Annotated in this window: 395 protein-coding genes, 1 tRNA gene, 3 other RNA genes, 6 pseudogenes and 1 riboswitch (2 of these 406 cut by a window edge); of the genes and pseudogenes, 203 read left to right on the top strand and 202 right to left on the bottom strand. The window is 68.8% G+C overall.

Annotated features, from left to right (window positions below):
• The 4 genes in view from GBB76_RS10065 to GBB76_RS10050 are tightly spaced (at most 46 nt apart) and all read right to left on the bottom strand, a layout consistent with a single transcriptional unit that may run on beyond the window.
• On the bottom strand, positions 1-652 hold the 5' portion of the coding sequence (locus GBB76_RS10065) for a hypothetical protein (protein ID WP_152303184.1). The gene continues 158 nt to the left of window position 1, outside the view; the window shows 652 of its 810 coding nt (coding positions 1-652); the start codon lies at positions 650-652; its stop codon lies off the left edge, out of view.
• Between the two features lie 3 nt (positions 653-655).
• The gene (locus tag GBB76_RS10060; protein WP_152303183.1) at positions 656-3007 is read right to left on the bottom strand and encodes a polysaccharide biosynthesis tyrosine autokinase; all 2352 of its coding nucleotides are present in this window, start codon (positions 3005-3007) and stop codon (positions 656-658) included.
• A 46-nt stretch (positions 3008-3053) separates the two neighbouring features.
• Positions 3054-3854, bottom strand: coding sequence for a polysaccharide biosynthesis/export family protein (locus GBB76_RS10055; RefSeq protein ID WP_246668879.1), 801 nt, complete (start codon positions 3852-3854; stop codon positions 3054-3056).
• Positions 3757-4602 (bottom strand): tyrosine-protein phosphatase, encoded by an 846-nt coding sequence (locus GBB76_RS10050; protein WP_152303182.1) that lies wholly within the window; start codon positions 4600-4602, stop codon positions 3757-3759. Before GBB76_RS10050 ends, GBB76_RS10055 begins: the two co-directional genes overlap by 98 nt.
• 220 nt (positions 4603-4822) lie before the next feature.
• Here GBB76_RS10050 and GBB76_RS18640 point away from each other — a divergent pair, with 220 nt between their 5' ends.
• From GBB76_RS18640 to tviB, 10 genes are all read left to right on the top strand, one after another.
• Complete coding sequence (locus GBB76_RS18640) at positions 4823-4969, top strand: hypothetical protein (RefSeq protein ID WP_162375556.1); 147 nt, start codon at positions 4823-4825, stop codon at positions 4967-4969.
• A gap of 50 nt (positions 4970-5019) precedes the next feature.
• Positions 5020-5433, top strand: coding sequence for a hypothetical protein (locus GBB76_RS10045; protein WP_152303181.1), 414 nt, complete (start codon positions 5020-5022; stop codon positions 5431-5433).
• A 391-nt stretch (positions 5434-5824) separates the two neighbouring features.
• On the top strand, positions 5825-6952 hold the full coding sequence (locus tag GBB76_RS10040; RefSeq protein ID WP_202911068.1) for an O-antigen ligase: 1128 nt from the start codon (positions 5825-5827) through the stop codon (positions 6950-6952).
• The gene (locus tag GBB76_RS10035) at positions 6949-7554 is read left to right on the top strand and encodes a sugar transferase (RefSeq protein ID WP_152303180.1); all 606 of its coding nucleotides are present in this window, start codon (positions 6949-6951) and stop codon (positions 7552-7554) included. The genes GBB76_RS10040 and GBB76_RS10035 overlap by 4 nt, the downstream gene beginning before the upstream one ends.
• Positions 7551-8198 (top strand): acetyltransferase, encoded by a 648-nt coding sequence (locus GBB76_RS10030; protein WP_152303179.1) that lies wholly within the window; start codon positions 7551-7553, stop codon positions 8196-8198. Before GBB76_RS10035 ends, GBB76_RS10030 begins: the two co-directional genes overlap by 4 nt.
• Positions 8191-9381 (top strand): DegT/DnrJ/EryC1/StrS aminotransferase family protein, encoded by a 1191-nt coding sequence (locus GBB76_RS10025; protein WP_246668878.1) that lies wholly within the window; start codon positions 8191-8193, stop codon positions 9379-9381. Before GBB76_RS10030 ends, GBB76_RS10025 begins: the two co-directional genes overlap by 8 nt.
• A gap of 130 nt (positions 9382-9511) precedes the next feature.
• Positions 9512-11425, top strand: coding sequence for a nucleoside-diphosphate sugar epimerase/dehydratase (locus GBB76_RS10020; protein WP_246669116.1), 1914 nt, complete (start codon positions 9512-9514; stop codon positions 11423-11425).
• Positions 11426-11435: 10 nt separating this feature from the next.
• Positions 11436-12551, top strand: coding sequence for a glycosyltransferase family 4 protein (locus GBB76_RS10015; RefSeq protein ID WP_152303177.1), 1116 nt, complete (start codon positions 11436-11438; stop codon positions 12549-12551).
• An 842-nt stretch (positions 12552-13393) separates the two neighbouring features.
• Positions 13394-14407: an SDR family NAD(P)-dependent oxidoreductase gene (locus tag GBB76_RS10010; protein WP_152303176.1), complete on the top strand. Its 1014-nt coding sequence runs from the start codon at positions 13394-13396 to the stop codon at positions 14405-14407.
• Complete coding sequence (gene tviB / locus GBB76_RS10005) at positions 14404-15699, top strand: Vi polysaccharide biosynthesis UDP-N-acetylglucosamine C-6 dehydrogenase TviB (RefSeq protein ID WP_305765046.1); 1296 nt, start codon at positions 14404-14406, stop codon at positions 15697-15699. Before GBB76_RS10010 ends, tviB begins: the two co-directional genes overlap by 4 nt.
• Before the next feature lie 60 nt (positions 15700-15759).
• On the opposite strand, the pseudogene GBB76_RS10000 reads toward tviB, so the two are convergent.
• The 20 genes and pseudogenes from GBB76_RS10000 to GBB76_RS09905 form a co-directional block, all read right to left on the bottom strand.
• Positions 15760-16569, bottom strand: a pseudogene (locus GBB76_RS10000) (IS3 family transposase); the annotation flags it as partial.
• Positions 16570-16589: 20 nt separating this feature from the next.
• Positions 16590-17779 (bottom strand): IS3 family transposase gene (locus tag GBB76_RS09995; protein ID WP_152303174.1). Its coding sequence is split into 2 segments (ribosomal slippage): positions 16590-17530 and positions 17530-17779, totalling 1191 coding nucleotides; the frame shifts between segments, so codons are not numbered across the junction.
• 66 nt (positions 17780-17845) lie between these two features.
• A pseudogene (locus GBB76_RS09990) lies at positions 17846-18137 on the bottom strand (transposase); the annotation flags it as partial.
• 25 nt (positions 18138-18162) lie between these two features.
• Positions 18163-19353, bottom strand: a complete 1191-nt coding sequence (locus GBB76_RS09985; protein ID WP_152303173.1) for a hypothetical protein — start codon at positions 19351-19353, stop codon at positions 18163-18165.
• Positions 19354-19923: 570 nt separating this feature from the next.
• A complete protein-coding gene (locus tag GBB76_RS09980; RefSeq protein WP_152303172.1) occupies positions 19924-21069 on the bottom strand; it encodes an N-acetyl sugar amidotransferase in 1146 nt (381 codons plus the stop codon).
• Positions 21066-21830: an AglZ/HisF2 family acetamidino modification protein gene (locus GBB76_RS09975; protein WP_152303171.1), complete on the bottom strand. Its 765-nt coding sequence runs from the start codon at positions 21828-21830 to the stop codon at positions 21066-21068. The genes GBB76_RS09980 and GBB76_RS09975 overlap by 4 nt, the downstream gene beginning before the upstream one ends.
• A complete protein-coding gene (hisH, locus tag GBB76_RS09970) occupies positions 21827-22441 on the bottom strand; it encodes an imidazole glycerol phosphate synthase subunit HisH (protein ID WP_152303170.1) in 615 nt (204 codons plus the stop codon). The genes GBB76_RS09975 and hisH overlap by 4 nt, the downstream gene beginning before the upstream one ends.
• 10 nt (positions 22442-22451) lie before the next feature.
• Positions 22452-23057 (bottom strand): serine O-acetyltransferase, encoded by a 606-nt coding sequence (locus GBB76_RS09965; protein WP_152303169.1) that lies wholly within the window; start codon positions 23055-23057, stop codon positions 22452-22454.
• Between the two features lie 60 nt (positions 23058-23117).
• On the bottom strand, positions 23118-24230 hold the full coding sequence (locus tag GBB76_RS09960) for a glycosyltransferase family 1 protein (RefSeq protein ID WP_152303168.1): 1113 nt from the start codon (positions 24228-24230) through the stop codon (positions 23118-23120).
• The gene (locus GBB76_RS09955) at positions 24227-25453 is read right to left on the bottom strand and encodes a glycosyltransferase (RefSeq protein WP_162375550.1); all 1227 of its coding nucleotides are present in this window, start codon (positions 25451-25453) and stop codon (positions 24227-24229) included. The genes GBB76_RS09960 and GBB76_RS09955 overlap by 4 nt, the downstream gene beginning before the upstream one ends.
• Before the next feature lie 22 nt (positions 25454-25475).
• Positions 25476-26465: an SDR family NAD(P)-dependent oxidoreductase gene (locus GBB76_RS09950; protein WP_152303166.1), complete on the bottom strand. Its 990-nt coding sequence runs from the start codon at positions 26463-26465 to the stop codon at positions 25476-25478.
• A 51-nt stretch (positions 26466-26516) separates the two neighbouring features.
• Positions 26517-27026, bottom strand: a complete 510-nt coding sequence (locus GBB76_RS18745; protein ID WP_202911066.1) for an acyltransferase — start codon at positions 27024-27026, stop codon at positions 26517-26519.
• A complete protein-coding gene (locus GBB76_RS09940; RefSeq protein ID WP_162375548.1) occupies positions 27027-28391 on the bottom strand; it encodes a lipopolysaccharide biosynthesis protein in 1365 nt (454 codons plus the stop codon).
• A 113-nt stretch (positions 28392-28504) separates the two neighbouring features.
• Entirely contained in the window at positions 28505-29590 is a 1086-nt protein-coding gene (locus GBB76_RS09935) for a DegT/DnrJ/EryC1/StrS aminotransferase family protein (RefSeq protein ID WP_152303164.1), read from the bottom strand.
• The gene (locus GBB76_RS09930; protein ID WP_152303163.1) at positions 29587-30171 is read right to left on the bottom strand and encodes an acyltransferase; all 585 of its coding nucleotides are present in this window, start codon (positions 30169-30171) and stop codon (positions 29587-29589) included. Before GBB76_RS09930 ends, GBB76_RS09935 begins: the two co-directional genes overlap by 4 nt.
• Positions 30168-31118: a Gfo/Idh/MocA family oxidoreductase gene (locus GBB76_RS09925; protein WP_152303162.1), complete on the bottom strand. Its 951-nt coding sequence runs from the start codon at positions 31116-31118 to the stop codon at positions 30168-30170. Before GBB76_RS09925 ends, GBB76_RS09930 begins: the two co-directional genes overlap by 4 nt.
• 13 nt (positions 31119-31131) lie before the next feature.
• Positions 31132-31422, bottom strand: coding sequence for a UDP binding domain-containing protein (locus tag GBB76_RS09920; RefSeq protein ID WP_152303161.1), 291 nt, complete (start codon positions 31420-31422; stop codon positions 31132-31134).
• Between the two features lie 66 nt (positions 31423-31488).
• A pseudogene (gene istB / locus GBB76_RS09915) lies at positions 31489-32097 on the bottom strand (IS21-like element helper ATPase IstB); the annotation flags it as partial.
• 8 nt (positions 32098-32105) lie between these two features.
• A pseudogene (locus GBB76_RS09910) lies at positions 32106-32386 on the bottom strand (transposase); the annotation flags it as partial.
• 62 nt (positions 32387-32448) lie between these two features.
• Positions 32449-34845 (bottom strand): transketolase, encoded by a 2397-nt coding sequence (locus GBB76_RS09905; RefSeq protein WP_152303158.1) that lies wholly within the window; start codon positions 34843-34845, stop codon positions 32449-32451.
• A 129-nt stretch (positions 34846-34974) separates the two neighbouring features.
• Here GBB76_RS09905 and GBB76_RS09900 point away from each other — a divergent pair, with 129 nt between their 5' ends.
• From GBB76_RS09900 to GBB76_RS09875, 6 genes are all read left to right on the top strand, one after another.
• Positions 34975-35445 (top strand): Lrp/AsnC family transcriptional regulator, encoded by a 471-nt coding sequence (locus GBB76_RS09900; protein WP_152303157.1) that lies wholly within the window; start codon positions 34975-34977, stop codon positions 35443-35445.
• A gap of 478 nt (positions 35446-35923) precedes the next feature.
• Entirely contained in the window at positions 35924-37513 is a 1590-nt protein-coding gene (locus GBB76_RS09895; RefSeq protein ID WP_152303156.1) for a C1 family peptidase, read from the top strand.
• Position 37514: 1 nt separating this feature from the next.
• The gene (locus GBB76_RS09890) at positions 37515-38063 is read left to right on the top strand and encodes an OmpA family protein (protein WP_162375546.1); all 549 of its coding nucleotides are present in this window, start codon (positions 37515-37517) and stop codon (positions 38061-38063) included.
• Positions 38047-41799 carry a caspase family protein gene (locus GBB76_RS09885; protein ID WP_152303154.1) on the top strand — a complete coding sequence of 1251 codons (3753 nt, stop codon included), beginning with the start codon at positions 38047-38049 and terminating at the stop codon, positions 41797-41799. Before GBB76_RS09890 ends, GBB76_RS09885 begins: the two co-directional genes overlap by 17 nt.
• Positions 41800-41816: 17 nt before the next feature.
• The gene (locus GBB76_RS09880) at positions 41817-45356 is read left to right on the top strand and encodes a hypothetical protein (protein WP_152303153.1); all 3540 of its coding nucleotides are present in this window, start codon (positions 41817-41819) and stop codon (positions 45354-45356) included.
• Between the two features lie 180 nt (positions 45357-45536).
• Complete coding sequence (locus tag GBB76_RS09875) at positions 45537-46337, top strand: DUF72 domain-containing protein (RefSeq protein ID WP_152303152.1); 801 nt, start codon at positions 45537-45539, stop codon at positions 46335-46337.
• Here GBB76_RS09875 and GBB76_RS09870 read toward each other — a convergent pair.
• The 6 genes from GBB76_RS09870 to GBB76_RS09845 form a co-directional block, all read right to left on the bottom strand.
• Positions 46321-47694, bottom strand: coding sequence for a HAMP domain-containing sensor histidine kinase (locus GBB76_RS09870; protein ID WP_152303151.1), 1374 nt, complete (start codon positions 47692-47694; stop codon positions 46321-46323). The genes GBB76_RS09875 and GBB76_RS09870 overlap by 17 nt on opposite strands.
• Positions 47691-48380 carry a response regulator transcription factor gene (locus GBB76_RS09865; protein ID WP_152304822.1) on the bottom strand — a complete coding sequence of 230 codons (690 nt, stop codon included), beginning with the start codon at positions 48378-48380 and terminating at the stop codon, positions 47691-47693. Before GBB76_RS09865 ends, GBB76_RS09870 begins: the two co-directional genes overlap by 4 nt.
• Before the next feature lie 35 nt (positions 48381-48415).
• The gene (locus tag GBB76_RS09860; protein WP_152303150.1) at positions 48416-48979 is read right to left on the bottom strand and encodes a cytochrome b/b6 domain-containing protein; all 564 of its coding nucleotides are present in this window, start codon (positions 48977-48979) and stop codon (positions 48416-48418) included.
• Positions 48979-49251, bottom strand: coding sequence for a PepSY domain-containing protein (locus GBB76_RS09855; RefSeq protein ID WP_152303149.1), 273 nt, complete (start codon positions 49249-49251; stop codon positions 48979-48981). The genes GBB76_RS09860 and GBB76_RS09855 overlap by 1 nt, the downstream gene beginning before the upstream one ends.
• A 124-nt stretch (positions 49252-49375) precedes the next feature.
• Positions 49376-51751: a phosphoketolase gene (locus GBB76_RS09850; protein WP_152303148.1), complete on the bottom strand. Its 2376-nt coding sequence runs from the start codon at positions 51749-51751 to the stop codon at positions 49376-49378.
• 56 nt (positions 51752-51807) lie between these two features.
• Positions 51808-52791 carry a zinc-dependent alcohol dehydrogenase family protein gene (locus GBB76_RS09845; protein WP_152303147.1) on the bottom strand — a complete coding sequence of 328 codons (984 nt, stop codon included), beginning with the start codon at positions 52789-52791 and terminating at the stop codon, positions 51808-51810.
• A gap of 188 nt (positions 52792-52979) precedes the next feature.
• On the opposite strand from GBB76_RS09845, the gene GBB76_RS09840 reads away from it, so the two are divergent.
• From GBB76_RS09840 to GBB76_RS09830, 3 genes are read left to right on the top strand one after another with little or no spacing between them, the layout of a single operon-like run.
• On the top strand, positions 52980-54026 hold the full coding sequence (locus GBB76_RS09840; RefSeq protein WP_371716934.1) for an HlyD family secretion protein: 1047 nt from the start codon (positions 52980-52982) through the stop codon (positions 54024-54026).
• Positions 54023-56731 (top strand): ribosome-associated ATPase/putative transporter RbbA, encoded by a 2709-nt coding sequence (gene rbbA / locus GBB76_RS09835; protein ID WP_152303146.1) that lies wholly within the window; start codon positions 54023-54025, stop codon positions 56729-56731. The genes GBB76_RS09840 and rbbA overlap by 4 nt, the downstream gene beginning before the upstream one ends.
• A gap of 2 nt (positions 56732-56733) precedes the next feature.
• On the top strand, positions 56734-57855 hold the full coding sequence (locus GBB76_RS09830) for an ABC transporter permease (RefSeq protein ID WP_152303145.1): 1122 nt from the start codon (positions 56734-56736) through the stop codon (positions 57853-57855).
• 1 nt (position 57856) lies between these two features.
• Here the strand turns inward: GBB76_RS09830 and GBB76_RS09825 are convergent, their stop codons facing one another.
• Entirely contained in the window at positions 57857-58387 is a 531-nt protein-coding gene (locus tag GBB76_RS09825; protein ID WP_152303144.1) for a flavin reductase family protein, read from the bottom strand.
• A 220-nt stretch (positions 58388-58607) separates the two neighbouring features.
• On the opposite strand from GBB76_RS09825, the gene GBB76_RS09820 reads away from it, so the two are divergent.
• Together GBB76_RS09820 and GBB76_RS09815 are read left to right on the top strand one after the other, a co-directional pair.
• Entirely contained in the window at positions 58608-59420 is an 813-nt protein-coding gene (locus tag GBB76_RS09820) for a CbbQ/NirQ/NorQ/GpvN family protein (protein WP_152303143.1), read from the top strand.
• Positions 59417-61714, top strand: coding sequence for a nitric oxide reductase activation protein NorD (locus tag GBB76_RS09815; RefSeq protein WP_152303142.1), 2298 nt, complete (start codon positions 59417-59419; stop codon positions 61712-61714). The genes GBB76_RS09820 and GBB76_RS09815 overlap by 4 nt, the downstream gene beginning before the upstream one ends.
• Before the next feature lie 199 nt (positions 61715-61913).
• Here GBB76_RS09815 and GBB76_RS09810 read toward each other — a convergent pair whose 3' ends face one another.
• The 6 genes from GBB76_RS09810 to GBB76_RS09785 form a co-directional block, all read right to left on the bottom strand.
• Positions 61914-62951 (bottom strand): aliphatic amidase, encoded by a 1038-nt coding sequence (locus GBB76_RS09810; protein WP_152303141.1) that lies wholly within the window; start codon positions 62949-62951, stop codon positions 61914-61916.
• 388 nt (positions 62952-63339) lie between these two features.
• Entirely contained in the window at positions 63340-63942 is a 603-nt protein-coding gene (locus tag GBB76_RS09805; RefSeq protein WP_152303140.1) for an ANTAR domain-containing response regulator, read from the bottom strand.
• 12 nt (positions 63943-63954) lie between these two features.
• A complete protein-coding gene (locus tag GBB76_RS09800; RefSeq protein WP_152303139.1) occupies positions 63955-65121 on the bottom strand; it encodes a transporter substrate-binding domain-containing protein in 1167 nt (388 codons plus the stop codon).
• A gap of 81 nt (positions 65122-65202) precedes the next feature.
• The gene (locus GBB76_RS09795; protein ID WP_152303138.1) at positions 65203-65769 is read right to left on the bottom strand and encodes a TetR/AcrR family transcriptional regulator; all 567 of its coding nucleotides are present in this window, start codon (positions 65767-65769) and stop codon (positions 65203-65205) included.
• Positions 65770-65894: 125 nt separating this feature from the next.
• Positions 65895-66728, bottom strand: coding sequence for an aldo/keto reductase (locus tag GBB76_RS09790; protein WP_152303137.1), 834 nt, complete (start codon positions 66726-66728; stop codon positions 65895-65897).
• A 32-nt stretch (positions 66729-66760) separates the two neighbouring features.
• Positions 66761-67942, bottom strand: a complete 1182-nt coding sequence (locus GBB76_RS09785) for an MFS transporter (RefSeq protein ID WP_152304820.1) — start codon at positions 67940-67942, stop codon at positions 66761-66763.
• A gap of 270 nt (positions 67943-68212) precedes the next feature.
• Here GBB76_RS09785 and GBB76_RS09780 point away from each other — a divergent pair, with 270 nt between their 5' ends.
• Positions 68213-69112, top strand: coding sequence for a LysR family transcriptional regulator (locus GBB76_RS09780; protein WP_152303136.1), 900 nt, complete (start codon positions 68213-68215; stop codon positions 69110-69112).
• 25 nt (positions 69113-69137) lie between these two features.
• On the opposite strand, the gene GBB76_RS09775 is transcribed toward GBB76_RS09780, so the two are convergent.
• From GBB76_RS09775 to bcsA, 4 genes are read right to left on the bottom strand one after another with little or no spacing between them, the layout of a single operon-like run.
• Positions 69138-71438 carry a hypothetical protein gene (locus tag GBB76_RS09775; protein ID WP_152303135.1) on the bottom strand — a complete coding sequence of 767 codons (2301 nt, stop codon included), beginning with the start codon at positions 71436-71438 and terminating at the stop codon, positions 69138-69140.
• The gene (locus GBB76_RS09770) at positions 71429-72481 is read right to left on the bottom strand and encodes a glycosyl hydrolase family 8 (protein WP_152303134.1); all 1053 of its coding nucleotides are present in this window, start codon (positions 72479-72481) and stop codon (positions 71429-71431) included. The genes GBB76_RS09775 and GBB76_RS09770 overlap by 10 nt, the downstream gene beginning before the upstream one ends.
• Entirely contained in the window at positions 72478-75390 is a 2913-nt protein-coding gene (locus GBB76_RS09765; protein ID WP_162375544.1) for a cellulose biosynthesis cyclic di-GMP-binding regulatory protein BcsB, read from the bottom strand. Before GBB76_RS09765 ends, GBB76_RS09770 begins: the two co-directional genes overlap by 4 nt.
• Positions 75391-75395: 5 nt before the next feature.
• Positions 75396-77603 carry a UDP-forming cellulose synthase catalytic subunit gene (bcsA, locus tag GBB76_RS09760; protein WP_152303132.1) on the bottom strand — a complete coding sequence of 736 codons (2208 nt, stop codon included), beginning with the start codon at positions 77601-77603 and terminating at the stop codon, positions 75396-75398.
• Positions 77604-77913: 310 nt separating this feature from the next.
• Between bcsA and bcsN the strand changes: the two genes are divergently transcribed.
• The gene (gene bcsN, locus GBB76_RS09755) at positions 77914-79038 is read left to right on the top strand and encodes a cellulose biosynthesis protein BcsN (protein ID WP_162375542.1); all 1125 of its coding nucleotides are present in this window, start codon (positions 77914-77916) and stop codon (positions 79036-79038) included.
• A gap of 95 nt (positions 79039-79133) precedes the next feature.
• Here the strand turns inward: bcsN and GBB76_RS09750 are convergent, their stop codons facing one another.
• The 3 genes from GBB76_RS09750 to GBB76_RS18740 all read right to left on the bottom strand — a co-directional run bounded on the left by GBB76_RS09750 (position 79134) and on the right by GBB76_RS18740 (position 81361).
• Positions 79134-80285 (bottom strand): acyltransferase, encoded by a 1152-nt coding sequence (locus GBB76_RS09750; RefSeq protein ID WP_152303130.1) that lies wholly within the window; start codon positions 80283-80285, stop codon positions 79134-79136.
• 63 nt (positions 80286-80348) lie between these two features.
• Positions 80349-81089 carry a hypothetical protein gene (locus GBB76_RS09745; protein WP_152303129.1) on the bottom strand — a complete coding sequence of 247 codons (741 nt, stop codon included), beginning with the start codon at positions 81087-81089 and terminating at the stop codon, positions 80349-80351.
• Between the two features lie 104 nt (positions 81090-81193).
• A complete protein-coding gene (locus GBB76_RS18740) occupies positions 81194-81361 on the bottom strand; it encodes a hypothetical protein (RefSeq protein ID WP_202911061.1) in 168 nt (55 codons plus the stop codon).
• 256 nt (positions 81362-81617) lie between these two features.
• Between GBB76_RS18740 and GBB76_RS09740 the strand changes: the two genes are divergently transcribed.
• Entirely contained in the window at positions 81618-82142 is a 525-nt protein-coding gene (locus tag GBB76_RS09740) for a L,D-transpeptidase (RefSeq protein ID WP_152303128.1), read from the top strand.
• Positions 82143-82258: 116 nt separating this feature from the next.
• On the opposite strand, the gene pyk is transcribed toward GBB76_RS09740, so the two are convergent.
• Positions 82259-83806: a pyruvate kinase gene (gene pyk / locus GBB76_RS09735; protein ID WP_152303127.1), complete on the bottom strand. Its 1548-nt coding sequence runs from the start codon at positions 83804-83806 to the stop codon at positions 82259-82261.
• 425 nt (positions 83807-84231) lie between these two features.
• Between pyk and pyc the strand changes: the two genes are divergently transcribed.
• The 5 genes from pyc to GBB76_RS09710 all read left to right on the top strand — a co-directional run bounded on the left by pyc (position 84232) and on the right by GBB76_RS09710 (position 92452).
• Positions 84232-87699, top strand: a complete 3468-nt coding sequence (pyc, locus tag GBB76_RS09730) for a pyruvate carboxylase (protein WP_152303126.1) — start codon at positions 84232-84234, stop codon at positions 87697-87699.
• 87 nt (positions 87700-87786) lie between these two features.
• The gene (locus tag GBB76_RS09725; protein ID WP_152303125.1) at positions 87787-88932 is read left to right on the top strand and encodes a Re/Si-specific NAD(P)(+) transhydrogenase subunit alpha; all 1146 of its coding nucleotides are present in this window, start codon (positions 87787-87789) and stop codon (positions 88930-88932) included.
• A gap of 113 nt (positions 88933-89045) precedes the next feature.
• Positions 89046-89525, top strand: a complete 480-nt coding sequence (locus GBB76_RS09720) for a proton-translocating transhydrogenase family protein (protein ID WP_152302826.1) — start codon at positions 89046-89048, stop codon at positions 89523-89525.
• A gap of 10 nt (positions 89526-89535) precedes the next feature.
• Positions 89536-90939 (top strand): NAD(P)(+) transhydrogenase (Re/Si-specific) subunit beta, encoded by a 1404-nt coding sequence (locus GBB76_RS09715; protein WP_152302825.1) that lies wholly within the window; start codon positions 89536-89538, stop codon positions 90937-90939.
• Between the two features lie 121 nt (positions 90940-91060).
• Positions 91061-92452 carry an extensin family protein gene (locus GBB76_RS09710; RefSeq protein WP_152303124.1) on the top strand — a complete coding sequence of 464 codons (1392 nt, stop codon included), beginning with the start codon at positions 91061-91063 and terminating at the stop codon, positions 92450-92452.
• Between the two features lie 22 nt (positions 92453-92474).
• On the opposite strand, the gene dapB is transcribed toward GBB76_RS09710, so the two are convergent.
• The 4 genes from dapB to GBB76_RS09690 form a co-directional block, all read right to left on the bottom strand.
• Complete coding sequence (gene dapB, locus GBB76_RS09705; protein ID WP_152303123.1) at positions 92475-93284, bottom strand: 4-hydroxy-tetrahydrodipicolinate reductase; 810 nt, start codon at positions 93282-93284, stop codon at positions 92475-92477.
• An 80-nt stretch (positions 93285-93364) separates the two neighbouring features.
• Positions 93365-93760, bottom strand: an RNA gene (gene rnpB / locus GBB76_RS09700) — RNase P RNA component class A.
• 125 nt (positions 93761-93885) lie between these two features.
• A complete protein-coding gene (locus GBB76_RS09695) occupies positions 93886-94401 on the bottom strand; it encodes a lytic transglycosylase domain-containing protein (RefSeq protein ID WP_152303122.1) in 516 nt (171 codons plus the stop codon).
• A gap of 240 nt (positions 94402-94641) precedes the next feature.
• Positions 94642-95433, bottom strand: coding sequence for an N-acetylmuramoyl-L-alanine amidase (locus GBB76_RS09690; RefSeq protein WP_152303121.1), 792 nt, complete (start codon positions 95431-95433; stop codon positions 94642-94644).
• Between the two features lie 293 nt (positions 95434-95726).
• Here GBB76_RS09690 and GBB76_RS09685 point away from each other — a divergent pair, with 293 nt between their 5' ends.
• From GBB76_RS09685 to mraY, 7 genes are all read left to right on the top strand, one after another.
• The gene (locus tag GBB76_RS09685; RefSeq protein ID WP_152304819.1) at positions 95727-96206 is read left to right on the top strand and encodes a division/cell wall cluster transcriptional repressor MraZ; all 480 of its coding nucleotides are present in this window, start codon (positions 95727-95729) and stop codon (positions 96204-96206) included.
• Entirely contained in the window at positions 96203-97240 is a 1038-nt protein-coding gene (gene rsmH, locus GBB76_RS09680) for a 16S rRNA (cytosine(1402)-N(4))-methyltransferase RsmH (protein ID WP_202911059.1), read from the top strand. The genes GBB76_RS09685 and rsmH overlap by 4 nt, the downstream gene beginning before the upstream one ends.
• A 9-nt stretch (positions 97241-97249) precedes the next feature.
• Complete coding sequence (locus GBB76_RS09675; protein WP_152303120.1) at positions 97250-97867, top strand: hypothetical protein; 618 nt, start codon at positions 97250-97252, stop codon at positions 97865-97867.
• 17 nt (positions 97868-97884) lie between these two features.
• Positions 97885-99678 (top strand): penicillin-binding protein 2, encoded by a 1794-nt coding sequence (locus GBB76_RS09670; protein WP_152303119.1) that lies wholly within the window; start codon positions 97885-97887, stop codon positions 99676-99678.
• Between the two features lie 119 nt (positions 99679-99797).
• A complete protein-coding gene (locus GBB76_RS09665) occupies positions 99798-101285 on the top strand; it encodes a UDP-N-acetylmuramoyl-L-alanyl-D-glutamate--2,6-diaminopimelate ligase (RefSeq protein ID WP_202911058.1) in 1488 nt (495 codons plus the stop codon).
• A gap of 5 nt (positions 101286-101290) precedes the next feature.
• Positions 101291-102736 carry a UDP-N-acetylmuramoylalanyl-D-glutamyl-2,6-diaminopimelate--D-alanyl-D-alanine ligase gene (locus GBB76_RS09660; protein WP_202911057.1) on the top strand — a complete coding sequence of 482 codons (1446 nt, stop codon included), beginning with the start codon at positions 101291-101293 and terminating at the stop codon, positions 102734-102736.
• A gap of 95 nt (positions 102737-102831) precedes the next feature.
• On the top strand, positions 102832-103917 hold the full coding sequence (gene mraY / locus GBB76_RS09655; protein WP_152303117.1) for a phospho-N-acetylmuramoyl-pentapeptide-transferase: 1086 nt from the start codon (positions 102832-102834) through the stop codon (positions 103915-103917).
• 108 nt (positions 103918-104025) lie between these two features.
• Here mraY and GBB76_RS09650 read toward each other — a convergent pair whose 3' ends face one another.
• Positions 104026-104925 carry an MBL fold metallo-hydrolase gene (locus GBB76_RS09650; RefSeq protein WP_152303116.1) on the bottom strand — a complete coding sequence of 300 codons (900 nt, stop codon included), beginning with the start codon at positions 104923-104925 and terminating at the stop codon, positions 104026-104028.
• A 105-nt stretch (positions 104926-105030) separates the two neighbouring features.
• On the opposite strand from GBB76_RS09650, the gene murD reads away from it, so the two are divergent.
• The 18 genes from murD (at position 105031) to GBB76_RS09560 (ending at position 126891) form a co-directional block, all read left to right on the top strand.
• The gene (gene murD / locus GBB76_RS09645; protein WP_152303115.1) at positions 105031-106419 is read left to right on the top strand and encodes a UDP-N-acetylmuramoyl-L-alanine--D-glutamate ligase; all 1389 of its coding nucleotides are present in this window, start codon (positions 105031-105033) and stop codon (positions 106417-106419) included.
• A 72-nt stretch (positions 106420-106491) separates the two neighbouring features.
• Positions 106492-107688 carry a putative lipid II flippase FtsW gene (gene ftsW, locus GBB76_RS09640; RefSeq protein WP_152303114.1) on the top strand — a complete coding sequence of 399 codons (1197 nt, stop codon included), beginning with the start codon at positions 106492-106494 and terminating at the stop codon, positions 107686-107688.
• 8 nt (positions 107689-107696) lie between these two features.
• The gene (locus tag GBB76_RS09635) at positions 107697-108803 is read left to right on the top strand and encodes a UDP-N-acetylglucosamine--N-acetylmuramyl-(pentapeptide) pyrophosphoryl-undecaprenol N-acetylglucosamine transferase (RefSeq protein ID WP_202911056.1); all 1107 of its coding nucleotides are present in this window, start codon (positions 107697-107699) and stop codon (positions 108801-108803) included.
• 129 nt (positions 108804-108932) lie between these two features.
• Complete coding sequence (gene murC / locus GBB76_RS09630; protein ID WP_152303113.1) at positions 108933-110354, top strand: UDP-N-acetylmuramate--L-alanine ligase; 1422 nt, start codon at positions 108933-108935, stop codon at positions 110352-110354.
• A gap of 11 nt (positions 110355-110365) precedes the next feature.
• The gene (locus GBB76_RS09625; RefSeq protein ID WP_162375539.1) at positions 110366-110668 is read left to right on the top strand and encodes a nucleotidyltransferase family protein; all 303 of its coding nucleotides are present in this window, start codon (positions 110366-110368) and stop codon (positions 110666-110668) included.
• Positions 110668-111021 (top strand): DUF86 domain-containing protein, encoded by a 354-nt coding sequence (locus tag GBB76_RS09620; RefSeq protein ID WP_152303111.1) that lies wholly within the window; start codon positions 110668-110670, stop codon positions 111019-111021. Before GBB76_RS09625 ends, GBB76_RS09620 begins: the two co-directional genes overlap by 1 nt.
• Positions 111022-111051: 30 nt before the next feature.
• Positions 111052-111972: a UDP-N-acetylmuramate dehydrogenase gene (murB, locus tag GBB76_RS09615; RefSeq protein ID WP_152304815.1), complete on the top strand. Its 921-nt coding sequence runs from the start codon at positions 111052-111054 to the stop codon at positions 111970-111972.
• Between the two features lie 46 nt (positions 111973-112018).
• The gene (locus GBB76_RS09610) at positions 112019-112939 is read left to right on the top strand and encodes a D-alanine--D-alanine ligase (protein ID WP_152303110.1); all 921 of its coding nucleotides are present in this window, start codon (positions 112019-112021) and stop codon (positions 112937-112939) included.
• A 134-nt stretch (positions 112940-113073) separates the two neighbouring features.
• On the top strand, positions 113074-113925 hold the full coding sequence (locus tag GBB76_RS09605) for a cell division protein FtsQ/DivIB (protein WP_246668877.1): 852 nt from the start codon (positions 113074-113076) through the stop codon (positions 113923-113925).
• Positions 113922-115247: a cell division protein FtsA gene (gene ftsA / locus GBB76_RS09600; protein WP_246668876.1), complete on the top strand. Its 1326-nt coding sequence runs from the start codon at positions 113922-113924 to the stop codon at positions 115245-115247. The genes GBB76_RS09605 and ftsA overlap by 4 nt, the downstream gene beginning before the upstream one ends.
• Positions 115248-115334: 87 nt before the next feature.
• Positions 115335-117041, top strand: a complete 1707-nt coding sequence (gene ftsZ, locus GBB76_RS09595; RefSeq protein ID WP_152303108.1) for a cell division protein FtsZ — start codon at positions 115335-115337, stop codon at positions 117039-117041.
• A 313-nt stretch (positions 117042-117354) separates the two neighbouring features.
• Positions 117355-118293 carry a UDP-3-O-acyl-N-acetylglucosamine deacetylase gene (gene lpxC / locus GBB76_RS09590; protein ID WP_152303107.1) on the top strand — a complete coding sequence of 313 codons (939 nt, stop codon included), beginning with the start codon at positions 117355-117357 and terminating at the stop codon, positions 118291-118293.
• 311 nt (positions 118294-118604) lie between these two features.
• Positions 118605-119414: an outer membrane protein assembly factor BamD gene (locus GBB76_RS09585; protein WP_152304813.1), complete on the top strand. Its 810-nt coding sequence runs from the start codon at positions 118605-118607 to the stop codon at positions 119412-119414.
• Positions 119415-119558: 144 nt separating this feature from the next.
• Complete coding sequence (recN, locus tag GBB76_RS09580) at positions 119559-121235, top strand: DNA repair protein RecN (RefSeq protein WP_152303106.1); 1677 nt, start codon at positions 119559-119561, stop codon at positions 121233-121235.
• 138 nt (positions 121236-121373) lie between these two features.
• Complete coding sequence (locus GBB76_RS09575) at positions 121374-122459, top strand: glycosyltransferase family 2 protein (RefSeq protein WP_152303105.1); 1086 nt, start codon at positions 121374-121376, stop codon at positions 122457-122459.
• Positions 122456-123982 carry a glycosyltransferase family 39 protein gene (locus GBB76_RS09570; RefSeq protein WP_152303104.1) on the top strand — a complete coding sequence of 509 codons (1527 nt, stop codon included), beginning with the start codon at positions 122456-122458 and terminating at the stop codon, positions 123980-123982. Before GBB76_RS09575 ends, GBB76_RS09570 begins: the two co-directional genes overlap by 4 nt.
• 89 nt (positions 123983-124071) lie before the next feature.
• A complete protein-coding gene (gene ligA, locus GBB76_RS09565) occupies positions 124072-126273 on the top strand; it encodes an NAD-dependent DNA ligase LigA (protein WP_152303103.1) in 2202 nt (733 codons plus the stop codon).
• 60 nt (positions 126274-126333) lie between these two features.
• On the top strand, positions 126334-126891 hold the full coding sequence (locus GBB76_RS09560) for a cysteine hydrolase family protein (protein WP_152303102.1): 558 nt from the start codon (positions 126334-126336) through the stop codon (positions 126889-126891).
• A 69-nt stretch (positions 126892-126960) separates the two neighbouring features.
• Here GBB76_RS09560 and GBB76_RS09555 read toward each other — a convergent pair whose 3' ends face one another.
• From GBB76_RS09555 to GBB76_RS09545, 3 genes are all read right to left on the bottom strand, one after another.
• Positions 126961-127113, bottom strand: a complete 153-nt coding sequence (locus GBB76_RS09555; RefSeq protein ID WP_152303101.1) for a DUF3309 domain-containing protein — start codon at positions 127111-127113, stop codon at positions 126961-126963.
• 184 nt (positions 127114-127297) lie between these two features.
• Positions 127298-129130, bottom strand: coding sequence for an aminopeptidase P family protein (locus tag GBB76_RS09550; RefSeq protein WP_152303100.1), 1833 nt, complete (start codon positions 129128-129130; stop codon positions 127298-127300).
• A 44-nt stretch (positions 129131-129174) separates the two neighbouring features.
• Positions 129175-129804, bottom strand: coding sequence for a LysE family translocator (locus tag GBB76_RS09545; protein WP_152303099.1), 630 nt, complete (start codon positions 129802-129804; stop codon positions 129175-129177).
• A gap of 92 nt (positions 129805-129896) precedes the next feature.
• On the opposite strand from GBB76_RS09545, the gene GBB76_RS09540 reads away from it, so the two are divergent.
• From GBB76_RS09540 to GBB76_RS09530, 3 genes are all read left to right on the top strand, one after another.
• Complete coding sequence (locus GBB76_RS09540; protein WP_162375537.1) at positions 129897-130721, top strand: transporter substrate-binding domain-containing protein; 825 nt, start codon at positions 129897-129899, stop codon at positions 130719-130721.
• A 96-nt stretch (positions 130722-130817) separates the two neighbouring features.
• Entirely contained in the window at positions 130818-133355 is a 2538-nt protein-coding gene (locus tag GBB76_RS09535; RefSeq protein WP_202911052.1) for a UvrD-helicase domain-containing protein, read from the top strand.
• 85 nt (positions 133356-133440) lie between these two features.
• Positions 133441-134379 carry a 50S ribosomal protein L11 methyltransferase gene (locus GBB76_RS09530; protein ID WP_152303096.1) on the top strand — a complete coding sequence of 313 codons (939 nt, stop codon included), beginning with the start codon at positions 133441-133443 and terminating at the stop codon, positions 134377-134379.
• A 24-nt stretch (positions 134380-134403) separates the two neighbouring features.
• Here the strand turns inward: GBB76_RS09530 and GBB76_RS09525 are convergent, their stop codons facing one another.
• A complete protein-coding gene (locus GBB76_RS09525) occupies positions 134404-134916 on the bottom strand; it encodes a thioesterase family protein (protein ID WP_152303095.1) in 513 nt (170 codons plus the stop codon).
• A 249-nt stretch (positions 134917-135165) separates the two neighbouring features.
• On the opposite strand from GBB76_RS09525, the gene GBB76_RS09520 reads away from it, so the two are divergent.
• Together GBB76_RS09520 and GBB76_RS09515 are read left to right on the top strand one after the other, a co-directional pair.
• Complete coding sequence (locus GBB76_RS09520) at positions 135166-136581, top strand: FAD-binding oxidoreductase (RefSeq protein WP_202911221.1); 1416 nt, start codon at positions 135166-135168, stop codon at positions 136579-136581.
• A gap of 174 nt (positions 136582-136755) precedes the next feature.
• Positions 136756-140451 carry an AsmA family protein gene (locus GBB76_RS09515; RefSeq protein WP_152303093.1) on the top strand — a complete coding sequence of 1232 codons (3696 nt, stop codon included), beginning with the start codon at positions 136756-136758 and terminating at the stop codon, positions 140449-140451.
• Between the two features lie 8 nt (positions 140452-140459).
• On the opposite strand, the gene serB is transcribed toward GBB76_RS09515, so the two are convergent.
• Positions 140460-141350 (bottom strand): phosphoserine phosphatase SerB, encoded by an 891-nt coding sequence (gene serB / locus GBB76_RS09510; protein WP_152303092.1) that lies wholly within the window; start codon positions 141348-141350, stop codon positions 140460-140462.
• A 102-nt stretch (positions 141351-141452) separates the two neighbouring features.
• On the opposite strand from serB, the gene miaA reads away from it, so the two are divergent.
• Positions 141453-142376, top strand: a complete 924-nt coding sequence (miaA, locus tag GBB76_RS09505) for a tRNA (adenosine(37)-N6)-dimethylallyltransferase MiaA (protein WP_152303091.1) — start codon at positions 141453-141455, stop codon at positions 142374-142376.
• A 3-nt stretch (positions 142377-142379) separates the two neighbouring features.
• Here the strand turns inward: miaA and GBB76_RS09500 are convergent, their stop codons facing one another.
• From GBB76_RS09500 to purE, 4 genes are all read right to left on the bottom strand, one after another.
• A complete protein-coding gene (locus tag GBB76_RS09500; protein WP_152303090.1) occupies positions 142380-142856 on the bottom strand; it encodes a nuclear transport factor 2 family protein in 477 nt (158 codons plus the stop codon).
• 96 nt (positions 142857-142952) lie between these two features.
• Positions 142953-143927, bottom strand: coding sequence for a sulfite oxidase heme-binding subunit YedZ (locus tag GBB76_RS09495; protein WP_152303089.1), 975 nt, complete (start codon positions 143925-143927; stop codon positions 142953-142955).
• A gap of 120 nt (positions 143928-144047) precedes the next feature.
• A complete protein-coding gene (locus tag GBB76_RS09490; protein ID WP_152303088.1) occupies positions 144048-145139 on the bottom strand; it encodes a 5-(carboxyamino)imidazole ribonucleotide synthase in 1092 nt (363 codons plus the stop codon).
• A complete protein-coding gene (gene purE / locus GBB76_RS09485; RefSeq protein ID WP_152303087.1) occupies positions 145136-145636 on the bottom strand; it encodes a 5-(carboxyamino)imidazole ribonucleotide mutase in 501 nt (166 codons plus the stop codon). Before purE ends, GBB76_RS09490 begins: the two co-directional genes overlap by 4 nt.
• 348 nt (positions 145637-145984) lie before the next feature.
• Here purE and GBB76_RS09480 point away from each other — a divergent pair, with 348 nt between their 5' ends.
• Entirely contained in the window at positions 145985-148066 is a 2082-nt protein-coding gene (locus GBB76_RS09480; protein ID WP_152303086.1) for a murein L,D-transpeptidase, read from the top strand.
• Positions 148067-148328: 262 nt separating this feature from the next.
• Complete coding sequence (locus GBB76_RS09475; RefSeq protein ID WP_202911189.1) at positions 148329-149915, top strand: DUF882 domain-containing protein; 1587 nt, start codon at positions 148329-148331, stop codon at positions 149913-149915.
• Between the two features lie 212 nt (positions 149916-150127).
• Here the strand turns inward: GBB76_RS09475 and GBB76_RS09470 are convergent, their stop codons facing one another.
• The 3 genes from GBB76_RS09470 to GBB76_RS09460 all read right to left on the bottom strand — a co-directional run bounded on the left by GBB76_RS09470 (position 150128) and on the right by GBB76_RS09460 (position 151841).
• A complete protein-coding gene (locus GBB76_RS09470) occupies positions 150128-150406 on the bottom strand; it encodes a DUF2312 domain-containing protein (RefSeq protein ID WP_152303085.1) in 279 nt (92 codons plus the stop codon).
• Positions 150407-150601: 195 nt separating this feature from the next.
• On the bottom strand, positions 150602-150904 hold the full coding sequence (locus GBB76_RS09465) for a DUF1244 domain-containing protein (RefSeq protein ID WP_152303084.1): 303 nt from the start codon (positions 150902-150904) through the stop codon (positions 150602-150604).
• A 34-nt stretch (positions 150905-150938) separates the two neighbouring features.
• Entirely contained in the window at positions 150939-151841 is a 903-nt protein-coding gene (locus GBB76_RS09460) for an N-formylglutamate amidohydrolase (RefSeq protein ID WP_152303083.1), read from the bottom strand.
• A gap of 176 nt (positions 151842-152017) precedes the next feature.
• On the opposite strand from GBB76_RS09460, the gene GBB76_RS09455 reads away from it, so the two are divergent.
• Both GBB76_RS09455 and GBB76_RS09450 read left to right on the top strand, forming a co-directional pair.
• A complete protein-coding gene (locus GBB76_RS09455) occupies positions 152018-153310 on the top strand; it encodes a glycerate kinase (protein ID WP_152303082.1) in 1293 nt (430 codons plus the stop codon).
• Positions 153279-153827, top strand: a complete 549-nt coding sequence (locus tag GBB76_RS09450; protein WP_152303081.1) for a DUF1036 domain-containing protein — start codon at positions 153279-153281, stop codon at positions 153825-153827. Before GBB76_RS09455 ends, GBB76_RS09450 begins: the two co-directional genes overlap by 32 nt.
• 154 nt (positions 153828-153981) lie before the next feature.
• Here GBB76_RS09450 and GBB76_RS09445 read toward each other — a convergent pair whose 3' ends face one another.
• From GBB76_RS09445 to GBB76_RS09420, 6 genes are all read right to left on the bottom strand, one after another.
• On the bottom strand, positions 153982-155499 hold the full coding sequence (locus tag GBB76_RS09445) for a Do family serine endopeptidase (protein ID WP_152303080.1): 1518 nt from the start codon (positions 155497-155499) through the stop codon (positions 153982-153984).
• Positions 155500-155742: 243 nt separating this feature from the next.
• Positions 155743-155928, bottom strand: coding sequence for a DUF2065 domain-containing protein (locus tag GBB76_RS09440; RefSeq protein ID WP_152303079.1), 186 nt, complete (start codon positions 155926-155928; stop codon positions 155743-155745).
• Between the two features lie 12 nt (positions 155929-155940).
• A complete protein-coding gene (hflC, locus tag GBB76_RS09435; RefSeq protein WP_152303078.1) occupies positions 155941-156870 on the bottom strand; it encodes a protease modulator HflC in 930 nt (309 codons plus the stop codon).
• On the bottom strand, positions 156867-158021 hold the full coding sequence (hflK, locus tag GBB76_RS09430) for an FtsH protease activity modulator HflK (protein WP_152303077.1): 1155 nt from the start codon (positions 158019-158021) through the stop codon (positions 156867-156869). Before hflK ends, hflC begins: the two co-directional genes overlap by 4 nt.
• 181 nt (positions 158022-158202) lie before the next feature.
• Entirely contained in the window at positions 158203-158481 is a 279-nt protein-coding gene (locus GBB76_RS09425; RefSeq protein WP_152303076.1) for a ribbon-helix-helix domain-containing protein, read from the bottom strand.
• Positions 158478-158666 carry a DUF4169 family protein gene (locus GBB76_RS09420; RefSeq protein ID WP_152303075.1) on the bottom strand — a complete coding sequence of 63 codons (189 nt, stop codon included), beginning with the start codon at positions 158664-158666 and terminating at the stop codon, positions 158478-158480. Before GBB76_RS09420 ends, GBB76_RS09425 begins: the two co-directional genes overlap by 4 nt.
• 429 nt (positions 158667-159095) lie before the next feature.
• On the opposite strand from GBB76_RS09420, the gene fumC reads away from it, so the two are divergent.
• Entirely contained in the window at positions 159096-160487 is a 1392-nt protein-coding gene (gene fumC / locus GBB76_RS09415) for a class II fumarate hydratase (protein WP_152303074.1), read from the top strand.
• Between the two features lie 133 nt (positions 160488-160620).
• Positions 160621-161235, top strand: a complete 615-nt coding sequence (locus tag GBB76_RS09410) for a Spy/CpxP family protein refolding chaperone (protein WP_152303073.1) — start codon at positions 160621-160623, stop codon at positions 161233-161235.
• Positions 161236-161382: 147 nt separating this feature from the next.
• Here the strand turns inward: GBB76_RS09410 and GBB76_RS09405 are convergent, their stop codons facing one another.
• The 3 genes from GBB76_RS09405 to GBB76_RS09395 all read right to left on the bottom strand — a co-directional run bounded on the left by GBB76_RS09405 (position 161383) and on the right by GBB76_RS09395 (position 163303).
• Entirely contained in the window at positions 161383-161862 is a 480-nt protein-coding gene (locus GBB76_RS09405; RefSeq protein ID WP_152303072.1) for a GNAT family N-acetyltransferase, read from the bottom strand.
• Positions 161863-161964: 102 nt separating this feature from the next.
• Positions 161965-162759 (bottom strand): thymidylate synthase, encoded by a 795-nt coding sequence (locus tag GBB76_RS09400; protein ID WP_152303071.1) that lies wholly within the window; start codon positions 162757-162759, stop codon positions 161965-161967.
• 109 nt (positions 162760-162868) lie between these two features.
• Positions 162869-163303 carry a hypothetical protein gene (locus GBB76_RS09395; protein WP_152303070.1) on the bottom strand — a complete coding sequence of 145 codons (435 nt, stop codon included), beginning with the start codon at positions 163301-163303 and terminating at the stop codon, positions 162869-162871.
• A 279-nt stretch (positions 163304-163582) separates the two neighbouring features.
• Here GBB76_RS09395 and GBB76_RS09390 point away from each other — a divergent pair, with 279 nt between their 5' ends.
• From GBB76_RS09390 to GBB76_RS09370, 5 genes are all read left to right on the top strand, one after another.
• Positions 163583-163900, top strand: coding sequence for a hypothetical protein (locus GBB76_RS09390; RefSeq protein WP_152303069.1), 318 nt, complete (start codon positions 163583-163585; stop codon positions 163898-163900).
• 69 nt (positions 163901-163969) lie between these two features.
• Positions 163970-164323, top strand: a transfer-messenger RNA (tmRNA) gene (gene ssrA, locus GBB76_RS09385).
• Between the two features lie 52 nt (positions 164324-164375).
• Positions 164376-165110, top strand: coding sequence for an SspB family protein (locus GBB76_RS09380; protein ID WP_152303068.1), 735 nt, complete (start codon positions 164376-164378; stop codon positions 165108-165110).
• 22 nt (positions 165111-165132) lie between these two features.
• The gene (locus GBB76_RS09375) at positions 165133-166416 is read left to right on the top strand and encodes an NAD(P)/FAD-dependent oxidoreductase (RefSeq protein WP_246669089.1); all 1284 of its coding nucleotides are present in this window, start codon (positions 165133-165135) and stop codon (positions 166414-166416) included.
• Between the two features lie 212 nt (positions 166417-166628).
• Positions 166629-167246, top strand: a complete 618-nt coding sequence (locus GBB76_RS09370; RefSeq protein WP_162375535.1) for a dihydrofolate reductase — start codon at positions 166629-166631, stop codon at positions 167244-167246.
• On the opposite strand, the gene GBB76_RS09365 is transcribed toward GBB76_RS09370, so the two are convergent.
• The 5 genes from GBB76_RS09365 to ispH all read right to left on the bottom strand — a co-directional run bounded on the left by GBB76_RS09365 (position 167239) and on the right by ispH (position 171058).
• Entirely contained in the window at positions 167239-167913 is a 675-nt protein-coding gene (locus GBB76_RS09365) for a tetratricopeptide repeat protein (RefSeq protein ID WP_152303065.1), read from the bottom strand. The genes GBB76_RS09370 and GBB76_RS09365 overlap by 8 nt on opposite strands.
• 101 nt (positions 167914-168014) lie before the next feature.
• The gene (gene ykgO / locus GBB76_RS09360; RefSeq protein ID WP_013167868.1) at positions 168015-168140 is read right to left on the bottom strand and encodes a type B 50S ribosomal protein L36; all 126 of its coding nucleotides are present in this window, start codon (positions 168138-168140) and stop codon (positions 168015-168017) included.
• A 322-nt stretch (positions 168141-168462) separates the two neighbouring features.
• Positions 168463-168963, bottom strand: coding sequence for a ribonuclease HI (gene rnhA, locus GBB76_RS09355; RefSeq protein ID WP_152303064.1), 501 nt, complete (start codon positions 168961-168963; stop codon positions 168463-168465).
• Positions 168960-169940 (bottom strand): homoserine kinase, encoded by a 981-nt coding sequence (locus GBB76_RS09350; protein ID WP_152303063.1) that lies wholly within the window; start codon positions 169938-169940, stop codon positions 168960-168962. The genes rnhA and GBB76_RS09350 overlap by 4 nt, the downstream gene beginning before the upstream one ends.
• 146 nt (positions 169941-170086) lie before the next feature.
• Positions 170087-171058, bottom strand: a complete 972-nt coding sequence (gene ispH, locus GBB76_RS09345; protein WP_152303062.1) for a 4-hydroxy-3-methylbut-2-enyl diphosphate reductase — start codon at positions 171056-171058, stop codon at positions 170087-170089.
• A 270-nt stretch (positions 171059-171328) separates the two neighbouring features.
• On the opposite strand from ispH, the gene GBB76_RS09340 reads away from it, so the two are divergent.
• A complete protein-coding gene (locus GBB76_RS09340) occupies positions 171329-172036 on the top strand; it encodes a DUF1013 domain-containing protein (protein WP_152303061.1) in 708 nt (235 codons plus the stop codon).
• A 95-nt stretch (positions 172037-172131) separates the two neighbouring features.
• Here the strand turns inward: GBB76_RS09340 and GBB76_RS09335 are convergent, their stop codons facing one another.
• Complete coding sequence (locus GBB76_RS09335) at positions 172132-174060, bottom strand: propionyl-CoA synthetase (RefSeq protein ID WP_152303060.1); 1929 nt, start codon at positions 174058-174060, stop codon at positions 172132-172134.
• A gap of 540 nt (positions 174061-174600) precedes the next feature.
• On the opposite strand from GBB76_RS09335, the gene GBB76_RS09330 reads away from it, so the two are divergent.
• Positions 174601-175329: a DUF6065 family protein gene (locus GBB76_RS09330; protein WP_152303059.1), complete on the top strand. Its 729-nt coding sequence runs from the start codon at positions 174601-174603 to the stop codon at positions 175327-175329.
• A 174-nt stretch (positions 175330-175503) separates the two neighbouring features.
• Here GBB76_RS09330 and GBB76_RS09325 read toward each other — a convergent pair whose 3' ends face one another.
• Positions 175504-175680 (bottom strand): YdcH family protein, encoded by a 177-nt coding sequence (locus GBB76_RS09325; protein WP_152303058.1) that lies wholly within the window; start codon positions 175678-175680, stop codon positions 175504-175506.
• A 211-nt stretch (positions 175681-175891) separates the two neighbouring features.
• On the opposite strand from GBB76_RS09325, the gene GBB76_RS09320 reads away from it, so the two are divergent.
• Positions 175892-176098: a YdcH family protein gene (locus GBB76_RS09320; RefSeq protein ID WP_152303057.1), complete on the top strand. Its 207-nt coding sequence runs from the start codon at positions 175892-175894 to the stop codon at positions 176096-176098.
• A gap of 102 nt (positions 176099-176200) precedes the next feature.
• On the opposite strand, the gene GBB76_RS09315 is transcribed toward GBB76_RS09320, so the two are convergent.
• On the bottom strand, positions 176201-176686 hold the full coding sequence (locus tag GBB76_RS09315) for a peroxiredoxin (protein ID WP_152303056.1): 486 nt from the start codon (positions 176684-176686) through the stop codon (positions 176201-176203).
• A 136-nt stretch (positions 176687-176822) separates the two neighbouring features.
• Complete coding sequence (locus GBB76_RS09310; RefSeq protein WP_152303055.1) at positions 176823-177665, bottom strand: protein-disulfide reductase DsbD domain-containing protein; 843 nt, start codon at positions 177663-177665, stop codon at positions 176823-176825.
• Between the two features lie 135 nt (positions 177666-177800).
• Here GBB76_RS09310 and GBB76_RS09305 point away from each other — a divergent pair, with 135 nt between their 5' ends.
• Positions 177801-178427, top strand: coding sequence for a YqgE/AlgH family protein (locus GBB76_RS09305; protein ID WP_152303054.1), 627 nt, complete (start codon positions 177801-177803; stop codon positions 178425-178427).
• A 484-nt stretch (positions 178428-178911) separates the two neighbouring features.
• Here GBB76_RS09305 and GBB76_RS09300 read toward each other — a convergent pair.
• The 3 genes and pseudogenes from GBB76_RS09300 to GBB76_RS09290 form a co-directional block, all read right to left on the bottom strand.
• A pseudogene (locus GBB76_RS09300) lies at positions 178912-181779 on the bottom strand (EAL domain-containing protein); the annotation flags it as partial.
• 397 nt (positions 181780-182176) lie between these two features.
• A complete protein-coding gene (locus GBB76_RS09295) occupies positions 182177-183178 on the bottom strand; it encodes a tetratricopeptide repeat protein (protein WP_152303053.1) in 1002 nt (333 codons plus the stop codon).
• Positions 183178-183825, bottom strand: coding sequence for a thiamine phosphate synthase (locus GBB76_RS09290; protein ID WP_152303052.1), 648 nt, complete (start codon positions 183823-183825; stop codon positions 183178-183180). Before GBB76_RS09290 ends, GBB76_RS09295 begins: the two co-directional genes overlap by 1 nt.
• Positions 183826-184172: 347 nt before the next feature.
• Between GBB76_RS09290 and GBB76_RS09285 the strand changes: the two genes are divergently transcribed.
• On the top strand, positions 184173-186662 hold the full coding sequence (locus GBB76_RS09285) for a carbohydrate-binding family V/XII (RefSeq protein ID WP_152303051.1): 2490 nt from the start codon (positions 184173-184175) through the stop codon (positions 186660-186662).
• A gap of 123 nt (positions 186663-186785) precedes the next feature.
• Here GBB76_RS09285 and pstB read toward each other — a convergent pair whose 3' ends face one another.
• From pstB to tkt, 5 genes are all read right to left on the bottom strand, one after another.
• A complete protein-coding gene (gene pstB / locus GBB76_RS09280) occupies positions 186786-187634 on the bottom strand; it encodes a phosphate ABC transporter ATP-binding protein PstB (RefSeq protein ID WP_152303050.1) in 849 nt (282 codons plus the stop codon).
• 184 nt (positions 187635-187818) lie between these two features.
• Positions 187819-188844: a class I fructose-bisphosphate aldolase gene (locus GBB76_RS09275; RefSeq protein WP_152303049.1), complete on the bottom strand. Its 1026-nt coding sequence runs from the start codon at positions 188842-188844 to the stop codon at positions 187819-187821.
• Between the two features lie 129 nt (positions 188845-188973).
• Positions 188974-190173 (bottom strand): phosphoglycerate kinase, encoded by a 1200-nt coding sequence (gene pgk, locus GBB76_RS09270; RefSeq protein WP_152303048.1) that lies wholly within the window; start codon positions 190171-190173, stop codon positions 188974-188976.
• A gap of 79 nt (positions 190174-190252) precedes the next feature.
• A complete protein-coding gene (gap, locus tag GBB76_RS09265; RefSeq protein WP_152303047.1) occupies positions 190253-191263 on the bottom strand; it encodes a type I glyceraldehyde-3-phosphate dehydrogenase in 1011 nt (336 codons plus the stop codon).
• Positions 191264-191423: 160 nt separating this feature from the next.
• Positions 191424-193418, bottom strand: a complete 1995-nt coding sequence (gene tkt / locus GBB76_RS09260) for a transketolase (RefSeq protein WP_152303046.1) — start codon at positions 193416-193418, stop codon at positions 191424-191426.
• Positions 193419-193772: 354 nt separating this feature from the next.
• On the opposite strand from tkt, the gene GBB76_RS09255 reads away from it, so the two are divergent.
• The 6 genes from GBB76_RS09255 to GBB76_RS09230 all read left to right on the top strand — a co-directional run bounded on the left by GBB76_RS09255 (position 193773) and on the right by GBB76_RS09230 (position 198107).
• On the top strand, positions 193773-194069 hold the full coding sequence (locus tag GBB76_RS09255; RefSeq protein ID WP_152303045.1) for a DUF4164 domain-containing protein: 297 nt from the start codon (positions 193773-193775) through the stop codon (positions 194067-194069).
• An 18-nt stretch (positions 194070-194087) separates the two neighbouring features.
• Entirely contained in the window at positions 194088-194471 is a 384-nt protein-coding gene (locus tag GBB76_RS09250) for a cell division protein ZapA (RefSeq protein WP_152303044.1), read from the top strand.
• A 152-nt stretch (positions 194472-194623) separates the two neighbouring features.
• Positions 194624-195412 (top strand): inositol monophosphatase family protein, encoded by a 789-nt coding sequence (locus GBB76_RS09245; RefSeq protein WP_202911188.1) that lies wholly within the window; start codon positions 194624-194626, stop codon positions 195410-195412.
• A 124-nt stretch (positions 195413-195536) separates the two neighbouring features.
• Positions 195537-196580 (top strand): flagellar motor protein MotA, encoded by a 1044-nt coding sequence (locus GBB76_RS09240; RefSeq protein WP_202911187.1) that lies wholly within the window; start codon positions 195537-195539, stop codon positions 196578-196580.
• Positions 196580-197614, top strand: a complete 1035-nt coding sequence (locus GBB76_RS09235; RefSeq protein ID WP_152303043.1) for a peptidoglycan -binding protein — start codon at positions 196580-196582, stop codon at positions 197612-197614. The genes GBB76_RS09240 and GBB76_RS09235 overlap by 1 nt, the downstream gene beginning before the upstream one ends.
• Before the next feature lie 10 nt (positions 197615-197624).
• Positions 197625-198107, top strand: a complete 483-nt coding sequence (locus GBB76_RS09230) for an N-acetyltransferase (protein ID WP_152303042.1) — start codon at positions 197625-197627, stop codon at positions 198105-198107.
• Between the two features lie 21 nt (positions 198108-198128).
• Here GBB76_RS09230 and GBB76_RS09225 read toward each other — a convergent pair whose 3' ends face one another.
• A complete protein-coding gene (locus GBB76_RS09225; protein WP_152303041.1) occupies positions 198129-199937 on the bottom strand; it encodes an ABC transporter transmembrane domain-containing protein in 1809 nt (602 codons plus the stop codon).
• 102 nt (positions 199938-200039) lie between these two features.
• Between GBB76_RS09225 and rpmE the strand changes: the two genes are divergently transcribed.
• The gene (gene rpmE / locus GBB76_RS09220; RefSeq protein WP_152303040.1) at positions 200040-200264 is read left to right on the top strand and encodes a 50S ribosomal protein L31; all 225 of its coding nucleotides are present in this window, start codon (positions 200040-200042) and stop codon (positions 200262-200264) included.
• A gap of 176 nt (positions 200265-200440) precedes the next feature.
• Here rpmE and GBB76_RS09215 read toward each other — a convergent pair whose 3' ends face one another.
• Complete coding sequence (locus tag GBB76_RS09215; RefSeq protein WP_152303039.1) at positions 200441-200971, bottom strand: DUF1465 family protein; 531 nt, start codon at positions 200969-200971, stop codon at positions 200441-200443.
• Between the two features lie 259 nt (positions 200972-201230).
• The gene (locus GBB76_RS09210; RefSeq protein ID WP_152303038.1) at positions 201231-201434 is read right to left on the bottom strand and encodes a DUF1192 domain-containing protein; all 204 of its coding nucleotides are present in this window, start codon (positions 201432-201434) and stop codon (positions 201231-201233) included.
• Positions 201435-201556: 122 nt separating this feature from the next.
• Between GBB76_RS09210 and GBB76_RS09205 the strand changes: the two genes are divergently transcribed.
• From GBB76_RS09205 to GBB76_RS09185, 5 genes are all read left to right on the top strand, one after another.
• Positions 201557-202558, top strand: a complete 1002-nt coding sequence (locus GBB76_RS09205) for an NAD(P)H-quinone oxidoreductase (RefSeq protein ID WP_152303037.1) — start codon at positions 201557-201559, stop codon at positions 202556-202558.
• A gap of 198 nt (positions 202559-202756) precedes the next feature.
• Positions 202757-202913: non-coding RNA, 6S RNA (gene ssrS / locus GBB76_RS09200), on the top strand.
• Positions 202914-202922: 9 nt separating this feature from the next.
• On the top strand, positions 202923-203528 hold the full coding sequence (locus GBB76_RS09195) for a 5-formyltetrahydrofolate cyclo-ligase (protein ID WP_152303036.1): 606 nt from the start codon (positions 202923-202925) through the stop codon (positions 203526-203528).
• A 3-nt stretch (positions 203529-203531) separates the two neighbouring features.
• Positions 203532-204347, top strand: coding sequence for a TIGR00282 family metallophosphoesterase (locus GBB76_RS09190; RefSeq protein WP_152303035.1), 816 nt, complete (start codon positions 203532-203534; stop codon positions 204345-204347).
• 125 nt (positions 204348-204472) lie between these two features.
• Positions 204473-205219, top strand: coding sequence for a YebC/PmpR family DNA-binding transcriptional regulator (locus GBB76_RS09185; RefSeq protein WP_152303034.1), 747 nt, complete (start codon positions 204473-204475; stop codon positions 205217-205219).
• A 49-nt stretch (positions 205220-205268) separates the two neighbouring features.
• Here GBB76_RS09185 and GBB76_RS09180 read toward each other — a convergent pair whose 3' ends face one another.
• The gene (locus GBB76_RS09180; protein WP_152303033.1) at positions 205269-206015 is read right to left on the bottom strand and encodes a sulfite exporter TauE/SafE family protein; all 747 of its coding nucleotides are present in this window, start codon (positions 206013-206015) and stop codon (positions 205269-205271) included.
• Between the two features lie 227 nt (positions 206016-206242).
• On the opposite strand from GBB76_RS09180, the gene GBB76_RS09175 reads away from it, so the two are divergent.
• From GBB76_RS09175 to glmM, 17 genes are all read left to right on the top strand, one after another.
• Entirely contained in the window at positions 206243-207175 is a 933-nt protein-coding gene (locus GBB76_RS09175; RefSeq protein WP_152303032.1) for a DMT family transporter, read from the top strand.
• A 98-nt stretch (positions 207176-207273) separates the two neighbouring features.
• Positions 207274-207792: a crossover junction endodeoxyribonuclease RuvC gene (gene ruvC / locus GBB76_RS09170; protein ID WP_152303031.1), complete on the top strand. Its 519-nt coding sequence runs from the start codon at positions 207274-207276 to the stop codon at positions 207790-207792.
• A 25-nt stretch (positions 207793-207817) separates the two neighbouring features.
• Positions 207818-208435 carry a Holliday junction branch migration protein RuvA gene (gene ruvA / locus GBB76_RS09165; RefSeq protein WP_152303030.1) on the top strand — a complete coding sequence of 206 codons (618 nt, stop codon included), beginning with the start codon at positions 207818-207820 and terminating at the stop codon, positions 208433-208435.
• Entirely contained in the window at positions 208432-209469 is a 1038-nt protein-coding gene (ruvB, locus tag GBB76_RS09160) for a Holliday junction branch migration DNA helicase RuvB (protein ID WP_152303029.1), read from the top strand. Before ruvA ends, ruvB begins: the two co-directional genes overlap by 4 nt.
• 198 nt (positions 209470-209667) lie before the next feature.
• On the top strand, positions 209668-210303 hold the full coding sequence (locus GBB76_RS09155) for a TetR/AcrR family transcriptional regulator (protein WP_152303028.1): 636 nt from the start codon (positions 209668-209670) through the stop codon (positions 210301-210303).
• A gap of 146 nt (positions 210304-210449) precedes the next feature.
• The gene (locus tag GBB76_RS09150) at positions 210450-210878 is read left to right on the top strand and encodes a DUF2852 domain-containing protein (RefSeq protein WP_152303027.1); all 429 of its coding nucleotides are present in this window, start codon (positions 210450-210452) and stop codon (positions 210876-210878) included.
• Between the two features lie 96 nt (positions 210879-210974).
• Positions 210975-211484 (top strand): tol-pal system-associated acyl-CoA thioesterase, encoded by a 510-nt coding sequence (gene ybgC, locus GBB76_RS09145; protein ID WP_152303026.1) that lies wholly within the window; start codon positions 210975-210977, stop codon positions 211482-211484.
• Positions 211485-211923: 439 nt separating this feature from the next.
• A complete protein-coding gene (gene tolQ / locus GBB76_RS09140; protein WP_152304809.1) occupies positions 211924-212601 on the top strand; it encodes a protein TolQ in 678 nt (225 codons plus the stop codon).
• Positions 212602-212605: 4 nt separating this feature from the next.
• The gene (gene tolR / locus GBB76_RS09135; protein WP_152303025.1) at positions 212606-213061 is read left to right on the top strand and encodes a protein TolR; all 456 of its coding nucleotides are present in this window, start codon (positions 212606-212608) and stop codon (positions 213059-213061) included.
• Between the two features lie 5 nt (positions 213062-213066).
• Positions 213067-214047: a cell envelope biogenesis protein TolA gene (locus GBB76_RS09130; protein ID WP_152303024.1), complete on the top strand. Its 981-nt coding sequence runs from the start codon at positions 213067-213069 to the stop codon at positions 214045-214047.
• Positions 214048-214094: 47 nt separating this feature from the next.
• A complete protein-coding gene (gene tolB / locus GBB76_RS09125; RefSeq protein ID WP_152303023.1) occupies positions 214095-215453 on the top strand; it encodes a Tol-Pal system beta propeller repeat protein TolB in 1359 nt (452 codons plus the stop codon).
• 167 nt (positions 215454-215620) lie between these two features.
• A complete protein-coding gene (gene pal / locus GBB76_RS09120) occupies positions 215621-216100 on the top strand; it encodes a peptidoglycan-associated lipoprotein Pal (RefSeq protein WP_371717113.1) in 480 nt (159 codons plus the stop codon).
• A gap of 184 nt (positions 216101-216284) precedes the next feature.
• A complete protein-coding gene (ybgF, locus tag GBB76_RS09115) occupies positions 216285-217211 on the top strand; it encodes a tol-pal system protein YbgF (RefSeq protein ID WP_152303021.1) in 927 nt (308 codons plus the stop codon).
• Positions 217198-218232 (top strand): tRNA lysidine(34) synthetase TilS, encoded by a 1035-nt coding sequence (gene tilS / locus GBB76_RS09110; protein WP_152303020.1) that lies wholly within the window; start codon positions 217198-217200, stop codon positions 218230-218232. The genes ybgF and tilS overlap by 14 nt, the downstream gene beginning before the upstream one ends.
• 148 nt (positions 218233-218380) lie before the next feature.
• The gene (gene ftsH / locus GBB76_RS09105) at positions 218381-220300 is read left to right on the top strand and encodes an ATP-dependent zinc metalloprotease FtsH (RefSeq protein WP_152303019.1); all 1920 of its coding nucleotides are present in this window, start codon (positions 218381-218383) and stop codon (positions 220298-220300) included.
• Between the two features lie 118 nt (positions 220301-220418).
• Entirely contained in the window at positions 220419-221213 is a 795-nt protein-coding gene (locus GBB76_RS09100) for a class I SAM-dependent methyltransferase (RefSeq protein ID WP_246669087.1), read from the top strand.
• Between the two features lie 146 nt (positions 221214-221359).
• A complete protein-coding gene (gene glmM, locus GBB76_RS09095; protein WP_152303018.1) occupies positions 221360-222703 on the top strand; it encodes a phosphoglucosamine mutase in 1344 nt (447 codons plus the stop codon).
• A gap of 147 nt (positions 222704-222850) precedes the next feature.
• Here the strand turns inward: glmM and choV are convergent, their stop codons facing one another.
• The 3 genes from choV to GBB76_RS09080 all read right to left on the bottom strand — a co-directional run bounded on the left by choV (position 222851) and on the right by GBB76_RS09080 (position 226086).
• Positions 222851-224047, bottom strand: a complete 1197-nt coding sequence (gene choV, locus GBB76_RS09090; protein WP_152303017.1) for a choline ABC transporter ATP-binding protein — start codon at positions 224045-224047, stop codon at positions 222851-222853.
• Between the two features lie 3 nt (positions 224048-224050).
• Complete coding sequence (gene choW / locus GBB76_RS09085) at positions 224051-224902, bottom strand: choline ABC transporter permease subunit (protein WP_152303016.1); 852 nt, start codon at positions 224900-224902, stop codon at positions 224051-224053.
• A 212-nt stretch (positions 224903-225114) separates the two neighbouring features.
• On the bottom strand, positions 225115-226086 hold the full coding sequence (locus GBB76_RS09080; protein WP_371717109.1) for a choline ABC transporter substrate-binding protein: 972 nt from the start codon (positions 226084-226086) through the stop codon (positions 225115-225117).
• A gap of 460 nt (positions 226087-226546) precedes the next feature.
• Between GBB76_RS09080 and betB the strand changes: the two genes are divergently transcribed.
• A complete protein-coding gene (betB, locus tag GBB76_RS09075; RefSeq protein ID WP_152304806.1) occupies positions 226547-228697 on the top strand; it encodes a betaine-aldehyde dehydrogenase in 2151 nt (716 codons plus the stop codon).
• Entirely contained in the window at positions 228697-230367 is a 1671-nt protein-coding gene (gene betA, locus GBB76_RS09070; protein ID WP_152303015.1) for a choline dehydrogenase, read from the top strand. The genes betB and betA overlap by 1 nt, the downstream gene beginning before the upstream one ends.
• Positions 230368-230389: 22 nt before the next feature.
• On the opposite strand, the gene GBB76_RS09065 is transcribed toward betA, so the two are convergent.
• The 7 genes from GBB76_RS09065 to GBB76_RS09035 form a co-directional block, all read right to left on the bottom strand.
• Complete coding sequence (locus GBB76_RS09065) at positions 230390-231208, bottom strand: phosphatase PAP2 family protein (RefSeq protein WP_152303014.1); 819 nt, start codon at positions 231206-231208, stop codon at positions 230390-230392.
• A 129-nt stretch (positions 231209-231337) separates the two neighbouring features.
• A complete protein-coding gene (locus GBB76_RS09060; RefSeq protein ID WP_152303013.1) occupies positions 231338-232105 on the bottom strand; it encodes an electron transfer flavoprotein subunit beta in 768 nt (255 codons plus the stop codon).
• Positions 232102-233319, bottom strand: a complete 1218-nt coding sequence (locus GBB76_RS09055) for an electron transfer flavoprotein subunit alpha/FixB family protein (protein ID WP_152303012.1) — start codon at positions 233317-233319, stop codon at positions 232102-232104. The genes GBB76_RS09060 and GBB76_RS09055 overlap by 4 nt, the downstream gene beginning before the upstream one ends.
• Positions 233316-235241, bottom strand: a complete 1926-nt coding sequence (locus GBB76_RS09050; protein WP_152303011.1) for a DUF3483 domain-containing protein — start codon at positions 235239-235241, stop codon at positions 233316-233318. The genes GBB76_RS09055 and GBB76_RS09050 overlap by 4 nt, the downstream gene beginning before the upstream one ends.
• A gap of 344 nt (positions 235242-235585) precedes the next feature.
• Positions 235586-237625 (bottom strand): NADH:flavin oxidoreductase, encoded by a 2040-nt coding sequence (locus tag GBB76_RS09045; RefSeq protein WP_152303010.1) that lies wholly within the window; start codon positions 237623-237625, stop codon positions 235586-235588.
• 130 nt (positions 237626-237755) lie between these two features.
• Positions 237756-238538 carry a YoaK family protein gene (locus tag GBB76_RS09040; RefSeq protein WP_246669086.1) on the bottom strand — a complete coding sequence of 261 codons (783 nt, stop codon included), beginning with the start codon at positions 238536-238538 and terminating at the stop codon, positions 237756-237758.
• Positions 238539-238655: 117 nt separating this feature from the next.
• The gene (locus GBB76_RS09035; protein WP_152303008.1) at positions 238656-239606 is read right to left on the bottom strand and encodes a GlxA family transcriptional regulator; all 951 of its coding nucleotides are present in this window, start codon (positions 239604-239606) and stop codon (positions 238656-238658) included.
• 164 nt (positions 239607-239770) lie between these two features.
• On the opposite strand from GBB76_RS09035, the gene GBB76_RS09030 reads away from it, so the two are divergent.
• The gene (locus GBB76_RS09030; RefSeq protein WP_152303007.1) at positions 239771-240448 is read left to right on the top strand and encodes a hypothetical protein; all 678 of its coding nucleotides are present in this window, start codon (positions 239771-239773) and stop codon (positions 240446-240448) included.
• A gap of 64 nt (positions 240449-240512) precedes the next feature.
• On the opposite strand, the gene GBB76_RS09025 is transcribed toward GBB76_RS09030, so the two are convergent.
• The 9 genes from GBB76_RS09025 to GBB76_RS08985 form a co-directional block, all read right to left on the bottom strand.
• A complete protein-coding gene (locus GBB76_RS09025; protein ID WP_152303006.1) occupies positions 240513-241736 on the bottom strand; it encodes a hybrid-cluster NAD(P)-dependent oxidoreductase in 1224 nt (407 codons plus the stop codon).
• Positions 241737-241949: 213 nt separating this feature from the next.
• The gene (locus GBB76_RS09020) at positions 241950-243209 is read right to left on the bottom strand and encodes an SRPBCC family protein (RefSeq protein WP_152303005.1); all 1260 of its coding nucleotides are present in this window, start codon (positions 243207-243209) and stop codon (positions 241950-241952) included.
• Positions 243210-243363: 154 nt separating this feature from the next.
• Positions 243364-244962: an FAD-dependent monooxygenase gene (locus GBB76_RS09015; protein WP_152303004.1), complete on the bottom strand. Its 1599-nt coding sequence runs from the start codon at positions 244960-244962 to the stop codon at positions 243364-243366.
• A gap of 211 nt (positions 244963-245173) precedes the next feature.
• Positions 245174-246250: a GlxA family transcriptional regulator gene (locus GBB76_RS09010; RefSeq protein ID WP_246669085.1), complete on the bottom strand. Its 1077-nt coding sequence runs from the start codon at positions 246248-246250 to the stop codon at positions 245174-245176.
• 178 nt (positions 246251-246428) lie between these two features.
• Positions 246429-247793 carry an L-serine ammonia-lyase gene (locus GBB76_RS09005; protein WP_152303003.1) on the bottom strand — a complete coding sequence of 455 codons (1365 nt, stop codon included), beginning with the start codon at positions 247791-247793 and terminating at the stop codon, positions 246429-246431.
• A gap of 149 nt (positions 247794-247942) precedes the next feature.
• On the bottom strand, positions 247943-248506 hold the full coding sequence (locus GBB76_RS09000; protein ID WP_152303002.1) for a sarcosine oxidase subunit gamma: 564 nt from the start codon (positions 248504-248506) through the stop codon (positions 247943-247945).
• On the bottom strand, positions 248499-251534 hold the full coding sequence (locus GBB76_RS08995) for a sarcosine oxidase subunit alpha family protein (RefSeq protein WP_152303001.1): 3036 nt from the start codon (positions 251532-251534) through the stop codon (positions 248499-248501). Before GBB76_RS08995 ends, GBB76_RS09000 begins: the two co-directional genes overlap by 8 nt.
• 151 nt (positions 251535-251685) lie before the next feature.
• Positions 251686-251976 (bottom strand): sarcosine oxidase subunit delta, encoded by a 291-nt coding sequence (locus GBB76_RS08990; protein WP_152303000.1) that lies wholly within the window; start codon positions 251974-251976, stop codon positions 251686-251688.
• A gap of 12 nt (positions 251977-251988) precedes the next feature.
• The gene (locus GBB76_RS08985; RefSeq protein ID WP_152302999.1) at positions 251989-253239 is read right to left on the bottom strand and encodes a sarcosine oxidase subunit beta family protein; all 1251 of its coding nucleotides are present in this window, start codon (positions 253237-253239) and stop codon (positions 251989-251991) included.
• 295 nt (positions 253240-253534) lie between these two features.
• Here GBB76_RS08985 and GBB76_RS08980 point away from each other — a divergent pair, with 295 nt between their 5' ends.
• Together GBB76_RS08980 and GBB76_RS08975 are read left to right on the top strand one after the other, a co-directional pair.
• On the top strand, positions 253535-254377 hold the full coding sequence (locus GBB76_RS08980; protein ID WP_152302998.1) for a tellurite resistance TerB family protein: 843 nt from the start codon (positions 253535-253537) through the stop codon (positions 254375-254377).
• Positions 254378-254527: 150 nt separating this feature from the next.
• Positions 254528-255235, top strand: a complete 708-nt coding sequence (locus GBB76_RS08975) for an outer membrane protein (RefSeq protein ID WP_152302997.1) — start codon at positions 254528-254530, stop codon at positions 255233-255235.
• Between the two features lie 183 nt (positions 255236-255418).
• Here the strand turns inward: GBB76_RS08975 and GBB76_RS08970 are convergent, their stop codons facing one another.
• Entirely contained in the window at positions 255419-256096 is a 678-nt protein-coding gene (locus GBB76_RS08970; RefSeq protein WP_152302996.1) for a sulfotransferase, read from the bottom strand.
• 234 nt (positions 256097-256330) lie between these two features.
• Between GBB76_RS08970 and GBB76_RS08965 the strand changes: the two genes are divergently transcribed.
• A complete protein-coding gene (locus GBB76_RS08965; RefSeq protein WP_152302995.1) occupies positions 256331-257506 on the top strand; it encodes a phosphoserine transaminase in 1176 nt (391 codons plus the stop codon).
• Positions 257507-257733: 227 nt separating this feature from the next.
• Positions 257734-259320, top strand: coding sequence for a phosphoglycerate dehydrogenase (gene serA / locus GBB76_RS08960; RefSeq protein ID WP_152302994.1), 1587 nt, complete (start codon positions 257734-257736; stop codon positions 259318-259320).
• Positions 259321-259392: 72 nt separating this feature from the next.
• Here serA and eda read toward each other — a convergent pair whose 3' ends face one another.
• Positions 259393-260040: a bifunctional 4-hydroxy-2-oxoglutarate aldolase/2-dehydro-3-deoxy-phosphogluconate aldolase gene (gene eda, locus GBB76_RS08955; protein WP_152302993.1), complete on the bottom strand. Its 648-nt coding sequence runs from the start codon at positions 260038-260040 to the stop codon at positions 259393-259395.
• A gap of 221 nt (positions 260041-260261) precedes the next feature.
• Here eda and puuE point away from each other — a divergent pair, with 221 nt between their 5' ends.
• Positions 260262-261188, top strand: coding sequence for an allantoinase PuuE (gene puuE / locus GBB76_RS08950; RefSeq protein ID WP_152302992.1), 927 nt, complete (start codon positions 260262-260264; stop codon positions 261186-261188).
• The gene (locus GBB76_RS08945; RefSeq protein ID WP_152302991.1) at positions 261185-261550 is read left to right on the top strand and encodes an MliC family protein; all 366 of its coding nucleotides are present in this window, start codon (positions 261185-261187) and stop codon (positions 261548-261550) included. Before puuE ends, GBB76_RS08945 begins: the two co-directional genes overlap by 4 nt.
• Here the strand turns inward: GBB76_RS08945 and GBB76_RS08940 are convergent.
• Positions 261490-262005: an ion channel gene (locus tag GBB76_RS08940; protein WP_152302990.1), complete on the bottom strand. Its 516-nt coding sequence runs from the start codon at positions 262003-262005 to the stop codon at positions 261490-261492. The two genes, GBB76_RS08945 and GBB76_RS08940, sit on opposite strands and share 61 nt — an antisense overlap.
• 32 nt (positions 262006-262037) lie before the next feature.
• On the opposite strand from GBB76_RS08940, the gene GBB76_RS08935 reads away from it, so the two are divergent.
• Positions 262038-262877: a GNAT family N-acetyltransferase gene (locus GBB76_RS08935; protein ID WP_152302989.1), complete on the top strand. Its 840-nt coding sequence runs from the start codon at positions 262038-262040 to the stop codon at positions 262875-262877.
• Here GBB76_RS08935 and GBB76_RS08930 read toward each other — a convergent pair.
• Positions 262855-263787 (bottom strand): DMT family transporter, encoded by a 933-nt coding sequence (locus tag GBB76_RS08930; protein ID WP_152302988.1) that lies wholly within the window; start codon positions 263785-263787, stop codon positions 262855-262857. The two genes, GBB76_RS08935 and GBB76_RS08930, sit on opposite strands and share 23 nt — an antisense overlap.
• A 116-nt stretch (positions 263788-263903) precedes the next feature.
• Positions 263904-264812, bottom strand: a complete 909-nt coding sequence (locus GBB76_RS08925; RefSeq protein ID WP_152302987.1) for a VOC family protein — start codon at positions 264810-264812, stop codon at positions 263904-263906.
• A 284-nt stretch (positions 264813-265096) separates the two neighbouring features.
• Here GBB76_RS08925 and GBB76_RS08920 point away from each other — a divergent pair, with 284 nt between their 5' ends.
• From GBB76_RS08920 to GBB76_RS18930, 3 genes are all read left to right on the top strand, one after another.
• A complete protein-coding gene (locus GBB76_RS08920; protein WP_152302986.1) occupies positions 265097-266389 on the top strand; it encodes an adenylosuccinate synthase in 1293 nt (430 codons plus the stop codon).
• A 34-nt stretch (positions 266390-266423) separates the two neighbouring features.
• Positions 266424-267797 (top strand): hypothetical protein, encoded by a 1374-nt coding sequence (locus tag GBB76_RS08915; protein ID WP_152302985.1) that lies wholly within the window; start codon positions 266424-266426, stop codon positions 267795-267797.
• Positions 267798-268318: 521 nt separating this feature from the next.
• Positions 268319-268447 (top strand): hypothetical protein, encoded by a 129-nt coding sequence (locus GBB76_RS18930; RefSeq protein WP_256366654.1) that lies wholly within the window; start codon positions 268319-268321, stop codon positions 268445-268447.
• Between the two features lie 119 nt (positions 268448-268566).
• Here the strand turns inward: GBB76_RS18930 and sucD are convergent, their stop codons facing one another.
• The 7 genes from sucD to gcl form a co-directional block, all read right to left on the bottom strand.
• Positions 268567-269463, bottom strand: coding sequence for a succinate--CoA ligase subunit alpha (gene sucD, locus GBB76_RS08910; RefSeq protein ID WP_152302984.1), 897 nt, complete (start codon positions 269461-269463; stop codon positions 268567-268569).
• On the bottom strand, positions 269463-270662 hold the full coding sequence (gene sucC / locus GBB76_RS08905; RefSeq protein WP_152302983.1) for an ADP-forming succinate--CoA ligase subunit beta: 1200 nt from the start codon (positions 270660-270662) through the stop codon (positions 269463-269465). The genes sucD and sucC overlap by 1 nt, the downstream gene beginning before the upstream one ends.
• A 100-nt stretch (positions 270663-270762) precedes the next feature.
• A complete protein-coding gene (locus GBB76_RS08900; protein ID WP_152302982.1) occupies positions 270763-271536 on the bottom strand; it encodes a fumarylacetoacetate hydrolase family protein in 774 nt (257 codons plus the stop codon).
• Positions 271537-271547: 11 nt separating this feature from the next.
• Complete coding sequence (locus tag GBB76_RS08895; RefSeq protein WP_152302981.1) at positions 271548-272525, bottom strand: 2-dehydropantoate 2-reductase; 978 nt, start codon at positions 272523-272525, stop codon at positions 271548-271550.
• 370 nt (positions 272526-272895) lie between these two features.
• Complete coding sequence (locus tag GBB76_RS08890; RefSeq protein ID WP_152302980.1) at positions 272896-273786, bottom strand: 2-hydroxy-3-oxopropionate reductase; 891 nt, start codon at positions 273784-273786, stop codon at positions 272896-272898.
• Positions 273787-273833: 47 nt separating this feature from the next.
• Positions 273834-274619, bottom strand: a complete 786-nt coding sequence (hyi, locus tag GBB76_RS08885) for a hydroxypyruvate isomerase (protein WP_152302979.1) — start codon at positions 274617-274619, stop codon at positions 273834-273836.
• A 189-nt stretch (positions 274620-274808) separates the two neighbouring features.
• Positions 274809-276572 carry a glyoxylate carboligase gene (gene gcl / locus GBB76_RS08880; protein ID WP_152302978.1) on the bottom strand — a complete coding sequence of 588 codons (1764 nt, stop codon included), beginning with the start codon at positions 276570-276572 and terminating at the stop codon, positions 274809-274811.
• Between the two features lie 399 nt (positions 276573-276971).
• Here gcl and GBB76_RS08875 point away from each other — a divergent pair, with 399 nt between their 5' ends.
• Complete coding sequence (locus GBB76_RS08875) at positions 276972-277793, top strand: IclR family transcriptional regulator (protein ID WP_152302977.1); 822 nt, start codon at positions 276972-276974, stop codon at positions 277791-277793.
• A 398-nt stretch (positions 277794-278191) separates the two neighbouring features.
• On the opposite strand, the gene frc (GBB76_RS08870) is transcribed toward GBB76_RS08875, so the two are convergent.
• The 6 genes from frc (GBB76_RS08870) to GBB76_RS08845 form a co-directional block, all read right to left on the bottom strand.
• On the bottom strand, positions 278192-279442 hold the full coding sequence (gene frc, locus GBB76_RS08870; protein ID WP_152302976.1) for a formyl-CoA transferase: 1251 nt from the start codon (positions 279440-279442) through the stop codon (positions 278192-278194).
• Positions 279443-279607: 165 nt separating this feature from the next.
• A complete protein-coding gene (locus tag GBB76_RS08865) occupies positions 279608-280048 on the bottom strand; it encodes a PAS domain S-box protein (protein WP_152302975.1) in 441 nt (146 codons plus the stop codon).
• Positions 280049-280168: 120 nt separating this feature from the next.
• Positions 280169-281446 (bottom strand): formyl-CoA transferase, encoded by a 1278-nt coding sequence (gene frc / locus GBB76_RS08860; protein WP_152302974.1) that lies wholly within the window; start codon positions 281444-281446, stop codon positions 280169-280171.
• Positions 281447-281547: 101 nt separating this feature from the next.
• The gene (gene oxc / locus GBB76_RS08855; protein WP_152302973.1) at positions 281548-283287 is read right to left on the bottom strand and encodes an oxalyl-CoA decarboxylase; all 1740 of its coding nucleotides are present in this window, start codon (positions 283285-283287) and stop codon (positions 281548-281550) included.
• Between the two features lie 43 nt (positions 283288-283330).
• Positions 283331-284056, bottom strand: coding sequence for a GntR family transcriptional regulator (locus GBB76_RS08850; RefSeq protein WP_152302972.1), 726 nt, complete (start codon positions 284054-284056; stop codon positions 283331-283333).
• A 392-nt stretch (positions 284057-284448) separates the two neighbouring features.
• The gene (locus tag GBB76_RS08845; RefSeq protein ID WP_152302971.1) at positions 284449-285150 is read right to left on the bottom strand and encodes a GntR family transcriptional regulator; all 702 of its coding nucleotides are present in this window, start codon (positions 285148-285150) and stop codon (positions 284449-284451) included.
• A gap of 563 nt (positions 285151-285713) precedes the next feature.
• Here GBB76_RS08845 and oxlT (GBB76_RS08840) point away from each other — a divergent pair.
• Both oxlT (GBB76_RS08840) and oxlT (GBB76_RS08835) read left to right on the top strand, forming a co-directional pair.
• The gene (gene oxlT / locus GBB76_RS08840; RefSeq protein WP_152302970.1) at positions 285714-287012 is read left to right on the top strand and encodes an oxalate/formate MFS antiporter; all 1299 of its coding nucleotides are present in this window, start codon (positions 285714-285716) and stop codon (positions 287010-287012) included.
• Positions 287013-287765: 753 nt separating this feature from the next.
• Complete coding sequence (gene oxlT / locus GBB76_RS08835; RefSeq protein ID WP_246669109.1) at positions 287766-288998, top strand: oxalate/formate MFS antiporter; 1233 nt, start codon at positions 287766-287768, stop codon at positions 288996-288998.
• 102 nt (positions 288999-289100) lie between these two features.
• On the opposite strand, the gene GBB76_RS08830 is transcribed toward oxlT (GBB76_RS08835), so the two are convergent.
• Both GBB76_RS08830 and thiC read right to left on the bottom strand, forming a co-directional pair.
• Entirely contained in the window at positions 289101-289541 is a 441-nt protein-coding gene (locus GBB76_RS08830) for an NUDIX hydrolase (protein WP_152302968.1), read from the bottom strand.
• A gap of 68 nt (positions 289542-289609) precedes the next feature.
• Entirely contained in the window at positions 289610-291439 is a 1830-nt protein-coding gene (thiC, locus tag GBB76_RS08825) for a phosphomethylpyrimidine synthase ThiC (RefSeq protein ID WP_152302967.1), read from the bottom strand.
• 96 nt (positions 291440-291535) lie between these two features.
• Positions 291536-291661, bottom strand: a riboswitch (TPP riboswitch).
• 124 nt (positions 291662-291785) lie between these two features.
• Here thiC and GBB76_RS08820 point away from each other — a divergent pair.
• Positions 291786-293048, top strand: coding sequence for a lytic murein transglycosylase (locus GBB76_RS08820; RefSeq protein WP_152302966.1), 1263 nt, complete (start codon positions 291786-291788; stop codon positions 293046-293048).
• A gap of 117 nt (positions 293049-293165) precedes the next feature.
• On the opposite strand, the gene GBB76_RS08815 is transcribed toward GBB76_RS08820, so the two are convergent.
• From GBB76_RS08815 to GBB76_RS08795, 5 genes are all read right to left on the bottom strand, one after another.
• Positions 293166-294053 (bottom strand): cation diffusion facilitator family transporter, encoded by an 888-nt coding sequence (locus GBB76_RS08815; RefSeq protein ID WP_152302965.1) that lies wholly within the window; start codon positions 294051-294053, stop codon positions 293166-293168.
• A gap of 138 nt (positions 294054-294191) precedes the next feature.
• On the bottom strand, positions 294192-295100 hold the full coding sequence (locus GBB76_RS08810) for a sugar kinase (protein WP_152302964.1): 909 nt from the start codon (positions 295098-295100) through the stop codon (positions 294192-294194).
• Between the two features lie 120 nt (positions 295101-295220).
• Entirely contained in the window at positions 295221-295982 is a 762-nt protein-coding gene (locus tag GBB76_RS08805; protein WP_152302963.1) for an SDR family NAD(P)-dependent oxidoreductase, read from the bottom strand.
• Positions 295983-296094: 112 nt separating this feature from the next.
• Entirely contained in the window at positions 296095-296673 is a 579-nt protein-coding gene (locus tag GBB76_RS08800) for a lysozyme inhibitor LprI family protein (RefSeq protein ID WP_152302962.1), read from the bottom strand.
• Positions 296674-296689: 16 nt separating this feature from the next.
• Positions 296690-297892, bottom strand: coding sequence for a pyridoxal phosphate-dependent aminotransferase (locus GBB76_RS08795; RefSeq protein WP_152302961.1), 1203 nt, complete (start codon positions 297890-297892; stop codon positions 296690-296692).
• 152 nt (positions 297893-298044) lie between these two features.
• On the opposite strand from GBB76_RS08795, the gene GBB76_RS08790 reads away from it, so the two are divergent.
• From GBB76_RS08790 to radC, 3 genes are all read left to right on the top strand, one after another.
• The gene (locus GBB76_RS08790) at positions 298045-299205 is read left to right on the top strand and encodes a GNAT family N-acetyltransferase (protein ID WP_152302960.1); all 1161 of its coding nucleotides are present in this window, start codon (positions 298045-298047) and stop codon (positions 299203-299205) included.
• Between the two features lie 90 nt (positions 299206-299295).
• A complete protein-coding gene (gene map, locus GBB76_RS08785) occupies positions 299296-300123 on the top strand; it encodes a type I methionyl aminopeptidase (protein ID WP_152302959.1) in 828 nt (275 codons plus the stop codon).
• 17 nt (positions 300124-300140) lie between these two features.
• On the top strand, positions 300141-300944 hold the full coding sequence (gene radC, locus GBB76_RS08780) for a DNA repair protein RadC (RefSeq protein ID WP_246669084.1): 804 nt from the start codon (positions 300141-300143) through the stop codon (positions 300942-300944).
• Positions 300945-300955: 11 nt separating this feature from the next.
• Here the strand turns inward: radC and GBB76_RS08775 are convergent, their stop codons facing one another.
• The 9 genes from GBB76_RS08775 to GBB76_RS08735 form a co-directional block, all read right to left on the bottom strand.
• Positions 300956-301678: a protease inhibitor Inh/omp19 family protein gene (locus tag GBB76_RS08775; RefSeq protein WP_152302958.1), complete on the bottom strand. Its 723-nt coding sequence runs from the start codon at positions 301676-301678 to the stop codon at positions 300956-300958.
• A gap of 9 nt (positions 301679-301687) precedes the next feature.
• Positions 301688-302668 carry a 2-hydroxyacid dehydrogenase gene (locus GBB76_RS08770; protein WP_152302957.1) on the bottom strand — a complete coding sequence of 327 codons (981 nt, stop codon included), beginning with the start codon at positions 302666-302668 and terminating at the stop codon, positions 301688-301690.
• 146 nt (positions 302669-302814) lie between these two features.
• Positions 302815-303303, bottom strand: a complete 489-nt coding sequence (locus GBB76_RS08765) for a MarR family winged helix-turn-helix transcriptional regulator (RefSeq protein WP_152302956.1) — start codon at positions 303301-303303, stop codon at positions 302815-302817.
• A 125-nt stretch (positions 303304-303428) separates the two neighbouring features.
• A complete protein-coding gene (locus tag GBB76_RS08760; protein WP_152302955.1) occupies positions 303429-304016 on the bottom strand; it encodes an NAD(P)H-dependent oxidoreductase in 588 nt (195 codons plus the stop codon).
• Positions 304016-305467, bottom strand: a complete 1452-nt coding sequence (locus tag GBB76_RS08755) for an FAD-binding oxidoreductase (protein WP_152302954.1) — start codon at positions 305465-305467, stop codon at positions 304016-304018. Before GBB76_RS08755 ends, GBB76_RS08760 begins: the two co-directional genes overlap by 1 nt.
• Positions 305457-306785: a cytosine deaminase gene (locus GBB76_RS08750; protein ID WP_152302953.1), complete on the bottom strand. Its 1329-nt coding sequence runs from the start codon at positions 306783-306785 to the stop codon at positions 305457-305459. The genes GBB76_RS08755 and GBB76_RS08750 overlap by 11 nt, the downstream gene beginning before the upstream one ends.
• Complete coding sequence (locus GBB76_RS08745) at positions 306782-307564, bottom strand: ABC transporter permease (protein ID WP_152302952.1); 783 nt, start codon at positions 307562-307564, stop codon at positions 306782-306784. Before GBB76_RS08745 ends, GBB76_RS08750 begins: the two co-directional genes overlap by 4 nt.
• A gap of 16 nt (positions 307565-307580) precedes the next feature.
• Positions 307581-308387: an ABC transporter ATP-binding protein gene (locus tag GBB76_RS08740; protein WP_152304803.1), complete on the bottom strand. Its 807-nt coding sequence runs from the start codon at positions 308385-308387 to the stop codon at positions 307581-307583.
• A gap of 51 nt (positions 308388-308438) precedes the next feature.
• Positions 308439-309464 carry an ABC transporter substrate-binding protein gene (locus GBB76_RS08735; RefSeq protein ID WP_152302951.1) on the bottom strand — a complete coding sequence of 342 codons (1026 nt, stop codon included), beginning with the start codon at positions 309462-309464 and terminating at the stop codon, positions 308439-308441.
• Positions 309465-309620: 156 nt separating this feature from the next.
• On the opposite strand from GBB76_RS08735, the gene GBB76_RS08730 reads away from it, so the two are divergent.
• Genes GBB76_RS08730 through GBB76_RS08720 form a run of 3 tightly spaced genes read left to right on the top strand, consistent with a single transcriptional unit; the run spans position 309621 to position 311931 of the window.
• A complete protein-coding gene (locus GBB76_RS08730) occupies positions 309621-310010 on the top strand; it encodes a RidA family protein (protein WP_152302950.1) in 390 nt (129 codons plus the stop codon).
• 38 nt (positions 310011-310048) lie between these two features.
• Positions 310049-310891 carry a creatininase family protein gene (locus tag GBB76_RS08725; protein WP_152302949.1) on the top strand — a complete coding sequence of 281 codons (843 nt, stop codon included), beginning with the start codon at positions 310049-310051 and terminating at the stop codon, positions 310889-310891.
• Complete coding sequence (locus tag GBB76_RS08720) at positions 310891-311931, top strand: Ldh family oxidoreductase (RefSeq protein WP_152304802.1); 1041 nt, start codon at positions 310891-310893, stop codon at positions 311929-311931. The genes GBB76_RS08725 and GBB76_RS08720 overlap by 1 nt, the downstream gene beginning before the upstream one ends.
• An 85-nt stretch (positions 311932-312016) precedes the next feature.
• On the opposite strand, the gene ppa is transcribed toward GBB76_RS08720, so the two are convergent.
• Positions 312017-312544, bottom strand: coding sequence for an inorganic diphosphatase (gene ppa / locus GBB76_RS08715; RefSeq protein WP_152302948.1), 528 nt, complete (start codon positions 312542-312544; stop codon positions 312017-312019).
• A 245-nt stretch (positions 312545-312789) separates the two neighbouring features.
• On the opposite strand from ppa, the gene GBB76_RS08710 reads away from it, so the two are divergent.
• From GBB76_RS08710 to GBB76_RS08680, 7 genes are all read left to right on the top strand, one after another.
• On the top strand, positions 312790-313143 hold the full coding sequence (locus GBB76_RS08710) for a hypothetical protein (RefSeq protein WP_152302947.1): 354 nt from the start codon (positions 312790-312792) through the stop codon (positions 313141-313143).
• Positions 313143-313892, top strand: a complete 750-nt coding sequence (aztA, locus tag GBB76_RS08705; protein WP_152302946.1) for a zinc ABC transporter ATP-binding protein AztA — start codon at positions 313143-313145, stop codon at positions 313890-313892. The genes GBB76_RS08710 and aztA overlap by 1 nt, the downstream gene beginning before the upstream one ends.
• The gene (locus tag GBB76_RS08700) at positions 313889-314758 is read left to right on the top strand and encodes a metal ABC transporter permease (protein ID WP_202911186.1); all 870 of its coding nucleotides are present in this window, start codon (positions 313889-313891) and stop codon (positions 314756-314758) included. The genes aztA and GBB76_RS08700 overlap by 4 nt, the downstream gene beginning before the upstream one ends.
• Positions 314759-314773: 15 nt before the next feature.
• Complete coding sequence (locus GBB76_RS08695; RefSeq protein ID WP_152302945.1) at positions 314774-315781, top strand: metal ABC transporter substrate-binding protein; 1008 nt, start codon at positions 314774-314776, stop codon at positions 315779-315781.
• 147 nt (positions 315782-315928) lie between these two features.
• Positions 315929-316903 (top strand): GTP-binding protein, encoded by a 975-nt coding sequence (locus GBB76_RS08690; RefSeq protein ID WP_152302944.1) that lies wholly within the window; start codon positions 315929-315931, stop codon positions 316901-316903.
• 331 nt (positions 316904-317234) lie between these two features.
• On the top strand, positions 317235-318230 hold the full coding sequence (locus GBB76_RS08685) for a WD40 repeat domain-containing protein (protein WP_152302943.1): 996 nt from the start codon (positions 317235-317237) through the stop codon (positions 318228-318230).
• A gap of 83 nt (positions 318231-318313) precedes the next feature.
• Positions 318314-319054 carry an acetoacetate decarboxylase gene (locus GBB76_RS08680; RefSeq protein ID WP_152302942.1) on the top strand — a complete coding sequence of 247 codons (741 nt, stop codon included), beginning with the start codon at positions 318314-318316 and terminating at the stop codon, positions 319052-319054.
• Between the two features lie 120 nt (positions 319055-319174).
• On the opposite strand, the gene GBB76_RS08675 is transcribed toward GBB76_RS08680, so the two are convergent.
• Both GBB76_RS08675 and GBB76_RS08670 read right to left on the bottom strand, forming a co-directional pair.
• Positions 319175-320137, bottom strand: coding sequence for a nickel/cobalt transporter (locus tag GBB76_RS08675; RefSeq protein ID WP_152302941.1), 963 nt, complete (start codon positions 320135-320137; stop codon positions 319175-319177).
• Positions 320134-320769: a DUF1007 family protein gene (locus GBB76_RS08670; RefSeq protein ID WP_371717108.1), complete on the bottom strand. Its 636-nt coding sequence runs from the start codon at positions 320767-320769 to the stop codon at positions 320134-320136. Before GBB76_RS08670 ends, GBB76_RS08675 begins: the two co-directional genes overlap by 4 nt.
• Positions 320770-320992: 223 nt before the next feature.
• On the opposite strand from GBB76_RS08670, the gene GBB76_RS08665 reads away from it, so the two are divergent.
• A complete protein-coding gene (locus tag GBB76_RS08665; RefSeq protein WP_162375532.1) occupies positions 320993-321673 on the top strand; it encodes a bifunctional 2-polyprenyl-6-hydroxyphenol methylase/3-demethylubiquinol 3-O-methyltransferase UbiG in 681 nt (226 codons plus the stop codon).
• Positions 321674-321775: 102 nt separating this feature from the next.
• On the opposite strand, the gene GBB76_RS08660 is transcribed toward GBB76_RS08665, so the two are convergent.
• Positions 321776-322813, bottom strand: a complete 1038-nt coding sequence (locus GBB76_RS08660) for an aspartate-semialdehyde dehydrogenase (RefSeq protein ID WP_152302938.1) — start codon at positions 322811-322813, stop codon at positions 321776-321778.
• Positions 322814-322980: 167 nt separating this feature from the next.
• On the opposite strand from GBB76_RS08660, the gene GBB76_RS08655 reads away from it, so the two are divergent.
• Positions 322981-323202 (top strand): antitoxin MazE family protein, encoded by a 222-nt coding sequence (locus GBB76_RS08655; RefSeq protein ID WP_152302937.1) that lies wholly within the window; start codon positions 322981-322983, stop codon positions 323200-323202.
• Positions 323199-323522, top strand: coding sequence for a type II toxin-antitoxin system PemK/MazF family toxin (locus GBB76_RS08650; RefSeq protein WP_152302936.1), 324 nt, complete (start codon positions 323199-323201; stop codon positions 323520-323522). Before GBB76_RS08655 ends, GBB76_RS08650 begins: the two co-directional genes overlap by 4 nt.
• Positions 323523-323529: 7 nt before the next feature.
• Here GBB76_RS08650 and ispG read toward each other — a convergent pair whose 3' ends face one another.
• Together ispG and GBB76_RS08640 are read right to left on the bottom strand one after the other, a co-directional pair.
• Positions 323530-324837 (bottom strand): flavodoxin-dependent (E)-4-hydroxy-3-methylbut-2-enyl-diphosphate synthase, encoded by a 1308-nt coding sequence (gene ispG / locus GBB76_RS08645; RefSeq protein ID WP_152302935.1) that lies wholly within the window; start codon positions 324835-324837, stop codon positions 323530-323532.
• A gap of 100 nt (positions 324838-324937) precedes the next feature.
• Entirely contained in the window at positions 324938-325489 is a 552-nt protein-coding gene (locus GBB76_RS08640) for a Fur family transcriptional regulator (RefSeq protein ID WP_152302934.1), read from the bottom strand.
• A 184-nt stretch (positions 325490-325673) separates the two neighbouring features.
• Between GBB76_RS08640 and GBB76_RS08635 the strand changes: the two genes are divergently transcribed.
• The 3 genes from GBB76_RS08635 (at position 325674) to GBB76_RS08625 (ending at position 328846) form a co-directional block, all read left to right on the top strand.
• The gene (locus GBB76_RS08635) at positions 325674-326453 is read left to right on the top strand and encodes a 3-hydroxybutyrate dehydrogenase (RefSeq protein ID WP_152302933.1); all 780 of its coding nucleotides are present in this window, start codon (positions 325674-325676) and stop codon (positions 326451-326453) included.
• A gap of 34 nt (positions 326454-326487) precedes the next feature.
• Positions 326488-327897, top strand: coding sequence for a patatin-like phospholipase family protein (locus tag GBB76_RS08630; RefSeq protein ID WP_246669083.1), 1410 nt, complete (start codon positions 326488-326490; stop codon positions 327895-327897).
• Positions 327898-328084: 187 nt separating this feature from the next.
• The gene (locus GBB76_RS08625) at positions 328085-328846 is read left to right on the top strand and encodes an RluA family pseudouridine synthase (RefSeq protein WP_152302932.1); all 762 of its coding nucleotides are present in this window, start codon (positions 328085-328087) and stop codon (positions 328844-328846) included.
• Here GBB76_RS08625 and GBB76_RS08620 read toward each other — a convergent pair.
• Entirely contained in the window at positions 328821-329807 is a 987-nt protein-coding gene (locus tag GBB76_RS08620; protein ID WP_152302931.1) for a glucokinase, read from the bottom strand. The two genes, GBB76_RS08625 and GBB76_RS08620, sit on opposite strands and share 26 nt — an antisense overlap.
• A gap of 151 nt (positions 329808-329958) precedes the next feature.
• On the opposite strand from GBB76_RS08620, the gene GBB76_RS08615 reads away from it, so the two are divergent.
• From GBB76_RS08615 to purH, 3 genes are all read left to right on the top strand, one after another.
• Entirely contained in the window at positions 329959-331308 is a 1350-nt protein-coding gene (locus GBB76_RS08615) for an RsmB/NOP family class I SAM-dependent RNA methyltransferase (RefSeq protein ID WP_246669082.1), read from the top strand.
• A 121-nt stretch (positions 331309-331429) separates the two neighbouring features.
• Positions 331430-333148: a heparinase II/III family protein gene (locus GBB76_RS08610; RefSeq protein ID WP_152302930.1), complete on the top strand. Its 1719-nt coding sequence runs from the start codon at positions 331430-331432 to the stop codon at positions 333146-333148.
• 100 nt (positions 333149-333248) lie between these two features.
• Positions 333249-334850, top strand: coding sequence for a bifunctional phosphoribosylaminoimidazolecarboxamide formyltransferase/IMP cyclohydrolase (gene purH, locus GBB76_RS08605; protein WP_152302929.1), 1602 nt, complete (start codon positions 333249-333251; stop codon positions 334848-334850).
• A gap of 95 nt (positions 334851-334945) precedes the next feature.
• Here purH and GBB76_RS08600 read toward each other — a convergent pair whose 3' ends face one another.
• Entirely contained in the window at positions 334946-335608 is a 663-nt protein-coding gene (locus GBB76_RS08600) for an OmpW family protein (protein ID WP_246669081.1), read from the bottom strand.
• A 275-nt stretch (positions 335609-335883) separates the two neighbouring features.
• Between GBB76_RS08600 and GBB76_RS08595 the strand changes: the two genes are divergently transcribed.
• Positions 335884-340737: an NAD-glutamate dehydrogenase gene (locus GBB76_RS08595; protein WP_152302928.1), complete on the top strand. Its 4854-nt coding sequence runs from the start codon at positions 335884-335886 to the stop codon at positions 340735-340737.
• Positions 340738-340775: 38 nt separating this feature from the next.
• On the opposite strand, the gene GBB76_RS08590 is transcribed toward GBB76_RS08595, so the two are convergent.
• The 7 genes from GBB76_RS08590 to tsaD form a co-directional block, all read right to left on the bottom strand.
• The gene (locus GBB76_RS08590) at positions 340776-341219 is read right to left on the bottom strand and encodes a hypothetical protein (protein ID WP_152302927.1); all 444 of its coding nucleotides are present in this window, start codon (positions 341217-341219) and stop codon (positions 340776-340778) included.
• Positions 341220-341366: 147 nt separating this feature from the next.
• On the bottom strand, positions 341367-341879 hold the full coding sequence (locus GBB76_RS08585; RefSeq protein WP_152302926.1) for a c-type cytochrome, methanol metabolism-related: 513 nt from the start codon (positions 341877-341879) through the stop codon (positions 341367-341369).
• Positions 341880-342000: 121 nt separating this feature from the next.
• Positions 342001-343959: an acetate--CoA ligase gene (gene acs, locus GBB76_RS08580; protein WP_152302925.1), complete on the bottom strand. Its 1959-nt coding sequence runs from the start codon at positions 343957-343959 to the stop codon at positions 342001-342003.
• 153 nt (positions 343960-344112) lie between these two features.
• Positions 344113-344772, bottom strand: a complete 660-nt coding sequence (locus GBB76_RS08575; protein WP_152302924.1) for a methyltransferase — start codon at positions 344770-344772, stop codon at positions 344113-344115.
• Positions 344769-345188, bottom strand: coding sequence for an EVE domain-containing protein (locus GBB76_RS08570; protein WP_152302923.1), 420 nt, complete (start codon positions 345186-345188; stop codon positions 344769-344771). The genes GBB76_RS08575 and GBB76_RS08570 overlap by 4 nt, the downstream gene beginning before the upstream one ends.
• A 1-nt stretch (position 345189) precedes the next feature.
• Entirely contained in the window at positions 345190-346179 is a 990-nt protein-coding gene (locus tag GBB76_RS08565; protein WP_152302922.1) for an NAD(P)H-dependent glycerol-3-phosphate dehydrogenase, read from the bottom strand.
• On the bottom strand, positions 346179-347255 hold the full coding sequence (gene tsaD / locus GBB76_RS08560) for a tRNA (adenosine(37)-N6)-threonylcarbamoyltransferase complex transferase subunit TsaD (protein ID WP_152302921.1): 1077 nt from the start codon (positions 347253-347255) through the stop codon (positions 346179-346181). Before tsaD ends, GBB76_RS08565 begins: the two co-directional genes overlap by 1 nt.
• Positions 347256-347317: 62 nt before the next feature.
• Between tsaD and hemC the strand changes: the two genes are divergently transcribed.
• From hemC to GBB76_RS08540, 4 genes are all read left to right on the top strand, one after another.
• Entirely contained in the window at positions 347318-348247 is a 930-nt protein-coding gene (gene hemC, locus GBB76_RS08555) for a hydroxymethylbilane synthase (protein WP_152302920.1), read from the top strand.
• 1 nt (position 348248) lies between these two features.
• A complete protein-coding gene (locus GBB76_RS08550) occupies positions 348249-348953 on the top strand; it encodes a uroporphyrinogen-III synthase (RefSeq protein WP_152302919.1) in 705 nt (234 codons plus the stop codon).
• A 94-nt stretch (positions 348954-349047) separates the two neighbouring features.
• Entirely contained in the window at positions 349048-350454 is a 1407-nt protein-coding gene (locus tag GBB76_RS08545; RefSeq protein ID WP_152302918.1) for a hypothetical protein, read from the top strand.
• Positions 350451-352091: a heme biosynthesis protein HemY gene (locus tag GBB76_RS08540; protein ID WP_152302917.1), complete on the top strand. Its 1641-nt coding sequence runs from the start codon at positions 350451-350453 to the stop codon at positions 352089-352091. Before GBB76_RS08545 ends, GBB76_RS08540 begins: the two co-directional genes overlap by 4 nt.
• 432 nt (positions 352092-352523) lie before the next feature.
• On the opposite strand, the gene cobT is transcribed toward GBB76_RS08540, so the two are convergent.
• From cobT to GBB76_RS08525, 3 genes are all read right to left on the bottom strand, one after another.
• Complete coding sequence (cobT, locus tag GBB76_RS08535) at positions 352524-354470, bottom strand: cobaltochelatase subunit CobT (protein ID WP_246669080.1); 1947 nt, start codon at positions 354468-354470, stop codon at positions 352524-352526.
• A 234-nt stretch (positions 354471-354704) separates the two neighbouring features.
• Positions 354705-355688, bottom strand: a complete 984-nt coding sequence (gene cobS / locus GBB76_RS08530; protein ID WP_152302916.1) for a cobaltochelatase subunit CobS — start codon at positions 355686-355688, stop codon at positions 354705-354707.
• 52 nt (positions 355689-355740) lie between these two features.
• Positions 355741-356358 (bottom strand): J domain-containing protein, encoded by a 618-nt coding sequence (locus GBB76_RS08525; protein WP_152302915.1) that lies wholly within the window; start codon positions 356356-356358, stop codon positions 355741-355743.
• Positions 356359-356468: 110 nt separating this feature from the next.
• Between GBB76_RS08525 and GBB76_RS08520 the strand changes: the two genes are divergently transcribed.
• Complete coding sequence (locus GBB76_RS08520) at positions 356469-356765, top strand: BolA family transcriptional regulator (protein WP_152302914.1); 297 nt, start codon at positions 356469-356471, stop codon at positions 356763-356765.
• A 64-nt stretch (positions 356766-356829) separates the two neighbouring features.
• Here the strand turns inward: GBB76_RS08520 and GBB76_RS08515 are convergent, their stop codons facing one another.
• From GBB76_RS08515 to GBB76_RS08500, 4 genes and pseudogenes are all read right to left on the bottom strand, one after another.
• Positions 356830-357618 (bottom strand): META domain-containing protein, encoded by a 789-nt coding sequence (locus GBB76_RS08515; protein ID WP_162375530.1) that lies wholly within the window; start codon positions 357616-357618, stop codon positions 356830-356832.
• Between the two features lie 149 nt (positions 357619-357767).
• Positions 357768-358562, bottom strand: a pseudogene (locus GBB76_RS08510) (transporter associated domain-containing protein); the annotation flags it as partial.
• Between the two features lie 109 nt (positions 358563-358671).
• Positions 358672-359820 (bottom strand): 3-dehydroquinate synthase, encoded by a 1149-nt coding sequence (aroB, locus tag GBB76_RS08505; RefSeq protein WP_152302911.1) that lies wholly within the window; start codon positions 359818-359820, stop codon positions 358672-358674.
• On the bottom strand, positions 359817-360410 hold the full coding sequence (locus GBB76_RS08500) for a shikimate kinase (protein ID WP_152304797.1): 594 nt from the start codon (positions 360408-360410) through the stop codon (positions 359817-359819). Before GBB76_RS08500 ends, aroB begins: the two co-directional genes overlap by 4 nt.
• Before the next feature lie 172 nt (positions 360411-360582).
• Here GBB76_RS08500 and GBB76_RS18735 point away from each other — a divergent pair, with 172 nt between their 5' ends.
• From GBB76_RS18735 to GBB76_RS08485, 4 genes are all read left to right on the top strand, one after another.
• Entirely contained in the window at positions 360583-360726 is a 144-nt protein-coding gene (locus GBB76_RS18735) for a hypothetical protein (RefSeq protein WP_202911183.1), read from the top strand.
• A gap of 10 nt (positions 360727-360736) precedes the next feature.
• Complete coding sequence (locus tag GBB76_RS08495) at positions 360737-361741, top strand: site-specific tyrosine recombinase XerD (protein ID WP_152302910.1); 1005 nt, start codon at positions 360737-360739, stop codon at positions 361739-361741.
• A gap of 116 nt (positions 361742-361857) precedes the next feature.
• Complete coding sequence (locus GBB76_RS08490; protein WP_152302909.1) at positions 361858-362811, top strand: acetyl-CoA carboxylase carboxyltransferase subunit alpha; 954 nt, start codon at positions 361858-361860, stop codon at positions 362809-362811.
• A 136-nt stretch (positions 362812-362947) separates the two neighbouring features.
• Positions 362948-364720 (top strand): murein L,D-transpeptidase family protein, encoded by a 1773-nt coding sequence (locus GBB76_RS08485; protein WP_152302908.1) that lies wholly within the window; start codon positions 362948-362950, stop codon positions 364718-364720.
• Positions 364721-364952: 232 nt separating this feature from the next.
• Here GBB76_RS08485 and secA read toward each other — a convergent pair whose 3' ends face one another.
• Entirely contained in the window at positions 364953-367748 is a 2796-nt protein-coding gene (gene secA, locus GBB76_RS08480; RefSeq protein ID WP_152302907.1) for a preprotein translocase subunit SecA, read from the bottom strand.
• Positions 367749-368187: 439 nt separating this feature from the next.
• Here secA and GBB76_RS08475 point away from each other — a divergent pair, with 439 nt between their 5' ends.
• The 5 genes from GBB76_RS08475 to GBB76_RS08455 all read left to right on the top strand — a co-directional run bounded on the left by GBB76_RS08475 (position 368188) and on the right by GBB76_RS08455 (position 372377).
• Complete coding sequence (locus GBB76_RS08475; RefSeq protein WP_152302906.1) at positions 368188-369186, top strand: peptidylprolyl isomerase; 999 nt, start codon at positions 368188-368190, stop codon at positions 369184-369186.
• 192 nt (positions 369187-369378) lie between these two features.
• Entirely contained in the window at positions 369379-370617 is a 1239-nt protein-coding gene (argJ, locus tag GBB76_RS08470; protein WP_152302905.1) for a bifunctional glutamate N-acetyltransferase/amino-acid acetyltransferase ArgJ, read from the top strand.
• A gap of 105 nt (positions 370618-370722) precedes the next feature.
• Positions 370723-371133 carry an 8-oxo-dGTP diphosphatase MutT gene (gene mutT / locus GBB76_RS08465; RefSeq protein ID WP_152302904.1) on the top strand — a complete coding sequence of 137 codons (411 nt, stop codon included), beginning with the start codon at positions 370723-370725 and terminating at the stop codon, positions 371131-371133.
• Between the two features lie 91 nt (positions 371134-371224).
• On the top strand, positions 371225-371803 hold the full coding sequence (locus GBB76_RS08460) for a TetR/AcrR family transcriptional regulator (protein WP_152302903.1): 579 nt from the start codon (positions 371225-371227) through the stop codon (positions 371801-371803).
• Between the two features lie 85 nt (positions 371804-371888).
• On the top strand, positions 371889-372377 hold the full coding sequence (locus GBB76_RS08455; protein ID WP_152302902.1) for a hypothetical protein: 489 nt from the start codon (positions 371889-371891) through the stop codon (positions 372375-372377).
• Here GBB76_RS08455 and GBB76_RS08450 read toward each other — a convergent pair.
• On the bottom strand, positions 372374-373261 hold the full coding sequence (locus GBB76_RS08450; protein WP_152302901.1) for a methyltransferase domain-containing protein: 888 nt from the start codon (positions 373259-373261) through the stop codon (positions 372374-372376). The two genes, GBB76_RS08455 and GBB76_RS08450, sit on opposite strands and share 4 nt — an antisense overlap.
• Before the next feature lie 114 nt (positions 373262-373375).
• Between GBB76_RS08450 and GBB76_RS08445 the strand changes: the two genes are divergently transcribed.
• From GBB76_RS08445 to GBB76_RS08430, 4 genes are read left to right on the top strand one after another with little or no spacing between them, the layout of a single operon-like run.
• Positions 373376-374212: a ComF family protein gene (locus GBB76_RS08445; RefSeq protein WP_152302900.1), complete on the top strand. Its 837-nt coding sequence runs from the start codon at positions 373376-373378 to the stop codon at positions 374210-374212.
• Positions 374213-374250: 38 nt separating this feature from the next.
• Entirely contained in the window at positions 374251-374508 is a 258-nt protein-coding gene (gene grxC / locus GBB76_RS08440; RefSeq protein ID WP_152302899.1) for a glutaredoxin 3, read from the top strand.
• 14 nt (positions 374509-374522) lie between these two features.
• Positions 374523-375425 carry a carbon-nitrogen hydrolase family protein gene (locus GBB76_RS08435; protein ID WP_152302898.1) on the top strand — a complete coding sequence of 301 codons (903 nt, stop codon included), beginning with the start codon at positions 374523-374525 and terminating at the stop codon, positions 375423-375425.
• The gene (locus GBB76_RS08430) at positions 375422-375901 is read left to right on the top strand and encodes a DUF1178 family protein (RefSeq protein ID WP_152302897.1); all 480 of its coding nucleotides are present in this window, start codon (positions 375422-375424) and stop codon (positions 375899-375901) included. The genes GBB76_RS08435 and GBB76_RS08430 overlap by 4 nt, the downstream gene beginning before the upstream one ends.
• Before the next feature lie 163 nt (positions 375902-376064).
• Here the strand turns inward: GBB76_RS08430 and GBB76_RS08425 are convergent, their stop codons facing one another.
• The 3 genes from GBB76_RS08425 to GBB76_RS08415 are packed head-to-tail and all read right to left on the bottom strand — an operon-like array spanning position 376065 to position 377602.
• Entirely contained in the window at positions 376065-376676 is a 612-nt protein-coding gene (locus GBB76_RS08425; RefSeq protein WP_152302896.1) for a DsbE family thiol:disulfide interchange protein, read from the bottom strand.
• Positions 376677-376686: 10 nt separating this feature from the next.
• Positions 376687-376857: a heme exporter protein CcmD gene (gene ccmD / locus GBB76_RS08420; RefSeq protein WP_152302895.1), complete on the bottom strand. Its 171-nt coding sequence runs from the start codon at positions 376855-376857 to the stop codon at positions 376687-376689.
• Between the two features lie 10 nt (positions 376858-376867).
• A complete protein-coding gene (locus tag GBB76_RS08415) occupies positions 376868-377602 on the bottom strand; it encodes a heme ABC transporter permease (RefSeq protein WP_152302894.1) in 735 nt (244 codons plus the stop codon).
• Between the two features lie 120 nt (positions 377603-377722).
• On the opposite strand from GBB76_RS08415, the gene GBB76_RS08410 reads away from it, so the two are divergent.
• Complete coding sequence (locus GBB76_RS08410) at positions 377723-378142, top strand: DUF930 domain-containing protein (protein WP_246669079.1); 420 nt, start codon at positions 377723-377725, stop codon at positions 378140-378142.
• A gap of 159 nt (positions 378143-378301) precedes the next feature.
• Here GBB76_RS08410 and GBB76_RS08405 read toward each other — a convergent pair whose 3' ends face one another.
• Positions 378302-379813 carry a pyruvate kinase gene (locus GBB76_RS08405; protein WP_152302893.1) on the bottom strand — a complete coding sequence of 504 codons (1512 nt, stop codon included), beginning with the start codon at positions 379811-379813 and terminating at the stop codon, positions 378302-378304.
• Positions 379814-380081: 268 nt separating this feature from the next.
• On the opposite strand from GBB76_RS08405, the gene ffh reads away from it, so the two are divergent.
• The 4 genes from ffh (at position 380082) to trmD (ending at position 383733) form a co-directional block, all read left to right on the top strand.
• On the top strand, positions 380082-381632 hold the full coding sequence (gene ffh / locus GBB76_RS08400) for a signal recognition particle protein (RefSeq protein WP_152302892.1): 1551 nt from the start codon (positions 380082-380084) through the stop codon (positions 381630-381632).
• Positions 381633-381813: 181 nt separating this feature from the next.
• Positions 381814-382188, top strand: a complete 375-nt coding sequence (gene rpsP, locus GBB76_RS08395; RefSeq protein ID WP_091441920.1) for a 30S ribosomal protein S16 — start codon at positions 381814-381816, stop codon at positions 382186-382188.
• A gap of 156 nt (positions 382189-382344) precedes the next feature.
• Positions 382345-382887, top strand: coding sequence for a ribosome maturation factor RimM (gene rimM, locus GBB76_RS08390; RefSeq protein ID WP_152302891.1), 543 nt, complete (start codon positions 382345-382347; stop codon positions 382885-382887).
• Positions 382888-383031: 144 nt separating this feature from the next.
• The gene (gene trmD, locus GBB76_RS08385; protein ID WP_152302890.1) at positions 383032-383733 is read left to right on the top strand and encodes a tRNA (guanosine(37)-N1)-methyltransferase TrmD; all 702 of its coding nucleotides are present in this window, start codon (positions 383032-383034) and stop codon (positions 383731-383733) included.
• 6 nt (positions 383734-383739) lie between these two features.
• Here the strand turns inward: trmD and GBB76_RS08380 are convergent, their stop codons facing one another.
• Positions 383740-384183 (bottom strand): DUF1036 domain-containing protein, encoded by a 444-nt coding sequence (locus GBB76_RS08380; RefSeq protein WP_152302889.1) that lies wholly within the window; start codon positions 384181-384183, stop codon positions 383740-383742.
• Between the two features lie 179 nt (positions 384184-384362).
• On the opposite strand from GBB76_RS08380, the gene rplS reads away from it, so the two are divergent.
• Positions 384363-384776, top strand: coding sequence for a 50S ribosomal protein L19 (rplS, locus tag GBB76_RS08375; protein WP_152302888.1), 414 nt, complete (start codon positions 384363-384365; stop codon positions 384774-384776).
• Between the two features lie 123 nt (positions 384777-384899).
• Here rplS and GBB76_RS08370 read toward each other — a convergent pair whose 3' ends face one another.
• Positions 384900-385655, bottom strand: coding sequence for an SDR family NAD(P)-dependent oxidoreductase (locus GBB76_RS08370; protein WP_152302887.1), 756 nt, complete (start codon positions 385653-385655; stop codon positions 384900-384902).
• A gap of 132 nt (positions 385656-385787) precedes the next feature.
• On the opposite strand from GBB76_RS08370, the gene GBB76_RS08365 reads away from it, so the two are divergent.
• The gene (locus tag GBB76_RS08365) at positions 385788-386675 is read left to right on the top strand and encodes an AraC family transcriptional regulator (RefSeq protein WP_152302886.1); all 888 of its coding nucleotides are present in this window, start codon (positions 385788-385790) and stop codon (positions 386673-386675) included.
• 21 nt (positions 386676-386696) lie between these two features.
• Here the strand turns inward: GBB76_RS08365 and GBB76_RS08360 are convergent, their stop codons facing one another.
• On the bottom strand, positions 386697-386942 hold the full coding sequence (locus GBB76_RS08360) for a hypothetical protein (RefSeq protein ID WP_152302885.1): 246 nt from the start codon (positions 386940-386942) through the stop codon (positions 386697-386699).
• 233 nt (positions 386943-387175) lie between these two features.
• Between GBB76_RS08360 and GBB76_RS08355 the strand changes: the two genes are divergently transcribed.
• Together GBB76_RS08355 and leuC are read left to right on the top strand one after the other, a co-directional pair.
• Complete coding sequence (locus tag GBB76_RS08355; RefSeq protein WP_152302884.1) at positions 387176-387376, top strand: hypothetical protein; 201 nt, start codon at positions 387176-387178, stop codon at positions 387374-387376.
• Positions 387377-387471: 95 nt separating this feature from the next.
• On the top strand, positions 387472-388893 hold the full coding sequence (gene leuC / locus GBB76_RS08350) for a 3-isopropylmalate dehydratase large subunit (protein WP_152302883.1): 1422 nt from the start codon (positions 387472-387474) through the stop codon (positions 388891-388893).
• Positions 388894-388946: 53 nt separating this feature from the next.
• Here the strand turns inward: leuC and GBB76_RS18635 are convergent, their stop codons facing one another.
• Entirely contained in the window at positions 388947-389393 is a 447-nt protein-coding gene (locus tag GBB76_RS18635) for a hypothetical protein (protein ID WP_162375436.1), read from the bottom strand.
• Positions 389394-389551: 158 nt separating this feature from the next.
• On the opposite strand from GBB76_RS18635, the gene GBB76_RS18925 reads away from it, so the two are divergent.
• The 3 genes from GBB76_RS18925 (at position 389552) to GBB76_RS08340 (ending at position 390730) form a co-directional block, all read left to right on the top strand.
• Complete coding sequence (locus GBB76_RS18925) at positions 389552-389686, top strand: hypothetical protein (protein WP_256366653.1); 135 nt, start codon at positions 389552-389554, stop codon at positions 389684-389686.
• Positions 389687-389690: 4 nt separating this feature from the next.
• Entirely contained in the window at positions 389691-390104 is a 414-nt protein-coding gene (locus GBB76_RS08345) for a metallopeptidase family protein (RefSeq protein ID WP_152302882.1), read from the top strand.
• Positions 390105-390169: 65 nt separating this feature from the next.
• Complete coding sequence (locus GBB76_RS08340; RefSeq protein WP_152302881.1) at positions 390170-390730, top strand: cytochrome b; 561 nt, start codon at positions 390170-390172, stop codon at positions 390728-390730.
• A gap of 110 nt (positions 390731-390840) precedes the next feature.
• On the opposite strand, the gene GBB76_RS08335 is transcribed toward GBB76_RS08340, so the two are convergent.
• Positions 390841-391368: a hypothetical protein gene (locus GBB76_RS08335; protein WP_152302880.1), complete on the bottom strand. Its 528-nt coding sequence runs from the start codon at positions 391366-391368 to the stop codon at positions 390841-390843.
• 132 nt (positions 391369-391500) lie between these two features.
• Here GBB76_RS08335 and leuD point away from each other — a divergent pair, with 132 nt between their 5' ends.
• The 7 genes from leuD (at position 391501) to leuB (ending at position 397135) form a co-directional block, all read left to right on the top strand.
• The gene (leuD, locus tag GBB76_RS08330) at positions 391501-392106 is read left to right on the top strand and encodes a 3-isopropylmalate dehydratase small subunit (protein WP_152302879.1); all 606 of its coding nucleotides are present in this window, start codon (positions 391501-391503) and stop codon (positions 392104-392106) included.
• A 165-nt stretch (positions 392107-392271) separates the two neighbouring features.
• On the top strand, positions 392272-392673 hold the full coding sequence (locus GBB76_RS08325; protein ID WP_152302878.1) for a RidA family protein: 402 nt from the start codon (positions 392272-392274) through the stop codon (positions 392671-392673).
• Positions 392674-392753: 80 nt separating this feature from the next.
• Positions 392754-393095 carry a ribbon-helix-helix domain-containing protein gene (locus tag GBB76_RS08320; protein ID WP_152302877.1) on the top strand — a complete coding sequence of 114 codons (342 nt, stop codon included), beginning with the start codon at positions 392754-392756 and terminating at the stop codon, positions 393093-393095.
• Between the two features lie 152 nt (positions 393096-393247).
• On the top strand, positions 393248-393643 hold the full coding sequence (locus tag GBB76_RS08315) for a VOC family protein (protein ID WP_152302876.1): 396 nt from the start codon (positions 393248-393250) through the stop codon (positions 393641-393643).
• Between the two features lie 68 nt (positions 393644-393711).
• Positions 393712-394248, top strand: a complete 537-nt coding sequence (locus tag GBB76_RS08310; RefSeq protein WP_152302875.1) for a twin-arginine translocation signal domain-containing protein — start codon at positions 393712-393714, stop codon at positions 394246-394248.
• 15 nt (positions 394249-394263) lie between these two features.
• On the top strand, positions 394264-395835 hold the full coding sequence (locus GBB76_RS08305) for a GMC family oxidoreductase (protein ID WP_152302874.1): 1572 nt from the start codon (positions 394264-394266) through the stop codon (positions 395833-395835).
• A 190-nt stretch (positions 395836-396025) separates the two neighbouring features.
• On the top strand, positions 396026-397135 hold the full coding sequence (leuB, locus tag GBB76_RS08300; protein ID WP_152302873.1) for a 3-isopropylmalate dehydrogenase: 1110 nt from the start codon (positions 396026-396028) through the stop codon (positions 397133-397135).
• A 103-nt stretch (positions 397136-397238) separates the two neighbouring features.
• Here leuB and GBB76_RS08295 read toward each other — a convergent pair whose 3' ends face one another.
• Both GBB76_RS08295 and GBB76_RS08290 read right to left on the bottom strand, forming a co-directional pair.
• Positions 397239-397514, bottom strand: coding sequence for a hypothetical protein (locus tag GBB76_RS08295; RefSeq protein ID WP_152302872.1), 276 nt, complete (start codon positions 397512-397514; stop codon positions 397239-397241).
• 94 nt (positions 397515-397608) lie between these two features.
• Positions 397609-398538, bottom strand: coding sequence for a polyprenyl synthetase family protein (locus GBB76_RS08290; protein ID WP_152302871.1), 930 nt, complete (start codon positions 398536-398538; stop codon positions 397609-397611).
• Positions 398539-398681: 143 nt separating this feature from the next.
• Between GBB76_RS08290 and GBB76_RS08285 the strand changes: the two genes are divergently transcribed.
• From GBB76_RS08285 to GBB76_RS08270, 4 genes are all read left to right on the top strand, one after another.
• Positions 398682-399350, top strand: coding sequence for a biosynthetic peptidoglycan transglycosylase (locus GBB76_RS08285; protein WP_152302870.1), 669 nt, complete (start codon positions 398682-398684; stop codon positions 399348-399350).
• Between the two features lie 155 nt (positions 399351-399505).
• Positions 399506-399691, top strand: a complete 186-nt coding sequence (gene rpmF, locus GBB76_RS08280) for a 50S ribosomal protein L32 (protein ID WP_018387408.1) — start codon at positions 399506-399508, stop codon at positions 399689-399691.
• A 251-nt stretch (positions 399692-399942) separates the two neighbouring features.
• Positions 399943-401136: an alpha/beta hydrolase gene (locus GBB76_RS08275; RefSeq protein WP_152302869.1), complete on the top strand. Its 1194-nt coding sequence runs from the start codon at positions 399943-399945 to the stop codon at positions 401134-401136.
• A gap of 123 nt (positions 401137-401259) precedes the next feature.
• Positions 401260-402987, top strand: a complete 1728-nt coding sequence (locus GBB76_RS08270) for a GGDEF and EAL domain-containing protein (RefSeq protein WP_152302868.1) — start codon at positions 401260-401262, stop codon at positions 402985-402987.
• 52 nt (positions 402988-403039) lie between these two features.
• Here GBB76_RS08270 and phaR read toward each other — a convergent pair whose 3' ends face one another.
• On the bottom strand, positions 403040-403624 hold the full coding sequence (gene phaR, locus GBB76_RS08265; RefSeq protein WP_152302867.1) for a polyhydroxyalkanoate synthesis repressor PhaR: 585 nt from the start codon (positions 403622-403624) through the stop codon (positions 403040-403042).
• Between the two features lie 253 nt (positions 403625-403877).
• Between phaR and GBB76_RS08260 the strand changes: the two genes are divergently transcribed.
• Entirely contained in the window at positions 403878-405056 is a 1179-nt protein-coding gene (locus tag GBB76_RS08260; protein ID WP_152302866.1) for an acetyl-CoA C-acetyltransferase, read from the top strand.
• Positions 405057-405189: 133 nt separating this feature from the next.
• Positions 405190-405915 carry an acetoacetyl-CoA reductase gene (gene phbB, locus GBB76_RS08255; protein ID WP_152302865.1) on the top strand — a complete coding sequence of 242 codons (726 nt, stop codon included), beginning with the start codon at positions 405190-405192 and terminating at the stop codon, positions 405913-405915.
• A 65-nt stretch (positions 405916-405980) separates the two neighbouring features.
• Here the strand turns inward: phbB and GBB76_RS08250 are convergent, their stop codons facing one another.
• The gene (locus GBB76_RS08250) at positions 405981-406226 is read right to left on the bottom strand and encodes a PepSY domain-containing protein (RefSeq protein WP_152302864.1); all 246 of its coding nucleotides are present in this window, start codon (positions 406224-406226) and stop codon (positions 405981-405983) included.
• Positions 406227-406362: 136 nt separating this feature from the next.
• Here GBB76_RS08250 and GBB76_RS08245 point away from each other — a divergent pair, with 136 nt between their 5' ends.
• Positions 406363-407229 carry a DMT family transporter gene (locus GBB76_RS08245; RefSeq protein WP_152302863.1) on the top strand — a complete coding sequence of 289 codons (867 nt, stop codon included), beginning with the start codon at positions 406363-406365 and terminating at the stop codon, positions 407227-407229.
• A gap of 19 nt (positions 407230-407248) precedes the next feature.
• Here the strand turns inward: GBB76_RS08245 and GBB76_RS08240 are convergent, their stop codons facing one another.
• From GBB76_RS08240 to thpR, 5 genes are all read right to left on the bottom strand, one after another.
• Positions 407249-407701: a cupin domain-containing protein gene (locus tag GBB76_RS08240; RefSeq protein ID WP_152302862.1), complete on the bottom strand. Its 453-nt coding sequence runs from the start codon at positions 407699-407701 to the stop codon at positions 407249-407251.
• A 10-nt stretch (positions 407702-407711) separates the two neighbouring features.
• Positions 407712-408485: a hydroxyacylglutathione hydrolase gene (gene gloB, locus GBB76_RS08235; RefSeq protein ID WP_152302861.1), complete on the bottom strand. Its 774-nt coding sequence runs from the start codon at positions 408483-408485 to the stop codon at positions 407712-407714.
• 113 nt (positions 408486-408598) lie between these two features.
• The gene (locus tag GBB76_RS08230) at positions 408599-409117 is read right to left on the bottom strand and encodes an invasion associated locus B family protein (protein WP_202911182.1); all 519 of its coding nucleotides are present in this window, start codon (positions 409115-409117) and stop codon (positions 408599-408601) included.
• A 197-nt stretch (positions 409118-409314) separates the two neighbouring features.
• A complete protein-coding gene (locus GBB76_RS08225) occupies positions 409315-409698 on the bottom strand; it encodes a YkvA family protein (RefSeq protein ID WP_202911217.1) in 384 nt (127 codons plus the stop codon).
• A gap of 167 nt (positions 409699-409865) precedes the next feature.
• Positions 409866-410399, bottom strand: a complete 534-nt coding sequence (gene thpR / locus GBB76_RS08220) for an RNA 2',3'-cyclic phosphodiesterase (protein WP_152302858.1) — start codon at positions 410397-410399, stop codon at positions 409866-409868.
• Positions 410400-410615: 216 nt separating this feature from the next.
• Between thpR and GBB76_RS08215 the strand changes: the two genes are divergently transcribed.
• Positions 410616-411461 (top strand): MOSC domain-containing protein, encoded by an 846-nt coding sequence (locus tag GBB76_RS08215; protein WP_152302857.1) that lies wholly within the window; start codon positions 410616-410618, stop codon positions 411459-411461.
• 129 nt (positions 411462-411590) lie between these two features.
• On the opposite strand, the gene GBB76_RS08210 is transcribed toward GBB76_RS08215, so the two are convergent.
• The 5 genes from GBB76_RS08210 to GBB76_RS08190 form a co-directional block, all read right to left on the bottom strand.
• The gene (locus tag GBB76_RS08210) at positions 411591-412697 is read right to left on the bottom strand and encodes a DUF4167 domain-containing protein (protein ID WP_152302856.1); all 1107 of its coding nucleotides are present in this window, start codon (positions 412695-412697) and stop codon (positions 411591-411593) included.
• A gap of 584 nt (positions 412698-413281) precedes the next feature.
• On the bottom strand, positions 413282-414133 hold the full coding sequence (gene prmC, locus GBB76_RS08205) for a peptide chain release factor N(5)-glutamine methyltransferase (RefSeq protein WP_152302855.1): 852 nt from the start codon (positions 414131-414133) through the stop codon (positions 413282-413284).
• Positions 414130-415227: a peptide chain release factor 1 gene (gene prfA / locus GBB76_RS08200; RefSeq protein ID WP_152302854.1), complete on the bottom strand. Its 1098-nt coding sequence runs from the start codon at positions 415225-415227 to the stop codon at positions 414130-414132. The genes prmC and prfA overlap by 4 nt, the downstream gene beginning before the upstream one ends.
• Positions 415228-415237: 10 nt before the next feature.
• Positions 415238-417505: a phosphoenolpyruvate--protein phosphotransferase gene (gene ptsP / locus GBB76_RS08195; protein ID WP_152302853.1), complete on the bottom strand. Its 2268-nt coding sequence runs from the start codon at positions 417503-417505 to the stop codon at positions 415238-415240.
• Between the two features lie 82 nt (positions 417506-417587).
• Positions 417588-418838 carry an aspartate kinase gene (locus GBB76_RS08190; protein WP_152302852.1) on the bottom strand — a complete coding sequence of 417 codons (1251 nt, stop codon included), beginning with the start codon at positions 418836-418838 and terminating at the stop codon, positions 417588-417590.
• A gap of 161 nt (positions 418839-418999) precedes the next feature.
• Here GBB76_RS08190 and ubiG point away from each other — a divergent pair, with 161 nt between their 5' ends.
• The gene (ubiG, locus tag GBB76_RS08185) at positions 419000-419746 is read left to right on the top strand and encodes a bifunctional 2-polyprenyl-6-hydroxyphenol methylase/3-demethylubiquinol 3-O-methyltransferase UbiG (protein ID WP_152302851.1); all 747 of its coding nucleotides are present in this window, start codon (positions 419000-419002) and stop codon (positions 419744-419746) included.
• A 186-nt stretch (positions 419747-419932) separates the two neighbouring features.
• The gene (gene clpB, locus GBB76_RS08180) at positions 419933-422551 is read left to right on the top strand and encodes an ATP-dependent chaperone ClpB (protein ID WP_152302850.1); all 2619 of its coding nucleotides are present in this window, start codon (positions 419933-419935) and stop codon (positions 422549-422551) included.
• A gap of 120 nt (positions 422552-422671) precedes the next feature.
• Here the strand turns inward: clpB and GBB76_RS08175 are convergent, their stop codons facing one another.
• On the bottom strand, positions 422672-423562 hold the full coding sequence (locus tag GBB76_RS08175; RefSeq protein WP_152302849.1) for a UTP--glucose-1-phosphate uridylyltransferase: 891 nt from the start codon (positions 423560-423562) through the stop codon (positions 422672-422674).
• Between the two features lie 257 nt (positions 423563-423819).
• Between GBB76_RS08175 and GBB76_RS08170 the strand changes: the two genes are divergently transcribed.
• The gene (locus GBB76_RS08170; RefSeq protein WP_152302848.1) at positions 423820-425235 is read left to right on the top strand and encodes a lytic murein transglycosylase; all 1416 of its coding nucleotides are present in this window, start codon (positions 423820-423822) and stop codon (positions 425233-425235) included.
• A gap of 91 nt (positions 425236-425326) precedes the next feature.
• Positions 425327-426748, top strand: a complete 1422-nt coding sequence (locus tag GBB76_RS08165) for a GDSL-type esterase/lipase family protein (protein ID WP_152302847.1) — start codon at positions 425327-425329, stop codon at positions 426746-426748.
• Between the two features lie 67 nt (positions 426749-426815).
• Here the strand turns inward: GBB76_RS08165 and GBB76_RS08160 are convergent, their stop codons facing one another.
• Positions 426816-428240, bottom strand: a complete 1425-nt coding sequence (locus tag GBB76_RS08160) for a glutamate synthase subunit beta (RefSeq protein WP_152302846.1) — start codon at positions 428238-428240, stop codon at positions 426816-426818.
• A 171-nt stretch (positions 428241-428411) separates the two neighbouring features.
• Positions 428412-433142: a glutamate synthase large subunit gene (gene gltB, locus GBB76_RS08155; RefSeq protein WP_371717107.1), complete on the bottom strand. Its 4731-nt coding sequence runs from the start codon at positions 433140-433142 to the stop codon at positions 428412-428414.
• Between the two features lie 437 nt (positions 433143-433579).
• On the opposite strand from gltB, the gene GBB76_RS08150 reads away from it, so the two are divergent.
• The gene (locus tag GBB76_RS08150; RefSeq protein ID WP_152302845.1) at positions 433580-434527 is read left to right on the top strand and encodes a hypothetical protein; all 948 of its coding nucleotides are present in this window, start codon (positions 433580-433582) and stop codon (positions 434525-434527) included.
• A gap of 114 nt (positions 434528-434641) precedes the next feature.
• Here the strand turns inward: GBB76_RS08150 and GBB76_RS08145 are convergent, their stop codons facing one another.
• The gene (locus tag GBB76_RS08145; protein WP_152302844.1) at positions 434642-435124 is read right to left on the bottom strand and encodes an Hsp20 family protein; all 483 of its coding nucleotides are present in this window, start codon (positions 435122-435124) and stop codon (positions 434642-434644) included.
• Between the two features lie 267 nt (positions 435125-435391).
• Here GBB76_RS08145 and GBB76_RS08140 point away from each other — a divergent pair, with 267 nt between their 5' ends.
• Both GBB76_RS08140 and GBB76_RS08135 read left to right on the top strand, forming a co-directional pair.
• On the top strand, positions 435392-435775 hold the full coding sequence (locus GBB76_RS08140; RefSeq protein WP_152302843.1) for a hypothetical protein: 384 nt from the start codon (positions 435392-435394) through the stop codon (positions 435773-435775).
• Between the two features lie 93 nt (positions 435776-435868).
• Positions 435869-436816, top strand: coding sequence for an alpha/beta fold hydrolase (locus GBB76_RS08135; protein ID WP_371717106.1), 948 nt, complete (start codon positions 435869-435871; stop codon positions 436814-436816).
• Here the strand turns inward: GBB76_RS08135 and hisN are convergent, their stop codons facing one another.
• On the bottom strand, positions 436817-437602 hold the full coding sequence (gene hisN, locus GBB76_RS08130) for a histidinol-phosphatase (RefSeq protein WP_152302841.1): 786 nt from the start codon (positions 437600-437602) through the stop codon (positions 436817-436819).
• A 1793-nt stretch (positions 437603-439395) separates the two neighbouring features.
• A complete protein-coding gene (locus GBB76_RS08125; protein ID WP_152302840.1) occupies positions 439396-440277 on the bottom strand; it encodes an N-formylglutamate amidohydrolase in 882 nt (293 codons plus the stop codon).
• A 322-nt stretch (positions 440278-440599) separates the two neighbouring features.
• On the opposite strand from GBB76_RS08125, the gene cpdR reads away from it, so the two are divergent.
• Positions 440600-440959 carry a cell cycle two-component system response regulator CpdR gene (gene cpdR / locus GBB76_RS08120; RefSeq protein ID WP_152302839.1) on the top strand — a complete coding sequence of 120 codons (360 nt, stop codon included), beginning with the start codon at positions 440600-440602 and terminating at the stop codon, positions 440957-440959.
• A gap of 122 nt (positions 440960-441081) precedes the next feature.
• Positions 441082-441156 (top strand) — tRNA-Val (locus GBB76_RS08115).
• 112 nt (positions 441157-441268) lie between these two features.
• Here GBB76_RS08115 and GBB76_RS08110 read toward each other — a convergent pair.
• Together GBB76_RS08110 and GBB76_RS08105 are read right to left on the bottom strand one after the other, a co-directional pair.
• Entirely contained in the window at positions 441269-442822 is a 1554-nt protein-coding gene (locus GBB76_RS08110; protein WP_152302838.1) for a bifunctional diguanylate cyclase/phosphodiesterase, read from the bottom strand.
• A 229-nt stretch (positions 442823-443051) separates the two neighbouring features.
• Positions 443052-443309 (bottom strand): hypothetical protein, encoded by a 258-nt coding sequence (locus tag GBB76_RS08105; protein ID WP_152302837.1) that lies wholly within the window; start codon positions 443307-443309, stop codon positions 443052-443054.
• Between the two features lie 162 nt (positions 443310-443471).
• Between GBB76_RS08105 and GBB76_RS08100 the strand changes: the two genes are divergently transcribed.
• A complete protein-coding gene (locus tag GBB76_RS08100) occupies positions 443472-443738 on the top strand; it encodes a hypothetical protein (RefSeq protein ID WP_152302836.1) in 267 nt (88 codons plus the stop codon).
• A gap of 116 nt (positions 443739-443854) precedes the next feature.
• Here the strand turns inward: GBB76_RS08100 and GBB76_RS08095 are convergent, their stop codons facing one another.
• A complete protein-coding gene (locus tag GBB76_RS08095; RefSeq protein WP_152302835.1) occupies positions 443855-444592 on the bottom strand; it encodes a histidine phosphatase family protein in 738 nt (245 codons plus the stop codon).
• A 177-nt stretch (positions 444593-444769) separates the two neighbouring features.
• Between GBB76_RS08095 and GBB76_RS08090 the strand changes: the two genes are divergently transcribed.
• On the top strand, positions 444770-446614 hold the full coding sequence (locus GBB76_RS08090; RefSeq protein WP_152302834.1) for a M3 family oligoendopeptidase: 1845 nt from the start codon (positions 444770-444772) through the stop codon (positions 446612-446614).
• Between the two features lie 41 nt (positions 446615-446655).
• On the opposite strand, the gene GBB76_RS08085 is transcribed toward GBB76_RS08090, so the two are convergent.
• Complete coding sequence (locus tag GBB76_RS08085; protein ID WP_152302833.1) at positions 446656-447501, bottom strand: AraC family transcriptional regulator; 846 nt, start codon at positions 447499-447501, stop codon at positions 446656-446658.
• Positions 447502-447585: 84 nt separating this feature from the next.
• On the opposite strand from GBB76_RS08085, the gene GBB76_RS08080 reads away from it, so the two are divergent.
• Together GBB76_RS08080 and GBB76_RS08075 are read left to right on the top strand one after the other, a co-directional pair.
• Positions 447586-448608 (top strand): MBL fold metallo-hydrolase, encoded by a 1023-nt coding sequence (locus GBB76_RS08080; protein ID WP_152302832.1) that lies wholly within the window; start codon positions 447586-447588, stop codon positions 448606-448608.
• Positions 448609-448764: 156 nt separating this feature from the next.
• Positions 448765-449635, top strand: the 5' portion of a protein-coding gene (locus GBB76_RS08075) for a DUF3445 domain-containing protein (RefSeq protein WP_152302831.1). It continues 68 nt past the right edge of the window; only the first 871 of its 939 coding nucleotides appear in the window; it begins with the start codon at positions 448765-448767; the stop codon falls past the right edge of the window.

Here is a 449635-nt window from a genome sequence, read left to right as displayed (position 1 = left end):
TCTCTTCTGAGGCCGGCTTGGCGGCGCGCTTGCGAGCGGCGGCACGCTTGGCCGGCTTGGCCGTCTCCTTGGCAGTCGCGCTCGCCGCGCGCTTGGGCTTGCGGGAAGGCGACGCGGCCGTCTTGGCGGCAGAGGCGGCAGGCGCCACGGAAGGTGCGGCCGGGGCTGCAGGCGTGGCCGCAGCGGGCGCGAAGCCAGGCGCCGCTGGGTGCTGGCGGTCGTAGCTCTCGCGCCGTTCGTCGGTCTTCAGGTCGCCCCAGGCGTTGGTGACCCGGGTGCTGAACACCTCGCGATTGGCGGCGGCTGCCGTGCCGCGCAGGGCCTGCAGGTCGGGATGCAGCCAGCGCATGAGCAGCGCCATGTTCCGCCGCAGCTCGTCATGGGTCGAGGCGCGCGTGCCGCCGAGCACCCGGTAGCTGTCCGAGGAGGGCGAGAGCAGCGACTGCTCGACATAGAAGCTGGCCGCCTCCTGCAGCACGTCGTGCGTCTTGCCGGCGCGACGCGCGGCGACGGCCAGAACTTCCTCGTCGCCGATGGCGGCGGCCAGCAGGACGGGAATTCCCTCGGGCAAGGCCTTTCGGTGTAGGCCCCGTACCGACACGGGGTCCTTCAACAAGGCGAGGGCGGCGTCGAGCGCATCGAAGCCCGCCATGGGTTACACCAGCTCGGACTCGTTCGAGCGGGAGTCGCGGCGCTTGAACTTGGGCAGGAGCGACCTCATGCCCTCGGACGGCGCGGCGTTCCCCTCGTCCTGCCCGTGACCCTCGCCATATCCATAACCATAGCCATAGCCGTAGCCGTAATGGGCGCTGCGGAAATCGAACTTCGTCAGCACCACGCCGATGGTCTGGGCCCGCGCGAGCTGGAGCCGGCGCAGCGCGTTGCGGGCCACGGCCCGGCGGCCGTCGCCGGAGCCGGTGACGAAGATCGTGGCCGCCGCGGCCGCGCCGAGGAGCTGTGCGTCGGCAATGCTGAGCATGGGCGGGCTGTCGAAGATGACGAGATCATAGGTTTCCAGCACCACCGAGATCAGCGTGAACACGCGCGTGCCGCCGAGGATGTCGGCGGCATTGGGCGGCAGCGGTCCCGAGGCGATGAAGGAAAGGTTGGCAAGGTCCGTCCGCTGTACCACGTCGCGCAGCGTGGCCATGCCGGTCAGGCAGTTGGAAAGGCCGACCGTGTTGTCATAGCCGAGCTTGCTGTGCAGCGAGGGCTTGCGCAGGTCGGCGTCGATGAGCAGCACCTTCTTGCCGGTGATGGCGAAGTGCCGCGCCAGCGCGATGGCGGTGGTGGACTTGCCTTCCGAGGCGCCGGCGCTGGTGAGCACGAGGGTGCGCGGCAGTCCCGTCTCAGTGGAGAACTGGAGCGAGGTGGCGAGCGAGCGATAGGCTTCCGCCACCGGCGATCGCGGGTGGCTGAGCTCGGCGACGACCCCGTTCGGGAATTCCGTGTGCGGCACAATGCCGAGAACCGGCAGGCCGGTCGCCCTCTCCGCGTCCTCAGGGCTGCGGATGCGGTCATCGAACATCTCGATGAGATTGGCGGCGCCGAAGCCTCCGAGCAGGCCGAGGGCCAGCGCGCCCGCCAGAACCATAAGGGTGCGCGGGTGCGAGGGGCCGCCCGGCGGCAAGGCGCGGTCGACGATGAAGACGTTGTTGGTACCGACGCCGCTGGCGACGTCGACTTCCTTATAGCGCTGCAGCAGGTCGTTATAGAGGTTGCGGTTGGACGTCACCTCGCGCTGCAGAATGCTGTAGCGCACGTTCTTCTTCTGCAGGTCGATCACCTCGGCGCGCAGTTCCTCGATCCGGCCGCGCATCTGCGCTTCCTGGTTGGCCGAGGATTCATAGGCGGCCTTCAGCGAATTGCGGATGGTGTTCACTTCGGTGGCGAGCTGGCGGTCGATCTCGGCGATCTTCTTGGAGATCTCCACCATGGCCGGATAGCCAGGCTTGAAGGTCTCCAGCTTCTCCTCGTAGTCGCGCTTGAGTTCGTTGCGCTGGGTGCGTAGCCCGTCGATCACGTTGTTGGTGAGGAGCTGGGGCAGGTTGATGGCGTTGGTGTTCGCCACCTGCTTCCAGGTCTCCTCGTCGCGGATACGGTTCGAGATGAGCTGGCCCAGCGCGGCATTGGCGGCGGCGAGGTTGCTTTCGGCGATGGAGACCTTGTCGCTGGTCTCGACCATGTTCTCGCTCTCGGCGAAGGCGATCAACGCCTTCTCGGATTCTTCCAGCCGGAGCTTGAGCTGCTTGATCTGGTCTTCCAGGAAGACTTTGGCGTAGGAGCTGGCCTCGAACCGCTTGTCGAGATTGGACGCGACATAGGCGTCGGCATAGGCATTTGCGATGGATGCTGCCCGCAGCGGCGAGGTGTCGACGAACTGGATGTCGACAAGCCGGGACGCAGCGACCGGGCTGATCGAGACGTTCATTTGAATTCGGCCGACAGCGATGGCCCGCGCACGCTCCTGGACGATCACGGAATCTTCTTCCTGTGTCTTGTCAGAGAACAGGTCGAAGAGGCCGCCGATGAGGCCGGGCGAGAGATGAGTGAAACCGGAATCCTGCTCTAGCGCCAGGGCCGACACAACGCGCTCGGACATGGCACGGCTCTTCAGCAACTCATACTGCGTCTTCTGGAACTCGGTGCCACCCTGTTCGGCGGGTGCAGTCGAGCCGCCGTCGAAGATCTTTCCCGGCTCGCGGTCGATCTGAATGCGGACGTTGGCTGAATAGAGAGGGGTCGCTAGGAAGCAATAGACAAGGGCGATGACGAAAGAGATGCCGGTGGTACCGGTAATGAGCATTCGCCATTTCCAGGCGACGCCGATCAGATAGTGAATTAGGGCAGTGATTTCGACTTCGTGGGCGGGATCGACGCCGGGATAGCCGCTCGGTCCGTAGCTGCCGCCGTCCATGCGGGCGGGCAAGGCGCGATTTTCCGCAATGGCCGGCAACTGCCGCGGATTGCCCCCGGCCGCACCTCTATCGAAGCCGTCATCGCGCATTAAGTGCTACCATCCGAAACGTCGCAGGAAGAATAACAGTAAACAATTACAGCAGCAGGAACGAGCGCGCCAAGGGGGCCGTCTGCAGAAGATACCGCATGCCCACCTTGAGGTCGGAAGAGGGCACCATCACGATGTCGCCGGGCTGGAGGTCGGGGTCCTCCGTCTTCTGCTGGCGCAGGTCGTTCATGCTGTAGCGCACCACGCCGGTGCGCCCGTCGACCTTGCGGAACAGCAGCAGCGTCCCATCCGAATCCTCGTTCACCCCGCCGCTCGACGCGATGGCCTGGAGCATGCTCATCGGCCCCTGCATCGGGAAGACGCCTGGCTTCTTCACCGCGCCTTCGACGGTGATGCGGTGGCTGTTATATTCCTTCACCAGAACCGTGACCTGCGGGTTGCGCAGGTAATTGGTCTCCAGCTGGCTGCCGATGGTCTTCTCGATCTCGCTGACGGTCTTGCCGCTGGCCTGGACCTCGCCGATGAGCGGGAAGCTGAACTTGCCGCTTTCCGACACCTGGACCGTCTTGTTGAGGTCGTCGACCTTGAACACGTTGATCGTCAGGACATCGAGGGCGCCGACCCGGTAGCCGTCGCTACCAGGCGTTCCGGCGGCGGTGGCGAGCCGGGCCTCGTTGGCCGCCTCGGCGGTGGCGGTCCTGGCCGGCTTGATCGCGTCCGTCGATGAAGCGGCGGGCGAGTCGGCGTAGCTGCTGCCCGATGTCGAGCCGGTGACGACGGCGGCGCCCTTATCTGCCGAAGAGGCGACGCAGCCGGCCGTGAAGGCCGCCATCACCAGTACGGCCATGCGCGCCACCACGACTTCCGTCTTCCAACTCAGCGTCATCGAACCTTTCCACTACTATCGGCGCGCTCTCGGCGGCCGGTTTGTCCAAAATTATATCGCGCGGGCGCCCGAAGACCAATTGATCGGCCTCGGCTGATCCGACCAGACGTTCAGCTGCCTGGCGTCCCTCCGCGAGATCAGGCGGACGCTCCACAGTATCATGCGCATCGCTTGCGAGGATATGAACAATTCCCTCGCTCATCATTCTCTCGGCCCAATATTTGGGCCGCCGCCCGAACCGGCCCGACAGCGATCCGGCGGTGACCTGCATCCACGCGCCGCGGGCCGCCATGTGTTTGATCAGGTCATATCTGTCTTCCACCCACCGAAGACGCTCGGGATGGGTGACGATAGGCACGTAATTGGCCAAAAGAATGGAGAAGACCAGATCGTCGAGCCGGGCCGGCGCGACGTTGTGCGGCGGCTCCACCAGGGCGTAGCGCGTATCAGCGAGCGTCAGCAGGTGGCCGCTGTTGAGCCCCTCGGAAAAGCCCGGCACCACGTGATTGTCGGCGCCGGCTATCAGGCGGAGCGCGATGCCCGCCTCGTCGAGCGCCCGTTGCAGCCGGGCGACGGCGGTGCGGATGTTGCTGCCCGAATTGTGGTAGACGCCCGGAAGGATGTGCGGCGTGCAGGCGGCGATGACGACGCCCTGCCGGACCTGCATCCGCGCCATTTCCAACGAGACCGCGAGATCAGGGGCGCCATCGTCGATTCCGGGCAGAATATGCGTATGAAGATCTATCATCGCTCAATTCTGACGGTTGCCCCGCGCCGGCCCCCTGTGCCTTCCAAGTTCGCCGATGCCCCGATATGCGTGTTGAACAGGAAGCCCAAAGCACCGCAGCATGCTTATAGGCGGCCTGCCTCCTGTTCGCAACGAGAGGGTCAAGGCGGACTAAAATACCTCAAGCCAATACCAAGATACTCTATAGGGATTGATTCGCTTTAACCGAAGATTAATTGCGATGATTGAGAGTTACGTGGTCGGCTTGGCGTTGCTTGCTGTTGCATTTTCGCCGCGTGCGCTACAAAATGCTCTTGGTAAGCGTGCTGGTGTGCTGTGCGGCTTGACCTTCGACGGCAAAAGTGGTCTCAAGGGGTCGGTAGAATGAATATGCATACGTCTCGATCCGTGAGCGGGTGCGAAATTCTTGAGGGGCCAATGAAGCGCACGGCATCAGCGGTTGTTGTCCTTTGCGCGGGCATTCTCGGATTCGCGGGTTCGGCTGCGGCGCAGGGTACGTGCGGGACGTCGGGCACGCTGACCCAGGTCGTCGGCAATGTGGTTGTCGATCAGGGGGCGGGCTTCAAGAGCGCGTCCGTCGGTTCGTCGCTCAAGGCGGGTGACAAGGTTGCCGTCCGTGGCCCGGGCAATGCCGTGGTCGATTTCGGCTCCCAGCGTCTCGTGACGGTTACCGGCTCCACCACGCGGGTTATTCAGGCGCCGGGCTGCGCTTTCGTCCCCAACGACGTCGCCAAGATAGTCGTGCCGACCATGATCCTCGTCGGCGGCGTGTGGACGGCGGTCGAAATCTCGGACAACAAGAAGAATCGCTTCATTCCGATCAGCCCCTGAGGCGGTCAAGCTGTTCCAGAAGCCGCATGTGAGTTCAGGGCCGACGTTCCTCGCGTCGGTCCTTCTGCTTTTTGCGAACATCGTTCTCGGCGGCGCGACCAGCCTAGGTTACCTGTCCGACGTGGTGCTTCAATTTCTCTCCATTCCCTTCCTTCTGCTAGCAGTTTGGCTGTGGATTGACAGGCTGGAGTTGCGCCGCGGAAGGGCGATTCTTACGTTCGGTATTGTTTGCTGGGCGGGTATCGTGGGTATGGGGTTGCTGATCGCGCTGGCTCAGTATTTTGCTGTGTTCGGTGCGCCGGGAGTGCATGGGGTTTCGGTGCGTCTCTTGGCGGTCGGAGGTACGGCGGTCGACGTTGCCTCGACTGGTAGTTCGTCGGTCGATCCTTCAATGAGTGGCGCGGCGCTGCAGGCGGTTCTACCCGCGCTTGGGCTTTTTCTGCTGGTCGCACTAATGGATGAGGAGCGGCGTCTTCAGTTCGCCGGCTGGGCGGTGGTATTCGGCTTCATCGCACTTTTCCTTGGCATTCTTCAGGTGATGCAGGGCCCGGCCAGCGCGCTGCGCTTCTTCGAGATTAGCAACCGCTCGGAATCGGTGGGCTTCTTCGCCAACCGCAACCATTTCGCCGCGCAGCTCTATGTGACCTTCCTCATCGGCGTCGCCTGGTTGGTCGGCCGTGGCGACGGTGTCCTGGGGCATCGGGGCCCGAGCGCGCCCAAGGTGATCTGGCTCGCGGGGGCGTTCTGTCTTGGACTGTTGATCATGGCCGGCATCGCGCTCGCCCGCTCGCGCGCCGGCATTCTGCTGCTGCTTCTGGGACTGGCGGGCGTCGTGGTCATGGCGCCGCTGATCCTCGCCGTGCTTCGCGGGCGTGCCGCCGCTCCCCGACGGGTGCGCAGCCTCGTGCTCGCCGTGCTGGTGGGGCTGGTGCTGCTGGTCGGCCAGCTTGGTGCCGACCGCTTTCTCGGCCGTTTCGGCGGCGGCCTTGTCGACCAGATGCGCGCGACCCTCAACGAGACGACGCTGCAGGCCGCGCTGGAAGCTCTGCCCTTCGGCACCGGGCTTGGCACCTTCACCGCCGTGTTCCCCGTTTATGAAGGCCCAGCGACGCTGGGCCCGCACTATGTCAACCGTGCCCATGACGACTGGGTGGAGTTCTTCCTCGAAACCGGCCTCGCGGGCGGGTTGCTGGTGGCGCTGTTCCTCGTCTGGTTCGGCTCGCGCGTGTACCGGCTGTGGATCGCCCCGGATGAGAAGGGGGCGACGCGGCTCCTGGTGCTGCAGCAATGCGCCTCGCTGGCGGTGCTGCTGCTGATGCTGCATTCCTTCGTCGATTATCCGCTGCGCACTGCCACCATGCTCGCCTATTTCGCCGCCTGCTGCGCGCTGATGACGCCGGCCGAGGCGCTGGCGCGGGCCACGCGGCAGGCGCGCACCCCCACCGCTCCCGCCGTCCCCACGCGCGCCGCGCCGGCGCGCCGGCCGACGCGGCCCCCCGGCGCGGGAGCGCGGACATGATCAAGCGGGCCTTCGATATTGCCGTGGCGGCAGTCTTGCTCGTCGTGCTGGCACCGGTTTTTGTCGTTCTTGCGTGTCTCGTCCGGGCGAAGCTGGGCACGCCGGTGTTCTTTCGCCAGACGCGGCCGGGGTTGCACGGCCGGCCGTTCGAGATCATCAAGTTCCGCACCATGACCGATGCGCGGGACAGCGAAGGGCGATTGCTGCTCGATTGCGAGCGCCTGACCCGCTTCGGGCGCTTCCTGCGCGCCTTGAGCCTCGATGAGCTCCCCGAGCTGTGGAACGTCCTGAAGGGCGAGATGAGCCTTGTCGGCCCGCGGCCCTTGCTGATGGAATATCTGCCGCTCTATTCGCCGGAACAGGCCCGCCGCCATGAGGTGCGTCCGGGCATCACCGGCTGGGCGCAGGTGAACGGGCGCAACGCTATCTCATGGGAAGAGAAATTCGCGATGGACGTTTGGTATGTCGACAACCGCAGCGTCGTGCTCGATGTCCGCATCGTCGCCCTCACTGTGATCAAGGTCCTCAAGCGTGACGGAATTAGCGGCGACGGCGTTGCTACCGCGACCAAGTTCAAACGGACAGACGGTCAGCCGACATGAACCCGGCACTCCTCATACTCGGTTGCGGCGGGCATGGGCGTGTCGTCGCCGATACCGCGGTGGAGGCGGGCTACGAGAAGATTGCCTTCCTCGATGACAATCCGCCGCGTGAGGAAGGCCGGCTTCCCTTCCCTGTGCTCGGACCTCTGTCGATGCTGCCAGGCCTTGCCGGAGAGTGGCCTTGCGCCATCGCCGCCCTGGGCGACGGCGCGCGGCGGTTGGCGTTGTTCGAGCACCTCCGTCAGTCGCGGTTTTCAACGCCGACCCTCATCCATCCCTCCGCCATCATCAGCCGGGGCGCGACGATCGGCGAAGGCGTGTTTGTGGCAGTGGGCGCCATTATCAACACGGGAGCCCGTATCGCGGGGGCGGTCATCATCAATACCGGCGCGCGGATCGACCATGATTGCGACATCGGGACGGCTACGCACATCGCGCCGGGTGCGTCTCTCTCGGGCGCGGTGACCGTCGGTGCCGGTTCCTGGGTCGGGACCGGCGTGTCTATTCGGCAAAATGTTCGTATCGGCGCTGGCGTCACCATCGGTGTCGGCGCCGCTGTCGTGTCGGATCTTCTGGAAGCGGGCACCTATGCCGGCGTACCGGCACGCCGCCTTCTGCTACGTAATGAGGTGGAGCTTGCTTAACACCGGCTTCTCCCCCTGGCCGAGCGTCACGCCCGAGGAAATGGCGGCGGTGCAGCGGGTCCTTGCCTCGAACCGGGTGAACTACTGGACCGGCGAGGAGGGGCGGCTGTTCGAGCGCGAATTCGCCGCCTGGGCGGGGACGCGCCACGCCATCGCTCTCGCCAATGGCACGCTGGCGCTGGATCTCGCCCTGCGCGGCCTCGGGATCGGGCCCGGCGACGAGGTCGTCGTCACGCCGCGCACCTTCATCGCTTCGGTGTCCTGCGTGGTGAATGCGGGGGCGACCCCGGTCTTCGCCGAGGTCGACCGCGACAGCGGCAACCTGACCGCCGAGACCATCGCCGCCGTGCTCACTCCGCGCACCCGTGCCGTCGTGCTGGTGCATCTGGCCGGGTGGCCCTGCGACATGGACCCCATCATGCAACTGTCGGCGCGCCATGGCTTCAAGGTGATCGAGGATTGCGCCCAGGCCCACGGCGCCCGTTATCGCGGGCGCAGCGTCGGCTCCATCGGCCATGTCGGCGCCTGGTCCTTCTGCCAGGACAAGATCATGACCACCGGCGGCGAAGGCGGCATGGTCACCACGGACGACGAGGCGCTCTGGGCGCGCATGTGGGCTTACAAGGACCACGGCAAGAGCTGGGACGCGGTGTATAACTGCCAGCATCCGCCGGGTTTCCGCTGGCTGCATGAGAGCTTCGGCACCAATTGGCGCATGCTCGAAATGCAGGCGGCGATCGGGCGGGTGCAGCTGAGGCATATGGAGGCGTGGACTGCCGCACGCCGCGCCCATGCGCGCAGCATCGCGCAGGCGCTGGCGCCTTTTGTCGGACAAGGCCTACGTCTGCCGTCCCCCCTCGCGGCGGATGATATTCACGCGCAGTACAAACTTTACGTTTATGTGCAAGAAAGTAGATTGCGTGATGATTGGTCGCGCGACCGAATCATCGCAGAGATAATTGCCTTGGGAGTGCCTTGCTACCACGGAAGCTGTTCTGAGGTTTATCTTGAGCGTGCGTTTGAGGGGACAGGCTGGATGCCTTCTGTGAGGCTTCCCGTGGCGCGGGAGTTGGGTGATACGAGCATTGTGTTTCTCGTCCATCCCACGCTTACCGAAGACGAAATATCCCGCACCGGGGCTGTGGCCGCTCAGGTGATGGAGCAGGCATTTGTGCTGCCATGAGGACAATCACATATAGCGGTACCTCGTGACCGGCCGATGAGGGGCGCGACCGCAGGGCGGTGAGGACATGACGGGACCCTTTCTCAACTATCTCGCTGACCTCAGCCGGTCGCGGAAGCGGGCTGTGTTGATGCTGGTGGATGCGGTGCTGCTGGCGCTCAGCTTCGGGCTGGCCATGGCGCTGCGTCTCGACGGGTTCTCCCCGGCCCTGACGCCGTCCAGCTGGCTTGCCTTTGCGCTCGTCCTGCCCTGCACCTTGCTGTTGTTTCGCGTGATGGGGCTTTACCGGGCCGTGGTGCGCCATGTCGCCGGGCGCACGGTGCAGTTGCTCGCCGTCGGCCTTGCCGTCTCGGCTATGCTGCTGCTGGGGGCGAAGAGCTTCGGCCTGTTCCTGCCGCGTTCGGTGCCCGCCATTTACTGGCTGCTGGCGATGGGGCTCTTGGGCGGGGCGCGCTTTGGCCTGCGCGCGTTGTATCGCCAGCGTCAGGCGCGGCTGAGGGTGCGGGTTATCATCTTCGGCGCCGGCAATGCCGGGCGCCAGCTTTTAGCCACGCTGGAACATGGCGGCGATTACGCTGCTGTAGCCTTCGTCGACGACGCAACGGAGCTGCAGGGGCGCGACATTGGCGGATTGCGCGTACACGCGCCTGCGCGCCTGTCCAGCCTGGTGGCCGAACATGGCGTCGAACGCGTGCTGCTGGCCATTCCCAGCGCCTCGCGTCAGCAGCGCCGCAACATATTGGAGCGGATGGAGGGGCTGGGAATTCGCGTCCAGACCGTTCCCGGGCTCTCCGACATCGTCTCGGGCCGAGCCAAACTCAGCGAGATCCGCGAGGTCGCGATCGAGGATCTGCTCGGTCGCGACCCAGTGCCGCCACGGCAGGGCCTGCTCGACGCTAATATTCGCGGCAAGACGGTGATGGTGACGGGGGCGGGCGGCTCAATCGGCAGCGAGCTGTGCCGGCAGATTCTGCGGCAGGGGCCGGTGACGATAGTGCTGCTGGACGTGTCAGAATATGCACTCTATCAAATAGATATGGAACTTCGCGATGCCGTTGCAGCGGAGCACCTGCCGGTAGAAATTGTGCCACTGCTCGGCTCCATCCGAGATGAGGCGCGCGTAGCGGAGGTGCTTCGCCGACAGGAAGTGGATACGATCTTCCATGCGGCTGCCTACAAGCACGTCCCGTTGGTCGAGTCCAACGCCATCGAGGGTGTGCGCAACAACGTCTTCGGGACGTTGACCCTTGCGCGCAAAGCAGTCGAAACCGGTGTGAAGACCTTCGTGCTCGTCTCGACTGACAAGGCAGTGCGGCCTACCAATGTGATGGGCGCCTCGAAACGGATGGCGGAGATGATCTGCCAAGCCATGGCTGATGGGCCGACAGTTTTTTCGATCGTGCGCTTCGGCAATGTGCTCGGCTCGTCCGGCTCTGTCATTCCGCTGTTCAGGCGGCAGATCGAGGTGGGTGGTCCCCTCACGGTGACACATCCCGATGTCACTCGCTATTTCATGACTATCCCAGAGGCGGCGCAACTGGTCATCCAGGCCGGTGCCATGGCGAGGGGCGGCGACGTGTTCATCCTTGATATGGGGGAGTCGGTGCGCATCATCGATCTAGCCCGCAGGATGGCGCGCCTCAGCGGCCTGAATCCCGTCGTGATCGGTGTAGACCCCCCCAACGCGACGGCGAGTTCGGGCGACATCGAAATCCGCTTCACTCACTTGCGGCCCGGCGAGAAGCTCCATGAAGAATTGCTGATCGACAGTTGCGCTGCGACAACGAACCACCCGCGCATTCTTTCCGCCAGAGAGACGCACCTGCCGTGGCCCGACCTAGCCGCGATTCTGACTGAGCTTGAAACGGCCTGCGCTAACTATCGGACTTCGGACTTGCGTGACATTCTCCGGCGCGTGCCGATGGGCTACGTGTCATCTCCGCAAGCGAAGGTTGAGCCGGATGGGAATGTCAGTCGGTCGTCGCATCCAGGGTGGCATGCCGAAAGTGGCGTTCAAGTGAATTTCCCCAGTCTCAGAGGCTGATGCGAAAGGGATGCACATCTTCGTTCTCGCTTCCTACGCGCCGTCTTTGCTCAATTTTCGGGGCCCGCTCCTGCGGGAACTCTTGGCCGAGGGGCACCGCGTCAGCGTGGCTGCACCGCAGATCGACCCGCAATTGCGCCAACGAATGGAGAGCTTCGGAATATCAGTCTTTGAGGTTCCGCTTGAACGGACGGGGCTCGGCATCGTCGCCGACCTCATGTTCTACAGGGCGGTACGGCATCTGATGAACAAGTTGCGTCCAGACCGGCTGCTGACATATACGATAAAACCGAACATATGGGGCGCCTTTGCCGCTTATTCTGCTGGTGTGCCATCGGTAGCAATGGTCACAGGACTCGGCTATGTTTTTACAGAAACAGATGTTCGGCCATCGCTGCGAGAGCGTGCTGCCCGGCTGATTGCGCGCAAGCTCTACCGCGTCACTACCGCGCGGAATCGCAGCGTGATTTTTCAGAATCCCGACGACCGCCGCGATTTCATCAACGCGGGGTGCCTCGCCGACCCGTCCAAAGCCCGGCTGGTCCATGGTTCAGGGGTGGACCTCGATCACTATGCGCGTGCCCCACTGCCGGGCCAGCCTGTCTTTCTCATGATCGCACGGCTCGTAAGTGCCAAGGGCGTTCGCGACTATGCCCGCGCGGCACTCGAACTGCGCCGCCAGCGGTCTGCGGCTCGCTTCCAGCTTGCCGGTCCCCTTGATGGCGGTCCCGATAGCATCGCGGTTTCAGAGTTGGACGGATGGATCGCCAGCGGGCTTGAGTATCTTGGGCCACTTGATGACGTCCGCCCGGCCATAGCTGGGGCGCAGGTCTTCGTCCTGCCGTCATACCGCGAGGGTACGCCGCGTGCGGTTCTGGAGGCCATGGCCATGGGCCGAGCCATCATCACGACGGACACGCCTGGCTGCCGCGAAACTATCACGCATGGCTCCGAGGGTCTGCTCGTGCCCCCCCGCGATCCGTGGGCCTTGGCCGCCGCCATGATCCACCTTGCTGGGAGTATCGAGTTGAGTGCGGCCATGGGCGAAAGGGCATTTGAGCGTGCCCGCATGAAATACGAGGTCCACGCTGTGAACCGGGCGGTGATCGACATTCTTATGGGGTGAAGCGGAGGATTGAACCGCCTCACCACGATCCGTGTCCCATACATGGAAACCCAGCTTGGACAAGTTAATCGCAAGGCAAGGGACATCGATATCGAGCATGCGCTCTAACGTTGCACCCTCTGGTAATCCCGATTGAAATTCGTTCTAGCCCATTGAGAGGACCAGAAAATGCGGTGCAGCCGCATCATGGATGAGCGGATCATTGGCATCTTGAAGGGCACGAGGCTGGGGTGTCAAATGGCGTAGGAGCGGGACACCGGATGAGCGCGCAATAGGGACCCCTCTGGGTTTCGCTTAGTCGGGGGCAGATCCTATTTGAAGCGCCAGCTTCCGGTGCCGGGCTCGACGATGTTGCCGCGGTGGATGAGGTGACCGAGCGGAGCAGCGTTCGTCTCGGCGACGCCGAAGGCCGACGGCTAATTGCCGAAGGCGAGGTTTGTGGTGACGATGGGCGAGTTAGGCTCGCAAAGCCGGCTGATGGGGTGAAAGAGAAATTGCCCCCTGGACTGAGTGAAGGGGCGGGGCACGAGTTCGCCAAGCCAGAATGAGCATTCGAAAGCGTCTATGACAAAGGAATGATGCTTCCAGGCCGAAAAATTTGCGGCGACCGTGTCTGCTGCGACGAAACCTGTGCAAGCGGGCTCTTGCCGGGGTATAGCCACTCCAGCACGCCCACTCTGCAGTCGTGCCGCTGACCGTAGTCAGGACGAAATGTCCTGGGGCGTCAGCGTCACTCCACATTCAGAGAGCAGGTCCTTGTACAATATCATGATAGAACTGATGTGCTTCCCCCCGGTTCTGGCGATAGGTTGGGGCAAAGCGGTAACCCTTAAGGGATACTCATGCGTAATATTCTGATCACGGGCACGGCGGGTTTCATTGGCTTCCATTTGGCGCAGCTGCTGCTGACTGAAGGTTTTCGCGTGCACGGCTATGACGGCATGACGGATTACTACGACGTCACGTTAAAGCGGTGCCGGCATAATATACTAATGCAGAATCAGGGCTTCTCGGCCACCGAAGCATTGCTGGAAGACCGGGCTCACCTAGAAACGGTGTTCGATGTATTTCGCCCTGATGCCGTCATTCATCTCGCCGCCCAAGCCGGAGTGCGGTACAGCCTCGAGAACCCACGCGCCTATCTCGACTCTAACGTGATCGGCACCTTCAACGTGATGGAGGCTGCGCGACGTTTGGAGGTTAGGCACCTGCTAATAGCCTCGACTTCCTCAGTCTACGGTGCCAATGACGAGATGCCCTTCTTGGAGACGGAAAAGGCCGACACCCAACTTACCATCTACGCGGCTACTAAGAAAGCCGCCGAGAGCATGGCTCATGCGTATGCGCACCTCTGGGGCATGCCGACCACAATGTTGCGCTTCTTCACCGTCTATGGGGCGTGGGGAAGGCCGGACCTCGCGCTCTACAAGTTTGTGGACGCAATTCTCGATGGCAGGTCTATTGACATATACAATAATGGCGAGATGTTTCGCGACTTTACTTACGTTGAGGATCTCGTCCGCGGCATTCGCCTGTTGGTCGACGCCGTCCCCGAGCGGCCCGCCTCTAAGGATGCGATCGTGCCGGGTGACAGTCTATCGCCAGTGGCGCCGTTCCGTGTCGTTAATATCGGCAATTCCAACAAAGTGCGGCTACTGGATTTTATCAACGCGATCGAGGATTGCCTCGGCAAGAGGGCGATCCGCAATTACATGCCTATACAGATGGGCGATGTTCCCGCTACGTGGGCGGACTCGGAGCTTTTACAAAGGTTGACCGGGTACCGACCACAAACTGATTTCCGCGACGGTATCGCGCGCTTTGTTGAATGGTTCAGGGACTACTACGGGAAATGACAGGACTATCAGCAATATTGCCGCGCGAGGATGCAACCATCGCGGTGATTGGCCTCGGTTATGTCGGGTTGCCCCTGGCGGTGGAATTTGGCAAGCTTCGTCCAGTCATCGGTTTCGACATCGACCCTGGGCGTCTTGCCTCACTCGTCGCGGGGAAAGACAATACGCGCGAGATCTCCTACGAGGAGTTGGCCCAGGCGCGGCATCTGCGCTTCACATCTGACCCTACTGATCTGACTGCAGCGTCGATATATATCGTTACCGTGCCGACGCCGATTGACGCTCATAAGCGTCCGGACCTGACGCCGCTTTTGAATGCATCCAAGACCATCGGTCGAGCGCTTAAGCGCGGTGACATTGTTATCTATGAATCTACTGTGTATCCCGGTGCTACGGAGGAAGACTGCGTTCCTGTTCTGGAACTGAACTCGGGTTTGCGCTTCAACGAGGACTTCTTCTGCGGCTATTCGCCCGAGCGGATCAACCCCGGCGACAAGACGCACCAGCTGACCGCCATCCGCAAAGTGACTGCTGGCTCGACACCCGAGGTGGCCGCGACTGTGGACGCGCTCTACGCATCGATAATCGCAGCCGGTACTTACAAAGCCGAGAGTATTCGCGTAGCCGAGGCTGCGAAAGTGATCGAGAACACTCAGCGCGATCTCAATATCGCACTGGTTAACGAGCTGGCGATCATATTCAACCGAATGGGGATCGACACCGAGGCGGTATTGACGGCGGCTGGAACCAAATGGAACTTTCTGCCGTTTCGGCCGGGCCTCGTCGGCGGCCACTGCATCGGCGTTGATCCCTACTACTTGACCCACAAGGCTGAGGCCTTGGGGTATCAATCGCAGGTGATCCTAGCTGGACGACGTATAAATGACGGCATGGGTACTTATGTCGCCGGTCAGATGGTCAAGGCGATGCTGCGCAGGCGTATCCAGGTCAATGGATCGCGCGTTCTGATCCTCGGGCTAACCTTCAAGGAGAACTGTCCGGATTTGCGCAATACCAAGGTGGTCGACGTAGTAGCCGAGTTGAAGGAATATGGCATTCTGGTCGACGTTTACGACCCCTGGGCCGACCCGGATGAGGCGCGGGCAGAATATGGGCTAGACCTCGTTCCCGAGGTGCCGGCCGGTGCATATGACGGTGTGATCATTGCCGTCGGCCACCGCGTCTTCGCCGAACTGGGTGTTGGAGGTATCCGCGCCTTTGGCAGAGAGGGACACGTTCTTTACGATTTGAAACACGTGCTGCCCACATATGCTGCTGACCTACGGCTCTGACTGACCTGAGACCCATTTCTCCTCCGGCTTAGGAGAGAGTCCGAGGGTTGATTTGTGGCCTCAGGCGGCCGCTGTTTCCAGTGCGATTGTTGCCGCGAACTCGGCAGGGGATCGATTGCCGAGAGCGGAATGGGGGCGGTTCACATTGTAGTCCTCCTTCCATGAGGTGATGGCGGCACGGGCTTGGCCCAGGCTCGAGAACAGGGTCTCGTTCAAGCACTCGTCCCGGAAGCGACCGTTGAAGCTCTCGACGAAGCCGTTCTGCATCGGCTTGCCGGGAGCGATGTAGTGCCATTCGACGCCGGTCTGCTGGCACCATTTGAGAACGGCCATCGAAGTCAGTTCCGTGCCGTTGTCGGAAACGATGGTCGCAGGCCTGCCTCGGATGGCGAGCCGCGCGTCGAGCTCGCGCGTCACCCGAAGGCCCGAGAGCGAGGTGTCGGCCACCAGCGCCAGGCACTCCCGGCTGAAGTCGTCGACCACGGCCAGCACCCGGAAGCGCCGTCCGTCCGTGAAGGCGTCCGACACGAAGTCGAGGCTCCAGCGGACGTTGACCCGATCCGGGACCAGGATGGGACGCCGGGTGCCAAGCGCTCGCTTGCGCCCCCCGCGCCGGCGCACCTGGAGCTTTTCTTCCCGGTAGAGCCGGCGCAGCTTCTTCTGGTTCATGACGATGCCCTGGCGCCTCAGCATGACGTGGATGCGCCGGTAGCCGAAGCGGCGGCGCTCGCCGGCCACGGCCCGCATGGCTTCCCGCAGGCTGGCGTCATCGGGACGTACACTCCGGTAGCGCACGCTGGTGCGATCGACGCTCAGCGCCTTACACGCCCGACGCTGGCTCACCCCGTGCGCGGCACAGGCGTGAGCCACGGTGACGTTGCCCCCAACTTCTATCCAGCTGTGAGTTCGTTCTGGCGGTTGGATTTGCCCTCTCGGGCGTGCGGAGCGGCGGGGGCAGACGCGGAGCCGTTCATGGCGCGAAGCGTCTGATCCCGCCGCGGGTGGAACGTTGACGCGAAGGCGTTTGGCGTCTGCCATCCCAGCTTGGAGTGCGGCCGGTCGGTGTTGTAGTCGACCTGCCACCGGACGAGAGCAGCTCTGGCCTGAGACAGGCTGGAGAACAGCGTCTCGTTCAGCAGTTCGTCCCGCAGCCGGCCGTTGAAGCTTTCGATGAAGCCGTTCTGCATCGGCTTGCCGGGCGCGATGTAGTGCCATTCGACCCGAGCCGCGTCGGCCCAGCCCAGAATCGCATTGGAGGTGAACTCGCTGCCATTGTCGCTGACGATCATCTTCGGCCGGCCACGCTCTGCCAGCAGGCGATCAAGTTCGCGCGCGACCCTCACCCCGGACAGCGACGTGTCAGCCACCAGCGCCAGGCACTCGCGGGTGCAATCGTCCACGATGGCCAGCATCCGGAAGCGACGGCCGTCGGTCATCTGGTCGGCGACGAAGTCGAGGGACCAGCGCTCGTTCGGCCGCAGCGGGATCATCATCGGCGCCCGCGTCCCGATGGCCCGCTTGCGGCCACCCCGCGGGCGCACCATCAGCCGTTCCTCACGATAGAGCCGGAACAACCGCTTGTGGTTGACCCGGAAGCCCTCCCGCCGGAGCAGGACGTGGAGACGGCGATACCCGAACCGCCGCCGCTCCTGGGCGATGGCTTTCATCCGCTCCCGCAGCGAGGCGTCATTCACGCGCGTGGCCTTGTATCTCATGGTCATGCGGCAGAAGCCGGTGGCTTTACACGCCCGCCGTTCGCTCATCCCATGGACATCCATGAGGTGGACGACAGCTCTGCGCTCGGCAGCGGGCGTCACCACTTCTTTCCCAGGAGATCCTTCAGCGCGACGTTGTCCAGCATGGCGTCGGCGAGCATGCGCTTCAGCTTGGCGTTCTCATCCTCGAGCGCCCGCAGCCGCTTGGCCTCCGATACGTCCATCCCGCCGAAACGGGCCTTCCACTTGTAGATGCTGGCGTCGCTGACCCCGTGCTTCCTGCACAGGTCCGAGACCGGCACCCCGGCCTCATGCTCCTTCAGGATGCTGATGATCTGCTCTTCCGTGAAGCGGCTGCGCCTCATGTTCTGGTCCTCTCATTGGGCCAGAGCGAACTTCAAGCTGGATTAGACCTGAGGGGCAACGTCATCGGCTTTGCGCCTTGCATCGGGCGTCACCATTTTTTTGCACTGACATCCTTCAGGATCGCGTTGTCGAGCATCTGCTCCGCCAGCAGCTTCTTCAGCCGCGCGTTTTCTCCTCCTCAAGCGCCTTCAGCCGCCGGGCATCGGACACATCCATGCCGCCGGACTTGGCCTTGAACTTGTAGAAGGTCGCCGAGGAGATGCCGTGCTTGCGGCAGACATCAGCGGTCTTCGCGCCCGCCTCCTGCTCCTTCAGCATCCCGATGATCTGTTCCTCTGTGAACCGTGAGGCTCGCATCGTCCGTCTCCATGATCGACGGACTCTACCCAAATCTGGAGGAGGATGAGGGTCTCAGGTCAGGCCGGGCTCTCCAATCGAAAGGCGCCGTCGGCTGATAGCGCCTCTCCGGAAGGAAGGACATCAAGTAGAGCAACAGCATTGGCATGAACATCCATTTCTGGCGTAACGCGATTCCTAAATTCGTAGTTGTCATGGCGAATATCACCCAAAGAGACACCGAGAAAAACAGAAAAAACCACTTGCTAGTTGAGTCCAAACTAGAGCGTCGCCTAAATATTCTGAACATACATAAAGCCGCAATAATCAGGAGAAAAGTATTCTCTAAACTCGCTACCAATCCCATTACGCCACCCATTCCAACAAACAATGGCATGAACGAATAGTAAAACATTTTTTGTGGCAAAATCATGCTGGAAATGTCAATCGAAGATCCCCCGCTTGTATTTACGGACTCGCGGTAATCAATGAGTTCGTCAATATTATTGAACGCGCCTGATTCCCCAAAACCCGCCGCTGAAAGAGTCAGTTGAACTGCGTAAGCTGCTGGTAAGGCTAAAGCAGAAAGTATCACAAACTTTTTAACCGCAGATATTTTACCAGAAAGGGTAATCGCCATAATAAACGAAAACACAACGACTCCTGAAATATGAGGCCGAACTATAGTATAGACCAACACTCCGGCAATAAAAGCAACCCATCTTCTTTTGAAGTCCAGCGCACTCCAACACAATAGGCCAGTTCCTAGAACTGCGATCGAGTCTTTTCCAATTGCAGCCGACCAGAAGTTCAGCCCTGGAAGAAATGCGATTGTTATCGCTATAGATCTGACGCGGCGAGATTTGTTTTTCAGAGACTCCAACAGCGCAGCCAATATAGCCAAAACCCCATACGCGCCAAAAAGACCAAAAACGAGAAATGTTCCAATGTAGGAAAATCCCAAAACCTGAGTAAATATCGACGTGATATAATCTATCGCGCGAGTTCCAAGGGCGAAAGAAAGATCGGCGCCAAAAGATCGGATAAAGTAGCCTGAGGCATCGGAGGTATTGTAAATCGCAAATATAGCGTAGTAAAAACAAAAAACCGTATGACAAAAATAAACTATAACAGAAAGTATTGACGGCACGGCACGAAACGGCTGCGCAGCAAATGCAATCGCACCCAAAATAAAGAGCGCGAATGCCGTGAAGACCTGCCAAGCGATTTCCAACATTTTTCGTCCTTCTTCACATGACCGGACTGGCGCTTGACGACACAGAAAGGATATTCGCCTGCACCTTGGCGATGATACGGTTGATCTGCCCATTGACGCTATGCAGCCTGCCCCCCCCATTCGGTCCCTCGTGCACGGCGCCTCAGATCTGGCCCATCCGCCTGAACTACGCCTCGCGCTAGGTGCTAACGCAGACATAGTCTGCCCAGACCGAGTCCTCGTTGCCATTCGGAAGCGCGTTCCAGACCTTCGCTGTCCTAGTGTCTAGGCTGCCCACCTCACGGCAGGCGATCCGACCGAATTGGCGCAGGCGATGGATTATGCATAACGATCTTGCCAAAGGAGGGGAAAACTTCTCTAGTTTACAGCGCTTTAACATCGCAACACGTCAATCAAGAATGTTGCCGGCGAATTTCCGTCAAGTCCAGAGACTGATGATTGTCGCGCAAACAAACCGGACATATGCAAGCGACCGATCGCCGCATACCGAAAAATCAGATCTTAACATAGGCGACGTTCACATATTAAGCACGAATATCCTGCTATGGGAATCTGTTCTGTAAATAAAGCTTAGCTATCCCATCGTACTCGCCCGTGGCCAAGCTTGAGCTTTCGGTACATTTTTAGCAGAAACTGATAAAAGTTCACCTCCGACGGGTAGTCGGTATGCGGCTTCTCCGGCCGTTCCATGTAATCACGGAATTTCTCTTCGCTCCAACCCATCTTCTTGATGAAGTATTTGCGGTCGGTCTCCATGTCCCGTTCGGACGGGTAAGCGATACCCGCGGCCTGCTGAAGCGCCTCGTCGCGGGTCATCTCACCGCTCATCACGAGGGAAGAGAGGTGCGGCTTGCGCTTGTCGACGTTGAATTTGTACGGTAAGATATACGCTTGGTAGAACCGTGTGAAGACACTTTCATAGTGCTTGTGCGGATAAGGCTTGTAGTCGAATTCGGCTTTCAGCACCTCGAGCGTTTCGAACTTCTTGTAGTCGAGGAGGTCGAGGAACGAGATCCAGCGAATCCGGTTCAGCATCACGTAGCGCGCAGTGTCGAGGGTAGAGATCGCCGGGAACGTCTTGAGCCTCGGTCCGCCGAAGCGCTTCGATATGCCGGTGATGTTGCGCTTGTCGGATTTGTACCAATTCCAGGTCTTAGGGATGTCTACACCTTCGGTGACGATGTTGGTGCCCGCGAGGATGTATTTGAGCCCGTACTTCGCCGCCTGCTGGAAATTCACCGCCAGCATGGCGTTGTCGTAAAGCACCTCGACATCGATCACGTCGGCGTCGAAGAAAGCGTTCATGAGCCCGCGGATCTCGGGCCAGTCGATCACGTGTGTGTAGAGGTCCACCCCCAGCCCGCGCACGAGGTTGGAAATGTTGTTCTGGGCGAGCTCGGAGTTCCAGCCCGAGTCCATGTGGACGGCGAGCGGACGCAGGCCGAGGCGGACCGCCTGAACCAGCGCCCAGGAGCTGTCGACCCCGCCCGAGAGACCGACAATGCAGTCGTACTGCTTGTTCTGGCCGGACGCCTTGACCATCGAGACGAGCTTGTCGAGCCGCTCCTGGCGCTTGGCGTCGTCGGGCTCGATGTGCTTTGCGCGTTTAGCGAGGAAGGTGGTGCAGTAGTTGCACACTCCGTTCTCGTCGAAGGTGATGTCACCGGCGGTGCTGTCCATGATGCACCTTGTGCAGACCTGATTGTCGTTGCTCATTGCTTGCGCCACAATTCCTTGAGTTCCCGTGGTCTCGGATAGGAGATCAACACCGCTTTATGCGGCCCCTGGAAGACAAAGAAGGCCCCGGCCGCCACAGCACTTGCGCCCGCCCCGCGCGCGGCCTCGAAATCGTCGAGCGAGCCTGCGCCGCCAATGGCGGTGACAGGAACGTCGACGAGGCTTGCGGCTTCCTCGATCAGCTCAAGGTCCATGCCACCCCGGGTGCCGTCGCGGTCAACGGCGTTGAGGAGTACTTCGCCGGCCCCCGCCCCGACCACGGATTTGACCATATCCTGCCAGCTGGCGTCGGCAAACTTCGCTCCTGCCCGGCTGTAGGGCTTCCTGCGCCCGAGCCAGTCTTTCTTGACGTCGACTGAGGCGACGACGGCCTGTGACCCGTAGCGCGCGGCGATCTGCCCGACGAGGGCGCGGTTCGTAGCGAGCGTCGATTGCAGCGCCACCTTCTCGATACCGATATCGAAGAGCTGCTTGGCTTGATCGTAGGTCTTGATCCCGCCGCCATAGCCCATGGGCATGAAACACTCGCTGGCGAGCTGTTCGATGAACTCGAAATCAGGGCCCCGGCCCTTCACGCTCGCCTCGATATCGGTCACGAAAAGCTCATCGACCTCCTTTTCGTTGAAGATCCGGATAGCGTTGATCGGGTCACCTACATACTTGGGATTGCAGAATTTTTCTGTTTTCACCAGCCCGCGGTCGGACAGCAGGAGGCTCGGAATGATGCGAAAACCGATCATGCGAGCTCCGAGAAACGCTTGAGAAGCGCCATACCGAAGCGGTGGCTCTTTTCGGGGTGAAACTGAGTGCCAAAGACGTTGCCATTGCGGATCGCGGAGGCGAAATTATAACCATAATGGCTGGTGGCCAGCACTTTGTCGGGGCTGTCGCAGACAGCGTGATAGCTGTGGGTGTGGTAGAAGAGCTGTTCCTCCTCGCCGAGAGGCAGAAGCGGATTGTCCTGCGTTGGAGTCACCAGTGCCCAGCCCATGTGCGGCACCTTGAGGCCGGTGCCTTGGAGCGAGAAGGCCTGCACGTCGGCGGGCACCCAACCGAGGCCCGGGCGGCTACCCTCGTCGCTGCCGCGGCACAAAAGCTGCATCCCGAGACAGATGCCCAACACCGGGATCTTCGCCTCGAGCGCAAGCCGGTCGAGCACCGGGCGCCAGCCGCCGTCATCGATCGCGGCCACGCCCGCGTCAAAGGCGCCGACGCCGGGCAGGACGAGCTTTTGCGCCCCCTCGAGTCCGGCGGGCTCGTGCACAATCTCGGCCTCGACACCGATATGCTCGAAAAGGCGCCGGACCGACTTGATGTTGCCGATGCCGAAATCGGCGATGGCGATGCTCATGCTCTTGCCCTCATGCGCCGTCCTGCCCCGCCCCTCGCTGCGCCCGCTCGCCGGTCTCGCTGGTCGCCAGCACCTTCGCAGGCACCCCGGCGATCAGCAGCCCATCGCCGTCGAAATCCTCGGTCACTACCGCGTTGGCGCCGATGGTGCAGTTCGACCCGATACGGATCGGCCCGTAGATCTTGGCCCCCGGCCCGATATAGACGTTGTCGCCAATCCGGGGCGAGTACTCCGCAGCTCTCGCAGGATCGACGAAGACCGCCGCCCCGCCGATATGCACGCCCTGGTGGATGCGGCAATTCCTGCCGATCCGCGTGGTCGGGTCGATGATGAGCAGCCCGTGATGAACAATGGCGACGCCGGGGCCGAAGATATTTGGGCCGATGGAAAACCCGAGCTTCACTTGGAGGCGGCGAAACCAGATCAGCACCGGCAGGCGTAGGAGCGCGGTTTTTCGCGTGTTGGTTAGGTATTCTAGGAGCCGCATCACGACGGTGAGGCGTAACGTGGGGTCCATGATCCAGGATTTGAAACTGAGCGGCTTGCCGATGCTGGCGAGGTCGGCGGCAACATAGACTTTGAGGTCTTCCCAGCTTGCGATCCGGTCTTTGGTCATGGGGAGTCTCCCTGGACGGTGGTCAAAGCCGTGGGGCGGATGAGGCGTGGGGGCTTGCGGTCACGCGGGATGCTCCCCGCTGTAGAGGGCTGCCAGCTTGCCGGCAAGCACGTCGGGCAGGAAGTGCGCGATCCGCGCCTTGCCTTGGTGGGCGAGGTCTTCGCCCAGCCGCCCGGTGTCGAGCAGGCGTTCGATAGCGCCCCGGATCGCCTCGGCGTCGTGCGGATCGAAATAGAGCGCCGCCTCTCCGGCGATCTCGCGGAACACCGCGATGTCGCTGATCGCCATCGGGCAGGCGGTGGCCATCGCTTCGAGCAGCGGGATGCCGAAGCCCTCGTAGAAGGAGGGGAACACCAGCGCCTCGGCTGATCTGTAGAGCGTAAGCAGGGCGTCATCGGATATGTCGCTGAGCAGCTCGACGCGGTCGCCGATGCCGCGGATGGCGATGTCTGCCTCGAGCGCGGATTTGGCGCCATTGTCTTTGCCCACGATCACCAGGCGCAGCCCGTCACGGCCCTTGCAGATCCCGTCAAAGGCTTCGACTAGGCGGAGGTAGTTCTTGCGGGCCTCGAAGTGACCGACCGCCAGGACAAAGGGCTCCTCGGCGTCGTGTCGCCGTGCCGCACGGTCCCGACCGGCGGAACGGTCGAGGAAAAGCGCAGGCATGCTGTTCTCTATCACGTAGATCCGGTCGACCGGGTAGTAGCCCGCAAGCTGTCGCGCCATACCTTGCGAAACGGTGACGACATCGTAGCCCAGGCGTTCGCTGAGCCAGAGCGACAGCCGGTAGGCCACGCGCGAAGCGACGCCCGTCGAGATCTCGAGGCGTCGAATGTCGTGCACTGTCAGGAGCCGCCGCCGTGCGCGCAGGAGTGACGGCGGTTGGGACAGGTCCTCGATGAGGTCGAAGCGGCGCACTACGGGTGCGGCGAGCGGCAGGAGCGCAAAAAACGCCCGCCTAAGCAAGCGATTGGCGCTGCGGAACGGCAGGCGGAGAATACGAAGGTTGCCGAGCGCGCGCATCTCCTCAGGCAGGCTGTAGTCAGCGCTCACGATCAGCGTGAAGGTCGCTTCGGGCATGGCGCGGAAAAGCCGCGGATAAAGCGATTCAAACCGGCTGCGCGCGCCGGAGGGGCGGTCGCCGAAGCTGCTGGCGTTGATGAGGGCCCTCATGGCGCAATCCCCAGCGCATCGTAGGCGGCGCGTTCGGTTCGGTAGGCGGCTTCGGGCGAGAGCATGTCGATGGCCAGTGCGCGGACCGCCGCGCCCATTGCCCGGGCGTGGTCGGGGTCATCGAGGAGGCGCGCGGCTCCTGCCGCCATCGCCGCGCTGTCGCGGGCGGGAACGAGCACGCCGGTCTCTCCGTCGAGGATGAGATCGCCCTGCCAGTCGAGGTCATAGGCGACGATCGGGCAGGCGGCATAGGCGGCCTCGGCCAGCGCCCGGCCGGTGAGCGGTGAGAGAACGACGGTGGCCGTGGGAAGAAGCGCGAACAGCTGGTCTTGCGCTAAGTTGCCAAGAAAGAGGGTACGGTTTGCGAGCCCAGCCTTTTCGCTGCGGGCTTCGAGCGCTGCGCGCATCGGCCCGTCGCCCACGAGCATGAGCCCGGCTTCGGAGCCGTCACCCGCGAGGGTTTCCAGGACGTCGAAGCAATCCTCGATGTGCTTGATCCTGTCAAGACGGCCTACGTGCAGCATCCAAGGGCGTTCGGCGAGACGAACTTCGAGCCCCGGCACCTGTGGTGGGGGTCGGTCTGCAGCCGGGATTAGGTGACGCGGGTCGATCATCGCACCGTAGCGCACGAGGTGGATCGCCCCGGGTTTCGCGCCGTTGGAGACGGCGAAATCGGCGTAGTCGGAGCTGGGTGCGATGACGACATCGGCGCGCGAGATCACCAGGTGTTCGAGCCGTTCCTCGACCCGGATCGAGCGGGTGAAGCGCGGTTGCATAGGTTCGCCGGTGGAGGCGCGGATCATCCGGTTGTTGGCCGGGATCCGCACTACGAACTTCGCCCCGGTGGCGCGCGCGACGCACAGGCCGATGAGGCCGCAGAGTAGTGGGTCACCGGCACGCACGGCATCGACCCCTTCTCGTTTCGCCAGCCGCACCAAGGTACGCCAGAAGCCGAAGAGGGCGAGGAATGCGTTGAGGGCGGACAGGCGCTTTAGCCCGGCGTAGCGCCCGAAGCGGCCGCGCACGAAGCTGTGGTGGGGGTCGATCTCTTCGACCACGGTGGGGCCGATCCGTGCCTCGGCCCCTGCTCCAGTACTGCGCATGTCAAGCGGGTGGGCCGAGATGACCCGATCCCAGTAGCCGTCGAGAAGGCGTATGTTCAAGACGTGGCTAAGATCACGCTCGCGGATCTCCGAGAGGGTGTAAGAGCTGTCGATGAACATCAGTCGGCGCATCGGTTTCGCTTCATCTGTCGAGCTTCAGGAAACCGGCGATGTCTGAGAGCGACGCTTCAAGCGTGCCCCAGAAATCGAGGTTGAAGTTGATACCGAGGTCAGTTCGCACCTTGGTATTGTCGATATCGAAATTCATGATGTCGCCGACCAAAGGCGGGCCGTGCTCGACTGAAATGTCGTTGCGGTTGGTGAATTTCAGCATATTGTTGGCAAGGTCGTTGATCGTGACCCGGATGCCGGACGCGGCATTGTAAGCTTGACCCTTGGCCGCGGGGGTGGTGGCGGCCCGTACGTTCACCTCGACTAGGTCCTTGACGTAGGTGAACGAGCGCACTTGCTCGCCGTGGCCGAAAACGACGGGGCTTTTGCCCTCGGCGATCTTGCGCATGAAAATCGACACCACGCCGCCAAACTCGTTCGATTCCTGGCGCGGTCCGTAGACGTGGAAGTAGCGCAGGATGGTGGTGTCCATGTCGTAGAGCTGGTGGAAGGTATCGACGTAGCGCTCGCCAGCAAGCTTCGACACGCCGTAGTAGGAGACAGGCCGGAATGGGTGGTTTTCGTCGGTGGGGAATACCGAAGGTTCGCCGTAGATCGAACCGGTCGAAGCGTGGACGAATTTGCGGGTGCCGTATTCCTTGGCCAGCATTAACAGGTTGAGCGGCCCGCCGGCGTTGATCTCGAGATCGCGCTGGGGGTCGTGCAGGCAAATGTTCTTCTTCGAGGCGGCGTTGTGGAACACCGTGTCGAGCCCGTCGAAGATCTCGTGCATCTTGTCGTCGGTGTCGGTGACGCTGCCCTTGACGAAGGTGTAATTGCGGTTGTCTTCGAAGATGCCTATATTAGCCTGTCGTCCGGCCGACATGTCGTCGAGAGCCACTACCTTTGCGCCGAGTGCGAGAAGCCCTTCGCAGATATGCGAGCCGATGAAGCCTGCGGCTCCGGTGACCAGCATCTTGCGGCCCTTGAGCATCTCGGGGCCGTTGTCGGAGTTCGTCACGTTCGTTCTCCTTGTTCTTCGTTCGTAAGTCGGACCCTGCTCGGCGCCCGATCAGAGGGTTTTCAGCACTCGCGCGGGCACACCGCCGATCACGACATGGCCTTCGGGGAAGGAGTGCTTCACCACCGCGCCCGCCGCAATCACCGTGCGCGGGCCTATCTCTACCCCGGCGAGGATGGTCACGTTCGACCCTATCCAGACGTCGTCGCCGATGGTGACCGGGCGGTGGAGCAGCGGTTGGTCCTTGATCGGGCGGGTCGTGTCGGTGAATTGGTGGTCGGTGGTGAGGATGTTGGCGAAATGGCCAATGGCGACATTGTTGCCGATGCTGAGCCCACCCTCGGCGCCAATGTAGCTCCAGTAGTGGAGCGAGACGTTGCTTCCGAACGTGAGGGTGTCGACCCCGGTGATCCGGACGGTGGGGTCGACGAAGAGCCCCGGGGCCTTGCGGCCCGTCGCGCCTTCGAGGGCGCGTTTGCGCAGGGCCCGCATCGGCCGCCCGTCGAACCGGGACGCGGCGAGGTAGGCACGGAACCAGAGCTTGCGGACCAGGGACTGCATTCAGCTTGCCTCGGTATGGGAATAAACCGGCGGGCGGCGGGAAATGGTGACATGGAGCACGCCCGCGTAGACCGCGCTAGCGGCGAGTAGGGCAAGCCCTGAACAGAGCAGAAAAAGCTCGAGCGATTGGTGGCGGGTGGCGACGAGGGTACCCGCGATGATCGCCAACTGGACGATGTTCCACCACAACAAGATCCCGGGGCGCTTCAGCGCCAGCGGCGCGGACCCGATGCAGGTAATGACGAAACGCGAAAGGAAGGTGGGCAGGAGGTAGAGGATGATGACCGCGGTCCGCGCCCAGCCGTCGCCGAAAACGAGGTCGACCAGCGGCCCCGCCACCAGCGCCAGCGCCGCGGCGATGGCGACGGCGATGGCGGCCGCCCCGGCGAGGGCGACGAGGTAGAGCCGCGCGGTCCCTGCTCCGTCGCGCACGGCGGCCGCGAACTTCTGGAAAAACACCGTCGAGATCGAGGCGGCCAGCACGTCGATGGGAATGAAGGTGATCCGGCTGGCGACGGCGTAGAGGCCGGTCTCGGCGACCCCGAAACTTGCGAGCACGAAGATCGGGTAGGCGATGAGGCTCGACAGGCGGACCAGCACATTGACCACGTCGATGCGGACATAGGTGGCATACTGCGCGAGCAAGCGGCGAGTGGTGGCGAGCGCATGGCGCGGGGTTTCGACGAGGGTCTGGAGGGTGCGGGCGCGGATCGGCCAGATCATCAGAGTGGAGATGACAAGCCCAAGGCTGAAGCCCGCCATCAGCGCCGAAGATGTGGCTGTAGTCAGCACGAAGACGAGGCCGAGTTGCGCGCCGATGGTGAGCACGGTGCGCGCGACTTGGGCGGCGGCGAGGCGTTTGTAGCGCCCGGCCTTGGCGCCGTACTCGCGCGCGAGCGACAGGATTCCGTTGGCCGCAGCAAGCCCGGCGATCAGGAGCGCATAACTCCAGTGCCAATTGGAGCCTTCGAAGCCGTAGCTGACCTGGGCGATCAGCATGCCGCCGAAGAATAGCGCGACGAGGAAAGTGAGCACAGTCATAGCCAGCGCCACAAGGACAGCGGCGGTCAGGAGCCCCTCTTCCTCGTCGGCGGGCGCGATCTGGTATAGCGTTTCGAGCCTGAGGAGCACGATGGCCCCGGCGAAGGTCGACACCGAGGTGATGACGCTGAACAGGCCGAAGTCCGCAGGGGTATAGAAATGGGTCAGCGCCGGATAGGCGAGAAGGTTCACCGCTTGCGCTGCGACCCCCGCGACGACCAGCGCTGAGACGCCACTGATGGCGAGGCGCCGAGCGAAAGCGGAGAGGACGCGGGCGCCCTTGGGGGTCGGTTGCGGCCAGGACTTGCGGCGCCGCGCGGTCATCTCTTCACCTCGTGCCGCGTACGGCATGCGCATGCCCGACGCGGCCCGAAGGAACCGGTCCGGCGGCGGGGCGGCGGTCGTGAGTCTCCGGATGGGCGGTCATCGCTGGTCGCTCAGGCCTGCACGGCGGCGTCGAAGGCCGCGACGATCTCGTCTTGGGTTTCGGCCGACATGTAAGGGTGCATCGGCAGGCTTATCACCTCTTCGGCCGCCTTGTCGGAATGGGGCAAATCCGCCGCGGGATCGGCCACAGCGGGCTGGCGGTTGAGCGGCAGCGGATAGTGCACGGCGGTAGGCACGCCGGCGTCCTTGAGCGCGGCCTGCACCGCGTTGCGGTTCCGTAACCGAATGGTGTATTGCGCCCAGGCGCTGGTGGCCTCGGGAGCGACGACCGGCGGGGAGAAACGCGCAAGAGCCGCAGTGTAGCGTACGGCGATGGCCTGGCGGGCGGCAATCTCGTCGTCGAGAATGGCGAGTTTCGGCAGCAAGATCGCGGCCTGCAGTGTGTCAAGGCGCGAGTTGATGCCGACGCGGGCGTGGTAGTAGTGCTTTTCTTGGCCGTGGCGGGCGACTTGGCGGATGGCCGTGGCGAGCTTAGGGTCGGAGGTGAAGACCGCGCCACCGTCACCATAGCACCCTAAGGGCTTCGAGGGGAAGAACGAGGTGGTGGCAATGGTGGTAAGGTTACAGGATTTTCGGCCCCGGTAGCTCGCGCCGAAGCTTTGCGCGGCGTCTTCGATCACCGCGAGGTCGTGGCGCGCGGCTATGGCGTTGATCGCGTCGTAGTCGGCGGGGTGGCCGTAGAGCGAGACCGGGAGAATTGCTTTTGTGCGCGGCGTGATCGCGGCTTCTAGCGACGCGGGATCGAGGTGGTAGCTCGCCGGGTCAATGTCGGCATAGACCACCTTCGCCCCTAGAACCGCGGCAGCTTCGGCGGTGGCGATATAGGTGAAGCCCGGGGTGATGACCTCGTCTCCGGGGCCGACGCCAAGTGCCATTAGCGCGATCTGCAACGCGTCGGTGCCGTTGGCGCAGGTGATGCAGAATTCGGCCCCGGTATAAGCGGCGAGGCGCTCTTCTAGCTCGCCTACCTCCGGTCCGAGGATGTATTGGCCATGGGCCAGTACCCGGGCGATGCCGGCCTCGATTTCGGTGCGCAGGCGGTCCTGCTGGGCGGCAAGGTCGATGAACGGAATCATGCGTTTACTTCTCTCGTCATGGCGCCGCCGGAGAGCCGGTAGCGGTCGCCGGTATGGGGGCAGGTGTAGACGCCCTCGCCATTGAGCGGCAGGTCGATCTGTTCGCCGTACGCGCTCATCCAGCCAATCTGGCGCGCAGGCACGCCGACCATCAGTGCAAAATCAGGCACGTCCTTGTTGACGACCGCGCCCGCGCCAATGAAGGCGAAAGCCCCAATGGTGGTGCCGCACACTACGGTGCTATTCGCCCCGAGGGTGGCGCCACGCTTCACAAGCGTATCGCGGTATTGGTCCTTGCGCGCGATCAGGGCGCGCGGGTTGTAGACATTGGTGAAGACCATGGATGGCCCGCAAAACACGCCCTCTTCCAACGTTACGTTGTCGTAGATCGAGACGTTGTTCTGCACTTTGCAGCGATTGCCTATCACGGCCTTGTTGCCGATGAATACATTCTGGCCCAGCGAGACCCCCTGTCCGATCCGCGCCCCGGCACAGACATGGACAAAATGCCAAACCCGGCTGTCGTCGCCGATCTGCGCGCCTTCATCGACAATAGCGCTGGGATGAATTTGCTTTGTCATGCCGAGACCTGTGCAACAAATGGGTGATTTTCGCCTGCCGCGCACAACTCGCAACGCCGCATCCCGGCGACGGTGTTTATCGCCTCGCGGTTGTCGTCGATACCGAAGCCGCGCCCGGCGAGGATCTCTTCATACGAACGCTGGTGCAGATCTGTGAACCCACCAGAGAATTCGAATTCCTCGCCGTCGATCAAGATCGAGCGATATGTGCGTTGTCCGGTTTCGCGGATCGCGGCCGGGACATCCTCGAGTTCTACCGACAGGAACCATCGGACCCGCGCGCGTTCGAATTCCAGATACCCGGCAGCACGCGTGTCGCCACGCAAGTGCACCCAAGACTCCTGAACTTTGCCGAACATGAAATGCAGCATGTCAAAGAAATGCACACCGATATTGGCGATGATGCCGCCCGACTTTTGCTCGACGCCCTTCCAGCTTTGCATGTACCAACGCCCGCGCGAAGTGACATAGGTCAGGTCCACCTCGTGCTTGGTATCGCGCTTTTCGGCTAGGACCTTTCCGCGCAGCGCGATGATCGCCGGATGCAGGCGCAGCTGCAGGATCGAGCTGACCCGACGTCCGGTCTCGCGCTCAATCTCGGCGATCGCGTCGAGATTCCACGGGTTCACCACCAGCGGCTTTTCGCAGATCACATCCGAGCCCGAGCGCAGTGCAAACCGGATGTGGCTGTCATGCAGGTAGTTCGGCGAACAGATGCTAGTGTAATCCACTGCCTCGGGCGATTGCTGGCGGCGCAGCTTGTCGATATGCCGGTCGAAACGCTCGAACTCGGTAAAGAAATAGGCATCGGGGAAGTGGCTGTCGATCACACCGACCGAGTCGAAAGGATCATACGCGGCAACCAGCCTGTTGCCGGTCGCCTTGATCGCGGCCATGTGGCGCGGCGCTATGTAGCCCGCAGCGCCGACGAGTGCGAAATTCTTCATTCAACTCATCCTCTCAAAGCCGCAAATCACGCTCGGAAACGGACAGAACGTATTTCAGGTCGTAGAGCACGCTGTCGGGCTTACCAAAGCGGCGAAGCTCCGCGGAGCCCATCTGCGCGAATTGCTGGTGTGCGACGGCCAAGATGACACCGTCGTAGGCGCCATCCTCGGGCTTTTCAATTGGCGTGATGCCGTATTCGTTCTGCGCCTCGGCGGCATCGACCCAGGGATCATGAACATCAACGGTGATACCGTAATCCTGCAATTCGGCGATGACATCGACGACGCGGGTGTTGCGTGTCAAACAGCATTGAAACGGGACCTTTGATCGGCGCGCAAAAGGGACCCCGGGAAGGAGCGTTGGCCGAGGTCAGATCCTGTTCTTGAAGCGCCAGCTCTGGTTGCCGGTCTCGATGATGTCGCAGTGATGGGTGAGGCGGTCGAGGAGAGCCGTGGTCATCTTGGCGTCGCCGAACACTGACGGCCATTCGCCGAAGGCGAGGTTGGTGGTGACGATGACCGAGGTCTGTTCGTAGAGCCGGCTGATGAGGTGGAACAGGAGCTGGCCGCCGGACTGAGCGATGGGCAGGTACCCGAGCTCATCGAGCACGATGAAGTCCATGCGGCCGAGATAGTCGGCCATGCGGCCCTGGCGCCCGGCGCGGGTTTCCGCTTCGAGCTTGTTGACGAGATCCACGACGTTGAAGAAGCGGCCGCGAGCACCGGCCCGGATACAGGCGCGGGCGATGGCGATGGCCAGATGGGTCTTGCCGGTCCCGGTGCCGCCGATCAGCACGGCGTTGCGCTGATGGGCGAGGAAGTTGCCGGAGGCGAGGTCGCGCACCAGGGTCTCGTTGATCGAGGTGTCGTCGAACACGAAGTCGTCGATGTCGCGGGCGAGCGGCAGCTTGGCAATGGTGATCTGGTACTTGATCGAGCGGGCCTGCTTCTCGCTGATCTCGGCATTAAGGAGGTCACCGTCGCGAACCGTGTCGCAGGCGAGATCAGTTTTTTCCCAGCAGATCCTTCAGCACCGCATTGTCGAGCATCTGCTCGGCCAAGAGCTTCTTCAGCCGCCGGTTCTCCTCCTCGAGGGTGCGAAGCCGTGCCGTCTCGGAGGCCGTCATGCCCCCATACTTCGCCTTCCACTTGTAGAGCGTGGCGTCCGAGATCCCGTGCTTGCGGCACACGTCGGCGGTCTTCATCCCCGCCTCGTGCTCCTTCAAAACCGAGATGATCTGCTCCTCGCTGAAACGGCTCCGCCGCATGGTCCTTCTCCTGATCGAAGGACCCAACTTATCCGTGGCAGGAACTCAGGGGAGCACGTCACTCAGCCGACCGCGCGCAGATGGCGGATCGGTCGGCCGGGCGCCATGGCCTGCGCCGCGCGGGCGATGCCCTGCGCGTCGATGCCGAAATGGCGGTAGAGATCAGCGAGCGTGCCGGTCTGGCCGAAATGCTCGACGCCGAGCGCGCGGGTGCGGTGGCCGCCGACCGAGCCGAGCCAGCCCAGCGTCGCCGGATGGCCGTCGACCACGGTGACGAGCGCGCATCCCGGCGGCACCGCGTCGAGAAGGGTCTCGACATGGGCGCGGGCGTCGAACTCGCCCGCCTCGCGGGTGCGCTGGGCGTCCGTCCAGCCGGCATGCAGCCGGTCGGCCGAGGTGACGGCGAGCAGGCCGACATCGCGGCGGTCCTCGGCGATCAGTCCGACCGCCTCGATCGCCTCGGGCGCCAGCGCGCCCGAATAGGCAACGACGACCTGCGCGTTCGGTCCCGGCCGGCGCAGCCAGTAGCCGCCCTGCACGATCTCCTGCGCCAGCGCCGCGTCGATGGTCCGGCGCGGCTGCTCGATGGTGCGGGTGGACAGGCGCAGATAGGCCGAGCCGCCATCCTCCGCCTGCGCGTGCTCGAAGGCGAAGCGCAGGATGACCGCGAGTTCGTCGACAAAGGCCGGCTCGAAGCTCGCCAGCCCGTCCTGCGCCATGCCGATCAAAGGCGTAGCGATGGACTGGTGCGCGCCGCCTTCGGGCGCCAGCGTCACCCCGGAAGGCGTGGCGGCGAGGATGAAGCGGGCGTCCTGGTAGCAGGCATAGTTCAGCGCATCGAGCCCGCGCTCGATGAAGGGATCGTACAGCGTGCCGATGGGCAGCAGCCGCTCGCCGAAGATGGAGTGCGACAGGCCAAGCGCCGAGAGCATGGTGAACAGGTTCATCTCGGCGATGCCGAGTTCCATATGCTGGCCGCTGGGGGCGAATTCCCAGTTATAGGTCGAGGGAATCCGCTCCTTCTTGAAGGTGTCGGCCAGTTCCTCGCGGGCGAACAGCTTGCGCCGGTTGACCCAGGCGCCGAGATTGGTCGAGACGGTCACGTCGGGCGAGGTGGTGACGACGCGGCGGGCGAACTCGTCGTCGCGCTTGCCGATCTCGTTCAGCAGCAGGCCGAAGCCCTGCTGGGTCGACATGGCGGGTTGCAGCGGCACGTCGAGCGCCGCCGGCACCGGGATGCGCGGGGCATCGAAACGGCGCGGGCCGCGCGCGATGAAGGGCACGGCCTTGAGAAAGCCTTCCAGCGTCGCCGTCGGCGTCGCCAGCCCCTCGAATTTGTCCCACTCGCGGCCCTGGCGCACGCCGTGGCGCGCCCGCAGGCTTTCCACCTGCGTCGGCGTCATCAGCCCGGCATGGTTGTCCTTGTGGCCGGCGAGCGGCAGGCCGAACCCCTTGATGGTGTAGGCGAGGAAGCAGACCGGGCGGTCATGGCCACGCGCCGCCTCGAAGGCGTCGACCAGCGAGGGCAGGTCGTGGCCGCCGAGATTGCCCATGAGGGCCGCCAGTTCCTCGTCGGTGCGGCGTTCGATAAGCGCCGTGACGGGGCCCTGATCGCCGATGTCGTCCATCAGCCGCTTGCGCCACGCCTTGCCGCCCTGGAAGGTGAGGGCCGAATAGAGCTGGTTGGGGCAGGTGTCGATCCAGTTCTTCAACGCCTGCCCGCCCGGCTCGGCGAAGGCGGCCTGCTGGAGGCAGCCATATTTCAGGATCACGACATCCCAGCCGAAGCTGCGGAAGATGGATTCGAACCGTTCCCACAGCCCCTCGCGCACCACGGCGTCGAGGCTCTGGCGGTTGTAGTCGACGATCCACCAGGTGTTGCGCAGGCCGTGCTTCCAGCCTTCCAGCAGCGCCTCGAAGATGTTGCCCTCGTCCATCTCGGCGTCGCCGACGAGGGCGACCATCTTGCCCTCCGGCCCGTGGCCGAGACCGGTTCCTGACATTCCCTTGGCGCGGAGATAATCCTGCACCAGCGAGGCGAACAGCGTCTGCGCGACGCCGAGGCCGACCGATCCGGTGGAGAAGTCGACGTCGTCGATGTCCTTGGTGCGGGAGGGATAGGACTGCGCGCCCTTGTAGCCGCGAAAATTCTCCAGCTTGGCGCGCGTCTGGTTGCCGAACAGGTACTGGATGGCGTGGAAGATCGGGCTCGCATGCGGCTTCACCGCCACCCGGTCCTCGGGGCGCAGCGCCTTGAGGTAGAGCGCCGTCATGATCGTCGCCATGGAGGCGGAGGAGGCCTGGTGCCCGCCCACCTTCAGCCCGTCGGCGTTCGGCCGCACATGGTTGGCGTTGTGGATGGTCCATGTGGCGAGCCAGAGGATCTTGCGCTCCAGATCTTCCAGAATGGCGATGTCGTCGGCACGGCTTTCGGCGGTCTTTTCGGCGATGCTGGCCATGGTCGGCACTCCGGGCTTGCCCATTGCGGAAGCCTAGACACGCTCACGGAGCGTTTGGAGCTATTCTTGATCGCATGGCGGGCGTAGATTGGCTGGTCCAGCCAAATTAGTGTGACAAAGCGGTGTTTCATGCCAGAAGCGAAAATCGACGAGATCGACCGCAAGATCCTCGCCGCGCTCCAGCAGGACGCGCACATGACGATGGAGCGCCTCGCCGAACTTGTCGGCCTGTCGCCCTCGCCCTGCGCCCGGCGGGTACGCAACCTGGAGGCGGCCGGCGTCATCCGGCGCTATGTCGCGGTGGTGGATCAGGAGAAGGTCGGCCTGCCGGTCAGCGTCTTCGCCTCGATCAAGCTAGAGCGTCAGCGCGAGGACGAGCTCGACCGCTTCGCCCGCGCCATCGCGCGCTGGCCGGAGATCGTCGAATGCTACCTGATGACCGGGCAGCGCGACTATCTGCTGCGCATCGTGGTGAAGGACCTGCCGGCCTATGAAGCCTTCCTCAAGCGCACGCTGACCCGGCTGGAAGGCGTCGCCTCCATCGAATCGAGCTTCGCGCTGAGCCAGGTGAAGCACGCGCAGGCGCTTCCCATTGATTAGCCGCCGATGCCTCTGCGGAAGGCGAAGGCGTCGGGAGGCCGGGCGCGCTTCGCCGTGCCGCGAGGGCGTGTCGACCGTGATGAACATCACCACGGCCCCGCGCACCCCTTTGGCACGCTGTGCTTGCACGGTTTCGAGGAGATGTTTGAATGTGCACAGGCTACTGTCGTTGAAAGCGACAGGCGGCCATAGCGCTCATGAGGAACCTTCTACCACGCCCTGCGGCATAAGCCTTGGCCTCAATTAGCCGCCTTCGGGGCATTGGCGGCGAGGGTGTCAGGGTGAGAGGTTTGAGTAATCGAGTTTATTACTGCTACACATATATGAAGAGTGAAGCTGTTTCGGGATGCTGTAAATTAAAATCGAACAAATATAAGTATCAATTGTTGATTGTAATTGAATAAATTTAGGTAAAATGCACGGGCGTAAAATATATCAATTCCGGTAAATATTGTTTGACATAAGTGGTTGTGCTAAAATGTCGAAATTTTTCACATATATAAATATCAAGAAAATACATTTAAGTTTTATATTTTCCATTCTTGCCTCGGCGGGCGGGGCGTGGGCAAATGAAGAAGATACGCAGGATGTGATATATTCGACCGGCGCCGTCATGGCGGATGAAAGAGTTACAAGCTCTTTCTCGCAGGCGGTGAAGTTCCGGAATTTTCTGCCACCCGCCGTTGATCTTTCGGCGCGCCTCCCCTCACCGGGAAATCAGGGTAGGCAGGGTTCCTGCGTAGGTTGGGCGGTGGGATACGCGGCGCGCTCCTATTATGTCGGCCTTGCTGAGGGCCGGCGCCTGACCGACCCGGTGAACATTCCCAGTCCAGCCCACATCTATGGCCGGGCGCTGAAGCGTGAGGGCACCACGGACTGCGACACCGGCATGCGGATATTCGAGGCGCTCGATGACCTGCGGAGAGGTTCCCTGTCGCTGTCGCAGCTGCCCTATGACGAGCGCGCCTGTCCTCATCCCCGGGCAAGCGCCGAACAGTCTCCGCTGGACTTCAAGATCGACAGCTGGAAATTCATTCCGAAAAGCCAGCTGGATACTATCAAGGGGGAACTGAGCGACGGGCATCCGCTGGTGTTCGACATGGCGTTGGCCCTCAGCTTCCACAAATATCGGCGCGGTGGAGTCTATCGTCGGGGCGCGGAATCCGCCGACACCGGCCGACATGCCATGGTCATCATCGGCTACGATGAAGCCCGCCAGGCTTTCCGCATACAGAACTCCTGGGGGGAAGGGTGGGGCGATCGCGGGCGCGGCTGGCTCAGCTATGACACGTTCCGGGAGGATGTCGGCGGGGTCTATTCCATGCGTCCGATGCCGCTGGTGACGCCTCCTCGCATTACGCCTCCTCCTGTTACGCCGCCTCCCGGGCCCGCGCCCGCCCCTCCGCCGGTCCCGGTCGCGCAGGATATCACCGGCGAAGTGGGGGTGACGTGCGCGAAGCTCGAACTTTCCTCGACGGGCGACCGGCGCACCGTGCGCGGCTTCGTTGGCTCGCCGGAGGATCTGGAGAAGGTCAGGACGAGCAAGGTTGCGCAGGGCGCCACGATCGAGGTGGCGGTACGCAAATGGCCGCAGTGCGAGGTGCTGCTGACGCTCGATCCGTGGCTGGTCGGGGGTGGCGAGCTTGCGGTCTCGATCGCGGAGGGCGCGCCGGAGCGGCGGGCCGGCGAGGCCATGCCGATCAAAGTCGTTACGCCGGCATGGCCGAGCTACGTCAACGTCGCCTACATCCAGGCCGATGGCTCCGTCCTGCATCTGGTGCAGACCGATCCCGCCAATCTCCGCACGCTTTCTCCCCGCCGCGACCTCGCCTTCGGCGATGGTGCGGAAGGTCGTTCGACCTTCCGGGCCTCGGCGCCGTTCGGTGCGGAGATGGCGGTGGTGATCGCCAGTTCCTCGCCGCTGTTCGCCGATGCTCGGCCGCGCAAGGAGACCGAGCGTGATTTCCTTACCGCACTCCGCCGCGCGCTGCTTTGGCGGCCCGATCCCGATGCGCCGGCGCGGCGGATCGTTGCCGGCGTCGCAGCCGTCACTACCAGGGAGAAGTGAGATGTCGGGTGCCGCCAGCCGCCGCGTCGGGTTCCTCGTCCTCTGCGGACTGATCGCCGCCAGCGTGGCGCCCACCGCTTCCGCGCAAAGCGCGAACCCATCCGCCGACGACATCGTCGAGGCACTCGTGCCGAGCGGGCCGCGCGGTCTCGGCATGCGCTCGCTGCGCGGGATCGAGGAGACGCCCGGCACCGAGACCGGACCGCCCTCGATCGACCTCTACATCAACTTCAAACTGAATTCGGCCGAGCTGGAGCCGGAGGCGCTGCGCACGCTCAGGGTGCTCGGACAGGCGTTGCAGTCGCCGAAGCTGAAAGAGTCGCGAATCCTGATCGTCGGCCATACCGATGCCAAGGGTTCGGCGACGTACAATCAGGAACTCTCGGTCAGACGTGCCAATGCCGTGCGGAGCGTCCTTGTCGGTGCCTTCGACATCGAGGCGGACAGGCTCACCGCTGAGGGCAAGGGAGCGACCCAGCTCAAGGATTCCGCCAACCCCGAAGACGGGATCAATCGGCGCGTGGAGATCCGCAATGTCGGAGCGAACTGACCGCCGGGGTAAGCGAGCCCTGCGTCTTTCCGCGGCACTGGCCGCCGCGTTCCTCGCCCTCATGCCGCCGACGGCGGCGTGGTCGATCGAGACCGGCGATTGGCCGGTCATCCGTGCGCGGCTGAAGGCTCTCGGATATGCGCCGGAGGGCGAGCGGATCGGTCAGACCCGCCGGGCCCTCCACAGTTTTCTGGCCGCCGAGGGACTACCCGAGCTTCTCAGCGACTCGCGCGATCCCACTGTGCTCCTCTCGCTTATGGCTGCTGCGGCGGACACGTCCCGCGCCCGGCCGGAGCTTTACGTTCCCTATGGCTTCGGCGAAGAGCCGGGATTGGTGCGAATTTCGCGCGATGGCCGGTTTGCAGCGGTCGCCAGCAATCGGATCAGCAACGACACCTCGGTAACGATGTTCGATCTTCAGACAGGCATCGAGGTCGCCGTTCTCGCAAATGTCGGCACGCCTTTCGATCTGGTGCCCGGCCGCACGGAGATCGCCCACGCGGTCTTTCCCTCCATTCACGTCGTAAATGTCGCCAGCGGCCACAATCGGGTGAGCGTGGACATGTTGAGCCGGACCGGCTCCGGCTATGTCAGCAGCCTTGCGCCATTTCCGGACGGCCAGACCGTCGCCGCCGTCGTCGACGACAAGCGCAGTGGCGAGTATCTGGTCGGTGTGGTCGGACTTGCCGAACCGGCAAAGTGGCGCCTGCTGCATCGGGTCAAGTATGAGAGGGCGCTGGGGCATTCACGGGTCGCCGTCTCGCCGTCCGGCCGCATCATCGCCTTTTCCGGCGCCGACCAGCTCATGCTTTTCGACGTGAGGACCGGCAAGACAATCGTCAAGACCGCGCTCGATGCCGGAGACGCCAGCCCCTCCGATGAACTGCAGTTCACGCCAGACGAGCGCACGCTCGCCTTTGCGGTCGGCGAGGGGCCGCGCGTGGTCGGGGGTGTCGATATCCGCGCGGCGCAGGTCATCTGGCGAAAAAACGTCTCTGCGGGGCAGCTCATCGAGGACGCGGCCGGCCGGCCGCTGATCCTGACGCCGGAGGCCATCGACCCGGCGACCGGGCAGCCGCCCGTTGCCGGCGGTCCCATGGCCGGCCTGATCGATGCCGACATAGTGGCGCACGGTCCGGGTGTGGCGCTGCTCTCGCGCCACGATGGCCTCTCTGTCGTCGAGCCGTTTACCGGCCGCTCGCAGGCACTCGCCAATCACTCGAACCGTATCACTGCCGCCTTCCACGACGCCGCAGGGAAGCGCCTCCTCGTCGCCGATGGAGGCGACATGCGCGCGGTCGACCTCGCTACCGGCGCGATCACCCATGTCGGCGGCTTCGCGAGCCTTGGCGGTGCCGCCCTCGCCGCAAACTCGGCGCGTTTCCTCGACGCCGGGCGTCTCCTCGTCACCGGCCCTAAGCGGGTGGGACTGGTCGACCTCGCCTCCTGGCGGTTGCTGTGGGACGTGGAGTTCAACACGGCGCCGGACGACATGTTGCTGCGGCTGACAGAGCTGCGCGTCGTCGGCGACGAGTTGCGCGTGCTTCACTGGCCGATGTTTGGTCCCTGGCGCCTCGCGTTTGCGACCTTCGATCTTTCCAGCGGCCGGCGGACCGCCTCCTGGAACCGGGTCTATGATTTCGCCGGGCCGGTCGCCTTTCCGCTGCAGACGGCCGCCTTTGCGTCCGACGAGAGGATACTGGCCGTGGACGCCGACAAGAGGGCGCATCTGGTTGCCGTCTCCGACGGCAGCGTGGTTGCCGCTTTCCGTCCGCAGGTCCGGCCGGAGGACGTCAACCCAGGCGACGTCAAGAACACCGCGCAGTACCGGGAGTGGTTCGACGCCTCCGGCTACATGCTGGTTCCGCAGCCCATGGCATCCTCCGGCGACGTCCGACTCGTTGCGGGCGACCAGCGGGGCTATGGGCGCTCGCTCGCGCTCACCGTCGATTCTCGCAGTGGCGCAGTCAGGGCGCGCCGCTCCCGCCTGGAGGCTCTGGCGGATGAGCCGGTCGCGACCTCCGATGGCATCGTCCATCTCGCGGGCGCGCGCAGCGGTTTTGCCTTCGACAGCCGGCAGCGCGTCATCGTCCGAGTTCTCCCGCCCCTTACCTCGACGGCCCTGCTCGTGGCCGAGGACGAGACCCTCGATCGCGTGGCGGTGGTGTCGAGCGGCGGCGGCGTGCAACTGTCCGTGCGGTCGAGCGGTCAGGTTCTGGGGACCGTGTTCCTCGCCCGCGACAATCTCGCGCTCTCGATGACAGCAGAAGGGTTTTTCACCGGCTCCGAGGCGCTCTGGCGATCGGTCGGGCTGCGCAACCGCGATCAGCTGAGGGTGCTGAGCCCGACGCGGCTGATCGACCTGCTGCGTCCCGACCTGGTGCGCGAGAAATTCCTGGGCGACCCGAGGGGCGCCGTAGCCAGGGCGAACGCGGCATTCGACTTCGCACTGCTGATGCGCATGGATGCCGCCCCGCTCGTCGCCATCGCTCAAGCGACGCGGTCCAGCCCGCGCAGCTTGAAAGTGGCGGCGACGATTACCGATGGCGGCCTGGGTATTGGACGGGTCGAATGGCGCGTCGACGGGGTGCTCGTGGGGCGCGACGAGATCCGCGAGCCAGTGGCTGAAATCCGCGTTGAACGCGAGGTTCCCGTCGGGCGGCAGAGCCGGAACGTCACCGTCGCCGCCTATGACCGTTCAACGACGCTGGCCTCAGTCGAGGCGAGCGTTCCGGTACCCAGGAGCGTCGATCGCTCTGATGCCCGCCCGCGCCTTTTTGCAATCGCCGTAGGTGTCAACGATTACGCCGACGCTCGCCTGCGGCTGAGATTCGCTGCCATCGATGCGCAGGCCGTGTCCTCCGGCCTGTTGCGCGGCGGCAGCGGGCTCTATTCGGACGTGGTGGTCAGGCTGGTGCTCGACAAGGATGCCACCGCGCGGCGTATAGGCGAGGCCTTCGCGGATGTCGCGGGAGTGATCGCGCCGGAAGATACCTTCATCCTCTTCGTCGCCGGGCACGGCATTACCCGGGAGGGGCGCTACTACTTCATCCCCGCCGATTTCCGCTTCGGCAGCGAGAATAGCCTCGATGAGCAGGGGATCGGGCGCGGTCACTGGGAGCAGTGGCTTTCCACCATTCCCGCCACCCATTCGCTGATGCTGTTCGACACCTGCGAAAGCGGAACCATGACCAGGGACGCTTCGGCCGTGCTGGAGCAGGCCGGTGCCGCGCGGCAGCTTGCGCTGGCGGCGGGTCGCGCGGTGCTCACCGCCTCGACCGACGACGCTCCGGCCGGCGAGGGACTGGAAGGGCACGGCATCTTCACCCATACGCTTCTGCAGGCATTCGACAAAGCGGACGGTGACCGTGACCAGGTGGTCAAGCTGAGCGAGTTGGCCGGCTATGTCGACCGCAATCTGCCTGCCGCCAGCGAGCGGGCCTTCGGGTTCAGGCAGGTGCCGCAGATATCGCTCGCGGGGCAGAATTTCGCCGTGATCAACCAGATTGCCGGGGCAGGGTTCGGTCCGGCGCTCACGCGCGACGCCCGCCCGACGCATGTCGTCATCGCCGAGGCCGAGGCGACGGCGGCCCCGGGCGCCGGCGCACGGGGCGCCCGCCTGAAACCCGGCACGACGGTCCGGTTGATTTCCGTGATCAACGGATGGGCGCTCGTCGCGCGCGGGGGAGCCGATGTCGGCTACGTCGCCGAAGCCACTCTGCGTCCCTTCAAGTGAACCCAGGGGTGACCAGCATGCCGACGCTCAAGATCGCGATGATGGCGGTAGTCCTGTGCACCGCTACTTTCGCCGAGGCCCAGACGGCCGGGAAACGGACTGTCGATGCCGGAACACTGGCAGGGGATTCGCAGCGCGGCGTCGCCGTCGGCAGCAAGCTGTTCGTCCCGCGCACGATCGGGCGTTGGCTCGATCGTGCGCGCGTGCGTTCCGACGGGGCGGTCGCGGCGACGATCGACGACGCCGGGCTGATCGTCCTGTGGGACATCAAGCGGCGCCGGGCCTTCGACACCGTGCCGCTTCGGGGCAATGCGGTCGCTCTCGCGCCCGACAAGCCCATCCTTGCCTTCATCCGTCCCAATGACGGCGGACCGGAGATCGTCATCTACGACTATCAGAAGCACGCGATCGTCGAGCGCATAGCGTCCCGGGCGATCAAGGTCGATTCCAAGCTCGTCCAGGGCGTGTTTCCCACCGACTTGCATTTCGACGACAGGAACGGGCGCCTTTTCGTCACGACGGGAGGAGATGTCTTCGGAGAATTGAACATCGCACGGAAGACCCTCAAGGCCTCTCATGCGGTCTCATGGCAGGCGGTCGAGCGTTACAGCGACCTCGCCCCCTCCTCCGACGCACGCTTCGCCATCGGTGGCACCTACAGCTACGACAGTAAGCTGCCCTTTGAAGGGCTTGTCCGGCTGGATATGGCAACGCGCAAGGTGAAGCCGCTGCCCCTGCCGTGCTTCACGCCGGATGGCCGCTGCTTCGTGAACGTCATCGGGCTGGTCGACGACGACAGCGCCGCCATCTTCTGGATTTCCGACCATGGGCCGGGCACGACCGGGCGCGTCGATCTCTCCACGGGCGAGATTACCTGGAAGATCAATGCCGCGGGCCGGAAATCCCTCTGGGTGCGCGAGGGCGCCGATGCCCGCTTCTTCACGACCGATGGCGACGAGAACCCGATCGAGGTCGATCTGAAGACCGGAAAGGTCTCCCCCGTCGACGATCCGGTGCTTGCCCCCCTGATAACACTCCAGATTACCTCAGCGTCGTCGCCGCACGGCGCTGTCATCTTTGACACGACGAACGGCAAGCTGCTGTCCGTTCGCTGCGCAGATCGCTGCCGTACGCTCGACGTCGACGAAATGCAGGGCCTGAGCGCGACGATAACGGGTGCCTGGCGCGTGGACGGCACCAGCGACGTCGTGCTGGCGTCCCGGGACCGCTTCGTGATCCTCGACACGCAGAGGGGTATCCTGCGCCCCACCGCCGCGACGACCCCGTCTTGGGGTCATCCGCCTCTGCCGCTGTCGGGCGGAACGCGGATTCTGACCCTGCGCGTCGAGGGTGAAGACACCCGCACCGCGCGCGTGCGTATTTTCGACCTCGCGCGCCAGACCTGGGAAGAGGGGGCGTCGATCAATGTCGACCCCTACACGTCAAGTTCGGTTGCGGTGCCGGAAAGTGACTACAACTATCTGTTCGTCGAGGTGTTGAATCGCGTCCTGAGCAAATTTTTCGTCTACGTGTACCAGCATGATCAGGTAACGGGACGCGTCATTCAGACCGACATTCTGCCGGAGGGCTGCGAGCACAATACGGCGAGCTACGTCGAACCGCTTGAGACCATCGCGATAAACTGCTCGCGCGCCGATTTCCTGACTGTCGATCCGGTCACGGGAAAGATCTCCGGCAAGCTAGAGGCGAAGAACGGCATTTCGGCGCGGGGCCTTGTCGTCAACGACAGCGGAACGCGTGCCATCGTGGGCAGGAGCCTCGCTCCTGAGGGCGCGATACGTCCTCTGGATCTGCGCAAGAAGTCCTACGGCAAGAGCGCGCCGGGCACCGAGGCCGGCAATGTCCTTGTGCGCCTTCCGGGCGACAAGGCGATCAGTGGCGGCGAGGGCGGGCAGGTTGTCGAACTCGACGTCAATTCCGGCCAGATCCTGCGTCGCCTGCCGTCTCACGCCACGAAGATCACCGGCGCCGTTCCGCTGCCCGATAAGGACCGGCTGGTCACGACCTCCGAAGACGGCACGGTCAATATCCTCGAATTGTCGTCCGGCGCGGTGCTCGCGACGCTGGTGGTCGAGAATGCCGGCCGCCGCCTGATCTACACGCCGGAACTCTTCTTTGACGCTCCCGAGGACATGGCCCGGCAGGTCGGCTTTCAGGGGCGCGGGATGGAGATCATCTCGCTGTCCCGGGACATTCGCGCCCTCTACCGCCCCGATCTTGTGCAGGAGAAGCTGGCAGGCGACCCGACGGGCAAGGTGCGCGAGGCGGCGCGTCGTACCGGCGGCAAGCGGATCGTTGACGAAAGCCGACTCCCCAGCGTGAAGCTGGCGCATCCGGGCGAGGGGGCGAAACTCGGCGCATCTGTCGAGGCGGTCGCCGAGATCACCGACCCCGTAGGCGAGGGAGGTCGGATCGAGTGGCGGCTCAACGGCTTCGTTATCGGCATCGACGCTATAACCGCCACCGGAAAGCCGCTTACCGCGCGCACGACCCGGACCATCGCGTTGCAGACCGGCGTCAATGCCATCGAGGTCTCGGCTTCCGGACCCGACGTGAACGCTGCCTACGCGGAGCCGGCCCGCGTTCAGGTGACCGGGCAGGGCAGCGACGAGGGGCGAGGACGCCTGTTCCTAGTCGGGCTCGTCACCGGCGACGAGACGATGCGCATGGCCGCGACCGCCGAGGTGTCGAGAAGCCAGTCGGCCTTCGCACGCCAGTCGTCCTCTCTCTACCGCAGCGTCGAGGCGCGATTGATCGACGACGCCACCACGGCGGAACGGGTCAGGGAACGGATCGAGGCTATCGCCGGCGAGATGGGAACCAACGACTCCCTGCTGTTCCAGGTGGCTGGAACCGGCCGGCTCGACGGAAACTCGCTTGCCCTGGCTCTCCCCGGCGACGCCCAGATCGCCGGCGACGAACTGGAGCGGCTCGTCGCATTGATGCCACCGCGCAAGGTGCTGCTTGTTTACGATCTGCTTGAGGCGAGTAGCGCCGGCGCGGACACCCGTGGCGACGATGTGCGCGCGCTGATGGCGACGGAGCGGCTCACCCGCGCCACAGGTCGTTCGGCGCTGGTCCTCCTGCGCCCCCAGCCCCTTGCAGAACTGGCGGTTGCCAGCCCTGTGACGGATGCGCTGGTGCGGGGTCTTTCCGACGGGGACCTGAATGGCGATGGCGAGATCGACATCACCGAGTTGCTGAGCTTCGCCGAGACCGATATCCGCGACGGCAGCCGGAAGCAGGCGACGCCGCTCACGCCCTATCTGCGCGTCATCGGCTCGGACTGGCCGATCGCTGTCGGCGAACGCAGCGCGCCGCGAAACGAGCGTCGGGACACTACGCCGACCCATGTTCTCATCGCCGACACTGTATTGCGCGACAAGCCGAGCCCCACGGCGAAGGATCTTGGCAACCTCGATGCCGGCACGTCGGCCTATCTGGTCAGCGTCGCAGCCGGATGGGCCCTTCTGGCACGGAACGGTTCCGATATCGGCTTCGTTCCGGAAGAACATCTGGTGCAGATTCAGTATTGATCGACCCTCGTCCGGTTTGCGCTGGGCTCGGGTCTGCGCGCGAACCCTCGTGACGCGCATGTGCCGTCCGATCGACGGGGATGGCGCCGACGATATCAAAATGCAGGGCTGATCGAAGCGGCGGCTTCCCTTATCCTGCCTGTCCATTCGCTCGGTTAAGCTGTGATGGCTGAGGTCGCTATGACGAAACACGCACCCATCCGCATCGGTGTCGGCGGCTGGACCTTCGAGCCCTGGCGCGGTGTCTTCTATCCCGACGGCCTCGCCCAGAAGCGCGAGCTGGAATATGCCGGCTCGAAGCTCACCGCTATCGAGATCAACGGCACCTATTACGGCTCGCAGAAGCCCGAGAGCTTCGCCAGATGGCACGCCGAGACGCCCGAGGGCTTCGTCTTCACGCTGAAGGGCCCGCGTTTCACCACCAATCGCCGCGTGCTCGCCGAGGCGGGTGAATCCATCGAGCGTTTCTTCAATTCGGGCGTCACCGAGCTGAAGGAGAAGCTCGGCCCGGTGAACTGGCAGTTCATGGCCACCAAGAAGTTCGACCCGGACGATTTCGAGGGCTTCCTCAAGCTTCTGCCCAAGCGCGTCGACGGGCGCGACATTCGCCACGCGGTGGAGGTGCGCCACGACAGCTTCCGCACCAAGGAGTTCGTCGAACTGGCGCGCGCCTATGGCGTCGCCATCGTCTTCGCCGGCGACAGCGAATTCCCCTCCATCGCCGATGTGAGCGCGCCCTTCGTCTATGCCCGCATCATGGGAACGCAGGAGGACGAGGCGTTCGGCTACTCCAGCAAGGCGCTGGACGGCTGGTCCGATGCGGCAAAGGCGTGGGCGCAGGGGAAAACCCCGCCGGCGCTGGAGAAGCTGCTCGTCGCCCCGCCGGCGGAAGCCGTGCCGCGCGAGGTGTTCCTCTTCGTCATCAGCGGCCACAAGGTCCGCAACCCCGCCGCCGCCATGGCGCTCATCGAGCGGGTGTGACGGCGCCGCCCGTGAAGACGAGCCGCGCCCGCGTGCCCTTCGGCGCGGCGCGGGCGATCTCGAAGCGCGCGCCATGCAGGGCGGCGATGCGGCGGATGATCTCGAGCCCGATGCCGAGGCCGCCGGCGCGCTTGTAGTGCCCCGGCGCCCCGCCACTGCGGGCCGGATCGAAGCCGATCCCGTCGTCGCTCACGATGAGGGAAGGGCCTGCGTCCCCCGGGCTTTCCTCGGTCGAGACGACGATGGAGACGCCCGGCCCGCCATGGCGCACCGCGTTTTCGATCAGGTTGCGCACCGCGTCCTTGAGGAGCGCGGCATTGCCGGAAACGGTCGGGTTGCCCGCGCCCTCGAAGGCGATGCGGGCGTCGTGGGCGTAGACGAAGGGAGCCATGGTGGCGACGATGTCGCGCCCCAGCTCGTCGAGCGCGACGGGGGCGAAGCCGCTGCGGTCGGACGCCTCCAGCCGCGCCAGCGCGATGAGCTGCTCGACGAAGTGGGTGAGTTCGTCGATCTCGCCGATGGTGCGCCGCGCCGCCGGATGGTCGAGGCGCTCCAGTTCCATGCGGATCACCGCCAGCGGCGTGCGGATTTCGTGCGCGATGGCCGAGGTGAACAGCTTCTGCGCGTTCATCAGTTCGCGGGTGCGGGCATAGGAGCGGTTCACCGCGCCGGCGAGCTGGGCGATCTCGCTCGGCATGCCGGCCTCCTCCAGCCGCGCGTCGGGACTGAGCGGGTCGAGTCGCTCGGCGTCCCGTGCCGCCGCCGTCACCGGCCGCAGCGCCGAGCGGATCGAGACGAGGGTGGCGCCGAGCACGAAGATCAGCGTCAGGCTCATCGGCCACAGCATGTGGTCGAGAACCTCATGCGTCAGCACGCGCCACACTGCGTGCTGGGTGTCGCGGGCGATGACGATCTCGAAGAACACCGTCCATTGCCCCCGGTCGATCGCGCGCCCGCCGGCAAAAGCCAGCGGGTAGCCTGGGGAGAGGATGCGCAGCCAGAAGGAGGGCGGGTCGAGGTCGAGCGGCAGGAAGTGTTCGGTGCAGTCGCGGTCGCATTGCGAGAACAGCACGGCGCCGTTGGCCGTGCGCACCCGCGCCATGTAGCCGGTCTCCGCCGTGCCGTAGCGCGCGGCCATCGCCGGCGGAAGCTGGTAGCTCAGATGATCGCCGGTCAGCGTCAGCCCGGTGGCGAGCGCCTCGGTCTCCTGCTCGAGCACGAGCTGGGCGAGATATTCCGGGTCATGGCTGTATTCCACCAGCACGGCGATGAGCTGGCCGAGCATGGCCAGCGCCGCGAAGATCATGATGCGGAAGCCGACGATGCGCGCCAGCGGGCGCGTCGCGCGCGCCGTCATCGGGGGGTCTCGGCGCCGGTCTCGCGCAGCAGATAGCCGACCCCGCGCACCGTCTCGATGGCGGTGCGGGTCTCGAAGGGTGCCAGCCGGCGGCGCAGGCGGGAGAGCACCACCTCGATGGCGTTGGGGCTCAGCTCCTCGTCGAATTCGGAGAGCTTCTCCTCCAGCCCGCGCTTGGGCGTGACGCGCCCGGCATTGCGCAGCAGGATTTCCAGCGCCGCCCGCTCGCGCGGGGCCAGCGCGATCACGTCCTTGCCGCAGCGCGCCTCCTGCGTCGCCGGGTCGAAGCTCAGCGCGCCGGCCTCCAGCACCGGATCGGCGCTCACCGGCGCGCGCCGCAGCAGCGCCCGCGCGCGGGCGAGCAGTTCGCCATTGTTGAAGGGCTTGGCGAGATAGTCGTCGGCGCCGGCGTCGAGCCCGGCGATGCGTTCGTCGACCGCCCCGCGCGCGGTGAGCACCAGCACCGGCGTGCCGTTCCGGTTGCGGCGAAGCGCGCGCAGCAGGTCGAGCCCGTCGCCATCGGGCAGGCCGAGGTCGAGGAGGACGAGATCGTAGCGCGTGCCGGCGAACGCGTCCTCCGCCTCGGCGAGCGTGGCCACGGCGTCGAGCCGCCAGCCGGCGGACCTTATGGTCTCGCCGATCAGCTCGCGCAGCCGCGCGCTGTCTTCCACCAGAAGCAGTCTCACCATTTCCTCGCGGTCATTTCCTCGCGGTCGTTTCCTCAGGGCCGCTTGCGGCCCGTCACCATCGCCCAGACTAGGTTCTCGCGGTGGCGCCAGCTTTCGAAGAGCGCGGCGGCCGCATGCAGGAGGGCGAGCACCAGTATGGCATTGGCGATGCCTTCGTGAAGTTCCTCCAGCCATTCCTCGCCCCAGAAGGCATCGAGGGTCGACATCCAGCCGGTGAGGCAGACGCCGGCGAGCAGCACCATGAGGGCGATCATCATCACCGCGCCGGCCGGATTGTGGCCGAGCAGGCGCGGCTCGTTCCCCCTCGCCAGCGCGCCGACATAGCCAGCGAGGCGCGCGGGCGTCGGCACGAACTGCGAGAAGCGCGCATAGGGCGAGCCGATGAAGCCCCACACCACACGGATGAGGAGTGCGGCGGCGATCGTGTAGCCGACCACCTCATGCGCAAGATCGCCGTCCTCGAGAATGAACAGGTTGAGGACGCATCCGGCGACCACGGTCCAGTGGAACAGGCGCACGACCGGGTCCCACACCCGGACGCGGACGCCCTCGGCCGGAGAGGAACTCTCTCCGGCCTGTGCAGCGCGGTGCGCCATCAGTCGATCTCGGACTTCACGACGGCGCCGGTCACCGGGTTGAAATAGACCTCGGCCTTCCGGTCGTCCTTGGTGTAGCCGTAGATCTCGTAGCAGGAGCCCGAGACCTTGAAGGCCTTGATCTTCTGGTAGCCCATCTCGGCCACCTTGGCCTTCATGGCGTCCTCGGTGAGCCACTTGTCCTTGGCTTCGGTGGTGCAGACCGGGCCGGCGAAGGCGGCGGCGGGAACGAGAACAGAGAAGGCCACGAGGCCGGCAACGAACGTCTTCATCTTGTGTCCCTTCGAATGGATCGGCCGTCAGCGGCGATCGAGGGGACATTACGAAGACAAGCTGTCCGCCACCTGTCAGTCGCGACAGGGACGTTGCCGGCCTATGCGGGAATTCGTCTCGCGGTTACTTTCCGCCCGACCATTTCCACTCGCTTACCTCCGGCATGTCCACGCCATGGGCGCGGATGTAGAGAGCGTGCTCGGTGAGCTTGTCGCGGATCGCCTGCCGCGCATGCACCTTGCCGGCGAGCTTGGGCACGCGGTCCAGCACGTCGGCGACGAGGTGGAAGCGGTCGAGCCGGTTGCGCACCACCATGTCGAAGGGCGTGGTGGTCGAGCCTTCCTCGACATAGCCGCGCACATGCATGTTGTCGTGGTTGGTGCGCCGGTAGGCGAGGCGGTGGATCAGCCAGGGATAGCCGTGATAGGCGAAGATCACCGGCTTGTCCTTGGTGAACAGCGCGTCGAAATCATTGTCCGAGAGCCCGTGCGGGTGCTCGGACTGCGGCTGCAGCGTCATCAGGTCGACGACGTTGACGACCCGCACCCTGAGGTCGGGGAAATAGCCGCGCAGCAGGTCGGCGGCGGCCAGCGTCTCCAGCGTCGGCACGTCGCCGGCGCAGGCCAGCACCACGTCGGGCTCGCCGTCATGGTCGCTGCTCGCCCATTCCCAGATGCCGATGCCGTGCGCGCAGTGCTTGATGGCGGCGTCGATGTCGAGCCATTGCGGGGCGGGCTGCTTGCCGGCAACGATGACGTTGACCCGGTTCCACGAGCGCAGGCAATGGTCGGTGACGCACAGCAGTGTGTTGGCGTCGGGCGGCAGGTAGACGCGCACGACGTCGGCCTTCTTGTTCACCACATGGTCGATGAAGCCGGGGTCCTGATGGCTGAAGCCGTTATGGTCCTGCCGCCAGACATGGGAGGTCAGCAGGTAGTTGAGCGAGGAGATGGGCCGGCGCCACTCCACCTCGCCCGCCGACTTCAGCCATTTGGCGTGCTGGTTGAACATCGAATCGACGATGTGGATGAACGCCTCGTAGCAGGAGAACAGCCCGTGCCGGCCGGTGAGGAGGTAGCCCTCCAGCCAGCCCTGGCACATGTGCTCGGACAGCATCTCCATCACCCGCCCGTCGCGGGCGAGGTGGTCGTCATAGGACAGGGTTTCAGCGTCCCAGGCGCGGTCCGTCACCTCGAACAGCGCCTGCAGGCGGTTCGAGGCGGTCTCGTCCGGGCCGAAGACGCGGAAATTGCGGCTGTCGTCATTGGCCGTCATCACGTCGCGCAGGAAGGTGCCCATCACGAAGGTGGATTCGAGCTCCACCCCGCCCGGCTGCGGCACCTTCACCGCATAGTCGGCGAAGTCCGGCAGTCGCAGCGGGCGGCGCAGCACGCCGCCATTGGCGTGTGGGCTGGCGCTCATGCGCCGGGCGCCGTCGGGGGCGAGGGAGGCGATCTCGGGCCGCAGGCGGCCGGCGTCGTCGAACAGCTCCTCGGGGCGGTAGCTCCTCAGCCAGTCTTCCAGCAGCACGAGGTGCTCGGGCTTCGACATGTCGGAGAACGGCACCTGATGCGAGCGCCAGAACCCTTCCGCCTTCTTGCCGTCGACGGTCTTCGGGCCGGTCCAGCCCTTGGGGCTGCGCAGCACGATCATCGGCCAGCGCGGACGGTCGGTGTCGCCGCGCATGCGCGCCGCCTGCTGGATCGCCCGGATCTTGCCGAAGGCCTCGTCGAGCGCGGCCGCCATCGCCTGATGCATGGGTTCGGGATCCTCGCCCTCGACGAAGATCGGGTCGTAGCCATAGCCCTCGAACAGCGCCTTCAGCTCGGCATGCGGGATGCGCGCCAGCACGGTCGGGTTGGCGATCTTGTAGCCGTTGAGGTGGAGGATCGGCAGCACCGCGCCGTCGGCGGCGGGGTTGAGGAACTTGTTGCCGTGCCAGGAGGTGGCCAGCGGGCCGGTCTCCGCCTCGCCGTCGCCGACGACGCAGGCGACGACCAGATCCGGATTGTCGAGCACCGCGCCATAGGCGTGGCTGAGCGAATAGCCGAGTTCGCCGCCCTCATGGATCGAGCCCGGCGTCTCGGGCGCCGCGTGGCTCGGTATGCCGCCCGGGAAGGAGAACTGGCGGAACAGCTTGCGCAGGCCCTCCTCGTCCCGGGAAATGTCCGGGTAGAGCTCGCTATAGGTGCCCTCCAGATAGGTCGAGGCCACCACGCCCGGCGCGCCATGGCCGGGGCCGGCGATGAACAGCACGCTGGCGCCGGACTCGCGGATGACGCGGTTGAGGTGGACATAGATGAAGTTGAGCCCCGGCGTCGTGCCCCAGTGGCCGAGCAGGCGCGGCTTGACGTGGTCGAGGGTCAGCTTCTCGCGCAGCAGCGGGTTGTCGAGCAGGTAGATCTGGCCGACCGAGAGGAAGTTCGCCGCGCGCCACCATGCGTTCATGCGCGCGACCAGATCGGGGGCCAGCTTTTCCGTCGCCTGCTGCATCGTCATGCGTCGTTCTCCCGGGACCATTGCCGAAGGGTTAGGTAGGGCGCTCGCGCCTCGTGTCACGGCACCAGCACGGCGGCGCCCTGGAACCGGCCGGCGCGCAGGTCGGCGAGCGCCTCGTTGGCCTGTTCCAGAGGGTAGGTCGTGGTGGTGGCGGTGATGCCGGCGCGCGGCGCGAGATCGAGGAATTCGAGGGCATCCGCGCGGGTGAGGTTGGCGACGGACAGGACCTGCCGCTCCTCCCACAGGATCGAATAGGGGAATTGCGGGATGTCGCTCATGTGGATGCCGCCGCATACCACGCGCCCGCCCTTGCGCACCGCCCTGAGCGCCGTCGGCACCAGATCGCCGACGGGGGCGAAGATGAGCGCGGCGTCGAGCGGCTCGGGCGGCGTCTCCTCCGAGCTTCCCGCCCAGCGCGCGCCGAGCGAGAGGGCGAGGCGCTGGGCGGCGATGTCACCCGCGCGGGTGAAGGCGTAGAATTCGCGTCCCTGCCAGCGGCAGACCTGCGCGATGAGATGGGCGGCGGCGCCGAAGCCGTAAATGCCCACCCGCTCGGCCTCGCCCGCCAGCTTCAGCGTGCGCCAGCCGATCAGCCCCGCGCACATCATCGGCGCGGCGGCGACGGGGTCGTCAAAGCCGTCGAGCGGGAAGCAATAGGCGGCATCGGCCACGACATGGGTGGCGAAGCCGCCATCGCGCGAATAGCCGGTGAACAGCGGCGCGTCGCACAGATTCTCGCGGTGCATCGCGCAATAGGGGCAGACGCCGCAGGTATGGCCGAGCCAGGGAATGCCGACCCGCGACCCGATGGCGGGCCCGACGACGCCCGGCCCGCGCCCGTCGACGATGCCGACGATCTCGTGGCCGGGGACGATCGGCAGCGGGCCGGGCGGCAATTCGCCGTCGACGACATGCAGATCGGTGCGGCAGACGGCGCAGGCTTCCACCCGCACCCTTATCTCGCCGGCGCCCGGCACGGGGAGCGGCCGCTCTTCCAGCCGCAGCGCCTCACCATAGGCGCGCAGAACCATGGCCTTCATCGCGAACCTCGTGCGGTTGGAGCGTCGCCATCCAACACGTCCCTTGCGGACTGGTTGTTGATCACGGTCAAGACGGGGCCCCTGTTCGCGACTATCGTCCGGTGCGCTTGGCGAAAGTGGCGGCGCGCGCCATGCTGCCGGACAGCGACGTCCAATCCTAGGGAGTTGAGATGGCAACGCGGCGACGGATGCCGATCGATCTGCTTTCGACGGCGCTGCTGTGCCTTGGGCTTCTCGGCGCGGCGATGTCCGTCCCCGCAATGGCGCAGGACGGCACCCCGGCGGCCTCGCCCGGAATCGGCGCGCGCCTGCAGTCGCTGATCGACAAGCTGACCGGGCGCAGCCTGCCGGCGGGCATCTTCTCCACCAATGGGCGGATCGAGGCCGAGCAGGTGCTGGTCGCCGCCAAGCTGCCCGGCCGTGTCCTCGCCGTGCTGGTCGAGGAGGGCCAGACGGTCGAGACCGGGCAGGTCGTCGCCCGCATGGACACGTCCGAGCTGGAGGCCCAGCTCGCCGGGGCGCAGGCGCAGGTGCGCCGGGCCGAAAAGTCCATCGCCGAAGCGGAGGCCTCCATCGCCCAGCGCGAGAGCGAGCGGACGCTGGCCGAGCAGGAGCACGAGCGCGCCTCCAAGCTCAAGGAAAGCGGCTATGGCACGGTGCAGTCGCTCGATCTGCGCCAGAGCCAGCTCAATGTCGCCGTCGCCGCGCTCCGGGCCGCCAAAGCCTCGCTCGACGAGGCCGATGCGGCGGCCGACGCCGCCCGTGCCGAGGTGGCGCGGGTGCAGTCGCAGATCGACGATTCCACCCTCAAGGCGCCGCGTCGCGGGCGGGTGGAGTACAAGCTGGTCCAGTCCGGCGAGGTGGTGGCGGCCGGCGCCCCGATCGTCACGCTGCTCGACCTCTCGGACGTCTACATGACCGTGTTCGTGCCCGCCCGCGTCGCCGGCCGCCTCGCCATGGGCGACGAGGCACGCATCATCCTCGATCCGGCGCCCGACTATGTGGTGCCGGCAAAAGTCAGCTTCGTCGCCACCGGCGCGCAGTTCACCCCGAAATCGGTCGAGACTGCCGACGAGCGCGAGAAGCTGATGTTCCGCGTCAAGCTGCGCATCGCCCCCGAGCTGCTGCGCCAGTACGAGGACCGGGTGAAGACCGGGGTGAGGGGCGTCGCCTATATGCGCACCGATGCCGCCATCGCCTGGCCGGAGGCATTGACCGTCAAGCTGCCGCAATGAGCGGGCCCGCCATCGCCCTTTCCGGCCTCGTCCACCGCTACGGCCGGACGGTCGCGCTCGACGGCGTCGATCTTTCCGTGCCGGCGGGCTGCATGGCGGGCTTGATCGGGCCGGACGGGGTGGGCAAGTCGACCCTGCTCTCGCTCGCCGCCGGCGTCACCCGCATCCAGCAGGGCAAGGTCGTCGTGCTCGGCGGCGACATGGCGGACCGGGGCTGGCGACGGCAGGCCGGCGGGCGCATCGCCTACATGCCGCAGGGGCTGGGGCGAAACCTCTACCCGACCCTCTCCATCGCGGAGAATCTCGATTTCTTCGGCCGGCTGTTCGGGCAGGGCGCGGCGGAGCGGGCCGACCGCATCGAGGAACTGCTCGCCGCCACCGGCCTTGCCCCCTTCGCGGCGCGCCCGGCCGGCAAGCTGTCGGGCGGCATGAAGCAGAAGCTCGGCATCTGCGCCGCGCTGATCCACGACCCCGACCTCGTGATCCTCGACGAGCCGACGACGGGCATCGACCCGCTTTCGCGCCGGCAGTTCTGGGAGCTGATGGAGCGGCTGCGCGCGCGCCGGCCCTCGATGAGCGTCATCGTCGCCACCGCCTATATGGAGGAGGCCGAGCGGTTCGACTGGTTGGCGGCGATGAGCGGCGGGCGGGTGCTCGCCACCGGCAGCCCGGCCGACATTCTAAAGCAGGCGGGCGAGACGACGCTGGAGCGCGCCTTCGTCGCCCTGCTGCCCGAGGTGGACCGCGCCGGCGACGGCCCGCTTCCCGACCTTCCGCCCATGGTCCATGACGGCGAGCCGGCCATCGAGGCGACCGGGCTCACCCGTCGCTTCGGCGATTTCGTCGCCGTCGATCACGTGAATTTCCGCATCGAGAAGGGCGAGATCTTCGGCTTCCTCGGCTCGAACGGGTCGGGCAAGTCGACCACGATGAAGATGCTCACCGGCCTGCTGCCGGCCAGCGAGGGCGAGGCGAAGCTGTTCGGCGCCCGGCTCGAGGGCGACGACATGGAGACGCGCCGGCGCGTCGGCTACATGTCGCAGTCCTTCTCGCTCTATTCCGAGCTGACCGTCCGCCAGAACCTCGTGCTGCATGCGCGGCTGTTCGGCATCGAGGACGTGGACGGACGGGTGACCGAGATGGAGGCCCGCTTCGACCTTGCCGACGTCGCCGATGTGCGGCCCGAGAGCCTGCCGCTCGGCATCCGCCAGCGCCTCCAGCTCGCCGTGGCGGTGATCCACAGGCCGGAGATCCTGATCCTCGACGAGCCGACCTCCGGCGTCGACCCGGTGGCGCGCGACGGCTTCTGGCGCACCCTGATCGAGCTGTCGCGGCAGGACGGGGTGACGATCTTCCTCTCCACCCATTTCATGAACGAGGCGGAGCGCTGCGACCGTATCTCGCTGATGCATGCCGGCCGCGTGCTGGCCATCGGCACGCCGGAGGAACTGAAGCGCGAGCGGCATATGGGCACGCTGGAAGAGGTGTTCATCGCCGTGCTGGAGGAAGCCGGCATGGGGCGAGAGCGGGGCGAGGCCACGCTGAAGGAGCGCCCCGCCACCTCCGCCCATGTGCGCCGCTTCGATCCCGGCCGGCTGTGGGCCTATACACGGCGCGAGGCGCTGGAGATCGTGCGCGACCCCGCGCGTCTCGCCTTCGCGCTGGTCGGGCCGATCCTGCTGCTCTTCACCTTCGGCTACGGCATCTCCTTCGACGTCGAGAACCTGCCCTATGCCGCCTTCGACCAGGACCGCAGCGCGCAGAGCCGCCAGCTTCTGGAGAGCTTCGAGGGCTCGCGCTACTTCGAGACCCACGCGCCCATCACCTCGCCCGATGAACTCGACACGCGGCTGAAGAGCGGGGAGCTGAAGCTCGCCGTCGAGATTCCCCCGAATTTCGGGCGCGACCTGCTGCGCAATCTCCGGCCGGAGGTCGGCGTGTGGCTCGACGGCTCCATGCCGTTCCGGGCCGAGACCACGCGCGGCTACGTGCAGGGCATCGCCCAGAGCTACCTCGCCGACGAGGAACTGCGCACCACCGGCACGTCCACGCCGGTCTATCCGTTCACCATCGAGACCCGCTACCGCTACAATCAGGCCTTCAAGAGCGTGAACGCCATGGTGCCGAGCGTCATCATGCTGATGCTGGTGCTGATCCCGGCGATCATGACCGCGCTGGGCGTGGTGAAGGAGAAGGAGACCGGCTCCATCACCAATTTCCAGTCGACCCCGGTGACGCGGCTGGAATTCCTGCTCGGCAAGCAGCTTCCCTATATCGCCATCGCCTTTGTCAGCTTCCTGACCATGGTCGTGGCGGCGCGCCTCGTCTTCGACGTGCCGGTGAAGGGCTCCTTCGCCACGCTCGCCTTCGGCTCGCTGGTCTATGTCATCGCCACCACGGCTTTCGGCCTGCTGGTGTCGAGCTTCGTGAAAAGCCAGGTGGCGGCGATCTTCGCCACCGCCATCATCGCCATCATCCCGGCGGTGAACTTCTCCGGCCTGCTCACCCCCGTGTCCTCGCTCTCGGGCGGGGCGCGGATCATGGGGCTCAGCTTCCCGTCCGCCTGGTACCAGCAGGTAAGCGTCGGCGCCTTCACCAAGGGCCTCGGCTTCGGCGCGCTCTGGCCCGACATCGCCATGGTGTTCGTGATCGCCCTCGCCTTCATCGGCGCCGCCATGCTGGCGCTGCGCAAGCAGGGGAGCTGACCATGCTCGCCCGCCTCGCCCGGATCTTCCGCCTCGGCGTCAAGGAACTCTACAGCCTGAAATCCGACCCCGTGCTGGCGGGGCTGATCCTCTACACCTTCACGGTGGCGGTCTACACCGTGTCGGTGGGCGCCAAGTTCGAGGTCGAGAACGCCGCCGTGGCGGTGGTGGACGAGGACCAGACCGCCCTTTCCCGCCGCCTGCGCGATGCGCTGCTCAAGCCGTTCTTCAAGGAGCCGGTGCTCATCGGCGCCGACGGTATCGACGCGGCGATGGATGCCGGCCGCTACGTCTTCGTGGTCGAGATCCCGCCGAGATTCGAGCACGACCTGATCGCCGGGCGCCAGCCCTCGATCCAGCTCGACATCGACGCCACCGCCATGTCGCAGGCCGGCAACGGCGCCTCCTACATCCAGAACATACTGGTGCAGGAGATACGGGCCGCCGCGCCCTCCACCGTGACCAGCGCACCGGTGAGCGTGGTGATCCGCCCGCGATTCAACCCGAACCTGTCCTCGGCCTGGTTCACCTCGGTGATGCAGGTGATCAACAACATCACCATGCTCTCCGTCATCCTCGCCGGCGCCGCGCTGATCCGCGAGCGCGAGCATGGCACGATCGAGCATCTGCTCGTGATGCCGGTGACGCCGATCGAGATCATGCTGGCGAAGATCTGGGCCAACGGCCTCGTCATCGTGGTGGCGGCGACGCTGTCGCTGCTGGTGATGGTGGAGCGGGTTCTCGGTGTGCCGGTGCAGGGCTCGGTGACGCTCTTCGTCGCCTCCATGCTGGTCTACCAGTTCTCGGTGACGGCGCTCGGCATCCTCGTCGCCACCGTGTCGACCTCGATGGCGCAGTTCGGCCTCATCGTGATGCCGGTGCTGATCGTGATGAACCTGCTCTCCGGCTCGACGACGCCGATGGAGAGCATGCCGGTCTGGCTGCAGAACGTGATGCAGGTCTCGCCCTCGACGCATTTCGTGGCGCTGTCGCAGGCGGTGCTCTACCGCGGCGCCGGGCTGTCGGTGATCTGGCCCAATCTGCTGGCGCTGCTGGCCATCGGCGCCGCCTTCTTCGCGCTGGCGGCCCTGCGCTTCCGCAAGGCGCTGCAGGCCTCGCAATAGGCTAGGGCATCCTCGAATCGAGGGTGATGATCTCGCCGTCCACCGCGAAGGTGCCGTAGCCGCGATGGTGGAGGGTCTTCGGCGCCTCCTGCGCCGGGTCGCTCCACGCCGCCACCACCTCCAGCACGAAGAGGTTGTAGGCCGGCACCAGCGCCGTATCGACGACGCGGCATTCGAGATTGGCGAAGCACTCCTTGACCAGCGGCGCGCCGACCTTGCTGGCGGGCGCCGGGGTCAGCCCGACGCGGGCGAACTTGTCGCCGTCGCGGCCCGAGGCATTGCCGGCGGCGACGACTTTTTCCGCCAGCCCCACCGCCGGAATGGCGATGACGCATTCGCCGGTCGCCTTCAGCGCCCGGAAGCTGAAATCGCCCTCGCTGACGATGCAGGCGATCAGCGGCGGGGTGAACTCCATCATCATGTGCCAGGACATGGTCATGACGTTGGCGTGGCCGTCCTGCGCGGTGCTGAGCAGCACGACGGGACCCGGCTCGATGAACCGATAGACCTGATCGAGAGGCAGCGGCCGCATGGCGGACCCTCCGGCAGTGACGGCATCCAATCTAGCGCGGCCCGTCGCCGCCGGCGTCCGCAAACATCCTCTTGTGCGGCGCAGCGAAAGTCTTTCTAATGATCGGGCCGGGCGACAGAGCCGTTGCCGGCGATGCGGCAGGGATTGCCGACAGCCCCCTTGCGGGCCGTCCTTTTCTGCCCGTGGGGAGGATGGCCGCGTCATTTTCGCGGAGACCCCGATGCCCGTCGCCCCCGATCTCTCGGCCTACCGTATCGAGGCCGAGCCCTATTACCGCCCCGTCGGCGACGAGGTGGCCGTGTTCGAGGCCGCGTGGCGGCACCGGCTGCCGGTCATGCTCAAGGGCCCGACCGGCTGCGGCAAGACCCGCTTCGTCGAATACATGGCGTGGCGGCTCGGCCGGCCTCTCATCACCGTCGCCGCCCATGAGGACATGACGGCGGCGGATCTTGCCGGCCGCTTCCTGCTCACCCCGGAGGGCACGGTGTGGCACGACGGGCCGCTGACGCAGGCGGTGCGGTTCGGGGCCATCTGCTATCTCGACGAGATCGTCGAGGCCCGGCAGGACACCACTGTCGTCATCCATCCGCTCACCGACGCAAGGCGCATGCTGCCGCTGGAAAAGCGCAACGAGCTGATCCCGGCCCATGCCGACTTCCAACTCGTGATTTCTTACAACCCCGGCTACCAGAGCGCGGTGAAGGACCTGAAGGAATCGACCAAGCAGCGCTTCATCGCCATTGATTTCGACTATCCCGCCCCGGCGCTGGAGGCCGAGATCGTCATGCGCGAGGCCGGCGCCGACCTCGCCCTCGCCCGGACGCTGGTGGCGATCGCGGCCTGCTCGCGCCATCTGCGCGGTCAGGGACTCGACGAGGGCGCCTCAACCCGCATGCTGATCCATGCCGGCCGGCTGGCGGCCGGCGGCGTGCCGCTGGCGGCGGCGGTGCATGCCGGCATCGTGCTGCCGATCACCGACGACGCCGATGTGCGCAAGGCGCTCGGCTCGGCCATCTCCGCCTGCCTCGTATGAGCGAGGTGCTCGACGCTTCCACGCCCGCGCTGGAACGGCTCGGCCGGCTGATGGGCGCGCGCGCCACGCTGGCCGCCGGCTTCGACGAGACGCGCGCGCGCCTCGCCCGGCGGCATGGCATGCCGGCGCTGGAGCCGTGGGCGGCCGGCACGCTGGCCCTGGTCGACGTGAATGCCGGCGCCGGGGCGCTGCTCGCCTTCTGGCGCGCCAGCCTCGAACTGGCGCCCCGCCTCGGGCCGGACGAGCTTGCCGACATGGCCTTCTGTGCCGCCGGCCTGTGCCGCGAGGCGGGGTCGGCCGCCGCCGTCGCGGCGCTCGACGCCTTCGCCGGCATCGAGCCGCGCCTCGGCGGGGCGCAGGGGCGGGCGACATGGTGGCGCGCGCTGGCCACGCTCGGCCGGGCAGCGCCGGACTGCGTGGAACCGGCGGCGGCCCACGCGCACCGGCTTGTGGTGCCTGGGCATGTGGCGGCGTTCGAGGGCTTCGTCGAGGCCGGGCTGCGGGCCATGGGCCGCGACCGGGCGCGCCGGCGCGCCTTCTTCGCGCTGGAGGAGCCGCTGGCGCTCTCCATGCTGGCGCGCATCGGCGCCGGGCCGGGCTTCGACGCGCTTGAGCCCGAACTGCGGATGGTGCTCGCCGCGCTCTGGGGCGCGCGGCCGGAATTGCAACCGCTGCCGCCCGCCGTGCCCGGGGCGCCGCGCCGCGTCAACATCGCCGGGCCGGTGCTGCGCCTGCCGGATGTGTTTCCCGGCCTTGAGGGCGAGGCGTCGCGCCGGCTCTACCTCGCCGCCGCGATCCATGCCGGCGCGCACCTGCACTTCGGCAATCCGCGCTTTCCGGTGCGCCGGTTCAAGCCGGTGCAGATCGCGCTGGCGACGCTGGTGGAGGATGCGCGCATCGAGGAACTGGCGATGCGCCGCTATCCCGGCCTGCGCCGGCTGTGGGGCGCCTATCACGTCGCCACGGCGGAGGACGGGCCGACGGTGGCCGCCCTGCTGCGGCGGGTGGCGCGCGGCCTGTTCGATCCCGCCTATGCCGATCCCGACGCGCTGGTCGGCAAGGCGCAGGAGCTGTTCCGCGCGGCGGCGGACCGGATCGGCGACCCCGCCATCAGCCTCGATATCGGCACAAGGCTCGCCAATGATGTCGGCCAGCGTCGCATCCGCTTCGACGCGCTCGGCCATGTGAGCGAGCCCGCCTATCGCGACGACGGGCTGGGAATCTGGGATTTTTCCGAGATCGACCCGGAGGTTTCCGACGAGGTGCAGATGAGGGTCGAGGCGGCGCGCCCCACGCCGCAGGAGGCCGAAGGGGGCGCACCGCAGGACGGGGCGTCGGAGGAGAGGCCGGCCAATGCGACGCTCGGCCGGGCCCGGCCGACGCGCGGCTCGGACGAGGGCGTCATCGTCGCCACCTATCCCGAATGGGATGCGGGCGCCGGAATCGAGCGGCCGGACTGGAGCAGCGTGCGCGAGATGCCGCCGGTCCCGGGCGATGCCCGGGTGCTGGCGCGCGCCCTCGACCGGGCGGCGCCTTTGCGCGGGCGCATCGCCCGGCTGGTGAAGGCGGCGAAGGTCGGCCGCGCCGCCCGGCTGAAGCGGCAGGCGGAAGGCCACGATCTCGACATCGACGCCGCCATCGAGGCGACCATCGCCACGAGGGCCGGCGAGATGCCGGACCTCAGGGTGTTCCGCTCCTCGGCGCTGCTTCAGCGCGACCTTGCGGTGCTGGTGCTGGTCGACGTCTCGCACTCGACCCGCGAGAAACTGGCGGACGGGGCGAGCGTGCTCGACGTGGAGAAGCTCGCCGTGGCCATGCTGGCCGAGGCGCTGGGCAGGCTCGGCGACGATTTCGCGCTGCTCGCCTTCGCCTCCAACGGGCGCGGCGATGTGCGGGTGACGCCGGTGAAGGGTTTTTCCGAGCCTTACGACGCCGCCGCGCTGGCGCGGCTGGCCGGGCTGGAATCGGGTCTGTCCACCCGGCTCGGGGCGGCGCTGCGTCATGCCGGCGCGCAGATCGCCCGCGTGCGCGCCTTCCGCAAGCTGGTGCTGGTGCTCACCGATGGCGAGCCCTCCGACATCGACGTGGCGGCGGACGACCTCGTGCAGGACGCGCGGCGCGTGGTGCTGCAACTCCGCGCGCAGGGCATCGACACGTTCGGCGTGACGCTCGATCCGGCTGGGGTGGGCGCGGCGCCGGCCATCTTCGGCAAGGCCAACGCGATGCCGGTGCGGCGGGTGGAAGACCTGCCGGCGCGATTGTCGGAACTCTATTTCCGGCTGGCGCGGCGTTGAGCGTCAATGCCCCCGTCATCCCGGACGCCCGAAGGGCGATCCGGGATCGTGTGCCGCTCACGTCCTGACGCCGATCCCGGCTCTGCGCTGCGCTCCGGCCGGGATGACGACGCAGGCAAATGCGCGGCGGGCGGCTCAAACGCCGTCATGCCCGGCCCAAGGCCGGCCATGACGTTGTTTCAGTTGGAACCCCGAGGCGTCACCGATGCGCGGTGTCGGGGTTCGGAATGCCCTCGATCGGGCATTCCTCGGTGCCGACCGTCGAGCGGGTGAAGGATTCCACCATCTCGCGGGTGCCCTCCGGGTCGGCGATCCACTTGGCGTAGAAGTCGTAGGGGCAGGCGGCCACGCCCTTGTCGCCCTCGCCGGAATTGATCATGCCGGTATAGCCGCGGTGAACCAGCTTGAAGAGGTGGTTCTCCGACTGCATGTTCTTGCGGGCGTCGCGGATGAGCGAGGTGGAGAGCGCGGCGTACTGGATGCCGTACTCCTCTTCGCCGCATTCGCCGAGCGTGCGGCCGTCGAAGCCGATGATCGCGGAGTGGCCGAAATAGGAATAGACGCCGTCGAAGCCGGCGGCATTCGCCACCGCGACATAGGAGTTGTTGGCGAAGGCCATGGCCTTCGACATCAGGATCTGCTGCTCCTTGGCCGGGTACATGTAGCCCTGGCAGCGCACGATCAGCTCGGCGCCCTTCATGGCGCAGTCGCGCCAGATTTCGGGATAGTTGCCGTCGTCGCAGATGATGAGCGAGACCTTCAGCCCCTTGGGGCCTTCCGAGACATAGGTGCAGTTGCCGGGATACCAGCCCTCGATCGGCACCCACGGCATGATCTTGCGGTATTTCTGGACGATCTCGCCCTTGTCGTTCATCAGGATGAGGGTGTTGTAGGGCGCCTTGTTGGGGTGCTCCTCATGCTGCTCGCCGGTGAGCGAGAACACGCCCCACACCTTCGCCTTGCGGCACGCCTCGGCGAAGATCTCGGTCTCGTCGCCCGGCACGGTCGAGGCCGTGGCGTACATCTCCTTGGAATCGTACATGATTCCGTGAGTGGAATATTCGGGGAAGATGACGAGGTCCATGCCCGGCAGGCCGGTCTTCATGCCGACGATCATGTCGGCGATCTTGCGGGCGTTGTCGAGAACCTCGGCCTTGGTGTGCAGCCGGGGCATCTTGTAGTTCACGACCGCGACACCGACGGTGTCCTTGCTGCTGGAAACGTCGCCGTGATGCATGGGAGTTCTCCTCGGGAGGGCATGCCGCCGCCTTCGCAAGCGGCCGGGCCATTGCGTTCTTGGGGGAATGGATCGTGACGGCGGCGGAAGGGGCCGCCGGCCGCGGCTGCGCATGGACCGGGCGGAACCGCGCTGTCCCGCCGGATCGAAGGCACAAAAAAAAGCCCGACAGGCTCTCGCGAGCCTTCCGGGCTACACCGCCACGCCCGACCAACGGCCTTGGTGATCGAGCAAACGACGCCTTGCGCGGCCTTCTGCCTGCAAAACGTCCATGCCCGGCATCTAACCATCGATGCCAGACGAGTTCAAGCGCGGCCGGGGCCGGCGGGGGTGGCGGCACCCCCGGTAAATGCCGGTGTTGCCGAAGCGGCACGCGGCCGGGCGGACGTCAGCCGCGCGGCTTGAAGTTCAGCAGTTCCGCCGCGTTGATGATGGAGACCGCCATGTCCTCCATCGGCACCCGCTTGGCCATGGCCTGCCGGCGGATGCTCTGATAGGCGTCCTCCTCGCTCAGCCCCTGGTTCTCCATCAGGATCGACTTGGCCTTCTGGATCTTCTGGATGCCGGAGAGCTTGCGCTCCAGCTTGGCGAAGCGCTTGCGCGCCTCCTCGCGCTCCAGCCAGAGGCTGCGGGCGATGGTGAGGTTGGTGAGCAGGCCGAAGGGGCGGATCGGCCGCTCCACCACGGCGACGGCGCCCGATTCCAGCACGAGCTGGAGCGTCGAGGGGTTCTCGTAGCCGACCACCGCGATCAGGGTCGGGCGCGTGTGTGGGTCGGTCTTGAGCAGCCGGACGATCTCGGCGCGCGCGTCCTGCTCGATGGCGAGCAGCACGATGTCGGCGGCGGGCCAGTCGGCCGGCACCGGCCAGACGGTCTCGACGCTGCAGCCGATGCGGCGCAGATGCTCGACGAGGCTGACGCGCTCCTCGTCCGGCGGGTGGATGACATGCACCCTGAGGCCGCGCAAATCCTTGAGGATCTGGATCGCCATCGCGCGCCCCGCTCAGGACGGGTCGGCGTGCAGGCCGTCCGTCGACCAGTCGTCGAGGCTCTGCACCACGCAATAGGGATCGGGCTTCACCCGCATGCCGGGGTTCCAGACGATCTGGAACCGGCCCCTGGCGTCCAGACGCGCGACGCGGGGCCACAGATAGGTGTGGTTGTTCTGCCCGTCGATGCGCACGCGGCCCTGCGGGGCGTCGAATTCGCGGTCGTGCAGCTGGCCGAGCAGCTGGTCGGGCGCGTCGGTGCCGGCGCGGGCGAGCGCGCGCATGGCCAGATGGACCTGGAAATAGGCCGCCTCGGCGGCGGCGGTGACAGGCGCGGCCTCGCCGTTGCGGCGCTTGAAGGCGGCGACGAAGGCCCGCGCGGCGGGCGTGGCCAGCGTCTCGAAGAAGGGGGCGGCGGTGATGTGGCCGGCGGCGGCCTCGGGCGACATCAGCGCCACCTCGGCCTCGCCGGTGGTGAGGCTGGCGATGGGCAGCGTCGCCGCATCCAGCCCGGCGGCGCGGTGCGCCTCGTAGAGGCTCGCGGTATCCGAGCCGACGACGGTGGAGAAGATCACGTCCGGCGCCGCCTTGCGCACCCGCGCCATCACCCGCTCGAACGCGTCCGGCCCGGCGCCGAGCGGCACATACACCTCGTCCAGCACCTTGCCCTGCGACTGGATGACGAAATCGCTCATGATGCGGTTCGACTCGTAGGGGAACACGTAGTTCGAGCCGATCATGAAGAAGCGGTTGCCATAGGTGCCCAGAAGGTACTTGGCGAGCTGGATCGAGTTCTGGTTCGGGGCCGCCCCGGTGTAGACGCAGTGGCGGGAATATTCGAATCCCTCATAGAGGGTGGGGTAGAACAGCAGGCCCCGATAGGCTTCCACCACCGGCAGGATCGCCTTGCGGGTGGAGGACATGTAGCAGCCGAAGATGAGGCGCACGCCGTCCTCGACGAGCAGCTTCTCGGCGAAGCGGCGGAAGGATTTGGGGTCCGAGGCCGGGTCGTAGACCACCGCCTCGACCGGCCGGCCGAGCACGCCGCCGGCCGCGTTGATCTCGTCGATGGCGAGCAGCGTGCCGCCGAGCTGCGAGGTCTCGACCGCCGCCGTCACCCCGGTGGCGGAGAACAGCACCCCGATGCGCCATGGCCGCGCCGTCGAAGAATCACCCGTCATGCCCTGCACGTACCCCGGCACCCGACCCATTCCGGGCTCATGTGCCCAGCCGGGCCGGGCCGGCGCAATACGCCGTTTGCCTCAGGCGCCGAAATAGTCGCGGATCTCGCGGCGGACGGTGTCGAGGATTTCGGCCGAGAGTTCGGGGTCGCCGCCGGCGACGCCGCGCGCCATGGTGAGCGCGCCGACCATGGCGGCGAGCACCGAGAGCGCCTGCCGGTGCCGGGCTTCCGGCGTGCCGTCCTCCATGTGCCGCTCCATGGCGGCGATGAAGCTCTTCAGCCCCTCGGCATAGCTCTTCTGCAACTCCGGCGACTGCCGCGCGACTTCGGCGCCGAGCGCCGACAGGGCGCAGCCGCTTGCCGGATCGTCGCGATGCGCCGGTGTGAGGTAGCGGTCGAGGATGTCGGAGAGATCGGCGGAACTCAGCCAGCGCTCCAGCCCTTCGGCGCAGGCGTCGCGGCAGGCTTCGTCGGCGAGGTCGGCCTTCGAGCGGAAATGGCCGTAGAAGGCGCCGTGGGTGAGCCCGCTCGCCTGCATGATCTCGGCGACCCCGACATCCTTGAAGCCGCGTTCGCGAAACAGGCGCGAGGCCGAGGACAGAATGGACCGGCGATGCTCGGCGACCTTCGCTCTCGTGACCCGCAACGCACTCTCTCCCGACTATTCGTCCCAACCCCTTGTCTATCAGCACAAAAATATAGCTGATGGAAATAAGAAATAACCCGGAGCGCCGATGCGGGCGGCGCTCCGGGGGGAGGCTTTCGGGTCGCTCAGGCGGCGGCATCCCATGCCGGCGCAAGTTTGGCCGGGCTGAGGAGGCGCCCGTCGGGCCGCGCCAGCGCGTGGATGGCCGCCATCTCGTCGGCCGACAGCGCGAAATCGAAGACGGCGAAGTTTTCCGCCGCGCGTGCCTCGCCGACCGTCTTCGACAGGGCGACCAGCCCGTCCTGCTGGATCACCCAGCGCAGCACGATCTGGGCGATGCTCCGGCCATGGGCGGCGGCGATCTCCTTCAGCACGGGATCGGTGAACACCTTGCCGTCCGCCATGGGGTAATAGGCCGTCACGCAGAGGCCGGCGGCGCGGGCGGCGCGGATCACCGCGCTTTGGTCGATATAGGGATGGTACTCGACCTGGTTGGTGACGAGCGGGGCGTCGCTCAGCGCGATCGCCTCCTTCATCAGCGCGGTGTTGAAGTTCGACAGGCCGATGTGGCGCACCTTGCCGGCCTTCACCACCTCGTTGAGCGCCGCCACCGGCTCGGGCAGCGAATGGCCGGCGGGCCAGTGCAGCAGCAGCAGGTCGACATAATCGGTCCGCAGCTTGCGCAGGCTCTCGTCGACCGAGGCGACGAGAGCGTCGCGGCCATATTTGTCGACCCACACCTTGGTGGTGAGGAAGATGTCGGCGCGCTTCACGCCCGAGCGCTCGATGCCCTCGCCGACCTCGGCCTCGTTGCCGTAGATCTGCGCGGTGTCGATGTGGCGGAAGCCGATCTTGAGCGCGTGCGGGACCATGCGCAGCGTGTCGGGGCCGGGCAGGCGGAAGGTGCCGTAGCCGAGGGCGGGAATCTGGGCGCCATTGGCGCTGACGAAATTCTGCATGGAATGTCTCCTTGAAAAAGGGGCAGCGGGGCTCAGGCGGTGCGCAGCGCGAGCGTCTCGCGGCGGTCGAGTATCCCGCTCCAGATAGTCAGTCCGAGCGCGCCGGCAACGAGGATGGCGCCGACCCAGGGCGTCGCGCCGAGACCGAGAGGGGAGGCGACGACCAGTCCGCCCACCCAGGCGCCGATGGCGATGCCGAGATTGAAGGCGGCGATGTTGAGCGCCGAGGCGACGTCGACGGCGCCGGGGCGCACCTTCTTCGCCAGCTCGACGACATAGATCTGCAGGCCCGGCACATTGGCGAAGGACAGGAAGCCGAGCGCCGCCAGCGTCGGCAGTGTGAGCCAGGGCGAGACGGCGGTGAAGGTGAACAGCGCCAGCACGCCCGCCTGCGCGAGGAAGAGGAAGGTGAGCGCGCGCACCGGGTCGCGGTCGGCGACGCGGCCGCCGGCGATGTTGCCCGCCGCGATGGCGAGGCCGTAGACGACGAGCAGCAGGCTCACGCTCGACGCCGCAAAGCCCGTGATGTGCTCGAGGATCGAGGCGAGATAGGTGAAGGCGACGAAGGTGCCGCCATAGCCGAGCGCCGTCATGCCGTAGACGATGAGCAGCCGGCCCGAGCCGAGAACCCGCAGCTGGTCGAGAAGGCTCGCGGGCGCGGGACGGGAGAGGTTGGCGGGCAGCAGCGCGGCGATGCCGAGAAGGGCGACGACGCCGAGGCCCGACACCGCCCAGAAGGTGGCGCGCCAGCCGAAATTCTGGCCGATAAAGGTGCCGAGCGGCACGCCGGTGACGATGGCGACCGTCAGCCCCATGAACATCAGCGCGATGGCGGAGGCGCGCCGGTCGGCCGGCACGAGGTCGGCGGCGATGGTCGCTCCGACCGAGAAGAACACGCCATGGGCAAAGGCCGAGAGCACGCGCGCCACCAGCAGCGTCTCGTAGCTGGGGCTCAGCGCGGCGGCGGCGTTGCCGACGACGAACAGCGCCATCAGCGACAGCAGCAGCGGCTTGCGCGGCACGCGGCCGGTGAGCGCGGTGAGCACCGGCGCGCCGAAGGTGACCCCGAGCGCGTAGACGCTGACGATCAGGCCGGCGAGCGGCAGGTCGATGTGAAGGTCGGCCGCCACTGTGGGCAGCAGGCCGACAATGACGAATTCCGTGGTGCCGATGGCATAGGCGGCGATGGTGAGCGCGAACAGCGCGAGTGGCATTCTGGTGAGGGACATTGCGGTCGGGGACATTCTGGTCGGGGACATGGCGAATCTCCGCGCCCGCGCCAGCCCGGGAGAGGGCGGCACAGGCGGCGATGGACGGGGTTTCCGGGTGCGGGAGCGCCGGGAACCGGCGGGTTGCGTCGAATATGAGCGAGCCCGGCTTGCGCGACTAGCGCACATGCTGGACCAATAGATGTGAAGGTATTTCACAGATGAACGGTCCGGCGACGTTCGCCCGGCCGTGGAGCGGCGAGGCGGAGGGGCGGCATGGACAATCGCGCGGGCGAGATGCAGGTGCTGGTGGAGGCGGTCGACCGCGGCAGCTTCTCCGCCGCCGGGCGCCGGCTCGGCCTGTCGCCCTCGGCGGTCAGCAAGCTGGTGACGCGGCTGGAGGAGAGGCTCGGCGCGCGCCTGCTGGTGCGCTCGACCCGGGCCATCGTGCTGACGCCCGAGGGCGAGGCCTATGTGGCGCGCGCCCGGCGTATCCTCGCCGAGATCGACGAGGCCGAGCGGCAGATCGCCGCCGGCGCTGCCGCGGTGCCGCGCGGAAAGCTGCGCGTGAGCGCCACGGTCGGCTTCGGCGAGCTGTGCCTGGTGCCGCTGGTGCCTGAATTCCTCGCCCTCTATCCCGAGGTGCAACTCGACCTGTCGCTCACCGACGAGGTGATCGACCTCGTGGCCGAGCGGGCCGACATCGCCCTGCGCGCGGGGCCGCTGCGCGATTCGGCGCTGAAGGCGCGCAAGGTGCTGGAAAGCCGGCGCGTCGTGGTCGCCTCGCCCGCCTATCTCGCCCGCCACGGCACGCCCCGCACGCCGCAGGAGCTTGCCGGGCACAATTGCCTGCGCTTCAATTTCCGCCGGTCCATGGACGACTGGCCCTTCGTCGATCCCGTTTCGGGCGAGGGCTATACGGTCGCGGTGTCAGGCAATCTCGAGGGCAATAGCGGCTCGATGGTCCGGCGCCTCGCGCTCGACGGGCTCGGGCTTGCCCGCATGGCCCGTTATGTCGCCGAGCCCGAGATTCGCGCCGGCCGGCTGGTGCCCGTGCTGGAGGCGTATAACGGGCGCGACGTGGAGATGCTGCACGCGGTCTTTCTCGGGCACGACTATCTCGTCGCGCGCATCCGCGCCTTCGTGGATTTCCTCGTGGCGCGGATCGGTCACTGAGCGGGGCGCGGGGACGGTGGCGGCGTCAGCCGCTACGGACCTTGCGGGTCAACTGGTCGATGGCGTTGATGCCGTTGCGCCCCTCGGTGCTGCCCTGCAGTTCCAGCGCCTTGAAGATGCGCTCGGCCGAGCGCAGGTCGCGGATCTTGAAGTAGCACCAGGCGCGCAGAACCATGAGGTCCTGCTGCTCGGGGGCGATGCGCGAGCGCTCATCGAGGGCGATGAGCGCCTCGATGTAGCGCTGGTCCTTGTAGGCGGCGAGCGCGCGCTGGGCGAGCAGGTCGCCGCTGAGCTGGACGGCGCGGCGCGGGTTCTGCGGCGCCTGCAGCGCGGCGGCCTGGGCGCGGTTGGTCATGCCCATGCGCAGATAGGCGAGCGACTTGCCGTAGGCGGCATCCTCGGAGACGCGCCCGCTCCCGTTCGACAGCCCCTCGTCGAAGGCCTTCACGGCCTCCATCGGGCGGTCGAGGTCCATCAGCTTCCAGCCGCGCGCCACGGCGGCGGTGGCCGCGCTGCTGGTGCTCTCGACCTGGGTGCTGCCGGTGCGGGCGATGGAGCGCGCGGCCGGGCGGCGGCGCGGCGTCGGCACGTAGTCGCCTTCGCCGGCCTGGGCGTACTGGCCCGAGTAGGAGGCGTTGGTCGGCAGTCCGGAGCCGGCCGGGAAGATGGTGGTGCCCGGCAGGCTGGACGGGGACTGGTAGCCGAGCGCGGAGGACGGCACGCCACCCGCCTGCGGGAGCGGCTGGTACTGGGCCTGCCCGTACTGGCTGGCGCCGGGGAGCGGGACGAAGCCGGCGGCGGAGCCCTGCTGGTAGGCGCGGGCATTACCGGCGCCGGCCATCGGCGCGCCGAGCGGCGGGGGCTGAAGCGTCGGGGTCGGCGTCAGGCGGGCCGCCGCGGCGACGAGCGGGTTGACGCGCAGGCCGGCATAGCTGGTCGTCTGGGCGTTGCGCGCCTCGAGGCGGGCCCGCACCACGGGATCGACCAGGGCGACGATGCGCTCCGAGCGCGGGCCCCAGGCCTGCACCATGGCGTTAAGGCGGGCGATGTCGCGCAGGCGCCAGTAGGTGAGCGACAGGCCATAGGCGGAGGGCTCGTCGTTCGGGTCCCAGTTGAGCGCGGTCTCGAACCAGGACTGGGCGGTGACGATCTGCCCGGTATTGTAGGCGTACCAGCCCAGCGCCTGCGAGCCCGGCACATATTTGTCGCGCATCACCACGGGGCTGAAGCGCGAGAGCACGATCTCGTCCAGCACCGGCGGCGGATCGGCGGTCAGCAGCGCGATCACAACGTCCAGATAGGCCTTGTTGTTCTCGGGCGCGGCGTTGCGCCACTCATAGGCGATCGGCTCGGCTTCCAGCGAGCGGCCGAGGAAGTTCAGCGCCAGCACATAGCCTTCGGCCGACTTCGGGCCGCCCTTGCGGTCCAGCGCCAGCTTGAACCATTCGAGGGCGCGGGTCGCCTCGTCATGGCGGAACAGGTACCAGCCGAGCAGCAGCGGGTCACCCGGCGTGGTTTCCTTGCGCGCCAGTTCCTCCATCCGCTTGATGTCGGAATCCGGCACCGAATATTCCGGGTTCTCGGCGGCGTGGCCCATACGGCGGCGGATGAGGTCGTCGCGCAGCGCGGCGAATTCGGGATTGCCGGCGTCGTCCTTGCGCTCGAGCTTGAGCAGGGTCTGGATCTGGTCGTCGGTCAGCAGCGGCATCGCCTTCTGAATGGTGGCGATGCGCTCGGACGGATCGTTGCAGTTGTTCAGGACATAGGTGTAGGCGTCGACCGCCCGCGCGGTCTGGTCGGTCTTGGCGAAGGCCTCGGCGACGCGCCACAGAATGTCGATGTTCATGCAGGTGAGCATGCCGGGCGCATCGGTGGCGAGGCGCAGCACGGTGTTCCACTGCTCCGCGTCGGAGGCGTTGATGAGGCGCCGGCGGTTCTCGGCCTCGGTGAGGCGGGCGACGAGGTCCGGCGGCGGCTGCCAGGACGGGTCCGAGGCCTGCCGCATCGCGATGGCGCTGCGCACGTCGCTGTACTTGCCCTCGGCGTAGAGCTTCCACATGCGCTGGAGTTCGACGTCGGTCTGCGGGCCGAACAGGTCGTCCGGCGGCGTCCAGTCCGGGTAGAGGGCGCGCAGGCGGGCGATCTCGGCCTCGAGGCGGCGGGTGTCGCCCTGGGAGGCGAAGTAGCGCAGCGCGGTCTCGTCGACCTTGGGGCGGGAGGCGTTTCCAGCGTCGGCGCCGCGGCCGGGGAGCTCGATCTGCTGACCGATCGCGGGGACGACGGCCCCCCCGAGCATGACCAGCAGAATGGCTCTCTTCAAAGACATCTCGGGTATCGCTCCGCGATCAGCGCCCAGCCCAGTAGATACAACGTCGACGGGTAGTAGAGCGTTGGCTCAAACCGCCGTAAGTCTTCCGGGATCGGGGTAGCATTCAGAGCACATGCCAGAACCGCGCCGAGCATCCGATAGCCCGGTTCGGTCAGTCGCGTGATCACGCGTCCGGTGGGTATGTCGACGATCGCCGGGGTTCCCCCGTTCTCGATCAGCCAATTCCGCCGGAATGGTTCCTGTAATGCCGTGTTGTCGATCCCTGCACGCAAAAGGTAAAGAGATATCCTTAACGAATTGTAACCAAAGACCGGGGGGAAGCCCTCGGCCAGCGTCACCGGCTTTCCCGGCGGCGCCGAAATCCAGTCGGGCGGCAGGCGCGCGGGGCCGAGCTGGGCAATTCCCAGAAGTTCCAGCCCGGTATTGGTCACGCCCGCCCAGTCGAATTCCGGCGCCAGCCGCGCCATGACCGGAAGCGTCTCGAATATCCAGTAGGAGAGATTCAGTATCGGCCCGTCGGGCCGGTCGCTCTCCGAGAAACCGGTGATGCCCGGTAACAGGATCTTGCGGCTTCCCGAGGTGACGATTAATTTCTGGCCGACGGCCCGCGCGATTCTTCGCGCCGTGTCGATATAGGGCTGGTGATTCCACGCGGTACCCGCTCTCGCCAGTGCATAGGCGATTAACAGATCCCCATCGCTCGCCGCATTTACGTCGGTGACGTGAGGTGTAGAGTTCGGGTCCCAGCGCCATGCCGCGAGTCCATCGTCGCGAATCAGTAATTCTGTCCGCGTAAAACTCCATATGCGTTCAAAGTTGCTTCTGTCACCTGCTAAAAGCGCCAGAAGCATTCCGTAGCCTTGGCCCTCGCTGTGGCTGATGCCGTCATTGGCGCCGTCGACGACCCGCCCATTGGCCTCGACGAATCGCTCCATATAGGCGTTCCAGGCCGGTGCCGGTATCTGGATATTGGATTGGGCGCTCGCCGGCAGGATTCCGCAGACCAGCAGGGCCAGCGTTGCCAGAAGCGCCCGGATCATGTCGGGCGTCCCAGCCGGCGCAGCAGCAGGGCGGTCGTGATGCCCAGCAGGGTGCCGGCGGCCAGCAGCATCAGGGCGTAGGGCACGATGTTGATGGAGAGCCAGTTGGCCGCGATCATGCGGAAGTTCCCGAGGCTGAGCGGCTGGGTGACGATGAACTGGAAGCTGCGTATGTCGCGGCGCTCGATGCTGCCGGACGCCACCTGATAGGCGACCGCCTGGCCGCCGACCCGGTTCCACACGCCGTCCGAGGTGAAGCGGATCATTCCTGCGGCGAGCGCCTCGGAGGTGCGGCCGGCCACCATGGTCCAGGCCGAGGAGCCCGACGGATTCATGGCCTGCGCCATCAGCACCGAGGTGCGCGGCGGCGGCTCGAAGGAACTGCGCCGGCCCTCCTGGATCCGCAGGGAGTCGAAGCTGATCGCGAAGGTGCTCTGCAGCCAGCCCTCGAAACGTTCGAGCAGCCCGTAGACATTGTTGCGCCCCTGCACGTTCTCGCGCCAGCGCTGGTAGATCTCGGGCGTGTTCTCGCTTTCGCCCTCGCGCAACGAGGCCGGCGGCGGCGTCTCCTCGCCGATCTGCCGCTGGCGAAACCGTTGCAGCACGTTGTCGTAGTCGTCGCCGCCCGCGATGGCCTTGGGGTCCTCGGAGCCGGCCGGCACGACCCATTTCGAGCGCACATTCTCGGAAATGCCGACCTGTTCGAGGATGCCCGGCGAGATGAAGTCGATGCCGCCGACGAAGATGGTGTTGCGGTCGCCGAGCGTGGCCGAGGCCGGGGAGGCGTCGATCGCCAGCGGCGCGCCATTGGCGAGGGCGAGGCGCGAGATCAGCGTGCCGGCGGCGGCCAGCGTCGCCGAATCCTGCCGCGCCAGCACCACGGCCAGCGGGTTGTCGTCGAGATTGTAGGGAAAGGCGGTGGCGGCGAACGCCGCGAGGTCCGGCAGGCGGCCGATGCGCGCGAAGCTGTCCATCGTGAATTCGGTCGAATCGAACAGGACGAAGCGGTCCTCGGCCGGCAGGGTGGCGCCGGGCAGGCAGCGGGCATCGGATTCGGTGTCGAGCACGACTTCCAGCCACAGCCGGTTCACGCCCGGGCGGAAGTTGCGCAGCGGGATCTGCATCGGCTCCTTCTGGAGCAGCCCGCCGCCGCTCGTGGTGATCGGCAGGTTGGAGGCGATCTGCTCGTTCACATAGACGTCGAGATGGCTGCCGGGCCGCACGGCGGCGGTGAAGGCGGCGTCGACCAGCAGCGTCGCGTTGCCATAGGCCTGCGCGTAGAAGTCCGCCGGCAGCGCGACCTGGAACTCGATGCGGAAGCGCCGGCCGGAGAATTCCTGCGTCGAGACGCCGAGATCGGCCAGCCGGATCGCGCGGGAGCCGGTGAACATCGGCGCGTCGGGCGCGAACACGGTCGAGGTGCTGACCGCGTCGTCCTGCGGAATGGAGATGGCGTTCAGCCGGTCGATGGCGCGGTCGACATCGGCGGGCGTCGGGCCGGAGATGACCAGCGTCGGCGCGCCGAGGCGGTCGTCCTCGATCAGCGTGGTGATCGGCCGCCCCCGCGCCTCATTGGGCACCGAGGCCATCAGGCGGGGCAGTTCGGAGGCGGTGCCGACGACGACGGTGAGACCGCCCTTCGGCGTGGCGCCGGACTGCCCCTCGCCGACGGTGATGGAGGGGTTCGGGAACTGGCCGCGAACCGCCAGACCCTGCACGACGCGCAGCACGCGGGCGCTGCCGCCGCCCTCGATCGGGCCGGGCGTGACGACGCGGATGGGCGTGACGCCGCTCGCGTCGACGCCGACCGAGGCGAGGTCTTCCAGTCCGCCGGACAGGGGCGGGCGGCCGCCGGCAAAGGAGATGCCGGTCCCCTCATTGTTGATCTCGGTCCACAGCTCGTAGGTGGCCGTCACCGCGCAGTCGGTGCGATGGCGCTGCACGACGTCGATGCGCACGATGTTGGCGCCGGGGCGCAGCGTGCCGCGCTGGAGCGGCACCTCGACATGGGCGGGCTCCTGCGAGGCGGCGATGGCCCGCTCGACGACCGGCTGGCCGTTGAGGCTCACGCGGATGCGCGAGGTCTCCGGCATCACCACGACGGCGCTGAGATAGCTGAGCAGGAAGCTGGAGGCGCGGTTCGCCTCCTCCTGCGTGGCGTAGATGACCCAGGAGCGCGAAGCGACCTCGCCGGCGAAGATCATGCGCCGCTGCGGGATGATGTAGCGGTCCGGGCTGCGCGGGGCGGCCGGCGTCGCCGTGGTCGCCAGCGGCGCGGGGGCGGGGGCGGGCTGGCCGGGCACCATCTGGAACGGGTTGGCGGTCGAGGGCGGCGCGCTCGGTGCCGGGGGCAGCGCGAAGCCCGGCGCGGGCAGCGGCGTGGCAGGCGCGGCCACAGGCGGCGGGGCGACCGGCGGCGGGGCGACCGGCTCGAGCGGGGGAAGCTGCGCGGTCGAGGCCGGCGGGGCCGGAACCCAGTCGGGCGCGGCCGCCGGCCGGGTGGGCGCGGGGCGGGCGGGAGCCGGGCCGGCGGGGGAGGGCGATATGCCCCCCGGCATGTTGAAGGGCGAGGACGACGTGCTCGGCTGCAACTGCGGCATGGCGGGCACGGCGAGCGTGCGCGCGGGCGCCGCGACGGGCGCCTCGTCGGCAAAGCTCGGGGCGCTGGCCGGCGGGCTGCCCGAGGCGCCGCCCGGGGGCAGCGTCATCGGAATCGAGACCGGGGGCGGATTTCCCTTCGCGCCGTCTCCCTTGCCGCCATCGGCGGGAATGGGCGGGGTCATGGAGAAGCCGGTGCCCTGTCCTGCCGAATTCTGGGCGAAGGCGGGCGCGGCGAGGGTGCCGGCGGCCAGGGCGAGCAGGAGCGCAAGGCGAATGCCGGCGGCGGTGAGGCGTCGAAAAGCACCCATCGTCGTCATCCGCGTTTCGCCGGTGCCAGCACCGGGCGGCGGCGCCTTTCGCGCCAGAGCTTCTGCAGGTGGATCAGGTAGGACAGTCCACGCCCCGTCTGGAAGATCGCCGTACGCACGAATCGTATCGTACCAAGCAGTACACCGGGATTGTTGCGGCGCGAATCCTGGAATTTCTTCCACTCGTCGGAATTGGAGAAAATCAGGTCCGCGATGAGGCGGTAGTGCAGGGGCTGGTCGGGCTGGAACTGGCAGCCGACCAGAATGCCGTCGACGCTGCGCTCCACGTTGCGGATGGTGACGGGGAGGGTGTCGATCGGGATGTTGCTGGCGAGCGGGCGGAAGCGCAGCGCCGCCGGCGCGCCGCGCTCGGTCTCGGGCAGGACCACATTGGCGGCCGGGCGCACCCGGGCGCCGCCCAGCGAGCCGTCGTCGATGGTCGCGGCATAGGCGGTGCCGTCGATCAGCAGCTCGCAGCGCCGCAGCAGGTCCACGCGATGCGACCGGCGCCGGTTGCGCCGCTCGGACACCACGCCGAGCGCGCAGCCGGCGAGCAGCAGGTTGAGCAGGTTCCAGCCGCCCACCACGATGATGATGTCGTGGTTGAACGGCTCCGTAACCAGCCGCCAGCCGGTCAGCACGACGCCAACGAGCAGGATGCCGAAGATGATGAAGAAGGGGCGACCGATCTCGGAAACGTGGCCCTCCTCCATCGTCTCGCCCTTGGCCGTCACCTTGAAGGTCGGCTTGTTCGGGTTGGCGAGCACCGAGATGATGGCCGGCAGCAGATAGATGGCCTGAATGTACTCGTAGACCTCCGACACCCACGGCCAGCGGTAATGACCGTAGAGGTAGTTCTGCATGAGCAGGTTCACCATCATGTAGGTGGTGGTGTAGGCGAGGAACTCGGCGCCCGATGCGTTGAAGATCTCAAGCGAGAAGAACAGGTAGAACAGCGGCGAGATGAGGAACATCAGCCGCGGGTAGGAAAACAGCCAGAAGAAGGTGCTGGAGCAGTAGCAAAGCCGCTGGGGCAGGGTGAGCCCGCGCTTGCCCGGCGGGAAGTGGAACAGCAGGATCTGCATCATGCCCTGCGCCCAGCGCGAACGCTGGCCGATGAAGCTGGCGAAGGTCTCCGGCTGCAGGCCGGCGATCATCGGCTTGTCGACATAGATGGAGTGCCAGCCGCGCGAATGCAGCTCGAGCGCGGTTTCCGCGTCCTCGGTAATGGTGATGCCCGAGAAGCCGTTGGTCTCGCCGAGCGCGCGCCGGCTGAGCACCGCCGCGGAGCCGCAGAAGAAGGCGGCGTCCCATTTGTCGAGACCGCGCTGGATGATGCCGTAGAACATCTCGTTCTCGGACGGCATGAACTCGAACGTGCCGAGATTGCGCTCCAGCGGATCGGGATTGATGAAGAAGTGCGGCGTCTGCACGAGAAACAGATTCTCGTCCTGCAGGAAGTAGCCGACCGTGTTGGTGAGGAAGTCGCGCGTCGGGGCGTGATCGGCGTCGAACACGACCACGAGGTCGCCTTTGGAGAATTTGAGCCCGTTGTTGAGATTGCCGGCCTTGGCGTGCTCGTTGCGCGCGCGGGTGAGATAGTTCACCCCGAGCCCCTCGCACAGCTTCTGAAGGTCGGCGCGGCGCTGGATGGCCGCCGCGGCCTGAACGGGGTCTTCCTGCTGGCACTTCTGGTCGGAGCCGCCATCGTCGAGCAGCCAGATGGTCAGCTTGTCGGCGGGATATTCCATCGAGAGCGCCGCCGACACGGTGGAGGCGAGCAGCTCCGGCTCTTCATTATAGGTCGGGATGAAGACATCGACCGTGGGGTGCTCGCCGGGCGGGATCGGCGGGGCCTTGCGCGGCGCCATCGGCGCCGACACCACGAAGAGGCTGAGGAACAGCATGAAGACGCTGTACATCTCGGCGAGGTAGAGCATGAAGCCGGGGATGAAGTCTTCGAGCTGGCTGATCGGCGGCAGCGTGCTCGTGGTACGCCAGTACACGTAGCGCAGAACGATCGCCGTCCCGAGTGCCAGCGCAATCTTGCGAAGCACGCTCGTCGAGGGTCCGAAGGTCTTCAATATGGCCATCATCACCACGACGATGCAGCCGGCGATGAGATGCGCCTGAAGGCTGATCGGCAAAGTGATCAAAAATACCACTATCAGGGACGAAACGGCCCAGAGAGCGGCGATCCATGCTTTCCGCATCGAGTTTCCTGCTTTTCCAGCCCCCGCCGAAACCAGCACCTCACGTGTCTTAAAGCGCATAAGTTGAAGAAATCTATCCATTTTCGAAGCTGTCGTCTCTCGGCACGATTCCACCTCGTGAGTCCGCAAGCTAAAGTCAGATGCACAAGTGATTCGGTCGCGGCGAAAGTCGTGGTCCGGGGATTGCCGCAGCGTGGGGGCGCCATCCGCAAGCGCGAGCGTCGAAGGGGCTATGACGGGACGGAACACGCGCAAAATTCTGTCCGGATGCCTGGTCGCATCCGTTGCGCTCGTCGCGTCGGGCTGCGCCATGTATCCGTGGCAGGGGCCTTGGCAGGGCCAGAATCCGCAGGTCGCCAACCTCACGACAGAGGTGGAGGTCGCGGACGCGCTCGTGCTTCCCGAGCCGGGCTCGACCCCGCCCGTGATCGCCGTGGTGCAGACAAATTACCTCAATGCCCTTGAACAGGAGATCGTGCTCGGCACGAACTCGCATTCTCGCGGCCAGAATGCCCTGTACGTCGTCTTCTTCGGGCCGGTGAAGGGCCGCACGGGCTGGGAGAACACCCGCGCGGATGATTTCCTCAGTACGGAGGTCATCGACCAGGAGATGGTCGACCGCATGCCCTCCGTGACGATGTACACCTCGAACTACTTCGTCCAGAACCGCTACGGACCGTTCAACTACGCGATCGGAAACGCCGGCGGCGGCGAATTGTGCATCTATGGCTGGCAGCGCATCCAGTCGCAGGTGCCGATGTTCCTCAGCTTCCGCGACCGCGGCTCGATGTCGATCCGGCTGCGCCTGTGCCAGATCGGCGCCACCGAGCAGGACCTGCTGCGGGTGATGTACCGCTACTCGATCAACGGCTATTTCCTGCCCTATGTCTGGCAGCCTTACGGACGCCCGCTCGGCGAGCCGGAAGGCATCGGCCGGATCGGCGGGCCGCTCGCCTATCCCTCGGGCCTGCAGGGCGACGGCACGGTGCTCGACGGCTGGATGGGCGGCGACGACCTGACCGGCTCGGTGGGCCCGGTGGCGGAGCCCTCGCGCGGTGCACCGCGCCGCGCCCGGCCGCGCTATGGCAGCGCGATCCCGCAGCCGGAGACGATCTATCAGGGCGGCGGCCTGCCGCAGGGCAATCTGGTCGACCCCTATGAGGGTTACCCGCAGGTGCCGGGGCCGGCCGGTGCCGCCCAATTGGCGCCGGCGACCCAGCCCAATGTGGTGCAGGGGCGCCCGCCCGCCGGCGCGGTGGTCGATCAGGCGCCGGCGCGCACGGTGCAGACGCCCGTGCAGACCTCGCCCTTCTCGGCACCTCCGACCCTGCCCGGTGTCCCCCCGATCGGCGGGACACGTCCGGCGGCAGGGTCCGTCGGCGATCCGGTGCGGCTGGTGCCCGGCGCGAGCAGCTATCCCTCGCCGACGCCGTGAGCGGACACCACCTGCCGCGCGGTTTCGCGGAAGCCTGACGCGCGGGCGATCCGGCCCGGTTTGCTCAAGCTGCGGAGCCGCCCGGACACGGTGGCTCAGGGCGCGGCGAGGCGCGCCCGGGCACGGGTGCGTATCGCCTTCAGGCCGACGAGCACCGGCCGTTCCACCGCGATCAGGAAGAGCTGGCCGAGCGCCAACGTGGCGAGGCAGGTGCCAACAAACAGCGCGGCGAGCGCCGGGGCGGTCAGCGGCGCGAGGTCGGCGAAGATCGCCGAGGCCGGCGCCACGATCAGCGGCACATGCACGAGATAGATCGGGAAGGACAGTTCGCCGAGCCGTTGCAGCGGGGCCGTCTCGAAGAAGCGGCGCAGCGGCGGCGTGATGAGCACCGCGACCAGCAGCAGGATCGCCCCGGCCTGACGCGACCCGTCCCGTCCGAGGAAGGCGGCGAACTGGCTGGCGAGATCCTCGCCGGGGGCGCGGCCGGGAAAGGTGGCGCCCAGCACCAGCCCGGCGAGGGCGAGGCCCAGGCCGAGCCGGAGATGGTCGCGCAGCCGGTGGCGCAGCTCATAGACCAGCGCGCCGCCGCAGAAGGCGGCGAGGTAGAACAGGCCCAGCAGCGGGAAGGCGACGAGGCCGAGCGCCATGGCGACCGGCCGGGCGCGTCCGCGCAGCACGGCATAGCCGCCATAGACCAGAATCGAGCCGATGAACTCGGCCTGCATGGTCCAGAGCGGGTTGTTGAACCGCGTGGTGCCGTCCACGAACACGCCGACCGCACCCTCCCAGATTGCCTGCGAGAGCGGGGGAATGGGCGGCTGGTAGGTCCAGCGGAACCACGGGCTGCCGGTGAGCGCCTGCACCTCGCGCGCCGCGTCGGGGAAGCTGGTCAGCCAGGCCCAGGCGAGGATGGAGGAGGCCAGCGCCGGCAGGCCGAGGCGCAGATAGCGCAGCCCGATCATCAGCGGCGCCTCGCGGACGGATTTCGGCGCGGAGGTGGCGAGCACGAAGCCGGAGAGGACGAAGAACACCGCCACCGCGAAATGGCCGTTCCACAGCACGGCCAGCGGCGTGTCGAACAGGGTGAAGCCGGTGCGGGCCTTGTCGGCGAACAAGGCGGGGGTGAAGGCGTAGAAGAAGTGGAACGCCACCACGGCGCAGGCGGCAACGCCGCGCAGCCCGTCGAGGCAGACGATCCGCGCCGTGCCGGCCGGCGCCTGCGGGGTTTCGGCGGCACGCAGCGGCATTACCGGCCCGGTTCAGTTAGGAAGCGGCAGGGTGCCCGGGACGCGCGGCGCCCCGGGGGCGGCTCACTTGCCGAGCGTCGCGACGTCGCGTCCGCCGTTCACCTTCTTGAGCTCATTGACGTAGTCTTCCGGGAACATCATGTGCCAGGGCGTCTTCAGGCCCATGAAGGACGCCACCTGCCCGATGAACCAGGTGCAGTTGGTGGTCGTCGCGTTCCAGAACGGCGTCGTCTTCTGCAGCTTCTGGATATAGGCGAAGACCTTCGGCGCGTCCTCGTCGCTCAGATAGACGCGGTAATTGGCGAGGAGATACTCCTCGTCGAGATCGCCATAGCTGGCGCCGGTCTCGGAGGGCACCGGCATCATGTGGCCGAGCATGTAGGGAACCGGGCTGTCGGTGGCCGGGTGAAGGCCGGCGACCTCGACCTCGCGCTCGCTCGACTTGCCGTACCAGAGGAAGGCATGGCCGTAGCTGGCGGCGGTGCGGGCGCGGAAATCGACGTAATAGGGGCCGCGGGCCTGGGAGGCGGCGGGCTTCGAGGCGCTGGCGGTCGCCGGCGCGTCGGTCTTCTTGCGCGGCTTGGCGGGCTGCGCCGTCGCGGACTGTGCCGTGCCGGACTGTGCCGTGGTGGTCGGCGCGGGCGCCGCCACGGGAGCGGCGCTCGCCGGCGCATCGCCCGGGGCGGAAGTGGCCGCGCTGTCGGTGACGGCGAAGGCCGGGGCGATGCCGAGGGACATCGCCGAGAAAGCGCAAAGCGCCACTGCGAGGCAGCGGCGCTTTGCCTGGAGCGTAAACAACATCATGCCGGCACCTCGTCGCCTCTTGATCCGATCGCGCGCAGGATCGGGCCCGCCGCGGACATGTCAAGCACGACGCGACATCCGGGTACGGGCCCGATGTCGAAAAATCAGCCCTTGGTGACGACCGGCGACTTGCCGACCGGGGACTTGCCGATCGGGGACTTGCCGATCGGAGCAGCTTCGGCCTTGACCGGCTGCGGCTGCGGGAGGTCAGCGGCCAGCGCGCCGCCCACCATGAGGACCGACACGGAAGCGACGAGCAGAGTCTTGATCATGGGAAGGTACCTTCTATTGGTAGGGTGAAGAGCTGGCCTGCGGGGCAACCGAGGTCTCGTCGAGACAAGGAATAATCCGTCCGGTTAACACGTGCAATTGAACGCAAGGCGCCACGCGGGTTGCATCGGCGGTTTTCGCCGACTGTTGCAAAAATGGCGCGAAACCCTGCCGTTGCGCCACGTTCGCGCGTCAGGGGGCGGCCCTGGCAGGGCATTTCTGGTATCACCCGGCCATCGTCCTTCGAAGAGTTCGGACATGACCGTGCGGAAGTTTTCGATTCTGGCCGCCCTCGCGGCGTCGTTTTTCCTCACCGCCGGCGCGCCCGAGGGTGCGCAGGCGCGCGAGACCGTGGCCTTCGAGAAGCCGGGCTATGCGCCGGGCACCATCGTGGTCAGCACCAAGGAGCGCCGGCTCTATCTCGTGCTCGGCCAGGGCAAGGCGCTGCGCTACCCGGTGGCGGTGGGGCGCAACGGCAAGCAGTGGCGGGGCACCGTGCGCATCGACGGCAAATATGTGCGCCCGGCCTGGTCGCCGCCCGAGGAGATCCGCCGCGACAACCCGAAGCTGCCCAATGTCATTCCCGGCGGCACGCCGGAGAATCCGATGGGCGAGCGGGCCATGACGCTTTCCGGCGGCGGGCAGTACGCGATCCACGGCACCAACCGGCCGAAGTCGATCGGTACCTTCGCGTCCTATGGCTGCGTGCGCATGCACAATGACGACATCATCGACCTGTTCGGCCGCGTCGGCATCGGCACGCCGGTGGTGATGCTTCCCTGAGCGGGCAGGCGCCGCGCGCTGCGGCGCGAGGAGCCGGATATGAAAAAGGCCCGCTCGCGCGGGCCTTTCTGTTTTCGGGCGGGTCTGCCTTCGGGCAGGGAGCGCCAAGCGGCGCGTCACTCCGCCTTGTCGTCGACCGGCGCCGAGCGGACGGCATCGCCGCCGGCGCTCTTGGCCGCCGCGCGCGGGCGCAGCGTGTCGGTCTTGTCCTCGCCCTGCGGCTTGCGGGCGGCCATCGACTTGTCGATGGTCACGAGGCGCAGAACATTGGTGGTGCCGGGGGTGGCGAAGGGCACGCCCGCGGTGATGGCGATCTTGTCGCCTTCCTTGGCGAAGCCGTGCTCCACCGTCACCTGCGTCGCCTTGGCCGCCATCTCGCCGAAGGTGTGGATCTCCTCGGGCGCATGCACCACGTGCACGCCGTAGGACATCACCAGGCGGCGGGCGGTGGAAAGCTGGCTGGCAATGCCGATGATCGGAATGCGCGGGCGCTCGCGCGCGGCGTGCAGCGTCGTGGTGCCCGACAGCGTGTAGGTGACGATGGCGGCGGCGTCGATCGACAGGGCGGCGTGATAGGCGGCCTGCGTCACCGCGTCGGCGACCGAGTGGCCGGCGTCGGGGCGCTGCGATTCGATGATCGCGCGGTAGCCTTCGTCGCGCTCCACCTGCTTGATGATCTGGTCCATCATCGCCACGGCCTCGACGGGATACTGGCCGGCCGCGCTTTCGGCCGAGAGCATCACCGCGTCGGCGCCGTCATAGACGGCGGTGGCGACGTCGGACACCTCGGCGCGGGTCGGCACCGGGGCGCTGATCATCGATTCCAGCATCTGCGTCGCCACGATCACCGGCTTGCCGAGGCGGCGGGATTCGCGGATGACGCGCTTCTGCAGCGCCGGGATTTCCGGCAGCGACAGCTCGACGCCGAGATCGCCGCGCGCCACCATGATGCTGTCGGACAGCTCGGTGAGGCGGGTGAGGTGCTCGACCGCGAGCGGCTTCTCCAGCTTCAGGTTGATCTGGGCGCGGCCCTGGATCAGCTCCTTGGCCTCGATCACGTCTTCGGGGCGCTGCACGAAGGAGAGCGCGATCCACTCGACGCCGAGGTCGAGGGCGAAGAACAGGTCGGCGCGGTCCTTGTCGGTGAGCGCCGAGACCGGCAGCAGCACGTCGGGGACGTTGAAGCCCTTGTTGTTGGACAGCTTGGTGCCGGCGACGACCTCGGCCTCGATGAAGCCGGCGCCCTTCTTGACGACGCGCACGCGCACCTTGCCGTCGTCCAGCAGCACGGTGGAGCCCTCATGCAGGGCTTCCAGAATCTCGGGATGCGGGATCGACACGCGCTTCTCGTCGCCCGGCGTGCTGTCGGTGTCGAAGCGCAGCGTGGTGCCCGGGGTCAGGTTGATGAAGCCGTCGACGAAACGGCCAAGGCGCAGCTTCGGCCCCTGCAGGTCGGCCAGCACGCCGATCGGGCGGCCGACGTCCTTTTCGAGCGCCCGTACCGAGCCGAGCACGCGGCCATGGTTCTCCTGCGTGCCATGGCTGAAATTCAGCCGGAACACATCGACCCCGGCCTCGTAAAGGGCCTTGATCATGTCCGGGCTCGAAGATGCCGGACCCAGCGTCGCCACGATCTTGGTCGCGCGTTCACGCCTGCTCACCATGATATCCTCCGTCGTGCCTGCGCCGATGCGCGGCACCGGCTTGTCCTCATATGAACCAAAAGTAGGGTCCTGTCTCTCGGATGTTATCTTGCATTGCAGCGTGTCTGTTTCGCGACGCGGCGAGGTCGGCAGGTGGCTTTCCTCCCCCTCGCGCCCTGCCATAGCGGCATGCGGAAAGCCGTGCGGCGCGTGCATTCCGGCGCGCCGGGCGGGCCGGAATCCCCTTGCTGGCATTCGGAATTCTGTATACCAATAAAAAGGTCAAGCGTGCGGTTCCGCGCCCGCCTCACGGTATTCCGGCATGGCTGATGCATCGGCCACCGGGAGTCCGGCGGCGGCAGGCGAAGAGCCTCACAGTCCGCAGCCAGATGCAGGTTTTCGACGTTCCAGCCACTCGCAGACCGCAACCACAGGCATCGGCAGCCATGACGCGCAAGATCAGGAAACTCCTCGTCGCCAACCGATCCGAAATCGCGATCCGCGTGTTCCGCGCCGCGACCGAGCTCGGCATCACCACGGTCGCCATCTATGCGGAGGAGGACAAGCTCTCCCTTCACCGCTTCAAGGCGGACGAGGCCTATTTGGTCGGCCGCGGCCCATGGCTTGCGAAGCCGCTCGGGCCCATCGACGCCTATCTCTCCATCGAGGAGGTGATCCGCGTCGCCAGGGAAGCGAAGGTCGACGCCATCCATCCCGGCTACGGCTTCCTCTCCGAGAGCCCGGAATTCGCCGAAGCCTGCGCACAGGCCGGGATCATCTTCATCGGCCCGACGCCGCAGACCATGCGCACGCTCGGCAACAAGGTGGCGGCGCGCAATCTTGCCATCTCGGTCGGCGTGCCCGTCATGCCGGCGACCGAGCCGCTGCCGGACGATTCCGCCGTGGTGCTGGAGGCGGCCCGCGCGGTCGGCTACCCGGTCATGCTCAAGGCAAGCTGGGGTGGCGGCGGTCGCGGCATGCGCCCGATCGAAAGCGAGGACAAGCTGCTCGACGCCGTGATGACGGCCAAGCGCGAGGCCAAGGCCGCATTCGGCAAGGACGAGGTGTATCTGGAGAAGCTGGTGCGCCGCGCCCGGCACGTCGAGGTGCAGATCCTCGGCGACACCCATGGCAACCTCGTGCACGTGTTCGAGCGCGACTGCTCGATCCAGCGCCGCAACCAGAAGGTCATCGAGCGCGCCCCGGCGCCTTACGTCGACGAAGCCACCCGCAAGGGGCTGACCGACGCCGCGCTCGCCATCGGCCGGGCGACCGACTACATCGGCGCCGGCACGGTCGAGTTCCTGATGGATGCCGACACCGGCGCCTACTATTTCATCGAGGTCAATCCGCGCATCCAGGTCGAGCACACGGTGACGGAGGTCGTCACCGGCCTCGATCTCATCAAGGCGCAGATCAAGATCCTCGAGGGCGGCCATATCGGCAGCCTGGCCGAGACCGGCATTCCTCCGCAGGAGGAGATCCGCCTCAACGGCCACGCCATGCAGTGCCGGATCACCACCGAGGACCCGGAAAACAACTTCATCCCGGATTATGGCCGCATCACCGCCTATCGCGGCGCCATGGGCTTCGGCATCCGCGTCGACGGCGGCACCGCCTATTCCGGCGCCGTGGTGACGCGTTTCTACGACCCGATGCTGGAGAAGGTGACGGCCTGGGCGCCGACCAGCGAGGAGGTCATCTCCCGCATGTACCGCGCGCTGCGCGAGTACCGCATCCGCGGCGTGGCGACCAATCTGCCCTTCCTCGAAAACGTGCTGACGCACCCGGACTTCACCGCCTGCCGCTACACGACGCGCTTCATCGACACCACGCCGGAGCTGTTCGACTTCGGCGGCCGCCGCGACCGCGCCACCAAGCTGCTGGCCTGGATCGCCGATGTGACGGTGAACGGCCACCCCGAGGTGAAGGGCCGCGCCCGGCCCTCGGCCACCGCGCGCGTGCCCGAGCCGCCCGCCTTCCTCAACGAGCCGGCGCCCGGCACGCGCCAGCTTCTCGACCAGCTCGGCCCCAAGGGCTTCGCCGACTGGATGCTGGCGCAGAAGCGCGTGCTCGTCACCGACACGACGATGCGCGACGCCCACCAGTCGCTGCTCGCCACCCGCATGCGCGGCTACGACATCGCCCGCGTGGCCGATTCCTATGCGCGCGGCCTGCCGGGCCTGCTGTCGCTCGAATGCTGGGGCGGCGCGGCCTTCGACGTCTCCATGCGCTTCCTCTCCGAGGACCCGTGGGAGGGGCTGGCGAAGATCCGCGAGAGCGTGCCCAACATCCTGACGCAGACGCTGGTGCGCGGCGCCAACGGCGTCGGCTACGCCAATTATCCCGACAATGTGGTGCGCTTCTTCATCCGCCAGGCGGCGGATGCCGGCATGGACATCTTCCGCGTCTTCGACTGCCTCAACTGGATCGAGAACATGCGCGTCTCGATCGACGAGGCGCTGAAGACCGGCAAGCTGGTCGAGGGCGCCATCTGCTATGCCGGCGACCTGCTCGACCCGGACCGCTCGAAGTACAACCTCAAATACTATGTCGCGATGGCGAAGGAGCTGGAGAAGACCGGCGTCCACGTCCTCGGGCTCAAGGACATGGGCGGCCTCGTCAAGCCGGCCGCGGCCAAGGTGCTGTTCAAGGCGCTGAAGGAGGAGGTCGGGCTGCCGATCCACTTCCACACCCACGACACGTCGGGCGTCGCCGGCGCCTCGGTGCTGGCGGCGGTGGAGGCGGGGGTCGACGCGGTCGACCTCGCCATGGACGCGATGAGCGGCATGACCTCGCAGCCGTGCCTCGGCTCCATCGTAGAGGCGCTGCGCGGCTCCGAGCGCGACACCGGGCTCGACCCGGAGGCGATCCGGCGCATCTCCTTCTACTGGGAAGGCGTGCGGGCGCAGTACGCCGCCTTCGAGAGCGATCTCAAGGGGCCGGCCTCCGAAGTCTATCTGCACGAGATGCCGGGCGGCCAGTTCACCAATCTCAAGGAGCAGGCGCGCTCCATGGGGCTGGAGAGCCGCTGGCACGAGGTGGCCAAGGCCTATCGCGACGCCAACGACCTGTTCGGCGACATCATCAAGGTCACGCCCTCCTCCAAGGTGGTGGGCGACCTCGCGCTGATGATGGTCAGCCAGGGACTTTCCGCCGCCGATGTGCTCGATCCCAAGCGCGACGTCGCCTTCCCGGCCTCGGCGGTGGCGATGCTGCATGGCGAGTACGGGCAGCCCTTGGGTGGCTGGCCGCCGGCGCTGCAGGCGAAGGCGCTCAAGGGCGAGCCGCCGATCACCGTGCGCTACGGCTCGCTGCTGGAGGATGCCGACCTCGAGGCCGAGCGCGGCGAGGTGTCGAAGCTGCTCGGCCGCGCCGCCACCGACCGCGAGCTGGCCTCCTATCTGATGTACCCGAAGGTGTTCACCGACTTCGCCCCCGTGGTGGCGAAGTTCGGGCCGGTCTCGGCGCTGCCGACGCCGGTGTTCTTCTACGGCATGAAGCCGGGCGACGAGACCACCATCGAGATCGAGCGCGGCAAGGCGCTGATGGTGCGCCTGACCGCGCTGGGCGACACGCGCGACGACGGCCTCGTCGAGGTGTTCTTCGAGCTGAACGGCCAGCCGCGCATGATCCTGGTGGCCGACCGCGACGCGGTGCCGAAGGTCGCCGGCCGGCGCAAGGCCGAAGAAGGCAACGAGTTCCACGTCGCGGCGCCGATGCCCGGCACCATCTCCTCGCTCGGCGTGGTCAGCGGGCAGGTCGTCAAGGCCGGCGACGTGCTGCTGACCATCGAGGCGATGAAGATGGAGACCGCCATCCACGCGCCGCGCGAGGGCACCGTGCAGGAAATCCTGGTCTCGCCCGGCAACTCCATCGACGCGAAGGATCTGCTTGTCGTGCTGGAGGCGTGAGGGCGACGCGAAGAACACGTGCTCCCGGGGCCACAAGGCCCCGGGGAATAAAGATAATCGACTGAGGACCTTCTTGGGAGGAAGGCAATGCGTTTGGCAATTGTGAAGGAAGACCTGTCCGTCGAACCGCGCGTCGCGGGCTCGCCGGACACGGTAAAGCGCTACATTGGATTGGGCGCGGAGGTTTTTGTCTCGTCGGGTGCGGGAGTTGCGTCCGGGATCGGGGATTCGGAGTATGAGGGCGCGGGGGCGCGGGTGGTGGCGGACAACGCGGCTGCGGTCGCGGGTGCGGACATCGTGCTCGGGGTGCGCCGTCCTGCGGCGGCGGCGCTGAAGGGGGTCAATCCCGGGGCGCTGGCGATCGCCATCATGGACCCGCACGGGCACGAGAGCGAGCTCGAGGCGCTGGCCAAGGCGGGGGTGTCGAGCTTCGCGATGGAGCTGATGCCGCGCATCACAAGGGCGCAGGTGATGGACGTGCTGTCCTCCCAGGCGAACCTCGCCGGTTATCGCGCGGTGGTGGACGCGGCCGCCGAGTTCGGCCGGGCCTTCCCGATGATGATGACGGCGGCGGGCACGGTGCCGGCGGCGCGGGTGTTCGTGATGGGGGCGGGCGTGGCCGGCCTGCAGGCGATCGCCACGGCGCGCCGGCTGGGGGCGGTGGTCTCGGCCACCGATGTGCGCCCGGCCTCGAAGGAGCAGGTGGAGTCTCTCGGCGCCAAGTTCATCGCGGTCGAGGACGAGGAGTTCAAGCAGGCCGAGACGGCGGGCGGCTACGCCAAGGCGATGTCGGCGGAGTACCAGGCCAAGCAGGCGGCGCTGACGGCGACGCACATCGCCAAGCAGGACATCGTCATCACCACGGCGCTGATCCCGGGCCGGGCGGCGCCGCAGCTGGTGAGCGCGGAGATGGTGGCGTCGATGAAGCCGGGCTCGGTGCTGATCGACCTGGCGGTGGAGCGCGGCGGCAATGTCGAGGGCGCGGTCCCCGGCGAGGTGGTGGTGACGGCGAACGGCGCGAAGATCGTCGGGCACCTGAACGTGCCGGGCCGTCTGGCGGCCACGGCCTCGCAGCTCTACGCCAAGAACCTGTACGCCTTCGTGGAGACGCTGGTGGACAAGGCGACGAAGAGCCTTTCGGTGAAGTGGGACGACGAGCTTGTGAAGGCGACGCTGCTGACCCGGGACGGGGTCGTGGTGCACCCGTCCTTCAAGCCGGCGGACGCGGCGTGATCTGAGCCTTGCGGGCGCGCCGGGGGCGCGCCCGGCAAAGAGGGATGAAGAGGCGGGCGGCGCGGGCAGGCGCGGCACGCGCCTCGTGAACAGACGTCAGGGGATTGAGGGAAATGGCCAATCCGGCAACGGGCGACGCGGTCGCCCAGAACGCGGTCGAGGGAGCGCGCATGGCGGCCGAGGTGGCGCGCCAGGCGGCACAGGCGGCGCAGGCCTATGCGGAAGCGGCGGCACAGAACTACGCGGACATCGCGGGACAGGCGGCGGGAGCGGCGGCGCATGCGCTGACCGGCGGGGCGATCGACCCGTTCGTGTTCCGGCTCGCCATCTTCGTGCTGGCGGTGTTCGTGGGCTACTACGTGGTGTGGTCGGTGACGCCGGCGCTGCACACGCCGCTGATGAGCGTGACCAACGCGATCTCCTCGGTGATCGTGGTGGGGGCGCTGCTGGCGGTGGGCGTGGACACGGTGGCCGAGGGCACCGAATGGGCGCGGGGCTTCGGCTTCATCGGGCTGGTTCTGGCCAGCGTGAACATCTTCGGCGGGTTCCTGGTGACCAGCCGGATGCTCGCCATGTACTCGAAGAAGAAGTGAGGGCGCACCGATGAACGCCAATCTGGTCGCTGTCCTCTACCTCGTCTCGGGGGTCCTGTTCATTCTGGCGCTGCGCGGGCTGTCCAGCCCGGTGACGTCGCGCCAGGGCAATCTGTTCGGCATGGTCGGCATGACCATCGCCATAGTGACGACGCTGGCGGCCTCGCCGCCGGCGGGGCTCGGTGGCTGGGCGCTGGTGCTCGGCGGTCTGGCGCTGGGCGGCGGCGCCGGCGCGGTGATCGCGAAGAAGATCGCGATGACGCAGATGCCGCAGCTGGTGGCGGCGTTCCACTCGCTGGTGGGCCTTGCGGCGGTGGCGGTGGCGGCGGCGGCGCTCTACGCGCCGGGGGCCTTCGGCATCGGCGCGCCGGGCGAGATCCACGCGCAGGCGCTGATCGAGATGAGCCTGGGCGTGGCGATCGGCGCCATCACCTTCACCGGCTCGGTGATCGCCTTCGCCAAGCTGAACGGCAATATGAGCGGCAAGCCGATCCTGCTGCCGGGCCGGCACGTGATCAATGCGGGCCTGGCCCTGCTGATCGTGGTGCTGGTCGGCGTGCTGACCGTGACCGAGAGCCACACGGTGTTCTGGCTGATCGTGATCGCCAGCCTGGTGTTCGGCGGCCTGCTGATCATCCCGATCGGCGGCGCCGACATGCCGGTGGTGGTGTCGATGCTGAACTCCTACTCGGGCTGGGCGGCGGCGGGCATCGGCTTCACGCTGGGCAACACGGCGCTGATCATCACCGGCGCGCTGGTGGGCTCGTCGGGCGCGATCCTGAGCTACATCATGTGCAAGGGCATGAACCGGAGCTTCGTCTCGGTGATCCTGGGCGGCTTCGGCGGCGACGCCTCGGCGGGCCCGGCGGGGGGAGCGGAGACGCGCCCGGTCAAGCAGGGCTCGGCCGAGGACGCGGCCTTCATCATGAAGAACGCGGCCAAGGTGATCATCGTGCCGGGCTACGGCATGGCGGTGGCGCAGGCGCAGCACGCGCTGCGCGAGATGGCGGACAAGCTGAAGGAGGAGGGCGTCGAGGTGAAATACGCCATCCATCCGGTGGCGGGGCGCATGCCCGGGCACATGAACGTGCTGCTGGCGGAAGCCAACGTTCCCTATGACGAGGTGTTCGAGCTGGAGGACATCAACTCGGAGTTCGCGCAGGCGGACGTGGCCTTCGTCATCGGCGCCAACGACGTGACCAACCCGGCGGCCAAGACCGACCCGACCTCGGCGATCTACGGCATGCCGATCCTGGACGTGGAGCGGGCGAAGACGGTGCTGTTCATCAAGCGCGGCATGGCGGCGGGCTATGCCGGCGTCGAGAACGAGCTGTTCTTCCGCGACAACACCATGATGCTGTTCGCCGACGCCAAGAAAATGGTCGAGGACATCGTCAAGAACCTCAACCACTGACCGGGGCGCCTGCCCCCCTCAAACCCGAAAGGCCCGCCCCCAGGCGGGCCTTTTTGCGTTTGTGCGGCACTGCGGGATACCGCTTAACCCGCTGTCAACCAAGTCCGGGTAGCGTCCGGTCATGGCGCGCGGCGTTTCCTGGTTTCTCGTAGCCCCGCTCGTCCTTCTGGGGCTCTCCGGTTGCAAGTTCGGGCTGTTCGATCAGCGCGAACCCTGGCGCTCGGAAGCTGAGGAACGGTGCCTGGCGGAGGGCCGCGTAAAGCCCTCCGCCTTCATCGTCCCCGATCGGGAGCTCAACGGCCCCGGCACCTGCGGCATGGACCATGCCTTCCGCATCACCGCTTTTTCCGAGGGATCTGTTGAGGTTAGCCCGCGTGCGACGCTGGCCTGCCCGATGACCTCGGCCGTCGACCAGTGGCTGACGCAGGACGTCCAGCCCGCCGCCATGGCCTGGTTCGGCCAGCCGGTGGTGAAGGTGAAGCAGATGTCGTCCTATTCCTGCCGGCGGATGAACGGCGCGGCGACCGGCAAGGTCTCCGAGCACGCCTATGGCAACGGGCTCGACATTGGCGGCTTCGTGCTCGCCGACGGGCGCGAGATTTCGGTGAAGAAGGACTGGAAGGGCGCCGCCGACGCGCGCGGCTTCCTGCGCACGGTGCAGGCGGATGCCTGCGAGCGCTTCACCGTGGTGCTGGCGCCCGGCTCCAACGTCTACCATTACGACCACATCCATATCGACCTGATGCGGCGTGCCTCGGGCAGCAGCACCTGCAAGCCGGCGGCGCAGCGCCCGGTGCCGCCGCGCCTTCCGGTCTACAAGGCGCCGGCCTACAAGCCGCCGCAGGGCGGCTGGCAGTCCGGGCCGATGTCCTCGGGCGCCGAGACCGAGACGGGTGCCGATGGCGCGGAGGGCTATGACGGCGACTATGGCGCCGGCCCCGAGGCGTCCGCGCCGGTCTATGGCACGCCGCCGGCGCAGGCGTCCGTGCCCGCTCCCGCGCGCGCCCGGCCGGTGGAGGCGCGGATGACGCCCACGCAGAGCTACCCCACGCAGGCCTACCCCGCATCCGCCTACCCCGCGCCATCCCGCGCCCCGGCCTATCCGGCCGGCGCCGGAGGGGTGGGGGCGCCGATGGTGCTTTCGCCTCAGCCGGACCCCTACGGCGCCGCGCCGCAGGGATATCCGCCGCAGACCTATCCGGCGCCCTCCTACCCGGCCCAGGCGGCGCCCTCGGCCTATCCCCCGCCGGCCGCCTATCCCACGGCGTCGGATTACCCGTCGGCGCCGGCAAGCCCTTATCCCGCCAGCCCCTACCCCTATCCTGCGGCCGCTCCGGCTCCGGCGCCGCCAGCAGGCCGCAAGAACGCGCCGGGCCTGCTGCCGCCGGCCAGCGTGCCGCTGGCGAAATGGCTCGGGCTCGACCCGACGCCGACCGGCTCGACGGGAGATGTGCGCTCCTTCACCACCGAGCGGCAGTTCGCCAGCCCGATTCCCGCACCTGACGGCCAGTAGTCGGGCGCGCGCCGTACCGGGATCAGTCGAGCAACGTGTCGAGCCCGCGCTTCACCCCGACCCAGCCCTGCACCTTGCGCGCGGCCAGCAGCGTGCCGGCGACATAGGGCGCGGCCGAGGAGCCGGCGTCGTGGCGGATGGTGAGGCGCTCGTCCGGGGCGCCGAAAATCGCTTCCACCCCGAGCACGAAGGAAGGCAGGCGCAGCGCGTGCACCCGCACCTCGCGCGGGCCCTCGCCGAAGGCGCCGCCGCGCGTGGCGGGCACGCCGACGACTTCCGAGACCGGGCGGCTGGTGGCGGGCTGGCGGATGCCGGCCAGCGTCTCGGCGAGCTCGCGGCCGGTGCCCGACGGCGCGTCCGGCTTGCCGGCCGAGGCGTAGTCGATCAGCTCGACATCGGCGACATACTTGGCCGCCTCCAGCGTGAAGCGCTTGAGCAGCGTCGCGGTGATGGAGAAATTGCCGGCGGCGAGCAGGCCGAGACCCTTGGCGCGCGCCACCGCGTCAAGCTCGGCATAGTCCTCCGCGCCGAGCCCCGAGGTGCCGATGACGACGGCGAGCCCGGCCTCCAGCGCGGCGCGCGCATTGGCCTTCACCACGCCGGGCTTGGTGTAGTCGATCAGCACGTCGGCGGGGACGGACAGCGCCTCGCCGACGCTGGCGAAGACCGGCACGCCGCTCGCCGCGCCGCCCTGCGCGGTGCCGAGATCGGCGCCGGCATGAGAGCGGGAAACGCCGGCCACGAGTTCAAGGTCGGGCGCGGCCGCGAGGGCCGGCGCGAGGGCGCGGCCGACCCATCCGGTGGCGCCGGCGAGGATGATGCGGGTGGCCATGGCGGTTCGCTCCTTGGGCGGAAAAGGGGAGCGAAGCAGTAGCAAAGCGCCGCCGGCGGCGCCATGCGCGGGGCGGGGTAGGTGCCAGCCGGCCTGTAAGCCGGGTTTTGTATGGCGGGATTTCTCCCACGTGACGGCCATTCCTCTGGGACGCCAGTTACCTGGCGCCTCGAGCAGTCAACCCGGGCGGCTGTCCGAAGACGGGACCTGAAGCAGAGCCATCTCTGGCCGCGCTTCGTGCCACCCCTATACGACTTTGCTCCCGGTGGGGTTTGCCGTGCCGCTTCCGTTGCCGGCCGCGCGGTGCGCTCTTACCGCACCGTTTCACCCTTGCCGCGGGCGGACCCGCGGCGGTCTGATTTCTGTGGCACTTTCCCTGGGGTCGCCCCCGCCGGACGTTATCCGGCACCGTGTCTCCGTGGAGCCCGGACTTTCCTCGGCGCCCTTGCGGACGACGCGGCCGTCCGGCCGGCTGGCGGGGCAGCAATGGGGGAGGCGGGGCCGCGCGTCAACCCCGCCGGCCCTCTGATGACATGCGCGCGGGCGGGGCGACGCGGAACCTGACGGCCCCGCCGCGCGCGGCGACGATCGCGGACGGCGATCAGTTCGACGCCATGATGGTGCGGGCCTTGCTGCAATAGCTGCGCGCGGCGGACGACATGCGCCTGGCGCCGTGCCCGCCCTGATAGCGCAGGACCGTGCCGCAGGTGTCGCCGCCGGCGAGGCGATAGGCGCCGGCGAGATAGCGCATGCCGTAGCGGATATTGTTGGCGGGCTCGTAGAGCGCGGCGCGGCTGCCGGTGTAGCCGACGCCCCGGGCGGTCTGGTGCTTGATCTGCATGAGGCCGACCTCGCCGGCGCGGCCGGTCAGGCGGGCGTTCCAGTTGCTCTCGATGCGTACCACGGCGCGGGCGAGGGCGACCGGCACGCCATTGGCGCGGGCTTCACGATCGACCAGAGCGGCGAGGCTGTTCGGGGATGAGAGGCTGCGGGATGAAGAAGTCGCGTCGATATCGGAGTGTTTCTCGAAGATCGACTTGGCACTGGCGATGTTCGCGCTGGATACGCTGATGAGGGCGATGGCGAGCGAAGCACCGAGGAGACGGGAAGCATTCATTACGAGACGATGGCCTTTTCATCCGGTTGCGATGACCGGGAAAAGCCAATCTAAATCTGTCCCGAATGAGGCCCGTTTCGTACCGGGATCGCCGTAATCGTCCGGTGTGCGACCGATATACGCAGGCGTGTCGCGCAGGTTGTGGCGCAACCGCAACGTTCATGAACGATCCTTGCGCGTCGCCGTCGCGTCGCGCAGCATCCTGTCGCGACCTGCCGATATTATAAGCGTGCGTCTATTTCAGGCGTCGTCGGACGGGCGCGAGGCGCACAGCGCATAGAGCGTCGCCAGCGTCGAGACGTCGGCGACGCCGTCGACGCGCGAGCGGCGGAAATGGCGCTGGAAGGCGCGCACCACCGCCTCCGTCTGCTCGCAATAGGTGCCGCTGACGGGGACGCCATAACCGTAGAAGGCAAGCATGGCCTGCAGCGCCTCGATGGGCTGGCCGTGCTCCCCGCGCATGAAGTAGCGCCCGTCGCTCGGCGGTGCCTCCTCGACCAGATGGCCGACGCCGAAGCGGTGCAGCGCCTCCCACGGGAATTTCTCGCCGGGATCGTTCTTGCGGGTCGGGGCGACGTCGGAATGGGCGAGCACGCGGTCGGGCGGGATCGGGTTTCGCGAGAGGATGTCCTTCGCCAGAGCCGTCACCGCCTCGACCTGCACGGCCGGGAAGGGTGGGTAGCCGAAATCGTGGCCCGGATTGGCGATCTCGATGCCGATGGAATGCGAGTTGATGTCGGTGGCGCCGGCCCAGAACGAGGCGCCGGCGTGCCAGGCGCGCCGGGCCTCGGGCACCAGCTGGGCGATGCGGCCGTCCTCGAACACCACGTAATGGGCGGAGACCTGACGCTCGGGCGCGCGTAGCCATGCCACCGCCTCGGGCGTCGATTCCATGCCGGTATAGTGCAGCAGCAGCATGTCCGGGCGCACGACCCCGACGCGCTCACCATGGTTGGGCGAGGGCAGGACCTGCGCCACCAGCGGCGAGTCGGGCGGGAAGGGGGCGGCGGAAGCCTCGCATGCGTCGCTCATGCCTCCTCCGGTAAGCCCGGCCGCTGCCCGATTCAACAGATTCTTAAGGTTCATGGGGCGTTAATCGCCAATCGCCGGCCGTGGCGGAATCAGCATGTCGGGGAAGCCCGGCACGCCGCATTCACGACGGCCAATCCATTGACGCCCATTGTATCCCATGGTATCCCAAATCATCCCGTTGCAGTACCGCGTGAGCGAAACCGATGGCGCCGTTGTCGCGTCCGTCGCGGGTGTTCGCGTGGCCGGTGAAAGCCCTGCGGCGGGGCGTGTTTGCGTGGGGGCGTACCGGGCCGATGGAACGTTTCGTATCGACCTACACGATGCGGCTCGATTCCAAGGGCCGGATGTCGATCCCGGCGCCGTATCGCGCACTCATCGCGCGGGACGGGCTGGAGCATGTCTACGGCCACCCGGCGCTCGACCTTCCCGCCCTGCAGGCGGGCGGCGCGCGGCTGATGGCGGGGATCGACGCCCTGATCGAGCGCTATCCGCCCTATTCGGAAGCGCGCGAGGAACTGGCGGGCGCGCTTTATGGGGCGATCGAGATCCTCAAGCTCGACCCGGAGGGCCGCGTGATGCTGAGCGAGGGGCTGAAGAGCCGCGCGCATATCAGGGACGAGGCCGTTCTGGTGGGCCTCGGCGACTATTTTCGGATCTGGGAGCCCGGCCGCTTCCGGGCGCACCTCGCGGAGGCCAATGCGAAGGTGCGCGCGCTGAAGGCGGAGATCGGTTCCCGGGGGGCGACGGGGAATACCCGCGTCGACGGGGCATGATGGCGGGTCGCGGCGGTTCGGAGACGGACGCTGCCGGCGGACCGGCCCGCCATCTGCCTGTCCTGCTCAGCGAAGTCATCGACTATCTCGCGCCCCGTGACGGCGGCGTCTATGTCGACGGCACCTTCGGCGCCGGCGGCTACACGTGCGCCATTCTGGCCAGCGCGGACTGCCGGGTGATCGGCATCGACCGGGACCCCAACGCCATTCGCGACGGACAGGCACTGGTCGTCGAGAGCGGCGGGCGGCTGGCGCTGGCGCATGCGCGCTTCGGCGAGCTGGACGCAGTGGCGGCGGAGGCCGGCTCCCCGCAGGTCGACGGCGTGGTGCTCGACATCGGCGTCTCGTCCATGCAGATCGACGAGGGCGAGCGCGGCTTCTCCTTCCGCCGCGACGGGCCGCTGGACATGCGCATGTCGCAGGACGGGCCGTCGGCCGCCGACCTCGTGGCGAAGCTCTCCGAGACCGAGCTGGCCAACCTCATCTACCGCTTCGGCGAGGAGCGGCGCTCGCGCGCGGTGGCCCGTGCCATCGTCGAGGCGCGCACGCTGGCGCCGATCGAGCGCACGCTCCAGCTCGCCGACATCATTGCCAAGGTGGTCTGGGCCAAGCCGCACGAGCCGCACCCGGCCACCCGCACCTTCCAGGCGCTGCGCATCGCGGTGAATGACGAACTGGGGGAACTCGCCCGCGCGCTTTCCGCCGCCGAGTGCATCCTGAAGCCCGGCGGGCGGCTGGTGGTCGTCACCTTCCACTCGCTGGAAGACCGCATCGTGAAGAACTTCCTCGCCAACCGGGCCAAGGCGGCGGGCGGCTCGCGCCACCTGCCGGCGGTGCAGGCCGCCGCGCCGAGCTTCGCGCTGGTGGCGCGCGGCGCCATCGAGGCGGGCGAGGGCGAACTCGCCGTCAATCCCCGCGCCCGCTCGGCCAAGCTGCGTGCCGGCGAGCGCACCGGGGCACCTGCCCATCCGGCCGGCGACCTCTCCTCGCTGCTGCCGCCCCTTCCGATCCTGGACGCCCCCCGCCGCCGCTGAGGTCGAGACATGTTCCGCGTACTCAATGCCGTCTCGGTCATCGCCCTGCTCGCCGCGGCCGGCGCCGTCTATCACGTCAAATATTCCTCGGCCTTCGAGGCGCAGGAGATCGCCAAGCTGCGCACCGAGATCCGCCAGGAGCGCGACCGCATCGCGCTGCTGCACGCCGAATGGGCGCGCCGCACCGCGCCCGACCGCATCCAGGCGCTGGCGGAGAAGCATCTCGACATGCAGCCGCTCGACGTCAGCCACATGGACCGCCTCGCCAGCCTGCCGACCAAGCCGGAGCGCAATGACGACGTGCTCGGCGGCATGATCGAGGCGCTGGTCGACGGTCCCTCGCCGAACCCGCCCGGGGCGGCCGGCGCGAAGGCCCCCGCCGCGCCTTCGGCGGCCCGCCCGGCCGCCAAGCCCGGCAAGCCCGCCCCCGTGGCCCGCCTGCCCGACGACGCGCCGCTGGCGGAGGAGACCTTCTCCGGCGAGCCGCTGCCGCTTTCCGCCATGCCGTCGTCCGGGGCGATGGCGCCGCAGCGTCCCTCCCTTGCCGGCCCGCAGGGCGTGATCGGCGCGCCGCTCGACCCCGCCGCCGGACGGCCGATGCTGCCGCCCGGCACGGTCGGCCAGTAGACCCGGAGGACAGCGACATGACCGATCATCCCGCCACCTCGTCCTCCCGCTTCGGGCGCTTCTTCAGGCGCCTGCTGCGCCTCGTCACGGCGCCGCCGCGCATCGTCTTCGGCGTGGTGCGCTCGGCCTTCGGGCGCGGCCGGCCCGAGGCGCATGCTGTGGCCCGCGCGCGCATCCTGCTGTGCATGATGGTGTTCGCCGGCGTCTATCTCGCCATTGCCGGGCGTCTGGCTTTGTTCGCCTCGGCGCCCGAGGGCGCGGCGGCGCGGCGCACCGTCGCCTCCGATGCCGTGGCCTCGGCCCGGCCGGACATTCTCGACCGCAACGGGCTGGTGCTCGCCACCGATGTGCGCTCCTCCTCGCTCTATGGGGAGCCGCGCCGGCTGATCGACGTCGACGAGGCCGTCGAGGCGCTGACCGCCGTGCTGCCGGACCTCGACGCCAACGAACTGCGCCAGCGGCTTTCCACCAATCGCGGCTTCGTCTGGCTCAAGCGCGACATCACCCCCCAGCAGCAGCGCGAAATCCACAATCTCGGCCTGCCGGGCATCGGCTTCATGACCGAGAACCGCCGCATCTATCCCGGCGGCACGCTGGGCGCCCATGTGCTCGGCTCGACCAATATCGACAATCAGGGCATCGCCGGCATCGAGAAATGGGTCGACACGCGCGGCCTCGCCGACCTGCATCTGGCCGGCTTCGCCTCCGACCGCCAGCAGGAGCCGGTGGAACTGGCGATCGACCTGCGGGTGCAGCACGTGCTGCGCGACGAGCTTTTCGCCGCCAAGGAGAAGTTCAAGGCGATCGCCGCCGCCGGCACGGTGGTCGACGTGCGCACCGGCGAGATCATCGCCATGACCTCGCTGCCCGATTTCGACGCCAATGATCCGGCGCGCTCGCTCGACCCCAAGAACCTCAACCGCCTGACCACCGGCGTGTTCGAGATGGGCTCGACCTTCAAGGCGCTGACCTTCGCGATGGCGCTGGACAGCGGCCGCTTCAACATCAACTCGATGCTGGACGCCCGCGGGGCGCTGCATTTCGGCCGCTTCAAGATCAGCGACTACCACGCCGAGAACCGCGTGCTGACGCTGCCCGAGGTGTTCCTCTACTCCTCCAACATCGGCACCGCGAAGATGGCGCTGGCGCTCGGCGTCGACGCCCACAAGGCGTTTCTGGCCAAGGCCGGCCAGCTCGACCGGCTGCGCACCGAACTGCCGGAAAGCGCGATGCCCATCGTGCCCAAGCGCTGGGGCGAACTGAACACCGCCACCATCGCCTTCGGCCACGGTCTGGCGGTGGCGCCCCTGCAGGCGGTGATGGCGGTCAATGCGCTGGTGAACGGGGGCTACCTCATCCCGCCGACCTTCCTCAAGCGCACGCCGCAGGAGGCGCAGGCGCTGGCCACCCGCATCATCAAGCCCGAGACCAGCGCCAAGATGCGCTACCTGCTGCGCCTCAACGCGGAGAAGGGCTCGGCCAAGAAGGTCAACGTTCCCGGCTTCTACGCCGGCGGCAAGACCGGCACCGCCGAGAAGGTGATCAACGGGCGCTATTCCAAGACCAAGCTGCTCACCACCTTCACGGGCATCTTCCCCATGGACAACCCGCAATATCTCGTGCTCGTGATCCTCGACGAGCCGCAGGCGGTGGAAGGCACCTACGGCTTCGCCACCTCCGGCTGGAACGCGGCGCCGACCACGGGCAAGATCATCACCCGCATCGGCCCCATGCTCGGCATCATGCCGCGCACCGACGTGCCGCCGGCGGAAAGCCTGCTCGCCAACACCACGCTGGCGCGGGCGCAGTAACCCCGCAAGGTCGATTTCCGGTGCGTCAGCCGCCCGGAATCGGCTATGCGGAAGACCATGCCGGACCCGCGCCGCCCCGCGCGGGATGGCGGCAGGAGACACGGCCAGGATTGACGGCGATGTCCGATCCGATACGACCCACGGCCGACTGTTCGCGGATCCTCACCCTGCGCGGGCTGGTGGGCGAGGATGCCGACTATGCCGGCGCCGATCCCGGCCTCGAGGTCGGCGAGCCGGCGCTCGACAGCCGCCGCGCGCGGGCGGGCGACGTGTTCTTCGCGCTGGCCGGCAGCAAGGCCGACGGCCTGTCCTTCGCCGCCGACGCCATCGCGCGCGGCGCGGTCGCCATCGTCGCCGAGAGCGAGCGCCCGGGCTGGCTCGATCCCGCCATCTCCCATGTCCGCGTCGGCAATGCCCGGCGCGCCGTCTCGCTTGCCGCCGCGCGCGCCTTTCCGCGCCAGCCGGAGACCATCGCCGCCGTCACCGGCACCTCGGGAAAGACCTCGGTCGCCGCCTTCGCCCGGCAGATATGGCAGGGGCTCGGCCATGCCAGCGCCAGCCTCGGCACGCTCGGCGTGGTGAAGCCATCCGGCGAGGTCTATGGCTCGCTGACCACGCCCGACCCGATCGAACTGCACCGCACGCTGCACGCGCTGGCCGGCGAGGGAGTGACGCATCTGTGCCTGGAGGCCTCCTCGCACGGGCTCGACCAGCACCGGCTGGACGGCGTGCGGCTGAAGGCGGGCGCCTTCACCAACCTCTCGCGCGACCATCTCGATTATCACCCGACCATGGAAGCCTATCTCGACGCCAAGATGCGGCTGTTCCGCGATCTGGTGCCGCGCGGCGGCGGGGCGGCGGTGTGGGTCGACACCGCCGAGGGCAGCCACGCGGCGCAGATCGCCGCCGAGCATGAGCTCGACGTGCTCGGTATCGGTGTGGCGGGCGCCGGCATTTCGCTGCTGTCGCGCGCCGACGAAGGGCTCGGGCAGCGTCTGGAGATCGAGGCGGAGGGCGAGCGCTACGTGCTGCGCCTGCCGCTGGTCGGCGCCTTCCAGGCCTGCAACGCGCTGGTGGCGGCCGGGCTCGCCATGCTCACCGGCGCGGGCGCGCGCAGCGTGCTGCCGCTCATCGAGACGCTGGCGGGGGTGCCCGGCCGGCTGGAACTGGTCGGCACCAAGAACGGCGCCGGCGTATTCGTGGACTACGCCCACAAGCCCGACGCGCTCGCCAACGCGCTCGACGCGCTGCGCCCCTACGCCACCGGCCGGCTCATCGTGGTGTTCGGCTGCGGCGGCGACCGCGACCGCGGCAAGCGCCCGCTGATGGGGGCCATCGCCGGCGCGAAGGCCGATGTGGTGATCGTCACCGACGACAATCCGCGCAGCGAGAACCCCGCCGCGATCCGCGCCGCCATCCTCGCCAGCGCCCCCGGCGCCCGCGAGATCGGCGACCGCGCCGAGGCGATATCCGCCGCGATAAGCATGGTGCAGGCGGGGGATGTCGTTCTGATCGCCGGCAAGGGCCACGAAACCGGCCAAATCGTGGGCGACCGGACATTGCCTTTCTCGGACCGCGACGTCGCGGTCGCCTTGCTGGGGGAATGATCGACATGGTGGCCGCCCCGTCGCCGCTCTGGACACCCGAGGCGCTCGCCGCCGCCGTCGGCGGCACGCTGTCGGGCCCGCCGGCCGGCCCGGTCGGCGGCGTGTCCATCGACACCCGCACGCTGAAGGCGGGCGACGTGTTCTTCGCCATTCGCGGCGACAACAGCGACGGCCACGCCTATGTCGCCACGGCAACCGGGAACGGCGCCGCGCTCAGCGTGGTCGAGCGCGCGCGGCTCGGTGAGATGCCGGAAGGCGCCAGCCTGCTCGCGGTGGACGACGTGCTCGGCGCGCTGGAAGCCGCCGGCCGGGCGGCGCGGGCGCGCAGCTCGGCCCGCATCGTCGGCGTCACCGGCTCGGTCGGCAAGACCACGACCAAGGAGGCGCTGGCGCTCGCGCTCGGCGCCGACGGGCCGACCCATGCCTCGGCCGCTTCCTACAATAATCACTGGGGCGTGCCGCTCTCGCTCGCCCGCATGCCGGCATCGAGCGCCTATGGCGTGTTCGAGCTCGGCATGAACCATGCCGGCGAGATCGCCCCGCTGGTCGCCATGGTGCGCCCGCATGTGGCGGTGATCACCACGGTCGAGCCGGTGCACATCGCCCAGTTCCCTGATGTCGAGGCCATCGCCGACGCCAAGGCCGAGATCTTCACCGGCGTCGAGCCGGGCGGGGCGGCGGTGCTCAACCGCGACAATCCCCATTTCGAGCGGCTCGCTGCGGCGGCGCGGGCGACCGGCATCGCGCACATCGTCGGCTTCGGCGAGGCGCCGGAGGCCGATGTGCGCCTGACCTGCGTCGCGCTGCAAGCGCAGAGTTCGACCGCCATCGCCGACGTGATGGGCGAGAGCGTGAGCTTCAAGGTCGGCCTGCCCGGGCGCCACATCGTGCAGAACGCGCTCGCCGTGCTGGCGGCGGCGAAGCTCGCCGGGGCGGATTTGTGCCTCGCGGCGATGGCGCTCGCCTCGCTCGGTCCCCCGCCGGGGCGCGGCGTGCGCACGCGGCTCGCCGTGAAGGGCGGGCTCGCGACCCTCATCGACGAGAGCTACAACGCCAATACCGCCTCGATGCGCGCGGCGCTCGCCGTGCTGGGCACGACGCCGGTGGCCGGGCGCGGGCGCCGCATCGCCGTGCTCGGCGACATGCTGGAGCTCGGCACCGCCGGCGAGGCGATGCACCGCGATCTCGCCCCCGCCGCCGCGACGGCCGATCTCGTCTTCTGCGCCGGCCCGCTGATGCGCGCGCTGTGGGAGGCGCTGCCGGAAGCGCGCCGGGGCGCCTGGGCGCCCGACGCGCCGGCGCTGCTACCCCTCGTCGCCGAGCGTCTGCGCGGCGACGACGTGATCATGGTCAAGGGATCGAACGGCAGCCGCATGGGCCCGCTGGTGCGCGCCCTCGCCGAGCGTTTTCCCGCCGGGAGCCTTGCCGAAGCGGCGGAAACGTCGGAATGAGCCCGGCCGGCGCCCGCTGCCCGATTCGATGCCGGCCCCGCCGCCTTTGGCGGCATGCCGGCACGCCGACCCGTACACCCGAAGGTTGATCCTCCATGCTGCAATGGCTTGCCGAACTCCAGGGAAGCGTCCCGGCAGTTAACGTCTTCCGCTACATCACCTTCCGCACGGGTGGCGCGATCATCACCGCCCTGCTCTTCGTCTTCATGTTCGGCCCGGCGATCATCGCCCTGCTGCGGCTGAAGCAGGGCAAGGGCCAGCCGATCCGCACCGACGGGCCGCAATCGCACCTGCTCACCAAGAAGGGCACGCCCACCATGGGCGGACTGATGATCTTCTCCGGGCTGATGGTGGCGACGCTGCTCTGGGGGAACCTGTCCAACCCCTATGTCTGGGTGGTGCTGTTCGTGACCATCGGCTTCGGGCTGATCGGCTTCTACGACGACTATCTCAAGGTGACGAAGCAGACCCATAACGGCCTGTCGGGCAAGGCGCGCCTCGCGATCGAGGGGCTGATCGCCGGCACCGCGGCGGTGGTCATCATGCATGTGGGGCGCGAGCCGCTCTCGTCCTCGCTGGCCTTCCCCTTCTTCAAGGACCTGCTGCTCGATCTCGGCTGGTTCTTCGTCATCTTCGGCGCCTTCGTCATCGTCGCCGCCGGCAATGCGGTGAACCTCACCGACGGGCTCGACGGCCTTGCCATCGTGCCGGTCATGGTGGCGGCCGCCAGCTTCGGGTTGATCTCCTATCTCTCCGGCAACGTGCTGTTCGCCGACTATCTGCAGATCCACTACGTCGCGGGCGTGGGCGAACTGGCGGTCATATGCGGGGCCATCATCGGCGCGGGAATCGGATTCCTGTGGTTCAACGCCCCGCCGGCGCAGATCTTCATGGGCGACACCGGCTCGCTGGCGCTGGGCGGCCTGCTCGGCACCATCGCGGTCGCTACCAAGCACGAGATCGTGCTGGCAGTGATCGGCGGGCTGTTCGTGCTGGAGGCGGTGTCGGTGATCGTGCAGGTCGCCTCGTTCAAGCTCACCGGCAAGCGCGTGTTCCGAATGGCGCCGATCCATCACCATTTCGAGCAGAAGGGCTGGACCGAGCCGCAGATCGTCATCCGCTTCTGGATCATCGCCGTGGTGCTGGCGCTGATCGGGCTGTCGACGCTCAAGCTGCGGTAATTTCGTCATCCTGGCCGAAGCCAAGCGTAGAGCCGGGATCGTCATCCGCGCCTGGCATGCGATCCCGGATCGGCCTCCGGCCGTCCGGGATGACGGCGTCCCGCTCCCTCACCCCGGCAGCGCCAGAACCTTCTTCACATTGTTGGCGTGGACCTCCTCATAGGGGGCGAAATAGGTCAGCGCCCCGGAGGCGATATCCCCGGCGATGAAGGTGGAGAGGTCCTGGTCGGCTAGCGCCATGTCGGCGCGGGTATGGAGCAGCTTCTTCACATAACGGATGGTGGCGTCGATCAACTCGGGCCCGTAGCCGCCCGCCGCGATGACGTCCGGCGCGCCGTGATTGGGCAGGATGCGCGGATAGCCCCATTCCTTGATGCGCTTGAGTTCCTCCACATGCAGGCCGAGCCGCTCGGGCTCGGCGACATAGGTGATCGGCTCCTCCAGCGTGTCGCCGGCCAGCATCAGGCCGAACTCCGGCAGCAGCAGGATCAGCCCGTCATGGCTGTGGATCTCGGCCGGCTCCAGCTTCACCGTCAGCGCGCCGAGCTTCAGCTCGGTGGGGCCGGTGATGATCCGGTTGGGCAGCACCAGCGGGAAGATCGGCGGGTCTCCGTTCTCCAGCGCGATGCGGTTGCCGGCCAGCGCCTGTTCGGTGCGGTCGAGCGCGATGATCTCGACGTCAGAAAACACCTCGTTGCCGGCCACATGGTCGTCGTGCCAGTGGCTCAGCACGACGCGGAACGAGGTGATGCCCGCCTCCTCCAGCGTGCGGCGCATGAGCCGGGCATGGGGAATCGAGATGTGGGTGTCGTAGACGATCGCCTCGTTCCCCTCGACCACCGCATAGACGCACACGCCGAGCGCATAGGCGCCGTCGTCGAGCCAGTTCGGCGCCGCCGAATGGGCGCGCGCGCCCTCGATGCGTCCGTCATAGAAGGCATAGACATTGGGATGCGGGCGCAGCACGCGCATCGTCGATCCGAGGGGTAGCAAAGCGGGCGCGGCCATGGCGGGCGACTCGTGGAGAGGGTGGGGCGGCGATCATTTCATCGGCCCCGGAAATGCGCTAGCCAGAAGCGTCCCGTCGGGCCCGCCATTCGAGGTCGCCGTTTCATGATCCCCGTCCGCTCCCTCAACGACCGCGCCGTTGCCCTGTTCGGCCTCGGCGGCTCCGGCCTCGCCACCGCCCGCGCGCTGATCGCCGGCGGGGCGCGGGTGACGGCATGGGACGATTCGCCCGCCTCGGTGGAGAAGGCGGCGGCCGAGGGCATACCGACCGGCGATCTCCGGGCCGCGGACTGGTCCGCCTTCGCCGCGCTGGTGCTGGCGCCCGGCGTGCCGCTGACCCATCCCGAGCCGCACTGGAGCGTGACGCGGGCGCAGGCGGCCGGCGTCGAGGTGATCGGCGACATCGAGCTGTTCTGCCGCGAGCGCCGGGCCGCCGTGCGCCGGCCGCCCTTCGCCGCGATCACCGGCACCAATGGCAAGTCGACGACGACGGCGCTGCTCGCCCATCTCATGCGGGCGGGCGGGCGCGACGCGCAGATCGGCGGCAATTTCGGTCCCGCCATTCTCGGGCTGGAGCCGTGGAAGCAGGGGCGGGTCTATGTGATCGAGTGCTCGTCCTATCAGGTCGATCTCGCGCCGAGCCTCGATCCGGCGGTCGGAATCCTGCTCAACCTGTCGCCCGACCATATCGACCGCCACGGCACGATGGAGCATTACGCGGCGGTGAAGGAGCGCCTGATCGCCGGCATCGAGGCCGGCGGCACGGCGGTAATCGGCGTCGACGACGAGTGGTCGCGCGCCATCGCCGACCGGGCGCAGGCGGCGGGCAAGAACGTGGTGCGCGTCTCCGTTCGCGAGACGCTCGACGACGGCATCTGGCTCGACGGGACGGACCTCGCGGTGAACGAGAAGGGTGCGCGCGTGTTCACCCTGCCGCTCGCCGGCATCGGCTCGCTGCGGGGCGCCCACAACGCGCAGAACGCCGCCGCCGCCTTCGCGGCCGCCCGCGCGCTCGGCCTCGCGCCGGAGGTGATCGCCGCCGGTATGCGCAGCTTCCCCGGCCTCGCGCACCGCATGGAGCAGGTGCGCACGATCGGCGACGTGCTGTTCGTCAACGATTCCAAGGCCACCAATGCCGATGCCGCCGAGCGCGCGCTGGTCTCCTTCGACGACATCTTCTGGATTGCCGGCGGCAAGCCGAAGGAGGGTGGCATCGCGCCGCTGGCGCCGTATTTCCCGCGTGTGCGCAAGGCCTACCTTATCGGCGTCGCGGCGGAGGAATTCGCCGCCACGCTGGGGCAGGACGTGGCTTTCGAGATGTGCGGCACGCTCGACGTGGCGGTGGCGCGCGCCGCCCGCGATGCGGCGGCGTCCGGCCTTGCCCATCCGGTGGTGCTGCTGTCGCCGGCCTGCGCCAGCTTCGACCAGTACCGCAATTTCGAGGTGCGCGGCGACGCCTTCCGCGATCTCGTCAACGCGCTTTCGCCGGCCTGAGCGGCGCCATTAAGCGGGCGTCAACCTTAACCGTCCGATACTCCGGCGCATGTGTTTCCCGGAGTGGCGTACATGATCTCGCGTGCCGAACGGACAGTGGTCGGTGAGTGGTGGTGGACCATCGACCGGCTGCTGCTTGGGGCTCTCGCGGCGTTGATGATCATCGGCATCGTGCTGGCGCTGGCGGCAAGCCCGCCGGTGGCGGCGCGGCTCGGCATCGCCGACCCGTTCCATTTCGTGAACCGGCAGGTGATGTTCCTGGTGCCGGCGCTGATCGTGCTGATCGCCACCTCCTTCCTGTCGCCGCGCAACATCCGCCGCATCGCGCTGGTGCTGTTCTTCGTGTTCCTGGCGCTGGTCTGCGCGACGCTGGTGGTGGGGCCGGAAGTGAAGGGCGCCCGGCGCTGGCTCACCGTCGCCGGCATCACCGTGCAGCCGTCCGAGTTCCTGAAGCCCTCCTTCGTCATCATCGCCGCCTGGCTGTTCTCCGAGAGCGTGCGGCGGCCGGAAATGCCGGGCCAGTTCCTCGCCATCGGCCTGCTGGGCATGGTGGTGACGCCGCTGGTGATGCAGCCGGATTTCGGCCAGACCATGCTGGTCTCGCTGGTCTGGGGCAGCCTGTTCTTCCTCGCCGGGCTGCGCATCATCTGGGTGATCGGCCTCGCCGGCATCGGCGCCACCGGCCTGTTCATCGCCTACACGATGGTGCCGCACGTCACCCAGCGCATCGACCGCTTCCTCAACCCGGATTCGGGCGACACCTACCAGATCGACCTGTCGATCAACAGTTTCCTCAATGGCGGCTGGCTGGGGCAGGGGCCGGGCGAGGGCAGCTTCAAGAAGGTGCTGCCGGACGGCCACACCGATTTCATCTTCGCCGTCGCTGGCGAGGAGTTCGGCGCCGTGCTGTGCATGATGATCGCCGGCCTGTTCGCCTTCATCGTGCTGCGCGCGCTCGCCCGCGCCATGAAGGACGAGGACCCCTTCGTGCGCTTCGCCACGGCCGGGCTCGCCATCCTGTTCGGGCTGCAGTCCTGCATCAACATGATGGTCAACCTGCACATGATGCCGGCCAAGGGCATGACGCTGCCCTTCGTCTCCTATGGCGGCTCCTCGCTGCTCTCGCTCGCCTACGGCATGGGCATGCTGCTGGCGCTGACCCGCCGCCGCCCGCGCACCGCGACGCTGGCCGAGCTGGAGCGGCTCGGCACCCGCCTCGGCGCGCCGTCGGGTGCGCCGTCCGGCGCGCTGCGGCCGCGCCCCGCCTGAGGATCGCCATGACCGCGACAAGACCGCTCGTCGTGCTCGCCGCCGGGGGAACCGGCGGCCATCTCTTCCCGGCCGAGGCGCTGGCCGGGGTGCTGGCCGCGCGCGGCATCGACGTCGACCTCGCCACCGATGCGCGCGCGGCGCGCTATGCCGGGCATTTTCCGGCGCGGCGCATCCATGTGCTGCCGGCCGAGACGGTGCGCGGGCGCTCGCCCGTGGCGCTGGCGCGCACCGCGCTCACGCTCGGCCTGGGGCTGGCGCGCGGCTACCGGCTGATGCGCGCGCTCAGGCCCGCCGCCGTGGTCGGCTTCGGCGGCTATCCGACCGTGCCGCCGATCCTCGCCGCGCGCCTCGCCGGCCTGCCGACCCTGATCCATGAGGCCAACGCGGTGATGGGGCGGGCCAATGCGCTGCTCGCCTCGCGCGTCACCGCCATCGCCACCGGCTATCCCGACATCTTCGCCGGCCATCCGCTGCTGGCGGCCAAGGCCCACCACACCGGCAACCCCGTGCGGCCGGCCGTGATCGCGGCGGCCTCGCTCTATGAGGCGCCCGTCGAGGGCGGCCCGCTCGATCTGCTTGTCTTCGGCGGCAGCCAGGGCGCGCGGGTGATGAGCGAGATCGTGCCGCCGGCGATCGAGAGGCTCGATCCCGTGCTGCGGGCGCGCCTGCGCGTCGTCCAGCAGGCGCGGCCGGAGGACATCGAGGCGGTGCGCGCGACCTATGACCGGCTCGGCGTGAGCGTGGAGCTGGCGCCCTTCTTCGCCGACCTGCCGGCCCGCATGGCGCGGGCGCATCTCGTCGTCGCCCGTTCCGGCGCGATGACGGTGGCCGAGCTTGGCGTGATCGGGCGGCCCTCGGTGCTGGTGCCGCTGCCCGGCGCGCTCGACCAGGACCAGCTTGCCAATGCGAGCGCGCTGGCCAAGGGCGGCGGCGCGGTGCTGATGCCGCAGGACCACTTTACGCCCGAGAGCTTCGCGGAGTTGCTCGGTGTCTATGCCGCCCATCCCGGCGACCTCGCCACCATGGCCGCCGCCGCGCGCCGCATGGGCCGCGCCGACGCCGCCGAGCGCCTTGCCGCGCTGGTCCTCGCCACCGCCGGAATCGAGGCCTGACGCCATGCGCGACCGGGCAGCGGGAGGTGCTTGGACCAAAGGTCGGGTGACGCCGCCGGCCGGCTCGTCTATTTCTGCGCGCCCGGCAACGCCGGCGCCTTTTTCGCGCGCGGGCGGAAGGAACAACGCATGAAGCTCCCGCTGTCTCTCGGCCCCATCCATTTCGTCGGCATCGGCGGCATCGGCATGAGCGGCATCGCCGAGGTGCTGCACAATCTCGGCTACACGGTGCAGGGCTCCGACGTCGCCGAGAGCGCCAATGTGAAGCGCCTCGCCGAAAAGGGCATCAAGGTGCTGATCGGCCATGCGGCCGAGAATATCGAGGGAGCCGAGGTGCTGGTGGTCTCGACCGCCATCCGCCGCGACAATCCCGAGCTGGTGGCGGCCCGCGCCCGGCGCCTGCCGGTGGTGCGCCGCGCCGAGATGCTGGCCGAGCTGATGCGGCTGAAAAGCTGCGTCGCCATCGCCGGCACCCACGGCAAGACGACCACGACATCGCTCGTCGCCACCCTGCTCGACGCCGGCGGCTTCGACCCGACCGTCATCAATGGCGGCATCATCAACGCCTATGGCACCAATGCGCGCCTGGGCGACGGCGAATGGATGGTGGTCGAGGCCGACGAGAGCGACGGCACCTTTCTCAAGCTGCCGGTCGAGGTGGCCATCGTCACCAATATCGATCCCGAGCATCTCGACCACTTCAAGACCTTCGAGGCGGTGCAGGCGGCGTTCCGCAGCTTCGTCGACAACCTGCCCTTCTACGGCTTCGCGGTGATGTGCACCGATCATCCGGTGGTGCAGGACCTTGTCGGCCATGTCGAGGACCGGCGGGTCATCACCTATGGCGAGAACCCGCAGGCGGATGCGCGCCTCGTCGATCTCGACCTTCGCGGCGGCCTCTGCCGCTTCGGCGTGCTGTTCCGCGACCGCGACGGGCAGGTGGTGCACGAACTGCGCGACCTCGTGCTGCCCATGCCCGGCCGCCACAACGCGCTCAACGCCACCGCCGCCATCGCGGTGGCGCGCGAGCTGGGCGCCACCGACGAGCAGATCCGCAGCGCGCTCGCCGGCTTCGGCGGCGTGAAGCGGCGCTTCACCCGCACCGGGGAGGTGGGCGGCGTGACCATCTTCGACGATTACGGCCACCACCCCGTCGAGATCGCCGCCGTGCTGCGCGCGGCCCGCGCCTCCACCGAAGGGCAGGTGATCGCCGTCGTGCAGCCGCATCGCTACACGCGATTGCAGTCGCTGTTCGACCAGTTCGCCACCTGCTTCAACGACGCCGACCATGTGATCGTCGCCGATGTCTACGCGGCCGGCGAGACGCCGATCGCCGGCATCGACCGCGACCATCTGGTCGAGGCGCTGCGCGCGCGCGGCCACCGCTCGGTGATCGCGCTGCCGGGACCGGAGGCGCTGGCGGGCCTCGTGAGGGGGCTGGCGCGGCCGAGCGACTACGTGGTCTGCCTCGGCGCCGGCAACATCACCCAATGGGCCTATGCGCTGCCCGAGCAGCTGGCGGCGGGGGCGCAGGAGCGTCAGTCGTGTTAGACTTGCGAGCCATGGATATGTCGCGCGAACATCTCATCCGTTCGCTTCTCGCTCTTGAGCCGCGACTGAGGGCCGAGGGCGTGACGCGGCTTGCGCTGTTCGGCTCGCGGGCGCGGGGAGACAATCGCGCGGACAGCGATATCGACCTCGCCATCGATGTGAATCCGGGCAGGAAATTCTCCCTGATCGATCTTGTCGGCGTCGCGCAGGAGGTCGAGTCCGAGACCGGGCTCCCGGCGAATATCTTCATGCGACGCAGCCTCGATGACGGATTCAGGCGCACGCTCGAACGCGATGCGGTCGAGATTTTCTGATGGCCGAGCGCGCGATCTTCCGGCTTCAGGACATCAAGACGTCCATAGACAACATCCGTGAACTGCTTGCGGGGAAGTCGTTCGACACGATGTATGGCGACGCGGCGACCCGTGCGGCGTTCGAACGGTTTCTGGAAATTATGAGCGAAGCGTCCCGCCATGTTCCCGCCGAGTGGAAGGATGAGATGGCGCCGCACATTCCGTGGAAGCAGATAGCCGGCCTCGGCAACCACATCAGGCATGCGTATCACAAGCTGGATGCCGAAGCGCTCTGGAGCATTTACGAGAACGATCTCGACATTCTGGAGGCTGCCGTGTCGACCATGTTGACCCGGTATGGGACCGACATCTGAATGCCAATTCCGATCGCTGACGCGCGCCTCATGACCTTCCTCGACATCGCCCCCGCGCTTGCCGCCCGCATGCCGGAGCTGCGCGGGCGGATGCTGGCCAACCAGCCGCTCGCCGAGCTGACCTGGTTCCGCATCGGCGGTCCGGCGCAGGTGCTGTTCACCCCGGCCGACGAGGACGACCTCGCCTATTTCCTGAAGAACCTGCCGACCGAGATCCCGGTAATGGTGGTCGGGCTGGGCTCGAACCTCATCGTGCGCGATGGCGGCGTGCCGGGCGTCGTGATCCGGCTGGGGCGCGGCTTCAACGAGATCGCCGTCGAGGAGGGCCACCGGCTGCGCGCCGGCACGGCGGTGCCGGATGTGCGGCTCGCCAAGGCCGCCGCCGATGCCGGAATCGACGGTCTCGCCTTCTTCCGGGGCATTCCCGGTGGCCTCGGCGGCGCCCTGCGCATGAATGCCGGGGCGCATGGCGGGGAGACCCGCGACGTGCTGGTGGAGGCGCGCGGCGTCGACCGCGCCGGCAATGTCCGCACCTTCTCCAATGCCGATTTCGGCTTCAGCTACCGCCATTCGAACGCCCCGGCCGAGGTGATCTTCACCAGCGCGCTGTTTCAGGGCCGGCCCGGCGACAGCGCCGCGATTCTGGCCGAGATGGAGCGAATCACCCAGGCCCGCGAGGCCTCGCAGCCGATTCGCGAGAAGACCGGCGGCTCCACCTTCAAGAATCCGCCCGGCCACAAGGCCTGGCAGCTCATCGACGCGGCCGGATGCCGCGGGCTGACCCACGGCCCGGCGCAGGTCTCGACGATGCACTGCAATTTCCTGATCAATACCGGCGGCGCCACTGCCGCCGACATCGAAGGGCTGGGCGAGGACGTGCGCCGCCGCGTGAAGGCCCATTCCGGCATCGAGCTGGACTGGGAGATCAAGCGCATCGGCGTTCCGGGCTGAGCCGTGCGGCCAATGGGGCGTCCGAGGGGCCGCCGGGGAGAACACCATGACGAAGCATGTCGCCGTCCTGATGGGCGGCTGGTCGGCGGAACGCCAGGTTTCGCTGTGGTCGGGCGAGGCCTGCGCCAAGGCGGCGGAGAGCGTGGGCTACCGCGTGACTCGCGTCGATGTGGGGCGCGACGTGGCCCAGGTCCTTGCCGCGCTGAAGCCGGACGTGGCGCTGAACATACTGCACGGGCGCCCCGGCGAGGACGGCACCATCCAGGGCATCCTCGAGATACTGCGCATCCCCTACAGCCACTCCGGCGTGCTCGCCTCTGCGCTGGCGATGGACAAGCCGCAGGCCAAGATCATCATGGCGGCTAACGGCATCCCGGTGCCGGAGGGGCGGGTGGTGACGCGGGCCGAGGCGGCGCGCGCGCATGTGCTGCCGCGCCCCTATGTGCTCAAGCCGGTCTCGGAGGGCTCCTCGGTCGGCGTGTTCATCGTGCGCGAGGACCAGGAGCACCCGCCTCAGGAGCTGCACCGGCCCGATTGGACGCATGGTGATTTGCTTCTTGCCGAGCGTTACATCCCCGGACTGGAGCTTACCTGCGCCGTCATGGGCGATCAGGCGCTTGATGTGATCGAGATCCAGTCCGATCTAAGGTTCTACGATTACGAGGCAAAATACGCTCCCGGCGGTTCCCGCCATATTCTCCCGGCGCAAATTTTACCGAATGTTTACCAAAAGGTGCGGATGTTAGCGGTCAGGGCGCATCGCGCGCTCGGCTGTCGGGGCATCAGTAGGTCGGACTTCCGATATGACGATCGGACCGGGGACGAATCCGGTCTGGTCTGTCTGGAGGTCAATACTCAGCCCGGAATGACCGAGACGTCGCTTGTGCCCGAACTGGCTGCCCATGCGGGCCATTCGTTCGGTGAGCTTGTACGATGGATGGTGGAGGACGCTTCGCTCGATCGCTGACCCCGCGGCAGACGCCGGCGGGCACGCGGACCGGCGCGGCCACTGGCGGAGATCAGCGCGGCGCGCGCGGACGGGAGCCCTCGCGCCCCGCCGCGGCGGCCGCGGATGAGCGCACGCGCCTGTTCGATCGCACCGTGATCGGCGGGCGCCGCTTCCTCGTCGGGCTTTCCGCCTCGCGCGCCCTGAGCTGCGGCGCCGGCACCTGGCTCACCCTCGCCCTCTTCGCCGCCACCGGCGTCTACGGCCTCGATCGCGGCGGCCACATGCCGGCGACCGTCGAGGCGATCCGCGACATGGGCGATGCCGCCGCCAACATCGCCGGCTTCCGGATCGCCAACGTCAATCTCGCCGGCCAGAATCACGTCACCCCCGGCGACATCCTCGCCACGGCGGGCGTCAAGCCGACCTCCTCGCTGCTGTTCCTCGATGCCGAGGGCGCCCGCATGCGCCTCGAGGAACTGGCCTGGATCAAGCGCGCCACGGTGCAGAAGCTCTATCCCGACCGGCTCGACATCCAGATCGTCGAGCGCGAGGGCTTCGCGCTCTGGCAGAAGGACGGCAAGATCAACGTCATCGCCCGCGACGGCACGGTGATCGCGCCCTATTCCGACGATCCGCGCTACATCCGCCTGCCGGTGGTGGTCGGCGACGGCGCCGAGACGAATGTGGGCGAGATCGTCGAGGCCCTGAGCCTCGTGCCCGGCGTGCGCGACAAGGTGCGCGCCGCGATTCGCGTCGCCGACCGGCGCTGGACGCTGAAGATGCGCAACGGCATCGACGTGCGCCTGCCGGAAACCGGCATCCCCGACGCGCTGCAGCAGCTGGCCTTGCTCGACGAGCAGAAATCGCTGCTCTCGCGCGACATCACCATCGTCGACCTGCGGCTGCCCGACCGCGTGTCGGTCCGTCTCTCCGACACCGCCTACGAGGCGCGCCAGGCCGAGCAGAAGGCTCAGGCCAAGGCGAAGAAGGGGAGCAGCACATGAGCACGCGCGCACCGTTCGAGGTCGCCCCGAAAATGCGCCCGCTGGCGCCGCGCCGAACCGGCGTGGTCGGCGTGCTGGAGGTCGGCACCTCCAAGATCGTCTGCATGATCGCGCGGCTGAAGCCGCGCGACGCCACGTCCAGCCTGCGCCGGCGCACCCATTCGGTGGACGTGCTCGGCATCGGCCACACCAGCGCCCACGGCATCAAGGGCGGCACCGTCATCGACATGGAGCGTGCCGAGCACGCCATCCGCCGCGCGGTGGATGCCGCCGAGCGCATGGCCGGCGCGCAGATCGCCTCCGTGGTGGTGGCGCTGGCCGGCGGCCGCCTCTCCTCCGAGCATTTCACCGCCGAGGTCGACCTGCCGGAGCCGGCGGTCGCCGAGGGCGACATCCGCCGCGTGCTCGACGCCGCCTCGACCTTCGCCATCGGCGAGGGCCGCACCATCCTGCACGCTTTGCCGGTGGGCTATGCGCTCGACGGGGTCGGCGGCATCGGCGAGCCGCGCGGCATGCTCGGGCGCCGGCTCGGCGTCGACCTGCACGTCGTTACCGCCGAGGCGTCGGCGGTGCGCAACCTGCTGCTGTGCATCGAGCGCTGCCATCTCGGCGTCGAGGCGATGGTCGCGGCTCCCTATGCCGCCGCGCTGTCCACCCTTGCCGACGACGAGGCGGAACTCGGCGTGACGCTGATCGATTTCGGCGCCGGCACCACCACGGTCGCGGTGGTCGAGAACGGCCATTGCGTGCATGTCGACGGCATCGCCATCGGCGGCCAGCACGTCACCAACGACGTGGCGCGCGGCCTCTCGACCCGCCTCGCCGACGCCGAGCGGCTCAAGAGCCTGCATGGCGGGGTGATGGCGATGGGCGCCGACGAGCGCGAGATGCTGACCGTCCCCGGCATCTCCGACGACCATCACGACATGCCCCGGGCGATCGCCAAGGCGCGGCTGGTGCGCATCGTGCGCCCGCGCGTCGAGGAGATCGTGGAACTGGTTCGCGACCGGCTGATCGCCTCCGGCCATGCCGCCGGCGCGGGTCGCCGGGTGGTGCTCACCGGCGGCGCGGCCCAGCTCACCGGCCTTGCCGAGCTGGTCGGCAAGATCCTCGGCCCGCAGGTGCGCATCGGGCGCCCGCTGGGCATTTCCAAGCTGCCGGAGGCGGCGCGCGGCGCGCCCTTCGCCGTCGCCACCGGGCTTCTCGTCTATCCGCAGGTCGCCGGTCTTGAGCATTTCGAGGCGCGCCGGCGCCGGCTCTCGCAGGCCGAGGGCAGCGGCTACTTCTCGCGCGTCGGACATTGGCTGAGGGAGGCCTTCTGACGTGTTCCACTCAATCCGCGCCGGCGGAACCGGCACCAAAGTGATCGTGACGGGCCTCGTGCCCGCCGGCGTTAGGGGACACTAGAAATGACGATCAACCTCCAGGTACCGGATATCCGCGAGCTGCGTCCCCGGATCACCGTCTTCGGCGTCGGCGGTGCGGGCGGCAACGCCGTCAACAACATGATCACCGCCGGGCTGACGGGGGTCGACTTCGTCGTCGCCAACACCGACGCGCAGGCGCTCACCCTCTCCAAGGCGGAGCGCATCGTGCAGATGGGCGTCGCCGTGACCGAGGGCCTTGGCGCCGGCTCGCAGCCGGAAGTCGGCCGCGCGGCGGCTGAAGAGGCGCTCGACGAGATCCGCGATCACCTGGCCGGCGCGCATATGGTGTTCATCACCGCCGGCATGGGCGGCGGCACCGGCACCGGCGCCGCCCCGGTCATCGCCCGCGCCGCCCGCGAGCTCGGCATCCTGACCGTCGGCGTCGTCACCAAGCCCTTCCACTTCGAAGGGCAGCGCCGCATGCGCATCGGCGAGATGGGCATCAACGAGCTGCAGAAGGGTGTCGACACGCTGATCGTCATCCCGAACCAGAACCTGTTCCGGGTGGCCAATGAGCGCACCACCTTCGCCGACGCCTTCGCGATGGCGGACCAGGTGCTCTATTCGGGTGTCGCCTGCATCACCGACCTGATGGTGAAGGAAGGCCTGATCAACCTCGACTTCGCCGACGTCCGCGCCGTGATGCGCGAGATGGGCAAGGCGATGATGGGCACCGGCGAGGCCTCCGGCGACAAGCGCGCGCTGCACGCCGCCGAGGCGGCGATCGCCAACCCGCTGCTCGACGAGGTGTCGATGCGCGGCGCCCGCGGCCTGCTGATTTCGATCACCGGCGGCAAGGACCTCACCCTGTTCGAGGTGGACGAGGCGGCGACCCGCATCCGCGAGGAGGTCGACCCGGACGCCAACATCATCCTCGGCGCCACCTTCGACGAATCGCTGGAAGGCCTGATCCGCGTGTCGGTGGTCGCCACCGGGATCGACCCGGCGGTGATTCCCGAGCAGATCCCGCACAGCCTGTCGAACCTCGCCGATGTCGGCGGGCGCCGCGTGTCCAATGCCGGCCGCGCCGCCGTCGAGGCCCGCCGCGACGCCGCCCTGCGCTCGGTCGCCTCGGCGCTGGCCGACGACCTTTACGCGTCGCCGTCCGAGCCGACCTATGCGAGCCATGCCGCCGACGAGCACGTCTATGGCGGCGAGGCGTCCTACGCCCCGGTTCCGGCCGCTTCGACGGCGATCGACGAGGTGACCATCCGCCCGATGGCGCCGAAGCCCGCCCTCTATGCCGACCCGGAGCCGGCGCAGGCGCATGAGGACGATTACGGCGACCACGACATCGAGCCGTTCATCCCGCCGCAGGCCGAGCGCCCGGCGCCGCGCATGCCGCGCGTCGACGAGCTGCCCATGCCGGCGCAGAACCAGATCCGCGCCGCGCGCGGCGAGGTGCCCGAGCATCACCAGGCCGACAAGAAGCGCATGACGCTGCTCCAGCGTCTCGCCAATGTCGGTCTCGGCCGCCATGCCGACGAGGAAGAAGCCGAGCCGCCGGCGGACATGCGCCCGATGGTGCGCCGTGCGCCGCCGGCCGAGAGCCGTCCGCTCTCGGACATCCGCCCCGAGGCTTCTGAATACGCCAAGCGCCCGGCGCTGCGCGTCAACGAGGCCCGTCCGGCGCGTCCGGCCGAGGACGATCATCTCGACATTCCCGCCTTCCTGCGCCGGCAGGGCTGAGCGGAACGAAACCGGGGCGGCGGGTCCGCCCCGTTACACGACGTGTGGCGCGGTGCAGCGAGACGGTTGCGCCGCGTCGCCATATCCGATTGAAATTAAATGATTTTTCAGGATTGTGCGCCAGCGTAACGACGGTAACAGAAGGTAAGCAAGCGTGATTTGGCGCGGACTCACGGCGCCGTTATCTTGCCAGCCAATCGATAAGCCGCCGGCACGGAACCTGTTCCGCGTCTTTCCAAAAATGGCGGTCGGTTGTGTTGGTTTTGGGGAATGGGGAGAGCGGGGCGCATCGCGTGTCCGCTTCTTGGGTCGAATGAACGCTGTGCGGCAGACCACCCTTGGCGATTGCGTGACGCTTTCGGGCGTTGGCGTTCATTCCGGCAAGCTGGCGCGGTTGAGCATTGCTCCCGCAGAGGCCGATACCGGCATCGTCTTCTACCGCAGCGATTCGTCCCAGTCGGTGCGCGCCTGCCGCAGCGCCGTTCGCGGCAGTGACCTTGCCACCGTGCTGCGCGATTCGAGCGGCCCCGCCGTTTCCACCGTCGAGCATCTGATGGCCTGCTTCGCGGGCCTTGGCGTCGACAATGCCCGTGTCGAGATCGACGGGCCGGAAGTGCCGATCCTCGACGGCAGCGCCGGCGATTTCGTCGCCGCCGTGGACGCGGCGGGCATCGTCGAGACCGCCGGTCCGCGCCGCTATCTGCGCGTCCTCAAGCCGGTGCGCATCGAATCGGAAACCGGCTTCGGCGAACTCACCCCCTATGATTTCGGCCTGCGCCTCGAGGTCGAGATCGATTTCGACCACGCCGCCATCGGCCACCAGCGTTTCGCCGCCACCCTGTCGCCCGACGTCTTCCGCAAGGAACTCGCGGCGGCCCGCACCTTCGGCTTCGTCTGCGACGTCGAGCGGCTCTGGCAGGCCGGCTACGCGCTCGGCGCCTCGCTCGACAACACGATCTGCCTCGGCGACGAGGGCGTGATGAACACGACCGGCCTGCGCTTCGCCGACGAGTTCGTGCGCCACAAGGCTCTCGACGCGGTGGGCGATCTCGCCATTGGCGGCCTGCCCCTGCTGGGCCGCTACCGCTCCTATCGCGGTGGCCACAAGCTGAATTTCGCGGTCGTCGACGCTCTGCTGTCCGACCGTTCCGCCTACGAGATCGTCGAGGCAAGCATCCCCGCCCGCCGCAGCGTCAGCAGCAATGCCGGCATGGTGACGGTCGCCGTTCCGGCCTACGCTCCGGAACTGTGAGGCGGCTGCGGCGTGGTTCGGGCCGGGCCCCTCGGGCGGCCTTTGTGCCACAGGCCGCGTCTTTCCGGTCGAACGGCCTCCTCCTTTGCCCTCGGCCCTCCGGCACGCCATAATCCGGTCGGAAAGCGGCCTTAGCGCCTGAACGCATGGCGTTTGGCGGCAGAAGCGGCGAAGCAGCGACCAGATCGGGATCGAAACTTGTGATGCGTCTTCTCAATCTCGGCCAGCCTACCCCGGCCCATGCGCGCGCCCCGGCACGCCCGGCCCGCGCCCGCAGCGGCGTGGGGGCGGGAGCCGTGGCGCTCCGGCTGATGGCGCTGGTGATGGTCGGGGCCTCGCTCGGCGGCTGCGCCAGCTGGTTCGACACCAACAAGGAAGAGACCGTCTATCCCGACGTTCCGGCCGAGCAGCGCTATAATGAGGGGCTGACCCTCATGGCGCAGGAAGACTATGCCGGCGCCATCGTTCGCTTCGAGGACGTCGATCGCCAGCACCCCTATTCGGAATGGGCGCGCAAGTCGATCCTGATGACGGCCTATGCGCACTATCTGCAGGGCCAGTACGAAGAGTGCATCGCCGCCGCCCGCCGTTACCAGTCCCTGCATCCGGGCTCGGAAGACGCGGCCTACGCGCAGTACCTCGTGGCCCAGTCCTATTTCGACCAGATCCCCGACATCAGCCGCGACCAGACCCGTACCCAGCGCGCCATGGACCAGCTGGAAGAGGTGGTGCGCAAATGGCCGAACACGGAATATGCGGTCAGCGCCAAGAAGAAGCTTGAGGTTGCCCGCGACCAGCTCGCCGGCAAGGAGATGATGATCGGGCGCTACTATCTCGAGCAGCGCAACTATGCCGGCGCTATCAACCGCTTCAAGGTCGTGGTCACGCGCTACCAGACCACGCGCCATGTCGAGGAGGCTCTGTATCGCCTCACCGAGGCCTATATGGCGCTCGGCGTGGTCAACGAGGCGCAGACCTCGGCCGCCGTGCTCGGCTACAATTTCCCCGACAGCAGCTGGTACAAGGACGCCTACAAGCTCGTGCAGTCGCGCGGCGTGAACCCGCAGCTCAACGAGCAGTCCTGGATCGCCAAGGCCTTCAAGGGCTTCGGTCTCGGCTAGGCGCCTTCGGGCCCGTGCCCGCGCGCCTTTTCGTCCTGTGGTCGGCGCTCGGAACATAATGAGAACAAAGATGCATGGCGGCGCGCGACCTGCTAGACAGGGGCGTCCCGTGGTCCCGCGCGGAATCGTTCTGGAGCCTCACGCATGCTGGTCGCCCTGTCGATCAGGGATATCGTGCTCATCGAGCGTCTCGACCTTTCCTTCCAGCCCGGCCTGACCGTGCTGACCGGCGAGACCGGTGCGGGAAAGTCGATCCTGCTCGACGCCTTCACCCTTGCGCTCGGCGGGCGCGGCGACGGATCGCTTGTGCGCCACGGCACCGCGCAGGGGCAGGTGACCGCCGAGTTCGACCTCGCCGCCGGCCATCCCGTCCGCGCCCTTCTGCAGGAGGCCGGCATCGACGACGAGGGCGCGCTGGTGCTGCGCCGCGTGCAGCACGCCGACGGGCGCACCCGGGCCTTCGTCAACGACCAGTCGGTCAGCGCGCAGATGCTGCGCAGCCTCGGCCGGCGGCTGGTCGAGATCCACGGCCAGCATGACGACCGCGCGCTGGTCGATCCGGCCTCGCACCGCACGCTGCTCGACGCCTATGGCGGTCTCGGCTCTCTCGCGGAGGAGGTTGCCGCCGGCTGGCGTCGCTGGCGCGCCGACCGCGTGGCGGCGGCCGAGGAAAAGGCGCGGCTCGACGAGGCGGCCCGCGAGGCCGATTTCATGCGCCATGCGGTGGACGAGCTGACCGCGCTTGCCGCCGAGCCGGGCGAGGAGGATCGGCTCGCCGCGCGGCGCACCGAGATGATGCGCTTCGAGAAGATCGCCACCGATCTCGCCGAGGCGCAGGAAGCGGTTGGCGGCAGCAATTCGCCGGTGCCGGGGCTGGCCGCTGCCGTGCGCCGGCTGGAGCGGCGTGCGGGCGAGGTCGAATCGCTGGTGCGTCCGGCGGTGGAGGCCATCGACGCAGCGCTCGCCGCGCTGGAGCAGGCGAATTTCCATCTCGACGCGGCGCTGCGTGAGGCCGATTTCGACCCGCGCGAGCTGGAGCGCATCGAGGAGCGGCTGTTCGCCCTGCGCGCCGCCGCACGCAAATTCGCCTGCACGGCGGACGACCTGCCGGCGGTGGCGGCCCGCTTCGCCGACGCGCTCGACGCGCTCGACCACGGGGCGGAAACGCTGCGGGGGCTGGAGGCGCGCGCCGCCGAGGCCGAGGCGGCGTATCGCCAGCTTGCCCGCGATCTCTCGCAGAAGCGCCATGCCGCCGCCGCCGGCCTCGACGCGGCGGTCTGCGCCGAACTGGCGCCACTGAAGCTGGAGCGGGCGCGATTCATCACCGAGTGTCAGACCGATGAGGTGGACGGTCAGGCCGATGGGTACGACCGGATCGAGTTCTGGGTGCAGACCAACCCCGGCACCCGCCCCGGCCCGATGATGAAGGTCGCCTCCGGCGGCGAACTCGCCCGCTTCCTTCTGGCGCTGAAGGTGGTGCTGGCCGACAAGGGCTCGGCACCGACGCTGGTGTTCGACGAGATCGACACCGGGGTCGGCGGTGCGGTGGCCGATGCCATCGGCGCACGGCTCGCCCGCCTCGCCGGGCGGGTGCAGGTGGTTGCCGTCACCCATGCGCCGCAGGTGGCGGCGCGGGCGGGCAACCATTTCCGCATCGCCAAGGAGGCGCTGACCGACCTCGACCGGGTGGCGACGCGGGTCAGCCCGCTCGCCTCCGAGCACCGCCGCGAGGAGATCGCCCGCATGCTGTCGGGCGCCGAGATCACCTCGGAAGCCCGCGCGGCGGCGGACCGCCTGCTGAAGGGCGCCGCGGCCGACTGAGCGGAACGCCGCCACCCCCGGCGGCGTGACAAGATCGGCCGTGGCGCTGCCATCAAGGCTGCGCTACACAGGCGGCCTCAATCGTTCCGGTTCATCATGTCCCTTACCTTACCGATCTCTGCCGCGACCGAGCGGGGCATGGCCCCGGACCTCACCGTGGTCATCCCCACCTTCAACGAGCGCGGCAATCTCGAGCCGCTGGTCGCCAAGCTCGACCAGGCGCTGGCCGGCCTCGCCTGGGAGGCGATCTTCGTCGACGACAATTCGCCGGACGGGACCGCCGACGCGCTGCGGGCCATCGGCCGGGCCGATCCGCGCATACGCTGCATCCGCCGCGTCGGCCGGCGCGGCCTCGCCGGGGCCTGCATCGAGGGCATGCTGGCCGCGCAAGCGCCGCTGGTCGCGGTGATGGACGCCGATCTCCAGCACGACGAAACGCTGCTGCCGCGCATGGTGGCGGCGATGGGCGCGGGCGCCGACGTGGTGGTGGCGACGCGCTACGCGCCGGGCGGCGACGCCCAGGAAGGCTTCAGCGCGTTCCGCAGCTTCGGCAGCCAGATGGCCACCCGCCTTGCCCGCCGGGTGCTGCGGGTGTCCTCGTCCGATCCGATGAGCGGCTTCTTCATGCTGCGCCGCGACCTCGCCGAGACGCTGGCGCCCAAGCTCGCCACCGACGGCTTCAAGATCCTGCTGGACATTCTGGCCTCGGCCGGCGACGGGCTGCGCATCACCGAGCTGACCTACACCTTCGGGACGCGGCAGAGCGGCGACAGCAAGCTCGACAACCGGGTGCTGATGGACTTCCTCGGGCTGATCGTCTCCAAGGCGACGGGCGGCCTGATCTCGCTGCGCTTCCTGTCCTTCGCCTGCGTCGGCGCGGCGGGGCTGGTGGTCCACCTGCTGGTGCTGCGCACGGCGCTGTCGACCGATCTGCGCTTCCTCTACGCGCAGACGATCGCGACCTTCGTGGCGATGACGTTCAACTACATCGTCAACAACCTGCTGACCTATCGCGACCGTCGCCTCTCCGGCTGGCGCTTCCTCGTCGGGCTGGTGGCCTTCTACCTGATCTGCGGGTTGGGCGCGGCGGCCAATGTCGGCATCGCCGACTGGATGTTCTACGAAACCGCCCATTGGTGGGTCGCCGGCATCGCCGGCGCGGTCGTCGGCGCGGTGTGGAACTACGCGATCAGCCGGGCGCTGGTGTGGAAGGATTCCGCGTGAGCGGAACTGCCGGCGGCGCGGCGACCGGCGCGGCCACCCTCCCGGCGGCGCCGCCCTCCCTCCCCGGTTTCGACGGCGGCGGGCGCTTCGCGCTGGTGATCATCGCGGCGCTGCTGGTCTGGCGGCTGGTGCTGGCGGCCAGCGTACCGCTGGTGCCGGACGAGGCCTATTACGCCCTGTGGGCGCAGGGCCTGTCGGCGGGCTATCTCGACCACCCGCCGATGATCGCCTTCTTCATCCGTGCCGGCCAGATGCTGGCGGGCGATACGGCGCTGGGCGTGCGGCTCGCCTGCGTGCTCTCGGTAGTGCCGGCGAGCGTCTTCGTCTGGCGCGCCGCCGCGCTGCTGCTCGACGATCCGCGCGCCGGGCCGCTGGCGGCGGTGCTGTTCAACGCCACCATTTTCGGCTTCCTCGGCATGACGCTGGCGACGCCCGACGCGCCGCTCGCCCTGTTCAGCGCCGCCATGGTCTATGGCGCCGCCCGGCTGCTGCGCGCGCCGCGCCCCGCGCTGTGGCTCGCCCTCGGCGTGGCGACCGGCCTCGCCATGCTGTCCAAATATTCCGGCGCCATGCTGGCCGGGGGCTTCGCGCTGGCGGTCCTCGCGGTGCCGGCGCTGCGGCGCCAACTGCTGCGGGCCTGGCCGTGGCTGGCGCTCGCGGTGGCGGTGCTGGTGTGCCTGCCGAACCTGCTGTGGAACGTCGCCCATGGCTTCGAGACCTTCACCAAGCAGGGCGGGCGGATCACCGCCCATGTGGCGCTGAGGCCGGAATTCCTGCTCGAATTTGTCGGCTCGCAGATCGGCCTCGCCACGCCGCTGGTGTTCTTCTTCGCCGTCGCCGGCCTGTTGCCGCGCACGGCGGATGCTTTTCGCGACCGGGGCGGGCGCCGGCTCGTGCTGGTCATGCTGCTCGTGCCGCTGGCCTATTTCGCCGTCCATGCGCTGCGCAGCCGGGTCGAGGGCAACTGGGTCGGCTTCCTCTATCCGCTGATCGCCGTCGCGGCGGCGGCCGGCATGCTGGCGATCGAGCCCGTGCCGCGCCGCTGGCTCGGCGGGCTGCGCCGGGCGACCGTGCCGCTCGCCCTCGGCTTCGTCCTCGCGCTCGGCGTCCACGCGCTGGTGCCGGTGCCCGGGCTCGGCGCGCGTGATCCCATCGCCCGGATGACGCGCGGCTGGCCGGAATTCGCGGCCGAGATCGAGGCGCTGCGCGTGCGCGCCGGCGCGGATCTGGTGCTGGCCGACAATTACCAGCTCACCGCCATGCTGACGCGCGAATTGCCCGGCGTCATGGTCGAGCAGCTCGACGAGCGTGCGCGCTACCGCTTCCAGAACCTGCCGCCGCTGGCGGCGCGCACGGGAACTGCGCTGGTGGTTTCCGGCTATCGGCCGGAGCCCTATCTGGAGGCCGTGCTCGGGCCGCTGACGCCGCTCGGCGTGGTGGAGCGGCGCTTTCGCGACGTCGCGCTCAAGCCGCTGGTGCGGATCTACACGGTTGCGCTGCCGCCGCCCGCGCCGTCGAACTGAGGGGCCGGGCCGCTCTTGAGGCGCGGCGCGATTTCTGGAATGGGAAGGATCGGCCGCCGCGATGCGGCGAGAATCCTGCGGAGGGTGTCATGACGAACAGCGCCAATTCCCCCGCCCCGGGTTCGCAGGCGCCCGCCGCCGTCGAGACGCTGACCGCCGACGAGGCCGCCGGCGAGCATGCCCGGCTCGGCGACGCCATCGCCCATGCCGACCGGCTCTATTACCAGGACGACGCGCCGACGCTGACCGACGCGGACTATGATGCGCTGCGCCGGCGCTACGAGGCGATCGAGGCGCAGTTTCCCGAGTTGAAGGGCATCGACAGCCTCTCCGAGAGGGTGGGCGCGGCGCCGTCGGCGAAGTTCGCCAAGGTCCGCCATGCCGTGCCGATGCTCTCGCTCGGCAACGCCTTCGAGGACGGCGATGTCGAGGAGTTCGTGGCCCGCGTGCGCCGCTTCCTCGGCCTTGGCCCCGAGACGGAGATCGCCTTCACCGCCGAACCGAAGATCGACGGCCTGTCCTGCAACCTGCGCTATGAGAACGGTGTGTTCGTGCAGGCGGCGACGCGCGGCGACGGCTTCGAGGGCGAGGACGTCACCAATAATGTGCGCACCATCGGCGAAATTCCCGCGCGGCTGACGGGCGACGACGTGCCTGACGTGTTCGAGGTGCGCGGCGAGGTCTATATGGGCCACGCCGATTTCGCCGCCATCAACGAGCGCCAGCAGGCGGCGGGAAAGCCGCTCTTCGCCAATCCGCGCAACGCGGCGGCCGGCAGCCTGCGCCAGCTCGACCCCAGGATCACCGCCAGCCGTCCGCTGCGCTTCTTCGCCTATGCCTGGGGCGAGGTGAGTGGGAGCGCGCTGCCGGCCGACACCCAGTTCGGCGTGATCGAGGCGTTCAGTCGCTGGGGCCTGCCGACCAATCCGCTGACCGTGCGCTGCACCTCTGCGGAGGAACTGCTGGCGCATTATCACCGCATCGGCGAGGGGCGGGCCAGCCTCGGCTACGACATTGACGGCGTGGTCTACAAGGTCGACAGCCTCGCCCTGCAGCAGCGGCTCGGCTTCGTCTCGCGCTCGCCGCGCTGGGCGCTGGCGCACAAATTCCCGGCGCAGCGCGCGGCGACGCAGCTTCAGGCCATCGACATTCAGGTCGGGCGCACCGGCGCGCTGACCCCGGTCGCCAAGCTGGCGCCGATCACGGTCGGCGGCGTGGTGGTGTCGAACGCCTCGCTGCACAATGAGGACTATATTCGCGGCATTGGCGGCGACGGTGCGCCGATCCGCGGCGAGGTCGACGGCGCGCCGGTCGACATCCGCGTCGGCGACTGGGTGGAGGTGCAGCGCGCCGGCGACGTCATCCCGCAGGTCGTGTCGGTCGACCTCGCGCGCCGTCCGCCCGAGGCGGTGCGCTACGAGTTCCCCACTATTTGCCCGGCCTGCGGCTCGCATGCCGTGCGCGAGGAGGGCGAATCGGTGCGCCGCTGCACCGGCGGCCTGATCTGCCCGGCGCAGGCGGTGGAGCGCATCCGCCACTTCGTCTCGCGCGACGCCTTCGACATAGAAGGGCTGGGCGAGAAGCAGGTGCAGGCCTTCTTCGAATGGGGGCTGGTGAAGCAGCCGGCCGACATCTTCACGCTGGAGGCGCGCGATTCCGACCCCACGGCGCTGACGCGGCTGAAGAACCGCGACGGCTGGGGCGAGACCTCGGCCAAGAATCTCTTCGCGGCCATCGAGGCGCGCCGGCGCGTGCCGGTGAACCGGCTGCTGTACGGGCTGGGCATCCGCCATGTCGGCGAGACCAACGCCAAGCGGCTGCTGCGCCACTTCGCCGGCATCGAGGCGCTGCGCGAGGTGGCTCTGGCCGCCGTGCCGCCGGGCGAAGCGCACCCGAAGGGCAACGAGGCGTGGCAGGAACTCGTCGGCATCGAGGGCATCGGCGCGGTGGTGGCCGAGGCGGTGGTCGACTTCTTCACCGAGCCGAACAACGAGGCGGCGCTCGCCGCGCTGATGCGGGAGGTGAGCCCCGAGCCGATGGAGACCGTCGCCGCCTCCGGCGCGGTTGCCGGCAAGACGGTGGTGTTCACCGGCGCGCTGGAGAAGATGACCCGCGACGAGGCCAAGGCGATGGCCGAGCGGCTGGGCGCCAAGGTGGCGGGCTCGGTGTCGAAGAAGACCGATTACGTGGTGGCCGGCGCCGATGCCGGCTCCAAGCTCGCCAAGGCGCGCGAACTCGGCGTGCCGGTGCTGACCGAGGACGAATGGCTGGCGCTGGCCGGCGGCGGTTGACAGCTACCGGCCCGGCAGAGGACCGTGGCGCCCCGTGACCCCGCATCCCCGGAGCCCATCGTGGCCGACACCGCGCTTCTCGTCATCGACCTGCAGAACGACTATTTCCCGGACGGCAAATACCCGCTCGCCGGCATCGAGGCGGCGGCGGCCAAGGCGGCCGAGTTGATCGCGGCAGCACGCTGGAACGGCGTTCCAGTGATCCATGTACGGCACGAGCAGCCCGAGGCCGAGGCGCCCTTCTTCGGCAAGGACACGCCGGGCGCGCAGATCCACCCCCTGGCCACGCCGCTGGCGGACGAGCCGGTGGTGGTGAAGCACAATGTCAACGCCTTCCTCGATACCGGCCTCGACGGGCTGCTGAAGGAGAAGGGCGTTGCCTCGCTGGTGGTCGTGGGGGCGATGAGCCATATGTGCGTGGACGCAGCCACCAGGGCGGCGCTCGACCTCGGCTACGCCGTGACGCTGGCGCATGACGCCACCGCCACCCGCGATCTGGCCTTCGACGGTGTCGCGGTGCCGGCGGCGAGCGTGCAGGCGGCGCTGATGGCGGCGCTGGAATTCGCCGGCGCGACGCTGCGCCCGGCCGGCGCGATCGCCACCGACTGGGCGGGCTGAGAAGCCGCCGAAAAGTCGCCGGGCGGATGCGCGGCGGCTTTTCGTGTGCGGTTCAGGCAGGGGCGGGTGTCAGATGCGCCCGGTCAGCATCATCACAATGAGAATCACCAGAAGAACCGTGACGAGCCCGCTCGGGCCATAGCCCCAGCCACGGCTATAGCCCCAGCTCGGCAGGGCGCCGACAAGTATCAGGATAAGAATGATTACAAGAATGGTGGTCATTTCGGCGTCTCCGTCTGCCCGGATACTCAGCCCGGATGCATGAGTCGCGGAGTAAACGCCGGACAGGGGCGATGGTTCCATCGAACCATTGTGTCAATTACAGCGGCCGGTGACGGTCGGGCCCACGAGCGACGATCGGGCGGGCAAGGCTCCGAAACGGATGGCCCCCGTCTTCGTCGCTCCTCTACGCGTCCAGCGGCGCGGTGGCGGCGTCGAGCCACGCGCGGGTCGGGCCGTCGACAAGCGGGCCGATCGCAGCGCGCACGCGGGCATGATAGGCGTCGAGCCACGCGGCTTCTTCGGCGGTGAGCAGAGCCGACTCGATCGCCCGGCGGTCGAACGGGGCGAGGGTCAGCGTCTCGAAGGCGAGCAGCGTCTTCTCCGCGCCCTCGACGGCCGGGCCGTCGACGACGATCTCCAGGTTTTCCAGCCTTATGCCGTAGGCGCCGGTCTTGTAGTAGCCGGGCTCGTTGGAGAGCACCATGCCGCGCGCCAGCGGCACCGTACCGACCTTGGAGATGCGCGCCGGCCCCTCATGCACCGAGAGATAGGCGCCGACGCCATGGCCGGTGCCGTGCTCGAAGTCGAGGCCGGCCGCCCACAGGTGCTGGCGCGCGAAGCTGTCGAGCTGCGATCCGGAGGCGCCGAGCGGGAACACCGCCCGGGCGATGCCGATATGGCCCTTCAGCACGCGGGTGAAGCGGTCGCGCATCTCGGCCGTCGGGGTGCCGACGACGAGGGTGCGCGTCACGTCGGTGGTGCCGTCCTCATATTGCGCGCCGGAATCGATGAGGAACAGTTCGTCCATGCCCACGCGCCGGTTGGTCGCCTCGCTGACGCGGTAATGCACGATGGCGCCGTTCGGGCCGGCGCCGGAGATGGTGGGGAAGGACACGTCCTTCAACGCGCCGGTCTCGCGGCGGAAGGTCTCCAGCGCCGCAACGGCGTCGATCTCGGTGAGGCCGCCCTTCGGCGCCTCGGCGTCGAACCAGGCGAGGAAGCGGGCCAGGGCGGCGCCGTCGCGCAGATGGGCGGCGCGCATGCCGGCCAGCTCGGCGGCGTTCTTTGCCGCCTGCATCAGCGCCACCGGGCTCGTGCCGGTCGAGACCTTGCCGCCGGCCGCCTCGATGCGCGCGGCGAGCAGCGAGGGCGCGGTCGCCTGATCGAGCCGGATGGTGCCGCCGCCGCTGGCCGCGAGTTCGACCGCACGCTCCAGCAGAACCGGCTCGGCGATCTCGGTGAACTGGCCGAGCGCGTCGCGTGCCGCGTTGGAGAGCTTGCGCCCGTCGACGAACAGCGTCGGGCGCCCGTCGTTCGGCACGATGGCCCAGGACAGCGGCAGCGGGGTGAAGGCGACGTCGCCGCCCCGGATGTTGAAGGCCCAGGCGACCGAATGCGGGTCGGAGATCACCAGCGCGTCGAGCTTCTGCTCGGCGAGCGTGGCCTGAACACGGGCGATCTTGTCCGGCGTGGCCTCGCCGGCGAGCGCGGGGTCGCGCAGCGTGACGGGAGCGAGCGGCGGAGCGGGGCGATCCTCCCACACGGCGTCGAGCGGGTTGCCGTCGACCGCCACCAGCGTGCCGCCGGCAGCGGCGACGGCGCGGCGCAGCTTCTGCTCGCCCTCCACCGTGACGAGCCAGGGGTCGTAGCCGAAATGGGCGCCGGCGGGCAGGTGCCGTTCCAGCCAGCGCTCGGGCGTCGTCTCGGCCAGCGGCACCACTTCGAAGGAGGCGGTGTCGACCTGGGCGGCCGCCTGCAGCGTGTAGCGTCCGTCGACGACGATGGCGGCTTCCTCGCGCAGAACCAGCGCGACGCCGGCTGAGCCCGAAAAGCCGGTGAGCCAGGCAAGGCGCTCGTCGCAGGGCGGGACATATTCGTTCTGGTGCGCGTCGGCGCGGGGAACGATGAAGCCGTCCAGCCCCCGCCGCTCCAGTTCCGCGCGGAGCAGCTTGAGGCGCGCGGTGCCGAGCGAGGGCGCGGCGGCATCGGAGAAGGTCTGGAACTTGGCTTCGAACATCAGCTCACTCGGGTCTTGCCGGCACGTTCGCGCGGGTGGGTCGGTCAGGAGCGCGAGGCGATGCTGCGCCCGGCATCCACCAGCGACTTGGCGCCGAAGGCGATGAACATCACGCCGACGAGGCGGGTGATGACAAGCCCGTGGCGCTGGAAGAAGCGCCGCACCGGCGCGAGGCCGGCCGCCCAGACGAGGAAGATATCGGCCAGAATGAAGCCGACGAAGGCGGCGGCGAGAAGCTGGGGAGCGGCATCCCAGGACAGGCCGGAGGCATAATGGGCGGTGAGCGCCGTGAACATGGCGACCGACACCGGATAGGCCTTCGGATTGGTGAGGCCGAACAGCACGCCGGTCATCAGCGGCCGGTTCGAGCCGACCGGGGTGGCGGCCCCCTCGCGCGACAGCACGGCCTTGACGCCGAGGTAGCAGAGATAGAGCCCGCAGGCGATGCCGAGCGCGTCGAACAGCGCCGGGCCAAGCTGGTTCACGCCGATGATCGCGGCGAAGGCGAGCGCGGTCCAGAACACGTCGCCGATGAGATGGCCGCCGACGAATCGCGCCCCGGCCGGGCGCCCATGCGTCGCCGCAAGGGAGAACAGGGCAAGAAAGGCCGGGCCGGGCGACAGCACGTAGAGCGCGCCCGCCAGGGCGGTCATCAGGTAAAGGCCATGTGACATTGGAAGTGTCCGGCTGGACGGATGTTGGCGATTGCGTCAGCATCGGCGTGATCGCGGATCACGTCAATTGCTGCGGGTGCATGGAGGGGAGCATGAGCGTTGCGATGCGTCCCTGTCTCTGTGTGGTCGGCCGCGTCGTCGCGGGTCTCGCAATGGCGCTGCTGGTGGCGCTGGGACCCGCCTTGGCACAGACGCATGACCCGGCGCCGCCCGGGCTGCGCGTCGGTACCTTCGCGGATAATCCTCCATGGGAATTCCGCGAGCAGGGCGACCTCACCGGCTTCGACATCGATCTGATGAAGGCGGTCGCCGCGCGGATGGATGTCGCGGTCGAATTCGTCGACATGCCGTTCGCGCAGCTGTTCACGGCGCTGGCGGAAGGGCGGATCGACGCGGCGATCTGCTCGATCACCGTCACGCCCGAGCGCCGGCAACATTTCGAGTTCACCCAGCCCTACTACCAGACATCGCAGGGCGTGGCGGCGATGAAGCGCGCCCGTCTGCGCTCGCTTGCCGATCTCGCCGGCAAGAGGGTCGGCGCCGAGGCCGGCTCGACCAATGAGCAATGGCTCGCCGACAACCGGGCGCGCTACGGCTTCGGCCCGACGGTGACGTCCACGGGGCTCGACGCCGCGATGGAGGAACTGCGGGAGGGGCGGATCGACGCCTATTTCGGTGATCTGCCGGCACTGCTGTTCCGGCTGCTGGAGCAGACGGACCTGTCCGTCATGATGCGCCTGCCGACGAACGACCAGTATGCGATCGCGTTGCCTTCGAATTCTCCGCTGTCGTCGCGCATGGACGCCGCGCTGGCCGAGATCAAGAAGGACGGCACGCTCGTGGCGATCCACCAGCGCTGGTTCGGCATGAAGCCGGAACCGGATTCGCCGGTCACGACGGTGCTGCCGCGCCCCTGATTCCGGGGCCTCTCCATCGGATGGCCTGTGCGAAATCGGGCCTGCCCTCGCCAAACGGGCATGCCGATGCCATTTTGTTCCTATCTAGAATCACGCATGACAGCGAGCGGGCCTTTGGCCGATCCCCGTAATCCGCCGAACGACGATCCGTTCGACCTTCCCTTCGACCTGCCGGGCGGCGACACGCGGCGGGAGACCCGTGACGCGGACGATCCGTTTCCCGCGCCGGCGCCCCGCCCCGGCGGCATCGCCGCGCGGGCGGCGGCGATGGCCAATCCCGGCCGGGCGGCCGGCGGGCGCGGCGTCTATCTGGAGGGGCTGAACCCCGAGCAGCGCGAGGCGGTGGAGGCCACCGAAGGCCCCGTGCTGGTGCTGGCCGGCGCCGGCACCGGCAAGACGCGCGTGCTCACCACCCGCATCGCCCATATCCTCTCGCTCGGCCTCGCCTGGCCCTCGCAGATCCTCGCCGTGACCTTCACCAACAAGGCCGCGCGCGAGATGAAGGACCGTATCGGCGCCATGGTCGGCGAGGAGGTGGAAGGCATGCCCTGGCTCGGCACCTTCCACTCCATCGGCGTGCGCATGCTGCGCCGGCACGCCGAACTGGTGGGGCTCAAGTCCGGCTTCACCATCCTCGATACCGACGACCAGATAAGGTTGCTCAAGCAGCTTCTGCAGGCGGACGGGATTGACGAGAAGCGCTGGCCGGCGCGGCTGCTCGCCAACATCATCGACGGCTGGAAGAATCGCGGACTCGGGCCCGAGCGGGTGCCGGCCGGCGAGGGCGCGACCTTCGCCAATGGCAAGGGGCAGGTGCTCTACGCCGCCTATCAGGCTCGGCTGAAGGCGCTCAACGCGGTCGATTTCGGCGATCTGCTGCTGGAGAGCATCCGCCTGCTGCGCGAGAACCCGGACGTGCTGGCCGACTATCACCGGCGGTTCCGCTACATTCTCGTCGACGAATATCAGGACACCAACGTCGCCCAGTATCTGTGGCTGCGCCTGCTGGCGCAGGGCTCGCGCAACGTCTGCTGCGTCGGCGATGACGACCAGTCGATCTATGGCTGGCGCGGCGCGGAGGTGGACAACATCCTGCGCTTCGACAGCGATTTCCCCGGCGCCAAGGTGGTGCGGCTGGAGCGCAACTACCGCTCCACCGGGCATATCCTCGGCGCGGCGGCGCATCTGATCGCCCATAATGAGGGGCGGCTCGGCAAGACGCTGTTCTCCGAGGGCGAGCGCGGCGAGAAGGTGACGGTGACGGGCGCCTGGGACAGCCAGGAGGAAGCCCGCGCCATCGGCGAGGAGATCGAGCAGCTCCAGCGCCAGGGCCACGCGTTGACCCAGGTCGCCATCCTCGTGCGCGCCTCCTTCCAGATGCGCGAATTCGAGGACCGCTTCGTCACGCTGGGGCTCAACTACCGGGTCATCGGCGGCCCGCGCTTCTACGAGCGCGCCGAGATCCGCGACGCGTTGGCCTATCTGCGCGTCATCGCCTCGCCCTCCGACGACCTCGCCTTCGAGCGCATCGTGAATGTGCCCAAGCGCGGGCTGGGCGACGCGGCGCTGCGGCAGATCCACGACCACGCCCGCGCGGCGCAGCTTCCGCTCGTCGAGGCGGCCCGCGAACTGGTCGCCAGCGAGGAGCTGAAGCCGAAGGTGCGGCTGACCCTGCGCGATCTCGTCGCGTCCTTCGACCGCTGGCGCGAGCAGATGGCGACGATGCCGCACCACGAGCTGGCCGAGATCGTGCTCGACGAGAGCGGCTATACCGAGATGTGGCAGAAGGACCGCTCGGCCGACGCCAATGGCCGGCTGGAGAACCTGAAGGAACTCGTGCGCTCGATGGAGCCGTTCGAGAACCTGATCGGCTTCCTCGAGCACATCTCGCTGGTGATGGATGTCGACGGCGGCGCCGGCGGCGACGCGGTCAACATCATGACGCTGCATTCGGCCAAGGGGCTCGAATTCGACACCGTGTTCCTGCCCGGCTGGGAGGAGGGCGTGTTCCCGAACCAGCGCGCGCTCGACGAGCAGGGCCGCGCCGGGCTGGAGGAGGAGCGCCGCCTCGCCTATGTCGGCCTCACCCGCGCGCGTCGGCGGGCCAAGGTGTTCTTCGCCTCCAACCGGCGCATCCATGGGCTTTGGCAATCGGCCGTGCCGAGCCGCTTCCTCGACGAATTGTCGGAAGGCGACGTCGAGGTGACGGAATCGCGCGGTGGCTCCGGCTGGGGCGGCGGGCAGTCGGGCCGCTTCGGCTACGGGCCGAGCCGCTTCGACGAGGCGCAGAGCTTCGGCTCCTCCTATTCCACGCCGGGCTGGCAACGCGCGCAGGCGCGCCAGGAGGGCGGGCGTTCGGGCGGGGGCTTTTCGGGGGGCGGCTCTTCGGGCGGCGGCTTCGCCGAGCGCCCCTCGCGCTTCGAGGCGAACGAGCGCGCGCGCGGCCGGCTGATCGAGGGCGAGTTGATCGCCAAGTCGACCGGCGCCCCCTCGCGCTTCGCCCTTGGCGAGCGGGTGTTCCACCAGAAGTTCGGCTATGGCGACGTGACCTCGGTGGAGGGCAACAAGCTGACCGTGCTGTTCGACAAGGCCGGCGAGAAGAAGGTGGTCGACAGCTTCGTCGAGGCGGCGTGAGGCGGGCTCCGCTTCTCGTGCCGCTGGCCTTCTCCCGCATCCTCGCTTAGAGAGCGCGCGTCGCATCTGCCAGCCGAGGACCGCCATGCTCGAAGGATTGCCGCCCAACGGCGCCACGCATGTGATGCGCGTGGATGCGCCCGAGCGCGAGGCGCGCGCCATCTCCGACATCATCTCCGAAAGCTTCGATCCCGCCGAGGTCGCGACCGCCGCCTTCGAGGACCAGGATCTCGCCGAGGGCGCGGCCTGGGCGATGGAGGCCTATTTCGGCGAGGCGCCGGACGAGGACAGCGTGCGCGAACTGATCGAGCTGGTGGCGCCCGGCTACGGGGCGCAGGCGCGGTTTCTCACCCTCGACAAGAAGGACTGGGTGACGGCCTCGCTGGAAGGGCTGGCGCCGGTCGCCATCGGGCGCTTCGTCGTCCATGGCTCGCATGATCGCGGCCGGCTCGCCCCAGCCCAGATCGGCATCGAGATCGAGGCGGCGCTCGCCTTCGGCACCGGGCATCACGGCACCACCAAGGGTTGCCTTGCCGCCATCGCCGCCTATGGCCGGCAGCGCCGGCCGGTCCGGACGCTCGACATCGGCACCGGCACCGGCGTGCTCGCCATGGCGGCGGCCCGGCTGTTCCACGCGCCGGTGCTCGCCAGCGACATCGACAAGGTGGCGGTGACGACGGCGCAGGCCAATGCGGTGGCCAACCGCGCCGCGCCGCACATCCGGTTCCTGCACGCGCCCGGGCTGGGGGCGGGGGAGTTCCGCCGGCAGGGCCCCTACGACCTGATCCTCGCCAACATATTGCTGCCGCCGCTCAAGGCCATCGCCAAGCCGCTCGCGCGGCTGCTGGCGCCGGGCGGCGTGGTGGTGCTGTCGGGGCTGCTGCCCTCGCATGCCAATGCGGCGCTGGCGGCCTATCGCGCGCAAGGGCTGCGGCTGCGGCGCCGGCGGACCATCGAGGGGTGGACCACGCTCGAACTTTCCGCCGATGCCGGGCGCAACGCGACGCCCGCCCGGCGGCGGTGAGAGGCGGTCAGCGCCGGGCGCGGCTCACAGCAGCCGGATCGGCATGTTGATCGGCCGGCCGAGCCCGTCGGGCACCGGCAGCGCACCATGCGCGGCCCGCATCAGGGCCAGCCGCTCCAGTACCTCGTCGGGGAAGGGCGCGACGCGGCGCGTGCCCGCCTCGACATGCTGGGCGATCTGCTCATGGGTGGCGGCGGTCCAGCCCTCGCGGGCGTGGTGCAGCTCCTGGAACAGATGCATGCGCTTGTCGTCGTAATTGATCAGGCGCAGCGTCACCCGCACCTCCTGGCCCACGCGAAGTTCGCGCAGGAAGCGCTGATGCGCCTCCGTCGTGATGAAGGAGGCGCTGCGGCTCTCGATCCGATGCGGACCGAGACCCACGAGGAAGACGGCCTCGTCGACCGCGCGGTCGAACAGGAGGCTGTAATAGGCTGCGTTCAACTGCCCGTTGTGATCGGCCCAGCTCGGTTCGACCGTCATCACGGACGACACGAAGGGCGCGAAAAACACGGGTTCGAAGTCGATCCCGTTCAGCATGACACCATCCCGACCGCCGAGCGCATGACTGCGCTGCCTTATTGACAAGCATTGTGCCGACTTTCAGTGCAGTCGTCACCTGTTCTGATGGCTATTGGATGACCGAAATTTTGCGTTCCGGAGGTTTCGTCGCGCTTTTTGCGCGGCCGGGCCTTCCGGGCGGGGTCGCGGCGCCTTCCGATTGGGTATATGCCGTGGTCGCCGGCCCCTCGGGGCGGGCCGGGAAGAAGGAGAGCGTCCTTGGAAGACATGCTTCAGGAACGGTCCGCCACGGCGGTGCAGGGAACGGCGACCTCGGCGGTGGCCTCTGTAATCGCTGAACTTTCCGCCCATTTCGGCGACCGTCTGGCGACCGGCCGGGCGATCCGCGAGCAGCACGCCAACACCATCACCTGGCTCGCCAACGAGGCCCCCGACGCGGTGGCGTTCGTGGAGAGCACGCAGGACGTTCAAATCGTCGTGCGCGCCTGCGCGAAGCACGGCGTGCCGGTCATCGCCTTCGGCACCGGCACCTCGCTGGAAGGCCAGATCAACGCGCCGAAGGGCGGCATCTCGGTCGACCTGTCGCGGATGAACCGCGTGCTGTCCGTGCATCCCGAAGATCTCGACTGCGTGGTCGAACCGGGCGTCACCCGCAAGCAGCTGAACGAGCATCTGCGCGATGCCGGCCTGTTCTTCCCCATCGATCCGGGTGCGGACGCCTCGCTCGGCGGCATGGCCTCGACCCGCGCCTCCGGCACCAATGCGGTGCGCTACGGCACGATGAAGGACAATGTGATCGCGGTGACGGCGGTGCTCGCCAATGGCGAGGTCATCACCACCGCGCGGCGGGCGAAGAAGTCCTCCGCCGGCTACGACCTCACCCGGCTGTTCGTCGGCGCCGAGGGCACGCTCGGCATCATCACCGGCCTGACGCTGCGGCTCGCCGGCATTCCCGAGGCGATCTCGGGGGGCGTCTGCGCCTTCCCGACCGTGCGCGCGGCCTGCGACGCGGTGATCCTCACCATACAGTCCGGCCTGCCGGTGGCGCGCATCGAACTGCTGGACGAGGTGCAGGTGCGCGCCTGCAACGCCTATTCGAAGCTCGAACTGGAGGAGAAGCCCACGCTCTTCGTCGAGTTCCACGGCACCGAGGCCAGCGTGCACGAGCAGGCCGAGCGCTTCGGCGAGATCGCGGCGGAATATGGCGGCGGCGATTTCAAATGGGCGACGCGTCCGGAGGACCGGACGAAGCTGTGGCAGGCGCGGCACGATGCCTACTGGGCCTGCCTGCCGCTGAAGCCCGGCGCCAAGGCGCTGGCCACCGATGTCTGCGTGCCGCTCTCGCGCCTGGCCGAGTGCGTGGACGAGACCAAGCGCGACATCGAGGAGATGGGGATGCTCGCCCCGATCGTCGGCCATGTCGGCGACGGCAATTTCCACACCGTCACCCTGGTCGACATGGATGACCCGCAGGACGTCGCCAAGGCGAAGGATTTCATCTCGCGCATGGTCAAGCGGTCCCTTGCCATGGGCGGCACCGCCACCGGCGAGCATGGCGTCGGGCAGGGCAAGCGCGGCTACATGGAAGCCGAGCACGGCTCGGCGACGCTCGATGCGATGCGGGCGGTGAAGCTGGCGCTCGACCCGCGCAACATCATGAATCCGGGCAAGATCCTGCCCTGAGATACCAGATCGCGGCAGGCCCGTCGGACGGGCGGCGGCGGGGCCGAGGGTGCTGCAATTGGCGCTTTGCGGGTGCCACGGAGAATGCAAAAAATATCAACAATCTAGCATAGAGTGGTTCGGTGCCCCCGCGTTCCGGGCGGGGTCTGCGGGTGGGCGAGCCGGAGGAATAGCGTGCAGAACCTGCTGCTGACCATTGCGAGCGCCGTCATACTGGCCGTGGCGGCCGCCTTTGCCGCGCCCTTCGTCGTGGACTGGACGCAGTGGCGTTCGGTGTTCGAGGCGCAGGCCGCCCGCACGCTGGGCGCGCCGGTGCTCATTCGCGGTCCCATCGACGCGTCGATCCTGCCGACGCCCCGCCTCGTGCTGCGCGACGTGTCGATCGGCGTCGATGGCGGCGGCACCGGCCTCGTGATCGCCGAGCTTTCCGGCCGCCTCTCCCTCGGCGGGCTGCTGCGCGGCGAGGTGGTGGCCGAACAATTGACGCTGCTGCGCCCGCGCGCACGTCTGGTGGTCGATGCCACCGGCAAGGTCGCCCTGCCCACCGGCGCCGTCCGTCCGCGCGGCTTCAGCGTCGCCGAGCTGACCCTGGTCGACGGCTCGGCCGAGCTGATCGACCGCGCCAATGGCCGCGCGCTCAAGCTCGACGATGTGGACCTCACCGGCGATATCGGCGGCGCCAGCGGGCCGCTGCGGCTGGAGGGCGAGGTCGAGAATGGCGGCGTGCGGCGCAAACTGCGCCTGTCGCTGGCGGCCTTCGCCGCTGACGGAACCGCCAAAGCGCGCCTTGGCGTGCAGAATGTCGGCTCGCCCTTCACCATCGACGCGGACGGCAGTTTCAGCCTCGCCGGCGGCAAGCCGGGCTTCCGTGGCCATGCCGCGCTCGCGCGCGCCAACGATCCCGCCGCGGCGCTGCGCGGCGGCGACGGGCAGCCCCCGAAGGCCGCCGCCGCGCCCGAACTGCTGAAGGGCTGGAGCCTTGCCGGAACGGTCGAGGCGAGTGCGCAGGCAGTCACCGCCAGCGAGCTCAGCCTGACGCTGGAATCGGCACAGCGCCCGGTCGAGCTTCTGGGTACGGCGCGCCTCACCGGCGCGAGCCAGACCCAGCCGGAATCGCGGCTCGAACTGCAGCTCTCCGCGCGGCAGGTCGACCTCAACGCGGTGACGGGCGGCGCCGCCCCGCTGGCCGCGCTCGACGCGCTCGTCCACACCGTGGCGCCGCTGGCGAGTGTCGCCGCCACCGGCACGCTGGACCTCTCCAGCGACACGGTCCTGCTCTCCGGCGCGCCGCTGCGCGAGGTGAAGGCCGGGCTCGACTGGTCGGCGGCCGGCTGGCGCGCCCGCAGCCTTCAGGCCCGCCTGCCGGGCGGCGCGCGGGCGCAGCTCTCGGGGAGCCTGCCGAGCGTGACGGCGACGGCCGACGATCCCGCGCGCACGCTGTTCGGCGGCACCGTGCTGCTGGAAGCGCAGGACCTGCCGGCCTTCGCCGCCTGGGCGGCGCCCGAAGCCCGCAGCCTTGTCGTCGGCCTGCCGCCGGGGGCGGCGCGTCTTTCCGCCGACATCAACATCGCCGCCGGGCGCATTGCGCTCGACAAGCTCGACGTCACCGCAGGCGAGGGCAGCTTCGCGGGCACCGCCGCCTATACGCTGCCGGCGGCGGGCGTGCGGCCGCGCTTCGACGCCGTGCTCTCCACCTCCGCCGTCGACCTCGACACCCTGCTGCCGACGGCGCGGCGCCTCGTCGGCTTCGGCATGGGGCAGATCGACCTCGGGCTGAGCCTGTCCGGCCGGCAGGTGCGCTTCGCCGGGGCCAGCGCGGCCAGCGTCGACCTCATCCTCAAGGGCGGCACCGGCGGGCTCGTCATCGAGCGTCTGGCTATCGACGATTTCGCCGGCCTCGACCTGACCGGCTCGGGCCGGCTGGCCGCCCTCGGCGATCCCGACGCCACGGGTGCCGGCGCGGATGGCCGCTTCGAGGCCCAGCTTTCCGGTCCCCGGGCGGACGGGCTTCCCGCGCTCGCCCGCGCCTTCGGACTGCCGCAGGCGGAGTCGGCGCTGACCCGGGCCGGCGCGGCGCTGGCGCCGGTCGACCTCCGCCTCGTGATCGCCTCGCAGGCCGGGCGCACCAGCCTCGATGCCGGCGGGCGGCTCGGCATGCTGACCGGCGCCGGCCGGCTCGGCTTCGGCGCCGGCCGGCCGCTCGACGGGCGCGTGCAGCTCGACGCCACCGACGGCAGCGCCGTGCTGGCGAAGCTGGGCGTGCCGGGGTTGCGGCCCGCGCTCGGGCCGGGGCGGCTGGTGGTGGAATTCGGCGACCGGCTCGATGCCCGCCTGACTCTGGCCGGGGCCAGCCTCAACGCGCGGGGCACGCTCGGCCAGGATGCCGAAGGGCGGTTGCAGCCGGACCTGTCGCTGGCGCTCGATGGGGCCGATCTCGCCGCCCTGCTGCCCGACATCGCCGCCAGCGGGGCGCGCAGCGTGCCGGCGAGCTTCAAGGGTGCGCTGGGCCGCGACGGGCAGACCTGGTGGGTGCGCGGCCTGTCGGGATCTATCGCTGGCCAGAAGCTCGACGGCGGTATCGGTTATGTGCCCGGCCAGCCGGTCGAACTCGACCTGACCACTGCCGAATGGAGCGCGTCGCGGGCGCTCGGTCTCGCCGTCGGCGCGGCGGCGGGGGGTGGCGAGGGCTGGCCGCGAGGGCGGTTCGGCCCGCCGGCGCTGGGCACGCTGGCGATGAATGTGAAGCTCGGCATCGGCCGGCTCGACCTGCCCGGCGACCTCTCCCTCGGCGACGCCAAGGTGCAGGCCCGCCTGTCCGGCGGCCGCCTGTCGGTGGAGGATTTCTCCGGCGCGCTGGCCGGCGGCAAGCTGGCCGGCCGCTTCAATCTCGGGCGCCTGGGCGACGCGGTGCAGTTCGACGGCCGGCTGTCGCTGACCGACGCCGACAGCACGCTGCTGCTGGCCGGCGCCGATGTGAAGAAGCCCGGCGTGCGCGCCAAGGTGTCGACCACGCTGGACCTCGCCGGGCGCGGCAACTCGCCCTTCGCGCTGGCGAGCCAGTTGCAGGGGCAGGGCAGCGTCGCCGTCGAGGGGCTGGAGATCGAGTACAACGACCCCACCGCCCTGCAATATGTGATGCTCGCCACCGATCGCGGCCTGCCGCCGGACCAGAAGCGGGTGGTGCAACTGCTCAATGCCGGCCTCTCGCGCGGGCCGCTGCGGCTCGCCAGGGCGGAAAGCGCCGTCAGCGTCGTCGACGGCGTGGCGCGCACCAGCACGGCGCGCCTCGCGCTCGGCGACCAGCGCTTCGGCCTCAGCGGCTATCTCGACATTCCCGCGCTCAGCTTCGAGGCGACGCTGGAGATGCAGGATGTCGGCACCGAGGGGCTGCCCGCCGCCCCGGCCGCTGCCGTGCAGTGGCGCGGCGCGCTGTCGGCGCCCGAGCGGCGCTTCGACATCACCGCGCTGATCACCGCCATCAACATGCGCGCGCTCGACCGCGAGACCAAGCGGCTGGAAGCCGAGTATGGCCGCACGCCGCTGACCAATGGCGGCCAGACCACCGACGCGCCCCCCGTGCAGCCGGCGCTGCCGTCCTATGTGCCGCAGACCGTGCCCCGGCTTCCCGCGCAGCAGGCCGCACCGCAGCAATCCGCCCCCCGGCAGGCGCCCGCGCAGGCCGCCCAGCCGCGCCCGGCCGCGCCGCAATCCTATTACGGGCAGTATTCGCCGCCGGGCGGCGCCGCTCCCGGTAGCCTCGCTCCCGGCAGTCTGGCGCCCGGCAGCGCCGCGCCGCCGCTGGCGCCTCCGGTCGACATTCCCGTCGATCCGCTGCGCAGCCCGATCATGGCGCCTCCGCTCGCCCCCTGAGGGAGCGATCAGGCGGCGAAGTCGGTCGCGGCGTAGCCTTGCAGATAAAGCAGCGCGGTCAGGTCGCCATGGTCGATGCGCACCTGCGCTGCCGCCGCCACCGCTGGCTTGGCGCGATAGGCGACGCCGAGACCCGCCTCGCCGATCATGGCGAGGTCGTTGGCACCGTCGCCCACCGCCAGCGTGTCGGCATGCGAGAGGCCGAGGCCGGCGCGCAGCTCGACCAGCGCGGCGAGCTTGGCCTCGCGCCCGAGGATCGGCTCCTCTACGAGGCCGGCGAAGCTCTCCCCGTCCGCCACCAGCACATTGGCGCGGTGGGCGTCGAAGCCGACCATGGCCGCCACGCGCTCGGTGAACAGGGTGAAGCCGCCGGAGACGAGCAGCGTATGCACGCCGTTCGCCCGCATGGTGCGCACCAGCGCGGTGCCGCCCGGGGTGAGCCGGATGCGCTCGGCGATCACCGCGTCGACCACCGCCAGCGGCAGGCCCTTGAGCAGCGCGACGCGCTCGCGCAGCGCCGGCTCGAAGGCGATCTCGCCGCGCATGGCGCGCTCGGTGATGGCGGACACATGCGCCTTCATCCCGGCATAGTCGGCCAGCTCGTCGATGCACTCCTGCCCGATCATGGTGGAGTCCATGTCGGCGAGGAACAGCTTCTTGCGCCGGCCGGCGGCCGGCAGCAGCGCGACGTCGACGGGGGCGGCGCCGAGCGCGGTCCGCACCGCCGCGATATCGCCCTCGCCCGAAAACGGGATCTCGGCCGCGATGCCCGGGGCCAGCAGGCGCGCCTCGCCGGGGGCGGGCAGCGCCGCGCGGGCGGCCGCGATGAGGGCCGCATCGACCGCCGGGGCGGCCGGGTTGGAGACGAGCACGGCGACGCGGGAGAGGGAATCGGACATCGGTGACAGAGGCAGGGCTGCGACAGAGGGCTTGCCGCCGGGCCGGCGGCGGGCAAAAAGGCGGAACGGACCCGGAGGCGGACCCATGAAGCGGAGGCGGGCGTGAGCGAAAACGGGCGGCGCCCGCGCGCGGTGCTTATCGCAGGACCGACCGCGAGCGGCAAGTCGGCGCTGGCGCTGGAACTCGCCGAGCGCAGCGGCGGCGTGGTGATCAACGCCGACTCCATGCAGGTCTATGCCGATCTGCGCGTGCTGACCGCCCGCCCGACGCGGGAGGAGGAGGCGCGCGCGCCGCACGCGCTCTACGGCCATGTCGACGGCGGCGAGGAGTACTCCGTCGCCCACTGGCTGGAGGACGCCCGTCGCACGCTCGCCGAGGCCGAGGCGCAGGGGCGGCTGCCGATCCTCGTCGGTGGCACCGGGCTCTATTTCAAGGCGCTGACGCAGGGCCTTTCGCCCATGCCGACCGTTCCCCCTGAGGTGCGCGAGCGGGTGCGCGGGCTTGGGCTGGAGGCGCCCGAACTGCACGCCCGGCTTGCCGCGCTCGATCCCGAGACCGCCGCGCGGCTGCGGCCCTCCGACACGCAGCGGCTGATGCGGGCGCTCGAAGTGTTCGAGGCCACCGGACGCCCGCTGGCGCGCTGGCAGGCCGAGCGCGCCGGGCCGCCGGTGCTGCCGGGCGACGAGGCGCTGCGGCTGTTCCTCGCCACCGACCGTACCGTGCTGCGCGCGCGCATCGCCGAGCGCTTCCACGCCATGATGGAGCAGGGCGCGCTGGAGGAAGCGCGGGTACTGCTGGCGCGCGGGCTGCCGGCCGACCGCACCATCCTCAAGGCGCATGGCATGCCGTGGTTCGCCCGCCATCTCGCCGGCGAGATCACGCGCGCCGAGGCGATCGAGGGCGGCATTCTCGACACGCGCCGCTACGCCAAGCGGCAGGACACCTGGTTCCGTCACCAGCTCGAGGGCTGGACCGCGCTCGCCGTGCCGGAGGCGGCGCGGCTCCTGCGCTCGACCCTCGGCTGACGTTCAGAGCCCGAGGTTGGACAGGCCGGGATGGTCGGCCGGGCGCGGGCCGGAGCGGTCCCAGAAGAATTTGCGCTCGCTCTCCCGGATCGGCAGGTCGTTGATGCAGGCGTAGCGGCGCTGCATCAGGCCGCTGGCGGCGAATTCCCAGTTCTCGTTGCCATAGGAGCGGAACCAGTTGCCGGAATCGTCGTGCCACTCATAGGCGAAGCGCACGGCGATGCGGTTTCCGGTGAAGGCCCACAGCTCCTTGATCAGCCGGTAGTCCAGCTCCTTCGCCCATTTGCGGGTGAGGAAGGCGACGATCTCCTCGCGGCCGGTGACGAATTCGGCGCGGTTCCGCCACTGGCTGTCCGGGGTGTAGACGAGCGAGACGCGGCGGGGATCGCAGGAGTTCCAGCCGTCCTCGGCGCCGCGGACCTTCTGGGTCGCGCTCTCAAGGGTGAAGGGCGGCAAGGGCGGGCGTGTTTCGTCGGTCATCGCGAGGCTCCATGGCTCGGCGGATGGTGGATCGGGGACGGGCAGACGCAGTGATCAGGCGCGGGCTGTCAGGCGCGGACTGTCAGGCGCGGACTGTCAGGCGCGGGCTTGCCGGCGCACCGGCAGTGGCCGCCACCGTAGAACGAGCTCGCTGGCGAGGCTTGCGGCAAGGCCCGCCGCAAAGACCCACCAGGCCGGGCGAATCGAATAGGTGAAGTCGAGATTGGCGGCGAGGACGCGCGCGGGGTCGATGCCGGTCGCGGCGAGATACCAGCCGGCTTCGAGGAAGGCGGTCAGCAGGCCGGAGACGACGGCGAGGGCGATGAGGTTGAAAAAGCCGGTGCCGCGCCCGAAACGCTGCATCACCCGCCAGCCCATCAGCCAGACGAACAGGCCGGCCATGAGCGTCGGCTCGGTGACGTCGAGCTTCTGCTGCATGAAGAAGTGCAGGATACCGAGCGCGGTGGCGGGATAGACCAGCGCATGCAGCCGGTTCCACCAGATGCCGCCGAGGCGGCGCAGGGCGCCGTCCCAGGAGGTGGCGGCCAGGGCGGCGAAGGCGAGCAGCGCGATGAAGCCGATGGTGAGATAGATGCGCAGCACGATCTCGCGCGCCGCCATGCCGAGGTCGCCGAGATCGACCAGATAGATCACGAAATGCACGCCGAGCAGGAAAGCGGCGCCGAGGCCGAGCGTGCGGCGGGCACCGAGCAGCTTGGGCCAGTTGAACAGGCGCCGGGCCGGCGTCACCGCGAGGGTGAGCAGCAGCAGGCGGATGGTCCAGTCGCCGACAAAGCGGATCACCTCGATCAGCGGCCGGGCGCCTAGCGCCGGCTCCTCGCCCAGCGCGCCGCCCAATCCGCCTCCACCGAGTCCTCCGCCGCCAAGTCCTCCGCCGCCAAGACCCCCGCCGGCCCCCGGCCCGAGGGCCGCGCCACCGAACGGGTCTGCCGGCGCGAAGCCGCCGGCGAGCGCGCGGGCGGCCAGAAGGGCGATGGGGAAGAGGACGACGAGCAGCGCCCCGATCTTCTCGGGGCTGAGCTTGCCGGAATTCTCGCGCAGGAAGGGCATGGGCGTTCCGTCGACAGGTTCAGATGACGGCTATACGCGAACGGTGTCGACGATCTTACGCGCCTGCACGGCACTTTCGCGTGAGCAGGCCCGAATGTGGGCATGCCCGCGCGGCGGCGCTCATTCCTCGAAGATGCGGGTGACGTGGCCCATCTTGCGGCCGGGGCGCGCCTCAGTCTTGCCGTAGAGGTGCAGATGCGCGCCGGGCTCTTCCAGCACGGCGAGCCAGTCATCGGCCTCGTCGCCGATCAGATTGGTCATTTCGACATGGCCGAGCCGCTCGACGGCGCCCAGCGGCCAGCCGGCAATGGCGCGCACATGCTGCTCGAACTGGCTCGTCACCGCGCCGTCCAGCGTCCAGTGCCCGGAATTGTGCACGCGCGGGGCGATCTCGTTGACGATCACGCCCTGCGCGCCGTCCACCACCACGAGGAACAGCTCCACCGCGAAGACGCCGACATAGCCGAGCGCCTCGCCCATGCGGCGGGCGATCTCGCGGGAGACCGCGTCGACCGCCGCCGTCACGTCGGCCGGCACGGTGGAGCGGTAGAGTATGTGGTTGCGGTGCTCGTTCTCCGTCACCTCATAGGCGGCGAAGCGGCCATCCTCGGTGCGGGCGGCAACGACCGAGACCTCGCGCTCGAAGGGCACGAAGCCCTCCAGAATCGCGGGATGGTGGCCGATGGCGGCGAAGGCGGCGGCGGGGTCGTCGCCCTCGCGGATGATCGTCTGGCCCTTGCCGTCATAGCCGAAGCGGCGGGTCTTCAGCACCGCCGGCCGGCCGATCTCGGCGAGAGCTTCCTCCAGCTCCTCGACGCTGTTGACGGGCGCGAAGGGGGCGGTCTCGATGCCGAGGCGGGAGACGAAGGTCTTCTCCTCCAGCCGGTCCTGCGTGATGCCGAGCGCGCGCGGGCCCGGGTGCACCGGCACATGGCCGGCGAGGAAGTCGGCCGTGTAGACCGGCACGTTCTCGAATTCGTAGGTCACGACATCGACCGACCGGGCGAAGCGTTCCAGCGTGCCGAGGTCGTCATAGGCGGCCTGCGTGACGGAATCCGCCACCTGGAAGGCCGGGCTGTCCTCCTCCGGCGCGTAGATGTGCACCTTGAGCCCGAGCGGGGCGGCGGCGAGCGCGATCATGCGCGCCAATTGGCCACCGCCGAGTATGCCGATGGTGTCGCCGGGTTTCAGAACCTTGGGGGCGGCGCTCATTCCGGGCGCTCCGACACGGCGGCGGTGCGCGCCGCGCGCCAGGCGTCGAGCCGCTGCGCCAGCGCCGGATCGGAAAGGGCGAGCACGGCGGCGGCGAGGAGGCCGGCATTGGTGGCGCCGGCCTTGCCGATGGCGAGCGTGCCGACCGGGATGCCGGCGGGCATCTGCACGATGGAATAGAGGCTGTCGAGGCCGGACAGCGCCTTGGATTCCACCGGCACGCCGAACACCGGCAGGCTTGTCAGCGACGCGACCATGCCCGGCAGATGGGCGGCGCCGCCGGCCCCGGCGATGATCGCCTTGTAGCCGGCCGCCTTCGCGCCCTTGGCAAAGGCATACATGCGATCGGGCGTGCGGTGGGCGGAGACGATGAGGCAGTCATGGCCGACGCCCAGCGCTTCCAGCGTCTCGGCGGCGTGGCGCATGGTCTCCCAGTCCGACTGGCTGCCCATGATGATGGCGACGGGCCGCTGGCCGGCCGTGCTCTGGTCGCTCATGCTGTGTGCTCGCACCCCTCAGAGAAAGGCGCGGATTATAGGAATCGCGGCCCCGACGGCAAGGGTAGACGGTAAAGGCCGATCGCGGGGGCGGGCGAGGGCGCCTGTTCGGGCGTATTAGGGCGCCTGTTCGGGCGTATTGTCGCGCCCCGGCCGGCGGTTGCGCCCGCTGCAAACATGCTTAACACGACCTTTACCCGTGCCCGGCAAGGTGCGGCGGAAGAGCCTGCCGGATTCGGAACTCTGCCGTCATCGTGAGTTGAACGGGAGAGGGTCGGCGGTGGAAGGTGTGGCGCCTGCCGGCGCCGCCATCGGCCCCGGCAGGACATGGAACAGGCGGAGAGAGCGATGTCGGGTCGCGGCGAAGGATATGGTCGGCTTGAGCGCGGGGCGCGGCCTGCGCCGCGCGGGGCGGTGCTGCTGCCGGCAGCGGCCGGCCTCGCCGCTTTCGGCCTTGTCCTCCTCGCCCCGCTCACCTTCGGCGTGCAGCCGGCTCAGGCACAGGACATGACCGGCAGCGCCATCGCCCTCGACCATGCCGGCAGCGGCACCGGCGACGGCGGCGGCCATTTCGACGCCTCCGCCGTCCATGCCGGCGGGCAGGGCGCCTCGCCGCTGCCGGTCGTCGCCGCCGACAGCGAACCTTTCGACATGAGCGGCCGGCGCGCGCCGAGCCCGGCGCGCCGCGCGGCGCTCGCCCTCTATGCGCAGCCCCAGCCCGGCCCGTCGAGCGACGAGCCCTCGACCGGTCCCGCCATCGGCGCCGGCGCACCCGGTACCGGCGCCGCCACGCCCGGCGCCGCCACGGGCCAGCAATCGACACCCGCCACCGTCCCGGCAGTACCGGCACCGGCGGTGGCGATGCCGGCTCCTGCGGCCGTCCCGGCGCCGGGCGCCACCGTGCCGACCCGGCTGGCGGAGCTGCTTTCCGGCCCGCTGGTGCGCCTGACCCCGCGCCTCGCCGAACAGCAGGCGCTGGTCGCCTTCTACACGGCGCGCGGCTTCCAGCCGGCCTTCACCGGCGCCGGCAAGCTCGCCCCGCTCGGCCAGATCGCGCTCGACACCTTCGCGGCCGCCATCGTCGAGGGCCTGAACCCGGCCGACTATGCGGTGCCGCCGCTTCCCGCCGCGCCGAGCGACGCCCAGCTGGCGGAGGCGGAACTGCGCCTCGCCGCGACCACGCTGCTCTATGCGCGCCACGTCCAGAGCGGCCGCTTCAATCCCGCTACCATCTCCAAGGATGTCGACCCGCGCCCGACCGTGCCGGATCCGGCCGCCGTGCTGGCGCTGGTGACGGGGCAGCCCAATGCGCGCGCCGCCTTCGAGTCCTTCGCCCCGCAATATGACGAGTACCGGCTGCTGAAGCAGCAACTCGCCCGCCTGATGGCCGAGGGCCAGGTGGCCGGGCACGCGCCGATCCCGCCCGGCCGCTCGCTGCGGCCCGGCGAGCGAGACCCGCGCGTGCCGATGTTGCGCGCGCGGCTCGGCATAGGCGGCGCTCCGGAGGACGATGTCTACGACCCGCTGCTGGTGGAGGCGGTGCGCGACTTCCAGACCCTTTCCGGCCAGAACCCGGACGGCATCGTGGGACGCGGCACGCTCGGCGCGCTCAACGGTTCCGGCGGCGACCAGATCCCCGAGATCGTCGCCAACATGGAGCGCTGGCGCTGGGTGCCGCACGACGTGGCGCCGATCTATGTGATGGTGAACATTCCCGAATTCATGGTCCGGCTGGTGGTCAACGAGCAGGTCGTGCACGAGACCCGCGTCGTGGTCGGCAAGCCGGAGACGCCGACGCCGCTGCTCTCCGAGACCATGCAGTACGCCGTGTTCAATCCGTCCTGGCACGTGCCGCCGAGCATCATCCGCAACGAGATGCTGCCCAAGCTGATGTCCGACCCCTATGCGCTGGAGCGCCAGGGCATCGATGTGGTGCGCAACGGGCGCATCATCGATCCCGGCTCGGTCGACTGGAGCCGGGGCTCGCAGGGCTATGCCTTCCGGCAGGAGCCGGGCGAGCGCAATGCGCTGGGGCGCATGAAGTTCATGTTCCCCAACAAGCACGCGGTCTATCTGCACGACACGCCCAGCCGCGCGCTGTTCGCCCGCGAGCGCCGCGCCTTCAGCCATGGCTGCGTACGCGTGCACGAGCCGCTGGCCTTCGCCGAGGTGCTGTTCTCGCTCGGCCTGCCGGGCGAGGGCTGGACCCAGCCGCGCATCGGCAAGCTGATCGGCGGCAATGAGAAGTCGGTGCCGCTGAAGCGCCGCTTCCCGGTGCACATCGTCTATTTCACCACCTATGTCGACGCCGCCGGTCGCCTCGTCACCCGCGAGGATCTCTACGGCATCAACGCCGCCACGAAGGCGATTCTCGGCCTCGACGGCACCCGCCGCATGGCCGATCGCGGGCCGGCGACCCTGGCGCGCTGAGCCGCGCCGGTGGGCGTTGCGAGAGGTGTGGCCTCATCGCCACGCTCCAGCGACAAATTAACCACGCGCCGGGCATTGCGCGAGAAATTGACCGGCAGGCACTCTTTTGCCACAGTCACTTCCTAGCCATGGGGTCAAGAAGTGTGGGGGCGGGGTCGTAATGGCCTCTTAACCAAACCCGACAAGACTGTGTTCACCATGTACGGCCCGGGCGCCTCGTCCGTGTCGTCTCAAGGAAACGTTCTGTACCGGGTTCGGATTCGTGCGCATCACAAAAGCTAGTCTCTTCGGCAAGGCCCTCAGGGGCACGGCGCTGGCGACCGTCGCCACGCTCGCGACGCTGTGCGGCACCACGCTGCTGCAGGACGCCGTGGCCAATGGCGACACGCGCACCCTGACCCTGCACCATGTGCATTCCGGGGCCAGCGCCACCGTCACCTTCAAGAAGAACGGCCGCTACGATCCGGCGGCGCTGAAGCAGCTCAACGTGCTGCTGCAGGACTGGCGGCGGAAAGAGCCGACCAGGATGGACCCCCAGCTCTTCGATATCGTGTGGGAGGTCTATCGCGAGGTGGATGCCACCCAGCCGATCGAGGTGATCGGCGGCTACCGCTCGCCCGAGACCAATTCCATGCTGCGCGCCCGCTCGCGCGGCGTCGCCCAGACCAGCCTGCACATGCAGGGCCGGGCGATGGACTTCTACATTCCCGGCGTGCCGCTGGCGAAGATCCGCGAGGCCGGCCTGCGCCTCCAGCGCGGCGGCGTCGGCTTCTACCCCACCTCGGGCTCGCCCTTCGTGCATCTCGATACCGGCGGTGTGCGGCACTGGCCGCGCATGAGCCGGCCCGAACTCGCCCGCGTCTTCCCCTCGGGCAAGACGGTGCATGTGCCCGCCGACGGCAAGCCGATGTCGGGCTATGCGCTGGCGCTGGCCGAGGTCGAGTCGCGCGGCTCCGAGCCCGGCGGCGCGGGCGCCGCCTTCGCCGGCCTTTCCGGCGGCAACGATCCCAAGCGCGCCGGCAAGCCGGCCAAGAACCTGTTCGCCAGCCTGTTCAGCAAGGATGACGACGACGAGGAGGCCGCGCCGGCCGCCGCTGCCGCCACCGAGGTGGCCGAGGCGCCGGCTTCAGGCGCTGCCGCGACATCCGCGCCGGCGCAGGTCGCAACGAAGCTGGCGGCCGCCGATCCGGTGCCGCTGCCCCAGCCCAACCCGCTGCCGCGCAATGTGGTCGCCGCCGCGCCGGCTCCTGCCGCACCGGCGGCCGGCCGCGCCGATCTCGCCGCGCTTGCCGCCGCGATCCCGCTGCCGCAGTCACGGACCGGCGCCGCCGCTCCGGCGGCCGGCGCCGTGGTGGCGGCTGCCGTGCCGATGCCGCAGGCCCGGCCGAGCGAGGCCGGCGGCCTTCCCGAGCTTATCGTGCGCGGCACCGGCGGGCAGGGCCCGGCGCTCGCCTATGCCGATGCCAGCGGCAGCATCTTCGCCCCCGAGCGGCTCCAGCCCGGCCGCGCGCCGGCGCCCCCGGCCGGCTCGGCCGAGGCCGGGCGCCAGATGCCCGCTTCCGCCGCGGCCGCTGCGCGCAACAAGCCGCGCGCCCATTCGGCCGAGATGCTGGCGGAAATCCGCAGCCTGTTCAGCGGCCCGGCGGTCGCCCGCAACGCGTCGCTGCACACGCCGGAACTCAGGCGCTTCGCCGCCTTCGTGGCGCCTCCGCGCCAGGTGGTGGTGACGCATTTCGGCGACGACGCCTCGAACGGCCTGTCGACGACGCGTTTCAGCGGGGCGGCCATCGTGGCGGTGCCGGTCGTCGCCATGGTGTCGGGCCCGGCGCCGCTGAAGAACCCGCTCTGAGGGTTTTCGCGGGCCTCCGCCTCCGGGCGTTTCGTTCTGTTGGCTGACGAAGACGTCCCGCGCGGCATCAGAACCGGGCGCGGCCCGGCCGTTCATGTCTATTGTGAGGGACGGTGCCGGCCGCAGGCGTGGATCCCCGGGTCAAGCCCGGGGATGACGGCAGGCAGCAGGGCAGGCAGGGCGCGCCAGAGAGCGCCCTCGACCGGCAGATATCAGCTGACCATGCCCAGAGCCTGGAGATACAGGTCGACGATGGCCTCGTGCTCGGCGCGCTGGTCGGCGTCCTGCTTGCGGATCTTCAGGATCTCGCGCAGCGCCTTGGTGTCGAAGCCGGTGCCCTTGGCCTCGGCGAAGACGTCCTTGATGTCGTCGGCAATGGTCTTCTTCTCCTCCTCGAGCCGCTCGATGCGCTCGATGAAGGACTTCAGCTGCTCCTTGGCGAAGCCGGCGGCGGCATCGGACAGCGGCTGGTCGTTCGGGATATCGGACATGGTTTCTCCGGGGCGTCGGGCACGGGCCTCTCAAGGAGGAGCCCGGCATCGGGACAGAATTGCGGGCGGCGATCAGGAGCCGAACGGCGCCGGCCCGTCAAGACGCGGGCGCGTCATGCGACGGCTTGTCCGCCGCCTGGCCCCGCTATCCACCGGCTTTGCACGATGGCGAGCGGGCGCGGGCTCTGGGGCGTCTCAGTGCGCGGGAGGACCGGAGAAGGCGGCCTTCTGTTCCGGGCTCGCCTCCTTCTGGTGGAGCGCCTTCCACTCCTCATAGGGCATGCCGTAGACGGCGACGCGGGCGGCTTCCTTGTCGAGCGGCACGCCGCGCTCGCGGGCGGCGTCGACCATCCAGTTCGACAGGCAGTTGCGGCAGAAGCCGGCCAGATTCATCAGTTCGATGTTCTGCACGTCGGTGCGCGCGCGCAGATGCGCGATCAGCCGGCGGAAGGCGGCGGCCTCCAGTTCGGTGCGGGTGCGGTCGTCGATCTCGCTCATGTCTCTTCTCCCGGGGGCGGCAGGCGCCTCCCTTCTAGATAGGCGGCACCGGCCCTGTGCGCGAGCCGTAGGAGCGCACCGCGTGCAGCTCGGGCACGGCGAGGATGGCCGGCAGCAGCCCGGCGAGCCGGTCGGCCCACAGGCGCTGGCCGTCCGCGTCGGCGATGAGGTCCTGGCGGATTTCCAGCAGCGTGCTGGCGAGGCCGCGCAGCGTGGCGTGGCGGAACAGGCAGTCGCCGCGCAGCGCGCCGTCATAGGGCTCGTTGTCGCCGACGATGAGGTCGCCGGGCGCTTCCAGCGCCTCGATCAGTTCGCGGGTGAAGCGCGGGTCGCTGTCCCACAGCACGGCGGCGTGCCAGGGGCGCGCCACGCCGCGCCAGACCGGGGTGAAGCTGTGCATGGAAAGGATGGCGGGCACCACGCCCACCGCCAGCGCGGCCTCGATCTCGTCATTGATGGCGGCGTGATAGGGGCGGTGGAAGCGGGCGAGGCGCCGCTCGATCTCCTCCGGCCCGACATGACGGTTGCCCGGCACGACGGCGCCGTCGGAAAGGCGCATGACCAGCGTCGGGTCGTCCTCGCCCCGGTTGGGGTCGATCAGCAGGCGCGAGAAGCGGGTGAGCAGCGCCGGGCAGCCGAGCCGGTGCGCCAGCATGCGGGTGACGCCGGCGGCGCCGATGTCGTAGCCGATATGGCGCTCCAGCTCCGCCTTCGGCAGGCCGAGCGAGCCGTAGCCGGGCGGCAGCGCGTTGGAGGCATGGTCGCACAGCAGGATGAGGCCACGATCCAGCGTCCCGGGAATGCGCTCGAAGGCGGCGTAGCTCTCGGGCGGGTCGTCGGACGGGGCGTGGGCCGGGTCGTCGGCCGGGGCGGCGGCGACGGGAGTGCCCGTCGCGAGATCTTCCGTTGCGAGATCTTCCGTCGAGAGGCGGCGCATAATTCCCCGTGAGCTTCGACTATGTGCGGAGAGGATAGTGACGAGAGCCTTCCGGTGCCATAGGAATACGCCCGTTTCGCGTCGTGCCTGCGGATTCGGCAGGTGCGCGCGCAATGTGTCAACGCTGTCCGGCGATGCCGGCGGTAAGGCCCCAGCGGGGGCGGGGTAGGGTAGTGATGACGGATGCTTCGGCGCGTGCCTTTCTTGATCGCCTGTTCACGGCTGCGGTTGCGGCCGCCCATCCCTCGACCTGTCTGCCCCCGGCCCTGCCGCCGCCGCCCGCCCATGGAAGGCTGATCCTGCTCGCCGCCGGCAAGGCCGCCGGCTCCATGCTCGAGGTCGCCGAGCGCCATTATCTCGACGAGCTCGGCTTCGATCCCGCCCGGCTCGCCGGCATCGGTGTCGCCCGCCACGGCTATGGCCGCCCGACGCGCCTTCTGGAGATGGTCGAGGCCGGCCATCCGGTGCCGGATGCCGCCGGGCTCGCCGGCGCGCAGAAGGCGATCGACCTTGCGGCGTCCGCGACCGCCGACGACCTCGTGCTGGTGCTGCTTTCGGGCGGCGCCTCGGCCAACTGGATCGCCCCCGCGTTCGGCGTCGAGCTCGACGACAAGCGCGCGCTGACCCGCGCTTTGCTGCGCTCGGGCGCCAATATCACCGAAATCAACACCGTGCGTAAGCATCTCTCGCGCATCAAGGGCGGGCGCCTGGCGGCGCTGGCCCAGCCGGCCAAGGTGGTGACGCTCTCGGTCTCCGACGTGCCGGGCGACGATCCGGCGGTGATCGGCTCCGGCCCCACCGTGCCCGATCCGACCACGCTGGCCGAGGCGCGCGACGTGCTGGCGCGCTACCGCATCGACCCGCCGCCCTCCATCGCGGTGGCGCTGCGCGACCCGGCCAGCGAGTCGCCCAAGCCCGGCGATCCGGCCTTCGCCAATGCCGAGTACATCCTCATTTCGCGCCCGGCGGATTCCTTCGTCGCGGCGGAGAAGATCGTCCGCGAGGCCGGCATCGAGCCGATCCTGCTCGGCGACAATCTGGAAGGCGAGGCGCGCGAGGTCGCCGCCGCGCAGGCCGCCCGCGCGCTGGAGCTCAAGGGCGCCGGCACCCGCGCCGTGCTGCTCTCGGGCGGCGAACTGACCGTGACCATGCGCGGGCAGGGACGCGGCGGCCCGAACCAGGAATTCGCGCTGGCGCTCGCCGTGGCGCTGGATGGCGCATCCGACATCTACGCGGTGGCGGGCGACACGGACGGCACCGATGGCGGCGGCGGCGATGCCAGCGACCCGGCTGGCGCCTATGTGATGCCCGACACGCTGGCCCGCGCCCGCGCGGCCGGTCTCGATCCTGCCGCCTTTCTCGCCAATAACGATTCCACCAGCTTCTTCGAACCCTTGGGCGACCTGCTGACGCCGGGTCCGACCTGCACCAACGTCAATGATTTCCGAGCCGTTTTCGTCGACGTCTGACATCGCTGCGGCGCGCGCGGCGCGGCCGCGCCGCGCCGTTCGCGCGCTGCTGCCGGCGCTCGCGCTGGCGCCGCTGCTCGCCACGCTCGCCCCCGCGCCGGCCTCGGCCGATTTCCGCCTGTGCAACCGCTCCACCAGCCGCGTCGGCATCGCCGTGGGCTACAAGGACGGCACGCTGTGGTCGACCGAGGGCTGGTGGAACATCGGCCCGAACAGTTGCGAGACGCTGCTGCGCGGCGATCTGGTGGCGCGTTTCTACTACGTCTACGCCATCGACTACGATCTCGGCGGGGAGTGGGCCGGCAAGGCCTATATGTGCACCCGCGAGAAGGAGTTCACTATTCGCGGCATCGAGGATTGCCTCGCGCGCGGCTATGACCGCACCGGCTTCTTCGAGGTGGACACCCAGGAACAGAAGAGCTGGACGGTGCAACTCACCGAGAGCAAGCCGCAGGCGCAGGCGGGCGTGCCGCTGGCCACGCCGCCCTTGCCGCCACCGGCGCCGAAGCGGCCTTGAGCCATTCAGGAAACAAGCCGTCATCCTGGCCGGAGGCAAAGCCGGAGAGCCGGGATCGTTTCCAGATCTCGTTCTGCCCGCGATCCCGGCTACGGCCTGACGGCCGTTCCGGGATGACGTCGTTTTGGGCTGAACGCCGGTTCGATCCGCCGTCCTACTCGATCGGCAGGGCGGTGAAGCGCACCTGACCCTGAGGGTCGGAGACCATGAGCAGGGCGGAGCGGCGACCCTCCTTCTTGAGGGCGGCGATGCGGTCCTCGACCTGCTGGGGTGTCAGGGTCGCCTCTTGGTTCACCTCGGCGATGACGCTGCCGGCGGCGATGCCGCGCTCGGCCGCCACGGAGCCGGGCTCCACCGACAGCACGACGACGCCCTTGAGGTCGTCCTTGATCTTGAAGCGGCCGCGCAGTTCCGGCGTCATCTCGGCGATCTCGACGCCGAGCAGCTTGACGCCAGCGGGCGGCGGCGGGGTGTCGGGCTTCTTCTCGTCCGCCGTTGCGGTGCGGGCGGCGTCGCCCTCGTCGAGCCGGCCGACGACGAGCTTGAGCTTCTGCTCCTCGCCCTTGCGGACGACGACGACCTCGACCTCCTTGTCGACCGGGGTGTCGGCGACGATGATCGGCAAGGCGCGCATGTCCTTCACTTCCTTGCTGTCGAAGGAGACGACGACATCGCCTGCCTTCAGGCCGCCCTTCGCCGCCGGGCCGTCCTCGGCCACCGAGCCGATCAGCGCGCCGCGCGCGCGCCCCAGCGACAGGCTCTCGGCGATCTCCGGCGTCACCTGCTGGATGCGCACGCCGATCCAGCCACGCCGCGCCTCGCCGAACTCCTTGAGCTGGGCGATGATCGGCACGGCGGCATTGGAGGGCACGGCGAAGCCGATGCCGATCGAGCCGCCCGAGGGCGAGATGATGGCGGTGTTGATGCCGATGACGTCGCCGTCCATGTTGAACAGCGGGCCGCCGGAATTGCCGCGATTGATGGCGGCGTCGGTCTGCAGGAAGTTGTCGTAGGGCCCGGAGTTGATGTCGCGGTTGCGGGCCGAGATGACGCCGACGGTGAGCGAGCCGCCGAGGCCGAACGGGTTGCCGATCGCCATCACCCAGTCGCCGACGCGCAGCACATCGGAATTGCCGAACTTCACCGACTTCAGTGGCTTGCCGGCTTCCGGTGTCACCTTGAGCAGCGCAAGGTCGATCTTGGTGTCGCGGCCGATGACCTCGGCCTTGAGCTTGGAGCCGTCGGCGAAGTTGGCGAAGATCTCGTCGGCGTCGGCGATGACGTGGTTGTTGGTCACGATGAAGCCGGCGGGGTCGATGACGAAGCCCGAGCCGAGCGAGGAGACGCGGCGCGGGGCCTTGTCGTCGCCCTGCTGCTGGCGCCGCTTGAAGAACTCCTCGAAGAACTCCTCGAAGGGCGAGCCGGGCGGCAGGTCGGGCGCGGGCACGCTGCGCGAGGGGGCGACCGTCTGCGAGGTGGAGATGTTCACCACCGCGTCCATCACCAGCGCGGCGGTGTCGGCGACCGTGTCGGGCCCCTTGGCGGCGGCGGCGAAGGCGGCGTGCGGCACGGCGAGCACGAGGGCGAGGCCGGCGGCGGCCAGGCCGCGCTTCACGAGGCCGGGGCAGCGGGCGCAGACGCGGATGTCGGGACGCGCGAGGCGCAGAAACATGAAACCTCCTTGGCGCCGCCGCGCCGAAACGGGCGACGCGTCGCCCGCGCCGTCCCAACTGATCCGCCCGACGCTAACCCGCGTCCGGCGCGATGCAAGCCAAAAGCGCGCGAGCCGTGAGGCCCGCCGGATGCGCGTGGTCCCGCCCGCGACCGCGCGCGGGACGGATGAGTGGACGGGGATGTCGGGGAAGGAGTGACGACGCACGCGGCAGGCCGCGTGCGGACGTCTGCGGGGCGGGGATCAGCCCCGGATCAGCCACACGATGACGAGACCGAGGATCGCACCGCCGATGCCGGCGATGCGCAGCGGGGCGTCGGGCAACTGCCCGATCGCCTCCGCCGCATGGCGCACCGCCCCGGGCAGGGCGGCGAGCATGAGCCCCTCGATCACCAGAACGAGGCCGAGCGCGACGATGAGATCGTACATCGTCGCGTCGCGTCAGTTCGCGGGCGCAGGCGCGGCCGGCGCAGGCGTGGCCGGGGTGCCGCCCGACATCGGGCCGGAGGCCGCCGGATTGTTGAAGAAGCGGAAGAACTCCGAATCCGGCGACAGCAGCATCCGCGTGTCCCCGCTCTTCAGCGAGGCTTCATAGGCCTGCATGGAGCGGTAGAAGTCGAAGAAGCCCTTATCCTGCCCGTAGGCCTGCGCGAAGATCTCGTTGCGCAGTGCCTCGCCCTCGCCGCGCAGCTTGTCGGCGGTGGCGTTGGCCTCGGCGACGATGATCGTCGAATCGCGGTCCGAGCGGGCCCGGATGGTCTGGGCCGCCTCGGCGCCCTGGGCGCGGATTTCCGACGCCTCGCGCTGACGCTCGGTCTGCATGCGCTGGAACACGGCCTGGCTGTTGGCTTCCGGCAGGTCGGCACGGCGGATGCGCACGTCGAGCACGCTGATGCCGAAGCCGCCCGCCTCGCGGTTCACCTGGTCGCGGATGCGCGCCATGAGGTGCTCGCGCTGGTCGCGCACCACATCGGTGAAGCTCGATTCGCCGAGCACACGGCGCAGCGACGAGTTGAGGACGGTGGCGAGGCGCGAATTGGCGCCCTCCACCGTGCCCACCGACTGGTAGAAGCGCAGCGGATTGACGATGCGGTAGCGGGCGAAGGCGTCGACGACCAGACGCTTCTGGTCGGCGGCGATCACTTCCTGCGAGGGGTTCTCGAGGTCGAGGATGCGCTTGTCGACGAAGATCACGCTGTCGACCAGCGGGATCTTCACGTGAAGGCCGGGCTCCTCGATGACGCGCACGGGTTCGCCGAAGCGCAGCACGAGGGCCTGCTGGGTCTGGTAGACGGTGAACAGCGCCGAATAGAGGCCGATGAGAACGGCGGCGGCGACGACCGCGAGGACGAGACCGATGCTGTTCTTCATTTCACGGCTCCCTGGCCGGCCGCCGGGGCGGGCGTGCGTCCGCTGAGCGGGGCGAGCGGCAGATAGGGCACAACGCCCGAGCTTCCGGCCGCAGCAGGATCGATGATCACCTTGTCCATGCCGCCGAACACGCGCTCCATGGTTTCGAGATAGAGGCGCTGGCGCGTCACTTCGGGGGCCTTCTGGTATTCGGCGAGCACGCTGAGGAAGCGGGCGGCCTGACCGCGCGCCTCGATGATGGCGCGCTCCCGGTAGCCTTCGGCGCCCTGGGTGATGCGGGCCGCGTCGCCGCGGGCTTCCGGCACCACGCGGTTGGCGTAGGCCTGGGCCTCGTTCTGCAGCCGCTCGGCGTCGGCGCGGGCGGCCTGCACGTCGCGGAAGGAGTCGATGACCTGCGAGGGCGGGTCGACCTTCTGGAGCTGGACCTGGGTGATGAGGATGCCGGCCTTGTAGCTGTCGAGCGTGCGCTGCATCAGCTCATGCACCGCCGTCTCGATGTTCTGGCGGGCGCCGGTGAGGATCGGCTGGATGTTGGTGCGGCCGACCACCTCGCGCATGGCGCTCTCGGCCACGGCCTTGATGGTGCCTTCCGGGTTCTGGACGTTGAACAGGAAGTTAGCGGCACCGACGTCCTCGGCCGAGCCGGGGGCGGCAGGCTTGACCATCCAGAACACGGCGAAGTCGACGTCGACGATGTTCTCGTCGCCGGTCAGCATCAGGCTTTCTTCCGCCACGTCGCGCATGGAGGCGCCGCGGCGGGGATCTTCGCCGGTGCGCAGGCCGATGTCGATGCGGTTGACGCGCGTGACCTGCGGGGTCAGCACGGTCTCGATCGGGTAGGGCAGGTGGTAGTTGAGGCCGGGATTGGTCGTGCCGATGAACTTGCCGAAGCGAAGCACCACGCCCTGCTCGTCGGGCTCGACCCGATAGAAGCCCGACAGCAGCCAGGCGACGATCGCGAGCACGAGCACGATGACGATGCCCTTGCCGGTGCCGAAGCCCCCGGGGATCGCCGTGCGCAGCTTTTCCTGGCCGCGCCGGATCAGGTCCTCGAGATCAGGAGAGTTCGGCCCCGACGATTGCGGACCAGTGCCCCAGGGGCCGCGTGGACCACCACCCCATGGTCCGCCGCTCTGGTTCTTCCACGACATTCCGCGCCCACTCCGTTTGCGCGCCCGGCAAGGCCCGGGCCCGCATGCGCAGAACCCCCGGACGTCCCCGTGCAGTAAAAGCCGCACCCCTCCGTGCGAAAGACGCGGCGAGGCGGTTATAGGTGACGAGGCATCCGGTTACAACGCGCCGCCGTTTTCCGATATGGGCGACGTGGGGGGCTTACGCAACGGTAGAGCGCGCGGAAGTGGGGCGATCCATCGCGTCCAGATTGTCGCGCCCGCCCGACTGGCCGCGATAATGGGCCAGCACATACAGGCGAATGGCCGAGGAAAGGTTGCCCTGGTTGCGCCCGGAATCGATCGAGGCAACGATCTCGGAGAGGGTGCTGCGCCGGTTGGCGGCAATTTCCTTCAGCGCGTCCCAGAACTGGTCTTCCAGGCTGACGCTTGTCTTGTGCCCAGCAATTACAATCGACCGCTTAACCACGGGGCTCTTCATGTGTCGTCCTCTCGTATGCGCCTATGTCCGTCGAGCGAGTTTTTCTGCAGACGCTCAGTGGAGGCCTCCAACTCGCGTTGAGACTTCGACCGGCCAAACTCCAAACGCCGGGCGGCGGCACTTTGTTCCGCCTGCTCACGCACGCGGCGCTTACGGTACCGATTGAGATTTACGATATCCGACATCAGCATTCGCTCCCGGGTTGGAGCGGCACAACCAACCGATCATGCTGCTCAATCAGGCCGGTCATCTTGCTACGCGCCAAAGTCGGCAGAAATTAGGTATTCTCGTACAATACGTTATGTTCGGACCAGTTGGTCTAATCTTGTTCGGTCGATAAATTTCACATTGAAATCGTACCGGTAGCGATGGCGAAAAACGCGCTGCAAAGCAACATCTCGTTTTACGCACGAGGTCGCCGGTGGATCACAACCGCGATCATCACGCGTTCGTGATCGCAGCGATTGTGTCGGCAGGGCGGCGGCGGGGCCGCCCGAGGTCGCATTTTCCCGCGCGGGCACGCGTGCTAAACCGGCCGCGCACGAGCGGCGTCCCGCCTCGTCGGCCGGTCGTCGGCACGGTCCCTGGGCGCCCGATCCCGAAAGGTTCTGACGATGAGCAACACCCGCATCGAAACCGACACGTTCGGTCCAATCGAGGTGGAGGACGACAAGTACTGGGGCGCGCAGGCGCAGCGCTCGCTCGGCAATTTCAAGATCGGCTGGGAGAAGCAGCCGCTGCCGGTGGTCCGCGCGCTCGGCGTCATCAAGCGGGCGGCGGCGGAGACCAACCGAGAGCTCGGCCATCTCGACCCGGCCATCGCCGACGCGGTGGTGAAGGCGGCGCAGGAAGTGATCGACGGCAAGCTCGACGCGCATTTCCCGCTCTCGGTCTGGCAAACCGGCTCGGGCACGCAGTCGAACATGAACGCCAACGAGGTCATCTCGAACCGCGCCATCGAGATGCTCGGCGGGGTGAAGGGCTCCAAGAAGCCGGTCCACCCGAACGACCACGTCAATATGAGCCAGTCGTCCAACGACACCTATCCGACGGCGATGCATGTCGCCGCGGCGGTGGAGATCGTGCACGCGCTGCTGCCCGCGCTGGCGAAGCTGCGCGACGCGCTCGCCGCCAAGGCGAGGGCGTGGGAGCACATCATCAAGATCGGCCGCACCCATACCCAGGACGCGACGCCGCTGACGCTGGGTCAGGAATTCTCCGGCTACACCCAGCAGGTGGCGACCGGCATCGAGCGGATCGAGCTGACCCTGCCGCGGCTGATGGAACTCGCCCAGGGTGGCACGGCGGTCGGCACCGGGCTCAACGCGCCGATCGGTTTCGCCGAGAAGGTGGCCGAGAAGATCGCCGCCATCACCGGCCTGCCCTTCACCTCGGCGCCGAACAAGTTCGAGGCGCTGGCCGCCCATGACGCCATGGTGTTCTCGCACGGGGCGATCAACACGGTGGCGGTGTCGCTGTTCAAGATCGCCAACGACATCCGCCTGCTCGGCTCGGGCCCGCGCTCGGGCCTCGGCGAGCTTTCCCTGCCGGAGAACGAACCCGGCTCCTCGATCATGCCGGGCAAGGTGAACCCGACCCAGTGCGAAGCGCTCACCCAGGTCTGCGTGCAGGTGTTCGGCAACAACGCCGCGCTCGGCTTCGCCGGCAGTCAGGGTCACTTCGAGCTCAATGTCTATAATCCGGTGATGGCATATAACTTCCTGCAGTCTGTCCGTTTGCTGTCGGACGCGGCGGTGAGTTTCACCGACAATTGCGTCGTCGGCATCGTGCCGCGCGAGGACAACATCAAGGCGGCGCTGGAGCGCTCGCTCATGCTGGTCACCGCGCTGGCGCCGAAGATCGGTTACGACAACGCTGCCAAGATCGCCAAGACCGCGCACAAGAACGGCACCACGCTGCGCGACGAAGCTGTCGGCGGCGGTTATGTGACGAATGAGGAGTTCGATGCCGTCGTTCGCCCGGAGAAGATGATTTCTCCGGGTTAATGGATATTCATGAACCTGAATGGCTATTCATCTTTGTTTCTGAAAGTCATTCAGGTTCATTACAGAAGTTTCATTTGAGCTTCGTCCGTATTCGCTCCACCATCGGCCTCACTTCTTAACGGAGATGAGGCCGATGAAGCGTACGATTATCGCCGCCACTGCCGCCGCGCTGCTCGCCAGCGTTACTTTCGGTATCGCCGCGCCGGAATTCCGGGCCGGCGAACGCCCCCGCCCGAGCCCCGAACAGATGGCCGAGTTCGCCGGCGCCATGAGCGATGCGCGCATCGCCGCGCTGAAGGCCGGGCTGCGCCTGAACACCGACCAGGAGAAGCTGTGGCCGGCGCTGGAGAGCGCGCTGCGCGAGGACGCGCAGGAGCGTATCGACCACCGCGCCGAGCGCCGGGCCGACAAGGCCGAACGCCGGAAGGGCGAGCGCCCGGACGTGATCCAGCGCCTGCAGGAGCGTGCCGACGGCCTGCTGGAGCGCGGCGAGACGCTGAAGAAGCTCGCCGATGCGGCGGCCCCGCTCTACCAGAGCCTCGACGAGGCGCAGAAGCGGCGCTTCGCCATCCTGTTCAAGCAGGCCGAGCATCCGCACATGGCCTTTGCCGGCGACCGGCACGAGCGCGGCCCGCACCGCTTCGGCCCCGGCCGGCCGGGTCCCGGCCCGGATGGCGGCCCGGTGCATCACCGCCTGCCGCCTCCCGGCGGCCCCGGCATGCCCGGCCCGCAGGGCGAGCCGCTCTGAGCGACGCCGACCGCTTCCGCGAGCCCGGTCCGCCGGGCTCGCTCTCCCGGACCCCACGGGCGTTGCGTCAGCACTTTTGCCGCCCGAACCTTTGCCGCCGGCCCGCGCCGGCGGCTTTTTCATGCCAGCGGTCCGTTGCCGGCTGGCTTAGCCTTCCGCCAGTGTCGCCAGCGCCTCGCCGGTGACGCGCTGCACCGTCCAGGCGTCCATCGGCCGCGCGCCGATCGAGCGGTAGAAGCGGATGGCCGGCTCGTTCCAGTCGAGCACCCACCATTCGAAGCGGCCGAGCCCCTCCGCGATGCAGCGGCGGGCGAGGTTCCGCATCAGCGCCTTCGCGATGCCGCGTCCGCGGAAGGCGGGGCTCACATAGAGGTCCTCGAGATAGATGCCGTGCCGGCCGCGGAAGGTGGAGTAGTTGTAGAACCACAGCGCGAAGCCGGCCGCCTGCCCGTCCCATTCGGCGATGTCGCAGAACACGCGGGGGTTCGGCCCGAACAGGTCGCGGGCGATATCGTCCTCCGTCGCCTCCACCTCGTGCAGCAGTTTCTCGTAGTCGGCAAGCTCGCGCACGAAGGCGAGGATGAGTGCGGCGTCTTCGGGCCGGGCGGGGCGGAGGGCGAGGGACATGGGCGACGTTCCGTTGTGCGTTCATATCGAGCGGCGTCATCCTTCGAGGCTCGCTGCGCGAGCGCCTCGGGACGACGGCGTTCGGTTGGGGCGGAGTGGTGTCTACACCGCCACCGGCGCCCTGATGGCGGGGTGGGGGTCGTAGCCTTCCACCGCGATGTCCTCGAAGCGGAAGGCGAACAGGTCGTCCACGGCCGGGTTGAGCCTCAGGGTCGGCAGGGCGCGCGGGGCGCGCGAGAGCTGCTCGTGCACCTGCTCGACATGGTTCGAATAGATGTGGGCGTCGCCGAATGTGTGCACGAAGTCGCCCGGCTTCAGGCCGCTGACCTGCGCCACCATATGGGTGAGCAGCGCATAGGAGGCGATGTTGAACGGCACGCCGAGGAAGATGTCGGCCGAGCGCTGGTAGAGCTGGCAGGAGAGCCTGCCGTCCAGCACGTAGAACTGGAACAGGCAGTGGCAGGGCGGCAGCGCCATCTGCGGCACGTCGGCGGGGTTCCAGGCGGAGACGATCAGCCGGCGCGAATCCGGGTTGCGGCGTATGTCGGCGACGACCTGCGCGATCTGGTCGATCACGCCGCCGCGCCCGTCCGGCCAGGAGCGCCACTGGTGGCCATAGACCGGGCCGAGATCGCCGTTGGCGTCCGCCCACTCGTCCCAGATCGAGACGCCGTTGGCCTTGAGATAGGCGATGTTGGTGTCGCCGGCGAGGAACCACAGCAATTCGTGGACGATGGAGCGCAGATGCAGCTTCTTGGTGGTGACGAGCGGAAAGCCTTCCGCGAGGTCGAAGCGCATCTGATGGCCGAACACGGACAGCGTGCCCGTGCCGGTGCGGTCCTCCTTGCGCGTGCCCTCGCGCAGCACCCGTTCCAGAAGCTCGTGATATTGCCGCATGTTCCGTCCCGCCGGCTGTCTGGCTACTAGATATAGCATTGCCCGGCGGGCGGTGCATCAGCCCCGCCCGCCGGGCTCCGACCTTTCGACAGATTATGCGCCGCGCGCGTCAGTCGCAGACCGTGCTCACCGTGACGAGGCCGGAGCGGGATTCGCGCTCCACCGTGCGGCAGTCGCCGCCGAAGGGGGCGTCGTCATAATAGCCGTCCGGCACCGCCTCGGGCGGCGCGGGGCGGCGGACATAGACCTCGCGGGCATAGGGGCCGCCCATCGGATCGGTCACGATGACGCGCTCGGGCGCCTCGGGCACCAGCACGCGGGGCGGGGCCTCCCGCACGATGACGTGACCGCCGGGCGGCAGATAGCCGGGGCCATAGCCAGGCTCCTCGATGATCACCGTTCCCGGCGGCAGGGGGCCGGGTCCGCGCAGATAGACCTCCTGCGCCGAGGCGGGGGAGGCGAGCGTGGCGGCGCCGAGCAGGGCGGCAATGCCGAGGGTCCGGAACGCGGACGACCCTCCTACAAGCGTCTTGGCAGAGTTCATGACATGTCTCCTTCCGTCCGCCCCGCAGCCGACGGCGGAATGTCCGCCGGGCTGCACCCCATGCCGCCGGCGACGCCAGGCGGCCTGACCAACCCAACGGCCGGGCGGCGCCGGCGTTCCCGTGCCGGCCGGGGCATTTCCGGGGTCATTTCGCGGCGGGCCGGGGGCGCGGCCGTTCGATGCCTTTCCGACGGGCGGGAGCCGCGCCTGTGGCGGTATCATGGGAACTTCGGCGCCTCCGGCTCGTTGTCGTGCGAGGCACGACGGAGGGAGACCATCATGACCGACAGTATCGACGCCCTGCACACCGAGCATCACCGCCTGCGCATGCATCTCAACCTGCTGGAGAAGGACGCGACGCATCCGCTCGACTTCACGGTCGAGCATGCGCACACCGTGCCCTCGCTCGTGCTGCGCCAGGGGCAGGCGCTGCGCAGCGCCCATTCCTCCGTGCGGCTCGACTATGATCTGATGCGCCAGATCGTCCTGGAGGCCCTGCGCGCCAGGATTATCGCGCTCGAGGAGAAGCTGCACGGCACGGTCGGCGGCAACAAGCCGATCGAGCATCTCCAGTATGGCGACCAGACGGAGGCGTGAGCGTGCCGGCGTGAGCCGCCGGGCGCGGGGGCGCCGCATTTTGCCGGGATCGGGGGAAGGGGCGCGCGCCCCCTTCCAACCGGGCCGGGGAACCCCTATATTCGATCTGCCGGCGCAAGTCGGCTATGGCGATAAACGGACATCGGAATAAACTCTTCGGACCCGGGGGCAGTACCCGGCGCCTCCACCGGAGCCCATCGAAGGGTGGGCTGCGGCGGGGGCGAAACAGGATCGACGAGAGCGTAAAGGGTCTTCTTTCGCCCGGCATGGTACCGCCGTCATCGGACCAAACATATAGTTGCCAACGACAACTATGCTCCGGTTGCTCAGGCCGCGTGAGCGGTTTGATCTACGGAAAATAAGTCCAAGCGGGTAGCACCGTGAGGCGGGGTTCGCAGGCACCTGGCAACAGAAGCCTGCACTTTCCTCACCTGACCGGCTGGCGGCCGGGACCGGAATCGGGTTCATTGCCGGCATGAGCGTCGACCTAATCCGCTATGACCTGCTTGTTCAGGACGCCTTGCGCGGCGTTGTCCGCCGCGTGCTGACCGATGTGGCCCGCGACGGCCTGCCGGGCGATCACCATCTTTATGTCTCCTTCGACACGTGCGCGGCCGGCGTGCGGCTCTCGCCGCGCCTGAAGGAGCGCTACCCGGAAGAGATGACCATCGTCCTCCAGCACCAGTTCTGGGACCTTGTGGTGACGGAGCCGTTCTTCGAGGTCGGTCTGTCCTTCAACGGCATCCCCGAGCGGCTGCACGTTCCCTTTTCCGCGCTCAAGGGCTTCTTCGACCCGTCTGTGAAGTTCGGGCTGCAGTTCGAGCCGGTGGCCGAGGAAGACGAGGCGGCCGAGCCGGCCTCCCTTTCCGACACGCCGCCCGCCCCGGCGCCGACGCCTTCCCCGGTGACGATGCTCGGCGAGGCGCGCCCGACCTCGGTGCCTTCCACGCGCGCCCCCGCCCGTCCGGCCGAGCCGGCCACTGCCGCCACCCGCGAGCCGAAGCCGGCTCCCGCCACGGCTCCCCGCGCCGCCCGCCCCGCGCCGGCCGGCGAGGGCAAGCCGTCGCCCAAGGAAGCCGCTTCCAAGGATACGGCGCCCAAGGACGCGGCCGCCAAGGATGCCGGCGGCAAGGACAATGCCGGCAAGGATGACGGCGCAAAGGATGGCGGCGCGCAGGTCGTGCGCCTCGACGCCTTCCGCAAGAAATAACCCTCCAGCGAAGAAGCGACCCGTGAGTGCCAATCCCGAGGTGATCGTCGTCGGCGCCGGCGCGGCGGGTCTTGCTGCCGGGGCGCGGCTGCGCCAGTCCGGCGTCGACGTGCTGGTGGTGGAAGCCGCCGCCCGCACCGGCGGGCGCGCCTTTACCGATACCGACACGTTCGGCGTCGCCTGGGACCGGGGCTGCCACTGGCTGCATTCGGCCTCGGTCAACCCGCTGCGCGCCGCCGCCGACGAGTTGGGCTTTGCCTATATGGTGCGCGGCAATCGGCAGGCGCGGGCGACCTATCTGGGCGACCGCTGGGCCAATGAGGCCGAGCGCGAGGCGATCTGGCAGGCGATCCAGCACGGCTACGCCGTCGTCCACAAGGCTGGCGAGGAGGGGCGCGACGTCGCCGCCAGCGCCGTGCTCGATCCCGCCGCGCCGTGGATCCGGCTGGTGCGGCACTGGCTGACCCTGCTTTCCGCCGCCGAGCCGGAACGGCTCTCCGCTCTCGACTATGCCGCCTATTCCGACACCGGCGAGAACTGCCCGGTGGAGAAGGGCTATGGCGCGCTCATCCAGGCGCTGGCCGCGCGCCGCGCGCCGGACCTTGCCGTCGTCACCGATTGCCCGGTCGCGCGCATCGACTGGTCGGGCGAGGGGGTGGCGCTGGAGACGCCGCGCGGCACGCTGAAGGCGCGCCTTGCCATCGTCGCGGTGCCGACCACCGTCATCGCGCGCGGCGGGCTGACATTCGCGCCGCATCTGCCGGCGGAACTCGCCGAGGCGTTCGAGACGCTGCCGCTCGGCACCGCCGAGAAGGTGGCCTTCCTGTTCGACCGCGACGTCTTCGGCGTGGCGCCGACCACCTATGTCGACACGATCGACGTGGCGAACCCCGACCGGCGCCCGATCAATTTCGTGGTCAATCCGTTCGGCGCGCCGATGGCCGTCGGCCAGCTCGGCGGCGACAACGCCGCGCGGCTGGTGGCGGCGGGACCCGCGGCGATGCGCGATTTCGGCCTCGCCGCGCTGAAGGATGCCTTCGGCGCCGATATCGAAAAGCATGTGGTGGGGCTCGCCACCACGGGCTGGGTCGCCGACCCGCTGATCGGCGGCGCCTATAGCTGCGCGCTGCCGGGCTTCGCCCATGTGCGCGCGCGGCTTTCCGCCACCCATGCCGCCCCGCTCGGCGGGCGCATCCTGTTCGCCGGCGAGGCGGTGTCGGCGCACGCCTATTCCACCGCCCACGGAGCGCACGAGACCGGCCTCGCCGCCGCCGAGGCGGCGCTCGCGCAGCTGCGCGGGAGATGATGTGTCAACGAAAAACGTTCACCCTGTTCTGCCTCTCCATTGCGCTGTGGATTTAGGGGAAGATGTTAACAAGTTCCCTTGTAAGGCAGAGAAGCGTTGAGCGGCTCGTCGCGAGCGGCAAGGGTGCTGGCTACCTACGCAGGTTTTGGCCAACCCTTTCTTCGTTGCGGCGGCGTTACCCTTGGGTGCGCAACTCCAAGAGGCATGTACGAATGATTATGCCGAAGGTGTCTTATATCGTTGCGCGCACCAAGAATAACGTTATCGGTTGCAATAATGATCTGCCTTGGCGCTTGAGCTCAGATTTACGCCGCTTCCGCCAGATAACCAGCGGAAGCGTTATAATAATGGGACGCAAGACTTTCGAGTCAATTGGCAAGCCGCTGCCGAATAGAGTAAGTATCGTTATATCTCGAAATAATAGTTTTGAGGCCGATAATCTTATCTTTTGTAAAGATTTAAGTACGGCAATTTTTGTTGGAGATATTATATCTAATATACGTTCCATGAAAGAAATGTTTATTATTGGTGGAGAGCAGATATTTAATTCGATGAAGAATTATGTATCTAAGGTCTATCTAACGGAGATCCAAGACGATGAGATCGTTGGAGATTCGTATTTCAATATGGAATTCGGTAAAGGTGATTGGTCGGTAAAACATAAAGAATTTGTAAAACGTAGTGAGCTTGATCAATTTGATTATGAGTTCCGAATTCTTGAAAAAAAGCGGCGACCCATACGGACGAGATCGGCTCTGAATGTCGTCGGCAAGGCGATGCCAGAGGCTGAATTGTTTGATCTGATCAAGCTGCGTTTGCCTGTCAGATAGGCCGACCCTCGACGCTGATCGTCAGCGTCTTCTCCATGTCCTCGACCTCGTCGAGATGGGGGTAGATCGCGCGCGCATTGCGCACGGCCTCCAAAGCCCGCTTCTCGTCGCCGATCTCCTTGCAGATGATGGCGATGCCGGCCCAGGCGCCGTAATGGCGCGGCTCGCGCGCCACCACCTGCCGCAGATCGACCAGCGCGTCGGAGAAGTCCTGCTTGAGATAGAAGATGGTGGCGCGCTTGTTCCACGCATCGAGGTGATCGGGCGAAATGGCGAGCACGCCGTCGAGGAGCTGGATGGCGAGGTCGAAATCCTTCGCCTCGCTGGCGAGGGCCGCGCGGCTCATCAGCAGGTCGGTCGTCTCGCTGCCCGAGGGGGTCAGCGCGATGTCGATGCGCTCGGCGATACCCTTGGCGGATTCCTTGTCCGGTGCCACCTTCAGCGCGGCGAACAGCGCATCGAGGCGCTTGCCGCGGTCGGGCTCCTGAGCGGCGGCGTCGCCGGGCGGCTTGGCAGCCTCGCCGGACGGCCCGGCCTTCGCGGCGGGACGGTCGGGCAGGGCCGCCCCCTGAGCGCGGGCGCCGGAAGGCGCTCCCAGGAGTGGGGCCCCGATCTGGACACCGAGCGAGGCGGCGGCGATGACGAAGACAGCAAAAAGGGCGCGCATGACTCCAGTCTAGGAGTGATGGCGCCCTCGTTCAATGTTGCAGGGCAGCAGGCCGCGAAATCGTGAACGCGGCCGGCGCCGGAAGATCCAGCCTGCGCGGCTCAGCCCTGGCGGGCCTTGAAGCGCTTCTGGGTCTTGTTGATGATGTAGACGCGGCCCTTGCGACGCACCAGACGGTTGTCACGGTGACGGCCGAGCAGCGACTTCAGGGAATTGCGGATCTTCATGACACGTAACCTTCGGATCGACAGCGCTTGCGCATGAGACGGCGCCTCCATGGCCGCGCCCCGATCCGCCAGCTTTAATTCGAGGCCCGGCTGATAGCGGAGGGGAGGGGGCCTTGTCAATCTTGGCACGGGTTTTCCCCGCCACGAAAAGAGCGCGTCATGGCCGGGCCTGTCCCGGCCATCCGCGTCTTTCGGCCGGACGCGGGCGGCGGCGATTGTGTGGATCCCCGGATCAGGTCCGGGGATAGCGTTGTGCGGGGGTAGTGCGACCCGGGTCGCGGCAGGAGGTCTCGCGCCGGCCGAGGCGTTCCGCCACGGCGCCTCACGCCCGCTTGTAGGGCGCCATTCCGGCGCGGGCCAGTTCGTCGGCGCGCTCGTTCATCTCGTCGCCGGCATGGCCCTTCACCCAGTGCCAGCGGATCTCGTGGCGGGCGATGGCCAGTTCCAGCCGCTCCCACAGGTCGACATTCTTCACCGGCTTCTTGTCGGCGGTGCGCCAGCCATTGCGCTTCCAGCCGGCGATCCATTTGGTGATGCCGTTGCGCAGATATTCGCTGTCGGTGTGCAGGTCGACGATGCAGGGGCGCTTGAGCGCCTCCAGGGCGGAGATCGCCGCCATCAGTTCCATGCGATTGTTGGTGGTGGGGGAATCGCCGCCGGAAAGTTCCTTCTCGGCGCCGGCATAGCGCAGGATCGCGCCCCAGCCGCCGGGGCCCGGATTGCCCGAGCAGGCGCCGTCGGTCCAGATCGCGACGATGCCTTTCGGCGTGTCGCTCGGTGCGTCGTCGGCGAAGACGCGCGCGGTGCCCGGCGCCGTCTTCACGCCGAAACGCTTTCGGACACGCCATAATCGCGCGGGCTCGTCACCGAGCGGTGGAAGCGCAGCTTGCGCAGATATTCGAGCGGGTCGTGCGGGCGCACCAGCGCGCCGGGCGGCACGTTCAGCCAGTCGACGAGGCGGGTGAGCAGGAAGCGCAGCGCCGCCCCGCGCGCCAGCAGCGGCAGCGCGGCGATCTCCTCCGCCGCGAGCGGGCGCTCGGCCTGATAGGCGGCGAGCAGCGCGCGGCCCTTGGTCTGGTTGTAGGCGCCGTCGGGCTCGAAGCACCAGGCATTCAGGCAGATGGCGACGTCATAGGCGAGCTGGTCGTTGCAGGCGAAGTAGAAGTCGATCAGCCCGGACAGCCGCCCGTCGGTGAAGAACACGTTGTCGGGGAACAAATCGGCATGGATGACGCCGGCGGGCAGGCCGGCGGGCCAGTTCGCCTCCAGCACTGAGAGCTCGTCGGCGATGAGCGCCGAGAGGCCCGGCGCCACCGTGTCGGCACGCGCCGCCGCCTGATCGTAGAGCGGGCGCCAGCCCTTCACGGAGAGCGCGTTCACCCGGCTGAAGCCCGTGAAGTCGGCGCCGGCTTTGTGCAGCCCGGCCAGCGCGGCGCCCAGCGCGGCGCAGTTGGCGGCGGTCGGCCGGCGCACCGAGGTGCCGAGCAGGAAGGTCGCGATCAGCGCCGGGCGCCCCGCCAGCGTGCCGAGCGCTATCCCCTCGCGATTGCGCACCGGCTGCGGGCAGTCGATCCCACGCGTGGCGAGGTGCTCCATCAGCGCGACGAAGAAGGGCAGGTCGGCCGGGTTCACCCGCTTCTCGTAGAGGGTGAGGATGAAGCTGCCGGCTTCCGTCTGCAGCAGGTAGTTGGAATTCTCCACGCCCTCGGCGATGCCCTTGAAGGCGCGCAGGCGGCCGAGTTCGTAGGTGGAAAGGAAGGCTTCGAGCTCTTCCGGCGAAACGTCGGTGTAGACGGCCATGGTTCAGCAGCGTCCTGGGAAGGGATGTCCGCTCTCCATCTTCTCCACCCTCATCCCCGGACTTGATCCGGGGATCCAGAAGGACTGGGTGCCCGGGTCAAGCCCGGGCATGAGGGAAGAAAGAGGAGCGGCATACATGTGTCGCCTCATTCCGCCGCGTCGGGGCGGAGCTGGCGGGGCAGCGGGAAGAACACATCCTCATGCGCGGTGTGCACCGTCTCCACCTTGAGCGTGTAGCGCTCGGCGAAGGCGTCGAGGATCTCCTCGACGAGGATTTCGGGGGCGGAGGCGCCGGCGCTGACGCCGAGCGAGGAAATGGCGCCGAACAGGTTCCAGTCGATCTCGCCGGCCCGCTGCACGAGCGCGGCGTGGCGGCAGCCCTCGCGCTCGGCGGCCTCGCGCAGACGCTGCGAGTTGGAGGAGTTGGGCGCGCCGACCACGATCATCGCATCCACCTGCGGGGCGACGCGCTTGACCGCTTCCTGCCGGTTGGTGGTGGCGTAGCAGATGTCTTCCTTGTGCGGCGCCACCATGGAGGGAAAGCGTTCGCGCAGGATCGCCACGATCTCGGCGGTGTCGTCGATGGAAAGGGTGGTCTGCGTCGTGAAGGCGAGGTTGCCGGGATCGCGCGGGGTAAAGGTGCGGGCCTGCTCGGCGGTTTCCACCAGTGCGACGGCGCCCTCGGGAAGCTGGCCCATGGTGCCTATCACCTCCGGGTGCCCGGCATGGCCGATGAGCACGACCTCGCGGCCTCTCTTGTAGTGGACGGTGGCCTCGCGATGCACCTTGGTGACCAGCGGGCAGGTGGCGTCGATGGCGAAGAACTGCCGCCGCGCCGCATCCTCCGGCACGGATTTCGCCACGCCATGGGCGGAGAAGATCACCGGCGCGGTGCTGCCGGCCGGCACCTCGTGCAGTTCCTCGACGAAGATCGCGCCCTTCGCCTTCAGCCCCTCGACGACGTATTTGTTGTGTACGATCTCGTGCCGCACATAGACCGGCGGGCCATAGATCTCGAGCGCCCGCTCCACCGCGTCGATGGCGCGCACGACGCCGGCGCAGAAGCCGCGCGGGGCGCACAGGAGAACGCGCAGGGAAGGCTTTTCGGCTGCTGACATCGCCAAGTCCTGAGGGAGCGCGCCCGGAAGGGCGCGCATCCAGAAGGGCCACGCCCCCGTCATGGGTGGCGCGGCCCGCGCTGTCAAGCCAAGGGCCCGACGGCGCCGCGGCTGCGCCTCTTTGAGTTTGCAGGACGACGAGCAAGGGCCTATATTGCCGCCATCCCGGTCATCGCGAGACGGTCCGAGGCTCTGCCCCCCGAAGGGTGGGTTGAGCGCGTGAGGGAGTTTGCGCGGCCGAATGAACCATTCTGGATGGAGACGCGTCCCATGGCGAACGCACCCCTGATGCCGAAGGCCACTGCCGTGTGGCTGGTCGAGAACACCGCGCTGACCTTCGACCAGATCGCGGATTTCTGTAAGCTGCACGTGCTCGAGGTGAAGGGCATCGCCGACGGCGAAGTCGCGCAGGGCATCAAGGGCCTCGACCCGGTGTCGACCGGCCAGCTTGCCCGCGAGGAGATCGAGCGCGCCGAGACGAATCCGAACCACCGTCTGAAGCTGCTGGAATCCAAGGTGCGGCTGCCGGAGCCGAAGCGCCGCCGCGGCCCGCGCTACACCCCGGTTTCCAAGCGCCAGGATCGCCCGAACGCGATCCTCTGGCTGCTGCGCAACCATCCCGAGCTCAAGGACAGCCAGATCATGCGGCTGGTGGGCACCACCAAGACCACCATCGAATCGATCAAGGAGCGCACCCACTGGAACGCGCAGAACCTGACGCCGATGGACCCGGTCACGCTGGGCCTGTGCTCGCAGATCGACCTCGACATCGAGGTGCAGCGTTCCTCCAAGGACCGCCCGGCCACCGCCGCCTCGCATGAGCACGAGGCGACGCTGCTGCCGGTGGACGTGTCGACCGGCGAGGCGCCCGAGCCCTTCACCCCCGCGCGCAAGCCGCGCGAGGAGGCGATCGACCTCGAGACCGTGTTCGCCAAGCTCGGCGGCTCGCGCAAGAGCGAGACCGACGACGAGGAGTGAGCGCTCCGGCCGCCCTGCGGCGCGGAACCGTCCAGACATGAAAAAGGCCCGGCGCGGCGTCCCGCTCCGGGCCTTTTCCGTTCAAGGACCGAAGACTACGCCGCCGATGCCTTGGCGAGGCCGCGCGCGTGCAGCGCGGCGGCGATCTCGTCCAGCACGGCGGGATCGTCGATGGTCGCCGGCATGTTCCAGCTCTGCGCGTCGGCGATCTTCTTCATGGTGCCGCGCAGGATCTTGCCCGAGCGCGTCTTGGGCAGCCGGTTCACCGTGATGGCGAGGCGGAAGGCGGCCACCGGGCCGATGCGCTCGCGCACCAGCGCGACGATCTCCTTCTCGATGTCGGCCGGCGAGCGCGACACGCCCGCCTTGAGCACGACGAAGCCGCAGGGCACCTCGCCCTTCAGCTCGTCATGGATGCCGATGACCGCGCATTCGGCGACGTCGGCATGGGCGGCCAGCACTTCCTCCATACCGCCGGTGGAGAGGCGGTGGCCGGCGACATTGATGATGTCGTCGGTGCGACCCATGATGAAGAGCTGGCCGTCGGCGTCCTTGAAGCCGGCATCGGCGGTCTTGTAGTAGCCGGGGAACTCGACGAGGTAGCTCTCACGGAAGCGCTCGTCCTGCTGCCATAGCGTCGGCAGGCAGCCGGGCGGCAGCGGCAGCTTGATGGCGATGGAGCCCATGCGGTCGGCCCCGACCGGGTGGCCGCCCTCGTCGAGAATGTCGACCTGGTAGCCGGGCATCGGCACGCCGGTCGAGCCGACGCGGATCGGCAGCGCCCCGAGGCCGACCGGATTGCCGGCGATGGCCCAGCCGGTCTCGGTCTGCCACCAGTGGTCGACCACCGGCACGCCGAGTTTGTCCTGCGCCCATTCCACCGTGTCGGGATCGGCGCGCTCGCCGGCGAGGAAGAGGGTGCGCAGCGATGAGCGGTCATAATCGCCCATCAGCCGGCCTTCCGGGTCTTCCTTCTTGATGGCGCGCAGCGCGGTCGGCGCGGTGAACAGCGCCGCGACCCTGTATTCCTCGATCACCCGCCAGAAGGCGCCGGCGTCGGGCGTGCCGACCGGCTTGCCCTCGTAGAGTACGCTGGTGCAGCCGGCGAGCAGCGGCGCGTAGACGATGTAGGAATGGCCGACCACCCAGCCGATGTCCGATGCCGACCAGAACACCTCGCCGGGGGCGACGTCGTAGAGACCTTCCATCGACCAGCGCAGCGCCACCATGTAGCCGCCTGTGTCGCGCACGACGCCCTTGGGCTTTCCGGTCGTGCCCGAGGTGTAGAGGATGTAGAGCGGCTCGGTCGCCTCGACCGGCACGCATTCGCTCGTCGTGCCGGCGGCGAGGGCGTCGGCCCGGAGCGTCGCCCAGTCGTGGTCGCGGCCGGGTACGAGCTTCGCCTCCACCTGCGGGCGCTGGAAGATCACGCAGGCGTCGGGTTTGTGCTTCGCCATGGTGAGGGCGAGGTCCAGCAGCGGCTTGTAGTTGACGATGCGCGAGGGCTCGATGCCGCAGGAAGCTGAGAGCATCACCTTCGGCTGGGCATCCTCGATGCGGCTGGCCAGTTCCGCCGCCGCAAAGCCCCCGAACACCACGGAATGGATGGCGCCGATGCGCGCGCAGGCGAGCATGGCGAACACCGCCTCCGGGATCATCGGCATGTAGATGACCACGCGGTCGCCCTTGCCGACGCCCAGGTCGCGCAGCACGCCGGCGAGCACGCTCACCTCGGTCTGAAGCTCGCCATAGGTGACGGTGCGCTTGGCGCCCGCCACCGGGCTGTCATAGAAGATCGCCGGCTGGTCGCCGCGCCCGGCGGCGACATGGCGGTCGACCGCGTTGTGGCAGACATTGGTGACGCCCCCGGGGAACCAGCGGCCATAGATGCCGTGCGCCGGATCGAAGGCGCGCGCAGGTTCCTCGAACCAGTCGATCGCGCGCGCGGCCTCGCGCCAGAATCGTTCCGGATCCTGGATCGACTGAGCATGGATCTCGGCATAGTGGCTGACCGAAGCGGTCATGGCGGGCGTCTCCCAGACTATCATTATTGTTGCCCGGAATTTTCCGGCCTCTCACCCGCGCTGGCAAGAACGCTCAATTGCTTACGCCCTTCGTCGGGTGAAGGGGGTGGCGCGTTCCGGACCGGATGGTTCGTCGTGTTGACAGGGACGGAGGGTGTTTCTAACGTTCGCGATTGATTGCTGGGGGCATGCTGGTGACTGACAAGCGTTCTTACGTGACGCCGCTTCTACGGAAGCGGGACAAGCTGGCAGGGCTGGTGGCCCAGGTCGTGGTTTCGGGCTTCATTCCGGTTCCTGTTCCGGTGCCCGTGCCCGTGCCGCCGCCTTCTCCTCCCCCGCCGTAATCGGCAGGCACCCGATGCGCCGTCCGGCTGCCATGGCGCCCGCCGGACGTCCGCTCCCCGTGCGTTCGGATTTGAATCGGGTGGACAGACCCCGTACTTCTTCACGCCGATCGGCGCATATGCGCCGTTCTTGCTGCTATGCGGGCGATCGCTGCGCGCGTGATCCGAGGATCGGTTTGCAGGGCGGGCTTCGCTCATGAAACTGGTGGCTTACGCGATCGGCAACGGCGTCGAGATCGTGGCGGCATCTCCCGAGCGGGACTGGATGGACGCGGCGCGCGAACGCGCGCCCTATCGCTGCCTGCCGCTGGCGATCGCCAACACGCATGGATGGGAACTGCGCAATCCGGTCGGCTTCTCCGCCATGTGGGGAGGCACTCCCGGCATCGACGACATTGTGGTGATGCCGGATGGCGAGGGCTGCATCGCGCGCAGCCATTTCGGCGAGGGCGTGCTCACCTTCACTGTCCCGTTCATCTTCCGCACGCCGCCGGAGATGGACCTCATCGTGCAGGGGCCGATCAACCGGCCCAAGGACGCCATCTCGGCGCTGACCGGCGTGGTCGAGAGCGACTGGATTCCCTACACCTTCACCATGAACTGGAAGTTCACCCGGGCCCGCACGGCGGTACGCTTCGGCGCGGGCGAGCCGTTCTGCCACATCTTTCCCGTGCGCCGGGGCGACGTGGAAGCGATGCAGCCGGAAATCCGCCCGCTCGCCGACGACCCCGATCTCGATCGTCGCTACCGGGAATGGAGCGCGTCCCGCGACCGGTTCCAGGCCGATCTCGCTGTGCCGGGTTCCGCGGCGGCCAAGGCCGGGTGGCAGAAGCACTATCAGCACGGCCGCGATCTCGACGGCCCGGCGGCGCCGTCCTCGCACCGCACGCGCGGTCGGCCGAGGCCGTTTCGCAAGCCGGGATAGAGCCCACCCGGGATAAAGCCCGCGCCAACGGTCCCGGGCGCGGCGGCTTGCCCGGCGTAAACGAGCCGGCCAGGTCGCCCCGACCCGGCCGGCAGTTTCGCTTCAGGGGATATTATGGCGGGCCGGGCCCGCGGTTCACGCGGCTGTGCCGGGAGGAGGAGTCCCGGTGGGGCCTCAGTGGAGGGTGGCCCCCTTCAGGCGCGTGATCTCGTCCTTGAGAAGAAGTTTGCGCCGCTTGATGTCGGCGATGCGTACATCGTCGGCAGAGGGGCGAGTGACCTCTTCCCGCAGTTCCCTTTCCAGTGCCTGGTGACGCCGTTCCAACTCCGCAACATGCGCCTGCATGGTCATGGACAGTCTCTCCTGTCTTCCGAAGTGAACGTCATCAGTCTGTCACGACCGCCCCCCTCTGTCGACGAAACGATGCGCTGCGCTGCACTATGGTAGCCTGCGGTGGAGAGGCGGCGGAGCCAGTTGCAGCCGGCCGCGAGGGCGGCGATACTTCGTTCCAACCCCTGCGCAAGGCGGGGCGAGTCGGGATTGGTTCGAGCGTTTGGCACAGATGACGGCGGATGAGGAACGCGAGCTCCAGGACCTCCTCGAGCGCCTGCGGCAGGAACATCGCGATCTGGACGTGGCGATCGAGGCGCTGCACGAAATGCCGGGCAGCGACCAGCTGCAGATGGCGCGCCTCAAGAAGCGCAAGCTGATGCTGAGGGATCGCATCGGCTATATCGAGGACCAGATCTGCCCCGACATCATCGCGTGAGCGACGGGTTTCGCAGGATAGCGGCGCGCCGGGCATGGCCCGGAACGAAAATGGCCGGGACACGCCCGGCCATCGGTTCGCGCGTTACGCGGACGCTTCCGATCAGAACTGCGTGAGCAGCACGTCGGCGTTGGTCTTATCGGCCTTGCTCGGCACGTCCTCGACATTGAGGATCAGCACCTCGCCGTCGTCGACCAGCATCGAATAGCGCTTGGAGCGCACGCCGAGGCCGGCCGCCGAGGCGTCGAAGTCGAGGCCGAGCGCCTTGGCGAACTCGGCATTGCCGTCCGACAGGAACACGATCTTGCCGCCGGCGTTGGAGGCCTTCTCCCAGGCCGCCAGCACGAAGGGATCGTTCACCGCCGTCACGGCGATGGTGGTGATGCCCTTGGCGAGGAACTCCTCGGCGCGAGCGATGAAGCTCGGCAGGTGGTTCTTGTGGCAGGTGGGGGTGAAGGCGCCGGGCACGGCGAACAGGACGACCTTCTTGTTCTTGAAGATCTCGTCCGTCGACTTCGGCACCGGGCCGTCCTCGGTGGCGACGCGGAAAGTGACGCTCGGCAGCTGGTCGCCGACCTTGATCGTCATGATGGTGTCCTTTCGTGCGGGTGGAAGCGGGTGGGCAACGGAACCCGCCGCAAGGCCGCGCATAAGGGCGCCCGCCGTGACCGGCGGGTCCGGTCGCGGGGTAGAATAGTCATTTCCCGCGTGTCGGGAAGCCGTATCAGCGGACGGAAAGCGGAGAGTCCACCTCGATCGCACGGTCGCCGTCGATCAGGGTGAAGCGCAGCCGCGCGGAGGCGATATCCGCGCCCTTGGGAACGCCGTCGAGCGGCAGCACGAAGGTGGTGCGCCCGTCCGGCCCGGTCTCCCGGCTCGGCAGCGGCAGGGCCCAGTCCTCGTTCGGGCCCTCGACAAAGAGGTCGGCCTGCCCGGCGTCGCCCACCTGCGTCTCGACACGGATCGAGGCGCCGTCCGCGCCGGTGTGCAGTTCGGCGACGGCGATGCCGGGGCTGCCGGCCGCGCCGAGCGTGGCGGGGCGCGGCACGCTCGCCAGCGCCGCGACAAGCGCGGGCGGGGAGGGGGCGGCGCCCTCCGCCGGCACGTCGAGGGTGAGCGCGGCGGAGGCCGGCTGGCAGATCTTGCCGCAGATGGCGAAGTCGAGAGCGAGCCGAAGCTCGACCGGCTTGCCGGCCTCGCGCGGCGTGACACGGAACGGGATGACGACGTCGCTCTTGTAGCCGATCGACATCGAGCCGCCGTCGTCGAAGCGCACCGGCGCGGGCCACAGCACCTCGACCCGGCCGACATTGCGCGAGCCGCTCCAGTCGAAATGCGGCGGGATTCCGCTGTCGCCGGGGTAGCGCCAATAGGTCTTGGAGCCGGGCGCGAGACGTATCTCGACCCCGCCGGTCACAGCCCCGGCCTCGGAGGCGCCGGCCATCAGCCGCGCCGAGGTGCCGCCGGTCGCCGACCAGGGCGAGAACAGCTCGGCGCACGCGCCGGTGGCGAGGAGCGGAGACGCCGCGAGGGCGCAGAGAGCGGCGATGCGAAAGCTGGAAATCATGTCATTGGCGATAGCCGTTCCCGCCGGAATCGAAAAGCGGCGGGAGGCGCACTTTCATGTGAGGGTGCCCGCCGTGCCCGACTTGCGCGCCGGAGCGGGGTTGAAAATGCGCCCACGGGGTTTACGCTTTCCTGCATGTGGATCGGACGAGAACGCGGATCGGGTTCCGGTGCGGCCGCCGGCGGGACCTTTCTCGACGGGCAATTGCTGGTCGCCATGCCCGGCATGCGCGACGAGCGTTTCGCCCGCGCGGTGATCTATCTGTGTGCCCATTCCTCGGAAGGAGCGATGGGGATCATCGTCAACCAGCCCGCCCATCACATCAAATTCAGCGACCTTCTGGTGCAGCTCGACGTCATCCCGCAGGAGGAGCGCATCCGCCTTCCCTCCAGCGCCGGCGAGGTGAAGGTGCTGCGCGGCGGGCCGGTGGAGACCGGGCGCGGCTTCGTGCTGCACAGCGCCGACTTCGTGATTCAGGATTCGACATTGCCGATCGACGACGGCATCTGCCTGACCGCCACGCTCGACATATTGAAGGCCATCGCCGGCGGCGGCGGCCCGGCTAATGCACTGCTGGCGCTCGGCTATGCCGGCTGGGCGCCGGGCCAGCTCGAAAACGAGATCCAGCAGAATGGCTGGCTGCATTGTCCGGCCGACCAGACGCTGGTGTTCGATGCCGAGGCGGCGGCGAAATACGACCTCGCCCTTCGCAAGATCGGCATCGATCCCGGCATGCTGTCCACCGAGGCCGGGCACGCCTGAACGGGGCAGGCCGGCGTCCGTGCTGCCCGGCGAGCGCCGCCGGGCTCCTTCCGCAACCTCTTCCTAAACCTCTTGCAGCGCCTCAGCGCGAGGACGTGCCGTCCGGGTCCGATGCGGCCGGGGTCGGTGCAGGCGCGACCGTCGTCGTGCCGGAGGGGGGCGTGCCCGCGGGGCGCGGGGTCTGGAGAGAGGCCTGCCGGGCAAGCTGCTGCGGCTGGGCGGCCGGTGCCGGGCCGGACTGCATGCGCGCCACCGGCTGGGTGGGCGCGGCGCCGTTCGGTGTCGGCGTAGCGCCGGCAGGGGCCGGCGACGGGGCGGGCGCGCTTGCCGGCGCACCGGCGCCCGTACCGGACGGAGTGGCGGCGGGCGTCGCCGGCTGCGCCGGGCGTGCGGGCGGCACGGGAGCGGCTGGCGGGCTCGGCGGGCTGGTGGGGCGGGCACCGCGCGAGAGCAGGCGGCTGCGCTCCAGCAGCGAGGTCGGCGGCTGGTCCGGCTGGAGCCGCTTGCGCGCGTCGTCGGCGCTCATCGGCTCGCCGAACAGCCGCCCCTGCCCGTAGCGGCAGCCGAGCTTGCCCAGCGCGGCGGCGACCTGCTCGGTCTCGATGCCCTCGGCGATGATGTCCATGCCGAGGTCGTGCGCCATGTTGATGATGGTGCGCAGGATGATCGGGCGCTGGGCCTTGTTGCCGCTGCGCCCGAGCGCCTTCATGAAGGTGCGGTCGACCTTGATGCTGTCGAAGGGGAAACGCTGGAGATAGGCGAGCGCCGAATAGCCGGTGCCGAAATCGTCCAGCGTCAGCCCGGCGCCCAGCTCGCGCATGCGCAGCAGGATCTGCGAGGCGTATTCCGGGTTCTCCATGGCGAGCGATTCGGCCAGTTCGAGCTTCAGCGTGCCGGGCGCGACCACATTGCGGGCGAGAACGGCCTTCAGGTCCTGAAGCAGGTCGTGGCGCAGCATGTGCCGCGAGGAGATGTTGACCGAGACGAAGATCGGGTCGCCGCGCAGGTTGCGCTGCCAGACGCCGAGCTGGCGGGCGGCGGTGTCGAGCGCGAACAGGCCGAGGTCGACGGCAAGGCCGGTATCCTCGGCGATGCCCATGAAGTCGGACGGCGGCAGCAGGCCGAGATGGGGATGCTGCCAGCGCACCATCGCCTCGAAGCCGGCGACGGCGCGGGTCGTGAGGTCGACCACCGGCTGGTAGACGATGCTGATCTCGTTGCGCTCCAGCGCCTGGCGCAGGTCGCCCTCCAGCGTCAGCCGGTCGAGCTTGTGGGTGCGCATGGAGGGACGGAACACCTCGATGCGGTCGCCGCCGACGCGCTTGGCGAAATACATCGCCAGTTCGGCGTCCTTGAGCATCTCGGTCGGGGTGCGCTTCTGTCCGTCGGCGAGAAGCAGGCCGATGGAGGCGGTGATGAAGATCTCGCGGTCGCCGAAAGTGATCGGCGCGCGCAGCGTGCGGCGCAGCGTGTCGGCGAAGGCGGTGATGCGCTCGGGGTCGCGCTCGGAGAGCAGGATGAGCGCGAAATGGTCGCTGCCGAGCCGGGCCAGCGTGTCCTGCTGCTTGACGAGGCGCATCAGGCGCCGGGCCACCGTGAGCAGGATGGAATCGCCGGCCGGCATGCCGAGGCTGGCATTGACCTGCTTGAAGCGGTCGAGGTCGATCAGCATCACGGTCGGGCGGATCTGCTCGTCAGTGCGCGCCAGCCCGCCGGCGGCGGAGAGCCGGTCGAGGAACAGTTCGCGGTTCGGCAGGCCGGTGAGGTTGTCGTGCACCGCGTCGTGCAGCATGCGCTCCTCGGCGGTGCGGCTGTCCGTCACGTCGGAGAGCGTGCCGATGCAGCGCACCACCTCGCCGTCGGTGCCGACCACGGGGCGGGCGCGCAGGTTGAACCAGAGATAATGACCATCATGCGCACGCAGGCGAAAATCCTGGTCGATGCGCCCGCGCCGCTGGTCGAGCAGCCCGTCCAGCGTGGCGCGGAAGCGGTCGCGGTCGCCGGGATGGATGATGTCGAGCCAGCCGGCGGCCTCGGTCTCCAGCGTGCCCTGCTTGAGGCCCAGCATGTGCTCGGCTTCGGGGCTGACATGGATGCGGTCGGTGTCGACGTCCCAGTCCCACACGATGTCGCCCGAGCCGGCCACGGCGAGCGCGCGGCGCTCCAGCTCCTGCGCGCTGCCGGCCACCGAGCCGATGCCGGCGAAGGCGTGCTGCATCACGGTGAAGCCGATCAGCATGACGATCAGCACGAGCCCGCCGAGCAGGGCCGGGGCCACGAGGTCGTTGCCGATGCGGCCCGACACCGCCATGCCGGCGGTGATCACCCACACCACCAGCAGGAACAGGGTCGGGATGATCAGCACCGCGCGGTCGTAGCGGTGCAGCGCCAGCCACATCACCACGCCGAAGCCCATGAAGGAGACGACCAGCAGCGAGGGACGCGCGATGCCCGCCGCCGCCGAGGGGTCGAGCAAAGCGAGGCCGACAATGGCGGCGAGGAAGACCAGCCAGCCGGCGGTGACATGGGCGTAGCGCACGTGCCAGCGGTTGAGGTTGAGATAGGCGAACAGGAACACGACGAGGGTGGCGGCGAGGATCGCCTCGCCCGCCGCGCGCCAGAACTGCTGCGCCAGCGGCGAGATGCCGAACACCTTCGACCAGAAGCCGAAATCGAGGCCGATATAGCCGAGCACCGCCCAGGCCAGCGCGGCGGCGGCCGGGAACATCGCGCTGCCCTTCACCACGAAAAGGATGGTGAGGAACAGGGCCAGCAGGCCGGCGATGCCGATGACGATGCCGTTGTAGAGGGTGAAGGAGTTGACCTTGTCCTTGTAGGCCTCCGGCTCCCACAGATAGAGCTGCGGCAGGCCGCCATCGCCCAGCTCGGCCACCAGCGTCACCGTGGTGCCGGGGTCGAGGGTGATGAGGAACACGTCGGCGTCGGGGGCGTTCTGGCGCTCCGGGCGGAAGCCCTGGCTGGCGGTGACGTTGAGGATGCGCCGGTTGCCGAGGTCCGGCCAGAACACGCCGGAGCCGACCATGCGGTAATGCGGCGCCACGATCAGCCGGTCGACCTGCTCGTCGGTGTTGTTGGCCAGGGCGAAGATCGCCCACTTGCTGCCGTCCGGCCCGGGGGCGACGGAGCGCACCTCGATGCGGCGCACGATGCCGTCGGCGCCGGGCACGGTGGAAACCTGGATGCGGTCGGTTTCGCTGGTGCGCCGCTCGACCGCCGGGGCCAGATCGACGACGAGGGCGTCGAGGCGGATGGCCACCGCTTCCAGCGCCATCGCCTTCGGCACGCCGAGCAGCAGCATGGCCGGCAGCACCGCCAGCAGCAGCGCCGCCATCGCCGCGGCGAACCGGGACAGGTCCGGCCGGCGGGGAAGGCGGCCGGCAGGGCCGCGCGGCGAAGCGGGACGGGCGATGGCCAAACGAATTCCTCTGAACACGGCTTCGGATGCCGCGCCGCCGGCTTCGTGCGGCGACGCGCCACGATGAGTAACGGCGCGACGCGGCCGGGGCAAGGCGTCGCGCGAACAGGGCGCGCGGGCCTGCGTGACGGTTGCGGACGGCAGGGCTCAACCCGAATGCTAATCGGCTGGAATTGGGTCGTTATTTGGACCGACCGGCGGTTCGGCCCCGCCCGGCCCGGCGGCGGGACGACGCGGGCCGTGCCGGGCGCCGTCGAGCGTCCCGGCAGGGGACACGGCGCCGAAGCGCGGCGCGGCGTTGATTCCCCGCGCGCTAATAGGGGTAGACCGGGGTCCAGGACTTCACGCGAGCCTCGGCCTGCGCGCGCTGCTCGGGCGTCAGGTCGGCGACCAGCTTGTCGAGCATGGGGTCGTCGAGGTTCTGCGCCTTGGCGGCAAGGTGCCACGCCGCGGCGGCGACGAGGTCCTTCGGGGCGCCCCGTCCGGCCGAGAGAATGCGGGCATAGCGGTTCTGGGCGATGGCATTGCCCGCCAGCGCCGCCTCGCGGAACAGTTCGGCCGCGCGTTCCTCGTTCTTGGGCAGCCCGCTGCCGTTGAAGACGAGGATGGCAAGCTCGGTGGTGGCGACGGTGTTGCCGACCGCGCTGGCGCGCTGGAGCAGGCGGGCCGACTCGATCGGGTCCTTCGGGACTCCGTTGCCGTCGCGATAGAGGGTCGCCAGCGCGTAGAGCGCGTCGGGCTGGTCGCGGTCGGCGGCGCGCTTAAACCACTCCGCAGCGATGGCGGGCTCCTTCGGCGCCACCTGCCCCTGAAGGTAGATCAGGCCGAGATTATAGGCGGCGCGCACATTGCCGGCTTCGGCCGAACGGCGGAAATAGCCGACGGCCTGATCCTTGGCGGTTATCTCCGGCGCGTCCATGAGGACGGAGCCGAGCGTGAACAGCGCGTCCGCATTGCCCTTCGCGGCTGCGGCCTCGTACCATTTGCGGGCCGCCTCCGCGTCCTGCCGCACGCCGTAGCCCTGCGAGAGAAGCTCGGCGGCGAGGACCATGGAAACCGGATCGCCCTTGGAATTGGCGCGCTCGACCGCGAGGTCGAAGGCGGTCTTGTAATGGCCGGTCTGATAGGCCGCATAGGCCGGGTCGGGCACGGTGGTACCGGCCGCGTTCGGCTTGGCGGTGGCGGGCTTTGCTGTTGCCGGTTTGGCGGCCCCCGGCTTGGCCGGCGCCTGCGCATGTGCCTGCGGAGCCAGCGCGGCGAGCAGGGCGAGACCACCGGCCATGGCTACGGCCAGATGCGGGCGCGGCGCCGCCATCAGTCGCCCCCGCCGCCGGCGAGCCGCCCGGCCAGCGCCTGTGCGCCTTCCTCGGGCGCGTCGAGCACGAGGTTGTCCACCGCGATGAAATCGGTGCCGGCCTCGACCAGCGCGTCGACCTCTTCCAGCGTGCGGGCATAGGCGACGCAGGGCGGCTCGAAGAGCTGGGCCCACCATTCGGCGCGCTCCAGCGTCGCCTCGAAGGGCGGGCGCCGGCCGGCGGTGTCGGGCTCGCCGAACATCACATAGTCGGCGCCCGCCTCGGCCGCCGTCATGGCGTCATGCTTGCTCCGCAGGGTGCCGGCCCCGGCAATGCCGTGCGGGCGCAGCGCCGGAAGCGCGGCCTTGAGCGCGGCAATGCTGTCGAGATGCGCCCCGTCGGCACCGATCGACTCGGCAAGGCCGGTATTGTTCTCGACAAGGCAGGCGCCGCCAATGGCATGGATCGCCGCGACGAGGGGCGGCAGCGCGTCCGCAGCGCCGGGGCGGATCAGCACGGCAGCGATATCCAGCGAACGGCCGGCCACGCTCAGCGCGGCGATCTGGCCGGCGACCGCGTCCGGCGTCTCGGCCGGCGGCAGCAGCAGGTAGAGCCGCGGGGACGGTCGCGCAGGTTCGGGATCGTGTCGGGCCGGGGAGCGAGCCATGGGGGTCCAGCGTTGTGACGTTCGGTCAGGAGGATGCATCCGATAGGTGCATCCGGCAGCGAAGCGAGCCAGCCAAGCCATTCCGCAGGATGGCGGCGAAAGCGCGGCAGGCCCCGCCTGTCTACCGCGCCGGACCGTTGCGGGTCCAGCGTCCCGCTCCGACGCCCGCTCTGGCGCCCGCTCCCGGGGCGTTGCCCGATTGCGGTAATATTTTAGTGGTAGAGGCAGCCTGCTCGCCAATTCGCGAACGGCCTCCGGCTTATCGCGGTCATGTGGCGGTGCTATTGGTTCGCTCGGCGCCGCAGGGCGCGGTCCATCGCCGCCCGCCGCCATCCGTTGGGGGAAACATGCGTCTTCGTCCTCATTGTCTCGCCTTCGCCGCCGCCGCGCTCGCCGCGCTCGCCGCGCTCGCCGCGCTCGCCGCGCCCGCCTTCGCCCAGCAGCCGGCCGCTCCGGTGCCCGTCGCCGGCACGACGGCCGGTGCCCCGACCGCCCTTCCGCCCGCGCTGGCCTGGCCGCGCAGTTTCGATCTCGGCGACAAGCTGATGCAGGTCTACCAGCCGCTGATCGAGCAGTGGAACGGCGACCAGATTTCCGGCCGCGCCGCCATCGCCATCGGTCCCAAGCCGGCCGACGGCGCGTCCGGCGGCACCTCCACGGCGCCTGCCGCCTCGCCGACCTACGGCCTCGCCCGGTTCACCGCGCGCGTGGCGGTCGACAAGCCGTCGAAGCTCGCCCAGCTGAGCAATATCCGCATCACCTCGGTGGATGTGCCGACCGACCCGTCGCAGGATGCGCTGCTGCTGAGCACGCTGCAGTCGCGCATCTCGCCGCAGGGCATGACCTTCGCGCTCGACCATCTGATGACGAGCTATGCGGCGACCAAGCAGCTCGACAAGGAGATGACCCAGCCGGTGGAGAACACCCCGCCGCGCATCGTCTTCGCCGACAAGCCGACCCTTCTCGTGCTGATGGCGGGCAAGCCGGCGCCGCGCCCGGTCAACGGCGTGCAGGGCTTCCAGCGCGTGGTCAACACCCAGCCGCTGATGCTGGTCGACGCCGCCGGCCTCTACCATCTGCAGGCGGCCGGCACCTGGTATCAGGCGCCCGCCGTCGAAGGCCCGTGGACCGTCACCGCCCAGCCGGACCCCTCGCTCGAGGCGGCCGGCAGCACGGCGACCTATGAGGAGCCGGCGCAGACCATGCTGCCCGCCAACGGGCAGAAGCCGGCCACCCCGCCGGCGGTGATCGTCTCCACCACCCCGGCCGAGCTGGTCATCACTGCCGGTGCGCCGCAGATGACGCCGGTGGGCGGGACCTCGCTGCTGCGGGTGAGCAATGCCGACCATGCGATCATCCTCGATCCCGACAGCAACCAGTATTACGTGCTGATCTCCGGGCGCTGGTTCCGCGCCGCCGGCTTCGCCGGACCGTGGAGCTTCGTGCCCGGCACCAGTCTGCCGGCCGGCTTCGCCAAGATCGCGCCGACCGATCCGGCCTCGAACGCGCTGGTCTCGGTGCCCGGCACGCCGCAGGCCAAGGAAGCGGCCATTGCCGCCACCGTGCCGCAGACGGCGAGCATCAAGCGCGATACCAAGCTCACCATCCAGTACGATGGCGGCGCGCCGAAATTCGAGCCGATCAAGGGCACCATCCTCAGCTACGCGGCCAATACCCGTACGCCGGTGATCATGCTCGACGCGGTTCGCTACTACGCGCTGTTCCAGGGCGCGTGGTTCGTCTCCGGCACGCCGGCCGGGCCGTGGTTCGTCGCCGACGTGGTGCCGGACGCGATCTACACGATCCCGGTCTCCTCGCCGCTGCATTACGTGACCTATGTCAGGGTCTACGCCTCGACGGCGGATGTCGTTACCGTCGGCTACACCCCCGGCTATATGGGCGTCGTCATCGAGCCCGGCGGCACGGTGGTCTACGGCACCGGCTACAACTGCGTCGGCTATATCGGCACCTACTGGTATGGCTGCCCGGCCACCTATGGCTATGACGCGGCCTTCGCCTGGACCACGGGCTTCGCCTTCGGCTACGACGCCGCCTTTGGCTGGGGCGCGATGTATCCCTGGTGGGGTCCTTACTGGCGCCCGGGCCCCTGGTACGGCCCGTGGGCGGGCGTCAACATCAACCAGACCAACATCTACGGCGCCTGGGGCGGCGCGGCGGTATGGGATCATGCCTGGGGCGTCGGCCCCTATGGCACCGCCTGGGGCGCCAATGCCGTGCACGGCGTGACCGGATGGGGCACCGACTTCGCCGGCCGCTCGGCCGCCGCCTTCAACCCCTGGACCGGCAACTACGCCGCCGGCCGCTCGGCGGCGTTCTTCAACCCCTATACGGGCGCCCATGGCGAGGCGCGCGCCGGCGTCGAGGGCAACGCCTATACCGGCAACTACGCGGCGGGCCGCGAGTCGGCGGGCTACAACCCGACCACCGGCATCGGTCATGCCTCGCAGACCGGTGTGGTCGACGATGACGGCCATATCAGCGCCGACAGCCGCGGCGTCGCCGGTAACGCCAAGACCGGCAATGCGGTGGCGTGGAACAACGGCAACGTCTACACCGACCATGACGGCAGCATCCACCAGTACGACTCGTCCAGCGGCTGGCAGCATCAGGCCGGCAATGGCTGGCAGGCGGATTCGAACGCCGACCAGATCGGCCGGCTGGATCAGCAGCGCCAGTATCAGGACCTCGGCAACCAGCGCGCCGACAGCTTCGCCCGCGCCGGCGGCTATGGCGGGTATGGCGGCGGCGATCATTTCGGCGGCGGTGACTTCGGCGGCGGCTTTCGCGGCGGGTTCGGCGGCGGCTTCCGCCGCTGATCCGCAACCGATCTGCGACCGTCCATCACGAATTGCGTCATCCCCGGCCCTGCGCCGGGGATTTCGGTTTCAGGGCATCTCCGCGTGGCGCAGGGGCCTGTCGTGGCGGGCTGTGCTGCGCCGTCAGCCCATGGCGCCGGTGACGTAGCGCCGGGTGCGCTCGTCGCGCGGCTCGGAGAACATCTGCGCCGTCGACCCGAACTCGACCAGTTCGCCGAGATAGAGGAACGCCGTGTAGTCGGCGATGCGCGCCGCCTGTTGCAGATTATGGGTGACGATGACGATGGTGCTCTCGCTCTTGATCTCCTCGATCGTCTCTTCGATCCGGGCGGTGGAGATGGGGTCGAGCGCCGAGCAGGGCTCGTCGAGCAGGATCACTTCCGGACGTACCGCCATGGTGCGGGCGAGGCAGAGGCGCTGCTGCTGGCCGCCGGACAGGCTCAGGGCCGAATGATCGAGAAGCCTGCCGACCTCCTCCCACAGCGCCGCGCGGCGCAGCGCATCCTCCACCCGCTGATCGAGCTGGATCTTGGACAGTTCCTCGTTGAGCCGCATGCCGATCGCCACATTGTCGTAGATCGACATGGGGAAGGGCGAGGGCTTCTGCGTGACCATGCCGATCCGCCGGCGCAGGGTCAGCACGTCCACGTCCGGGGCGAGAATGTCCTGCCCGTCCAGCAGCACCTGCCCTTCCACATGCTGGTCTTCGTAGAGATCGGGCATGCGGTTGAACACCCGCAGCAAGGTGGACTTGCCGCAGCCGGAGGGGCCGATCAGCGCCGTCACGCGATGGGCGTGGATCGGCAGCGAGATGTCATGGAGCGCCGGCTGCGTGCCGAAGCGGAAGCTCACATGGCGGACATCGAGCTTGACCGGGGTCGGGGTGGGCTCGCCCGCGCGGGCCGAGGGATGGGCGAGGCCGCGCGCCTCGAAGCCGCCGGGCGGAAAGCCGGTCTTGAGATCGTGTCGCACGCTCGTCTCTCCCCTGCCATTCCGCAAGGTTAGAGGCGGGGGGCATTCGTGCCTTGCGCAAGGTCAAGAGGCGGCAATGCGCCGGCCCGCCGCGTGCCGGCCGGCCGAAGGCGTCGATAAAACAAAGGCGCCGCCTTGCGGCGGCGCCTCGCAAATGCCGGAAGGCCGGGTCGTTCAGGCTGCCTCAGGCCGCCTTCCTGGCCTCGATCTCGGGCGTCCACTGACCCAGCGCGGCGAGATAGTTCATCTTGGCGCGGTGAGTGAACGCGGCCTGACCGGCGGCGACGTTCTCCGGCTTGCCGGACCACGCCTTCTGCGGTGCCGCCTGAAGGGCGCGGCCATAGGAGAAGGTGAGGTTCCACGGCAGCCCGCCGCCGCGGATCATGGCGTCGAGATGGGCGGTCGCCTCCTCGTCGGACTGGCCGCCGGACAGGAAGGCGACGCTGGGGATCGCCGCCGGCGCGGTGTTCTTGAGCAGGCGCACGGTCTTCTCGGCCACTTCGGCGACGGACGCCTGCCGGGACGACTTCTTGCCGGCGATCACCATGTTGGGCTTGAGCACCGCGCCCTCGAGGTTCACGCGGGCGTAGAAGAGCTGCTGGAACACTTCCTTCAGCACCCACTCGGTGACTTCGTAGCAGCGGTCGATGTCGTGGTCGCCATCCATCAGCACCTCGGGCTCGACGATCGGCACGATGTCGGCCGCCTGCGCCAGCGCTGCGTAGCGGGCGAGCGCCTGCGCATTGGCGATGATCGAAGTGTAGCTCGGGATGTGACTGCCGATGTCGATCACCGCACGCCACTTCGCGAAGCGGGCGCCGAGGTCGTAATATTCCTTGAAGCGCTCACCGAGGCCGTCGAGGCCCTCGGTGATGGTCTCGCCCGGGCAGCCGGGCTGCGGGCGGGCGCCCAGATCGACCTTGATGCCGGGGATGGAGCCGGCATCCTCGATCAGCTTGACCAGCGGCGTGCCGTCCTTGGCGTTCTGGCGGATGGTCTCGTCGAAGAGGATGACGCCGGAGATGTACTGCGACATCGCCTCCTCCGAGCGGAACAGCATCTCGCGATAGTCGCGCCGGGTCTCGAAGGTGGATTCGATACCGATGGCGTCGAAACGCCTCTTGATCGTGCTCGAACTCTCGTCCGCGGCAAGAATGCCCTTGCCGCCCGCCGCCAGCTTGTACGCAACCTCTTCGAGGCTCGCCGTCATGTCTCTCTCCCGCGCGAAACAGACCGTTCGGCACCGCGGCCGGATCGAATGCGGGGCCGGACGATCGGAATGTATATCACCCGGGCGGCGAAGTCCTGAAAGCCGGGACTTCCGCCGCCCGTGCGGTTCTCAACGTCTCAAGGCTTCGACCCCCGGCAGCGCCTTGCCCTCGAGCCATTCGAGGAAGGCGCCACCGGCCGTCGACACATAGGTGAAGTGGTCGGCGACGCCGGCATGGTTGAGCGCCGCCACCGTGTCGCCGCCGCCCGCCACCGACAGAAGTCCGCCGGCGTCGGTGAGTTCCGCCGCCGCCTTCGCCACCGCGACCGTCGCCGTGTCGAAGGGCGGCAGCTCGAAGGCGCCGAAGGGGCCGTTCCATACCACCGTCTTCGCAGCCCTTAACCGGCCGATGACATGGGCGATGGAAGCCGGGCCGGCATCGAGGATCATCTCGTCGGCCTTCACCTCGTCGACCGACGCCACGCGATGCGGCGCGTGCGCCTTGAACTCGGTGGCGACCAGCGCGTCGGTCGGCAGCACGATCTCGCAGCTGGCGGCCTTCGCCTTGTCGAGGATCTCGCGCGCGGTGCCGGCCAGCTCGTGCTCGCACAGCGACTTGCCGACATCCTTGCCCTGGGCCGCCAGGAAGGTGTTGGCCATGCCGCCGCCGATGACGAGGATGTCGACCCTGGCGACGAGATTGCCGAGCAGTTCGAGCTTGGAGGACACCTTGGCGCCGCCGACCACGGCGAGCACCGGGCGCTGCGGCTTTTCCAGCGCCTTCGCCAGCGCCTCGATTTCTTCCTGCATGCAGCGGCCGGCATAGGCCGGAAGCCGATGCGCGAGGCCCTCGGTCGAGGCGTGGGCGCGGTGGGCGGTGGCGAAGGCGTCGTTGACGTAGATGTCGCCGAGGCCGGCCAGCGCCGCCACGAAGTCGGGATCGTTCTTCTCTTCCCGCTTGTCGAAGCGGGTGTTCTCCAGCAGCAGCACGTCGCCGTCGTCCAGCGCGCCCACGGCCGCCTCGGCCACCGGGCCGATGGTGGCGGGGGCGAAGGCGACGGGCTTGCCGAGCCGGCTGGCGACCTCGCCGGCGATGGGCGCCAGCGACAGCGCCGGGTCCTCGCCCTTGGGGCGGCCGAAATGGGCCAGCAGGATCACCCTGCCGCCTTTGTCCGATATCTCGCGGATGGTCGGCAGCACGGCCTGGATGCGGGTGTCGTCGGTGACGCGGCCATTGTCGACGGGCACGTTCAGGTCGACACGCACGAGCACGCGCCGTCCGGCGACCTCGGCATCGTCGAGCGTGCGGAAAGCGGATTCCTCGCTCATGGGTTTCTCTCCCTCAGATTGTTGATCTTGATGCGAAACGGCCGGGCCTTCTTGGCGGAAGGCCCGGCCGGGCCGGAAGTCAGATCAGCTTGCCGAGGGCGACCGCCGTGTCGGACATGCGGTTCGAGAAGCCCCATTCGTTGTCGTACCACGACAGGACACGGACGAAGTTGCCTTCCAGCACCTTGGTCTGGTCGAGGTGGAAGATCGAGGAATGCGGGTCGTGGTTGAAGTCGGTGGACACGTTCGGCTGGTCGGTCATGCCGAGAATGCCCTTGAGCGGTCCGCTCGCGACGGCGGCCTTGATCGCCTCGTTGATCTCCTCCTTCGTCACCTTCTTCTTGGCGACGAACTTGAAGTCGACGACCGAGACGTTCGGGGTCGGCACGCGGATCGAGGTGCCGTCGAGCCGGCCCGCCAGCTCGGGCAGGACGAGGCCGACGGCCTTGGCCGCGCCGGTGGTGGTCGGGATCATCGACAGCGCCGCAGCGCGGGCGCGGTAGAGATCCTTGTGCATGGTGTCCAGCGTCGGCTGGTCGCCGGTGTAGGAATGGATCGTCGTCATGAAGCCGTGGTCGATGCCGACGGCATCGTTCAGCACCTTGGCCACCGGCGCGAGGCAGTTGGTGGTGCAGGAGGCGTTGGAGACGACGAGGTGGTCCTTCGTCAGCTTGTCGTGGTTGACGCCGAACACGACCGTCAGGTCGGCGCCGTCGGCCGGGGCGGAGACCAGCACGCGCTTGGCGCCGGCGGTCAGGTGCGCGGCGGCCTTGTCGCGGGCGGTGAAGATGCCGGTGCATTCGAGCGCGACGTCGACGCCGAGAGCGGTGTGAGGCAGCTCGGCCGGATTGCGGACCGCCGTGACCTTGATCGGCCCGCGGCCGACGTCGATGGTGTCGCCGGCGACCGTCACGACGCCGGGAAAGCGGCCATGCACGCTGTCGAAGCGGAACAGATGCGCGTTGGTCTCGACCGGGCCGAGGTCGTTGATGGCGACGACCTCGATGTCGGTACGGCCCGACTCCATGATGGCGCGCAGCACATTGCGGCCGATGCGTCCGAAGCCGTTGATGGCAACCTTGAGCGTCATGCGTTTAATCCCCAGGTAAGCTCTTTCATCACGATCCGCGCGTTGGCCTCATAGCGCGGCGGACGCTACGACACCAGTCGCACTTTTGACGCTGCTACCTGGGTGCAGGGCTGGCGCACGCAACATGCGCCAGCCGCATGGCTTCCCGCCGAAAGCCGCCTCAGCGCTTGAGACGGCTCAGGGCGGTGGCGACCACGGCTTCCGGCGTGATGCCGAAATGCGCGAACACCTCGCCCGCCGGACCCGAAGCGCCGAAGCCGGTCATGCCGACGAAGGCCGCGTCGGAGCCGGCGATGGCATCCCAGCCTTGGCGGATGGCGGCCTCGATGGCGATCTTCACCGGCGCCTTGCCGACGACCTGACGGCGGCTCTCCTCCGGCTGGTTCAGGAACAGCTCGAAGCAGGGCACGGAGACGATGCGGGTCGGCACGCCCTGCGCTTCCAGCGCCTCACGGGCCTTCACCGCCAGCGAGACTTCCGAGCCGGAGGCGAACAGCGAGACCTGCGCGTCGTCCGAGGCCCGCACCAGCTCATAGGCGCCGCGCGCGGTCAGGCAGCGCTCGTCGCCGTCGTCGGTGCGCAGCAGCGGCAGGTTCTGCCGGGTCAGCGCCAGCACGCTCGGGCCGGTCTTGTGCTCCAGCGCGAGCTTCCAGGCCTCTGCCGTCTCCACCGTGTCGCAGGGACGGAAGACGAGGAGGTTCGGGATCGCGCGCAGGGCGGCGATCTGCTCGACCGGCTGGTGGGTCGGGCCGTCCTCGCCGACGCCGATGGAATCGTGCGTGAAGACATAGGCCACGCGCACGCCCATCAGCGCCGCGAGGCGGATGGAGGGGCGGCAATAGTCGGAGAACACCAGGAAGGTGCCGCCATAGGGGATGAAGCCGCCATGCAGCGCGATGCCGTTCATGGCGGCGGCCATGCCGTGCTCGCGGATGCCCCAGTTGACGTAGCGGCCGTCATATTTCGGCGGCTCGACATAGACCGAGGTGGCCTTGGTCTTGGTGTTGTTGGAGTGGGTGAGGTCGGCCGAGCCGCCCACCATCTCCGGCAGGGCCGCGGTGAGGGCCTCCAGCACGATCTCGGAGGACTTGCGGGTGGCGACGGCGCCGCCATCCGCGCGCGCCTTGGCGATCACGCCGGCGATGGTCTCACCGAGCTTCGAGGGCAGATCGCCGCGCACCCGGCGCTCGAACTCGGCGCGCTTTTCGATGTCGGTCGCCTTGAGGCGCTCGTTCCAGCTCTTGTGGGCCTGGCGCGAACGCAGCCCGGCCAGGCGCCAGGCGTCCAGCACGTCGCTCGGGATGACGAAGGGGGGATATTCCCAGTTCAGGAATGCCCGCGCGGCGGCGATCTCGGCGGCGCCCAGCGGCGCGCCGTGCACGGCATTGGTGCCGCCCTTGTTCGGCGCGCCATAGCCGATGGTGGTGTGGCAGGCGATCAGCGTCGGCTTGTCGCTGGTCTTGGCACGCTCCAGGGCGGCGAGGATGGCATCGGGATCATGGCCGTCGACGCGGGTGGCGTTCCAGCCCGACGCCTCGAAGCGGGCGAGCTGGTCGGTCGCCACCGACAGGGCGGTCGAGCCGTCGATGGTGATGTGGTTGTCGTCCCACAGCACGGTGAGCTTGTTCAGCTTCTGGCGGCCGGCGATCTCGATCGCCTCCTCCGAGATGCCTTCCATCAGGCAGCCGTCGCCGCAGATGACATAGGTGTGGTGGTCGACGAGATCGGAGCCGAACTGCGCGGCCAGCATGCGCTCGCCAAGGGCGAAGCCGACCGAGTTGGCGAGGCCCTGGCCGAGCGGGCCGGTGGTGGTCTCGACGCCGACCGTGTGGCCGTATTCCGGGTGGCCGGGGGTGCGCGAGCCGAGCTGGCGGAAATGCTTCAGGTCGTCGAGGGTCATGCCCTCGTAGCCGGTGAGATAGAGCAGCGAATAGATGAGCATCGAGCCGTGGCCGGCCGACAGGATGAAGCGGTCGCGGTCCGGCCAGTGCGGGTCGGTGGGGTCGTACTTCAGCACCTTGCCAAACAGGACGGTGGCGACGTCGGCCATGCCCATCGGCATGCCCGGATGGCCGGAATTGGCGGCCTCGACGGCATCCATGGCCAGGGCCCGGATGGCATTGGCCATGCGATCGTGCTTCTCGCGGTTCGACATGAGGACGAATGTCTCCGAGGGGGAACGCGTTAACGGATTGTGCGGGTCGCGGCGTCTTTCGGAACGGCCGCGGGCTGAGCGGCGGGGCTTCCGGTGCGGGCCTTCTCAGCGTGCAGACAAAGGGCGCGGGAGTGATAGCACCACGGGCCGCCGTGTCAAAGGCGTGCGACGACCGCCGGCTGGGGCGTCGCGGTGCGCTCGCCCGGTCTCCGGTTGACGCTCCGCGCGAGCGCAGGCTCAATATCGCCGGAATCACAATGCCGGAATCACCTCTCGGAGTGTGGCGAGCCGGGATGTGCCGGCCGGCGCGAGTGGCGGCAGGCCTGCGGTCTTGTCGCGGGGAACGGAGAAACCATGATCCCGCCGGCAGGGGGTGAACCGATCACGCTGGAGGTGGCGCTGCGGCGCTTCGAGGGCGCGGTCGACGCGCTGGAGGCTGCTATCGAGCGGCGACTGGAGGTCGAGCGGCAGGAGGCCGCCCTCGCGCAGCAGCTTCATGTGCTGGGGGCCGACCGTTCGCGCCTCGCCGACGCGCTGGACGGCGCGCACGCCCGCGCCGACCGGCTGGAAACCGCCAATGACGAGGTCGCGCGCCGGCTCGGCAGTGCCATGGAAACCATCCGCGCGGTGCTCGCCGCGCATGAACGCTGATCGCGGAAGGGGGCGGGCATGGCCTATGTGACCATCAGCATCGGCGGGCGCGCCTACCGCATGGCGTGCGACGATGGGCAGGAAGAGCATCTTGCCGGGCTCGGCGAGGAGGTCGATGCGCGCATCGACCAGCTGCGCGAAGCCTTCGGCGAGATCGGCGACCAGCGCCTCGGCATCATGGCCGCCATCACTATCGCCGACGAACTGAGCGAGGCGCGCCGGCGCCTTCGCGCGCTGGAGCAGGAGGCCGCCGCCGAGCGCGCGGCGCGCGGGGCGGCGGTGCAGCGGCTGGACCAGACCCAGGCTCTCGTGGCCGATGCGGTGGTCTCCGCTGCGGAGCGGCTGGAACGCCTCGCCCGGGGGCTGGGCCCGAGCCCGTCGGGCGGCGTCGGCATGGGCTGAGCGCCCGGCCCGCGCCCGCTATGGCGGCGCGGTCGGGGGTGACCCAAGGGGGCTGCGGACTTGACGCGGCCTGCGGCCCGGCGCAGAGGAGCAGTCCGCCGTCCGGGCCACGGCCCGTCCGGTCTCTGTCCGCGTCGAATCTGGAAGTCGTCATGATCCGTTCCGCCCTGATGACCGTCATGGTCCAGGCCGTCCGAAAGGCCGGCCGCTCCCTGGTCCGCGATTTCGGCGAGGTCGAGAACCTTCAGGTCTCGCTCAAGGGGCCGGCGAACTTCGTCTCCAATGCCGACCGCAAGGCCGAGCGGATCCTTCAGGAAGAACTCGCCAAGGCGCGGCCGAGCTATGGCTTCATCATGGAGGAGAGCGGAGAGGTCGACGGGGCCGACGAAAGCCACCGCTGGATCATCGACCCGCTCGACGGCACGACCAACTTCCTGCACGGCATCCCGCTGTTCTGCGTCTCGCTCGGCCTGGCGCGCGACGGCGTGCCGGTGGCCGGCGTCATCTACAATCCCATCACCGACGAGCTGTTCATCGCCGAGAAGGGCGCCGGCGCCTTCATGAACGACCGGCGCATCCGGGTCGCCGCCCGGCGCAGCCTCGCCGACAGCGTGGTGTGCTGCGGCCTGCCGCATATGGGGCGCGGCGACTTCGCGCAGTTCGGTCGCGAATATGCCGCCGTGGCGCCGAAGGTGGCGGGGCTGCGGCGCACCGGCTCGGCCGCGCTCGATCTCGCCTGGGTGGCCGCGGGCCGCTTCGACGCCTTCTGGGAACGCGGCCTCAGCCCGTGGGACATGGCGGCCGGAATCGTGCTGGTGCGCGAGGCGGGCGGCTATGTCTCCGATCTCGAGGGCGGCGACAAGATGCTGGCCAAGGGCGACATCATCGTCGGCAACGAGGCGATGCGCCGCGACCTTCTGGCGCTGCTGCCCAAGGCCTGACGGTAGGCCGATAGCGGTTCGGGAAAGCCGTCGCGCGTTCCATTTCCGCTCGTCTGTGGCATAGTCCGGCCCGAAGAGCGGTTCCATGACCCGATTGCCGCCGCTCGCAGGGACGGCCATTGGCATGAGCGCGACGGATTCGATTCACAAATTGTCATCGCCCCGCATCTTTCTCGTGCGGATGTTCGTTTTCGTCCTGCTCTGCGTGGCGCTCGCCTCGGTTCTGCACGAAGCGATCTGGCGGGCCTTCCTCAACAATCCGGGCCTGAACGGCGTCATCTTCGGCGTGCTGTTCATCGGCGTCGTGTTTGCCTTCCGCCAGGTCGTGCGGCTGGTGCCCGAGGTGGAGTGGGTCAACGGCTTCCGCGTCGCCGACCCGGGCATCGAGGTGCCGCGCGCGCCGGTGCTGCTGGCGCCGATGGCGGCGCTGCTCGGCGACCGCGTGGGGCGCATGGCGATCTCGCAGTCGACGATGCGCGGCATTCTGGAATCGATCGGCACCCGGCTCGACGAGGCGCGCGACCTGCTGCGCTACCTGACCGGGCTGCTGATCTTCCTCGGCCTGCTCGGCACTTTCTGGGGCCTGCTCGACACGGTGAGCTCGATCGCCCGGGTGATCGGCTCGCTCGATGTCGGTCCGGAATCGGCATCGGTGCTGGAAACGATGAAGACGGGCCTTGCCGCGCCGCTCGGCGGCATGGGCATCGCCTTTTCGTCCTCGCTGTTCGGCCTTGCCGGCTCGCTGGTGCTCGGCTTCCTCGACCTTCAGGCCGGGCAGGCGCAGAACCGCTTCTACATCGATCTCGAGGACTGGCTGTCCACCACGGTGGAGGATCTCGGCGTCGAGGCGGCCCGCGTGCCGGCCCCGGCCCGGCCGGGCCTGACGGTGGCGGGCTCGCCCGCCTTCGCGCTACCGGCGCCGGGCGTCGATCTCGCCGACCTGACGCAGGCCATCGCGCGGCTCGACCGCACCATGACCGAGGCCGGCTCGCAGCGCGTCACCACCGCCATGGCGCATCTGGCCGAGAGCCTGCAGGGCCTCGTGCAGCACATGCGCAGCGAGCAGCAGATGGTGCGCGACTGGGTCGAGGCCCAGGCCGAGCAGCAGCGCGACATAAAGAAGCTGCTTGAACGCATCGCCGAGCAATCCGACCGCGAGCGCGCCTGATGGCCCTGGGACGCGCCCGGCGCGGCGAACGCCATATCGACTACTGGCCCGGCTTCGTCGACGCGCTGTCGACGCTGCTCCTCGTCTTCGTGTTCCTGCTGTCGGTCTTCGTGCTGGCGCAGTTCGTGCTGACGCAGGAAATCGGCAGCAAGGACGACGCCATGGCCCGGCTGCAGGCGCAGATCCGCGAACTGACCGACCTTCTGGCACTGGAGCGCGCCAACGACGCCGATTCCGAGAGCCAGATCGGCGCGTTGCGCGCCAGCCTGCTCCAGCTTGAGCAGGAGCGCGACCTGCTGCGCGAGGCAGCGACCTCCACCGCCACGCCCGAGGAGATGGCCGAGGCCAAGCAGCGCGCCGCCACGCTCTCCCGCGAGCTTGGCAATGAGCAGGATGCCGCCGCCCAGGCCGCCGCCCAGATCGCCATTCTCAACCAGCAGATCTCTGCCCTGCGCCGGCAGATCGCGGCGCTGGAGGAGGCGCTGTCGATCTCCGAGCAGAAGGACAAGGAGAGCCAGTCTCGCCTCGCCGATCTCGGCCGGCGGCTCAACGTCGCGCTCGCCCAGCGGGTGCAGGAGCTCACGCGCTACCGCTCGGAGTTCTTCGGACGGCTGCGCACGATTCTCGGCGATCGCCCCGACGTGCGGGTGGTGGGCGACCGCTTCGTCTTCCAGTCGGAGATCTTCTTCGATCCCGCTTCGGCGGTGGTCCGGCCCGATGCCGTGTCGGCGCTCGACAAGCTCGCCAGCGCACTCGTGCAGTTGGAGAAGGAGATACCCTCCGACCTCGCCTGGGTGCTGCGCGTCGACGGGCATACCGACAACCGGCCGATCTCGACGCCGCAATTCCCCTCGAACTGGGAGCTGTCGGCGGCGCGCTCCATCGCCGTGGTTTCCTATCTCGCCCAGAAGGGCGTATCGCCGCAGCACCTTGTCGCCGCCGGATTCGGGGAGTACCAGCCGATCGATCCCGGCGACAGCGACGAGGCGCGGGCCCGCAACCGCCGCATCGAGCTGAAGCTCACCGAGAGATGACCGAACGGCGATGACCGATCCCCTGCCTGCCGTGCTCGCGCGCTTCGAGTGGAGCCGCATGCCGGCCATGACCGACCTGTGGGTCGAGGCGTGGCAGGAGACCATACCGGAGATCGACTTCGAGGCCCGGCGCGGCTGGCTCTGCCACCGCATCGGCACGCTGATCGACGAGGGCGCGGTCATCGAGGTCGCCCTGGGCGCCGCCACGCCGGAGGGCGGGGACGGGCCCTTACTCGGCTTCGTCTCGGTGCACCCGGCAACCGGCTATGTCGACCAGCTGGTGGTGCATCCCGACCATTGGGGGGAGGGCGTGGCAAACCGCCTCGTCGCCGCCGCCGTCGCCCATTCGCCCGCCTGCCTCACGCTGGACGTCAACGAGCAGAATGAGCGCGCCGTCCGCTTCTACGAGAAGGCGGGCTTCACCGTGATCGGCCACGGCATGAACCCGACCTCCGGCCGCCCGACGCTGCGCATGGAGCGCAGGGCGGTCTGAGCGGCCGGCGCCACGGTCCGGCTAGCGCAGCGCCTCGCCGAACTGGAGCGTGGCGAGCCGGGCGTAGAGCCCGCCCTGCGCCACCAGGCTGGCATGGGTGCCTTCCTCGACCACGCGTCCGCCCTCCATCACCAGAATGCGGTCGGCCGAGAGCACGGTGGCGAGCCGGTGCGCGATGACCAGCGTGGTGCGCCCCTGCATGGAGCGGTCGAGGGCCTGCTGCACCAGCGTCTCGCTTTCGGCGTCGAGCGCGGAGGTGGCCTCGTCGAGCAGCAGGATCGGCGCGCGGCGCAGGATCGCGCGGGCGATGGCGAGGCGCTGGCGCTGGCCGCCGGAGAGCGTCACGCCGCGCTCGCCCACGGCGGTCTCCCAGCCATCGGGCAGGCGCGCGACGAACTCGTCGGCGCGGGCGAGGCGTCCGGCCTCCTCGACCTCCGCATCGGTCGCGTCCGGGCGCCCAAGGCGGATATTCTCGCGGATGGTGGTGGCGAAGATGGCGACGTCCTGCGGCACCAGCGCGATGCGCGAGCGGACCGCCTCGGGCTCGGCCCGGGCGATATCGACCCCGTCGATTTCCACGCGCCCGGCCTGCGGGTCGTAGAAGCGCAGCAGGAGCTGGAACAGCGTGCTCTTGCCCGCGCCGGAAGGGCCGACCACGGCGACGCGCTCGCCCGGCGCGACGCGGAAGCTCACCCCGGCAAGGGCCGGCGTGTCGGGCCGCGTGGGGTAGGCGAAGGCGACGTCCACGAAGGCCACTTCGCCGCGCGCCGGCTCGGGCAGGGCCACCGGGTCCGCCGGCCGCCCGACCTTGGGCTTCTCGGCCAGCAGTTCGGCGATGCGCTCGGTGGCGCCGGCGGCCTGCGAAATCTCGCCCCAGACCTCGCCGAGCTGGCCGAGCCCGCTCGCCGCCAGAACCGCGTAGAGCACGAACTGGCCGAGCGTGCCCGCCGTCATCGCGCCGGCGAGCACCGCGTTGGCGCCCGCCCACAGGATGCCGACCACGCTGGCGAAGACAAGGAAGATGCCGAAGCCGGTGAGCCAGGCGCGCGCCCGCACGGCGTCGCTCGCCGCGTTGAAGGCATGCTCCACCTCGCCCCCGAAGCGGGCGGAGGCGGCGGCCTCGGCAGTGTTGGCCTGCAGCGAGCGCACCGCGCCGATGGCCTCGGCGGCGAAGGCGGAGGCTTCCGCCAGCGTGTCCTGCGCACCGCGCGAGCGCTTGCGCACGCCGCGCCCGGCGCCGATCAGCACGGCGACGATGACGGGAATGGCGATCAGCAGCGTGGCGGAGAGCCAGGGGCTCGTCACCACCATCATCACCGTCGCGCCGAAGAACAGCATGATGTTGCGCAGCGCGATGGAGGCGGAGGCGCCCACCGCCGACTTGATCTGCGTGGTGTCGGCGGTCAGCCGCGAGATCAGCTCGCCCGACTTGGCGGTGTCGTAGAAGCCGCCGTCGAGGGTGAGGACATGGGTGAAGACCTGCGTGCGCAGGTCCGCCACAACGCGCTCGCCGAGCGTCATCACGAGGTAGTAGCGGGCCGCCGAGGCGACCGCGAGCACCGCGACCACCCCGATCATCACGCCGAAATAACGGTCGATGAAGCCGGCATGGCTCTCGTCGAAGCCGAAATCGATCATCCGCCGCACGGCGATCGGCACCACCAGTGTCGCGATGGCGGCGACCGTCAGCGCGGCCAGCGCGGCGGCGGCGCGGGCGCGGTAGCGTACTATGTGCGGCCAGAGCGCTTTCAGGGGCGACAGGCGCGGGCGGGGGGCGGAGGCGGTGGGCAGGCCCTCGGAAGGACGGGAGGCGGCTTGTGTCACGGTCATGTCTCGGTTATAGAGCCGCTCGGATTTCCGGCAGGATCGTTTTGTAGATCGCCGCGTGGCTCCCGAAAGGGGCCGGCCGTGCGGCGGCTGAGGATGCTACCCATGAAGAGCGACATCCATCCCGACTACCACTTCGTCAAGGTGGTGATGACGGACGGCACCGAGTACACGACCCGGACGACCTGGGGCAAGGAGGGCGACGTCCTCCAGCTCGATATCGATCCGACCTCGCACCCGGCCTGGACCGGCGGCTCGCAGCAGCTGCTCGACCGCGCCGGCCGCGTGTCCAAGTTCCAGAAGAAGTTCGCGGGCTTCCTCAAGGCCTGATCGGCGGGCCCTGCCGGGCCTCGCCCATCGTGCCTGCGCGGAAGATTTTCGCGGACTGACGATATCAACCCTCGCGGCGGTTCGCCCGGCGCGAGGGTTTTCGTTTGCGTGCTATCATTCTGCGGTATCAGGATGTGTGGGCGGTGTGAGCGATCAGCGACTCACGACGTGAGCGGTCAGCGACTCTCGAAGGCGCGGCGCAACTGCCCGATCTGGCCGGCCACGGCATTCGGCCGCACCTCGTCCGGCGGCGGCAAGGTGAGCGTCGCGTCGATCTGGCGGATCTGCCGCTGAAGTTCGTGGCTGCGCAGGATGAGATCGAGCAGCGGCTCGGGCAGCAGCGCCTCGTGGTCCATGTCGCGCGGCGTGCCGACGATGTCGATCTTCCCGGCCTCGCGGCGGGCGGCGTCCTCGTCCATCTCGCCCTCGGCGACGGCGCGGCGCAGCAGCAGCCACGAGGCGAGCTGCATCAGCCGGGTGGAAAGCCGCATGCTCTGCTGGGCGTAGCAGGCGAGGGCGGCGCGCGAGAGTTCGCGGCTGGCCGCGCGCCCCTCGCCGTCGAGATAGGCGGCGCTCTCGTCGATCAGTTCCATGCCCTCGCGGAACAGCGCGGCGAAGGCCGGCGAGGCGAGGCGCCGTTCGGCCAGAAGCACCGTCTGCCCCATGGCCGGCCCGTCCGCCTGCGTATCGTTCCGGAAACCGTCCATCGCTCGACCCGACGCACCCTCTGCCCGCGCGACGTTCGCGCGCTCCAGCCTGTCGCGCAGCGCGGGCGCGCTGTCCAGTGGTCATGCCGCCGCGCGGCGATGGATAGCGGGGACGAAAAAAAGAGCCGCCCGGAGGCGGCTCGAAAAGTGTAGACAGGGATGCGTCAAACAGAGTGGACAGAAGCCACTCGCGGTCAAAACTGGACCGACGCCAGTAATAGTTCGGAAAGCTTAATCGCCGGTTAAATCGGCGGGGCCTTCAGAGCTTGAAGACGTTCTCCGCCGCCGCGCGCGAGGCGCGCTTCTTCTCCAGCGCCACCTTCAGGCGCTCGATCTCGGCGGCGAGGTGGGCGATGCGCTCCTCGATCTCGGTCTCGGAAAGCACCGACAGGTCGGCGCCGATCTCGTGCGCGGACGCCTTCTTCAGGCCGGCCAAAGGAAACAGCTCGTCGTCGATCGCCATGGCGTCACTCCCGCGAAACTCTTCCACGTCCTCCATAATCTAGTGCCGGGCGGGGCCGGTTGCCAGTCGGGGCCGCTTGACCTACGAGGAAACGACATTCCTGCGAGGACGAGGAAGACGCCGTGACCGACCTGCCCGCCACCATGACCGCCATCGGACTGCCGAGCCCCGGCGGGCCGGAAGCCCTGGTTCCCGAGCCGCGGCCGGTGCCGGTGCCCGGAAAGGGCGAGATACTGGTCAAGGTCGCGGCGGCCGGCGTCAACCGGCCGGACGTGATGCAGCGCAAGGGCCTGTATCCGCCCCCGCCCGGCGCCTCCGACGTTCCCGGCCTGGAGATCGCCGGCGAGGTGGTCGGCCTCGGCGAGGGCGCCGGCGCGTGGAAGATCGGCGACAAGGTGTGCGCGCTGGTCTCGGGCGGCGGCTACGCCCAGTACTGCCTCGCCGATGCCGGCGCGGCGCTGCCGGTGCCCGCCGGCCTCTCGATGATCGAGGCGGCGGCGCTGCCGGAAACCTTCTTCACCGTGTGGACCAATGTGTTCGACCTTGCCGGGCTGAAGGCCGGCGAGAGCTTCCTCGTGCATGGCGGCACGTCCGGCATCGGCACCACGGCGATCCAGCTTGCCAAGGCCTTCGGCGCGACGGTGTTCACCACCGCCGGCAGCGCGGAGAAGTGCGCGGTCTGCCGCGAACTCGGCGCGGATGTTGCCATCGACTACAAGAACGAGGATTTCGTCGCCGTCATCAAGGAGAAGGCGCCCGGTCGCGGCGTCAACGTCATCCTCGACATGGTCGGCGGCTCCTATATCGCCCGCAATTACGAGGCGGCCGCGCCGCAGGGGCGCATCGTGCAGATCGCCTTCATGGAAGGCTCCAAGGTGCAGATCGACTATATGCGGCTGATGCTCAAGCGGCTCTCGCATATGGGCTCGACCCTTCGCTCGCGCCCCAAGGCCGAGAAGGCGGTGATCGCGGCCGCGCTGCGCGAGAGGGTCTGGCCGCTGATCGAGGCCGGCACGGTGAAGCCGGTGCTCGACCGGATCTTCCCGCTGGAGAAGGCCAGCGAGGCGCATGCGCGCATGGAGACCAGCGCGCATATCGGCAAGATCATGCTGAGCGTGGGGTGATCGTCCCATGATCGTCATCCCGGACGGTCCGCAGGACCGATCCGGGATCGTGTGCCGATCGGGATGCGATCCCGGCTCTCGCTTCGCTCGGCCGGGATGACGCCGAACGGAGAGGCCCGCGATCAATTCCGTGGAACCCGGCTTCGGCGCGTGCGCTCCCCTCTGGCAATCCGACCCCGCACGTCCTAGATTTGTCATGCGGGGCTGCGAGGCTCGTCAGGAGAACATATTCCCCGGGGCCTTATCGATCTCAAAGGGAGCTGTCCCTGACCTTGCCCCTGGGCTCGGACACACGGCGCCCACCTACGTTGTAGGTTCCCGGGATCGATCCTCCAACGGCCATCGTGGCTCCGCACTCATCATCATGCCCCAGTGTCCCTTCCCCTCCACCGACAAGGCCGATCTGCGTGCGCAGGCGCTCGCGCAGCGCAATGCGCTGGCGCCCGAAGCGCGCGCGGCGGCGGCCGAGAGCGCGGCGGACCACGCCATGGCGTGGCTGGGCGAGGTGAAGGGCGAGGTGGTCTCCGTCTTCGCGCCGATCGGCTCCGAGATCGCCACCGCGCCGCTGGTGCGGCGGCTGCGCGAGGGCGGCGCCGACATCGCCCTGCCGGTGGTGCTGGCGCCCGGCAAGCCGCTGATATTCCGGCTGTGGGAGCCGGGCGTCGAACTCGAACCCTCGCGCGGCCCCGGCCGCTTCGCCATCCCCGCGCCGCCGGAAAGCGCCCCCGCCGTGACGCCGGACGTGCTGGTGGTGCCGCTCGCCGGCTTCGACGCGCGCGGCCACCGGCTCGGCTACGGCGCCGGCTTCTACGACCGCACGCTGGCGCTGCTGCGCCGGGTGAAGCGGATCGAGGCCGTGGGCTACGCCTTCGCCGTGCAGGAGCTTCCCGCCGTGCCGGACGAGCCCCATGACGAGCGGCTGGACGCCATCGCCACGGATGGGGGTATCATCCGGCCGGTGGAGGAGTGACGGATGCGCCTGCTTTTTCTCGGTGACGTGGTGGGGCGGCCCGGCCGTCTGGTCGTGCAGCAGCATCTGCCGCGCCTGCGCGAGGCGTGGGCGCTCGATCTCGTCGTGGTCAACGGCGAGAACGCCGCCGGCGGCTTCGGCATCACCGAGGCGATCTATGAGGAATTCCTCGAGGCCGGCGCCGACGCGGTGACGCTCGGCAACCATTCCTTCGACCAGCGCGAGGCGCTGGTGTTCATCGAGCGCGCCCCGCGCCTGATCCGTCCCGCCAACTACCCGCCCGGCACGCCGGGACGCGGCGCGGCGCTGATCGAGGCGCGCAGCGGCGCGCAGGTGCTGGTCGTCAACATGATGGGCCGCGTCTTCATGGACCCGCTCGACGATCCGTTCGCCAGCATCGACCGCGAGCTGGACGCCGCCCCGCTGGGGCAGGTGGCGGACGCGGCGATCGTCGATTTCCACGCCGAGACCACCAGCGAGAAGCAGGCTTTCGGCCATTGGTGCGACGGGCGCGCGAGCCTCGTGGTCGGCACCCACACCCATGTGCCGACCGCCGACCACCGCATCCTGCCGGGCGGCACCGCCTACATGACCGATGTCGGCATGTGCGGCTGCTATGACGGCGTGATCGGCATGGACAAGGAGGAGCCGCTGCGGCGCTTCACCCGCAAGATCGGCTCCGCGCGCTTCGAGCCGGCGGCGGGCGAGGGCACGCTGTCGGGCCTCGCGGTGGAGACCGACGCTTCCGGCCGCGCGGTGAAGCTGGCGCCGGTGCGCCTCGGCGGGGCGCTGGAGCCGGCGGTCCCCGCCTTCTGGTAGGGTCGGCCCCCAAGGCGCCGCTTTACGCGCGTGGGGGCACTCGCCTATAAGCCGCGCACTCTTTGCTTTCGAGAACAGGGATACGCCGGTGCGGCAGCGGCCGCCGGCGCGACGTGGAGGCGGCGATGGCCGGGCATTCGCAATTCAAGAACATCATGCACCGCAAGGGCAAGCAGGACGCGGTGCGCTCCAAGCTGTTCTCCAAGCTGGCGCGTGAAATCACCGTCGCCGCCAAGCTCGGCCTGCCCGACCCCAACATGAACCCGCGCCTGCGCGCCGCCATTCTCGCGGCCCGCGCCGAGAACATGCCCAAGGACAATATCGACCGCGCCATCAAGAAGGCGCAGGGCGGCGACGCGGAGAACTATGACGAGATCCGCTACGAGGGCTACGGCCCCGGCGGCGTCGCCGTCATCGTCGAGGCGCTGACCGACAACCGCAACCGCACCGCCTCGGAAGTGCGCTCCTACTTCACCAAGTCGGGCGGCTCGCTGGCCGAGACCGGCGCGGTCTCTTTCATGTTCGACCGCATCGGCACGGTCGAGTTCGACGCGGCCAAGGCCTCGGCCGACGACATGCTGGAAGCCGCCATCGACGCCGGCGCCGACGACGTGACCTCCGATGAGCACGGCCATGAGATCGTCTGCTCGGTGGAGAACCTGCACGAGGTCGCCCGCGCGCTCGAAGCCAAGTTCGGCGAGCCGAAGAAGTCGGGCCTCGTCTGGCGCCCGCAGAACACGGTGGCGGTGGATGACGAGGTGGCGGAGAAGCTGATCCGCCTCGTCGACAACCTCAACGACAATGACGACGTGCAGAACGTCTACGCCAATTTCGAGCTGTCCGACGCCTTCGTCGCCAAGATGAGCGACTGAGGCGTGGCCTGAGCCGGCGGGGCGGCCGCGTGCTGTCCCGGCCGGGCGTTCAGCGGCCCAGCAGCGCGTCGAACAGCGGCAGGCTGAACAGCGCCGCCGCTGCGATCACCCAATAGGCGGCGATGCGGTAGGCGCGGTCCGAGGCGCCGTGGAACGAGCGCGCGCCGGCATAGAGGCCGAGCGCATAGGCCGGGCCGAGCAGCAGCGACAGCCGGCCGACCTCGGCGGTGAACATGCCGTGCGCGGCATAGGCGGTGCCGCTGGCGAGCGTGACGAGGGCGAAGAAGCCGAACAGGTTCGCCCGCACCAGCGCCGAGGGCTGGCCGCTGCCCAGCCAGTAGGCGACGACGGCCGGGCCGGACATCTGCGCCGCGCCGCCGCAGAAGCCGGCGACCACGCCGACCCCGAGCGTCGTCGGCAGGCCGTGCCGGCCGGAATGGCGCCAGCCGGAGATCAGCAGCACCAGCAAAGCGAGGCTGAGCATCGCCAGCGCCCAGCGCAGCGCCATCGGGTCGATGTGATCGAGCACCCACACGCCGGCCGGCACCGCCACCACCGCGCCGAACGCGAAGGGCGCGACCTGCCGCCAGATGCAGGCCCGCAGCGCCGGCAGCAGGAAGGGCAGCGTCATCAGCGTGTCGATGACGAGCAGCGTCGGCGCGGCGACCTTCGGCCCGAAGGCGGCCGAGACCAGCGGCACGAAGATGAGCGCGCCGCCGAAGCCGGAAAAGCCGCGGGTGACGCCGGCGACAAGCGCGGTGAGGAAGGCCCAGACGAGGGCCGGATCGTAGGACATGGGGAACCGCAGGCGCAGCGCGGATCGCCGCCCGGCAGACCTAGTACCGCGCCGGGGTCGCGTCAACGCCGCCGGTCCCCCGCTTCGATCGCGTTTCCTGAACGTGTCTATTCGCAAAACTCATTTGCCGCCCAACATCGCGCGCGCCACATTCAGGCCAACTCGCGCCGCCGGCGTCGCCGCTGCGGCCGCTGCTCTTTTGCCGCCCCGCGCGGCCGGAATCCCCTATGGAAAAGCCCCTCAATTCCGCTACCGGAGCGGATGCCGCGCCATTCTCCGACCGGCTGGTCGGCGTCGCCTGCGCGCTGCTCGCCGTCTCGATCTGGGGCGGGTGGATCGTCTCCACCCGCCACGCCGTGCACGGCCACCTGCCGCCGGAGACCGTCGGCTGGCTGCGCTTCATCGTGCCGGCCATCGTGCTGGCGCCGGCCTGGTGGCGCGTCGGCATCATCCCCCGCAAGGGGCTCGGACCCTTCATCCTGTGCTTTCTCGGCGCGGGCGCGATCTTCTTCCTCATCGTCGGCAATGCCATGCGCTTCGTGCCGGCGGCCGATGTCGGGCCGCTGCTGCCCGGCACCATGCCGCTGATCGTGGCGCTGGTCTCGGTGCTGTTCCTGCGCGAGCGGCTGGGATGGCTGCGGGCGGTGGGCTTTCTGTGCATCGCGCTCGGCGTGCTGACGCTGGGCGGGCGCGGCGTGCTGTTTCCCGAGGACGGCGCCTGGCGCGGCCATCTGCTGCTTCTCGCCGGGGCGTGCATGTGGGCCGGCAACACCATCGCCTTCCGCCGCACCGGCATGAAGCCGACCGAGATCGTCGGGCTGGCCGGCCTGTGGTCGATCATCATCCTCACCCCGACCGGCCTGCCGGGCGTCATTCATGCGGTCTCGGACGGCTATGGCCGCGAGGTGCTGCTGCAATTGCTGATTCAGGGCCTGCTGTCGGGCGTCGTCGCGCTGGTCGCCTTCGGCATGGCCATCGAGCGCCTCGGCCCCTCGCGCGCGGCCGCCTTCACCGGGCTGGTGCCGGCGCTCGCCGCGCTGATCGCGGTGCCGGTGCTGGGCGAGCACCCGGACCTTCCCGCCATCATCGGCGTCGCCGCGACGGGGCTCGGCGTGGCGCTGGCGAGCGGCGCCTTCGGGGCGGGACGGGCGGGGCGTTAACCCTGCGTTTACCATGTTTGCCATCCCGGCCGCGCCGGGGCGGCCGGGACGCCGTCGCCACTAGGCGTTCGTCATTTGTTCGGCTACGCACTGAGGCCATGGCGCCGCTTCCGATTCGCATCGTCGGGCTCGATCCCGGCCTCCGCCGCACCGGCTGGGGGGTGATCGAGGCTGCGGGTACGCGCCTGACCTTCGTCGCCTGCGGCACCGTGATGCCGCCCGAGGAGGGCGGGCTCGCTACCCGCCTCGCCTGTCTCCACACCGAGCTTGCCGCCGTTCTGCGCACCTATCTGCCGGACGAGGCGGCGGTGGAGGAGACCTTCGTCAATGTGAACCCGGCCTCGACGCTCAAGCTCGGGCAGGCGCGCGGCGTGGTGATGCTGACCCCGGCGCTGGCGGGCGTGCCGGTGGCCGAATATGCGGCTCTGCTGGTCAAGAAGACCGTGGTCGGCGCCGGGCGGGCCGACAAGGCGCAGATCCGCATGATGATCAAGGTGCTGCTGCCGCAGGCCGACTTCACCACCGACGATGCCGCCGACGCGCTTGCGGTCGCCGTCACCCACGCGCAGCATCGCGGCATGGCGGCGCTTAAGGCGCGGATGGCGGCGGCGGGATGATCGGCACGAGGGGCGGCAGGTTCGCATGATCGGAAAGCTCAAGGGCACGGTCGACAGCTATGGCGACGAGCATGTGATCCTCGATGTGCACGGCGTCGGCTATCTCGTGCACTGCTCCGCCCGCACGTTGCAGGCGCTGCCCTCGCCGGGTGAGGCGGCGACGCTGTTCATCGAGACCTTCGTGCGCGAGGACATGATCCGCCTCTACGGCTTCGTCTCCCCGGCCGAGAAAAGCTGGTTCCTGCTGTTGCAGAACGTGCAGGGCGTCGGCGCCAAGGTGGCGCTTTCCGTGCTCTCGGTGCTCTCGCCCTCCGAACTTGCCAATGCGGTGGCGCTGGGCGACCGGGCGATGGTGGCGCGCGCCAATGGCGTCGGCCCGAAAGTGGCCGCGCGCATCGTCGCCGAGCTGAAGGACAAGGCGCCGGGCTTCTCGGACGTCGACCCGGCAGTGGTCGGGCTCGCCGCCTCCCTCGAGGAGAGGCGCGCGCCCGCCCCGGTGGCGGACGCGGTCTCGGCGCTGGTCAATCTCGGCTATGCGCAGCTTCAGGCCAGCGCGGCGGTGGCGGCGGCGCTGCGCGAGGCCGGTGAGGGCGCCGACACCGCCCGGCTGATCCGGCTCGGCCTGAAGGAACTGGCGAAGTGAGCGAAAAGCGCCTCATCGCCCCCGACAAGCGCGAGGAGGACCTCGCCGAGGCCTCGCTGCGCCCGCAGAACCTCGCCGAATTCGTCGGCCAGGAGCAGGCGCGGGCCAATCTCGACATCTTCATCCGGGCCGCCAAGACGCGCGGCGAGGCGCTCGACCACGTGCTGTTCGTCGGCCCGCCGGGGCTCGGCAAGACCACGCTGGCGCAGATCGTGGCGCGCGAGCTGGGGGTGGGTTTCCGCTCCACTTCCGGTCCCGTCATCGCCAAGGCGGGGGATCTGGCGGCGCTGCTGACCAATCTCGAAGAACGCGACGTACTATTCATCGACGAGATTCATCGCCTCAACCCGGCGGTGGAGGAAATCCTCTATCCGGCGATGGAGGACTATGAACTCGACCTGATCATCGGCGAGGGGCCGGCGGCGCGCTCGGTGAAGATCTCGCTGTCGAAATTCACCCTCGTAGGCGCGACGACCCGTTCCGGCCTGCTCACCACGCCGCTGCGCGACCGCTTCGGCATCCCGATCCGGCTGAACTTCTACACGGTCGACGAGCTGGAGCTGGTGGTGACGCGCGGCGCCCGGGTGCTCGGCATTCCCATTGCGAAGGACGGTGCGCGCGAGATCGCCCGGCGCGCGCGCGGCACGCCGCGCATCGCCGGCCGGCTGCTGCGCCGGGTGCGCGACTTCACGCTGGTGGCGGGCAAGGAGATCATCGACCGTGCCGCCGCCGACCACGCGCTGCGGGCGCTGGAAGTGGACGGGCTCGGCCTCGACCAGATGGACCGGCGCTATCTCTCGGTCATCGCGATGAATTATGGCGGCGGGCCGGTGGGGGTGGAGACCATCGCCGCCGCGCTCTCCGAGCCGCGCGACGCCATCGAGGAAATCATCGAGCCCTATCTGGTGCAGCAGGGCTTTCTCCAGCGCACCCCGCGCGGGCGCGTGCTCACCGCCCACGCCTTCAAGCATCTCGGCCTCGCCGCGCCGGCGAGCGTCAACCAGATGCCGCTGTTCGACGAGGGTGGGGAGTAAAGTTCGCCGTCATCCCGGAACGGCCGTCAGGCCGTATCCGGGATCGCGAAAACACCTCGGCGCGCGATCCCGGCTCTCCGCTACGCCGGAGCCTGCCCTTGGGCTTGCCGGAGGCAAAACCCGAGGGGCCGGGATGACGGCTTATATTGAAGGTCGCGTGCTCGACGCGGCTCACCCCGTGATGTAAGTCCCCTTCACATGAGCTGGTCCCGGAACGGTGGAGAATCGCGCGGCTACCATCACGGCAACCTCCGGGAAGCCCTGATGAAGGCGGCGCTCGAGCTGATCGCCGAGAAGGGCACCGCCGGCGCCACCTTCGCCGAAGCGGCGCGCCGCGCCGGCGTCTCCCCCGCCGCGCCCTACCGGCACTTCCGCGACCGCGACGAATTGCTGGCGGCGGTGGCGGCGGAAGGGTTCGAGCAGTTCACCAAGGCGCTTGAAGCGGGCTGGAACGGCGGGCGCCCGACGCCGGTGGAGGCCTATGAGCGGCTCGGGCGGGCCTATCTGGCCTTCGCCCGCGAGCACCCCGCCGACTATGTCGCCATGTTCGAATCCGGCCTGTCGACCGACGCCTTTCCGGCGCTGGCGCAGGCGAGCGCGCGCGCCTTCGGCGTGCTGCGGGAGGCGGCGGACGCGCTGGTGGCCAGCATGCCGGCGCCGACCCGGCCGCCGGCGCTGATGGTGGCGCTGCACACCTGGGCGCTGGCGCATGGCGTCGCCTCGCTGTTCGGCCGGCAGGACGCCTCGCGGCGCAAATTGCCGATGGAGCCCGACGATCTGCTTGAGGCCGCATTCCTCGTCTATCTCAAGGGGCTGGGCGCGCCGGACGCCTGAAGCGCGGCCGATCGCGGGCGCCGGGAATCGCATTCCGGATGTAGCGATCCTTGACAAGATGCCGCTGCGTTCCTAACTATGTAAATGTGATTAACATTCACCCTTGCGGTTTCGGCCGCACGGGTGGTTCCCAGGAGCGGAGACCCATGGAGCTCGCACAGAAGCTCGACGGTTACGGCAAACCCGCCTGGATCGCGCTGACGGTACTCGGCTTCATGGCCTGGTGGCCGCTGGGCCTGGCGATCCTGGCTTTCACGATAGGGAGTGGACGCATGTTCTGTAGTGGCAGGCGCGGCTTCGGCCGCTGGCAGGAGGAGGGCGCCGACGCCGTCCGCAGCTTCGGCAGCCGTTTCGGCCGCGGTTTCCAGTCGAGCGGCAACCGCGCCTTCGACGAGTATCGCGAGGATACGCTGCGCCGTCTTGAGGACGAGCAGAAGGACTTCCGCTCCTTCCTCGACCGCCTGCGTCAGGCCAAGGACAAGGCCGAGTTCGATCAGTTCATGGCGGATCGCCGCAACCGGCCGGCTCCCGCGCCGGAGACCGCCTCCGAGCCGTATAACGGCCAGCAGGGCTGAACGGCCCGTCGCAGGGCCCCGCCAAGCCTTTCGCCGCGCCCCCTTCCCGGGGGCGCGGTTCTTTTATTGCGGCGCGGCCTCGGTTATGAGGGGCGCATGAACGAGCGCCCCGAACCCTTTTCGCCCGACGTCCTGAAGGCCGACCCCTTCCTGCACCTTGCCGGCCGTCTGGTGACGGGCGGGCACGTGCTGCCGGTGCGGGTCTATTACGAGGACACCGATTTCTCGGGCATCGTCTACCACGCCAACTATCTGAAGTTCATGGAGCGGGCGCGTTCGGACCATCTGCGCCTGATCGGCGTGGTGCAGGGCGACCTGTTCGGCGAGGCGCTGGCGGAGGCGCCCGGCTTCGCCTTCGTGGTGCGCTCGATGGAACTTCAGTTCGTGCGCCCGGCGCGCATCGACGACGTGCTGGAAATCCATACCAGCCCGGTCGAGGTGGCCGGCGCCTCGATCACCCTCCAGCAGAAGGTGATGCGCGGCGGCGAATTGCTGGTCGAGGGCCGGGTGAAGGTCGCCTTCGTCTCGCAGGGCCGCGCCCGCCGCATCCCCGACGCGCTGCGCGCGGCCATGAAGGCGGCGCTCGAACAGGCGCCGGCGGCGTAGAATCCCTGCCGCGCGGCAAGTCATCGCGTTGTCGTCATCCCGGTGCCGTCATCCTGTTGCGATGCGGCAACGCTAACCGGGCATTAACCCTAATAGGGTGTTGTATTTGACGGCTGCGAAGGCGGTCCGACGTCGCTCGCCCAAGTTTGGACAGACTCGGTGGGTTGAAGACGAAGGCGTCCCCTCAGCAGCCATGCAGGGCATTCGCTGCCCAACGGCAGCCGATGCATGCCGGCATTGCGACCCTTTGTGACCTGGCAGGATTGGCCTAATGACGCTGAAAAAGCTTCTCTTCGCGGTGGTGCTGTTGCTCGCGGCATCGGCGTCGTTCGCCTACGCCCAGACACCGGCGCCCACGACCGCGGCGCCGACCGCCCAGGTCGACGCCACCGCCGCCCCCGCCGTTCCGGGGGCCCAGACGGCCGCCACCGGCGTCGGCATGGCCAGCGCCGACCTGTCGCTGATCGGGCTGTTCCTGCAGGCGCACCTGATCGTGAAGTTCGTGATGGCGGGCCTCGTCCTCGCCTCGGTGTGGGTCTGGGCGATCATCATCGACAAGACCATCCTGTTCCAGCGCATGAAGCGGCAGATGGACCGCTTCGAGACGACCTTCTGGTCGGGCCAGAGCCTGGAGGAGCTGTACCGCTCGCTGTCCACGCGCCCCAACCACGCCATGGCGGCGATCTTCGTCGCCGCGATGCGCGAGTGGAAGCGCTCCTATGAGGGCGGCGCGCGCTCCTTCGTCGGGCTGACGCAGCGCCTCGACAAGGTGATGAACGTCACCATCGCCCGCGAGGTGGAGCGTCTGGAAAGCCGGCTGCTGGTGCTGGCGACGGTCGGTTCGGCCGGCCCCTTCATCGGCCTGTTCGGCACGGTGTGGGGCATCATGACCTCGTTCCAGTCGATCGCCGCCTCCAAGAACACCAGCCTTGCGGTTGTCGCGCCGGGCATCGCGGAAGCCCTTTTCGCGACGGCAATCGGCCTTATCGCCGCCATTCCCGCGACGATTTTCTATAACAAGTTCACGTCGCAGGTGAACCGGCAGGCGGCGCGGCTCGAAGGCTTCGCCGACGAGTTCTCTGCCATCCTGTCGCGCCAGATCGACGAACGGGGCTGATCGAATGGGGATGTCCGCAGGAGGCGCCGGAGGCGGCTGGCACTCCCGCCGCTCGCGCAGGCGAGGCGGTGGCGCCGTCATGTCCGAAATCAACGTCACGCCGATGGTCGACGTGATGCTGGTGCTGCTCATCATCTTCATGGTGGCCGCGCCGATGCTCACCGTCGGCGTGCCGCTCGACCTGCCGCAGACGCAGGCCAAGGCCATTCCGCAGGACAGCGAGCCGCTGGTGATCAACATCACCAAGGACGGCAAGGTGTTCCTGCAGCAGACCGAAATTCCGCTCGACGAGCTGGTTCCCAAGCTGCAGGCCATCGGCAAGGCGGGCTATGAGGAGCGCATCTTCGTGCGCGCCGACAAGGGCCTCGAATACGGCGCCGTCATGCGGGTGATGGGCCGCCTGTCGGGCGCCGGCTTCACGCATGTCGCGCTGGTCTCCGAAGTCGAGCAGGGGGGCTGAGCGTCATGCGCGCGGGCCTCGTCTCCTCGTTCGCCCTTCACGCCGGCATCATCGGCTTCATGGTCGTGTCCTTCACCGCGCCGAGCGCGTTCGAGGCGACGCCGACAGAAGCCATGCCGGTCGACATCATTTCCGACGCCGAGATGTCGCAGATGATGGCGGGCAAGAAGGACGCGCCGAAGGCCGAGACCCCCAAGCCCGTCGTCGAGAAGAAGGGCGAAACGCCCAAGCCGCCCGAAAATCTCGACGCCAAGGTCGACGACAAGAAGCCCGAGATCGAGGCCGCCAAGGAGGCTGCCGCGCCGCCTCCGCCGCCGCCCGAGCAGAAGCCGGCCGAGCCCAAGCCGCCCGCTCCCCAGCCGGCCCAGGCCAAGCCGCCGGAGCCGCCCAAGGAGACGGAAGCGCTCGTCGCCAAGCCGCCGGAGGCCAAGCCCGAGCCCAAGCCCGACCCGCAGCAGGCGCAGGCGACCCCGCCGCCGGCCCCGCCGAAGAAGCCGAAGGACATCCCGCCCAAGGTGGCCAACCAGCCGCCGAAGGACCAGAAGGAGTTCAACCCGAACCAGATCGCCGCGCTGCTGAACAAGCAGGACGCGCGCCGTCAGGCCTCGATCGGCGACACCATCAACAACACCGCCGCGCTGGGCGCCTCGACCGGGCTGGCCTCGACGCTCTCGCAGACCGAGCTGGACGCGCTGCGCGCCTATCTCGCCCGCTTCTGGCACCTGCCGACCGGCGCCGCCGACATCAGCCGGGTGAAGATCATGGTGGTGGTGCGGCTGAGCCCGAACCGCACGCTGGTCGCGCCGCCGGAGGTGGTCGGGATCGAGGACCCGATGAATCCCTACGGGCCGCAGATCAAGGAAAGCGTGGTGCGCGCCATTTTCGCCGCCGCGCAGCAGCCGAACCCGTTCCCCATGCTCTCGCCGGGCAAGTACGACGTCTGGCAGGAGATGCAGCTTACCTTCGATCCGTCCTGGATCGAGTGACGTCCGTTTCGTGAGGCCGCATCGGCGGCGAGATTGAGAACGATATTATGAGCGCGTTTTTCCGTTCCGACCGTTCGGGTCTTCTCATTGGGCGCCGCAGCCTCCTGGCGGGCGCCGGCGCGCTGGCGGGGGCCGGTCTGGCCTCGGGGCCGGCGCATGCCGTGCTCAAGCTCGACGTGACGGGCGGCTCGGTGCAGCCGCTGCCCATCGCCATCACCGATTTCGTCGGCGGCGGCAGCCCGCAGGACATCGAGGCCGGCAAGGGCGTCACCCAGATCATCACCGCGGATCTGCGCCGTTCGGGCCTGTTCGCCCCGATCGACCCGGCCGCCTTCGTCGAGAAGATCACCAATCCGGACGCCTCGCCGCGCTTCCAGGACTGGCGCGTGATCAACGCCCAGGCGCTCGTCACCGGCCGCGTGACCCGCCAGCCGGACGGGCGGGTGCGCGCCGAGTTCCGCCTGTGGGACGTGTTCGCCGGCCAGCAGCTGATCGGCCAGCAGTACTTCACCCAGCCGGAGAACTGGCGCCGGGTCGCCCATATCATCGCCGACGCGATCTATGAGCGGCTGACCGGCGAAAAGGGCTATTTCGACACCCGCATCGTCTTCGTCGACGAGAGCGGCCCGAAGGAGAAGCGCATCAAGCGCCTCGCCATCATGGACCAGGACGGCGCCAACGTGACCTATCTCACGCGCGGCGACGACCTCGTGCTGACGCCGCGCTTCTCGCCGACGAGCCAGGAAATCACCTATATGAGCTATGGCCGCGCCGAGCCGCGCGTCTATCTGCTCAACATCGAGAACGGCCAGCGCGAGGTGGTCGGCAACTTCCCCAATATGAGCTTCTCGCCGCGCTTCGCCCCCGATGGGCAGCGCGTGATCCTGAGCCTCCAGCAGGGCGCCGATTCCAACATCTTCGTCATGGACCTGCGCTCCAAGGCGACGACGCGGCTGACCGACACCGCCGCCATCGACACCGCCCCGTGCTATTCGCCGGATGGCACGCAGATCTGCTTCGAGAGCGACCGCAGCGGCGGCTCGCAGATCTATGTGATGAATCCGGACGGCTCCAACCAGCACCGCATTTCCTTCGGCGAGGGGCGCTATTCGACGCCGGTGTGGTCACCGCGCGGCGATGTCATCGCCTTCACCAAGCAGGCGCAGGGCCGGTTCGCCATCGGCCTGATGCGGCCGGACGGCTCGGGCGAGCGCATCCTCACCGAGGGCTACCACAATGAGGGGCCGACCTTCGCGCCGAACGGGCGGGTGATCATGTTCTTCCGCGACGGCGGCGGGAGCGGCGGTCCGCAGCTCTATACGGTCGATATCACCGGCTACAACGAGCAGCGCGTGCCGACCCCGAGCTACGCCTCCGACCCGGCCTGGTCGCCGCTGCGTTCGTGATGCCGGCGTTAGGGAACGATTAACCATAAAAGGCGGTTTAAGGCTTGGCCTCTAAATCGACGCAATCGAGCAACGTTCCGTAAAGCATGGCGGAACATTGATTACGCAAACACGGTAGATCGGAGAGCCCGGTCGAGGAATTCAGGAGTCAAGCGGTCATGATCCGTATGTTGCGCCAGTTCGGCGGCGCGCGCGCCGCCTTCATCATCGGTTTCGCGATGCTCGCCGCCGCCTGCGCCAAAAATCCGATGGATGGCGCGGCCCTCGGCTCGGCCCCTCCCGGCAGCCCGCAGGAATTCATCGTCTCGGTCGGCGACCGCGTCTTCTTCGAGAGCGACCAGACCGAACTCTCGCCGCAGGCCCAGGCCACGCTCGACAAGCAGGCGCAGTGGCTGAACCACTATGCCAAGTACACCTTCACCATCGAAGGCCATGCCGACGAGCGCGGCACGCGCGAGTACAACATCGCCCTCGGCGCCCGCCGCGCGGAGAGCGTGCGCAACTACCTCGTGGGCCGCGGCGTCGCCGGCAGCCGCATGCGCACCATCTCCTACGGCAAGGAGCGCCCGGTCGCGGTCTGCAACGACATCTCCTGCTGGTCGCAGAACCGCCGCGCCGTCACCGTGCTGAACGCCGCCGGCTCCTGAGTTCCGCCGGACCGTCCTCCGGCCACCGATCCGTGACGCCCGGCCCGCCATCGGCGAGCCGGGCTTCGCATTTGAGGGGGCCGTCGTGACGCAGGGTCAAATTTTGGACGCGATCGGCCCGGTATGCTCATATGAACCCGGCGGCCGTCCTGCCGCGCATCCCCCTTCAAGTTCCGTCGCCACCATGATGACTCTTCGCCTTTCCGCTCTGCGAATCACGGCCCGTCGCCTCGTCGCGGCCGCCATCTGCGCGGTTCTTGCCGCCACGCTGCTGCCCGCCGGGCCTGCGCTGGCGCAGGCCGACAACAATTTCTTCGGAAACCTGTTCAAGCCGCCGGGTCAGGTGCGCTCGGGCACTCCGGCGGGCGAGGCGGACGAGGGCGGCAGCCTCGCCACGCGGATCGACCGGCTGGAGAACCAGCTGCGCCAGCTCACCGGCCAGATCGAGCAGCTCCAGTACCGCAACCAGCAGCTCGAGCAGCAGGTGCGCCAGCTCGGCGGCAGCGGGCTGCCGCCGGCGGCCGCCGGCATTCCCGGCGCGGACCCCGTGCCGGGCCGCCGCTCGGACGCCTTCGACCCTTCGGCGCAGGCCGCCGCGCCCGGCGCCCCGCGCCCGCTGGGCACCACCGCGCCGTCCGGCCCGCCGCCGGCGGGCGCCACCGGCGTGCCCATGGACCTCGGCGCCGCGCCGGGCGCGGTGGCGGGCGGTGTCACCCAGCCGCCGACCAACAGCCCGAAGGACCTGTACGATCTCGCCTATGGCTACATGCTGCGGCAGGACTACGCCCAGTCCGGCCAGAGCTTCGAGCAGTTCCTCAGGACCTATCCCAACGACCGCGCGGCGCCCGACGCCTATTACTGGCTCGGCGAGACCCAGTTCCAGCGCAAATCCTACAAGGAGGCGGCGCAGAACTTCCTCAAGGTGTCGACCGATTTTCCGAACGCGGTGAAGGCGCCGGACGCGCTGCTGCGGCTCGGCCAGTCGCTGGCCGCCATCGGCGAGAAGGATGCCGCCTGCGCGACGCTGAACGCGGTCAGCAACAAATATCCGCGCGCCTCCGCCACCATCAAGCAGGGGGTGGAGCGGGAGCAGAAGCGTGCCGGCTGCTGAAGCCGGACACGACACCGAATCCGGCGGTCCGGACGGGGCCGATCCCTTCACGCCTTTCGCACGCCATCCGCGCGTGCTGCTCGCCGTCTCGGGTGGGCCGGATTCGACCGCGCTGCTGCTGCTCGCCCATCGCTGGCAACAGGCCGCAGGCGCGGCGAGCGAACTCCATGTCGCCACCGTCGATCACGGGCTGCGAACCGCCGCGCGGGCCGAGGCGGAGGCCGTCGGCGCGCTGGCGGCCCGGCTCGGCCTGCCGCACGCCATTCTGACGCTGGCGGCGCCGCTGCCCCGCGCGCGGCTGCAGGAGGCCGCCCGCCACGCGCGCTACGAGGCGCTCGCCGCCCATGCCCGCGTTCTCGGCGCCACCGCCATTGCCACCGCCCACACGCTGGACGACCAGGCGGAAACCGTGTTGTTCAGGCTCCTGCGCGGCTCCGGCCTTGCCGGGCTGGCCGGCATTCCCGGCGAGCGGCCGCTGGGCGATATCCGCCTGATCCGTCCGCTGCTCGGTTGGCCGAAGGCGGCGCTGATCGAGGAATGCCGCCGCGCCGGCGTTTCCTTCGCCGAAGACCCTTCCAACACGGATCCGCGCTTCGCCCGCACGCGGCTGCGGGTGCTGCTGCCGTCGCTGGCCGCCGAAGGGCTCGACGCGCCCGCGCTGGCCCGTCTCGCTGCCCGCATGGCCCGCGCCGAGGCGGCGCTGGAGGCGGCGACCGACGCGGCGCAGGCGCGGCTCCGGCCCGCCGGGCCGGCGGGCGAGGGCCCGATCCGCTTCCCCCGCGCCGATTTCGACGCGCTGCCCGCCGAAATCGGCCTGCGGCTGCTCGGGCGCGCCGTCGAATCGGTGGGCGAGGGGCCCGTCGAACTCGGCAAGCTGGAGGCGCTGGCCGGCTGGCGCGCCGGTCTCGGCCCCTCCGGTTCGGGCGCGCGCACGCTGGCGGGGGCGCTGGTGCGGGTCGACCGGCATGCCGTTACGGTAGGCGCGGCGCCGGTTCGGCGGCCGGCGCGGCGTTCACGCTAACGGCAAATTGCTCCGGCCCGGTGAAACGCCTTGGGGCGGCCATCTTGGCAAGGATCAATGGGACACCTAGATTACGGTGCGATAAGGGAGGACCGCCAGCGCCGGCGGTTCCCGCGCGTCGGTATCGACCGGCGCCGAAAGGAACGAGATGAACGCCAATATTCGGAATTTCGCCCTCTGGGTGATCATCGTTCTCCTGCTTCTGGCGCTATTCTCGCTGTTCCAGAATCCGGCGCAGCGCCAGGCGACGAACGACATCAGCTTCTCGCAGCTGCTCAACGAGGTCGATCAGGGCCGCGTGCGCGACGTGGTGATCCAGGGACCGGAAATCACCGGCTCGTTCACCGACGGGCGCGCCTTCCAGACCTATTCGCCCAACGATCCCTCGCTGGTGCAGCGCCTCTACGGCAAGGGCGTGTCGATCACGGCCAAGCCGATCCAGGACAATGTGCCGTGGTTCGTCAGCCTGCTGATCTCCTGGCTGCCCTTCATCGCGCTGATCGGCGTGTGGATCTTCCTGTCGCGCCAGATGCAGGGCGCGGGCGGCAAGGCCATGGGCTTCGGCAAGAGCCGCGCCAAGCTGCTGACCGAGGCGCATGGGCGCGTCACCTTCGAGGATGTCGCCGGCATCGACGAGGCGAAGTCCGACCTCACCGAGATCGTCGACTTCCTGCGTGACCCGCAGAAGTTCCAGCGCCTCGGCGGTCGCATCCCGCGCGGCGTGCTGCTGGTCGGGCCTCCCGGCACCGGCAAGACGCTGCTGGCCCGCGCCATCGCCGGCGAGGCCAACGTGCCGTTCTTCACGATTTCCGGTTCGGACTTCGTGGAAATGTTCGTCGGCGTCGGCGCCAGCCGAGTGCGCGACATGTTCGAGCAGGCGAAGAAGAACGCGCCCTGCATCATCTTCATCGACGAAATCGACGCGGTCGGCCGTCATCGCGGCGCCGGTCTCGGCGGCGGCAATGACGAGCGCGAGCAGACGCTGAACCAGCTTCTCGTCGAGATGGACGGCTTCGAGGCCAATGAGGGCATCATCCTCATCGCCGCGACCAACCGCCCCGACGTGCTCGACCCGGCCCTGCTGCGTCCCGGCCGCTTCGACCGCCAGGTCGTGGTGCCGAACCCGGACGTCGTCGGCCGCGAGCAGATCCTCAAGGTGCATGCCCGCAAGATCCCGGTCGCCCCGGACGTGAACCTCAAGGTCATCGCCCGCGGCACGCCCGGCTTCTCCGGCGCCGACCTCGCCAACCTCTGCAACGAAGCCGCCCTGATGGCCGCGCGCCGCAACAAGCGCATGGTCACGATGAGCGACTTCGAGGACGCAAAGGACAAGGTGATGATGGGCGCGGAACGCCGCTCGCTCGTCATGACCGAGGACGAGAAGATGCTGACCGCCTATCACGAGGGCGGCCATGCCATCGTCGCCCTCAAGGTGCCGGCGACCGACCCGGTGCACAAGGCGACGATCATTCCGCGCGGGCGTGCGCTCGGCATGGTCATGCAGCTTCCCGAGCGCGACAAGCTCTCGATGAGCTACGAGCAGATGACCTCGCGCCTCGCCATCATGATGGGCGGGCGCGTGGCGGAAGAGCTGATCTTCGGCCACGACAAGGTCACGTCCGGCGCCGCCTCCGACATCGAGCAGGCCACCCGCCTTGCCCGCATGATGGTCACGCGCTGGGGCTTCTCCGACAAGCTCGGCCAGGTCGCCTATGGCGAGAACAATGACGAGGTGTTCCTCGGCATGTCGATGCAGCGCCAGCAGAACGTCTCCGAGGCGACGGCGCAGACCATCGACAGCGAAGTGCGTCGTCTGGTCGACGAGGGCTATGTGGAGGCCACGCGCATCCTGACCGAGAACAAGGACCAGCTGGAGACGCTGGCGCGCGGTCTGCTCGAATACGAGACCCTGTCCGGCGACGAGATCATCGGGTTGCTCGACGGCAATGCGCCGGTGCGCGACACGACCATCGAGCCGGCCAATACGCGCGGCTCGGTCGTGCCGAGCGCGGGCAAGAACCGCCCGCCGCGGCCGGATGCCGGCATGGAGCCGCAGCCGCAGGCGTGAGCGTGTGGACGTGAATTGATCGATGAAGGGCCCGCCTGACGGTGGGCCCTTTTCTTTTGCGATCGGGGCGAAGGTGTCATTGTCGCGGCAGGCGGCCCCCGATCGCCGGAGGTTCTCGGTGACTGTTGCCCCGTTGCAGTTCCTCGCGCGCGCCATGGGATGGCTGCGCGACAGCCCGCCGAGCCTCGACCGGCTCGGCCTCGATGCCGCGCCGGTGCGCGCGGCCCCGCTGCGCCTGCGGCCGGAACGGGCCTGGGCCGGCCACATACCGTTCGCCTTCTGGCTGGCGGCGACGCTGCGGCCCCGGCTGTTCGTGGAACTCGGCACCCATACCGGCACCTCCTATTCCGCCTTCTGCCAGGGCTTCCGGGCGCTCGGACTGGAGACCCGGGCCTTCGCGGTGGATACGTGGCGCGGCGACGAACATGCCGGCCATTATGGCGAGGAGGTCCATGCCGAACTCAGTGCGTTCAACGCCGCCGAGTTCGGCGCCTTCTCGACGCTGCTGCGCATGAGCTTCGACGATGCGCTGTCCCGCTTCGAGGCCGGCTCGATCGACCTGCTCCATATTGACGGCCTGCACACCTATGAGGCGGTGCGCCACGATTTCGAAAGCTGGCGCCCCAAGCTGTCGCAGGACGCCATCGTGCTGTTCCACGACACCAATGAGTTCCAGCCCGGCTTTGCCGTGTTCCGGCTCTTCGCCGAACTGGCGCAGACCTGTCCCCATTTCGAGTTTCTGCACTCGCACGGGCTCGGCGTGATCGCGCTGACCCCGCAGGGCGCCGACCGGCTGCGCGGGCTGCTGCGTCCGGCCGGCTGGCGGCCGTTTTCGTTTTCCCGCCGGCGCCTGATCATGGAGAGCGAGGTTCGCAATCATTTCGCGGCGCTCGGCAGCGCGCTTCAGGCGTAGTTTCCGGCCCGCGAGGGGCGAAAGACACGCTTACATTTTGTGAAGTTCTCGCGCGCAGGCTCATGTTACAGAAGTTGCGCGGCAAATGACCCTTGCCGCCGCCGGATGCACCTGTGTGGTCCGGCCGTTTTCGGCAAGGTGAAGGCATGGGACGCAAGTTTTTCGGCACGGACGGCATTCGCGGCCGTGCCAACGCGACGATCACTCCGGAACTCGCCCTCAAGGTGGGCATGGCCGCCGGCCTGACCTTCCACCGCGGCGACCATCGCCACCGGGTGGTGATCGGCAAGGACACGCGCCTGTCCGGCTACATGATCGAGAACGCGCTGGTCGCCGGCTTCACCTCGGTGGGCATGGACGTGCTGCTGCTCGGGCCGATGCCGACGCCGGCGGTGGCGATGCTGACCCATTCCATGCGCGCCGATCTCGGCGTGATGATCTCCGCCTCGCACAATCCCTTCGACGACAACGGCATCAAGCTGTTCGGGCCGGACGGCTACAAGCTGTCCGACGAGGTGGAGCGCCAGATCGAGCGGCTGATCACCGACGATCTCTCGGCCAAGCTCGCCCAGCCGGCCGACATGGGCCGCGCCAAGCGCATCGAGAGCGTGCACGCCCGCTATATCGAGTTCGCCAAGCGCACCCTGCCGCGCAACCAGTCCTTCGAGGGGCTGCGGGTGGTGGTGGACTGCGCCAATGGCGCCGCCTACCGCGTGGCGCCGGAAGCGCTGTGGGAGCTTGGCTGCGAGGTCATCACCATCGGCGACAAGCCGGATGGCTTCAACATCAACCGCGACGTCGGCTCGACCGCGCCCGAGGCGCTGGCCGCCAAGGTGCGCGAGGTGCGCGCGGATGTGGGCATCGCGCTCGATGGCGACGCCGACCGCGTGCTGGTGGTGGACGAGAAGGGCCATCTGGTCGATGGCGACCAGCTGATGGCGGTGATCGCCGAGAGCTTCAAGGAAGATGGCCGGCTGTCGCGCGACGGCATCGTCGCCACCGTCATGTCCAATCTCGGCCTTGAGCGGCACCTGGCCTCGCTCGGCCTGTCGCTTGAGCGCACGCCGGTCGGCGACCGCTACGTGCTGGAGCATATGCGCGCCGGCGGCTTCAATGTCGGCGGCGAGCAGTCCGGCCACATCATCCTGTCCGACTATTCGACCACGGGCGACGGCCTCGTCGCGGCGCTCCAGCTTCTCGCCGTGGTGCACCGGCACCAGCGCCCGGTGTCCGAGGTCTGCCACCGCTTCGACGCGCTGCCGCAGATCCTCAAGAATGTGCGCTACAAGAGCGGCCGGCCGCTGGAGAACGACATCGTGGTCAAGGCGATCGCGGCGGCCGAACTCAAGCTCAACAGCCATGGGCGCCTGCTGATCCGCCCCTCCGGCACCGAGCCGGTGATCCGCGTGATGGGCGAGGGCGACGATCGCGATCTCGTCGAGGCGGTGGTGAACGACGTGGTGGAAGCGGTCGGCCGCGTGGCAGCCTGAGCACCTCTGGTTCGTTCAGGTCCGGTCCGGGCGTCATCCCGGCCGAGCGGCGCGAGAGCGGGGACCGTTCTCCATCCTGCACGCGATCCCGGATCGGCCTGCGGCCGTCCGGGATGACGGCTTGAAAGCCGGCGCCGGGTCGGCGCGCTAGCCGTCCAGCCGGCGCAGCAGGCCGCGATAGATCTCGTCGTCGTCGCACAGGCCGGCGAGGCGGCCGAGGCTGTCGACCAGCAGGATCGGCAGGTCGGTGTGGCGCTTGAGCTCGATCGCCGCCTTCAGCTTGAGATCGACCGGCGCAACGATGCAGTCGGCGTCGTGCGCCAGCTTGTCGTCGATCAGGCCGGCCTCGCCATCGGCGGAGGCGAGCACGCCCTGGCGGCCGTCGAGATCGAGCGAAATCGGCCGTCCTTCGGCGTCGACCTTCACCTTCACCCGGCCGTCCTTGTCGAGCACCACTTCGTCGCCCTGGCGGGCGAGGCTGGCGGCCGGGCGCATCACCGCCGTGCCGCGCAGCACGTTGAGCGGGTTCATGTGCTTCACGAACTCGGCCACATAGGCATTGGCCGGGCGCAGCAATATGTCCTCGGCCGTTCCGGCCTGGACGATGCGCCCGCCTTCCATGATGGCGATCTTATTGCCGAGCTTGAGCGCCTCGTCGAGATCGTGGCTGACGAAGACGATGGTCTTCTGGATCCGCCGCTGCAGGTCGAGCAGCTCGTCCTGCAGCTTGTCGCGGATCAGCGGGTCGAGCGCCGAGAACGGCTCGTCCATCAGCAATATGTCGGCGTCGGTGGCGAAGGCGCGGGCGAGGCCGACGCGCTGCTGCATGCCGCCGGAAAGCTCGTTGGTGTACTTCTCCGACCAGTTGGTGAGGCCGACCATGGCGAGCTTCTCGTCCACGATGCGGTTGCGCTCGGCGGCGGAGAGGTCGCCGCGTAGTTCCAGCCCGAAGCCGACATTGTCGCGCACCGTGCGCCAGGGCAGCAGGCCGAACTGCTGGAACACCATGGAGACGGTGTGCATGCGCAGATCGCGCAGCGTGGCCTCGTTGCAGCGGGCGACGTCGACCATGCTGCCCCGGTGCTCGACCATCACCTCGCCGCGCGCCACCTCGTTCAGCCGGTTGATGGCGCGCAGGATGGTCGACTTGCCCGAGCCGGACAGGCCCATGAGCACGCAGATTTCGCCGCGCTCGATGCCGAGGCTCACCCCCGCCGCGCCGAGCACGGCGCCGGTGGCCTGGAGGATCTCGTCGCGCGAGCGACCCTCGTCGATCATCCTGAGCGCGCCCTTCTGGTCGGCGCCGAAGACGATGTCGATGTTGCGGAATTCGACGGCGGCCATGGCTCACCCCTTCCGAGAGCGGCGCTCGGGCCGCTTGCACACGCGGTCGAGCACGATGGCGAGCACCACGATGGCGAGGCCCGCCTCGAAGCCCATGGCGATGTTCACCGAGTTGAGCGCGCGCACCACCGGCTTGCCGAGCCCGTCGGCGCCCACCAGTGCCGCGATCACCACCATGGACAGGCTGAGCATGATGCACTGGGTGATGCCGGCCATGATGGTCGGCAGGGCGTGCGGCAGTTCCACCTTGAACAATAGCTGGGTCTTGGTGGCGCCGAACGCCTTGCCCGCCTCGTAGAGCGCCGGGGGCACCGAGGAGATGCCGAGATGGGTGAGGCGGATCGGCGCGGGAATGGAGAAGATCACCGTCGAGATCAGCCCCGGCACGGCGCCGAGCCCGAACAGCACCAGCGTCGGGATCAGGTACACGAAGGTCGGGATGGTCTGCATCAGGTCGAGGATCGGCCGGATGGCGGTGTAGAGCCAGGGCCGGTGCGCGGCGGCGATGCCGATGGGCACGCCGACGACGACGCAGACCAGCGTGGCGCAGATGACGAGGGAGAGCGTCTCCATCGTCGCCGTCCAGTAGCCCAGATTGGTGACCAGCAGCAGCGCGCCGACGATGAACACCACCAGCCCGATGGAGCGGTGGACCAGCCATGCCGCCAGGCCGAACAGGGCGATGAGCAGCAGCGGCGGCACCCAGAGCAGGGCGGCTGTGAAGCCGCCGATCAGGGCGCCGAGGACGAGCGAGACGAAATCGAAGAATCCCTGCCCGTGCGTGGTCAGCAGGTCGACGAAATCCCGCAGCCAGAGGCCCAGCGGGATCTTGTGCTCGGTCAGCCAGTCATACATGGGGCGCTCCCGGCAGGGGATGGCGACGGGGAAAGGCGGGCGGCTCGGCGTTCAGGACGCCGTAGGCCCCTTCGTCATCCCGGACGGCCGCAGGCCGATCCGGGATCGCATTCCGATTGGAGAACGATCCCGGCTCTCGCATGGCTCGACCGGGATGACGTTTGGGGTGCGGAGGAGGTCGACGGGGCGGCAGACGCCCCGCCACTCCGCCTTCAGATCTTCAGCGCCTTCTTGACGGCCGGCACCGCCGGCTTGCCGTCGATGGTGGTCACGCCGGCGAGCCAGGGCTCCCACACGGTCGGGTTGGCCTTGAGCCACTTCTCGGCGGCCTTGGACGGCTCCATGCCGTCGAGCAGGATGTAGCCCATCACCACGTTTTCGGTGTCGAGCGAGAACTTCAGGTTCTTGATGAGGGCGCCGACATTCGGGCAGTCGGTGACATAGCCGGCCCGGGTGTTGGTGTAGATGGTGGCGCCGCCATAGTTCGGGCCGAACACGTCGTCGCCACCTTCGAGATAGCTCATCTTGTACTTGGAGTTCATCGGGTGCGGCTCCCAGCCGAGGAAGACGATGGCTTCCTTGCGCTTGGAGGCGCGCTCGACCTGGGCCAGCATGCCCTGCTCGCTCGACTCGACGAGATCGAAGCCCTTCAGGCCGAACTTGTCGTCCTTGATCATGTCGAGGATCAGACGGTTGCCGTCATTGCCCGGCTCGATGCCGTAGATCTTGCCGCCGAGCTTTTCCTTGAACTTGGCGATGTCGGCGAAGGACTTCAGCCCCTCGTCATAGAGATAGGTCGGCACCGCAAGCGTGTACTTGGCGCCTTCGAGGTTGACCCCGAGCACTTCGACGCTCTTGTCCTCGCGATAGGGCTTCAGGTCGGCTTCCATGGTCGGCATCCAGTTGCCGAGGAAGACGTCGATGTCCTTGGTCTGCATGGACTTGTAGGTCACCGGCACCGAGAGCACCTGCGTCTTCGGCGTGTAGCCGAGGGCTTCGAGGATACTTGAGGCGATGGCGGTGGTGGCGGTGATGTCGGTCCAGCCGACATCGGCGAACCGCACCGTCTTGCAGGCGGCCGGCTCGGCGGCCTGCGCCGCGTCGCGGGGCATCGGAGCGACGCTGATCGCCAGTCCGAGGGCGGCGGCCATGAGGCTGGCGGCCGTGATTTTGAAGCTGCGCATCGTTTTTGTTCCCGTTGGCATCCTGGCAGGATCATGGAACCGGCGCTGCCTGACGCCAAGTCTGGCGCGACCGGAATCTGCGAGTCGGGGCCGATGCAACGCCCTTCCGCGTGCGACGAGGCGCGGATCCGCGCAGGCTCGGGCTGCGAGCCGGCGGCAGGCGGACGTCATCGACCCTTGCGGCACCTGCGGCGCCCTACGGCACCAGATACCGGATGCGGCCCCTGGAAGGCTTCTTTTGAATAGTCATTCAATACTCGGCTGGACCTTTTGTCACGCGCAATTTTTGTCCAGATTCGGTGATTTTCGGGCCGAATTCCGGGCAGTTTGGCGTTTCGCGCCAAAGCCGCAGAAGGCTTGCGACGTCGGGCGTTCCGGCGGGGTGGGGCTTCCCGGCCTCAGGTGTTCGATGTATTGTATGATCATTCAATAACTCGTGCCGGACGAATGGGAGGTGCTGGTGGCAAGGGCCGATGCGCAGGCGCAAGTCCATTCCGACCGGGGCGGTCCGGGCACGTCCGACGACGAGACGCGCCGCCGCGCGCCCGAGGACGTCCGCCGCCGCCAGTTGATCGACGCGACCATCGATTCGCTGGCCGAGATCGGCTTCAACGCCTCGACGCTGGCGCAGATCGCCCGCCGCGCCGGCGTCTCGCCCGGTCTGGTCGCGCATTATTTCGGCGACAAGGACGGGCTGCTGGAAGCGACGCTGCGCCATCTCTCGCTGCGGCTTTATCGCGCCACGGCGCAGCGGCTGGGCGAGGCGCGCACGCCCCGCGCCCGCGTGCAGGCGCTGATCGACGCCAATCTGGCGCCGGAGGAATTCGACCAGCGCACCTCCAGCGTCTGGCTCGCCTTCTGGGGGCAGGTGCTGCATTCCGAGCGCCTGCGCCGGGTACAGCGCATCTATCAGGCCCGCATGCTGGCCAATCTGCGCCACGATCTGCGCGGGCTGGTCGCCCCCGCCGATGTGCGCCGCGTCGCCATCACCATCGCCGCCGTCATCGACGGCTTGTGGCTGCGCTCCTCGCTCTCCGCCGCCGGCGAGACCGATTCGGTGAGCGCCCGGCAGGTCGCCTCGCTCTTCGTCGACGCCCAGATCGCCGCCGCCGCACCGGCGCTTCCCTCCACCGGAACCTCTCCCATGCGTTCGCGTCCCCCGCTTCACGCCAGCCATATTGGCGGGCGCTACCGCCCGACCGGCGGCGCCACCTTCACCACCGTGAATCCCGCCACCGGCGAGGTGCTGGCCGAGATCGAGATCGCCGGCGAGGCCGAGGTCGAGGCGGCGGTCGAGGCCGCCCGCAAGGGACAGAAGCTGTGGGCGGCGATGACCGGGGCCGAGCGCGGCCGCGTGCTGCGGCGCGCCGCCGATCTGCTGCGCGCCCGCAATGACGAACTGGCGCGGCTGGAGACGCTCGACACCGGCAAGCCGATCCAGGAGACCAGCGCCGTCGACGTGCTCTCCGGCGCCGACTGCCTCGACTATTACGCCGGCGTCGCGCCGACGCTGGCGGGCGAGCATGTCGATCTCGGCCCCTCGGCCTTCGGCTATACGCGCCGCGAGCCGCTCGGCATCGTCGCCGGCATCGGCGCGTGGAACTATCCGTTGCAGATCGCCTGCTGGAAATCGGCCCCCGCGCTCGCCTGCGGCAACGCCATGATCTTCAAGCCGGCCGAGCTGACCCCGCTGACCGCGCTCAAGCTCGCCGAAATCTATGCCGAGGCCGGCCTGCCGGACGGCGTGTTCAGCGTGGTGCAGGGCTTCGCCGATACCGGGCGGCTGCTCACCCGCCATCCTGCCATCGCCAAGGTGTCGCTGACCGGCGAGGTCGGCACCGGCAAGAAGGTGATGGTCGATGCCGCCGGCACGCTGAAATACGTCACGCTGGAGCTTGGCGGGAAATCGCCGCTGATCGTGTTCGACGATGCCGATCTCGACGACGCGGTGTCCGGCGCCATGCTCGGCAATTTCTACTCGGCCGGCGAGGTGTGCTCGAACGGCACCCGCGTCTTCGTGCACGAGAAGGTGCGCGCCGCCTTCCTCGAGAAGCTGGTCGCGCGGGTGGAGAAGATGGTGGTCGGCGATCCGCTCGACCCGGCGACGCAGGTCGGCGCGCTGATCTCCGCTGACCACATGCAAAAGGTGCTCGGCTACATCGAAAAGGGCCGGGCCGAGGGCGCGAAGCTCCTCGTCGGCGGCGGGCGCGTGACGACGGGCGCGCTGGGCAAGGGCGCCTTCGTCGCCCCCACCGTGTTCGACGGCTGCGATGAGGCGATGAGCATTGTGCGCGAGGAGATTTTCGGGCCGGTCATGGCGGTGCTCTCCTTCGCCGACGAGGATGAGGTGATCGCCAGCGCCAACGACACCGATTTCGGCCTCGCCGCCGGTGTGTTCACCAAAGACCTCGCGCGCGGCCATCGTGTCATCGCGCAGCTGGAAGCGGGCACCTGCTGGATCAACGCCTACAACATCACGCCGATCGAACTGCCCTTCGGCGGCGCCAAGCAGTCCGGCCTCGGCCGCGAGAACGGGCGCGCGGCCATCGAGCACTACACCCAGCTCAAGAGCGTCTATGTCAATCTCGGCCGCGTCGAGGCGCCCTACTGATGCGTAACGGCATGTCCGACAGCTTCGACTATATCGTCGTCGGCGCCGGTTCGGCCGGCTGCGTGCTGGCCGACCGGCTGAGCGCGGACGGGGAGAACCGCGTCCTCGTGCTGGAATATGGCGGCTCGGACCGCTCGGTGTTCATCCAGATGCCGAGCGCGCTGTCGATTCCGATGAACATGAAGAAATACAACTGGATGTATGAGAGCGAGCCCGAGCCGGGGCTCGGCGGGCGGCGCATGCACTGCCCGCGCGGCAAGGTGCTCGGCGGCTCCTCCTCCATCAACGGCCTCGTCTACATGCGCGGCGCCCCGGCCGATTTCGACCGCTGGGAGGAAGAGGGCGCGCAGGGCTGGTCCTATTCCGACGTGCTGCCCTATTTCCGCCGGGCGGAAAGCCGCCGTGACGGCGGCGACGAATATCGCGGCGCGGACGGCCCGCTCGCCACCCGTTACGGTAAGCTGGAGAACCCGCTCTACCGCGCCTTCATCGAGGCGGCGCAGCAGGCCGGCTATCCCGCCAGCGAGGACGTCAACGGCTATGCCCAGGAAGGCTTCGGCCGGATGGACATGACGGTGAAGGACGGCGTGCGCTGGTCGGCCGCGAACGCCTATCTGAAGCCGGCGATGAAGCGGGCGAATCTCAAGGTCGAGACCCATGCCCGCGTCGAGCGCGTGCTGTTCGAGGGGCGCCGCGCGGTCGGCGTGGTGTGGTCGCGCGACGGGCGCCGGCACAGCGTGCGCGCCAGCCGCGAGGTCATCCTGTCGGGCGGGCCGATCAACTCGCCGCAGCTTCTCAAGCTGTCGGGCATCGGCAATGCCGACGAACTGCACGCGCATGGCATCGAGGTGGTGGCCCACCGCCCCGGCGTGGGTGAGAATTTGCAGGACCACCTCGAATTCTACTTCCAGCAGGCCTGCACCAAGCCGATCACGCTCTATTCGCAGATGGGCCTCTTTGCCCGCGGCATGATCGGCGCGCGCTGGCTGCTGACCAAGGACGGGCTGGGAGCGACCAACCATTTCGAGGCCTGCGGCTTCATCCGCTCGCGGCCCGGCATCGCCTCGCCCGACATCCAGTATCATTTCCTCCCCCTGGCGGTGACCTATGACGGGCAGGGGCTGGCGAGCGAGCACGGCTTCCAGGCCCATGTCGGGCCGATGCGTTCCAAGAGCCGGGGGTGGGTGCGGCTCGCCTCGGCCGACCCGATGGAGCCGCCGCGCATCCGCTTCAACTATCTCTCGCATGAGGACGACATGGTGGAGTTCCGCGCCTGCGTGCGGCTCACCCGCGAGATCTTCGCGCAGAAGGCGTTCGAGCCCTATCGCGGGCGCGAGATCCAGCCCGGCGCGGACGTCACCGATGACGCGTCCATCGACGCCTTCGTGCGCGCGAAGGTGGAGAGCGCCTATCACCCCTCCTGCACTTGCCGGATGGGCTCGCCCTCCGACCCGCTCGCCGTGCTCGACCCGCAGATGCGGGTGATCGGGGTGGAGGGGCTGCGGGTGGTGGACTCCTCGGCGATGCCCTCGATCACCAACGCCAACCTCAACGCGCCGACCATCATGATGGCGGAGAAGGCGGCGGATCATATTCTCGGCCGGCCGCTGCTGGCGCCGTCCAACGCGCCCTATTACACCGCGCCGGACTGGCAGCACGCGCAGCGGTGACGCCCGCCGTGCCGGGCGAGGGTCAGTTCGCCGGGGCGGAGAAGCGCGCGGCGATGCGCCGGCGCAGTTCCGGCCCGATGCGGGCCAGCGCCTCGCCGATGCGGGTCAGCCGGACATCCAGCGCCGCGTCGGAGAACAGGTCGGCGCGGGTGACGAACATCAGCCGGTAGAGCAACGCCGCGAGGACGAGGACGAGGACGATCGAAATCGTCACGTCGGAGAGGAAATGCGCGCCGAAGGCCATGCGGTTCAGCGAGACGGCGGCGACGAACAGCCCGGTGACGACGCCGATCTGCACCCGCCATTCGCGCGGCACGAACAGCACCAGCGGCAGCAGGCAGGCGACGGTCGCCGCCTCGCCGGAGGTGAAGGAACGGTTCGACCACTGGCTGCCGATGACCCAGGCTTCCTGGAACGGCCAGGCGCCGCCGAACGCCTCGATGTTGATCGGGCGCGGACGGCCCCAGAACACCTTCAAGATGCCGTTTACCAGCAGCCCCGGCCCCAGCAGGAACAGGGTGATGAAATAGAGCGACATGCGCGGCGGCACGAGGCAGGGTTTGTCGGGGAAGGCGACCTTCAGAACGAGGCCCAGCAGCAGCAGCACCGGGAAGGTCAGCGTCACCTGCGAGGCGAGGTCGCGGAAATCCTGCAGCTTGGCGATGCGCGCCGCCGGGAAGCCTTCCCCCTCGACATAGAACAGGCCCGCGAAGGCGCGGTCGATGCCGGCGCACAGGTAGAAGAACGCCGAGACGAACACCGCGAGGGCGATGGTGTAGGTGATCGGGCGCCGCTTGAAGTCGTCGCACACATGCTCGCGAAAGGCGCCGAAATCGATCATATCGGGAACTGGTTCACTCGTGTCGCGGGCACAGTCGTACCGGGGATGAAGGCGCGGGGACAGCGCCCGGTTCGGCACCATGTCCGCCATTTGGGGCGGCGCCGTCAACCGGCTTGGCTGTCGCCCGTCTCAGCGCCGGGCCACGACCCCGATGTCGCGCAGAAAGCCAAGGATTTCGCGGGCGGCCTCCTCGGGCGGAGGATCGACCAGCAGCCGGCCGCCGCCGCTCGCCGCCTCGGTCGCCGCTTTCAGACGCTCCGCCGCCGAGGCACCGGCCGCCGCCTTGGCGATCAGCTTCGGGCGCGGGCGATAGGGGCGTTCCTCCAGCGAGGCCGCCGCGCGCGGGGCGGCAAGGCCGGGCCGCGTCTCGATGAGGCCGCGCCGGGCCGACGCGAAGGCGAAGGGGCGGGGGGCGGGCGCGGCCGGATGCACGGTGACGAGCACCGGCAGGCGCACGAGCAGCCGGCGTCGGGCGCCGCGCGGCAGCGCCTGCTCCACCGCCAGCGTGCCGGGCGCCTCGCCCGGCGCCAGCGCGGCGGCATCGGCGATGATGGGCAGGCCGAGCGCGCGGGCCAGCGCATAGGGCAGCAGGCCGGTATCCTCGCCGCCCTGCGAGGTGCGGCCGGCGAGGACGAGATCGAAGGCACCCTCGCGCAGCGCCGCCGCAAGGCTCGGCAGCGGGTCGTCGCCGTCCGGAATTGTGAGATGGACGAGGCGCGGCAGGCCGTGGCCGAGCACATCGCGGAGCGGGCCGATGTCCGGCCCGGCATGCAGGCCGGACAGTTCCGCCCCGTCGAGCCCGGCGGCGAGCCCGATGGCCTGCACCTCGACCGGCACTGGCGCGGGGCGGCCGGAAACGGCATGGCGGCCGGCGGAGAGCAGCACGGCGATCCTCATGAGCCGGCCTCCTCCGCGAGCAGCCCTATGAGCGCCGGCATCACCTTCTGCGCGTCGGCGACGATGGCGAGGCCGGCGCGCTCGATCATCGCCGCGTGCAGATCGGTGTTCACCGCCACCACATGCTCGCATTTGGCAACGCCTTGCAGGTGCTGCGGCGCGCCGGCGATGCCGAGGGCGAAATAGCAGCGCGCGTCGAGCACCGTGCCGGAGGCGCCGACCTGCGCCGCGCGCGGCATCAGCCCGGCATCGCACACCATGCGGCTGGCGCCCGGCGTCGCGCCGAGCGCGGCCACCAGCGCGCGGAAGGCGTCGAAATCGGTGACGCCATTGCCGGCCGAGACGACGAAATCGGCCTCCGCCAGCGACACGCGCGCCGGGTCGGCCGGAATGAATTCGGCGGCGAGGATGGCGCCGCCGGCCGGCTCGGGAAAGGCGAACGCGACCGGCAGCGCCTCGTGCACCGTGCCGGCATGCGGCGCGACGGCATCGGCGGCGAGGCTGACAAGGCGCGGCGGGGCGCCGCGCTGCTCGGTCCGACGGCCATGAGCGGGGCGGGTGACGGCCTTCGGCGACAGGCTTTCGGCTCCGGCGAACAGTTCTTCGCCCGACAGGGCGGCGAGGCGGCGGGCAAGGTCGCCGCCCTCCGCGCTCTCGGCAAACAGCATATGGCGCAGATCGAGCGCGGCGCGCACGGCATCGAGCGCCAGCGCCTTCGCCTCGGGGTCGTAGCCGGCGACTGGCAGGGTCAGCACGCGGTCGGCGCCGGCGCCGGCAAGCTCGTCGGTGGCGAGGTCGACGAGGGCCAGCACCGCGCCGCCGTCGGCGTCGGCGAGAAGGCGCGCGGCGCCGAAAAGCTGGCGGTCATGCGGGGTGAGGCGCCCGCCCGGCGCGTCCGGCACCAAGGCGACGAGATAGGCCGGCTGCGCGATCACCCGCAGCCGCGGCGCGGCGTCCGCCGGTGCGGCGAGGGCGGGCGGCGCCGCCGAGGCGGCCGGCGCGCGCTGGGCACGGTCCAGCCGGCGGCGCAGCGTGCCGGGCACCAGGGCGACGCGTTCCTGCGCGCGCGGGTCGCGGCGCGGCCGGCCGGAGGCGGAAAGGGCGTCCTCGGGCGCGGCATCGGGCACGCGCGCGAGATCGAAGCGCGGGCGGGCGCCGCCGGTCACGCGATGAGCGGCGCGCGCGGCGCGGGGATCCTTGCGCGGCCTGTTCATGCGAGCGTCTCCGCGCGGGGCGTGGCGGGGGCGGCCTCGACCGCCCTCAGCACCAGTTCGGCGATGTCGGCGACGTCGGGCCGCTCGCCGGTGACGCCCTCCAGCATGGCCGAGCATTGCGGGCAGGCGACCGCCACGATGGCCGCGCCGGTCGCGCCCGCCTGGCCCATGCGGATATCGGGGATGCGGCGCTCGCCCTCGATGTCGGAGACCGGCGCGCCGCCGCCGCCGCCGCAGCACATGGAGCGCCGGCCCGAGCGCTCCATCTCGAGCCGCTCCAGCCCCAGCCGGTCGAGCAGGCGGCGGGGGGCGTCGACTTCGCCATTGTAGCGGCCGAGATAGCAGGGGTCGTGATAGGTCACGCGCGCGCCGTTCAGCCCGCCGACGGCGAGGCGCCCCTGCGCCACCAGATCGTCGAGGAAGGCGCTGTGGTGGACGACCTCGTAATCGCCGCCAAAGGCGCGGTACTCGTTGCGCAGGGCGTGCAGCGCGTGCGGGTCGGCGGTGACGATGCGCGCGAAGGAATAGCGCGACAGGGTGGCGATGTTCTCGGTCGCGAGCCGCTGGAAGGTCGCCTCGTCGCCGAGCCGGCGGGCAAGGTCGCCGCAGTCGCGCTCCTCCGGCCCGAGCACGGCGAAGTCGACGCCGGCCCTTTGGAGCAAAGTGACGAGGGCGCGCAGCGTGCGCCCGTAGCGAAGTTCATAGGCGCCTTCGCCAAGCCACAGCAGCACCTCCGCCCGGCCCTTGGCCGCCATCACCGGCAGGGTGAGGCCGGCGGCGAAATCGGTGCGGGCGGCCAGCGGGCGCCCGCCCGGTTCGTCGGCATAGCGCAGCTCCATCAGCGGCGGCGAGGCCTTCACCGGGAGCGCGCCCAGCTCCAGCGTCTGGAAGCGGCGCAGATCAAGGATGGCGTCGACATGCTCGATCATCATCGGGCATTCCTCGACGCAGGCGCGGCAGGTGGTGCAGGACCACAGCGTGTCCGGGTGGATCATCGCCCCGATGCCGACGATGGGCAGGCCCGGCCCGCCGACCCCGGCGACCGGGCGGGCGTTCGGGTAGGGGCTGCCGGCGTAAGTCCCGTTGGTGGCGCCGGGCTGGATCGCGGCGGCAAGGTCCTGGATCAGCCGCTTGGGGTTCAGCGGCTGGCCGGCGGCGAAGGCCGGGCAGGCGGTTTCGCAGCGCCCGCACTGGATGCAGGCGTCGAAGCCGATCAGCCGGTTGAAGGCGAAGTCGGCCGGCGTCGCCACGCCGAGGCGCGGGGCGTCGAGATCGAGCGGGGCGAGGGCGGTGGCGGGCTTGCCCTCGAAGCGGCCGGGGCGGGGATGGGCGACGAGATGGGCGGCGCCGGCGAAGGCGTGGCGCATCGGCCCGCGATCGATTTGCCGCGCGAGGCCGAGCCCGCCCGCCGCCGCCAGCGCGAGGCCGATCCAGCCGAGCGGGCGCAGCGCGCCGCCGAGGGAGGCGTCCAGCGCGACGAGGAAGCCGCCGGCGGCATAGGCGGCCAGCAAGAAGGGCAGCAACTGGAACCGCCCGCCCGACAGGCGCGCCGGCTTCACCGGAAGGCGCCGCCGGCCGACCATGAAGCCGCCGGCCAGTGCCGCCGCGAAGGCGAGCGCGACGACCCACCAGTAGAGCCTGGCATCGCCGAGAACGGGGATCAGCCCGAGCAGCGCCAGCGCGGAGCCGGCCAGCAGCCCGCCGGCGGCGAGCGCGTGCATCCGCGCCGCATAGGGGTCGCGCCCGACCACGTGATGGACGTCGACGAGGTAGCGCTTCGGCAAGGCGAGCAGGCCGGCCACCCAGTCGACCGTCGCGGCCTGTCCGACGCGCCACAGAAGCGCGCGCCGCACCGCGAGCGCGCCGGCGACGAGCCCGATGGCGAGGACGACGAGCGCGAGGGCGAGCGCGGTATCAGTCATGGCCGCGCCCGGCGCTCGGGGTGGCGGTTCCCCTCACCCGGCCCTGCGGGCCGACCTCTCCCCGGCGGGGAGAGGTGAGAAAGCAGGCGGGTGAGGCGTGGCGAGGTAAGGATTGGGCGCAGGGGTGCCAAAACCCTCTCCCCGTGGGGGAGAGGGTAGGGTGAGGGGGCTTCCCGGGCGAGACGGCCGGACGGCAGGCACTTTCCGTCATCCCGGACGAGGCCCGCAGGGCGTCGAGCCGGGATCGCTCGCCGATTACGCGGACGATCCCGGATCGGCCTGCCGGCCGTCCGGGATGACGGCGTTTGAGGCGGATAAAATGGTGCGAGGCGCCCATGGCCCCCTCACAAATCCTTGCACAGACGCAGCGAGTCGTAGAGCGCGGCGTGGATGTTGCGGCCGGTCCAGGCGTCGCCGACGCGGTAGAGCGCGAAGCCGGGCTGGCCGGACCAGCGCTGCGGCGCTCCGGCGACGAGGGCGTCGAGGTCGGTCTCGCCGTCATTGACGGAGGCCCCGCGCAGCGCCTCGAACAGCCCGTCAACGGGGAGCGTGCCATGGTCGACCACCACGCGGTCGATCACCCGCTCCTCCTCGGCGTCGGTCATGGTGTTGCGCAGGGCGGCGACCAGCCGGTTGCCCTCGGGATAGATCTCGAACAGCTCGGTATTGGGCGTCATCACCACGCCGAGCTTGTACAGCTCGCGCAGATGCACCGGCTTGTTGGTGGTGCCGACTTCCTGCGCGATCTGGAGGTCGTGCGTCACCAGCTCGACGAGGCAGCCCTTCTTCGCCAGGAATTCGGCGGTGGAGGCGGCGTTGTGTCCGCCGATCTCGTCATAGAGCAGCACCGAGCCGGTGGGCTCCACCTTGCCGGTGAGGATGTCCCAGGTGGAGACGGTGTGCTCGTGGCCGGCCACATGGCCGGGGTTGGGCAGGCCGCCGGTGGCGACGATCACCACGTCGGGATTCTCGGCGCGGACGTCTTCCTCGGTCGCCGCGCGGCCGAGGCGGATATCGACGCCCTTCTTCGAGACCTGCCCGTAGAGCCAGCGCGGAATGCCCGACAGCGCCTCGCGCCATGTCGCCTTGGCCGCGATGTTGATCTGGCCGCCGACGACGGGCTCCTTCTCGAACAGCACCACGGAGTGGCCCCGCTCGGCGGAGACGCGGGCGGCTTCCAGCCCGGCCGGGCCGGCGCCGATCACCACCACCTTGCGCACGACGTCCGCCTTCGGGATGACGTGCGGCATGGTCGCCTCGCGCCCCGTCGCGGCATTCTGCAGGCACAGCGCGTCGCCGCCGACATAGATGCGGTCGATGCAGTAGCCGGCGCCGACGCACTGGCGGATGTCGTCGTCGCGGCCCTCCATCAGCTTCTTCACGAGGTGCGGGTCGGCGATGTGGGCGCGGGTCATGGCGATCATGTCGACATGGCCCTCCGCCACGGCGCGGGCGCCGGTGGCCAGATCCGTCACGCGCTGGGCGTGGAAGATCGGCACGTCGACCTCGCGCTTGATGGCGCTCGGCAGATAGAGGAAGGGCGCGACGGGAAAGGACATGTTGGGCAGCGAGACGGCATGGGACATCTCGTCCCGCGCCTGCCCGCCCATCACGTTGAGGAAGTCGACGAGGCCGCGCCTGGCATATTCCGAGGCGATGGCCACGCAGTCCTCATGGGAGAGGCCGTCGGCTATCATCTCGTCGCCCGACATGCGCATGCCGATCACGTAGTCGCCGCCGGTGGCCTCGTGCATCGCCTCCAGCACCTCCCTGCCGAAGCGCATGCGGTTCTCCAGGCTGCCGCCATATTCATCGGTGCGCTGGTTGACGGAGGGCGACCAGAACTGGTCGACGAGGTGGCCATGGGCGGCGGAAATCTCGCAGCCGTCCAGCCCGCCTTCCTTGCAGCGGCGCGCCGCCTCGGCAAAGGCCTTCACCACGCGGCGAATGTCGTTTTTGTCCATCGCGCGCGGGATGGTGCGCGAGGCCGGCTCGCGGCGCACGGAGGCGGACAGGGTGGGGAACCAGTTCTCGGTGTCCCATTTGGTGCGCCGGCCCATATGGGTGAGCTGGATCATCAGCTTCGCGCCATGGGCGTGCACCCGCTCGGCGAATTGCTGGAAATAGGGGATCACGCTGTCGTCGGCGACAGAGATCTGGTTCCACGGCGCGGCGGGGCTGTCGATGGCGACCGAGGAGGAGCCGCCGAACATGGTCAGCCCGATGCCGCCTTTGGCCTTTTCCATGTGGTAGAGCTGGTAACGCTCCTGCGGCTTGCCGTCCCGGCCGTAGCCCGGCGCGTGCGAGGTCGACATCACGCGGTTGCGGATGGTCAGGCCCTTGAGGGTCAAGGGTTTGAGGAGGGCCTCGGCATTGGCGATCATGATGGTCGGCGCGCTCCTTCGACCATGGTCTTCTCTCGGGTCTTTTTCCCGATGGTCGCACGATAGGTCGCATGCACCCGTGGTGCACAGAAGATTTGCGCCATCGCGCCGGTAGCGTTGCGACCCGGCTTCAGCGCAGCAGGATGCGCAGGGCGGAAGGGCCGGCCAGCGCGAGCACCAGCAGCGCCAGCGGCACCGAGAAGACGAAGCCGACATAGCTGAAGCCGACCGCGCCGACGATGCCGCCGCCGAAGAAGCAGGCGAGGAAATAGCTCAGCAGCTTCAGCTTCTCGCGGTCCGCCAGCACCAGCGGAACGCCGCTCCCGCGCCGGCGGCGGTTGGAATAGAACAGCTTGCCGAGCTCGATGCCGATATCGGTGACGATGCCGGTCATGTGCGTGGTGCGGATCTTGGCACCGGACATCTTGGTCACGGTGGCGTTCTGCAGCCCCATGATGAAGCACAGCACCGCCACCTCCATGCCGAGGGCGAGGGTGGAATGGCGCGTGTAGGAGCCGAGCAGGCCGAAGGCGAGCAGCAGCAGCGCCTCCAGCGTCAGCGGCAGGGAATATTCGCGCCCCGCCACATGCAGGCGTCCCCAGTTGACGAGGATCGCCGAGGTGGCGGCCCCGGCCACGAAGGCTATGAGCGCGCCGCCGCCCGCCAGCACGAGGTCCATGGCGCCGACCACCGCATGGTCCGCCGCCGAGGAGATGATGCCCGACATGTGCGAGGTGTACTGGCCGACCGCCAGCAGGCCGCCGGCATTGGTGGCGCCGGCGACGAAGGTCATGGGCAGGCCGAGCCAGACGTCGGCGAGCGGCGTGCGCTCCGGCGCCAGTATGCCGGCGGCGAGGTCGCTGTAGCGTGCCGCCAGCTTGCGGTAGCCGGTCGGTTTAACGGGCGCGTTCATGGGCGCATTCATAGGGCGCGCGCGGGGCCGGCCCGCGCTTCGGGAGTTCGGGGCGATGATTGCCTGTGTAATTAATACCACGTGCCGGGCCGCGCCATAACAGCCAATGCTTAGGGCTCAGCCGCCGCGCCGCTCGCCGCTGGGCGGGCGGCCGAAATGGCGGGCATAGGCGGTGGAGAAATGCGCCGCCGACTGAAAACCGCAGGCGATGCCGACATCGGTGACGGGCAGCGGCGAGAGGCGCAGCAATTCGCGCGCCCGCTCCAGCCGCAGGCGCAGATGGTAGGCCGCCGGGGTGACGCCGAGATGCCGGCGGAACAGCCGCTCCAGATGGCGCGGCGAGATGTCGAGCCGGCGGGCAATGGCGGCGATGCCGGGCGGCTGCTCGATGGCGGCCTGCATCATTCTCACCGCGCGGGCCAGCGTCGGGTCGGGCAGCGCCGGGCGCGGGCGCGCCTCCACCTTGGCGCGGGCGGGGCGGGCGCGGTCGACGATGAACTGCTCGGACACCTTGTCCGCCAGCGCCCGCCCGCCCTTCGCCTCGATCAGCGCCAGCATCATCTCGAGCGGCGCCACGCCGCCGGTGCAGGTGAGGCGGTCGCGGTCGATCACGAAGGCGTCCTCGGCGAAATCGATGTCGGGGAATTCCTCGCGGATGGCGGAGAGGTTCTCCCAGTGGACGGCGCAGCGGTAGAAGTCGAGCAGCCCGGCATCGGCCAGTACGAAGGCGCCGGTGCACAGCGCGCCGAGCGCCACGCCGCGCCGCGAGAGCCGGCGTAGCGCGTCCTCGATCGGCGGGGTGGCGGCGTGGCGCACGTCGATGCCCCCGCACACCAGCAGCAGGTCGAGCGGCCCCGCCCCGGCCAGCGCCACGGTGGGCGCGAGGGTGAGGCCGTTCGAGGCGGCGGCGGGCGCGCCGTCGAGCGTGACGATGCGCCAGGAATAGATCTCGGCCTCGGCGACGTAGTTCGCCATGCGCAGCGCCTCCAGCGCGTTGGCGCAGGCGATCATCGAATGGTTCGGCAAAGTGAGGAAGCCGATGCGCGTCAGGGAGGCGAGGTCGAGCACGGTCGCGGGTCCGGGAAGGGTTGCGTTGCCGAATGTTGCGGGGCGTCGAACTGGGACATCGCCGCGCAGAAATACCTAGGCTTTGTCTTCGATCGGCGCGAATGGTGCCGCAAATTTGACGCCTGCACAGGGGGAAATGCGGTCAAACAACGGGGAAACCTTCCATGCGGATCAGCACGAGCCTTCTTTCCGCCCTGCGTGAGCGGGTGCCTGGCCGCCTCCTGCTGCCGGTCGGCTTCGCGGTCGTCGTCGCCACCGGCGCCTATGTGGTCGCCGAGGGCACCGGATATGAGCGCGGCAAGGCGGCGCAGGCGAGCGCACAGGAAAGCGTGCGCAACCTCGCCCGGCTGGTCGCCCAGCCGATCGAACTCGACGAGGAGCCCACCCTCAAGGGCGACCGGCAGGACCTGCCCACCATGATCCGCGCCATCGAGCCCTCGGCGGTCTACCGCGCGCCGCAGGCGGCCCGTGCGGCCGGGTCGGCCAAACCCAGGCCCGCCGCCGAGGCGTCGGCCGCCATCGAGCACGCGGCGCTGCCGGCCGGGGTCGAGCGGTTCGACCGCTGCGAGGGCGCCTGCGAGACGCGCGATCCGAAGATCGTCCAGACCGCCTATCCGGTGCTGATGGAATCGCCGGAAGCCACCGCCGCGCGCGTGGCGGCCGGCCCCAATGCGCCGCCCGCGCCGGTGATCGCCCGCGCCGACGAGCCCGCGGCCGGGCTTCTCGGCCTGCCGCCGCTGCCGAGCGCCGGCGAGATCGTCGACCGCACCGTGCAGGGCACGACGCAGGCCTATGACAGCATGAAGCAGGCGGTGAGCGGGGCGATCGACTTCCTGCGCTGATTCGCTTCGTCATCCCGGACGGCCGCAGGCCGAGCCGGGTTCGCGTGCTGTCACGGGTGGTGCCTCAGCGATCCACCACCAGATCGCTCGTCGGCTTCGAGCAGCACAGCAGCGCCATGCCGGCGTCGATCTCGCGCTGGCGGATGCCGCCGCCATGCTTCATGTCGACCGTGCCGGACACCAGCTTCGACTTGCAGGTGCCGCACAGGCCCTTGGAGCAGGAGGAAGGCAGGCGCACGCCGGCGCGGCGCGCCGCGTCGAGCACGAACATGTCCGAGCGGCACTCGATGGTGCGCTTCTGTTTGGCGAACTCGATGGAATAGGTCGTGACCTCGACCGGCTCGGCGGCCGCTGCCTGCGCCGGCTCGGCCGCGGCGACGGCCTGCGCCACGCTCTCCTCGACCGCTTCCTGAACCGCCTGCACCGCCTCGGCCACCGCCACCTCGGCGGCGACCGCCGGCTCGGCCTCGGCCAGGGCGCCGAAATCGAAGCTCTCCTCGTGGTGGCGGGACATGTCGAAGCCCGCGCCCTTCAGCATCTCGCGCACCGCCGCCATGAACGGCGCCGGGCCGCAGACAAACACCTCGCGCTCGCGGAAATCCGGTGCGACATGGTTGAGCACGCCGCCGTTCAGCCGGCCGCGAAGGCCGTGCCACGGCGCGAACGGGCTGTCGCCCTCGCAGACCGGGGCGAAGCGGAAGCTCGCCGGCTGGTTGCGCGCCATCAGTTCCAGCTCGCCCCGGAAGATGATGTCGGCGGGCGAGCGCGCCGCGTGCACGAACACGATGTCGCGCGGCTCGCCGAGGTCGTGGAAGGTGCGGGCCATCGACATCAGCGGGGTGATGCCGCTGCCGCCGGAGAGGAACAGGTATTTCGGCGCGGGCGCGGCCTTGCCGAGGGCGAAGCAGGAGAAATCGCCCATCGGCCCGATGGCGTGCAGCACCGAGCCGACCCGCACGCTGTCATGCAGGAAGTTCGACACCGGCCCGCCGGGCACGCGCTTCACGGTAATCGCGATGGTGTGCGGGCGGGTGGGGGCGGAGGCAATGGTGTAGCAGCGGTTGACGCTCTCGCCGCCGACCGGAATGTCGAGGGTGAGGAACTGGCCGGGCTGGTAGCGGAAGACGCAGGGCTGCCTCGGCGCCAGCACGAAGGTCTTCACATCCGCCGTCTCCTGGCGGATCTCGCGCACCACGAGGGCGTCATCGGCCTCCGGGTTCCAGACCGGCAGGGTGCCGGAAAGGCGCGAGGCGGCCGGGTCGGGCGAGGCGGCTGACGTGGTGGTCATGTGCTTTGATCTCGATCAAACGACGTTCGGGAGAAACGTTCGCGCCCCCTCCCCGGCGGGGAGAGGGGTAGTTCGGGCAGGGCAGGCGCCTCATTCCCCGTCATCCCGGACGGCCACAGGCCGATCCGGGATCGCGTGCCGCACGGAGAGCGATCACGGCTTTACGGCTTCGCCTTCGTCCGAGATGACGGCGACTGCCGGGACCGCAGGTGCTTACCGCCCCAGATGCTCGCTCATGCGGCCGACATACCAGTTGCAGAATTTGTCGACGAGCATCTCGGTGTGCGGCGAGTAGGGGCCGGGCTCATAGGCCGGGCTGCGGGCGCCTTCCTGGCAGTAGCCGACGAGGGTCGAATCCTGGTCGTTGGTGGCGTCCCATACGCCGGTCAGGTTCTCGATGTTGTAATCGACGCCCTCGACCGCGTCCTTGTGGACCAGCCACTTGGTGCGCAGCAGCGAGCGCTCGGCGTCGAGCGGCAGCACCGAGAAGACGACCGCGTGGTCGGACATGAAGTGGTGCCACGAATTCGGCTGGGTCCAGAAGTGCAGCGCGCCGTGCCGGGGATCGTTGATCTTGCCCAGCAGCTTCTTGCAGGCGGCCTGGGTGTCGTGGGTGTGGCTCTCGCCGGCGCCCGCCAGCGGCAGGCGCTCGGTGCGGAAGCCCGTCACCATGTCGTCGAGGTGCTCCATCATGGTCGAGGGGAAGCCGCAGCTTTCCCATTCGCGGTGCGAGGAGTTGACGAGCTTCGCGTAGTCCTCGGCCTCCTGACGGCCATGGTCGTCGAGTTCCTCCGGCGCGAAGCCGAAGCCATAGGCGAATAGCGGCACGGTCAGCTCGGGATGGTTGCCCGCGCAGTGATAGCACTCGCGGTTGTTCTCCATGGTGAGCTTCCAGTTGCCCGGCTCGATGATGTCCTTCTCGAAGGCGACCTTGGCGTTCTTCAGGTCGTGCGGGGCGAGATAGGGCGCCATCTTCGCCGCCATGACGTCGAAGTCGGCCGGCGGCTCGTCGGACAGGCACACGAAGATGAGCCCTTCCAGCGAGCGCACATGCACCGGCTTGAGGCCGTGGCAGGAGGGATCGAAGTTCTGGCCCATGTGCTCGGCGAAGAGCAGCTTGCCGTCGAGGCCGTAGGTCCAGCTGTGGTAGCGGCAGACGAGGTTGCCGACCGTGGTCTTGTAGTCGTGAACGATCGGCGCGCCGCGATGGCGGCAGACATTGTGGAAGGCGCGGACCTCGTTGTCGTCGTCGCGCACCAGGAAGATGCTGGCCTTGCCGATGTTCAGGGTCATGGCGTCGCCGGGTTCCGGAATGTCGGGCTCGACGCCGACGAAGATCCAGTGACGGCCGAAGATGACGTCCATGTCCGCCTCGAAAATCTCGGGGCTGGTGTAGAACGGCGCCTCCAGGCTGTAGCCCGGCTGGCGGCGGCGCAGCAGCGCCTTGAGCGGCGTATGGGTGGTGTCCAGCATCGGCCTGTTCTCCCTCGCGGGTTCCCGGCCCGCTTGTCGACTGGAATTGTTCGACGGAAGCGCGCCAACGACTTTCACCGATGCGACAGGCAGTTTGCTGAACGCGACATTCGCCGGAACTGTGAAGCGGCGCCCCGGCGCCCCGGCGCGCCGCTCAGGCGTCCGCGCGGGCGATCAGCGCCAGCGCGGTCTTGAGCCCGTCCATCGAGGCGGTATCGCCGACCCAGCCGAGATAGCCGTCGGGCCGCGCCAGCCAGACCGTGCCGGGCTTCGCCTCGAAGGCATCGGCGAACCCGCCGTCGCCGTCGCGCAGCACCGGAATGTCCTCGCGATCGCCGAGCGGGGAATCGCCCGCCACGACGGCGAAGGCCGAGACGGCCGGGCCGAGCGCCGCGCGCGCCAGCTGCGAGAGTTCCACGAGTGCGGTCAGGCCGGCTTCGTCGCCGGCATAGCCGAACAGTACGTGCCGTCCGCGTCCCAGCCGCTCATGCAGGCGGAGCGGCAGGCCGACATAGGCGCGGCGCAACCCGCCGGCGTCGGGGATGCGGTCGCCGGCGGCGAGGGGGGTGCCGGCGGCGTCCACCCGCTCGTCGCGGACGATGGCACTGCCGCGATACGAGATCAGGAGCTGGGTCTCGCGCATGCCCGGCAGCGGCGAGCGCTGGGCGAGCGTCTCGTTGAGGGCGCGGCTGGTGTTCTCCACCAGATCGAGCCCGACCGCGCGGCGCTCGGCCGAATAGCTGTCGAGCAGGCCCGGCGCGTCGCGCCCGTCGAGCGCCAGGGTGAGCTTCCAGGCGAGGTTGTAGGCGTCCTGCAGCCCGGTGTTCAGCCCCTGCCCGCCGACCGGGGGATGCAGATGCGCGGCATCGCCCGCCAGGAAGGCGCGGCCCTTGCTGTAGCTCGACACCAGACGGTGGTTGACCCGGTAGACCGACGACCAGTGCATCGATTTCAGCACGGTGCCGGCCGGCAGCATCGGCGTCATCAGGGCGCGGATTTCGTCGAAGCCCGGCGGCTGCGGGCGCTCTCCCTCGGCGGCGCGCAGCATGGAATCGGGCAGCACGGCCGAGAGACGGTAGCGTTCGACCGAACCGGCCACCGGCACGGCGGCGAGCGCGTTGGCGGCATGCTCCGCCGTGGCGCTGACATTGAAGCGGTAGAAGCGCCCGCGCGGCAGATCCCAGCCGATCTCCAGATCCGCCAGCACGAAGGTCTGCGGGAACTGGCCGCCTTCGAAGTCGAGGCCGAGGCCGGTGCGCACAGCGCTGCGGCCGCCGTCGCAGCCGACGATGAAGCGGCTCTCCACCACATGGGGACTTCCATCCGGCCCGGTCAGTTCGGCGCGCACGCCGTCGCCGGTTTCCGCGAAGCCGGCGAGCGCCCAGCCGTAATGCACCTTGCCGCCGTGGCGGACGAGGCACGCCTCCAGGATCCGCTCGACCTCGAACTGCGCCAGCGACAGGCTGCCGAAGGGCAGAAGGTCGGGAATCTCCATCGTCGGGCCGGCCACGCCGTCGGTGAAGTTGGAGACGCCGTGCAGCCAGGTGCCGGCGTCCACCGCGTCCTGGGCGATGCCGAAATCGTCGAACAGTTCGAGCGAGCGCGCGGTGATGCCGAGCGCCTTGGTGAAGAAGGTGCGCTCGGTCATGCGGTCGATCAGCAGCACGTCCAGCCCGGCGCGGGACAGGTCGGCGGCGAGGAACAGGCCCACCGGCCCGGCTCCGACGATCAGGACATCAACGCTGGATTTCATCGCCGCTCGCCACCTGTTGCTCAGCTACTGCCGGAATTGCCGCGTGCGTGCCGATTCCGGCGCGCGTCACCGCCGCGACGGCCTCCGGGAATGCCGTCGGCCCCGGGTGTGGACGCGATGTTGGAAACCACGCCGCAGGTGACATCCTGTTGACGAAGGCGGAGGCCGCCGGGTGCGGGGAAGACCGGCACTCAGCGTAACATGGCACCGTTCAGTCGAACAGGCGCTGCGCCGCCACGCTCTGTCCCGGCGGGCCGGGGGCGCGGGCGCGGGCGTCGGAGGGGGTGAAGCCGTGCTGCGCCTTGAACTGGCGCGAGAAATGCGCGCAGTCCGAGAATCCGGCCTCCAGCGCGATATCCGTCACCGAGCGGCCGGTGGTGTCGAGCAGGAAGCGGGCATAGCGCAGCCGAAGCCGGCGGTAGAACTCGGCCGGGCGCTGGCCCATCACGGTCTGGAACAGGCGCTCCAACTGGCGGGTGGAGAGTTGCAGCCGGCGGGCGATGTCGGCGATGGGCAGCGGGTCGGCGAGGTGCTGCTCCATCATCAGCAGGGCGCGGCGCACGCGGTCGTCGGCCACGAGATCGGCAATGGGCGGGTGCGGCTGCGATTCGGTGCCGGGGCGCTGGCGGTCCAGCAGCAGCACGTGCCGGCTTTTCTGGGCGATGGAGCGGCCGAGGAACTTCTCCACCAGCGCGGTGGCGAGGTCCGCTGCGCCGCCGCCGCCGGCGCAGGTGATGCGGTCGCCGTCGATCACATAGAGCCGGTCGGCGACCGGCGTGTGGTGCGGGAATTCCTCGAGAAAGTCCTGATAGTGATACCAGGAGACGCAGCAGCGCCGCCCGGTCATCAGCCCGGCGCGGGCCAGCACGAAGGAGCCAGTGCACACGCCGACCAGCGGCACGCCCGCCTTCGCCGCGCGCTTGAGATAGGCGACGCTCTCCTCGTCGAGCTGCTGGCCGCCATGCAGCAGGCCGCCGACGACGATGATGTAGTGGAAGGCGCCGGGGTCGGCGAGCGGCCCGGAGGGCGCTACGGTGATGCCGCAGCTCGCCCGGATCGGCTCCGGCCGCGCGGACATTACCTGCCAGCGGGCGAAGATCGGCCGCGAGCGGTCGCCCTCGTCGGCAGCGAGGCGGAACTGGTCGACCATCAGCGAGAAGGCCGACAGGGTGAAGTTGTCGGCCAGAATGAATCCGACATTGAGCGCCGGGGCGGCCGAGACCGCGCTTCCGGACCCCGGGGTTCCGAGAGGCGTAGTGCCGAGAGGCATGGGGCGCTGCTGGGTCATGAACGGCTCCGGCGGACAGCATAGCAAACTTGCTGCCCTCGATAGCAAGGAAGATGCCGCAGCGTGCGGTGGGGCCGCCTGTCGTTCCCCGGACACGCGACGCCGCAGGCGGAGCGCAGAGCCGGACGCCCGGATCGGCGCTCCCGCTGCGCCTCCGCTGGTCCGGGATACGGACGCTTCAGCATTCGGGCAGGTTCACGGCGAGGCCCCCGAGCGAGGTTTCCTTGTATTTCGAGGCCATGTCGCGGCCGGTCTCGCGCATGGTGGCGATCACCTTGTCGAGCGAGACGATGTGCGTGCCGTCGCCATAGAGCGCCAGCGAGGCGGCGTTGACCGCGCTGATGGCGCCGAAGGCGTTGCGCTCGATGCAGGGCACCTGCACCAGCCCGCCAATGGGGTCGCAGGTCATGCCGAGGTGATGCTCCATGCCGATTTCGGCCGCGTTCTCCACCTGCGCCGGGGTGCCGCCCAGCGCGGCGGCGAGGCCGCCCGCCGCCATCGAGCAGGCGACGCCGACCTCGCCCTGGCAGCCGACCTCGGCGCCGGAGATCGAGGCGTTGATCTTGAACAGCGCGCCGATGGCGGTGGCGGTGAGCAGGAAGATGTGCAACCCCTCCCGGTTCGCGCCGGGGCAGTGGTCGCGGTAGTAGCGCAGCGTCGCCGGCACGACGCCCGCCGCGCCATTGGTGGGGGCGGTGACGACCTGCCCGCCGGCCGCGTTCTCCTCGTTCACGGCGATGGCGTAGAGGCTGACCCAGTCCATGATCTCGTGCGGGGTGGGGGCGTTGCGGGCGAGCAGGGCGTCGCGGATCGCCTTGGCCCGGCGCTTCACCTGCAGCCCGCCGGGCAGTTCGCCCGAGGTGGCAAGGCCGCGGTCGATGCAGGCCATCATCGCCTCGACCACGCCGTCGAGCCGCGCCTCCACCTCGGCGGGCGGGCGGCGGACGTGCTCATTGGCGAGGACAAGCTCGGCGATGGAGCATTTTTCACGCGCGGCATAGGCCAGCAGTTCGCGGGCGTTGCGGAAGGGATAGGGCAGGGCGAATTCGTCCGGCGCGGGCGGCTGGCCCACCTCGTGCTCCGGCACCACGAAGCCGCCGCCGATGGAGCACCAGCGCGCCTCGGCGATCAGCCCGCCGTCATTGGCGAAGGCGCGGAAGGCCAGCGTGTTCGGGTGCTGCGGGGTGGGCGAGACGCCATCGAAGACGATGTCGCGGGCGGCCTCGAAACCGATGCCATGGGTGCCGGCGAGCGGCAGGCGGCCGTCCTCCGTCACGCCGGCGACGAGGGCATCGCCACGGTCGGGGTCGACATTGCGCGGGTGCAGGCCGGCAAGGCCGAGGATCACCGCCTTGTCGGTGCCGTGGCCCTTGCCGGTCCAGGCGAGCGAGCCATAGAGCGTCACCTCGACCCGGGCGGTGCGGGCCAGCTGGTCGGTCGCAATGAGGCTCTCGGTAAAGCGCAGAGCCGCCAGCATCGGCCCCACCGTGTGCGAGGAGGAGGGGCCGATGCCGATCTTGAAAAGCTCGAAGGCGCTGATCATGGACGCTTAACCCGCTTCGTCATCCCGGCCGGAGCGGAGCGGAGAGCCGGGATCGCCCTCCGTCTGGCAACGATCCCGGATCGGCCTGCGGCCGTCCGGGATGACGTTGAGCATTTGTTGTGTCGAACTTAGGTTTTGCTCGGCAAATGTCAGGCCAGCTCGCGCCGGCCCTCTTCCAGCAGTTCCCAGACATAGGGCGCGAAGGAGCGCCAGACGTCGATGTGGAACACGTCGGGCGCGTGGCGCACCAGCACGATCTCGGCCTTGTGGAACAGGGTGCGGGTGCACGCTCCGACCGGGAAGGCGTCGAGCGACAGGTCCAGCGCGTTGCCCTGGTTCAGCACGAAGGCCGCCTTCTCGCCGGCGATCTCGATGCCGACGCTGCGGGCGGAGACGTCGACGAGCGCATGCGGCAGGCCGGCGGTGGCCGCCTCGATGGCGTCGAAGATCGGGGCCGGTTCGGCGCCGGGGACGATGAGCAGCCATTCGTCCGGGCCGAGCCAGAGGGCGAAGCGCCCGTCGGCGTCGTTGCGCCGGCAGGCCTCGCGCGGCAGGGGCACGCCGAAGGCCGTGCCGGCGGCCGCGATGGCGGTCTCACGGCCGCGAAAGGCGAGGCGGGCGGCCGGGCCGAGCGCGACAAGTCGCGCGGCTGCGACATCGCGCGGCGTCGCCGCGAGGGCGTGCAGGGGGCTGGCGGAGGCGAGCTCAGGCATTCAGGCGCTCTCCCTTGGGATCGTAGAAGACGGGCTCGACCACTTCGACCTCGATGACGTGGTCCGCCATCGGCACCGAGAGCCTGTCGCCGATGCGGGCGCGGCCACCCTTGACCATGGCGAGCGCGATGGAATGGCCGAGCACGGCGGAATGATAGGAGGAGGTGACGAAGCCGAGCATCGGCACCGGGACCGGGGCCTTGGGATCGGCGACGATCTGCGCGCCTTCCTCCAGCACCACCTTCGGGTCGGTGGTCCGCAGACCGACGAGCTGCTTGCGGTCGGGGGCCGACATGGCGGCGCGCGCCAGCGAGCGCTTGCCGACGAAGTCCTTCTTGGCCTTGCCGACCGCCCAGCCGAGATTGGCGTCGTCCGGCGTCGCGGTGCCGTCCGTCTCCTGGCCGACGATGATGTAGCCCTTCTCGGCGCGCAGCACGTGCATGGTCTCGGTGCCGTAGGGCGTGATGCCGAAACGCTCGCCGGAGGCGTAGATGGCTTCCCACACCGCGCGGCCATAGCCGGCCGGCACGTTGACCTCGAAGCCGAGTTCGCCGGTGAAGGAGACGCTGAACAGGCGGGTCGGCACGCCGAGTATGGTGCCCTCGCGCACGCTCATATGCGGGAAGGCTTCCTTGGAGAGGTCGATGCCCTCGATCAGCGGTTCGAGAACCTCACGCGCCTTCGGCCCCTGCACGGCGATCACCGCCCATTGCTCGGTGGTCGAGGTCAGCCACACGTCGAGGTCCGGCCATTCGGTCTGGAGGTAGTCCTCCATGTGCGCCAGCACGCGCGGGGCGCCGCCGGTGGTGGTGGTGACGTGGAAGCGGTCCTGCGACAGCCGCCCGACCACGCCGTCATCCATCACGAAGCCGTCCTCGCGCAGCATCACGCCGTAGCGCAGCCGGCCGGGCTCGAGCTTGGCCCAGGCGTTGGTGTAGATGCGGTTCATGAACTCGGCGGCATCCGGGCCGACCACCTCGATCTTGCCGAGGGTGGAGGCGTCGAAGAGGCCGACCGAGGCGCGCACCGCCCTGCATTCGCGGGCGACCGCCGCGTGCATGTCCTCGCCGCCGCGCGGGAAGTAGTGCGCGCGCTTCCACAGCGACACGTCCTCGAAGGCGGCGCCGTGCGCGGCGGCCCAATCGTGAATCGCCGTCTTGCGCACGGGATCGAACAGGTCGCCGCGCGCCTCGCCGGCGAAGATACCGAAGGTGGTCGGGGTGAAGGGCGGGCGGAAAGTGGTGAGCCCGATCTTCGGCACGCTCTCGCCCAGCGCCTCGGACACGATGCCGAGCGCGTTCATGTTCGAGGTCTTGCCCTGGTCGGTCGCCATGCCCGTGGTGGTGTAGCGCTTCACATGCTCGATGGAGCGCATGCCCTCGCGGGTGGCGAGCGTGATGTCCTTGGAGGTGACGTCGTTCTGCCAGTCGACGAAGGCCTTGGCGAGCGCCGGGTTGCGCCCGTGCGGGGTGGCGCCGATGAAGCCGTCGGCGCCGAGATTCTCGGCGACTGCCGGGAAGGCGCGCGAGGAAGCCGCCGGGGCCGGCGTGGCGCCGCGCGCCGGGGAGGCGAAGTCGCGCGAGGCGAGGGCCGCCGCCTCGCCCTGCGCATAGCCGTCCTCCAGCACGCGCTGGAGACCGTAGATGCCGCGCGCCGCGCCGGCCGAGCGCTCGCGCTCCACCGAGGTGCCGGGCAGATAGGCGCCGCTCGCCGCGTCCCAGGCGAGCTTGCCGCGCGACTGCGAGAACAGGTGGACGCTCGGCGTGAAGCCGCCGGACATCAGCACGGTGTCGCAGGGAACCGCCTCGGCCGGCCCGACCTGACCGCCCTTGACCTTGGCGAGGTGGGCGGAGGACACGCGCAGCCGGCCCTTGGTGCCGGTGACGACGGTGGCGGGGCGCACGTCGATGCCGGCGGCGAGCGCGCGGGCCGGGAGTTCGCCGGTGACTTCGGCGCGCAGATCGGCGATGGCGGCGATGGTGACGCCGCCGGCCTTTAGGTCGAGCGCGGCGCGGTAGCCGGCGTCGCAGGCGGTGAAGATCACCGCGCGCTCGCCGACCTTGGCCCCGTAGCGGTTGAGATAGGTGCGGCCGGAATCGGCCAGCAGCACGCCCGGACGGTCATTGTCGGGGAACACCAGCGGGCGCTCCAGCGCGCCGGAGGCGAGCACGACTTCCTTCGCCCGCAGCTTCCACAGCCGCTCGCGCGGCAGGTCCGTGCCGGGGGCGGCGAGGTGCTCGGTGACGCGCTCGGCCAGCGCGATGAGATTGTGCGGGAAATAGCCGAAGGCGGTGGTGCGCGGCAGCAGGGTCACATTGTCCCGCGCCGCCAGCGTCGCCAGCGTGGCGGCGAGCCATTCGGCCGCCGGCCGGCCCTCGATGGCGGCGGAGGCCTCGGACAGCAGCGAGCCGCCAAGCTCGGCCTGCTCGTCGGCCAGCCAGACTTTGGCGCCGTTCTCGGAAGCCGCCAGCGCGGCGGCAAGGCCCGCCGGGCCGGCGCCGACGACGAGCACGTCGCAATAGGCGTAGTTCTGGGTGTAGCGGTCCGGGTCCGGCAGGGTGGGGGCGACGCCCAGGCCCGCCATGGCGCGGATCTTCGGCTCGTAGAACCGCTTCCACGCGCCCGCCGGCCACATGAAGGTCTTGTAGTAGAAGCCGGACGGCAGGAAGGGCGAGAACAGGTCGTTGATCGCGCCGGCATCGAAGGAGAGCGAGGGCCAGCGGTTCTGGCTGGACGCCTTCAGTCCTTCATAGATCTCGACCTGCGTGGCGCGCAGGTTCGGCGCCGAGCGGGCGGCGTCGCGGGCGACATCGACCAGCGCGTTCGGCTCGTCCGAGCCGGCCGAGAGGAAGCCGCGCGGGCGGTGATATTTGAAGGAGCGCCCGACGAGATGCACGCCGTTGGCGATCAGCGCCGAGGCGAGGGTATCGCCGCGATAGCCGTTGAAGGTCTGCCCGTCGAAGCGGAAGGAGACCGGGGCGGCGCGGTCGATGCGCCCGCCCGAGGCGGTGCGGAAGCGGTTGGTCATGTCGCGGACCCTCGGGCGGTGTCCACCTCTCCCCGCCGGGGAGAGGTCGCCGCGCAGCGGCGGGTGAGGGGGGAGGCGGTGGCAGCGAAGGGAAGGCCCCTCACCCCGCCCCTCTCCCCGACGGGGAGAGGGAGAAGAAGGCGCGGAAGGATCATTTTCCGCTCCCCTCGATATCCGGGCGCGGCTCGCCGGCCTTGTAGGTGGTGACGAAGAAGTCGCTCACCGTGTCGCGCAGGGCGTTGAAGTAGCGCCCGCAGCCATGGATGTGGCGCCAGCGCTCGGCGTGCAGGCCCTTGGGGTTGGTGCGGTTGTAGAGGAAATCGGCCCATTCCTCGTCGGAGAGGGCGGAAGGATCGGCCGGGCGGGCGATATGCGCCTCGCCGCCGTAGCGGAATTCGATCTCAGGCCGCTTGCCGCACCAGGGGCAGTCGATGATGAGCATGTCTCGCCCTCCTCAGTGCGCGACGGCGGCGGCGGCCGCTTCGTCGATCAGGAAGCCGTCGCGGAAGCGCTCCAGCGTGAACGGCGCGTTGATCGCGTGCGGGGCGTCCTTCGCGATGGTGTGCGCGAAGACGTGGCCCGAGCCCGGCGTCGCCTTGAAGCCGCCGGTGCCCCAGCCGCAATTCACATAGAGGCCGGGAACCGGGGTCTTGGCGATGATCGGCGAGCGGTCGGGCGTCACGTCGACGATGCCGCCCCAGTTGCGCAGCATGCGCAGGCGGCGGAACTGCGGGACCAGTTCGCAGATGGCGTCCAGCGTGTGGGTGGTGATGTGCAGCGCGCCGCGCTGGGAATAGGAGGTGTAGGCGTCGGTGCCGGCGCCGATCACCATCTCGCCCTTGTCGGACTGCGAGATGTAGGCGTGGATGGTGTTGGACATGACCACGGTGGGGAAGGCGGGCTTGACCGGTTCCGACACCAGCGCCTGCAGCGGGAAGCTCTCCAGCGGCATGCGCAGCCCGGCCATCGCCATGACGACGCTGGTGTGGCCGGCGGCGGAGACGCCAACCTTCTTCGCCCGGATGAAGCCGCGCGAGGTCTCGACGCCCTCGACCGCGCCGGAGGGGCCGCGCCTTATGCCGGTGACCTCGCAGTTCTGGATGATGTCGACGCCGCGCGAATCCGCCGCGCGGGCGAAGCCCCAGGCCACGGCGTCGTGGCGGGCGGTGCCGCCGCGCCGCTGAAGCGCGCCGCCGATGATCGGGTAGCGCATGCTCTTGATGTTGAGCGGCGGGCAGAATTCCTTCACCTGCTCGGCGTTCAGCCACTCATTGTCGACGCCGTTGAGGCGGTTCGAGTGGACGTGGCGCTTGAAGCTGATCTCGTCGTGATGATTGTGCGCCAGCATCAGCACGCCGCGCGCCGAATACATCACATTGTAATTCAGGTCGGCCGACAGGCCTTCCCACAGCTTCACTGCGTGCTCGTAGAGCGCGGCGCTCTCGTCGAACAGGTAGTTCGAGCGCACGATGGTGGTGTTGCGGCCGGTATTGCCGCCGCCGAGCCAGCCGCGCTCGATCACCGCGACATTGGCGATGCCGTGTTCCTTGGCGAGATAATAGGCCGCCGCCAGCCCATGACCGCCGGCACCGACGATGACGACATCGTATTCGGGCTTGGGCTCGGGGTTGCGCCATTGCGGCTGCCAGCCCTTGTGGCCGCCCAGCGCGCGGCGGAACAGCTCGAAGCCGGAGAATTTCTGCACATTCGCCTCCGACGCTCACGTCGTTCGATCGTTGGCAACATGCTTGCGCGGCGACGCGTCACACGCGAGCATTGTTTCGGCGCTGGCGTTGAACGGATGCGACATCGGATGCGACACCGGAGACGAAACGCGTGCGTGGGGACGTCGGCGGCCCGCCGACGGGTGCCCGACCGTCATCTCGGCTGTCACATGGCGGCGCTAATCTCACGTGCTGGTGACCGGGCGCGGCATCCTTTCCTTGCGGAAGCCATGATCGGTGCCTACGTCCGGGAGACCTTTTTCAGCGGGACGCACCATGTTCAACACCGGTAATTTCGACGCCAAGCGGCTTCTCGACCAGTTCCTGACGCCGCAGGCCGGCGGGCAGGGCCAGGCCGGGGGCAATGTGCCGGCACAGCAGAACCCGCTGGGCGGGCTGCTCGGCGGACTGACCGGGGCGCTGGGTGGCGGTTCGGCGGGCGGTTCGGCGGGCGGCGCGCCTGCCGCCGGCGGCGACATGGTGGGCCGCGCCAAGGACTATCTGTCCAATAATGGCGGCTCGCTCGCCTCCGGCGCGGCGGCCGGCGCGCTGGTGTCGCTGGTGCTCGGCAGCAAGGGCGGGCGCAAGATGGCCGGCAATGCGGTGGCGCTCGGCGGCCTCGCGCTGGTCGGCACGCTCGCCTACAAGGCCTACCAGAACTACCAGCAGGGCGGGCAGCCGCAGCAGGCGGCGACGCCGCCGGAGCCGGCGCAGCTTCCCCCGGCGCATTCGCCCTTCCATCCCGACCAGGCCGACCACACCCATTTCGAGGTGACGCTGCTGCGCACCATGATCGCCGCCTCGCTGGCGGACGGGCATATCGACGATGTGGAGCGCGCCGCCATCTCCGCCAAGCTCGGCGAGGAGGGCGCCCGGCTCGACGAGGCCGAGCGGTTCCTCACCGCCGAACTCGCCCGTCCGGCCAGCCCCGAGAGCCTCGCCGCCGCCATTTCGCGCCCGGAGGAGGCGGCGGAGGTCTACATCACCGCGCTGCTCGCCATCGACGCGGACAACAACGCCGAGCGCGCCTTCCTCGCCCGCCTCGCGTCGGCGCTCAAGCTCGATCCCGAGCTGGTGCCGCACCTGCAGGCGGCGGCCCGCGCCGCCCGCGCGGCCTGAGTCCGGCGGGGGCCGGATTCACCCCGGCCCCGCCGTCCCTCGGCCGGAAAACTGGTTAATCGTTAAGGTTAAGCTCGCTTTAAGCACTCGCGGGCACAGTGGCGCTGTCGAAGAACGCCGGGCATGTCCCGGCCATTCCGGGATAGCCACATGCGCCGCGTTGCGTTCCATGGTCGCGAAACACGCCACACCCGGCGGCTGCTGGCCGCTGCGCTGCTGGGCGCCGGCCTCCTCGCCGGGCCGGCATGGGCGGCCGATCCCGGCAGCGACGCGGACGCAGCCGATCTTCTGGCCAAGGCGCCGAAGATCGAGGACCCCAGCGGCTGGTATCTGCGCGGCGACGTCGGCTACGTCTTCAACGAGACGCCCGACATCTCGCAGCTCGACTTCATGCCGGCGCCCGTGGGCGGTTCGCTGGACGATGCCTGGCTGGTCGGCGCGGGCATCGGCCTCAGGCTGAACGACATGCTGCGCGTCGACCTGACGGCGGACTACCGCAGCAAGGCGGACTACACCGCCTCCGGCCTCTCCGCCGACTTCAACGCGACGACGCTGCTCGCCAACGTCTATGTCGATCTCGGCATCTGGCACGGCATCACGCCCTATGTCGGCGCTGGCGCCGGCACGAGCTATGTCTCGGTGACGGACATCGATTTCCTCGGCAACGACATCGGCCGCTCCGACGGCTGGGGCGTCGCCTGGGCGCTGATGGCCGGCGTCGCGGTGGCGGTGAGCGCCAACTGGCAGATCGATGTCGGCTACCGCTACCTGCATCTGTCCGACCCCGGCGCCAACCATGTCGATTTCGAGCAGAGCGCGCACGAGGCGCGCCTCGGCGTGCGCTACCTGTTCGACTGACGCCGGGCTGGGGCGGCACGGTCGACCTTTTCCTCCGGAGTGATCGCGTCCTTCGCGCGGCGGCGCAGGCACGTGGCCGGCGGACCGAAGGTGCCCTTCATTGCGGCATTCGGTTCCGGCATCGCGGGCGATCAGTCCTGCATCGCGGGCGGTCAGTCTTGCTGTAGCGCGCGGCGCTCTTTTTCATGAAAGAACTTCGGGCTCGTCGAGATAGTGCACCATTCCGGCGGCTTGCAGGGCTTCTTCTACTTGATCGTAGTTCGATATGGCGACGGAGCGCGGCACGGAGCGGGCTCTTATCGTCTGCGGCTTCAGCCCGGTCTGGTCCACGCCGAGAAAGGTCTGCAGGTCCTCATAACGGTGGCCTGCGCTGATTTCTTCATAGCTGATATCCAGTCGTGTAAACTTTCTACATAAAAGATTCAATGATTCATCAGAGAATATAAAGTATCTAATATAATTAATCGCTTCATCCGGATCTATGTGTATCGGATCGTGGTCATATCTTTCAATTGATTTCCATTTTCCTGTAATCTGAGCCATTTTCATGGAGAGATACTGGTCGAATTTATTATGTCTTGTAAGAAAGATTATCTTGAAATTCAAATCAAGAAACAGTGCGAAAATTTCAGGATAATCGATTATGTTGTCCCATGGCATTTTAAAGCCAATGGATCTGCTGGACGGATCGTGAAGATCCTCCTCTACAAATCGTCTCAATGTTTTATCGCTGGAAGAATAGAGTTCGCCCGACCTGAAAACCTCGCCGAAGCACCTCACCTGTTGATGAGAATCGAGAAGCCGCTCAAGAAAGGTCGAACCGCTGCGTCCCAGCGACACAACCGAAAAATACTGAACCATCGCGCGTCTCCCGGAATGACCTTAAAATATAGTCATCCCGCCGGCGTGTCGATATCGAGATAAGGCGTTCCGGGCGGTAATATAGTGAGCCTGTATCTGCCGTTGCCATCGCGGCCGCCGCAGCAACCGCAGGGCGGTGTTGGATGCCTGTTGCGTTTCTCCGAGAGCGGGAGTACATCCCCTTCCGGGCTATCCCACCCCACCGTGGGACGTCCATCTGAGAGGATGGCTAAGATGACGAATATCGCTCTGCCGGCGGCGAAGCCGGCGAATCCCAATTTTTCTTCGGGCCCCTGCGCCAAGCGTCCCGGCTGGACGCTGGAAGGCTTGAGCGATGCGCCGCTCGGCCGTTCGCACCGTGCCAAGGTCGGCAAGGCGAAGCTGAAGCTCGCCATCGACCTCACCCGCGAAATCCTCGAAATCCCCGCCGGCTACCGCATCGGCATCGTTCCCGCCTCGGACACCGGCGCGGTCGAGATGGCGCTGTGGTCGCTGCTCGGCGCCCGCCCGGTCGACCTGCTGGCCTGGGAGAGCTTCGGCGAAGGCTGGGTGACGGATGTCGTCAAGCAGCTCAAGCTCAAGGACGCCCGCGTCCTCAAGGCGCCCTATGGTGCGCTGCCCGATCTCGCCGAGGTGAATTTCGACCATGACGTCGTGTTCACCTGGAACGGCACCACCTCCGGCGTGCGGGTGCCGAACGCCGACTTCATCCCCGCCGACCGCACCGGCCTGACCATCTGCGACGCCACCTCGGCCGCCTTCGCGCAGGACCTCGACTGGGCCAAGCTCGATGTCGTGACCTATAGCTGGCAGAAGGTGCTGGGCGGCGAGGCCGCGCACGGCATGCTCATTCTGAGCCCCCGCGCGGTCGAACGCCTCGAGAGCTACGTGCCGGCCTGGCCGATGCCGAAGATCTTCCGCATGACCAAGGGCGGCAAGCTGGTCGAGGGCATCTTCGAGGGCGAGACGATCAACACCCCGTCCATGCTGTGCGTCGAGGACTATCTCGACGCCCTGAACTGGGCCAAGTCGATCGGCGGCCTCAAGGGGCTGCGGGCGCGCTCGGACGCCAATTTCAAGGTGCTCGCCGACTATGTGGCGAAGACGCCGTGGATCGACTTCCTCGCCACGGTGCCGGAGACCCGCTCCAACACCAGCGTGTGCCTCGTCGTCGCCGACCCCGAGGTGAAGTCGCTGCCGGCCGACGCGCAGGCGGCCTTCGCCAAGGCGCTGGCCTCCGCGCTGGAAAAGGCGGGCGTCGCCTTCGACATCGGCGCCTATCGCGACGCGCCGGCGGGCCTGCGCATCTGGGCGGGCGCCACCGTCGAGACGTCTGACCTCGCCGCGCTGCTGCCCTGGCTCGACTGGGCCTTCGCCAGCGCCAAGGCCGGCCTCAGGCAGGCGGCCTGATCCTCTGCGTTCGTCCCCGCCGCTGACGCGAGGGGACGGCGAAGGGGCTGCCGCTCCGGCTCGACGGCGGACGGGACGTCTCCTCCCGCTCCCGCCTGTCGTCGAACCTTTCCGCGAGCCTGTGCCCGACGAACGCTTCGTCGTCCTCTCCCGCCAGCGGCGGGACGCCTTTTCCTTTCCCGCCTGCTGCGGGTTGCACTCAACCTTTTTCGAACAGGATGAAGCCCATGGCTCCCCGCGTTCTCATTTCCGACGCCCTCTCGCCCGCCGCCGTGCAGATCTTCAAGGATCGCGGCATCGAGGTGGATTTCCAGCCGGCCCTCGGTAAGGACAAGGACAAGCTGGCCGAGATCATCGGCAATTATGACGGTCTCGCCATCCGCTCGGCCACCAAGGTGACGCCGAAGATCCTCGCCAACGCCACGCGGCTGAAGGTGGTCGGCCGCGCCGGCATCGGCGTCGACAATGTCGACATCCCGGCCGCCACCGCCAAGGGCGTGATCGTGATGAATACGCCGTTCGGCAACTCCATCACCACCGCCGAGCACGCCATCGCCATGATGTTCGCGCTCGCCCGCGAAATCCCCGCCGCCGACGCCTCGACCCAGGCCGGCAAGTGGGAGAAGAACCGCTTCATGGGCGTCGAGCTGACCGCCAAGACGCTCGGCATCATCGGCTGCGGCAATATCGGCTCCATCGTCGCCGACCGCGCCATCGGCCTGAAGATGAAGGTCATCGCCTTCGATCCGTTCCTCAGCCCTGAGCGCGCCATGGACATCGGCGTCGAGAAGGTCGAGCTGGACGAACTGCTGGCCCGCGCCGACATCATCACCCTGCACACGCCGCTGACCGACAAGACCCGCAACGTTCTCTCGGCCGAGGCGATCGCCAAGACCAAGAAGGGCGTGCGCATCATCAACTGCGCGCGCGGCGGGTTGGTCGACGAGGCGGCGCTGGCGCAGGCGCTGGAGAGCGGCCAGGTGGCGGGCGCGGCCTTCGACGTGTTCATCACCGAGCCGGCCACCGAGAACCCGCTTTTCGGCCATCCCAACGTGATCTGCACCCCGCATCTGGGCGCTTCCACCACCGAGGCACAGGAGAATGTCGCCCTGCAGGTGGCCGAGCAGATGAGCGACTATCTGCTGCGCGGCGCCATCTCCAACGCGGTGAACTTCCCCTCGATCACGGCGGAAGAAGCCCCGAAGCTGAAGCCCTTCATCGAGCTTGCCGAGAAGCTGGGCTCGTTCGCCGGCCAGCTCACCGACACCGACATCAAGTCGGTACGCATCACCTATGACGGCGCGGTGGCCGGCCTGAAGATCAAGGCGCTGACCTCGGCGGCGGTGGCCGGGCTGCTGCGCCCGGCGCTGGCCGACATCAACGTCGTCTCCGCCCCGAGCATCGCCAAGGAGCGCGGCATCGTGGTGGAGGAGACCACCCGCGAGGTCGCCGGCGACTATGAGAGCCTCGTGACGCTGACCGTCGTCACCGACAAGATCGAGCGCTCGGTGTCTGGCACCGTCTTCGCCGACGGGCGCCCGCGCATCGTCGACATCAAGGGCATCAAGGTGGATGCCGAGTTCGCGCCCTCGATGATCTACGTCACCAACGAGGACAGGCCCGGCTTCGTCGGCCGCTTCGCCAGCCTGCTCGGCGATGCGGGCCTCAACATCGCCACCTTCGCGCTCGGCCGCGACCGGCAGGGGGGCGACGCCATCGCGCTGGTCGAGGTCGACGGCACCGTGCCGGCCGAACTGCTCGCCAAGGTGCAGGGCCTTCCCTCGGTGAAGCAGGCCAAGCCGCTGGTGTTCTGAGGCGAGAGACGGCTGCGACAAGAAAAAGGCCCCCGGAGAACCCGGGGGCCTTTTGCGTTGGAAGCGCCCCGCTCAGAGCGGGAAGGCGGCGCGGTGCAGCTTGGCGGCGGCCTTGGACAGCGCGACGATCTGCTCCCAGTCGCCCATGGCGACCGCCTCGTTCGGCGCCACCCAGGAGCCGCCGACGGCGAGAACGTTGGGCTGGGAGAGGTATTTGCCGACATTGTCCGGCCCGATGCCGCCCGTCGGGCAGAAGCGCAGGTCCGGCAGCGGGCCGGCCAGCGACTTGATGAGATTGGCCCCGCCGACCGCCTCGGCCGGGAACAGCTTCAGCACCGGGAAGCCCATGGCGTGCAGCGTCATCGCCTCGGTGGCGGTGGCGCAGCCGGGCATGACCGGCACCGGCGCCTCGGCCAGCGCCTCGGCCAGCGCGGTCGGGCAGCCGGGGCTGACGAGGAAGCGGGCGCCGGCGTCTATCGACTTCTGGATCAGGTCGGGCCGCGTCACCGTGCCGGCGCCGACGATGGCGTCGGGCACCTCGGCGGCGATGGCGGCGATGGCTTCCAGCGCGACGGGGGTGCGCAGCGTCACCTCGATAAGCGGCAGCCCGCCCTCGGTCAGGGCCCGGGCGAGCTTCACGCCGGCCGCGACGCTGGTGATGGTGACGACGGGCACCACCGGGGCGCGGGCGAGCAGGAAGCTGGGATCGGGAAGCGACATCGGGCACCTTTCAGATGAGTGGACTCATGAAGACCGCCGGGCGTCGGCTTGTCGAGAGGCGATGCAAGATTTGTGCGGCGCCGCTCGTCCCGCCGCGCGCGCCATCGGGAACCCCGGGGCGCGCGAGGAGGTTTCTCCCGCGGCAATGACGCATTAGCCTGACGGGCGCGTGACACGGCCCGCCGTTTCCGCGCCGTTCCGCCCCGTGCCGAGGCCGTCCCATGTTCAACATCGATTCCGCCTATCCCCGCGACATGATCGGCTACGGCCGCAACCCGCCGGACCCGAAATGGCCGGGCGGCGCGCGCATCGCCGTGCAGTTCGTGATCAATTACGAGGAGGGCGGCGAGAACAACATCCTGCATGGCGACGCCGCCTCCGAGGCCTTCCTCTCCGAGATCGTCGGCGCCCAGCCCTGGCCGGGCCAGCGCCACATGAACATGGAGTCGATCTACGAATACGGCTCAAGGGCCGGCTTCTGGCGGCTGTGGCGCCTGTTCACGCGGCGCGCGATCCCCGTCACCGTCTACGGCGTCGCCACCGCGCTCGCCCGCAACCCGGAGGCGGTGGCGGCCATGAAGGAGGCGGACTGGGAGATCGCCAGCCACGGGCTGAAATGGATCGACTACCGCAACCATTCCTACGAGGCGGAGAAGGCCGATTTCGAGACCGCGCTGCGCCTGCACGAGCAGGTCGTCGGCGCGCGCCCGCTCGGCTGGTACACCGGGCGCACCTCCGAACACTCGCGACGCCTCGTGATGGAGGAGGGCGGGTTCCTCTACGATTCGGACATCTATTCCGACGACCTGCCCTTCTGGGTCGAGGGCCCGCGCGGGCCGCATCTGAGCATTCCCTACACGCTCGACGCCAACGACATGCGTTTCGCCATTCCGGCCGGCTTCAACTCGGGCGATCCGTTCTTCACCTATCTGCGCGACAGTTTCGACGCGCTCTATGCTGAGGGCGCCGAGGCGCCGAAGATGCTGTCCGTCGGGCTGCACTGCCGGATCGTCGGCCGGCCCGGGCGCATCCTCGCGCTGCAACGCTTCCTCGACCACATCGCCGCGCATGACCGCGTGTGGCTGCCGCGCCGCATCGATATCGCGCGGCACTGGCACACCCACCACAAGCCGGGAGAAACGCCATGAGGACGACAGCACGCAGGGCCGCCGCGCTCGCCGCGCTCATCCTCGCGCCCGCCATCGCCGAGGCGGGGGAGATCGTCATCGCGCTGCCGCAGGGGATGAGCGCGCAGACCACCCGCGTCGCCTATGATTGCGGCGGCTTCGGCAGGGTCGAGGCCCAGTACATCAACGCCCCGCCGGTGGCGCTGGCGACACTTGCCCTCAAGGGCGAGTTCGTGGTGCTCGCCAATGTGCTGTCGGGCTCGGGAGCGCGTTACGCGGGCGGCCGGTACATCTGGTGGAACAAGGGCGGGACGTCCGACCTCTACGACCTGACGCTCGGCGAGGAGTCGCCCCCGGTCGCCTCTTGCGCCGCCTCGCCATGAGCCTGCGGGCGGGGTGCCCGGGGCCGGCGCGGGCGGCGCACCTCCGGCAGATGCTGCTGGATGACGAGGAACAGCAGCGCCGTGGTCCAGCCGAACATCATGATGCCGCTGCCCGCCGTCATCGGGCCGATCAGCCGGGTCGCGGTCTGCTGGAGCGAATCGCCATAGCCGAGCGCGGTGTAATTGACGAAGGCGGAGTAATAGGCGTCGGTATGGTGGGTCACGAGACCCTTGGCAGCATAGACGACGGCCCAGATTCCAACCTCTATGAGGTGGGCGGTGAGCAGCAGGACGTTGGCGACGATGAGCGCCAGCAGCAGCCGCAGCCGGGGATGATGCTTGAGAATCTGATCGTAGGCGTCCGAGAAGTCGATGAGAATGTAGGTGGCCATGAGATGCACCAGCATCACCAGCAGCATCATCGCGATGCCAATGGCGATTTCCTCGAAGATCATCATCGTCTCCCGGGAGCCGGAGGAGGAGTGGATTGCCGGCGGATATAAGCATCCGCGCGCTTAATGCGGCGGAAATTCAACTGGCGGTCGACTGGGCGGCAGCGGAGGGCTGGAATCCCGGCCTTTCCGACGCGGCATGCTTCGGCACGGTCGATCCGGCGGGCTTTCTCGTCGCCGAACGGGACGGCGCGCCGGCGGCGGTGATCTCGGTCGTGAACTATGACGCGCGATTCGCCTTTCTCGGCTTCTACATCGTGCGGCCGGACCTGCGCGGGCGCGGCATCGGCTTGCGGCTGTGGCAGGCGGGGCTCGCCCATGCCGGCGGGCGCACCGTCGGCCTCGACGGCGTGACGGCGCAGCAGGCCAATTACGCGCGGCAGGGCTTCGCCTTCGCCTATCGCAACATACGCCTCGCCGGCACGCCGGCGGAGGGAGAGGCGGGCGGCACGGTCGACCTCGCCTCGCTGCCCTTCGCCGCGATCGAGGCGAGCGACGCCCGCGTGTTTCCCGCTCCCCGCACGGCGTTCCTGAAGGCGTGGCTCGGCACGCCCAGCCATGTGGGGCGGGCGCTGCTGCGCGGGGGCGATCTCGCCGGCTGGGGCGTGGTGCGTCCGGCGCGGCAGGGCTGGAAGATCGGCCCGCTGGTCGCGCAGGACGAGGCGGCGGCCGAGGCGGTGTTCCGGGCGCTGCGGGCGGCGGCGGGCGGGGCGCCGGTGGTGCTCGACGTGCCCGAGCCGAATGCGGCGGCGCTGGCGCTGGCGGGCCGGCACGGGCTGGCGCCGGTGTTCGAGACCGCGCGCATGTATACCGGGCCGATCCGCCCGGTCGACCTTGCCCGGCTCTACGGCGTCACGAGCTTCGAGCTTGGCTGACGTCCGCCGGGCGGCCGGTCTTCGGCGCCCACAGCGTGGCGATGACGACGCCGGCGAGCACCAGCGCGTAGCCGGCCGCATGGTAGAGATGCGGTCGCTCGCCGAGGAAGACGATGGCCAGCGCCGAGCCGAACACCGGCATGAGGTGGAAGAAGGGCGCGGCGCGGTTCGGCCCCACCAGCTGGACCCCGCGATTGAAGAAGAGATAGGCCAGCACCGAGGGGAACACCGCGACATAGGCGATGGAGAGCAGCGCCTGCGTGTCGAAGACCATGGGCGGGCTCACCAGCCGCTCGGCGACGAAGAGCGGGGTGAGCAGCAGCGCCCCGAGGCCGAGGCAGAAGCCGAGAAAACCGAGCTGCGAGAAGGCGGGCCGCCGCGCCAGCAGCGACGAATAGATGCCGTAGACGATCATCGCCGCGATCATCCACAGGTCGCCCTGGTTGAACTCGATGTTGACGAGCACCGCCGGGTCGCCCCGGCAGATGATGGTCAGCACGCCGAGCAGCGACAGGCATATGCCGCCCGCCTGCCCGCGGGAGAGCCGCTCGCCGTTCAGCACGAAGGACCAGAAGGCGATCAGCAGAGGTCCGATCGACTGGATCAGCAGCACGTTGAGCGCCGGGGTGAACTCCAGCGCGTGGTACTGCATGGTGTTGAACAGGGTGATGCCGGTGAGCGCCAGCACGCCGACCAGCTTCCAGTGCCGGCGCAAGAGCGGCCAGTCCGCCCGCATGGCGCGCCAGGCGAAGGGCAGCAGAATCGCCACCGCCAGCACCCAGCGCAGCCAGGCCAGCGTCGCCGGCGGCACGTGCCCGGCGATGTGGCGCCCGAGCACGATGTTGCCGGCCCAGAACAGCGGCACCAGCGTCAGCAGCAGATAGGGCGCGTCGAGCAGTCGGCGGAACATGGCGGAGCGGGCGCAGCCTCGTTGGCGTGCGAATGTCTAGAGCATTTCGCGCCGCGCCGGCACCGTCCCGGGCCATGAAATAAACTGATCGCCGGACGCGCCGGGGAGATGGCGGATCAGCCGCGCGCCCGGATATGCAGCCGCATGCCCCAGGGATCGGCCACCGCGAAGCCGCCCTCGGCCGGCGCGACGCTTTCATTGGCCGCGAGGAGGCGGGCGCGCAGGGCCTCGACCGCCGCCATGTCGGGCAGTTCGAGGTCAAAATGGACGAGGCCGATGCTGTCGGCCGGCGCGGCGCCGGCGCCCCGGCTCTGCCAGACGTTCAGGCCGAGATGGTGGTGATAGCCGTCGGCACTGACGAACAGCGCGCCGGGATAGCGGTCGGTGGTCACGTCGAGGCCGAGCGTGTCGACATAGAAGCGGCGGGCCTGCGCCAGATCGCCGACCTGGAGATGCACATGGCCGACGCGGGTGCCGGCCGGCATGGGCGCCTCCAGCGGCGCATCGGCCGGCAGGTCGGTGAGCACGTCGCGCAGGTCGAGCGGATGGGTCGCCATCTCGACCGTGCCGTTCGCCCATGTCCAGCTGTCGGCGGGGCGGTCGCGGTAGATCTCGATGCCGTTGCCGTCGGGATCGTCGAGATAGAGCGCTTCGCTGACGATGTGGTCGGAGGCGCCGAGCCGCACGCCCAGCGCGACGAGCCGTCGCAGCACCACGGCGAGGGCCGGGCGGTCGGGTACCAGAATGGCGACGTGGAACAGGCCGGCCGATCCGCGCGGACGCGGGCGGGCGTCGGGCGCCTCCTCCAGCTCGACGATGACGCATTGGCCGGCGCCGAGGCGCACGATGCCCTCCATGCCCCGGCCGAAAAGGGTGAGGCCGATGGTCTGGGTGTAGAAGGCGACGGAGCGCGCCATGTCGCGCACGCGCAGGCGCACGGCGCCCATGGCGAGGCCGGCGGGACGCGCGGCTGTCGAAGTGGCGGCGGGGGCGAGATCGAGCGTATCGACGGGGGGCGTGGTCATGATGGTTCCCTGCGGCTCCGAGGCCGCTTGCCGTTAAAGGTCGTCCCGCGCTCCCGCCGAAGCAATCTCCTGCCGCTTGCAGCGGTGCAATAGTGCCCTGTCCGCCATGCCAGCGGCTCCCCGCCGTGCCGGCCGGCCCGACGGCGAGGCCCGGTGCGTTCTTGCCTGACCCGGAGTCATTCTTTAAGACGATGCAGCCCCGGCCGGATTGTTCGCCGGGGCTTTGTCTGTGCGGCAGGCGCGGCCGATGGTGCGCCGCCGTCCTGCAATCAGGAGCGTGGCTCGTGGCGAATGTGGTCGTCGTCGGTTCCCAGTGGGGCGACGAGGGTAAGGGCAAGATCGTCGATTGGCTCAGCGAGCAGGCGGACGTCGTCGTCCGCTTCCAGGGCGGGCACAATGCCGGCCATACGCTGGTGGTCGGCAGCACGACCTACAAGCTCTCGCTGCTGCCGTCCGGCCTCGTGCGCGGCGCGCGCCTGTCGGTGATCGGCAATGGCGTGGTGCTCGACCCGTGGGCGCTGGTGGACGAGATCGGCCGCATTCGCGCGCAGGGCATCGAGGTGACGCCCGAGCGCCTGCGCGTGGCGGAGAACGTCGCGCTGATCCTGCCGCTGCACCGCGAACTCGACGCCATCCGCGAGAACGCCTCGGCCGGGACCAAGATCGGCACCACCAAGCGCGGCATCGGGCCGGCCTATGAGGACAAGGTCGGCCGGCGCGCCATCCGCCTGATGGACCTCGCCTTCCCGCACACGCTCGACGCCAAGATCGAGCGCATTCTGGCGCATCACAACGCGCTGCGGCGCGGCCTCGGCATCGAGGAAGTGGACGCGGGCAAGCTGCGCGCCGAGCTGATGGAGATCGCGCCGAAGGTGCTGCCCTTCATGGACCGCGTCTGGGCGCTGCTCGACGACGAGCGCCGGCACGGCTCCAAGATCCTGTTCGAGGGCGCGCAGGGCGCGCTGCTCGACGTCGACCACGGCACCTATCCCTTCGTCACCTCGTCCAACACGGTCGCGGCGCAGGCGGCCACCGGCTCCGGCCTCGGCCCGGGCGCGGTGGGCTATGTGCTCGGCATCACCAAGGCCTATACGACCCGCGTCGGCGAGGGCCCGTTCCCGACCGAGCTGCACGACGAGATCGGCCGCCGCATCGGCGAGCGCGGCCACGAATTCGGCACCGTCACCGGGCGCCCGCGCCGCTGCGGCTGGTTCGATGCCACGCTGGTGCGCCAGACCGTGCGCACCTCGGGCATCAACGGCATCGCGCTGACCAAGCTCGACGTGCTCGACGGCTTCGACGAGCTGAAAGTGTGCACGCGCTACCGGCTCGGCGACAAGGAGATCGACTATCTCCCCGCCGGCCAGGACGCGCAGGCGCATGTCGAGCCGATCTACGAGACCATCGAGGGCTGGAGCGAATCCACCGCCGGGGCGCGCTCCTGGGCCGATCTGCCGGCCGAGGCGGTGAAATATGTGCGCCGCATCGAGGAACTGATCGGTTGCCCGGTCGCGCTGCTGTCCACCAGCCCCGAGCGCGATGATACGATCCTCGTCCAGAACCCATTCGAATCGTGATACTTCCCTGACCCCATTCGACTGACCTCACCCCATGGCCGACTATTTCCCGCTGATCGCACGCGCCATAGGCGGCCTTCCCGAGAAGACCGGGGAGGCGCGCAAGGCCGTCTATGAGCGGGCGCGCCGCGCGCTGCTGGCGCAGTTGCGCGCGGTCGATCCGCCGCTGGCGGAGCCGGACGTGCAGCGCGAGCGCCAGTCGCTCGAGGATGCGATCATCCGGGTCGAGGCCGAGTTCGCCGCGCCGCTGCCGTCGCAGATGGCAACGCCGCCCGCGCCGCCTCCGGCTGCCCCCGTGCCCCCCCGTGCCCCCGAGGCGCCCCGCACGCCCGAGCCGGCATCGCGGACGGGCGAGTTCGCCCCCACCGAGAGCGAGGCGGTCGCCGCCGGTCTCGATCCGGCGCAGGTCGCCGCCGGCGCGCATGACTGGCGCAGCGACGCGGCCCGGCTGGTGCGCGCCCGCGAGACGGCGGCCACCTATGAGGAAGAGACGGCCTCCGAAGGCTCCGACGCCGAAGCCGAGGAAACGCTCGCGGCCGACGCGCCGGCCCGGCCCGCCGGCGGACGCGGCAAGCTGGTCGGCCTTCTCGTCTTCGCGGTGCTGCTGATCGCGGCGGCAGCGGTCGGCTATACCCAGCGCCAAACCATCGTCGCTCTGATCGGCGGCGCGTCCTCGTCGACGCAGGCCCCGCAGACGGCGCAGGCGCCCGCCCGCCCGGTCAAGACCGACGCGCCGAAGTCCACCGACCGCATCGCCCAGGCGCCCGATACGTCACGGCCGGCCCAGTCGGCGCCGTCGAACGCGGGCAATGCCCAGCCCGACGGCAGCATCAGCGTCGCCCAGCGCGCTGTGCTGTTCGAGGAGAGCCCGGGCGGCGGCGAACAGGGCCTGCAGCAATATGTCGGCACGGTGGTGTGGAGCACCGAGACCACGTCCGGCGGCAACGGCCAGGCGCCGGATGTCGGCATCCGCGCCGACATCTCCATTCCCGCCCGCGATATCGCGGTGACGCTGACCCTGCGGCGCAACCAGGACGCCAGCGTGCCGGCCTCGCACATCATCGAGGTGCAGTTCAAGCTGCCGCCCAATTTCGACCTCGGCAATGTGTCGAGCGTGCCGGGCATGCGGGCCAAGGCCTCGGAAGGGGCGCAGGGCGCGCCGCTGGTCGGGCTCGCCGTGCGCGTGGCGCCGAGCTATTTCCTGATCGGCCTGTCGTCGCTGGACAGCGACGTTCAGCGCAATCTCAGCTTCCTGATCACCCGCAACTGGCTTGACCTGCCGATCGTGTTCGAGAATGGCCGCCGCGCCATTCTGGTGCTCGACAAGGGCGAGGCCGGCGACCAGGTGTTCCGCCAGGCCTTCACGGCGTGGGGCCTGCAGCCGCCGCCCAAGCCGAGCGCCAACTGACCCGCCCCGGCGCCGGCCCTGAGCGGGCGGCGCGTTGCACGCGGCAGGTTGATCGGATCGTTCTATCGATCCGTGCCCGGGTGAAGGCCGGGTAGGGCGATCTGGCCCGGCCCCCTGATATTCACTTCACCGATTATGAGCGCCCGGACCACCGGGGTTTCCGCGATGTTCGCGGCGCGGGTTCGTTCCGCGCGACGTCCGGTCGCGTCGATCGGGTGCGTCGATCCGTCTTGGCGGCTGGGATTGCCCGCGTCGCGACGCGGGACGCGAAAGCCGCGCCGCCCGGAGCGTCACCGGAAATGGGTGCGAGGCTTTCGCGCCGCTGCGTCAGCCGACAGAGGTGGCCGGGAAGGTCATGTCCCGGACCTCGATTCCGTCCCGCCAGGCGTGCCCTCGAGCGGTGGAGCAGAGCCCCAACCAGCCATGCGCGGGACGCAGGCGTGCGTTCTGGCATTAGGTATACCAAATACCCGATAGACTCCTTACGCTGCAATGCAGCAAAGGTTGATCGGAGAGCCTCCATGTTCCAGTCGGTGTTCCCCCTGCTGCCGGTGCTCATCGTCTGCCATGCGTGGATGACGATCCTGATCGTCGAGACGCTGGGCGATGAGGAAACGGCGGCGCTGCCGCCGGAGTGCTACGCGCGCTAGAACGAAAAAGCCCCGCACCGTTGCCGGTGCGGGGCTTTCGCATTCAGAAGACTTGCGCAGTCAGAAGGCGTGCACGTTCGGGGCGCGGCGTCCGGCGGGCGGACGCCGCAGTTGCCCGATCAAGCCGCGACGCGCTTGTTGAGCACGTCGACCAGCGTCTTGCCGAGGCGCGCCGGCGAGGGCGAGACCACGATGCCGGCCTCTTCCATCGCCGCGATCTTGTCCTCGGCGCCGCCCTTGCCGCCCGAGATGATGGCGCCGGCATGGCCCATGCGGCGGCCGGGAGGAGCGGTGCGGCCGGCGATGAAGCCCACCATCGGCTTCTTGCGCCCGCGCTTGGCCTCGTCCTTGAGGAACTGGGCCGCTTCTTCCTCGGCCGAGCCGCCGATCTCGCCGATCATCACGATCGACTCGGTGGCGTCGTCGGCCAGGAACATCTCCAGCATGTCGATGAACTCGGTGCCCTTGACCGGATCGCCGCCGATGCCGACGGCCGTGGTCTGGCCGAGGCCTTCCTGCGAGGTCTGGAACACCGCCTCATAGGTCAGCGTGCCGGAGCGCGAGACGATGCCGACATTGCCCTTCTTGAAGATGTTGGCGGGCATGATGCCGATCTTGGACTCGCCCGCCGTGACCACGCCGGGGCAGTTCGGCCCGATCAGGCGCGACTTGGACGCGTCGAGCGCGCGGCGCACCTTCACCATGTCGAGCACCGGGATGCCCTCGGTGATGCAGACGATGAGCGGGATTTCCGCCGCGATCGCCTCGCAGATGGCATCGGCCGCGCCCGGGGGCGGGACATAGATGACCGAGGCGTCGGCGCCGGTCCTGTCGCGCGCCTCGGCGACGGTGTCGAACACCGGCAGGCCGAGATGGGTGGAGCCGCCCTTGCCCGGCGAGGTGCCGCCGACCACCTGCGAGCCATAGGCCAGCGCCTGCTCGGAGTGGAAGGTGCCGTTCTTGCCGGTGAAGCCCTGGGTGATGATCTTGGTGTTCTTGTCGATGAGAATGGACATCAGGCGGCTCCCTGCACAGCCTTGACGATCTTCTGGGCGGCATCGTCGAGATCGTCCGCCGGGATGACGTTCAGGCCGCTTTCACGGATGATGGTCTTGCCTTCCTCGACATTGGTGCCCTCCAAGCGCACCACCAGCGGGACCGTGAGGCCGACCGTCTTCACCGCCGCGATCACGCCGCGGGCGATGACGTCGCACTTCATGATGCCGCCGAAGATGTTGACGAGGATGCCCTTCACGCTCGGGTCCGAGGTGATGATCTTGAACGCCGCCGTCACCTTCTCTTCCGTGGCGCCGCCGCCGACGTCGAGGAAGTTGGCCGGGCTTTCGCCGTAGAGCTTGATGATGTCCAGCGTCGCCATGGCGAGGCCGGCGCCGTTCACCATGCAGCCGATGCTGCCGTCGAGCGCGATATAGGCGAGGTCATACTTCGACGCCTCGATCTCCTTGGCGTCCTCCTCGGTCTCGTCGCGCAGCGCCAGCACGTCGGGGTGGCGGTACAGCGAGTTCGAATCGAAGGAGATCTTGGCGTCGAGGCACTTCAGCTCGCCGCCCTTGGTGACGACGAGGGGGTTCACCTCGAGCATCGCCATGTCCTTGCCGACGAAGGCGGCGTAGAGCTTGTCGACCAGGCTGCCTGCCTGCTTGGCGAGGTCGCCGGACAGGTTCAGCGCCTTGGCCACGGTGCGCCCGTGATGGGGCATCACGCCGGTGGCCGGGTCGACGGAGAAGGTCAGGATCTTCTCAGGGCTGGAGTGCGCGACTTCCTCGATGTCCATGCCGCCTTCGGTGGAGACCACGAAGGAGACGCGCGAGGTGGCGCGGTCGATGAGGGCCGAGAGGTAGAACTCCTTGTCGATGTCGGAGCCTTCCTCGATGTAGACGCGGTTGACCTGCTTGCCGGCGGGGCCGGTCTGGATCGTCACCAGCGTCTTGCCGAGAATCTGCTTGGCGTTGGCGGCCGCATCGGCGGCGGACTTGACGACGCGCACGCCGCCCTTCTCGCCCGCTTCCGGCTCCTTGAACTTGCCCTTGCCACGCCCGCCGGCATGGATCTGGCTCTTCACCACCCACACCGGGCCGGCGACCTTCGCGGCGGCCGCATCGGCCTCGCTGGCGTCGGTGATCGCGACGCCGTTCGGCACCGGGACCCCGTATTCGCGGAGCACTCCCTTCGCCTGATATTCATGGATGTTCATTAATTCGGCTCCTCCACAACCGGCCGGCCGGGAGAGCCCGCACGGCTCTCCCGTCGATTGGCGTATCCTATTCCCCTATAGGCGCTACCGCGCCATGACGCTACTGCACGAAAGTGTTGCTGAGCGTCCCGATGCCCTCGATCACGATTTCCACCGTGTTGGTCGGGGCCTTCATCGTGCCGACGCCGACCGACGTGCCGCAGCAGATGATGTCGCCGGGATTGAGCGTCATGTCGTGCGAGATGCGGCTGACCAGCTGGCGGGTCGAGAACACCATGTCGCTGATGGGATAGCGCTGGCGTTCCTCGCCGTTGAGCACGGTGCGCACGACGAGCGTGGCTGGATCGAGGCCGGTCGTCACGACGGGGCCGAACGGGCCGAAGCCGTCGAAGCTCTTGGCCCGCACCCACTGCGCGAAGGTGGCATCCTTGTTGATGATGTCCGCCGCCGTGATGTCGTTCACGCAGGTGTAGCCGAAGATGTAGTCGCCGGCTTCCTCTTCGGAAACGCCGGTCGCCTTCCTGCCGATGACGATTCCCAGCTCGCCCTCATAGACCACCTTGCCGTCATAGGACGGCGGGCGGTGCACGGTGGCGCCGGGCGTGGTGAGGCAGGAGCCGGCCTTGAGCAGGTACAGCGGATCGGCCGGCACCGGCGAATTGATCTTCGCGGCGAGGGCGTGGAAGTTGTTCCACAGGGCGATTATCTTGGTTGGCTCGGTCGGGGTCAGCAGCGCGACCTCGGAGAGCGCGATGCGCTCCCCGGTCGGCTGGGCCCCGGCGAACATGTCGCCTGTGTGGACGGTGATGGTGTCGCCCTCGAGCGTGCCGAAGCCGGCAGCGCCCGAGCGCTGGAAACGAACCCAGTTTGTCATGTGTCGTCGGCTCAGTTGTAGCAGCCGGCGATCTGCGCGCGCTGGCGGACCAGGGCGAGCACGATGTCGATGGTCGGGGTCGGGATGCCGGCGAGGCGACCCATTTCCTGCACCACCGTCACCAGCGGGTCGATCTCCATGGCGCGCGACCGCTCGAGGTCCTGCAGCATCGAGGTCTTGTGGGCGCCCACCGCGCCCGCGCCGTCGATGCGGCGCTCGACGCCGACGCGGAAGTTCACGCCGGACTGCACCGCGATCTCCTGCGCCTCCAGCATCATCGCCTTGGCGACCGCACGGGTGCCGGGATCGGAGGCGATGGTGTCGAGGGTGGCGTGGGTGAGGGCGCTGATCGGGTTGAAGCAGAGGTTGCCCCACAGCTTCAGCCACAGCTCGTCGCGGATGTTCGGCAGCACCGGGGCGCGCAGGCCGCCGGCCGCGAAGGCTTCCGACAGCTTGGTCACGCGATCGGTGATCTCGCCCGAGGGCTCGCCGAGCGGGAACTTGTCGCCATAGACGTGCTGGATCACGCCCGGCGCGACCACCTCGGTCGCGGGGTAGACGATGCAGCCGATGGCGCGCTCGGGGCGCAGGCCGGTCCACTGCTTGCCGCCCGGATCGACGCTTTCCAGCGTGCGGCCTTCCAGATGGTCGCCGTGCTTGTAGTAGTACCAGTAGGGCACGCCGTTGACGGCGGTGACGACGGCGGTGTCGTTGCCGAGCAGCGGCTGCATGGCGTCGACGACGCCCGGCACCGAATGGCCCTTCAGCGCGACGATGACGTAATCCTGCGGGCCGAGATCGGCCGGGTTGTCGGAGCAGGGAATGTGCTCGACCCGCTCCTCGCCGTCGATGAGCAGCTTGAGGCCGTTCTGCTTCATAGCCTCGAGATGGGCGCCACGGGCAACGAGGCTCACGTCGACGCCCGCCCGCTTGAGCTGAACGCCGACATAACCGCCGATCGCGCCGGCACCATAGATGCAGACCTTCATGGGACTCCCTCCTGCGTCCAGGCTAACCCCCGCGGTGCCCGGACCTTGTTTGGTATTTTGTATGCCATGATTAGGGACAGTGCGGCCCTAGTCAAGAGCGAAGGCACGGGCGTGATAAAACGTCGCGCATGTTTTGCCGCTTCGCAGTGCCCGCGGGGCGTGTTTGCGACGTGTCCGATAGATTACTTCGCCAAATGCCGGCTTGTCCACGGTGTATAGGACAGAACAATTGTCTGCGGGACAGCGCAAAAGACTGCCCCGGCAGCGGGGTTCCACTACCGGGGCAGCATTGCTTACTTAATTGTCCAGAAACAGTTCGGGGGCGCATGGCGCCCCCGAAGGTCGTTCTGAATTATGAATTCAAACGAATTCAGGCATCCGGGGCGACGGTGTGATTCGCCAGCAGTTCCAGAGCCTTGACCATGGCCGAATGATCCCAGGCCGAGCCGCCATTGGCCGCGCAGGCCGAGAAGAGCTGCTGGGCGAGGGCGGTCGAGGGCAGCGACATCTGCATCTGGCGGGCGCCGTTCAGGGCCAGGTTGAGGTCCTTCTGGTGCAGCTCGATGCGGAAGCCCGGGTTGAAGGTACGGTTGATCATGCGCTCGCCATGGACTTCCAGGATGCGCGAATTGGCGAAGCCGCCCATCAGCGCCTGGCGCACCTTGGCCGGGTCCGCACCGGCCTTGGAGGCGAACAGCAGCGCCTCGCCGACGGCGAGGATGTTGAGCGCGACGATGATCTGGTTCGCGACCTTGGTGGTCTGGCCGTCGCCATTGCCGCCGACGAGGGTGATGTTCTTGCCCATCTTCTCGAAGAGCGGCTTCACCGTCTCGAAGGCCTTCTCGGGGCCGCCGACCATGATGGTGAGCGAGGCAGCCTTGGCGCCGACCTCGCCGCCGGAGACCGGGGCGTCAAGGTAGTCGCAGCCGAGATCGTTGATCTTCTTGGCGAATTCCTTGGTCTCGACCGGGGCGATCGAGCTCATGTCGACGACGATCTTGCCCGCGCTGAGGCCGGCGGCGATGCCGTTCTCGCCGAACAGGGCGGCGTTCACATGCGGGGTGTCCGGCACCATGGTGATGATGATGTCGGCGTTCTTCGCCACTTCCGTGCCGCTGGCGCAGGCGATGCCGCCCTTGCCCGTCAGCTCGGCCGAGATCGGCTTCACGTCGTACAGATACAGCGTGTGGCCCGCGTCGATGAGGTGCCCGGCCATGGGGGCGCCCATGATGCCGAGACCGACAAATCCAACCTTCGCCATCGTCTTGTCCTCGTTTTCCTAGATGTCGTTTCTTGGTGGCCGCGGCATCACGCCGCGCCGGTGAGCGCCTTGATCCAGCCGAGACCGGCTGCCGTGTCGCCCTTGGGCTTGTACTCGCACCCGACCCAGCCGGCGTAGCCGATGGAGTCGAGGTAGCGGAACAGGAACTCGTAGTTGATCTCGCCGGTGCCGGGCTCGTTGCGGCCGGGATTGTCGGCGAGCTGGACATGCGCGATCTGGGGCAGGTTCGCCTCGATGGTGCGGGCGAGATCGCCCTCCATGATCTGCATGTGGTAGATGTCGTACTGGATGAAGAGGTTGTCGGAGCCGACTTCCTCGATGATCGCCTTGGCCTGCTTCGTGTAGTTCAGGAAGAAGCCCGGGATGTCGCGCGTGTTGATCGGCTCGATCAGCAGCTTGAGGCCGGCATCCTTGATGCGCGGGGCGGCGTATTTCAGGTTCTCGATGAAGGTCTTGTGCAGTTCCTCGCGCGCAACGCCCGCAGGGGCGATGCCGGCGAGGATGTTGACCTGCGGGCAGCCGAGCGCGGTGGCGTAGGTGATCGCCTTGTCGACGCCGGCGCGGAATTCCTCCACGCGGTCCGGCAGGATGGCGATGCCGCGCTCGCCGCCGCCCCAATTGCCGGCGGGGAGGTTGTGCAGCACCTGGGTAAGGCCGTTGGCCTTGAGGCGCGCAACCAGTTCCTCGACCGGGAAGTCGTAGGGGAAGAGGTATTCCACACCGGCGAAGCCGGCGGCGGCGGCCTTCTCGAACCGGTCGAGGAAGGGCACCTCATTGAACAGCATGGTGAGATTGGCGGCAAAACGGGGCATGGACCGCTCCTGGGCAGCTATCTGGGCCGTTAAAGGTTTCTCGTGCGCCGGGGGCACGCCCTGCGGCGCGGGCTCCGACGGTATGGCGCACCTTGTCGTCGATGTCATGAAAGCGCGCCGGGCGAAAGCGCGAAGCGCCCGCCCGAAAGGCCGGGACGCCGAACCCGTGAGGGCCGGCGTCCCGTGCGATCACTCGGCCGGCGTGCCTTCCAGCGGAAGGTCGAGGACTTCCTCGAACTCGTTCACCGCGTCGATCTCGGTGCCCATGGCAATGTTGGTCACCCGCTCGAGGATGAACTCCATCACGACCGGAACCTGGTGCTCCTTCATCAGGGCCTTGGCCTTGACGAAGGCGTCCTTGAACTCGTTCGGCGAGGAGACGCGCACCGCCTTGCAGCCGAGGCCCTCAGCGACCGCCACGTGGTCGACACCGTAGCCGGCATTCTCCTCGGCATTGATGTTGTCGAAGGCCAGCGAGACTTCGAAGTCCATGTTGAAGCCGCGCTGCGCCTGACGGATCAGGCCGAGATAGGAGTTGTTCACGACGACATGGATGTAGGGCAGCTTGTGCTGGGCGCCGACGGCCAACTCCTCGATGAGGAACTGGAAGTCGTAGTCGCCCGAGAGCGCCACGATCTCCGCGTCCGGGTCCGCCGCGCGCACGCCGAGCGCCGCCGGCAGGGTCCAGCCGAGCGGGCCGGCCTGACCGCAATTGATCCAGTTGCGGGGCTTGTAGACGTGCAGCATCTGCGCGCCGGCGATCTGGCTGAGGCCGATGGTCGAGACGTAGCGGGTGTCGCGGCCGAAGGCCTCGTTCATCTCTTCATAGACGCGCTGCGGCTTGAGCGGCACGTTGTCGAAATGGGTCTTGCGCAGCATGGTCTTCTTGCGGCCGAGGCACTCCGCTGCCCAGGCTGAGCGGTCCTTGAGCTTGCCGGCGGCCTTGTATTCCTTTGCCACCTCGAGGAAGAGGTCGAGCGCGGCGCCGGCATCGGAGACGATGCCGAGATCGGGACCGAAGACGCGGCCGATCTGGGTCGGCTCGATGTCGACATGGATGAACTTGCGGCCCTTGGTGTAGACCTCGACCGAGCCGGTGTGGCGGTTCGCCCAACGATTGCCGATGCCGAACACGAAGTCCGAGGCCAGCATGTTCGCATTGCCGTAGCGGTGCGAGGTCTGCAGGCCGCACATGCCGGCCATCAGGTCGTGATCGTCGGGAATGGTGCCCCAGCCCATCAGGGTCGGGATGACCGGCACGCCGGTCAGCTCGGCGAACTCGACCAGCTTGTCGGAGGCGTCGGCGTTGATGATGCCGCCGCCCGAGACGATGAGCGGGCGCTCGGCCTCGTTCAGCATGGCGATCGCCTTCTCGGCCTGCTTGCGCGTGGCCTTGGGCTTGTAGACTTCGAGCGGCGAGTAGGTGTCCTCGTCGAACTCGATCTCGGCGAGCTGCACGTCGATCGGCAGGTCGATCAGCACCGGGCCGGGGCGGCCCGAGCGCATGACGTGGAAGGCCTGCTGGAACACCATCGGCACCAGCGCCGGCTCGCGCACCAGAACCGCCCACTTGGCGACCGGCTTGGCGATCGACTCGATGTCGACGGCCTGGAAGTCTTCCTTGTAGAGCCGCGCGCGCGGGGCCTGTCCGGTGATGCACAGGATCGGGATCGAATCGGCGGACGCCGAATACAGGCCGGTGATCATGTCGGTGCCGGCCGGGCCGGAGGTGCCGATGCACACGCCGATATTGCCGGCCTTGGCGCGGGTGTAGCCTTCCGCCATGTGCGAGGCGGCCTCGACGTGGCGGGCGAGGACGTGACGCGTCTGCCCGAAGGCGCGCATCGCGGAATAGAGCGGATTGATCGCGGCGCCGGGCACGCCGAAGGCGGTGGTCACACCTTCCTTCGCGAGAATCCGGATCGCGGCATCGACGGCACGCATCTTGGCCATGGCACTTCCTCCTGGCGTCGTCGCCGGCGGGGGCGCTCCCTGCGGAGACAGGGTGGCGGCGCCCGGCACCGGCCTTCGAACGTGATTCAAAATCTCCGGTTCCGGCGGCCGTCCGCGCCGGCGGCGCCAAGGCTTCACGAGCCCGGCGCCATGCTGCGGAGCGGCATCATTCTTCCCGCAGTGCGGGATGAATTTCCGAAATCGCGGAAAACATGCCACGTCACCCGCATTTCCGCAATATGGGATATATTTCTGGTTTGCGAAAAAGCGGCGAATGCGCCTTTATGCTAGGAGAGGCGCGCGACCGGGCGATGGCATAACATCGGATCGCCATGGCAGCGCCCGCCGCGCGGGCGCGGAACCCGGTGTTCCGGCGCCGACTTCGGAGGTGTTTTGCGGATGAACCAGGCCGTCCCGTCGATCGTGCGCCGCCGCGGCCGCCCTTCCTCCGCCACCGGCACCGAGGGCGGCGGCGAGGTGCAGTCGCTCGACCGCGCCATCGCCCTGCTGGAGGTGCTGGCGCTGTCCGACGGGCTGACGCTGAGCGAGGTGGCGCGCGCCGCCGAACTGCCGACCTCGACCGTGCACCGCCTGCTGACCACGCTGGAGCGGCGCGGCCTTGTCGGCCACGACGCCGCCACCGGCCAGTGGATGGTCGGCATCGGCCTGTTCCGTGTCGGCTCGGCCTATCTGCGCATCCGCAAGCTGCCCGAGATCGCCCGCTCGCTGCTGCGCGAGCTTTCGCACGGGGTCAACGAGACGGTGAACCTCTCGCTGATCGAGGGGCCGCACCTGATCTGCGTGGCGCAGGTGGAAAGCCACGCCGCGGTGCGCGCCTTCTTCCGCATCGGCGGCGACCTGCCGATCCACGCCTCGGGCGGTGGCAAGGCGATCCTGGCGGGGATGAACCCGGAGGCGCGGCGCGCCTGGCTCGGCGGCGACCAACTCCAGCGCTTCACCGAGCACACCCATGTCAGCCGGCGCGCGCTGCAGGCCGATCTCGCCCAGATCGCCGAGCGCGGCTATTCCATCGACGACGAGGAGCATACGCCCGGCATGCGCTGCGTGGCGGCGGCGGTGCTCGACGAATGGCGCGAGCCGGTAGGGGCGATCTCGATTTCGGCGCCGACCGTGCGCATGCCGCCCGAGCGGATCGTCGATCTCGGCGCGCGGGTGCGCGAGGCGGCGCGGCGCCTGACGACGCAGTATTCCGGGCGCTGAGGCGGCGCCTCTTCGCCACCCCGGACGCTATCTTTGCGTCCCCATGGCCGCCATCCCGGTCAAGCGGAGCGCCGAGCCGGGATCGCGCGCAGAATAAGGTCACTCTACCATCACGCGATCGCGGACAGGACCTGACGGTCCTTCCGGGATGACGTCGTGAATCGCGCGGACCGGATTTCAGACAAAAAATTGCCGGCGTCCCGCTCTCCGGGGCGCCGGCGCCAGTCGCCTAGGAGGAACCGAACGTTGGGATACCCTTCGTTCCGCTCCGGGAGGCTCAGGGGCTCGTCCGGCCCGCCGCGCAAGGCGCGGGGTCGGGCCGGGGAGCCGATCGGTGGGCGTCCCCGCTTCCGGGGAGGCTGCGGGGCGGCGCGGGCGCCGCCCCATGGGTCCTGCGATCAGACCGCCTTGGCGTCGTGCAGGGCCGAGATTTCTTCCTGCGAGTAGCCGAGGTCGGCGAGCACTTCGTTGGTGTGCTGGCCGAGCAGCGGCGAGGCGGTGATCTCGACGGTCACGTCCGAGAACTTGATCGGCGAGCCGACGGTCAGGTACTTGCCGAGCTTGGGGTGATCGACCTCGACCACGGTGCCGCTCTTGCGCAGCGACGGGTCGTTGGCGATTTCCTTCATCGACAGCACCGGGGCGCAGGGGATGTCGAACTTGCGCAGGATGTCGATGGCCTCGAACTTCGTCTTGTCGGCGAGCCAGGACTCGATGAAGGCGAAGATGTCGAAGATCTTGTCCTGACGGGCCTCGGCGGTGTTGTAGGCCGGGTCGTCGATCCACTCCGGCTTGCCCAGCGCCTTGCAGATCGGCGCCCAGGCATGGCCCTGGATGGTGAAGTAGATGTAGGCGTTCGGGTCGGTCTCCCAGCCCTTGCACTTCAGCACCCAGCCCGGCTGGCCGCCGCCGCCCGCATTGCCGCCGCGCGGCACCACGTCCGAGAACTCGCCGTGCGGGTACTGGGGGTACTCTTCGAGATAGCCCAGCGCATCGAGGCGCTGCTGGTCGCGCAGCTTGACGCGGCAGAGGTTGAGCACCGAATCCTGCATCGACACGGCGACCTTCTGGCCCTTGCCGGTCTTCACCTTCTGGTGCAGCGCGGTGAGGATGCCGATGGCGAGGTGCATGCCGGTGTTGGAGTCGCCGAGCGCGGCGGCCGACACGGTCGGGGGACCGTCCCAGAAGCCGGTGGTGGAGGCGGCGCCGCCGGCGCACTGCGCGACGTTCTCGTAGACCTTCAGGTCCTCATAGGCGTGGCCTTCCGAGAAGCCCTTCACCGAGGCGAGGATCATGCCCGGGTTGAGCTCCTGGATGTGCTCCCAGGTGAAGCCCATGCGGTCGAGAGCGCCGGGGCCGAAATTCTCGACCATGACGTCCGACTCCTTGATCAGCTTCGTCAGGACTTCCTTGCCCTGGGCCGTCTTCGTGTCGAGCGTGAGCGAACGCTTGTTGGAGTTCAGCATGGTGAAGTAAAGGGCGTCCGCGTCCTTCACGTGGCGCAGCTGGGAGCGCGTGACGTCGCCCGCGCCGGGGCGCTCGACCTTGATCACGTCGGCGCCGAACCAGGCGAGGAGCTGCGTGCAGGCGGGACCCGCCTGGACGTGCGTGAAGTCGATGATCTTAATACCTTCGAGCGGCTTAGACATCTCGGTCGGTTTCCTTATCAGCGTTGACATCCCGACGGAGGCTCACCCTGCCGCCGGAAAGAGAACTGCCATCCCTCTTGGATGGACAGCCTTACTTCTCCCCATGCCCCATTCCCCGGCGGGGAACGTGAGCAACTCCCAGGTGGTGATCGACTTCGGAAAGCTTCACGACTTCTTTTCGTCCACCCTGGCCTCACACTCCGCCAGACGTCGGCGCAGATCGCGCTCCTCCGCCCAGCGAACCGTTTCGTCCCGGATCACCGCGACGATCTCCCGCGCGGTGCCCGCTTCGTCCTTCAGGAGGGCGACCGTGAACGCGATCGACAGCGTCCGCCCGTCCTTGTGCAGCGCCGGCACGCGCAGGAGCTGCGTGCCGTATTTCGTCTGCCCCGTCCGCATCGTCTCGTCATAGCCGTCCCAGTGCCGCTTGCGCTGGCGTTCCGGGATGATCAGGTCGAGCGACTGGCCAAGGGCCTCTTCCTCGGCGAAGCCGAACATGTGTTCGGCCGCCGCATTCCACAGCGTAATGAGGCCCCGCGCGTCCGAGACGACGACAGCCTCGCCAATGGCCGCCACGAGCTGGTTGCAGTCGACCGTGCTTTGCATGGCCTCACGCCAGTTCAAGCGCTCCCGCCGCCGGGAGGCTTTCCACCACGCACGGCCGACACCGGGGTGGCGGCCGTGAACCCTTCGCGCCGCCGCGGCGGCGATGCCTTTAGCCGGCCGTCACTCGGCCGCCAGGCGCACCGGCTCGCCGACGGCGCCGGAAGCCTTGATGCGCTCGATCTCGTCGCCGCCGAGCCGGAGAACCTCGGCGAGGATCTCGTCGGTGTGCTCGCCAAGCAGGGGCGAGCGCTCGATCTCGACGTCGTTGTCGGAGAGCTTGATGGGATTGCCCACGGTCAGGTACTTGCCGCGCGTGGGGTGATCCAGTTCCACCAGGGTGCCGGTCGCGTAGAGCGACTGGTCCTCGGCGATCTCCTTCATCGACAGCACCGGGCCGCAGGGGATGTCGACCTTGTTGAGAATCTCCATCGCCTCGAACTTGGTGTGGGCCATGGTCCACGCCTCGATGCGGTGGAAGATCTCGTTGAGGTGCGGCAGGCGCGCGGCCGGCGTCGCGTAGTTGGGATCGGTCTTCCACTCGGGCTCGCCGATCACGTCGCAGATCTTCCCCCAGACCGGAGCCTGGGTGATGAAGTAGATGTAGGCGTTGGGATCGGTCTCCCAGCCCTTGCACTTCAGGATGCGGCCCGGCTGGCCGCCACCGGAATCATTGCCGGCGCGGGGCACCGAGTCGCCGAAGGGGAAGCCCTCGCCGAACTGGCTGTATTCGCGCAGCGGGCCGCGATCGAGGCGCTGCTGGTCGCGCATCTTGACGCGGCAGAAGTTCAGCACGGCGTCCTGCATGGCGCAGAGCACCTTCTGGCCGCGGCCGGTCAGCGTGCGCTGGTAGAGCGCCGTGACGATGCCGAGCGCGAGGTGCAGGCCGGTGCCGGAATCGCCGATCTGGGCGGCGGTGACGAGAGGAAGGCCGTCGCGGAAGCCCGTGGTCGAGGCCGAGCCGCCGGTGCACTGGGCGACGTTCTCATAGACCTTGCAGTCCTCGAACGGGCCGGGGCCGAAGCCCTTCACCGAGGCGAGGATGATGCGCGGGTTCAGTTCCTGGATGCGCTCCCAGGTGAAGCCCATGCGGTCCAGCGCGCCCGGGGCGAAGTTCTCGACCATGACGTCGCAGATCTTCACCAGATCCTCGAGGACCTTCTTGCCCTCCGGGTTCTTGGTGTCGAGCGTGATGGAGCGCTTGTTGGAGTTCAGCATGGTGAAGTAGAGGCTGTCGGCGTTGGGCACGTCGCGCAGCTGCGCGCGTGTAACGTCGCCCTCGCCGGGACGCTCTACCTTGATCACATCGGCACCGAACCACGCCAGAAGCTGCGTGCAAGTGGGGCCGGACTGAACATGGGTGAAATCGAGGACGCGAACGCCGTCCAAAGCCTTGCCCATGGGGTTCCTCTCGAGAATTTTGTTCGGCGTTTTTACGCCGTTATGTTCGTTGACACGGATTGAGACGGGCGGGGTGGGGGCCCCGCCCGTCTCGGCTCGACTTACTTCTTCTTCACGACGCTCTGCGGGTTGAGGCTGCCGATGTTGCCGCTCTCGCTGCCGGCCGCCGGATCGATGGCCGCGTTGACCAGGGTCGGCTTGCCGCTGCGCATGCCTTCCTCGACGGCCTTCTTCAGCTCGTCGGGGGTGGTAACGTGGTAGCCGACGCCGCCGAAGGCTTCCATCATCTTGTCGTAGCGGGAGTCCGGCACGAAGACGGTGGTGGCGGGATCGCGGCCGGTCGGGTCGACGTCGACGCCGCGATAGATGCCGTTATTGTTGAAGACGACGATGGTGACCGGCAGGTTGTAGCGGCAGATCGTCTCCACCTCCATGCCGGAGAAGCCGAAGGCGCTGTCGCCTTCCACGGCCAGGACCGGCTTGCCGGTCTCGACCGCCGCGCCGACGGCGAAGCCCATGCCGATGCCCATCACGCCCCAGGTGCCGACGTCGAGGCGCTTGCGCGGCTCGTACATGTCGATGATGCCGCGGGCGAGGTCGAGGGTGTTGGCGCCCTCATTGACCAGGATCGCGTCGGGGTGGTCCTTGATGACCTGCTTCAGCGCGCCGAGCGCCGAGTGGAAGTCCATCGGGGTCGAGTTCTTCAGCAGACGCTGACCCATCTTGGCGATGTTGGCTTCCTTGCGGGAGTTGATCGCGTTGATCCACTCCGCGGAGGGCGCCTGCCAGCCGGACTTGACCTCGTCGAGCAGGGCGGACACCACCGAGCCGATGTCACCGACCAGCGGCGCCACGATCTCGACGTTGGAGTCCATTTCCTTGGGCTCGATGTCGATCTGGATGAACTTCTTCGGAGCGTCGCCCCAGGTCTTGCCCTTGCCGTGCGACAGCAGCCAGTTGAGGCGCGCGCCGACGAGCAGAACGACATCCGAATCCTTCAGCACGGTCGAGCGCGCCGCGCCGGCCGAGAGCGGGTGGGTGTCGGGCAGGATGCCCTTGGCCATCGACATCGGCAGGAACGGAATGCCGGTGGTCTCGATGAAGGAGCGCAGCTCCTCGTCCGCCTGCGAGTAGGCGGCGCCCTTGCCGAGGATGATCAGCGGCTTCTTGGCCGATTTCAGCACCTCGATGGCGCGCTTGACGGCGGCCGGGGAGGGGAGCTGATCGGGAGCGGCGTCGATCACCTTGACCAGCGACTGCTCGCCGGCCTTGGCGTCCATCACCTGCGAGAACAGCTTGGCCGGCAGGTCGAGATAGACGCCGCCCGGACGGCCGGAGACTGCCGCGCGGATCGCGCGGGCGACGCCGATGCCGATGTCGGCGGCGTGCAGCACGCGGAAAGCCGCCTTGCAGAGCGGCTTGGCGATGGCGAGCTGGTCCATCTCCTCGTAGTCGCCTTGCTGCAGGTCGACGATCTCGCGCTCCGAAGAGCCCGAGATGAGGATCATGGGGAAGCAGTTGGTGGTCGCGTTGGCGAGCGCGGTCAGGCCGTTGAGGAAGCCCGGCGCCGAAACGGTGAGGCAGATGCCCGGCTTCTTGGTCAGGAAGCCGGCGATGGCGGCGGCGTTGCCGGCGTTCTGCTCGTGGCGGAACGAGATGACACGAATGCCCTCGGCCTGCGCCATGCGGCCCAGATCCGTGATCGGAATCCCGGGCACGCCGTAGATGGTATCGATACCGTTGAGCTTGAGCGCATCGATGACCAGGTGGAAGCCGTCGGTGAGGTCCTGTTCGGCCTCGTTGGCGGCATTCACGTCAATAACCTGTGCGACTGCGGACATCCCGTATTCCCTCCCAAACGTCCTTCGGCGGGTTCTTGCCGCCCTAATCTAGGTCTACGTGACTCTCGACATGCCGTGCGAGCCGGAGCGTATGGTCTCGTACCAGACGCTCGGCGCGGTCCGCGTCCCGCGCCTCGAGAGCGATTATGATCTCCAAATGGTCCGACGCCGAACGCTGCGCACGGTCCAGTTCGAAGATGGTGCGGTGGCGGATGGCCCGTACATGGAAGAACAGGTTTTCCGTCATCGCGACGAGCAGCTTGGAGCCGCTCAGCCGGATCAGCGCCTGGTGAAACGCGATATTCGCGGACGAATATTCGTCGCACCGGTCGCGCTCGATCCTGGACAGATCGAACTCCTTGAACAAAGTCCTCAGCTCGGCGATCGCCTCGTCGCTCGCGCGCTGCGTCACGAGGCGGGCCGCCATGCTTTCGAGTGCCGCCCAGGCCTCGATCATCTCGATGATCTCGGGCTTGGAACGGCGAACCACCATTATGCCCCGCCGGGGCACGGCGCGGAGCAGGCCTTCCTGCTCCAGCATCGCGACCGCCTCGCGGATGGGCGTCCGGCTCGCGCCGAGACGCTCCGAAATGTCCCGCTCGTCGAGCAGCATCGGCTCGGACGAGCCGTAGATGTTCATGTTGGTGATGGCTTCCTTGAGGGCGGCATACGCCTTGCTCTTGAAGCTCTCCTTGGCCGGCAGGCGTTCAATGGCCAAGCCATTCTCACCGCTTTGCCAGCGCTTGCTCAGAACTGCCTTGCTGCTCACGGAAGCGTCCTCTGCGGGAAGGCCGCCGGGGATTTCCGGAAAAGTGGCATACCAAATACCAACATGTCAATTCGGTTGTCCCCCAAGTGAGGGGACGAACGGCGCTCCTCTTTCCCTGTCCTGACGGGTCTTTTTCGCCCGACTTTACCCTGCGTCGCGCGGCTCCATCCACGCTTGCGTATGCAATATACCACGGCTGAAAGCGCGTGGCGAGGGCGCCGGAACAGTTTGCTGCGACCTGTGGTCAAAAGTTCGCGCGGACGCCCGCGCCCGGCGTGCATCAAGGCAAAAGGAGAGGGTGCGCCTGCCCGGGGAAGTGGCCGGGCGCGGCTCGGCGCGGGCAGATGTGCGGCCGGAGGGTCGCGTCGCGCGTCCGGCGGGACCGCTCACCCTCAGGAGGGGAAGCGGCCGTGCTTCTCCACATGGGCCGCGAGGCCGAGCGTGTGCTCGCGCACGAGACGCTCGGCGAGATCGGCGTCGCGGGCGACCAGCGCGGCGATGATGGCGCGGTGTTCCTGAAGCGAACGCTCCGAGCGGTTCTCCTGGCGCACCGACACGGCGCGGATGCCGCGGATGTGGATGAAGAGATTCTCCGTCATCTCGCCGATCATCTCGCAGCCACTGAGCCGGATGATGGTCTGGTGGAAGCGGATATTGGCCTCGGAGTACTCGTTCACGTGCTCGGAGGGTGCGCCGCCCTCGAAGTCGTGGAAGACGTCGCGCAGCTGGGCGAGGTCGCGGTCGCTGGCGCGGCTGGCGGCAAGGCGCGCGGCCATGCTCTCCAGCGCCGCCCAGACGATGATCATGTCGATGATCTCGCGCTTGGACTTGCGCACCACGAAGATGCCGCGGCGCGGCACCGAGCGCACGAAGCCTTCCTGCTCCAGCACGGTGAGCGCTTCGCGGATGGGCGTGCGGCTGACGCCGAGATCGTTCGAGAGCTGGCGCTCGTCGAGCCGGATCTCGCTGTCCTGGCCGTACATGTCCATTTCGGTAATCGCCTTCTTGATGGCGTCATAGGCCAGCGTGCGAAGGCTTGTATTCGCGGCGAGCGGCGCGATGTTCAGGCGGGCTTGGGTGTCGGCGCTTTCCACGGGCGGCTTCCTCGTCAGTTCGAAACGGCTGTTGTTCTTGTTTGCCGGCCCGTGCGACAGGCGCGGAGCACCCGCTCGCCGGGACGATTACGTGACCTCCCCGTCGATCAATTGGCGATTCTCTTTCGGGAAAGGGCCCGGTGAGGATCGTATATCGAATACAGAATGTCCATCCGGCCTCCGGAGGGGGTAGCCCGCTCCGCCGCGCGCCGTCGCGCGCGTTCATTGGTGTTCGCCGCTCCCTCTCGCGGGGCGGGCTCGTCAGGCGCGTTCGCGCCCCCGCCCGACGCCTCTCCCGACCAGGGCGACAGGCGCGTGCCAGCGACATGACGTTGGGTAATATCGGCCAAGTATATCCTTACGTAATGTGACCATAGGTAAGCCATCTTTCTGTTAAATGGCGCGTTTTCTGGTATGCAAAATTTTGCATAACCGAAAAACCGTAGTATGCTCGCCCCAATGACTGGTCCGCCTGCCTGCGTCCGCAGCAGAGTCGGCGTGCATTCAACAATAATAACAGAAGTTAATCGCACTCATTACGTTGGGAAACGTTCGAGGAAAACATGACAACTGTCGCAACGTCATCTGTGAACAAGACGCGCTGGATGCAGCTCGTGTTCGGCGTGATCTGCATGTGCATGATCGCCAACATGCAGTACGGCTGGACCTTCTTCGTGAATCCGATGCAGGAGGCCCATGGCTGGGATCGCGCCGCGATCCAGGTGGCCTTCTCCATCTTCATCGTGACCGAGACCTGGCTGGTGCCGGTCGAGGGCTGGTTCGTTGACAAGTACGGCCCGCGCATCGTGGTGCTGATCGGCGGCCTGCTGTGTGGGCTCGCCTGGGTGCTCAACTCCTACGCCACCACGCTCACCATGCTCTATGTCGGCGCCGCCCTCGGCGGTGTCGGCGCGGGCGCGGTGTACGGCACCTGCGTCGGCAACTCGCTCAAGTGGTTCCCCGATCGCCGCGGCCTTGCCGCCGGCATCACCGCCGCCGGCTTCGGCGCGGGTTCGGCGCTGACCGTCATTCCGATCCAGAACATGATCAAGAACCAGGGCTACGAGGCCGCGTTCTTCTACTTCGGCATCGGCCAGGGCATCGTGATCACCATTATCGCGCTGTTCCTGATGGCGCCGAAGAAGGAGCAGATCGCCAACTTCGCCAAGCTCGCCGTGGCCAAGGTCTCGCAGTCGGCGCGCGACTTCTCGCCGAAGGAGATGCTGACCAGCCCGCTGTTCTGGGTCATGTACGCCATGTTCGTCATGATGGCCGCCGGCGGCCTGATGGCGACCGCCCAGCTCGGCCCGATCGCCAAGGATTTCGGCATCGCCGACGTGCCGGTGAGCCTGATCGGCATCACCCTGCCGGCGCTGACCTTCGCCGCCGCGATCGACCGCGTGCTCAACGGCCTGACCCGTCCGTTCTTCGGCTGGGTGTCGGACCAGATCGGCCGTGAGAACACCATGTTCGTCGCCTTCGCCATCGAGGGCGTCGGCATCTACGCGCTCTCGGTGTTCGGCTCCAACCCGGTGCTGTTCGTCATCCTGACCGGCCTCGTCTTCTTCGCCTGGGGCGAGATCTACTCGCTGTTCCCGGCGATGTGCGGCGACGCCTTCGGCTCGAAGTTCGCCACCACCAATGCGGGCCTGCTCTACACCGCCAAGGGCACGGCGGCGCTGATCGTGCCGTTCACCTCGATCCTGACCACGGCGACGGGCAGCTGGCACGCGGTGTTCATCTCGGCCGCGGTGCTCAACATCGTCGCCGCCGTGATGGCGCTGGTTGTGCTCAAGCCGCTCGCCCGCGCCCATGGCCGGCGCGCCGTGCAGGGCTCGACCAAGGTCGTCGCCGCCGAGTAAGGCGCGGCGGCAACCCGTTCTTCCGCCTCCACAGGGGCGCGTCGCAGGACGCGCCCCTTTTTCTTGCTCGGTTCAAGGTATCTGGATACCGTGGCCTTGAATCGAAGCCGGACGGCAAACGGCAACATTCAGGATGTAATCGGGGAGGGCGAGGGGCGTTGGATATGGACAAAATCAACCAGACGGGGACACGGAACCGTCATATCCCTCTCTATTCGCGAGCTTCCATTCCTCAACGTTCTTGTTCGTCATCTGCTTTATGAATTTAAACTGGCGTAGCGGAAGGCGAACGGCAGGGGGTGATATCTTTTAAAGCCGGACCCGAGATCAAGTCGAAATTGAACGTTGACTTGAACCTTACGAAGCGGTCGAAGAGTCATAAATCCCAATTGGCATACATAATATTGTCGATTATGATCATGCCTTAGCGGGTCGGTTCCGCAACCCTGCGTCAGCCCCGGATCGAACGATACGGAAGCCGGCGGGGGCGGCGGAAACCGCACAACCTATTGGGAAGACATACGCCGCACTCGCGGCCGCCACGGGGGGCGAGAAAACTCCCTTTGGCCAACGAAAAACCGGCGCCCGTCCGCAGGGGCAGGAGCGCCAGCAATAAAAGCCGATCCGCGGCGAAAATCGTTTTGGGAGAGGAGATCGCCCTTGAGTACGTCCAAGACCCTTACGGCCGCCGGGCCGGGTCAAGATTTCTCGGAAAGCCGCCGCTGGCTGCAGCTGGTTGTCGGCGTCGTCTGCATGATCGCGACGGCGAACATCCAGTATGCCTGGACGCTGTTCGTGCCGGAGATCCAGCAGACCTTCGGCTGGGAACGCGCGTCGATCCAGATCGCGTTCACCATCTTCGTGCTGGTGCAGACCTGGCTGGCGCCGATCGAAGGCTACTTCATCGACAAGTTCGGCCCGCGCATCATGGTCGCCTTCGGCGCCATCATGATCGGCACCGCCTGGGTGCTGAACTCGCAGGCCATGAGCCTCACGGGCTTCTATGTCGGCGCGGCCGTCGGCGGCATCGGCGTGGGCTGCATCTACGCCACCTGCATCAACAACGCCCTGAAGTGGTTCCCGGATCGCCGCGGTCTCGCCGTCGGCCTCACCGCGGGCGGCTTCGGCGCGGGCTCGGCCGCCACCATCCTGCCGATCGCCTCGATGATCGAATCGGCCGGCTTCCAGGAGACCTTCTTCTTCTTCGGCCTGCTTCAGGGCGGTCTCGCCTTCGTCGCGGCCTGGTTCCTGCGCGCGCCCAAGGCCGGCGAGGTCAAGGCGTCCGACAAGCTCTCGCAGAGCCGTCGCGACTACACGCTGAAGGAAGCCCTGAACACCAAGCTGTTCTGGCTGATGCTGCTCATGTTCACCTGCGTGGTGACCGGCGGCATGATGGCGGTCGCCCAGCTCGGCGTCATCGCCCAGGACCTCGGCGTGAAGGAGTTCAAGGTCGACCTGTACTTCTTCGTCATGGCCGCCCTGCCGCTCGCCCTGATGCTCGACCGCGTCATGAACGGCATCTCGCGTCCGCTGTTCGGCTGGATCTCCGACCATATCGGCCGTGAGAAGACCATGGTGATCGCCTTCACCCTCGAAGGCTTCGGCATCATCGCGCTCGGCTATTTCGGCCACAATCCGTGGGCGTTCCTCATCCTCTCCGGCGTCGTGTTCCTCGCCTGGGGTGAGGTGTACTCGCTGTTCTCGGCACTGGCGGGCGACGCCTTCGGCACCAAGCACATCGGCAAGATCTACGGCGTTCTCTACTGCGCCAAGGGTATCGGCGCGCTGTTCGTGCCCGTCGGCAACCTGCTGATGGAAGCGACCGGCACCTGGTCCAGCGTCCTCTACACCGTGGCGGCCATGGACCTGTTCGCGGCCTTCCTCGCCGTGACCCTGCTGCCGCGCGTGCTGAAGGCGCATGTGGCGCAGTCCACCATCGCGCCGTCGTCGGTGGAAAAGTCCGGCACCGCTTCGGCGCATGCCTGATCGGCCGGCGGCTCCGCGCCGCCTGCCGGTACCTTCTCAAAGAGTTACCTTCTCGACTTGAGGGCCCTTCGGGGCCCTCTTTTCGTTTCCGGCGTCACCCGGTTAGGTGGGCTCGGGTGCCATGGCGAGCGCGAGGTCGGCGAGATAGGCGACCTTCAGGCTGGCGCCGGCGCCGAGGCGGGCAATGCCGGCGCGGTCGAACCATGCCGCCTCCAGCGCGTCGTCGGCCGCGACCGCCGTGCCGGAGCGCCAGCGGCACAGCACCGCGATCATCGCGAAATGATGGGCGAGCGCGCCCTCGCCGTCGTGCTGGATGAAGTCCAGCACGGTGATAAGGCGGGGCGCATCGGCCTCGATGCCGGTCTCCTCGCGGAGCTCGCGCAGCGCCGCGTCGAGATAGGCCTCGCCCGGCTCCACCCTGCCGCCGGGAAAGCCCCACAACCCCTGATCGGGCGGATTGGCGCGCCGCACCAGCAGCACCGAGCCGCCGCGCCGCACCAGCGACAGGACGGCGGGGACGGGGCGGACGGGGGAGGCAGACATGCGCGGCGGCTCCTCGGCATCGGGAAGGAACCGGCCGGGAGCGTCTCCCGGCCGGCGTCGACGTCACGCTACTCCGCGGCGGCGGTGTCGCGATAGAGAGCCCCGCCGCCGGCGCGGAAGGCCTCGCTCATCTGCGCCATGCCCTGCGCCGCCTCGTCGGCGCGCGCGGCGTCGCGTATCTCCTGGCTGATCTTCATGGAGCAGAATTTCGGCCCGCACATGGAGCAGAAATGCGCCAGCTTGTGCGCCTCCTTCGGCAGCGTCTCGTCATGGAAGGCGGTCGCCGTCTCGGGGTCGAGGGCGAGATTGAACTGGTCCTGCCAGCGGAACTCGAATCGCGCCCGCGAGAGGGCGTCGTCCCATGCCCGCGCCAGCGGATGGCCCTTGGCGAGATCGGCGGCGTGGGCGGCAATCTTGTAGGTGATGACCCCGGTCTTCACGTCGTCGCGGTCGGGCAGGCCCAGATGCTCCTTCGGCGTGACGTAGCAGAGCATGGCGGTGCCGAACCAGCCGATCATCGCCGCGCCGATGGCGGAGGTGATGTGGTCGTAGCCCGGCGCGATGTCGGTCGTCAGCGGCCCGAGCGTGTAGAAGGGCGCCTCGCCGCAATGGCTGAGCTGCTTGTCCATGTTGGCCTTGATCTTGTGCATCGGCACATGGCCCGGTCCCTCGATGATCACCTGGCAGTCATTGGCCCAGGCGATCTTCGTCAGCTCGCCCAGCGTCTCCAGCTCGGCGAACTGCGCGGCGTCGTTGGCGTCGGCGATGGAGCCGGGACGCAGCCCGTCGCCGAGCGAGAAGGTGACGTCATAGGCGCGCATGATCTCGCAAATGTCCGCGAACCGCTCGTAGAGGAAGCTCTCGCGGTGATGGGCGAGGCACCACTTCGCCATGATTGAGCCGCCGCGCGAGACGATGCCCGTCACCCGATTGGCGGTGAGCGGCACGAAGGGCAGGCGCACGCCGGCATGGATGGTGAAATAGTCGACGCCCTGCTCGGCCTGCTCGACCAGCGTGTCGCGGAACACCTCCCAGGTCAGATCCTCGGCGACGCCGCCGACCTTCTCCAGCGCCTGGTAGATCGGCACGGTGCCGATGGGGACGGGCGAGTTGCGCACGATCCATTCGCGGATGTTGTGGATGTTGCGCCCGGTGGAGAGGTCCATCACCGTGTCGGCGCCCCAGCGGATCGCCCACACCATCTTGTCGACTTCCTCCGCCACCGAGGAGGTGACGGCGGAATTGCCGATATTGGCGTTGATCTTGACGAGGAAGTTGCGGCCGATCGCCATCGGCTCCAGCTCGCCATGGTTGATGTTGGCGGGGATCACCGCCCGCCCGCGCGCCACCTCCTGGCGCACGAATTCCGGCGTCACCACGTCGGGGATGGCGGCGCCGAAATCCTCGCCGTCGCGGATGATCTCGCGTACCCGCTCGCGCAGCCCGTTCTCGCGCAGGGCGACGAACTCCATCTCGGGTGTAACGATGCCGGCGCGGGCATAGGCCATCTGCGTCACCGCCGCGCCGCCCTTGGCCCGCAGCGGGCGGTGGCGGAGCGGGAAGGGCGCGACCAGCTTCTCGGGCGAGACGTGGCCATTATCCTCCGGCTTCACCGTGCGCCCCTCATACGGCTCGACATCGCCGCGCGCGCGTACCCATTCCTCGCGCGGACGCGCGAGGCCGGCATTGATGTCGATGGCCGCTTCCTCGTCGGTATAGGGGCCTGAGGCATCGTAGACGGCGAGGTTCGGCTCGCCGGCGGAGGGGTGCAGCAGGATTTCGCGGAAGGGCACGCGAAAGCCGCGCGCCGGGCATTCGGCATAGATGCGCCGCGAGCCGGGGATGGCGCCGGTGGCGACGCCCAGAGCGTCGGGCTTTTTCGGGGTTTCAGTCGTCATTGTGGATCTCCAGAACCAATGGTTGGGGAGACCCGGGTATTTTGACGTTGGGGAAGGATGGCGGTGTGCGCCATGCGGGCAAGCCCGGGAGACGCGACGCCATTCGGTTCCGATCCCTTCGCCGGCATGACCCGGATCAGGTTCGAAGGGTCATCGCGTTGCCCGCCTCTCGGCGTGCCGGCGCTCTCTCAGCCCCCTAGCGGGGCTCCCCTTGGAACGAGGGCGATCTTCGACCAAAGTCGCGGCGGGGTCAAATCCGGCCGGCGCCGTCACCCCGCCGCCGCCGCATTTCCTGTAGATTGCTGATTCACGAGGAAACGACGCTTCGAGAGACATCGGGGGATTCATGGCCGGCCTGACGCTTCCGCTCCGCACCGCAACCCGCCGCATCACGGCCTCCGGCCTGCTCATGGCGGGCGCACTCGCCGCCGCGCTGCTGGCGCCGCTGCCGGCCTCGGCGCAGCAGAACTGCGGCAATAACGGCGCCGGCTTCGACCAGTGGCTGGCCGGCTTCAAGCAGGAGGCGGTGGCGCAGGGCGTCTCGCCGCGTACCGTGTCGACGGCGCTGAACGGGGTGAGCTACGCCCCCGACATCGTGGGCACCGATCGCGGGCAGAAGGTGTTCGGCCAGAGCTTCTTCCAGTTCTCCGACCGCATGGTCGCCAATTACCGGATCCAGCAGGGCCGCCAGCACATCCAGAAGAATCCCGAGCTGTTCGCGCGCATCGAGCAGACCTTCGGCGTGCCGGGCGCGGTGCTTGTCGCCTTCTGGGGGCTGGAGACCGATTTCGGCGCCTTCATGGGCGACAAGTCGACCATCCGCTCCGTCGCGACCCTGGCCTGGGACTGCCGGCGGGCCGAGATGTTCCGTACCCAGCTGATGGCGGCGCTGAAGATCATCGATCGCGGCGACCTGACCGTGCAGACCATGCGCGGCCCGTGGGCGGGTGAGCTGGGCCAGTTCCAGTTCCTGCCCGACCATTATCTGAACTACGGCGTCGACTTCGACGGCGACGGCCACATCAACCTGATCCGCTCGGCGCCGGACGCGCTCGCCTCGGCGGCGAACTATCTGCGCTCGCTCGGCTGGAAGCCCGGCCAGCCCTGGCTGGAAGAGGTGCGCGTGCCCGCCAACATGCCCTGGGAGCAGGCCGACCTTTCGATCAAGCATCCGCGCGCGCAATGGGCGAAGGCGGGCGTGGTGCGGGCCGGCGGCGGCCAGCTTCCGGCCGACCAGCTTCCCGCCTCGCTGCTGCTGCCGATGGGCCGCTTCGGCCCGGCCTTCCTCGTCTATCCGAATTTCGACGCCTTCACCGAGTGGAACAACTCGCTGGTCTACGCGACCTCGGCGGCCTATCTCGCCGCGCGCGTGGCCGGCGCCGGGCCGTTCAATCGCGGGCAGGGCGACAAGATCCCGGTGCTGTCGATGGCGCAGGTGCAGGAGCTGCAGCGGCTGCTCAACGCGCGCGGCCACCATGTCGGGCGCATCGACGGCATTGTCGGCGCGGCGACGCGGCAGGCGGTGCGGACCGAGCAGATGCGGCTCGGCCTGCCGGCCGATTCCTATCCCACCGCCGAACTGGTGGCGGCGCTGCGCGCGGGGCGGTGAGGGCGGGGCCCGTCGTCATCCCGGACGGCCGATAGGCCGATCCGGGATCGCGTGAAGGAAGAGAGCGGGCAGCGATCCCGCCTCTCCGCTACGCGTCAGCCGGGATGAGGAGGAATGTCACAGCACCGGCACGCCGTGCTGCTTGGCCTTCACTTCCGGCTCGACATGGATGTTGACCAGCGCGTCGGGCACCTGAGCCTCGATGGCGTCCTCGATGCGGTCGCAGATGGCGTGCGCCTCGCTGACCGGCATGTCGCCCGGCACCACGAGGTGGAAGTCGACGAAGGTCATGCGCCCGGCCTGGCGCGTGCGCAAATCGTGCGCCTCGATCGCCCCGGTCGCCTCGGCGGCGATCAGCGTGCGGATCAGCCCCAGCGTTTCCGCCGGCACGGCATGGTCCATCAGGCCGCCGACGCTTTCCTTCAGCACGCTCCAGCCCGACCACAGGATGTTGAGGGCGACGAGGCCGGCAAGGATGAGGTCGAGCTTCTCCCAGCCGGTGGCGATGGCGAGGGCGACGCCGGCCAGCACGCCGGCCGAGGAGGCGACGTCGGTCACAAGATGGCGCCCGTCGGCGATCAGCGCCGGCGAGCGGGCGCGACGTCCCTGGCGCAGCAGCACCGCGCACCACACCGCGTTGACGACGGTGGCGCCGGCATTGAGCAGCAGGCCGTGCAGCGGCGCGTCGAGCGTGTGCGGCTCGGTCCAGTTGACGTAGACCTCGCGGAAAATCGAGATCGCGGCGACGACGATCAGCACGCCGACGATGACGGCCGAGAAATACTCGGCCTTGGCATAGCCATAGGGATGGGCGGCATCGGCCGGCTTGTTGCTGACCCGGAGCGCCAGCACGGCGGCGATGGCGGTGGCGACGTTGACGATGCTTTCCAGCGCGTCCGAATACAGCGCGATGCTGCCGGTGAGCAGGAAGGCGGCGTATTTCAGCCCCAGCACCAGGAAGCTGATGCCGACATTGATCAGTGCGATCCGCGAGGAGTGAGCCATCAGCGCCGTATCCGTTCCGGCGCCGCGCGCCCCTGGGCCGACCGATTAGTGCCTCGCCGTCAGAAAATCAAGTAACGCCAATGGTTTGCAAGTCATTCGCAGAAGCGTTCGCAGGCGTGGCCGGCCGGGCGCCGGACCTTAGGCGTTGGCCTGCCGGGGCAGGATCGCGCCGCGATGGCGGATCACCCGCCCGGCGAGGGTGTGGCCGGCCTCGGCCGCGACGGCGGGCGCCTCGCCACCGAGCCGGGCGGCGAGATAGGCGGCGTTGAAGCTGTCGCCGGCGGCGGTGGTGTCGACCGGCTCGACCGGCTGCGGGATGGGGACGAACTGCGCCGCGCCACCGGCCACCACCAGCGCGCCCTCGGCGCCGTTCTTCACCACCACCTCCTGCACGCCGAAGGTGGCGAGGCGCTCGGCGGTGGCGGCGGGCGAACCGTCGCCCCACAGTTGCACCTCGTCCTCGAAGGTGGGCAGGGCGATGGAGGTGCGCTTGAGCGCCTGCGCATAGACAGCGCGGGCGCGGGTGAGATCACCCTTCCAGTTGCGCGGGCGGAAATTGCCGTCGAACACCACGCGCACGCCGCGCTCGCGGGCGAATTCCAGCGTCGCGAAGAGGCGGCCGAGGCCGACATTCGAGTAGATGGAAAGGGTGATGCCCGAGAGATAGACCATGCTCGCCTCGATCAGCCCCTCCGCCACCGCCTCCCAGCCGGGCAGTTCGAACAGGTCGCGCGCCGGCGCGGTGTCGCGCCAATAGGTGAAGGCGCGCTCGCCATTGGCGTCGTTGTCGATGACGTAGAGCCCGGTGGTGCGGCCCGGCACGCGCAGCATGTAGCGCGGATCGATGCCTTCGGCCTGCGCGGAGGCGCGGATCGCCTCGGAGTAGCGGTCGTCGCCGAGCGCCGTCGCATAGGCGGTCTCCACCCCGGCGCGGGCGAGATAGACGGCGGTGTTGAAGGTGTCGCCGCCGAGGGACAGCCCATAGCGCCCGTCGGCGCCGCGGGCGAACTCGATCATCACCTCGCCGATCGAAACGATCCTGGCCATGGTGCTTCCTCCGTCGACGGTCGATTCGCCGGCAAGGGTCGCCGCATTCCGCCGCCGGGGCAAGCCGCGGCGGCCTGCAAAAGGCTCCGCGCGCCCGGCGGGGCGTGCGGAGCCGTGTCGTCAGAACTGGACGCCGCGCGTCAGCGCGCCGTCGACGACGAGGTTGGTGCCGTAGACGAAGCTGGCCGCCGGACTGGCCAGGAAGACGGCGGCGTTGGCGATTTCCTGAGGGGTCGCCATGCGCCCGGTCGGGTTCAGCGCCAGCGCCTCGGCGAACAGGGTCGGGTTGCCGTCCTTGATCTGGTTCCAGATGCCGCCGTCGAAATAGGTGTTGCCGGGCGAGACGGTGTTGGCGCGGATCTTCTTCGGGGCGAGCTGGAAGGCGAGACCCTGCGTGTAGTGGATCAGCGCCGCCTTGAAGACGCCATAGGGGCCGGCGGTGAAGTCGATCTCGCGGCCCGACACCGAGGAGATGGTGACGATGGAGGCGGCCGGGCTCTTCTCCAGCCAGGGCAGCGCGGCGTTGACCAGGCGGACCGTGCCCATCAGGTCGGTATCGAAGCCCTTCTTCCAGTGCTCCTCGTCATTGCCGACCGCGAGCGCGCTCACATTGGCGACCACGATGTCGAGGCCACCGAAGGCGGCGGCCGCCTGCTCGACGAAGCCCGCCAGCGCCGGGCCGTCGGAGACGTCGACGCCGGCGCCGAGCGTCTTCACGCCGTAGCCGGCGAGGCGGGCGGCGGTCGCCTCGGCTTCCGCCGCGTTGCGGCTCACCAGCGCGACGTTGGCGCCCTCGGCGGCAAGGGTCTCGGCGATGGCGAGGCCGATGCCCTTGGTGCCGCCGGTGACGATCGCGCGCAGTCCTTTCAGTCCGAGGTCCATTGTTGTCTTCCTCAAGCGGGGGGATCAGGCGCGCATGATCCTCCGCCGGGCGCGGTGGGCACAAGACACGGCGGGGGGGATTTCAGAGAGTTTCGGTTCGGCGGGGCCGGTCTCAGGGGGCGATGATGCGCACCGCGCCGAGCGGAGGCGCGGCGGCCGGCTCGGCCGCAGCCGGCGGCGAGACCGCCGTGTCGGAGGCGTCGACGGCCGCGGGCATGGGCCAGCCCTGCGGCGGGGCGTAGCGGGCGGCGAGGTCGGCCGCCCGGGCCTCATTGTGGTTGGTGAGGCAGGTCATGCGCCCCTCCATCACGCCGATGCCGCCGAGCCGGCCGCCTATGGTGCGCTGGGCGCCGCCACCCTCGAAGGGCGCGATGCCCTGGCACTCGAAATTGCGCCACTGGCCGAAGCGGCTCTGCGATTCCTCGAACAGCGCGCCCCAGCGCTTGCGCTGCGCCGGTTGCAGGTCCTCGCGCGCCTCAATGGCCCGCCGCGTGCCTTCCACCGCGCGTTCCAGCGCCGCCTCGCTCGCCTTCAGGCGGCCATTGAGGCAATCGAGGAAGCCGCGCACATCGGTGTCCTCCCGGCTGCATGGCGCCGGCGCCTCGGCGCGCCTCGTCTCGACGTGGGCCATCGCGGCCGGGCCGATCAGAACGATGGCGGCGAGGCTCAGGATGCCGGCAAGGCGTGCCATGGGCGGGTCGGTGTCCTCATGCGGCGCGGGCGTCGCGCAGGAAGGCTCCCATGCGCTCCAGCGCCCGCAGGATGTTCTCTGCCGAGTTGGCATAGGAAAGCCGGATATAGCCCTCGCCGTAAAGGCCGAAATCGGGACCGCCGATGGTGGCGACGCCCGCCTCGTCCAGCAGCGCCGTCGCCAGCCTCTTCGCCGAGCCCCAGCCGGTGCCGGAAATGTTCGGGAAGGCATAGAAGGCGCCCTTCGGCACGGCGCAGGAAACGCCCGGCAGGGCGTTCAGCCCCTCGACCACCAGATGGCGGCGGCGGTCGAACTCGGCGACCATCTGCGCCACGCAGTCCTGCGGGCCGGTCAGTGCCGCGAGCGCGCCATACTGCGCCGGCGCGTTGACGCAGGACCAGGCGTTGACCGCCAGCTTGCGGGCGGCCTCGAACAGCCCTTCCGGCCACAGCGCCCAGCCGAGCCGCCAGCCGGTCATGGCGTAGGTCTTCGACCAGCCATTGAGCAGGATCAGCCGGTCGCGGATCTCGGGATAGGCCAGCAGCGTCGTGTGCGCCTCGCCGTCGAACAGGAACTGGTCGTAGATCTCGTCGGAGAGGATGGCGACGTGCGGGTGCTTTTCGAGCCCCGCCACGAAGGCGTCGATCTCGGCCTTGGGGGTGACGCCGCCGGTGGGATTGGCCGGCGAGTTGAGGATGACGAGGCGGGTGCGCGGCGTGATGAGCGCGAGCGCCTCCTGCGCCGAGAAGCCGAAGCCGTTCTCCTCGCGGGCCGGCACCGGCACCGGCGTGGCGCCGGTGAACTCGATCATCGAGCGGTAGATGGGAAAGCCGGGGTCGGGATAGAGGATTTCCGCGCCCGGCTCGCCCAGCATAAGGATGGCCGAGAACATCGTCACCTTGCCGCCGGGCACGATGACGACGCGGCCGGGATCGATCTCCGTCCCGAAGCGGCGGTGCACGTCGGCGGCCACCGCCACGCGCAGCGGCTCGATGCCGACCGAGGGCGTGTAGCCGTGATGGCCGTCGCGCAGCGCCTTGATCGCCGCCTCGACGATGTGGCCGGGGGTCGGGAAGTCCGGCTGGCCGATGCCGAGATTGATGATGTCGCGGCCCTGCGCCGTGAGTGCGGCGGCGCGCGCGAGCACCGCGAAGGCATTCTCCTCGCCGATGCGGTCGAACGCGGCGACGGGGTGCGGATGGACCGGGTGGGCGGACATGGGCGGATCCTCGCGGCGTTTCCCAGGGGCGGACGCAGGATGACGTGCATCAAAGCTCTTGCGTCTTTTGCATTCCTGTCACACGGGAGAGGGGCAACGTTCAAGGGGCCGGATCGCACAACCGGCCCGGGCAAGGGGTGGAAGACCCGCCGATGAGCACTGAGCAAGTGTCGCCGCCGGTCGGCGAGCCGATTGACGGGACGCCGGCGCTGCGCCCCGGCCGGACAAGCCTGTCCGGGCGCCATGTCGACATCGTTCCCTTCGACCCCGACCGCCACGCCCGCGATCTCTTCGAGGCCGCGCACGGCCCGGAGAAGGAAGCCCTGTGGGCCTATCTCGGCGCCGGGCCCTTCGATGACTTCGCCACCTTCGATGCCGCCTACCGGGCGGCGGCTGAGCGCGAGGATCCGCTGCTCTTCGCTATTCTCGACAAGCAGGGCAGGGCGGTCGGCCACGCCACCTATATGCGCATCGACACCGCCAACCGGGTGATCGAGGTCGGCAACATCCTCTACACGCCGGCGCTGATGCGCACCCAGGCCGGCACCGAGGCGATGTACCTCATGGCGCGGCACGCCTTCGAGACGCTGGGCTACCGGCGCTACGAGTGGAAGTGCAACGCGCTCAACGCGCCCTCGCGCCGGGCGGCGGAACGCTACGGCTTCCGCTTCGAGGGGCTGTTCCGCCACCATATGATCGTCAAGGGCCGCAACCGCGACACCGCCTGGTTCTCCATCCTCGCCGAGGAATGGCCGCAGATCGCGGTCGCCATGGAGGCGTGGCTGGCGCCGGAGAATTTCGACGAGGCAGGCCGGCAGATCGCCCCGCTCACCACCTTCAACGCGCGCGAGATCGAGGTCGAGGGCCGGGTGCTGCGCCGCGCCAGCCTCGATGACCGGGAGGCGGTCGAATCGCTGCAGAAGGCCGCCTATGCCCGCAACCGCATCCTGCTCGGGGTCGAGCCGGTGCCGCTGCTGTGGGACTATGGCCGGGTGTTCCGCGAGCGCGAGGTGTGGGTGCTCGACGTGCCGGAAGGGCTCGGCGGGGCGCTCATCCTCGAGGCGCGGCCGGACGATCTGCTGATCGACAGCGTCGCCGCCTGCCCCAAGGCGCAGGGCTTCGGTTACGGCAATTTGCTGCTGACGGCGGGCGAGGCGCGCGCCCGCGCGCTCGGCCGGCGCACGGTGCGGCTATACACGGGCGAGCCGCTCTCGGCCAACATCCACTGGTACCGCCGCAAGGGCTACGGCATCGAGCGCGTCGAGCAACTGCCCGACCGGCGCCTCGTCCACATGGCCAAGGCGGTGGGCTGAGGGCTTCGCGCGGGGCGGCCTGCCGCCTCTTCCTTGCACCTGCCGGCGGATGGCTTACATTCGGCGCAGGGTTTTTCTGGACGTCTGACGATGAGCTATGTGGAGGCCGCCGGCGCGCCGTTGCGCAAGACCGGCCATATCAAGCTGCACGGCCCCGAGGGCTTTGCCGGCATGCGCAAGGCGGGCCAGCTCGCCGCGAAGGCGCTCGACCTCGTGCACGAGATGGTCGCTCCCGGTGTGACGACCGACGCCATCGACCAGGTGGTGTTCGACTTCGCCATGGACCATGGCGCGCTGCCGGCGACGCTGATGTATCGCGGCTACCGCAAGTCGACCTGCACCTCGATCAACCATGTGGTCTGCCACGGCATTCCCAACGACAAGCCGCTGCGCGAGGGCGACATCGTCAATGTCGACGTCACGCTGATCGTCGACGGCTGGCACGGCGATTCGAGCCGCATGTACCCGGTGGGCGAGATTCCGCGCCGGGCCGAGCGGCTGCTCGACGTGACCTATGAATCGATGATGCGCGGCATTGCGGCGATCCACCCGGGCGGCCATGTCGGCGACATCGGCGCGGCGATCCAGGAATATGTCGAGCCGTTCCACATGAGCGTGGTGCGCGACTTCTGCGGCCACGGCCTCGGCCAGCTCTTCCACGACGAGCCGAACATCGTGCATGTCGGCCGGCGCGGGGAGGGGCCCGAGTTGCTGCCGGGCATGATCTTCACCGTGGAGCCGATGATCAATCTCGGCCGCCCGCATGTGAAGGTGCTCTCCGACGGCTGGACCGCCGTGACGCGCGACCGCTCGCTGTCGGCGCAGTTCGAGCATGCGGTCGGCGTCACCGAGACGGGCTGCGAGATCTTCACGCTCTCGCCCAAGGGCTATCACAAGCCGATCTTCGCCAACGCCTGAACGATTCGGGAGCCCGCATGGCGCGGAACAGGGCAGGGCGAAACGGGGCGGACGGCACGGCGCCGGCTGCCGCGCTGCCCGGCGAGGGCGTGCCCGACCAAACCCCCGCTCCCGCCTCGTCCCCGCTCCCGCCCGGGCTCGCCGAGCCGGCGCCGCACTTCGTCGGCCATCGCGAAAGGCTGCGCGAGCGTTTCCGCCAGGCCGGCGGCGAGGCGCTGCCCGATTACGAACTGCTCGAACTCGTGCTGTTCCGCGCCGTCTCCCGCGCCGATGTGAAGCCGCTCGCCAAGGCGCTGATCGACCGCTTCGGCTCCTTCGCCGAGGTGGTGGCCGCCCCTCCCGGGCGGCTGTGCGAGGTGAAGGGGGTGGGCGAGGCCATCGTCACCGAGCTGAAGCTGATCGGCGCGGCGGTGGAGCGGGTGACGCGCGGCAAGGTGCGCGAGCGCCCGGTGCTCTCGTCCTGGAGCGCGGTGATCGCCCATTGCCGCGCCAGCATGGCCTTCGCCGAGCAGGAGCAGTTCCGCGTCCTGTTCCTCGACAAGCGCAACCAGCTCATCCTCGACGAGGTGCAGCAGCGCGGCACGGTGGACCACACGCCGGTCTATCCGCGCGAGGTGGTCAAGCGCGCGCTGGAGGTGGCGGCCAGCGCGGTCATCCTCGTCCACAACCACCCGAGCGGCGACCCCACGCCGTCGCATGCCGACATCCAGATGACCAAGACCATCATCGAGGTGGCCAAGCCGCTCGGCATCGAGGTGCACGACCACATCATCGTCGGCAAGGACGGCCACGCCAGCTTGCGCGGGCTGCGGCTGATCTGAGCCGGCGGGGCTCAGGGGCGCGAGAGCAGCAGCGGCGTGCCCTCGCCGGGCGGCACCTTCTCCCAGGAACCGTCTTCCTGGCGGGCCAGGCGGAAGCCCTCGCCCTGCGCGGTGAGCAGCACGAGGTCGGAGCCGTCGAGCCGCCAGCGGTCGGGCGCCAGCGCCACGATGGCGGCGGCGCAGCCCGGCGCGAGGCTGGCCCGGAACACGTCGCCGCCCGCCGGCGTGTCGGTCAGCTCAATGCGGCAGAGCGGCCGGCCGGCGGTCTGCGCGACGTCCCAGCCGCCGACCAGATCGGCGGCCCGCAGTGCCGGATCGGCGAGGCGCGGATTGACGAGGAAATAGACGCCGTCGCCCTCGCGCAGCGCCTCCCAGGTGCCGCCCACGCCCTCGGTGAACTCGGCCACCAGCCGCCCGTCCGGGCCTTGCAGCCAGATCGATTCGCCCGGTCCCGGCGCCCAGCTGGCAATGTCGACGCTGAACAGGATGGCGCCGCCGCAGGCGGCCCGGTCGAGCGTGATGTCGAACTGGCCGGCCGGGGCGCCCTTGCGCGCATGCGGGCGGCTGGTCAGCACCAGCGGGCACACGCGGTCGCCATCGGCATTGGTCAGCTGGTAGCTGTCCGCCAGCGGCACGGCGGGTTCCGCGGCGACGTCCTGCGCGCGCGCCGGCCCCGCCAGCAGCAGGGCGGCGGCGAGGACGGCGAGCGGGGCGAGGGGCGGGCGGGCGCGCATCGGAATGCCTCAGCCCCGGCCCTTCATCGGCGTTTCCGGCACCGGCGTCAGCGGCGGGCGGCCGTCGAACCAGGCGAGCAGATTGTCGACGACAAGCTGTCCCATCGCATCGCGGGTGACATGGGTGGCCGAGGCGACATGGGGCAGCAGCACCGCATTGTCGAGCGCGATCAGCGCCGCCGGCACGTTGGGCTCGTCGGCGAACACGTCGAGGCCGGCGGCGGCGATGGTGCCGTCCTCAAGGGCCCGGATCAGCGCCGGCTCGTCGACCACCGAGCCGCGCGCCACATTCACGAACACGCCGGTCGGGCCGAGCGCGGCGAGCACCTCGGCATTGATCATGCGGTCGGTCTCGGGACCGCCGGGCACGATGACGATCAGCGCGTCGACGTCGCGGGCGAGCGCGAGCAGGTCGGGGTAATGTGCGTAGGGCACGTCCGCCACCGGGCGGCGGCTGTGATAGGCGATGGGGCGCCCGAAGCCTTCCAGCCGGCGGGCGATGGCGCGGCCGATGCGGCCCATGCCGACGATGCCGATGGTGCGGTCGCGCAGCGTCGCGGTGAGCGGGAAGCCGCCGGAAGGCCACTTGCCGGCGCGCAGATGGCGCTCGGCCTGCGGGATGCGGCGCAGGGTGGCGAGCAGCAGGCCGATGGTGAGGTCGGCCACCTCGTCGTCGAGCACGCCGGGGGTGTTGGTGACGACCACGCCGCGCCGGCCGGCGGCCTCGGCCTCGACGGCATCGTAGCCGACGCCGAAATTGGCGACGATTTCCAGCGCCGGCAGCCGCGCCATCAGCGCGTCGGTAACGCGCCGCGCCCCGCCGCCGGTGGAGCCGACGCCGGTGGCCACCGCGCGGATGCGCGGGCCGACCTCGGCGAGCACCGCCTCGGCGTCCGGCGCGTCCAGCCGGTGGACGGTGAAGTGCTCCTTCAGCTGCGCCTCGATCATGCCCATCATCGGGCCGGTCTGGAGAAGGTCGGGGCGGGACATGGGGAACTCCTGGGCGCAGGTGCGGGGGCGCATTTCGGGCCGGTATTCGTCACCAAAGCCCGGCCCGTTTCAAGCCCCCGCGTAAGGGCCCCGCCTCGCATGCGCTGCCGGGCGGGGCGGCGGCCATCCGCGCCCTGCCGGCTGGTTCAGAGCGTCTCGTCCTCGGCCGTCTCGACCTCCTCGTCGGGTTCGGCGACGGAGCCGAGCTGGGTCGAGAGGTTGCGCTCGATCTTGCGCAGCAGCTTGCGCAGGCGCTTGCGCTCCTTGCCGTCGAGACCGGCCGTCATGGTCTGCTCGAGCGAATCCCAGATGCTGTCGATGGCGCCGGCCCTGACACGGCCTTCATCGGTGAGATGCACCCGCACCAGCCGGGCGTCGCCGTCCGAGGCGCGGCGCTCCAGCAGATTCTGAGCGGAGAGCCGGCCCACCGTCTTCGACGCCGTCGGCGGCCGGACCTTGAGCGCGGCGGCCAGCTCGGACATGGTGCGCCCGTCCGCCTCGGCCAGCAGCTTCAGCACCGTTTCCTGTCCGGGAAACAGGCCGATCTCGTGCAGACGCCTCGCCGCCAGCGCGCGCTGAAGACGCGCGACGTGATGCAGTCTCTGGCCGATCTTCTTGTCGAAGCCGTCCTTCATGGGCGCCCCCGCGGTCCACCACGCCAAGGCAACAACTATTTGTTGCGATAGAAGCGGGTTGTCGTGACACGAACATGGCCGCAATCGGTAACTTCGTCAAAGAGCCTGCAAATGGAAGCTGGTTTCTATATTTTGGCGAACTGTGCCTCGACGCGGGCGAGGAAGGCGGAGCGCTTGGCGAGGCTCGCCGAATCCATGCTGTGCAGGGCAAGCCACAACCTGCGCGCGCGGGGATGGACGATGCCGCCGACCCCCGTGAGCAGGATCCTGCGGCCCGGCTGGCCGACCCAGAGCCACCAGTACCAGGGTGAGCCCAGCGTGCTCACGGCGGCCAGAAGCCGGATGTTGGTGAGCCGGCGTTCCAGCGGGCGGAAGGGTTTCGGCATGCCGAAAGTCTCGTGCGGCACCAGCACGCGGTCGAGCCAGCCCTTCAGCATGGCGGGCGGGCCGTACCACCAGGTCGGCGCGACGAAGACCAGCGCGTCGGCCTGCTTGACGCGGGCGAGGTGGTCGGCCACCGGCAGCACGTTGATGCCGGGCTCGTGGTAGGAGACCCGCTCCTGCCGGCCCATGGCCGGGTCGAAGCTCTCGGCGTAGAGGTCGATGAGATCGACCTCGTGCCCCGCCGTGTTCAGGCCGCGAATCACCGCGTCGCGCACGGAGGCGGTGAAGCTCTCCTCGACCGGATGGCAGTAGACGACCAACGCCCGCATCAGGCCGCGCTCCCCGTGGCGTCGCTCGCGGCGGCGTGGCGTTGCAGCCCCGGGAAGAGATAGGTGCGGCCGGCGCCGAAGTCGAAATCGGGATGGTCCCAGGCGATCATCTTGCCGGGATTGAGCAGCCCCTGCGGGTCGGCCTCGCGCTTGAAGGCGAGCTGGACGGCGTCGGTCTGCTTCATGCCGCCTTCCTCCAGCGTGTAGCGGTGCGGGTTGAACACCGGAATGCCGAGCTGCTCGTGCAGGGTGACGATCTCCTCCAGCCGCTGTTCCGAGGTGAAGCGGATGAGCGGCAGGCCGAAGCAGGTGATGCGGCCGTCGAAGCGCACGAATTCGAGGTGCGCGGGCACCTCGTCGCCGAGCCGCTCATGTATGCGCGCCACGAGCGCGAGCTGGTCGGGGAAGGGATAGAGCGTCTGCAGATAGGTGATGGACGGGTCGACTCGCAGCGCCCGCAGCGTGGTGTGGTTCCAGGCGAGCTCATAAAGCGGGGGCAGGCCCTTCGCCTCCTCCGGCCCCACCAGATCGGAGCGGAACAGGGGGCGCGCGTTCCAGCGCCGCGTGAAGCTCTCGAAGGCGGCGCGGGCGATCGGCGCCACCATGACCAGCACCACGTGGAGGCCGTCCGGCAGATATTTGCGATGACGCAGGAAATAGCTCTGCGGCACCGGCGCGGCGATCACCGAGATGAGCTTCTTGAGGATGGCGTCCTGCTCGCCGAGCGCGTTGGCATAGGCGGCGGCCTCCGCGAAGTCCTCGAAGCCGATAATGGCGTCGATCCAGCCATAGGCGGGGGCGAGCGGCATCTCGACTTCAATGATGATGCCGTTGGTGCCGTAGGCGTGGGAGACGGTCTGCACCTCCTCGCCGGTCAGTTCGAGGATGCGGGGCGACGCCTCCATGGTGGCGATGCGCAGGCTGAGGATGTTGCCGAGGTCGCGCAGCCCGCCCCAGCTGATCGAGCCGACCCCGCCGGAGCCGCCGGCGATGAAGCCGCCGATGGAGGCGGTGCGGTAGGTGGAGGGGTGCAGGCGCAGTTCCTGCCCGCTCGCCGCACAGGCGGCGTCGATATCGGCGATGATGGCGCCGGCCTGCGCCCGCACGCGGCCGGGGCCGATCTCCCGCACGCGGTCGAGGCCGGACAGGTCGAGCACCAGCCCGCCGTCGAGCGGCATGGCCTGCCCGTAATTGCCGGTGCCGGCGCCGCGCGGGGTGACGGGAATGGCCAGCGCGTGGCAGGCGGCGAGCACGGCCAGCACCCCCTCCTCGCTGGCGGGGAAGGCGACGATGTCGCCGCTCACCGCGTCGAGCTGGCGCTTCAGGGTCGGCGAGTACCAGTAGAAATCCCGGCTCTTCTGGCGCACCAGCGCCGGGTTCTCCTCGGTGCGGATGCCGCCGAGCCGCGCCTTCAGCCCGGCAATGTCGTAGGGCCTCGCCTCAGGGCTCATCGGGAGACTCCATCAGGTCGTCGAGTTCGGCATAGAAGGGCGGCTTCACCTCGACCGAACGGCCCGCGCGCAGCACGATGCGGTGGGCCTGCGGGCGGGAGAGGAACTCGTTGAGATTGCGGACCGAGAACAGCGACAGGTCCGCCGGCCGGCCGGGCGCGATGAGGCCGGCCCCGATCCCCATCCATTCCGCCGGGGTGCGCGATATGAGCGCTGGCCCGGCGCCGGTGGGATGGTCGAGATGGGCGATGCGGGTGGCCTCGCGATAGACCTCGACGAGATCGAGGTCGCCATAGGCGTAGAAGGGATCGCGTGCATTGTCGCTCGCCACCATGACGGGAATGCCGCGCGCGCGCATCTCGTGCAGCAGCGTCACGCCGCGCCAGCGCGGGGTGCGGCCGGGGTGGCGGTCCTGGAGATAGAGGTTGCACATGGGCAGCGAGACGATGCCGATGCGGGCCTGCGCCACCTTGTCGAGCGTGCGGTCCGCCTCGGCCTCGTCCTTCAGCGCCAGCGCGCAGCAATGGCCGGCGAGGATCGGCCCGTCGAAGCGCCGGCGCAGGGCGATGTCGGCGATGTCGTTCAGCGCGTGGGCGTGGCGGTCGCGCTCGTCGACATGCAAATCGAGCGCGAGGCCGTGCCGCTCGGCGGCATCGAACAGACGTTCCAGCCCGGCATCGAGGTTCGGCGTGACATAGGTGTAGCTGCCGAGCAGCCCGCCATGCTCGCGGATGAGACCGATCAGCCGGTCGAACGAGGCCGGGTCCAGCACGCTGTCGATGGGGATGAGGCCGACCGCCTGCAACTCGACGCGCCCGCGCCAGGCCGCGCGCATCTCGCCGAACACCTTCCAGGCGCCGGCCGCGCGCTCGCCTTCCGAATCGAGATGGGTGCGGATGGCGACGGTGCCGTGCGCATGGGCGCAGCGCAGCGCGAAATCGAAGCGGCGGCGCAGGTCCTCCTCGCTCCAGTTCGGCTTGTCGGCGGCGACCGCCGCCATCGCGCCCTCGAAGCTGCCGTCGCGGTTCGGCGCGCGATTCCAGATGAAGCCCTTGTCGAGATGGGTGTGAATGTCGACGAGGCCGGGTAGCACAAGTGTACCCGCCCGCTCGACGCGCGGTCCGTCCTCGTGTAGCGCGCCGGCCGGGGCGAGGCGGGCGATACGCCCGCCGGCCACCGCAATGTCGAGCGACACCAGCCCCTCGGCGTCGGCCGGGCCGGGCGCGTCCGGCAGGAGGCAGGCGGGCGCGCGCGCATTGCCGAGCACAAAGGCGGCGGGAAGGTCGGCGAGGTCGGGGGCGGCGCCTTGCGTCGTCATGCCGGGCCGCCGAGTTCGCTCTCGTGCCAGCGGCGCAGGGCGAGCCAGCTCAACAGGCTGAGCGCGGCATAGATGAGGATGCCGGCGAGCGAGATGAGCAGCAGCGCCGCGAACAGGCGCGGAATGTTGAGCCGGTAGGCGGATTCGACGATGCGGAAGGCAAGGCCCGAGCCCTGTCCCGCCGAACCGGCGGCGATCTCGCCGACCACGGCCCCGATCAGCGCGAGGCCGCCGGCGATGCGCAGGCCGCCGAGGAAATAGGGCAGGGCGGTGGGCAGCCGCAGCAGCGCCAGCGTCTGCCAGCGCGAGGCGCCGGAAAGCCGGAACAGGTCGCGCAGGTTCGGGTCCACCGAATTGAGCCCCAGCGTGGTGTTCGACAGCACCGGGAAGAAGGCGACGATCCACGCGCAGAGCAGCACGGCGGCGTCGGTGGAGAGGTAGATCAGCATCAATGGCGCCACCGCGATGACGGGCGTCACCTGAAGGATCACCGCGATGGGAAACAGCGAGAATTCGACGATGCGGGCGCTGGCGAAGATCAGCGCCAGCCCGACGCCGCCGGCCACCGCCAGCGCCAGCGCGATCACGGTGGTCTGCAGCGTTACCAGCATGGAGCCGAACAGCACCGCGCGGTCGCGCACCAGCGTCTCCAGCACCGCGCCGGGGGCCGGCAGCACATAGGGCGGCAGGTTGTTGAGCGTGACGACGAGATGCCAGCCGACGACCAGCAGCGCCAGGACGCCGATCGGCAGCAGCCAGCGGAAGGGGGAATGTTCCATGCGCGCCCCCTCCGCCTCAGCGGGCTTCCATCGCCCGGGCCAGCGCCTGCGAGGTCTCGCGGCACAGGCCGACATATTCCGGCGAGGTGCGGAAGGCCTCGTCGCGCGGCTGGTTCGGGTCGATGGCAAGCTCGGCCACCACACGCCCCGGCCGGGCGCGGAACACCAATATGCGCGAGGACAGGTAGACCGACTCGAACACCGAATGGGTGACGAAGACGATGGTGCAGCCCAGTTGCCGCCAGACCTGAAGCAGGTCGTTGTTGAGCTTGAAGCGGGTGATCTCGTCGAGCGCGGCGAAGGGCTCGTCCATCAGCAGCAGGCGCGGCTTCGTCACCAGCGCGCGGGCGATGGAGACGCGCATCTTCATGCCGCCGGACAATTCGCGCGGATAGGCGTCGCGAAAGCCGGACAGGCCGACCAGTTCCAGCGCCTCGGAAATGGCCGGCTCGGCCTCGCGCCGGCCGATGCCGGCGAGCTTGAGCGGCAGATGGACGTTGCCGAACACGCTGGCCCACGGCATCAGCGTCGGCTCCTGGAAGACGAAGCCGATGGAGTGGCGCCCGGCCGCACGCAGGGCCTGCTCCTCGCCGTGCCAGTCGAGGCGGCCCTCGCTCGGCTCGGACAGGCCGGCGATGAGGCGCAGCGCGGTCGACTTGCCGCAGCCGGAGGGGCCGAGCAGCGAGAGGAACTCGCCCTGCCGGACCTCCATGTCGAGGCCGTCCAGTGCCGTGACGGCATTGGCGAAACGCTTGGCGACGCCCCGGAGGGCGAGAAGCGGCGGCGCGGTCTGCGGGTCGGGATCGTTCACGTCGGACGTCATCTCATGTGTCGCGCCGGCGGTGAGCCGGATCGCCATGCGCCTGTCGCGCCGCTATTTCGGCGCCAGCTCCTTGCCGACGCCCTTGTTCACGAACTGGGTGGTGTAGGATTTGGCGATCTCGATGCCCGGCTTGAGCACCTTGGCCTGCACCATCTTGTCGTAGAAGCTCTTGATCCGCGCATCGGTGATGGCGCCGATGCCGAGCGTCTTGGTGTCCCCCGAATCGACGATGCCATACTCCTTCAGCTTGGCGATGGAGAAGGCGATCATGGCGTCGGTCATCTCGGGGTTGTCCTGCTTGATCAGGGCATTGGCCTTGGTGTTGTCGCCATAGAGGTAGTTGTACCAGCCGATGATGGAGGCATCGACGAAGCGCTGCACCAGATCGGGATTCTGCTTCACCAGCTCGGTGCGGGTCTCGATGGTGGTGGCGTAGGTGTCGAAGCCGTAATCGGCCAGCAGGAACAGCTTCGGCACGAAGCCGCCCTGCTGCTCCACCGCGTAAGGCTCGGAGGTGATGTAGCCCTGCATGGCGCTGTTCTTGTCGACGAGGAACGGCGCGGCGTTGAAGGTGTAGGGCTTCACCTGCTTCTCGCTGAAGCCGTAAGCGGCGACCAGCCACTGGTAGTAGCTGGCAAGCCCCTCCTTGGAGATGAACAGCGTGCGGGTTTTCAGCTGCTCGAACGTCTCCACGTCGGGGTGGGCGATCAGGACCTGCGGGTCCTTCTGGAACATGGCGGCGACGATCTCGGTCGGGATGCCCTCCACCACCGAGGAGAACGCCTGCAGCATGTTGGCGCCCATGTAGAAGTCGATCTTGCCGACCGGCAGCAGCAGCCGGTTATTGGCCTGCGGCCCGCCCGGCAGGATGGTGACGTTGAGGCCGTATTTCGCGTAGGTGCCGTCCGCCACCGCCTGGTAGAAGCCGCCATGCTCGGCCTGCGCGACCCAGTTGGTGCCGAACGTCACCTTGTCGGCGGCGGCCGCCGGCGCGAGCAGGGCGGGAAGGACGAGCACGGCCCCGGCGAGCGCCGCCAGGGTCGAGAGGGGACGCAAGCGCGGAAGACGCAGGCGCATCGGTGTCTCCATCCGGGTACGAAGGGCGGTGCGTGGCAGTTCGAATGCCGCCATGATAGGCGAGCTTAAACGCGATGCACATATGCCCGCATGACAAGTCTGTGCACGCGTGCCACCGCCCGATCCGATCGCCCGCCCTACCTGCGAGTGTCCGCCATGCTGCGCCATCTGGTCCCGCCCGCCATACGCCGTCCCTTCGCCCGCTACAGCCATGCCGTGGAGGTGGAGGCCGGGGCGCGGCTGCTTCTGGTCTCCGGCCAGCTCGGCATCGCGGCGGACGACGCCATCCCCGAGAGCGCGGAGGAGCAGGCTGAGCTGTGCCTGCGCGCCATCGCCGCCTGCCTTGCCGAGGCGGGCATGGGGCCGGGGGATATCGTGCGGCTCAACGCCTATGTCACCGACCGCGCCCACCTGGCCGCCTATATGGCGGCGCGCGACCGCTTCGTCGTCGACCCGGCGCCGGCCTCGACGCTGATGATCGTCTCCGGCTTCGCCCGGCCCGAGTTCAAGGTCGAGGTGGAGGCGCTGGCGGCGAAAGCCGATTGAGCCTAGAACGCCCGCGTCGAACCCCCGGACACGCTGACATGTCGCCTGCCACACCGTCTGCCACGCCGCCCAAACGCTTCTGGACCGAACTCGCCTGGACCGATTTCGCCGCCGGCGATACGGCCAACTGGATCGCCGTGCTGCCGGTGGCGGCGGTGGAGCAGCACGGGCCGCATCTGCCGGTCGGCGTCGACGGCTTCATCGGCGAAGGCTACCTGAAAGAGGTGGCGCGGCTGCTGCCGGCGGAGAGCCCGGCGGTGTTCCTGCCGATGCAGGCGATCGGCAAGTCGAACGAGCATATCCATTTCCCCGGCACGCTGACGCTTTCCGCCGAGACGGTGATCCGCGCCTGGACCGAGATCGGCGAGAGCGTGTACCGGGCCGGGGTACGCAAGCTGGTCATCGTCAATTCCCACGGCGGCAATGTGCCGATCCTCGACATCGTGGCGCGCGACCTGCGCGCCCGGCTCGGCATGCTGGCCGTCACCGTCTCCTGGCATCGCTTCGGCTATCCCGAGGGGCTGTTCAGCGCGCAGGAGCGCCAGCACGGCATCCATGCCGGCGGCATCGAGACCTCGCTGATGATGGCCTTCCGGCCCGACACGGTGCGCGAGGGCGAGGTGCGCGACTTCCCGCCCGTCACCCTCGCCATGGAGCAGGAATTCGCCTTCCTGCGCGCCGGCACGCCGGCCGGCTTCGGCTGGATGGCGCAGGATATCAACCCCGAGGGCGGCATGGGAGATGCCGGCGAGGCGAGCCGCGAGAAGGGCGAGACCTGTGCGCTCTTCGGCGCCCGCGCCTTCGTCGAATTGCTGGCGGACGTCGAGCGCTTCGACCTGTCCCGTCTGGCGGCGGGGCCGCTCGGCGGGGGCGCCGCGTGATGGAAGGCCCTATCGCGCGCGCGGCGTTCCACGACCGCCGTCTTTCGCTCGGCGAGGCGCGCGCCTTCGCCGCCCGCGTGCTGGAGCGGTTCGGCACCTCGCCGGCCAATGCCGCGATCACCGCCGACGCGCTGGTGCGCGCCGAGGCGGACGGGCTCGGCACGCATGGCCTCGCCCGGCTGCCGAGCTACAGTGCCATGGCGGCGGCGGGCAAGATCGACGGCAACGCCGTGCCGAGCCTGCGGCGCATGTCGCCCTCGGTGCTGGCGGTGGATGCCGGCAACGGTTTCGCCTATCCCGCCATCGAGCTTGGCCTGCCGGCGATTGCCGACATTGCGCGCGAGACCGGCATCGGGATGATGGCGGTGCGCCGCTCCAGCCATTTCGGCGTCGCCGGCCAGCCGGTGGAGAAGCTCGCCGAGGCGGGGCTGGTCGCGCTCGCCTTTGCCAATGCCTCGGCATCGATCGCCCCGTGGGGCGGGCGCAAGCCGGTGTTCGGCACCAATCCCATCGCCTTCGCCACGCCGCTGAAGGCGCGGGCCCCGGCCGTGGTGGACCTCTCGGTCGCCAAGGTGGCGCGCGGCAACATCCTGGCCGCCGTGCAGCGGGGCGACGAGACCATTCCCGAGGGCTGGGCCTTCGACGCCGAGGGCAACCCGACCACCGACGCCAAGGCCGGGCTTGCCGGAACCATGGTGCCGATGGGCGAGGCCAAGGGCACGGCGCTCGCCTTCGTCATCGAGGTGATGGCGGCGGCGCTGACCGCCTCCACCTTCGCCTTCGACACGCCGAGCTTCTTCGACGGCAAGGGACCGCCGGCGGCGGTGGGGCAGGTGATCATCGCCATCGATCCCGGCCCGATGGCGGGCGACGCCTATCTCGACCATCTGGAGCGGCTGGCGCTCGCCATCGAGCACGAGCCCGGCGCCCGGCTCCCCGGCACGCGGCGCCTCGTCAACCGCGCGCGGACGGCGCGGGAGGGCATCGTTCTCGGTGCGGCGCTCCAGCGCGCGCTGGCCGGGATGGGCTTCGAGGAATAGGCGCCGCCGACCGCCGCGCCCGGGGCGGAAACGAAAAAGGCCCGGGCGCGGCCCGGGCCTTCGATGTCGGGCGGCGAGGGCCGGCCTACTTCTTGGCGGCGGCAATCGCCTTGAGGATGAGTTCGCGGGCCTTCTCCGGGCCTTCCCAGTCGGCGACCGAGACCTTCTTGCCCTTCTCCAGATCCTTGTAGTGGGTGAAGAAGTGGGCGACCTGCTCGACGACGAGCGGGGGCAGGTCGGCATAGCTGTTGATCTTGGAGTGGTAGGGGTAGACCGAGTCCGCCGGCACGGCGAGCACCTTCTCGTCACCGCCCTTCTCGTCCGTCATCATCAGCACGCCGACCGGGCGCGCGGCGATGACCGAGCCGGCCAGCAGCGGGATCGGCGAGATGACGATGATGTCGAGCGGGTCGCCATCGTCGCCGAGCGTGTTCGGGATGAAGCCGTAATTGCCCGGGTAGAACATCGGCGTGTGCAGGAAGCGGTCGACGAAGAGCGCGCCGGATTCCTTGTCGATCTCGTACTTCACCGGCGCGCCGCCGGCCGGGATCTCGATGATGGCGTGAACCTCGTCAGGCGGGTTCGGGCCGGTCGAAATGCGCGAAATATCCATGAATGGGCTCCAACGGGCTCCGGATCGAACAGGCCGGCAGCGCCGGCATGAAAAGGCGCCTTCTCTTATGTCGGCGCGGGCGCGCCGTCGAGACGGGTCATCCCATCAATTCGGCGGGGCAAGCCTGCCGCCGTCGGCCGCCCGCCGTCATTGACGCCGCGCAATCCTGCCAATGATACAAAGTATCGTCATGGCTGGACGGGCGGATTGATATACAGTATCAATTCGTCCGTTGGAGTTTGAGCATGTCCGTCGCCCCCGTCCGCCTGCACGACCGCACCGACCATCGCCCCCCTCCGGACGGGCGCGGAGAGGCTGGCGGCACGGCGCGCGGACATGCTCATTCCCACGATCACGAGCATGATCATTCGCACGCCCACGATCATTCCCATGGCCATTCCCACGGACACGGAACGCAGGCCGGTGCGGCCGGCTCCGCGCATCACCGCCATTCGCACGCGCCGGGCGAGCGGCATCCGGCGGCGCGGCCCGGCTTCTCGCTGCTGCGCCTGTCCGCCTGGCAGCGGCTGGCCATCGCCCTGCCGCTGGCGGCCCTCATCTGGGCCGCGGCGCTGGCGGTGATCGGAGCGGGCAACTGATGGGCAACGTTCTTTCCTTCCGCAACCTCACCCTCGGCTATGACCGCCACCCGGCCGTGCACCATCTCGACGGCGACGTGGCGGATGGCGACCTGCTGGCCGTTTGCGGGCCGAACGGGGCGGGCAAGTCGACCCTGCTCAAGGGCATAGCCGGCGTGCTGTCGCCGCTGACCGGGCGCATAGAGGGCCATGTGCCGGCCCGCGAGATCGCCTATCTGCCGCAGGCGGCGGAGGTCGACCGCACCTTCCCGATCGATGTCTACGACCTCGTTTCCATGGGGCTGTGGCGCCGTGCCGGGCTGTTCGGCGGCATCGGCCGCGCCGACCGGGCCCGCATCGAGGACGCCATCGCGGCGGTGGGGCTGGAAGGGTTCGAGATGCGGCCCATCGACACCCTGTCGGGCGGGCAGATGCAGCGCACCCTGTTCGCGCGGCTGCTGTTGCAGGATGCGCGGCTGATCCTGCTCGACGAGCCCTTCACCGCCCTCGACGCCGGCACCATGGCCGACCTGACCGCGCTGGTGACGCGCTGGAACGGCGAGGGCCGGACCGTGATCGCCGTGCTGCACGATTTCGATCTGGTGCGCGACCATTTCCCCCGCACGCTGCTGCTGGCGCGCGAGGCGGTGGCCTGGGGCGCGACCCGCGAGGTGCTCACCCCCGACAATCTGGCGGCGGCGCGCCGCATGTGCGAGGCGTGGGACGAGGCCGCTCCGGCCTGCCCGCCGGTTTCGGGGGCAGCGGCGTGATCTACGATCTCCTCATCGGCCCCTTCGCCGAATTCGACTTCATGCGGCGGGCGCTGGTCGGCGTGCTGGCGCTCGGCATCGGCGCCGGTCCCATCGGCGTGCTGATGATGCTGCGCCGGATGAGCCTCGCCGGCGACGCGATGGCGCATGCCGTGCTGCCCGGCGCGGCGGTCGGCTTCCTCGCCGCCGGCCTCAACCTCTTCGCCATGACCGTCGGCGGCCTCGTCGCCGGCTTCGCGGTGGCGCTCGGCGCCGGCGCGGTGGCGCGCGCCACCCAGATGAAGGAGGACGCGGCACTCGCCGCCTTCTACCTCATCTCGCTGGCGCTCGGCGTGCTGCTGGTCTCGCTGCGCGGCTCCAATGTCGATCTGCTGCACGTGCTGTTCGGCACCGTGCTGGCGCTCGACGACGCGACGCTGCTGCTCATCGTCTCGATCTCCAGCCTGACGCTCGTGGTGCTGGCGCTGGCCTGGCGCCCGCTGGTGCTGGAGAGCGTCGATCCCGGCTTTCTGCGCTCGGTCAGCCGGGCGGGGGCGCCCTCGCATCTGATCTTCCTGGCGCTGGTCGTCACCAATCTGGTCGGCGGCTTCCATGCGCTGGGCACGCTGCTGGCGGTGGGGCTGATGATGCTGCCGGCCGCGGCGGCCCGGTTCTGGACCCGGGAGCTGACCGTGCTGGTCGGCATCTCGGTGGTGATCGCCTGCGCCTCCGGCGTGCTCGGCCTGCTCGTCTCCTATCATTCCGGCGTGCCTTCCGGGCCCGCCATCATCCTCGTTGCCGGCGGTGCCTATGCGCTCTCCGTGCTGTTCGGGCCGGTTGGCGGGCTGCTGCTCCGCTTCCTGCCGCAACGCCATCTCGAAGCCTGAAGGAGCCCCCCTCCCATGCTCACCCGTCGCCTTTACCTCGCCGGCGCTCTTGCGCTCGGCCTCGCCGGCGCCCTCGCGCTCGGCCTCGTCGCTCCGGCCGCCGCGCAGGATGCGGCGCCGAAGATCCCCGTCGTCGCCTCCTTCTCGATCCTCGCCGACTTCGTCCGCGAGGTCGGCGGCGACCGTGTCGCCGTCACCACGCTGGTCGGCCCGAACGGCGACGCCCATGTCTTCCAGCCGGCGCCGGCCGACGCCAAGAAGGTGGCCGCCGCCCGGATCGTCTTCGTCAACGGTCTCGGCTTCGAAGGCTGGATCGACCGGCTGGTGAAGGCCTCCGGCACCAAGGCCGAGATCGTCGTCGCCACCAAGGGCATCGCGCCGCGCGACATGGCCGAGGAAGACGACCACGACCACGACAAGGCGGCCGGGAAGGCCGACCATGATCACGATCACGACAAGAAGGCCGACGCGCACGAGCACGAGCACGACCATGGCGGCATCGACCCGCACGCCTGGCAGTCGATTCCCAATGCCGAGATCTACGTCGCCAATATCCGCGACGCGCTCGTCGCGGCCGACCCCGACGGCAAGGCGGCCTATGAGGCGAACGCGGCGGCCTACACGCAGAAGCTCCAGGCGCTCGACGCCGAGGTGAAGGCGGCCGTGGCGGCGATCCCGGCCGGCAACCGCCGCATCATCACCTCGCACGACGCCTTCGGCTATTTCGGCGCCGCCTATGGCATCGAGTTCGTGGCCCCGCAGGGCGTCTCGACCGAGGCGGAAGCCTCCGCCAAGGACGTCGCCAGGATCATCCGCCAGATCAAGGCTTCAAAGATTCCGGCCGTGTTCATGGAGAACATTTCCGACCCCCGCCTCGTGAAGCGCATCGCCAAGGAGACCAACGCCAAGATCGGCGGCGAGCTCTATTCGGACGCGCTCTCCGATGACAAGGGGCCGGCGAGTACCTACATCGACATGATGAAGAACAACATCCGCGAGCTTTCCTCGGCGCTGTCGAGCTGAGCAGGCATCTCCGCTCGGACCGTCATCCCGGCCGCGCCACGAGCGCGAGCCGGGATCGTCGGACGAGGAGGCGGAAAGCGATCCCGGATCGCCGCGTCGCGGCGTCCGGGATGACGCGTTTATAGAAGAAGGATTTGGAGCGGCACCATGCCCGATACTCAGCCCAGCAAGATCCCCGTCACCGTGCTCACCGGCTATCTCGGCGCCGGCAAGACCACGCTGCTCAACCGCATCCTCTCCGAGCCGCACGGCAAGAAATTCGCCGTCGTCGTCAACGAGTTTGGCGAGATCGGCATCGACAACGACCTCGTGGTCGGTGCCGACGAGGAGGTGTTCGAGATGAACAACGGGTGTATCTGCTGCACCGTGCGCGGCGACCTGATCCGCATTATCGACGGCCTGCTGAAGCGCAAGGGCGATTTCGACGGCATCATCGTCGAGACCACCGGCCTTGCCGACCCGGCCCCGGTCGCCCAGACGTTCTTCGTCGACGAGACGGTGGGCGCCAAGACCACGCTCGACGCCGTGGTGACGGTGGCCGACGCCAAATGGCTGAAGGACCGGCTGAAGGACGCCCCCGAGGCCAAGAACCAGATCGCCTTCGCCGACGTCATCCTGCTCAACAAGACCGATCTGGTGTCGGAGACCGAGCTGAAGGACGTCGAGATGCGCATCCGCGCCATCAACCCCTTCGCCCGCATCCACCGCACCCAGCGTTCCGAGATCGCCATCGACAAGGTGCTGGGGCAGGGGGCGTTCGACCTCGATCGCATCCAGGCCCTCGACCCGGACTTCCTCGAAGGCGGCCACAAGCATTTCCACGACGAGGACATGCAGTCCTTCTCGTTCTCCTCCGACAAGCCGCTGGACCCGGACAAGTTTTTCCCGTGGATCCAGGAGCTGACCCAGCGCGAGGGGCCGAACATCCTGCGCTCCAAGGGCATCCTTGCCTTCAAGGACGACCCGGACCGCTTCGTGTTCCAGGGCGTGCACATGATCCTCGACGGCGATCACCAGCGCCCGTGGCGGGCGGACGAGGCGAAGCTGAGCCGCATCGTCTTCATCGGCCGCAAGCTCGACCGCGCCGCGCTGGAGACGGGTTTCCTGTCCTGCGTGGCGTGACGAAGCGTCCGGAGTTCAGCCGAAGGGTTTCCCCTGGGTCCCGGATCGGCGCCGCACGTTGTGCGGCTTGTCCGGGACACGGCGTCTTCGTTTCCCGGACAAGCGACGCCGCAGGCGGAGCGCCGATCCGGGACCCGGCAGGAACTCTTCGGTCATACGTCATCCCGGCCGGAGCGTAGCGCAGAGCCGGGATCGCTCTCCATCCTGACGACGATCCCGGATACGGCCTGACGGCCGTTCCGGGATGACGCGTGGGAGGGGGACTTCCGTCGTGACGCGGCGCGCGATTTGGGCTAACCGGACATTCCCCCTTCACGAAGCCGTCGAGCCCATGGCCGCCCTGTCCTCCACTCCCTCGTCCCTGACCTCGAAGCTGCGCCGCGTCGACCTTGGCGGCGCCGCCGTCGGCGTGCGCTTCCTCGGTTCCGTCGCGGCCTTCGTGCTCGGCGAGGGCGAGGTCGTGCTGGCTGGCGACGAGGTGACGCGGGTACGCGCCCATGACGGCGTGGTGCTGGCGGTCAGCGGCGATGCGCGCCGCCTCCTCACCGGCGGCGACGACGGGCGGCTGGTCGCCACGCTGGCCGACGGCAGCCAGGAGACGCTGTTCGAGCAGAAGGGGCGCTGGATCGACCAGGTGGCGGCGGGGCCGGACGGCTCGGTTGCCTTCTCGGTCGGCAAGACCGCGTATTTCCGGCCGAAGAAGGGCGAGCGCCGGACGCTCGACCTGCCCTCGACGGTCGGCGGCCTTGCCTTCGCGCCCAAGGGCACGCGGCTCGCCGTCGCCCATTATGGCGGCGCCAGCCTGTGGTTCCCCAATGCGCAGGCCAAGCCCGAAGTGCTGGAGTGGAAGGGCTCGCATCGCGGCGTGCTCTGGCATCCGGAGGCGCGCTTCGTCGTCACCACCATGCAGGAGGCGGCGCTGCACGGCTGGCGCCTGCCGGACGGCGCGCATATGCGCATGTCGGGCTATCCCTCGCGCGTGCGCTCGATGGAGTTCACCGTCGGCGGGCGCTTCCTCGCCACCTCCGGCTCCGGCGAGGTGATCCTGTGGCCCTTCGCCAGCAAGGAGGGGCCGATGGGCAAGCAGCCGACCATGCTCGCCCCGCGCGACACTCGCGTCAGCGCGGTCGCCGCCCACCCGAAGGAGGAGATCATCGCCTGCGGCTATGATGACGGGCTGGCGATGATGGTGCGCCTTTCGGACGGCGCCGAGATCCTGCTGCGCGCGCCGGACGGGGCGCCGGTGAGCGCCATCGCCTGGCGCGCCGATGGCGGGGAGATCGCCATCGCCACCGAGGGCGAGGCGGGCGGCCTCCTCGTGCTGTGACGGCGCGGTGACGCGGTTTGCCCTGTTGCGGCGCGGTAGAGTCGACTAGGCTTTCGCCCATCGTTTCAGTTCGAGGGCCTGCCATGAAGATCGAGGACGTTCGCCGCACCGCCTATTCCATGCCGCTGACGAGCCCGTCCTATCCCAAGGGACCGTACAAGTTCTTCAACCGCGAGTTCTTCGTCATCACCTACCGGACCGATCCGGAGGCGCTCGCGAAGGTGGTGCCCGAGCCGCTCAAGGTGGTCGAGCCCATCGTGAAGTACGAGTTCATCCGCATGCCGGATTCCACCGGCTTCGGCGACTACACCGAGACGGGGCAGGTGATCCCGGTCGAGCTGAACGGCGTGAAGGGCGGCTACGTCCACTCCATGTATCTCGACGACGAGGCGCCCATCGCCGGCGGGCGCGAGCTGTGGGGCTTCCCCAAGAAGCTCGCCAAGACCCGCTTCGCGGTCGAGAGCGACACGCTGGTCGGCACGCTGCATTACGGCAGCGTTCTCGTGACCTCCGCCACCATGGGCTACAAGTATCAGGAGCTCGACAAGGACGCCCTGCACAAGTCGCTGCTGGGGCCGAACTGGATGATCAAGATCATCCCGCATGTCGACGGCACCGCGCGGGTGTGCGAGCTGGTCGAGTACTATCTGGAAGACCTCGTGGTGAAGGAGGCGTGGACCGGCCCGGCGGCGCTCGGCCTGTTCCCGCACGCGCTTGCGGACGTCGCCAAGCTGCCGGTGCTCGAGGTGATCTCGGCCGCCCATTTCCGCACCGACCTCACCCTCGGTCTCGGCAAGGTGGTCTACGATTATCTCAAGGACTGAGGCCCTCCCTCATCTCGTCATCCCGGCCGAGCGCAGCGAGTGCCGGGACCGCCTTTCCTTTCGCGGGCGATCCCGGATCGGCCTTCGGCCGTCCGGGATGACGGCAAGGCGAGCGCCGACTCAGCCCAGCGTCAGCCGCTCGCTGATCATGAAGCCGGACAGCAGCGCCAGCCCGAAGGCGACCAGCGCCAGTGCGGCGAGGAATTCCACGCCGCGCAAAACGACGGCGCCGGTCGACCCGGGGCGGTTGGCGGCGAGCCGCACGGCCGCGTGCTTGGCGAACACCGCGAGCGTGGCGATGGCGCTGACGGTGAGCGCCGTGCCGACGCCCATCATCAGCGTCGCGGCGGCGCCGACCCAGAAGATGCCCTGCGCCAGCGCGAAGACCAGCACGAGGATGGCGCCCGAGCAGGGGCGCAGTCCGACCGACAGCACCGCCCCCCACCATTCGCGCCAGCCGCCGCCCTTCGGCAGATCCGCCGGGGCCGGCATATGGGCGTGGTCGTCGCCGCAGTCGCAGCCGGGGCCGTGCAGGTGGGCAGGCGTGCCGCGCCAGGCCGCGAGAAGGCCGCGCCCTTTCACAAGGGCGAGCCGCAGGCCGATCAGCACGATCAGGCCGTAGGCGGCGAGCTCGATGACATAGACCGCCCGGCTCATCGAGGCGGCGGTGGCGCCGATCAGCGCCGCCAGCAGGCCGGCGACCAGTATCGCGGTCAGCGCCTGCGCCAGCGCGCTCGCGAAGGCGAGGCCGATGCCGCGCTTCAGCGTCGCCTCGTTGGCGAGCAGATAGGACGAGATCACCGCCTTGCCGTGGCCGGGGCCGGCAGCGTGGAAGACGCCATAGGCGAAGGAGATGCCGCCGAGCAGGAACAGCGCGTTGCCGTCCGCCTTCGAGGCCCGCACCGCCGAGGTGAGCAGCCGGTAGAATTCCGCCTGCTTGGCGAGGATGAAGCCGGCAATGCCGCCGCCGGCGTCCGGCGCGGGCGGGGCGCCGACGCCGAACGGGCTCTGGGCGAAGGCGGGATGCAGGCTGAGCCAGCCGGCCGCGACGGCCAGCAGTGCCAGATGCAGGCGAGGTCTCACGAGCACGTCACCGTGACGCGGTTGGCAAATTGCGAGCCGAACTCGCTGGCCGAGGTGAGGGCGTTGAAGAAGCCTTCCGACAGGGTGGTGCTCGACTGGCTGGCGGCGGGGTCCGGCCGGTGCAGGGTAAGCGCGCAGCCATCGGCCGCTCCGGCCAGCGTCACCGGTGTCTCGTCGGCGAGCTGGAAGGCGACGAAATAGGTCGGGTCGTAGACATCGAGGGTGAGCGCGCCCTTCTTCGCCGGCGGATTGGCGAGGGGCAGGGTGAAGTGCAGCGTCAGCGCCGTGCCGTCAAAGGTCAGCGAATAGTCCTTCGGCGGCAGGAAGGCGGCGGCCTGCTTGCCGCGCTTGGCATAGGTGAAATAGTCGAATTCCTGGAGGGAATCGATGTTCACCTGCGCCAGTTCCTTCAGCGTCTTCTCGCTCGGCTTGCCGTCGGGCGTGGTCTCCAGCCCCTGCAGCGCATAGGTCGAGAAGGCCTCGTCGAACTTCCAGTGATGGCGCACCCCGGCGAGCTTGCCGTCGGGTGCGTAGTCCAGCTCGGAGCGCACCTCGACCCACACATGGGGATGGGCGAGCGCGGGGGTGGCGAGTGTGCAGGCGAGAAGGGCGAGAGCGACAATTCTGAGCACGTCAGACATCCCGAGCGGGTGAGAAACAAAGAGATGGTCGCGAAGTCCGGCAAAATGGCGGCATCGCCCATCGCCTCCCTCTCGGAGCGGACTTCTGCACGGCCGTCGTTGCGGGCGCGGCTTTGCGTGCCCCAGCCTTTCGGGTAGGCTGGAAACGCGCCAGTGGGAAGCCGGTGGCAGGTGGGCGGGAAGTCCGCAGGGGCGGCCAGAGGCGGAGCGCACGGTGTCACGTATCGTTTCCTACGAAACCCAGACGCTCGAAAATCCAAACCCGATAGCGCGCTTCGCGCATACCCAACGTTATGCGAGGTCGGTTTCGCTTTCGAGTGATCTCCTTCCCGAAGGTGGCGCGATCGTCGATTTCGGCGCGGGCACGGGCCACATGCTCGCGACCCTGCACAAGAGGCGGCCCGATGTGCGGTTGATCGCGATCGAGCCCTTCATGCCCCAGCTACCCGATCCCGCGATCACCTATCTGAGCGAGCTTTCGCGGGTTCGCGACGTCGATCTCGTGACCTGCTTCGAGGTGATCGAGCATCTGCTGGGCGACGAGGTCGAGCGGTTCCTGGACGATGCGCGCCAGGCGATCCGGCCGGAGGGCCGTGTCGTCATCTCGGTGCCGATCATGCAGGGGCCGGTTCTGCCGCTCAAGGTGGTCAGCGGTGCGATGCTCCACCGGCGGCGCCCGGAATACAGCCTCGGCCAGCTTGTGCGCGGCACGCTGGGGCTTTCCGTGCCGCGCGTACCCGACAGCCGCCATTCGCACCGCGGATTCGACTTCCGCGAGCTGCGCGGCAAGATTCTCAAGATGCTCGACATCGAGCAGGAGTTCTACTCCCCCTTTACCCGCCTGTCCTGGACCGTCAACTCACAGGCCTTCTTCGTCTGCGCCCCGAAGAAGTGAGGGCGCGGCGGCGGGCCGGATCGACCGGGACGCGGAAACGGCAAGGAAAAGGGCGCCCGCGGCGCCCTTTTCGCATTCATGCGTCGCGGCGGCAGTGCTTGCTCACGCCGCCTTGGCGGACTTGGGGCTCAGCAGCTTGCGGTTGACCAGCACTTCGGCGATCTGCACCGCGTTCAGCGCCGCGCCCTTGCGCAGATTGTCCGACACGCACCAGAAGGAGAGGCCGTTCTCCACCGTCGCGTCCTCGCGGATGCGCGAGACATAGGTGGCGTCCTCGCCGGCCGCCTCGTAGGGCGTGACGTAGCCGCCCGGCTCGCGCTTGTCGACCACCAGCACGCCGGGCGCGTTGCGCAGCGCGTGGGTGGCTTCCTCGACGGTGATCGGCTTCTCGAACTCGACGTTCACGGCTTCCGAGTGCGAGATGAACACCGGAACGCGCACGGCGGTGCAGGTGAGCTTGATCTTCGGGTCGAGGATCTTCTTGGTCTCGACCATCACCTTCCACTCTTCCTTCGTGTAGCCGTCTTCCATGAAGACGTCGATGTGAGGAATGACGTTGAAGGCGATGCGCTTGGGGAACTTCTTGGCTTCCACCGGGTCCGACACGAACACGGCGCGGGTCTGGGCGAACAGCTCGTCCATGGCGTCCTTGCCGGCGCCGGAGACGGACTGGTAGGTCGCCACGACGACGCGCTTGATCGTCGCCAGATCGTGCAGCGGCTTGAGGGCCACGACGAGCTGGGCGGTCGAGCAGTTCGGGTTGGCGATGATGTTCTTCTTGGTGAAGCCCTTCACCGCGTCGGCGTTCACTTCCGGCACGATCAGCGGCACGTCGGAATCGTAGCGGAACGCCGAGGAATTATCGATCACCACGCAGCCCTGGCGGCCGATCTTCGGCGACCATTCCTTGGACACGTCGCCGCCGGCCGACATCAGGCAGATGTCGGTGTCGGTGAAATCGTAGTTCTCCAGGGCTTTGACCTTGAGCGTCTTGTCGCCGAACGAAACTTCCGTCCCGACCGAACGGCGGGAGGCGAGCGCGACCACCTCGTCGGCGGGAAAGCCCCGCTCGGAGAGGATGTCGAGCATTTCGCGGCCCACATTGCCCGTGGCACCGACGATGGCGACCTTGTAGCCCATGATCATTCTCCTGAAGGCCCTGCCATTCACAGGCTCGGGCGAGCGCGGGCTTTTACGCGATAAGGCGCGGGAGGGCAATGCAGGGGAACATTGGATCAGCTCTGCGCCATTGACGTCTCGCGGGGCGGTCTTATGTTACATGTAACGATCTAGGAAAGGGCATATGCATGGCGACTTCCGTCAGACAGCGTGTCCAGCGCCGCCGCGATGCGCTTCGCGCCGCAGGGCTGAGGCCCGTCCAGATTTGGGTTCCCGATATACGGCGGCCGGGCTTCGCCGAGGAATGCCGTCGTCAGGCCGGCATCGTCGCGGCGGCGGATGCGTCCGACAGCAATCTTCAGTCCTTCATGGACGCGGCCTGGACCGATCTTTTCGAGCCTGAAGAATGAGGCGCGGCGATCTTGTCACAGTGTCCCTGCCGGGAGACTTCGGCAAGCCGCGCCCCGGCCTGATCGTTCAGGCAGACGAGTTCGGCAATATCCCCAGCGTGACGCTGCTTCCGCTGTCATCGCTGCTGATAGATGCGCCGCTGGTTCGCCTCACGGTGCAGCCGACGGCGCTGAACGGGCTGCGCGAACCGTCTCAAGTCATGATCGACAAGGCAATGACAGTCCGGCGCGACAAGGTTGGCGCGCCTTTCGGGCGGCTCGAAGACGACGCGATGCTGGCAGTCAATCGCTCGCTGGCGTTCTTTCTCGGCTTCGCCTGAGCTGATCTTACTCCGCCGCGTCGGCGCCTTCGGCCGGGGCGCGGGCGCCGCCGACGCCGAAGCGTCGCGCCACATAGTCCTCGACGATCTTCTTGAAGTCCTCGCGCAGACTGGCGCCGCGCAGCGTCATGGCCTTCTTGCCGTCGAGATAGACCGGGGCGGTGGGGAATTCGCCGGTGCCGGGCAGCGAAATGCCGATATCGGCATGCTTGGACTCGCCCGGCCCGTTCACGATGCAGCCCATGACAGCGACGTTGAGCGTCTCGACGCCGGGATAGCGCTTCTTCCATTCCGGCATGGAGGTACGGATGAAGTCCTGCACCTCGAAGGCCAGTTCCTGGAAGGTGGTGGAGGTGGTGCGCCCGCAGCCGGGGCAGGCGGCGACCAGCGGCACGAAGGTGCGCAGGCCCATGGTCTGCAGCATCTCCTGCGCCACCGTCACCTCGCGGGTGCGGTCGCCATTCGGCTCGGGGGTGAGCGACACGCGGATAGTGTCGCCGATCCCCTGCTGGAGCAGCACGCCCATGGCGGTCGACGAGGCCACGATACCCTTCGAGCCCATGCCGGCTTCGGTGAGGCCCAGATGCAGCGCGTAGTCGGCGCGGCGCGCCAGCTCGGCATAGACGGTGATCAGGTCCTGCACCGCCGAGACCTTGGCGGAGAGGATGATTTTTTCACGCGGGAGTCCGATTTCTTCAGCCAGCGCCGCCGAGAGCAGGGCCGAGCGCACCAGCGCCTCGCGGGTGACGGCGCGGGCCTCCGCCGGGCGCGGCAGCTTCGCGTTCTCGTCCATCAGGCGGGTGAGCAGTTCGTCGTCGAGCGAGCCCCAATTGGCGCCGATGCGCACCGGCTTGTCGTGGCGGATCGCCTGCTCGACGATGGTGGCGAAGTGGCGGTCGCGCTTCTGGCCGAAGCCGACATTGCCGGGATTGATGCGGTACTTGTCGAGTGCGGCCGCGCACTCGGGATACTTCGTCAGCAGCAGGTGGCCATTATAGTGGAAGTCGCCGACGATGGGGGTATCGAGCCCCATCTTCGCCAGGCGCTCCTTGATCGCCGGCACCGCCATGGCGGCTTCCTCGCGGTCGACCGTGATGCGCACGATCTCCGAGCCGGCGCGGGCGAGCTGGGCGATCTGCCGCGCGGTGCCTTCGGCATCGGCGGTGTCGGTATTGGTCATCGACTGCACCACCACCGGGGCGCCGCCGCCCACGGTGACGGTGCCGACCTTGACGGCGACGGTGAGCCGGCGCGGCGCGGGGCCGGCGGCCTCCAGCTCGGGCGCGACGATGGGGGCGGCGGAAAGAGCGTCCATGGCGATCACAGTCCGGCGGCGAGGGGAGGCGGGCGGCCGGTCCGGTCCGCGTCCTGCTCCGTGCGGGCATGCAAGGGGTTAAGCCGGCGCCGGGCTGGCGTCAACGGGCGGTCTCCGGCTCGGCGGTCCCGGCGGGCACCTGCTCCTGTGCCTCCACCGCTCGGCAGCGGGCGCAGGTGCCGGCGATCTCGATGACCGGCGTGCGCGGCGTGAAGCCGGCGGCGCGCGTCGCCCAGGCGAGGTCGCGGCCGATGGCGTGCGAGGCCACCTCGTCGGTCAGTCCGCAGCCCTCGCAGATCAGGAACACGATGACGTCATCGCGCGCGTGCTCGCGTCCGCAGGCAATATAGGCGTTGCGGCTTTCGATGCGGTGGGCGAGGCCCTCGGAGACCAGGAAATCGAGCGCGCGATAGACCGACATGGGCGGGGGCTTCTCGCCGGTGCTGCCCAGCCGCTCCACCAGCTCATAGGCGCCGAGCGGCACGTGGCTGTCGGCCAGCCCCTCCAGCACGCGCCGGCGCAGCGGCGTGAGCCGCGCCCCGCGCTCGCCGCACGAGGCTTCCGCCCGCGCCAGCGCGTCGGAGACGCAGGTGCTGTGGTCGTGGTCGGGGCCGTGATCCCGGCCGTGATCGTGGCTGTGCCCGGCTGTCATGTCGCCATCTTAACCTGACGCTAGGGATGCGGAAACCGCATCGGCGCCATCCGTGTGCGGCGCAGCGATAAGTGCTTTGCACGACATACCGGCGTGCTAGCCTAGCCTATGTGGGAAGTCGAACGGCACGGCGCGAGACCTGTCTGGGGCGCCGGGCACCATCTCATTCGCAGGAGCGTCCTCGATGCCTAAGGGAAAGAACGCCGTCATCACCGGCTCGACCAGCGGAATTGGCCTCGCCATCGCGCGCGGGCTGGCCGCCGACGGCACGAATGTCACCCTCAACGGCTTCGGCGATGCCGCCGCGATCGAGAAGGAGCGCGCCGCCATCGAGAGCGAGTTCGGCGTGAAGGCGATCTACGTCGCCGCCGACCTGACCAAGGCCGCCGACAACGCCGCCCTGATCAAGACCGCCGAGGAACAGCTCGGCTCGGTCGACATCCTCGTCAACAATGCCGGCGTGCAGTTCGTCTCGCCGGTCGAGGATTTCCCGGACGAGAAGTGGGATCTCATCATCGCGCTGAACCTCTCGGCCGCCTTCCATGCCACCAAGGCCGCCGTGCCGGGCATGAAGGCGCGCAAATGGGGCCGCATCATCAACACCGCCTCGGCGCATGCGCTGGTCGCCTCGCCCTTCAAGTCGGCCTATGTCGCGGCCAAGCACGGCATTGCCGGCCTGACCAAGACGGTGGCGCTGGAGACGGCGACCTTCGGCATCACCGTCAACGCAATCTGCCCCGGCTATGTCTGGACGCCCCTCGTCGAGAAGCAGATTCCCGACACCGCCAAGGCGCGCGGCATCACCGAGGAGCAGGTGAAGGACTTCCTGCTCGCCGAGCAGCCGACCAAGCAGTTCGTCACCGTCGAGCAGGTCGCGGCGCTGGCCGTGTTCCTGGCGGGCGAGACGCAGGGCTCGATCACCGGCGCCCTGCACCAGATCGACGGCGGCTGGGTCGCCCAGTAAGCCCTTTCCCGCGTAGCAGTCCTGGAGGCGCCGAGTGGCCGAGACCCCGAACAAGCCGGCACGGCGCGGCCGCGCCAAGGCGAGCGAGACCCCGACGCCGGCGGTAGCCAATCCCCCGGCGGCCAATCCTCCGGCGGCAGAGCCCGTGATGGCACCGGCGAAGAAGCCCGAGGCCAAGGTGTCTCCCGCGAAGGCGACCTCCGCCAAGGAGGCCCCTGCGAAGCCTGCGTCGGCCAAATCCGCTCCCGCCAAACCGGCTCCCGCCGAACCTGCGTCCGAGCCGGTCACGGCCTCGGAACAGGCCAAGGCGGAAGCGGCGGCGGGGGCGCTGGCCACGCCCACCGGAACGGCGGAGCTGAAGCGCGAGCTTCCCGCCGAGCCGAAGCGCCAGGACGACAAGCCCGCGGGGTCGGTCCTCAAGCCGCTCAACCTCGCTTTGCAGGGCGGCGGCGCGCATGGCGCCTTCACCTGGGGCGTGCTCGACCGGCTGCTGGAGGATGGCCGCATCGCCGTCGAAGGCATTTCCGGCACCAGCGCCGGCGCCATGAACGCGGCCGTGCTGGCCACGGGGCTTGCGCGCGGCGGCAATGAGGGCGGGCGCGAGGCGCTCACCCGCTACTGGCGCGCGGTCTCCAAGGACGGGCGCACCAGCCCGCTCCAGCGCACGCTGCTCGACCGGCTGCTCGGCAACTGGTCGCTCAACGCCAATCCGAGCTACATCGCCTTCGACATGATGAGCCGGTTCCTGTCGCCCTACGACTTCAACCCGCTCAACATCAATCCGCTGATGGAACTGATCGAGGAGCATGTGGATTTCGCCGCGCTGCAATCCTGCCGGCACGTCCATGTCTTCGTCAGCGCCACCAACGTCCACACCGGCAAGGCGCGCGTCTTCGCCAAGCATGAGTTGACCGCGCAGGCGATCATGGCCTCGGCCTGCCTGCCCTTCATGTTCCAGGCGGTGGAGATCGACGGCGTGCCGTACTGGGACGGCGGCTATATGGGCAATCCCGCGCTTTACCCGTTCTACAACGCGGTGAAGACCGACGACATCCTGCTGGTCCAGATCAACCCGATCATCCGCCGCGAGACGCCGAAGACGGCGCGCGACATCAACAACCGGATGAACGAGATCACCTTCAACGCCTCGCTGCTGGCGCAGCTGCGCGCCGCCGAGTTCGTCACCCGCCTGCTCAAGCATGGCGACCTGAAGAAGAAGGGCGACGGCGTCGACGGCTATCGCGACCTGCGCCTGCACCGCATCGACGGGGCCGACAAGCTGATCGCGCTCGACGCCTCGACCAAGATGAACGCGGAATGGGAGTTCCTGCTCTATCTCCACGCCATCGGCCGGGAGGCGGCGCAGACCTTCCTCGACACCCATTTCGACGCCATTGGCGTGCGCTCCACCCTCGACGTGCGCGAGGAACTGAACCGGGATTGACCGGCCCTTCCTTCCCGCCGTCATCCCGGACGGCCGCAGGCCGATCCGGGATCGCGTGCCGGATGCAGGACGATCCCGGCTCTGCGCGTCGCTCCGGCCGGGATGACGGCGCGGGCGAGGGGCGCGGCAGCCCGTTTCTTCGCGCCTGCTCTCGACGCGCCGGCGGCTTTGTGCTGTGACGGCGGGCATGGACGCTCCCGCCGCCGACCCCGCCCCGTTCGACATCGCCGCGCGCGTTCTGCACCGCGACGGCATGATGCTGGTCATCGACAAGCCGGCGGGGCTGGCCGTCCATAAGGGGCCGAAGGGCGGCGAGACGTTGGCCGACCATCTCGACGCCCTGCGCTTCGGCCTGCCGGCCGCGCCCGAGCTGGCGCACCGGCTCGACAAGGACACTTCCGGCTGCCTCGTGCTCGGCCGCCACCGCAAGGCGCTGGCCGACCTCGGCCGCGCCTTCGCCGACGGCACGGTCGGCAAGACCTATATGGCTGTGGTGCGCGGCGTGCCCGCCGAGGGGCGCGGGCGCATCGAGCTGAAGCTGTCGAAGCGTTCGCCGACGCGCGGCTGGTGGATGGCGGTCGACCCGAAGGGGCAGGAGGCGATCAGCGAGTGGGAGAAGATCGCCGAGGGCGAGGGCTTCGCCGTGCTGGCGCTCTCGCCGCTCACCGGGCGCACGCACCAATTGCGCGTGCATCTCGACGCCATCGGCCATCCCATTCTCGGCGACAGCATCTATGGCGGCGCCTCGCGCCTGCCGGGCGGGCCGATCCTGCACCTGCATTCGCGCCGGGTGGTGATCCCGCAGAAGAAGGGCCGGGAGCCGATCGAGGCGCGCGCGCCGCTGCCCCCGCACATGCGGGCCACGCTCGAGCGTGCCGGCTTCGATCCGGCGGCGCTGGAGGCGCTGGCCGATGCCGCCGTCTTCACACGACGTGCAGGTTCGGCCTGAGCGTTTTGGCCACCAGCGTCTTGGCCATGCGCCCGCCGAGCTGGCCGCAGCCGATCAGCCCCGGGGTCGGGTGCACGATGATGTGAACGGGGGTCTCGACCAGCCGGGCCTGATGCGGCGGGTGCTCCTCGAACGCCTCGCGGAACGGCGAATCGTTGAAGAACGGCGCCAGCCCCGCCGACACGCCGCCGCCGAGGAAGACGCCGCCGCGCGCATTGAGAGTGAGGGCGAGGTCGCCGGCGATGCGCCCGAAAAGGCGCAGGAAGACGTCGCAGCTTGCCCGCGCCGCGCTCTCGCCGCGCGTGGCGGCCGCGATCACCGCCTCGGGCGACAGCGGCGCGCCGGACAGGATGCGGTGGATCCGCGCCAGGCCCGAGCCGGAGAGCGCATGCTCCACCACCACCGGGCCGAGTTCCTCCTGCATGTGGGCGACGAGGCGCGCCTCCTCGGTCGAGACGGCGCCGAGGCGCGCGCGCCCGCCCTCGCCGGTGACGACGATGCGCTGGCGGCCGCTGCGCACCAGCCCCGCTACGCCGAAGCCGGTGCCCGGCCCGCAGATGAGCATGGGCGCGCCCTCCATCGCTACGCCGCCGCCGACCGCGATCAGATCGCCCGCGCCGAGCGCCGGCACGCCATGCGCCAGCGCCTCGAAATCGTTGACGGCGGCGAATTTCTGCCAGCCGAAATGCCGGCGCATGTCGCGCTTGCCGAACGCCCAGTCGCGATTGGTGAGCTTGACGGTCTCGCCATCGGCCGGGCCGGCGACCGCCAGCACCGCGCCGCCGACCGAGGCGCGCGCGGCGGGGCCGCGCTGGCCGAGGTCGGCTTCGATCATCTCCTTGAAGCCCGCGAAATCGTCGTTGCGGTGAATCTGGATGTCGCGCGGCGCGCCGTCGGCGCCGACGAGGGCGAGGCGGGAGGAGGTTCCGCCGATATCGGCGATGAGGATGAGGTGCGGCATGATCCAGTCACTGCGGGGCCGGGGGGGCGGTTGAGCGGTCGATAGCAGCCGATCCGCCCCGCTTCCACAAGTCCCGCATCGGCAATTCGGTTCGATCCGGCGCGGCGCGCGGGTGTTGCCTTCCCGGCCCGGCGGGCCTAGTGGCTTCGCGATGACCGATACAACCGACGCTTCCCGCCGTCCGCCGCCCCCCGCCGCGCGCGCCGCGGACATGCCCGGCCTCGCCGCCCGCCGCGCGGCGGCCGACGCCATCGACGCGGTGCTGGAGAAGGGCCAGCCGCTCGAGGAATGCCTCGACCGCCTGACCCGCGAGCTGGACGAGCGCGACCGCGCGCTCTCGCGCATGATCGCGGCGACGACGCTGCGCCGGCTCGGAAGCCTGCGGGCGCTGCTGCGCACTTTGCTGGAGCGGGGCGTGCCGGCCAAGGCGCGCCGCGTCGAGACGCTGCTGGCGATCGGCGCCGCGCAGATCCTGTTCATGGACGTGCCCGACCACGCGGCGGTGGGCACCACCGTGGAGCTGGCTGGCGAGCAGCCGGGCACCGCCGGCTTCAAGGGCCTCGCAAACGCCGTGCTCCGCCGCATCGCGCGGGAGGGGAAGGCCCTTCTGCCCGGCGTGGCCGACCAGCCGGAATGGATGGTCGAGGGCTGGACGACGGCCTATGGCGGCGACGCCGCGCTGGCGATCTCGCGCGCGCTCGCGGCGGAGGCGCCGCTCGACCTGACGGTGAAGGCGGGCGCGGAGGAATGGGCCGGGACGCTCGGCGGGCGGCTGCTGCCGACCGGCTCGATCCGTCTCGTCGAGGCCGGAAACGTCACCGCGCTGCCGGGCTTCACGGAAGGCGCGTGGTGGGTGCAGGACGCGGCGGCGGCGTTGCCGGCGCTGCTGCTGCATCCCGCTCCCGGCATGACGATCGCCGATCTGTGCGCCGCGCCGGGCGGCAAGACCGCGCAGCTTGCGGCGGCGGGCGCGCACGTGGTGGCGCTCGACCGCTCCGGCCCGCGCCTGCGGCGTCTGCGGCAGAATCTCGACCGGCTCGGCCTCGCCGCCGAGATCGTCGAGGCCGACGCCACCAGCTGGCGCGGCGGCCCGTTCGACGGCGTGCTGATCGACGCCCCGTGCTCGGCGACCGGCACCATACGACGCCATCCCGATGTCGCCTGGACCAAGGGGCCGTCCGACATAGCGAGCCTCGCCGCCTTGCAGACGCGCATCCTCAACCGCGCCGCCGATCTGGTGAAGCCGGGCGGGCGGCTGGTCTATTCCACCTGCTCGCTGGAGCCGGAGGAGGGCGAGCGCCAGATCGAGGCGCTGCTGAGGCGCCGCTCGGACCTCGTGCGCGATCCGGTCACAGCAGGGGAATGCGGCATCGCGGCGGAATGGATCAACGCCGCCGGCGAGGTGCGCACCCTGCCCATCCATCTGCCGGCCCCGCCGGACGAGGACCCGCGCCTTGCCGGCCTCGACGGTTTCTTCGCGGCGCGGCTGCGCCGGAATTGAGCGTTCTGATGGTTCTCGGCACGGGTATCGGCGCGCGGGTGGACGTGTCCCCCCGCTCCGCTAAGATTCGCCGCGTGGGAGCCGGGTGATTCCCGGCGGCTTCGGGAGCATTGAGGCGCTGATGGCCCGCGACGTCTACGCGGATCGCGCCCGGATGGCGCTGTTCGCGGCTGAGATCGGCTGGAGCAGCCTCGTGGCGCGCGCTATGGCGCACCCGTGGTTTCCCTGGCGCGCGGCCTCGGTGCCGCTGCCCTCGCGGCTGCTCTTCGCGCCGCATGACCTGCGCACCGGCGATCCCGCCCGGGCGGGCGAGTTCTATGCCGGGCGCTATTCCTTCGCCGGCAGGCTGGTGCTCACGGACGGCGTCTCGCCCTTCGACATGGAGCCGCCCTCGCTGGAATGGGCGCGCGAGCTGTTCTCCTTCGGCTGGCTGCGCCACCTTCAGGCCGCCGGCTCGCCGATCGCCCGGGCCCATGCGCGGGCGCTGGTGGGCGACTGGATCACCATGCGCGGCCACCGGCTGCCCTTCGCCTCGGCGCCGGAGGTGGCGGCACGCCGGGTGATGAGCTGGCTCACCCAGTCGCCGCTGATCCTTCAGGACGCCGATCCGGGCTTTCACCGCCGCTTCATCCGCAGCCTGACGGCGCAGGTGCGCTACCTCAAGAGCGTCGGGCCCAACGCCCCGGACGGGCGCCCGCGCCTCGCCTGCGCGCTGGCGCTCGGCTTGGCTGGCCTGTGCATGGCCGATCAGGGCCGGCTGATGCGTACGGCGCAGAAGCGCCTGATCGACGAGCTGGACCGGCAGGTGCTGGGCGACGGCGGGCATGCGGGCCGCAATCCCGGCACGCTGATCGAATTGCTGCTCGACCTGCTGCCGCTGCGCCAGTGCTACGAGGCGCGCCATGTGGCGCCGCCGCCGGCCCTGCTCAACGCCATCGACCGGCTGATGCCGATGCTGCGCTTCTTCCGCCATGCCGACGGCGCCTTCGCGCTGTTCAACGGCATGGGGCCGACGCCGGCGGACGGGCTCGCCACCGTGCTCGCCTATGACGATGCGCGCGGGCGCCCGGTCTCCAACGCGCCCTATTCCGGCTATCAGCGCATGGAGGCCGGCGGCACGGTGGTGATCGCCGATACCGGTCGCCCGCCGCCGGTCTCGCTGAGCCTTGAGGCGCATGCGGGCTGCCTGTCCTTCGAACTGTCCGCCGGCCGCCACCGCCTCGTGGTCAATTGCGGCCTGCCCGCCACCGGCCGCGAGGAATGGCGCGCCGTGGCGCGCCAGACGGCGGCGCACTCCACGGCGGTGGTCGAGGACACCTCCTCCTGCCGCTTCGCCTCGGCCGGCGCGCTCACGCGCCTGTGCGGCACGCCGGTGCTCGGCGGCCCGGCCGAACTTCACGTCGACCGGGGGGGGCGGGGGGGGGCGGACGTGTTGCGCGCCAGTCATGACGGTTATGCCGGACGCTTCGGCATCGTGCACCAGCGGTCCTGGCGGCTGTCGCCGGACGGCATGCGGCTCGACGGCGAGGACCTGTTCCGCGTCGCGCACGGCGAGGAATTCTCCGCCGACCAGCCGGGCCGCTACGCCATCCGCTTCCACCTGCACCCCTCCGTCGAGCCCTCGCGGGCCTCGGACGGGCAGACGGTGATCCTCAAGCTGCCGGACGGCGACGACTGGGCGTTCACCGCGCCCGACGCCACCGTCACCATCGAGGAGAGCATCTTCCTCGCCGGCGGCAGCGGGCCGCGCCGCACCGAGCAGCTGGTGATCTCCGGCGTCGCCCGGAAGGAGCCGCGCGTGGAATGGACCTTCGTGCGCCTGAAGGCGCTGCGCGAGTAGAGCCGGGCGCAGCCCTGCCTTGCCGCGCGCGCCGGTTCACGCCGGGGCTGGATCGTGATAGGGCGGCGCGCATTCCCGCCGCAACATATTGGTCTGTGTCATGTCCGCCGATATCCGCCCCATCGCCCGTGCCCTGCTCTCGGTTTCCGACAAGACCGGCCTCGTGGCGTTCGCCGAGCGGCTCGCCGCGAAGGGTGTCGAGCTGGTCTCCACCGGCGGTACCCGCAAGGCGCTCGCCGAAGCCGGCCTGAAGGTGCTGGACGTCTCCGAGTTGACCGGCTTCCCGGAGATGATGGACGGGCGGGTGAAGACGCTGCACCCCTCGGTGCATGGCGGCATCCTCGCCATTCGCGACGATGCCGGCCACCGCGCCTCGATGGACGAGCACGGCATCGTGCCGATCGACCTGGTGGTGGTGAATCTCTACCCGTTCGAGGCGACGGTGGCGCGCGGCGCCGGCTATGACGACTGCGTCGAGAACATCGACATTGGCGGCCCGGCGATGATCCGCGCGGCGGCCAAGAACCACGCCGACGTCGCCGTGGTGGTGGACCCGTCGAGCTACGAGACGGTGCTGGCCGATATCGAGGAGAGGGGCGGCACCACGCTGGCCACCCGCCGCAAGCTGGCGCAGCTCGCCTATGCCCGCACCGCCACCTATGACGGCGCCATTGCGAGCTGGTTCGCCGAGGTCGAGGCAAAGCAGGAGGCCGAGGCCGCCCCCGCCAGCCGGGTGTTCGGCGGCCGTCTCGCCGAGGCGCTGCGCTATGGCGAGAATCCGCACCAGAGCGCGGCCTTCTATATCGGCGGCGCGGCCCGCCCGGGCGTCGCCACGGCGCGCCAGCTTCAGGGCAAGGCGCTGTCCTACAACAACCTCAACGACACCGACGCCGCCTTCGAGGCGGTGGCCGAGTTCGATCCCGCCCGCGCGGCGGCGGTGGTGATCGTCAAGCACGCCAATCCCTGCGGCGTCGCCGAGGGCGCCTCGCTGGAGGAGGCCTATCGCAAGGCGCTCGCCTGCGACCCGACCTCGGCATTCGGCGGCATCGTGGCGCTCAACCGCACGCTGGATGCGGAGGCCGCGCGCGCCATCGTCGACATCTTCACCGAGGTGATCGTGGCGCCCGACGCCACGCCCGAGGCGGCCGCCATCGTCGGCGCCAAGAAGAATCTGCGCCTGCTGGTGACCGGCGCGCTGCCCGACCCGAAGGGCGCCGGGCTGGCGGTGAAGTCGCTGGCCGGCGGCTATCTCGTGCAGTCGCGCGACAATGCCGTCGTCGACGACATGGAGCTGAAGGTGGTGACGCAGCGCGCGCCGACCAACCGCGAACTGGCCGACCTCGCCTTCGCCTTCCGGGTGGTCAAGCATGTGAAGTCCAACGCCATCGTCTATGCGAAGGACCTCGCCACGGTCGGCATCGGCGCCGGGCAGATGAGCCGGGTCGATTCGGCGCGCATCGCCGCCCACAAGGCGCAGGAGGCGGCCCGCGCCGCCGGCCTCGCCGAGACGCTCACGCGCGGCAGCGTGGTGGCGTCCGACGCCTTCTTCCCCTTCGCCGACGGGCTTGTGACCGCCATCGAGGCGGGCGCCACGGCGGTAATCCAGCCGGGCGGCTCGATCCGCGACAATGACGTGATCGCGGCGGCGGACGCGGCCGGCATCGCCATGGTGTTCACCGGCGTGCGCCACTTCCGCCACTGAACCGCGCGCTTTCGCGGACATGAAAAAGGGCCGGCTCGCGCCGGCCCTTCTCTTTTTGCCTTCCGGCTCCCCCCAGAGCCTTCGGGCGCAACGCTTCAGAAGCGATAGGTGACGCCGACGCCGACCAGCCACGGGTTGAGGTTGGCCTTGCCCGTAAGCTGCTCGCCGCCCACCGTCACGTCGAAGTCCGGCTCCAGGAAGAGCTTCTTGACGTCGACGTTGAAGCCCCAGTGCTCGTCGAACATGTAGTCGAAGCCGGCCTGCAGGGCCCAGCCGAACGTGTCCTTCACGTCGATCGAGTCGGCCGAATAGGCCTTCTGGTCGTAGAAGATCGTGTAGTTGATGCCCGCGCCGACATAGGGCTTGAAGGCGCCGAAATCGGTGAAGTGGTACTGCAGCGTCAGGGTCGGCGGCAGCGCCCACACCTCGGCGATCTTGTTGAGGCTGCCGATCGTGCCCTTGCCGGTGATGTCGTGCGGGGTCACGCCGAGGATGAGTTCGGCCGCCCAGTTCTTGGTGAAGTAGTAGGTGATGTCGAGTTCGGGCACATACGAGGTCGAATATTCGAGGCCCGACCCGGCGACGCCGTGCACCGAGCCGCTGTCTTCCGGAATGACGGCCAGCGCGCGCACGCGGATCTGCCACGGGCTCTGCTCGACCACCGGCGCCGGCGCCTTGAACACCGGCGAGGCGGCATCGGCCGCCATGGCGGGAGCGGCGAAGATCCCCGCCGTCGCCATCGCGAGCGTCGCCAGCATCGAAAGTTTATTTACGGTTAATTTCTTGGTCGGCATCCCCAAACCCCTTAAATCCCCGGCCCCTGGGAGCGGGGCGCATGCCTATTGGTGCGTTGCGGGAGAGGGGCGCGGGTTGATCGAGATCAAGAGACGGATAGTCTCCGGCTTCTGTGACCGCTAAGCAACAGAAGCGCAGACCGGAGGATTTGCTGTTTCAGCCCGTACGGTTTGATGGTGTGATGAAGATGGGTGTTGCCGGCTGATGCGGAGCCAGCCGCGCCCATCGGGGGGACGACATGGGGGTCGAAGGGTTCTTTGCCAGCGAGGATGAGCGCGTCGCGCGCCAGCTCGTTGAGCAGGCGGACCTCATCTTGCAGGCAACCGACGGCGATGCGCCGGCCCGGTTCGCCAGCCGTTTGTTCGGGCGCGCTGTCGCCGAGGACGTGCGTGTCTATACGCCGCACGAGCTCGCCAGCCTCGCCCGGCTTGCCTATGCGCATCTCAAATTCCGCCGGCGCGAGAATTTCGACATCCGCATCGAGCAGCCGCAGGCGCAGGAGGGCGGCGACCGGCTGGGGCGCGTGTCGATCATCGAGATCGTCAACGACGACATGCCGTTCCTGCTCGACTCCGTCATGGCGGCGCTGAACGCGCAGGGCCTGACGGCGAGCTTCGTCGTGCACCCGATTCTGGCGGTCGACCGCGACAATAACGGCCAGATCGTCGGCATCTCTGCCAGCGAGACGCCCTCGGGCGGGCGCATGCGGCGCGAGAGCCTCATCCACATCCATGTGCCGCGCCTTGAGGACGAGCTGCGCCGCACCGCGCTCATCGAGGATCTGACCTCGGTGCTCAACCAGGTCCGCTCGGCGGTCAATGCCTGGCAGCCGATGATGGCGCAGGTGCGCGCGGCGGTGACCAATCTCACGCTGGCCCCCTCCGTGGTGCCGCGCGAGGAGCGCGAGGAGGCGGTCGCCTTCCTCGAATGGCTGCTCGCCGGCCGCTTCACCTTTCTCGGCTGCCGCCAGTATCAGGCGTCCGGCGCGCCGGGCGGGTCGCGCCCGGTGCAGTTCGAGCGGCGGATGGAGGATGCGCTCGGGCTGCTCGCCGACGAGGGTTTCCGCCTGTTCCGCCGCAATGGCGACGCGCGCAGCGTGAGCGCCGATCTCGGCGAGGCGCTCGCCGAATCGAGCCCGCTCATCGTCACCAAGTCGCGCACCGTCTCCACTGTGCATCGGCGCGCGTGGATCGACGTGATCCTGGTCAAGCGCTACGACTCGCAGGGGCGGGTGGTCGGCGGCCTGTGCATAGCCGGCCTGTTCACCGCCACCGCCTATACCAGTTCGGTACGCACCATCCCGATGCTGCGCCGCAAGGCCTCCAGCGTGCTGGCGCGCGCCGGCTTCGCCCCGGAAAGCCATTCCGGCCGGGCGCTGGTGAAGGTGCTGGAGACCTATCCGCGCGACGATCTGTTCCAGATCGACGCCACCGCGCTGTTCCAGTTCGCGCTGGCCATCCTCCAGCTCGAAGAGCACCCGCGCGTGCGGCTGCTGGCGCTCAACGAGCGGTTCGACCGCTTCGTCTCCATCCTCGTCTTCGTGCCGCGCGACCGCTATGGCAGCGAGGTGCGCGAGAAGATCGGCAACCTGCTGGCGGCGAGCTTCGGCGGGCAGATCGCGGCGTTCCGCCCCCTCTTCATGGACGGTCCGCTGACCCGGGTGCACTTCATCATCGAGCGCGGCCCGGGCGAGGTGCCGACGGTCAGCCGCGCGAGCCTGGAAGGCGCGATCACCGACATCATCCGCACCTGGGGCGACGGCGTGGCCGAAGCCCTCGGCGCCGCCTTTCCCGCCGCGCGCATCGGCGAACTGACGGAACGCTACGGCAACGCCTTCCCGGCGGGCTACCAGTCGAGCTACCCGCCCGAGGACACGATCGAGGACATCAAGCTCATCGAGGGGCTGAGCGATGCCAACCCGGTCGCCGCCGCCTTCCGCCCCTCGCCGCTGCGCGAGCGCGACCGCGTGTCGCTCAAGGTGCTGAGCCTCAAGGTGCCACGCTTGCTTTCCGAGCGCGTGCCGATGCTGGAGGCGATGGGTTTCGTCGTCATCGACGAGCGCACCTTCACCGTGCGGCCGGCCGGCAGCCCGGTCGTCTATGCGCACGACATGCTGCTGTCGCGGCGCGGTGGCGGCCCGATCCCGGTCGACAAGCTGGAGGCGTGGCTGCACGGCACGCTGATGGCGGTTCTGCGCGGCGGCGAGAGCGACGGCTTCAACGCGCTCGCCCTCACCGCCCAGCTCGGCTGGCGCGACATCACGGTGCTGCGCACGCTGGCGCGCTATCTCCGGCAGACCGGCATCCCGTTCAGCCAGGATTATCTCTGGCAGACGCTGAACGCCCATCCCGCCATCGTCCAGAAGCTGGTCGCGCTGTTCCACGCCCGCTTCGATCCCGACCAGCCCGACCGCCGGACGGAGCGGCAGGCGGCGATCCGCAACGACATCGAGGCCGCGCTCGCCGAGGTGCCGAGCCTCGACGAGGACCGCATCCTGCGCCGCTTCGCCAATCTCGTCGAAGCGGCGGTGCGCACCAATTTCTACCAGCGCTCGGCGGACGGCGCGCCGCGCCCGGCCATCGCGATCAAGTTCCTCAGCCACGAGGTCGAGGGGCTGCCGCTGCCGCGCCCGCAATTCGAGATCTTCGTGCATTCGGCCCGGGTCGAGGGCATTCACCTGCGCTTCGGCCGGGTGGCGCGCGGCGGGCTGCGCTGGTCCGACCGTCCGCAGGACTTCCGCACCGAGGTGCTCGGGCTGGTGAAGGCCCAGCAGGTGAAGAACGCGGTCATCGTGCCGGTCGGCGCCAAGGGCGGCTTCGTGCCGAGCCAGCTTCCCGCCGGCCCGCGCGAGGCGATCCAGGCCGAGGGCGTGGAGGCCTACAAGCTGTTCATCGGCAGCCTGCTCGACATCACCGACGACATCGAGAACGGCGAGACCGTGCATCCCGCCCGCACCGTGCGCCATGACGGCGAAGACCCCTATCTGGTCGTCGCCGCCGACAAGGGCACCGCGACCTTCTCCGACATCGCCAACACGCTCTCGCAATTGCGCGGCTACTGGCTGGGCGACGCCTTCGCCTCGGGCGGCTCGGTCGGCTACGACCACAAGGCCATGGGCATCACCGCCCGCGGCGCGTGGGAGGCGGTGCGCCGGCATTTCCGCGAACTCGACGTCGACATCCGCACTACGCCGTTCACCGTGGCCGGCGTCGGCGACATGTCGGGCGACGTGTTCGGCAACGGCATGATCCTCGAGAAGACCATCCGGCTGGTCGCCGCCTTCGACCACCGCGACATCTTCCTCGACCCGAACCCCGACCCGGAGGAGTCCTGGCGCGAGCGCCGGCGGCTGTTCGCGCTGCCGCGCTCCTCCTGGCAGGACTACGACAAGTCGCTCATCTCGGCCGGCGGCGGCGTCTTCCCGCGCTCGGCCAAGAGCATCCCGCTCTCGCTGGCCATGCGCGAGGTGCTCGGCTTCGACAGGAACTCCGCCTCGCCGGCCGAGGTGATCAGCGCGATCCTGCGCGCGCCGGTCGACCTGCTCTGGTTCGGCGGCATCGGCACCTATGTGCGCGCCGTGGGCGAGAGCGACGCCCAGGCCGGGGACCGCGCCAATGACGCGGTGCGCGTCGCCGGCGCCGAACTGCGCGCGCGCGTCGTCGGGGAGGGCGCCAATCTCGGCGTCACCCAGCGCGGGCGTATCGAGGCCGCGCGGCGCGGCGTGCGCATCAACACCGACGCGATCGACAATTCGGCTGGCGTGAACACCTCCGACATCGAGGTGAACATCAAGATCGCGCTTGGCCCGGCCCTGCGCGAGGGCCGGCTGGACGCCCAGCGGCGGGCCCAGCTTCTGGCCTCGATGACCGGCGAGGTCGCCGAGCTGGTGCTGCGCAACAACTACCTGCAGACGCTGGCGCTCTCGCTCGCCGAGCGGCGCAGCACGAACGATCTCGGCTTCCTCCAGCGGCTGATCCAGCGGCTGGAGGCCCGTGGCCTGCTCGACCGCGCGGTTGAATTCCTGCCCTCCGACACCGAATTCGCCGAGCGGCGCGGCCGCCGCGAGGGGCTGATGCGCCCCGAGCTGGCGGTGCTGCTGGCCTATGCCAAGCTGACCGCCCATGCGGACCTGCTCGACACCGACGTGCCGGACGATCCCTATCTCGCCCGCGAGCTGGCGGCCTATTTCCCGCCCGAGCTGCGCGAGCGGTTCCCGGACGGCATCGAGGGGCACCGGCTGCGGCGCGACATCGTCGCCACCCGCCTGTCCAACGCGATGATCAACAATGGCGGCGCGACCTTCGTCACGCGCCTCGCCGACGAGACCGGCGCCGATGTCGGCTCCATCGCCAAGGCCTTCGCCGTGGTGCGCGACGGCTTCGGCCTCGCCGCGCTCAATGGCGAGGTGGACGCGCTGGACGGGCAGGTGCCCGGCGCGGTGCAGCTCGAACTCTACGGCGTCGTGCAGGACATGCTGGTCGACCGCAGCATCTGGTTCCTGCGCAATGTCGATCTGCGCGGCAGCCTCGACGAGCTGGTCGCCCACTACACCGCCGCCATCGCGCCGGTGGAGAAGGTGCTGACCGGGCCGGTGCGCGAATTGCTGCCGGAGGAGACGCGCACGCTGCACGATGCGCGCGTGATGCAGTGGACGCAGGCCGGCGTGCCCGAGCCGCTGGCGCGCCGCATCGCCCGCCTGCCGGCGGTGGAGAGCGCCACCGACATCGTGCTGATCGCCGACCGCACCAAGTCCTCGCTGGCCGACGTCGCCGTCACCTTCTTCGCGGTCGCGGTGCTGTTCCGCCTCGACCGCATCCTCGGCCCGGCGCGCGCCCTGTCGGTGACGGACCATTACGACCGCCTCGCGCTGGAGCGCGCGCTCGCCGCCTTCGAGACGGCGGTGCGCCGGCTGACCGCCGAGGTCATCACCGAGCACGGCGCCGGCGTCGCCGGCGTGTCGGCGTGGACGCGCGCGCGCGGCGAGGTGGTGGAGCGCGCGCGCGGCGGCATCTACGAAATCGCCGCTTCCGGCCTCAGCGTGTCGAAGCTCTCGGTGGCCGCGAGCCTGCTCGGCGATCTCGTGCGGGGTTAGGGGAATTTTTTTCCTTCGATGTCAAATGCAAAATTTAACTAATCTAAATCTTCAAGCGTGACGGTACGTTTTCGCATTTCGTCTAAGCCTCTCCATTTATCTGTTCCAGGAATCATGATCATCCAATAATTCCATCCATTTAAGTTTGTACGTTTGCCGCTTTTTGTTTTAGCTACAGAACTTATGGCGGCTGATGGAGATGAAAAGTTTGAACCGTTTAAATTCCATTCTCCGTTTACAATGGAGCCTTCATATTCTTTTTTATTGTAAATTGTTTTGAATCTAGTGCCATGGGGTAGCGTAATTTCTTTACTTACCCACGATTTTTCATCGTTAATACGTTTTTCAACGTTGAATTTATTAATATCAATATTCAATAATCGTCTCAATATGCTGTTTGGTGTTTCAGAAAATGATTGTTTTTCGGCGATTATGGCTTTGTAGACGGCGAGATCAATTTTTATGCTTTCATATCGGCTCATTACTCCGTCTCCTCTGGTTGGGAGTAATTTGAGTAATTTGAGATTATGTCAAAAAAGTGACCACATGCACGCGCGGGTCGTGGTTCAGTTGGCACAATCCGGACATTCGCCGACCTGGGTATAGATGCACGGCGCGATGCCGAACCCTCACCCCATGCAGGCGTCTTCGGCCTTGCTGTAGCCGGCCGGTTTCGGCGCGCTGTTCTGCGGCTGGCCGCGGCCGAGCGCGCCGTCGGAGCGGGCGCGCAGATAGACGAAGATGGCGTCGATGTAGCACATCACGTTGGGATTGCTGCCGAGCGCCGGCATGACGAGGTCCTGGCTGGCGCTGACGTTCTTCTTGCCGTTGGTGACGGTGTCGAGGAACTGGCTGTAGCTCAGCGTCTGCAGCGCATCGACCAGCGAGGGGCCGAAGCTGGAGCCGAGCCCGTCCGGGCCGTGGCACTGCATGCAGTTGGCGGTGTAGCGGACATAGCCGACCGAGGTGTACCAGTCGACGGTGCCGTCCGGGTCGATCTTGTAGGTCGGGTTGCCGGCCTTGTCGCTGTATTCGCCGTCCGAGGAGGTGACGGCGGCGGGGTCGCCGCTGCCATCGGCCCCGGCCGGCACTGACGCGAGGAGAAGCAGGGCGGCCATGGCCGCCCAGGTCTGAATCCGCATGTGATCCTCCCATGCGCCCTCATTCTCGTTGTGGCGTCGTGGCGAGGGCGGCGGGGTATGGTCCTGCTACGGGGAGGGGCGGTCAAGCCACCCCTTCCCGCAGCCCGGATGCGGGCGGCGCTCAGGCCGCCGCGTGCTTCTTGTTCTGCCGGTGCGAGATCAGGTCCTCGACCACGCCGGGATCGGCCAGCGTCGAGGTGTCGCCGAGATTGCCGAACTCGTCCTCGGCGATCTTGCGCAGGATGCGGCGCATGATCTTGCCCGAGCGGGTCTTGGGCAGGCCGGGGGCGAACTGGATGAGGTCCGGCGAGGCGATCGGGCCGATTTCCCGGCGCACCCAGGCGACCAGTTCCTTGCGCAGTTCCTCGGACGGCTCGATGCCCGACATCAGCGTCACATAGGCGTAGATGCCCTGGCCCTTGATGTCGTGGGGATAGCCGACCACGGCGGCCTCGGACACCTTGGGATGGGCGACGAGGGCGCTTTCGACCTCGGCCGTGCCCATGCGGTGGCCGGAGACGTTGATCACGTCGTCGACGCGGCCGGTGATCCAGTAATAGCCGTCGGCGTCGCGCCGGCATCCGTCGCCGGTGAAGTACTTGCCGGGATAGGTCGCGAAATAGGTCTGCATGAAGCGCTCATGGTCGCCATAGACCGTGCGCATCTGGCCGGGCCACGAGTCGGCGATCACCAGATTGCCCTCGCAGGCGCCCTCCAGCACCTTGCCTTCGGCGTCGACCACCTGCGGGACCACGCCGAAGAAGGGGTGCGTGGCCGAGCCCGGCTTGAGGCGGGTGGCGCCGGGCAGCGGGGTGATGAGGATGCCGCCGGTCTCGGTCTGCCACCAGGTGTCGACGATGGGGCAGCGGTCATCGCCGACCACGCGGTGATACCATTCCCAGGCTTCCGGGTTGATCGGCTCGCCGACCGAGCCGAGCAGACGCAGGGAGGCGCGACTGGTCTTCGTCACCGGCGCGTCGCCGGCCTGCATCAGCGAGCGGATGGCGGTCGGGGCGGTGTAGAAGATGTTGACCTTGTGCTTGTCGATCACTTCCCAGAAGCGGGAATTGGTGGGGTAGTTCGGCACGCCCTCGAACATCAGCGTGGTGGCGCCGTTGGCGAGCGGGCCATAGACGATGTAGCTGTGGCCAGTCACCCAGCCGATGTCGGCGGTGCACCAGTAGATGTCGCCGTCGTGGTAGTCGAACACGTACTGGTGGGTCATCGAGGCGTAGACGAGATAGCCGCCGGTGGTGTGCAGCACGCCCTTGGGCAGGCCGGTCGAGCCCGAGGTGTAGAGGATGAACAGCGGGTCCTCGGCGCCCACCGGCGTCGCCGGGCATTCGCTGGTCACGAGGTCGGCGGCCTCGTGGTACCAGACGTCGCGGCCGGCCTCCATGTTCACCGTGCCGCCGGTGCGGCGGACCACGATGACATGATCGACCTCGGCGTCGCCGGCCTTGGCGATGGCGGCGTCGACATTGGCCTTCAGCGGCACCTTGCGGCCGCCGCGCAGGCCCTCGTCGGCGGTGATGATGACCTTGGAGCCGCAGTCGCGGATGCGCCCGGCGAGGCTGTCGGGCGAGAAGCCGCCGAACACCACGGAATGAATGGCGCCGAGCCGCGCGCAGGCGAGCATCGCATAGGCCGCCTCGGGGATCATCGGCATGTAGATGGTGACGCGGTCGCCCTTCTCCACATTGCGGTTGCGCAGCACGTTGGCGAAGCGGCAGACCTCGTCGTGGAGTTCCTGATAGGTGATGTGGCGGTGCTCGGACGGGTCGTCGCCTTCCCAGATGATGGCGACCTGGTTCGCGCGGGTCGGCAGATGCCGGTCGATGCAGTTCCAGGCGACGTTGGTCACGCCGTCCTCGAACCATTTGATCGACACGTTGCCGGGCGCGTAGGAGGTGTTCTTGACGATGGTGTAGGGCTCGAACCACTCGATCCGCCTGCCCTCGTCGGCCCAGAAGCTCTCGGGGTCGCGCACCGACGCCTCGTACTTGGCGCGATAGGCGCGCTCGTCGAGAAATGCGCGCTTGGCCCACTCGCCGGGCACGTCGTAGATCTTGTCGGACATGGCGTTTCTTCCCCTTTGGGCAGGCGCTGGCGCGCCTCTCTTGCTGCGCCGGATTATGGGGAGCGGGCCCCGGCTGGACAAGCCGCGGGGGCGCGCGACTTTGGTCGGTAGGTAGTCGCGCGGAGGGGCGGGGCCGTGGAGAGCCCGTCCCCCTCAGCGGCGCGGGCGCCAGACGCTGGTGCGCTTGATCTCCGTGTCCTCCAGGTCGCGCGAGACCGGGACGCCGTATTCGGCGACCTTTTCCAGCCTCTCGCGCGGCAGGTAGGAGCGGCCGGGGTCGCCGATCCAGACCTGCGCGCCGCGTGCGAAAAGCCCGTCCAGCCAGGCGAAGACGCGGGCGGCGAGGTCACGCTCATAGGCGATGTCGCCGACGAGGATCACCTCCCAGCCGGCATCGGTGCCGATAATGTCGGTGGCGAGCACGTCGACGGGCGCGCCATTGGTGGACGCGTTGAGGGCGATGGCGGCATGGGCGAAGGGGTCGATGTCGGCGCAGGCGACCGAGACGGCGCCCGCCCTGAGCGCGGCGATGCCGACGAGGCCGGAGCCGGCGGCGAAGTCCAGCACCCGTTTCCCCGCCACCATGTCGGGGTGGTCGAGCACATGGCGGGCGAGCGCCTGCCCGCCGGCCCAGGCGAAGGCCCAGAAGGGCGGCGGCAGGCCGATCTCGCCCAGCTCCTCCTCGGTGCGCTGCCAGATCGGCAGCGATTCCTCGGCGAGGTGGAGACGGATTTCGGGAACCAGCGGCGGGGTGAGAAGGCGCGTCTGCGCGCGGATGAAGGCGTGCGGGTCGGCGAGGGGCCGCCGCGTCACCGCGTGCCGCCGGCCATTTCGAGCACGATCTCCCATTCCGCGTCGGTGACGGGCTGCACCGAGAGGCGCGAATATTTCAGCAGCGCCATCTCGGCGAGCCGGGGCTCGCTCTTGATGGCGGCGAGCGATACCGGACTCGCCAGCGGCGCGACCGCCTTCAGGTCGACCATGACGAACTTGCCGGTCGCGTCCGAGGGGTCGGGATAGGCCTCGCGGATCACCTCGACGATGCCGACGATCTCCTTGCCCTCGTTGGAATGGTAGAAGAATCCCCGGTCGCCGGTCTTCATGGCGAGAAGCTGCTGCTTGGCGAGATGGTTGCGCACGCCGTCCCAATGGGTGCCCTTGGCGCCGGCGGCGACCTGCATCTCCCACGACCATTTGAACGGTTCGGACTTGTAGAGCCAGTGCGCCATCTCACGCTTCCGCTTTCTGGGGACGGGCCAGCAGCGACCCGATCGCCTGTTCGATATCGCTGCGCCCGGCCAGCACCGCCTCGACCGCGCGGGCGATCGGCATGTCGACGCCGCGCGCATCGGCCATCGCCATCAGCGCGCTGGCGGTGAGGGCCCCCTCGGCCAGCCGGCCGGTGGGGTGCAGGCCCTCGCTCTCGCCGAGGCTGAGGCCCAGCGCGTAGTTGCGCGACTGCGCCGTCGAGCAGGTGAGGATGAGGTCGCCCAGGCCCGACAGGCCGGTCAGCGTCTCCGCCCGCGCGCCATAGGCCTTGCCGAAGCGCATCAGCTCGGCGAAGCCGCGCGCGATCAGCGCCGCCCCGGCGCTGGCACCGAGCCTGCGGCCGCCGACGATGCCGGCGGCGATGGCCAGCACGTTCTTGGCGGCGCCGCCGATCTCGACGCCGCGCACATCGTCGGAATGGTAGAGCCGGAACGAGGCCGAGCCGAGCGCCGCCGCCAGCGCCTCGGCCAGCGCGAGGTCGTGCGCGGCGAGGGTGACGGCGGTCGGCAGGCCCGCCGCCACGTCGGCGGCGAAGCTGGGGCCGGAGAGGATGGCGGGCGTCGCCCCGGGGCAGGCCTCGCCCAGCACCTGCGTCATGAACAGCGCGGTGCCGCGCTCGATGCCCTTGGCGCAGGTCACGACCGGCACGCCGGCGGATAGGTGCGGGGCGAGTTCGGCGGCGACCGCCCGGCTCGCCTGCGCCGGCACCACGAGGAGCACGGCATCGACCCCGGCGAGGGCGGCGAGGTCCGCCGTGGGCGCCACCGAGGGGGCCAGTTCGACGCCCGGCAGGTGCGCGCGGTTCTCGCGCAGGCGCGCCATCGCCGCCACCGCGTCGGGATCGCGGCCCCACAGCACCACGTCGCGGCCGGCGCGGGCGCTCGCATTGGCGAGCGCCGTTCCCCAGGCGCCGGCGCCGACGACGCCGATGGAGGCGAAGCGGGTGGGCATCAGCCGGTCGTGCCCCGTGCGGGCGCGGCGACGCCCTCCACCTCGCCGAGCGGCCAGCGCGCGCGCGGCGCGGTGCCGAGATCGTCGGTCAGCCCGAGCGCCAGCCGCTCGGCTCCCGCCCAGGCGATCATGGCGCCGTTGTCGGTGCACAGTTCCGGCGGCGGCACGGCGAGGCGGGTGCCGGCATCGGCCGCGACCTTGTGCAGCACGCGGCGCACCGCCTGATTGGCGCCGACGCCCCCGGCGAGCACCAGCGCGTTCGGCACCATGCCGCGCTCGCGCATCACCCGCAGCGCGCAGCGCACGCGGTCGGCGAGAATGTCGACGATGGCGGCCTGGAAGGAGGCGCACAGATCGTTCACGTCCTCGTCGGAGAGCGGGGCGATGCGCAGCGCCTCCAGCCGCACGGCGGTCTTGAGGCCGGAGAGCGAGAAGTCGGGCACCGGCTTGCCGTGCAGCGGGCGCGGCAGGGCGAAGCGCGAGGCGTCGCCCTTCAGCGCGGCGCGCTCCACCTCCGGGCCGCCCGGATAGGGAAGGCCGAGCATCTTGGCCGTCTTGTCGAACGCTTCGCCGATGGCGTCGTCCATGGTGCCGCCGAGCTTGGTGTATTCGCCGACGCCGGTGACGGCGACGAGCTGGGTGTGGCCGCCCGAGACCAGCAGCAGCAGGAAGGGGAACGGCACCTTGTCGGTGAGGCGCGCGGTGAGCGCGTGCGCTTCCAGATGATTGACCGCGATCAGCGGCTTGTTCGCCGCCAGTGCCAGCGCCTTGGCGGTGGTGAGCCCGACGATGACGCCGCCGATCAGCCCCGGCCCGGCGGCGGCGGCGATGCCGTCGACCTGCGCCAGCGTGACGCCGGCCGAGCGCAGCGCCAGCGCGATGAGATGGTCGAGTATCTCCACATGGGCGCGGGAGGCGATCTCCGGCACCACGCCGCCATATTCGGCATGGGCCTCGGTCTGCGAGCGCACCACATTGGACAGGATCGTGCCGGTGCCGTCGCCGCGACGGCGCACGAGCGCGGCGGCGGTTTCGTCGCAGGTGGTCTCGATCCCGAGGAGGAGAAGATCGCTCATTGACTTTATGTGGTTGGACAGTGATCTGAACCGGCATCGAACCGCTAGCACCGCAGGACCGCATGACGCAATCGCTTCCCCGACTCCGGCTCGGCACGCGCGGCAGCCCGCTGGCGCTTTGGCAGGCGCATGCGGTGCGCGATGCCCTCCTGAAGGCGCATGGCTGGCCTGCGGAAGCGGTGGAGATCGAGGTGATCCGCACCACCGGCGACGCCATCACCGACCGCGCCCTGTCGCAGGCCGGCGGCAAGGGGCTGTTCACGAAGGAACTGGAAGAAGCGCTGCTGGAACGGCGCATCGACCTCGCCGTGCATTCGGCCAAGGACATGGCGACGAAATTGCCGGATGGCCTGCACCTCGTCGGCTATCTCCCCCGCGCCGACGTGCGCGACGCGCTGATCCTGCGCGAGGGGGCCTCGCTCGCCGACTTGAAGCCGGGGGCGAAGGTCGGCACCGCCTCGCTGCGCAGGGAGGCGCAGCTGCGCCGGCTGCGGCCGGACCTTCAGGTCTCGCTGCTGCGCGGCAATGTCCACACCCGGCTGTCGAAGCTGGAAAGCGGCGCGTTCGACGCGACGCTGCTGGCGCTGGCCGGACTCACGCGGCTCGGCCTCGCGGAGCGGGCGAGCGCGGTGCTGGACACCACGGATTTCCTGCCGGCGGTGGGGCAGGGGGCGGTCGCCATCCAGACCCGCTTCGGCGACATCGCGGTGGATTCGCTGATCGTGCCGGTGGTGTGCCCGGCCACCGGCCTCGCGCTGCGGGTCGAGCGCGCCTATCTCGGCGAGCTTGACGGCTCCTGCCGCACGCCCATTGGCGGGCTGGCGGAGGTGGTCGGCGACGAGATCCGCTTCCGCGGCGCGGTGCTCTCGCCCGACGGCAGCCGCTATTACGAGATCGTGCGCTTCGGGCCGAAGAACCGCGCGCTGGAGCTTGGCATCGCCTCGGGCCGGGAAATGCGGGCGATGGTGCCGCCCGACCTGCTGCCGCACTGAGATGCGGGTGCTGGTGACGCGCCCGCAGCCGGATGCGCAGGCGACCGCCGCGCGGCTCGCCGCCGCCGGTCATCAGGCGATCGTCGATCCGATGCTGGCGGTGGAGGCGATCGAGGGCGCGCGCCTCCCGGATGGGCGCTTCGACGCGGTGGCGCTGACCAGCGTGAACGGGGCGCGGCTGCTGGCCTTGCGGCCGGAGGCGGCCGCTCTCGTGCGGCTTCCCCTCTACGCGGTCGGCCGGCGCACGGCGGCGGCGGCGCCGGATCACTCTGTGCCTATGCACATTGCTAGTGGAAACGGGGCGGCGCTAGTGGCGCTACTGCGCGCGACACTCCCGCGCGGCGCCCGTCTGCTGCATGTGGCGGGCGAGGAGCGGGCGGTCGATCTCGGCGCCGCGCTGGCGCCGGACGGCATCCACACCGAACTTTTCGTGATCTACCGCACCGTGCCGGCGGGCGCGCTGGCGCCCGCCACGCTGGCGGCGGTCGAGCAGGGCTGGGTCGACGCGGCTTTCCATTTCTCGGCCCGCACCGCCGCGACGCTGGCCGCCCGGGCCAGCGCGGCCGGGGCCTCGGCGCATTTCCGCCATATCCGCCATCTGTGCTTCTCGGCCAATGTCGCCGCGCCGCTGGCCGCTGCCGGATGGCCGACGCAGGTGGCGGACGAACCGACCGAAGAGGGCCTGTTCGCCCTGCTCGGCGGGTAGGGGCCCGCAGTCTCCCGAGGTTGCGGCGAGGGGTCAGGCGGTCTATCCCGGAACAAGGGCCGGCCCGGCGCTTTATCAAGGTAGAGGTAAGGACGTGGCGACAGACGATCCGAACAAGGGCGCTCAGGACAAGACGGAAGCGGAGCTGACGGAAGCCGGGGCGAAGGCCTCGCGCCGCAAGCCGCCGACGCTCGACCTTTCCGCCCGCGACGTGACGCCCCTTCCCGACGACGCGGCGACCGCCGCCACGGCTTCCGACGATCCCCCGCCGGCCGAGACGGCGGCGCCCGACTCCGCTCCGGAGGTTCCCGGCGAGACGACCGACGCGGCGGCGCCCCCGCCTGTTTCCGGTCGCCCGCCGCGTCCGCTCGGCCTGTTCGGCGTCGCGGTGGCGGCGCTGGTCTCCGGCGTGATCGGCGGCGCCGTGGCGCTCGCCGTGGTGTCCACTTTCTACAGCGCCGAGGACAATATCGACGCCATCACCGAGCTGGAAGCGCGTGCGCTCGACCTGCGCCAGCGCATGGAGACGCTGGAATCGCGGGGCAGCCCGGCGCCGGCGCCGGCGGCTGGCCTTGCCGCGCCCGACGAACTGGCGGCGCGGCTCGACGCGCTGGAGAGCGGCATCGACACGCTCGGCAAGCGGGTCGACACGCTTCCCACCTCCGCCCCCGCCCCGACCGATGGCGCTCCGGCCGCCCCGGCGGCCGAGGTGACGGCCGATGTGGCGGCGCTGGCTGGCCGCGTCGAGGCGCTGGAGCAGAAGGCGGCCTCCGCGCCGGCTTCCGCGCCCGCGGCCTCGCCGGAGGATGTGGCGGCGGTGGCCGCACGCATCGCGGCGCTGGAGCAGCGCGTCGCCGCGCTCCCCGCGCCCGCGCCGGCGGCCTCGCCCGCCGCTGTCGCCGAGGCGCAGGCGCGCATCGCAGCGCTGGAAGGAAGGCTGAACGCCATGGCCGACGCCCAGCGCGCCAGCGGGCAGGGGGCGTCGCAACTCGTGGCGCTCGCCTCGCTGCGCGATGCGGTGGTCTCCGGCCGGCCCTTCGCCACCGAACTCAAGGCCGCCCGCGTGCTGCTGGGCGAGGAAGCCGCGCCTCTCGCCGCGCTGGAGGCGGCCTCCGCCGCCGGTTTCGGCGACGGCCCGGCGCTGGCCGCGCGCCTCAAGGCCGCGACCGCCCCGGTCCCGGCCCCGGCGCCGGCCACCCCTGCCGCCGGTACCTCGACCGTCGAAGGCGTCGTCGAGCGGCTGTGGGACAGCGCGCAGAACCTCGTGGTCATCCGCCGCGCCGCCGGTCCCTCGGGCGATCCGCGCCTTGCCGACGCCGATGCGGCGCTGGCGCGCGGCGATTATGCGAGCGCCCGCACGGCGCTGGCCGGCATGCCGGAATCCGAGCGCGCGGCCGTCCAGCCGGTGATCGCGGCGATTGAGGCGCGGCAGGCGGCGCTTGCCGCCATTGCCGGGCTCAATCAGCGCGTGCTCGCCACTCTCGCGGGAGGAGCCCAGTGATCCGCCTCGTCGTCTATCTTCTCGTCCTCTCCCTCGTCGCCTTCGGCGTCGCCTGGCTGGCCGACCGGCCCGGCTCGGTGGTGATCGACTGGCAGGGCTGGCAGATCGAGACCAGCATTCTCGTCGCGGCGAGCGCGCTGCTGGCGCTGCTGGCGGCGACCATCCTGCTGTGGACGCTGATACGGCTGATCGTGCGCTCGCCCGACATCATCGCCTTCTCCTGGCGCGCGCGCAGGCGCAATCGCGGCTGGAGCGCGGTGACGCGCGGCCTCGTCGCGGTCGGCTCGGGCGACGCCATCGGCGCCCGCCGCGCCGCCAACGACGCCGAGCGCCTGCTCGGCCGCGAGCCGCTGGCCCAGCTTCTCGCCGCGCAGGCGGCCCAGCTCGCCGGGGACACCTCCGGCGCCGAGGCGGCGTTCCGCCGGATGACCGAGACGCCGGCCACGCGCCTGCTCGGCCTGCGCGGCCTGCATGTGGAGGCCCGCCGGCGTGGCGACGCCACCGCCGCGCTGCTCGCCGCCGACGAGGCCGCGCGCCACGAGCCGGGCCTCGCCTGGGCGGCCGACGCGGTGATCGAGGCGCGCTGCCTCGCCGGCGACTTCGCCGGTGCGCTCGCCGTGCTGGAGCGCGAGGCGGCCCATGGCGGGCTCGACCGCGCCGCCCATCGCCGCCGCCGCGCCGTGCTGCTGGCGGCGCAGGCGCAGGCAGTCGAACTGTCCGATCCCGCCACGGCGCGCGAGAGGGCGCTGGAGGCCAACCGCCTCGCCCCAACGCTGGTGCCGGCGGCGGAAGTGGCCGGGCGCCTGCTCGGCGCGGCGGGCGATGCCCGCAAGGCGGCGAAGATCCTCGAGGCCGCCTATGCGTCCACCCCGCATCCCGACCTCGCCGATGCCTATCTGCACCTGCGGCCGGGCGATTCCTCGCGCGAGCGGCTCAAGCGCATCCGCACCCTCACCTCGCGCATGCCGGCCCATGCCGAAAGCGCGCTGGTGCTCGCCCGCGCCGCCATCGACGCGCAGGAATTCGACGTCGCCCGCACCGCGCTCGCCCCGGTGCTGGCCGAGCCGACGCAGCGCGCCTGCCTGATGATGGCCGAGCTGGAAGCCGCCGAGACCGGCGATGTCGGCAAGGCCCGCGAATGGACCGCCCGCGCCGTGCGCGCCCAGCGCGACCCGGCCTGGGTCGCCGACGGCGTGGTGGCCGAGGCGTGGGGGCCGGTCTCCCCCGTCACCGGCCGGCTCGACGCCTTCGAGTGGAAGCTGCCGCCGGGCGTCGCCACGACGCCGATGCTGGAGAACGAGGCCGAGCGGGTGAAGGCGGCCATCGCCGCCGCCATCGAGGCTCGTCCAGCGCCCTCGACCGTGGTCGACCTCGCGTCGGAGGAGCCCTCGCCAAGCCTCGCGCCCGGCAATGAGGCAAAGACCGAGGCGCCGGAAATGGTGAAGGTGGATCCCGCGAAGGTGGAGATCGAGCCGCCAGCGCGGCCGGCGGCACCGCTGCGCGCCGCGCCGGGCGCTGCCGTGTCGCAGAAGGTGGCGCCTGTCGTGGCGATGCCGCATCTGCCGGACGATCCCGGTCCCGAGGGGCCGTTCACCGACGAGGCCGAGACCCGCCCGCGCCCGCCTTACGGCGTGTGAGGGCGCGGCCGCCTTCCGCCGGTGGGGTGAGCTGGCGTGAAAAGCGCAAAAAAAAGCGCGCCATGCGGCGCGCTTCTCCACCCTTCTCGGGTCCCTGCCAGAATCCGGCCGCTCGTCACGCGGCCGGAGGGTTCGAGGCGGTCGGAGTACATCCGTCCTAACCGCCGTCCATCCGGCGAGGCGCTGACGAAGCGCCAACTTGCCGGAAGCCCTGTTCTGACTGGGTTGTAACCTATGTGGGGTACTGCGGCGGCTTTTCAAGGGGGCAGGAGGTGATTGCCGTTGACCCTATGTGCCACCGTCATCCCGGACGGCCACAGGCCGATCCGGGATGACGGGCAAGGGTGGGAGCGGGCTGGAGGACGATCCCGGCTCTCGCTTCGCTCGGCCGGGATGACGACCTTTTCAGCCTTCGGCCGGGATGACGTCTTTTCAGTGCACCTTGCGGGTCGGCAGCGAGACCGGGCCGGGCCGGGCCGCCTTCGGCGCCGGCCGGTGGCCCTGCTGGCCGCCGCCGCGCGGGCCGCGCTCGTCGAACAGCTCGGCCAGCTTGTCGGTCATCGCCCCGCCCAGTTCCTCGGCATCGACGATGGTGACGGCGCGCTTGTAGTAGCGCGTGACGTCGTGGCCGATGCCGATGGCGATCAGCTCGACCGGGGACTTGTCCTCGATCTGCTGGATGATCCAGCGCAGATGCCGCTCCAGATAATTGCCGGGGTTCACCGAGAGGGTGGAATCGTCCACCGGCGCGCCGTCGGAGATCATCATCAGGATGCGGCGCGACTCGTTGCGCGCCAGCAGGCGGTTATGCGCCCAGTCGAGCGCCTCGCCGTCGATGTTCTCCTTCAAGAGCCCCTCGCGCATCATCAGGCCGAGATTGCGCCGGGCGCGGCGCCAGGGCGCGTCGGCCGACTTGTAGATGATGTGGCGCAGATCGTTCAGCCGGCCGGGCGCGCCCGGCTTGCCGGCGGAAAGCCAGGCTTCCCGCGCCTGCCCGCCCTTCCACGCCTTGGTGGTGAAGCCGAGGATCTCGACCTTCACGCCGCAGCGCTCCAGCGTGCGGGCGAGAATGTCGGCGCAGGCGGCGGCGACCGTGATCGGGCGCCCGCGCATCGAGCCGGAATTGTCGAGAAGCAGCGTGACCACGGTGTCGCGGAAGTCGGTGTCGCGCTCGCGCTTGAAGGACAGCGCCTGCATCGGGTCGGTGATGATGCGGTGCAGGCGGGCCGGGTCGAGCAGGCCCTCTTCGAGGTCGAACTCCCAGCCGCGATTCTGCTGCGCCATCAGCTTGCGCTGAAGCCGGTTGGCAAGGCGCGCGACGATGCCCGACAGGTGCACAAGCTGCTTGTCGAGATAGGCGCGCAGGCGCGCCAGTTCGTCGGGATCGCACAGCTCGTCGGCGTTCACCGTCTCGTCGAAACGCGGCGTGAAGGGGTGGTATTCGGGCGGGCGCGGCTCGGCCGGCGTGGCGTTCTGCGGGCGCCAGGGCTCGGAGGAATCGTCGGATTCGCCCAGCTCCGCGTCGTCGGACAGCTCGGAATTGGGCTGGTCCTGCTGCTCCTCGGACTCTTCCGGGTTCTGGTCGGAGGCAAGGTCGGTGTCGACCTCGGTCTGGCCCTCGGCGTTCTCGTCCTCTTCCGAATCGGCGCCCTTGCCGGAATCCTCGTCGCGGGTGTCGTCCGCCTCGGTGGAGGGGTCGTTGTTCTCGTCGAAGGGGGCGATGTCCTCGCCCATGCCGAGCGAGGAGAGCAGGTCGCGCATCGCCTCGGCGAAGCGGGTCTGGTTGTCCGCCGCGCCGGACAGCTCGTCGAGCGCGCTGGCGCCGTGCTCCTCGATGAAGCCGCGCCACAGATTGACCATCTCGCGCGCCGCCGCCGGCGGGGCCATGCCGGTCATGCGCTCGCGCAGGATGAGCGAGAGCGCGTGCTCCAGCGGTGCGTCGGAGCGGTCGGCGAGATTGGCGAAATTGGCCTTCTGGTAGCGGTCCTCCAGCATGGCCGAGAGGTTGAGCGCCACGCCGTCCATGCGCAGGGCGCCCAGCGACTCGCAGCGTGTCTGCTCGGCCGCCTCGAAGGCGGCGCGCGCCTGCTGGCCCATCGGCACCAGCCGCTGGTGCACCTTGGGGTCGTGGCAGGCCATGCGCAGCGCCATCGAATCGGCATGGCCGCGCATGATGGCGGCCTCCTGCCGGGACATGCGGCGCGAGGGCTCGGGCAGGCGGGCGCGCCCCTCGGCATAGCCGGGCTTGTCGGCGCCGAAGCTCACATCGATCTCGCGATTGCCCGCAATGGCGCGCAGGCAGCCGGTGACGGCGCGCTTGAGCGGCTCGGTCGGGGCTTCCTTGGGCGGCGTGCGGGTGGTGCGGTTCGAGGTGGACATCGGAGTGCTCACTGGTTCGATCGCCTTATCCCCGGCGGGAAAGGTCGTCCGTGGATGCCTCTCCCCGTCGGGGAGAGGTGGCCCGCGAAGCGGGTCGGTGAGGGGGCCGCCTGGCTACAAAGCCCTAGAGCCCCTCACCCCAACCCTCTCCATCAAAGTCGGCATTTGCCGACTTTGAGCTTTCGAACCGAACCCGGCAACAGCCGGGTTCGGCGGGGAGAGGGGGAAGTACGCTCAGGACATCACGACGTTGACGGCCGACTCGGTCAGTTCCTTGCCGAAGCAGCGCTGATAGAACTCGGCCACCAGCGGGCGCTCCAGCTCGTCGCACTTGTTGAGGAAGGTCACGCGGAACGAGAAGGCCAGTTCCTTGAAGATCTCGGCGTTCTCGGCCCAGGTGATCACGGTGCGCGGGCTCATCACGGTCGACAGGTCGCCATTGATGAAGGCCTGCCGGGTGAGGTCGGCGAGGCGCACCATGCGCGCCACGGTGTCGCGGCCTTCGGCGGTCTGGAAGTGCTTGGCCTTGGAGGCGACGATGTCGACTTCCTTGTCGTGGGCCAGATAGTTCAGCGTGGTGACGATGGACCAGCGGTCCATCTGCGCCTGGTTGATCTGCTGGGTGCCGTGATAGAGGCCGGTGGTGTCGCCGAGGCCGATCGTGTTGGCGGTCGAGAACAGCCGGAAGGCGCCGTGCGGGCGGATCACGCGGTTCTGGTCGAGCAGGGTCAGACGGCCGGCGGATTCGAGCACACGCTGGATCACGAACATCACGTCCGGGCGGCCGGCATCGTACTCGTCGAACACCAGTGCGACGTTGTTCTGGTAGGCCCAGGGCAGGATGCCGTCGCGGAATTCGGTGACCTGCAGCCCGTCCTTCACGACGATGGCGTCCTTGCCGATCAGGTCGATGCGGGAGATGTGGCTGTCGAGGTTGACGCGCACGCAGGGCCAGTTGAGGCGGGCGGCGACCTGCTCGATATGGCTCGACTTGCCGGTGCCGTGATAGCCCGTGACCATCACGCGGCGGTTATGGGCGAAGCCGGCGAGGATGGCGAGCGTGGTCGGGCGGTCGAACAGGTAGTCGGGATCGATCTCCGGCACGTAGGCATCCGGTTCCGCATAGGCCGGAACATCGAGATCGACGTCGATGCCGAAAACCTGACGGACCGAGACCTTCATGTCCGGCAGCGCGGGCGCTTGCGTGGGGGCAGTCATTCTTCCTCCGTTGCCGCGAAGACGAACCGCGGGCTTTTCTGCGATGCGGGGCCTAGCAGAAACCCGCGCTCTTGAGATGATTATAGGCCTGGATCACGTCGCGCAGACGGTCCTCGGTCGAATTGTCGCCGCCATTGGCGTCCGGGTGGTACTTCTTCACCAGCAGCTTGAAGCGGGCCTTGATCTCCTCCGCCGTGGCCGAGGCCTCGACGCCGAGCGATTCGAAGGCGCGGCGCTCGGCATTGCGGATCATCCGGCTCTCGCGCTCCGGCTCGGGCTCCGGGCGGGCGCGCCCGCCCATCTCGCCGAACATGCCGAAGGGGTCGCCGATATCCTCCGTCGAATGGCGCCGGGAGTGCTCGGCGGCGCTGCCCGCGCCGCGCGATCCCATCTTCCAGGTCGGGCGGTGGCCGGTCAGCGCGTCCTTCTGGTAGGCCGCGACGGCGTCGTCGCCCATGCCCGAGAAGTAGTTGTAGGACTGGTTGTAGGCGCGCACGTGGTCGAAGCAGAAGCGCCAGAACTGGCCCTCATGCTGACGGCCCTTCGGCGCGCGATGGGTGGCCGCGTTGCAGCAGCCCTCCCATTCGCAGGTCGGGCCTTCCGCCTTGACGCGGCGATCGCGGTCCGGCTTGACGCGGATGCGATCGAATATGGGGGAGTCGAGCTTCATGACCGGTCGATTATGCTGGTGCGGGCACAGGTATACAAGAAACCGCGTGGGCGTCACTGCCCGGAGGGGCGATATTGACGGGGTCCGGCCCTCGGCGTACCGCAGGGGGCATGAACGCGAACCCTTCCTCCCCCGATGCCGTGGCCGCGGCGCTGGCCCGTGCCCGGGCCGCGCTCGACGTGCTGTCTCCCGCCCTGCTGGAACTGGAGGACGAGAGTCATCGGCACGAAGGGCATGGCGGGCACCGTCCGGGTCAGCTCACGCATCTGCGCGTGCGCATCGTGGCGGAAGCGTTCCGGGGCCAGTCGCGCATCGCCCGCCACCGCACGGTCAACGGCCTGCTCGCGGACGAGATCGCCCGCGGCCTGCATGCCCTTGCGATAGAAGCGAAGGCGCCCGGCGAGTGACCGGGCGCCGGGTTCTGCCCGGATCGTTTCCTGCCGCCCTATATGGGCGCTCCGGCGTGAAAATCTACCGCCCGATCTGCAGGATCCTGCGGCCGGCTCCGTCGAGGAAGGCGATCTGCCCCTCGCGGAACTCCCAGGAACGGGCGGCGCGCATGGCCGAGGCGACAAGCTGCTCGTAGATCTGTTCCGCGTTGTTGCAACTCCGGCGGGTCGACATGACCGGCGCAAAGGTCACGTTGCGCCCGCGCAGTTCCATCCGCGAGGAGAGGCTGTTGCAGCCGGCGGTGAAGCTCACCTCCATGTTCGGCGTGACGGAGAATCTGGGGCGCGATTCGCGCGGGGCGGCAACGCCCCGGCCGTCCGCGCCGGCGATCCACACCCGGCTCCACTGGCCCTGCCAGGAGAAGGCCGGCGCATCGGGGCGGGGGGGACGGACGCGGTCGGGCGCCGTGATGAAGCGGAACTCGGCATGGGTGCCGCGCAGGTCCGAGGAGGCGGAGAGGTCGCCGCCCCGCTCGACGGTCACATACTTGCCGTTCTGCACCGAGCGCAGCGAGACGGAATTGCCGTGGGCGTCCATCTCGAAGGTTTCCCAGCCGCGAATATGCGGGCTGCCGGTGCCGAGCAGCGTGCGCGGGCCGATGCCGGCGCGCACATAGGTGCCGTCCTTGGCGCGCAGGGCGATGCGCCGGCCTTCCAGCCGCACGATCTCGAAGCGGGCGGCGTCGCGCGTGTTGCCGGTGGCGACCAGCATGCCCGAGCGCAACGTGACATTGGCGTTGTTCGACGCCCACTGGATGACGACATCGGCGGCCATGGCCGGCGCGGTCAGAAGGCCGGTCACGAAGGACACGGCCAGAAATTTCCTTACGGCTGAAATGATCATCTTGCTCCCCCGACACTCCGCGTGACGTTGGACAGGATGATAGAGGGCCGGACTGAACCCGGAATGAAATCGGGGTTCAGAATCGGTTCATCTTGACGCAGCGTCAGTGTCGCCGGTCAGCGGGCATCCGTCCTTGGCCGCGCCCGGGTCGCGCGCAGCGGCACGACGCGCAGCAGTGTGATGCGGTTGCGCTGCTTGCGCATCACCTGGAAACGGAAGCCGTGGAACAGGAACGCCTGTCCCGGCTCGGGGATGATGCGCGCCTCGTGGATGACGAGGCCGGCGACGGTGGTCGCCTCCTCGTCGGGCAGCGACCAGCCCATGGCGCGGTTGAGGTCGCGGATCGGCACCGAACCCTCCACGCTGACCGAGCCGTCCGGGTGGCGGCGGGCGCCGGTGAAGGCCTTGTCGTGCTCGTCGGCGATGTCGCCGACGATCTCCTCGAGGATGTCTTCCAGCGTGACGAGGCCCATCACCTCGCCATACTCGTCGACGACGAGGGCGAAATGCTGCTTGCGGCGGCGGAAGGCCTTGAGCTGGTCGGTGAGCAGGGTGACGTCGGGCACGAACCAGGGCGGGCGGGCGATGGTGCCGACATCCAGCCGGTCGATGTCGTTGCCGAGCGCCTGCAACTCGCGCAGCAGATCCTTGGCGTGCAGCACGCCGACGATGTTGTCGGGCGTGTCGCGCCACAGCGGCAGGCGGGTATGCGGGGAGGCCAGCACCTCGCGCACGATGTCGGCCGGCGGCAGGCCGGCGTCGAGCGTCGCCATCTTGGTGCGGTGGACCATGATGTCGGAGACTTCAAGCTCACGCAGGTTGAGCAGGCCCTCGATCATGGCGAGGTCGTCGCCGACGATGCCGGCGGCGCGGCGCAGGGCGTCGAGCGCCTGGCGCAACTCGTCCTCGGCGGGTTCGGTGGTCGGCGCGGGCAGCGGCGCGCGCGCCGGCGGGCGCGGCTTCGGCTTCAGCCAGCGGCTCAGTCCGTAGAACGCCGGCGCGCGGCTCATGAGTTGTGGCTCACGGGTGGCCGGCTCCCGCGCGTTCGGCGTCGAGGAAGTCGCGCACGGCGGAGGGGTCGACGTCGCGGGCGATGAAGCTCTGGCCGATGCCACGGGCGAGGATGAAGGTGAGCGCCCCGCGCGAGACCTTCTTGTCCTGCGCGATCAGCTCCATCAGCCCGTCCGTGTCCGGCAGCTCGCCGGGAATGTCGGCGATGCGGGTCGGCAGGCCGACGGTCTTCAGATGGGTCGCCACGCGCTCGGCGTCCTCCGGGGCGCACAGGCCCTGCCGGGCGGAGAAGCGGAAGGCCTGCGCCATGCCGATGGCGACCGCCTCGCCATGCAGCAGCCGCTGCGAGAAGCCCGCGCCCGCCTCCAGCGCGTGGCCGAAGGTGTGGCCGAGATTGAGCAGGGCGCGGTCGCCGGTCTCCTTCTCGTCGCGGGCGACCACGGCGGCCTTGGAGGCGCAGCTGGTGGCGATGGCCTCGATGCGGGCCGGGCCGCCGCCGAACACGTCCTGCCAGTGGCGCTCCAGCCAGCCGAAGAAGGGGGCGTTGTCGATGAGGCCGTATTTGGCGACCTCGGCGTAGCCGGAGCGGAACTCGCGCAGCGGCAGCGTGTCGAGGGCGAGGCTGTCCGCCAGCACCAGGATCGGCTGGTGGAAGGCGCCGACGAGATTCTTGCCGTGGCGCGAGTTGATGCCGGTCTTGCCGCCGACCGAGGAATCGACCTGCGCCAGCAGGCTTGTCGGCGCCTGCACGAAGTCGACGCCGCGCCGGAGCGCTGCCGCCGCGAAGCCGGCAAGATCGCCCACCACGCCGCCGCCGAGCGCCAGCACGAGGTCGCGCCGCTCGATGCGGGCAGCCAGCAGCCCGTCGACGACCTCCTCGAACACCTTGAAGCACTTCGACTTCTCGCCGGGCTCGATGACGATGGCGGTGGGCGTCAGGCCGGCCTGACGCAGCGACTGCTCGACGAGGCCGAGATGGCGCTCGGCGACGTTGCGGTCAGTGACGATGCCGACCCGCGCGCCCGGACGCAGCGCCGCGAGGCGCGCGCCCGCCTGTTCCAGAAGGCCGGGGCCGATCACGATGTCATAGGAGCGGTCTCCCAGCCCCACGCGGAGCTGGGTCACGTCGCTGGCGAGGGTGGTGGCGGCCTGGGTCATGTCTCGTCTCCCGAAGGCGGCGGGGCGAGATGGCGCATCAGCGCCTCGATCACCTCGTCGACCATGATGTCCTGCGGCACGTCGTGCGACGTCACGGTGACGTCGGCGAGCGCGTAGACCGGATAGCGCAGGTCGATCAGCCGGGCGAGCGTCGCCTCGGGATCGCCGTTCCTGAGCAGCGGGCGGTCGTCGCGCCGGCGCACGCGGCGCAGCAGCACGTCGAGATCGGCCTTCAGCCAGACCGACACGCCGTTGCCGACGATGGCCTCGCGGGTCTCCGCGTTCATGTAGGCGCCCCCGCCGGTGGCGAGCACCATGGGGCCGGTCTCCAGAAGGCGGGCGATCACCTTCTTCTCGCCGTCGCGGAAGGCGGGCTCGCCGCGATGCTCGAAGATCTCGGGAATGCTCATGCCGGCCGCCTGCTCGATCTCGGTGTCGGCGTCGGCGAAGGGCAGGCTGAGGCGGCGGGCGAGGCGCTTGCCGACCGAGGATTTGCCGGCGCCCATCATGCCGACGAGCACGATGGAGCGCGCGCCCAAAAGCTCGCGCAGCCCCGCCGCCTTTCCGTCCTGCTCGATATCCGCCGTCATGTCGTCGATCACGGCCCCAAGCCCCGTTGGATCGCGGACTATCATTGGCGGCGGATGGACGCAATGCGAGGCGCGGGCCCGCCCCTCGCCGGCAGTTGCTTCCGTCCGACCGGGCAATGGCCTTAGGATCGCGCCAACCGGACAATTCGAATCGCGCGGGCCGAATTCCCTCATGCCGAGCCTCATCCGACTTCTCGTCATCCTCGCCGTGCTCGGCGGCATCGGCTACGGCACGCTGTGGGCCTTCGCCAACCTCGTGCAGCCGCAGGTCCGCGAAATGAGCGTCACCGTGCCGGCGGACAGGTTCGTCAAATGAGGGCGCCGCGATGAACGCCCCCGCCCCGGCGCGGGCGTTCCTCGACATGATGGCCGCCGAGCGTGGGGCGGGCGTCAACACGCTCAGCGCCTATGGGCGCGATCTCGACGACTATGAGGCGTTTCTTGTCACCCAGGGCGTCGATCCGCTGACGGCGCAGACCGCCCATATCCGCGCCTATCTCGCTGAGCTGACGGCGCGCGGCCTTGCCGGCGCCAGCGTGGCGCGGCGCCTCTCGGCGCTGCGCCAGTTCCACCGCTTCCTCTATCTGGAGGGCCTTCGCGGCGACGATCCCGCCGCGGTGCTGGAAGGCCCGCGCCGCACGCGCCCGCTGCCCAAGGTGCTGAGCCTGGAGGATGTGACGCGGCTGATCGACACCGCCCATGCGCGCGCCGCCGAGCCGGTGCCGAGCCTCGGGGAAGCCGCGCGGCGGGCGCGGGTGGCCTGCTTCATCGAGCTGCTCTACGCCACCGGACTGCGCGTCTCCGAGCTGGCCGCGCTGCCGGCCTCGGCGGCGGGCACGCGGGGCGAGGCGATCATCGTGCGCGGCAAGGGCGGCAAGGAGCGGCTGGTGCCGCTCGGCGAGGCGGCCAAGGCGGCGATGCGCGCCTATCGCGACGCCCGCGACTCGGCCGCGCGCGGGCCGGACGGCGCCGCGAAGGCGGGTTCGGGCAAGGCGGGCACTGGCAAGTCCGGCGCGGGGGAGGCCGGGGCCTCGCGCTGGCTGTTTCCTTCCGCTGCGGCAAGCGGCCACATCACCCGCCAGCAGGTCGCCCTCGATCTGAAGGACCTCGCGCTCGCCGCCGGGCTCGACCCGGCCCGGCTCTCCCCGCATGTGCTGCGCCATGCCTTCGCCAGCCATCTGCTGGCGCATGGCGCCGATCTGCGCATCGTGCAGACCCTGCTCGGCCACTCCGACATTTCGACCACGCAGATCTACACCCACGTGCTCGACGAGCGGCTGAAAAGCCTCGTGCGGGACCTTCATCCGCTCGGCGACAGCGGCGGCGATTAAGCGCGTTTGCGCGCTTGCCTTGACGTCGCCACCCTCTCGGGGCAGCTTCCGCCCGATTTCGCGGGCCGCCCGTCCGGGCCGCCCCCCGTTCCAGTGAGCCGGTTCACCAGTTTACGATGCGCAGTTACCTCGATTTTGAGAAGCCCGTGGCCGAACTCGAGGCCAAGCTGGAAGAACTGCGCGCCATGGCCGCGCAGGGCGACGCGGTGGCCATTGGCGACGATATCGCCCGCCTCGAAGCCAAGGCGCAGGACGCGCTGATCCAGCTCTACGCCAATCTCTCGCCCTGGCAGAAGACGCAGGTGGCGCGCCATCCGCTGCGCCCGCACTTCAGCGACTATGCCCGCGAGCTGTTCGAGGAGTTCGACCCGCTGGCCGGCGACCGCAAGTTCGGCGACGACCACGCCATTCTCGGCGGCTTCGCGCGCTTTCGCGGCCGGCCGGTCTGCCTGATCGGGCAGGAGAAGGGCTCGACCACCGAGACCCGCATCAAGCACAATTTCGGCATGGCCCGCCCCGAGGGCTACCGCAAGGCGGTCCGGCTGATGGAACTGGCCGACCGCTTCGCCCTGCCGGTGATCTCGCTGGTTGACACCGCCGGCGCCTTCCCCGGCCTCGATGCCGAGGAGCGCGGCCAGGCCGAGGCGATCGCCCGTTCCACCGATGCGTGCCTGTCGCTCGGCGTCCCGAATGTTGCCGTCATTATCGGCGAGGGTGGCTCGGGTGGCGCGATCGCCATCGCGACGGCGAACCGGGTGCTCATGCTCGAACATTCGATCTACAGCGTGATCTCGCCCGAGGGCGCGGCCTCCATCCTCTGGCGCGACACCGCCAAGGCGCAGGAAGCAGCCGTCAACATGAAGATCACCGCGCAGGACCTGCTGCGCTTCCACGTGATCGATTCCGTCATCTCGGAGCCGCCTGGCGGGGCGCATCGCGACCCGCAGGCGGCGATCACCTCGGCGGGCGATGCCATCGAGGCGGCGCTCGGCGAGATGGAGGGGCTCGACGCGGCGGCGCTGCGCAAGGCGCGCCGCGAGAAGTTCCTCGCCATCGGCCGCAACCTGTGACCGGCCGGCGGGCCCCGCCGGCGGTGACGGAACGACATTGCTGGTATGCGGGCACGGGATTGCTGCCCGCTCCGGGGGTGTATAACGCTTTGGTCTGGCTGCCGCCCTCGGGGACGGCGCCGTTGGGGAGTGTCGGGTGAGGGGTCCAGGGTTTTCGAACCTTCGGCGCGCTTGGGCCAGGGCGGGTACCGCCGCCGGGTGGCGCGGTGCCCTGCTGGCCGGCGTCACCGCGCTGGTCCTCGCCGGCTGCAACGGCAATGACGGCCCCTCGCCGATGTCGAAGGCGAACAAGAGCCTCTCGCCGCAGACGCTGGCCCTGATCCAGCAGAAGGGCATGGCGAAGACCAGCCCGATCGTCGTGCGCATCTTCAAGGAAGAGTCGGAGCTGGAGGTCTGGAAGGAGACCACCAGCGGCGAATACGCGCTGCTGAAGACCTATCCGATCTGCCGCTGGTCCGGCGAGCTCGGGCCGAAGGTGAAGGAAGGCGACCGGCAGGCGCCGGAAGGCTTCTACACCATCACCCCGGGCCAGATGAACCCGAACTCCAGCTACTACCTGTCGTTCGATCTCGGCTTTCCCAACGCCTATGACCGCGCCTGGGGCCGTTCCGGCAGCAATCTGATGGTGCATGGCGACTGCTCCTCGCGCGGCTGCTACGCCATGACCGACGAGCAGGTGCAGGAGATTTTCGCGCTTGGCCGCGAGAGCTTCTATGGCGGGCAGCGCTCCTTCCAGGTGCAGGCCTATCCGTTCCGCATGACGGCGGACAACATGGTGCGCCACCGCAACAACCCGAACCTCGCCTTCTGGAAAATGCTGAAGGAAGGCAGCGACGTGTTCGAGCTGACCAAGGCGCCGCCGCAGGTGGGCTATTGCGGCAAGCGCTACGTGTTCAACGCCACGCCGGTCGATCCCGAGCAGAAGCTCCAGGCCTCCGCGCCGTGCCCCGACTACACCCAGCCGGACGGCCTCGCCGAGGCGCTCGCCGCCCGCCAGCGCGAGACCGCGACGCGCATCGCCAGCGCCGGCATGCTGCAGCCCGCCGCCCCGGTGAAGACCGGCAAGGACGGCGGCATGCACAAGGTGTTCCTGGCCAAGCTGGAGAATCCCGAGCTGTCCGCGCCGGGCTCGCTGCCGCCGGTGGTGAAGCCGCCGGGCAGCGACTATGGCGTCGCCACCAACGAGCCGGCCCCGGCCGAGAGCATCGCGCTCGCCAATGCCGACACGGTGACGGAGGCGGCCGCGGCCACCGGCGTGCCGCTGCCGGCGCCGCGCCCGACCGACGCCCCGGGCGGCCCGCGCACCGCCGTCGCGGCGGCGCCTGCCGCGCCTGCCCCGTCCGGCATCTTCAGCTTCTTCGGCGCCGGCGCGTCCAGCGCGCCTGCCGCGACGCCCGCTTCCCCGCCCGCCGCGCCGGCGGCGCCCGCGACCCAGGTCGCCGCGCTCGATTCCGGCAATGGCGGCTTCCTCGAAGGACTGAAGAACCTGTTCGGCGGCGGCTCGACGCCGGCCGCAACGCCCGCACCCGCCGCAACTCCGGCGCCCGATGCGGCTGGCAGTGCCGAGGTTCCGGTCCCGCCGGCGCGCCCGGCGGCCGCTGCGCCGGCTTCCACCGTGCGGCCCAATCCCGCCCCGGCGCCGCAGGCGTCGAGCGCGCGTCCGGCCCCGGCCGCCGCGCCGGCTCCCGCCGCGCCCCCGTCGGCGGGCGTGGTGCCGCGCCAGACCCATCCCGGCTATGGCAACGCCACCAGCACCGCCGCCGCGCCGCCGCCGTCCGGCTCGGCCGCCGGCGGGCCGGCGCTGCGCCCCTCGGTCGCCTCGTCCGACAATGAGGCCATCTACGGCACGCAGGCGCTTCCCGGCGCCAGCATCCTGACGCCCGGCGCCTTCTCCTCGACCGTTCAGTAAATCCGGCAGACCCGCACTACGGGTAGACCGTCGCGGGATCGCGCGACGCGATCGGCCATGCGCGCCCGGCGCCGGTGCTTCCGGCTGCGCGACGCCCCGTCTTCCATCCGCTCCCCATACGCGAACGCCCCTAAGCGAACGCCCTCTCCCGGGCGGGAAAGGGCGTGCGGTCATTCGGCGGTGCCGGAAACTGCCGGGCGGCTCCGGCGCGGGGCGGGCCCGCGCCGGCCGCTCAGACGAAGCGGCCGTGGCAGTGCTTGTATTTGAGGCCCGAGCCGCAGGGGCAGGCCTCGTTGCGCCCGACCCGGCCCCAGCTGGAGGGATCGTTGGGGTCGCGGCGCGGGGCGCCGGCGTCCTCGTTCGGGGCGAGCGTCGCCTCGGCGGCGATCTCGGCATCGGCGAGCGCGAACTCGTCCTCGCCGGTGGCGGCGTCGATGTGGTGCGCGGCGAAGATCGGCTCCGGCTCGGGCGGCGGCGCCGTCATCACCTCGACCCGCATGAGCTGCGCCGTGACCGCCTCGCGCAGGTTCGACAGCATCGCCTCGAAGAGCTGGAAGGCTTCCGACTTGTACTCGTTCAGCGGGTCGCGCTGGGCATAGCCGCGCAGGCCGATGACCTGACGCAGATGATCGAGCGTCACCAGATGCTCGCGCCAGAGATGGTCCAGCGTCTGCAGCAGGATCGACTTCTCGACATAGCGCATGATGTCGGGGCCGTATTTGGCCACCTTGGACGCCATCGCCTCGTCGGCGCGCCCCTGGATGCGCTCGCGCATCTCCTCGTCGGCGATGCCTTCCTCGGCCGCCCATTCCTTGACCGGAAGGTCGAGGCCGATGGCGCGGCGCAGTTCCTCGGCGAGCCCGTCCGTGTCCCACTGCTCGGGATAGGCATTGGGCGGCACGTGCTTGGCGACGATGTCCTCGATGACGCCATGGCGCATCTCGACGACGGTGTCGGCGACGTCCTCGTCCTGCATCAACTCGACGCGCTGCTCGAACACCACCTTGCGCTGGTCGTTCATCACGTCGTCGTATTTCAGCAGGTTCTTGCGGATGTCGTAGTTGCGCGCCTCGACCTTCTGCTGCGCCTTCTCCAGCGCGCGGTTGATCCAGGGATGGACGATCGCCTCGCCCTCCTTGAGGCCGAGCTTCTGCAGCATGCCGTCGAGCCGGTCCGACCCGAAGATGCGCATCAGGTCGTCTTCCAGCGACAGGAAGAAATGCGAGTGGCCGGGGTCGCCCTGGCGGCCCGAGCGGCCGCGCAGCTGGTTGTCGATGCGCCGGCTCTCATGGCGCTCGGTGCCGATCACGTAGAGGCCGCCCGCCTCCAGCGCCTTCGCCTTGAGCACCACGACCTCGTCGCGGATGCGCTTCTCGGCCGCCGCGCGCTGCTCGCCTTCCGGCAGGCCGTCGAGCTCGTGCGAGATGCGCATGTCGGCATTGCCGCCGAGCTGGATGTCGGTGCCGCGGCCGGCCATGTTGGTGGCGATGGTGATGGCGCCGGGAACGCCGGCCTGCGCGACGATGTAGGATTCCTGCTCGTGGTGGCGGGCGTTGAGCACCGCGAACACGCGGTCGTCCGCCTTGCCCTGGTCGCCGTCGTAGAGGCCGCGGAAGGCGTCCGGGTCGGAGAAGTCCTTCTGCTTGAAGCCGCGCTTCTTGAGCAGTTCGGCCAGCAGTTCCGACTTCTCGATCGAGGTGGTGCCGACCAGCACGGGCTGGCCGCGCTTCTTGCAGTCGTCGATCAGTTCGATGATGGCGTTGTATTTCTCGGTGGCGGTCCGGTAGACCTCGTCGTCGTCGTCCACGCGCTGAACGGGAAGGTTCGTCGGGATCTCGATCACTTCGAGGTTGTAGATGTCCTGGAATTCGGCGGCTTCCGTGTTCGCCGTGCCGGTCATGCCGGCCAGCTTCTCGTACATGCGGAAATAATTCTGGAAGGTGATCGAGGCCAGCGTCTGGTTCTCGGGCTGGACCTGCACGCGCTCCTTGGCCTCGAGCGCCTGGTGGAGACCCTCGGAGTAGCGCCGGCCCGGCATCATGCGGCCGGTGAACTCGTCGATGATGACGACCTCGCCATTGCGCACGATGTAGTCCTTGTCGCGCTGGAACAGCGTGTGGGCGCGCAGCGCCTGATTGACATGGTGGACCACCGAGACGTTCTCGATGTCGTACAGGCTGTCGCCCTTGAGCAGCCCGGCGTCGCGCAGCAGCGTCTCCATCTTCTCCATGCCGGCTTCGGTCATGGCGACGGAACGCTGCTTCTCGTCGACGTCGTAATCCTCCTTCGACAGCTTCGGAATGTAGGCGTCGATGGTGTTGTAGAATTCCGAGCGGTCGTCGAGCGGGCCGGAGATGATGAGCGGGGTACGCGCCTCGTCGACCAGGATCGAGTCCACCTCGTCGACCACGGCGAAGAAGTGCGGGCGCTGGACCATCTGGTTCAGCTCGTACTTCATGTTGTCGCGCAGATAGTCGAAGCCGAGCTCGTTGTTGGTGGCGTAGGTGACGTCGCAGGCATAGGCCTCGCGGCGCTCATTGTCGTCGAGCCCGTGATGGATGATGCCGACGGTGAGGCCGAGGAAGCGGTAGACCCGGCCCATCCATTCGGCGTCGCGCTTGGCGAGGTAGTCGTTGACGGTGACGACGTGCACGCCCTTGCCGGTCAGCGCGTTGAGATAGACCGGCGCGGTGGCGACCAGCGTCTTGCCTTCGCCGGTGCGCATCTCGGCGATGCCGCGCTCGTGCAGCACCATGCCGCCGATGAGCTGGACGTCGAAATGGCGCTGGCCGAGCGCCCGCCGCGCCGCCTCGCGCACGGTGGCGAAGGCGGGCACCAGCAACTCGTCGAGGGTGGCGCCGTTGGCGAGCTGCTCCCTGAACGCGACGGTGCGCGCGCGCAGCTCGTCGTCGGTGAGCTTCACCAGTTCCGGTTCGAGCGCGTTGATGGCCACGACCTTGGGCTGGTAGCCGCGCACGCGGCGGTCGTTGGCCGATCCGAAGAGCTTTCGCGCGAGAGCGCCGAGCATGAGACTTCCAATCCGTGTCCGCCAGGTGCAGGTGTCGGACGGGCGGTGACGGGCCGCCGCATCCTCGTGTGCAAGGTCCGGCGCGATCGCACGGGCGGAAGGCTCATCGAGACGCCATTTGCGGCCGAAATGGGTCTGCCGGGCCGGGCCGCCGCGAACGGATTGCGGGTTCTTGCGTCACATAAATGCGAGTACCGGGGAGGTCTCGCACCGCGTGCCACACTTATGAACGGGTTTGGGGGTTGTCAATCGCAGGCCGGACGACAGTTCGGCCCTCGCGCAAGGTCCGCTCCGGCCGCCGGGGCCCAATGCCGACGCCTGTTCCCGACGCCCCACCGCGAATATTGCGGGGTAGGCAATCCTCCACGCTTGCAACCTGGACCCGACTGGGCCAGCTTTCGCCGCCCATAGCGGACAACCGCAACCCAAGGAACGCTCCATGACCCGTCATCGCCCGCACGCCGCGACCAAGGCGTCCGCTCGCCCCGCCGCCGGCCGGGCCCGCGCCAGCCTGCTGCGCGCCGGAATTCTCGCCGCCCTTATTGGCACGGCCCTCGTTCCGGCCCTGCCGGCGCTGGCGCAGACCGCTCCCGCCGCTCCCGCCGCGCAGGGTGACGATCCGGTGCTCGCCACCGTCAACGGCGCGCCGATCCGCGCCAGCGATGTCGCCGCCGCCGCCGAGGAGCTGGGTCCCAACCTGCCGCCGCAGCTTCAGGGCCCGGCGCGCGACGAATATGTGCTCGGCTTCCTGATCGACCTGACCGCCGTGGCGCAGGCCGCCGAGGCCGCCAAGCTCGACCAGACCCCCGAATTCAAGCGCGAGCTGGACTTCATCCGCCGCCGCGTGCTGATGCAGGCCGCGCTGGAGCAGGCGACCAAGGCCGCGCTGACCGACGAGGCGCTGAAGAAGACCTACCAGGAAGCGGTGGGCCAGCAGAAGCCGGAAGAGGAAGTGCACGCCCGCCACATCCTGTTCCGCGCCGAGCCCAACGACAAGGCGTCCTCCGACGCGGCCGAGAAGAAGGCCAAGGACGTCGTGGCCCGGCTGAAGAAGGGCGAGGACTTCGCCAAGCTGGCCGGCGAGCTGACCGAGGACCCCTCGGGCAAGAAGGACGGCGGCGACCTCGGCTTCTTCACCAAGGAGCAGATGGTGCCGGAATTCGCCGACGCCGCCTTCGCGCTGAAGGCCGGCGAGGTCTCCCAGCCGGTGAAGACCCAGTTTGGCTGGCACGTTATCAAGATCGAGGAGAAGCGCGAGAAGCCGGTGCCGACCTTCGACGAGGTGAAGCCGCAGATCGAGCAGTTCCTCGCCCAGAAGGCGCAGGCCGACGCGGTGCAGAAGTTCCGCGACGCCGCCAAGGTGGAGAAGACCGCCGCCGCGCCGAAGCCGAGCGACCTGACCACCCAGCCGGCCGAGGCGCCCAAGCCGGCGCAGTGATAGCCGCGCAGTGATAGCCGCGCAGTGATGCCCGCGCGGTGACGCGGCCGCCTGCCCGATAACCGACCGAGGCCCCGGAGCGCATGCGCCGGGGCCTTTTTCATGCGGGCCGCCTTATCCTCCGGCCGTCTTGCGGATGTTGCGCATCTCGGGCACATCCGTTCGGCCCCTTCCTGCCGCAGAGTCCCCGCCATGGCCCACGACGCTCCCGTCTCCCCCCTCGCGCCCAAGACCGTGCCGGATGTCGGCCCTGTCGCCGGCGTGCGCTTCGCCACCGCCGAGGCGGGCATCCGCTATAAGGGCCGCACCGACGTGCTGCTGCTGGCGCTCGACGCCGGCACCACGGCGGCGGGCGTCTTCACCAAGTCGAAGTGCCCCTCGGCGCCGGTCGAGTGGTGCCGGGCGATCCTGCCGCGCGGGCTGGCGCGCGGCCTCGTGGTGAATTCGGGCAATGCCAACGCTTTCACCGGCGCCAAGGGCCGCGAGGCGACCGCGCTGACCGCCAAGATCGCGGCGAAGGCGCTGGGCTGCCGCGAGGACGAGGTGTACCTCGCCTCCACCGGCGTGATCGGCGAGCCGCTCGACGCTACCAAATATGAGGGCGTGCTGGACGCGACCGCGACGCGCCTAGCCCCGCTGCCCTGGATCGACCCGGCGCGGGCGATCATGACCACCGACACCTTCCCCAAGCTCGCCACCGCCAAAGTGAAGATCGACGGCCGGGACGTGACCATCGCCGGCATCGCCAAGGGCGCCGGCATGATCGCGCCCGACATGGCGACCATGCTCTCCTTCGTGTTCACCGACGCCGCCATCGAGGCGCCGGCGCTGCAGGCGCTGCTCTCCAAGGGCGTGACCGACTCGTTCAACGCCGTCACCATCGACGGCGACACCTCGACCTCCGACACGCTGCTGCTGTTCGCCACCGGCGCCTCCGGCGCGCCGCGCATCGCCGACGCCAAGGACCCGCGCCTCGCCCGCTTCCGCCGCGCGCTGACCGGCGTGCTGGCGGATCTCGCCGAGCAGGTCGCCCGCGACGGCGAGGGCGCGCGCAAGCTGGTGCGGGTGAACGTCACCGGCGCGGTCTCGAAGAAGTCGGCCCGGCGCATCGCCCTGTCGATCGCCAATTCGCCGCTGGTGAAGACGGCGGTGGCCGGCGAGGACGCCAATTGGGGTCGCGTGGTGATGGCGGTCGGCAAGGCCGGCGAGCCGGCCGAGCGCGACCGGCTGACCATCTCCTTCGGCCCGATCCGCGTCGCGCATGAGGGCGCGCGCGACCCCGCCTATAACGAGGCCGAGACCTCCGCCTATATGAAGAACGATGTGATCGACATCACCGTCGATATCGGGCTCGGGCGCGGCACCGACCGGGTGCTGACCTGCGACCTCACCAAGGAATATGTCGCCATCAACGGCGACTATCGGTCCTGAACGCCGTCATCCCCGGGCTCGGCGCGGGGATCCACGACGTCATCGGCCAAGACGTGGATGGCCGGGACAAGCCCGGCCATGACGACCGAATGTGAGGGAACGCCCATGAAGCTCGTCCTCGTCGCCGCCGCCGCCCTCGTCGATGCCGACGGGCGCGTGCTGCTGACCGAGCGGCCGGAGGGCAAGTCGCTGGCCGGGCTGTGGGAGTTTCCCGGCGGCAAGGTCGAGCCGGGCGAGCGCCCGGAGGACTGCCTGATCCGCGAACTGGCGGAAGAACTCGGCATCGAGGTGAAGGAGCCGTGCCTCGCCCCTCTCGCCTTCGCCAGCCACACCTACGAGACCTTCCAGCTTCTCATGCCGCTGTGGATATGCCGGCGCTGGGAGGGCACGCCGACCGGCCGCGAGGGCCAGCGCCTCGCCTGGGTGAAGCCGGGCCGGCTGCGCGACTACCCGATGCCCCCCGCCGACGAACCGCTCATCCCGGTGCTGCTGGACCTGCTCGGGCCGGGACGGTAGGCCGCGCCGGATCAAGGCGCCGGCGAACGGCGCTCGCTTTCGTGAACGGCCACGGTCTTGATCGTCTACCTATCAGAAGGTAGACAAAACAATGCCCAGCGCCCCCACCACCTCCGACGCCATCCTCGCCTGCGCCCAGTCGCTGATCATGGCGGGCGGCTATAACGGCTTCAGCTATGCCGACATCGCCGAGGTGGTCGGCATCCGCAAGGCGAGCATCCACCACCACTTTCCCGGCAAGGCCGATCTGGTGCGCGCGCTCGTCGCCCGTTATCGGCGCGACGCCGAGGCCGGCCTCGCCGCGCTCGACCGGCAGGTCGCCGATCCGGCCGCGCGGCTGCGCGCCTATCTCGGCTACTGGGAGGCGTGCATTGCGGATGCGCGCGCGCCGATCTGCGTCTGCGCGCTGCTCGCCAGCGAGCTTCCCGTCCTGCCCGATCCTGTCGCGATCGAGGTGAGGGCGCATTTCCGCACGCTGGCGGCCTGGCTCGCCTCGGCGATGGAGCGCGGCGCCGCCGAGGGGAGCCTCCGTCTGGCCGATACGGCCGCCGTCGAGGCCGAGATGTTCATGGCCACCGTGCATGGCGCCATGCTGTCGGCCCGCGCCTATGGCGATGCCGGCATGTTCGGCGCCATCACCCGCCCCGTACTGCACCGTCTCGCCGGCTGAGGACTCCGCCGGAACGCCGTCTTTTACCCTCGCAGCCTACCAATCAGTAGGTAGTTTTCGCTTCCGTCTCGCAAAGGACAGACCCATGTTCGGCATCTCCCCCCTCGGCTGGGTGCACACGCTCGGCAGCCTGCCGGCCATCCCCGCCATGCTCTACATGTTCGCCCGCTACGGCCGGATCGTGCCGCGCTCGACGGCCGGTACGATCTATCTCGTGGCGATGCTGGTCGGCGCCGGTACCGTGTTCCTGGTCACGCACCAGCCGGCCGGCTACGTCATCGGCACGGTGACGCTGCTGCTTCTCGCGGTGGGCTACACGGCCGGGCGGGTCGGCGCTCTCGGGCGCGCGGCGCGCTATGTCGAGACGGTCTGCCTCAGCCTGACGGCGTTCCTGCTGATGCTGCCGACTGTCACCGAGGTGCTGCGCCGGGTCCCGGACGGTCACCCCTTCGTCACCGAGCTGAACGCGCCACCGCTGCTCGGCGCGCAGGCGAGCCTTCTCGCGCTGCTCGTCATCGGGCTGACGGCGCAGATCCTCGTCCTGCGCCGGTCGCGCGCGGGCCGCGACGCCTAGTCCCCGCCCGGCAGCTTTCCCTCCGGCACCTTCAGCGCGTCGGCCAGCCGGGTCTTGGCGGAGCCGGGGCGCAGCGGCTTCTGCTGGCTCTCATGCGGCGCCCAGCCGGACACCCAGGCGATCTCGAAGGTGGCGCGCAGCCGCCCGTCGGGATCGGCGAAGCGCTCGGCATAGACCTCGAACAGCCGCATCAGCGTCTTGCGCAGCAGCGGCGCGCGGCGGCGGTGGGCGAGCGGGTTGGCCGCCCCCATGCGGCGCAGATCGTGCAGCAGGGCGAGCGGGTCGCCATAGCGCACCACCACGCGGTCGACATCGGTCACGGGCAAGGCGAGGCCGGCGCGCTGGAGCAGGCCGCCGAGATCGCGCAGGTCGGCGAAGGGGGCGACGCGCGGCGAGACGCCGCCCAGCGTGTCGCTCTCGGCGATGGCGAAGGCCTCGCGCAGCTCCATCAGCGTGCCGGAACCGAAGAAGGCGGCGAGCAGCAGCCCGTCCGGGCGCAGCGCGCGGCGGATCTGCGCCAGCGCGCCGGGCAGGTCGTTCACGGTCTGCAGCGCCAGCGCGGAGACCACGAGATCGAGCGATTCCGGCGCGAAGGGCAGCACTTCCGGGTCGATCACCGCGTCGACGTCGACGCGCTCGGCCGGGCCGAAGGCGAACAGCCGGCCGATCATGTCCGCGCCGGCGAGCGCCTCGCGCAGGGCGGGCGTCGGCGTGCCGAGATCGGCGGCGGTCTCGAAGCGGCGCTTCACCGCACCGAGCCGGTCGGCGAGGTCCTCGGCCACGCGGTCGAGCAGGAAGGTCTCCGGCCCCAGCGCCAGCGCGCGGCGGCGCCGGGCGGCCAGCGCGCGGGCGTCGAAGATGTCGACGGGATTGGAACCTGACATGCGGTGCTCCTCGGGCGAGAGGCATAAGCCCGCCGCCGCGCCGGGTCAAAGAGCGGGGCGGCGCCGCCGGATCGGGTGGCGCGGGCGCCGCGCGCGCATGCTAGGCTCGCTTTCATGGACATGCCCCGGCTGACGGATGCGGCACTGGAAGGCGCCCCTGCGCCGCTCGCGGCGCGGCTGCGCGGTTTTGGGCGCGGTGTGGCGCGGGGGCTGGCGCGCGGGGCGGTCGACTTCGCGCTGCCGCCGCTGTGCATGGCCTGCCGGGCGGCGGTGGAGGAGCCGGGCTGCCTGTGCGCGCGCTGCTGGAGCCGGGTCGGCTTCATCGAGCGGCCCTTCTGCGACCGGCTCGGCACGCCGCTGCCGCACGAGATGGGGGAGGGCGACGAGGTTCCGGTCTCGGCGGCCGCGCTCGCCGATCCGCCGGCCTATGCCCGCGCCCGGGCGGTCGCCCTGTTCGGCGACGTGGCGCGCGACCTGATCCATGCGCTGAAATATGCCGACCGGCTCGATATCGCCGCTCCGATGGCGCGGATGATGGCGCGCGCCGGGGCGGACATCCTCACCGATGCGCAGGCGCTGGTGCCGGTGCCGCTGCACGGTTTCAGGCTCTGGCGGCGGCGCTTCAACCAGTCGGCGGCGCTGGCGCAGGCCATCGGGCGGACGGCCGGCGTGCCGGTGCGGCCGGGCTGGCTGGCGCGCCGGCGCGCCACGCTTCCCCAGGTCGGGCTCGACCGCGCGGGCCGGGCGCGCAACGTCGCCGGCGCCTTCGCGGTGCCGGAAGGCGCGCGGGCCGAACTCGCCGGTCGGCGCGTGGTGCTGGTCGACGACGTGCTTACCACCGGGGCCACGATCGACGCCTGCGCCAAGGCGCTCGCCCGCGCCGGCGCGGCGCGGGTGGACGTGCTGGTGTTCGCGCGGGTTGTTGACGGGCGGGGCGCGCCCATATCATAGCAATCCCCGCCGCCGAACGGCTCGCAGAGGTCGCCGCGATGTCGCAGATCGAGATCTACACCACCTATTCCTGCCCCTATTGCCACGCCGCCAAGGCCCTGCTGGAGCGCAAGGGCGTGGAGTTCTCGGAAATCAACGTGACCGGCGATCCGGTCGCGCGCTCGGCCATGTCGAGCCGGGCCAACGGGCGCACCAGCGTGCCGCAGATCTTCATCGACGGCCGCCATGTCGGCGGCTGCGACGATCTTTACGCGCTCGAGGAAGCCGGCGAGCTCGACCCGCTGCTGGCGAGCTGAAGGTGAATGAACCCATGACTGCCTCCCCCCTCGTTCCCCCGCTCGGCGCGCCCTTCCGCGCGGCGCTCGTGCAGATGCGCACCGCCAAGAGCGTGGCGACCAATGTCGAGACCGCCTCCGCGCTGATCCGGCAGGCGGTCGCCGAGGGCGCGAGCTACGTCCAGACGCCGGAGATGACCGGCACGATGGAGGAAAATCGCGAGGCGCTGTTCGCCGTGCTGCACGCCGAGGAGGACGACCCGGCGCTGGCCGCCTTCCGGGCGCTGGCCGCCGAGCTGAAGATCCACCTGCACATCGGCTCGCTGGCGGTGAAGGCGAGCGAGCACCGCGCCGCCAACCGCTCCTATCTGCTGGCGCCGGACGGCTCCATCGCCGCGCGCTACGACAAGATCCACATGTTCGACGTCGACCTGCCCAATGGCGACGTCTACCGCGAATCCAACGCCTACCGGCCGGGCGAGCTCGCCGTGCTGGCGGATCTGCCGCAGATCCGGCTCGGCTTCGCCATCTGCTACGACCTGCGCTTCCCGGCGCTGTTCCGCGCGCTGGCGGAAGGCGGGGCGGGGCTCATCACCGTGCCGGCCGCCTTCACCCAGTCCACCGGCGAGGCGCACTGGCACATCCTGCTGCGCGCCCGGGCGATCGAGACCGGCACCTTCATGCTCGCCGCCGCGCAGGGCGGCACGCATGAGAACGGCCGCAAGACCTATGGCCACAGCCTGATCATCGACCCGTGGGGCACCGTGCTCGCCGAGGGCGGCACCGAACCCGGCATCGTCGCCGCCGAGATCGACCCGGCCAAGGTGGCGGCGGTGCGCGCGCGCATTCCCTCGCTGGCCAATGGACGGCGCTTCGAGCTGCTGGCGCCGGGGGCGGAAAGCCGGCTGCACCTCGTCCCCTCGGGCGGTGCGGCATGATCCTCTACCGCCTCGCCTGCGCCCGCGAGCACGCGTTCGAAAGCTGGTTCCGCGATTCCGCCGCCTATGACGGCCAGCGCGCGGCCGGGCTCGTCACCTGCCCGGTCTGCGGCTCGCCGGATGTCGACAAGGCGCTGATGGCCCCCGCACTCGGGCGCGGCGCCCGCAGGCAGGAGACCGAGCCGGCCGCAGCGGAAGCCGCCCCGGTTCCGGCCGCTCCCGCCTCCCGGCCGGTGGCGCTGATGTCGGAGAAGGAGCAGCAGCTGCGCGCGATGATCCGCGCCGTGCGCGCCCATGTGGAGGCAAATTCCGATTATGTCGGCGAGGACTTCGCCACGCTCGCCCGCCGCATGCACGAGGGCGAGGAGGAGGCGCGCGCTATCCATGGCGAGGCCAATGCGGACGAGGTGCGCGCGCTGATCGAGGACGAGATCGAGATTCTGCCGCTGCCGGTGCTGCCGGACGAGCGGAACTGAGGAACTGCGCAACCGTCATCCCGGACGGACCGCAGGACCGATCCGGGGTCGCTTTGGCGAGCAGGCAGCGATCCCGGCCGATCCGGGATCGTCTTGGCGAGCGGGTAGCGATCCCGGTTCTCCGCTTCGCTGCGGCCGGGATGACGGGCGAACCGGAGCCGTCTCAGCCGCCGGCCGGCGCGGGAGCCGCAGCGGGGGCGGCGATGGCCTTCTCGATTTCCGGCAGCAGCTTTTCCTTCAGCCCGCGCTCGTCGAGGGGGCCGATGAACTTGTAGGCGATGCGCCCGTCGCGGCCGATCACGAAGGTTTCCGGCACGCCGTACACGCCCCAGTCGATGGCGGCGCGCCCGTTGGGATCCACGCCGACCGCCGCATAGGGATTGCCGAAGCGGCCGAGGAAGCGGCGGGCATTGTCGGCGTCGTCCTTGTAGTTGAGGCCGACGAGGCGGAAGCCCGGCATCTTCGACAGCGCGACGAGATAGGGGTGCTCGTCGCGGCAGGGCACGCACCAGGAGGCGAAGACGTTCAGCACCGTCACCGCGCCCTTGAGCCCGGCGGAGGTGAGGCCCGGCACCGGCGCGCCGTCCTGCGTCAGCCCCTCCAGCGGGGGCAGGTCGAGCGCGGGCGCCGGCCGGCCGATCAGCGCCGAGGGCACGCGCGAAGGATCTCCCGAGAACAGCCGGCCGTAGAACAGCGCCGCCAGCGCCAGAAACGCGATCAGCGGCAGCAGCACGAGCAGCCGGCGGCGCCCGGGGGAGGGGGGGATATCGCTCATCGCCTCGTCCTCACGCGTCGGGGCGGCCGGAGGAGCGCCGGCGCACGCCGCGCGCCTCCAGCTCGTCGAGGCGGCGGCGCACGAGGCGCCCGTCGATGACGGTCCACAGCGCCAGCGCGCCGAGGACCAGCGCGCTCACGCCGTAGCAGGCGATGATGAAGCTGCCGTGCTCGCCGAGCATTCAGGCCCCCTCACGCATAGGCGGCCTCGGCGGCGGCGCGCGCTTCCAGCACGCGCAGGCGGCGGCGGTGGATCTCGTTGCGCATCGCCGCCATGTGCAGGGCCAGCATGAGCAAAGTGAAGCCGACGGCGCAGGCCAGCAGCGGCCAGAGCAGGCTGGAATGGATGGTCGGCCCGTCCATGCGGAACACCGAGGCCGGCTGATGCAGCGTGTTCCACCAGTCGACCGAGAACTTGACGATCGGCACGTTGACGAAGCCGACGAGGCTCAGCACGGCGGCGGCGCGGCCGGCCTGGTTGGGATCCTCGATGGCCGAGCGCAGCGCCAGCAGGCCGAGATAGAGCAGCAGCAGCACCAGCATGGAGGTGAGCCGCGCGTCCCAGACCCAGTAGGTGCCCCACATGGGCCGGCCCCACAGCGAGCCGGTGACGAGGCACAGGAAGGCGAACACCGCGCCGATGGGCGCCATCGCCTTGTGCGCGACATCGGCCAGCGGGTGGCGCCAGACCAGGATGCCGAGCGCGGAGATCGCCATCAGCGAATAGCCGAACATGGCCAGCCACGCGAAGGGCACGTGGATGTACATGATCTTCACCGTCTCGCCCTGCTGGTAGTCGGACGGGGCGCGGAAGGCGAGGAAGAAGCCGATGGCGAGCGTCACCAGCGCCAGTGCCGTCAGCCATGGCAGGATGCGCCCGGAAAGAGCGAGAAAGCGGGTCGGGTTCGCGAGGTCCATCAGCGCCATGGCGCGGTTCTAATCCGCCCCGGCGTGGCCGGCAACATGCCGGGCCTGCGTCACTTTACGGACGGGGCCACAGGATGGTCACAACTGGACGATTGAACTGGGCGGGAAGTGGGGAATCGTATGACACTGGAACCATCCATCGCGGCGCGCGCCGGCCTCGAGCTGGGCCTCGCCGCCCTCGTTCTTCTCGCCGTCTCCTCGGCCGCACAGGCCCGCTCGAACGACGACGTGATGATGAAGCTCGAACCCTCCGAGCGCATCGAGCAGCGCTGCAATTCGCGGGCGATGGGCGAGGTCGGGCGCGACAACAAGGGCATGCGCCCGGACGAGCTGGTCGCCTATGCCTATCGCGATCCGGTCATCAAGGGCTGGAAGATCAGGGCGCCCGGCGCCGCCATCCGCAGCGGCAACACCTGGTACCACCTCGCCTATGAGTGCGAGACGCAGAACGAGGGCATGGACGTGAAGAGCTTCAGCTACAAGCTCGGCGCGGCGATCCCGGATGCGGAGTGGTCGGCGCATTATCTCGTCGGGCCGTAGGGCGCCCCCGGTCGATAACCCGCCGTGGCATGATGACCGTCGATCCATCCGTCATCCCGGACGGCCGGAGGCCGGTCCGGGATCGTGACCGGATTGAAGAGCGATCCCGGCTCTCCGCTACGCTTCGGCCGGGATGACGGTGTGGGCGGCGCCCGGCCGCTACCAGGATTTGAGCGCGCGCAGGGTCGGGGTCTTCTTGTCGAGATGGTCCGACATGCGCGAGAGCAGGCGGTCGAGCAGTTCGATCGCCTCGCGCACCGCCGGCCCCTTGTTCAGCATCACGCATTCGGCGCGGGCGGCCATGGCGGCGTCGGTCATCTCGCCGCGCGAGGGGATGCCGTCGCGCACGAGGTCCTCCAGCACCTGCGTCGCCCAGATCGCCGGCACGGCGGCGGCCTCGCAGATCCAGAGCAGTTCCTCCTGCATTTCGGCGAGGCGCTCGAAGCCGATCTCGGCGGCGAGGTCGCCGCGCGCGATCATCACGCTGAACGGGCCGCGACGGGCGGCGCGGGCGATGAGGTCGGGCAGGTTCGTCACCGCCTCCGGGCGCTCGATCTTGGCCATCAGGCCGAGCGGGCGGGCGCCGCGCCCGTGCCGGTCGAGCGCGGCGTCGAGCAGGTCGAGGTCTTCCGGGCGGCTGACGAAGGAATAGCCGATCAGGTCGGCGCATTCGATGACGGTGGCGAGGTCGGCATCGTCCTTGGCGGTCAGCGGGGAGAGGCCCAGCGCCGTGTCGGGCAGGTTGATGCCCTTCTCCGGCTTCAGCTTGGTGCCGTCGGGCCGCGTGTGCAGGATGCGCAGGATCGCCTCGGCTCCGTTCCGGCCCTCGCGCACGCTCTCCACTACGGCCTCGACCTTGCCGTCGTCGTAGCGCACGCGGTGGCCGACGGCGAGGCGGGTGACGATCTCCGGCATCGAAACGGCGGCGGCGAAGGGCGCCGCCTCGTCGGCATGCGGCTCGCCGTGCGCGACGAGGCGCAGCGTGTCGCCCGGCAGCAGGCGGCCGGAAGGCTTGCCCTTCTTCAGCGGCAGTACCGCGCCGGTGCGGATCTTCGGGCCGGCAATGTCCATCAGCACGGCGATGTCGCGCCCGACCGCCGCGCCGGCGGCGCGCACATGGCCGGCCATGGCGCGCCACGCCTCGGCGTCGTCATGGGCGCAGTTGATGCGGGCGACGTCCATGCCGGCGCGGGCGAGTTCCAGCACATAGTCCGGCGCACCGGCGGCCTCGCTCGGCAGGGTCACCATGATGCGGGTGGGGCGGTCGGCCGGCTCCGGGCCGAGCGAGGCGAGGCTGGCCGCGTCGAGCCGGGCCTCGCCGGCGAAGAAGTCCGCCGTGTCGGGCACGGGATGGGGCGCCGGGCGTCCGGTGAGCGCCGCGAGCGCCGCCAGCACGGCGTCGAGCGTCGGCAGCACCCGGCTTTCCAGCCGGCCGAGCGAGGACAGGCCGCGCCGCATGAGCTGGCGCTGGAGCGGGCGCAGCTCGTGGCGGCGCAGGGCGAGGTAGTGGGCGAGGTTGTCGAGCGCGGCGTCCTCGCGCCCGGCCTCGCGGAAGAAGCGCTCCTTCAGCGGCGCCGCCTCCTCGACGATGGCGGCGCGCAGCGACAGCAGGGTCTGGAACAGCGCCGCGTCGTCGCTCGCGGCATCGGCGGTGGAGAGAGTATCCTGCATGTCGCTCGCCCGTGTCCCGTGGATGGCGGGGCGACGCTAGTGTGCCGCTGTTACGCGGCTGTGACCTTACGTAGTCTGCCGGAAGGGCGCGCAAAACTTGACTTTGCGGCGGGCGGCGCTTACCAACCGCCGATCCTCGCATCACCCGCGAGCCGTCCCGCCGCCCGGACCCAGGAGTCCGGAGGCTAACGCCCGACAGCGCGATGCGCCCTCGGGCGACGTTCGGCGTTGCGTGTGCCTCCGCGCGGAAAGGGAGCCGAGCGAACGCATGTTCGATTCATTGACCGACCGCCTTGGCGGCATATTCGACCGGCTGAAGAAGCGCGGCGCGCTCTCCGAGGCCGATGTCGGCGAGGCCATGCGCGAGGTGCGCCGGGCGCTGATCGAGGCCGACGTGGCGCTCGACGTGGTGCGCTCCTTCACCGACCGCGTGCGCACCCGCGCCGTGGGCGCCGAGGTCATCAAGTCGGTCACGCCCGGCCAGATGGTGGTGAAGATCGTCAATGACGAACTCGTCGCCATGCTCGGCTCGGACGCCAAGCCGATCGATCTCGACGCCGCCCCGCCGGTTCCGGTGCTGATGGTCGGTCTTCAGGGCTCGGGCAAGACCACCTCCACCGCCAAGATCGCCAAGCGCCTGACCGACCGCTCCAACCGCAAGGTCCTGATGGCCTCGCTGGACACGCGCCGCCCGGCGGCGATGGAGCAGCTCGCCACGCTCGGCCAGCAGGTCGGCGTCGCCACGCTGCCGATCATGGCCGGCCAGAGCGCCGTGCAGATCGCCCGCCGCGCCATGGAGGCCGCCCGCCTCGGCGGCTACGACGTGGTGATGCTCGACACCGCCGGCCGCGTCACCCTCGACGAGGCGCTGATGGCCGAGGTCGCCGAGGTCAAGGCGGCGACCAATCCGCACGAGGTCCTGCTCGTCGCCGACAGCCTCACCGGCCAGGACGCGGTGAACACCGCCAAGGCGTTCGACGCCCGCGTCGGCCTGACCGGCATCGTGCTGACCCGCGCCGACGGCGACGGGCGCGGCGGCGCCGCGCTCTCCATGCGCGCCGTCACCGGCAAGCCGATCAAGCTGCTCGGCACCGGCGAGAAGATGGACGCGCTGGAGGATTTCGATCCCCGCCGCGTCGCCGGCCGCATCCTCGGCATGGGCGATGTCGTCTCGCTGGTCGAGAAGGCGGTCGAGAATCTCGACGCCGAAAAGGCGATGGCCGCCGCCGACCGGATGCGCAAGGGCCAGTTCGATCTCGACGACCTGCGCATGCAGCTCGACCAGATGGAGAAGCTCGGCGGCCTCGGCGGGCTGATGGGCATGCTTCCCGGCGTCGGCAAGATGAAGAACCAGCTTGCCGCCTCCGGCATGAATGACGGCGTGCTGAAGCGGCAGAAGGCGATCATCGACTCGATGACGAAGAAGGAGCGGCGCAATCCGAAGCTGCTCGACGCCTCCCGCCGCAAGCGCATCGCCTCGGGCTCCGGCACCAAGGTCGAGGACGTCAACCGGCTGATGAAGATGCATCGCCAGATGGCCGACATGATGAAGGCCATGGGCGGGCAGGCCGGCAAGCGCGGGCCGATGGCCGGCCTCGCCTCGATGTTCGGCCTCGGCGGTGGCGGGGGCATGCCGAGCCCCGACCAGATCAAGCAGATGGCCGAGAAGATGCCGGGCGGCCTCGGCGGCCTTTCCGGCGGCGGCCTGCCTCCGAATTTCCCCGGCAAGCTGCCCGGGCTTCCGGGTGCCGGAGGCAAGCCGGGTGGGCTGCCGGGTGGGCTTCCGGGCCTGCCGGGCTTCCCGGGGAAGAAGAAGTGACCAGAGACGTGCCGGCCTTCACCCATTAGCCGTCATCCCGGACGGCGCCGCAGGCGGCGATCCGGGATCGTTCTCCGCGTCATGCGGCAAGCGATCCCGGATCTTCGTTCGCTGCGCTCTCTTCGTCCGGGCCGACGACAGACACCAACCGACGAACCGAACTGCCTGAAAGGAAGAAAGAATGTCCCTCAAGATCCGTCTCGCCCGTGGCGGCGCCAAGAAGCGTCCCTATTACCGCATCGTCGTCGCCGACTCGCGCTCGCCGCGCGATGGCCGCTTCATCGAGAAGATCGGCACCTTCGATCCGCTGAAGCCCAAGGACGCCGCCGACCGCTTCACGCTCGACGTCGAGAAGGCCAAGGCCTGGCTCGCCAAGGGCGCCCAGCCGACCGACCGCGTCGCCCGCTTCCTCGATTCGCTCGAGCTGGTGAAGCGCGCCGCCCGCAACAACCCGGAGAAGGCCGTCCCCGGCAAGAAGGCGCAGGAGCGCGCCGCCGAAGCCGCCAAGGCCGCCGAAGCCGCTGCCGCCGCCGCGGCTGCCCCCTCGGCCGAGTGAGACTGGCGGGGCGCCCTTGCGGCGCCCTGCTTCAGGCTCCTTCGAGGCCGCTTCGCGGCACCTCGGGATGACGGGATTCTCTTGCCGGGAACGACATCATCCTGAGGTGCGAGCGTGAACGAGCCTCGAAGGATGGTCATTTCAGAGCGCACCTCGATGCCCCAGGACCGTGTTCTCCTCGCCCGCATCGGCGCCCCGCATGGGGTGCGCGGCGAGGTGCGGCTGTTCGTCTTCGCCGGGGATCCTTCTGCGCTGGACGCCTACGGCCCGCTGACCGACGAGGCCGGCACGCGTGTGTTCCGGCTGAGGACGCTGCGTCCGGCCAAAGATCATTTCGTCGCCCGCATCGAGGGCGTCGACACCCGCGAGGCGGCCGAGACGCTGACCAATGCGGGCCTCTACGTCGCCCGCGACCTCCTGCCCGAGCCGGAGGACGAGGACGATTTCTACCATGCCGACCTGATCGGCCTATCCGTCGTCACGGTGGAGGGCGCGCCCTTCGGCACGGTGGCGGCGGTGCATGATTTCGGCGCCGGCGACATCATCGAGGTTGCGCCCGAGGGCGGCGGGCGCACGCTGATGCTGCCCTTCACCAAGGCCGTCGTGCCGTCGGTGGACCTGAAGGCCGGGCGCCTCGTGGTCGATCCCGGCGAATGGGCGCGCGAGGAAGCCCCGCCGCCGGAAGCGGACCGGGGCTGAAGAGGCGTCGCGACGGTTTGTTCGCGTCGTCATCCCGGCCAAGCGAAGCGCAGAGCCGGGATCGTGCGCCGCAGAGCCTGTTTTTCACGCGATCCCGGATCGGCCTGACGGCCGTCCGGGATGACGATGCACGGAACCCCTGCCATGTGGCGCGCCTCGATCGTCACCATTTTCCCCGAGATGTTTCCCGGCCCGCTCGGCCTGTCGCTGGCGGGGCGCGCACTGGCGCAGCAGGCGTGGGGCGTCGAGACCATCGATCCGCGCGACCACGCTACCGACCGGCACCGCTCGGTGGACGACACGCCGGCGGGCGGCGGGCCCGGCATGGTGATGCGCGTCGACGTGCTGGCGCGCGCCATCGACGCCGCCGCGCCCGAGGGCGACACGCGCCCGCGCCTACTGATGACGCCGCGCGGGGCACCGCTGACGCAGGAGCGCGTGCGCGCGCTGGCGGCGGGCGAGGGGGCGGTGATCGTGTGCGGGCGCTTCGAGGGCGTCGACGACCGGCTGGTCGCCGCGCGCGGGCTGGAGGAAGTCTCGGTCGGCGACGTGGTGCTGTCGGGCGGGGAGATCGGCGCGCTGGTGCTGCTGGACGCCTGCGTGCGGCTGCTGCCGGGCGTGATGGGACACCCGGAATCGGGCACCGAGGAGAGCTTTTCGGCCGGGCTGCTGGAATATCCGCAATACACCCGGCCGCAGAGCTTCGAGGGGCAGGAGATTCCCGCCATCCTCACCAGCGGCGACCATGCGAAGGTGGCGCGCTGGCGCCGCGAGCAGGCCGAGGCGACGACGCAGGCGCGCCGGCCCGACCTGTGGGCGCGCTATCGCGATCCCGGCGGGCGCTGACCGCCGTCAGTCGGTGAGTTCGTAAGTGAAGTCCTGGTTGTTCTTGGTGTCGATCTCGTCGAACTTGCGGTCCTTGAAGCCGCCGGTCTCGCAGTCGAGCGTGTCGCCGGTCTGATATTCGCGGTTGTGCAGCGTGTACTTGTGGGCGGCGACGCAGAAATGGCCGCCCTGCTGCGACTCGGAGCCGGACCAGGTGCCGCCATCTTCGCCGGCGGCGTAGATATAATAATAGCGGTTCAGCAGGTCGCCCTTGATGAGGACGGTGCATTCGCCCTCCGCCAGCTTCCACCAGCCCTCCGACGTCCAGCCATAGTCGGCGTGGTTGTAGCCGATCGATACGTTCGCGACTTCGGTCGATTCGTTGCAGATCTTGAACCCGGCCTGGCCCTCGGACACGAAGAACAGCAGCCCGGCAGCGACCGCTACCGGAAGAATGAAACACTGACGCATGGATGGTCCCCGCTACCGCAAGTGCTCAATCGATCCTACCGCGCGGCGGAAAGCAATGAAAAACACATGACAAACGGGCCGCCTTCGCGTATAGGCGCGCCGTCACTATGAACTGACAACAGCAATATGCGGACGGCCGGGCCCTCGGGTTTTCGCCGATCTCGCCTGAGGTGATGAAAATGGTCGATATTATCAAGGAGCTCGATGACGAGCAGGCCGCCAAGCTGGCCGGGATCCGGGCGATCCCCGATTTCCAGCCGGGCGACACCGTCATCGTGAACGTGAAGGTGAAGGAAGGCGAGCGCTCGCGCGTTCAGGCCTATGAAGGCGTGGTGATCGCCCGCAATGGCGGCGGCATCAACGAGAGCTTCACCGTCCGCAAGATTTCGTATGGCGAGGGCGTCGAGCGCGTGTTCCCGCTCTACTCGCCGAACATCGACAGCCTGAAGGTTGTCCGTCGCGGCAAGGTGCGCCGCGCCAAGCTCTATTACCTGCGCGACCGTCGCGGCAAGTCGGCCCGTATCGCCGAGCGCCAGGACAAGAACGCCGCCAGCCGCAAGAAGGGCGCTGCCCCGGTCGCCGCCGCCGAGTGATCGGCGCGCCGAGCATTCAATGAAAAGGCCGGGGCATGCCCCGGCCTTTTTGTTTGTCGCTGCCGGAATGGAGAGCGGTCCCGGCTCTCGCCAGGCTCGGCCGGGATGATGTCGTTCGCGCCCTCAGATCGCCTGTCCGCCCGAGATCTCGATGCGCTGGGCGGTGACCCAGCGATTGGCGGGCGACAGCAGGCTCGCCACCATCGGGCCGATATCGTCCGGCACGCCGACGCGGCCGAGCGCGGTGATGCTGGCGAGCTGCTTGTTGATCTCGGGATTGTCGCGCACCGCGCCGCCGCGGAAATCAGTCTCGATCGCCCCGGGCGCCACCGTGTTGACGGCGATGCCGCGCGGGCCAAGCTCCTTGGCCATGTAGCGTGTCAGCACTTCTACCGCGCCCTTCGCCGCCGCATAGGCCCCGTAGCCGGGATAGGCGAAGCGGGTCAGGCCGGTGGAGAAGTTGACGATGCGCCCGCCCTCGGCGAGCAGCGGCAGCAGCGCCTGGGTGAGGAAGAACACGCCCTTGAAATGGACGTCGACAAGCCGGTCAAACTGCGCCTCGGTGGTCTCGGTGATGGCCGCGCTGTCGCCATGGCCGGCATTGTTGACGAGGTGGTCGAAGCTGTCGCGACCCCAGACATCGCCCAGCGTGGCGCGCAGCTTTTCGGCGAAGGCGGGGAAGTCGGCGATCCGGCCGGTGTCGAGCTGGAGGGCGGCGGCCTTGCGGCCCAGCGCCTCGATCTCGGCGACGACGGCAAGGGCGTCGTCGGCGCGGCTGTGATAGGTGACGATCACGTCGTCGCCATGGCGGGCGACGGCGAGCGCCGTGTTGCGGCCGAGCCCACGGCTGCCGCCGGTGATGAGGGTTATCTTCGTCATGTTCCGTCTCCTGTCGGTTGGTGGCGAAGATATGGACCGCGCGCGGTGCCGGCAGTTGCCGGAAGGGCGCGAATTCTTGCCTGATCCTCCAAAGCTGCTGGCGGGGCGGCCGGATTGCGTTATCCTGTCGGCATGACAACGCTGCTCGACATCATGGACCGGCACGGCCGGCTGCGCGCCGATGCGAACGGAATCGCGACGACCCCCATTCCCGGCGTCATGTTCTTCCGTGTGACCACCCCGACGGGCGGCGCCCATGCCATCGCCCGGCCGCTGGTCTGCCTCGTGGTGCAAGGGGCCAAGCAGGTCACCATGGGCACGCGGGATTTCAACTTGGTCGCCGGCGACTCGCTGCTTATCACCGCGGACGTGCCGATCGTCAGCCATATCACCAAGGCGAGCCACGCCTCGCCCTATGTCTCGCTGGTGCTGGAGCTCGACCTCGCGGTGATCGCGGAACTGGTGCGGGAAATGGGGCCGGCCGTGGCCGGAGACGCCGCCCCGGTGCGGGTCGACCCGACCGACGCCGAGGTTGCCGACGCGGCGCTGCGGCTCATGTCCTTGCTCGATCGTCCCGCCGCGCTGCCCGTGCTGCAGGCCCCGCTTATCCGGGAAATGCACTACTGGCTTCTCGCCGGGCGCCACGGCGCCGCCATCCGGCGGCTCGGCTGGGCGGAGAGCCACGCCCAGCGCATCGGCCGTGCGGTCGCCCTGTTGCGCGCCGAGTTCGCCCGGCCGATCCCGGTCGAGAGGCTGGCGGCGGTGGCGGGAATGAGCGTGTCGGCCTTCCACCAGCATTTCCGCGCCGTCACCTCGCTCTCGCCGCTTCAGTTCCAGAAGCAGCTCCGGCTGATCGAGGCGCGCCGGCTGATGGCGGGGGAGGGGGCGTCGGCCAGCAGCGCGGCCTTCGCCGTCGGCTATGAGAGCGTGCCCCAGTTCACCCGCGAATATGGCCGGCTGTTCGGCCAGCCGCCGGTGCGCGACATGAAGACGGCCCGGCAGAGCATGCACGCCGCCTGAGGCACCGTGCCGGGGCGGGCGTCAGCAGTCCTTGATGTGGTGGACGCGGGTGTTGATCTGCTGCTCGACGATCAGCGTGCCGTCGCCCAGCATGGCGGCCTGCATCACGGTGGCGAAGTCCGGCTTGCGCAGAGGGCAGGTGATCATCGTGTCGGCCTTGGCCTGCGCGACCCGGGCGATGGGCGCGATGTCGACGCGGTTGCCCGCCTCGACGGCGATGAAGGTCCCGGCGGTGGCAATGATCAGGGCGATGTCGGTTACGCGCATCGGAATCTCCCTTGCGTAACCAGCGTAACGCAGCGTCTCGCCCCGCGCTATATCCTAATGACGCTGAGGAAAATCTGTCCGTCTGCCCACCATATCTACCCATAATACTATGTAATACATTATTTCAGTCGCAGTCATGGTGACTTGCGCTTCACGCGCTCGTGCGCCGGCGGCCGGGTCTGCGGTGGCTGCGGCCGATTGTCCGGCGCGGCGAGACTTGCTAGAAGGGTTCCATGATGAAGATGGGCTTCAGGAAGGCGTCGGATCGCCGGGTGCAGGGCCGCGTACCGGCCGCTGCGCGCGCTGTCGCGCGTCCCGAGGCGCGCCGCCGGCTGCCGACGACCATCGGCTTCGCCGCCGTGCCCGACCATGTGCGCCTGCCCGCGCGCTTCTTCGGCCGTTTCACCGCCTGCGCGGTGGCCGGGCTTAGCTGAGCGTCGCCCGGAGCGCCGCGCCCCCGATGCGCGCATTCCCGGCCACGCCTGCCGAAGCCACCCCTGTTTCCCATCTGTTCAAGTGAGACGCCGAGATGAGTCCGTCCGCTCCCCGTACCCTGTACGACAAGATTTTCGACGACCATGTGATCGACCGCCAGGATGACGGCACCTGCCTGCTCTATATCGACCGCCATCTGGTGCATGAAGTCACCAGCCCGCAGGCCTTCGAGGGCCTGCGCGTGGCCGGGCGCCGGGTGCACGCGCCGACCAAGACGCTCGCCGTGGTTGACCACAACGTGCCGACCTCCGACCGCCGCTTCGGCATCGACGATCCCGAGAGCCGCATCCAGGTCGAGACGCTGGCGGAGAACGCCCGCGACTTCGGCATCGAATATTTCAACGAACTCGACAAGCGCCAGGGCATCGTCCACGTCATCGGCCCGGAGCAGGGCTTCACCCTGCCGGGCACGACCATCGTCTGCGGCGACAGCCACACCTCGACGCATGGTGCCTTCGGCGCGCTCGCCCACGGCATCGGCACCTCCGAGGTCGAGCACGTGCTCGCCACCCAGACGCTGATCCAGCGCAAGGCGAAGAACATGCGCGTCACCGTCGACGGGAAGCTGCCCGACGGCGTGACCGCCAAGGACGTGACGCTCGCCATCATCGGCGCCACCGGTACCGCCGGCGGCACCGGCTTCGTCATCGAATATGCCGGCGAGGTGTTCCGCAACCTCACGATGGAAGGCCGCATGACGGTCTGCAACATGTCCATCGAGGGCGGCGCCCGCGCGGGCATGGTGGCGCCGGACGCGACCACCTTCGCCTATGTGAAGGACCGCCCGCGCGCGCCGAAGGGCGCTGCGTGGGACGCGGCGCTGCGCTACTGGGACACGCTGCGCACCGACGAGGGCGCCTTCTTCGACAAGGAGATCCGCCTCGACGGCGGCGCGCTGCCGCCCATCGTGTCCTGGGGCACCAGCCCGGAGGACGTCATCTCGGTGGAGGGCGCGGTGCCCGACCCGGAGCTGATCGAGGACGCCGACAAGCGCGACGCCAAGAAGCGGGCGCTGGCCTATATGGGCCTCGTCGCCGGCACGAAGATCACCGACATCGCCATCGACAAGGTGTTCATCGGCTCCTGCACCAATGCCCGCATCGAGGATCTGCGCGCGGTGGCCAAGATCGTCGCCGGCCACAAGGTCCGCGAGGGCGTGGCCGGCATGATCGTGCCGGGTTCGGGTCTGGTGAAGCTGCAGGCCGAGGCCGAGGGGCTGGACGCGATCTTCCGCGCCGCCGGCTTCGACTGGCGCGAGCCGGGCTGCTCCATGTGCCTGGCCATGAACGCGGACAAGCTCGGCCCGGAGGAGCGTTGCGCCTCCACCTCGAACCGCAATTTCGAGGGAAGGCAGGGCCATAAGGGCCGCACCCATCTCGTTTCCCCCGCCATGGCGGCGGCGGCGGCGATCGCCGGCCATTTCGTCGACGTGCGCCGCTGGCCGCACGCGGCGTGAGGCGCTGCCCGGCGGCCCGGCCCGACAAGGAGCCCGGCCGCCGGTCGTCGGTGTCAGGCGCAGCCATATTCCCGCACATAGCGGTAGTGATGCGGCAGCCCGATGCGCACAGTGTGGTACCCGCAAAGGCCCCCGTCATACGAGTTCAGATAGGGGTCGGGCCCGTAGCTGTCGTCGTACGGGAAGCCGAAGAACCCGTAGCCGTAACCATGGTCGTTGTGATGGTAGACGTTGCTGAACGGCACGCCATGGAAGAAGCCGCCATGCGGGTAGAAGCCTCCCCCGTCGTGAAAGCCGCCGCCATGGAAGCCGCCACCGTAGCCTCCACCATGGAAGCCTCCCCCGTCGTGAAAGCCGCCGCCGAAGCCGCCGCCCATATGGCCGCCACCGCCGCCGAAGCCGCCATGCGCGGAGGCCGCGCCGGCACCAGCGGCCAGCAGCGAGAGCGCGAGAAGGCCGGTCTTGAGCGCGCCGGCCACGCGCGGAGTGAAGAGTGTCATTGTCGTCGTCCTCGCATTGAGGGACGTCGCCCGGTGACGATGTGGGGAGACGCCCGCGCCTTGTCCCGCCCTCTGACGCAGCGGGACCCGCGCATGAAGGTGCGAATCGGCAAGGACGGAGTGCCGGCGTGTGTGCTGCGGCGCGGGGAGACACGGGCATGAGCCGCGAGCCGCATGAGTTTCCGCCGCCGGACGACCCCATCGAGATCTGGGGCCGTCGCATCGGGCGCGGGCTCGCCATTCTGGTGGGGCTCGGGCTCGCCTATTACCTCTTCGCGACCTATCTCAGGTGAACCGATGAACGCGACGGACTGGCTGCGGCGCGGGGCGCCCTCGCTGGCGGAGATGGAGGCGATGGCCGGGGAAGCCTATGCCCGGCTGCCCGACGCCTTCCGCGCCATGTGCGGCAACCTCGTCATCCGCGTCGAGGATTTCCCGACCGATGAGGTGCAGCGGGAGATGGAGACGGAGACCCCGTTCGACCTGCTCGGGCTGTTCCAGGGCTTCGGTCTGGCGCAGGGCTACGAGACCGCCACCGGCATGCTGCCCAACATGATCTTCCTCTACCGCCGCCCGATCCTCGACTATTGGGCGGAGAACGAGGAGACGCTCGGCGACATCGTCACCCATGTGCTGGTGCACGAGATCGGCCACCATTTCGGCCTGTCGGACGACGACATGGAGCGGATCGAGGAGGAGGCCGATACGTAGCGAACCGCATGTGAGCGGGGCGGCGCGTAACTTAGAACCAATCCAAACGGAGAGGTGATAAGGCCATGACGCAGCATCCGTCCCGCCCGAGCGCGGCCGACCATTACAGCCTGCCCCTGAGGGGCCTCCACTGGCTGACGGTGATCGCCATCGTCGTCGTCTACGGAGTGACCTATCTGGAGGACCTGTTCGCGAGCGGCACGCCCGAGCGCGCCCTCGTCTGGTGGACCCACATCTCGGTGGGCCTGTCGATTCTCGGCCTCGTCGCGTTGCGTCTGGTGTTTCGCGTCGTCGGGCCGGTGCCGCCGCCTTCGGCGGCCCTGTCGCGGCCGGCTCACCTGGCCGCGAGCGTGGCGCACGTGCTGCTCTATGCGCTGCTGGTCGCGACACCTCTCGTCGGGATCTATCTCGCCTTCCTGCGCGGCAACGAGGTGACGTTCTTCGGCCTGTTCACGATCCCGTCGCCGGTGGCGGTGGACCGGACGGCCGCCCGGCAGGTGATCGAGGTGCACGAACTGCTGGCGAACGCGCTCGTCGTGCTCGCCCTGCTGCACGCCGCGGCGGCCTTGGTGCATCATGTCGTCTTCCGGGACGACGTGCTGCGCCGCATGCTGCCGCACCGCTGAACGCGCTCCGGGGCCTCCCTCGAAGCCTTTCGAGGGGACGCGGGATTCAATGGGAGTTGGCGCGTCGTGCGGAAATGCGGAGGCGGGGTTGGGCGCTTCCCCTGGCGAGCCTAGCCGTTGACGCCCGCTTCGACGCAGCTCTCGACCGCGATCATCACATCATTCATGGAGGTGTTGCCGATGTTCCAGTTGAACCGCTTGTTGCCGACCTCGACCTTGATGACGTTCCGCAGTTCGAGGACCGCGGCGAGCGCTTCCGTGTCGATGCGGGCCCAGGCACGGATTTTGTTGCCGTTGGCATCGAACGTCATCATGCCGTGCGGGCCGAGATCCAGCGTCATCAGGAAGGGATCGGTCTTGGCGACACCCGGCACGCTCACTGCAAAGACCTGATTGGTGTTCTGCGCGATCCGCAATTCCCCCGCAGGGCCCTTGAGGGTGGCGGCGCAACGGTCGAACCGGTTGTTCTCCCAGACCTTGTCGATGGTGAACGGGCCGATCCTGCGAATGGTCTGCGATCGGCTTGCCGCTGAGGCAGGAGAGGCCGCGAGGAGGGCGATGGCGCCGGCCACGCTTCCCGCGATCAGTGCCCGCATCGTCCTGCCTGCCCAGTCGGTCGTTGCCTGCGGTGCGGCCATAATGGGCGAGCTCCAGATGAGTGGTTATTAATTACCAGTCCTAGGCCTGAATCGAGCCCGGCGCTAGGCTGCCCTGTCGTAATTTGCTATGGAGCCGTCACCGCTTTGGCGGTACGGCCCGGGAGTATCGGAATGGACAAGTTCACCACCCTGACCGGCGTCGCGGCGCCGCTGCATCTGGTCAATGTCGATACCGACATGATCATTCCGAAGCAGTATCTGAAGACCATCAAGCGCACCGGCCTCGGCAAGGGCCTGTTCTCGGAGCTGCGCTACAAGGACGATGGCTCGGAGAACCCCGACTTCGTGCTGAACAAGCCGGCCTATCGCGACGCCACCATCCTGATCGCCGGCGACAATTTCGGCTGCGGCTCCTCGCGCGAGCATGCCCCCTGGGCGCTGCTGGACCACGGCATTCGCTGCGTGATCTCCACGTCCTTCGCCGACATCTTCTACAATAACTGCTTCAAGAACGGCATCCTGCCGATCAAGGTGAGCCCCGAGCAGCTCGCCGCGCTGTTCGACGACGCCGCGCGCGGCGCCAACGCCAAGATCACCGTCGATCTGGAAAGCCAGACCATCACCGGGCCGGACGGCGGCTCGATCTCCTTCGAGGTCGACGCGTTCCGCAAGCACTGCCTGCTCAACGGGCTCGACGATATCGGCCTCACCCAGGTGAAGGCGGACAAGATACACTCCTTCGAGGCGAAGCTCGCCGAGGATCGCCCCTGGTCCTGAGGGCTTCGGGCGGACTCATCGTCCTCCCGGACGGCCGCAGGCCGATCCGGGATCGCGGGAAGCGCCGGGGCGATCCCGGCTCTCTGCGACCTCGCCTGAGCCTGCCCCTGGGATTGCCGGAGGCGGGACCCGAGGGGCCGGAATGACATCGAGGATCGGTATCCCATGAGCGAGCGCCGCCTGATCTCGTCCCATTCCGCCTTCGAGGCCGTGGCCGGCTATTCGCGGGCGGTGGTCGACGGCGACGACATCTTCGTTTCCGGCACCACCGGCTACGACTACACGATCATGGAACTGCCCGAGGATCTGCTCGCGCAGACCCATGGCTGCTTCCGCAACATCTCCGCCGTGCTGGCGCAGGCCGGCGCCAGCCTCGATGACGTGGTGCGGGTGCGCTACATCGTGACCCGCGCCGAATATGCCGAGACGGTGTTTCCGGTCTTCGGGGCATATTTCGCCCGCGCGCGCCCCGCCGCGACGCTGATCGTCGCCGGGCTGCTCCAGCCGGAAATGAAGATCGAGATCGAGGTGACGGCCCGCCGCCGTAGCGCGCCGCTGCCGGGCTGAGCAATTTTTCGCCTTTACAGCGCCCCGTTCCCGGGATGGAATCGTTCAAAATAAACAGAACATTCCGGGAGACGCCCCCCATGTGCCACATCTTCGCGGGCCAACCGCCCGAAACCTATGAGAGCCAGACCCGTTCGGTGCGGATCGGCGGCCATTCGACCTCGATTCGCCTGGAGGCGGCGTTCTGGACCGTGCTCGAGGACGTCGCCGCCCATCAGGGCATGAGCCTGGGCAAGTTCGTCACCAAGCTGCATGACGAGGTGCTCGACCTGCATGGCGAGGTACGCAACTTCGCCTCGTTGCTGCGCTGCTCCTGCCTGATCTATCTCGCCGAGGTCCGTCCCGCCGGTGTCGCTGCCGCGCCCGCCCGCGAGCGCTATCTGTGCGAGAGCGCCCGCCTGCACCTCGAGGCGGCGGAGTGAGGCGCGCGGGCGGTTCTTCCGCCCGTCCACCCGTGAAAAAGCACATCGTGGTGATGTGTTAGCAGCGTACCACCCACGGCCCGCCCCGCGGCCTAGCATCCCCGTTATCGGCGGAATCCCCGCCGCGACGAGGTTCAAGGCCGGAGGAACAGGTGGCGAAGGCCATTCATTCGATGATCCGCGTGCTCGACGAGGCGCGCTCGGTTGATTTCTACATGCGCGCCTTCGGGCTGGAGGTCGCGACGCGGCTGCCGTTCGACGGCTTCACGCTGATCTATCTGCGCAATCCGGAAGCCGATTTCGAGGTCGAACTCACGGTCAATCACGGCCGCACGGAGCCCTATGCGCTCGGCGATGGCTATGGCCACATCGCCTTCGTGGTCGACGATCTCGACGCCGAGCATGCCCGCTTCATCGAAGAGGGGCTCTCGCCCAATCCCATCAAGGAATTCTTCCACGACGGCGTTCTGCTCGCGAAGTTCTTCTTCGTGGCGGACCCCGACGGCTACAAGATCGAGGTGCTCCAGAAGCACGGTCGATACCGCTGATAACCCGCGCCGGCACGCCAGACGGCGCGGATGATACCAAAAATACATAAGAAGTCCGGGAGGTTACAATGCCAACACTGATCGACAGGCGAGGTGTATCCCGCCGTGCGGTGCTCACGGGCATCGGCGCGGCCGGTGCCCTCATGGTGAGCGGCGCGGCCGTGCTCAGCCCGCGCGAGGCCTGGGGGCTCGAGGTCTCGGCGCTCAAGCCGCAGACCATGCGCACCCTCATCGTCCTGGCGCGGGACATCTACCCGCACGACAAGGTGCCGAACCGCTTCTACGCGATCGCGATGAAGCCCTACGAGGCCGATGCCGCCAAGGATCCCGCGTTCAAGGCGATGGTCGAGGACGGGGTGACGACGCTCGACACCCTCGCCATGGCCAGATACGGCGTGCCCTATGCCGATGTCGGCTGGGAGGAGCAGCGCGTCGCCCTCCTGCGCGAGATCGAGGACGGGGCCTTCTTCCAGAAGGTGCGCGGCGGCCTCGTGGTCGGCCTCTACAACCAGGAAGAGGTCTGGCCGATCTTCGGCTACGAGGGCTCCTCGGCCGACAAGGGCGGTTACATCGACCGCGGCTTCAACGACATCGTCTGGCTGTGAGGGGAGGACGCGATCATGGCTGCACCCTTCGATCTGAATGACGATTCCGTCGTCGTCATCGTCGGCTCGGGCGCCGGCGGCGGCACGCTCGGCACCGATCTCGCGCTCAAGGGCATCAAGGTGGTGATCCTTGAGGCCGGCGAACGCCACAACATGGAAGATTTCGTCAATAACGAGTGGGAGAGCTTCGGCCAGCTCGCCTGGAAGGACATGCGCACCACGTCCGGTTCCTGGCGCGTGCACAAGAACTTCCCCAACCTGCCGGCGTGGATCGTCAAGGCGGTGGGCGGTTCCTCGGTGCACTGGGCCGGCGCCTCGCTGCGCCTGCAGGAGCATGAGTTCAAGACCCGCTCGACCTATGGCGACCTCGACGGGGCCAACCTGCTCGACTGGCCGATCACGCTGAAGGAGCTGGAGCCCTATTACGCCCGCGCCGAGGACCGGATGGGCGTGACCCGCACCAACGGCATTCCCGGCCTGCCGGGCAACAACAACTTCAAGGTGTTCGAGGCCGGCGCCAAGAAGGTCGGCTACAAGGAAGTCTCCACCGGCCGCATGGCGATCAACTCGCAGCCCCGCAACGACCGTGGCGCCTGCCAGCAGATCGGCTTCTGCTTCCAGGGCTGCAAGTCCGGCGCGAAATGGTCGACGCTGATCGCCGAGATCCCGCGCGGCGAGGCGACCGGCAACCTCGAAGTGCGCCCGCAGTCCATGGTGCAGAAGATCGAGCACGACGCCTCCGGCAAGGTGACGGGCGTGGTCTATGTCGACAAGGACGGCAAGACCCAGCGCCAGAAGGCCCGCATCGTGGCGGTGGCCGGCAACTCGATCGAGAGCCCGCGCCTGCTGCTCAACTCCGCCAGTGCCATGTTCCCGGACGGGCTGGCCAATTCCTCCGGTCAGGTCGGGCGCAACTACATGCGGCACATGACCGGCTCGGTCTACGGCGTGTTCGACAAGCCGGTGCACATGTATCGCGGCACCACCATGGCCGGCATCGTGCGCGACGAGGCGGTGTTCGACACCAAGCGCGGTTTCGTCGGCGGCTACGAGATGGAGACGCTCTCGCTCGGCGTGCCCTTCATGGCCGCCTTCCTCGATCCGGGCGGCTGGGGGCGCTCCTTCACCTCCGCCATGGACGGCTATGTCAACACGGCCGGCATGTGGCTGGTGGGCGAGGACATGCCGCAGGAGACCAACCGCGTCACGCTCAACACCGATGTGAAGGACCAGTACGGCCTGCCGGTGGCGGACGTGCATTTCGACGATCACCCCAACGACGTCGCCATGCGCAACCACGCCTACCGCCAGGGCGCGGCGATCTACGATTCGGTCGGCGCCATCCGCACGCTTCCCACGCCGCCCTATCCCTCGACCCACAATCTCGGCACCAACCGCATGAGCGAGAAGGCGCGCGACGGCGTGGTGAACCGCAACGGGCAGACGCACGACATCAAGAACCTGTTCGTCTCCGACGGCAGCCAGTTCACCACCGGCGGCGCGGAGAACCCGACGCTGACCATCGTGGCGCTGGCGATCCGCCAGGCCGAGTTCGTCGCGGCCGAAATGTCCAAGGGTACGATCTGAGCCTGAGCCTCCCGGGCGGCACGTGCCGCCGCCTTCCCTCCCGCCGCCGGCAGACACCCTGCCGGCGGCCTTTCTTTTGGCGCCGGGGCCGGCACCGCTTGCCAGCGTCCGCGTCAGCCATTAGCACTCGCTCGCCGGGCTGAGACGCCCGGCGCGGACGCTTCACGAACAGGCGTAGACGAGGGACTCCATGGCCACCCACAAGCTCCTCCTCCTCCCCGGCGACGGCATCGGCATCGAGGTGATGGCCGAAGTGAAGCGGGTCATCGACTGGCTCGATGCGCGCGGCCTCGCGTCCTTCACCATCGAGGAAGACCTCGTCGGCGGCGCGGCCTACGATTCCTGCGGCCAGCCGATCTCCGAGGAGGCCATGGCCAACGCCTTCGCCGCCGACGCGATCCTGCTCGGCGCGGTCGGCGGCCCGAAATGGGCCAATGTCGCCTATGAGTGCCGCCCCGAGGCGGGCCTGCTGCGTCTGCGCAAGGACCTTCAGCTGTTCGCCAATCTGCGCCCGGCCGTGTGCTATCCCGCGCTGGCCGACGCCTCCAGCCTGAAGCGCGAACTCGTCGAGGGGCTCGACGTGCTGATCGTGCGCGAGCTGACCGGCGGCGTCTATTTCGGCGAGCCCAAGACCATCACCGACATCAGCGACGGGCAGAAGCGCGCCGTCGACACGCAGGTCTACGAATCCTACGAGATTGAGCGCATCGCCCGCGTCGCCTTCGATCTCGCCCGCACCCGCCGCAACAAGGTGGTGTCGACCGAGAAGCACAACGTCATGAAGACCGGCCTGCTGTGGAAGCAGGTGGTGAGCGAGGTGCACGGCTCGGACTATGCCGACGTGGTGCTGGAGCACCAGCTCGCCGATTCCTGCGGCATGCAGCTGGTGCGCGCGCCCAAGCAGTTCGACGTCATCGTCACCGACAACCTGTTCGGCGACATTCTCTCCGACGTCGCCGCCATGCTGACCGGCTCGCTCGGCATGCTGCCCTCCGCCTCGCTCGGCGCGGTGGAAGAGGTCTCCGGCAAGCGCCGCGCGCTCTATGAGCCCGTGCACGGTGCCGCGCCTGATATCGCCGGCAAGGGCCTCGCCAACCCGATCGCCATGGTCGGCTCGCTCGCCATGGCGCTGCGCTATTCCTTCGGCGAGCTGGAGGCGGCTGACCGGATTGAGGCGGCGATCGCCGGCGTGCTGGCGGCCGGCTTCCGCACCAACGACATCTATTCCGAGGGCTTGACCCGCGTCGGCACGTCCGGCATGGGCGACGCGCTGCTGGCGGAGCTGGAGAAGGCGGCCTGAGCCGCCGTCCCCACCGCGTGCGCCACCCTTCGGGGCGGCTCTGAAATGACAAAGCCCGGCGCGAGCCGGGCTTTTTCGTTGGGCGAGGCCGTCGGCGGCGGGATCAGTAGCCCGGCAGCTCGAAGCGGCTCGGCAGCGGCCAGCGCATGCCGGTGATGCCGCCGGTGTCGCCATATTGCGGGTAGCGCGGGGTGATCAGCTCGACATAGTTGAGGTCGCGGCTGGTGCCGGGCTTCACCACCGGGCCGGGATCCAGATAGGAGCGCGGCGGCATCTTGCGGATGATGATGCGCGTCTCCTGCGCGTCGGCCGTCGGTGCCGTGGCGATCAGCGCGGAGCCGGCAACGAGAGCGGCGAGGGCGAACAAGGCGATACGCATCAGAACCTCCCAGCGACGAATCCGCCGCGATGCGGACGATTACGTCACGACAAGAATGATCGCAACTTATCGTTCCGTCGAGATGAGGGAAGTACTAATTCCGCCTCTCGGCAACGAAATGCGCCGCTTCCGCGAGGAGTGTTGCAGCCGTGCCGAAGCCGGACAGCGCCGCCTCGGCCTCGCCCACCAGCCGCCCCAGCTCGGCCCGGGCCCCCTCGATGCCGAGCCTGCCGACCAGAGTCGCCTTGCCGGCGGCGGCATCCTTGCCGACCGCCTTGCCCACCGTGCCGGCCTCGCCCTCGACGTCGAGCAGGTCGTCGGCGATCTGGAAGGCGCGCCCGACGGCACGGGCGTAGCGGTCGAGAGCGGCGCGCCCGTCCGCGTCGGCGCGCCCGAGCAGGGCGCCCGCCTCGCAGGCCTGCCGCAGCAGGGCGCCGGTCTTCATCGCCTGAAGCTCGATGATCGCCTCCGCCGGCAGGTCGAGCGGCGCGCCGTCGCCGAATCGACCCTCGGCGGCGAGGTCCAGCATCTGCCCGCCGATCATGCCCGCCACGCCGGCCGCGCGGGCGAGGCTGGCCACCAGCGCGATGCGCACGCCCGCGTCCGGCCCGGCGTCCTCGCGGGCGAGGATCTCGAAGGCGAGGGTGAGCAGGCCATCGCCTGCGAGTATCGCGGTTGCCTCGTCATAGGCGCGGTGGACGGTCGGCCGGCCCCGGCGCAGGTCGTCGTCGTCCATGGCCGGCAGGTCGTCATGCACCAGCGAATAGCAGTGGATGCATTCGAGCGCGGCGGCGGCGGGCAGGGCGGCCTGCCGCGAAACGCCGAACAGCGCCGCGCTCTCGACCACGAGAAAGGGGCGCAGCCGCTTGCCCCCCGCCAGCGTGGCGTGGCGCATGGCGCCGGCGAGCCGCTCGCCGGGGGCGCCGCTGGCCGCGATGGCGGCGTCGATATAGGCGGCGACCTCGCGTGCCGTGCGGGCGAGCGCGTCGGAGAGCGGGGCGGCGGCGCGGGGTTCGGCGGACATGGGGAAACCTGTTGGCGGATCGCCGCTTCCGTGCCCGAGGCGGCAGGTGCGGTCAAGCCGCCGCCCCCATGGGCGGGCGCGGTCGACCGCGCCCGGCCGGCCGGCTAGAGTGGCGGGGTCGGGTGTCGGGGGTGCGGGACGCAATGGGCCTTGTGTGGCGATGGGCGTGGAAGGCCGCGCTGGTCCTGGTGCTGGCCCCGCTGGTCCTGACGCTGCTCTACATTGTCGTGCCCGCTCCTTCGACGCTGATGCTGGCGCGCTGGGCGACCGGCCAGACGGTGGAGCGCGACTTCGTGCCGCTCGACGCCATCGCGCCGGCGCTGGTGCGCTCGGTGCTCGCCTCCGAGGATGCGCGCTTCTGCCAGCATATCGGCGTCGATCTGGTGGAGTTGCAGAACGTGATGGACAGCGCCGAGGATGGCGAGCCCGCGCGCGGCGCCTCCACCATCACCATGCAGCTCGCCAAGAACCTGTTCCTGTGGAACGGGCGCAGCTACATCCGCAAGGGGCTGGAGATGCCGCTGGCGCTCTACATCAATCTGGTGATGTCCAAGTCGCGCCAGCTCGAACTCTATCTCAACATCGCTGAATGGGGGCCGGATGGCGAGTTCGGCGCCGAGGCGGGGGCGCGACGGGCCTTCGGCGTGGGCGCCGGCGCGCTTTCCCCCCGTCAGGCGGCGCTGCTCGCGGTGACGCTGCCCAATCCCTACCGGCGCAATCCGGCCAAGCCGGGCCGGGGGCTGAACCGGCTGGCAAGCAACCTTCAGGCGCGGCTGCCGCGCGAGGGGGCGGAGCTGACCGCCTGCCTGTGAGCGCCCCGTTTTCCGGCGGCGCAGCGTTGCGCGACAGAATTGCGTCAGCCCCTTTCGCTCGCGCGCATGAGTCTGTATAAGCCGCCACTCGAATTACGCACGAGTCCGGCGCCGGCCCCCGCTTGGGGCGTGAGAAGCCGGTACAGGAGAAGACGATGGCCGTTCCGAAGAAGAAAACCAGCCCGTCGCGTCGCGGCATGCGCCGTTCCGCCGACGCCCTCGCCAAGCCGACCTACATCGAGGACAAGGATTCCGGCGAGCTTCGCCGTCCGCACCACCTCGACCTGAAGACCGGCATGTACAAGGGTCGCCAGGTTCTCAAGGTCAAGGCCGAGGCCTGACCGGCATCGGCCGGAATTCCGGCCGGTTGCGTTGCCGCCTGCATGAAGCCGGCCCCCACGGGTCGGCTTTTTTGCGTTGGGGCGATGTGGCGCGCGACGCGCGGTCGTCACCGCCCGGTAACCATGCCGGCGGTATCCAGAGCCGGGCGGGCGCTGGCGCTGCCGGTCGGCTTATCGGGATGCGGGAATGGTGCTAGGTTCAGCAGTCGTGCGGGTGGGAGCTTGTGACGTTGCGTAGCGCGGACAGTGGTATGCGTCGGGTCGTCACCTGGTGCTTCGTCGTGGCGCTGGTCGGCCCGCTTCTGGCCGGATGCGCCTCGCGCCCCGGCGACGACGCGCTGACCGCGATTCCCGAACATGTGCCCGGCGTGAAGGAGCATGTGATCCTCGTCGCCTCCTCCCGGGCCCGCGATCCGCGCCCCGGCGTGTTCTACAGCGGCGAGCGCACGCCGGCCCTCAGCTTCGCGCGGGTGGAAATCACCGTGCCGCCGACCCACAAGCCGGGCATGGTCGAGTATCCCGACCGTGGCGCCGCCAACCCCGCCACCGACATGACCGTGCGCGAGGCGCTGTACCGCGACACCGAGAAGGAATTCCTCTCCGACCTCAAGGCCGAACTGAGCCGCCGCCCGCCGGGGCAGAAACAGGCGGTCATCTTCGTGCACGGCTACAACACGCTGTTTTCCGAGGCGCTGTACCGGATTACCCAACTGGCAGAGGATTCGAAATCGCCTTCCGTGCCGGTGCTGTTCACCTGGGCCTCGCGGGGCGGGGTCTCCGACTATGTCTACGACAACAACAGCGCCACCTCGGCCCGCGACCGGCTGGAGGAAACCATCCGGCTCGTCTTCGACAGCGGCGCCGAGAAGGTGACGATCTTCGCCCATTCGATGGGCAACTGGGTGGCGGTGGAGGCGCTGCGGCAGATCCAGATCTCCGGCAAGCGCCCGCCGCCCGAGAAGTTCGGCAACGTCATCCTGGCGGCGCCGGACATCGATGTCGACGTGTTCAAGAGCCAGCTCAAGCGCTTCGGCAAGCCGACCCGGCCGTTCATCGTCATCGTCTCGCGCGACGACAAGGCGCTGGCCTTCTCCGATTTCATCGCCGGCGACAAGCCGCGGCTGGGCGCCTACACCAACGATGCCGAGCTGGTGGAACTCGGCGCCGTCGTGGTGGACATGAGCAATGTGAAGTCGCAGGACGGCTTCAATCACGGCAAGTTCGCCCAGCTTGCCGAAATGGCGCCGGAACTGCGGGGCCTGATCGCGCGGGCGCAGGGGTCGGGACCGTCAGCCGGCAATGTCGAGGTCGCCGGCATCCGCTTCTCGGGCGTCGACCGCCTGAAGCCCGGACAGATCGGCTCGGACCTGCCGGCGGTGGCTGCCGACCCGACGGTCGACACGGGCGCGCCGGTCGTTGCGGCCGGTGTCACCCCGCTCCACTGAGGCCGATCGCCGCGCGGGCGTCCCGCCGGCCGGATTTCCGGCGGCCCTTTAACGATTAGGTTGCTGGCTTGCCTGTAAGCATCGACCCTATGCTTTGCACATGCGAGATGACGAGGGTGGTTCATGCCGAGGCCTGAGACGGCCGCCCAGATCGACACCGGCGTCGACGCCACGCTCCTTCCGGAGACGGTGGTGGGAGCCGTGCACGCGCTCGGCAAGACCGCCTATAGCTGGACCCTGGACGACGACCGCCTGCGCTGGAGTTCCAATGTCGCCGACGTGCTCGGCCGCGAGCGCCTGCCTGCCGCCGGAAGCGGGGCGGACTATCACGCGCTGATCGAGGCCGGCTCCGGCGCCTCCCGCCGCGAGGCCGCCCTCGCCGCCATGCAGTTCGACATGGTGCCGGGCCTCGATCCGAGCGCGCGCTATTTCGAGACGGTTTATTGCCTCGCCCTGCCGCCCGGCGGCCGCCAGCGGCGGCTGTGGGTCGAGGATCGCGGCGTCGCCTATTTCGACGCCGCCGGCACGCTGCTGCGGGTGGAGGGCTTCCTGCGCCGCCTCTCGGTCGGCCGCCCGGTCCGCATCGCGATGGATCTCGGCGTCGAGCCGAAGACCGACCGCCAGCGGCTGGCGGGGCTGCTGGAGGAGCATCTCGCGCGCGGCTTTCACGAGGATCGCGAGTTCGGCTTCGCGCTGGTGGGCATCGACCAGCTCGGCACTCTCAACGACGCTTTCGGCTTCGTGGTCGCCGACGAGGTGATCGACGTGGTGTGGCTGCGCCTGCGCGCCCAGCTCGGCGAGGGCGAGGAGATCGCCCGCTTCTCGGGCAGCAAGTTCGGCCTGCTGCTGCGGGCGAGTTCGGGCGAGGAACTGTCGGGCGCCATGCGCCGCTTCCTGGCCGCCGTCAACCTGACCGCGCCGCGCACCAGCGCCGGGGCGGTGGCCGTCACCATCTCCGCCGGCGGGCTGGTGGCGCCCCGGCAGGCCCGCACCGTGTCGGAGATCTTCTCGCACGCGCAGGACGCGCTGCAGCGGGCGCGGCGCAACGCGCGCGGCTCGCTCGAACTCTTTTCGCCCGGGCTCGACCGCGCCGCCGAGCGCCACGCCAATGTGCGCTTCGCCGACGAGATCGTGCGCGCGCTCGGGCAGGACAGGGTGTCGCTGGCCTTCCAGCCGATCGCGCGTGGCGGCAGCCGCGACATCGCCTTCCATGAATGCCTCGCCCGCATCACCGGGCGGGATGGGCGCGTCTTCGATGGCGGAACGGTCATCCCGACCGCCGACCGCTTCGGCCTGACGCGGCTGCTCGACTGCCGCTCGATGACGCTGGCGCTGGCGGCGCTGCGCGACAATCCGGGGCTGAGCCTCTCGGTCAACGTCTCGCCGACCTCGATCCATGACGCCACCTGGCGGCAGATCGTCGAGGAAGGCACGCAGGAGGGCCTCGGCCCGCGCCTCATCGTCGAGATCACCGAATCGTCCAGCATCCCCGACATGGACGCCATGGGCTCGCGCATCGCCTGGCTGCACGGCCTTGGCTGCCGGGTGGCGATGGACGATTTCGGCGTCGGCTACACCTCGTTCCGCAATCTGCGCAGCCTGCATGTCGACATGCTGAAGATCGACGGCAGCTTCATCTGCACCATGATGCAGTCGGAGGACGACCGCAGCTTCGTGCGCATGCTGCTCGACCTCGCCGGCCAGCTCGGCATCGAGACCGTGGCCGAATGGGTGCTCGACGAGGACACCGGCCGCCAGCTCGTGGAGTGGGGCTGCACCTATCTTCAGGGCGAGCTCATCGGCCTGCCGGCGGACAGCCTCGTCCCGCCCGAGGGGCCGTTCGAAGTCTGAACCGGCGCGACTTCAGCGGTTCGGGAGACAGGAAACGCCGGTCCTGCCGGCGTCAGTCCTTCTTGCCGCCTTCGCCGAGACGGTCCAGCCGCTTCTGCATCTCCGCCACCTGGCGGCGCAGCTCGTCGAAATCGTCGGCCGGTGCCGCTGCCCCCGCGGCTCCCGCCGTTCCCTGGGTCTCGTCGAGCCGGCCATTGGGCAGGAACATCTTGAAGGTGCGGTCGAAGATTTCCATGTTGCGGCGCACCTGATCCTCCAGCACGCCGAAGCCGCCGACGCCGAACGTCTTGGAGAAGTGCTCGCGCAGATTGCTCTGCTCCTTGGTGAAGTTCTCGATCGACATGTCGAGATAGCGGGGTACCAGCATCTGCATGCTGTCGCCGTAGAAACGAATGATCTGGCGCAGGAAGTTGATCGGCAGCAGGTTCTGCCCCTTGCCTTCCTGTTCGAAGATGATCTGCGTCAGCACCGAATGCGTGATGTCGTCGGAGGACTTTGCGTCATAAACGACGAAGTCCTCACCGTTCTTCACCATCTGGGCGAGATCTTCCAGCGTCACATAGGTGCTCGTCCCGGTATTGTAGAGACGGCGATTTGCATACTTCTTGATGGTGACGGGTTCGTTGGATTTTGCCATTGTGATCCGGTCGCCTTGGTCGTTTCCCATTGAAAACTCTAGGACGTTTCCCGGCGGACGGCTACAGGAATTGTTACAAACCCGGTTTATGACCGGAGGGCGCGCGGCGCGGCGCCGGCAGCGGAGCCACAAAAACCGCACGCCATTGACATGGATCACTTGAGCCACCCACGATGGTGCCACATCTGAAGAACAGCCGCGCATCGGCTCGGGCGGTGCGCCGCACACAGAAATCTACCGGAGGACGTCATTCATGAAGGACGACATCGTTATCGTCGGCGCCGCCCGCACGGCCGTCGGCGCGTTCAACGGCGCGCTCTCCTCGCTGCCGGCCCATGAGCTGGGCAAGATCGCGATCACCGCGGCGCTGGAGCGCGCGGGCGTCGCGCCGGGCGAGGTGAGCGAGACCATCATGGGGCAGATCCTCACCGCCGGCGCCGGCCAGAACCCGGCGCGGCAGGCGTCGGTGGCGGCCGGCATCCCGGTCGAGAGCCCGGCCTGGGGCGTCAACCAGCTGTGCGGCTCCGGCCTGCGCGCGGTGGCGCTCGGCTTCCAGGCCATCCTCAATGGCGACAGCGACATCGTGGTCGCCGGCGGCCAGGAGTCGATGAGCCAGGCGCCGCATTGCGCGCATCTGCGCAACGGCACCAAGATGGGCAGCCTTGAAATGGTCGACACCATGATCAAGGATGGCCTGTGGGACGCCTTCAACGGCTACCACATGGGCACCACCGCCGAGAACGTCGCCCGCCAGTGGCAGATCACCCGCGAGCAGCAGGACGAGTTCGCCGTCGGCTCGCAGAACAAGGCCGAGGCGGCGCAGAAGGCCGGCCGCTTCAAGGACGAGATCGTCCCCGTCACCATCTCCACCCGCAAGGGCGACATCGTGGTGTCCGACGACGAATATCCCCGCCACGGCGCCACCCTCGATTCCATGACCAAGCTGCGCCCGGCCTTCGCCAAGGACGGCTCGGTGACGGCGGGTAACGCCTCGGGCATCAATGACGGCGCCGCCGCCGTGGTGCTGATGACCGCCGCCCGGGCCCTGAGCGCCGGCAAGAAGCCGCTGGCGCGCATCGTCTCCTGGGCGCAGGCGGGCGTCGATCCGTCCATCATGGGCAGCGGGCCGATCCCGGCCTCGCGCCGCGCGCTGGAAAAGGCGGGCTGGACCGTGGCCGACCTCGATCTGGTCGAGGCCAACGAGGCCTTCGCGGCGCAGGCCTGCGCCGTCAACAAGGATCTCGGCTGGGACCCCTCCAAGGTCAACGTCAATGGCGGCGCCATCGCCATCGGCCACCCGATCGGCGCCTCCGGCGCGCGTATCCTCACCACGCTGCTCTACGAGATGGAGAAGCGGGACGCCAAGAAGGCGCTTGCCACGCTGTGCATCGGCGGCGGCATGGGCATCGCCATGTGTCTGCAGCGCGACTGATGCGCCGCAGGCACAGCCCGTTTGCGCTGTGACAGGCTCTTCCGGCAAGGCGGAGGTTCCGCCTTGCCGTCACGGAAAAACGACGTACAAGCCGTCGGACGTTCCCAGTTAAGGGACGCAAGGGGGGAGTGAGATGGGTCGTGTTGCGTTGGTCACAGGCGGCACGCGCGGTATCGGCGCGGCGGTCTGCAAGGCCCTGAAGGCGGCGGGTTATTCGGTGGCCGCCAACTATGCCGGCAACGATGCCGCCGCCGCCGATTTCACCGCCGAGACCGGCATTCCGGCCTTCAAGTGGGACGTGTCGGACTTCGAGGCCTGCAAGGCCGGCATCGCCGAGGTCACGGCCAAGCTCGGCCCGGTCGACGTGCTGGTGAACAATGCCGGCATCACCCGCGACGGCATGCTGCACAAGATGTCGCCCGACCAGTGGTACGCGGTCATCAACACCAATCTGAACTCGGTGTTCAACATGAGCCGCAACGTGATCGAGAGCATGCGCGAGCGTAGCTTCGGGCGCATCGTCACCATTTCCTCGATCAACGGCCAGAAGGGCCAGCTCGGCCAGACCAACTATTCCGCCGCCAAGGCCGGCGAGATCGGCTTCACCAAGGCGCTGGCGCAGGAAAACGCCAATAAGGGCATCACCGTCAACGCCATCTGCCCGGGCTATATCGGCACGGAGATGGTGCGCGCGGTGCCGCAGGAGGTGCTCGAGAAGCGCATCCTGCCGCAGATCCCGGTCGGGCGGCTCGGCGAGCCCGAGGAAATCGCGCGCTGCGTCGTCTTCCTCGCCGCCGACGAGGCCGGTTTCATCACCGGCTCGACGCTCACCGCCAATGGCGGCCAGTATCTGGCGTGACGCCCGCGGCCTGAGCGCCACGGCCGGGCGGCGTCGCCGCCCGGTGCTGTCCGGCGGGCCGGCGCCTATTTGATCGAGATCACCTTGCCGTCCACGGCGTTGATCTCGATCTCCAGCTTCTTGCCGGCGGCGTCGAGCCCTTCCGCCTCCCATTTCGACACGCCCTTCTCATGCTCGTGCTCCAGCTTGGCGACCACCGCCATGCCGTTGGCGCGCACGATCACCAGCGCCTCGTCGATGCCGATGCTGGCCTGCGCGAAGGCGGGGGCGGAGAGAAGGACGACGGCGAGAGCGAGAGCCGGGCGCAGCATGGACGTCTCCTCGGTTGGGCCGGAACGGGCTGCCGAAGGGTAAGCCTTCATCCCAACGCCGTCCATCGCCGCTCCGGCTTGGCGGACGCTCGCGCAGCGGCCATAAGGAGCCGCCCGAGTCACAGGTTCCCGCCGCATGTCCCGTTCCTCCGCCACCCTCATCGGCTTTTCCGCGATCCTGCTGTGGTCGACGCTGGCGCTCGCCACCTCCTCGACCGGGGCGGTGCCGCCCTTCCTGCTGACCGCGCTGACCTTCGCCATTGGCGGGCTGGTGGGCATCGTGGCGGCGCTGGTGCGCGGGGTCGGGCTTTCCGTGCTGCGCCAGCCCTGGCCGGTGTGGGTGCATGGCGTGGGCGGGCTGTTCGGCTATCACTTCTTCTATTTCTCGGCGCTCAAGCTGGCCCCGCCGGCCGAGGCCGGGCTGATCGCCTATCTGTGGCCGCTGCTCATCGTGCTGTTCTCCGCCTTCCTGCCGGGCGAGAAGCTGCGCCCGGCGCATATAGGCGGCGCGCTGATGGGTCTTGCCGGCACCGTGGTGCTGCTCGGCGGGCGCGCCGGCGGCTTCGGCTTCGCGCCGGAATATGTGCCGGGCTATCTGGCGGCGGCGCTGTGCGCGGTGATCTGGTCGGTCTATTCGGTGGCCTCGCGGCGCTTCGCGACGGTGCCGACCGAGGTGGTCGCCGGCTTCTGCCTCGCCACCGCCGCGCTCTCCGCGCTCTGCCACGCGCTGTTCGAGCCCTCGATCTGGCCGGCGGGAACAGGGGAATGGCTGGCTGTGCTGGCGCTCGGCATCGGCCCGGTCGGCATCGCCTTCTACACCTGGGACATCGGCATGAAGCGCGGCGACATCCGCCTGCTCGGCGTCCTCTCCTATGCCGCGCCGGTGCTGTCGACCCTGCTGCTGGTGGCGGCCGGCTTCGCGGCGCTGAGCTGGTCGCTGGCGCTCGCCTGCGCGCTGATTGTCGGCGGCGCGGCGGTGGCGACGCTGCTGGCGCGCCGCTAGAGGCGACCGGGCCGGGAGGTCAGCCCGGCGACCAGCCGGGCGCGGCCAGCTCGAAGCCGGCGAACTCGAAGGCCGGCGCCACGGTGCAGCCGACCAGCGTCCAGTCGCCGAGGCTGCGCGCCGCCTGCCAGGCGTCCTGCGGCACGATGCGCTGGGGCTCTTCCCCGTTCGCCAGATCGGGACCGAGGCGCAGCGTCTCGACCGGCCCCATGTCGGAGCCGGCGACGGTCAGCTCCAGCGGCGCGCCGGCGTACCAGTGCCAGATCTCCACCGCGTCGACGCGGTGCCAGTGCGAGCGCTCGCCCGCCGCCAGCAGGAAATAGATGGCGGTCGACAACGCCCGACCTTCCGCGCTGCGGCGGTGATCGCGGAACATTTCGCGGAAGTGCCCGCCTTCCGGGTGCGGCGTCAGGCCGAGCCGGGCGACGATCTCGGCGGCGGTGAGCGCTTCGGGGGAAGGGCGGTTGGCCATGCCGGCCTCCTCAGCCCCTGAAGCTGTTCTTCAGGCTGCGCAGCTCGGTGAACACCGCGCCGGGCTCGGCACCGGGCAGGCCGATGCGCTCGGCAAGCTCGGGGTCGTCGGCATGCAGGAACGGGTTGGTCGCCTTCTCGGCGCCGATCGTGGTCGGCAGGGTGGGCTGGCCGGCGGCGCGCTGCGCCTCGGCTTCTTTCAGCCGGGCGGCGAGGGCGGCATTGTCCGGCTCCACCGACACGGCGAAGCGCCCGTTGGAGACGGTGTATTCGTGCCCGCAATAGACGGAGATGTCGTCGGGCAGCGCCCGCAGCCGGGCGAGCGATTCCCACAGCACCGGCGGGTCGCACTCGAAGGGCCGGCCGCAGCCGAGCACGAACAGCGTGTCGCCGGAGAAGAGCAGGCGCTCCTCCTCGAACAGGAACACGATATGTCCCTTGGTGTGGCCGGGGGTTTCCAGAACGCGGCCGACCAGGCTGCCGACCGCCACCGGATCGCCGTCGACCACCGCCACGTCGAGGCCGGGAATGGTCTCGCGTTCGGCGCGCGGACCGACGACAGTGGCGCCGTAGCGCTCCTTGAGCGCCAGCACGCCGGCGATGTGGTCGGTGTGGTGATGGGTGACGAGGATATGCGTCAGCGTCCAGTTCTCGCGCTCCAGGGCGGCGAGGATCGGCGCCACTTCCGGCGCGTCTATGACGGCGGTCGCCTCGGTGACCGGGTCGTGCAGCAGCACGGCGTAGTTGTCGGCGAGGCAGGGGATGAGCCGCAGTTCAGCCGCCATGGATTTCCTCGGAATGGATCGCCCCGGAAGGAGGACGGGCGGCGGCTGCCGCCCGTTCTTCACTCTAGTGCAAGGGAGCCGCGTGCGTCAGCGGCATTCGACGGCGCCGTTCGTCAACGGCATTCCTGCGCCGCGCGGTCGATGGCGGCGGAAATGCCGCTCAGCGAATAGCTGTCGGTGGTGACGTTGCCGCGGATCGAGGTGCTCTTGACCACCACGTCGCGCCCCTTGCGCAGCGCGTCGACGAGGCGGGTCTCCTCGGCCACGTTGCGCACCCAGGCGCCGGTGCCGCGGGTGTAGAGGTCGAAGTTGGTCGGGCCGATGGTGAGGGTGGCGTCGGTGCCTTCCTTGAGCGGGAAGCCCATGACGACGCTCACTTCGCCCTTCACATTCTCGGCGGTGCGGGTCGAGATGAAGAAATAGGCCGGGTCGCGGCTGAGGCCTGCGGGAAGCCGGGTCTTGGGCTGGGCCAGCGCGTAGCAGATCTTGCCGCTGCCGCTGGTGTCGACATAGACGCCCCAGTCGCCGAACTGGCCGACAAGCTTGGGCGCTCCCTGTGCGCTGGCGCCTGTGACGCCGATGAATGCCAGTGCCAAGCCGGCGAGTGCCGCGCGCACGATGCGTCGTGCCATGGTCTCTGTCCTCCGTGTCGTCTGCCGCGATGCGGTCTGCATTGATTCTCCATTCAGGCCGCCACAGGGATATCCGCCCGACTCGCCCCTGTGAACCCTTGGTGCCGCAATGCGGCGCCTTTGCCGTTCAAATGCCCGCTGGGGGGCGGCAAATTGAAGGCATGGTGAATGAAATCTTACCGCTATGCGCCACTCATTTACCGGGCGCCGTGCGTTGCCGCGTCGTCCGGCCGGGGCTCCGGTCCGGGGGCGTCCGCGCGCAGGCCCGCCAGCGCGGCGCGGGCCGCCTCGCGATGCGTCGGGGTGATGTGGCTGGCGAGCAGGTTGAGCGCGGTGGCGAGCACCGCCGCGTCGTCGGTGAAGCCGATGCCGGCGAAGACGTCCGGCAGGGCGTCGGTGGGCAGCAGGAAATAGGCGAGGGCGCCGAACAGCAGCGCGCGCACGCGCGTCGGCGTCCGGCTGTCCAGGGCGCAGTAATAGGCGGCGGTGGCGTCGTCGGCGAAGGGCACGCGGGTGGCCACCGAGGCGATCTTGCGCCAGAAGCCGGCGCGCACCCGCGCCTCGTCGGCGGCATCGGCCATCGTCGCGGGGCCGTGCGCCGCGCCGGGCGCGCGCGCGGATTTCCAGTCGGACCAGCGAAGCATCGGTCTCCTCCGACCCCGGCGGGTTTTCAGGCGAGCCTGCCCCGGGGCCGTCCGATGAGATGGCCCCGGCCGTGGCATTTCGCAATGCGCCCGGCCGGGCCGTCTCACATCAGCGGATAGGCCGCCTCGACCCGGTAGGGGCCGCCACCGACGGAATCGCGCGAGGAATAGAGCACGAAGCGCGAGACCTCGAAGGTGGGGCAGCGGAAATAGCCGCGCAGCGCCAGATAGTCGGCGACCTGCCGGGGCGCCGCGTCGCGCAGCCGCGCGAGCGTGACATGGGGCCGGAAATTGCGCCCTTCCGGCGGCAGGCCGATGCGCTTCATCGCCCGCTCATGCTCGGCCTGAAGGTCGTTCAGCGCCTCGTTGTTCTTCACCCCGACGAAGATCGAGTGCGGCTTGTGATTGCCGAACTGGTCGACGCCCGACAAGGTGAGGTCGAAGCCGAAGCGGTCGATCTCGTCGAGCGCGGCGGCGGCGTCGCGCGCCACCACATGGTCGACATCGCCGATGAAGCGCAGGGTGACGTGGTAGAATTCCGGGCTGATCCAGCGTGCGCCCGGCAGACCGCCGCGCAGCATCGACAGCTGCTCGGCGACATCCGACGGAATCTCGAGGGCGGTGAAGAGCCGCGGCATGACCCCCTCCTGTGAGTTACCGACTCGGGAACCCATCTCCGATTGAGACGGATTCGCGGTCTGAGGAAAAGCCGAAAATGCGACAGGCAAAACACAGGCCGTCATCCTGCCGCCACTCCCGCCGCTCCTCTTGCGGTTCTGCGGGGGGCCTGCGGTATTCGGTTGGTTTCCGGTTACGGCTGACCGCGACCGTGCAAGCCTATATGGTGAGGGACGATGAGCGAATCGACTGAAAACGACGATCTTTTCACCCCCGCCGGAGCCGCCTCCGCCGAGGCGCCGGCGGTTGCCGTCAGCTTTGCCGGCATCCAGTCCATCTACCGCTACCCGGTGAAGGGCCTGACGCCCGAGCGGCTGGAAGTGGTCGAGCTGGAGGAGGGCGCCTATTTTCCGGGCGACCGGCTCTATGCCATCGAGAACGGGCCTTCGGGCTTCGATCCGCTGGCGCCGGCCTTCCAGCCCAAGATCAAGTTCCTGATGCTGATGCGCAACGAGCGCCTGGCCGCGCTTGACGCCCATTACATCGACGCCACGCACGAGCTGGTCATCGAGCAGGACGCGGCGGAAGTGGTGCGCGGCCGGCTCGACACGCCCGAGGGGTGCGAGGCCATCGAGCTCTTCTTCCAGCGCTTTTCACGCTACGAGCTGCGCGGCGCGCCGCGCGTGCTGGGGGCGCCGGACGGCTTCCGCTTCGTCGACACCACCGAGGGCTACATCTCGCTGATCAACGTGGCGAGCTGCCGGGCGCTGGGCGAGATCATCGGCCAGCCGGTCGATCCGCTGCGCTTCCGCGCCAATCTCTATCTCGACGGCATGGAGCCGTGGGAGGAGTTCGACCTCGTGGGCCACACCATCGAGATCGGCAACCATGTGCGGCTGAAGGTGACGCAGCGCATCTTCCGCTGCGCCGCCACCAATGTCGATCCGGTCACGGCCCGGCGCGACCTCGACGTGCCTGGCACGCTGATGCGCAGCTTCGGCCACACCGATTGCGGCATCTTCGCCGAAGTGGTGCAGGGCGGACTGATCGCCGAGGGCGATTCCGTCCGCATCAGCCTCTGAGGCGGCGTTTTCCCGAACGCGGGAGACCGGGCCTCGCCCGCGAATTTCCAAAGCAAAAAGGCCCGGCTTCACAGCCGGGCCTTTTGTCTTTTCAGCCGTCGCTCCGCCCGCAGGCGTGGCGTCGGGCGATCACTCGCCGGCTTCCGCCGGCGCAGCCTCGGCGCCTTCGCCCTCGCCTTCCGCATCGGCGCGACGGTAGCGGCGACGGCGGGTGCGCGGGGCGGCGGCCTCGCCGTCCTCGCTGGGCGCGGCCTTGGCGCGCGAACGGGTGGTGCCTTCGCGCGCCGCAGGGGCGGCTTCGGCGGCCTCGGAAGCTTCCGGGGACGGCGCGGCCTTCCTGGGCTCGGCCTTGGCTTCGGCCCGCGGCTCCGCCTTCGGGGCGGGCTCGGGAACCGGGCTCACCGGCACGGCGCTGCTCTGGGTGATGAAGGCGGGCAGGCCGATCTCGGCTTCCACTTCCGGCCCGAGGCGCGGCTGCGGCTGCTGGGCGGGGTCGCGGTAGCCCTGCTCACCACCTTCGCGCGGCTCGCGGTTCTCGCGATAGGGGCGGTTGTCGCGGGACCAGCGGTTGTCGCGGTCCGGACGCTCGGAACGCTCGGGGCGATCCTGCCTCTCGGGGCGGTCCTGCCGCTCCGGACGATCCTGCCGGTCGCGGTCCGGGCGGTCCTGCCGGTCACGGTCGGGACGATCGCGATCCTGCCCGCGATCCTGCCCGCGCTCGCGATTGTTGTCGCGGCGCCCGTCACGATCGGGACGGTCGCGGTCCTGCCGCTCCGGACGATCCTGCCGGTCGCGGTCCGGGCGCTCGGAGCGCTCCGGCCGGTCGCGGTAGAAGTCGCGCTGGCCATCGCGCTGGCCGCCGTCGCGTCCGCCCTGCGGCTCGCGTGTCTGGTAGGCCGGCTGGCCATCGGAACCGGCGTCGTCGAGGTCGTCCTCGTATTCCTCGTCGTCGGAGCGCTGGAAGGGCTGGCCCTGCACGCCGAACTGCGCCTGGGCGGCGGCGATGATGCGGTAATAGTGCTCGGCGTGCTGGAGGTAGTTCTCCGCCGCCACCGGATCGCCGGACGCCTGCGCGTCGCGGGCCAGCTGCTGGTATTTCTCGACGATGTGCTGGGCGGTGCCGCGCACCTTCACGTCGGGGCCGTTCGACTCATAGACGCGCGTAAGCGGATTCTGACTGCGACGATTGCCGTTGTTGCGGCCACGCATACGCTTCTGCTGGTTATTATTTCGCATCGAGCTGGTCTCTGATGCCGGTACGCCGCCGGCGGGGCGGGCCCCGGTCGGATGAGGTACGGGCGGGTCAATCGCCTCTGTTTCCGCCATCCCGTCCCCCAGGCCATGGCCAAAGGGAACGGCATGTCGTGAAATGTTGTCCTGGGTCTGGGCAAACCGGGCACAGGCCGGGAACCGCAAGGTCCCGGGCGTGCCGCAGGTCGCCACCGACCGTCGGACTTCTTCCATGGGAGCGCATCGTCACGATGCCCGCTGCCGGACAGGCCGGCCGCGATCTCCGGGTCGCATTCCCCGACCCGGATCCGGCGAGCGCCCAAAGGCGCTACAGCCGACCCCATGTTTCATCGTGCAACCAAGGCCGCACTGATAAACTCGTGGAGCGTTCGTCCTATCAAAACGCTTCATCCGTCCGCGCCTTCCGCAGGGGCTCGAACGTTACTTGCGCGATGGCCGCGTTCACTCGACAAGAGCGAAGCGCATCCGAACACGGCAAGGCTGATGAGGTGTCAGGACGATTCCTGAAACGGACACTAATCGGTTCGGTACCTCGTTCCAAGCCCTTTTTTGCTGCATTGCCGGCATTCTCAGGCCGGCCGTGTCACGATGGCGCGTGCGATCCCGGCAAGGTCGGCCCGCGCAGGTCCGTCGGCCGGCAGCCCCGCCGCCGCAAGCAGCGCGGCGACGTCGGCCTCCTGGCCAATGCCGAGTTCGAGCACCGCGCGTCCGCCCGGCCGGAGCAGGCCGGGCAGGGCGCTCGCGAGCGCACGATAGGCGTCGAGCCCCTGCGGGCCCCCGTCGAGCGCGAGGAGCGGATCGTGTTCGCGCACCTCGCGATCGAGCGCGGCGATATCGGTGCTGGGAATATAAGGCGGATTGGAGACCACGAGGTCGAAGCGCCCGGCGAGCGCCTGCGCCCAGCGCCCGACAAGCACCGCCGACCGTTCGCCAAGCCCAAGCCGCGCAAGGTTTTCCCGCGCCTGCCGGGCGGCCCCGTGCGACAGGTCGACGCCGACGCCGAAGGCGTTCGGATACTCGCTCAGCAGCGCCGCGAGCAGGGCGCCCGAGCCGGTGCCGAGGTCGAGAAGGGCCAGCGGCGCGGCACGGTCGGGAAAGGCGGCGAGGGCGGCCTCCACCAGCGTCTCGGTCTCCGGGCGCGGCACCAGCGTGTCGGGCGAGAGCGCGAAATCGAGGCTCCAGAACTCGCGCCGGCCGGACAGCCGGGCCAGCGGCTCGCCCGCCGCGCGGCGCCGGGCCATCTCCCGCAGCCGGGCGGCGTCGGCTTCCGTCACCGGATCTTCCGCGCGGGCGAGGAGGTCGACATCGGTCAGGCCGAGGCCGGCTTTCAGCAGGGCGCGCGCCTCGCGCTCGGGCGTCTCCAGTCCGGCCGCGGCGAGGGCTGCGGCGATCTCGCGCAGGAGCCCCGCGCGGGGAATCATCGCTCGCCCCAGCCCGCGTGCTCGGCCTCGGCAAGCAGCGCCGCCTGGTATTCGGTGGTCAGCGCGTCGACCAGTTCGCCCAGCCCCTCGCCGGAGAGGATTTCCGGCAGCTTGTGCAGGGTCAGGCCGATGCGGTGGTCGGTGACGCGCGCCTGCGGGAAATTATAGGTGCGGATGCGCTCGGAGCGGTCGCCCGAGCCGACCTGCACCTTGCGCTCGCTGGCGCGGGCGCTGTCGCGCTTCTCGCGCTCGGCCTCGTAGATCCGGGCGCGCAGCATGCCCATGGCGCGGGCCTTGTTCTTGTGCTGCGAGCGCTCGTCCTGCACGGCGACGACCGTTCCGGTGGGGATATGGGTGATGCGCACCGCGCTCTCGGTCTTGTTGACGTGCTGGCCGCCGGCGCCCGAGGCGCGGAACACGTCGATGCGCAGGTCGGATTCGTTGATCTCGACGTCGACCTCCTCCACTTCCGGCAGCACCGCCACGGTGGCGGCGGAGGTGTGGATGCGCCCCGAGCCCTCGGTGTCCGGCACGCGCTGCACGCGGTGGACGCCCGATTCGAACTTCAGCTTTGCATAGGCGCCCGAGCCATGCAGGGCGGCGACGATTTCCTTGTAGCCGCCGGCGGTGCCCTCGGTCAGCGAGAGAACCTCGACCGACCAGCCGTTCAGCCCGGCGAAGCGCTCATACATGCGGAACAGGTCGCCGGCGAACAGCGCGGCCTCGTCGCCGCCGGTGCCGGCGCGCACTTCGAGGATCACGCCGCGCTCGTCCATGGCGTCCTTCGGCAGCAAAGCGAGCCGGACGGCATGGGCGAGGCTCTCGACCTCGGCGTCGAGCGTGTCGGCCTCTTCCTGCGCCAGCGCCGCCATCTCGCGGTCGCTGGCGGCCTCGCTGGCCAGCGTGCGCGCATCGGCGAGCTGGCGCTCGGCGCTGCGCAGCGCCTTCACGCTGTCGACCAGCGGCCTCAGCTCGGCGAATTCGCGGGAGAGGCGCACATAGGTTTCCGCGTCCGGGCCGGCGGACAGGGCGTGCTCGATCTCGGCATGGCGGGCGAGAAGCTGGTCGAGCCGGGCGTCGGGGAGGGTCGTCACGGTCGTGCACTCACAGCGGCAGGCCGGCCTTCTCGGCGAACGCCCGCAGCGGCTGGCGCAGCGAGGCGATCTCCCCGCCCTCGGTCAGCAGCGGCGCGACGAGGGCGGCGGCGGCGGCAAGGTCGAGTTCCAGCAGCATCGCCTTGACCGGCCCGTAGGAGGCCGGCGACAGCGAGAGCTTGCGGTAGCCGATGGCGGCCAGCGCCAGCGCCTCCAGCGGGCGCGAGGCGAGCTCGCCGCAGAGCGTGACCGGCTTGCCGTACTGGGCGGCCTTGTCGGCGATCATCTTCAGGGCGCGCAGCGTGGCGGGGGCGAGCGCGTCGAAGCGGTCGGCGACGCGCGAATTGCCGCGATCGGCGGCATAGAGGAACTGCACGAGATCGTTGGAGCCGACCGAGGCGAAGTCGACGCGCGAGAACAATTGGTCGAGCTGGAACAGCAGCGCCGGCACCTCCAGCATCACGCCGACCAGCACCCGCTCGGGCAGATCGTGGCCGTGGCGGCGCAGATGGGTCAGTTCGCGCTCGACGATGTGGCGGGCGCGGTCGAATTCCTCCACCGCCGACACCATCGGGAAGATGAGGCGAAGCTCGCGCCCGGTGGCGGCGCGCAGCAGGGCGCGGATCTGGCTGCGCAGCAGGCCCGGCCGGTCGAGGCCGAGGCGAATGGCGCGCCAGCCCAGCGCCGGATTCTCCTCCTCGATCGCCCGCATATAGGGCAGCACCTTGTCGCCGCCGATGTCGAGCGTGCGGAACACCACGGGGCGGTCGCCGGCCGCGTCGAGCACCGAGCGGTAGAGCTTGAGCTGCTCGTTGGTACGCGGGAAGGCGGAGGCGATCATGAACTGGAGTTCGGTGCGGAACAGGCCGATGCCGGTGGCGCCGGTCTCGGCGATGTGCGGCAGGTCGACCAGCAGGCCGGCGTTCAGGTGCAGCTCGATCTCGACGCCGTCGCGGGTGACGGTGGGCAGGTCGCGCAGCGCCGCGTACTGCTCCAGCCGCTTGGCGCGGAAGCGCACCTTCTCGACATAGGCGGCCTCGACATCGGCCGGCGGGCGCACCTGCACCTCGCCGCTGACGCCGTCGACGATGATGGCGTCGCCGGAATCAACCTGCCCGACGATGTTCTCGACATGGCCGACCGCCGAGATGCCGAGCGCGCGGGCGACGATGGTGAGATGGCTCGTCGCCGCGCCTTCCTCCAGCACGAGGCCGCGAATGCGCGTGCGGTCATAATCGAGCAGCGCGGCCGGGCTCATGTTGCGGGCGACGATGATGGCGTTGTCGGGCAGGCCGGTGTGCTCGGAGCCGCCGGCGCGGCCGGTGAGCTGGCGCAGCAGGCGGTTGGCCAGATCGTCGAGATCGTGCATGCGCTCGCGCAGATAGGGGTCGGTCATGCGCAGCATGCGGGCGCGGGTGTCCGACTGAACGCGCTCGACCGCGCCTTCGGCGGTCAGGCCCGTCATCACCGCCTCGCGCATGCGGCCGATCCAGCCGCGGTCATGGGCGAACATGCGGTAGGCTTCGAGAATGTCCCGGTGCTCGCCGACGCGGGCGACGCCCTCATCCTCCAGCATGATGTCGATGGAGGCGCGCAGCGTGTCGACCGCCCCGTCGAGCCGGTTCAACTCGGCCGGCAGGTCGTCGGCGATGACCTTGGTGACTTCGATGCGCGGCTCGTGCAGCACCACATGGCCGAGGCCGATGCCCTCCGACAGGGAAATGCCCTTGAGGTGCAGCGGGCGGCGCGCCGCCGGCTCGGCGCCGGGCAGCGCCATGGCGGTAAGCTCGCCCGAGGCGATGATCTCGGCCAGCACCATTGCGGTGGTCTGGAGCGCCTCGATCTCCTCCTCGGTGTAGGAGCGGTGGGCACGGTTCTGCACGACGAGCACGCCGAGCGTGTTGCCCGCGCGCAGGATCGGCACGCCGAGGAAGGAGTGGTAGATTTCTTCGCCCGTCTCCGGCCGGTAGGAGAAGGCGGGATGGGCCTGCGCATTGGACAGGCTGATCGGCTCGGCCTCGCGGGCGACGGTGCCGACGAGGCCCTCGTCGATCCGCATCACGGTCAGATGCACGGCGGTGCGGTTCAGGCCCTCGGTGGCGTAGAGCTCGAGGGTGCCGTCGACGCGCAGCACATAGACCGAGCACACCTCGGCCACCATGTTGGCCGCGATCAGCACCACGATCTTGTCGAGGCGGTCCTGCGCGCTGACCGGCTCCGCCATGACCTCACGGAGGCGCCTGAGCAGCACGCGCGGACCGCCGAGTGCGCCACGCATTGGCCGTCCTCGGTTTCCGGGAGCCGCGTTCCCGGAGCGTCGATGTCGAAGGCGCGGCTGGCGGCCGCGCCGTTGCCTGTCCTCAGGCGTCGAGCCCGTATACCGAATGCAGCGTTCGCACGGCAAGCTCGGTATAGGCGGCATCGATAAGCACCGAGATCTTGATCTCGGAGGTCGAGATGGCGCGGATGTTGATACCGCGCTCGGACAGCGCCTTGAAGGCACGGGCCGCGACGCCGGCATGCGAGCGCATGCCGATGCCGATCACCGAGATTTTGACGACATCGGTGGCGCCCTCGACGCTGCCATAGCCGATTTCGTCCTTCACAGCCGCCAGCGCCGCCTTGGCGCGCTCGAAATCGGCCGTCGGCACGGTGAAGGTGATGTCGGTGAAGCCCTCGGCCGAAATGTTCTGCACGATCATGTCGACATTGATGTGCGCATCGGCGAGCGGCACGAACACGCTCGCGGCGATGCCAGGCTTGTCGGGCACGCGGCGGATGCTGACCTGGGCTTCGTCCCGGGCGAAGGCGATGCCGGTGACGACTTCACTCTCCACGATTTCCTCCTCGTCGCAAATCAGGGTGCCCGGCGGGTCGCCGGCGGTCTTCAGTTCCGGGGCGTCCGGGTCGGTGAAGCTGGAGCGCACGAAGGTGCGGACCTTGTGTACCATGGCAAGCTCGACCGAGCGCACCTGAAGCACCTTGGCCCCGAGCGAGGCCATTTCCAGCATTTCCTCGAAGGCGATCTTGTCGAGCCGGCGCGCCCTGGGAACGATGCGCGGGTCGGTCGTGTAGACGCCGTCGACGTCGGTGTAGATGTCGCAGCGGTCGGCCCTGATGCCGGCGGCGACCGCGACCGCGCTGGTGTCCGAGCCGCCGCGCCCAAGCGTGGTGAGGCGGCCGCTTGGCAGATGCATGCCCTGGAAGCCGGCGATCACCGCGACCTCGCCATCGGCGAAGCGCCGGATGATCTCCTCGCCATTGACGTCGAGGATGCGGGCCGCGCCATGGGCGTCGTCGGTGGAGATGGGAAGCTGCCAGCCCTGCCAGGAGCGGGCCGGAATGCCCATGTCCTGCAGCGCGATGGCCAAGAGGCCAGACGTGACCTGCTCGCCCGAGGCGACGATGGCGTCGTATTCGCGGGCGTCGTGCAGCACGGCGGTCTCGCGGCACCAGGCGACCAGCTCGTTGGTCTTGCCGGACATGGCGGAGACCACGACCGCCACCTCGTTGCCCGCCTCGACCTCCCGTTTCACGTGCCTCGCGACATTGCGAATGCGTTCGATGTTGGCGACTGAGGTGCCGCCGAACTTCATCACCAGACGTGCCATTGCGGGAAACCGTACCGTGTTCTTCTGTGGGGCCGGGCGGGAGAGGTGGGCTCCCGGCCCAAAAGGCGCGTATACATATCCACCTCGCGCCCGGCCCGCAACGCCGCCGCGCGAGCTTGGAATCCGTCCCGGCAGGGCCGAACCGCGTTGAGAGAGCGTCGATGAGCGAAACCGCCACCACCGTCGACCCCCGGGAAGTCGAGCGCTTCGCCGCGCTCGCCGCCGAATGGTGGAACCCGCGCGGCAAGATGCGCGTGCTGCACCGTTTCAACCCCGTGCGCCTCGCCTATCTGCGCGAGAAGATCACCGCCCATTTCGGCCGCGACGCCCGCGCCATCCGCCCGCTGGAGGGGTTGAGCCTCGTCGACATCGGCTGCGGCGGCGGGCTGCTGAGCGAGCCGCTGGCCCGCATGGGCGCGACCGTCACCGGCATCGACCCGGCCGAGAAGAATGTCCGCATCGCCGCCCTCCATGCGCAGGAAAGCGGCGTTGCTGTGGATTACCGCGCGACGACCGCCGAGGCGCTGGCCGATTCGGGCGCGCGCTTCGACGTGGTGATGGCCATGGAAGTTGTGGAGCATGTCGCCGATGTCGGCCTGTTCCTCGCCCGCGCCGCCGAGATGGTGAAGCCGGGCGGCCTGCTGGTGGCGGCGACGCTGAACCGCACCAAGCGCTCTTTCGCGCTGGCCATCGTCGGCGCCGAATATGTGCTCGGCTGGCTGCCCAAGGGCACGCATGACTGGAACCGCTTCCTCACGCCCGAGGAACTGGAGGCGGCGCTGGTGGCCGGCGGCCTGTCGGTCATCGACCGCGAGGGCGTGGTCTTCCATCCGTTGGCGGACGAGTGGCGCCGCTCGTCCGACCTGTCGGTGAACTATGTGATGCTGGCGGAGAAGACGGCGGCGTGAGGCCTCGCTCAAAATCCCTTCCTTGACCTTGCTCAACGCCCTTCCGTTGCCGTTTCGCCACACTACATGAAGGCCGTCGGGCTGCCGCAACGGGGCCCGGCACGGCGGCCGGGATACGGGCGCCGTCGTCCCGAGTGACCGTTCGTGCCTCATCAGGGCGGACGGGGGGCCAGGAGGCAACGCGATATGAATTTCGAGATCTATACCGAACGCGCGCGCGGATTTGTGCAGTCGGCGCAGTCGCTTGCGCTGCGTGAAGGCAACCAGCAGTTCACGCCCGAACATCTTTTGAAAGTGCTGCTCGACGACCCGGAGGGCCTGTGCGCGGGCCTCATCCAGCGCTCCGGCGGCGATCCCCGCATTGTGCTCGCGGACACGGAAGCCGCGCTCGCCAAGCTGCCGAAGGTGCAGGGCTCCGGCGCCGGCCAGGTTTACCTCGCGCCGGGAACGGCGCGCGTCTTCGAGGCCGCCGAGCAGGCGGCGAAGAAGGCCGGCGACGGCTATGTCACCGTCGAGCGGCTGCTGCTGGCGCTCGCGCTGGAGAAGGACAGCGAGGCCGGCAAGATCCTCACCAAATCCGGCGCCACGCCGCAGAAGATCAACGCCGCCATCGAGGCGCTGCGCAAGGGCCGCACCGCCGATTCGGCAACAGCCGAGAACGCCTATGACGCGCTCAAGAAATATGCCCGCGACCTGACCGCCGCGGCGCGCGAGGGCAAGCTCGACCCGGTGATCGGCCGCGACGAGGAAATCCGCCGCACCATTCAGGTGCTGTCGCGCCGCACCAAGAACAATCCGGTTCTCATCGGCGAACCCGGCGTCGGCAAGACCGCCATCGTCGAGGGCCTCGCCCTGCGCATCGTCGACGGCGACGTGCCGGAGAGCCTGAAGGACAAGCAGCTTCTGGCGCTCGACATGGGCTCGCTCATTGCCGGCGCCAAGTATCGCGGCGAGTTCGAGGAGCGGCTGAAGAGCGTGCTGTCCGAGGTCGAGGCGGCCGAGGGCGGCATCGTGCTGTTCATCGACGAACTGCACACGCTGGTCGGCGCCGGCAAGACCGAGGGCGCGATGGACGCCTCCAACCTGCTCAAGCCGGCGCTGGCGCGCGGCGAGCTGCATTGCGTCGGCGCCACCACGCTCGACGAGTACCGCAAATATATCGAGAAGGACGCCGCGCTCGCCCGCCGCTTCCAGCCCGTCTTCGTCTCCGAGCCGAGCGTGGAGGACACCGTGTCCATCCTGCGCGGCATCAAGGAGAAGTACGAGCTGCACCACGGCGTGCGCATCACCGACTCGGCGCTGGTGGCGGCCGCGACCCTCTCGAACCGCTACATCACCGACCGCTTCCTCCCCGACAAGGCGATCGACCTGATCGACGAGGCGGCCTCGCGGCTGCGCATGCAGGTCGATTCCAAGCCGGAGGAACTCGACAGCATCGACCGCGAGATCGTGCGCCTGCGCATCGAGCAGGAGGCGCTGAAGAAGGAGAGCGACGCGGGCTCGCGCGACCGGCTGAAGAAGCTGGAGAAGGAGCTTGCCGACCTCGAGGAACAGTCGGCCTCGATCACCTCGCGCTGGAAGGCGGAGAAGGAGAAGCTCGGCGACGCCCAGAAGCTGAAGAGCGACCTGGAGAAGGCTCGCGCCGACCTCGCCATCGCCCAGCGCAACGGCGAGTACCAGAAGGCGGGCGAGCTGGCCTATGGCACGATCCCCGCGCTGGAGAAGAAGCTCGCCGATGTCGAGGCGCAGGACGGCAGCGCCGCTTCCGGCAAGGCCGGCATGGTGGAGGAGGCGGTGACGCCCGATCACATCGCTGGCGTCGTCTCGCGCTGGACCGGCGTTCCCGTCGACAAGATGCTGACCGGCGAGAAGGAGAAGCTGCTGCGCATGGAGGACGTGCTTTCCTCCCGCGTGGTGGGCCAGAAGGAGGCCGTGGAGGCCGTCTCGACCGCGGTGCGCCGCGCGCGGGCGGGGCTTCAGGACCCCAACCGGCCAATCGGCTCCTTCATGTTCCTCGGCCCCACGGGCGTCGGCAAGACCGAGCTGACCAAGGCGCTGGCGGCGTTCCTGTTCGACGACGACACCGCGCTGGTCCGCCTCGACATGTCGGAATACATGGAGAAGCACTCCGTGGCCCGGCTGATCGGCGCGCCTCCCGGCTATGTCGGCTATGAGGAAGGCGGCGCGCTCACCGAAGCCGTGCGGCGCCGGCCTTATCAGGTCGTGCTGTTCGACGAGGTGGAGAAGGCCCATCCGGACGTGTTCAACGTCCTGCTTCAGGTGCTCGACGACGGGCGCCTGACGGACGGGCAGGGACGCACGGTCGACTTCCGCAACACGCTCATCATCATGACCTCGAATCTCGGGGCCGAATATCTGGTGAGCCAGCCCGAGGGGCAGGACAGCGACGCCGTGCGCGATGAGGTGATGGCGGTGGTGCGCGCGCACTTCCGGCCCGAATTCCTCAACCGCGTCGACGAGATCGTCCTCTTCCACCGGCTCCAGCGGGACCAGATGGGCGCCATCGTCGACATCCAGGTCAAGCGGCTCGACAAGCTGCTGGAGGAGCGCAAGATCCGCCTGGAGATCACCCCCGAGGCGCGGGATTTCCTCGCCGAGAAGGGCTACGACCCGGCCTATGGCGCGCGCCCGCTCAAGCGCGTGATCCAGAAGCTGCTGCAGGACCCGCTGGCCGGCCGCATCCTCGCCGGCACGGTGAAGGACGGCGATGTCGTGCGGGTCGAGCGCGGGGCGAACGAACTTCTGTTCGACACCCGCCCCGGCACGGTGGACGAGGCGGCCTGACCTTCCGGTCCCGATCGCAGAAAACAGAAAGGGCGCCGCGAGGCGCCCTTTTTCGTGAGATCGTCTCCCGCAACCGTCATCCCGGACGGCCGCAGGCCGATCCGGGATCGTGTGCCGCCCTCAGACCCTCGCCAGCAGCGCGTCGAGTTCGGGGCGGAAGGCGCCGGAGATTTCCGGATTGTCCAGCGCATAGGCGACATTGGCCATCAGGAAGCCGAGCTTCGAGCCGCAGTCGTAGATCGCGCCGTCGAAGGTCACGCTGTAGAAATCCTGCCTCTGCGCCAGCTTCAGCATGGAATCGGTGAGCTGGATCTCATTGCCGGCGCCGCGCTCCTGCGTGGCGAGCAGCTCGAAGATTTCAGGCTGGAGGATGTAGCGGCCGGAAATGGCGAGGTTGGACGGGGCCACGTCGCGCTTGGGCTTCTCGACCATGCGGGCGATCTTGTGCACGCCCTCGGCCACCTCGTCGCCGAGGCCGACAATACCGTACTGGTCGGTCTGCTCGGGCGGCACCTCATAGACCGCGAGGTGGTTGCCGCCGCCGGTCTTGGCATAGGCCTCGACCATCTGGCCAAGGCATCCCTTGCCGTTGCTCGGCTTGTGCAGCATGTCCGGCAGCAGCAGCGCGAAGGGCTCATGGCCGATGATGTCGCGCGCGCACCATACCGCGTGGCCGAGGCCGAGCGGGAGCTGCTGGCGGGTGAAGCTGGTGGCGCCCGGACCCATCGTCTCGCGGCGCAGCTGTTCGAGCATCTGGGTCTTGCCGCGCTCCAGCAGCGTGTCTTCCAGCTCGTACTGGCGGTCGAAATGATCCTCGATCACGCCCTTGTTGCGGCCGGTGACGAAGACGATGTGCTCGATGCCCGCCGCGCGGGCCTCGTCCACCACGTGCTGGACGACCGGACGGTCGACCACGGTGAGCATTTCCTTGGGAACCGCCTTGGTCGCCGGAAGAAACCGCGTGCCGAGGCCGGCCACGGGCAGGATCGCTTTGCGAATGGGAGCTACCATTTGGGACTTGTGCCGCCTTGATGTCGCTTGATGGGTAGGGCCGAGCAGAACGAAATTTCTATGAAATTCAGTTTAACGTTTCACCTTCTGCAATGCACCGGAGGGATAACGCGCAGGTGACGGCATAGGTTCACGCCGCGATGGCACGATTGTGGACGCAAAATGCCCCTGACGCAGGGGAAATTGCGACGGCGTTAACAGGCTCGAAACCACGATCCCCGCCTAATCGCCGCCCAGAACCGCGTTAGGGTTGCGTTATGAGTCACCGCTGCGTTGCCGGCCGGCCTGCGTTCGCCGGCAGAAGCGCCCTCCGGGGCGCCCTCGGGGGAACCGTGCGAGGAGGGGTCCTCGCCGTGATCGGCTTCGGCCTGGCCGGCTGCGCCTCGTCGGACGATATCACCGGCGCCTTCACCTCGCCCGTGGCGCACACCGCTCACACCGCGCAGGCCGCCCCCCGTCCGGCAAGCCCCCGCCGCGCTTCCGCCGTGACGCCGGCCGCCACCCATCCCGACATGACGCCCCAGGCGCTGGCTCAGGCCGAGGCCAATTTCAGCCGCTGCATCGCCGCTCTGGAGCCCAAGGCGCGCGCCGCCGGCGTCTCGGCGGCCGGCTTTCGGCGCTACACGGCCGGGCTCAGGCCCGACATGGGCATCATGGAGAAGCTGCAGACGCAGCCGGAATTCACCCGCACGGCCGGCGACTACGTGACCATGCTGGTGTCCGAAACCCGCATCCGCAAGGGCCGCGAGGCGATGGCGCAGAACGCCGCCGTGTTCGAGGCGGTGGGCCGCACCTATGGCGTCGACCCCTATGTGGTGGCGGCGATCTGGGGCATCGAGACCAATTACGGCAGCGCGCGCGGCTCCTATCCGGTGCTGCAGGCGACCGGCACGCTGGCCTGCGTCGGCCGGCGGCAGGCCTATTTCCGCGACGAGTTCGTCGCCGCGCTGCGCATTCTCGACCGTGGCGACATTCCCGAGGGCCATCTGAAGGGTTCCTGGGCCGGCGCCTTCGGCCTCACCCAGTTCATGCCGACCGCCTTCCAGCGCGACGCGGTGGATTTCGACGGCGACGGGCACCCCAATGTCGTCGATTCCGTCGCCGACGCCATGGCCTCGACCGCCAACAAGCTCAAGCGCGGCGGCTGGCAGCAGGGCCGCAGCTGGGGCTACGAGGTGGTGCTGCCGCGCCGCTTCGACTATCTGCTCGCCGACAAGAACATCCGCAAGCCGATGCGCGAATGGGCGGCGCTCGGCATCCATCGCCCCGATGGCCGGCCGATGCCGCCTGCCGGCGAGACGGCCTATCTGCTGCTACCCGCCGGCGCCAAGGGGCCGGCCTTCCTGATGACCGGCAACTTCAAGGCGATCCTGAGCTACAACCCCGCCGACGCCTATGCGCTCGCCATCGGCCATCTCGCCGACCGCATCCGGGGCGGCGGGCCCTTCGTGCAGCCCTGGCCGGACGACCAGCGCGCGCTATCGCGCAACGAACGCTCCGAACTCCAGAAGCGGCTCGCCTCGCGCGGCTACGATGTCGGCCCGCATGACGGGGCGCTGGGCAGCAAGACCCGCGTCGCCGTGCGCGAATATCAGGTGAGCGCCGGCCTGACGCCCGACGGCATGGCGAGCGGCGAGGTGCTCGACAGCCTGCGCGCCCGCGACGGATCGTGAGCGCCGCCCGACGCGGGGACTTGAAACGGCCGCGATAATGGTTCACCGCTCACGGGGTGTCGCCATCAGGGAACGGCCAAGGAAACGCTTCATGCGCGCGCGCGGATTCCGGCTCGGACTGAAGACGCTGGCGGTGGCCGGCGTGCTGGTCGCCGGCTGCTCGCTGGCGCAGGCGCAGAGCGACTGGTTCCGCCCGCCGGCCGATATCGGACAGTCCTCCGGTCGCAACTCCGTGCAGCGCCAGCAGGCTCCTTCGCGCCAGCAGGCGCAGCAGCCGAGGCAGAACAGCCGCCAGCAGCAGGCCCGTCCCTCGGCGCAGCAGCCGGCGCGGGAGGCCCAGCCGCGCCGCGCCTGGTCGCCCTTCCAGCCGCTCATCGATCTCTTCAGCGGCGGCTCGCGCGCCCGGCAGGTGCCGCAGGCGCCGCCGCCGCCCGTGGTGGCGCAGCAGCCGGCCGAGCCGCGCGGCAAGGTCTTCGCCAGCACGGCCGAGGCGCGCGCCGATACGCCGGACCTCAAGGAAATCGTGCTGGTGCTCGGCGACGAGCAGGCCGGGCCGCTGGCGCAGGGCCTCGCCGACGCCTTCGCCGCCGATCGCGAGGGCGCCGTGGTGGTGGGGCGGTCCGAGGACGGGTCGGGCTTCGCGCCCGGCAACCGCTTCGACTGGATCGCGACGGCGCGGCAGTTTCCGGTGGGCAGCGACCAGCCCAACGTGATCGTGGTGTTCGCGGGCGGCAATGACCTCAAGCCGATCGAGGACCCCGCCGGCAGGGCCGAACTGCTGGACGACCGCTGGCGCGACATCTATGGGCGCCGCTTCCAGGAATTCCTGCTCGCGCTCAAGATGCAGGGCCGCCCCGTCGTGGTGGTGGGCCTGCCGCCGGCGGAGGACGATGTCCGCAACGCGCAGATCGTGCGGCTCAACGAACTGCTCAAGGAGCAGGTCGAGCGCGCCGGGCTCATCTTCGTCGATGTCACCGACGGATTCGTCGACGAGAACGGCAAGTTCATGATGTCCGGCCCGGCCGTCGACGGGCAGCGCCGGCGCCTGCGCACCTCCGACGGCATCGGCTTCACCCGGGCCGGCGCGCGCAAGCTCGCCTTCTTCGTCGACCGCGAACTCGACGACCTGATGGTGCGCAAGGACACGCCGGCGGCCGAAGCGCCGGACCCGGCCGACGCGCGCCCCTCGATCGTCAATCTGACCGGCGGGCCGGTGGGCAATGCGCGCGCGCTGGCCGGCGGGCCGGGGGCGACCCCCGCGACCCCGGCGAGCATCGTGCAGGCGGCGACGCCGGATAGCGCCGTTCCCGAGCCGGCGAGCGTGCTGGTGAGCGGCACGACGCTGCCCCCGGTGGCGGGCCGGACCGACGATTTTCGCTGGCCGGCCGGCCAGCCGGCGGCGACGACGGACCCGCTGGTGCCGCCCATGCCGCCTTCAGTGCTGCCACCCGTCGTGGCGCCGCTCTCCGGGGCGGCTGGTACGGGTACCGGCACCGGCACCGCCGCTCCCTGAGCGCGACACGAAAAAGCCGGGCGCGGCAGGGCCGGCCCGGCTTCGTCGAAGGTCGATCCGGCCCGGCTCAGCGCGGCAGGACGGAGCTTCCCATCAGATAGGTGTCGATGGACTGCGCGGCCTGGCGCCCCTCGCGGATGGCCCAGACCACCAGCGACTGGCCGCGACGCATGTCGCCGGCGGCGAAGAGCTTCGGCACGCTGGTCGCGTAGTCGAGATCGGTCGCCTTCACATTGCCGCGCCGGTCGATATCGACGCCCGACTGCTCGATCATGCCCTCGCGCAGCGGGTGCACGAAGCCAAGCGCGATGAAGACGAGATCGGCCTTGATCTGGAATTCGGTGCCGGGGATCGGCTGGCGCTTGGCGTCGACGCGCGCGCACTTGACCCCGACCACATGGCCCTTCTTGCCCTCGATGCCGAGCGTGGCGGCGGCGAATTCGCGCTCGGCGCCCTCGGCCTGCGAGGAGGAGGTGCGGAACTTGGTCGGCCAGTAGGGCCACACCGCGAGCTTCTCCTCCTTGAGCGGCGGCACCGGGCGGATGTCGAGCTGGTGGACGGAGAGCGCGCCCTGGCGGAACGCGGTGCCCACGCAGTCCGAGGCGGTGTCGCCGCCGCCGATCACCACGACATGCTTGCCGGCGGCGAGGATCGTCTCCTCGCGCGAGACGTCCTCGCGGCCGACGCGGCGGTTCTGCTGCACCAGATAGGGCATGGCGTAATGCACGCCCTCCAGCTCCTGACCGGGCAGGGCGGGATCGCGCGGGGCTTCCGAGCCGCCGGCCATCAGCACCGCGTCGTGGGTCTCCAGCAGTTCCTCGAGCGGCGTGGTGACGCCGACATTGGCGCCGTAATGGAAGGTCACACCTTCCGCCTCCATCTGGGCGACGCGGCGGTCGATGTAGTGCTTTTCCATCTTGAAGTCGGGGATGCCGTAGCGCAGCAGGCCGCCGGCCTTGGGCTCGCGCTCATAGACATGCACGTCGTGGCCGGCGCGGGCGAGCTGCTGGGCAGCGGCCATGCCGGCCGGGCCGGAGCCGATGACGGCGACCTTGCGGCCGGTCTTGACCGACGGCGGCTCGGGCTTGATCCAGCCCGCCTTCCACGCCTTGTCGGCGATGGCCTGCTCAACCGTCTTGATGGTGACGGGCACGTCCTCGAGATTCAGCGTGCAGGCTTCCTCGCAGGGCGCGGGGCAGATGCGGCCGGTGAATTCGGGGAAGTTGTTGGTGGAGTGGAGGTTGCGCGTCGCCTCCTCCCAGTTCCCGTTATAGACGAGATCGTTCCAGTCCGGGATCTGGTTGTGGATCGGGCAGCCATTCGGCCCGTGGCAGAACGGAATGCCGCAATCCATGCAGCGCGAGGCCTGGTTGGCGACCTCGGCGTCGGGAAGGGGCAGGGTGAATTCGCGGAAGTGGCGGATACGATCCGATGCCGGCTGATACTTGGCCTCGCGGCGATCGATCTCGAGAAAGCCCGTAACCTTACCCATTGCGCCCTCTTTCGCGGAGCACCGCCACCTTGGAGGCATTCCACCTCCGGTGCCAGATACATCAATCATGCCAGTTGGAAAATGACGGCGCGGCACACGGCCGCGCCACGGCGGTAGCCGTGGCCCGCTTCCGGGCCTCCCCCCGCACGATGCCGGCGAGGGGACGGCGGCCTATTCGGCCGCCTGGAGGCCGCGCATTTTCTCCATTTCGCGCAGCGCCCGCTGGTACTCGACGGGCATCACCTTGACGAACTTGCCGCGGTATTCGGCCCAGTTGTCGAGGATGGTCTGCGCCCGCCGCGAACCCGTGTAGTGCAGGTGCTTGGCGATGAGCTGGTGCAGGCGCTCCTCGTCGTGGTGGCCCATGTCCGCCATGATGTCGATGCGCCCCTTGAACTCGAGGTCGCCGCCGTGATGGTGGAGGCGCTCCAGCAGATCCTCCTCCTCCTCGACCGGCTCGAGATCGACCATGGAGAGGTTGCAGCGCTTGCGGAAATTGCCGTCCTCGTCCAGCACATAGGCGACGCCGCCCGACATGCCGGCGGCGAAGTTGCGCCCGGTCTGGCCGATGACGACGACCACGCCGCCGGTCATGTACTCGCAGCCATGGTCGCCCGTGCCCTCGACAACCGCGATGGCGCCGGAGTTGCGCACCGCGAAGCGCTCGCCGGCGACGCCGCGGAAATAGACCTCGCCGGCCGTGGCGCCGTAGAGCACCGTGTTGCCGACGATGATCGAGTTTTCCGGCACGATGGCGGCATTCTCGGCCGGCTGCACCACGATGCGCCCGCCCGACAGGCCCTTGCCGACATAGTCGTTGGCCTCGCCCACCAGCGTCATCGAGACGCCGCCGGCGAGGAAGGCGCCGAAGGCCTGGCCGGCGGTGCCGGTCAGCCTTATGTCGATAGTGTCGTCCGGCAGGCCGGTCTCGCCGTAGCGCTTGGCGACCTCGCCCGACAGCATGGCGCCGACCGAGCGGTCGGTGCTGCGGATCGTGGTCTCGATCACGACCTTCTCGCCGGTCTCGAGCGCGGGCTGCGCCTGCGCGATCAGCTTGCGGTCGAGCACATTGGCGATCGGGTGGTTCTGCCGATCGGTGTGGTAGATCGCGACGTCGGGGCCGACCTCGGGCTTGGCGAAGATGCGCGAGAAGTCGAGGCCCTTGGCCTTCCAGTGCTCGATCGCCTCGCGCTGGTCGAGCCATTCCGAATGGCCGATCAGCTCGTTGAAGCTGGCGATGCCCATCGAAGCCATCAGCTCGCGCACTTCCTCGGCGACGAAGAAGAAGTAGTTGATGACGTGCTCGGGCGTGCCCTTGAAGCGCTTGCGCAGCACGGGGTCCTGCGTCGCCACGCCCACCGGACAGGTGTTCAGGTGGCACTTGCGCATCATGATGCAGCCGGCCGCGATCAGCGGGGCGGTGGAGAAGGCGAAGTCGTCCGCGCCGAGCAGCGCGCCGATCACCACGTCGCGCCCGGTGCGCAGGCCGCCGTCGACCTGCAGGGCGATGCGCCCGCGCAGATTGTTCAGCACCAGCGTCTGGTGCGCCTCGGCGAGGCCGATCTCCCACGGCGAGCCGGCATGCTTGATGGCGGTGAGCGGCGAGGCGCCGGTGCCGCCCTCGAAGCCGGACACGGTGATGTGGTCGGCGCGCGCCTTGGCGACGCCGGCCGCGACCGTGCCCACGCCCACCTCGGAGACCAGCTTGACCGAAATGTCGGCGCCCGGGTTGACGTTCTTCAGGTCGAAGATGAGCTGGGCCAGATCCTCGATCGAATAGATGTCGTGGTGCGGCGGCGGCGAGATGAGGCCGACGCCCGGGGTCGAGTGGCGCACCTTGGCGATCACCGCGTCGACCTTGTGGCCGGGCAGCTGGCCGCCTTCGCCGGGCTTGGCACCCTGCGCCATCTTGATCTGGATCATGTCGGCATTGACGAGGTAGTCCGCCGTCACGCCGAAGCGGCCGGAGGCGACCTGCTTGATCGCCGAGCGCATGGAATCGCCGTTCGGCAGCGGCTTGAAGCGCGTCGCCTCCTCGCCGCCCTCGCCGGTGTTCGACCGGCCGCCGATGCGGTTCATCGCGATGGCGAGCGTGGTGTGCGCCTCGCGCGAGATCGAGCCGAACGACATGGCGCCGGTGACGAAGCGCTTCACGATGTCGACCGCCGGCTCCACCTCGTCGATGGAGATGGGCGCGCGGCCAAACTCCTCCGCCCCGCGGATGCGGAACAGCGAGCGGATGTTGAGCGTCTTGGCGCCGGCCTCGTTCACCAGCTGGGCGAAGTGGCGGTACTTGTCCTGCGCGTTGCCGCGCACGGCATGCTGGAGCACCGCGACCGTCTCGGGATCCCAGGCATGCTCCTCGCCGCGCAGGCGGAAGGCGTAGTCGCCGCCGACATCGAGCGAGGTGCGGTACACCGGCGCGTCGCTGAAGGCGTCGCGGTGGCGCATGGCGGTTTCCTCGGCGATCTCATTGAGGCCGATGCCGCCGATGGAGGAGGCGGTGCCGAAGAAGTACTTCGCGACCACCTCCTGGCTGAGGCCGACGGCGTCGAAGATCTGCGCGCCGCAATAGGACTGGTAGGTCGAGATGCCCATCTTGGACATCACCTTCAGCAGGCCCTTGTCGATCGACTTGATGTAGCGCTTGACGATCTCGTACTCGTCGACCTCCTCGGGGATGTCGACGCGCATGTCGATCATGGTCTCGAAGGCGAGATAGGGGTTGATCGCCTCGGCGCCGTAGCCGGCCAGACACGCGAAATGGTGCACCTCGCGCGCCTCGCCCGTCTCCACCACGAGGCCGGCGGCGGTGCGCAGGCCCTTGCGGATCAGGTGATGGTGCACGGCCGCCGTCGCCAGCAGCGAGGGAATGGCGATACGGTCCGGGCCGACCAGCCGGTCGGACAGGATGATGATGTTGTAGCCGCCATGCACCGCCGCCTCGGCGCGCTCGCACAGGCGCTCGACCGCGTCCTCCATGCCCGCCGCGCCCTTGTCGGACGGGTAGGTCATGTCGAGCGTGCGGGTGTCGAAGCGCTCCTCCATGAAGCCGATGGAGCGGATCTTCTCCAGGTCGGCATTGGTCAGGATCGGCTGGCGCACCTCGAGCCGCTTGCGGCGCGAATTGCCTTCGAGGTCGAAGATGTTCGGCCGCGGCCCGATGAAGGAGACGAGGCTCATGACGAGTTCCTCGCGGATCGGGTCGATCGGCGGGTTCGTCACCTGCGCGAAGTTCTGCTTGAAATAGGTGAAGAGCGACTTCGACTTCTTCGACAGCGGCGAGATCGGCGTGTCGGTGCCCATGGAGCCGACCGCTTCCTGCCCGGTGGTCGCCATCGGCGCCATCAGCAGCTTCAGGTCTTCCTGGGTGTAGCCGAAGGCCTGCTGGCGATCGAGCAGCGACACGTCGGTGCGCACCTCGCGCGCCTCGACCTGACGCAGGTCCTCCAGCACGAGCTGGGTGCGCTTGAGCCATTCCTTGTAGGGATGCGCGCGGGCGAGCTGCGTCTTCACCTCCTCGTCGGGGACGAGGCGGCCTTCCACCATGTCGACGAGCAGCATGCGGCCCGGCTGCAGCCGCCACTTGGTGACGATCTGGTCCTCGGGGAAGGTGAGCACGCCCATCTCGGAGGCGAGCACGATCTTGTCGTCCTTGGTGACGAGATAGCGCGCCGGGCGCAGGCCGTTGCGGTCCAGCGTGGCGACGATCTGGCGCCCGTCGCTGGCGACGATGGCGGCCGGCCCGTCCCACGGCTCCATCAGGGCGGCGTGGTACTCGTAGAAGGCGCGGCGTTCCTCGTCCATCAGCGGGTTGCCCGCCCACGCCTCCGGCACGAGCATCATCGCCGCGTGCGGCAGCTCGTAGCCGCCCTGCACGAGGAATTCGAGCGCGTTGTCGAAGCACGCGGTGTCGGACTGGCCCTCATAGGAGATCGGCCAGAGCTTGGAGATGTCGTTGCCGAACAGCTCGGAATCGACGGAGGCCTGACGGGCCGCCATCCAGTTCACGTTGCCGCGCAGCGTGTTGATTTCGCCATTATGCGCGACCATCCGGTAGGGATGGGCGAGCGACCACGCCGGGAAGGTGTTGGTGGAGAAGCGCTGGTGCACGAGGGCGAGCGCGCTCTCGAAGTCCTCGTCGTGCAGGTCGGCATAATAGGCGCCGAGCTGGTCGGCGTTGAACATGCCCTTGTAGACGATGGTCCGGCAGGACAGCGAGACGACGTAATAGCCGGCGGTCAGCGGGTCGCGCGCGTCATAGACGGCGTTCGACACCACCTTGCGCAGGATGAACAGCCGGCGCTCGAAGGCGTCCTCGTCGGCGAGGCCCTCGCCGCGACCGATGAACACCTGCACATGGCGGGGCTCGGTCGGCAGCACGGTGTGGCCGAGCGAGGAATTGTCGGTCGGCACGTCGCGCCAGCCGAGCAGCACCTGGCCTTCGGCCGCGACGACGCGCTCGAAGGTCTCGCGCACGATGCGCTGGCCCTCGGGGTCGCGCGGCAGGAATACGTGACCGACGGCGTATTCGCCGGGCGCCGGCAGGGTGAAGCCGAGCTTGGCCGCTTCCTTGACGAAGAACTTGTGCGGAATCTGCACCAGCATACCGGCGCCGTCGCCGGCGCGCGGATCGGCGCCCACGGCGCCGCGGTGCTCAAGATTCAGCAGGATCTGCAGGCCATCCTGCACGATTTGGTGCGACTTGCGGCCCTTGATGTCGGCGATGAAGCCGACGCCGCACGAATCCTTCTCGTTGCGCGGGTCGTAGAGGCCCTGAGCGACCGGCATTCCCGGGTCGATGAAGGAAATGGCTTTGGTGACAGCGCGGTCCGTCGCGGCCGGACGAACCGAAGCCTCGTCGATCATGCGCGCGGCAGCGCCGCCCAGTTCCTCGCTCATTCCCGTCTCTCCCTAAAGGGTCGCATCTCGTCCGGCGCGCCGACACGGTTCGAGCCCCGCAGGGCGCTCCCCCGCAAGGCGTGCACGCTCGCCAAACTACGCTAGCATCCGCCGTGCCATGCCGGTCTGGCGGCACGGACAACCCGGATTATAGGACAGCATGGCTGCCCTATCAATCGCGAAGATGCCAGAATTGACGTCCGCGCACAAGCGCCGCGCGGGCGGTCGCCGGTGCGTTTTTTCGCGCTTGTTGCGAGTGTGGCGTCCGTTACGAAAGGAACGGTAAGGCCCCGAGCGGCTGCGCGCAATGCCGTTGCGGTCCCCGGCCGCCGGGTGCCGGGCGCCGGCAGGGGGCGGTGCGAGGTCTTTCCCCCGCCGCATTTTCACGTTCCCGTAGGTCCGGTCGCGGATCGCGGCCGGTCTTCCCGGAGGCATCGATGCCCAAGTCCCGCGCGTCCACGCGCCTGTCGCTCCCGCCGGCGCCCGCGATGGCGCCGATGCGCGCTCGCCTGCGCCTGTCGCCGGTTCTGGCGCCGCTGCTGGCGGGCGTCGTGGTGATGGCGGCGGCACCGGCGCAGGCGGAATTCTTCTTCCGCCCGTTCGGCGGCGTCTATGTCGAACGCTACTACGAGCCGCTGCCGCCGGGCGGTTACTATCCCGAGCCGCCGGCGCCGGTCTATCGGGCGCCTGAGCGTTTCCCCTTCACCGATATCGAGCCGATGCTGCGCTCGATGGGCATGCGGGCCATCGGCCGCGTGCGCGTCGAGGGCAACACCTATGTGGTGGACGCTACCGACCCGTCAGGAACGCGGGTGCGGGTGCGGATCGACGCGTTCAACGGCCGCATCCTCGCACTGGCGCCGACCGGAGCGGCCCCGGTGGCCCGGCAGGCGCCTGTCGGGCCGCCGCGTGCCGCCACCGCCCCGCTGCCGCCGAGGAAGCCGCCCGAGATCGCGGCGGTGACGGTGCCCGCGCCGCCGCCGCTAACCGGCCCCGAGGCCGAGGCCGGCGCCGGCTCCGCTGCCCTGCCGGCGGAAGCAGTGCCCGCCGCTCCCGCCCCGGAGAGCGGCACCGTACGGGTCATCCCCGGCATCGCCACGCCGCCCGGCACGGCACCGCAGAAGGCGGCCGGGGACGCACCGGCGCCCGCCACGGAAGCCCCCGGCGAGGCGCAGGTCGATGCCAAGGGCGACGCCAAGACCGACGCCAAGGCCGACGCTGCTCCGCCCGAGGCTTCCGCCTCCGAGACGTCGGCTCCCGAGGCGCCGGCGGCGGCTGCGCCATCCGCGCCCTCCACGGGCACCGGCACCGGCAGCACCACGCCGGCCGGCACCGCCTCGGTGGTGGCGCGTGACAATGGCAAGCCCGCGCCGCCGGCCGACTGATCACGGCTCTTCCACGTTCCCACAACAAAAGACGCCCCGGTCTCCCGGGGCGCCTGCATTCGTTCTCGTCCGGTCAGGCGGGGCCAGCGCCCGTCCGGGTGCTGGCAACGGGCCTCACGCGGCCGCCTTGGTCTCTCTGGCCTTGGCCTCGATCGCCTGAGGCGCCTTCGCGCTGGAGGTGATCGGAACCGCGCGGGGCTTCTTCGCCTCGGGGATCTCGCGCACCAGTTCGACATGCAGCAGGCCGTTGGCGAGGCTGGCGCCGCGCACTTCGACATGGTCGGCGAGCTGGAAGCGGCGCTCGAAGGCGCGGGCGGCGATGCCGCGATAGAGCACCTCGCCGGAGCCGGAGGCTTCCGCCTTGTGCTCGCCGCGGATCGAGAGGCCGTTCTCCTTCACCTCGATGGACAGGTCGTTCTCGGTGAAGCCGGCGACGGCGACGGTAATGCGATAGGCATTCTCGCCCGTCCGCTCGATATTGTAGGGCGGATAGGTGGGGGCGGCGCTGTCGACATTGTTCACCTGGTCGAGCAGGGAGAACAGGCGGTCGAAACCGACGGTCGAGCGGTGCAGGGGGGTAAGGTCAAACGTACGCATGGCATATCCTCTCATTAAGCGACATGCAGGTGGTGGGGCCTCTCGCCTGAGCCGGCCCCGGTTCACGTACCGCCATCTGGCCGGTACGGAGTCGAGATAGGTAGGGCTTCTGCCGGCGCAAGAGGGGGGCGGGGGCCGATCGCGGCGGCCGGCCCGGCGCGAAGATGAACGGTGGATGAACGGGCGGCTCGGACCGTGTTCAGTGCCCTCCGCCTAAGGAGAGGGCTCGAACGAGGCCGGGCGGCGAGCGGGGAGTGTCACGGAACGATGGGACGTGCAGCGGCGGTGCTGATGGTTGCGGTGGGGCTGCTGGCGGCTCCGCTGGCTTCCGGCCTGACCGGCCGGGCGGCGCAGGCGCAAGGCTTCGTGCCGCCTCCCGGCCCCTATGCGCCCGCTCCCGGCCCCTATGCCCCCTATGAGGCGCCTTCGGCCCGGCGCCCGGGTGCCGGCCAGCCGGTGGATGCCGACGCGGCGACGCGCATGCTGGCCGCGCGCGGCTTCACCAAGATCTCGGTTGTCCGGCGCCGGGGGGCGACCCTCATTTTCGAGGCCAACGGGCCGAGGGGGGAGCGCGTGCAGATCGTGGTCGACAGCACGTCCGGCGCGATCAGCGGCATGAAGGTGATCGGCTTCGGGGACAAGCGTTATTGAGGCAATGGCGGCGTCGCGCCGCCTTGTGGCGCCGCCCGGCTGGGGTATAAGCCGCTGGACATTTTCCATCGCCGCCCGGACATGCCGCCCGAGATGATTCTGTACAGTACCCAGGACAACCCCGTGCCCGAGGGCGCGGTGTGCGGCGCCGTGACCACCTCTGACGGGGTGAATCTGCGCTTCGGCCGCTGGCGGCCGTCGAATGGCGAGTGCCGGGGCACGGTCTGCGTCTTTCCGGGCCGCACCGAGAAGATCGAGAAATATTACGAGACGGTGCGCGACCTGCGCGCCCGTCACTTCGCCGTCGCGGTGCTGGACTGGCGGGGGCAGGGCGGTTCGCAGCGTCTGCTGTCCAACCCGATGAAGGGCCATGTCGGGGATTTCGCCGAGTACCAGAACGATCTCGACGCTTTTCTGGAGCAGGCGGTGCGGCCGGAACTGCCCGGCCCCTATTTCGCGCTTGCCCATTCCATGGGCGCGTCGATCCTGCTCGATCACGCCCGGCGCGGGGGCAAGGCCTTCGAGCGCATGTTCCTCGTCGCGCCGATGCTGGACCTGTCGCTGGTGAAGCACGACGTGGCGGCGCGGCGGCTGGCGCGCTTCCTGGCGCGGCTGGGGCTGTCGAGGGCCTATGTGCCGACGCGCCGCATGAAGCCGCTGCACGAGGTGCATTTCGACGGCAACCGGCTGACCTCGGACCGCACCCGCTTCGCCCGCAACCTCACCATCACCATGGAGCAGCCGCAGCTCGATGTCGGCCCGCCGACCATCGGCTGGGTGAAGGCGGCCTTCGACCTGATGGAGGAACTGGCCGACCCGGCGACGGCGCGGGCGATCCGCCAGCCGCTGCTGATGGTGGCGGCCGGCGCCGACCGGATCGTCTCGACGCCCTCGATCGAGCATCTGGGCACGCGGCTCATCGCCGGCGCGCATGTGGTGATACCCGGCGCGCGGCACGAACTGCTGCAGGAGCGCGACATCTTCCGCGAGCCGCTGCTGGCCGCCTTCGACGCCTTCATCCCCGGCAGCGCGCCGCCCTGATCAGCCGCCGTTCAGCACCTTCAGCGCCTCGTCATGGACGCGGCGGTCGCCCGAGGCCACCACGCGCCCGCCCGACAGGTCGGCGCCGCCTTCCCAGTTGGTGACGAGGCCGCCCGCGCCGGCGACGATGGGCACCAGCGGCACGATGTCGAAATCGTTGAGATTGGTCTCGATCACGAGGTCGACATGGCCGGCCGCGAGCATGCAGTAGGCGTAGCAGTCGCCGCCATAGCGCGGCAGGCGCACGCGCCGCTCCACTTCCTGATAGAGCGCGCGGTCGGAGGCATCCATCAGGAGCGGGCTGGTGGTCATCATCACCGCCTCGGCGAGGCCGGCGCAGGCGCGCACCGAGAGGCGGCGGTCGCCGGCCGGGCCGCGATAGCGGGCCTGCGCGCCGTCGCCGAAGAAGCGCTCGCGCACGAAGGGCTGGTGCATCATGCCGTAGACCGGCTGGCCATGTCGGCACAGGCCGATCAACGTGCCCCAGGCCGGCATGCCGCAGATGAACGACTTGGTGCCGTCGATCGGGTCGAGCACCCAGACATAGTCGGCGTCGATGCCGTCGTCGGGAAATTCCTCGCCGCGCACGCCATGGCTGGGAAAGGTGCGGCGGATCAGCGTGCGCATCGCCTGCTCGGCGGCGCGGTCGGCGGCGGTGACGGGATCGAAGGTGGCGCCCCCGCTCTTGTCCTCGACGCCGAGCGCGGTGCGGAAGAAGGGCAGGATGGCCTGACCGGAGACGGTGGCGAGTTCATGCACGAAAGTCTCGAAATCCACCGCACTCATCGGCTGCGCTCCCGTCGCCCGCCGGCGACGCAGGCCGGCCCGGCCAACGCATATCGGTCGCCGGGGGGATCGGCAATCTCTGCCACGCGGGAGCGCCCACCGCCGCCGCCGTCGCGGGCAGGCGGTGTGCCGTGTCAGCCCTGCACGGCGCGGTGAGTTCGTGCCTCGGATTGCCCCGCGCTCAACGCATGGCTGCTATTCCGGCAAGTTCAAGAAATGAGCAGTCCGGGTCGTTGCCTCCGGGAGGCGAAGCTGCCATATTATTGCAGCGCGGTAAGGCGATTGGCGTCGCCCTACCGCCGCCCTCCTTGGGCGTTTCCTCCCTAGACTTGGGCCGCTCCGGCAACGTGAGCGGCCCCTTTCTTTTCTGCAACTTCCTGAATTTCAAGATGTTTCCTATACCGCACGCGACCTGTCGCGCCGCGCGGCTGATCGCGGCTGCGGTACGCGGCGGGCGCCTGCCGTTCGGGAAGGCGGCGATCCGTGCTGCGGGCCGGAAAATGTGCGAGCGATGCGCGAATCTCGTCATTCGAAGGCCTGCGACCAAATGTCGGTTTCGTTTCTTTCGTTTCCGGCTTGTCACTTTCGCGTCGTGTGGCTATGTTTATTGCGTTGCGGCAACGTGATTGGCGTCACGTCGCCGCCGCCCTCCTTGGGCGTTTCCTCCCTAGACTTGGGCCGCTCCGGCAACGCGAGCGGCCTCTTTCTTTTCAACGCCACCCCAACCTCCCATCTGCTTCATGACGCTGCGCCGGCAAGGGCGCGGCCGGCGCAAAGGCGTGCCGCATAAGGCGCACCTGTCACAGTCCTGCGCGCGAGGGGCGTGTCAGTCTGTCTGGCGCTCGGTAGTCCGGCGCTCCTGCGCATCCTGGAGGCAGCCGGCGCACGGATGGGCCTGAGCGGCGCATGTCAGCGCCGGCGGCCGTGCGACGGCCAACGGGACGCGTGCGTCAGGAGCATAGGTAAGAGCGCCTTGCGGGACCTAGCGCGGCATTCGGGTGCCATCCCGCCAGGCCGGCGGCGCCGCGCATGCCGATCCCGGGCGTGCCGCCGGAGCCGGGGAGGGATGGGGAGGGCATCTCACCTGGGAGCGGCGGCTGCGGCGCCGGGTGCCGGCGAGGTGCGTCAGCGTCGCGCGGGCTCCGGCGCAGCCTCGGCAAGCGGGCGGTGCGACGGGCAGGCGGGCGTCGTCGTCGCGCGGCCGGCAGGGCCCAAAAGCAAACGGGCGCCGGCTGATCGCGACCCCCCGGTCGACCAGCCGACGCCCGTCAAGGCAGAGACTGCCTTTAATGGTGCTTTGGCACCACCGCATGAGGCATTAATGCCACACCGGGGGTTCAATTCGTATTTGGTATGCCAGAAAAGCCTAGTGCCTGCCTTGATTATTCCGCAATGCACCTACATCTTCTGCCCGTACGCAGCGATTGGCGTCGCTCCGTACAGCCCTCCTTGGGCGTTTCCTCCCTAGACTTGGGCCGCTTGCGCTGTGCGTAAGCGGCCTCTTTCTTTTGCGCCGGACCGAAGATGCGCCCGCTGTGGCTTTGCCATCTTGCGAAGTCGTCTACGTGCCTGTCCGAACGCCCTCGAAGGGCAGCGCAATCCCTTGAACCGACCAATTCCCTCCGCGTCTTCGCGGTGAAACCCCGACCATGCGATGGGGAAAAGCCGGCCCGGAACCGAGCGTGCAGAATTCGTATAGGTCTCATGTCCAAAATGCAAGGCTCTTATGCGGCCTTTTGCATCACCCGATCAAAATTTCGCGGGTATAGGATTAACGCTTTGAAAAGGCGGGCCTATTCGGCAGCCGTCCGCTGCGGGGCGAGCTCGATCTGGGCGATGCGCGACAGCGAAAGCGCCATGTCGAGCAGGTCGCTGCGCACGGTCTGGAAACTTTCTGCGGGCTCGTAGGTGGCTTCGTGCATGTAGAGCGCGCGGTTGATCTCGATCTGAACCGCGTGCATGCCGGAGGCTGGATTGCCGTAATGCTCGGTGATGAAGCCGCCGGCATAGGGCTTGTTGCGCACCACCGTATAGCCGCGCCGGCGCAGCTCGGTTTCCATGATGTCGGGGATGATCGTCGCGCAACTGGTGCCGTAGCGGTCGCCCAGCACGATGTCGATGCGCTGGTCGCGCTGGCAGCCGGACGGCATGGAATGGCAGTCCACCAGCACCGCCACGCCGAAGCTGCGCTGCATCTGCACCATCAGCTGGCGCAGGGTGCGGTGATAGGGCTTGTAGAGCGTCTCGATGCGGTTGATGGCGTCGTCGACCGGGATGCGCCGGCCGTAGATCTCCTGCGCCTCGCCGACGATCCGGGCGATGGTGCCGAGCCCGCCGGCCACCCGCATGGAGCGCGTATTGGCATAGGCCGGCAGCCGGCCCTCGAACATGCGCGGATCAAGCTCGTAGGGCTCGCGATTGACGTCGAGGAAGCAGCGCGGGAAATGCGCCCGCATGAAACCCATGCCGAGGCGGGTCACATCGCTGAACAGGCGGTCGACCAGCGTGTCCTCGGAACGGCGCAGCACGGGCAGCTCCAGGCGCGACTGGTCGACGAAGCTGCGCGGATAGACGATGCCGCTGTGCGGGGAATTGAACAGGAACGGCGCGGTCAGGGTTGCCGGCTGGACGGTCTCGAAGGCCGGGTCGATCGTGTCGGCTAGAACGGCCATCATCCCTACCAGAACCGAGCCCGCTTCCTCTGTCGGCGCGCCCGTCAGGCCGCGCCCCGTCGGACCTGTCTATCATGCTGGCCTGCCACGTGGAATGCGGGCCGGTCCGGTTGTCCGGGGATTCTGGGAACACGTCAGCGCGAGCCGGCGGCCGGAGAACCGCGATTGACGGGATGCGCGCGCATCGCCGCGCGTTCACGATGTGCTAAGAGGCGCCGGAGTACCCAAGGGGGACGTGTAAACGGGGTATGCATGCGATCGTGGCCGAGGCGCGCCAACGCCGGGTCGCCATCGCCCCGCGGCCCCGAGAATCAGGAAGTCCGGGATGCTCAAGATCCTGCTCGCCGAAGACGACCACGACATGCGCCGCTTTCTGGTGAAGGCGCTCCAGAATGCGGGCTACGAGGTCGTCGCCTTCGACAATGGCCGCTCGGCCTATGACCGGCTTCGCGAGGAGCCGTTCGAGTTGCTGCTCACCGACATCGTGATGCCGGAGATGGACGGAATAGAACTGGCGCGCCGCGCGACAGAGCTCGATCCCGACATCAAGGTGATGTTCATCACCGGCTTCGCGGCCGTCGCGCTCAATGCCGACAACCAGACGCCCAAGGACGCCAAGGTCCTGTCCAAGCCCTTCCATCTGCGCGATCTCGTCAACGAGGTCGGCAAGATGCTGGCGGCCTGAGCGGCCTGAGCGGCCTCCGGCGCCGGCCGGTGCCGCCGTCGCTGTCCACAGCCTCGGCACCCGCTTGCGCGGCGGCGGGCTTCCCGTTATAGGGGAGCCCCGCTCGCAAGAGACCACGGAATGGGCGCGTAGCTCAGCGGGAGAGCACCTCGTTGACATCGAGGGGGTCACAGGTTCAATCCCTGTCGCGCCCACCATTCCGAACCCTCCGCCGGCGGCGGCGCCGTCCCGCCGGGCGAGACGATTTCCCCCGGCCTTTCTCTCCTCATTTCTTCGAAGATGTCCGGCCTGCGCCGTGGCCTTTCGCGCCTAGGCGTGACCGGCCGCCGCGCGCGGCGGCGGCGACGCGTCGTTGGGCGAGACCGATTCGTGGCTGGCGAGATAGGCCGGGACCGCGTGGCCGGGCATCGCCTGCCCGAACAGGAAGCCCTGACCCAGATCGCAGCCGAGCGCGCGCAGCGCCTCGTACTGGGCCTCGGTCTCGATGCCCTCGGCCAGCGTGGCGATGCCGAGGCCCTGGCCAAGGCCGATGATGGCGTTGACGATCTTCGCCTGCTTCTCGTTCTCGAGGAAGTTGGCGACGAACTGCCGGTCGATCTTGATCTTGTCGAAGGGCAGGTTGGCGAGCTGCGACAGGCTGGAATAGCCGGTGCCGAAATCGTCGAGGGCGACGCGCACCCCCGCCTGCCGGAGCTGGCGGATCGTGCGCATGGCCGAATCGAGGTCGGCGATGATGGCGGACTCGGTCAGCTCCACCGCAAGGCGATGCGGCGGCAGCCCGACTTCCCGCAGGATGGCGAGGATGCGGCCGGCGATGAGCCCGTCGCTGAGCTGCGGCGGCGAGATGTTGAAGGCGACCATGATCTCGCCCGGCCATTTCAGGGCCTGGGTGCTGGCCTTGCGCAGCAGCCGGTTCGACAGGTCGGTGATCAGGCCGGCCTGCTCGGCGACGCGGATGAACAGGTCCGGCGGCACCTGGGTGCCGTCGTCCAGTTGCCAGCGGGCGAGCGCCTCGAAACCGTACACCCGGCGGTCGCTCAACTGGACCAGCGGCTGGAAATGCGCGTCGATCAGGTCGTCGGTTATGGCGGTGCGCAGCTTGCGCTCGATCGCCAGCCGGCGGGTAAGGTCGTCGCCGAGACGGGGGTGATAGGGATGGAACCGCCCCGCACCATGCCGCTTGGCCTCGTGCATGGCGAGGTCGGCGGCGAAGATCGCCTCATTCAGCGCGGCGCCTTCAAGCGGGGCAAAGCCGATGCACACGCTGATCTGGATGGCGGTGCCCTCGATGTTCAGCGGGCGGCGGGCCATGTCGGAAAGGTGTTCCGCCATGGCCGCGATGTCGCCGCGCGGCACGGTGGCCACCAAGAGGAACTCATCGCCGCCCATACGCGCCGCCAGCGCCGAGGGCACCGTCGTGCGCAGCCGCTCCGCAAAGGAGGACAGCACGGCATCGCCGCCGTGATGGCCGACGAGATCGTTCACCTGCTTGAAATTGTCGATGTCCAGCATGAACATCGCGTTGAAGCCGCCCCTGCGGGCCGCCTCGGGCAGCCGCTGCTCGACGAAATGCCGGTTGGGCAGCCGGGTCAGCATGTCGTGGAAGGCGAGAAAATCGGCGGCCGTCTCGGCGGCGGCGCGGCGCTGGACCTCGTGGCGCAGGTCGCTGATCCGCCGCATGCCGTAGACGAAGCCTGAGGCCCCGATCACGAACAGCGCCAGCACCACATGGTCGAGCGGGAACATGTCGTGGCGACTGAGGAAATCGCGAAGCTCGCCATAGAGGTCGAACGAGACCAGCAGCGCAAAGACGATGGCGCCGACCAGCAGGAAAATGACGCCTTCCTTAAGCGCGTGCTTCATCGACGGAAGGCCCCCCGCTGTCGGCACATACGCTGGTCACTCCGGGCTGTGCCGACGGACGCCGGAAAGAAATGCCATGCAGCTTTGAACAGCCGGGGGGGCCGAGTCGAGGAAAGACGTCACGCGACGGCAACTCCTCCCGGTTATTCTCGTGCGGCGACAACCAGAAGGCAAGCCGCCACGCATCGGCGGGCTGCGGTCCTGCGCCGGCCGACGGAGCGGGGGCCGCCTAGCGGGCGGGCGGCTGGGGTACGAGAAGCGCATTGGACTCAGCCCACCAGCGGAACGCGTGGCCCGCTTCCACGAGATCTTCCGCCCTGTGCGCTCCCTGCAGCCGGCGGATCATGCCTTCATAGTCGCCTCTGGGATGCGGATTTAGCTCCGCAAAGGCGAGCGCCTCGTCGAGCGTCGCGATGTCCTGCACGCCGTCCCCGCCGGAAAGGCGCAGGGGCGGTACCAGTCGCGAGGGATCGGAGAGCTGTTCCATGAGCGTGTGAACGCTGCGGACGGCCGAAAGGTTCCCGGCCTTTCCATCTTTCTCTACACATTCGGGAAAAGGCCGCGCCGCGGGCATGGAATGCCGCCGACCGTGAAACTTTCAGGCGGGCTCGCCGGTTATCGGGGCAGGCCAACCTTTGAGGAGGCAGTCATGAGCATTCGAACCACAGGCATCGCCGCACTTGCGGCTGCGGCCGTCCTTGCCGCTGTCGTTCCCGCCGGCGCCACCTCCAACGGTCCGCGCGAGCAGCCGCGTGTCGGCGAAAGTCCGGAGCGGGCGCAGGTGCGCGAGCACGACCGGGTGCGCGAAAAGCAGGTCCGTCAGACGGCGGGCGTGCCGATCTACCAGCCGGTCTTCGGCCCGCTTTACCAGGGCTACAACTCGCCCTGGCAGCGGATGAAGCGGACCTTCGAGTGACCGCCGCTTCTTTCCTGCATTCGGACCAATGACCTCGGGCGCCCCGCAAAGGCGCCCTTTCTTTTGGCGCCGCCGCCGCCGAAAGGAAGGCCGGACACGACGTCCCGCCGCCGGCGTCAGGTGCAGCCGCTGCCGGGCGGCCGGGGCTCGGGCGCGCCCCAGTTATTCGACGGCAGGTTGGCGAAGGGCTCGGCGAAATATTGCCGGATCACCTCGAACCGGCTCGGCACGGTGTCCTCCGGCCGGTCATAGGTGAGGATCCAGAAGAAATTGTAGTTGGGGTTCGGCCAGGTCTTCGGCACCCCGCCGGGCACGCCCTTCACCCGGTCGAGATTCAGGAGCTGGCGCAGCGTGATCTGTTCGCCGGCGAACTCGGCCTCCAGCGCCGCGCTGGCGATGTGGAAGTGCTCCCACACCATCAGCACCGTCTTGCCGTGCCAGCGCGGATTCTCCAGCAGGTCGCGCGCGACGCGCTGGTTCACCGTGTTGAGCTTGGCGTTGAAGTAACGGTCGTTGCGGATCGGCACATAGCCGATGGGCGGGGCGACCAGCTTCATCTTCCACGCCCGCGCGATGGGGCGGGCGGTCTCGACCGTATGCAGCGTCATGGCGAGGATGGCGGCGGGCGGATCGCCGCGCAGCAGGCTCATCGGGCTCGTCGGGCTGAGATATTGCGCGGCCAGCGCCTGCGCCCGCTCCTTGCCGATGCTGCACAGGGTGAGCGGCGTGTGCTTCTCGCCGTGGCGGACGATGACGATCCGCCTCGGCGCCGCGTCGGCGTTCCCGGCGGGGAGGGTGCCGGCAAGGCCGGCGAGAAGGGTCGCGAGGAGCGCGAGCGCGCGTCGAGCCGTCATTCCAGTTCCCCGTTGGTGCCGGTACCATGGCGCCGTGCCGACGGCCTCGCAAGGACAGCGCGGCCCTTTGGGCGCGGGCGGAAGAAGCGAACCCGCTCACTTCGTGCGGCGCGGCGGTTGATAGCCCGCCAGCGCGCACGATATCACTGCCATCACATCTTACCCGCCGGAGTGAACATGCAGCGCCGATTCGACCGCCTCGCCTTCGTGCCCCGCTCGCCCGAAGCCTCCGCCGCCGCCTTCGGCGATCTCCCGCAATGGGACCTGACGGACCTGTATCCGGCGATCGACTCGCCCGAGCTGCATGCGGACCTCGCGACGGTCGCCGCCGAGTGCGTGAACTTCGAGGAAGCCTTCAAGGGCAAGCTTGCGGGCGTCCTCGACGCCCCCGACGCCGGCGGCCAGATGGCCGTGATCGTCGCCCGCTACGAGAAGATCGAGGACCTGCTCGGCCGCCTCTATTCCTTTGCCGGCCTCGTCTATTCCGGCGACACCACCGACCCGGTGCGCGCCAAGTTCTATGGCGACGTGCAGGAGAAGCTGACCGACGCCTCCTCGCACCTGCTGTTCTTCTCGCTGGAGCTGAACCGGCTCGACGACGCGAAGATGGAAGCGGCGCTCGACACGGCCGCCTTCGGCAAGTACCGGCCGTGGATCGACGATGTGCGGGCCGAGAAGCCCTACCAGCTTGAGGACCGCATCGAGCAGCTCTTCCACGAGAAGGGCGTCAGCAGCCGCTCGGCGTGGAACCGGCTGTTCGACGAGACCATCGCCGGGCTGCGCTTCGACGTCGCCGGCGAGATCCTGCCGCTGGAGCAGACGCTGAACTACCTCGCCGAGCCGGAGGAGGAAAAGCGCAAGATCGCCTCCGACGCGCTGGCCAAGGTGTTTGGCGAGAATCTGCGCCTGTTCACCCTCATCACCAACACGCTGGCCAAGGACAAGGAAATCTCCGACCGCTGGCGCGGCTTCGAGGACATCGCGGATTCCCGCCACCTCGCCAACCGCGTCGAGCGCGAGGTGGTGGACGCGCTGGTCTCCTCCGTCCACGCCGCCTATCCGCGCCTCGCCCACCGCTATTACCGGCTGAAGGCGAAGTGGTTCGGCAAGGACAAGCTGGAATATTGGGACCGCAACGCGCCGCTGCCCAAGGTCGAGACCCGCCCCATCGGCTGGGACGAGGCCCGCGACACGGTGCTGGGCGCCTATTCCACCTTCTCGCCGCGCATGGCCGACATCGCCCGCGACTTCTTCGACAAGAGCTGGATCGATGCCGGCGTGCGCCCCGGCAAGGCGACGGGCGCCTTCGCACACCCGACCGTGCCCTCCGCGCACCCCTATGTGCTGCTCAACTACATGGGCAAGCCGCGCGACGTGATGACCCTCGCCCATGAACTGGGCCATGGCGTGCATCAGGTGCTGGCGGCACCGAACGGCGCGCTGATGGCGCCGACCCCGCTCACCTTGGCCGAGACGGCTTCCGTGTTCGGCGAGATGCTGACCTTCCGCCGCCTGCTGGCGGCGGCGCCGGATGCACGCGCCCGCAAGGCGATGCTGGCCTCCAAGGTGGAGGACATGATCAATACGGTGGTGCGCCAGATCGCCTTCTACACCTTCGAGCGCCGCATCCACACCGAGCGCAAGAATGGCGAGCTGACCGCCGAGCGCATCTGCAAGATCTGGATGGAGGTGCAGAGCGAGAGCCTGGGCGATGCCATCCATCTCGGCCCCGGCTACGAGAACTACTGGGTCTATATCGGCCACTTCATCCATTCGCCGTTCTATGTCTACGCCTACGCCTTCGGCGACTGCCTGGTGAACTCGCTCTACGCGGTCTACGAGAACGCTTCCGAGGGCTTCGCCGAGCGCTACCTCGCCATGCTGGCGGCCGGCGGCACCAAGCATCATTCCGAACTGCTCAAGCCCTTCGGCCTCGACGCGCGCGACCCGGCTTTCTGGCAGACCGGCCTCAACCTCATCGAGCGGATGATCGCCGAGCTGGAGGCGATGGAGGAGGCGTGAGCCTCCCCCTTGGGGATGCTGAGGAGGCGTGAGCCTCCTTCCTAGGGATACGCGGCGGCCTTGCGGCGCGTCGCGTCTCCCGACAGCCTCACCCCGCTGAGGCTCCACGAGGGCGGCGCGCCGAAGGTGCGCCGGAAATCGTGGGTGAAGTGCGCCTGGTCGCAGAAGCCGGCTTCATGCGCCGCGCGGGTGAAGCTGCTGCCCTGCGAGACCGTCGCGATGGCCCGGCGCATGCGCGTCCAGGCGCGGTAGCGGCGATAGGGCACGCCGACCTCGCGGGTGAACAGGTGCTGGAAATGGTGCGGCGAGAGCCCCACCTGCGCGCAGGCGGCGGCGACGCCCGGCCCGTCATCGGCGCCGCCCGTCAGCATGTCGAGGATGCGCGCGACGCGCGGATCGACCGGCCGGCGCGCCTGCCGTGCGCCGAAGCCGAGCAGGTCGTCGAGCGCTGCGCCCGCCCAGGCGACGCTGCCCGCGTCCTCCCACATCTCCCGCAGCAGCGCGAACTCGCCGGCCTGCGCCACCAGCCCGCCGCCGGATTCCGACGCCGCGGCGGTCAGCGCCGCCAGCGTGTGGGCGCCCTCCAGCGTCGGCTCGATATAGAGCACGGCGATAGGATCGCCGCCGACGTCGAGTTCGTGCACCACGCCGGCCGGGATCATCGCCGTGCGCACGCACTGCCACGGGCCGTTGCCGAGCCGCAGGCCGAAGCAGCCATAGAGCCCGGCGAGGAAAACCGGCGCGCCGTGCTGGTGCGGCGCGTTGTAGGTCAGCCGGCCGATGAAGCAGGTGCGCTCGGAATCGAGATGCCAGAGCGGCGCAGGCGCCGCCATTGCGGGCGGCGCGGCGGAGGGCGCACGTTCGTACAAGCGGCTCGGCGGCGCCATGGGTAGCCTCCTCGAAGGTGCGCGCCCGATGCACCCATTTGAACATCAAAAAGGCCCGCCGCGAAGCGGTCCCGGAGGACGCCCATGCACACCCTTTTCCCGCCTTCCGGCCCGCGCCGGGGGCCCGCGCTGTCGCGCCGCCACGCGCTGGCGGCCACCCTCGGCCTTCTCGCCGCCCCGGCCGTACTGCGCGGCGTGCCGGCCTTCGCCGCCGCGCCGGAGCTGGGGCCCGCGACGCCGACCTTCCAGCGTTTCCGGCTCGGCACCTTCGAGGTCACCAGCCTGCTCGACGCCAGCGCCATGATCGACGGTCCGTGGCCCATCGTCGGCGAGAACCGCCCGGCCACCGAGGTAGAGGCGCTGATGGCGGCAAACCTGCTGCCCGAGAAGCGTTTCCGCCCCGGCTTCTCGCCGACGCTGGTCAATACCGGGCGCGAACTCGTGCTGTTCGACGCCGGCAACGGCGCCAACGGCTTCGTGCCGCCGCCCGCCGGCGGCTGGCTGGTGAAATCGCTGGCGAGCGCGGGCTACACGCCCGAACAGGTGGACGTGGTGGTGCTCACCCACGCCCACCCCGACCACATTGGCGGGCTGATGTCGGAGGGCAAGCCGACCTTCCCGAAGGCCCGCTACGTCATCGGCGCCACCGAGTTCGACTTCTGGAAGAGCGACAAGCCGCTGGCCGCGCCGAAGGAGAGCAACGAATACGGCTCCGCCGTGATGTTCCGCTCGCATTTCCTGCCGCTGGCCGACCGCACCAGCTTCGTCGCCGCCGACGGCGAGGTGCTGCCGGGCATCCGCGCGGTGAAGGCCCATGGCCACACGCCGGGCCATCTCGCCTTCCATGTCGAGAGCGAGGGCAAGCGCCTGCTGGTGTGGGGCGACTGCGCCCATCACGAGGTCGCCTCGCTGGCGCGGCCGGACTGGCACGCGCTGTTCGATCAGGACAAGGAGGCGGGCGTCGCCACGCGGCGGAAGATCTACGACATGGCGGCGACCGACCGGCTGGCGGTGGCGGCCTATCACACCTCCTTCCCGTCCATCGGCTATGTCGAGCGGCGCGGCGAGGGCTATCGCTGGGTGCCGCTGACCTACCAGCTCGGCTAGCGCGACGGGGCAAGGGCCGCCGGGGCTGAGGCCGCGGGGGAGGGCGGCGCATTCCCGGAGGCGTGGCTAAAAGTTGGGCTGACGAAACGGATGCACGCGTTCTAAGCTGGGAAGGTTCGGGCCGCTTGCCCGCGCCCCCCAGCCGAGCATGGACCGATGAACGTCGCCGCCCCGTCCCCCGCCTCCGATGACGCCCCCTATTTCGCCCACACGCCCTATGACGGCTCGCGCAAGGCGTTCTCCGTCGGCCTCGCCCCGCTCGATCTCGCCGAATGGATCGAGCCCGACCCGAAGCTCGCCGCCACGCTGGCGCAGCGCGAGGCGCTGATCCGCGACAAGCGCGACGTGGTGCTGCGCGAGGAGCCGTCGAGCCGGCCGTCGCAGGCCGAGGCGCTGCAGCTCATCGTCGACCATGTGACGGCGCGTTTCCCCGACCTCTACCGGCTGGAGGGGCGGCGCATCACCGTTGTGCCGACCGGCCGCAGCTTCGACCTCGACGATCCCGACGAGGCGCCGCTCGCCATCGCCGGCCAGCTCGTCTCCGACGATCTGCTTATCCTCACCCCGAGCGAGGCCGGCTACCGGCTGACCGCCGCCGTGCTGTGCTTCCCCTCCGCCTGGTCGCTTGCCGAGCGTTTCGGCCAGACGCTCGACCGGCTGCACGAGAACGTGCCGGGCTATCCCTCCAAGCTCGCCAGGGTGATGAACCGCATCTTCGAGAACCTGAAGGTCGACCAGCCGGTCTGGCGGGTGAACTGGTCGATCTATCCCGACGACGAACTGCACCACCCCGAATCCAAGGAGCGCCCGCGCCAGTGGTTCGACGACCCCGCCAATCTGGCGCCGGAGGCCTTCGTGCGGGTGGAGCGGCAGGCGCTGCGCCGCATGCCGGCGAGCGGCGACATGTTGTTCGCGGTGCGCATCCATGTCGACCCGTTCTCGACCTTCCGCCGCCACCCGGAGGGGAGGGCGCTCGCCGCCTCGCTACGTGAGCAGATCCTCGGCCTCGATGCCGAGCAGCTCGCCT

This window comes from Ancylobacter sp. TS-1 (genome assembly GCF_009223885.1).
GTDB lineage: Bacteria > Pseudomonadota > Alphaproteobacteria > Rhizobiales > Xanthobacteraceae > Ancylobacter.
The sequence above is the reverse complement of the archived record's forward strand: the minus strand, read 5'-3'. Positions and strand labels throughout refer to the sequence as shown.

What these genes read in the sequence shown, in the direction of transcription:
- GBB76_RS10060 (WP_152303183.1), bottom strand. Translation starts at nt 3,007, where the DNA reads ATGCGCGATGACGGCTTCGATAGAGGTGCGGCCGGGGGCAATCCGCGG.
- GBB76_RS10055 (WP_246668879.1), bottom strand. Translation starts at nt 3,854, where the DNA reads ATGACGCTGAGTTGGAAGACGGAAGTCGTGGTGGCGCGCATGGCCGTA.
- GBB76_RS10050 (WP_152303182.1), bottom strand. Translation starts at nt 4,602, where the DNA reads ATGATAGATCTTCATACGCATATTCTGCCCGGAATCGACGATGGCGCC.
- GBB76_RS18640 (WP_162375556.1), top strand. Translation starts at nt 4,823, where the DNA reads ATGATTGAGAGTTACGTGGTCGGCTTGGCGTTGCTTGCTGTTGCATTT.
- GBB76_RS10045 (WP_152303181.1), top strand. Translation starts at nt 5,020, where the DNA reads ATGAAGCGCACGGCATCAGCGGTTGTTGTCCTTTGCGCGGGCATTCTC.
- GBB76_RS10040 (WP_202911068.1), top strand. Translation starts at nt 5,825, where the DNA reads ATGAGTGGCGCGGCGCTGCAGGCGGTTCTACCCGCGCTTGGGCTTTTT.
- GBB76_RS10035 (WP_152303180.1), top strand. Translation starts at nt 6,949, where the DNA reads ATGATCAAGCGGGCCTTCGATATTGCCGTGGCGGCAGTCTTGCTCGTC.
- GBB76_RS10030 (WP_152303179.1), top strand. Translation starts at nt 7,551, where the DNA reads ATGAACCCGGCACTCCTCATACTCGGTTGCGGCGGGCATGGGCGTGTC.
- GBB76_RS10020 (WP_246669116.1), top strand. Translation starts at nt 9,512, where the DNA reads ATGCTGGTGGATGCGGTGCTGCTGGCGCTCAGCTTCGGGCTGGCCATG.
- GBB76_RS10015 (WP_152303177.1), top strand. Translation starts at nt 11,436, where the DNA reads ATGCACATCTTCGTTCTCGCTTCCTACGCGCCGTCTTTGCTCAATTTT.
- GBB76_RS10010 (WP_152303176.1), top strand. Translation starts at nt 13,394, where the DNA reads ATGCGTAATATTCTGATCACGGGCACGGCGGGTTTCATTGGCTTCCAT.
- tviB (WP_305765046.1), top strand. Translation starts at nt 14,404, where the DNA reads ATGACAGGACTATCAGCAATATTGCCGCGCGAGGATGCAACCATCGCG.
- GBB76_RS09985 (WP_152303173.1), bottom strand. Translation starts at nt 19,353, where the DNA reads ATGTTGGAAATCGCTTGGCAGGTCTTCACGGCATTCGCGCTCTTTATT.
- GBB76_RS09980 (WP_152303172.1), bottom strand. Translation starts at nt 21,069, where the DNA reads ATGAGCAACGACAATCAGGTCTGCACAAGGTGCATCATGGACAGCACC.
- GBB76_RS09975 (WP_152303171.1), bottom strand. Translation starts at nt 21,830, where the DNA reads ATGATCGGTTTTCGCATCATTCCGAGCCTCCTGCTGTCCGACCGCGGG.
- hisH (WP_152303170.1), bottom strand. Translation starts at nt 22,441, where the DNA reads ATGAGCATCGCCATCGCCGATTTCGGCATCGGCAACATCAAGTCGGTC.
- GBB76_RS09965 (WP_152303169.1), bottom strand. Translation starts at nt 23,057, where the DNA reads ATGACCAAAGACCGGATCGCAAGCTGGGAAGACCTCAAAGTCTATGTT.
- GBB76_RS09960 (WP_152303168.1), bottom strand. Translation starts at nt 24,230, where the DNA reads ATGAGGGCCCTCATCAACGCCAGCAGCTTCGGCGACCGCCCCTCCGGC.
- GBB76_RS09955 (WP_162375550.1), bottom strand. Translation starts at nt 25,453, where the DNA reads ATGTTCATCGACAGCTCTTACACCCTCTCGGAGATCCGCGAGCGTGAT.
- GBB76_RS18745 (WP_202911066.1), bottom strand. Translation starts at nt 27,026, where the DNA reads ATGCAGTCCCTGGTCCGCAAGCTCTGGTTCCGTGCCTACCTCGCCGCG.
- GBB76_RS09940 (WP_162375548.1), bottom strand. Translation starts at nt 28,391, where the DNA reads ATGACCGCGCGGCGCCGCAAGTCCTGGCCGCAACCGACCCCCAAGGGC.
- GBB76_RS09935 (WP_152303164.1), bottom strand. Translation starts at nt 29,590, where the DNA reads ATGATTCCGTTCATCGACCTTGCCGCCCAGCAGGACCGCCTGCGCACC.
- GBB76_RS09930 (WP_152303163.1), bottom strand. Translation starts at nt 30,171, where the DNA reads ATGACAAAGCAAATTCATCCCAGCGCTATTGTCGATGAAGGCGCGCAG.
- GBB76_RS09925 (WP_152303162.1), bottom strand. Translation starts at nt 31,118, where the DNA reads ATGAAGAATTTCGCACTCGTCGGCGCTGCGGGCTACATAGCGCCGCGC.
- GBB76_RS09905 (WP_152303158.1), bottom strand. Translation starts at nt 34,845, where the DNA reads ATGGCCAGCATCGCCGAAAAGACCGCCGAAAGCCGTGCCGACGACATC.
- GBB76_RS09900 (WP_152303157.1), top strand. Translation starts at nt 34,975, where the DNA reads ATGCCAGAAGCGAAAATCGACGAGATCGACCGCAAGATCCTCGCCGCG.
- GBB76_RS09895 (WP_152303156.1), top strand. Translation starts at nt 35,924, where the DNA reads ATGTCGAAATTTTTCACATATATAAATATCAAGAAAATACATTTAAGT.
- GBB76_RS09890 (WP_162375546.1), top strand. Translation starts at nt 37,515, where the DNA reads ATGTCGGGTGCCGCCAGCCGCCGCGTCGGGTTCCTCGTCCTCTGCGGA.
- GBB76_RS09885 (WP_152303154.1), top strand. Translation starts at nt 38,047, where the DNA reads ATGTCGGAGCGAACTGACCGCCGGGGTAAGCGAGCCCTGCGTCTTTCC.
- GBB76_RS09880 (WP_152303153.1), top strand. Translation starts at nt 41,817, where the DNA reads ATGCCGACGCTCAAGATCGCGATGATGGCGGTAGTCCTGTGCACCGCT.
- GBB76_RS09875 (WP_152303152.1), top strand. Translation starts at nt 45,537, where the DNA reads ATGACGAAACACGCACCCATCCGCATCGGTGTCGGCGGCTGGACCTTC.
- GBB76_RS09870 (WP_152303151.1), bottom strand. Translation starts at nt 47,694, where the DNA reads ATGACGGCGCGCGCGACGCGCCCGCTGGCGCGCATCGTCGGCTTCCGC.
- GBB76_RS09860 (WP_152303150.1), bottom strand. Translation starts at nt 48,979, where the DNA reads ATGGCGCACCGCGCTGCACAGGCCGGAGAGAGTTCCTCTCCGGCCGAG.
- GBB76_RS09855 (WP_152303149.1), bottom strand. Translation starts at nt 49,251, where the DNA reads ATGAAGACGTTCGTTGCCGGCCTCGTGGCCTTCTCTGTTCTCGTTCCC.
- GBB76_RS09850 (WP_152303148.1), bottom strand. Translation starts at nt 51,751, where the DNA reads ATGACGATGCAGCAGGCGACGGAAAAGCTGGCCCCCGATCTGGTCGCG.
- GBB76_RS09845 (WP_152303147.1), bottom strand. Translation starts at nt 52,791, where the DNA reads ATGAAGGCCATGGTTCTGCGCGCCTATGGTGAGGCGCTGCGGCTGGAA.
- GBB76_RS09840 (WP_371716934.1), top strand. Translation starts at nt 52,980, where the DNA reads ATGCCGATCGATCTGCTTTCGACGGCGCTGCTGTGCCTTGGGCTTCTC.
- rbbA (WP_152303146.1), top strand. Translation starts at nt 54,023, where the DNA reads ATGAGCGGGCCCGCCATCGCCCTTTCCGGCCTCGTCCACCGCTACGGC.
- GBB76_RS09830 (WP_152303145.1), top strand. Translation starts at nt 56,734, where the DNA reads ATGCTCGCCCGCCTCGCCCGGATCTTCCGCCTCGGCGTCAAGGAACTC.
- GBB76_RS09825 (WP_152303144.1), bottom strand. Translation starts at nt 58,387, where the DNA reads ATGCGGCCGCTGCCTCTCGATCAGGTCTATCGGTTCATCGAGCCGGGT.
- GBB76_RS09820 (WP_152303143.1), top strand. Translation starts at nt 58,608, where the DNA reads ATGCCCGTCGCCCCCGATCTCTCGGCCTACCGTATCGAGGCCGAGCCC.
- GBB76_RS09815 (WP_152303142.1), top strand. Translation starts at nt 59,417, where the DNA reads ATGAGCGAGGTGCTCGACGCTTCCACGCCCGCGCTGGAACGGCTCGGC.
- GBB76_RS09810 (WP_152303141.1), bottom strand. Translation starts at nt 62,951, where the DNA reads ATGCATCACGGCGACGTTTCCAGCAGCAAGGACACCGTCGGTGTCGCG.
- GBB76_RS09805 (WP_152303140.1), bottom strand. Translation starts at nt 63,942, where the DNA reads ATGGCGATCCAGATCCTCAAGGATTTGCGCGGCCTCAGGGTGCATGTC.
- GBB76_RS09800 (WP_152303139.1), bottom strand. Translation starts at nt 65,121, where the DNA reads ATGACGGGTGATTCTTCGACGGCGCGGCCATGGCGCATCGGGGTGCTG.
- GBB76_RS09790 (WP_152303137.1), bottom strand. Translation starts at nt 66,728, where the DNA reads ATGCAGAATTTCGTCAGCGCCAATGGCGCCCAGATTCCCGCCCTCGGC.
- GBB76_RS09785 (WP_152304820.1), bottom strand. Translation starts at nt 67,942, where the DNA reads ATGCCACTCGCGCTGTTCGCGCTCACCATCGCCGCCTATGCCATCGGC.
- GBB76_RS09780 (WP_152303136.1), top strand. Translation starts at nt 68,213, where the DNA reads ATGGACAATCGCGCGGGCGAGATGCAGGTGCTGGTGGAGGCGGTCGAC.
- GBB76_RS09775 (WP_152303135.1), bottom strand. Translation starts at nt 71,438, where the DNA reads ATGTCTTTGAAGAGAGCCATTCTGCTGGTCATGCTCGGGGGGGCCGTC.
- GBB76_RS09770 (WP_152303134.1), bottom strand. Translation starts at nt 72,481, where the DNA reads ATGATCCGGGCGCTTCTGGCAACGCTGGCCCTGCTGGTCTGCGGAATC.
- GBB76_RS09765 (WP_162375544.1), bottom strand. Translation starts at nt 75,390, where the DNA reads ATGGGTGCTTTTCGACGCCTCACCGCCGCCGGCATTCGCCTTGCGCTC.
- bcsA (WP_152303132.1), bottom strand. Translation starts at nt 77,603, where the DNA reads ATGCGGAAAGCATGGATCGCCGCTCTCTGGGCCGTTTCGTCCCTGATA.
- bcsN (WP_162375542.1), top strand. Translation starts at nt 77,914, where the DNA reads ATGTATCCGTGGCAGGGGCCTTGGCAGGGCCAGAATCCGCAGGTCGCC.
- GBB76_RS09750 (WP_152303130.1), bottom strand. Translation starts at nt 80,285, where the DNA reads ATGCCGCTGCGTGCCGCCGAAACCCCGCAGGCGCCGGCCGGCACGGCG.
- GBB76_RS09745 (WP_152303129.1), bottom strand. Translation starts at nt 81,089, where the DNA reads ATGATGTTGTTTACGCTCCAGGCAAAGCGCCGCTGCCTCGCAGTGGCG.
- GBB76_RS18740 (WP_202911061.1), bottom strand. Translation starts at nt 81,361, where the DNA reads ATGATCAAGACTCTGCTCGTCGCTTCCGTGTCGGTCCTCATGGTGGGC.
- GBB76_RS09740 (WP_152303128.1), top strand. Translation starts at nt 81,618, where the DNA reads ATGACCGTGCGGAAGTTTTCGATTCTGGCCGCCCTCGCGGCGTCGTTT.
- pyk (WP_152303127.1), bottom strand. Translation starts at nt 83,806, where the DNA reads ATGGTGAGCAGGCGTGAACGCGCGACCAAGATCGTGGCGACGCTGGGT.
- pyc (WP_152303126.1), top strand. Translation starts at nt 84,232, where the DNA reads ATGACGCGCAAGATCAGGAAACTCCTCGTCGCCAACCGATCCGAAATC.
- GBB76_RS09725 (WP_152303125.1), top strand. Translation starts at nt 87,787, where the DNA reads ATGCGTTTGGCAATTGTGAAGGAAGACCTGTCCGTCGAACCGCGCGTC.
- GBB76_RS09720 (WP_152302826.1), top strand. Translation starts at nt 89,046, where the DNA reads ATGGCCAATCCGGCAACGGGCGACGCGGTCGCCCAGAACGCGGTCGAG.
- GBB76_RS09715 (WP_152302825.1), top strand. Translation starts at nt 89,536, where the DNA reads ATGAACGCCAATCTGGTCGCTGTCCTCTACCTCGTCTCGGGGGTCCTG.
- GBB76_RS09710 (WP_152303124.1), top strand. Translation starts at nt 91,061, where the DNA reads ATGGCGCGCGGCGTTTCCTGGTTTCTCGTAGCCCCGCTCGTCCTTCTG.
- dapB (WP_152303123.1), bottom strand. Translation starts at nt 93,284, where the DNA reads ATGGCCACCCGCATCATCCTCGCCGGCGCCACCGGATGGGTCGGCCGC.
- GBB76_RS09695 (WP_152303122.1), bottom strand. Translation starts at nt 94,401, where the DNA reads ATGAATGCTTCCCGTCTCCTCGGTGCTTCGCTCGCCATCGCCCTCATC.
- GBB76_RS09690 (WP_152303121.1), bottom strand. Translation starts at nt 95,433, where the DNA reads ATGAGCGACGCATGCGAGGCTTCCGCCGCCCCCTTCCCGCCCGACTCG.
- GBB76_RS09685 (WP_152304819.1), top strand. Translation starts at nt 95,727, where the DNA reads ATGGAACGTTTCGTATCGACCTACACGATGCGGCTCGATTCCAAGGGC.
- rsmH (WP_202911059.1), top strand. Translation starts at nt 96,203, where the DNA reads ATGATGGCGGGTCGCGGCGGTTCGGAGACGGACGCTGCCGGCGGACCG.
- GBB76_RS09675 (WP_152303120.1), top strand. Translation starts at nt 97,250, where the DNA reads ATGTTCCGCGTACTCAATGCCGTCTCGGTCATCGCCCTGCTCGCCGCG.
- GBB76_RS09670 (WP_152303119.1), top strand. Translation starts at nt 97,885, where the DNA reads ATGACCGATCATCCCGCCACCTCGTCCTCCCGCTTCGGGCGCTTCTTC.
- GBB76_RS09665 (WP_202911058.1), top strand. Translation starts at nt 99,798, where the DNA reads ATGTCCGATCCGATACGACCCACGGCCGACTGTTCGCGGATCCTCACC.
- GBB76_RS09660 (WP_202911057.1), top strand. Translation starts at nt 101,291, where the DNA reads ATGGTGGCCGCCCCGTCGCCGCTCTGGACACCCGAGGCGCTCGCCGCC.
- mraY (WP_152303117.1), top strand. Translation starts at nt 102,832, where the DNA reads ATGCTGCAATGGCTTGCCGAACTCCAGGGAAGCGTCCCGGCAGTTAAC.
- GBB76_RS09650 (WP_152303116.1), bottom strand. Translation starts at nt 104,925, where the DNA reads ATGGCCGCGCCCGCTTTGCTACCCCTCGGATCGACGATGCGCGTGCTG.
- murD (WP_152303115.1), top strand. Translation starts at nt 105,031, where the DNA reads ATGATCCCCGTCCGCTCCCTCAACGACCGCGCCGTTGCCCTGTTCGGC.
- ftsW (WP_152303114.1), top strand. Translation starts at nt 106,492, where the DNA reads ATGATCTCGCGTGCCGAACGGACAGTGGTCGGTGAGTGGTGGTGGACC.
- GBB76_RS09635 (WP_202911056.1), top strand. Translation starts at nt 107,697, where the DNA reads ATGACCGCGACAAGACCGCTCGTCGTGCTCGCCGCCGGGGGAACCGGC.
- murC (WP_152303113.1), top strand. Translation starts at nt 108,933, where the DNA reads ATGAAGCTCCCGCTGTCTCTCGGCCCCATCCATTTCGTCGGCATCGGC.
- GBB76_RS09625 (WP_162375539.1), top strand. Translation starts at nt 110,366, where the DNA reads ATGGATATGTCGCGCGAACATCTCATCCGTTCGCTTCTCGCTCTTGAG.
- GBB76_RS09620 (WP_152303111.1), top strand. Translation starts at nt 110,668, where the DNA reads ATGGCCGAGCGCGCGATCTTCCGGCTTCAGGACATCAAGACGTCCATA.
- murB (WP_152304815.1), top strand. Translation starts at nt 111,052, where the DNA reads ATGACCTTCCTCGACATCGCCCCCGCGCTTGCCGCCCGCATGCCGGAG.
- GBB76_RS09610 (WP_152303110.1), top strand. Translation starts at nt 112,019, where the DNA reads ATGACGAAGCATGTCGCCGTCCTGATGGGCGGCTGGTCGGCGGAACGC.
- ftsA (WP_246668876.1), top strand. Translation starts at nt 113,922, where the DNA reads ATGAGCACGCGCGCACCGTTCGAGGTCGCCCCGAAAATGCGCCCGCTG.
- ftsZ (WP_152303108.1), top strand. Translation starts at nt 115,335, where the DNA reads ATGACGATCAACCTCCAGGTACCGGATATCCGCGAGCTGCGTCCCCGG.
- lpxC (WP_152303107.1), top strand. Translation starts at nt 117,355, where the DNA reads ATGAACGCTGTGCGGCAGACCACCCTTGGCGATTGCGTGACGCTTTCG.
- GBB76_RS09585 (WP_152304813.1), top strand. Translation starts at nt 118,605, where the DNA reads ATGGCGCTGGTGATGGTCGGGGCCTCGCTCGGCGGCTGCGCCAGCTGG.
- recN (WP_152303106.1), top strand. Translation starts at nt 119,559, where the DNA reads ATGCTGGTCGCCCTGTCGATCAGGGATATCGTGCTCATCGAGCGTCTC.
- GBB76_RS09575 (WP_152303105.1), top strand. Translation starts at nt 121,374, where the DNA reads ATGGCCCCGGACCTCACCGTGGTCATCCCCACCTTCAACGAGCGCGGC.
- ligA (WP_152303103.1), top strand. Translation starts at nt 124,072, where the DNA reads ATGACGAACAGCGCCAATTCCCCCGCCCCGGGTTCGCAGGCGCCCGCC.
- GBB76_RS09555 (WP_152303101.1), bottom strand. Translation starts at nt 127,113, where the DNA reads ATGACCACCATTCTTGTAATCATTCTTATCCTGATACTTGTCGGCGCC.
- GBB76_RS09550 (WP_152303100.1), bottom strand. Translation starts at nt 129,130, where the DNA reads ATGTTCGAAGCCAAGTTCCAGACCTTCTCCGATGCCGCCGCGCCCTCG.
- GBB76_RS09545 (WP_152303099.1), bottom strand. Translation starts at nt 129,804, where the DNA reads ATGTCACATGGCCTTTACCTGATGACCGCCCTGGCGGGCGCGCTCTAC.
- GBB76_RS09540 (WP_162375537.1), top strand. Translation starts at nt 129,897, where the DNA reads ATGAGCGTTGCGATGCGTCCCTGTCTCTGTGTGGTCGGCCGCGTCGTC.
- GBB76_RS09535 (WP_202911052.1), top strand. Translation starts at nt 130,818, where the DNA reads ATGACAGCGAGCGGGCCTTTGGCCGATCCCCGTAATCCGCCGAACGAC.
- GBB76_RS09530 (WP_152303096.1), top strand. Translation starts at nt 133,441, where the DNA reads ATGCTCGAAGGATTGCCGCCCAACGGCGCCACGCATGTGATGCGCGTG.
- GBB76_RS09525 (WP_152303095.1), bottom strand. Translation starts at nt 134,916, where the DNA reads ATGCTGAACGGGATCGACTTCGAACCCGTGTTTTTCGCGCCCTTCGTG.
- GBB76_RS09520 (WP_202911221.1), top strand. Translation starts at nt 135,166, where the DNA reads ATGCTTCAGGAACGGTCCGCCACGGCGGTGCAGGGAACGGCGACCTCG.
- serB (WP_152303092.1), bottom strand. Translation starts at nt 141,350, where the DNA reads ATGTCCGATTCCCTCTCCCGCGTCGCCGTGCTCGTCTCCAACCCGGCC.
- GBB76_RS09500 (WP_152303090.1), bottom strand. Translation starts at nt 142,856, where the DNA reads ATGACCGACGAAACACGCCCGCCCTTGCCGCCCTTCACCCTTGAGAGC.
- GBB76_RS09495 (WP_152303089.1), bottom strand. Translation starts at nt 143,927, where the DNA reads ATGCCCTTCCTGCGCGAGAATTCCGGCAAGCTCAGCCCCGAGAAGATC.
- GBB76_RS09490 (WP_152303088.1), bottom strand. Translation starts at nt 145,139, where the DNA reads ATGAGCGCCGCCCCCAAGGTTCTGAAACCCGGCGACACCATCGGCATA.
- purE (WP_152303087.1), bottom strand. Translation starts at nt 145,636, where the DNA reads ATGAGCGACCAGAGCACGGCCGGCCAGCGGCCCGTCGCCATCATCATG.
- GBB76_RS09480 (WP_152303086.1), top strand. Translation starts at nt 145,985, where the DNA reads ATGTCGGGTCGCGGCGAAGGATATGGTCGGCTTGAGCGCGGGGCGCGG.
- GBB76_RS09470 (WP_152303085.1), bottom strand. Translation starts at nt 150,406, where the DNA reads ATGTCCGATATCCCGAACGACCAGCCGCTGTCCGATGCCGCCGCCGGC.
- GBB76_RS09465 (WP_152303084.1), bottom strand. Translation starts at nt 150,904, where the DNA reads ATGAGCGAGATCGACGACCGCACCCGCACCGAACTGGAGGCCGCCGCC.
- GBB76_RS09460 (WP_152303083.1), bottom strand. Translation starts at nt 151,841, where the DNA reads ATGCGCCGCCTCTCGACGGAAGATCTCGCAACGGAAGATCTCGCGACG.
- GBB76_RS09455 (WP_152303082.1), top strand. Translation starts at nt 152,018, where the DNA reads ATGACGGATGCTTCGGCGCGTGCCTTTCTTGATCGCCTGTTCACGGCT.
- GBB76_RS09450 (WP_152303081.1), top strand. Translation starts at nt 153,279, where the DNA reads ATGATTTCCGAGCCGTTTTCGTCGACGTCTGACATCGCTGCGGCGCGC.
- GBB76_RS09445 (WP_152303080.1), bottom strand. Translation starts at nt 155,499, where the DNA reads ATGTTTCTGCGCCTCGCGCGTCCCGACATCCGCGTCTGCGCCCGCTGC.
- GBB76_RS09440 (WP_152303079.1), bottom strand. Translation starts at nt 155,928, where the DNA reads ATGTACGATCTCATCGTCGCGCTCGGCCTCGTTCTGGTGATCGAGGGG.
- hflC (WP_152303078.1), bottom strand. Translation starts at nt 156,870, where the DNA reads ATGAAGAACAGCATCGGTCTCGTCCTCGCGGTCGTCGCCGCCGCCGTT.
- hflK (WP_152303077.1), bottom strand. Translation starts at nt 158,021, where the DNA reads ATGTCGTGGAAGAACCAGAGCGGCGGACCATGGGGTGGTGGTCCACGC.
- GBB76_RS09425 (WP_152303076.1), bottom strand. Translation starts at nt 158,481, where the DNA reads ATGAAGAGCCCCGTGGTTAAGCGGTCGATTGTAATTGCTGGGCACAAG.
- GBB76_RS09420 (WP_152303075.1), bottom strand. Translation starts at nt 158,666, where the DNA reads ATGTCGGATATCGTAAATCTCAATCGGTACCGTAAGCGCCGCGTGCGT.
- fumC (WP_152303074.1), top strand. Translation starts at nt 159,096, where the DNA reads ATGAGCAACACCCGCATCGAAACCGACACGTTCGGTCCAATCGAGGTG.
- GBB76_RS09410 (WP_152303073.1), top strand. Translation starts at nt 160,621, where the DNA reads ATGAAGCGTACGATTATCGCCGCCACTGCCGCCGCGCTGCTCGCCAGC.
- GBB76_RS09405 (WP_152303072.1), bottom strand. Translation starts at nt 161,862, where the DNA reads ATGTCCCTCGCCCTCCGCCCCGCCCGGCCCGAAGACGCCGCACTCATC.
- GBB76_RS09400 (WP_152303071.1), bottom strand. Translation starts at nt 162,759, where the DNA reads ATGCGGCAATATCACGAGCTTCTGGAACGGGTGCTGCGCGAGGGCACG.
- GBB76_RS09395 (WP_152303070.1), bottom strand. Translation starts at nt 163,303, where the DNA reads ATGAACTCTGCCAAGACGCTTGTAGGAGGGTCGTCCGCGTTCCGGACC.
- GBB76_RS09390 (WP_152303069.1), top strand. Translation starts at nt 163,583, where the DNA reads ATGACCGACAGTATCGACGCCCTGCACACCGAGCATCACCGCCTGCGC.
- GBB76_RS09380 (WP_152303068.1), top strand. Translation starts at nt 164,376, where the DNA reads ATGAGCGTCGACCTAATCCGCTATGACCTGCTTGTTCAGGACGCCTTG.
- GBB76_RS09370 (WP_162375535.1), top strand. Translation starts at nt 166,629, where the DNA reads ATGATTATGCCGAAGGTGTCTTATATCGTTGCGCGCACCAAGAATAAC.
- GBB76_RS09365 (WP_152303065.1), bottom strand. Translation starts at nt 167,913, where the DNA reads ATGCGCGCCCTTTTTGCTGTCTTCGTCATCGCCGCCGCCTCGCTCGGT.
- ykgO (WP_013167868.1), bottom strand. Translation starts at nt 168,140, where the DNA reads ATGAAGATCCGCAATTCCCTGAAGTCGCTGCTCGGCCGTCACCGTGAC.
- GBB76_RS09350 (WP_152303063.1), bottom strand. Translation starts at nt 169,940, where the DNA reads ATGGCCGTCTACACCGACGTTTCGCCGGAAGAGCTCGAAGCCTTCCTT.
- ispH (WP_152303062.1), bottom strand. Translation starts at nt 171,058, where the DNA reads ATGTCAGCAGCCGAAAAGCCTTCCCTGCGCGTTCTCCTGTGCGCCCCG.
- GBB76_RS09340 (WP_152303061.1), top strand. Translation starts at nt 171,329, where the DNA reads ATGGCGAACGCACCCCTGATGCCGAAGGCCACTGCCGTGTGGCTGGTC.
- GBB76_RS09335 (WP_152303060.1), bottom strand. Translation starts at nt 174,060, where the DNA reads ATGACCGCTTCGGTCAGCCACTATGCCGAGATCCATGCTCAGTCGATC.
- GBB76_RS09330 (WP_152303059.1), top strand. Translation starts at nt 174,601, where the DNA reads ATGAAACTGGTGGCTTACGCGATCGGCAACGGCGTCGAGATCGTGGCG.
- GBB76_RS09325 (WP_152303058.1), bottom strand. Translation starts at nt 175,680, where the DNA reads ATGACCATGCAGGCGCATGTTGCGGAGTTGGAACGGCGTCACCAGGCA.
- GBB76_RS09320 (WP_152303057.1), top strand. Translation starts at nt 175,892, where the DNA reads ATGACGGCGGATGAGGAACGCGAGCTCCAGGACCTCCTCGAGCGCCTG.
- GBB76_RS09315 (WP_152303056.1), bottom strand. Translation starts at nt 176,686, where the DNA reads ATGACGATCAAGGTCGGCGACCAGCTGCCGAGCGTCACTTTCCGCGTC.
- GBB76_RS09310 (WP_152303055.1), bottom strand. Translation starts at nt 177,665, where the DNA reads ATGATTTCCAGCTTTCGCATCGCCGCTCTCTGCGCCCTCGCGGCGTCT.
- GBB76_RS09305 (WP_152303054.1), top strand. Translation starts at nt 177,801, where the DNA reads ATGTGGATCGGACGAGAACGCGGATCGGGTTCCGGTGCGGCCGCCGGC.
- GBB76_RS09295 (WP_152303053.1), bottom strand. Translation starts at nt 183,178, where the DNA reads ATGGCGGCGCCGCGCCCGCATCTGGCCGTAGCCATGGCCGGTGGTCTC.
- GBB76_RS09290 (WP_152303052.1), bottom strand. Translation starts at nt 183,825, where the DNA reads ATGGCTCGCTCCCCGGCCCGACACGATCCCGAACCTGCGCGACCGTCC.
- GBB76_RS09285 (WP_152303051.1), top strand. Translation starts at nt 184,173, where the DNA reads ATGCGTCTTCGTCCTCATTGTCTCGCCTTCGCCGCCGCCGCGCTCGCC.
- GBB76_RS09275 (WP_152303049.1), bottom strand. Translation starts at nt 188,844, where the DNA reads ATGACGGCGAGCCTCGAAGAGGTTGCGTACAAGCTGGCGGCGGGCGGC.
- pgk (WP_152303048.1), bottom strand. Translation starts at nt 190,173, where the DNA reads ATGAGCGAGGAATCCGCTTTCCGCACGCTCGACGATGCCGAGGTCGCC.
- gap (WP_152303047.1), bottom strand. Translation starts at nt 191,263, where the DNA reads ATGACGCTCAAGGTTGCCATCAACGGCTTCGGACGCATCGGCCGCAAT.
- tkt (WP_152303046.1), bottom strand. Translation starts at nt 193,418, where the DNA reads ATGTCGAACCGCGAGAAGCACGATCGCATGGCCAATGCCATCCGGGCC.
- GBB76_RS09255 (WP_152303045.1), top strand. Translation starts at nt 193,773, where the DNA reads ATGATCCCGCCGGCAGGGGGTGAACCGATCACGCTGGAGGTGGCGCTG.
- GBB76_RS09250 (WP_152303044.1), top strand. Translation starts at nt 194,088, where the DNA reads ATGGCCTATGTGACCATCAGCATCGGCGGGCGCGCCTACCGCATGGCG.
- GBB76_RS09245 (WP_202911188.1), top strand. Translation starts at nt 194,624, where the DNA reads ATGATCCGTTCCGCCCTGATGACCGTCATGGTCCAGGCCGTCCGAAAG.
- GBB76_RS09240 (WP_202911187.1), top strand. Translation starts at nt 195,537, where the DNA reads ATGAGCGCGACGGATTCGATTCACAAATTGTCATCGCCCCGCATCTTT.
- GBB76_RS09235 (WP_152303043.1), top strand. Translation starts at nt 196,580, where the DNA reads ATGGCCCTGGGACGCGCCCGGCGCGGCGAACGCCATATCGACTACTGG.
- GBB76_RS09230 (WP_152303042.1), top strand. Translation starts at nt 197,625, where the DNA reads ATGACCGATCCCCTGCCTGCCGTGCTCGCGCGCTTCGAGTGGAGCCGC.
- GBB76_RS09225 (WP_152303041.1), bottom strand. Translation starts at nt 199,937, where the DNA reads ATGACCGTGACACAAGCCGCCTCCCGTCCTTCCGAGGGCCTGCCCACC.
- rpmE (WP_152303040.1), top strand. Translation starts at nt 200,040, where the DNA reads ATGAAGAGCGACATCCATCCCGACTACCACTTCGTCAAGGTGGTGATG.
- GBB76_RS09215 (WP_152303039.1), bottom strand. Translation starts at nt 200,971, where the DNA reads ATGGACGGTTTCCGGAACGATACGCAGGCGGACGGGCCGGCCATGGGG.
- GBB76_RS09210 (WP_152303038.1), bottom strand. Translation starts at nt 201,434, where the DNA reads ATGGCGATCGACGACGAGCTGTTTCCTTTGGCCGGCCTGAAGAAGGCG.
- GBB76_RS09195 (WP_152303036.1), top strand. Translation starts at nt 202,923, where the DNA reads ATGCCCCAGTGTCCCTTCCCCTCCACCGACAAGGCCGATCTGCGTGCG.
- GBB76_RS09190 (WP_152303035.1), top strand. Translation starts at nt 203,532, where the DNA reads ATGCGCCTGCTTTTTCTCGGTGACGTGGTGGGGCGGCCCGGCCGTCTG.
- GBB76_RS09185 (WP_152303034.1), top strand. Translation starts at nt 204,473, where the DNA reads ATGGCCGGGCATTCGCAATTCAAGAACATCATGCACCGCAAGGGCAAG.
- GBB76_RS09180 (WP_152303033.1), bottom strand. Translation starts at nt 206,015, where the DNA reads ATGTCCTACGATCCGGCCCTCGTCTGGGCCTTCCTCACCGCGCTTGTC.
- GBB76_RS09175 (WP_152303032.1), top strand. Translation starts at nt 206,243, where the DNA reads ATGGAAAAGCCCCTCAATTCCGCTACCGGAGCGGATGCCGCGCCATTC.
- ruvC (WP_152303031.1), top strand. Translation starts at nt 207,274, where the DNA reads ATGGCGCCGCTTCCGATTCGCATCGTCGGGCTCGATCCCGGCCTCCGC.
- ruvA (WP_152303030.1), top strand. Translation starts at nt 207,818, where the DNA reads ATGATCGGAAAGCTCAAGGGCACGGTCGACAGCTATGGCGACGAGCAT.
- GBB76_RS09155 (WP_152303028.1), top strand. Translation starts at nt 209,668, where the DNA reads ATGAGCTGGTCCCGGAACGGTGGAGAATCGCGCGGCTACCATCACGGC.
- GBB76_RS09150 (WP_152303027.1), top strand. Translation starts at nt 210,450, where the DNA reads ATGGAGCTCGCACAGAAGCTCGACGGTTACGGCAAACCCGCCTGGATC.
- ybgC (WP_152303026.1), top strand. Translation starts at nt 210,975, where the DNA reads ATGAACGAGCGCCCCGAACCCTTTTCGCCCGACGTCCTGAAGGCCGAC.
- tolQ (WP_152304809.1), top strand. Translation starts at nt 211,924, where the DNA reads ATGGCCAGCGCCGACCTGTCGCTGATCGGGCTGTTCCTGCAGGCGCAC.
- tolR (WP_152303025.1), top strand. Translation starts at nt 212,606, where the DNA reads ATGGGGATGTCCGCAGGAGGCGCCGGAGGCGGCTGGCACTCCCGCCGC.
- GBB76_RS09130 (WP_152303024.1), top strand. Translation starts at nt 213,067, where the DNA reads ATGCGCGCGGGCCTCGTCTCCTCGTTCGCCCTTCACGCCGGCATCATC.
- tolB (WP_152303023.1), top strand. Translation starts at nt 214,095, where the DNA reads ATGAGCGCGTTTTTCCGTTCCGACCGTTCGGGTCTTCTCATTGGGCGC.
- pal (WP_371717113.1), top strand. Translation starts at nt 215,621, where the DNA reads ATGTTGCGCCAGTTCGGCGGCGCGCGCGCCGCCTTCATCATCGGTTTC.
- ybgF (WP_152303021.1), top strand. Translation starts at nt 216,285, where the DNA reads ATGATGACTCTTCGCCTTTCCGCTCTGCGAATCACGGCCCGTCGCCTC.
- ftsH (WP_152303019.1), top strand. Translation starts at nt 218,381, where the DNA reads ATGAACGCCAATATTCGGAATTTCGCCCTCTGGGTGATCATCGTTCTC.
- glmM (WP_152303018.1), top strand. Translation starts at nt 221,360, where the DNA reads ATGGGACGCAAGTTTTTCGGCACGGACGGCATTCGCGGCCGTGCCAAC.
- choV (WP_152303017.1), bottom strand. Translation starts at nt 224,047, where the DNA reads ATGGCCGCCGTCGAATTCCGCAACATCGACATCGTCTTCGGCGCCGAC.
- choW (WP_152303016.1), bottom strand. Translation starts at nt 224,902, where the DNA reads ATGTATGACTGGCTGACCGAGCACAAGATCCCGCTGGGCCTCTGGCTG.
- GBB76_RS09080 (WP_371717109.1), bottom strand. Translation starts at nt 226,086, where the DNA reads ATGCGCAGCTTCAAAATCACGGCCGCCAGCCTCATGGCCGCCGCCCTC.
- betA (WP_152303015.1), top strand. Translation starts at nt 228,697, where the DNA reads ATGCGTAACGGCATGTCCGACAGCTTCGACTATATCGTCGTCGGCGCC.
- GBB76_RS09065 (WP_152303014.1), bottom strand. Translation starts at nt 231,208, where the DNA reads ATGATCGATTTCGGCGCCTTTCGCGAGCATGTGTGCGACGACTTCAAG.
- GBB76_RS09060 (WP_152303013.1), bottom strand. Translation starts at nt 232,105, where the DNA reads ATGAGGATCGCCGTGCTGCTCTCCGCCGGCCGCCATGCCGTTTCCGGC.
- GBB76_RS09055 (WP_152303012.1), bottom strand. Translation starts at nt 233,319, where the DNA reads ATGAACAGGCCGCGCAAGGATCCCCGCGCCGCGCGCGCCGCTCATCGC.
- GBB76_RS09050 (WP_152303011.1), bottom strand. Translation starts at nt 235,241, where the DNA reads ATGACTGATACCGCGCTCGCCCTCGCGCTCGTCGTCCTCGCCATCGGG.
- GBB76_RS09045 (WP_152303010.1), bottom strand. Translation starts at nt 237,625, where the DNA reads ATGATCGCCAATGCCGAGGCCCTCCTCAAACCCTTGACCCTCAAGGGC.
- GBB76_RS09040 (WP_246669086.1), bottom strand. Translation starts at nt 238,538, where the DNA reads ATGAACGCGCCCGTTAAACCGACCGGCTACCGCAAGCTGGCGGCACGC.
- GBB76_RS09030 (WP_152303007.1), top strand. Translation starts at nt 239,771, where the DNA reads ATGCGGATCAGCACGAGCCTTCTTTCCGCCCTGCGTGAGCGGGTGCCT.
- GBB76_RS09025 (WP_152303006.1), bottom strand. Translation starts at nt 241,736, where the DNA reads ATGACCACCACGTCAGCCGCCTCGCCCGACCCGGCCGCCTCGCGCCTT.
- GBB76_RS09020 (WP_152303005.1), bottom strand. Translation starts at nt 243,209, where the DNA reads ATGCTGGACACCACCCATACGCCGCTCAAGGCGCTGCTGCGCCGCCGC.
- GBB76_RS09015 (WP_152303004.1), bottom strand. Translation starts at nt 244,962, where the DNA reads ATGAAATCCAGCGTTGATGTCCTGATCGTCGGAGCCGGGCCGGTGGGC.
- GBB76_RS09010 (WP_246669085.1), bottom strand. Translation starts at nt 246,250, where the DNA reads ATGACCCAGCAGCGCCCCATGCCTCTCGGCACTACGCCTCTCGGAACC.
- GBB76_RS09005 (WP_152303003.1), bottom strand. Translation starts at nt 247,793, where the DNA reads ATGATCAGCGCCTTCGAGCTTTTCAAGATCGGCATCGGCCCCTCCTCC.
- GBB76_RS09000 (WP_152303002.1), bottom strand. Translation starts at nt 248,506, where the DNA reads ATGCCTGAGCTCGCCTCCGCCAGCCCCCTGCACGCCCTCGCGGCGACG.
- GBB76_RS08995 (WP_152303001.1), bottom strand. Translation starts at nt 251,534, where the DNA reads ATGACCAACCGCTTCCGCACCGCCTCGGGCGGGCGCATCGACCGCGCC.
- GBB76_RS08990 (WP_152303000.1), bottom strand. Translation starts at nt 251,976, where the DNA reads ATGCTCATCATCGACTGCCCCTGGTGCGGCAAGCGGCCTGAGATCGAA.
- GBB76_RS08980 (WP_152302998.1), top strand. Translation starts at nt 253,535, where the DNA reads ATGTTCAACACCGGTAATTTCGACGCCAAGCGGCTTCTCGACCAGTTC.
- GBB76_RS08975 (WP_152302997.1), top strand. Translation starts at nt 254,528, where the DNA reads ATGCGCCGCGTTGCGTTCCATGGTCGCGAAACACGCCACACCCGGCGG.
- GBB76_RS08970 (WP_152302996.1), bottom strand. Translation starts at nt 256,096, where the DNA reads ATGGTTCAGTATTTTTCGGTTGTGTCGCTGGGACGCAGCGGTTCGACC.
- GBB76_RS08965 (WP_152302995.1), top strand. Translation starts at nt 256,331, where the DNA reads ATGACGAATATCGCTCTGCCGGCGGCGAAGCCGGCGAATCCCAATTTT.
- serA (WP_152302994.1), top strand. Translation starts at nt 257,734, where the DNA reads ATGGCTCCCCGCGTTCTCATTTCCGACGCCCTCTCGCCCGCCGCCGTG.
- eda (WP_152302993.1), bottom strand. Translation starts at nt 260,040, where the DNA reads ATGTCGCTTCCCGATCCCAGCTTCCTGCTCGCCCGCGCCCCGGTGGTG.
- puuE (WP_152302992.1), top strand. Translation starts at nt 260,262, where the DNA reads ATGTTCAACATCGATTCCGCCTATCCCCGCGACATGATCGGCTACGGC.
- GBB76_RS08945 (WP_152302991.1), top strand. Translation starts at nt 261,185, where the DNA reads ATGAGGACGACAGCACGCAGGGCCGCCGCGCTCGCCGCGCTCATCCTC.
- GBB76_RS08940 (WP_152302990.1), bottom strand. Translation starts at nt 262,005, where the DNA reads ATGATCTTCGAGGAAATCGCCATTGGCATCGCGATGATGCTGCTGGTG.
- GBB76_RS08930 (WP_152302988.1), bottom strand. Translation starts at nt 263,787, where the DNA reads ATGTTCCGCCGACTGCTCGACGCGCCCTATCTGCTGCTGACGCTGGTG.
- GBB76_RS08925 (WP_152302987.1), bottom strand. Translation starts at nt 264,812, where the DNA reads ATGACCACGCCCCCCGTCGATACGCTCGATCTCGCCCCCGCCGCCACT.
- GBB76_RS08915 (WP_152302985.1), top strand. Translation starts at nt 266,424, where the DNA reads ATGGCCGACTATTTCCCGCTGATCGCACGCGCCATAGGCGGCCTTCCC.
- GBB76_RS18930 (WP_256366654.1), top strand. Translation starts at nt 268,319, where the DNA reads ATGTTCCAGTCGGTGTTCCCCCTGCTGCCGGTGCTCATCGTCTGCCAT.
- sucD (WP_152302984.1), bottom strand. Translation starts at nt 269,463, where the DNA reads ATGTCCATTCTCATCGACAAGAACACCAAGATCATCACCCAGGGCTTC.
- sucC (WP_152302983.1), bottom strand. Translation starts at nt 270,662, where the DNA reads ATGAACATCCATGAATATCAGGCGAAGGGAGTGCTCCGCGAATACGGG.
- GBB76_RS08900 (WP_152302982.1), bottom strand. Translation starts at nt 271,536, where the DNA reads ATGACAAACTGGGTTCGTTTCCAGCGCTCGGGCGCTGCCGGCTTCGGC.
- GBB76_RS08895 (WP_152302981.1), bottom strand. Translation starts at nt 272,525, where the DNA reads ATGAAGGTCTGCATCTATGGTGCCGGCGCGATCGGCGGTTATGTCGGC.
- GBB76_RS08890 (WP_152302980.1), bottom strand. Translation starts at nt 273,786, where the DNA reads ATGGCGAAGGTTGGATTTGTCGGTCTCGGCATCATGGGCGCCCCCATG.
- hyi (WP_152302979.1), bottom strand. Translation starts at nt 274,619, where the DNA reads ATGCCCCGTTTTGCCGCCAATCTCACCATGCTGTTCAATGAGGTGCCC.
- gcl (WP_152302978.1), bottom strand. Translation starts at nt 276,572, where the DNA reads ATGGCCAAGATGCGTGCCGTCGATGCCGCGATCCGGATTCTCGCGAAG.
- GBB76_RS08875 (WP_152302977.1), top strand. Translation starts at nt 276,972, where the DNA reads ATGAACCAGGCCGTCCCGTCGATCGTGCGCCGCCGCGGCCGCCCTTCC.
- frc (WP_152302976.1), bottom strand. Translation starts at nt 279,442, where the DNA reads ATGTCTAAGCCGCTCGAAGGTATTAAGATCATCGACTTCACGCACGTC.
- GBB76_RS08865 (WP_152302975.1), bottom strand. Translation starts at nt 280,048, where the DNA reads ATGCAAAGCACGGTCGACTGCAACCAGCTCGTGGCGGCCATTGGCGAG.
- frc (WP_152302974.1), bottom strand. Translation starts at nt 281,446, where the DNA reads ATGGGCAAGGCTTTGGACGGCGTTCGCGTCCTCGATTTCACCCATGTT.
- oxc (WP_152302973.1), bottom strand. Translation starts at nt 283,287, where the DNA reads ATGTCCGCAGTCGCACAGGTTATTGACGTGAATGCCGCCAACGAGGCC.
- oxlT (WP_152302970.1), top strand. Translation starts at nt 285,714, where the DNA reads ATGACAACTGTCGCAACGTCATCTGTGAACAAGACGCGCTGGATGCAG.
- oxlT (WP_246669109.1), top strand. Translation starts at nt 287,766, where the DNA reads ATGATCGCGACGGCGAACATCCAGTATGCCTGGACGCTGTTCGTGCCG.
- GBB76_RS08830 (WP_152302968.1), bottom strand. Translation starts at nt 289,541, where the DNA reads ATGTCTGCCTCCCCCGTCCGCCCCGTCCCCGCCGTCCTGTCGCTGGTG.
- thiC (WP_152302967.1), bottom strand. Translation starts at nt 291,439, where the DNA reads ATGACGACTGAAACCCCGAAAAAGCCCGACGCTCTGGGCGTCGCCACC.
- GBB76_RS08820 (WP_152302966.1), top strand. Translation starts at nt 291,786, where the DNA reads ATGGCCGGCCTGACGCTTCCGCTCCGCACCGCAACCCGCCGCATCACG.
- GBB76_RS08815 (WP_152302965.1), bottom strand. Translation starts at nt 294,053, where the DNA reads ATGGCTCACTCCTCGCGGATCGCACTGATCAATGTCGGCATCAGCTTC.
- GBB76_RS08810 (WP_152302964.1), bottom strand. Translation starts at nt 295,100, where the DNA reads ATGGCCAGGATCGTTTCGATCGGCGAGGTGATGATCGAGTTCGCCCGC.
- GBB76_RS08805 (WP_152302963.1), bottom strand. Translation starts at nt 295,982, where the DNA reads ATGGACCTCGGACTGAAAGGACTGCGCGCGATCGTCACCGGCGGCACC.
- GBB76_RS08800 (WP_152302962.1), bottom strand. Translation starts at nt 296,673, where the DNA reads ATGGCACGCCTTGCCGGCATCCTGAGCCTCGCCGCCATCGTTCTGATC.
- GBB76_RS08795 (WP_152302961.1), bottom strand. Translation starts at nt 297,892, where the DNA reads ATGTCCGCCCACCCGGTCCATCCGCACCCCGTCGCCGCGTTCGACCGC.
- GBB76_RS08790 (WP_152302960.1), top strand. Translation starts at nt 298,045, where the DNA reads ATGAGCACTGAGCAAGTGTCGCCGCCGGTCGGCGAGCCGATTGACGGG.
- map (WP_152302959.1), top strand. Translation starts at nt 299,296, where the DNA reads ATGAGCTATGTGGAGGCCGCCGGCGCGCCGTTGCGCAAGACCGGCCAT.
- radC (WP_246669084.1), top strand. Translation starts at nt 300,141, where the DNA reads ATGGCGCGGAACAGGGCAGGGCGAAACGGGGCGGACGGCACGGCGCCG.
- GBB76_RS08775 (WP_152302958.1), bottom strand. Translation starts at nt 301,678, where the DNA reads ATGCGCGCCCGCCCGCCCCTCGCCCCGCTCGCCGTCCTCGCCGCCGCC.
- GBB76_RS08770 (WP_152302957.1), bottom strand. Translation starts at nt 302,668, where the DNA reads ATGTCCCGCCCCGACCTTCTCCAGACCGGCCCGATGATGGGCATGATC.
- GBB76_RS08765 (WP_152302956.1), bottom strand. Translation starts at nt 303,303, where the DNA reads ATGAAGGACGGCTTCGACAAGAAGATCGGCCAGAGACTGCATCACGTC.
- GBB76_RS08760 (WP_152302955.1), bottom strand. Translation starts at nt 304,016, where the DNA reads ATGCGGGCGTTGGTCGTCTACTGCCATCCGGTCGAGGAGAGCTTCACC.
- GBB76_RS08755 (WP_152302954.1), bottom strand. Translation starts at nt 305,467, where the DNA reads ATGAGCCCTGAGGCGAGGCCCTACGACATTGCCGGGCTGAAGGCGCGG.
- GBB76_RS08750 (WP_152302953.1), bottom strand. Translation starts at nt 306,785, where the DNA reads ATGACGACGCAAGGCGCCGCCCCCGACCTCGCCGACCTTCCCGCCGCC.
- GBB76_RS08745 (WP_152302952.1), bottom strand. Translation starts at nt 307,564, where the DNA reads ATGGAACATTCCCCCTTCCGCTGGCTGCTGCCGATCGGCGTCCTGGCG.
- GBB76_RS08740 (WP_152304803.1), bottom strand. Translation starts at nt 308,387, where the DNA reads ATGACGTCCGACGTGAACGATCCCGACCCGCAGACCGCGCCGCCGCTT.
- GBB76_RS08735 (WP_152302951.1), bottom strand. Translation starts at nt 309,464, where the DNA reads ATGCGCCTGCGTCTTCCGCGCTTGCGTCCCCTCTCGACCCTGGCGGCG.
- GBB76_RS08730 (WP_152302950.1), top strand. Translation starts at nt 309,621, where the DNA reads ATGCTGCGCCATCTGGTCCCGCCCGCCATACGCCGTCCCTTCGCCCGC.
- GBB76_RS08725 (WP_152302949.1), top strand. Translation starts at nt 310,049, where the DNA reads ATGTCGCCTGCCACACCGTCTGCCACGCCGCCCAAACGCTTCTGGACC.
- GBB76_RS08720 (WP_152304802.1), top strand. Translation starts at nt 310,891, where the DNA reads ATGGAAGGCCCTATCGCGCGCGCGGCGTTCCACGACCGCCGTCTTTCG.
- ppa (WP_152302948.1), bottom strand. Translation starts at nt 312,544, where the DNA reads ATGGATATTTCGCGCATTTCGACCGGCCCGAACCCGCCTGACGAGGTT.
- GBB76_RS08710 (WP_152302947.1), top strand. Translation starts at nt 312,790, where the DNA reads ATGTCCGTCGCCCCCGTCCGCCTGCACGACCGCACCGACCATCGCCCC.
- aztA (WP_152302946.1), top strand. Translation starts at nt 313,143, where the DNA reads ATGGGCAACGTTCTTTCCTTCCGCAACCTCACCCTCGGCTATGACCGC.
- GBB76_RS08695 (WP_152302945.1), top strand. Translation starts at nt 314,774, where the DNA reads ATGCTCACCCGTCGCCTTTACCTCGCCGGCGCTCTTGCGCTCGGCCTC.
- GBB76_RS08690 (WP_152302944.1), top strand. Translation starts at nt 315,929, where the DNA reads ATGCCCGATACTCAGCCCAGCAAGATCCCCGTCACCGTGCTCACCGGC.
- GBB76_RS08685 (WP_152302943.1), top strand. Translation starts at nt 317,235, where the DNA reads ATGGCCGCCCTGTCCTCCACTCCCTCGTCCCTGACCTCGAAGCTGCGC.
- GBB76_RS08680 (WP_152302942.1), top strand. Translation starts at nt 318,314, where the DNA reads ATGAAGATCGAGGACGTTCGCCGCACCGCCTATTCCATGCCGCTGACG.
- GBB76_RS08660 (WP_152302938.1), bottom strand. Translation starts at nt 322,813, where the DNA reads ATGGGCTACAAGGTCGCCATCGTCGGTGCCACGGGCAATGTGGGCCGC.
- GBB76_RS08655 (WP_152302937.1), top strand. Translation starts at nt 322,981, where the DNA reads ATGGCGACTTCCGTCAGACAGCGTGTCCAGCGCCGCCGCGATGCGCTT.
- GBB76_RS08650 (WP_152302936.1), top strand. Translation starts at nt 323,199, where the DNA reads ATGAGGCGCGGCGATCTTGTCACAGTGTCCCTGCCGGGAGACTTCGGC.
- ispG (WP_152302935.1), bottom strand. Translation starts at nt 324,837, where the DNA reads ATGGACGCTCTTTCCGCCGCCCCCATCGTCGCGCCCGAGCTGGAGGCC.
- GBB76_RS08640 (WP_152302934.1), bottom strand. Translation starts at nt 325,489, where the DNA reads ATGACAGCCGGGCACAGCCACGATCACGGCCGGGATCACGGCCCCGAC.
- GBB76_RS08635 (WP_152302933.1), top strand. Translation starts at nt 325,674, where the DNA reads ATGCCTAAGGGAAAGAACGCCGTCATCACCGGCTCGACCAGCGGAATT.
- GBB76_RS08625 (WP_152302932.1), top strand. Translation starts at nt 328,085, where the DNA reads ATGGACGCTCCCGCCGCCGACCCCGCCCCGTTCGACATCGCCGCGCGC.
- GBB76_RS08620 (WP_152302931.1), bottom strand. Translation starts at nt 329,807, where the DNA reads ATGCCGCACCTCATCCTCATCGCCGATATCGGCGGAACCTCCTCCCGC.
- GBB76_RS08615 (WP_246669082.1), top strand. Translation starts at nt 329,959, where the DNA reads ATGACCGATACAACCGACGCTTCCCGCCGTCCGCCGCCCCCCGCCGCG.
- GBB76_RS08610 (WP_152302930.1), top strand. Translation starts at nt 331,430, where the DNA reads ATGGCCCGCGACGTCTACGCGGATCGCGCCCGGATGGCGCTGTTCGCG.
- purH (WP_152302929.1), top strand. Translation starts at nt 333,249, where the DNA reads ATGTCCGCCGATATCCGCCCCATCGCCCGTGCCCTGCTCTCGGTTTCC.
- GBB76_RS08600 (WP_246669081.1), bottom strand. Translation starts at nt 335,608, where the DNA reads ATGCTGGCGACGCTCGCGATGGCGACGGCGGGGATCTTCGCCGCTCCC.
- GBB76_RS08595 (WP_152302928.1), top strand. Translation starts at nt 335,884, where the DNA reads ATGGGGGTCGAAGGGTTCTTTGCCAGCGAGGATGAGCGCGTCGCGCGC.
- GBB76_RS08590 (WP_152302927.1), bottom strand. Translation starts at nt 341,219, where the DNA reads ATGAGCCGATATGAAAGCATAAAAATTGATCTCGCCGTCTACAAAGCC.
- GBB76_RS08585 (WP_152302926.1), bottom strand. Translation starts at nt 341,879, where the DNA reads ATGCGGATTCAGACCTGGGCGGCCATGGCCGCCCTGCTTCTCCTCGCG.
- acs (WP_152302925.1), bottom strand. Translation starts at nt 343,959, where the DNA reads ATGTCCGACAAGATCTACGACGTGCCCGGCGAGTGGGCCAAGCGCGCA.
- GBB76_RS08570 (WP_152302923.1), bottom strand. Translation starts at nt 345,188, where the DNA reads ATGGCGCACTGGCTCTACAAGTCCGAACCGTTCAAATGGTCGTGGGAG.
- GBB76_RS08565 (WP_152302922.1), bottom strand. Translation starts at nt 346,179, where the DNA reads ATGCCCACCCGCTTCGCCTCCATCGGCGTCGTCGGCGCCGGCGCCTGG.
- tsaD (WP_152302921.1), bottom strand. Translation starts at nt 347,255, where the DNA reads ATGAGCGATCTTCTCCTCCTCGGGATCGAGACCACCTGCGACGAAACC.
- hemC (WP_152302920.1), top strand. Translation starts at nt 347,318, where the DNA reads ATGACGCAATCGCTTCCCCGACTCCGGCTCGGCACGCGCGGCAGCCCG.
- GBB76_RS08550 (WP_152302919.1), top strand. Translation starts at nt 348,249, where the DNA reads ATGCGGGTGCTGGTGACGCGCCCGCAGCCGGATGCGCAGGCGACCGCC.
- cobT (WP_246669080.1), bottom strand. Translation starts at nt 354,470, where the DNA reads ATGTCCACCTCGAACCGCACCACCCGCACGCCGCCCAAGGAAGCCCCG.
- cobS (WP_152302916.1), bottom strand. Translation starts at nt 355,688, where the DNA reads ATGACTGCCCCCACGCAAGCGCCCGCGCTGCCGGACATGAAGGTCTCG.
- GBB76_RS08525 (WP_152302915.1), bottom strand. Translation starts at nt 356,358, where the DNA reads ATGAAGCTCGACTCCCCCATATTCGATCGCATCCGCGTCAAGCCGGAC.
- GBB76_RS08520 (WP_152302914.1), top strand. Translation starts at nt 356,469, where the DNA reads ATGAACGCGAACCCTTCCTCCCCCGATGCCGTGGCCGCGGCGCTGGCC.
- aroB (WP_152302911.1), bottom strand. Translation starts at nt 359,820, where the DNA reads ATGACCCAGGCCGCCACCACCCTCGCCAGCGACGTGACCCAGCTCCGC.
- GBB76_RS08500 (WP_152304797.1), bottom strand. Translation starts at nt 360,410, where the DNA reads ATGACGGCGGATATCGAGCAGGACGGAAAGGCGGCGGGGCTGCGCGAG.
- GBB76_RS18735 (WP_202911183.1), top strand. Translation starts at nt 360,583, where the DNA reads ATGCCGAGCCTCATCCGACTTCTCGTCATCCTCGCCGTGCTCGGCGGC.
- GBB76_RS08495 (WP_152302910.1), top strand. Translation starts at nt 360,737, where the DNA reads ATGAACGCCCCCGCCCCGGCGCGGGCGTTCCTCGACATGATGGCCGCC.
- GBB76_RS08490 (WP_152302909.1), top strand. Translation starts at nt 361,858, where the DNA reads ATGCGCAGTTACCTCGATTTTGAGAAGCCCGTGGCCGAACTCGAGGCC.
- secA (WP_152302907.1), bottom strand. Translation starts at nt 367,748, where the DNA reads ATGCTCGGCGCTCTCGCGCGAAAGCTCTTCGGATCGGCCAACGACCGC.
- GBB76_RS08475 (WP_152302906.1), top strand. Translation starts at nt 368,188, where the DNA reads ATGACCCGTCATCGCCCGCACGCCGCGACCAAGGCGTCCGCTCGCCCC.
- argJ (WP_152302905.1), top strand. Translation starts at nt 369,379, where the DNA reads ATGGCCCACGACGCTCCCGTCTCCCCCCTCGCGCCCAAGACCGTGCCG.
- mutT (WP_152302904.1), top strand. Translation starts at nt 370,723, where the DNA reads ATGAAGCTCGTCCTCGTCGCCGCCGCCGCCCTCGTCGATGCCGACGGG.
- GBB76_RS08460 (WP_152302903.1), top strand. Translation starts at nt 371,225, where the DNA reads ATGCCCAGCGCCCCCACCACCTCCGACGCCATCCTCGCCTGCGCCCAG.
- GBB76_RS08455 (WP_152302902.1), top strand. Translation starts at nt 371,889, where the DNA reads ATGTTCGGCATCTCCCCCCTCGGCTGGGTGCACACGCTCGGCAGCCTG.
- GBB76_RS08450 (WP_152302901.1), bottom strand. Translation starts at nt 373,261, where the DNA reads ATGTCAGGTTCCAATCCCGTCGACATCTTCGACGCCCGCGCGCTGGCC.
- GBB76_RS08445 (WP_152302900.1), top strand. Translation starts at nt 373,376, where the DNA reads ATGGACATGCCCCGGCTGACGGATGCGGCACTGGAAGGCGCCCCTGCG.
- grxC (WP_152302899.1), top strand. Translation starts at nt 374,251, where the DNA reads ATGTCGCAGATCGAGATCTACACCACCTATTCCTGCCCCTATTGCCAC.
- GBB76_RS08435 (WP_152302898.1), top strand. Translation starts at nt 374,523, where the DNA reads ATGACTGCCTCCCCCCTCGTTCCCCCGCTCGGCGCGCCCTTCCGCGCG.
- GBB76_RS08430 (WP_152302897.1), top strand. Translation starts at nt 375,422, where the DNA reads ATGATCCTCTACCGCCTCGCCTGCGCCCGCGAGCACGCGTTCGAAAGC.
- GBB76_RS08425 (WP_152302896.1), bottom strand. Translation starts at nt 376,676, where the DNA reads ATGAGCGATATCCCCCCCTCCCCCGGGCGCCGCCGGCTGCTCGTGCTG.
- ccmD (WP_152302895.1), bottom strand. Translation starts at nt 376,857, where the DNA reads ATGCTCGGCGAGCACGGCAGCTTCATCATCGCCTGCTACGGCGTGAGC.
- GBB76_RS08415 (WP_152302894.1), bottom strand. Translation starts at nt 377,602, where the DNA reads ATGGCGCTGATGGACCTCGCGAACCCGACCCGCTTTCTCGCTCTTTCC.
- GBB76_RS08410 (WP_246669079.1), top strand. Translation starts at nt 377,723, where the DNA reads ATGACACTGGAACCATCCATCGCGGCGCGCGCCGGCCTCGAGCTGGGC.
- GBB76_RS08405 (WP_152302893.1), bottom strand. Translation starts at nt 379,813, where the DNA reads ATGCAGGATACTCTCTCCACCGCCGATGCCGCGAGCGACGACGCGGCG.
- ffh (WP_152302892.1), top strand. Translation starts at nt 380,082, where the DNA reads ATGTTCGATTCATTGACCGACCGCCTTGGCGGCATATTCGACCGGCTG.
- rpsP (WP_091441920.1), top strand. Translation starts at nt 381,814, where the DNA reads ATGTCCCTCAAGATCCGTCTCGCCCGTGGCGGCGCCAAGAAGCGTCCC.
- rimM (WP_152302891.1), top strand. Translation starts at nt 382,345, where the DNA reads ATGCCCCAGGACCGTGTTCTCCTCGCCCGCATCGGCGCCCCGCATGGG.
- trmD (WP_152302890.1), top strand. Translation starts at nt 383,032, where the DNA reads ATGTGGCGCGCCTCGATCGTCACCATTTTCCCCGAGATGTTTCCCGGC.
- GBB76_RS08380 (WP_152302889.1), bottom strand. Translation starts at nt 384,183, where the DNA reads ATGCGTCAGTGTTTCATTCTTCCGGTAGCGGTCGCTGCCGGGCTGCTG.
- rplS (WP_152302888.1), top strand. Translation starts at nt 384,363, where the DNA reads ATGGTCGATATTATCAAGGAGCTCGATGACGAGCAGGCCGCCAAGCTG.
- GBB76_RS08370 (WP_152302887.1), bottom strand. Translation starts at nt 385,655, where the DNA reads ATGACGAAGATAACCCTCATCACCGGCGGCAGCCGTGGGCTCGGCCGC.
- GBB76_RS08365 (WP_152302886.1), top strand. Translation starts at nt 385,788, where the DNA reads ATGACAACGCTGCTCGACATCATGGACCGGCACGGCCGGCTGCGCGCC.
- GBB76_RS08360 (WP_152302885.1), bottom strand. Translation starts at nt 386,942, where the DNA reads ATGCGCGTAACCGACATCGCCCTGATCATTGCCACCGCCGGGACCTTC.
- GBB76_RS08355 (WP_152302884.1), top strand. Translation starts at nt 387,176, where the DNA reads ATGATGAAGATGGGCTTCAGGAAGGCGTCGGATCGCCGGGTGCAGGGC.
- leuC (WP_152302883.1), top strand. Translation starts at nt 387,472, where the DNA reads ATGAGTCCGTCCGCTCCCCGTACCCTGTACGACAAGATTTTCGACGAC.
- GBB76_RS18635 (WP_162375436.1), bottom strand. Translation starts at nt 389,393, where the DNA reads ATGACACTCTTCACTCCGCGCGTGGCCGGCGCGCTCAAGACCGGCCTT.
- GBB76_RS18925 (WP_256366653.1), top strand. Translation starts at nt 389,552, where the DNA reads ATGAGCCGCGAGCCGCATGAGTTTCCGCCGCCGGACGACCCCATCGAG.
- GBB76_RS08345 (WP_152302882.1), top strand. Translation starts at nt 389,691, where the DNA reads ATGAACGCGACGGACTGGCTGCGGCGCGGGGCGCCCTCGCTGGCGGAG.
- GBB76_RS08340 (WP_152302881.1), top strand. Translation starts at nt 390,170, where the DNA reads ATGACGCAGCATCCGTCCCGCCCGAGCGCGGCCGACCATTACAGCCTG.
- GBB76_RS08335 (WP_152302880.1), bottom strand. Translation starts at nt 391,368, where the DNA reads ATGGCCGCACCGCAGGCAACGACCGACTGGGCAGGCAGGACGATGCGG.
- leuD (WP_152302879.1), top strand. Translation starts at nt 391,501, where the DNA reads ATGGACAAGTTCACCACCCTGACCGGCGTCGCGGCGCCGCTGCATCTG.
- GBB76_RS08325 (WP_152302878.1), top strand. Translation starts at nt 392,272, where the DNA reads ATGAGCGAGCGCCGCCTGATCTCGTCCCATTCCGCCTTCGAGGCCGTG.
- GBB76_RS08320 (WP_152302877.1), top strand. Translation starts at nt 392,754, where the DNA reads ATGTGCCACATCTTCGCGGGCCAACCGCCCGAAACCTATGAGAGCCAG.
- GBB76_RS08310 (WP_152302875.1), top strand. Translation starts at nt 393,712, where the DNA reads ATGCCAACACTGATCGACAGGCGAGGTGTATCCCGCCGTGCGGTGCTC.
- GBB76_RS08305 (WP_152302874.1), top strand. Translation starts at nt 394,264, where the DNA reads ATGGCTGCACCCTTCGATCTGAATGACGATTCCGTCGTCGTCATCGTC.
- leuB (WP_152302873.1), top strand. Translation starts at nt 396,026, where the DNA reads ATGGCCACCCACAAGCTCCTCCTCCTCCCCGGCGACGGCATCGGCATC.
- GBB76_RS08295 (WP_152302872.1), bottom strand. Translation starts at nt 397,514, where the DNA reads ATGCGTATCGCCTTGTTCGCCCTCGCCGCTCTCGTTGCCGGCTCCGCG.
- GBB76_RS08290 (WP_152302871.1), bottom strand. Translation starts at nt 398,538, where the DNA reads ATGTCCGCCGAACCCCGCGCCGCCGCCCCGCTCTCCGACGCGCTCGCC.
- GBB76_RS08285 (WP_152302870.1), top strand. Translation starts at nt 398,682, where the DNA reads ATGGGCCTTGTGTGGCGATGGGCGTGGAAGGCCGCGCTGGTCCTGGTG.
- rpmF (WP_018387408.1), top strand. Translation starts at nt 399,506, where the DNA reads ATGGCCGTTCCGAAGAAGAAAACCAGCCCGTCGCGTCGCGGCATGCGC.
- GBB76_RS08275 (WP_152302869.1), top strand. Translation starts at nt 399,943, where the DNA reads ATGCGTCGGGTCGTCACCTGGTGCTTCGTCGTGGCGCTGGTCGGCCCG.
- GBB76_RS08270 (WP_152302868.1), top strand. Translation starts at nt 401,260, where the DNA reads ATGCCGAGGCCTGAGACGGCCGCCCAGATCGACACCGGCGTCGACGCC.
- phaR (WP_152302867.1), bottom strand. Translation starts at nt 403,624, where the DNA reads ATGGCAAAATCCAACGAACCCGTCACCATCAAGAAGTATGCAAATCGC.
- GBB76_RS08260 (WP_152302866.1), top strand. Translation starts at nt 403,878, where the DNA reads ATGAAGGACGACATCGTTATCGTCGGCGCCGCCCGCACGGCCGTCGGC.
- phbB (WP_152302865.1), top strand. Translation starts at nt 405,190, where the DNA reads ATGGGTCGTGTTGCGTTGGTCACAGGCGGCACGCGCGGTATCGGCGCG.
- GBB76_RS08250 (WP_152302864.1), bottom strand. Translation starts at nt 406,226, where the DNA reads ATGCTGCGCCCGGCTCTCGCTCTCGCCGTCGTCCTTCTCTCCGCCCCC.
- GBB76_RS08245 (WP_152302863.1), top strand. Translation starts at nt 406,363, where the DNA reads ATGTCCCGTTCCTCCGCCACCCTCATCGGCTTTTCCGCGATCCTGCTG.
- GBB76_RS08240 (WP_152302862.1), bottom strand. Translation starts at nt 407,701, where the DNA reads ATGGCCAACCGCCCTTCCCCCGAAGCGCTCACCGCCGCCGAGATCGTC.
- gloB (WP_152302861.1), bottom strand. Translation starts at nt 408,485, where the DNA reads ATGGCGGCTGAACTGCGGCTCATCCCCTGCCTCGCCGACAACTACGCC.
- GBB76_RS08230 (WP_202911182.1), bottom strand. Translation starts at nt 409,117, where the DNA reads ATGGCACGACGCATCGTGCGCGCGGCACTCGCCGGCTTGGCACTGGCA.
- GBB76_RS08225 (WP_202911217.1), bottom strand. Translation starts at nt 409,698, where the DNA reads ATGGCCGATGCCGCCGACGAGGCGCGGGTGCGCGCCGGCTTCTGGCGC.
- thpR (WP_152302858.1), bottom strand. Translation starts at nt 410,399, where the DNA reads ATGCCGCGGCTCTTCACCGCCCTCGAGATTCCGTCGGATGTCGCCGAG.
- GBB76_RS08215 (WP_152302857.1), top strand. Translation starts at nt 410,616, where the DNA reads ATGAGCGAATCGACTGAAAACGACGATCTTTTCACCCCCGCCGGAGCC.
- GBB76_RS08210 (WP_152302856.1), bottom strand. Translation starts at nt 412,697, where the DNA reads ATGCGAAATAATAACCAGCAGAAGCGTATGCGTGGCCGCAACAACGGC.
- prmC (WP_152302855.1), bottom strand. Translation starts at nt 414,133, where the DNA reads ATGATTCCCCGCGCGGGGCTCCTGCGCGAGATCGCCGCAGCCCTCGCC.
- ptsP (WP_152302853.1), bottom strand. Translation starts at nt 417,505, where the DNA reads ATGCGTGGCGCACTCGGCGGTCCGCGCGTGCTGCTCAGGCGCCTCCGT.
- GBB76_RS08190 (WP_152302852.1), bottom strand. Translation starts at nt 418,838, where the DNA reads ATGGCACGTCTGGTGATGAAGTTCGGCGGCACCTCAGTCGCCAACATC.
- ubiG (WP_152302851.1), top strand. Translation starts at nt 419,000, where the DNA reads ATGAGCGAAACCGCCACCACCGTCGACCCCCGGGAAGTCGAGCGCTTC.
- clpB (WP_152302850.1), top strand. Translation starts at nt 419,933, where the DNA reads ATGAATTTCGAGATCTATACCGAACGCGCGCGCGGATTTGTGCAGTCG.
- GBB76_RS08175 (WP_152302849.1), bottom strand. Translation starts at nt 423,562, where the DNA reads ATGGTAGCTCCCATTCGCAAAGCGATCCTGCCCGTGGCCGGCCTCGGC.
- GBB76_RS08170 (WP_152302848.1), top strand. Translation starts at nt 423,820, where the DNA reads ATGAGTCACCGCTGCGTTGCCGGCCGGCCTGCGTTCGCCGGCAGAAGC.
- GBB76_RS08165 (WP_152302847.1), top strand. Translation starts at nt 425,327, where the DNA reads ATGCGCGCGCGCGGATTCCGGCTCGGACTGAAGACGCTGGCGGTGGCC.
- GBB76_RS08160 (WP_152302846.1), bottom strand. Translation starts at nt 428,240, where the DNA reads ATGGGTAAGGTTACGGGCTTTCTCGAGATCGATCGCCGCGAGGCCAAG.
- gltB (WP_371717107.1), bottom strand. Translation starts at nt 433,142, where the DNA reads ATGAGCGAGGAACTGGGCGGCGCTGCCGCGCGCATGATCGACGAGGCT.
- GBB76_RS08150 (WP_152302845.1), top strand. Translation starts at nt 433,580, where the DNA reads ATGCCCAAGTCCCGCGCGTCCACGCGCCTGTCGCTCCCGCCGGCGCCC.
- GBB76_RS08145 (WP_152302844.1), bottom strand. Translation starts at nt 435,124, where the DNA reads ATGCGTACGTTTGACCTTACCCCCCTGCACCGCTCGACCGTCGGTTTC.
- GBB76_RS08140 (WP_152302843.1), top strand. Translation starts at nt 435,392, where the DNA reads ATGGGACGTGCAGCGGCGGTGCTGATGGTTGCGGTGGGGCTGCTGGCG.
- GBB76_RS08135 (WP_371717106.1), top strand. Translation starts at nt 435,869, where the DNA reads ATGATTCTGTACAGTACCCAGGACAACCCCGTGCCCGAGGGCGCGGTG.
- hisN (WP_152302841.1), bottom strand. Translation starts at nt 437,602, where the DNA reads ATGAGTGCGGTGGATTTCGAGACTTTCGTGCATGAACTCGCCACCGTC.
- GBB76_RS08125 (WP_152302840.1), bottom strand. Translation starts at nt 440,277, where the DNA reads ATGATGGCCGTTCTAGCCGACACGATCGACCCGGCCTTCGAGACCGTC.
- cpdR (WP_152302839.1), top strand. Translation starts at nt 440,600, where the DNA reads ATGCTCAAGATCCTGCTCGCCGAAGACGACCACGACATGCGCCGCTTT.
- GBB76_RS08110 (WP_152302838.1), bottom strand. Translation starts at nt 442,822, where the DNA reads ATGAAGCACGCGCTTAAGGAAGGCGTCATTTTCCTGCTGGTCGGCGCC.
- GBB76_RS08105 (WP_152302837.1), bottom strand. Translation starts at nt 443,309, where the DNA reads ATGGAACAGCTCTCCGATCCCTCGCGACTGGTACCGCCCCTGCGCCTT.
- GBB76_RS08100 (WP_152302836.1), top strand. Translation starts at nt 443,472, where the DNA reads ATGAGCATTCGAACCACAGGCATCGCCGCACTTGCGGCTGCGGCCGTC.
- GBB76_RS08095 (WP_152302835.1), bottom strand. Translation starts at nt 444,592, where the DNA reads ATGACGGCTCGACGCGCGCTCGCGCTCCTCGCGACCCTTCTCGCCGGC.
- GBB76_RS08090 (WP_152302834.1), top strand. Translation starts at nt 444,770, where the DNA reads ATGCAGCGCCGATTCGACCGCCTCGCCTTCGTGCCCCGCTCGCCCGAA.
- GBB76_RS08085 (WP_152302833.1), bottom strand. Translation starts at nt 447,501, where the DNA reads ATGGCGCCGCCGAGCCGCTTGTACGAACGTGCGCCCTCCGCCGCGCCG.
- GBB76_RS08080 (WP_152302832.1), top strand. Translation starts at nt 447,586, where the DNA reads ATGCACACCCTTTTCCCGCCTTCCGGCCCGCGCCGGGGGCCCGCGCTG.